This is a genomic window from Pseudomonas xanthosomatis (assembly GCF_019139835.1).
Taxonomy (GTDB): Bacteria; Pseudomonadota; Gammaproteobacteria; order Pseudomonadales; family Pseudomonadaceae; genus Aquipseudomonas; species Aquipseudomonas fakonensis.
Window position 1 is genome coordinate 5,517,039 of record NZ_CP077075.1, and the last position, 410,462, is coordinate 5,927,500.

The window sequence follows — 410,462 nt, forward strand, 5'->3', positions numbered from 1 at the left end:
ACTGGTTGTAAAAAGCGTAGCCGCTGTATCCGTTAAAACCGCCACCCTGGTGCTCCCGGTAGGTGAAGGGCGCAAGCTCGGTAACGTTGCCAAGGCCGTCGACCTGGCCTGCGAAGGCGCCATCAGCGCCCTGCTCAAGCGCGGCGACCTGGCCGGCAAGCCGGGCCAGACCCTGCTGCTGCACAGCCTGCCGGGGCTCAAGGCCGAGCGCGTGCTGCTGGTGGGCAGCGGCAAGGACGAAGCCCTGGGCGACCGCGCCTGGCGCAAGCTGGTGGCCAGCGTCGCCGGCGTGCTCAAGGGCCTGGGCGGCACTGACGCCGTGCTGGCCCTAGACGACCTGGCGGTCAGCGCCCGTGACGGGCACTACGGCAAGTACCGCCTGCTGGCCGAAACCCTGCTCGACGGCGCTTACGTGTTCGACCGTTTCAAGAGCAAGAAGGCCGAGCCGCGCGCGCTGAAAAAAATCACCCTGCTGGCCGACAAGGCCGGCCAGGGCGAGGTAGAGCGCGCCGTCAAGCACGCCACCGCCATCGCCAACGGCATGGCCTACACCCGCGACCTGGGCAACCTGCCGCCGAACATCTGCCACCCAAGCTTCCTCGCCGAACAAGCCAAGGACCTGGGCAAGGCGCACAAGGGCCTGAAGGTCGAAGTGCTGGACGAGAAGAAGATCAAGGACCTGGGCATGGGCGCGTTCTACGCCGTCGGCCAGGGCAGCGACCAGCCGCCACGCCTGATCGTGCTCAACTACCAGGGCGGTAAAAAAGCTGACAAGCCGTTCGTGCTGGTGGGCAAGGGCATCACCTTCGACACCGGCGGCATCAGCCTCAAGCCTGGCGCCGGCATGGACGAAATGAAGTACGACATGTGCGGCGCCGCCAGCGTGTTCGGCACACTAAAGGCAGTGCTCGAGCTGCAACTGCCGATCAACCTGGTATGCCTGCTGGCCTGTGCCGAAAACATGCCGAGCGGCGGCGCCACCCGCCCGGGCGATATCGTCACCACCATGAGCGGGCAAACCGTCGAGATCCTCAACACCGACGCCGAAGGCCGCCTGGTGCTGTGCGACACCCTCACCTACGCCGAGCGCTTCAAGCCCCAGGCGGTGATCGACCTGGCCACCCTGACCGGCGCCTGCATCGTCGCCCTGGGCAGCCACACCTCGGGCCTGATGGGCAACAACGACGAGCTGGTCGGCCAGTTGCTGGACGCCGGCAAGCGCGCCGACGACCGTGCCTGGCAACTGCCGCTGTTCGATGAGTACCAGGAGCAACTGGACAGCCCGTTCGCCGACATCGCCAACATCGGTGGCCCGAAGGCCGGCACCATCACCGCTGGCTGCTTCCTGTCGCGCTTCGCCAAGGCCTACAACTGGGCGCACCTGGACATCGCCGGTACCGCCTGGATCAGCGGTGGCAAGGACAAGGGCGCCTCGGGCCGCCCGGTGCCGCTGCTCACCCAGTACCTGCTGGACCGCGCCGGCGCCTGATGGCGCGCAGCCGGTGGCGCCCAGGCGCCGCCGGCTGGCGAATTGAACGATGAGCAAAGTCGATTTTTATATCCTGCCCACCGACGCGCTGTCGGCGCGGCTGGATTTTGCCTGCAAGCTGTGCGAGAAGGCCTGGCGCCTCGGCCACCGGGTCTACCTGCATTGCCAGGACGAAGCGCAACGCCTGGAGCTGGACGAGCGCCTGTGGCGCTTCAAGGGCGAGGCCTTCGTGCCCCACGACCATCACGAGCAGCACAGCGACGCCAGCGTGGCGCTGGGCATTGGCGATGACGCCGGCAGCCACCGCGGCCTGCTGATCAACCTGGGCGGCGGTGTACCCGGGTTCGTCGGCCAGTTCGAGCGGGTCGCCGAAATCGTCGTCGAAGAGCCCGGCATTCGCCAGGCGGCCCGCGAGCGATTCCGTTTCTACCGTGAACAGGGCTATGCTCTGCAAGATCACCGCTTACAACGACTGTAGAAGACGATGGACAAGCAGCTGACCTCCCTCACCCATAATGCCCACCTGCTCGACGACCTTGAGTCGATTCGCGAGCTGCTGGGTGACGCTAACCTGCAGCCGCCGCTGCTCACCGAAACCGTGGAGCAGATCCCGCTGTTGCTCGACGAGCCGGCCGGCAACGATACCCCGCCACCGGTCGCCGAAGCCGCCCCCGCCGCACCCGAAGAAGATGCCCAGACCCGCCGCCAGGATACCCTGCTGCACCTGGACGCCGAGCTGCGCGCCGCGGCGCAGTTGATCATGCAGGACGTGATCAACGACTTCACCCCGCATATCGAGACCGAAATCAAGCGCCGCCTCGACGCGCGGCTTGACCGCTTGCTCAAGCGTTCCGAGTAGTCCGCGCCTTCCTGCACCGGCCTCTTCGCGGGCAAGCCCGCTCTCACAGGTACGCCGTCGATCTCGATGGCGACGCTGCACCTGTGGGAGCGGGCTTGCCCGCGAAGAGGCCGGCACAGCCCTTATCCCCTTGCAGCTTGTCGCTTGAAGCTTCCAGCTTCGTTATACTTCCCGGCTTTCCCGAACAAATGCCATAGGGTCCCGCCGCGCATGGACAAGACCTACCAGCCGCACGCCATCGAAACTTCCTGGTACAACACCTGGGAGTCCGAGAACTATTTCGCCCCGCAAGGTGCTGGTGACTCGTACACCATCATGATCCCGCCGCCGAACGTCACCGGCAGCCTGCACATGGGCCACGGTTTCAACAACGCGATCATGGACGCCTTGATCCGTTTTCGCCGCATGCAGGGCCGTGACACCCTGTGGCAGCCAGGCACCGACCACGCCGGTATCGCCACGCAAATGCTGGTGGAGCGCCAGCTCGAAGCCAAAGGCCAGAACCGCCACGACCTGGGTCGTGAGAAGTTCCTCGAGAAGGTCTGGGAGTGGAAGGACCAGTCCGGCGGCAACATCAGCCGGCAGATCCGCCGCCTGGGTTCGTCGGTGGACTGGAGCCGCGAGCGCTTCACCATGGACGACGGCCTGTCCGAAGCGGTCAAGGAAGCCTTCGTGCGCCTGCACGAGGACGGCCTGATCTACCGCGGCAAGCGCCTGGTCAACTGGGACACCAAGCTGCACACGGCGATCTCCGACCTTGAAGTGGAAAACCACGACGAGAAGGGCCACCTGTGGAACCTGCGCTACCCGCTGGCCGATGGCGCCAAGACCGCCGAAGGCAAGGACCACCTGGTGGTTGCCACCACCCGTCCGGAAACCCTGCTGGGTGATGCAGCCGTCGCCGTCAACCCGAACGACGAGCGCTATCAGGCACTGATCGGCAAGTTCGTCGAGCTGCCGCTGGTCGGCCGCCGCATCCCGATCATCGCCGACGACTACTGCGACCCGGAATTCGGCACCGGCTGCGTGAAGATCACCCCGGCCCACGACTTCAACGACTACGAAGTCGGCAAGCGCCACAACCTGCCGCTGCTCAACATCTTCGACAAGAACGCCCTGGTGCTGCCCGCCGCACAGGCCTTCAACCTCGACGGCAGCGTCAACGAGCAGCTCGACACCACCCTGCCCGCCCAATACGCCGGCCTCGACCGCTTTGTCGCGCGCAAGCAGATCGTCGCCGACCTGGACGCCCAGGGCCTGCTGGTGAGCATCGACGACCACGCCCTGAAAGTGCCCAAAGGCGACCGTTCGGGCACCGTCATCGAGCCGTGGCTGACCGACCAGTGGTACGTCTCCACCAAGCCGCTGGCAGAACCTGCCATCGAAGCCGTGGAAGACGGCCGTATCCAGTTCGTGCCTAAACAGTACGAGAACATGTACTTCTCGTGGATGCGCGACATCCAGGACTGGTGCATCAGCCGCCAGCTGTGGTGGGGCCACCGCATTCCGGCCTGGTACGACGAGGCCGGCCAGGTCTATGTAGGCCGCAACGAAGAAGAAGTGCGCAGCAAGCACAACCTCGGCGCCGACATCAAGCTGCGCCAGGACGACGACGTGCTCGACACCTGGTTCAGCTCGGGCCTGTGGACCTTCTCGACCCTTGGCTGGCCGGAACAGACCGAATTCCTGAAGAAATTCCACAGCACCGACGTGCTGGTGACCGGCTTTGACATCATCTTCTTCTGGGTTGCGCGCATGATCATGCTGACCATGCACCTGATCAAGAACGAAGACGGCACCCCGCAGGTACCGTTCAAGACCGTGTACGTGCACGGCCTGGTACGCGACGGCCAGGGCCAGAAGATGTCCAAGTCCAAGGGCAACGTGCTCGACCCGCTGGACATCGTCGACGGCATCACCCTCGACGCCCTGCTGGAAAAACGCACCAGCGGCATGATGCAGCCCAAGCTTGCCGAGAAGATCGCCAAGCAGACCAAGGCCGAGTTCCCCGAAGGGATCGCCAGCTACGGCACCGACGCGCTGCGCTTCACCTTCTGCTCGCTGGCCTCCACCGGCCGCGACATCAAGTTCGACATGGGCCGCGTCGAGGGCTACCGCAACTTCTGCAACAAGATCTGGAACGCCGCCCGCTACGTGCTGGACAAGGGCGAGGACTGCGGCCAGAACGGCGAGGCCTACGAGCTGTCGCTGGCCGACCGCTGGATCATCTCGCAACTGCAGCGCACCGAAGCCGAAGTGACCCGCCAGCTCGAGCAGTTCCGCTTCGACCTGGCCAGCCAAGCGCTGTACGAGTTCATCTGGAACCAGTACTGCGACTGGTACCTGGAGCTGTCCAAGCCGGTACTGTGGGACGAGAACGCCCCGGTCGAGCGCGCCCGCGGCACCCGTCGCACCCTGGTGCGCGTGCTGGAGGTGGCGCTGCGCCTGGCCCACCCGTTCATGCCGTTCATCACCGAAGAAATCTGGCAGCGCATTGCGCCGCTGGCCGGTATCGAAGGCAAGACCATCATGCTGCAGGCCTGGCCTGTGGCGAACGAAAGCCGCATCGACGCCGCTGCCGAAGGCGACATCGAGTGGCTGAAAGAGCTGATGGTCGGCCTGCGCAACATCCGCGCCGAAATGAACATCGGCCCGGGCAAGCCGCTGCCGCTGTTCCTGAAAAACGCCAACGCCGACGACCAGCGCCGCCTGCAGGAAAACGAAGCCCTGCTGAAGAAGCTGGCCAAGGTCGAGTCGTTCACCGTACTGGGTGAGCAGGACGAAGCACCGCTGTCGGCCACCGCACTGGTGGGTGACCTGCAGGTGCTGGTGCCGATGGCCGGCCTGATCGACAAGGACGCCGAGCTGGCTCGCCTGAACAAGGAGATCCAGCGCCTGCAGGGTGAAGTGCAGCGGGTGGGCGGCAAGCTGTCCAACGCCGCCTTCGTCGACAAGGCCCCGCCTGCGGTGATCGAGAAGGAACGCGCCAAGCTGGCCGAGTCCGAACAGGCCCTGGCCAACTTCACCGAGCAGCATGCGCGGATTGCTGCGCTTTAAATCTCAGTGAAGCCATCGCGGGGCAAGCCCGCTCCCACAGGTCGCACACAGACCTCGTGGGAGCGGGCTTGCCCCGCGATGCTTTTCAGGATCAGACCATGACCATGAGCAAACCCACCCTGCACCCGCGCAACCGCCACCAGGGCCGCTACAACTTCCCGGCGCTGATCAAGGCGCACCCGGACCTGGCCCGCTTCACCATCACCAACCCCCACGGCAAGCCCAGCATCGACTTCGCCAACCCCGAAGCCGTGCGCGTGTTCAACCGTGCGCTGCTCAAGGCCCAGTACGGCATCCAGCACTGGGACATCCCCGCCGACTACCTGTGCCCGCCGATTCCGGGCCGTGCCGACTACATCCATGTAGCCGCCGACCTGCTGGCCGAAGACAACGGCGGTGAAGTACCGCGCGGCGCCCAGGTGCGCGCCCTGGACATCGGCGTAGGCGCCAACTGCATCTACCCGCTGCTGGGCCACAGCGATTACCGCTGGCGCTTCACCGGCTCCGACATCGACCCGGTGGCCCTGGCCTCGGCCAAAGCCATCGTGCAGGCCAACCAGCTGGACAAGGCCATCGGCCTGCGCCTGCAAGCCGAGCGCAAGCACATCCTCAGCGGCCTGCTGCAGGAGGGCGAACGTTACGCGGTGACCCTGTGCAACCCGCCCTTCCATGCCTCGCGCGAAGAAGCCACCCGTGGCAGCCAGCGCAAATGGAAGAACCTCGGCAAGCAGGACCCCAAGCGCAAGCTGCCGGTGCTCAACTTCGGCGGGCAAAACAACGAGCTGTGGTGCGAAGGCGGCGAGATCCGCTTCGTGACGCAACTGGTCGGTGAAAGCGTGCAGTACGCCGAACAGGTGCTGTGGTTCACCAGCCTGGTGTCCAAGGCCAGCAATCTGCCGGGCATCGAGGCGGCACTGAAAAAAGCCGGGGTGAAGGCTGTGCGCATCGTCGAGATGGGCCAGGGGCAGAAGCAGAGCCGCATGGTGGCGTGGAGTTTCCATGACGATGAGGCGCGCAAGGGCTGGCTGGCCGAGCGCTGACCCACGAAGTCCACAGAGCCGAATAACCTGGAATGCAGGCACAAAAAAACCGCGCCCGGGCAAGCCGGGCGCGGTTTCGTCAACGCATCAACAATTACTTGTTGATCGAGTCGCTCAGGGACTTGGCCGGAACGAACTTGACGACTTTCTTGGCAGCGATTTCGATGGCAGCGCCAGTCGAAGGGTTGCGGCCGGTACGGGCAGGACGCTCGGAGACTTTCAGCTTGCCGATGCCTGGCAGGGTGATTTCGGCGCCGTTTTCCAGTTGGTCAGCGACGATCTGGCCCAGTTGCTCCAGGGCAGCGCGCGCGGTGGTTTTTGGCGCGTCGATCGATTCAGCGATATCGGCAATCAGTTGGTCTTTGGTCAGTGCCATGGTGGTGTTCCTTCCCTATCAAATCAGAGGTTGTGCAGCGTGCTTGGTCGGTGGTCGGGCCAGCCCGGGGACAATCCAGAGGCCGCGTCGATCGCGTATGTAGATACGCAAATCGGCGTTTGGTTCGACACCCCGCAAGCAAGCTGCCAGCAATGCGCCACACAGGGGGCGCAAGACCGCGCAAAGCTACCACATGAATCGATAAATATCCGCTGCCGACATTGATTTTGTGCAGGTTTTTCGGGGGTTTGCGGAAAAAAACCGGCAAATCGTACAAAAAACAGGCAACCGCCATTTACGCCAACATCTGGCCACTGCACCACCCCCGCCGTGGGGTAAACTGGGCGCCTTTTGCAGCGCGGTGCCGCACCGCCCAACAGACCGAGAATTCCATGCCCATCCGTCATTGCATCGTTCACCTGATCGACAAGAAGCCCGATGGCAGCCCCGCCGTGCTGCACGCCCGCGACAGCGAGCTGGCCGCCTCCGACGCCATCGAAAACCTGCTGGCCGACCTCAACGACAGCTACAACGCCAAGCAGGGCAAGGCGTGGGGCTTTTTCCACGGTGAATCCGGCGCCTACCCGTTCAGTGGCTGGCTCAAGCAGTACCTGGACACCGAACAGGACTTCACCGCGTTCAGCCGCACCGCCGTCGAGCACCTGCAAAAGCTGATGGAAGAGTCCAACCTGTCCACCGGCGGCCACGTGCTGTTCGCCCACTACCAGCAAGGCATGACCGAATACCTGGCCATCGCCTTGTTGCACCACAGCGAAGGCGTGGCGGTGAACGCCGAACTGGACGTGACCCCGTCACGCCACCTGGACCTCGGCCAGTTGCACCTGGCGGCGCGGGTCAACCTGTCGGAGTGGAAGAACAACCTGGCGTCGAAGCAGTACATCTCGTTCATCAAGGGCAAGAACGGCAAGAAGGTCTCGGACTACTTCCGCGACTTCATCGGCTGCCAGGAGGGCGTCGACGGCCCGGGTGAAACCCGTACCCTGCTCAAGGCCTTCAGCGACTTCGTGGAAAAAGAGGACCTGCCGGAAGAGTCCGCCCGCGAGAAGACCCAGACCCTGGTCGACTACGCCACCACCCAGACCAAGCTGGGCGAGCCGATGGCGCTCGAGGAACTCTCCAGCCTGATCGACGAAGACCGCCCGCAGGCGTTCTTCGACCACATTCGCAACAGCGACTATGGGCTTTCGCCGGAGATCCCGGCCGACAAGCGCACCCTCAACCAGTTCCGCCGCTTCACCGGGCGCGCCGAGGGGTTGTCGATCAGCTTCGAGGCGCATTTGTTGGGCTCGAAGATCGAGTACGACGAAGAGGCCGGGACGCTGGTGATCAAGGGGCTGCCGACGCAGTTGATCGACCAGCTCAAGCGCCGCAAGGACTGAGACGAGCAGCCTGGCTGCGCATACTTTGTGGGAGCAACTGTCTTGTGCAGCCTGCTGCGGCCCTATCGCCGGCAAGCCGGCTCGTACAGGTACAGCACTGGCCTGAAGCTTATGCAATCCCTGTGGGAGCGGGTTTACCCGCGAAGCCGGCAACACGGTGGATGGCACCGGCTATGCGGTGTTCGCGGGTAAACCCGCTCCCACAGGCTTCACCTGCGCTGTAGCTGTAGGAGACGGCTTGCCGGCGATAGGGCCGCAGCAGGCAGCACAAAACAGCTCCACAGAACGTCAATCAATCACCGGATTAGGTTTCGCAATAGGAAGCCACCAGCGCCTCCTTGGCCTTCTTGCGCAGCTTTTTCACCAGCCGCTCCTGGCGCAGCGCTTCGCCCTTGTCCGGCCACTGCTCCACATACACCAGCGCCTGCGCCGGGCTGGTCTTGAAGTAGCGCGCACCCTGGCCCTTCTGGTGCTTGATGAAGCGCCGCTGCGGGTCGTCGCTGATGCCGCAGTACAGCGAGCCATTGGCGGCGCGCACCAGGTAGACGTACCAGGGCTTGCACTCGGCAGGTGGGGGAGTTTCGCTCACGGTTCGGTTCGATACAGCTGAAGGTGGCGCAAGCTTACCCGCTCAGCGGCCCTGCTGGAATGCGCGCAGGCCCTTGAACGCCTGCTGGCGTACCTTGTTCTGCAACATCGGCGACCAGCCCAGCAACACACCGGGCATGCCCAGCGCCTGCCGCGCCCAGCGCCACAGGTCGAAGGTGTCGTCGTGCTGGCAGATCAGCCCGTCGCGAATCACGAAGCGCGCCTGGATGTCATTGACCACCACCCGGCCGGTCTGGCTGAACAGGTAGGTGGCCACCCAGTGCGCCGCGCCGCCGCGCTCGTCGCTGCGCACGTTGTCGAAGGTCAGGGTGAAGTCCTTGGCGCGCGAGGTGAGCATGCGCCACATGTCCTTGGCGTCATCGCCACGCAGAGTGCCGAACACCGGGTCGCTGAAAGCGATGTCGTCGCTGTAGCAGGCAGCCATGGCCTCGGCGTCCAGGCGTTGGAAGGCCTGGTAGAAACGGGTGATCAAGGCGCTGTTGGCGTCGCTCATGGGCAGGTCCTGTGCAAGGGGCGAAAGGCGCACGATAGCCTGTGGCCACTTGCGACGCCATATCCATCAGCGTCATGAATGATCGCTTGGCCCGTGGGCCGGGCTATGACCAGAACGACGCTGCGTGGGAGCGGGTTTACCCGCGAAGCAGGCAGCGCGGTGGCTGGCACGGGCTTCGCCCGTGTTCGCGGGCAAGCCCGCTCCCACAGGTACCGTGCCGTATATGGAATGTTGGCCGCCGCTGCCTCACACCTTCTCGCTGCTCACCTGCACATGCAGCGCCCGCCCTGCCCCCAGGCCGAACACGATGGCGCCCACGCCGAGCACGGCGAAAATCCAGCCCACGGCATTCCAGCCCCCGGTCAGGTCATGCACCAGCCCCACCGCGAACGGCCCCATCGATGCCAGCGTATAGCCCACGCCCTGGGCCATGCTCGACAGGTTGGCGGCCACGTGGGCGTCTTTGGAGCGCAGCACGATCAGGGTCAGCGCCAGGGCGAAGGTACCGCCCTGCCCCAGGCCCAGCAGCACTGCCCAGCCCCACAGCCCGTCGATGGGCGCATACAGGCAGCCGAACAGCCCGGCCAGGGTGACCAGCATCACCACCACGATGGCCAGGCGCTGGTCCTTGCCGCGGGTGGCCAGCCACGGGGCACCGAGCGAGCTGACCAGTTGCACGATCACCGACCCGGACAGCACCAGCCCGGCCTCGGTGGGGCTCAGCCCGCGGCCGATGAGGATCGACGGCAGCCAGCCAAAAACAATGTAGGCCAGCGACGATTGCAGGCCCATGTACAGCGTCACCTGCCAGGCCAGCGGGTCGCGCCACAGCCCGCGCACGCGGTAGGCGGCCTTGTGCAGGCCATGGCCCTGGCGCGCCTGGGGCAACCAGACCAGCATCGCCAGCAACGCCGGCACCATCCAGAAGCCCAACCCCAGCGCCCAGTTGTCGCCGAAGTGCCTGGCCAGCGGTACGGTAGCCCCGGCCGCCATGGCCGCGCCCAGGCACAGGGCCATGGTGTAGACGCCGGTCAGGGTGCCGGCGTGCTGCGGGAAATCGCGTTTGACGATACCGGGCAGCAGCACGCCGATGATGCCGATGCTGGCACCGGCCATGAGGCTGCCGAGGAAGATGCCGGCCACCCCGAACGCACTGCGCACCAGGATGCCCAAGGCCAGGGTCAGCAGGATGCCGAGGATCACCCGTTCGCTGCCAAACCGGCGCGCCAGGAGCGGCGCCAGCGGCGCGAACAGCCCCAGACACAGTACCGGCAAGGTGGTCAGCAGCCCGGCTTCGGAAGCGTTGAGCCCAAGCCCCGCAGACACCTGCCCGAGCACAGGCGCCATGCTCGACAGCGCCGGTCGCAGGTTCAGCGCCACCAGCACCAGGCCCAGCAACAGCAGCCAGGGCCGCTGCAGCAGTACCGGCTGCTGCTGCACTTGTTCATCGTCGGCCTCGGCATCGATGAGCAGTTCATCGAGTTCGCGGTTTGCTTGTTCACTCATGGCGGGCAGTTCCAGTCAGGATTCGATGAGGGTCCGGCTGAGGCGCTTGGCGCGCTCCGGATCGCGTTGTTCGAGGGCGTCGAGGATCTGCCCGTGCAGGTCGAAGGTGGCCTGACAACGGGGGACGCTGCTCATGTTGTGCTGCAGGGCTGCGGCGACCACACCGGAGAAATAGCGGTACAGCTCGCTGAGCGCGGGGTTGTGGGCGGCGTCCACCAGGCGTTGGTGAAACTGGATGTCGCAGGCGACATAGGCGTCGACATCGCCGTGAAAGTGCTCGCCGCTTTGCAGCAGAGCCTGGCGCAGTTCGCGCAGGTCGTGCTCGGTGCAGCGCAGCGCGGCCAGGCCGATGGCTTCGGCTTCGAGGATATGGCGGGTTTCGCGGGCGTGCTCGACGGTGCAGCGGGCCATGGCCTGCACGGCTTGCAATGGGTCCTGCACGGTACGCAGGTAACTGCCGTCGCCCTGGCGGACTTCCACCAGGCCGCTGAAGGCCAGCACGCGCATGGCTTCGCGCACGGTGTTGCGGCTGATGCCCAGGTCGCTGGCAAGCTCGGGTTCGGTGGGCAGGCGTTGGCCTACTTGCCAGGAGCCTTTGGCGATCTGGTCGCGGAGTTGGTCTACGGCTTGTTCGACCAGGGAGCGTTTGGTGAGTTGGGACATTGGGGTTGGATTTTTCGTCCAGTCATCGGATGAATTTCAAGGAGGTGGACGATAGCGGGTTGGTGGGGGGGGGTGGCAAGGGTTCGGGGTCGGGGGCTTTAGGGTGATTGCTTTGGGAGATGTATGCGCATTCGTTGACGATATGCGCTTTTCGTCACCTTTCCGCCCTTACGGCGGCCTACTTTTGTCTTGGCAAAAGTAGGCAAAACCGCCTGCTCCTATCATCCGGCCCCCTACGCTGCGCTCCGGGGGTTCCCTCGCTCCGGGCTTGCTCCGGAGGTACGCGCCGACGGGCCGTCCCTGGCCCGATCGGCGCTCGACCGGCATCCATGCCGGTCGCCCTCCTACGCAATCCCTACGCTCGGCCTCCTGAAGTCGCGATTTGTGTTGTCTGAACTACCGCGCGCTTAGAAGCAAGATCAAGAGCTGGGATGTTGGTTTGATTGTTATTGACGTGTTGTTTGTTCTGACGCCATCGCGGGGCAAGCCCGCTCCCACGTTAGATATTTGTACGCAGTTCCAGCGTGGGAGCGGGCTTGCCCCGCGATTAAATCCTGAGTTCCCACGGTGGCAACTAGCGACCGAGCTGCGTACTCATAGGCGCCGCCACTAACTTCGCGACTTCAGGAGGCCGAACGCAGGGATTGCGTAGGGGGGCGACCGGCATGGATGCCGGGCGAGCGCCGATCGGGCCAGGGACGGCCCGTCGGCGCGTACCCCCGGAGCAAGCCCGGAGTGAGGGAACCCCGGAGCGAAGCGCAGGGGCCGTATGAATGGAGCGCACGGTTTTTGGTTACTTTTTTCCACGAAAAAAAGTAACCCGCCGTAAGGGCGGAAAGGTGAATAAGCGTCAATACAAATAATGAATGCACATACAACTTTCAAAACAACCAACAACCTATAAGGGGCAGACCAGAAGATAAATCCAGCTATCTCCCAGCCCGCCCCCAATACAAACCCAACCTCAGATCAATTCAAAGCATCCAGCAAAGCCTGGTTCATCTCCGGCGTCCCCACGGTAATCCGCAAGAACTGCGCAATCCGCGCCTGCTTGAAGTGCCGAACAATCACCCCCTGCTCCCGCAGCCGAGCCGCAATCCCCGCCGCATCCTGCTCAGGGTGCCGGGCAAAGATGAAGTTCGCCGCCGAAGGCAGCACTTCAAATCCACGCGCCTGCAACGCCGCCACCAACACCTCGCGGCTGTCGATCACCTTGCGGCAAGTCTCGTCAAAATAAGCCCGGTCCTCGAACGCCACCGCCGCCCCGACAATCGCCATGCGGTCCAGCGGGTAGGAGTTGAAGCTGTTCTTGATCCGCTCCAGCGCCTCGATCAGGTCCGGGTGCCCCACCGCCAAACCAACCCGCAGGCCCGCCAGCGAACGCGACTTGGACAGGGTCTGAGTCACCAGCAGGTTGTCGTAGCGGCCCACCAGGCTGATGGCGGTCTCGCCGCCAAAGTCGATGTACGCCTCATCGACCACCACCACCGAATCAGGGTTGGCCTGCAGCAACTGCTCTACCGCCTCCAGCGCCAGCAGGCAGCCAGTCGGTGCGTTGGGGTTGGGGAAGATGATCCCGGCATTCGGCTTGCTGTAGTCGGCCACGCGAATCTGGAACTGCGTATCCAGCGCCACCGGCTCGAACGGGATGCCGTACAGGCCGCAGTACACCGGGTAGAAGCTGTAGCTGATGTCCGGGAACAGCAGCGGACCGCGGTCGTGCTGGAACAGGCCGTGGAAGATGTGCGCCAGCACTTCGTCCGAGCCGTTGCCAACGAACACCTGGGCCGGGGTGACGCCGTAGTACTCGGCCACTGCCTGCTTGAGGCGGTCGCCGTTCGGGTCCGGGTACAGGCGCAGGTTGTCGTTCAGCTCGCCACGCATGGCCTCCAGCGCCTTGGGCGACGGGCCGTAGGGGTTTTCGTTGGTGTTGAGCTTGACCAGGCGGGCCAGCTTGGGCTGCTCGCCCGGCACGTAAGGCACCAGGTCCTTGACGAAGGGGCTCCAGAAACGGCTCATGTTCAATTCCCCTTCTCGTTGAGGATGCGGTATTCGGCGCTGCGGGCGTGGGCGGTCAGCGACTCGCCACGGGCCAGGACCGAAGCGGTGTGGCCGAGCTCGGACGCGCCCTGCTCGGAGCAGAAGATGATCGACGAACGCTTCTGGAAGTCGTACACGCCCAAAGGCGAGGAGAAGCGCGCGGTGCCGGAGGTCGGCAGCACGTGGTTGGGGCCGGCGCAGTAGTCGCCCAGCGCCTCGCTGGTGTGGCGGCCCATGAAGATCGCACCGGCGTGGCGGATCTGTGGCAACCAGGCCTGCGGGTCGGCCACCGACAGCTCCAGGTGCTCGGGGGCGATGCGGTTGGCCACCTCGATAGCCTGCTGCATGTCGCGCACCTGAATCAGCGCGCCGCGGCCGTTGATCGACTTCTCGATGATCTCGGCACGCTCCATGGTTGGCAGCAGCTTGTCGATGCTGGCAGCCACGCGGTCGAGGAACCCGGCATCAGGGCTGACCAGGATGGCCTGGGCGTCTTCGTCGTGCTCGGCCTGGGAGAACAGGTCCATGGCGATCCAGTCCGGGTCGGTCTGGCCGTCGCACACCACGAGGATTTCCGAAGGGCCGGCGATCATGTCGATGCCCACCTGGCCGAACACGTGGCGCTTGGCGGTGGCCACGTAGATATTGCCCGGGCCGACGATCTTGTCCACCTGCGGCACGCTCTCGGTGCCATAGGCCAGGGCCGCGACGGCCTGGGCGCCACCGACAGTGAACACGCGGTCGACACCGGCGATGCAGGCCGCGGCCAGCACCAGCTCGTTGACCTCGCCACGCGGGGTCGGCACCACCATGACCACTTCAGTGACACCGGCCACCTTGGCCGGAATCGCGTTCATCAGCACCGACGAGGGGTACGACGCCTTGCCGCCCGGCACGTACAGGCCGGCGCGGTCCAGCGGGGTGACCTTCTGGCCAAGCACGGTGCCGTCGGCTTCGGTGTACTGCCAGGAGTCCTGCTTCTGCCGCTCGTGGTAGATGCGCACGCGGTTGGCGGCCTTTTCCAGGGCTTCGCGCTGAACCGGGGTGATGCGGGTCAGGGCCAGCTCAAGGCGCGCACGGTCGAGGATCAGGTCATCGATGCTTTTGGCATCGACACCGTCGAAACGCTGGGTGAACTCCACCAGCGCAGCGTCGCCGCGCTCGCGCACGGCCTTGATGATGTCGAGCACGCGCTGGTTGACCGCGTCATCGGACACGCTTTCCCAGCTCAGCAGATGATCAAGATGTCGCGCGAAATCCTGGTCAGCAGCGTTGAGACGGGCAATTGCAGTGGACACGGTCATGGCGAGGGCCTCGGAATAGATTGCGAATGCTCAGGCGCCCTAGGCTACCAGTCCATCCGCGCGGGCACCCGAGAAAGAAGGCTATGACGCGGATAGACGGGCGCGACAGCAGAGGTCGCGCGCAGAAGTCAGCCGCGGTGTCGCGATTCGACGGCGTTGCGCAGGGTGTCGATCAGGCTCTGGATGCGGGCGTGCTGCATTTTCATGGAGGCTTTGTTGACCACCAGGCGCGAGCTGATCGTGGCGATCAGTTCCTGCGGCTCGAGGCCGTTGGCGCGCAGCGTGTTGCCGGTGTCGACCACGTCGATGATCTTGTCGGCAAGGTTGATCAGCGGTGCCAGCTCCATGGAGCCGTACAGCTTGATGATGTCGACCTGGCGGCCTTGTTCGGCGTAGTAGCGCTTGGCTACGTTGACGAACTTGGTAGCCACCCGCAGGCGGCCCTTGGGCTCGGGCGCACCGGTAACGCCGGCGGTCATCAGCTTGCACTGGGCAATTTGCAGGTCCAGGGGCTCGTACAGGCCCTGACCGCCGTATTCCATCAGCACGTCCTTGCCAGCCACGCCAAGGTCGGCGGCGCCATGCTCGACGTAGGTGGGCACGTCGGTGGCACGCACGATGAGCAGGCGCACGTCGTCCTGGGTGGTCGGGATGATCAGCTTGCGGCTCTTGTCCGGGTTCTCGGTGGGGACGATGCCCGCCTCTGCCAGCAACGGCAGGGTGTCGTCGAGAATACGGCCTTTGGATAGCGCGATGGTCAACATGGGAAACGTCGTTCCTTTAGCAGCTAACTGCCGGCCGGGCGTGATTCGCCCGGCCGTCTTCAATTCGTAAGGCGCTCATGCGGGAGGGGGCTTGCCCGCGAACACCGGCAACGCCGGTGCCATGCAATGCGGTGGCTCCTTCGCGAGCAAGCTCGCTCCCACACCTTGCGCCAGCGGGCAACTAGCCCGGTACGCGGCGGATTTTCGCGCCGAGCATCTGCAGTTTTTCTTCGATGCACTCGTAACCACGGTCGATGTGGTAGATGCGGTCGATCAGGGTGTCACCTTCGGCAACCAGCGCCGACAGCACCAGGCTGGCCGATGCGCGCAGGTCGGTGGCCATCACCGGGGCGCCCTTGAGCGCCTTGACGCCGGTAACGATGGCGGTGTTGCCTTCGACCTGGATCTGCGCGCCCATGCGGTGCATTTCGTACACGTGCATGAAGCGGTTTTCGAAGATGGTCTCGATCACCGCGCCAGTGCCTTCAGCGATCGCGTTGAGCGAGATGAACTGCGCCTGCATGTCGGTGGGGAATGCCGGGTACGGAGCGGTGCGCAGGTTGACGGCCTTGGGCCGCTGGCCGTGCATGTTCAGCTCGATCCAGTCTTCACCGGTGGTGATGTCGGCGCCGGCTTCCTTGAGTTTTTCCAGTACGGCTTCAAGGATGGTCGGGTCGGTGTCCTTGACCTTGACGCGGCCACCGGTCACGGCGGCGGCAACCAGGTAGGTGCCGGTTTCGATACGGTCAGGCATCACCTGGTAGGTGGTGGTACCCAGGCGCTCGACGCCATCGATGGTGATGGTGTCGGTACCGGCACCCTGGACCTTGCCGCCCATGGCGTTGATGAAGTTGGCCAGGTCGACCACTTCCGGCTCACGGGCGGCGTTTTGCAGCACGCTGCGGCCCTTGGCCAGCGCCGCGGCCATCATGATGTTCTCGGTACCGGTGACGCTGACGGTATCGAAGAAGAAGTGCGCACCGCGCAGGCCGCCCTCAGGCGCCTTGGCCTTGATGTAGCCGCCTTCGACTTCGATCTTGGCGCCCATGGCCTCAAGGCCGCGGATGTGCAGGTCGACCGGGCGCGAACCGATGGCGCAACCGCCAGGCAGGGCTACTTCGGCTTCACCGAAACGCGCGACCATCGGGCCGAGTACCAGGATCGAGGCGCGCATGGTCTTGACCAGCTCGTACGGGGCGACGAGGGTCTTGATGGTGCGCGGGTCGATTTCCACGGCGAGCTTTTCGTCGATCACAGGCTCGATGCCCATGCGCCCGAACAGCTCGATCATGGTGGTGATGTCGTGCAGGTGCGGCAGGTTGCCGACCGTGACCGGGCCATCGCACAGCAGGGTGGCCGAGAGAATCGGCAGGGCCGAGTTTTTCGCGCCGGAGATGCGGATCTCGCCATCGAGGCGGGCACCGCCGGTGATAATCAGTTTGTCCATACGTGTCTCGCCGCCAAGTTGGCTCAGGTGCGCTCAGCCCAGGCTGCGCTGCTGAAGAATTTCATGGTTACCGCGTGGATGGCGCCGTTGGCGATCCACGGATTGAGGTGAGCGTAGATCGCCTGCTGACGCTTGACCGGGCTCAGGCCGGCGAGCTCGTCGCTGATCACGTTCAACTGGAAGTTGCAGCCTTCGCCTTCAACTTCAACCCGGGATCCGGGCAATTTTTCTTCCAGAAAGCTTTTGACTTCTACGGCCTGCATGCTCAACCTCGATCGGCGCCCAACGCGCGCGGGTCGGCCATCATACAAAAAAGCCCCTCGCCTGCGAAGCCCATGACGGGGCGCGCTGACCGAGGGGCCTTCACCTTCGGGCAGGCCATCAGCCTGCCAGTACTTCATCGAGGTCATAGACCTCGGCAATTTCACGCATGTCGCTGGGCATGCCGCGCACCTCGCAGGCCTTGCCGGCGGCTTGCGCGTCACGCATGAACGCCAGCAGCAGCGACAGCCCGACACTGCTCGACTTGACCACTGCGCTGCAGTCGAGCACCAGGTGCGACTCACGGCTGGCGGCGATCAACGCCTTGCCCTGCTTGCGCAGGGCCGGGCCGCTGCGGTAGTCCAGCACACCGGCCAACGCCAGCACGCCCTGCTCGGCCATGCTTACCCCGGCCTCGCTCATTTGACTTCCTTGTCCGGCGACTGGTCGGCGGTCTGCTTGGCCTTGGCTACTTCGCCGGCCCAACCGTCGATGGTCTTGTCAAGGTCATTGCCGTTGCGCTGCATGGCGTCGGCGAACTGGTCACGGAACAGCTTGCCGATGTTGATGCCGTTGACGATGACGTTGCGTACCTTCCACTCACCACCGATCTTCTGCATGGTGTACTGCACCGGGTAGACCGCGCCGTTATTGCCGGTCACCTTCATGCCGACGCTGCTGCGGTCGCCGTCTTCAGCTTTGGCCGGGTCGACGGTGATGCCCTGGTTGTTGTACTCGAGCAGCGCGTTGCCATAAAACTGCATCAGGCTGCGCTTGAAGTTTTCCTGGAAGCGCTGCATCTGCGCAGGGGTGGCCTTGCGCGAATACTTGACGGTCATGATGCTTTTCGAGATGCCGTCGGCATCGACCACCGGGCCGAGGTTGCTGTTAAGCGCGTTGTAGAACGCCTCGGGGTTGGCTTTGTACTGCTCTTTGTTGGCCTTGAGGTCGCTGAGCAGTTGCGTGGTGGTGGTCTGGATGACATCACGGGCAGACTGCCCTGGCGCGGCCAGGGCCATCAGGGGGAAGGCCGCCAGCAGGACCAGCAGGCCACGTCGCAGGATGGAAATCATGGAGACTCCTTAATTAGCCGGTTGTGCTTCTTTCGGTTCCTTGCCCACCGAGTTGAGCAGGAACTTGCCGATCAGGTCTTCCAGCACCAGCGCCGACTGGGTGTCATGGATGGTGCTTCCATCCTTGAGTACCGCGTCTTCACCACCCACGCTGATGCCGATGTACTTCTCGCCCAAAAGGCCTGCGGTCAGGATCGAGGCAGTGGAGTCGGTCGGCAGGTTGTCGACGTTCTTGTCCAGCTGCAACGTGACCCGGCCAGTGTACGAGTCGCGGTCCAGATCGATTGCCGTGACCTTGCCGATGGTCACACCGGCCATGGTCACCTTAGCTCTGACAGTCAAACCGGCGATATTGTCGAAGTAAGCATAAACTTTGTACGTGTCGCTGCTCGGGCTGGCCGACAGCCCGCTGACACGCAGGGCCAGCAGCAGCAGCGCCAGGATCCCGGCCAGGAGGAACAGGCCGACACCGATTTCCAGGGTGCGGTTTTGCATCAGAAATCTCCAAACATCAAGGCGGTCAGAATAAAGTCCAGACCCAGCACTGCCAATGAGGCATAAACCACGGTCCTGGTGGTGGCACGGCTGATCCCTTCTGAGGTGGGCTCACAGTCATACCCCTGGAATACGGCGATCCAGGTGACGACGAAGGCGAACACCAGGCTCTTGATCAGCCCGTTGAGCACGTCGTCGCTGAACGAAACGCTGTTTTGCATGTTGGCCCAGAACGAGCCCTCGTAGACCCCCAGCCAGTCCACGGCCACCCAAGAGCCACCCCAGATGCCCACCACGCTGAAGATCAGCGCCAGCAGCGGCAGCGAGATGAAACCGGCCCACAGGCGCGGGGCGACGATGTACTTGAGCGGGTCGACGCCGATCATCTCCAGGCTCGACAACTGCTCGGTGGACTTCATGTTGCCGATTTCGGCAGTCAGCGCGGAACCTGCGCGGCCGGCGAACAGCAGCGCGGTGACCACCGGCCCCAGTTCACGCAGCAGGGTCAGGGCGACCATCTGGCCCACCGCCTGCTCCGAGCCGTACTTGGTGAGGATGCTGTAACCCTGCAGGGCCAGCACCATGCCGATGAACACGCCGGATACGACGATGATCGCCAGCGACAGCACGCCCAACGAATACAGCTGCTTGGTCAAAAGCTGGAAGCTGCCGCCTATGCCGCCGCGGCCGATCAAGGCGTGGCCGAGGAAAAGGCAGGAGCGCCCGAGCACGGCCAGCACGTCAATGGCGGCGCGGCCGAACAGGCGAATACGTTCAAGAATGGATTTTCTGCGCATCAACGCGCCCCCAGCAGGTCGGCGCGGTAGTCAGGCGCAGGGAAGTGGAACGGGACCGGGCCATCCGGGTCGCCCTTCATGAACTGGCGAATACGCGGGTTGTCCGAGCCCATCAGCTCGTCCGGCGTACCCTGCCCCAGCACCTGGCCGTCACCCACCACATAGATGTAGTCGGCGATGCTGGCGGTTTCTGCAAGGTCATGGGAAACCACGATGCTGGTGATACCCAGGGCATCGTTGAGCAGGCGGATAAGACGCACCAGCACGCCCATGGCGATCGGGTCCTGGCCGACGAACGGCTCGTCGTACATGAGAATCTGCGGGTCCAGGGCAATTGCCCGGGCCAGCGCCACGCGGCGCTTCATGCCGCCGGACAATTCGTCGGGCATCAGGTCGATGGCGCCGCGCAGGCCCACGGCCTGCAGCTTCATCAGGACGATGTCGCGGATCATCTCGTCCGACAGCTGAGTATGCACCCGTAGCGGAAAGGCGACGTTCTCGAACACATCGAGATCAGTGAACAGGGCGCCGCTCTGGAACAACACGCCCATCTGCTTGCGCGCATCGAACAGGTCGCTGCGGGACAACGCGGGCAGGTTCTGCCCGTTGACCCAAACCTCGCCGCCTGACGGGCGCAACTGTGCGCCCATCAGGCGCAGCAAGGTGGTCTTGCCGCAGCCCGAAGGGCCCATGATACCGGTGACCTTGCCACGGGGAATGCGGATATCCACGTTGCTGAAAATGCTCCGCGAGCCGCGCTTGAAGGAAACATTCTTCAACTCGACCGCGTAAGCGCTATCCACACTCATCTAGACTCCTTGCAGTGCTGCCTCGTCCCAAGGACGCCTGTTTCCATTTTGAAGGCACACAGGTTCCCCGGCAGGCCGAATAGCGGCGAACTATAGCACCGCTCAGGGGCCCGCCCCAAGGCCATGCCGGTGCTGTTCAGTGTACAGACAGGCATTGAAGTATTTTCCTACACCATCGAAGAAGGTGAGGGATTGCCCCATTGCGGCTATAATCGCCGCCTTTTCATCAGGCATTGCGTTTTCGACATGAGCCAATCCAGCGAGCTGATCCAATCCGCCCAGCGCACCCTGCGCCTCGAACTTGAGGCCGTGGAGGCCCTGCTGGCCCGCATCGACGGTGATTTCGTCAAGGCCTGCGAGCTGATCCTGGCCAGCAAGGGGCGGGTGGTGGTGGTTGGCATGGGCAAGTCCGGGCATATCGGCAACAAGATCGCCGCCACCCTGGCCAGCACCGGCACCCCATCGTTCTTCGTCCACCCGGCCGAAGCCAGCCATGGCGACATGGGCATGATCACCCGTGACGATGTCATCCTGGCCCTGTCCAACTCGGGCAGCACCGCCGAGATCGTCACCCTGCTGCCGCTGATCAAGCGCCTGGGCATCCAGATGATCAGCCTGACCGGCAACCCCGACTCGCCACTGGCCCAGGCCGCCGAGGTCAACCTCGACGCCGCGGTGGCGCAGGAAGCCTGCCCGCTGAACCTGGCCCCGACCTCCTCCACCACTGCCGCGCTGGTGCTGGGCGATGCCCTGGCTATTGCCCTGCTCGAGGCGCGCGGTTTCACCGCCGAGGACTTCGCCTTCTCGCACCCCGGCGGCGCCCTTGGCCGCCGCCTGCTGCTGAAGGTGGAAAACGTGATGCACAGCGGCGACGAACTGCCCCAGGTGCAGCGTGGCACACTACTTAAAGACGCCTTGCTTGAAATGTCCCGCAAAGGTCTGGGCATGACCGTGGTGCTGGAGCAGGACGGTACACTGGCCGGCGTGTTCACCGACGGTGACCTGCGCCGCAGCCTGGACCGCAACATCGACGTGCACAAGACCCTCATCGACGAGGTGATGACCGTGCACGGCAAGACCGCCCGCGCCGAGATGCTCGCCGCCGAGGCACTGAAAATCATGGAAGACCACAAGATCAGCGCCCTCGTGGTCGTCGACCAGGCCGACCGCCCTACCGGCGCCCTGAACATGCACGACCTGCTGCGCGCCGGAGTGATGTAAATGAACCAGGACCTGATGCAACGCGCGAAGGCCATCAAGCTGGCGGTGTTCGACGTCGACGGCGTGCTCACCGACGGGCGCCTGTACTTCCTTGAAGACGGCAGCGAGTTCAAGACCTTCAACACCCTCGACGGCCACGGCATCAAGATGCTCATGGCCTCGGGCGTGACCACCGCGATCATCAGCGGGCGCAAGACCCCGGTGGTCGAGCGCCGGGCGCAGAACCTGGGCATCCCGCACCTGTTCCAGGGCCGCGAGGACAAAATGGTGGTGCTTGACGGCCTGCTGGCCGAACTCAAACTAAGCTACGAGCAAGTCGCCTACCTGGGCGACGACCTGCCTGACCTGCCGGTGATCCGCCGCGTAGGCCTGGGCATGGCGGTGCAAAACGCCGCCTCGTTCGTGCGCGAGCACGCCCACGGCGTCACCCAGGCACGCGGCGGCGAAGGCGCCGCCCGCGAGTTCTGCGAACTGATCATGCAGGCCCAGGGCACCCTGGACGCTGCCAACGCTCACTACCTGTAAGGCCGCCCATGCTCAGCAAGAAGGTCAAGAACTTCGCCGTACTCGGCGCCATCGCCGCCGTACTGGTGGCGGTCGGATACTGGAACGTCAGCCCCGAAAGCTTCCTCGACAAACCGGCCGCGCAGGTCGACGAGAGCGCTATCGACTACTACGCGATCAACGCCCACAGCGTGCAGTACACACCTGAAGGCCAGCTGCAGTACGAGATGACCGCCGACAAGGTCGAGCACATGAAAGCCAGCGAAATCACCCTGGTGACCACGCCCGACCTGCACCTGTACCGCGGCACCCAGTTCCCGTGGCACGTGCAGAGCAAAACCGCCGAGGTCAACCCGGACGGCACCGAGGTCGAGCTGATCGACGCCGTGCGCGTGGCGCGCACCGATGAAAAGAAGCGTGAAACCATCATCACCACCACCCGCATGACCGTGTTCCCGCAGAAGGAATATGCGCAGACCGAGCAAGCCGTTAGAATCGACGGCGCCGGTGGCACGACTACGGGTAAAGGAATGAAAGCGTATTTGAAAGAAGGCAGGATGGACCTGCTCTCTAACGTAAGAGGACAGTATGAGGCTCGTTAAAACCATCCCCCTTCTGCTCAGCCTGGGCGTTGCACTGGGAAGCGCGAGCGCCTTCGCCCTGCCGAACGACCGTGACCAGCCGATCCGCATCCAGGCGGACAACGCCCACCTGGATGACAAGCAAGGTGTGGCCACCTACACCGGCGATGTGATCATCACCCAGGGCTCGATGATGATCAAAGGCAACACCGTGACCATGACCCGCTCGGCCAACGGCGACATCGACGTGGTCACCTCGGTGGGCAAACTGGCCTACTTCGAGCAGCAGCAGAGCGCCGCCAAGGCGGACAAGATGAAAGGCTGGGCCGTGACCATCCAGTACCAGGCGCAAAAAGACCTGGTGGTGCTCACCGACCGCGCCAAGGTGGAGAACGAAGGCAACACCACCGAAGGCGAGAAGATCGTCTACAACACCAAGACTCAAGTCGCCACCGCCGGTCGCGGCGGCAACGTGACTGCACCACGTCAGCGCATCGACATGGTCATTCAACCGAAGAAAAAGGCCGAGTAAATGGCAACCCTCAAAGCCCAGCATCTGGCCAAGAGCTACAAGGGCCGGCAAGTCGTCCGCGACGTCAGCCTGTCCATCGACAGCGGCCAGATCGTCGGCCTGCTCGGCCCCAACGGCGCCGGCAAGACCACCTGCTTCTACATGATCGTCGGCCTGGTCCAGGCCGACCAGGGCCGCGTACTGATCGACAGCCATGACGTCAGCCACCAGCCCATGCACGGCCGCGCCCAGGCAGGCATCGGCTACCTGCCGCAAGAAGCCTCGATCTTCCGCAAGCTGTCGGTGGCCGACAACATCATGGCCATCCTCGAGACCCGCAAGGACCTCGACCGCGAAGGCCGGCGCAAGGAGCTGGAAAGCCTGCTGCAGGAGTTCCACATCAGCCACATCCGCGACAACCTCGGCATGAGCCTGTCCGGTGGTGAACGACGCCGTGTCGAGATCGCCCGCGCCCTGGCCACCGCACCCAAGTTCATCCTGCTGGACGAACCTTTTGCCGGTGTCGACCCGATTTCCGTGGGCGACATCAAACAGATCATCCACCACCTCAAGAACAAGGGCATCGGCGTACTGATCACCGACCACAACGTTCGCGAAACCCTGGATATCTGCGAGACCGCTTACATCGTCAACGACGGCCAGCTGATCGCCGAAGGCGATGCCGAGACCATCCTGGCCAACCAGTTGGTCAAGGAAGTCTACCTGGGTCACGAGTTCCGCCTCTGATCAGGGCCTGCCCGGAGCACTGGCGCACCAAGCCATCGCAGGCTTAAGTGTTACAGTGCTCTAGGCAAACGCTGCATTTTCAGGCATATAACTTGCTTAAAGTCGGCGCCCAAGCGCCCTACATGTAGTGGATGGCGCATGCGCGCCGGCGAACAAGGTATTAAGCCCCAGCCATGAAACCATCGCTCGTCCTAAAAATGGGCCAGCAACTGACGATGACCCCGCAGTTGCAACAGGCCATCCGTCTGCTCCAGCTCTCCACCCTGGACCTCCAGCAGGAAATCCAGGAAGCGCTGGAGTCGAACCCGATGCTCGAACGTCAGGAAGACGGCGAAGATTTCGACAACAGCGACCCGATGGCGGACAACGCCGAGAACAAGCCGGTCGCCGAAGTTCAGGACACCAGCTTCCAGGAAGCCGCCAGCAACAACAGCGAGCAACTCGAAGACGGCGAGTGGGCCGAACGCATCCCCAACGAACTGCCGGTCGACACTGCCTGGGAAGACATCTACCAGACCAGCGCCAGCAGCCTGCCCAGCAACGATGACGACGAGTGGGACTTCACCACCCGCACCTCGGTCGGCGAAAGCCTGCAAAGCCACTTGCTGTGGCAGTTGAACCTGGCGCCGATGTCCGACACCGACCGCCTGATCGCTGTCACCCTGATCGACAGCATCAACGGCCAGGGCTACCTCGAAGACACCCTCGAAGAAATCTGCGCAGGCTTCGACCCCGAGCTCGACATCGAGCTGGATGAAGTCGAAGCGGTGCTGCACCGCATCCAGCAGTTCGAACCGGCCGGTATCGGCGCCCGCTCGCTGGGCGAATGCCTGCTGCTGCAACTGCGCCAGCTGCCGGCCAGCACACCGTGGATGGCCGAGGCCCAGCGCCTGGTCACCGACTACATCGACCTGCTCGGCAGCCGTGACTACAGCCAGCTGATGCGGCGCATGAAGCTCAAGGAAGACGAGCTGCGCCAGGTCATCGAACTGGTGCAGACGCTCAACCCGCGCCCAGGCTCGCAGATCGAGTCCAGCGAGCCCGAATACGTGGTGCCGGATGTGATCGTGCGCAAGGACAGCGACCGCTGGCTGGTGGAGCTCAACCAGGAAGCCATCCCGCGGCTACGGGTCAACCCGCAATACGCAGGCTTCGTGCGCCGCGCCGACACCAGCGCCGACAACACCTTCATGCGCAACCAGTTGCAGGAGGCGCGCTGGTTCATCAAGAGCCTGCAAAGCCGCAACGAGACGCTGATGAAGGTGGCCACGCAGATCGTCGAGCACCAGCGCGGCTTCCTCGACCACGGCGACGAGGCGATGAAGCCGTTGGTGCTGCACGACATCGCCGAGGCGGTGGGCATGCACGAGTCGACCATCTCGCGGGTTACCACGCAGAAATACATGCACACACCGCGCGGCATCTACGAACTGAAATACTTTTTCTCCAGCCACGTCAGCACAGCCGAAGGCGGCGAATGCTCGTCCACGGCGATCCGCGCGATCATCAAAAAACTGGTCGCCGCGGAAAACCAAAAAAAGCCATTGAGTGACAGCAAGATCGCTGGTTTACTGGAGGCACAAGGCATCCAGGTAGCCCGTCGCACCGTCGCCAAGTACCGCGAGTCGCTGGGGATTGCCCCGTCAAGCGAGCGCAAGCGACTGATGTAGCCCCGGGATGTGCCACAGCGTTTCAGTGGCAGGTGCAACACCTGCCTCTTTATGCACGGGCAACAAAGGAGAAGCTGTATGCAAGTCAACATCAGTGGCCAGCATGTAGAAGTTACCCAACCACTGCGCGATTACGTGCTCGAGAAACTCGCCCGCGTGGAAGGGCATTTCGACAAGATCACCAATGCAACGGTGATCATGAAAGTCGAAAAGCTGCAGCAGAAGGTTGAAGCAACCCTCCAGATCCCCGGCGGCGAAGTGGTCGCCAACGCCGAACACACCGACATGTATGCCGCGATCGATGCCCTGGCTGACAAGCTCGACCGCCAACTGAAAAAACACAAGGAAAAACAGCAAAGCCTGCTGCAAGGCGCAGCCGCCCGCTGATCCCCTCATCCATGATCCGACTTGAAACCATCCTGACCCCCGGCCGTTCCCTCGTGAACGTGCCGGGTGGCAGTAAAAAGCGCGCCCTGGAAAAGGTCGCCAACCTGATCGCCGAGCAAGTACCCGAGCTGGAGATGCAAGACGTCTTCGACAAGCTCATCGCTCGCGAAAAACTGGGCTCCACCGGCTTTGGCAATGGCATCGCCATCCCCCACTGCCGGCTCGAAGGCTGCACCGCACCGGTAAGCGCGCTGCTGCACCTGGACGCCCCCATCGATTACGACGCCATCGATGGCGCCCCGGTTGACCTGCTGTTCGTCCTGCTGGTCCCGGAAGCAGCCACCGATGCCCACCTTGAACTGCTGCGCCAGATCGCCAGCATGCTCGATCGCAAGGAGGTCCGCGATCGCCTGCGCGCCGCCGACAGCAGCGAGGCCCTGTTCCAGGTTGTCCTGGACGTACAGAACGAGCACTGACCATGCGCCTGATCATCGTCAGCGGCCGCTCCGGCTCCGGCAAGAGCACCGCCCTGGACGTGCTGGAAGACAACGGTTTCTACTGCATCGACAACCTGCCCGCCGGGTTGTTGCCGCAGTTGGCGGAGAACGCGCTGATCAATACCGAGCTGCTGCAGCCCAAGGTTGCGGTATCGATCGATGCGCGCAACCTGCCCAGCCACCTGTCACGCTTCCCCGAACTGCTGGAAGAAGCACGCGCCCGGCATATCCAGTGTGACGTGCTGTACCTGGACGCTGACGAAGACACCCTGCTCAAGCGCTTTTCCGAAACCCGCCGCCGCCACCCGCTGACCAACCAGAGCCGCTCGCTGGCCGAGGCCATCCGCGTCGAAAGCGAGCTGCTGGGCCCCATCGCCGACCTTGCCGACCTCAAGATCGACACCACAAGCCTCAACCTCTACCAACTGCGCGACTCGATCAAGCTGCGCCTGCTGAACCAGCCCGAACCCGGCACGGCGTTTCTGGTCGAGTCGTTCGGCTTCAAGCGTGGCATGCCGGTGGACGCCGACCTGGTGTTCGATGTGCGCTGCCTGCCCAACCCCTACTGGAAGCCGGAACTTCGCGACCATTCGGGCCTCGAACAGCCGGTGATCGACTACCTGGCCGCCCAGCCCGACGTCGAAGAGATGTTCAACGATATTTCGAGCTACCTGCTCAAGTGGCTGCCGCGCTTTGCAGCCAGCAACCGCGCCTATGTCACCATCGCCATCGGCTGCACCGGCGGCCACCACCGCTCGGTGTACATCACCGAACGGCTCGGCCAGTTGCTCCAACCCGCCCTGAAAAACGTCCAGGTCCGCCACCGCGACCTCTAGCCCACAGGATCCGCCCCACGATGCCCGCCCGCGAAATCACCATCATCAACAAGCTGGGCCTGCACGCCCGCGCGGCCGCCAAATTCGTCGGCGTGGCCGGGCGCTTCCCCTGCCAGGTGCGGGTCGGCCGCGCACCGGACAAGCTGGTGGACGGCAAGAGCATCATGGCGGTGATGATGCTCGCCGCCGGCAAAGGCACCCCGGTGCACCTGCTCACCGAGGGCGAGCAGGATGGCGAGGCCATGCAGGCGTTGGTCGAACTGATCGAGAACTTCTTCGACGAAGGCGAGTGAGCGCCTTCTCGCCTGGCTGAATCTCGTGGGAGCGGGCCTGCCCTGCGACGGATATCACCGCTGCCTGTACCGGCCTCATCGCCGGCTTGCCGGCTTCCTAAAAGGGGCGCACAACCTTCACGCCCACGCGGTCCTGTAGGAGCCGGCAAGCCGGCGATGAGGCCGGTACAGGCAAGACAGTTGCTGGCAAGCCCCCCAGCGCTTACGACATCGCCGTATCCATCACCATCATCAGGCAGAACCCCACGCACAACCCCAGGCTGGCCAGACGGTGATGCCCGTTGCTGCGTGACTCGGGGATGATTTCCTGGGTGACCACCAGCAGCATGGCGCCCGCCGCGCAGGCCAAGCCCAGCGGCAACAGCAGCTCGGCGATGTTCACCAGCCACGCGCAGACCACCGCTGCCAGCGGCTCCACCAGCCCGGACGCAGCGCCGATCAGGAACGCCTTGAAGCGCGGCATGCCCGCCCCCGCCAGCACCAGCGCAATCACCAGGCCCTCGGGCACATCCTGCAGGGCAATGCCCATGGCCAGGCTGTCGGCGTCGGGCATGCCGCCACCGGCAGACACCCCGATGGCCATGCCTTCAGGGATGTTGTGGGCGACGATGGCAATGACGAACAGCCAGATCCGCGCGGCGATCACCGGTTGCTGGGCCGTGCCCACCAACGCCTCGGGCGATGCGCCGGACACCTTCAGGTCGATCAAAAACAGGCACAGCGCGCCGACCAGCAAACCGCTGCTGATCAGCCCACCGGCGCCCCAGGGGCTGAAACCGATGGACTGCGCAGCATCAAGCCCCGGGATGATCAGGGAAAACGCGGTGGCCGCCAGCATCACCCCGGCACCGAAGCCCAGCAGGGTGTCAGCCAGCGCCACCGGCATGTTGCGGATCACCAGCACCGGTACCGCGCCCAACGCCGTGCCCAGCGCACACAAGGCGCCGCCCTCGAGGGCGCGCAGCATGCGCGGCTCGAGGTCGAGCCAGGCAATACCCCGGGCCACCAGCAAGGCACTGCCGACCAGCAAAAGCAAGGTCCCCAGCGCCAGGCGGAACAGGCGCACACTGCTGACAGACATCACGGCCGAGCGCATACCGGTCGGCTCACTTCAAGGCTTCAAGGTAGCGACGTTGCACTTCGGCCCAGTCAACCACGTTGTAGAAGGCGCCGATGTATTCCGGGCGACGGTTCTGGTACTTCAGGTAGTAGGCGTGCTCCCACACATCCAGGCCGAGGATCGGCGTGTTGCCATGCATCAGCGGGCTGTCCTGGTTGCCGCTACTTTCGACCACCAGGGTTTTCTGCGAAGTGACGCTGAGCCAGGCCCAACCGCTGCCGAAGCGGGTCAGCGCGGCCTTGGTGAAGGCCTCCTTGAACGCCTCGAAACCACCCAGCTGCGCGTCGATGGCCTTGGCTACCTCACCCTGCGGCTGGCCGCCGCCCTTGGGCGACATGATGGTCCAGAACAGGCTGTGGTTGGCGTGACCACCGCCGTGGTTGGTCACCGCGCCACGCAGGTTCTCAGGCAGCGTCTTCACCGCACCCACCAGCTTTTCCACCGGCCAGTCGGCCCACTCGGTGCCCTCGATGGCCGCGTTCAGGCCATTGACGTAGGTTTGGTGGTGCTTGGTGTGGTGAATCTCCATGGTCGCGGTATCGATGTGCGGTTCCAGGGCATCGTAGGCGTAGGGCAATGCAGGCAAGGTATGGGGCATGTCAGTGGATTCCGTAGGCTGGGGTGCGGTCGTTGTTGTCCGTCTGAGCAACCAGTTCACTGGCAGCGGGCGTCTGGCGGTTGAGCAGGCGCGCGGTGCGCGGGTACTGGCCGTACTCGGCGATGAAATTCAGCAGTTCGGTATAGGTGCGCGAGCTGTGCCGCAGCGCGGCATCGCGCAAGGCCTGGGCCAGCCGCGCCTCGCCGGCTGCCTGCAGCAGGCGCTCATGCGCCGCGCACAGGTAGTCGGCGCTTTCGTGGGGCTGGTTCAGGCGCAGGTGCAGGTCGGCCAGGTTGTGGTGGGCGATGACCAGAGCGGCCACCGCTTCGTCAACGTCATGCCAGCGCTCGAACAGCACCTGGGCCAGGGCCAGCGCTTGCAGGTAGTGTTCCCGGGCATCGACCAGCTCGCCCTGTTCGAACAGGCAGTTGGCGTTTTGCGTGGTGCGTCTGAAGTGCTGCATGACGTGCCTCCTGGGCGGCCTCGGCTCAGATGCCGCCGGCGGTGAGTTTTTCCGGGTCGAGCAGGGCTTCGAGCTGGTCGCGGGACAGGTCGGTGTGCTCCAGCGCCACGTCGATGATCGGCCGGCCCTGCTTGTAGGCGGTCTTGGCGATTTCGGCGGCTTTCAGGTAGCCGATGATCGGGTTCAGCGCGGTGACCAGGATCGGGTTGCGCGACAGCGCTTCCTTGAGTTTGCCCTCGTTGACCTTGAACGTGGCAATGGCCTTGTCGGCCAGCAGGCGGCTGACGTTGGCCATCAGCTCGATGCTCTCCAGCAGGTTGCGGGCGATCACCGGCAGCATCACGTTCAGCTCGAAGTTGCCCGACTGGCCGGCCACGGCGATGGTGGCGTCGTTGCCGATAACTTGCGCGGCCACCATGGCGGTGGCCTCCGGGATTACCGGGTTGACCTTGCCCGGCATGATCGAGGAGCCCGGCTGCAGGCCCTGCAGCTCGATCTCGCCCAGGCCCGCCAGGGGGCCGGAGTTCATCCAGCGCAGGTCGTTGGCGATTTTCATCAGTGCCACGGCGGCGGTCTTGAGCTGGCCAGACAGCGCCACGGCGGTGTCCTGGGAGCCGATCAGGGCGAACAGGTTGTCACCTTGGGTGAACTCGACCCGGGTCAGGCCGCTGAGCTGGCGGGCAAAGCCGGCCGCGAACTGCGGGTGGGCGTTGATGCCGGTGCCCACCGCGGTGCCGCCCTGGGCCAGGGCTTGCAGCGCCGGCAGGGTGGCTTCGATGTGCGCCTGGGCGCCCTTGACCTGCGCCGACCAGCCACCGAGCACCTGGCTCATGCGCACCGGCATGGCGTCCATCAGGTGGGTACGGCCGGTCTTGACGTGCTTGTGCACCTCGAGCGCCTTGGCATCGATCACCTGGGTGAGGTGGCGCAGGGCCGGCAGCAGTTGCTCGTGCAGGGCCAGGGCAGCGCTGACATGGATGGTAGTGGGGATGATGTCGTTGCTGCTCTGGCCACAGTTGACGTGGTCGTTGGCATTGACCGGTTCGCCCAGCACGCGGCTGGCCAGGGTGGCGATCACCTCGTTGGCGTTCATGTTCGAACTGGTGCCGGAGCCGGTCTGGAACACATCCACCGGGAAGTGTTGGATGAAATCTTCGCCCAGCAGTTGCTCCACCGCCTTGACGATGGCCTCGCCCTGCCCTGCGCTCAGTTGCGAAAGCTCGACGTTGGCCTTGGCCGCCGCGGCCTTGGCCAGCAGCAGCGCGCGAATGAACTGGGCCGGCATCGGCTTGCCGCTGACCGGGAAGTTGTCGACCGCGCGCTGGGTCTGGGCACCGTACAGGGCCTGGGCCGGCACCTGCAGTTCGCCCATGCTGTCACGCTCGATACGGGTATCACTCATCTTCGAATCCTTGCATCAGTTCATCGGGAGAAATCGACGGCAGCAGCACGCAGTTGGCGAGCTGCATGGCATAGGGTTGCCAGCGCAGGTTTTGTTCGCGGCGGTCGAGGTTGCGCAGGTCGAGCAGCGGGCGCCAGGCCTGGTCCAGGCACAGGCAGCGCCAGTGCCAGGGCAACATGCGGTCGCAGGCGGTATCCAGCAGCAGGCGGAATGAGGTCAGGGCCACCGTCCATGGCGAGGTTTCGGTGCAGCACACCAGATAACGGCCTTCGGCCAGGTAGTGCTCGATCAGGCGCGGCTCGTCAGGTTCGAGGGCACAACGGATGCGCCGGCTGAGCCAGCGCCAGTTTTCCAGGTAGGGCAGTTCGTGGAGGACGGATTTCATGAACGTCATTGGCCGGGTTACTGGATAATGATATTCATTATTAAGTGATAAACATAATCACTTCAAGTGCTGAGCGACAAACAAAAAAACCGGCGCGATGGCCGGGTCAATTTCAAGGAAATTACGGGGGCGTGGGAGCGGGCTTGCCCCGCGATGATCCGAAGACCGATCGCGGGGCAAGCCCGCTCCCACAAGAAGACGCTGTATCAGCTACCGGCAATCGTCATGCGCTCGATCAGCACCGAGCCACTGTGGATGTTGCTGCGCGTCTCGATATCGCTGCCAATGGCGACGATCTGCTGGAACATGTCCTTCATGTTGCCGGCAATGGTCACTTCCTGCACCGCGTGCTGGATTTCACCATTCTCCACCCAGAAGCCTGCCGCACCGCGCGAATAATCGCCGGTCACCATGTTCAGGCCGTGGCCCATCAGCTCGGTCACCAGCAGGCCGCGGCCCATGCGGCGGATCAGCGCCGCCTGGTCTTCAACGCCATGGGTGACGAACAGGTTGTGCACACCGCCGGCGTTGGCCGTGCTTGGCAGCTTCAGCTTGCGCCCCGAATAGGTGCCGAGGATGTACGAAACCAGCTCGCCCTTGTCGACGAACGGTTTGGCGTAGGTGGCCAGGCCATCGCCGTCGAACGCCGCACTGCCCAGCGCGCGCGGGATGTGCGGGCGCTCGTCGAGGGTCAGCCAGCTGGGGAACAGGCGCTGGCCGAGGCTGCCTTCGAGGAACGACGACTTGCGGTACAGGTTGCCGCCGGAAATCGCCCCCAGGAAGCTGCCGAACAAGCCACCGGCCAACTCGGCGCTGAACAGCACCGGCACCTCGCAGGTAGGCACCGGGCGTGCGCCCAGGCGGCTTGCGGCACGTTGCGCGGCGCGCTGGCCGATGCTGCGCGGGTCGGCCAGCAGCTCGCCCTGGCGGTTGACGTCATACCAGTAGTCGCGCTGCATCTGCCCGTCGCCCTCGGCGATCATCACGCAACTCAGGCTGTGGCGGGTCGAGGCGTAGCCGCCGATGAAGCCGTGGCTGTTGCCGTATACCCGCACGCCCTGGTGGGTGTTGAGGCTGGTGCCGTCGGCGTTGAGAATGCGCTTGTCGGCGTCGAACGCCGCCGCCTCGCAAGCCAGCGCCATCTCGATGGCCTTCTCCGGCTCGATGTCCCAGTCGTGGTACAGGTCGAGGTCAGGGAATTCGCGGGCCATCAGCGCCGCATCGGCCAGGCCCGAGCATTCGTCTTCGGAAGTGTGCTTGGCAATGGCCAGCGCCGCCGCGACGGTTTCACGGATGGCCTCAGGGCCGCTGGCCGAGGTGCTCGCCGAGCCCTTGCGCTGGCCAACGTAGAGGGTGATGCCAAAACCCTGGTCGCGGTTGAACTCGACGGTCTCGACTTCGCGCTGGCGCACCGTGGTGGACAGGCCCTGCTCCAGCGACACCGCCACTTCGCAGGCACTGGCCCCCTGGCGGCGCGCCTCGGCGACGATCGCTTCGACCTGTTCCTGCAACGCCGGCAGGTCCTTGGGGCCTACGCTCTGGACTGCACTCATGGTTCTCTCCACTGAAAATTCTGCGTACGGCTTGGGTCATTCTACGACCGGGCCGGACAAGCGGCCCCCGACTGGTTATCATGGCGGCGATTTCCTGCGAGCTGCCCCCATGGTTGATTCTTACGACGACGCCTTCGATGGCGAAAAAAGCAAAACCCAGATCAAGCGCGAGCTGCATGCGCTGGTCGAACTCGGCGAACGCCTGACCACGCTCAAGGCCGAAACCCTGGCCCGCCTGCCGCTCACCGACGAGCTGCGCAAGGCGCTGGAAGAAGCCAGCAAGCACACCGCCCATGGCGCCCGCAAACGCCACATGTCGTTCGTCGGCAAGCTGATGCGCGTGCAAGACCTGGACGGCATTCATGCCGTGCTCGAGCAGGTCGACAGCTCGACCCGCCAGTACAACGAACGCTTCCACGGCCTGGAGCGCTGGCGCGACCGCCTGATCGACGGTAACGACGAGGACCTCGAACGCTTCGTCAACGAGTTCCCCGACACCGACCGCCAGCACCTGCGCTCGCTGATCCGCCATGCCCAGCACGAAAAGGCGCGCAACAAACCGCCTGCCGCTGCGCGCAAGGTGTTCAAGTACATCCGCGACCTCGACGAAACCCAGCGCGGGTTGCGTTAAGGCCATCGCGGGGCAAGCCCGCTCCCACGCAGCCCTTGCAGGCACACGTGGAAGCGGGCTTGCCCCGCGATCGTTGATCAAGCGCCGGTACCGCCGACGGTGATCGCATCCAGCTTCAAGGTCGGCTGGCCCACCCCCACCGGTACCGACTGCCCATCCTTGCCGCAGGTGCCCACACCGCTGTCCAGCGCCAGGTCGTTGCCGACCATCGACACCCGGCTCATCGCCTCCGGCCCGTTGCCGATCAACGTTGCGCCCTTGACCGGCGCGGTGATCTTGCCGTCCTCGATCAGGTAGGCCTCACTGGTGGAGAACACGAACTTGCCGCTGGTGATGTCCACCTGGCCGCCGCCCAGATTCGCGCAGTAGATGCCCTTCTTCACCGAAGCGATGATTTCTTGCGGGTCGCTGTCGCCGGCGCGCATGTAGGTGTTGGTCATGCGTGGCATCGGCAGGTGCGCGTAGGATTCACGCCGGCCATTACCGGTCACGGCCATGCCCATCAGCCGTGCGTTGAGCTTGTCCTGCATGTAGCCCTTGAGAATGCCGTTCTCGATCAGCGTGGTGCACTCGGTGGGCGTGCCCTCGTCATCGACGCTGAGCGAACCGCGACGGCCTTCGAGGGTGCCGTCGTCGACGATGGTGCACAACTTCGAGGCTACCTGCTCGCCGATGCGGCCGCTGAAGGCCGAGCTGCCCTTGCGGTTGAAGTCACCTTCAAGGCCATGGCCGACCGCCTCGTGCAGCAGCACCCCGGACCAACCCGAACCGAGCACCACCGGCAGCGTGCCGGCCGGCGCCGGAATTGCCTCGAGGTTGACCAGCGCCTGGCGCAGCGCCTCGCGGGCATAGCCCATCACCCGCTCTTCGGTGAAGTAGCGGTAGTCGGTACGCCCGCCACCGCCCTGCCCGCCGCGCTCGCGGCGGCCGTTCTGCTCGACGATCACACTCACGTTGAAGCGCACCAGCGGGCGCACATCGGCGGCCAGGCTGCCGTCGGCGGCCGCCACCAGAATGCGCTCCCAAACCCCGGCCATGCTCACGCTGACCTGCTGGATGCGCGGGTCGAGGGCACGGGTGGCGGCGTCGACGCGCTTGAGCAGCTCGACTTTTTCGGCACGGGTCAGCACGTCCAGCGGGTTGTCCTGGCCATACAGCGCGGTCACTTCCTGGCTGCGAAACGCCTGCACCTTGCCATTCTGCCCGGCACGGGAAATCGAACGGGCAGCGCGCGCCGCCGAGGTCAGGGCCTCGAGGTTGATTGCGTTGCTGTAGGCGAAGCCAGTCTTCTCACCAGACTGGGCACGCACGCCCACGCCCTGGTCGAGGTTGAAACTGCCTTCCTTGACGATGCCGTCCTCCAGCGCCCAGGTTTCCGAAACCTGGCCCTGGAAGTACAGGTCGGCAGCGTCGATACCGGGGCCGGCCAGCTCGCCCAGCACAGCCTGCAGGCTTTCCAGCCCCAGGCCGCCGGGGGCCAGAAGCTGCTCGCTGACGGTGGTTAACATCTGGCTCATAGTCACTCCGAGGTCTGAGCAGGCCGCAAGGCGTCCTGCGAGAAAAAGCGCCGGTGGCTCAGCACCGGCATGCGCGCCCGGATGGACGCCTGTTCTTCAGGGTCGCGGGTGGCCAGCAGTACCGCCTCGCCGCGCGCCTGTTGTGCAACGATCCGCCCCCAGGGGTCGATGATCGCTGCCTGCCCGTGGGTTTCCCGCGGGCCTGGGTGCAGGCCGCCCTGGGCGGCCGCCAGCATGTAGCATTGTGTCTCGATGGCCCGCGCACGAATCAGCACTTCCCAGTGCGCGGCCCCGGTTACTGCAGTGAACGCCGCCGGCACAGTAATGAGTTCGGCCCCGGCGGCGCGCAAGGCGCTGTACAGCTCGGGGAAGCGCAGGTCGTAGCATACCGTCAGGCCCACGCGCCCGACCGGGGTGTCAGCCACCACCACCTGGCCGCCATGGGCGTAGTCGTCCGACTCACGGTAGCGGCCACGGTTGTCGGCCACGTCCACATCGAACAGGTGCAGCTTGTCGTAACGGGCGGCGATTTCGCCGTGCTCGTCGATCAGCAACGAGCAGGCATGCGCCTTGGCATCGGGTTGGCCGACCGGCGGCAACGGCAAGGTGCCGGCCACTATCCATAACTTGAGGTCGCGGGCGGTGCGTTTCAACCAGGGCAGGATCGGCCCTTCGCCCAGCGCCTCGGCGCGGCCAATGGCAGCGGCGTCACGCCGGCCCATGGCGGCGAAGTTCTCCGGCAGCACCGCCAGCCGCGCACCGTCCGCGGCAGCCTGCTCAAGCAGGGCGCCTGCACGCTGCAGGTTGGCCAGCACATCGTCCTGGCTGACCATCTGGATCACTGCTGCCTTCATTGCCACCCCTTATTTGTCGAACGGTTTCACAAAGGTGATCTTAGGCTCTTTGACCGGCCCTTCGACCCGATAGTGCACGCTGGCAAAGCGCGACACACGGTCGCCGATCAGGCGGTCAACCAAAAACAGCGCCCCGCCCACCGCCGGCGCACCGACGATCAGCGCCGCCAGCGGCAGGTTGTTGGTCACCGGCAGGCTCACCTGCAGGTTGGCGTCGATGCGGTCGCGCACGAAGTCCAGGGTGCCTTCCAGTTCGAAGTTGCTCGACGGCCCGGTGACGCTGATCGGCTCGCGGGTCACGTACACCCCTTCGCTGGCCACCAGCAGGCCCTTGACCCGGTCGTAGGCCAGGCCCTTGCTGAACAGGTCGCTGAAGTCCAGGCGCAGGCGCCGGCCGATCGAGTTGAAGTTGAGCAGGCCAAACACCCGCAGGGCCTGGGCGCTGCCCTCCACTTCGACGAACTGGCCAGAGCGCAGTGCGGCGTCCAGGCTGCCGGAGAAGCGGTTGAGGCTGACCCAGGCCGGCGAACCCGGCCAGCGGCCGTCCACGTCCATGCGGAAATCCCGGCTGGTGACGGTGGGTGCAAAGCCCCAGGCCTTGAGCACGTCGCCCAGGTTCTTGCCGTCCACGCGGCCCTTGTACCAGCTCGAGGTGCTGCCCGGCAGGCCTTCCCAGCCGCCGCTGCCGTCGATGCGCAGGCCTTTGAGGTCCAGGTCGATATCGTCCAGCGCCAGACCGCGCGCATTCTGGCGCAGCTTCAGCGAAGCGCTGCCGAACAGGTCGTCGCCGCGGTACAGCTTGTCGATGCTCAGGTCCAGCGGCGGCACCTTGCGCGGGTCGAAGCCGGCCAGCGGGTCGGGGGCGTTGTCGTCCTGCGGCTGCGCGGGGTCGGCCGCTGGCAGGCGCAGGGTCTGCAGGCGGATCGCCATGGGCGCGCCCTTGGCATCGGGGATGCGCGCATTGCCGATCACCTCTTTGCTGTCCAGGCGCAGGTCCCAGGCCGGGCCGCCACGTGCCAGGCGCACCACCGCCTGGTTGAGGTCGATGCCGAAAGCCTTGAGCTGGCCGATGCTCAGGTCGACGCTTTGCAGGTTCTGCCGGGCGCTGCCGCCGGGGTCGTTGCCGGCCAGGCGCGCTGCCTGCTCCTGCCAGGGCGCAAGGTCCAGAGCATCGAGGCGCCCGCGCACGCGCAGGCCCTGGCCGCTGGGCGGCACCGCAGGGTCAGTGCCCAGCACCAGTTCGCCACGGCCCTGGCCGAGCTTTTCGGCAGGTGCTGCGTAAGCGAAACGGGCAAGGTCGGCGTAGCTGGCGTCAATCCGCCGCTCGGCGCCTTGCAGGGTGAGGCTGAAACGGCTGTCGCGAGTATCTGCCGCAGCCTTGCCGAACGGCGCCGGCAGGTCGATGGCCACGCCTTTGAGCGACGAATTGACGCTAAGCCGGTTGTCCTGCCCGCCCAGGGTCACCTGCAACTGGTACGGGATATCGCCAGACACCGGTAGCGCCTGCTGCACCTGCAGCCAATCGGTGAGCGCCTTGACCCCTACCTGGCCGCTGGCGTTGATACGGGTCTGGATTTGCCCCTTGCCCTCGGCGGCAATCTGCGCGCTGACCGGCTTGCCGAACGCCTGCAGGGTGACTGCCTTGGCGCTCAGGCCCTTGTCGAGGTCGAAACTGAAATCCCCCTTGAGCTGGCTGAGCTCCAGGGTCGGCGGGGCGATCTTGAGCGTGGCGCCTTCTGTGGCGAAGTCCACCAGCACCTTCGGGCGCTGGCCGTGCTCCAGCGGCACGTCCAGCTTGACCTTGCCGTTCAGCGGGCCTTCACCCTCCCAACCGGCGAAGATCTCGCCAGTGCCGATCGGTGTTTCCTTGAGAATCTTCAGGCCGTCGCCAAGGCTGCCGTCGAAATCGGCATCCAGGTACAGGTGGCTGTGCTCACCTGCCTCGACATGAGGGATGTCGACCTTCACGTTGCTGACCTTGGTGTCTAGCAACTGGCCACGGCTGGCCTTGATGCGCACGCCGGTATCTTCGATGAACACCTCGCCGTCCACCTGCTGCACCTGTGGCCAGCCGGGCTGGAAGGCCAGGGCGGCGTCATGCACCTTGAAGTACAGGCTGATGTCGCGGGCGTGGGGCGGTGCGCCGTGGTTGAGCGAGCCCTGGTACTGGAAGTAGCCCTGTTCGACGTTGCCCTTGACGATGGCGCTGCGCAGCCACTCGTCCAGCGCCGGGCTGAGCACTTCGGGCAGGTACTTGGCGGTGTAGCGGCCATCGCCTTCGGTCATGCCGACGCGCAGGTCCATGTAGTCTTCGTGGCCCGGCTCCAGGTGCAGGCGGATCAGGAAGTCCGCAGCAACCTTGCCTTCCTCGCCCAGCACCTTGATGTACGGCGCCACCAGGGTGAATACCTGCGGGTTTAGGGTCCAGGTCAGGCGGGCGTTGGCCTTCTGGTAGTGCCAGGGCTTGGCGAAGATCGGGTACAGGTGCAGCATGAAGTCGTTGGTATCAAGGCGCAGTTCGCCCTTGCCGAGGTCGCCACTGATAGCACCGCTGACATTACCGGCCGCCGGTGCGCCGTGGTAGGCGTCGAAGCCGACCTTGTCCAGGTTGGCGGCAAACTGCACACGCTGGTCACCCTCGGCATTGGGCCGCAGCTCGGCCCGTACGTTGCGCAGGGTACCGGTGACCTTGAGTGCATCGACCACGGTCATCAGCTTTTCCGGCAGCGGCGCCAGGGCATCGATCAGCGGGGTCAGCGGAGTCAGCTCGAGGCGGTCGGCCTGGATCAGCCAGGACTCCGCGGCAGGCGAGTCGCCAGCGCGCTGGGCCAGTTGCAGGTGCGACTCCCAGCGGGCCTTGCCCAAGGTTGCCGCCAGCGAGTCCACCGCCACATCAAAACCATCGCCACGGCGCTGGAACCAGGCATTCAGCGCCAGGTCGTCGACGGTTACCGCCTTGCGCCCGGTATAAGCGCCCTTGAGCTGCGGGGCGTTCAGGCGCACTACCGCCTGCTGCAGCTGGCCCTTGCGCCAGTCGACCCAGAACTCGCCGCCGGCACGCAGGCTGCTGGCCTGCCACTGGCCCAGCACGCGCGGCGGCAACCAGCGTGCCCAGTCGCTTTGCGGCAGGCTCAGGTAAGCCTGCAGGCTGGCATCACGCCAGTTTTTCGCGCTGGCGCGGCTTTGCAGGCTGACCGCCAGGGGCTGGCCATCGGGCAGCGTGGCGCGCAGGTCGAGGCTTTGCCGCGCAGCGCCGGCCTGCAGCCCGAGGCTGACGTAGGTGAGGGTAAGTGGCTCGCGCTGCCAGGGCTGCAAGGTGACCTGGCTGTCGAACAGGTCGATGCGCCCCAGCTGGCGCAGGCGCTTGAGCGCCTCGCTCGGGTCCAGCGGGCTGTCATCCTTATGCGGCAAGCCTTCCAGCGCCCAGGCGCCCTGCTCGTCTTCGCGCAGGATCAATTGCAGGCCACCCAGCTGGATGCGCGCCAGGCGCACCTCGCGGGCCTTGAGGCTGGCCCACAGGTCGGGTACCAGTTTCACGTCGTCCAGGCGCAAGGCATCGCTGCCCTCGCCCAACTGCAGGTCACGCACCCGTAGCACCGGGGCCAGGCCGCTCCAGCGGCCTTCCAGGGCACCGACGTGCACGGGCAAGCCCAAGGCCTGTTCGGCCTTGAGCTCGACGTCTGCACGGTATTCGGCGACCAGCGGTACCAGCTGCCGACCGAGGCTGACGTACAGCGCCACCAGCACCGCAAGCAGGGCACAGAATGCCAGCCCCCAGCGGGTCAGGGCGCCCAGAACGCGGGTCAGACGTTCCATGCCCATGGCCCTCCGAGTCGTCCCTTAACTATGGCCGGTGAATAGCGCTTTGCCAGCCCGTCCCTGGGGAGGCCGCGTTCAGCGAGGGTCAGAGCAGCACCACATCGTATTGTTCCTGGGAATACATGGACTCGACCTGGAAGCGAATGGTTCGCCCGATAAAGGCTTCGAGTTCGGCGACATTGCCCGACTCTTCGTCCAGCAGCCGGTCGACCACCTTCTGGTTGGCCAGCACCCGGTAGCCTTCGGCCTGATAAGCCCGGGCCTCGCGGAGGATCTCGCGGAAAATTTCGTAACAAATGGTCTCGGGGGTCTTCAGCTTGCCCCGCCCCTGGCATGCCGCGCAGGGCTCGCACAGCACCTGCTCGAGGCTTTCGCGAGTACGCTTGCGGGTCATCTGCACCAGGCCCAGCTCGGTGATGCCGATGATGTTGGTCTTGGCGTGATCACGCTCGAGCTGCTTTTCCAGGGTGCGCAGCACCTGGCGCTGGTGCTCCTCATCTTCCATGTCGATGAAGTCGATGATGATGATCCCGCCGATGTTGCGCAGGCGCAGTTGCCGGGCGATGGCGGTGGCCGCCTCGAGGTTGGTCTTGAAAATGGTTTCTTCAAGGTTGCGGTGGCCGACGAAGGCCCCGGTGTTGACGTCGATGGTGGTCATCGCCTCGGCCGGGTCGACCACCAGGTAACCACCAGACTTGAGCGGCACCTTGCGCTCCAAAGCGCGCTGAATTTCGTCCTCGACACCGTACAGGTCGAAGATCGGCCGTTCGCCGGGGTAGTGCTCCAGGCGGTCGGCGATCTCCGGCATCAGCTCGGCGACGAACTGCGTGGTCTTCTGGAAGGTTTCCCGGGAATCGATGCGGATCTTCTCGATCTTGGCGTTGACCAGGTCGCGCAGGGTGCGCAGTGCCAGGCCCAGGTCCTCATAGATGACCGTCGGCGCGCCGCAGGTCTGGATCTGCGAGCCGATCTGCTCCCACAGCCTGCGCAGGTAGCGAATGTCCTGCAGAATGTCTTCGGCCCGCGCGCCTTCGGCGGCGGTGCGCAAAATGAAGCCGCCGGCGTCTTTCATGTCCTCTTTGGCCATGCAGTCGGTCACCACCTGCTTGAGGCGGTCACGCTCGGCTTCTTCTTCGATCTTCAGCGAAATACCGACGTGGCTGCTGCGCGGCATGTACACCAGGTAGCGCGACGGGATCGACAGCTGGGTGGTCAGGCGCGCGCCCTTGGTGCCGATCGGGTCCTTCGTCACCTGCACCACCAGCGCCTGGCCTTCGTGCACCAGGGCGGTGATGGTCTCGACCGCCGAGCCTTCGCGCTGGGAAATTTCCGAGGCGTGAATGAACGCTGCGCGCTCAAGGCCGATATCGACGAACGCCGCCTGCATGCCCGGCAACACCCGCACCACCTTGCCCTTGTAGATGTTGCCGACGATGCCGCGGCGCTGGGTGCGCTCGACATGCACTTCCTGCAGGACGCCGTTCTCCACCACCGCCACGCGTGATTCCATCGGGGTGATGTTGATCAGGATCTCTTCACTCATGGCAGGCTCTCGTCTATGGGCTTGGGTAATGATGGATCGCTTGCAAGGGGCTGGCTAGGGCTGCGCGAAATCCTCCGGCAGTTGCCAGCAGGCAATGGCGAACTGCTCCAGCAGCTCGGCGGTTTCACTCAGGGGCAGGCCGACCACGGCCGAGTAACTGCCTTCGATACCGGTGACGAACACCGCGCCCAGGCCCTGGATGGCATAGCCACCGGCCTTGTCCAGCGGCTCGCCGCTGTCCCAGTAGCGCAGCGCTTCTTCAAAGGAGATGGTGCGAAAACGTACCTTGGTGCTGACGCAGCGGCTGATGCTGCGCTTGCCGTCGGTCAGGGCCACGGCGGTGAGCACCTGGTGCTCGCGCTTGGACAGGTCGCCGAGCATCGACAGAAAGTGCTCGCGGTCCTCCGGCTTGCCGAGGATCTCGTCGTCGAGCACCACCGTGGTATCGGCCCCCAACACCACGCCGTGGCCGTCGGTGTGGGCGAAACCGGCCACCGCCTTGGCCTGGGCCAGGCGCTCTACATAGGCAGCCGGGGCCTCGCCGGGCAGCGGGGTTTCATCGATGGGGGCACTGACCACGGTGAAGGGTACGCCGATCTGGGTCAGCAGTTCACGACGGCGCGGCGAGCCGGAGGCAAGGTACAGCTGGGTCATGCGGACGTCTCCCTGTCAGCGGCGGCGCGTCAGTGAATGTGCAGGCGCACGCGCAGGCCGCGCAGGGCGAAGCTCACCCATGGCCAGAGCAAGGCGCTGATCACTGCCGACCACACCAGTGCCAGGGTCGGCAGGCGGTTGCCGGTCAGGGCGCTGAGCCACAGCTGAATCAGCTGGGCGATGCCGAAGACCACCAGAATCACCAGGCTCTGCTGCCACACCGGGAACATGCGCAGGCGCTGCTGCAACGACAGCACCAGGAAGGTGATCAGGGTGAGGATGAGCGCGTTCTGCCCCAGCAGTGTGCCGTACAGCACGTCTTCGGCCAGGCCAAGCACGAACGCGGTGGTCATGCCCACCTTGCCGGGCACGGCCAGGGTCCAGAAAGCCAACAGCAGGGCCAGCCACATGGGCCGGAACACTTCCATGAACTGCGGCATGGGCGAGACGCTGAGCAACAGGCCGATGGCGAAGGTCAGCCAGATGACCCAGCCGTTTCTGCTACGGGTGCTGGCCATTATTGTCTCCGGGGTTGGGCTGGCGCGGCGGCCGGCTGGGCCGGGGCGCTGGCGGGCGTGCTGCCGTGCGCTGCCGGGGCTGGTGCGGTCGCCGGTGCAGCGCCATGTGCTGCCGGCGCCGGTGTGGCGGCTGGCTGGGTAGCGTTGGCGGCCGGCGGCGTGGCCGGGTTGGCTGGCGCCTGGCCGTGGCCCTGGCGGTCGGCTTCTTCCTGGGCGATGGCCGCCTCGGTGGCGCGCTCTTCCGGGGTGCGCCGGTCGCTGAACACCAGCAGCATGTAGCGGCTGCGGTTAAGCGAAGCGGTCGGGATGGCGCGAACGATGGCGAACGGCTGGCCCGAGTCGTGGATCACTTCGTTGACCGTGGCCACCGGGTAACCCGCCGGGAAACGCTGGCCCATGCCGGAGCTGACCAAAAGGTCGCCTTCCTTGATGTCGGCGGTGTCGGCCACGTGGCGCAGCTCCAGGCGCTCCGGGTTGCCGGTACCGCTGGCAATGGCGCGCAGGCCGTTGCGGTTGACCTGCACCGGGATGCTGTGGGTGGTGTCGGTGAGCAGCAATACCCGCGAGGTGTACGGCATCAGCTCGACCACCTGCCCCATCAGGCCGCGGGCATCGAGCACCGGCTGGCCGAGGAACACACCGTCGCGCTCGCCCTTGTTGATCAAAATGCGGTGGGTGAACGGGTTGGGGTCGACGCCGATCAGCTCGGCCACCTCGACCTTCTCGTTGACCAGCGCCGAAGAGTTGAGCAACTCGCGCAGGCGCACGTTCTGCTCGGTCAGGGCGGCCAGCTTCTGCAGCCGGCCCTGCAACAGCAGTGCTTCGGTCTTGAGTTTTTCGTTTTCGGCGATCAGCTCGGTGCGGCTGCCGAACTGGCCGGCCACGCCCTGCCACATGCGCTGCGGCAGGTCGGTGATCCAGTAGGATTCCATCAGCACCAGACCCATCTGGCTGCGCACTGGCTTGAGCAGGTCAAAGCGCGAGTCGACCACCATCAGCGCGACCGACATCACTACCAGCACCAGCAGGCGGACACCCAGCGAAGGGCCTTTGGAGAAAAGCGGTTTAATGGGCCGTTCCTCGTGGACGACGGTTCAAGGTGCCATTGAACTTGGGCCTTGCACCGGCGAACTTGCCAATTGACGGAAACGGCGCCGCAAGCGGCGCCGAACAAGCGCATACAGGTAGCACTGTGCGTGCTACCTGTAAACCGGGGCGCTGTACTGCTGCCGCGATCACTCGCTGGAGAGCAGGTCCATGGCGTGCTTGTCCATCATCTCCAGCGCACGGCCACCGCCGCGGGCGACGCAGGTCAGCGGGTCTTCGGCGACGATCACCGGCAGGCCGGTTTCCTGGGCCAGCAGCTTGTCGAGGTCACGCAGCAGGGCGCCACCACCGGTCAGCACCAGGCCACGCTCGGCGATGTCCGAAGCCAGCTCCGGCGGCGACTGCTCAAGGGCGCTCTTGACTGCCTGGACGATGGTCGCCAGCGACTCTTGCAGGGCTTCGAGCACTTCGTTGGAGTTCAGGGTGAAGGCACGTGGTACGCCCTCGGCCAGGTTGCGACCACGCACGTCGACTTCGCGCACTTCGCCGCCCGGGTAGGCGGTACCGATTTCCTGCTTGATGCGCTCGGCGGTGGATTCGCCGATCAGGCTGCCGTAGTTGCGGCGCACGTAGGTGACGATGGCTTCGTCGAAGCGGTCGCCGCCAACCCGTACGGATTCTGCGTAAACCACGCCGTTGAGCGAGATCAGGGCGATTTCGGTGGTACCGCCACCGATGTCGACGACCATCGAGCCACGGGCTTCTTCGACCGGCAGGCCGGCACCGATGGCAGCCGCCATTGGTTCTTCGATCAGGAACACCTCACGGGCACCGGCACCGAGGGCCGATTCACGGATGGCGCGGCGCTCGACCTGGGTCGATTTGCACGGCACGCAGATCAGCACGCGTGGGCTGGGCTGCAGGAAGCTGTTTTCGTGCACTTTGTTGATGAAGTACTGCAGCATTTTTTCACAAACGCTGAAGTCGGCGATCACGCCGTCCTTCATCGGACGAATGGCGGCGATGTTGCCCGGCGTACGGCCGAGCATGCGCTTGGCTTCGGTACCGACAGCGACGACGCTTTTCTGGTTGCCGTGGGTACGGATGGCAACAACCGAGGGCTCATTCAGGACGATACCGCGCTCACGCACGTAAATAAGGGTGTTGGCAGTACCCAGGTCGATGGAGAGATCGCTGGAAAACATGCCACGCAGTTTCTTGAACATGGGAAAGTGACCCTGGGGAAAGCGTGGGTAAAAAAGTGCGGCAAACTCTAACAATGGCAGGGATTTTGGGCAAGGAGCCAATATGTTAAATTGGCTGTTTTTCCGAGCATGCCAGCCGATGATCGCGGCCCTTTGACCGCCAGAATCCCGTCATGTTCCTCAATTGCGCTGCCATTGCGCTTTTTCGTTTCTGCTGGAGATCCCCATGGCGCTTGAACGCTCCGACGTGGAAAAGATCGCTCATCTGGCCCGCCTGGGCCTGGTCGAGAGCGAACTGCCACGCATTACCGACGCCCTGAACAGCATTCTCGGGCTGGTCGACCAGATGCAAGCGGTCGACACGAGCGGCATCGAGCCCCTCGCCCACCCGCTGGAAGCCACCCAGCGCCTGCGCCCCGACCAGGTCACCGAAAGCAACCAGCGCGACCGCTACCAGGCCGTTGCCCCGTCGACCGAAAACGGTCTGTACCTGGTTCCGAAAGTCATCGATTAAGGGAAAGCGTCCGCCATGCATCAACTGTCTCTCGCCGAGATCGCCCGCGGCCTTGCCGACAAGTCGTTCTCATCAGAAGAACTGACCGGCGCGCTGCTGTCGCGCATCAAGCAGCTCGACCCGCAGCTCAACAGCTTCATCACCGTCACTGAACAACAAGCCCTGGAGCAGGCGCGCGCCGCCGATGCGCGCCGCGCCGCCGGCGAAACCGGCGCGCTGCTGGGCGCACCCATCGCCCACAAGGACCTGTTCTGCACCAACGGCGTGCGCACCAGCTGCGGCTCGAAGATGCTCGACAACTTCACCGCCCCGTACGACGCCACCGTCGTCGCCAAGCTGGCCGAAGCCGGCATGGTCACCTTGGGCAAGACCAACATGGACGAGTTCGCCATGGGTTCGGCCAACGAATCCAGCCACTACGGCGCGGTGAAGAACCCATGGAACCTCGAGCACGTCCCGGGCGGCTCGTCGGGCGGTTCGGCCGCAGCGGTCGCTGCGCGCCTGCTGCCGGTGGCCACCGGCACCGACACCGGCGGCTCGATCCGCCAGCCGGCCGCGCTGACCAACCTCACCGGCCTCAAGCCCACCTACGGCCGCGTCTCTCGCTGGGGCATGATTGCCTATGCCTCCAGCCTCGACCAAGGCGGCCCGATGGCGCGCACCGCCGAAGACTGCGCACTGTTGCTGCAAGGCATGGCCGGCTTCGATAAAAACGACTCGACCAGCGTCGACGAACCCGTGCCGGACTACAGCGCCACGCTGAACGGCTCGCTGCAGGGTCTGCGCATCGGCCTGCCGAAGGAGTACTTCGGCGCCGGCCTCGACCCGCGCATCGCAGAGCTGGTGCAAGCCAGCGTCAAGGAGCTGGAAAAGCTCGGCGCAGTGGTCAAGCCCATCAGCCTGCCGAACATGCAGCACGCCATCCCTGCGTACTACGTGATCGCCCCGGCCGAGGCCTCTTCGAACCTGTCGCGTTTCGACGGCGTGCGCTTCGGCCACCGCTGCGACCAGCCCAAGGACCTCACCGACCTGTACAAGCGCTCGCGCGGCGAAGGCTTCGGCACCGAGGTGCAGCGGCGCATCATGGTCGGCACCTATGCCCTGTCGGCCGGCTACTACGACGCCTACTACGTCAAGGCGCAGCAGATCCGCCGCCTGATCAAGAACGACTTCATGGCCGCGTTCAACGACGTCGACGTGATTCTCGGCCCGACCACGCCGAACCCGGCCTGGAAGCTCGGCTCGAAAAACGCCGACCCGGTCGCCGCCTATCTTGAAGACGTCTACACCATCACCGCCAACCTGGCGGGCCTGCCGGGCCTGTCGATGCCGGCTGGCTTCGTCAACGGCCTGCCGGTGGGCGTGCAGCTGCTGGCCCCGTATTTCCAGGAAGGCCGCCTGCTCAACATCGCGCACCGCTACCAGCAAGTCACCGACTGGCACACCCGCGCCCCCAACGGCTTCTGAGGAATTCACACATGCAATGGGAAGTTGTGATCGGGCTGGAGATTCATACCCAGCTCGCCACCCAGTCGAAGATTTTCTCCGGCAGCGCCACCACCTTCGGCTCCGAGCCGAACACCCAGGCCAGCCTGGTCGACCTCGGCATGCCCGGCGTACTGCCGGTGCTCAACCAGGAAGCCGTGCGCATGGCGTGCATGTTCGGCCTGGCGATCGACGCCGAAATCGGCCCGCGCAACGTGTTCGCGCGCAAGAACTACTTCTACCCCGACCTGCCCAAGGGCTACCAGATCAGCCAGATGGACCTGCCGATCGTCGGCAAGGGCCACCTGGACATCGCCCTTGAAGACGGCACCCTCAAGCGCATCGGCGTGACCCGCGCGCACCTTGAAGAAGACGCCGGCAAGAGCCTGCACGAAGACTTCAACGGCGCCACCGGCATCGACCTGAACCGCGCAGGCACCCCGCTGCTGGAGATCGTCTCCGAGCCGGACATGCGCAGCGCCAAAGAAGCCGTGGCCTACGTCAAGGCGATCCACGCCCTGGTGCGTTACCTGGGCATCTGCGACGGCAACATGGCCGAAGGCTCGCTGCGTTGCGACTGCAACGTGTCGATCCGCCCGAAAGGCCAGGTCGAGTTCGGCACCCGCTGCGAGATCAAGAACGTCAACTCGTTCCGCTTCATCGAGCGCGCCATCAACAGCGAAATCCAGCGCCAGATCGACCTGATCGAGGACGGTGGCAAGGTGGTGCAGGAAACCCGCCTGTACGACCCGAACAAGGACGAGACCCGCTCCATGCGCAGCAAGGAGGAAGCCAACGACTACCGTTACTTCCCCGACCCGGACCTGCTGCCGGTGGTCATCGAGCCGGCCTTCCTCGATAGCGTGCGCGCCTCGCTGCCAGAGCTGCCCACGCAAAAGGTCGAGCGCTTCCAGAGCCAGTACGGTCTGTCGGCCTACGACGCCAACGTGCTGGCTTCCAGCCGCGAGCAGGCCGAGTACTTCGAGCAGGTGGTCGCCATTGGTGGCGACGCCAAGCTTGCCGCCAACTGGGTCATGGTCGAGCTGGGCAGCCTGCTGAACAAGCTGGGCGTGGAGATCGACCAGTCGCCGGTCAGCGCCGAGCAGCTGGGTGGCATGCTGCTGCGCATCCGTGACAACACCATCAGCGGCAAGATCGCCAAGACCGTGTTCGAGAAGATGGCCGCCGGCGAAGGCACTGCCGACCAGGTGATCGAAGCCAACGGCCTCAAGCAGGTGACCGACACCGGCGCCATCGAGAAGGTGCTGGACGAAATGCTCGCCGCCAACGCCGAGCAGGTCGAACAGTACCGCGCCGCCGACGAGGCCAAGCGCGGCAAGATGTTCGGTTTCTTCGTCGGCCAGGCAATGAAAGCCTCCAAAGGCAAGGCCAACCCGGGGCAAGTGAACCAAATGCTCAAGGCCAAGCTCGAAGGGTGACTGCTTTACCCCTGTAATCCTGCGAGGGCTTCGCCCTCGTTCGCGGGCAAGCCCGCTCCCACAGGAATATCGCCGCCAGCATAAGCGGCGTGCTAACCGTGGGAGCGGGCTTGCCCGCGAATGGCCGCACCGGAGAGCACCTGCCTTGCTAAAAAAAACATTTACCGCCCTGGCTTTTTTCTCTGCCTTGGCCGGCTGCGCCAGCCATGACATCGACCCCCGCGGCTACGACCAAAGCGGCACCGCCTCCTACTACGGCGCGCGCCACCACGGCAAACGCACCGCCAGTGGCGAGCCCTTCAACCAGCACGGCCTCACCGCCGCCCACCGCAGCCTGCCCTTCGGCACCCGCGTGCTGGTCACCAACCTCAGCAACCAGCAAAGCGTGGTGGTACGCATCAATGATCGCGGCCCGCATACCCGCGGCCGGCTGATCGACCTGTCACGGGCTGCCGCTGAAAAAATCGGCATGCTCCGTAGCGGAACGGCGCGCGTGCGGGTACAAGGTCTGAGCGACTGACCTGACTGGAGCCCTTCGCCATTTTCGACCTGGCCACCCTCCCCACCTTCAGCCTCCTGCAACTGGCCGCAGGCCTGCTGCTGCTGATCATCGGCGCCGAACTGCTGGTGCGCGCGGCCCTGCGCCTGGCCACCCGCCTGCACGTGCGCCCGCTGATCATCGGCCTGAGCCTGGTAGCCTTCGGCAGCACCGCGCCGCAACTGACCGTGAGCCTGCAGGCCGCCTACCAGGGCGCGCCGGACGTGGCCGTGGGCAGCGTGGTCGGCAGCAACATCTTCAACGTGCTGGTGATTCTTGGCCTGGCCGCGCTGATCATCCCGCTACGGGTATCTCGCCAACTGGTGCGCCTGGACATCCCGCTGATGATCGGCGCCAGCGCGCTGGTCTATGCACTGGCCGGCAACGGCCTGCTGGGGCGCTTCGAAGGCGCAGTGCTGCTGCTGGGCCTGCTGGGCTACCTGCTGATGCTCTGGCACCAGTCGCGCCACTACGCCCGCACCTACCCGCATGCCCACGCCGCGCACACCAGCGCCTGGCGCTTCTGGAGCGCAACCTTGCTGCAGACCTTGCTGGGGCTTGGCCTGCTGAGCCTGGCCGGGCACCTGCTGCTGGAGGCCGCTGTCGAGGTGGCCACCGACCTGGGCCTGTCGGAGCGCATCATCGGCCTGACCGTGGTGGCGGTGTGCACCTCGCTGCCGGAGCTGGCCGCCGCGCTGCTCGCCGCCCTGCGCGGCGAGCGGGAGATCGCCGTGGGCACGGTGATCGGCAGCAACCTGTTCAACCTGCTGGCCGTACTGGGGCTGACCGCACTGATCACCCCCGAGCCGCTGTCGATCTCGCCCAACGCCCTGGCCTTCGACCTGCCGGTGATGCTCGGTGTCGCCGCGCTGTGCCTGCCGGTGTTCTACTCCGGCTACCGCGTCACCCGCGCCGAAGGCCTGGTGTTTCTCTGCCTGTACCTGGCCTACGGCCTGCACGTGGTGACCTTCACCACCGGCCTGCCACTGGCCGGTCGCCTCGAACGACTGATGCTGTTCTACGTACTGCCGGTGCTGGGCCTTGTGCTGCTGTACACCACGGTCCGCGCCTGGCGCCGCCAACACTGAGGGTAAAACATGACTGACGGGCCTGTCGCCGGCAAGCCGGCTCCTGCAGGCTGCGCTGTCGCATAGGGGAACGCAGCGTGGGAGCGGGCTTGCCGGCGAAGAGGCCGGTACAGCACAAGCTACTTGGCCTGGCGAGCCTTCTTCATGCGAAACGCCACCCACAGCACGCCAATCCACAGCGGAATCAGCATCACCGAAATGCGGATCGGCGGCGTCAGGTACATCACCACCAGAATCAGCACGATGAACGCCAGGCACAGGTAGTTGCTGACCGGGTGCCCCCAGCTGCGGTAGAACGGCGTGATACCGGCCGCAAGCTTGGCCTTGCGGAACTTGAGGTGAGTGATGCTGATGCTCGCCCAGTTGATCACCAGCGCCGACACCGCCAGCGCCATCAGCAGGCCGAAGGCCTCGCCCGGCATCAGGTAGTTGATCACCACGCACAGGCCGGTGGCGAAGGCCGACACGCCCAGGGCGGTCAGCGGCACGCCGCGGCGGCTGACTTTCAACAGTTGGCGTGGCGCATCCCCCTGCGAGGCCAGGCCGAACAGCATGCGGCTGTTGGCGTACACGCAGCTGTTGTACACCGACAGCGCGGCAGTCAGCACCACCACGTTGAGGATGGTCGCCACCAGGTCGCTGTCCAGCTCGTGGAAGATCATCACGAACGGGCTGCCGCCCTGCACCACCTTCTGCCATGGGTACAGCGACAGCAGCACCGCCAGGGCGCCGATGTAGAAGATCAGGATACGGTACACCACCTGGTTGGTGGCCTTGGGGATGCTCTCGCGCGGGTTGGCAGCCTCGGCGGCGGTGATGCCCACCAGCTCCAGGCCGCCAAAGCTGAACATGATCACCGCCAGCGCCATCACCAGCCCGGTGATGCCATTGGGGAAGAAGCCGCCGTACTGCCACAGGTTGGCCACGCTGGCATCCGGGCCGCCGTGGCCGCTGCCCAGCAGCCAGGCGCCGAAGCCGATCATGCTGACGATGGCCACCACCTTGACCAGGGCAAACCAGAACTCCAGCTCGCCGTAAACCTTCACCTGGGTCAGGTTGATGGCGTTGATCACCACGAAGAAAATCGCCGCCGTGGCCCAGGTGGGGAAGTCCGGCCACCAGTACTTGACGTAGATGCCCACGGCGGTGAGCTCGGCCATGCCGACCAGCACGTACACCACCCAGTAGTTCCAGCCCGAAACAAAGCCTGCGAACTCGCTCCAGTACTGATGGGCAAAGTGGCTGAAGCTGCCGGCAACCGGCTCCTCGACCACCATCTCGCCAAGCTGGCGCATGATCAGGAAGGCCATCAGGCCGGCGACCGCATAGCCCAGCAGCACCGAAGGGCCGGCCAACTGGATGGTCTGGGCGATGCCCAGGAACAGCCCGGTGCCGATGGCACCGCCCAGCGCGATCAGCTGGATATGGCGGTTCTTCAGCCCGCGCTGCAAGCGCTCGGGCGTGCTCTGGTCTTGCATGAAGTGTCCTTTAGGTGTGGCAGTGTTCATTTATTGTTAGTGCAGCGAGGCTCTAGATCCAGCCGCCCCACTGCAAGACGAAAATTCCGATATTGGTGGTGATGGCCGCCATCAGCGTGGTGATCACGATGATCGACGCCGCCAGTTCGTGGTTGCCGTTGGCGGCCCGCGCCATCACGTAGCTGGCCGCCGCCGTGGGGCTGCCGATGTACAAGAACAGGATGCCCAGTTCGGCGCCCCTGAAGCCGCACAGCCAGGCGCCCAAGGTGCCCAGCAACGGCAGCCAGACCATCTTCACCAGGCTCACGTCCACTGCCATCTTGCCGCTGTCGCGCAAAGCCGCCAGCGACAGGGTGCCGCCGATGCAGATCAGCGCCAGCGGCAAGGTCATCTGCGCCAGGTAGTCGCCAGAGGTGAGCAGCCAGTTGGGCAGCGGCACCTGGCCGTAGGCCATGGGCGTTGCGGCCAGCACGCTGAGGATCAGCGGGTTGCTGAAGATGTTCTTGCAGATGCTCCACGGGTCGGACTTGAGGTTCGGGCTGTACACCGCCAGCACCACCGCCGACAGCGAGTTGTACATGAGGATCACCAGGCCCGCGAGCACCGCCCCCAGCGAAATGCCGTAGTCGCCATACAGGCTGGCCGCCAGGGCCAGGCCGATCACCCCGTTGTTGCCGCGAAACGCGCCTTGGGTGTAGATGCCGCGATCGGCCAGCGGGCTGCGCCAGATGGCCATGCCCCAGGACAGGGCGAAGCCCACCAGGGTGGCGATGATGAAATAGAAGATCACCCCGGGCTTGACCGCTGCAGCCAGGTCGGCGTGGTAGATGCCAAGGAACAGCAGCGCCGGCATGCACACGTTGAACACCAGCGACGAGGCGACCTTGCTGAAATTGTCGTCGATCAGGCCGATGCGCCTGAGCAATACGCCCATGAACAGCATGGCGAACACGGGGGCCGTGATGTTCAGTGTCTGGATAAGAAGGGCGAGCATGCCGCGCGATCCTGAGGGTTGCCGTTAGGGGGCTAATCATACGTCAGTGCCAGTGTCTTGCGCCCGTCGAAGCTGCCAGTTGGCAGCAATAACCGCGCTTGACGTAGGAAATTTCCTGATTATGATGACGATTACTGTACATACATACAGTTAAACGGATTATCCAGACAGTGCAAGGAGCAAATATGTCAGGAATGCAGCATCCGCCTGTGGCCAACCAGGCCCAGGCCAACCTCGTGGTCGCCGACCTCGAGCAGCTGTTCGAACAGCAGGGCATCGCCCTGCCCGGCCCGGACAGCCACCTGGTGCTGGTCACGCATGGCCATCACACCCTCAAGTACCACTGCTTCGACGCCCCCGCGGCCAACCCGCAACCGGGCAACCGCGGGCCGCAACTGTTCTTCGAAGGCGCTGAGCACACCGCCATCGGCGACAACACCCTGTTGCGCTTCGAGGCCGGCCAGCCCGGCATCCCTGCGCACCAGGCGCCCCTGCCGCTGCCCAACGGCCTGCAACTGACCTACGGCCAGGTGATTGCCCTGGGTGGCGACTTCTATGGCCTGCCGGAGCAGCCGATCGCCGACGGTGCCAACGAGGCCGAACGCATCGCGCGTTTTATCCAGGCGTTCGATTCGCTGGCCCGGTTGCCGGCAGCCAAAGATGAAGCCGGGCAAATTCTTGCTGTCATGCAGGAAGAAATCCGCGCGGCCAACCAGGCGATCAAGGACGGGCGCCAGCCCCATGAAGCCTACGACGCCCTCGGCGACAGCCTGTCGGCGCGCTGGAACCGCATCACCGGCGGCGGCAGCTTCGTCTCCGACCTGTTCCCGCTGGGCCGCTACCTGAAGCTTGCGGCCAGCAACTGGGACCACTTCGGCCCCTGGGCGCTGCTGGCCTACCAGGCCGGCCACGGCGCCGCTCTGCGCCAGGCGCTCACCGCCCACGCCAGCGGCGCCGAGCAGGACCTGCAACTGGCCTACGCGATGAACGCCTTCGCCGACCACTTCCTCACCGACCTGTTCTCTGCCGGCCACCTGCGGGTGCCGCGCAAGGCACTGGCCGACAGCGTCACCCCAAGCGATGTCGGCTCGCTGATTTCGCGTTTCATGCACGATGAGGACAGCCAGTACGGCCTGGTGGTGCGCAACGCCGAGGGCGAGCAGTGGCGCGCCTATGGCGACAAGCGTTACTTCGACAGCGTCGATGTGGCCAACCGGCGCCAGGTCGCGCGTGCCGTGCAGCGCTCGGCAGATGAAGTGTTCGACGCGTTCGTGTCCGGCCACCTGCCACAACCGGCTGACTACAGCGCCCTGCGCCTGGCCCCCGACCTGCAAGCCGCCGAGCAGGACCTGGTGCCCGGCAACTTCGCCCCGCTGTACTTCCAGCAAGGCAAGACCGTGCTGCGGCGCAAGGACGTCAACAACCTCAACGACCGTAACCGCACCGCCGACTGGTGGGGCTGGAGCACCTACCTGCTGCTCAAGGACTACCAGCCCAACACACCTGCCGGGTTCATCCCCGCGCCAGGCGGCTCACCGTCGATCAGCAACTGGCAGCGCCAGGAGCCGGACGGCCTGAACTGGCAGCGCGGCAACGCGGTGCGCTATGCGTTCAGCATCACCGACCAGCTCGATGAGTCGTACATCGGCCCGTGGAGCGCCTATGCCGAGTTGACCGAACAGTTCCACCCCACGCTACAAGTACCGTTGGACGGCCAGCAACGCGGGCGCAACCTGTTCCGCCAGTTCCGCGGCGGCTCGCCGGAACTGATCGCCAGCCTGGATGGCCTGGCAACTACCTATACCGATCGCAACCCGTGACAAGGAGGTCACCGATGACTATCACAATCGAACTGGAGCTGGCTTCGGGCCAGTCGTTGGCCGGCATGGCGCTGCAAGTGCTGCGCGATGGCCAGGTGATTGGCCAGGCCAAGGTGCCGGCACAAGGGCCGCTGGTGCTTGAGGTGCCGGCCGGGGCCGGGCAGTTGGCGGTGCGGGCCGACCGTTCAGGCCTGCAACGCACGTAAAACCCTCGCGGGGCAAGCCCGCTCTCATAGAACTGCACATAACTCATTGATTTAGCAGGGACCTGTGGGAGCGGGCTTGCCCGCGAAACAGGCGACGCGGTGTATGGCACCGGCTTCGCCGGTGTTCGCGGGCAAGCCCGCTCCCACAGGGTCTGCGGCGGGCTCGTGCCCAGTTCTCTGCGCGACAGCGCAGCCCGAAAGGGCTGGGGGATCTCCTACGGTCTAACCGTGGGAGCGGGCTCGCCCCGCGATGCAGGCGCCTTGCTGTCAGCGCCGCACCGGGCGCTTTTGCAGTTTGCGCTGCAGGGTGCGCCGGTGCATGCCCAGCGCCCGTGCGGTGGCGGAGATGTTGCCCTCGTGCTCACCCAGTACGCGCTGGATGTGCTCCCACTGCAAACGGTCCACCGACATCGGGTTCTCTGGCACCAGGGTGTCCAGGTCGGTGTGCTCCGACAGCAATGCCGCCAGCACGTCATCGGCGTCGGCCGGCTTGCACAGGTAGTTGCAGGCGCCGCGCTTGACCGCCTCCACTGCCGTGGCAATGCTCGAGTAGCCGGTCAGGATGACCACGCGCATTTCCGGGTCCAGCGCCAGCAACTTGGGCAGCAGCACCAGGCCCGAGTCGCCTTCCATCTTCAGGTCCAGGGTGGCGTAGTCGGGCAGGTCCTGCTCGGCCAGCTTCAGGCCTTCTTCAGCCGAGCTTGCGGTGCTTACGCGGAAACCGCGGCGGCTCATGGCGCGCGCCATCACCCGGGTGAAAGTGGCGTCGTCATCCACCAGCAACAGGTGCGGCAGTTCTTCACCTTCGACCTGGTTTTCTTCGCTCATATCAATCTCCTCGCTTGCCATGGGGCAGGCGCAATTCGGTCAGGGTGCCACCCTGCTCATGACTATAGAGTTTCACCGAACCGCCCGCACGGGTCACGCTGGCCTTGCTCAAGAACAGGCCCAGGCCGAAGCCTTTGCCCTTGGTGGTAATGAAGGGTTTGCCGATAGCCTCGGCGATGGCCGGCGGTACGCCCGGGCCGTGGTCGCGGATGCTGATGACGATGTCCTGCGGGTCCCAGTCCAGGCGCACCTCGAGGTCGTCCGGGCAGGCATCAGCGGCATTGTTCAGCAGGTTCAGCAGGGCCTGGGTGAGGTCCGGCGGCGGGGTCAGCCGCGGCACCTCGCCGTCGCGCAGGCGCTGGAAGCGGTAACTGGCTTCCGGGCGCATCAGGTGCCAGCGGTTGAGCGCCTCGTCCAGCCAGGCGGTGACGTCCTGCTCGACGATCGCCAGGCGGCGGTTGGCCTCGGCGGCGCGCACCAACTGCTGCAGGGTCTCCTTGCACAGCTTGACCTGGTCCTGAAGGATCTGCAGGTCCTCCTGCAGCAGCGGGTCGGTGTGGTCCTGGCGCATTTCGTTGATCAACACGCTCATGGTCGCCAGCGGCGTGCCCAACTCGTGGGCAGCGCCCGCTGCCTGGGTGGCCACGGCCAGCAGTTGCTCGTCGCGCAGGCTCTCTTCGCGGCGCTCGGCCCGCAGGTGCTCCTGGCGGCGCAGCTCTTCGGCCATGCGCGCGGCAAAGAAGGTGATCACCCCGGCTGCCAGGGCGATGCTCAGCCACATGCCGTACACCTGCATGGTGTCGCGCGCCAGCGGCAGCGTCTCCAGCGGGTAGAACTGCACCAGCAGCAGGCTGTAGGCCACCAGCGCAATGCCCGACAGCACCAGCGAGTAGATCCATGGCAGGGTCACCGCGGCAATTGCCAGCGGCACCAGGTAATAAGACACGAACGGGTTGGTCGAGCCGCCCGAGTAATACAGCAGCGCGCTGTGGATCAGCAGGTCGCAGGCCAGCTGCAGGGCGTATTCCATCTCGGTGACCGGCACCGACAGGCGCAGGCGCAGCGCGGTGAACGCGCACAGCAACGAAGACAGGGCCAGGGTGACGGCCAGCGAGAACCACGGCAGCGGCAGCAGTTCGGTCCAGTAGGCCACGCCCACGGACCCGGCCTGGGCGGCCAGCACGAGGATGCGGATGACGGTCAGGCGCCAGAGGTTCTGGCGTGTCGCAGATAGCGGATGTACGGCGGCGAGCATGAGCTCTCCCGATGAGTGCTCCAGGAAAATCGGCTGGAGTATACCGAAGCCAGGCGCCTCGCTGCAGCGATGCGGCAAAGCGCCACACTTTGTCACAGATTCATGATGGCACTTATGAACCCACTACACTGTCCCCGGTCTGATCGGCCAAGCGTGGGACGAATGCCGTCGCCATGCCTTTTATCGCCAAGGAGCTACACATGCACATTTCCCGTCGCAGCGCCGCGTTCGCCCTGTCTTGCGGCATGCTCGCCAGCCTGCCCGCACTGGCCGCCGACGAGCCGCGCTACAACCAGGTATCGCTGCGCGCCGAAGTCAGCAAGGAAGTCGCCCGCGACCTGATGGTGGTCACGCTGTACAGCGAAGCGCAGAACACCGACCCGGGCAAGCTGGCCAAGCAGATCACCGAAACCATGAACAAGGCCGTGCAGCAGGCCCGCGACGTGAAGGATGTGAAGATCAGCCAGGGCAGCCGCAACAGCTACCCGATCTACGACACCAAGGGCCAGAAGATCACCGGCTGGCGCGAACGCGCCGAGCTGCGCCTGGAAAGCGCCGACTTCCCGGCTCTGTCCAAGCTCACCGGCGAGCTGCTGCAAGACCTGAAAATGGGCGGCATGGACTTCTCCATCGCGCCAGGCACCCGCAAAACCAGCGAAGATGAGCTGCTCAAGGATGCCGTGGCAGCCTTCAAGGCCCGCGCCCAACTGGCCACCGAGGCACTCGGCGGCAAGGGCTATAAGGTGGTCAGCCTGAACCTCAACAGCAGCGGCTACCCGCGCCCCTACATGCGCAGCGCACCGATGGCGATGATGGCCAAGGCCGCTGACGAAGCAGCGCCGGCACCGGATATCGAAGCCGGTACCAGCGAAGTGAGCATGAGCGCCGACGGCCTGATCGAAGTTCAGGTGCCCTGAACCCTCCAAATGAATAGGCGTGGCGGCGACAGCCGCCATGCCCATTCATTTACGCCCCCTGCAGCAGCCGGCTCGCGGGCGATCACCGGCAATGCCGGTGCCGTCCCCCTCTCCGATCATCCGTTGGCCTTGGGTCCCAATCGCCGACAAGGCGGTTCCCACAGCTTTACCAGACCTTTCCTACGCTCTATTCAGGAGCATCCGCCTGTCACTTAAAGTGCGAAACATGTTGAAAAATTCGCCTTTATCGCCTGCGCAAACGTTCAACATTCAGCAAAGTTATACGAATGCGACATCCATGTACGCTCGTACTACTTTTTTGACGCCAACCCTCCTGCTGAGTGTTGCATTGGGAACGGGGCCTGCATAAGTTTCCGCAGGTCGGCTCACGAGGCCACCTCTACTAAAAAATGACAACAATGAGGCCACCATGCTCAAACACGCAGTCATTCCGTTCCTGGTTGGCGCAGGCTTGCTAGCCGGCGCACCCTCCGTACTCGCAGCCTCCAACCTGGTGTTCTGCTCCGAAGGCAGCCCGGCCGGCTTCGACCCGGGGCAATACACCACCGGAACCGACTTCGACGCCTCCGCCGAAACCATCTTCAACCGCCTGACCCAGTTCGAGCGTGGCGGCACCAAGGTCATCCCGGGCCTGGCCACCAAATGGGAAGTCTCCGACGACGGCAAGACCTACACCTTCCACCTGCGTGAAGGCGTGAAGTTCCACACCACCGATTACTTCAAGCCCACCCGCGAGTTCGACGCCGACGACGTGCTGTTCACCTTCAACCGCATGCTCGACAAGAACCACCCGTTCCGTAAGGCCTACCCCACCGAATTCCCGTACTTCACCGACATGGGCATGGACAAGAACATCGCCCGCATCGAAAAAGTCGACCCGCACACCGTGCGCTTCACCCTCAACGAAGTGGACGCCGCGTTCATCCAGAACCTGGCCATGAGCTTCGCTTCGGTGCAGTCCGCCGAATACGCCGACCAGTTGCTCAAGCAGGGCAAGGCCGCCGACATCAACCAGAAGCCGATCGGCACCGGCCCGTTCGTGTTCAGCAAGTACCAAAAAGACGCGCAGATCCGCTACAAGGGCAACAAGGATTACTGGCAGCCCGATGACGTGAAGATCGACAACCTGATCTTCGCCATCAGCACCGACGCCTCGGTGCGCATGCAAAAGCTCAAGAAGAACGAATGCCAGATCACCCTGTTCCCGCGCCCGGCCGACATCGAGCCGCTGAAAAAAGACCCGAAGCTGCAAATGCCTGAACAGGCCGGCTTCAACCTGGGTTACATCGCCTACAACGTGATGGACAAGATCAAGGGCGAAAGCCAGCCCAACCCGCTGTCGCAGCTCAAGGTGCGTGAAGCCCTGGACATGGCGGTGAACAAGCAGCAGATCATCGAGTCGGTTTACCAGAGCGCCGGCCAGCTGGCGGTCAACGCCATGCCGCCGACCCAGTGGTCCTACGACACCAGCATCAAGGACGCCAAGTACGACCCCGAAAAAGCCAGGCAGCTACTCAAGGAAGCCGGCATCAAGGAAGGCACCGAGATCACCCTGTGGGCCATGCCGGTGCAACGCCCGTACAACCCCAACGCCAAGCTGATGGCTGAAATGCTGCAATCGGACTGGGCCAAGGTCGGCATCAAGGCCAAGATCGTCAGCTACGAGTGGGGCGAGTACATCAAGCGCTCCAAGGCCGGCGAGCAAGGCGCCATGCTGATTGGCTGGAGCGGCGACAACGGTGACCCGGACAACTGGCTGGGCACCCTTTACGGCTGCGACGCACTGGACGGCAACAACTTCTCCAAGTGGTGCTACAAGCCCTACGACGACCTGATCAAGCAGGCCAAGGCCACCCCCGACCAGGCCAAGCGCACCGAGCTGTACAAGCAGGCGCAGCACATCCTCAAGGAACAGGTGCCGATCACCCCGATCGCCCACTCCACCGTGTACCAGCCCATGAGCACTGCCGTGAAGGACTTCAAGATCAGCCCGTTCAGCTTGAACTCCTTCTACGGGGTCAGTGTGGCCAAGTAACGGCCACGGTCGCCCCGGCGCAAGGGTTCGCGCCGGGGTAGTCGACCGACAGGGCGATATGTAGGGCGTTTCCCGCAGCTACATCGGAAATCTCTATCCCCCATATCAGCACCCTCTAACTGGTTGCCGCTTCCTGACGCCTTTAACGTCGGGAACGCGACCTTGCAGCCGCATTTTGCCTGTCGCGGCCCGCTCCGACACGCACAAAGGAACTGCCATGCGCCATACCACACTGTGCACCACCCTGATCGCCCTCGGCCTGCTCGGCCAGGCCTCGTTGAGCCAGGCCAGCAACCTGGTGTTCTGCTCCGAAGGCAGCCCGGCGGGCTTCGACACCGCCCAGTACACCTCGGCCACCGACAACGACGCCGCCGAGCCCATCTACAACCGCCTGGTGGAATTCGAGCGCGGCGGCACCGCCGTGCAACCTGGCCTGGCCACCCGCTGGGAGGTGTCCGAAGACGGCCTGCGCTACACCTTCCACCTGCGCGAAGGGGTGAAATTCCACGCCAACAAGGCCTTCAGCCCCAGCCGCGACTTCAACGCCGACGACGTGCTGTTCACCTTCAACCGCATGCTCGACAAGCAGCACCCGTTCCGCGTCGCCTACCCCACCGAATTCCCCTACTTCGTCAGCATGGGCCTGGACAAGAACATCGCCCGCATCGAGAAAACCGGCCCGCTCACCGTGGTGTTCACCCTCAACAGCGTCGATGCCGCGTTCATCCAGAACCTCGCCATGGCCTTCGCCTCGGTGCTGTCCGCCGAGTACGCCGGGCACCTGCTGGCCAGCGGCAAGCCCAGCGATATCAACCAGCAGCCCATCGGCACCGGCCCGTTCGTGTTCCAGCGCTACCAGAAGGACTCGCAGATCCGCTACAAGGGCAACAAGCACTACTGGGCGCCCGAGCGGGTGAAAATCGACAACCTGGTGTTCTCGATCAATATCGACCCTTCGGTGCGTATCCAGAAGCTGCGCCGCAACGAATGCCAGGTCACCCTGCACCCGCGCCCGGCGGATCTGGCCGCCCTGCGCCAGGACAGCAAGCTGCAGGTGCTGCAGCAGCCAGGCTTCAACCTCGGCTACATCGCCTACAACACCCAGCACCCGCCGTTCGACCGCGTCGAGGTGCGCCAGGCCATGGACATGGCCGTGAACAAGCAGGCGATCATCCAGGCGGTGTACCAGGACTCGGGGCAGGCGGCGGTCAACGCCATGCCGCCCACCCAGTGGTCCTACGACGATAGCCTCAAGGACGCCCCGTACAACCCGGACAAGGCCAAGCAGCTGCTGCAGCAGGCCGGGGTCAAGCCGGGCACCGAAGTCACCCTGTGGGCCATGCCGGTACAGCGCCCCTACAACCCCAACGCCAAGCTGATGGCCGAAATGCTCCAGGCCGACTGGAGCAAGCTCGGCTTCAAGGTGCGCATCGTCAGCTACGAATGGGGCGAATACCTCAAGCGCATGAAAAGCGGCGAGCACGACATCGCCCTGATCGGCTGGACCGGCGACAACGGCGACCCGGACAACTGGCTGGGCACGCTGTACGGCTGCGACGCCATCGGCAGCAACAACTACTCGCTGTGGTGCGACCCGCAGTACGACGCGCTGGTGAAAAAAGCCAAGCAGGTCACCGACCGCGAACAACGCACCGCCCTCTACCAGCAGGCCCAGCAGCGGCTCAAGCAGCAGGTGCCGATCACCCCGGTGGCGCACTCCACAGTCAACCAGCCACTGAGCGCCAAGGTTCAGGATTTCAAGGTCAGCCCGTTCGGCCGCAACGTGTTTTCCGAAGTGAGCGTCGACTGACACTCCCATCGCGGGGTTGCCCCGCGATCGAAGGCTTCGCGAATTTGCCCGGCGATCCCGCGCAAACCCTGGCAACACCCGCAGTACCGCACCACTCCCCAGGCCCACAAGGCACGGGGCATAACTAAAAGAATCAAAGGGAGCTTCAACCTTGAAACCTATGACAAAAACCGCGCTGGCCCTGGCCATTGCCGCATGCTGCACCTTCGCCCAGGCCGAAACGCAAAGCCAGGACTTCGTCCCGGTAACGCTCAAGGCCGCCAGCGAGCAGGCCGAAGCCAAAGGCTTCATCGACGGCCAGAGCCTGTCGGGCACCACCCGCAACTGGTACGCCCGCGAACGCGCCACCCGCGCGCCGCTGTGGAAGTACACCAAAAGCGACGGCACTCGCCACGACACCCACAGCCGTGACAACTGGCTGCAAGGCACCATTCTCAACTACAGCTCGGGCTTCACCCAGGGCACCGTGGGCTTTGCCGTCGAGGCCGCCGCCTACAACGCCATCGCCCTCGAACAGGGCCGCGCCGCAGTCGCCGGCCCGAACAACCGCACCCTGACCCACAGCGACGGCGACCCGGTCGGCCAGTGGAGCAAGATGGGCCTGGGCAACGTCAAGGCACGGGTGTCCAACACCACCCTGACCGTTGGCCGCCAGTCGGTGGACACCCCGATGATCGCCTACATCGGCAACCGCGCCCTGCCCTCGAGCTTCCAGGGTGCGTTCCTGCACAGCGCCGAGTTCGACAACCTGTCGTTCGACCTGGGCACCTTCGACCGCGTCTCGCCACGTACCGAGCAGAGCCTGAGCAAGTTCCGCAGCGAATACGGCGCCGCAGGCGTTGAGACCGACCGCGCCAGCACCGCCGGCGTCAACTACCAGCCGCTCAAGAGCCTGACCACCAGCCTGTACGCCACCAAGGTGGACGACTTCTGGAACCAGTACTACTTCGGCGCCAACCACGTGCTGGGCGACAGCTCGGTGCTGAGCCTGACCACCGGCCTCAACTACTACAAGACCGTGGATGCCGGCAGCAAGAAGATGGGCGAGATCGACAACGACACCTACAGCCTGTCGCTCGGCCTCACCCACCAGGCCCACACCCTCAGCGCTTCGTGGCAGCAGGTCAACGGCAACGAATACTTCGACTATCTGCACGAAACCAACGGTATCTACCTGGCCAACTCGCTGCTGTCGGACTTCAACGGCCCCAACGAGAAGTCCCTGCAGATCAGCTACGTGCTGAACATGGCGCCGTACGGCGTGCCGGGCCTCAAGTTCAACCTGTACAACGCCCGCGGCTGGGGCATCGACGGCACCCACTACAAAGGCACCGCCTACGACGTGCGCGGCATGGACGGCGAGACCCACTACGAGTGGGGCATCGGCACCAGCTACGCGGTACAGAGCGGCGCGCTGAAGGACACCACCGTGCGCGCCACCTACACCGCCCACCGCGCCAGCAAGGCCCAGGCCGACGGCAGCCTGGACGAGCTGCGCATCGTCACCACCATCCCCTTCAACATTCTCTGACCGCGAGTGCCGGGGCCCGCCTTGTTGCGGGTCCCGGCAGCTACGCTGGAACAATTACAGCAGGGAGGTTCCATGATATCGCTACCGCTACGCGCCACCCTGGCGGCAGTCATTCTGGGCGCTGCATCGAACCTGGCGGCCAAGCCGCTGGTGGTGTGCACCGAGGCCAGCCCCGAGGGCTTCGACATCGTCCAGTACACCACTGCAGTCACCGCCGACGCCTCGGCCGAAACCGTCTTCAACCGCCTGGTCGACTTCAAGCCCGGTACCACCGATATTCAGCCGGCCCTGGCCGAGCGCTGGGACATCAGCCCCGACGGGCTGACCTACACCTTCCACCTGCGCGAAGGGGTGAAGTTCCACAGCACCGACTACTTCAAGCCCAGCCGCGACTTCAATGCCGACGACGTGCTGTGGAGCTTCAACCGCCAGCTGCGCGCCGACCACCCGTGGCACGACAAGACCAGCGTCGGCTACCCGTATTTCGAGAGCATGGCGTTCAAGCAACTGCTCAAGTCGGTGGACAAAACCGACGCGCACACCGTGGTGATCACCCTGAACCGCCCCGAGGCGCCGTTCTTGCGTGACCTGGCCATGGCCTTCACCTCCATCTATTCGGCCGAGTACGCCGACCAATTGCTCAAGGCCGGGAAAACCGCCGAGCTCAACAGCAAGCCGATCGGCACCGGGCCGTTCGTCTTCCAGCGCTACAACAAGGACGCCCAGGTGCGCTTCAAGGCCAACCCGGACTACTTCCGCGGCGCACCGCCCAGCGAAACCCTGGTGTTCGCCATCGCCACCGACAACAACGTGCGCCTGCAAAAGCTGCGCGCCAACGAGTGCCAGGTGGCGCTGTACCCCAAGCCTGACGACGTGCCGGCAATCAAGCAGGACGCAAAACTCAAGGTTGCCGAAATCGAGGCGCTGGTCACCGGCTACATCTCGATGAACACCGAGCACAAATACTTGAGCGACGTGCGCGTGCGCCGGGCCATCAACATGGCCTTCGACCGCCAGACCCACGTCGACCAGCTGTTCGGCAAGGGCAACGCGCTGGTGGCGGTAAACCCCTACCCGCCGACCATGATCGGCTACAACACCCACAACCAGAACCCGCCCCACGACCTGGCCAAGGCCCGCGCCCTGCTCAAGGAAGCCGGCGTGCCGGAAGGCGCCGTGATCACTCTGTTCACCCGCAACGGCGGCGGCCCGACCAACCCCAACCCGCGGCTGTCGGCCGAAATGCTGCAGGCCGACCTGGCAAAGATCGGCCTGAAGCTCGACATCCGCGTGATGGAATGGGCCGAGATGCTGCGCCGGGCGAAAAAGGGCGAGGCGGACCTGGTGTCTGCCGGCTGGGCCGGCGACAACGGCGACCCGGACAATTTCCTCACCCCCCTGCTCAGCTGCGATGCGGCAAAAACCGGGGAGAACTATGCGCGCTGGTGCAACACCAAGTTTCAGGAGCTGATCACCCGCGCCCGCGAAGTGATCGACAACGATGAACGCGCAAGGCTCTATAGCGAGGCCCTGGCGGTGTACGATGAGGACCAGCCCTGGATCAGCATGGCCCACCCGAAGATGTTCACCGCCATGCGCGAGAACGTGGAGGGTTATGTGATCAACCCGCTCACCAACAACAACTTCGCCACCACCAAGGTGAAGTAGAACAACAACGACCGCCGGCACCCCACACGGGCACCGGCGGCACCGCCGTACCACGGCTGATGAGGTAACCCCGACAATGTTGAGTTTTATTGCCCGGCGCCTGGGCCTGTTGATCCCGACCTTTTTCGGTATCACCCTGCTGACCTTCGCGCTCATACGCCTGATCCCCGGCGACCCGGTGGAAGTGATGATGGGCGAGCGCAGGGTCGACCCCGAAATGCACGCCCAGGCCATGGAGCGCCTGGGCCTGAACAAGCCCCTGCCCGCCCAGTACCTGGACTACGTCGGCAAGCTCGCCCAGGGCGACCTGGGTGAGTCGCTGCGCACCCGTGAAAGCGTGTGGAACGAGTTCCTCACGCTGTTCCCGGCAACCCTGGAGCTGGCGTTCTGCGCGCTGCTCTTTGCCGGGGTCTTCGGCCTGCTGGCCGGGGTGATCGCCGCGCTCAAGCGTGGCTCGCTGTTCGACCACGGGGTGATGGGCATCTCGCTGGCCGGTTACTCCATGCCGATTTTCTGGTGGGGCCTGATCCTGATCATGTTCTTCTCGGTGAGCCTGGGCTGGACCCCGGTGTCCGGGCGCATCGACCTGCTTTACGACATCGAGCCGAAGACCGGCTTCATGCTTGTCGACACCCTGCTCAGCGATGAAGAAGGCGCATTCAAGGACGCAGTAATGCACCTGATCCTGCCCTCCATCGTGCTGGGTACCATTCCGCTGGCGGTAATCGCCCGCATGACCCGCTCCTCGATGCTTGAAGTGCTGCGCGAGGACTACATCCGCACCGCCCGCGCCAAGGGCCTGTCGCCGGCCCGCGTGGTGTTCGTGCACGGCCTGCGCAATGCATTGATCCCGGTGCTGACCGTATTCGGCCTGCAGGTCGGCACGCTGCTGGCCGGCGCCGTGCTCACCGAAACCATCTTTTCCTGGCCGGGCATCGGCAAGTGGCTGATCGAAGCCATCGGCGCCCGTGACTACCCCGTGGTGCAGAACGGCATCCTGTTGATCGCCTGCCTGGTGATCCTGGTCAACTTCGTCGTGGATATTCTCTACGGCCTGGCCAACCCACGCATCCGTCATCAGCGCTGAGGATCAAGCCATGACTAGCCCGATTCCAAAATCCGTCACCCCGCCCGCCGCGGTCGACCACAGCCTGCTCTACCCCTCGCCGTACAAGGAGTTCTGGCAGGCCTTCTCGCGCAACAAGGGCGCGGTGGCCGGCCTTGCCTTCATGCTGCTGGTGATTTTCTGCGCGCTGTTCGCCCCGTGGGTTGCCCCCCACGACCCGAGCGAGCAGTACCGCGACTTCCTGCTCACGCCACCTGTGTGGCTTGAAGGCGGCACCTGGCAGTTCATCCTCGGTACCGACGAGCTGGGCCGCGACCTGCTCTCGCGGTTGATCCAGGGCGCGCGCCTGTCGCTGCTGATCGGCCTGTCGTCGGTGGTCATGTCGCTGATCCCCGGCATCCTGCTGGGGCTGTTCGCCGGCTTCTTCCCGCGCCTGCTGGGCCCCTCGATCATGCGCCTGATGGACGTGATGCTGGCTCTGCCCTCGCTGCTGCTGGCGGTGGCCATCGTCGCCATCCTCGGCCCTGGCCTGATCAATACCGTGATCGCCATCGCCATCGTCTCGCTGCCGTCTTACGTGCGCCTGACCCGCGCCGCGGTGATGGGCGAGCTGAACCGCGACTACGTCACCGCCGCGCGCCTGGCCGGTGCCGGCCTGCCACGGCTGATGTTCGTTACCGTGCTGCCCAACTGCATGGCGCCGCTGATCGTGCAGGCCACCTTGAGCTTCTCCTCGGCGATTCTCGACGCCGCCGCCCTGGGCTTTCTCGGCCTCGGCGTACAACCGCCAACCCCTGAATGGGGCACCATGCTGGCCTCGGCCCGCGACTACATCGAGCGCGCCTGGTGGGTGGTGAGCCTGCCCGGCCTGACCATTTTGCTCAGTGTGCTGGCAATCAACCTGATGGGCGACGGCCTGCGCGACGCGCTGGACCCGAAACTCAAGAACGCCGCCTGAGGAGACCGCCATGTCACTGTTGCAGATCAACAACCTGAACGTGCGCTTCGGCGACGCCAATGCCGTACCCGTGGTGGACGGCCTGGAGCTTTCGGTAGACGCCGGCGAGATCCTCGCCATCGTCGGCGAGTCCGGCTCGGGCAAGTCGGTCACCATGATGGCCCTGATGGGCCTGATCGATGCCCCCGGGCGCATCACCGCCGATGTGCTCAACTTCGACGGCACCGACATGCTCAAGCTCAGCGGCCGCCAGCGGCGCAAGGTGGTGGGCAAGGACATCGCCATGGTCTTCCAGGACCCGATGACCGCCCTCAACCCCAGCTACACGGTCGGCTTCCAGATCGAGGAAGTGCTGCGCCAGCATCTTGGCCTGAAGGGCAAGGCTGCGCGCCAACGAGCCCTTGAGCTACTGAAAAAGGTCGAGATCCCGGCCGCCGAAAGCCGCCTGGACGCCTACCCGCATCAGCTTTCCGGCGGCATGAGCCAGCGGGTGGCCATCGCCATGGCCATTGCCGGCGAGCCCAAGCTGCTGATTGCCGACGAACCCACCACCGCGCTGGATGTGACCATCCAGGCGCAGATCATGGAGCTTTTGGTCAACCTGCAGAAGGAGCGCAACATGGCGCTCATTCTCATCACCCACGACCTGGCCGTGGTGGCCGAAACCGCCCGGCGCGTGTGCGTGATGTACGCCGGCCAAGCGGTCGAGGTGGGGCAGGTGCCGCAGCTGTTCGACGTCCCCGCCCACCCCTACAGCGAAGCGCTGCTGGCGGCCATCCCCGAGCACAGCATCGGCGCCGAGCGCCTGGCCACCCTGCCCGGCATCGTACCCGGCCGCTACGACCGCCCGCAGGGCTGCCTGCTGTCGCCACGTTGCCCGTACGTGCAGGACAACTGCCGGCACCAGCGCCCGGCCCTCGATCCCCAGGCCCACAGCCTGGTGCGTTGCTTCTACCCGCTCAACCAGGAGGTGGCGTGATGGCCGTCGTTCTCTCAGCCCGTGAGCTGACCCGTCATTACGAAGTGTCCCGTGGCCTGTTCAAGGGCCATGCCCTGGTACGCGCGCTGAACGGCGTGTCGTTCGAACTGGAGGCCGGCAAGACCCTGGCCGTGGTCGGCGAGTCCGGCTGCGGCAAGTCCACCCTCGCCCGTGCCCTGACGCTGATCGAAGAGCCCTCGTCCGGCTCGCTGCAAATTGCCGGGCAGGAGGTGAACGGCGCCGGCAAGGCCGAGCGCAAGCAACTGCGCCGCGACGTGCAGATGGTGTTCCAGAGCCCCTACGCTTCGCTCAATCCGCGGCAGAAAATCGGCGACCAGCTGGCCGAACCGCTGCTGATCAACACCGCGCTGAGCAAGACCGAGCGGCGCGAAAAAGTGCAGAAGATGATGGAGCAGGTGGGCCTGCGCCCCGAGCACTACCAGCGCTACCCGCACATGTTCTCCGGCGGGCAGCGCCAGCGCATTGCCCTGGCCCGGGCGATGATGCTGCAACCCAAGGTGCTGGTGGCCGACGAGCCGACTTCGGCGCTGGACGTGTCGATCCAGGCCCAGGTGCTGAACCTGTTCATGGACCTGCAAAAGGAGTTCAACACCGCTTATGTGTTCATCTCCCACAACCTGGCGGTGGTGCGCCATGTGGCCGACCAGGTGCTGGTGATGTACTTGGGCCGGCCAGCAGAGATGGGGCCGAAGGAGGATATCTACGACAAGCCCCTGCACCCTTATACGCAAGCGCTGCTGTCGGCGACCCCGGCGATCCACCCGGACCCGCTGAAGCCGAAAATTCGCATTGCCGGTGAACTGCCCAACCCGCTCAACCCGCCGGATGGCTGCGCGTTTCACAAGCGTTGCCCGCATGCTACCGAGCGTTGCGCAAAGGAAGTGCCGGCATTGCGGCAGGTGAGTACCCGGCAGGTGGCTTGCCACTATGCCGAGCAGTTTCTCTAGCCTTTAAATGGCTGGGGCTGCTTTGCAGCCCCCGCCTCTCTCAATGCATGAAAAGCGCAATCAGGATGATGACGGGAATAGGCACCCCAAGCATCCACAGCAGTATCGAGCGCATGTCAGTTCTCCTTGCTTATCGTTGAATGGTGCGATGGGCAACGTAATCGTCTGCAAGCCACAGCACGCGGTCGCGCTGACGGCCCCCGAACAGTGCCGCGAAGCTGGCAAAGAATGCGCCACACAACAGCGCGACGAAGGTCCACAACGCCGTCCATGCGGCGACCTTGGCAGCGGTGTCTGCCGCTTGCTTGGCATCGGTTTTAAGTTGCTGCAATTCGGCCATCACCTGGTCGACCCGTGCTTGCGCCTCGGCCTGGCTCAGGCGGGTGCGCTGGGCCACCAGTTGCGCCAGGTAGGCACGGTCTTCAGGCGGCAGCGTGCCGCTGGCGATACCCTTGGCCAGAATCCGCGCAGCAACACCGTTGGCGGCATCATCGCTGACTGGCGCCGGGCCGTCGCCGCGGAACAGGCTGTCGACGAAATACCCCATCGAGTCCTTGTCGGCATTTGCCGCAGCGGCCCCTCCGGCAGCCATGGAAACGCTGGCCGCTTGCGAGGCCGCACTGGCCCCGGCACCTACCAGGTTACCCGCAGCCCCCAGTACCAGCATCGCCGCTACCAAAGTCGCTACAGCCCAGGACAGCAAGCCATGCGCGGTATCGCGAAAGTAAACCTCATCACCGTGCAGGTTCGCCCACTTGACCCGCAGCCGCCCGGCCAGATACCCACCCATGCCCGAAGCGATAATTTGCGTCAGCAGCAGCCAGACGATGGTCGAAATCCCCAAGGCTTTCGCACTTGCGCCCTCGTCAGCCCAAGGTGACGTGGCGGCAAAACCCAGCCCGGCACCGAGCACCACGAGTATCAAAGACACCGACGCAGCAGCAGCAGCGCCAGCAAAGATCGCCGCCCAGGAAACACCTGAGCGGCTTTGACTATCGACAACGGGGTAATCGGCAGGTGTGATCATGATGTGCGCGCCTTATTGTGGTTAGCGAGATTTACCAGTCGCGTAATCACCATTGCAGTGGATGTGCCAGTTGTGACAAAAAATTACACCCAATGAAATCAATGGATTGGCAATTCACGACCATGCAAAACGCGGGATTGGCCACGACCGTACAGGGTGTTTTGCAATGTCGAAGACCTCGCTCCCACAGGGACCGCATAATCTTCCAACCATGCGCTGTCCCTGTAGGAGATTACCCAGCCCTGCGGGCTGCGCTGTCGCGCAGAGAACTGGTCTTGCAGATGCGCCACGGTCTCTGTGGGAAGCGGCCTTGCCGGCGATGAGGCCAGCACAGCCAGCACAAGACCGTCGCCCCGTCTTGCCTGCGCGCCCAAGCCCAAGGCACTATCCCCCCATGACTTCGACCACCCTCCCCGACGGCCCCGGGCAGACCCCGCTCACCGCCGACACTGTCATGCGCTACCACCTGTGCTGGAAGCATCGCGACCTGGACGGGGTGATCGCGCTCTACCACCCCGAGGTGCAATACCACGACTTCTTTCAAGACCGCGTGCTCGGCTTCGACGAGCTGCGCGACTATGTGCGCGCCTGCCTGCCCCATGAGGCCGGCGAGGACATCGTGCACAGCGACCGCATCCGCGTCGACGGCTGCACCGCGTTCATCCAGTACCAGGTCACGGTGCAAGGCGGCGACGGGCTGGTGGCGTTCCAGTCCAGCGAAGCCATCACGGTGAAGGACGGGCTGATCTGGCGGGTCAACGAATACGCAACCCTGGTGCACCAGGGCGGCAAGGCCGGCCAAAACAGCGGCCTGCGCCCGGCCACCAGCCGCCTGGGGCTGTCACCACGCCAGCTTTCGACCATGGCCCAGGACCTGGAGCACTACTTCCACAACCGCCGCCCCTACCTGGACCCGGAGCTGGACCTGCAACAGGTGGCCGACGAGAGCGGCTACAGCCGCAACCAGATCTCCTACCTGCTCAACCAGGTGCTGGGGCAAAGCTTCTACCGCTACGTCAACCAGGCGCGCCTGCAGCACCTGATGGCCAGCCTGGGCGACGACCGCGTCGAGGCCACCATCGACGAGCTGGCGTTCAACGCCGGCTTCAACTCGCTGTCGGCCTTCTACAAGGCGTTCCGCGAACACACCGGGGTCACCCCCAAGGCCTACCTGAAACAGAATTCCCTGCGTGCACGCACGTAGGACAGCCACCGCCACGCTTCACTAGGATCGCCCACAGACCCAGCCGGATGTGGAGCCCGACCCGATGCAACCCCTGCGCACGATCAGCCTGTGGATGGACCAGCTCGACGAGCCGCTGTGCGCGCGCCCGGCACTGCGCCAGGACCTCGACCTCGACGTGTGCATCATCGGCGCCGGCTACACCGGCCTGTGGACCGCCTACTACCTCAAGCGCCAAGCCCCGCAGCTGAACATTGCGCTGATCGAGGCCAACATCGCAGGTTTCGGCGCCTCGGGGCGTAACGGCGGCTGGCTGATGGGCAACCTGCTGGGCGAAGACCGCCTGCTGGCCAGCTTGTCACCCCAACAACGCCGGGCCAGCATCGACCTGCTGCAAGGCACCCCCGACGAAGTACACGACGTGCTGCAGCGCGAAGGCATCGACTGCGACTACCGCAAGGGCGGCGTGCTGTATTGCGCGGCGCGCTACCCGGAGCAGGAACGCAGCCTGCGCGCCTGGCTGGACGACCTGTACCGCCAGGGCTTCAGCGAAGCCGACTACCACTGGCTGCGCCCCGAGCAGCTGGATGCACAACTGCGCATCAGCAACCCCTACGGCGCGATCTTCAGCCCGCATACCGCCACTATCCAGCCGGCCAGGCTGGTACGGGGCCTGGCACGGGTGGTCGAGGCCATGGGCGTGCCGATTTACGAAAACACCCCGGCCCTCGACTGGCAGACCGGCGAGGTGCGCACGCCGCTGGCGCGCATCCGCAGCCACTGGGTGGTACCGGCCGTGGAAGGCTATGCTGCCAGCCTGCCGCCACTGGGGCGCCACCAGTTGCCGGTGCAAAGCCTGCTGGTGGCCACCGAGCCGCTGCCCGACTCCACCTGGGAGCAGATCGGCCTGAGCCAGGGCCAGGCGTTCAGCGAAAGCAGCCGCCAGGTCACCTACGGCCAGCGCAGCGCCGACAACCGCCTGGTATTCGGCGCCCGTGGCGGCTACCGCTTCGGCGGCCGGCTGCGCGAGAACTTCAACCTCGAAGAGCACGAGATAGAACTGCGCCGCTACCTGTTCGGTGAGCTGTTCCCGCAGCTCAAGCACGTGCGCATCACCCACTCCTGGGGCGGCAACCTCGGCATGGCCCGGCGCTTTCGCCCGCACATGCTCTGCGACCGACAGCGCGGTATCGCCCTGGCCGGCGGCTATGGCGGCGAAGGCGTGGGCGCCACCAACCTGGGCGGGCGCACCCTGGCCGCGCTGATTCTCGGCCAGCACAACGAACTGACCGCCCAGCCCTGGGTCCTCGACAACCGCCCGGTAGCGAGCCTGGCCAGCTGGCCGCCCGAGCCGGCCCGCTGGCTGGGCTACAACGCCATCATCCAGAGCTTCGTCCACGAGGACCGGACCCTCGCCAACCCCGCCAGCGCGCCCTGGAGGCGGCGCCTGGCCAGCTCGCTCGCGGACTTCATGGAAGGCTTCATGCACTGACTTCCCCTCACTACACAGGACCCACCGGTCATGCGCATCACCCAGTTCAAACACACCGACAGCGTCACGCTGGACAGCTCCAACCCCGTCGCCGTGCCCCTTGGCGAGCCGGTCGCGGTCACCTCGGTGACCTGCGTCGAGCGCAGCGACGGCGTCGAAACCGGCATCTGGGAATGCACCCCCGGGCGCTGGCGCCGGCAGATCGTGCAACAGGAGTTCTGCCACTTCATCAAGGGCCGCTGCACCTTCACCCCCGACGGTGGCGAACCCCTGGTCATAGAAGCCGGAGACGCATTGATGCTACCGGCCAACAGCACCGGCACCTGGGACATCCAGGAAACCGTGCGCAAGACCTACGTTTTGATTTTCTGATCCGCTGATCGCCTGCCTTCGATAACAACAGACAAAGCAAGGTACCCCGACATGCGCACCCTCGTTCTCGCACCCCTGATGCTGGCCGCAAGCCTGGCCAGCGCCGCCGACTCGGTGAAGATCTACAACTGGTCCAGCTACGTCGCCCCTGACACCCTGAAGAACTTCCAGCAAGCCACCGGCATAGTGCCGACCTACGACGTGTACGACAGCAACGAGACCCTCGACGGCAAGCTGATGACCGGCAACTCCGGCTATGACGTGGTGTTCCCCTCCAACCACTTCATGGCCCGGCAGATCCAGGGCAAGGCCCTGAAGAAACTCGACAAGTCGCAGCTGCCCAACTGGAAGAACCTCAACCCGGTGCTGCTCAAGGCGCTGGAGGTGAACGACCCGGGCAACCAGTACGGCTTCCCCTACCTGTGGGGCAGTACCGGCATTGGCTACAACATCGACAAGGTCAAGGCGGTGCTGGGCGACAACGCACCGGTGGACTCCTGGGACCTGATCTTCAAGCCCGAGTACATGAGCAAGCTGAAAAGCTGCGGCGTGGCGGTGCTGGACAACGGCCCCGAGCTGCTGCCGATCGCCCTGCACTACCTCGGTTTGCCGCACCACAGCCAGAACCCGGCCGACTACGACAAGGCCAAGGAACTGCTGATGAAGGTGCGTCCGTACATCAGCTACTTCCACTCATCCAAGTACACCGGCGACCTGGCCAATGGCGATATCTGCGTGGTGGTGGGCTTCTCGGGGGATGTGCTGCAGGCCAAGAACCGCGCCGAGGAGGCGAAGAACGGCGTGAAGGTGGGCTATTCGATACCCAAGGAAGGTGCGCCGATGTGGTTCGACATGGTGGCCATGCCGGCCGATGCGCCGAACGAGAAGGCCGGCTACGCCTACATGAACTACTTGCTGCAGCCTGAGGTGATGGCGGGCATCAGCAACTTCGTGCAGTACGCCAACGGCAACCAGGCGGCGGACGCCAAGGTGGAACCGGCGCTGAAGGCCAACAGCATGATCTACCCGGCAGCGGACGTGATGGACAAGCTGTATGCGCTGGAGGCGATGCCGGTGAAGATCGACCGCATTCGTACGCGGATCTGGACCAGCATCAAGGCCGGGAACTTATAAGGGTTGAGACCTAGGCTCTACCTAGAATCCTACGCCCCCGGATTGCTGGGCCTCAAAGCTAAGGTTTTGTAGAGTTTCCGTGGGTTCTGTCAGGCACACCGAGGCGCCACATGCCTGAGCGCTTCGGGCCTCGACCAACAGTTTAGTATCTGTCTCGATGGTCGGCGAAACTAGACATACTTCCATAAAATCCTCAAGCGACTACACCTCGAGTTCAAATCTAAAGACTTGATCAACTCGAAAACCTATAATGGATGACTCGACTGCTGTACACGCTACCGCTGACTCTTGTGATGTTCGGAAGTGGCCGACGAGCTTACTTATCTAGTTATAGACCTCATCCATAGATACCACTACCGGCCAGATTTCACACGCTCGGCGACGCTCACGGCGTGCCGTCGTATGCTCCTCCCCTGGCAGGCAGGCCAGTGATATCATAAGCTAAGTCTAGATGACGTAATCACTCCGACAACCCAACGTGAGCGCGCTCGCAAACGATAAAAACGTTTGCTTCCGATAACGACTGCAATACGGCTCTTTGATCGCCCCCATACATCGACTTGCGTAACATAATCCACGTCATCGACTAGAGATGAGATGCCCGAGGAACAGCCACACGCCTCGACAGGTTTAAAAGACAGCTCATGATCATCTTTTTATTCCACAGGATACTTCCGGCACCAGCACCACAAAGAGCACAATATACAATCAACTTGATAGTCGAAACTTAGAGCAAAAACTCTCATACAGCTCGACTTGGCAAACAGCTTGACATTCTGTAATATCCACACACCACCCATACAGGAGTTGGGAATGTCACACTTAACTAACATATCAGAATTCAAAAAAGCCTTTAATTGCGGCAGTGATTTAGTAGAGTGCTACTGCCAACTAATCGCTATCGAACTAAAGCTAGCACACATCCACCCATTAAAAGATCACGACATCATAAGTAAATTACAAAATCTTGCCAGCAGCGTCGCAGGACAACCTCATGCCGCTGACTTAAACACAAGAATCTTGGAGTTAAAAAGCGCCTTTAAAAAAATTCACGTAGAAGCAAAATTCGGGACGAGAAAACTCTTTAATTGCGCCTACCCAACAATACGATATACCCGCTTTAGCAATGACTGGACTTTAAAAAACACAAACCAGCAACGACTTAGCGAGCTTAAAACCGTAATTCAGCACACTATAAACACCCTAGCACACCTGGGAGAAAACATATGAATACTCTGTCAGAACTCCTAGACAGCATCAAAAAAAAATTTCCAGAGACCCAAGTAATATTCAGCTTCCCTTCTTTGTACATAGCTGTAATTTCAGAGATATTCTGCGGCCTCTCTGACGATCGAAAATTTGAAGTACTACTAGACAAATGCTGCATTGACGAAGATGATCTAGAACACATTCTAGACTGCAGTAGCTCACGTTTGCTACTGACTACAACTTCAGAGTTTGACAGTGAATATCCATTCCTCAAGAACCAAACGATTAACAACCATTGGCTCTCACAATACAATTCCAGCTTTAGAAAAAATATTGATCATAAAAATTCTAAAAGCATCAATGTTATTCATTTCTATGGACAAAAAGGCGGACAAGCTCGATCTTCTGTAGTCGGCGCATTAGCGAGAGATCTGTCAGAGAGTGGCCATAAGGTTCTCGTAATTGATGCCGATATCGAAGCACCTACACTTCACACTATTTTTGGGATTGAAAAACTACAGATAGAAAGTACATTAATGGGCTATGCCGGCTGGGCTAGCGACCCAACATATACATCAAACCCGGCAATTCCAGGAGTTTATTTTATAGGTTGCCGCCCCACTGACGAAGCGTGGGAAATGGACTATGAATCGTTTTCACTAAGATGTTCCCTAGACCCTACATCATTATCTGACGTCTTCAAAAGCATCCTTGAACTCCAACAAATCAAAAGCGGTGAGTTTGATACAATTCTGGTTGACCATCGAACGGGAACGACAACCTCGGTAATACCAATTATAAGTACAATACCTGGGCCATCTGTAATTTTCAGCCGCCCTGACAGCCAAACAACTTGGCTGCACGGTATAAAAACGCTGCTATCTATAAACCCCAAAAACCCAGGCGCTTACATCTCCTTCTCTTTAGACAACTTAAAGAAAAAGGGCAGCACCACAGAATCTGAAGCTGAATTCAAGGAAAAGCTACTAGAAATACTTGCGGACGCGCTTGCATATGAGGCGGAGGACCCAGAGCCACTTGCGCCAGACGAGCTAGAAAGATTCTACATCCCTTGGATGTATGATCGTGCCTTCTTCAACAGCTCTTTGCCTAAGATCTCACAGTTACAAACAGAAAACATCTACGCACTTAATCAGCTCAAAGAAATATTAGGCATCCAAAAACCTGCCTCAAAGCCCGAGCTATCTGAAACCGTAACACAAAGTAAAACATCGTCCTCAGGAATTATCGATGAGACATGGTTCGTCGAATCGGATATGACTAGAGCAATACTTCAACACGACTCAAACCTGAACTATATTTTCGGTCGCAAGGGTACTGGTAAAAGTCGTTTATTTAAAGAATCATTAGAGCGCGGCATCGGCTTACCTCTATTATCACCGAGCGAGTACGGTGAAATAGACCCGAACATCCCCAACAGCTCGGACATTTACATCAAAGCGCTCATCACGACCATGGGTGACGAGTACGAAGCGTTTTGGTGGATTCTGGTTTCCGCACGACTGGAAGCAGAGCGCTCAAACTTAGAATACAAAGGCATTCTTCAAAAGTACTCTCGCCTCAGCAAAGACGAGCTTCTTGCAATTTCACTACCGCACAACGTCGTCGAAAAACTAAAATCACGAAAAATAACTTTACTTATCGACGGCCTTGAAACCGCCGTCCCTTCAACAAAACTAAAAAACTTTGTTGAGGGGGTTCTTCTTTGCATGAATACCGTTCAGAACAGCAGTGACATCAGGCAAAAACTGAGCATTCGCCTTTTCATCAGAGTAGATTTGGCAATAGGCAACCAAAACATCGAGCAACAAACTTCCGGACGCAAAATAGATCTGTATTGGGACGAGCAGGCCCAAATGAATTATGTATTAGCCTGCATTGCTTCAAACCCGTGGGCCAAAGAAAAGTTTGCAACGACGATAGAGTCTATCGAGCAGCATAAGCACGACATCAGACTTGGAAAGCTCGCAACAGAGGCATGCGAAACTTACTTGATGCAAATATTCCCAGAAAACTTGCGTCGAAGCAACATCAAAACCATCACTTTCATTAAAACTTACTTCAGAGATGCGTCCTCCCAAGACAACGAACATCTGGCAACATTCTACCCCCGCTTATTCTTAAACTTCACAAACTCTCTGTTCATTCAATTGCAACGCATTGAAAACCCAATAGATGAAAATGGCAAAGTAGAGCAATCCTCCATATTTGAGTCGTATGATACTGCAGCCACCAATTTCATCAACGATGCAAAGCAAGAGCTGGCACATGCAATCGCATTGGATATTGATCTTTCCGAAAACCTACGAAAAGTTAACTTGATTCTAGATGCGCTGAAGGGAAAACCGACGCCATTCACATTGGATACGCTTACTCAAAAAATTCACTCCGATATCGGAGGATCAATAAAAGAAGATGCTATTAAAGAGGCACTACGCACGATGAAAGACATGGGCTTCTTTGAGCAAACTCCAAAAGATGTCTCAAAGTGGCGTGCTGGTAGAGTCTACAAGTCTGCATTAAAAATGAAATTTGTCCGCGGAATTAAAGCTAGAGAGTAAAGAAAGGGCAGCGTAAGCTGCCCTTTTTCTTAATGATGCTCGCGGGTAGCGCGGAACTTCACATCCGGCCAGCGCTCTTCCATCAGCGACAGGTTGACCCGGGTCGGGGCCAGGTAGGTCAGGTGACCGCCACCGTCGATGGCCAGGTTTTCCATGGCCTTGGTCTGGAATTCCTCGAGTTTCTTCTTGTCATCGCAGGTGATCCAGCGCGCCGACCACACGGTGATCGGCTCGTAGGCGCACTCCACCTTGTATTCTTCCTTCAGGCGGCTGGCGACCACGTCGAACTGCAGCACACCGACCGCACCGAGGATGATGTCGTTGCTGCGCTCGGGGAAGAACACCTGGGTGGCGCCCTCCTCGGCCAGCTGCTGCAGGCCCTGGCGCAGCTGCTTGGACTTCAGCGGGTCCTTCAGGCGCACGCGGCGGAACAGCTCCGGGGCGAAGTGCGGGATACCGGTGAAGCCCAGCGCCTCGCCTTCGGTGAAGGTATCGCCGATCTGGATGGTGCCGTGGTTGTGCAAACCGATGATGTCGCCGGCGTAGGCCTCTTCGAGCTGCTCGCGCTCGGACGAGAAGAAGGTCAGCGCATCGCCGATGCGCAGGTCCTTGCCGGTGCGCACGTGGCGCATCTTCATGCCCTTTTCGTACTTGCCCGAGCAAATGCGCATGAAGGCGATACGGTCACGGTGTTTCGGGTCCATGTTCGCCTGGATCTTGAACACGAAGCCTGTGAACTTTTCTTCGACCGGCTCCACGGTACGCTCGTGGGCGACCCGTGCCAGCGGGCGTGGCGCCCAGTCGACGACGGCGTCGAGCACATGGTCGACACCAAAGTTGCCAAGCGCGGTACCGAAGAACACAGGCGTCAGCTGGCCGTTGATGAACTCGTCCTGGTCGAACTCGTGGCAGGCGCCCTGCACCAGTTCCAGCTGCTCAAGGAAGCGCTCGTACTCATCACCCAGGTGCGCACGGGCTTCATCGGAGTCGAGCTTCTCGATGATCTTCGCCTCGGTACGCTCGTGGCCGTGGCCCGGGGTGTAGACGATGATGTAGTCGCCAGCCAGGTGGTACACGCCCTTGAAGTCGCGGTAGCAACCGATCGGCCAGGTGATCGGCGCGGCCTTGATCTTCAGTACCGCTTCGATTTCGTCGAGCAGTTCGATCGGGTCGCGGATATCACGGTCGAGTTTGTTGATGAAGCTGACGATGGGCGTGTCGCGCAGGCGGCACACGTCCATCAGGGCGATGGTGCGCGGCTCTACACCCTTACCGCCGTCCAGCACCATCAGCGCCGAGTCCACTGCGGTCAGGGTGCGGTAGGTATCTTCGGAGAAGTCTTCGTGGCCGGGGGTGTCGAGCAGGTTGATCATGTGCTCGCGGTACGGGAACTGCATCACCGAGGTGGTGATGGAGATGCCGCGCTGCTTCTCCATTTCCATCCAGTCGGAGGTGGCGTGGCGGTCGGACTTGCGCGACTTCACGGTACCCGCGACGGAGATCGCCTTGCCCATCAGCAACAGCTTCTCGGTGATGGTGGTCTTACCGGCGTCGGGGTGGGAAATAATTGCGAAAGTGCGGCGCTTCGCGACTTCGGCGGCCTGGTTGGTCATGGGAAATCGCCTGACTGGGGATCGAAAAGGGGCAGTATCATACCCGAAGTTGGGCAATGACCAAAATCTGCTGAACCAGTGGTACCTGTTCCGGCCTCTTCGCGGGCAAGCCCGCTCCTACAGGCATCACACCTCGTTTGAAACCTGTGCAGTACCTGTGGGAGCGGGCTTGCCCGCGAAAGGGCCGGCACTGGCGAATATAAAATTCACGAACAATCGCTTTATCACGACAAAAGGCCACAACGCAGTTACTTCAACGCCTGCGGCGAATTATTTCACTTTTTTTTCTCGACAAATTTCAGCTTGCCCAGTGATTAACACTGGCCAAATGCCGCCTCAGATGGGAACCTTTGCGCCCACGGAGACGTCCACTCCCCTGCAACCCGCTTCGGTTGGGGAATGGCTTGACCAGCATTTTCGGGCCCGACGGGGTTCGGCTCATGGCCTGATCGCAGCCTACGGTTGCCTCACGCTGCTACTCGCGAACACACCACCCGCCGCCAGCATTGGCCGGCTTCAAAGAAGTGTGCTCGCCGACAACACAAGGAGTCCGCCTGTGGCTACACGCTACGGTAAAGGGCTGTTGGGATGCGCCACCGTGCTCGTCATCCTGGCCCTGCTGATCCACTGGATCGGCACAGACACGATCGCGCGTTATCGCGACGATCTTGGGTTCTACCTGCAAGCGCACCTGGTACTGGTGCTGGCTTCGATGGCGGCGGCGCTGGCCGTGGGCATCCCCGCCGGCATTGCGCTGAGTCGACCGCACCGGGTCGACAAAGCCGAGCGCTTCATGCAGTTCTTCAACGTTGGCAACACCATCCCCCCGCTGGCCGTTCTGGCCATTGCCCTGAGCATTCTGGGCATCGGCGCAGGCCCTGCGATCTTCGCGCTGTTCCTCGCCTCCCTGCTGCCCATCGTGCGCAACACCTACGAGGGCCTGAAAAACGTCCCCGCCTCGCTCAAGGAAGCCGCCACCGGCATCGGCATGACCCCGCGCCAGCAACTCTGGCAGGTGGAGTTGCCCAACGCCGTGCCGATCATCGTCGGCGGTGTGCGCGTGGCCCTGGCCTTGAATGTGGGTACCGCACCCCTGGCGTTTCTGATCGGCGCCAACAGCCTGGGCAGCCTGATCTTCCCCGGCATCGCCCTGAACAACCAGCCACAGCTTTTGCTGGGCGCCGCCTGCACGGCGCTGCTGGCCCTGGTGCTGGATGCCCTGGTGAGCTTCTCCAGCAAGCGCTGGCTGGAACGCGGCCTGGCCGGATAACAAGAGGGAACCCATGAAAAAGACAATCGCCTTGCTGCTGGGCGCGGCGCTGCTATGCGCAGGTTTTGCCCAGGCAGCTGAAAAACCCCTGGTGCGCATCGGCGCGCGGGTGTTCACCGAGCAGACCGTGCTCGCCGAAATCACTGCCCAATACTTGCGCGCCAACGGCTTCGATGTGCGCGTGACCACCGGCCTTGGCAGCAGCATCGCGCGCCAGGCCCAGGAGACCGGCCAGCTGGATTTGATGTGGGAATACACCGGCGTCTCGCTGGTGTCGTACAACCATATCGACGAGCGCATGCCCAGCGCCGAGGCCACCTATGCCCGGGTAAAAGAGCTGGATGCGCAAAAGGGTCTCATCTGGCTGACCCCGTCGAAGTTCAGCAACACCTACGCCTTGGGCCTGCCCAAGGAAGTCGCCGCGGCCTACCCCCAGGTCAACAGCATCAGCGACCTCAACCAGGTGCTGCGTGACGAGCACCAGCGCAACCATTTAGTGGCCCTGGACACCGAGTTCGCCAACCGCCCGGACGGCCTGGTGGGCCTTAAAGAACTCTACGACCTGCAGGTCGGCCGCCCGAACATCCGCCAGATGGACGCGGGCCTGGTGTACACCGCCATGCACAACAACCAGGTGTTCGCCGGCCTGGTCTACACCACCGACGGCCGGCTGAACGCGTTCAACCTCAAGCTGCTGGAAGACGACAAGCACTACTTCCCCGACTACACCGCAGCCCCGGTGGTGCGCAAGCAGGTGCTCGATGCCAACCCGCAACTGGCCGCGCTGCTCAAGCCGCTGGCCGAGCAACTGGACGACCAGACCATGCGCGAGCTCAACGCCAAGGTCGACGTCGAACACCAGAACCCCAGCGCCGTGGCCAGCGCATTTTTGCGTGAACACCCGCTGAAGGAGGTACAGCCATGAGCCTGCTCGACACCTTCGCCCACCTCGACTGGGCCCAGGTTGTGCAACTGACCTGGCAACACATCATGCTGGTGGGCATCGCCGTCAGCCTGGCGATTCTGGTCGGCGTGCCGCTGGGCATCCTGATGACCCGCTTCCCGGCCGTCGCCGGCCCCCTGCAGGCCAGCGCCACGGTGCTGCTGACCATCCCGTCGATCGCCCTGTTCGGCCTGCTGCTGCCGTTCTACAGCAAGTTCGGCCAGGGCCTCGGCCCGCTGCCGGCGATCACGGCGGTGTTCCTATATTCGTTGCTGCCGATTTTGCGCAACACCTACCTGGCCCTGACCAACGTCGAGCCTGGCATCCGTGAAGCGGCGCGCGGTATCGGCATGACCTTCGGCCAGCGCCTGCGCATGGTCGAGCTGCCCATCGCGGTGCCGGTGATCCTCGCCGGCGTGCGCACCGCCGTGGTGATGAACATCGGCGTGATGACCATCGCCGCCACCATCGGCGCCGGCGGCCTGGGCGTGCTCATTCTCACCTCCATCAGCCGCAGCGACATGTCGATGCTGCTGGTCGGCGCCGTGCTGGTGAGCCTCTTGGCCATCATCGCCGACCTGCTGCTGCAAACCCTGCAACGTGCCCTGACTCCAGAAGGACTGCGCTCATGATCGAACTGAAGAACCTCAGCAAGACCTTCAACGTCAACGGCAAGGAAGTCAAAGCCGTCGACTCGGTAAGCCTGACCGTCAACGAGGGCGAAATCTGCGTGTTCCTCGGCCCTTCGGGCTGCGGCAAGAGCACCACCCTCAAGATGATCAACCGCCTGATCACCCCGACCAGCGGCCAGGTGTTCATCAATGGCGAAGACACCAGCGCACTCGACGAAGTGACCCTGCGCCGGCACATCGGCTACGTGATCCAGCAGATCGGCCTGTTCCCCAACATGACCATCGAGGAGAACATCACCGTGGTGCCGCGCCTGTTGGGCTGGGACAAGCAAAAATGCCATGACCGCGCCCGCGAGCTGATGCACATGATCAAGCTCGAACCCAAGCAGTATCTGCAGCGCTACCCGCGCGAGCTGTCCGGTGGCCAGCAGCAGCGTATCGGGGTGATCCGCGCCCTGGCGGCCGAGGCCCCGGTGCTGCTGATGGACGAGCCGTTCGGTGCGGTCGACCCGATCAACCGCGAGATGATCCAGAACGAGTTCTTCGAGATGCAGCGGGCGCTGAACAAGACCGTGATCATGGTCAGCCACGACATCGACGAGGCGATCAAGCTGGGCGACAAGATCGCCATCTTCCGCGCAGGCAAGCTGCTGCAGCTGGACCACCCGGACACCCTGCTGGCGCACCCGGTGGACGATTTCGTCAGCAACTTCGTCGGCCAGGACAGCACCCTCAAGCGCCTGCTGCTGGTGCGCGCCGAGGACGCCGCGGACAACGCGCCGTCGGTAAGCCCCGAGACGCCAGTGGCCGATGCCCTGGAACTGCTCGACGAGCACGACCGCCGTTATGTGGTGGTGACCGACGGGCAGAACAAGGCACTGGGTTATGTGCGCCGGCGCGACATGCACCGCCAGCAAGGCAGCTGCGCGGACTTCCTGCGCCCGTTCAACGCCACGGCGTCCCACGACGAGCATCTGCGCATCCTGCTGTCGCGCATGTACGAGTTCAACCGCGCGTGGTTGCCGGTGCTGGATGCCGAGCAGGTGTTCCTCGGCGAGGTGACCCAGGAGTCGATTGCTGCGTACCTGAGTTCGGGGCGCTCGCGCGGGGCCAAGACCAGCATCGTGTCGCCGGCCGAGGCGGTGGCCTCCTGACCCAACGCCGGGGGCGTTGCGCCCCGTCGCGACACAAGGCCGCTCACCACAGGTATTGCATCAGCCTCCCGGCCTGCGCATGACCTGTGGGAGCAACTGTCTTGTGCTGCCTGTTCCGGCCTCATCGCCGGCAAGCCGGCTCCTACAGGTACGGTACCAACCTGAAGCTCATGCAATCCCTGTGGTGAGCGGCCTTGTGTCGCGATGGGCCGCGAAGCGGCCCCGGCGATCTGCAATCAGAACCCTACACTGGCCTGCACATAGAAGGTCCGCGGCTCACCCACATAAATGCCGGCGTTGTTGTCGCTCGAACGGGTGAAGTACTGCTTGTCGAACAGGTTCTTCACCCCCGCCGCCAGCTTCAGAGTCGATTGCTGCGTACCTGAGTTCGGGGCGCTCGCGCGGGGCCAAGACCAGCATCGTGTCGCCGGCCGAGGCGGTGGCCTCCTGACCCAACGCCGGGGGCGCGTTGCGCCCCGTCGCGACACAAGGCCGCTCACCACAGGTATTGCATCAGCCTCCCGGCCTGCGCATGACCTGGACTGCCCCCAAGAAGTTGGACAAAAAATCCAACCCTTGGGGGACCTATGAGCAAATACACAGAGCAGTTCAAGCTCACAGCCATCTCAGCGTACCTGGATGGCAATAATGGCTTCCGCAAGGTGGCCCAGCTTTTCGGTGTCGACTACAGCTTGCTACGCCGGTGGGTTTCAAGCCATCAGAGCAAGTTCAGCCTTTCTCCGCGCTCTAACGGGCAGCGCTATGACGACGACTTCAAGCGGCAGGTGCTGAGCTTTATGCACGAGCATCGTCTTTCCATGCGTCAAACCGCAGCGCATTTTGGCCTCGGCCAATCGTCGCAGATAGGCAATTGGCAGCGGCAGTACTACAGTGGTGGCGTTGTAGCTCCTGTGGACCGCCAGAAAAAGCCGATCAAAGTGCCGAAGAAGATCAAACCAGCAAAACCCACAGATACCGACGACTCGCAAAAGCCCCGAGACCAGCTGTTGGCGGAGCTCGAATACCTGCGGATGGAGAATGCTGTCTTAAAGGAGCTCAAGGCTTTGCGGGAGGAAAAGGAACGAATACCAGGCAAAAAGTCCTGATCGCTTCCAAGCTCAAGCCTAGGTTCCCTTTGCCTGATCTGCTGCGGCTGATCGGGCTGGCTCGCAGCACCTTTTACTATCAGGTGCAGAGCCAGCAGAAGCCGGACAAGCATGCCGAGCTAAAAGAGAAGATTCAGCAGGTCTATCACAAAGAGAAAGGGCGCTACGGCTATCGACGCGTTGCACTCGTGATCAGGAAAGGTGGGGTGCTGGTCAACAAGAAGGTCATCGAGAAGCTGATGGTTACCCTGGGTCTGAAATCACTGGTGCGGCCCAAAAAATATAAGTCGTACCGAGGTACTGTTGGCAAGATAGCGACGAATCTGCTGGAGCGAAATTTCGTCGCCCAGCGTCCTAACCAGAAATGGGTGAGTGACGTAACCGAGTTCAAGGTGGCTCAACAGAAGCTCTACCTTTCGCCAGTGATGGATTTGTACAACGGGGAAATCATCGCCTACGAGACGGCTACTCGCCCTCAGTACAGCCTGGTTGGAAACATGCTCGACAAGGCGCTCAAGACCTTGGGAGAGAAGCCCAGGCTAGTGCTCCACACCGACCAGGGGTGGCAGTACCAGCAGGCTCAGTATCGCCACACGCTCCGCAGTCGCGGCGTGAAACAGAGCATGTCTCGCAAAGGCAATTGCCTGGACAATGCAGCTATGGAAAGCTTCTTCGGCACGCTCAAGTCAGAGTTTTTCTACCTCAAGCGTTTCGAGAGTATTGATGAATTGAAAGCGGGCTTGGATGAGTACATTCACTACTACAACCATGACCGCATCAAGCTACGGCTTAATGGCCTGAGCCCTGTCGATTACAGGACCCAGGCGGCAGCTTAAAACTGTCCAACTTTTGGGGGGCAGTCCAGACCTGTGGGAGCAACTGTCTTGTGCTGCCTGTTCCGGCCTCATCGCCGGCAAGCCGGCTCCTACAGGTACGGTACCAACCTGAAGCTCATGCAATCCCTGTGGTGAGCGGCCTTGTGTCGCGATGGGCCGCAAAGCGGCCCCGGCGATCTGCAATCAGAACCCTACACTGGCCTGCACATAGAAGGTCCGCGGCTCACCCACATAAATGCCGGCGTTGTTGTCGCTCGAACGGGTGAAGTACTGCTTGTCGAACAGGTTCTTCACCCCCGCCGCCAGCTTCAGGTTGGCCAACTGCGGACCGAAGTCGTAACCACCACGGGCGTGCCAGGTGACGTACCCCGGAATATCGCCATACTGCCCGTCGGCACTCGGCTCGGTGATGTAGTCGCCGGTGAACGCCCCGCTGCTGGTCACCCCGGTGCCTGGCGCGCGCTGCTTCGATTGGGCGTAGGCATCCAGGTTCCAGGTCCAGTGGTTGACCTGGTAACGCACCCCGGCAGTGGCCACCTGGCGCGAATAGAACGGCAGGTCGCGGCCCTTGAAGCCCGGGATTTCCCCTTCATAGGTGGCGCGGGTATAGGTGTAACCGGCATTCACCGACAGCCCGCTCAGGCGCGGGTCCAGGCCGGCCAGGTCATAGCGCGCCGAAGCCTCGATGCCCTGGTGCTTGGTCGCCCCCAGGTTGGTCCAGCCCACGTCGTTGCTGATGTACTGCAGCTCGTCGTCGAAGTCGATGTAGAACGCCGTCAGCTCACCGGCAAAACCGCCATCGTCATAGCGCGTACCCACCTCGTAGGTCTTGGCTTTCTCGGGCTCCAGGCCGTTGGCGGTGCTGTCGCCATTGCCGCCCTGGCCCAGCTGGAAGTACTGCAGGCTGCCGAACGAGGTCTCATAGTTGGCGAACAGCTTCCAGGCATCGGACAGGTGGTACATCACGCTGAGCGCCGGCAGCGGCTCGTTGCTGGTGATGCTGCGGTTCTTCTCCACCACCGGTGCGCCGTTGGCGCCCAGTACCGGGCGGTCGCGCCAGTCGGTGTTGATGTGCTCGAAGCGAATGCCCGGGGTGATGGTCCAGTTGCCCACGTCGATCTTGTCGTCGATGTAGTAGGCGCTGGCCTCGGTGCCGCCGCTGCGGTCCTGGAACACGTGGCCGTCGGAGCCGGGGACGGGCGTGGGCACGTTGTCCACCAGGCCCAGGCGCGTGGACTGCTCGCGCATGGCCTCTTTCAGGTAGCGGTAGCCGACGCTGACCTCCTGGGTGGTGGGGCCGGCGAAGAACACCCGCGACAGGCGCGGCTCGATGGCGAAGGTGTGGTAGTTGCGCGGGTACGACGACAAGGTCTTCATGTCGCGGGCAGCGATGGCGCTGCCGCGAAAGCTGTCGGTGTAATAGGTGAGCACTTCAAGCTGGGTGGCATCGTCCAGCTGGCGCTGCCACTTGAACGACACGTCCTTGCGCCGCCCGGCGAAGTAGTCGTAATCACGCAGCGACTGGTACGGGTTGCTGTCGTACTGGGCCTGGGTCAGGCCACCGGGCATGTCGGCGCGGCCATCGTAGTAATGGAAGTTGAGCCAGAACTCGTCGACATCGGTGGGCGCCCAGTGGGTCTTGAGGATCACATCATCGATGTCGTTGCCGTTGTTGCTCTCGCGGTAGCCGTTGCCGTTGACCCCGGTGTACAGCAGCGCCACGCCCATGCCGTTGTCGGCGGTGCCACCGACGAAGGCCGATTCGGTGTGTTTCCAGCCACCGCGCTGCGAGGTTTCAAGGGTGGTGCCAAGCTCGGCCGAAGCCTTTTCGGGGATGGCCCGGGTGACGAAGTTGATCACCCCGCCGACGTTCTGCGGCCCATAGCGCACGGAACCGGCCCCACGCACCACATCGATGCTGTCGAGGTTGCCCGAAGAGATCGGCGCCATCGACAGCTGCGGCTGGCCATAGGGTGCGAACGCCGCCGGGATGCCGTCGATCAGCACCGTCGAGCGCGGCGACAGCCGCGAGGTCAGGCCGCGCACGCCGACGTTCAGCGACAGGTCGCTGCCGCCGGTGCCGTTGGAGTCCTGCACCTGCACCCCGGGGATGCCACGCAGCACGTCACGCACGTTCATCGCTCCCTGCTCGACCATCGCCTCGCGGCGCACCACGGTGCGCGCGCCGGGGTGGTTCTGCACCACGCTCTGCTGGGCATCCCCCAACCAGTCGCCGACCACCTTCACGTCGGTGGGCGCCAGCTCCAGGCTGCCGGTGGTGAGGGTGCCGGCAGGTTGCGCAGGCTTGACCACCACGGTGTCGGCAGATTGCTCGAAGGTCAGCCCGCTACCCTTCAGCAACTGTTGCAGGGCCTGCTCCGGGGCCAGGTTGCCAGACACCGCCGGCGCCTGCTTGCCGGCCACCAGCTCCGGGCTGAAGAACAGTTGCAACTGGGTTTGCTGGCCCAGTTGCTTCAAGGCCGATGCCAGCGGCTGGGCCTGGATCTGGATGCTGTCGGCGTAGCTGTTGGCGGCGGCGGCGCTGACCGCCAGGGCCAGCGCCAGGCGGCGCAGGGTATGAAGGGGCTTGTTGTTGTTCACGTCTTCGATAAATCCTGAGAGGTCGGGATAAACGCCAACCGCATGCAAATGTAAATGCTTGGCAGTTGCAGCTGGCGGGGAAGACGAACGGGCGAAAAAAAACCTGAATCTATTTTGCAATTATTTCGCTGGAGCCATCGGCGTGCTGCTTCACCGCCACCGGCAGGATGCTCGGCAAGGCGCGCAACAGGGCGTCCGGGTCGTCGGTGCTGAAGGTGCTCGACAGGCGCAGGTTGGCGACCTTGCCCGGTGCCACGCGCAGTGGCTGGGCGCGGTAGCGCGACACTTCGGCCACCACTTCGCTGAGCGGGGCGTTGTCGAACACCAGCTTGCCCTGGCGCCAGGCGGTCAGGGCGCCGGCATCCACGGCGTAGGCCGGGGCCACCTGGCCATGGGCATCGATGTGCGACCCCTGGCCTGCGCCCAGTTGCGCCAGCGACGCGCCCGCGCCCTGCACCCGCACCGAACCCTGCTCCACCGCAACGCGGGTACTGGCCGCATCCTGGCGTACATCGAAACGGGTACCGGTGACGGTCACCTGGCCCTGGGCGGTGCCGACCACGAACGGCCGGGCGCTGTCGTGGGCGACAACGAACATCGCCTCGCCCTGGTTCAGTTGCACGTGGCGTTGCCCCGGCGAAAACTCGACGCTCAGGCGCGTGGCGCTGTTCAGCTCAAGGTGCGAGCCGTCGGGCAGCTCGAAGGTGCGCCGCTCGCCCATGGCGGTTTGCAGCGCCGCGTGGTGGTTGAGCCGCTGGTACTGCCAGCCCGTCCATCCCAACCCCAATGCCGCCAGCGCCACCCCGGCGGCCAGGGCCTGGCGCAACACACGGCGGCGCGGCAGCTGGCGCACGGGCTCGGCGCGGCACAGGGCTTCGAGGCGTTGCCGGGGGATGAAGTCGGCAGCGCGCCACAGCTCCACCAGCCGCTGGTACTCCTCGCGGTGTTGCGGCGCCTGGGCCAGCCAGTGCTCCAGTTCAGCGCGCAGCGCAGCATCGCCCGGCGCGTCCTGAACCCGGGCAAACCAGGCGGCTGCCTGCTCGCCCACCGGCTGCGCAAGCTGCTGTTTCATCGATCGGGTCTCCTGACTCATCCGGCCACATCCAGGTGCTCACGCAGGTGGCGGAGCGTGCGGATCATATACTTTTCGACCATGCTCTTGCTCAGGCCCATGCGCTCGGCGATCTCGGCCTGGGTCAGGCCCTCGAGCTTCTGCCAGATGAACACCTGGCGGCAGTTCAGCGGAAGCTCGGCCAACGCCCGCTCGACGCTGTCGGCCAGCTCCAGGGCGTGCACGTAGGCTTCGGGGTCGCTGCCGGCGCCGGCGCCTTCATCGACCGCCTCCAGCGCCAGGGCCTGGCGGCGGTCTTCGCGGCGATAGCCGTCCACCGCAATGTTGCGCGCGGTCTGGTGCAGGTAGGCACGCGGCTGCTCGACCTGTTCGCGCGGGTTTTCCAGCACGCGCACGAACGCATCATGGGTGAGGTCCTCGGCCTGCTGACGACTGCGCAGCTTGCGCGTCCAGGTGCCGATCAGCTCGTGGTAGTGGTCGAAGAAGCCTTTGTGTCCGGACACGGTCAGGGTCGTCAGGGCGGCAGACAAGGGTGCGAATAGTAATGTTTCGCATCAAAACCGGCAATTCCGCCAGTCGGTAACAAAAAATTTATGCGCAGTTTCATGGACGGACGTGCCAGGAAAATGTGGCCATAAATATGAACACCTCCGGCCTCTTCGCGGGTAAACCCGCTCCCGCAGGAATAGCTCAGTCCCTGTGGGAGCGGGTTTACCCGCGAAGAGGCCAACACGGTCCATTCCACAATATTTAACGCCCAAGACATGCCGGGGAACATCTGCCGGTCACACGAGTCGGTTATTCAGAATGCAGGTGGCCGATCCGCGACGAACACGCCCGGATTGCCTGTTGATCTTGCTGAGTTCACGCCCTAAAGTGCGCGCCGAACGTCCATGCTGGAAACGATCCATCCGGCTCAAGTACTGACGACGAGACAGCAAGGTCACCCGCCGCCGCTTCACGGGCACGGTTGACCTTTTTGCTTTCGGCGACATGCCTTGGGAAGTAGGCGAACCAAAGTGGGGATACGGAGGACGTTCAGTTGCAGCCACTTATCTTTTCAGTTTGCCCATGGAGCCCTTGAGCATGTCGATCCAGGTCGAAGACTATTTCGCGCGTGACACCTTCCAGAAAATGAAGGCGTTCGCCGACAAGCAGGAAACCCCGTTCGTACTCATCGACACCCAGATGATCAGCCAGGCCTATGACGACCTGCGCGCCGGGTTCGAATTCGCCAAGGTGTACTACGCGGTCAAGGCCAACCCGGCGGTCGAAATCATCGACCTGCTCAAAGAGAAAGGTTCGAGCTTCGACATCGCCTCGATCTACGAGCTGGACAAGGTGATGAGCCGCGGCGTCAGCGCCGACCGCATCAGCTACGGCAACACCATCAAGAAGTCCAAGGACATCCGTTACTTCTACGAGAAAGGCGTGCGCCTGTTTGCCACCGACTCCGAAGCTGACCTGCGCAACATCGCCAAGGCCGCCCCGGGCTCGAAAGTCTACGTGCGCATTTTGACCGAAGGCTCGACCACCGCCGACTGGCCGCTGTCGCGCAAGTTCGGCTGCCAGACCGACATGGCCATGGACCTGCTGATCCTCGCCCGCGACCTGGGCCTGGTGCCTTACGGCATCTCGTTCCACGTAGGCTCGCAGCAGCGCGACATCAGCGTGTGGGACGCAGCCATCGCCAAGGTGAAGGTAATCTTCGAGCGCCTGAAGGAAGAAGACGGCATCGAGCTGAAGCTGATCAACATGGGTGGCGGCTTCCCGGCCAACTACATCACCCGCACCAACAGCCTCGAAACCTACGCCGAAGAGATCATCCGCTTCCTCAAAGAAGACTTCGGTGACGACCTGCCGGAAATCATCCTCGAGCCTGGCCGTTCGCTGATTGCCAACGCCGGTATTCTGGTCAGCGAAGTGGTGCTGGTGGCGCGCAAGTCGCGTACCGCCGTGGAGCGCTGGATCTACACCGACGTGGGCAAGTTCTCCGGCCTGATCGAAACCATGGACGAAGCCATCAAGTTCCCGATCTGGACCGAGAAAAAGGGCGAAGCCGAAGAAGTGGTCATCGCCGGCCCGACCTGCGACAGCGCCGACATCATGTACGAGAACTACAAGTACGGCCTGCCGCTGAACCTGGCCATCGGCGACCGCCTGTACTGGCTGTCCACCGGTGCCTACACCACCAGCTACAGCGCCGTGGAATTCAACGGCTTCCCGCCGCTGAAAGCCTACTACCTGTAATGCAAGACGGGGCCGCAAGGCCCCGTTTTTGTTTGTGCCGGCCTGCGCAGGCCTATTCGCGGGCAAGCCCGCTCCCACAGGTATGGCGCCCGCCCAAGGCATTTCACATACCCTGTGGGAGCGGGCTTGCCCGCGAAAGCGCCAGCACAGCCGACATCAAACGTCGCGCCGTTCGATCTCCTCGGCATAGCGCTGCGCAAAGCTCATCAGCGAAGGCCCCGCACCCTGCAGGGTGGCCAGCGCACTACGCAAGAAGTTCAGGTTCCCCTCCTCCCGCGCCCGCTCCAGCCAAGGCGCCGCCTCGGCAACCTCGCCCCGCTCCAGCAGCACCAGCGCCAGGCTGAACATGCCGCGAAAATCCCCCGCCTCGGCCGAACGCCGATACCAGCGCACCGCCCGCGCAGGGCTTGCGGAGGTGGCAATACCCTGCTCCAGGTAACGCCCGTACAGGTTCATCGACTTGGCATGGCCCAACTGCGCGCCCTGCTCGTAGCAGGCCAGTGCCTGGGCCTGGTTGGCCGGCACGCCGCGCCCGGTGGCCAGCAGGTTGCCCAGGTTGTACATGCCCCAGTCCAGCCCCGCATCGGCGGCGCGAGCATAGTGGATGGCCGCCTGAGGCAGGTTCACCTCACCGCCCCAGCCATGCTCCAGGCAGCGCCCGAGCATGTTGTGGCCCATGGCGCTGCCACCTTGGGCGGCAATGCTGAACCAACGCCGGGCAACCACCTCGTCGGCCTCGATACCCAGCCCGTCGAGCAGGATCTGCCCCAGCAGCAACTGCGCCTCCACCACCCCTTGCCCGGCAGCGGCCAGAATCGCCTGGGCCGCCTGGCCCGGGCTGTGCTCGAGCATGGCCTTCAGGCCCGCCACATCCACCAGCTCTTCACGGCGCAATTGATACGACATGCTCAAACCTCAGCCCAGCGGCGCAGCAGGTTGTGGTAGGTGCCGGTCAGCTGCAGCAACGACGGGTGCTCGGGCACATCGGCAGTGAGCTGGCGAATGGCGTTGTCCATCTCGAACAGCAAGGTGCGCTGGCCGTCGTCGCGCACCAGGCTCTGGGTCCAGAAGAACGCCGCGTAGCGCGCGCCGCGGGTGACCGGGTTGACTTTGTGCAGGCTGGTGCCGGGGTACAGCACCAGGTCGCCGGCAGCAAGCTTGACCTGCTGCACGCCGTAGGTGTCCTGGATCACCAGCTCGCCGCCGTCGTAACTGGCCGGGTCGCTTAGGAACAGGGTCGAGGACAGGTCGGTGCGCACCCGCTCCGGGCTGCCTTTGGGCTGGCGCAGGGCGTTGTCGATATGAAAATCGAAACTGCCACCCTCGCGGTAGCAGTTGACCAGCGGCGGGTAAACCTTGTGCGGCAGCGCCGCCGACATGAACAACGGGTTGCGCCACAGGCGGTCGATCAGTGCGCTGCCCAGCTCCTTTGCCAGCGCATGGCCTTCGGGCAGTTGCAGGTTGTGCTTGGCCTTGGCCGACTGGTAGCCGGCAGTCACCTTGCCATCGGCCCAGTCCGCCTGCTCCAGCGCCTCGCGGATACGGCTGATCTCGTCAGCGTCGAACAGCCCGGGAATGTGCAGCAGCATGGCGGTGGTACCTGGAGCCTAAGGGGGGGTCAATGATATTGATTCCCTTTTACGCGACACAAGCCCCTTCATCGGTTGACTCCCAACCTTAACGCCCCGCGATCAGGGCCCGGCACACCCTTGTTAAATTCATGAAACACAAGGTGTAAAGAATGTAAATTCTTAACGAATGGTAACGCTTCTCAATTGTTACTTACATTCGCTTACATTAGCATCCGCGGCCTTCACTACCTTGGGGAAGGTCAAAAACAATGCGCCACGTGCCAAACGCCGTCAGTTCACCACGCCTGCTCGCCTCTGCCATCGGCATGGCGATCACCGCCACTTCTGCCTACGCCGCAGACCCTGCCGCCAGCTCCGCCATCACCCTGGACGCCACCAGCGTCAACGGCAAGGCCGAGCAGGCCAGCACCGACTACAAGGTCGAAAAGGCGTCGTCGCAGAAGTACACCGCGCCACTGGTGGACACCCCGCGTTCGGTCACCGTGATCCCGCAGCAGGTGATCAAGGACACCAACGCCCTGAACCTGCAGGACGCCCTGCGCACCGTGCCGGGCATCACCTTCGGCGCCGGTGAAGGCGGCAACCCCCAGGGCGACCGCCCGTTCATCCGCGGCTTCGATGCCCAGGGTGACACCTACCTGGACGGCGTGCGCGACACCGGCGCGCAAACCCGCGAAATCTTCGCCATCGAGTCGGTGGAAGTGGCCAAGGGCCCGAACTCGGCCATCGGTGGCCGTGGCGCCGCCGGCGGCACCATCAACCTGGTGAGCAAACGCGCCCACCTGGGCAACTCGCTGGATGGCGCCTGGACCTGGGGCAGCGACCAGACCCAGCGCTACACCTTCGATGGCAACTACCAGTTCAGCGACAGCGTGGCCGGGCGCCTGAACCTGATGACCCACGAAAGCAACGTGGCCGGGCGCGACAAGGTCAACTACGACCGCTGGGGCATCGCTCCGTCGCTGGCCTTCGGCCTGGGCACCCCGACCCGCGTCAACCTCGACTACTACCACCTCGAAAGCGACGACCTGCCGGACTCGGGCATCCCTTACACCGTGCCTGCCGGCGGCACCGGCAACCGCACCTCGGCCAACCCGAGCAAGCCCTACGCCGGTGGCGACAGCAGCAACTTCTACGGCCTGACCGGGCGTGATTTCCGCAAAAGCCGGGTGGACATCGCCACCATCGCCATCGAGCATGACCTGACTGACGCGCTGACCATCAAGAACACCCTGCGCCACGGCAACAGCATGCAGGACTACATCCTCACCCAGCCTGACGACAGCAAGGGCAACGTCAACAACGGCAGCGTCTGGCGCCGCGCCAACACCCGCGTGGGCAACACCGCCACCACCACCAACCAGACCGACCTGTTCGGCGAGTTCTACCTGGGCGGGCTGAAAAACAGCTTCTCCACCGGCATCGAGCTCAGCCGCGAAGAGAGCAAGCGCTCGACCTACAACGTCAACACCGACACCACCCCGGGCAGCCCGGGCAACTCCAGCACCAACTGCACCCCAGGCATGATCGGCCAGGGCAGCGGCTACAACTGTACCTCGCTGGGTAACCCGAACCCGGACGACCCGTGGAACGGCGCCATCTCGCGCAACTACGCCGGCACCACCACCCGCAGCAACACTGCGGCCCTGTACGTGTTCGACACCCTCGAGCTGACCCCGCAGTGGCTGCTGAACATGGGCCTGCGCTATGACCACTTCGATACCGAGTTCCGCGGCTACAACGCCGACGGCTCCACTGCGGTCAACAGCAAGGGCGTGGTCTCCAAGGGCGAGGACACCAGCGAGTTCGTCACCGGCCAGCTGGGCCTGGTGTGGAAGCCGGCCGACAACGGCAGCATCTATGTGTCCTACGCCACCTCGGCCACGCCACCGGGTGCGTCGCTCGGCGAAGGCATGGAAGGCAACCCGCTGGGCGGCACCACCGACCGCCCCGGCAACCTGCTGAGCAGCGACATGGAGCCAGAGCAAACCACCAACTACGAACTGGGCACCAAGTGGGACCTGCTCAACGAGCGCCTGTCGCTGACTGCCGCGCTGTTCCGCACCGAGAAGGAAAACGCCCGGGTGCAGGTGGACACCACCACTTACGAGAACGTCGGTGAAACCCGCGTACAGGGCATCGAGCTGTCGGCCAGCGGCAAGCTCACCGAGAAATGGCAGGTGTTCGCCGGCTACACCTACCTGCAGGCGCGCCAGGTTGACGGCGGCCCGCTGGGCAAGGCCAACGACGGCAACCAGCTGCCCAACACCCCGAACAACAGCGCCAGCCTGTGGACCACCTACCAGGTCACCCCAAGGCTGACCATCGGTGGTGGCGCCTTCTACATGGACGAGGTGTACGGCAACGTGGCCAACACCACCATGGTCGACAGCTACGTGCGCTACGACGCGATGGCCGCCTACAAGCTGACCAAGAACATCAACCTGCAGTTGAACGTGCAGAACCTGACCGACGAGGTCTACTACGACAAGGCGTTCTCCACCCACTTCGCCAACCAGGCGGCCGGGCGCACGGCGCTGCTGACCACCAGCGTGCATTTCTGATAGCAACCAAAGCTGGTCGATACCTGCACCGGCCCTTTCGCGGGCAAGCCCGCTCCCACAGGGACTGCTTGAGCTTCAGGCCAGTGCCGTACCTGTAGGAGCCGGCTTGCCGGCGATGAGGCCGGTTCAAGCACCTGTGCGAACCCTGTGGGAGCGGGCTTGCCCGCGAAGAGGCCGGCACAGGATGGCCTGAACTTGCAGCCCTGCGCCCCGTTCATTACTGAACGGGGCGTTCGCGTATCAAGGCATAATGCACGCCGCGCAACAGACGGCGGCAATACAAGGTGAGAGACGTGGTGAAGAAGACGCTGTTCCAGCTGCACTGGTTCTTTGGCATTACCGCAGGCCTGGTGCTGGCCTTGATGGGTATCACCGGGGCACTGTACTCGTTCCAGGAAGAACTGCTGCGCGCGTTCAACGCCGATGTACTCAAGGTCGAGGTACGCGCCGAAGGCGTGCTGCCGCCAGCGGAGCTGGTACAGCGGGTCGAGGCCGCCCAGGGCGAGAAGGTCGCGATGCTGTGGGTGGACGTGCGCGAAGGCAATGCCGCACGGATCTTCTTCACCCCGCCGCCCGGCGAGCGCCGCGGCACCCTGCGCTACGCCGACCCGTACACCGGTGAGCTCAAGGGCGAAGCCGCGGGGCAAGGTTTCTTCAACCTGATGCTCAACCTGCACCGTTTTCTGGCCATGGGCGACACCGGCCGGCAGATCACCGGTGCCTGCACCTTGATGCTGATTTTCTTCTGCCTGTCTGGCCTTTACCTGCGCTGGCCGCGCAAGGCGCTGAACTGGCGTACCTGGCTGACCCTGGACTGGGCCAAGAAGGGCCGCGCCTTCAACTGGGACCTGCACGCGGTGTTCGGCACCTGGTGCTTATTGTTCTACCTGCTGTTTGCCCTGACCGGGCTGTTCTGGTCCTACGAGTGGTACCGCGCCGGGCTGAACAAGCTGCTGGCAGACCCGCCTGTGGCAGGCGAGCAAAAACGCGGCGAAAGCCGTGGCCGCCACGGGCCGCCCAAAATCGACAAGAACGCCCCGGCGCTGGTGGTCGACTACGACGCCATTTGGGCCAGCCTCAAACAGGCCGCAGGCCCGGGCCTGGCCATGTATAACCTGCGCCTGCCACCGGCGGGCGGGCAGCCGGCCAACCTGTTCTACCTGCAAGCAGACGCCGCGCACCCGCGCGCCTTCAACACTCTGGTGCTGGACCCGGCCACCGGCCAGGTGAAAAGCCACGACCGCTACCTCGACAAGTCCTTCAAGGCGCAGCTGCTGCAAAGCGTCTACGCCCTGCACGTGGGCGAATACTTCGGCCTGCCGGGGCGGATCATCGTCACCGCTGCCAGCCTGACCATGCCGCTGTTCTTCGTCACCGGCTGGCTGCTGTACCTCGACCGCCGGCGCAAGAAGCGCCAGGTGCGCGCTGCCCGTGGCGCGGTGGGCGCTGCCGGCAAGGCGGGCGACAGCTGGCTGGTGGGTTTTGCCAGCCAGAGCGGCCTGGCCGAACAGCTGGCCTGGCAGAGCGCCGGCCAGTTGCAGGCCGCAGGCTACCCGGTGCAGGTGCGCCCGCTGGCTGAACTGGGCGAGCCCGAGCTGCGCCAGGCCAACCGCGCGCTGTTCGTGGTCAGCACCTTTGGGGATGGCGAGGCGCCGGACAGCGCCCGCGGCTTCGAACGCAAGGTCATCGGCCAGCCCTGGGCGTTGCAGCACCTGGACTACGCCTTGCTGGCCCTGGGCGACCGCCAGTACCCGCACTTCTGCGGCTTCGCCCGGCGCCTGCAGGCCTGGCTGGCCGAGCGCGGTGCCAGCAGCGCGTTCAGCCCGGTAGAGGTGGACAACGCCGACCCGGCCGCGCTGCAACTGTGGCAGCAGGAGCTGGCGCAACTGACCGGCACCCAGCCGGTCGCCGCCTGGCAGCCGCCAAGCTTTGGCAACTGGACCCTGACCAGCCGCGAGCTGCTCAACCCGGGCAGCCAGGGCCAGCCGGTGTACCTGCTGGGCTTGCGCCCGCAGGAGCCGGCCAGCTGGGAGGCCGGAGACCTGGTGGAAATCCTGCCGCTGAACGGCCAGCCGCGCATCGACGCCTTCCTGCACGGCATGGCGCTGGACGCTGCGGCCCAGGTGCAGGTCGACGGCCTGAACGAAACCCTCGGCCAGGCCCTGGCCGGGCGCCAGTTGCCGACCCGCCGCGACCACCTGATCGGCTTGCATCCGCAGGCGCTGGTGGATGCACTGGTGCCCATCGGCAGCCGCGAATACTCGATCGCCTCGATTGCCAGCGACGGCGTGCTGGAGCTGATCGTGCGCCAGGAGCGTCACCCCGACGGGCACTTGGGCCTGGGCTCGGGCTGGCTGACCGAGTACCTGCCTGTGCAAGGCAGCGTCAGCCTGCGCCTGCGCCGCAACAGCGGCTTCCACCTGCCCGAGGGCGATGCGCCGCTGGTGCTGATTGGCAACGGTACTGGCCTTGCCGGGCTGCGCAGCCTGCTCAAGGCGCGTATCGCGGCCGGTGAGTCACGCAACTGGCTGCTGTTCGGCGAGCGCAACCGCGCCCACGACCTGCTGTGCGCTGCGCAGCTTGAGGGCTGGCTGGCCAAGGGCGAGCTGGCGCGGCTGGACCTGGCGTTCTCGCGTGACCAGGCCGAGAAGGTTTATGTGCAGGATGTACTGCTGCAACAGGCTGGCGAGCTCAAGCGCTGGGTCGAGCAAGGTGCCTGCATTTATGTGTGCGGCAGCCTGCATGGCATGGCGGCCGGGGTGGATGCTGCGTTGCAGGGTATGCTGGGGCAGGCGCAGGTGCAGCAGTTGATCGAGGATGGGCGTTATCGGCGGGATGTGTACTGATTTGAAATTGATGTAAGCAGGGCGGGCCCTTTCGCGGGGCAAGCCCGCTCCTACAGGGGGCCGCGGTTACCTGTAGGAGCGGGCTTGCCAGCGATGAGGACAGGCCTGCAAACACAAGATCTGCGCTGGGGCTGACGGCCCTATCCCCGGCAAGCCGGATCCTACGGGTACACGGTTGGTCAATGCAGCTCGAAGGTATCGGCGTCCAGGTTGGCCGGGAAGCGGGTGCGGTAGGCGGCCAGTTCCGCCGCCCGCAACTCCACGGTGAACACCCCGTCGGCCTCGCCTGCACTCAGCAGGCTCTCGCCCTGGAAGTCCAGCACCTGGCTGTCGCCGGAATAGGCAAAGCCCTTGCCATCGGTGCCCACCCGGTTCACCGCCGCCACGAAGCACAGGTTCTCGATGCCGCGTGCCGGCAGCAGGCGGTTCCAGTGCAGGCGGCGCGCTGCTGGCCAGTTGGCGGTGTACAGCAAAAGGTCGGTGTCCTGGGCGTCGCGGCTCCACACCGGGAAGCGCAGGTCGTAGCAGATCAGCGGGCGAATGCGCCAACCCTTGAGCTCGAACTGCACCTGGCGCTCGCCGGGGGTGTAGTGCTTGTGCTCACCGGCCATGCGGAACAGGTGGCGCTTGTCGTAGTGCAGAATCTCGCCATCCGGGCGCGCCCACAGCAGGCGGTTGCGGTGGCTGCCGTCGGCGGCCTGGATGATCACACTGCCGGTGATCACCGCACCGGCCTTCTTCGCCTGGGCCTTGAGCCACTTGTAGGTCGGGCCGTTTTCCGGCTCGGCGAGGGCTTCGGACTCCATCGAAAAACCGGTGGTGAACATTTCCGGCAGTATCACCAGGTCGACCGCGCCGGCCTGGGCAACCAGCTCCTCGAAATGGGCGTAGTTGGCCTCGCGGTCCTGCCAGGCCAAGGTGGTCTGCACCAAGGCCACTTTCAGGTTGGGCAATGCACTCAGATCGCGCATAGTCGTTCCGCCGCCTGACGCAGCGTCTCCTCACGTTTGGCAAAGCACAGGCGTACCAGGCGTTGCTCGGGGATGGGTTGCTGATAGAACACCGACACCGGGATGCTCGCCACGCCATGTTCGCGGGTCAGCCACAGGGCCATGTCGATGTCGTTCAGGTCCGGGCGGATCTGCGAGTAATCCACCAGCTGGAAGTAGGTACCCGGGGTGCGGGTGAAGCTGAACCGCGAGCCCTGCAGCAGGTCGCAGAACAGGTCGCGCTTGGCCTGGTAGAAGCCCGGCAGCTCATCGATATGCTCGGGGTGCTCGGCCATGAAGTCGGCCAGGGCACACTGCAGCGGCGTGACGCCGCAGAAGTTGACGTACTGGTGCACCTTGCGCAGCTCGGCACTCAATGCTGGCGGGGCGATCACGTAGCCGGTCTTCCAGCCGGTGACGTGGTAGGTCTTGCCGAACGAGCTGATGACGAAGGCCCGCGAATACAGCTGTTCATGGGCAAGCACGCTGGCATGGCGCACGCCATCGTAGATCAGGTGCTCGTACACCTCGTCGCTGACCAGGTAGATGTCACGCCCGGCAATCAGGCCCGCCAGTTGGTCGAGGTCCTGCCGGCTGATCAGTGCACCGCTTGGGTTGTGCGGCGAGTTGAGGATGACCATGCGCGTGCGCGGGCTCAGAGCATCGCCCAAGCACTGCCAGTCAATGCTGAAGCTGTCGCCTGCCAGAGGCACGTGCACACAGCGGCCACCGGCCAGTTGCACCGCGGGTTCGTAGCTGTCGTAGCAAGGGTCGAAGACGATCACCTCGTCACCGGCCTGGATCACCGCCTGGATGGCGCAGAAGATCGCCTCGGTGGCACCGGGGGTGATGGTCACTTCCTGGTCGGCATCCACGTTCACCCCGTACAAGCGGGCGACCTTGCCCGCTACCTGCTGACGCAGGGCCGGCAGGCCGGTCATCGGCGCGTACTGGTTGTGCCCGGCAGCCACATGCCGGCCAACGGCATCGAGCAGGGCCTGGGGGCCGTTGAAATCGGGGAAGCCTTGGGAGAGGTTGAGCGCGCCGGTCTGGACGGCCAGCTGCGACATGGTGGTAAAGATGGTCGTGCCGACGTTCGGCAGTTTGCTGCGGATCATGGAGCCCTCTTTCCTGGGGTTTGTCCGGCACGGGGAGTGAGTCCGAGCATAGCGGATCAAGCAGTCAGGAAAAAGGTTGAAACAATAGGGGGATTGCGTTGGGTCAAAGGGCCTCTTCGCGGGCAAGCCCGCTCCCACAGTAATCGCACAATCCGTGAGGACGGCGCTGTACCTGTGGGAGCGGGCTTGCCCGCGAAAAAGCTGACGCGCAATCAGCGCTTGTCGCGGCGCTTCTTCTCGGCCTTCTTGTGGTGCGACATCAGGCGGCGCTTCTTGTTGACCTGGCGGTCGGTGAGGGTGTTTTTCTTGCCCTCGAACGGGTTGTCGCCACCCTTGTACTCGATGCGGATCGGCGTACCCACTAGCTTCAGCACGCGGCGGTAGGTGTTCTCGAGGTAGCGCGAGTAGGAGTTGGGGATCTTGTCGGTCTGGTTACCGTGGATCACGATCAGCGGCGGGTTGGCACCACCCAGGTGGGCATAACGCAGCTTGATCCGGCGGCCATTGACCAGCGGCGGCTGGTGCACGGTGATGGCGTCTTCGAGAATCTGCGTCAGGCGGCTGGTCGGCCAGCGGGTGACCGCCGACTTGAACGCGGCCTGCACCGACTTGTACAGGTTGCCCACGCCGGTGCCGTGCAGCGCCGAAATGAAGTGAATGTCGGCAAAGTCAACGAAGAACAGCCGGCGCTCCAGCTCGGTCTTGACGTAGTCACGCTCGCCCGGCTCCATGCCGTCCCACTTGTTCAGGGCGATGACCACGGCGCGGCCGGCGTCCAGGGCGAAGCCCAGCAGGTTGAGGTCGTGGTCGACCACGCCTTCGCGGGCGTCCATGACGAAGATCACCACGTTGGCGTCCTTGATCGCCTGCAGGGTCTTCACCACCGAGAACTTCTCGACCTCTTCGTGGATCTTGCCGCGCTTGCGCACCCCGGCGGTGTCGATGAAGGTGTACTTGTCACCATCACGCTCGAACGGGATGTAGATACTGTCGCGGGTGGTGCCCGGCTGGTCGTATACCACCACGCGCTCTTCGCCGAGCATGCGGTTGACCAGGGTCGACTTGCCCACGTTGGGGCGGCCGATGATGGCGATCTTGATGCCGTCCTTCTCGCTCGGGCCGGGGATGCGCGTGGCTTCCTCGCCTTCGGCGACGTTCTCGTCGAGAGCTTCGTCCTCGGGGTCACGCGGGATGTGGCCGAGCAACGACTCCATCAACGCGTTGATGCCGCGGCCCTGGGAGCCGGCCACCGGGATGGCGTTGCCCATGCCCAGCGGCGAGAACTCGGCGCGGGCGATGTCCGGGTCGATGTTGTCGATCTTGTTGGCTACCAGAATCGCCTCTTTGTTGCGCTTGCGCAGGTGGTCGGCAATCATCTGGTCGGCAGCGGTCATGCCGGCGCGGGCATCGACCAGGAACAGGACGTAGTCGGCCTCTTCGATGGCCATCAGCGACTGTTCGGCCATTTTCTCGTCCATGCCCACTTCGTCGCCGGTGATACCACCGGTGTCGATGAGGATGTACGAACGGCCCTGCCAGCTGGCATCGCCGTACTGGCGGTCACGGGTCAGGCCGGACAGGTCACCGACGATGGCATCGCGGGTCTTGGTCAGGCGGTTGAACATGGTGGATTTGCCGACATTGGGCCGGCCCACCAGGGCGATTACGGGAACCATGCGGTCTCCACTCTTGAATTCTTGAAAATGCAAAGGCCGCTGCAAAGGCAGCGGCCGGTATTCGGGCGGTGCATCGTGCACCGCGGCTCGAGCCCGCATGCGAGCTCAAGCATAGCTTCAGCGGATGGTCAGTGCCTCGAGCTTGCCGCTGTTGCCGAAGACGTAGATGGTGTCGCCGACCACAAGTGGGCGGGCGCGCAGGCCATCGCTGTCGATACGCTCACGGCCGACGAAGCGGCCATCGACCTGGCTCAGCAGGTGCAGGTAACCCTCGAAGTCACCTACCGCCACGTAGCTGGAGAACACTTCCGGCGCCGACAGCTGGCGGCGAGCCATGCTGTCGTTGCTCCACAGGGCGCTGGAGGAACGCTCGTCGATACCCTCGACGGTGCCCGACGCCTCGCTGACGTAGACGTTGCCGAAGCCCTGGGCGACACCCACGTAGCTGGAGGCATCGCGCTGCCACATCACACGGCCGCTTTCCAGGTCCAGGCCGGCGACGCGGCCCTGGTAGGTGCTGACGTAGAGCGTGCCACCGGCCAGCAGCAGGCCGCCGTCGATGTCCACTACGCGGTCAAGCTCCGAACGGCCCTGCGGGATGGCCACACGGCTTTCCCACACTGGCACGCCGTTGCTGATGTCCACCGCCACCACCTTGCCGGTGGACAGGCCAGCGACGGCCAGGCGGTTGGTGACGATCGGCGCACCGGTGCCACGCAGGGTCAGTACGGCCGGGGTGCTTTCGTAGATCCAGCGACGGTCACCGGTGGTGGCGTCGAGGCCAATCAGGCGGTCGTCCTGGGTTTGTACCACCACCACGTCGCCGTTGTTGGCGGGCGGTGCCAGTACTTCGCTGGTCACGCGCGAACGCCAGCGTTCTTCGCCGGTGCTCGAGTCCAGGGCGATCACTTCGCCCTTGAGAGTACCCAGCATGACCAGGCCGTAACCTACGCCAACGGCGCCGGAAACCGGCAGTTCGAGGTCTTTCTTCCAGACCACGTCGCCGTTCAGGCGGTCGAGGGCGAACACCTTGCCGTTGACGTCGGCTGCGTAGATACGGTCGTTTTCGATAGCCGGTACCAGGGTGTTGTAGGTTTCACCCTGGCCGTCACCGATCGAACGGCTCCACTGCTTCTTCAGCACCACTTCCTCGGTGAACTTGGTCAGTTCGGCCGGGGGCAGTTCCTTCTTGCTGTTGCTGCTGCAACCTGCGGCCAGTACGGCGAGGGTGAGCACAGCTGCTGTTTTCCAACCCTTCACTTCAGGCGTCCCCTTTGGCCAGGTCATCCAGCTTCAGTTGCAGGCCACCGACCGCGGCGTCGTCAGACAGCGCAGCCTTGGCTTTTTCGTAGGCACCGTGCGCGTCGTCGGCACGGCCCAGTTGTACCAGCAGGTCGCCCTTGAGCTCTTCGCGGCTGGCCTGGAAAGCCTTGTCGGTGTCGCCGTCAAGCAGCTTGAGCGCTTCTTCGGCCTTGTCCTGGGCCGCGAGCACACGGGCCAGGCGCTGGCGCGAGATCTCGCCCAGGGTGGCGTCGGCCGGCTTGTCCAGCACGGCTTTGAGTTCAGCAGCGGCGTCGTCCAGCTTGCCGCTGTCGACCGCCACTTTAGCCACGAACAGGCTGCCGTACTGGGCATAGGCGGTACCGCCGAACTCGCTCTTGAGCTTGCCGGACAGCTCGGCAACCTTGCCGGCGTCTGGCTGGCCGTCCGGGGTCAGCGAGGTTTCCAGCAGGGCCTGGTACAGCGCCGAAGCGCCCTGGGACTGGTTGGCCTGGTACTTGTGCCAGGTCTGCCAGCCCATCACCACCACGCCGGCCAGCAAGGCACCGGTCAGCAGCGGCTTGCCGTTGCGGTTCCACCAGTCCTTGACGCCTGCCAGATCATCATCATCGGTACTCGACACCCCAATACTCCTTTTCGCCTATTCGTTGTTGAACCGCGTTACGCTTGGGCGATCGCGGTTTCCAGGTGCTCGGCAAGAGCATCCCAGGCAATGTTCTGTTGTTCGCCCTGGCCACGCAGGGGCTTCACACCGACTTGCTGCTTGGCGAGCTCGTCGTCGCCGAGGATCAGCGCGAACAGCGCGCCGCTCTTGTCGGCCTTCTTGAACTGGTTCTTGAAGTTGCCACCACCGGCATTCACCGCCAGGCGCAGCTTCGGCAGGCGGTCACGCAGCTGCTCGCTGAGTTTCAGGCCAGCCAGCTCGGCCTGCTCGCCAAAGGCGCACAGGTAAACGTCGAGGGTACGGCTGATCGACTCGGGCACCTTGCCCAGGGTTTCGATCAGCAGCAGCAGGCGCTCGATGCCCATGGCAAAGCCAACGCCGGTGGTCGGCTTGCCGCCCATCTGCTCGACCAGGCCATCGTAGCGGCCACCGGCGCACACCGTGCCCTGGGCACCGAGCTTGTCGGTGACCCACTCGAACACGGTCTTGCTGTAGTAATCCAGGCCGCGCACCAGCTTGGTGTTGATCACAAACGGGATACCGGCCGCGTCGAGGCGAGCCTTCACGCCCTCGAAGTGCACGCGGGACTCTTCGTCCAGGTACTCTTCGAGCTTGGGCGCGCCCACCAGGGCGGCCTGGGTGCCTTCGTTCTTGCTGTCGAGAATGCGCAGCGGGTTGCTTTGCAGGCGGCGCTTGCTGTCTTCGTCCAGCTGGTCGATGCGCTGGGAGAGGAACTCGACCAGTGCTTCACGGTAGCGCGCGCGGGCTTCGCTGGTACCCAGGCTGTTGAGCTCCAGGGTTACCGCGTCCTGGATGCCCAGCAACGCCCACAGGCGCCAGGTGAGCATGATCAGTTCGGCGTCGATATCGGGGCCGGCCAGGTTGAACACCTCGACACCGATCTGGTGGAACTGGCGGTAGCGCCCCAACTGCGGGCGTTCGTGGCGGAACATCGGGCCCACGTACCAGAGCTTCTGCACCTGGCCATTGCCGATGATGCCGTGCTCCAGCACAGCGCGCACGCAGGCGGCGGTGCCTTCAGGGCGCAAGGTCAGCGAGTCCTTGTTGTCCTGGAAGGTGTACATCTCTTTTTCGACGATGTCGGTGACTTCACCGATGGAGCGCTTGAACAGCTCGGTGAACTCGACGATCGGCGTGCGGATCTGGCTGTAGCCGTAGCTGTCCAGCAGGCCGGCCACGGTGCCCTCGAAGTAGCGCCACAGTGGCGACTGGTCGGGCAGGATGTCGTTCATGCCACGGATGGCTTGCAGCGATTTGCTCACGAATAGTCCTTACGAATCTGTGTCAGCCGCGGGCGATCAGCGCCGCGTCGGCCTCGGCCTTTTCGGCCGCTTTCTGGCGAATGAGCTTTTCCAGCTCGTCCACCAGGTTGTCGTTGTTCAGTTTTTGCGCAGGCTTGCCATCGATGTACACCAGGTTCGGCGTACCGCCGGTAAGGCCGACGTGCGATTCCTTGGCTTCACCCGGGCCGTTGACCACGCAGCCGATCACCGCTACGTCCAGCGGTACCAGCAGGTCTTCGAGGCGCCCTTCCAGGTCGTTCATGGTCTTGACCACATCGAAGTTCTGCCGCGAGCAGCTCGGACAGGCGATGAAGTTGATACCACGCGAGCGCAGGCGCAACGACTTGAGGATGTCGTAGCCGACCTTCACTTCCTCGACCGGGTCTGCCGCCAGGGAAATGCGGATGGTGTCACCGATGCCTTCGGCCAGCAGCATACCGAGGCCGACAGCGGATTTCACCGTCCCCGAACGCAGGCCACCGGCTTCGGTGATGCCAAGGTGCAGCGGCTGGATGATCTGCTTGGCCAGCAGGCGGTAGGCTTCGACGGCCATGAACACGTCGGAGGCCTTGACGCTGACCTTGAAGTCCTGGAAGTCCAGGCGGTCGAGGTGCTCGACATGGCGCAGGGCAGATTCCACCAGCGCGGCGGGGGTTGGTTCGCCGTATTTCTTCTGCAGGTCCTTTTCCAGCGAGCCTGCGTTGACGCCGATGCGGATCGGGATACCACGGTCGCGGGCGGCATCGACCACCGCGCGCACGCGGTCTTCACGGCCGATGTTGCCGGGGTTGATGCGCAAACAGTCGACGCCAAGCTCGGCCACGCGCAGGGCGATCTTGTAGTCGAAATGGATGTCGGCCACCAGTGGCACGCTGACCAGTTGCTTGATTTTGCCGAAGGCTTCGGCGGCGTCCATGTCCGGTACCGAGACGCGGACGATATCGACGCCGGCATCCACCAGGCGCTGGATCTGCCCGACGGTGGCCATGACGTCGTTGGTGTCGGTGTTGGTCATGCTCTGCACCGCGATGGGGGCATCGCCGCCCACCGGCACATTGCCGACCCAGATTTTGCGGGATTCGCGACGTTTGATCGGAGATTCGCCGTGCATGACTTACTGTCCCAACTTCAGGCGAGCGGTTTCGCCACTGGTGAACGGGGCGACATCGACCGCCTGGCCGTTGTAGCTCACCTGGGCGCCACGGGCAAAGCCCAGGCGTACCGCGAACGGTGGCTTGCCGGTCAGTTCCAGGCTATCGCCCTTGCGCTTGATGGCGCTGAACAGCACCTTGCCGTTGCCGTCGGTGACCTGGGTCCAGCAATCGGCGGTGAACTGGATGTTTACATTGGCGCTGCCGGCGGCGGCAGGCGCAGCTTCGGCGGCGGGTGCCGGGGCGGCGGCCACAGGGGCGGCAGGTGCCACAGGTGCAGCCGGGGCAGCCGGTGCTGCGGCGGCAGGCGTGCTGGCCACAACCGGGGCCGGGGTGCTGACCACTGGCGCAGTGGCGATGGCAGGCGCCTCGCTGGCCGGGGCTTCGCCAGTGGCGGCGGGCTCCAGCGGCAGGGTCTGGGCTTCTGGCTGCTGGGCTTCGTTGACAGCCTGGTCTTCCGGCTCGTCCAGCGGGTGAATCTGCGTGGTGCCGTCGGCGCTCTCTACCTCGACATGCTCCAGGGCGATCTTGGCCAGGTCCTTGCCGCGCAAGCTGCCCTGGTCCTGCCACCAGACGAAGCCGCCACCGACCACGGCCACCAGCAGCAGCAGGCTGACCACGCGCAGAATGTTGTGCGACAGGCGGACGGGTTCTTCGATACGGCCGAGGGCGTGCACGTCGCTGCCCTGGGCGTGGCTGCCGGTGATCTGGTCGAAGGCTGCGACCAGCGGGGCCTGGTCCATGTCCATCAGCTTGGCGTAGGCGCGGATGTAGCCACGGGCGAAGGTGTGCCCGGGCAGCTTGTCGAAGGCGCCGGTTTCGAGGTTGTTCAGCGAAGAAACCGTAAGGTTGAGCCTTTTTGCGACCTCAGCCTGGCTCCACTCCCGCTTTTCGCGGGCCTGGCGCAGGACATCACCGGGGTTGTGGCGGGGCGCTGCTGCTACTTCGGTGTGCGCGGCTTTCATCGTTGCTCCGACAGGTATTGCTGATATTCCGGCGTACCGGGATAAAGTCGTTGTAATTGCTGGCCCATGCGGGCCGCGGTGCCCTGATCGTCAAGGGCGCTGGCCAGGCGCGTACCCAGCAGCAGGCTGCGGGCGTCGTGGTCGCTCAACTTGCTGAAACGATCGTAATACTCCCGGGCCGGCACATAATGCCTGTTTTCGTAGGACAACTCAGCCATTTCGAGCAACGCTTTCGGTTGCCGCGGGTTCTGCCGAAGCGCCTTCTGCAAATATTGCCGGGCCTGCTCGCCCTGGCCGAGCTTGCGGGCAGTCAGGCCAAGGTTCTCGTACACCCGGGAACGCTCAGGATACAGGGTATCGGCCGCGGCAAGGCGAAACATTGCCTGGGCATCGGCAAAACGGCCCTGAGCATATAGGAAACTGCCGAAGTTGTTGCGGATTCGTGTGTCGCCAGGGCGCGCCGCCAGCGCCTTTTCAAAGTGCTGCTGGGCCAGCTGCGGTTCGTCCTCGGCCTGGAACACCAACGCCAGGGCGGCGTGGGCGTCGGCGTCACGGCTGTCCAAGGCCAGCGCCCTGGTTAGCGGCGCCTTGGCCTGCCCGGTCAAACCTTGTTGCAAATAGCCCAGGCCAAGCTGCACGTACGCCCTACCCGCTTCTTCACGACCCTGGCGGCTGGCCAACGGGTCGCTCGCGCCGCCAGACACGCAGCCGGCCAGCAGCATGAGCATAAGAGCTGACAACGCGGTGCGCAGGGCCATGGCTGCTGGTACTCGTCAGGGGCGCGCAGCGCTGTCTTGCGGCTCGTCGGCAGCGAGCTGACGCACGGCGATGTAGCGCTCGCTACGGCGGGTGCGGTCATTGACCTGGCCGACCAGCTGGCCGCAGGCGGCGTCGATGTCATCACCGCGGGTGGTGCGGGTGGTGACGTTGAAACCGCCGTGGTGCAGCAGGTCCTGGAACCTGCGGATGGCGTTGTTGCTCGGGCGCTCGTAACCGGAGTGCGGGAACGGGTTGAACGGGATCAGGTTGATCTTGCACGGCACGTCGCGCAGCAGCTCGATCATTTGCGCCGCGTGCTCGGGCTGGTCGTTGACATCCTTGAGCAGGGTGTACTCGATGGTCAGCACACGCTTGCCGCCCAGGGTCGACATGTAGCCCATGCAGGAGTCCAGCAGCACCTTGAGCGGGTACTTCTTGTTCAGCGGTACCAGCTTGTTGCGCAGCTCGTCGTTGGGCGCGTGCAGCGACAGGGCCAGCGACACGTCGATGTGCTTGGCCAGCTCGTCGATCATCGGCACCACGCCGGAGGTGGACAGCGTGACGCGGCGCTTGGAAATGCCATAACCCAGATCTTCCATCATGATCTTCATGGCGGCGATGACATTGTCGAAGTTCAGCAGGGGCTCGCCCATGCCCATCATGACCACGTTGGTGATGGCGCGGTCGACTTTGGCAGGGACGGTCCCGAAGGATTTGTTGGCAAGCCACACCTGGCCGATCACTTCGGCGGCGGTGAGGTTGCTGTTGAAGCCTTGCTTGCCGGTGGAGCAGAAACTGCAGTCCAGGGCGCAGCCGGCTTGCGACGAAACGCAGAGGGTGCCGCGGTCGTCGGTGGGGATGTAGACGGTTTCGACGCAGCTGCCGGAGGCAACGCGGACCACCCATTTACGGGTGCCGTCGGCGGAAATGTCTTCACTGACCACTTCCGGGGGGCGAATCTCGGCAACGGCCTCGAGCTTTTCGCGCAAGACCTTGCCGACGTTGGTCATGTCCGCAAAGTCGGACACGCCAAAATGGTGAATCCATTTCATCACCTGACCGGCACGGAAGCGCTTCTCCCCGATTGAGTCGAAGAACTGTTCCATTTCCGCCAGGGTAAGCCCCAGCAGGTTGATCTTGTCAGTCGATGTCGTCATGGATTCACCCTCACTCGTAAGCCTTCGCTTAGCGAGTGGTTACCTCGGTAGCAGCGAAGAAGTAAGCGATTTCGCGAGCAGCGGCAGCTTCGGAGTCCGAACCGTGAACGGCGTTGGCGTCGATCGACTCGGCGAAGTCAGCACGGATGGTGCCGGCAGCAGCTTCTTTAGGGTTGGTGGCGCCCATCAGCTCACGGTTCAGAGCGATGGCGTTCTCGCCTTCCAGAACCTGAACGACAACCGGGCCGGAGGTCATGAAGGCAACCAGGTCACCGAAGAAGCCACGAGCGCTGTGCTCGGCGTAGAAGCCTTCGGCTTCGGCCTTGGACAGTTGCTTGATTTTCGAAGCGACGATTTTCAGGCCGGCTTCTTCGAAGCGGGTGGTGATCTTGCCGATGACGTTTTTGGCGACGGCGTCAGGCTTGATGATCGAGAAAGTACGTTGAACAGCCATGGAAAACTCCAGAAATATGAGTGTTGCGAAAAATTAAACCCGCGAATTATACGCGGGTTCCAGGGGATTGCCTAACCTGCAGCGTGCGCTCAGTCGGCTTCTTCGATCCAGGCCGCCTGGATGGCCTCGAGCACTTTCTCGCCGCCGCGCGACGGATCGTCGCTGAACTCGGGCAGTGCCAGCACCCAACGGTGCAGATCGACGAAATTCACATATTTAGGATCGACTTCCGGCTTGCTTTCGGCAAGCTGGATGGCGATCTCAAGTACATCAATCCATTTCAGGCTCATGCGGACATCCCTCAGTGCGGCGCTTCGGCGGCGTGGTTGAGCGAATACTTGGGGATCTCGATGGTCAGGTCCTGGTCGGCGACCACCACCTGGCAACCCAGGCGCGACTGCGCCTCCAGACCCCAGGCCTTGTCCAGCATGTCTTCTTCGAGCTCGTCGGCTTCTTCAAGCGAGTCGAAGCCCTTGCGCACGATGCAGTGGCAGGTGGTGCAGGCCTTGACGCCACCGCAGGCGCTTTCCATCTCGATGTGATGGTCGTGGGCCAGCTCCAGGATGTTGGTACCGGCCGGCACGTCCACGGTCAGCCCCTCGGGGCAGAATTTTTCATGCGGCAGGAATGTCACCAGCGGCATCGGTTACTCCTCGATCTCATTCAGGTTGCGCCCGGCCAGTGCGGCTTTGACCGTCGAATCAAGGCGACGGGCGGCAAATGCATCGGTCACCTGCGACAGACGCTTGGTCTGTTGCTCGATGGCAGCGCCATCGGTGCCGGCCAGCAAATCACGTAGTTCCTGCATCTGGAAGGCGATGGCGTCGCGCTCGTCACTGCTGAGCAGGCGTTCGCCGTCGGCGTCCAGGGCGCCCTGCACCGCTTCGAGCAGGCGCTCGGCGTCGACCTGGTGCTCACGCAGTTGGCGCGCGTGCTTGTCGGAGCCTGCGTGCTCGAACGAGTCCTTGAGCATGCGGGCGATTTCGCCGTCGGTCAGGCCGTACGATGGCTTGACCTGGATGCTCGATTCCACGCCCGAACCCAGCTCGCGGGCGGCGACGCTGAGCAGGCCGTCGGCGTCCACCTGGAAGGTGACGCGGATCTTCGCCGCACCGGCGACCATGGCCGGGATGCCGCGCAGCTCGAAGCGGGCCAGCGAGCGGCAGTCGCTGATCAGTTCGCGCTCGCCCTGCAGCACGTGGATCATCATGGCCGACTGGCCGTCTTTGTAGGTGGTGAATTCCTGGGCGCGGGCCACCGGGATGGTAGTGTTGCGCGGGATCACCTTCTCCATCAGCCCGCCCATGGTCTCAAGGCCGAGCGACAGCGGGATGACATCCAGCAGCAGCAGCTCGCCACCCTCGCGGCGGTTGCCGGCCAGGGTGTCGGCCTGGATGGCGGCGCCGATGGCCACCACCTGGTCCGGGTCGATGGAGGTCAGCGGGGTACGGCCGAACAGGCCGCCGACCGCTTCGCGCACACGCGGCACGCGGGTCGAACCGCCGACCATCACCACGGCAGCCACTTCTTCCAGCTCGATGCCGCTGTCGCGCACGGCGCGGCGGCAGGCCTTGAGGCTGCGGGCGATCAGCGGCTCGATCATGGCTTCGAAAGCGTCGCGGCTCAGCTCACCCTGCCAGGCGCCGTGGCGCACGCTGACTACTTCGCTGTCGGTGAGGGCCTCTTTCGCCGCGCAAGCGGCCTGCAGCAACTGGCGTTGGGTGGCCGGGTCGAGGTCGGCGGACAGCCCGGCCTGCTCGATGATCCAGCCGGCGATGGCGTGGTCGAAGTCGTCACCACCCAGGGCGGTGTCGCCACCGGTGGCCAGCACTTCGAAAACCCCGGCGGTCAGGCGCAGGATGGAAATGTCGAAAGTACCGCCGCCCAGGTCGAAAATCGCCACCACGCCTTCGGCGTTCTGGTCCAGGCCGTAGGCCACGGCGGCAGCGGTAGGTTCGTTGAGCAGGCGCAGCACGTTCAGCCCGGCCAGACGCGCGGCGTCTTTGGTGGCCTGGCGCTGAGCATCGTCGAAGTAGGCCGGCACGGTGATCACCGCACCCACCAGTTCGCCACCCAAGGTGTCTTCGGCGCGCTGGCGCAGCACCTTGAGGATGTCGGCAGACACTTCCACCGGGCTCTTGGCGCCCTGCACGGTGTCGATGAACGGCATGTGCGACTCGCCGCCGACGAAGCGGTACGGCAGCTGCTCACCCAGTTGCTTGACGTCAGCCAGGCCACGGCCCATCAGGCGCTTGACCGACATAATGGTGTTCAGCGGGTCGCTGGCGGCGGCATCGCGGGCGGCCTGGCCGACGTCGATGGCGTCAGCCAGGTAGCGCACTGCCGACGGCAGAATGACATTGCCCTGGGCATCGGGCAGCGGTTCGCTGCGCCCGCTACGCAAGGCGGCGACGAGGGAGTTGGTGGTGCCCAGGTCGATGCCCACCGCCAGGCGGCGCTGGTGCGGCTGGGGGCTCTGACCGGGTTCGGCGATCTGCAGTAGGGCCATGCTTGTCTGGGTACCTTAGGCGTCGTCACGGGCGACGCCGGGGTTAATCGTCGAGGCGCTCTTCGAGTTGGCGCACTTCTTGGGCGAGCTTGTCGAGGAACTGCATGCGGCGCATCAGGCGCTCGGCCTGCTCGCGCTCGGCAGCTACGTCCCAGCAGCCGGCGAAATCCTCGTTGAGGGTGTTCTGGGCGGCCTTGAGGCGCTTCTTGAACACGGCAACGCCGTCCAGGTCGGCTTCGTCCTGCAAGTCTTCAAGCTCTTCGCGCCACTGCATCTGCTGCAACAGGAAGTCCGGGTCGTGCACGGTGACTTCCTGGGGCACCTCGTGGCCGCCGATGGCCAGCAGGTAGCGGGCTCGGCGCGGGGCGCTGCGCAGGGTCTGGTAGGCGTCGTTCAGCGCCGCGGACTTTTCCAGGGCAACGCGCTGCTCACGCTCGGAAGCGTCAGCGAAGCGGTCCGGATGGACCTCGCGGGCCAGTTCGCGATAACGCGTGGCCAGTTTGTCGAGGTCCAGGCTGAAGCCGGGTTGCAGGTCGAACAGGGCGAAATGGCAAGGAGTACCCACGGCAAGCCTCAAACGTTGAAGCTTTCGCCGCAGCCACACTCACCGCGCACGTTGGGGTTGTTGAACTTGAAGCCTTCGTTCAACCCTTCCTTGACGAAGTCCAGCTCGGTGCCGTCGAGGTATACCAGGCTTTTCGGGTCGATGATGACCTTCACGCCGTGGTTCTCGAACACCTGGTCTTCGTCAGCCAGCTCGTCGACGAACTCCAGCACGTAGGCCAGGCCCGAGCAGCCGGTGGTGCGCACGCCCAGGCGAATGCCCTCACCCTTGCCGCGCCCGTCGAGGGAGCGGCGAATGTGGTTGGCGGCGGCTTCTGTCATGCTGATAGCCATCGGAACTCCTTACCTTGCAACAGGCGACTTAGATCAAGCCTTTCTTCTGCTTGTAATCGCGAACGGCTGCCTTGATGGCATCTTCGGCGAGTACCGAGCAGTGGATCTTGACCGGCGGCAACGCCAGTTCTTCGGCCAGCTGGGTGTTCTTGATGGTTTCGGCTTCGTCCAGGGTCTTGCCCTTCATCCACTCGGTGGCGAGGGAGCTGGAGGCGATGGCCGAACCGCAGCCGTAGGTCTTGAACTTGGCGTCTTCGATGATGCCTTGCTCGTTGACCTTGATCTGCAGACGCATCACGTCACCGCACGCTGGGGCGCCGACCATGCCGGTACCGACATCCGGGTCCTCGGCGTTCATCTTGCCGACGTTGCGTGGGTTTTCGTAGTGGTCGATGACCTTTTCACTGTATGCCATGGTGCAATTCCTTCCTCATCAGGGAGCCGCTCTTGCTGGCGACTGCTTAGTGGGCGGCCCACTCGATCTTGGAGATGTCGACGCCGTCTTTGTACATGTCCCACAGCGGCGAGAGTTCGCGCAGCTTGTTGACCGCCTTGCAGACTTCCTGCGCGGCGTAGTCGACTTCTTCTTCGCTGGTGAAGCGGCCGAAGGAGAAGCGGATCGAGCTGTGTGCCAGTTCGTCGTTGCGGCCCAGGGCGCGCAGCACGTAGGACGGCTCGAGCGAAGCGGAGGTGCAGGCCGAACCGGACGATACGGCGATGTCCTTGAGCGACATCAGCAGCGACTCGCCTTCGACGTAGTTGAAGCTCAGGTTCAGGTTGTGCGGTACGCGCTGGGTCTGGCTGCCGTTGACGTACAGCTCTTCAAGGTCGGAGACCTGCTTGAAGAAGCGGTCGCTCAGGGCCTTGATGCGCAGGTTTTCAGCGGCCATTTCCTGCTTGGCAATGGCGAAGGCTTCGCCCATGCCGACGATCTGGTGGGTCGGCAGGGTGCCGGAGCGCATGCCACGCTCGTGGCCGCCGCCATGAATGATGGCTTCAAGGCGTACACGCGGCTTGCGGCTGACGTACAGCGCGCCGATACCTTTAGGGCCGTAGACCTTGTGCGCCGAGAACGACATCAGGTCGACCTTGAGCTTTTGCAGGTCGATCTCGACCTTGCCGGCCGACTGCGCGGCATCGACGTGGAACAGTACGCCGCGAGCGCGGGTCAGTTCACCGATGGCGGCGATGTCGTTGATCGAGCCGACTTCGTTGTTCACGTGCATCAGCGAGACCAGGATGGTGTCGTCACGCAGCACCGCCTCGACCATGGCCGGGGTGACGATGCCGTCTTCGCCGGGCTCGAGGTAGGTGACTTCGAAACCTTCACGCTCCAGCTGGCGGGCAGTGTCCAACACTGCCTTGTGCTCGATCTTGGAGGTGATGATGTGCTTGCCCTTGGTCTGATAGAAGTGCGCAACACCCTTCAGCGCCAGGTTGTCGGACTCGGTGGCACCGCTGGTCCAGACGATCTCGCGCGGGTCGGCGTTGATCAGCTCGGCCACCTGGCGGCGGCCATTCTCGACGGCTTCTTCAGCCTTCCAGCCGAACACGTGGGAACGCGAGGCCGGGTTACCGAAGTTCCCGTCGACCAGCAGGCAGTCGGCCATTTTCTGGGCAACGCGCGGGTCAACCGGGGTGGTCGCGGAGTAATCGAGGTAGATCGGCAACTTCATTGAGTATCTCCTATCAGGCGGTGGCGTCGCTCGTCGCGGTTATCAGTCGACGGCGGACGTCTCAATCTTGTCCAGCTGGGCAACACGACCCGCGACACGGCGCAGGTCCTGGCGTTGGGCGACTTCTTGCACCTCACGGCGCATGACGAGGTCGGCCAGGCTGATGCCACTGAGGAATTCATGGATCTGCTGGCTCAGATCGCACCACAGGTGGTGAGTCAGGCAGGTATCGCCGGCGTGGCAATCCCCCAGGCCCTGGCAACGGGTGGCATCGACCGATTCGTTGACCGCATCGATGACCTGGGCCACCTGGATGGTTTCCATGCCGCGCGACAGCTGGTAGCCGCCGCCCGGGCCGCGAACGCTGGAAACCAGGCTGCTGCGGCGCAGCTTGGCGAACAGCTGCTCCAGATAAGAGAGGGAAATGCCCTGGCGCTCGGAAATATCGGCCAAAGACACCGGCCCATGCTGCGCGTGCAACGCCAGGTCAAGCATGGCGGTCACGGCGTATCGGCCTTTGGTAGTCAGTCGCATGGCGTATGGTTACCACGGGAGTTACAGGATGTGTGCGAGTATGCGATTCCCGAGCATTTAAGTCAACTATTAGACCTAGTGCTTTAGTCGGGTATGCATGCGGAAGGCGGGCGCGAGTGTAGCAGACAAGGGGCGCAAGCACACGCCCCTTGTGCCGGACGGCGCAATCAATGCGGCTGAGTGTCGCCCTGCCTGGCCTCGGTACAGGCTTCGGCGCAGGCGTCGGCGAACTCGCCGTCAGGCAGCGCCGGCAGCTCCTTGGCGCAGTAGTCACTGCCCATCCGGGTCAGCGCGCCGCACATCCCCTCCAGGCGCTCGTCGACGGCCTGCAGGTGGTCGAGCATCTGGCCGATGGCGCGCGCTACGGGGTCGGGCATGTCGCCGCTGACACCGTAGGCGTCGAAGCCGATCTTCTCGGCCATGGCCTTGCGCTTGGCCTCCACCGCGTCGTCTTCGCTCTTGACGATGATGCGCCCGGGGATACCCACCGCCGTGGCGCCGGCCGGCACCGCCTTGGTGACCACCGCGTTGGAGCCGATCTTGGCCCCGGCACCGACGGTGAACGGGCCCAGCACCTTGGCGCCGGCGCCCACCACCACGCCGTTTTCCAGCGTGGGGTGGCGCTTGCCTTTATTCCAGCTGGTGCCGCCCAGGGTCACGCCCTGGTAAAGGGTCACGTCGTCACCGATTTCGGCGGTTTCGCCAATGACGATGCCCATGCCGTGGTCGATGAAAAAGCGCCGGCCGATGGTGGCGCCGGGGTGGATCTCGATACCGGTCATCCAGCGGCCGAAGTTCGACACCAGGCGGGCCAGCCATTTGAAGTCGCGCTTCCACAGGGCGTTGCCCAGGCGGTGCAGCCAGATGGCGTGCATGCCCGGGTAGCAGGTCAGTACCTCGAAGGCGTTGCGCGCCGCCGGGTCACGATGGAACACGCTTTGGATATCTTCACGCAGACGCTCGAACATGTTTCAGTCCTTCCGTTTATGCGGCTCGCCCCGGGCGACTTTTTGAGTCTCGGTGAGGATGCCGCGCAAAATGCTCATTTCCGTACGCTCTACCGAGCTGCGCCCGTATAGCCGGCGCAGGCGCGCCATCAGGTGCTTGGGCTTTTCCGGGTCGAGGAAGCCGATGCCCACCAGGGTTTGCTCCAGGTGGTCGTAGAAACGCTCCATTTCGTCCAGGGTCGCCAACTCGCAGGCGTTGTCCTTTTCGACTTTCGAAGGTTCACCCTGCCCGGCCAGCCAGGCCATGCGCACCTCGTAGGCGAGCACTTGCACCGCGGCAGCCAGGTTCAGCGAGCTGAAGTCGGGGTTCGAAGGAATGTGCACGTGGAAGTGACATCGCTGCAGTTCGTCGTTGGTCAGGCCGGCGTGTTCGCGACCGAACACCAGGGCGATTTCCTCACCGACGGCGGCGCGCTCGACGGCCTTGACCGCGCACTCGCGCGGGTCGAGCAGCGGCCAGGGAATGCTGCGCTCGCGGGCGCTGGTGCCGATTGCCAGGCTGCAGCCGGCCAGCGCCTGCTCCAGGCTGTCGACCACCACGGCGCCGTCCAGCACGTCGTCCGCGCCCGAGGCGCGGGCCGAGGCATCGGCGGCTGGGAAATCCAGTGGCTGGACCAGCACCAGGCGCGACAGGCCCATGTTTTTCATGGCACGCGCAGCGCCGCCGATGTTACCGGGGTGGCTGGTATTGACCAGAACAACACGAATATTCTGCAACAAGGTGTTGAGCTCACGGATACAGATAAAGGGGCAAATGATCTTACAGAACCGACGGGCGTAACGCCACGAATGCGCATGTCACCCTTCTGCCGAAGCAGATTTCTGATAGACTATGCGGCTTTCCTCTTTAACATCCCCAGGTGAAACGCCCATGCAGCCTATGCTGAATATCGCCCTGCGCGCCGCTCGCAGCGCCAGTGAACTGATTTTCCGCTCCATCGAACGCCTGGATAGCATCAAAGTCGACGAAAAGCAGGCCAAGGACTATGTGTCCGAGGTTGACCGCGCCGCGGAAAAAGTCATCGTCGAGGCCCTGCGCAAGGCCTACCCGAACCACTCCATCCAGGGTGAAGAGACCGGCCTGCACGCCGGCTCCGGTGAAGAAGGCAAGGACTACCTGTGGATCATCGACCCGCTCGATGGCACCACCAACTTCCTGCGTGGCGTTCCTCACTTTGCCGTCAGCATCGCCTGCAAATACCGCGGCCGCCTCGAGCACGCGGTCATCGTCGACCCGGTGCGCCAGGAAGAATTCACCGCCAGCCGTGGCCGTGGCGCCCAGGTCAATGGCCGCCGCCTGCGCGTCAGCTCGCGCACCAGCCTTGAAGGCGCCCTGCTGGGTACCGGCTTCCCGTTCCGCGACAATCAAATGGCCGACCTGGACAACTACCTGGGCATGTTCCGCGCGCTGACCGGCCAGACCGCCGGCATCCGCCGCGCCGGCTCCGCCAGCCTGGACCTCGCCTATGTAGCGGCCGGCCGCTTCGACGCCTTCTGGGAGTCGGGCCTGTCCGAATGGGACATGGCCGCAGGCGTGCTGCTGATTCAGGAAGCAGGCGGCCTGGTGAGCGACTTCAACGGTGGCCACGACTTCCTCGAGAAGGGCCACATCGTTGCCGGCAACATCAAGTGCTTCAAGGCAGTGTTGACGGCGATCCAGCCGCACCTGCCGGAATACATGAAGCGCTGATTGCTTCGGGCATAAAAAAGCACCCCTCGGGGTGCTTTTTTTTGGGCCATTCCCAACCAGCAACGCGGCCCGCCTTGTGTAGGAGCGGCCTTGCGCCGCGAAAGGGGCGCGCAGCGGCCCCAGGATCTGCGGATCCGCCACAAAATTGCCGGAGCTGCTTCGCAGCCCTTTCGCAGCACAAGGCCGCTCCTACAAGGGGCGCACAAACCTCACTGCCCCGGCTGATTCTGCCCCAGCACCAGCTTGCCGTTCTTGTCCAACGGGATGGTCGAGCCCGGCTCGTGGTCCATCTTCACCTTGCCCACCTGGTCACCGATCGAATAGGTGACGTTATAGCCCACCACCTTCTCGCTCAGGTCGTTGACCGTGTTGCAGCGGGTTTGCGTGGTGGTGTAGGTGTCACGCTCCTGCATGTATTCCTGAGCCTTGTTGCCCGCATAGCCACCACCCACGGCGCCGGCCACGGTGGCGATCTTCTTGCCGGTACCACCGCCGACCTGGTTGCCCAGCAGGCCGCCGGCCAGGGCTCCGACCACGGTGCCGGCGATCTGGTGCTGGTCCTTGACCGGCGCCTGACGGGTCACCGCCACGTCCTTGCACACCTGACGCGGGGTTTTCACTTGCTGCTTGATCGGCTGCACGTCGGTGACCTGGGCGTATTCAGGCCCCTTGTTCACCAAGCTGTAGGTCGCCACAGCACCTCCGGCGGTAACACCGACAGCACCCAGAACCGCACCCACCAGCATTGATTTGTTCACGCGAACCTCCTGATCGTTACTACGGGTTCCAGCCCGCTTTCTCCCAGCCTTGGAGCAAAAAAAAAGGCGCGAGTTCAACACCCGCGCCTCTCTTTACGCCAAACGGCGTAGGAAAACCCGTTACGGACGGTCGTCCACACCCTCGGTTTTCACCGGCGGGATCAGGTCTTCGCTGTTCAGGTTCAGCCAGATCAACACCACGTTGGCGATGTAGATCGACGAATAGGTACCCGCCATGACACCGATGAACAGCGCCAGGGAGAAGCCGAACAGGTTGTCGCCGCCGAAGAACAGCAGCGCGGCGATGGCCAGCAAGGTCGAAACCGAAGTGGCGATGGTGCGCAGCAGGGTCTGGGTGGTCGAGACGTTGATGTTCTCGATCAGCGAAGCCTTGCGCATGACCCGGAAGTTCTCACGCACCCGGTCGAACACCACGATGGTGTCGTTCAGCGAGTAGCCGATGATCGCCAGTACCGCCGCCAGCACCGTCAGGTCGAAGGTGATCTGGAAGAACGACAGGATACCGAGGGTCACCACCACGTCGTGGATCAGCGAGATGATCGCACCCACGGCGAACTTCCACTGGAAGCGGAACGCCAGGTAGATGAGGATGCCGCCAAGTGCCAGCAGCATGCCCATACCGCCCTGGTCGCGCAGCTCTTCACCCACCTGCGGGCCGACGAACTCGACGCGCTTGACCGTGGCCGGGTTGTCGCCGCCGACTTTTTGCAGGGCTTCAGCGACCTTGTTACCCAGTTGCGGGTCATCACCCGGCATGCGCACCAGCAGGTCGGTGGTAGCGCCGAAGCTCTGCACCACGGCCTCGTGGAAGCCGGAGCCAACCAGTTCGGTACGCACCTTCTCAAGGTCTGCCGGGCGCTCGTAGGTCAGCTCGATCAGCGTACCGCCGGTGAAGTCCAGGCCAAAGTTCAGGCCCTTCTGCCACCAGCTGAACAGCGCCAACACGGTGAGGAGCACGGTAATGGCGAACGCGACATTGCGCACGCCCATGAAGTTGATGGTTTTCATCGCAGCTCCCTCAAACCCACAGCTTCTTGATGTCACGCCCGCCACAGGTCAGGTTGACCATGGCACGGGTCACCATGACCGCGGTGAACATCGAGGTGAAAATCCCGAGGGACATGGTAACCGCGAAGCCTTTGACCGGGCCGGTACCCATGGCGAACAGGATGCCGCCCACCAGCAAGCTGGTCAGGTTGGCGTCGATGATCGCGGTGTAGGCACGGTTGAAGCCTTCGTGGATGGCGCGCTGCACCGACATGCCGGCCTTCAGTTCCTCACGGATACGCGAGAAAATCAGCACGTTGGCGTCCACCGCCATACCCATGGTCAGCACGATACCGGCGATACCCGGCAGGGTCAGCGTAGCGCCCAGCAGCGACATCAGGGCCAGCAGCAGCACCATGTTGCCCGCAAGGGCGATGGTGGCGATCACGCCAAAGCCGCGGTAGATGGCGATGATGAACAGCGAGACGAACAGCATGCCCCACAGGGATGCGTCGATACCCTTGGTGATGTTGTCGGCACCCAGGCTTGGGCCAATGGTACGTTCTTCGGCGAAGTACATCGGCGCGGCCAGACCACCGGCACGCAGCAGCAGGGCAAGTTCGGACGACTCACCCTGGCCGTTCAGGCCGGTGATGCGGAACTGGCTGCCCAGCGGCGACTGGATGGTCGCCAGGCTGATGATCTTCTTCTCTTCCTGGAAGCTCTGTACGGCCACGTCTTTTTCGACGCCGTCGACGGTCTGCTTGACGTAGCGGGTAACCGGCTTCTGCTCGATGAAGATCACCGCCATGCTGCGCCCGACGTTGGTGCGGGTAGCACGGCTCATCAGCTCGCCGCCATGGCCGTCGAGGCGAATGTTCACCTGCGGGCGACCGTGCTCGTCAAAGCTGGCCTGGGCGTCGGTCACCTGGTCACCGGTGATGATCAGGCCACGCTCGACCGGCGCGGAGCGGCCGCCTTCGCGGAACTCGAACACCTCGGTGGTAGCCTTGGATGCGCCCGGCTCGGCACCGAAGCGGAACTCCAGGTTGGCGGTTTTACCGAGAATGCGCTTGGCTTCTGCGGTGTCCTGCACGCCTGGCAGCTCGACCACGATGCGGTTGGCACCCTGGCGCTGTACCAGCGGCTCGGCAACGCCCAGCTCGTTGACCCGGTTGCGAACCGTGGTCAGATTCTGCTTGATCGAGTATTCGCGGATCTCGGCAACCTTGGCCTGAGTCAGCGCCAGACGCAGCACGGCGAGCTCGTTGCGCTCGGTGGTGGTCAGGTCGAAGTCATTAAAATTCTTGCGGATCAGGCTGCGGGCCTGTTCGCGGGTAGCATCGTCGGCGAAGCCCAGCATGATGCCGCCATCCTGCTGAGGCAGGCTGCGGTAGCGGACGCGCTCTTTGCGCAGCAAGGTCTTGACCTCGCCTTCGTAGACTTTCATGCGAGCGGTCATGGCCTTGTCCATGTCCACTTCCAGCAGGAAGTGCACACCACCGGACAGGTCCAGGCCCAGCTTCATCGGGCTCGCGCCCAGGTTGCGCAGCCACTGCGGGGTGGTCTGGGCCAGGTTCAGGGCCACGACGTAATCATCGCCCAGCGCACGGCGCACCACATCCTTGGCTGGCAGTTGGTCTTCCTGGCGGGTCAAGCGGATCAGCCCGCTGCCCTTCTCGCCCAGGCTTGCGCCCTTGACGGTGATCTTGGCATCGGCCAGCGCCTTGCTGACGCGGTCGAGGTCGGCCTGGTTCACCTGCAGCGCCGAGCTGGCACCGCTGATCTGCACCGCCGGGTCATCCGGGTAAAGGTTGGGAGCGGAATAAATGAAACCGACCACCAGTACCAGCACGATCAGTGCATATTTCCACAGAGGGTATTTGTTCAGCATCACGCCGCCCGTTCAAGACGCGGGGCGCTTTGCGCGCCCCGACTGGAAAAATGAAACCGGTAACTCAGATAGCCTTGAGCGTACCTTTTGGCAGGGTCGCGGCAATCGCGCCCTTCTGGAACTTCAGTTCGACGTTGTCCGACACTTCCAGAACCACGAAGTCATCGGAAACTTTGACGATCTTGCCAGCGATACCACCATTGGTGACTACTTCGTCACCTTTTTGCAGGTTGCCCAGCAGGTTTTTCTGCTCTTTGGCACGCTTGGCCTGTGGGCGCCAGATCATCAGGTAGAAGATGACCAGGAAACCGACCAGGAAGATCCACTCGAAGCCGGTACCGGCTGGGCCGGCGGCGGGGGCTGCTGCGTCCGCGTAGGCGGCGGGAATCAAGAAGCTCATTGGGCACTCCTAATGCAATATTTTCTAATAATGGATGCGGACAGTCAGTCCAAGGGCGGCACTGGGAGCCCGCGCTTGGCGTAGAAGGCGTCGACAAAGGCGGCCAATTTACCCTGTTGAATAGCCTCGCGTAAACCGGCCATCAAGCGCTGGTAATGGCGCAAGTTGTGGATGGTATTCAGCATGCTGCTCAGCATTTCGCCGCACTTGTCCAGGTGGTGCAGGTAAGCGCGGGAGAAGTTGGTGCAGGTATAGCAGTCGCAGGTCGGATCCAGCGGCGATTCATCGTGGCGATGGAACGCGTTGCGGATCTTGATCACCCCTGTGTCAACGAACAGATGGCCGTTGCGCGCATTGCGCGTGGGCATCACGCAGTCGAACATGTCGACGCCGCGGCGCACACCCTCTACAAGATCTTCCGGCTTGCCTACCCCCATAAGGTAACGAGGTTTGTCAGCCGGCATCTGGCCAGGCAGGTAGTCCAGCACCTTGATCATCTCGTGCTTGGGCTCGCCCACCGACAGCCCGCCAATGGCCAGGCCATCGAAGCCGATGTTTTCCAGGCCTTCCAGCGAGCGCATGCGCAGGTCCTGGTACATGCCGCCCTGGACGATACCGAACAGCGCCGCAGTGTTGTCGGCGTGGGCGTTCTTCGAGCGCTGGGCCCAGCGCAGCGACAGCTCCATGGAGGTACGCGCCACGTCGTGCTCGGCCGGGTACGGGGTGCACTCGTCGAAAATCATCACCACATCCGAGCCCAGGTCACGCTGGACCTGCATCGACTCTTCCGGGCCCATGAACACTTTCGAGCCGTCTACTGGCGAGGCGAAGGTCACGCCCTCCTCCTTGATTTTGCGCATGGCGCCCAGGCTGAACACCTGGAAACCACCGGAATCGGTGAGGATAGGGCCCTTCCATTGCATGAAGTCGTGCAGGCCGTTGTGCTTTTTGATCACCTCGGTGCCCGGGCGCAGCCACAGGTGGAAGGTGTTGCCCAGGATCATCTCGGCGCCGATGGCCTCGATGTCACGCGGCAGCATGCCCTTGACCGTGCCGTAGGTACCCACCGGCATGAAGGCCGGGGTCTCGACGGTGCCACGCGGGAAGGTGATGCGGCCGCGACGGGCCTTGCCGTCGGTGGCCAGCAGTTCGAACGACATTCGACAGGTGCGACTCATGCTTGATCCTCTGGGCCGCGTGGCGCCGGATTGCGGGTGATGAACATGGCATCACCGTAACTGAAGAAGCGGTACCCGTTGACGACCGCCGCCGCGTAGGCAGCCATGGTCTCGGGGTAACCGGCGAATGCCGAGACCAGCATCAGCAGCGTGGACTCCGGCAAGTGGAAGTTGGTCACCAGGCAGTCGACCACATGGAACGGCCGGCCCGGGAAGATGAAGATGTCGGTATCGCCGCTGAACGCCTTGAGCACGCCGTCGCGGGCCGCGCTTTCCAGCGAGCGCACGCTGGTGGTGCCCACGGCGACCACGCGCCCGCCCCGGGCGCGGCAGGCTCCGACCGCATCGACCACATCCTGGCTCACTTCGAGCCACTCTTTATGCATGGTGTGGTCTTCGATCTTGTCGACCCGCACCGGCTGGAAGGTGCCAGCGCCCACGTGCAGGGTAACGAAGGCGCGTTCGACGCCCTTGGCGGCGATCTTGGCCAGCAGCTCTTCATCGAAGTGCAGCCCGGCGGTAGGCGCCGCCACTGCGCCTGCGCGCTCGGCGTAAACCGTTTGATAGCGCTCGCGGTCGGCGCCCTCGTCGGGGCGGTCGATGTACGGCGGCAGCGGCATGTGGCCGACGCGCTCCAGCAGCGGCAGCACTTCTTCTGTGAAGCGCAGTTCGAACAGCGTGTCGTGGCGCGCGACCATCTCGGCCTCGCCGCCGCCGTCGATGAGAATCAGCGCGCCTTCCTTCGGTGCCTTGCTGGCCCGCACGTGGGCCAGCACCCGGTGGCTGTCGAGCACGCGCTCGACCAGCACTTCGAGCTTGCCGCCGGAGGCTTTCTGGCCAAACAGCCGCGCCGGGATCACCCGGGTGTTGTTGAACACCATCAGGTCGCCGGGGCGCAGGTAGTCGAGCAGGTCGGTGAACTGCTTGTGGGCAAGCGCGCCGCTTGGGCCGTCGAGCACGAGCAGGCGGCTGCCGTGACGCTCGGCCAGGGGGTGGCGGGCGATGAGGGAGTCTGGGAGTTCGAAGGAAAAATCGGCGACGCGCATGATGATGTTCGGTTCGGCAGGGCCGGGAAGTTTAGCCCAATGCATGAAAATTGACCATGAAAGCCGATTGACCGCCTCCATGACCCTCTCTATACTGCGGCGCCACAAGCCCTGATGGCGGAATTGGTAGACGCGGCGGATTCAAAATCCGTTTTCGAAAGGAGTGGGAGTTCGAGTCTCCCTCGGGGCACCAAATCTGAAAAAAACCGACCTTATGGTCGGTTTTTTTTTGGCTACTGGTTTGTGCACTTGTGGACGCAGCCAACCATCGCTGTGGGAGCGGGCTTGCCTGCGATGGGGCCCGTCCAGGCCCCCCTGTCGCACCGCCGGCATCAACGCTATTATCTGAAACACAGGCCTACCTGCATGCCTGTGTGGAGCGTTTTTATGAAAAGCAATCACCGCAAAGCACCAGACCGCGAACTGGACGACATGGAGAACCAGATTTCCGGACAAGCCCGTGTGGCGACCTCCACGGCTCACTCCCGCGCCTTGGCGGCCAGCCCAGACGGGGTACTGGTCATCGAGGCAGGCAACCTGGTACGCATCTCCCAGGACGGCCAGAAAGTCGTGGTCGCCAAAGCCAAACCACGTCGCAAGGTCAAGGTTGGCGAAGTCATCCACGTACGGCGTATCGAAGGGTAATCACCGGGTGGCCCGGCTTCGAGTGTTCGCAGGCCCCAACGGGTCCGGCAAAAGCACCATCAAGGAAAGCCTTCCCCAAGCCCTGGTAAAAATCTACGTCAATGCTGACGAACTGGAAAAGCAGGCCAAGGCAACAGGCTTTATCGACTTGTCGGCATTTGGCATGGCCCCCGAACTGCCGGAACTGCTCACCTTTCATGCAAGCCATTACCTGCTGATCAAAAAAGGCCTGACCGAGCAGGTCAATCGGTTGGGTTTGGTCGAAAACAAAGTCGATTATCGCGCTGTCCAGGTCGACTCTTACTTCGCCTCTGTCATTGCGGACTTCATTCGCCAGTACCTGCTCGATCACGATATGAGCTTTACCTTTGAAACGGTGATGTCCCACCCAGGCAAAGTCGACTTCATGCGCGAGGCGCAGGCTGCGGGATACCGCACATATCTGTATTTTGTCTCGACCGAAGACCCGGACATCAATGTAGACCGCGTCGCAATCCGTGTTCACGAAGGCGGGCACCCAGTCGCCCCGGACAAGGTGCGAGAGCGTTATGCGAAGTCGTTGGCGCTGCTGCCGCAGGCCGTGGCGGCCAGTCATCGGGCATACATCTTTGATAACTCGGGTGACAGTTCCGTGCTGCTGGCAGAGATCACTGATGGAAGCTTGCTTGAGTATCGTTCCGAGGATGTTCCGGACTGGTTCTTCGAGGCCTATGTCGACAAAGTCGACCACTGAATGGGCCCGTTGGATTGCGCCCAGTCGAAAATCAGGTACAGCTTCTACAGTTAATCGACTTGCAGATTACGCTCATGGCTGCGTTTTTATGGCGGCTGTACGTGCGCCGGGCTTCTCTGCTACCGGTCTGTCAACCCGCGTACCGCTGCCACCCTCTTGTTTGACAGCAGATGGTGATCGCTCCGAACCACATAGCGGAGAGATACATCATGTTGAAGATTGTCCCCGACCCACCCCTTTCCCCCGAATTGTCCAACGCCCTCGAAGACCTGCTGATCCAGATCTCCGAACGCCTGTTCAGCGCCATCGCAGTCGCCCACCAGAACGCCCTGCAGCAAGTCACCTCATCCGGCCGCGGCCTGTCAATGTCAACCATGCACGAACTCGAAGCCGCCAGCACCTTGGTGGAAACTGCCCTGGGCAAGATCCAGGTCAGGCACTGAACAAGGGAGTGATCAGGGCCGTAGCCGGCAAACCTGAACCAAGACGCGTCCCTCTGTAGGAGCGGGCTTGCCTGCGATCACCGGCAACGCCGGTGCCATCCAACGAAAGGCGCAAGCCTGCTCTTACAGGCATTTCTGAGCTGCCTATACGGCAGTGAACCTGAATGGACACAGCCTGTAGGCTGATGTGGCGCTGGTTGGGCTGTAGCACCCGCACAAACAAACGCCCCCACTGTGCCTTCACATCAAAAACCCATAGCCCCCGCCATTACCCCCGCCAGCAAGATGCCCACGCATCTGCTCAAAATGCTCGCGCACGGTCTGCACCACATACCCCCAGAACGCCGGGTTATCCACCGTCTGCGTCACCACCTGCACCGGCAAAAACCGCCGCATCTCGTTCTGGAAATCCCGCTGCGTCTGCTCAACCGTAAGGCTCGCCACCCGCCCCTCCCCCAACTGCAGATACGTTTGGGCACTGGATGCATGGTCCGCAAGCTTGCGCTCGGCCAACTCATAAGCCGGCGTAACAGCCCGCTGCCTCAACCAGGCAATGTCCCACAGATCGCGGTTCTTGATGCGCCCCCGGCGCAGGGCGAAGGCCAGCAGCTTGTCGACAAAGATTTCTTCAAGGCTTTGCGCATTGACGATCAAACCTTCGGTGCCCATGTCGACGCCATAAGGGTTCAACAAGGTCATCGGCCTGGGCTGGTAGGAGGGGATGGCGCAAATATCAATATGGATTTTCTGCGCTGGCAGGCTCCTGGCCTCGGGGCGGGTCTGTACCCGCAGCTTCCAGGTGTCGACATTGCCTTCTTCGCGCAGGGGCTCGCTGACCTCCACCTGCAGGCCATATTTGTCGTCCAGGTTTGCGATCAGGTTTTCTTTCAACGAGGCAAAGTCCTGGCGCTGAAAGCCGGCGCCACCGGTGAAGTCGAGGTCTTCACTGAGCCGCCTTGAGCCATAGCAGGTGCGCAAGCAGGTGCCGCCGATAAAACACAGGTCCTTGAGCAGGCCACTCTCGCTCAGGATGCGCATGATGTCGTGATGCAGCAGCTCCTTTTCCACGACCACCTGCAGCGGGGCAAGGTCGGGGGTGTTGGCCAGGGCCTGCTGGACGAGCTGGTCAAACAAGTTCATTGGCGATGTTCCAGTCGATAAGGCCCAGGTTGCGGCGGGTGCGCTTCATGTCAGCCAAGGCAAGGGCTGGCTTGGCGCGCCACAGCCGGCAGCGCTCGTCGTAGTCGATCTGGCCCTGAAGCTCGGCAGCCTTTCGGCTGGTGTGGATGAACTCAAGGGTCCCGAATGCGCCGCAACGAATGACCTGCGTACGCCCGGACGACATAAGGGTGAGCCAGTTCATCGGTAGCTGGGAAATGACCCCGGCGTCGCTGAGTGCCGATTCCAGGCTGATGTAGTTCAGGTTGTTCGCCCGCAGGCGAGCGGCGGCGTGGTACAGCACCAGCCCTGGGTTGGGTTTGGCCGGCGTGTAGAGATACAGGCCACGGCACAGCCGGATCAGGATGTTGTCATCGGCCGCGCGGCTCAGCAATGCACGGTAGGCACAGTCGGAAATGTCGCGCACCAGCACGCGCATATCCGCCGGGGTAAAGAGGTAGCGTTGCGGGGTGGCCAGTTGCTGAAGGCCTTGGTACAGGCGCCGCAAGGGCTGATTGTGCATGTTGATGACTCTACAGAAAGTCACGGAAAGTGAAACTTAGTGTAGACCTGCCACGTGATCACCGCACAGAAAGTTACAGAAACAGTAACTTTCTGTTGAGTCATAGGGGAATTCAGCGCGTTGCCACTCGCGCCGGGTGGCTGCCCGCTCCATGCAAAAGAACTCTCCGGCAATGACGATTTCTGTAAGACCAGCCCAGTCACTAAGCCTAATTCCTAAGACTTTCCTCATTCCCTGTAGTCCGTTTCCCAAACATACTCTCAGCGCCTTTCAAGCCATTGCGGTGGTCTGGATCGGGTTCTAGTCTCGGCCGGTCGTTGCCAAATCAACGACCGGCTTTGACAGGCCGACCCAGTAATAAACTCGCATGGCTTCGCCGTTTATGGCGGCTGTACGTGGGGCACCTTCGGGTGCGCCGGGTTTCCCTTACTGACCGGTCTGTCAACCCACGTACCGCTGCCACCCTCTTGTTTGACAGCAATGGTGTCGGCCCTCTCAGTAAGGATTACGCCATGTTGAAGATTGTCCCCGATCCACCCCTTCCCCCCGAACTGTCCAACGCCCTCGAAGACCTGCTGATCCAGATCTCCGAACGCCTGTTCAGCGCCATTGCAGTCGCCCACCAAAACGCCCTGCAGCAAGTCACCTCATCCGGCCGCGGCCTATCACTGGCAACCATGCACGAACTCGAAGCCGCCAGCACCTTGGTGGAAACCGCCCTGGGCAAAATCCAGGTCAGGCACTGAACAAGGGAGTGATCAAAATGAGTGACAAGACTGCCGGCGTGACCGGTTTCGGTTATGGCGACGACGACCAGCCACTGTTCCGTGTAGCAGCCGGCCAGGATGCAAAAATGGCAATGGAGCAGGCCTCGGCGATCATGACCTGCGTAAAGCGCATGACCCTGCTGGCCTCCACCGACGGCGAGGCCAACCTCGGCTGGGGTGCGCACCTGCTAAGCGACATGGCCAAGGCCGTGATCGACGATGTAGAGCTAGGCCGTAACCGGCAAACCTGACCCACAGCGCGTCCCCCTGTAGGAGCGGGCTTGCCCGCGATGAGGCCGGCAGCATCAGGTGTTTGCCCAGCAGATATTGCCTGCCTGCACTGCCCTCTTCGCTGGCAAGCCAGCTCCTACGGGGGATTTGTGACTCAGCTCAATACAGCTCACGCCGGGCTGCCGACTACCCGATTACGCCCGGCACTCTTGGCCCGGTACAAAGCCATGTCCGCCTCATGCAACCAGGCATCGGCACTTTCCAGATGCGCCCCGTACGGCGCCACACCAATGCTCAAGCTCAAACGCAACTGCGGCAGGGCTGCAAACCGGTACGCCTCCACAGCCTCGCGCAACCGTTCAAGAATCTCTTCAGCCTGCGCCGAAGTCGTCCCTGGCAGCAGCACGCAAAATTCATCCCCGCCGTACCGCGCCACCGGGTCACTCTTGCGCAGATACGCCGGCAGCATGGCACCCAAGGTACGCAGGATATCGTCACCCACCAGGTGCCCATGCCGGTCGTTGATCTGCTTGAAGTGGTCGATATCGATCAGCGCCAGGCAATCGGGCTGATGGCTGCTTCGGTTACGCTGAAACTCACGCAAGAGCAGCTCTTTCCACGCACCGTGATTGATCAGCCCGGTCAGGCTGTCGGTCTGGCTGAGCCGGGCCAGCGCACGCTTGTGCTGTGCCAGCTGTACCGTAACCTGGTAGCAGATCAGGCCGATAGCCATCGGGTAGATGAGCAGGATGGGCAAACAGGCGAGCATCTGCGCCTGAGTGGTCTGTGGAAACAGCGGCGTGCCGGACAACCACAAGCCCAAGCCGATGCCGACCAACTGCGCCGCCAGCGTCTTGAACAACATGTGCCAGCCGCCGGCGGCAATCTTGTCCATCGCAATCATGGAAAGGATGATCACGCTCGGCAGTGGGTTCAGCCCCATCACCCCGGCCCAGCAACCGCCAGCGAAACCATCGAATACCAGGTTGTGCTGTTCAGCCTTGAACGGGCGTGCGGACAAACGCGCGATCTGGTAAGCCACATGGGGCCAGACAAACCCGTGGGCTATCAGCAACGCCCACACCCACCACGCTGGCTGCAACGGCCAGATGCCGATCAGCACGCAGAAGAAGCCGAGCCCCGTGCCGATGGCCCGGGGCGCGTACATACGCTTGGCAAAGGAAAGGCCACTGCCCCTGCGTTCGATCATCGCGGGTCACCGAATGAGAATTGCTGTCCTGGGTTAACACCGGACAGGCGGTAATGCGCAAAAGTGCATTGCGGTTCGGCGATAAGGCATTCTGCCATCAGCTCAATTGGCGTACAAACCGTGCAGACGAAATACACGAACCAACGAGTCAGTTTTTCGTGCAGTACCGCAACCGCCGGCACCCAGCTACTCTGACCCAGCACTTTCAAGGAAGATAATTGCATGCGCCTGAGCCACCGCCCCGCCCGCACAACGGATATCCCCGCTATCTGCTGCTTCCCCCACGGCCCCGGCGAACTGTTCTACATGTTCCCCAAGGCTACCTACCCACTCACACCGGCACAGTTGAGCGAAGCCATCGCCCAGCGCAGTTGCTCGACCGTGGTAGAAGGTGATGGCGTAATTCTGGCCTTCGCCAATTTCTACAAGGCCGAGCTCAACGGCGTCTGCGCCCTGGGTAACGTCGTGGTAGCCCCGGGCGCCCGGGGCCGAGGCGTGGCGCGTTACCTGGTGCAAAGCATGATCGCCCTGGCGCGTGAGGAATTCGCGGCGCGGGAGATATGGGTTTCGTGCTTCAACCACAACACCGCCGGTTTATTGCTATATCCGCAGTTGGGGTTTGTGCCGTTCGGCATTGAGGAGCGTCAGGCACCCGATGGCGGGCGGGTGGCGTTGGTTCAGATGAAGCAGGTGCTGAGGTAGGGTTGATGATCGGTGTTGCCTGGATTGGGGCTGCTTTGCAGCCCATCGCGGGCAAGCCCGCTCCTACAGGAGCGCGCAGGAGTCTTATTGCGTGATATCACTGGCAAGTATTGAACGCGCGGCTTGGATATTGGCCTGGGCTCTGATGACTTCTTCGGCATCGCCATCAGCGATCACCTGCGCCAGGTACTCTTGAATAGCTGCCTCGCTATCAAGCCGTTCAACGATTGTGAATGGCGTAACCAAGTCAGACATATCTATTCCCCTACGGTGAGTGAGCGAACAGCGAGCCTATACCTACCCGCTCCCAGAATCGTTACCGTTTCTGGTAAGACCGATCCTGTTCCACCTAAGAAAACCGCCGTAACACCTCACCGACCAGCCGCACCGAACCTTCCCCCAACCCCGACGTCGGAACTTGCACCCCCGCTGCGAGATTCCTGCGTGAAAAACCTCCTCATCCGCAAATTCCGCCTGGCCCACAAAACTATCGCCTACATCGGCTGGTCCCTGTTCTGGCTGCTGATCTGGGACGTGCTGGTCACCATCGACTTCATGCTGTTCTTCAACAGCAAGTTCAGCCTGCCGCTGATCCCCCTCACCCTGCTGGGCTCGGCGCTGGTGGTGCTGGTGAGCTTTCGCAACAGCAGCGCCTACAACCGCTGGTGGGAGGCGCGCACGCTGTGGGGCGCGCTGGTGAACAGCTCGCGCAGCTTCGCCCGCCAGGTGCTGACCCTGATCGACGACCCGGACGAGGGCCTGAACCCGGTCAAGGCCACCCTGCTGCGCCGGCATATCGCCTACGTGAACTGCCTGGCCGCGCACCTTAAAAACGAAAAGTGCCCCGACGAGCTGATGGCCTTCATCCCGCCCCAGGAGTTCGAGCGGCGCAACCGTTCGAACAACTTCGCCAACGACATCCTCGGCGGCTCGGCGGCGTTGCTGGCGCGGGAATACCAGGCCGGGCGGCTGGACAGCATTCGCCTGGCGCGGCTGGAGTCGACGCTGGTGGACCTGTCCAACGCCCAGGGCGGCATGGAGCGCATCGCCAACACACCGCTGCCCTACCCTTACGTGTACTTCCCGCGGCTGTTCATCACGCTGTTCTGCCTGATCGTGCCGGTGGGGCTGGTGGAGTCGCTGGGCTGGTTCACGCCGCTGGCCTCAACCGTGGTGGGCTTCATGCTGCTGGCGATCGAGCGCATCGGCACCGACCTGCAAAGCCCGTTTCGCTTCAGCGAGCACCAGATCCCGATGGACTCGATCTGCGAAACCATCGAGCGGAACCTGGATTCGATGCAGCGCGAGGCGCAGTGCGGGGAGGTGCAGGGCAGCAGGTGATGGCGTGGGGCAAGGGTGTTGTGCCGGCTGTTTCGGCCTCATCGCCGGCAAGCCGGCTCCTACAGAGGGCGTACAACCGGCAAACCTGCGTCAGGCGCGCACATACCGCTGGCGCAGCGCATCACTGAAGCCATCCACCAGCAACACCAGCACCAGCATGGCGATGATCACCGTGCTGGCCTGGGCCTCCTGGAACAGGCTCAGGGTGGCGTAGAGCATCTGCCCCAACCCGCCGGCGCCGACAAAGCCCAGCACGCTGGCCATGCGGATGTTGTTCTCCCAGCGGTACAGGCTGTACGCCAGCAACTGTGGCCACAGGTTGGGCAAGGTGCCGAAGCAGAACGCCGCCACCTGGCTGCCGCCCTGCAAGCGGATTGCTGCCGCAGGCTCAGGTGGCGCATTCTCCAGCGCCTCGGCGAACAACCGGCCCAGCACCCCGGCGGTGTGCAGCGCCAGCGCCAGGGTGCCGGCGTTGGGGCCAAGGCCTGCGGCCAGCACGGTCAGCGCCGCCCACACCAGCTCCGGGATCGCCCGCAAGGCGTTCAGCAGCAAGCGTGCGGCGCCCTGCAACGGCCAGCCAAAACGCCCCGCTGCCGGCAGCGCCAGCAACATCCCGAGCACCATCGCCAGCAAGGTACCCAGCCCGGACATGGCCAGGGTTTCCAGCGCGCCCCAGCCCACCGCCCGCAGTTGCTCCAGCGACAGGTCCGGGTGCAGGAAGCGCCCGGCATACTCGGCCATCTGCCCCAGCCCGCCATTGCCGATCACCGCGTGCAGGTCCAGCTCCAGATAGGCAAACGAAGCCACCACCGCCATGGCGATGCCCAGCAGCACCAGCAGGTTGATCGCCCGGTTCATGCCAACCTCCCGCGCAGCAAACGGCTAAGCACATCGGCCAGAATCACCAACGCCAAGAAGGCCAGCAGCATGCTCGCCACCTCGGCCCCGGCGAACATGCGCATCGACAGGTCGATCTGCTGCCCCAGGCCGCCGGCGCCGACAAAACCCATCACCACCGAGGCACGCACCGCGCACTCCCAGCGGTACACGGTGTACGACACCACCTCGGCCGCCGCATTCGGCAAAATGCCGTAGCAGAACGCCGCCAACCGGCCGCTGCCCGCCTGCAACAAGGCGTGGGCCGGGCGTTGGTCCACCGACTCGAAGATTTCCGCATACACCTTGCCGAGCATGCCGCTGTAGGTAATGGCGATGGCCAGCACCCCGGCGGTCGGGCCCAGGCCGACGGCGCGCACGAACAGCAGTGCCCAGACGATTTCCGGCACGCTGCGCAGAAACACCAGCAGCCCGCGCACCGGCAAGCGCAGCACTCGCGACCACAGGCCCGGGCGCCCGCCCCGGGACGCCGCCCTCAGCGACAGCGCACGGCTGGCCAGCAGGCTGGTGGGCACCGCCAACAGCAGCGCCAGCGCCATGCCTGCGGTGGCAACAGCAAGCGTCTGCAAGGTGGCCTGCCACAGCAGGGCGAGGAACTCGGGGTCGTGGGCCGGCGGCCAGAAGGCGCTGACGAAACTGGCCATCTGCTGGCGGTTCTCGGCCTGCAACAGCACGCCGGGGTTCAGTTCGCTCAACACCAGCCCTGGCCACAGCAGGGCCAGGCACAGCAGGGTCAACAACAGGCGGGGCAGCGTCGCAGGGTCACGGGCGTCGGTTTTCAGCATCGTGGAATCTGCACCGTCAGGGTCGGGCCCGGCGCCACCGGCAGGGCCAGTTGCTCGTTGGCGTACAGCGCATCCAGCAGGCTTTCGCTCACCGCCTGGGCCGGGCAATCGAACATCACCTGCCCTTCACGAATGCCCACCACGCGCGGGAAGTGCGCCAGCGCCAGCTCCACCGCATGCAGGCTGGCCACCAGAGTGACGCCGTGCTCACTGGCGTGGCGGTTGAGCAGTGCCAGGCTGTGGTCGGCCAGCACCGGGTCCATGGCCGACACCGGCTCGTCGGCCAGCAGCACCTCCGGGCGCTGGTACAGCGCCCGGGCGATGCCGACCCGCTGCAACTGGCCACCGGACAACTGCCCGCACTGCACGAACAGTTTGTCTGCCAAGCCCAGCTCAGCCAGGGCCTGGCGCGCACCGGGCACATCGCTTGGGTGCAGCAGGTTGAGCAGCCCGCGCAGGGTGCCCCACTGCCCCAGGCGCCCGGCCAGCACCGCCGTCACTACCCGCTGGCGGGGCGGCAAAGGCGGCGCCTGGTGCACCAGCGCCACCCGCGCGCGCAGGCGCTGGCGAGCGCGGGCCGACAGCGCCCAGGGCTGCGCGCCAAGCAACTGCAGTTGCCCGGCACTCGGTTGCACGGCGGTGGCCATCAGGTGCAGCAGGCTGGACTTGCCGGCGCCGGACGGGCCGATGATCGCCACCCGCTCGCCGCGTTCGATACGCAGTTCGACTGCGTGCAGGGCCTGAACCTCAGCATGGCGCAGGCCGGCCCCTTGCAGACGGATACTCACTTCAGCAGGCCGGCCTCGCGGGCAGACTGCTCGGTGCCCTGGTAGTTCTCAGGCTTGGTCTCGATGAAGCGGCTGGCCGCCTGCAGGTCGAGGATCGCCTTGTCGGCAGGCTTGGCCGGGTCCAGGGCGAGGAAGGCCTGTTTGATCTTGTCCTTGAGGGCCGGGTCCATGTTGCCGCGCACGGTCCAGTTGTAGTCGTAGTAGCTTGGGGTGGTGGCGAACACCTTGACCTTGCTGGTATCGACCTTGCCGGCGTCTACCAGTTTTTGCCACACGCTGGCGTTGAGCACGCCGGCATCGACCTTGCCGGCGGCAACCCAGGCCACGGTGGCGTCGTGGGCGCCGGAGTAGGCCACACGGCTGAAGTAGCTCTCGGGCTTGATGTTGTCTTGCTTCAACATGAAGTAGCGCGGCATCAGGCTGCCGGAGGTGGACGAGATCGAGCCGAAGGCGAAGGTCTTGCCCTTGAGGTCGGCCAGGCTCTTCACGTCCGGGTTGGCGGTGATGAACTTGGAGGTGAACTGGGCGTCCTGCTCCCGCTGTACCAGAGGCGTAGCGGTCGGGTCCTTCAGGTGCACCTGAACGAAGGTGAAGCCACCCAGCCAGGCCATGTCCAGGCGGTTGCTGGCCAGCGACTCGACCACCGCCGGGTAGTCGGCCACCGGCACGAACTGCACCTTCATGCCCAGCTTCTGCTCCAGGTACTCGCCCAGCGGCTTGAACTTGCGCAAAAGCTCGGTCGGCGCTTCGTCGGGGATGGCGCTGACACGCAGCACGTCGGCGGCCTGGGCGATGAAGGCGCTGCAGGCCAGGGCAAGGCCGGCTGCGAGGGCCAGGGGGCGTTTGAGCATGGTGGGGGTCTCCGGGTCGAGGGCGGGGGCAATTTCGCTGGCGCATCGCGGGGCAAGCCCGCTCCCACGGGTGCCACGCGTCATCGCGCAAGTATAAGAGCCGCAGGCGCAAAGGCCAGCTTTGCTACAATCGCGCCATTATTTTGTGCAGAGGTGCGTATGAGCGAGCCGATTCGCCTGACCCAGTACAGCCACGGCGCTGGCTGTGGCTGCAAGATCTCCCCCAAGGTGCTGGATGTGATCCTTGCCGAAAGCGGCGCCCAGGCACTGGACCCAAAGCTGTGGGTGGGCAACGCCTCGCGTGACGACGCTGCGGTATACGCTCTGGACGACGAGCGCGGGGTGGTCTCGACCACCGACTTCTTCATGCCCATCGTCGACGACCCGTACGACTTCGGCCGCATCGCCGCCACCAACGCCATCAGCGACATCTACGCCATGGGCGGCGACCCGCTGATGGCCATCGCCATCCTTGGCTGGCCGGTCAACGTGCTGCCACCAGAAGTGGCCCGCGAAGTAATCCGCGGTGGCCGCGCAGTGTGCGCCGAGGCCGGTATTCCCCTGGCCGGTGGCCATTCCATCGACGCCCCCGAGCCGATCTTCGGCCTGGCCGTCACCGGCGTGGTCAGCAAGCGCCACCTCAAGCGCAACGACACCGCCCGCGCCGGCTGCAAGCTGTACCTCACCAAACCGCTGGGCATCGGCATCCTTACCACCGCCGAGAAAAAGGCCAAGCTGCGCCCGCAGGACCAAGGCCTGGCCCGCGACTGGATGTGCACCCTGAACACCCCCGGCAGCCGCTTCGGCAAGCTTGCCGGCGTGCTGGCCATGACCGACGTCACCGGCTTCGGCCTGCTCGGCCACCTGGTCGAGGTGGCCGAAGGCAGCGGCCTGACCGCGCGCCTGCAATACAGCGCCGTACCGCGACTGCCCAGCGTCGAGCACTACCTGGCCGAGGGCTGCGTGCCCGGCGGCACCCTGCGCAACTTCGAAAGCTACGGCCACAAGCTCGGCGCCCTCAGCGACGAGCAGAAGCACCTGCTGTGCGACCCGCAAACCAGCGGCGGCCTGCTGGTGGCGGTCGCCCCTGAAGGCGAGGCCGAGTTTCTCGCCGTGGCCAGGGAGCTGGGGCTGGACCTTGCGCCAATCGGCGCGCTGGTCGAGCGACAGAGCCACGCAGTCGAGGTGCTCTGATGCGCCCCGACTGCACCCAACTGCACCAGCTGTTTCTCGACGACGTGCCGCTGATGGACATGCGCGCCCCGGTCGAATTCACCAAGGGCGCCTTCCCCGGCGCCGTCAACCTGCCGCTGATGACCGACCAGGAGCGGCACAAGGTCGGTACCTGCTACAAGCAGCAGGGCCAGGCTGCCGCCATCGCCCTCGGCCACCAGCTGGTCAACGGCGCCATCAAGCAGCAGCGCCTGGACGCCTGGGCCGCCTTCGCCCAGGCCCACCCCGACGGTTACCTGTATTGCTTCAGGGGTGGCCTGCGCTCGCAGATCGTCCAGGGCTGGCTGCAAGAGGCCGGCATCCAGTACCCGAAAGTGGTCGGCGGCTACAAGGCCATGCGTACCCTGCTGCTGGAGACCACCCAGCAGGCGGTGGCGCAATGCGACTTCGTGCTGGTGGGCGGCCTGACCGGCACTGGCAAGACCGACGTGCTGCACCAGCTGGACAACGTGCTCGACCTCGAAGGCCACGCCAACCATCGCGGCTCCAGTTTCGGCAAGCGCGCCACCGCGCAGCCGGCGCAGATCGACTTCGAGAATGCCCTGGCCATCGACCTGCTGAAAAAGCGCCACCGCGGCATCGGCCAGTTCGTGCTCGAGGACGAAGGGCGCATCGTCGGCAGCTGCGCCGTGCCGCTTGAGCTTTACAAAGGCATGCAGCGGTACCCGCTGGTATGGCTGGAAGACAGCTTCGAAAACCGCGTGCAGCGCATCCTGCGCGACTACGTGACCCAGCTGTGCGCCGAGTTCGTGGCCGTGCACGGCGAGGAAGATGGCCGCCGGCTGTTCGCCGAGCGCCTGCGCCAGAGCATGGCCAACATCCACAAGCGCCTGGGCGGCGAGCGCTTCCAGCGCCTGGCCGAGCTGCTGAACCAGGCGCTGGACGAGCAACTGCGCAGTGGCGAGGTGAGCCTGCACCGTGGCTGGATCGAGGGCTTGCTGAAGGAGTACTACGACCCGATGTACGCCTACCAGCGCGATGCCAAGGCTGACCGTATCGAGTTTGCCGGCAACGCGGTCGAAGTGCGCGAATACCTCAAGGCCCGGGCCCAGCGCGAACGGCGCACCGGTCGGTAGCACCACTGCCCGCTCGGGCCTACTCCCTGTAGGAGATCACCCAGCCCTTTCGGGCTGCGCTGTCGCGCAGAGAACTGGTCTCGCAGATGCGCCACGGTCTCTGTGGGAAGCGGCCTTGTGTCGCGACGGGACGCGAAGCGGCCCCAAGGTTTCGGCCTCATGCAAGATTGCTGGGGCTGTTGCGCAGCCCATCTCGACCGGACGGCGCCCCGGCAAGGCCGCCTCCAACAGAGACCGTGTTAAATCAATGAGTTGTAGTTTGTTCTGTAGGAGCGGCTTTATCCGCGAACACCGGCGCAGCCGGTGCCAGGCACCGCGTCGCATTCTTGGCGGTGGTTCGACACACCGACAAGGCCGCCCCAACAGGATCGCGCAAAATCGACAGGTTGTATCAGGTTGGCTGGTCGCCGCCAGGTCACTGCCCCGGGCTAAGCACCCGCTCCAGCTCCGCAGCACGCTCCTTGCTCATGTCCATGAAGCACATCGCCCCTTCGATACGGTACAGGCTGCCGTCGCTCAGGTTGCGGTGGAACGCGCAGTTGCCGTCGCGGTAGGCGATCCACTTGCGCTGCACCTCGCGCAGGGCCTTCTGCTGGGCGGGGTCGAGCTTGGTCAGCAACTGCTTGTACACCCGGTTCAGGCGCTCGTCCTGCAGTTTGGTCTCGGCCTGGATGCAGGCGCCCATGGCGGTGGTGCTGGAGGCCTTGTCCATGCACTGGGTGTAGCCGGAGGAGTATTCGTCGGCCTGGGCAGTGGCCGCTGCCAGCAGGGCGATGCTGGCGAACAGGTAAGGCTTGAACATGGGCGGTCCTTTCAGAAGTAGGCGGGTGCAAGCCTAGCACCCGCTTTTACGCAGCTCTGTAGGGATTGCGCTACAACATCTGCGCCGGCTGCGGCTCTGGCGGTGCCACCACCTTGTGCGGCTCGAAGCGCATGCTCGGCATTTGCGTGCCAACGTAAAACGCCACACCCAGCGCAGCCATCAGCGCCACATCAAACCAGCGCCAGCCCGGCACTTGGGCGGCGCTTTTAGCCTTCCAGCACCACCACGCCTGCCCGGTGCAGAACAGCAAAATCGCCCCCAGCCACAGGTAGTACCCGGCGCCAAAGCCGGTCACGTCCTGAAAACCGTAGGTGCGGCTGTCGGGCAAGCGCTCGATGCCCAGGCTGGAAATTGCCAGGTACAGCGCCACCAGGCCAAAGCCCAGGGCCAGCCAGCGGAACCGCCGGTGCGCCAGTATCGCCAGCGCCAGCAGCGGGTTGGCGAACCACTGGTACATCTCGAACGGGATGCCCCAAAGGCCGTACAGCAAAATCTGCAGGGCCGGCAGGTGCCGCCCGGCCCCGGTCAGAACAGCGTCGAAACACAGGCTCGACAAATACAGAAGCAAGCTGAAAGTCAGATACAAGGCGGGCAAGGGAACGAACCTGGGCAAGCGGGACAGGGTGCGACCATAACCCAGCCCCTGCCCCGCCTCCAAACCCTCAGTATGTGCCGCGCAGGGTCAGCATGCAGTTGCGCGGCTCACCGTAGTAGTTGCCGTAGGTCGAAGTGCCCACGGTCTCGTCGTACTTCTTGTCGAACAGGTTGTATCCATTGCCACGCTCTTTATGCAACCGGCGGTTCCAGCAGCAGCCCGTACAGGCCCGAGTCCGACAGCTCGCCAGCCACGCACCAGCGCGCGCGCAGCGTGCCTTCGAGCACGAAGCCCTGGCGCTCGAGGGTGCGCGCCGAGCCCTGGTTGCGCGGGTCGATTTCGGCTTCCAGCCGGCGCAGGTGCAGGGTGTGGGCCAGGTAGTCGATGAAGCAGGTCAGCGCCTCGTCCATGTAGCCACGGCCTTGTACCTCGCGGGCTAGGCAGTAGCCGATCTCGCCGCGGCGCGAGGGCTGGTCGAGGTTGAACAGTTGCACCATGCCGATCAGCTCGCCGTTGTCGCGGCGGTACATGCCCAGTTTGAGCATCTGGCCACTGGCGTAGGCTTCGCGGTCGGCGGCCAGGGCGCTTTCGGCTTCGGCCAGGGTTTGCCAGGGGGCGTGGTACCAGTAACGCATCACCTCGGGGTCGGCCATGATGGTCAGCCAGCGCTGCGCATCGCCATGGCGCATGGGGCGCAGTTGCAGGCGTGGGCTGTCGAGGCACAGGTCGCTGGGGAAACTGCGGGGGTCGGGCACGCCGGGACTCCTGTCCGATTGTGGGGGAGATGACAGTCTAGCGTCAGGGGAGGTGCGCCAGGTAGGGGGGGAAAGGCAGACACGTGTCCGCCCCGATGCCATCCCCCCATTTCCCAATGTTTAACCCCACCAAATTCCTGTAGGCAAAAGCCTGCAATATCTGAGGCAACGTCCGAAATCACCGCCAGACCGGTCCGGCAGACCCGGCCCCCATCATCCCTTTACGGTTTCACTTCCATTTCAAAGGAGTGATCCCCCATGGCTTTCCACGGCTACCTGTCCATCAACGGCGCCCGCCAGGGCCTGATTTCCGCTGGCTGCTCCACCGAAGCCTCGATTGGCAAACATTGCCGCAACGGCCACACCGACGAGGTGATGGTGCTGTCGCTGGCCCATCAGATTCTCAGTGGCGACAACAACCAGCGGGCCCTGCACCAGCCAGTGCTGGTCAGCAAATTCATCGACAAGGCCACCCCGCTGCTGGCCCAGGCCATCGACAGCGGCGAACGGCTGGACTGCGACTTCAACTTCTACCGCACCAACCCCGCCGGCCACCTGGAGCGCTACTTCACCCTCAAGCTGTCCGGCGCGGTGCTGGTGGAACAGCGGGTCGACATGCCCCACAGCATGCTGCAAAGCGACCAGGAAGCGCAGGAACACCTGGCCATCCGCTACCGCGACATCAGCTGGATCCACCACACCGGCAGCACCTCGGCCCACGCCGCCTGGCGTGAAGCCGAATGAGCGCCCGGCAAGGCAACCACCCGCTCGGGCCTGGTTACTGGGAGGTGAACCAGGCCGCCACGCGGTTGACGGCATACGCCTGCAGCGTCAGTGCGCGGCATTTGCGCCATGGGATGGGGCGGGTGATGTTCAACCGGGAGGTGGCGTATTTCGCCAAGCAGGTGGCGGATAAGGTGGCGCTGGGGGAGCTGAGCCCGGAGGACGGGTTGAAGGTGCTGAAGGCTGAAGAGGTGAGTTTGTGGGAGCAGGCTGAAAGGCTTGGTCGGCGGGCTGTCGGATTGGCTGTCGGATTGGCTGGAGGGGTGAGCCAGGTGGCCACAGGGGCGGGAGCCTGTGCGACAGGCCCGGGTCTATGCAGCTATTTCGGCGCCCCCGTATTTGCCCATGGTGTAAACAACATTTATGAAAATGGAAATAACTTATGGAACGGGAGAGATGACACCGTGGGGCCCATTCGCAAGGGATATCAAGAGGCAGCGAAGAAGCTGGGGTATGGAGAGAGAGAGGGGAACCTTGCTTATTATTCGGCAGATTTGGGGATGGCGGGATATGGAGTGTTTTTCCGTAAACCGCTGAAGCCAGGGGCATGGCGCTTATACAAATATCACGATATCGATCGTGTTCGCGCATTTCGTTTGATGGGGGTCAGCACGCTGTTTTTTGAAGGGGCGGTGAGCGGCATCACGGTGTATCAGATGATCGTGGAGTACTTCAAAAAGTGATCATGACAGTCATTCTTTTCTTTGCCGCAGACGTGTTCGTCTCTTTGAACATCCGGCATTACCTTATGAAGAAAGATCCATTACTGATCGTCGTCATTGCTGGATATATTTACAATGCCCTACTTGGCGCTCTTTATTTATACCTCGCCCAACACAAAGGGCTCGCAAAGGCACCTGCCATAACCGAGCTTTACTCAACACTGCTGCCCGGCTCACTTATATTTTGTTTTTGCATGTTCTTTTTTCACTTATGGGCATTTGCAAGTGGTTTGAGGACCTACCCTGGCAAATATAAAGATCTTGATTAGCCGCAATGCCTGTCTTGGGGTTGCATCAGGGCTGACAGGTGTTCGACGGGAGCCCTGCAGCGCCCTCGAGATCGAGCGCCGCCCGCGCGGCGCATCGCCGGCAAGCCGGCTCCCACAGTTTGTTTCGGGCCAGTTATTCATGTGAAAGTACCGCTGTCCGCCTTGGTGCACGCCTTGAGTCATGTGGAGCGGCGGCAACGCACACGCTGAAATCGCGTCGAACCAACAAAGCGGACCAGGTGATGGCACAGGACAGACTGGCCCGAAACAAACTGTGGGAGCGGGTTTACCCGCGAAGCGCCGCGCGGGCGGCGCTCGATCTGATAGGCGCTGAAAACCTTTCGACGGACACCTGTATGCCCTGATGCAATCTACCGAAGGACACCTAGAGGCCCCAACTCAATCCACTACCAATCACCACCCAAAAACTTGCAGGGCAACCCCGCTCCCACAAAGCCAGACCCCGTAGGAGCGGGCTTGCCCCGCAATGGGCTACAGCCCTCAGAACCCCATACTGAAACTCACCACCACCCCATGGTCCTTCGCCTCGCTGGACAACTGCCCGGAATACCCGATCCCCAGCTTGCCACTCTCACCGACCGACATGTCCAGCCCGGCCTCGACCACCGCCGCATCCTTGGCAATCGGCACACCCGAGGTGGCAAAGCCACCGCCGCCTTCGCTGAAGCGCAGGTCGGCGCTGGGCTGGTCATCGCCAAAGGCATGCCGCCAGCCCACCGACAAGCGCGGGGTGATGCTGTTGCCCTTGCTCAGCTCGATGCGCTTGCCTACCCGCACACCCAGGGTCGAATAGGTCACATCCTGCTCGACACTGCCAGACAACCGCCCTGCCCCGCCCTTCTCGTGGGCGGTGTCGCTGTCGTAGTTGACATAGGCCAACCCGGCGAACGGCTCGAGCGCCACGCCGTTGCCGGCGTCGATGGCATAGCCCAGCTCGCCGAACACCTGGGCGGTGCGAGCCTTGTACTTGGCTTTCACCCGGTCGTTGTAGGCGCCCACCGCAACATCACGCTTGGTCTCGATATCGTGCCAGGTGTAACCGGCCCCCAGGCGCGCCGAGAAGGCGTCGAGCTGGTAGTTGAGGTAGGTCAGCAGGTGGTAACTGTCGACCGTGGCATCCGAGCCGCGACGGTGCGCATCGATGCTCGAATTGGTGTAACCGGCGGCAACGCCGACCTTCCACTGATCGTCCAGCGCCTTGTCCACGCCCAGCAGGAAGCCTTGCAACTGACGGTCGACACTGGCGGCGCCACTGCTGGCGTCGTAGCGGCCCCAACCACCGATGGCGCGCATCCAGCCCACCGCCTGGCCCTGGCAACCTTCGCTGGTGAGCTGCTGGTTGGCAGTCGGTGCCAGGGTGCGGCGCGGGTCGTCCTGCTGGGTGCAGTCGGCCTGGCGCATGCGGTCGTTGGCGGCCTCGCGCAGGTAGCGCGAGTCCTCGATCAGCGTGGTGGCGGTGCTGGCGTGAATCTCGCCCGACAAGCTGTCGAATGCTGCCTGGGCCTGGGTCACGTTCAGCGGCAGCAGGTTGTTGGTGATTTGCGTTGGTGCACCCGGGCCGCTCAGGGCACCGGCCACACCGGCCTGGTTGGCGCTGCCGGCTGCGCGGCCGAAGCCTGTGCCGTTGCGGCTCACCGACAGGGTCACCTCGTTGGCGCCGTAGTCCAGCGAGCTGGTGAGGAACGCCGAATTGCTCAGGTTGGTGCTGGCGAAGGTGCCGTTGACCCCGCCGGTGGCGCTGACCACGGTGTACTGCCCGCTGCCGGTGAAGCCGGCCAGGTTGACCACCTGCAGGCTGCCACCCAGGTTGGCGGTACCGCCGACGTTCAGGTAGCTCACCGGGCTTGCGGCCAGGTCGATGGCCAGGGTGCCGCTGGCGGCGTTGGTGAAGTTGCCGGTGACGGCCAGGTTGCCACCGGCGCCCGGCATCACCGTGCCCTGGTTGGTCAGGCTGGCGACGCTGCCGGTGCCGGTCAGCGCGGCGCCGTTGGCCACGGTCACCGCGGCGGCCAGGCTGGCGCCGGGGTTGGCGACGTTGCCCACTTCGAGCACGCCCTGGTTGATGTTGAAGGCACCGCTGAAGGCCTGGTTGCCGGTCAGCAGCAAGGTGCCGGTGCCCTGTTTGGTGGTGGTGCCGGTGCCGGTCAGGCTGCCGTTGAAGGTGCCGTTGGCCGCCTGCACGAACACCAGGCTGGCGTTGTTGGCGATATTGCCCTGCAGGCTGGTGGTGTCACCGGCCAGGGTGCCGCCGCTGACGGTGGTGCCGCCGGTGTAGGTGTTGGCGCCGGACAGAATCAGCGTGCCGGAATCGAGCTTCTCGATGCCGCCACTGCCGACGATCGGCGCGCTGACCAGCGCCGTGGCGCCGGCATCCACCCGCACTGCGGCCAGGGTGCCGCCGGTGCCGTTGGTGGCGGTCAGGCTGCCATTGTTGCCAGCCACCAGCTGGTAGCCGCTGCTGAGGAACTGCATGCCGGTAAAGGCCTGGTTGCCCTCGACGGTAACGGTGCCGGCCTGGCCACCGAACACCGCGAACTGCCCGCCCCAGGTCTCGCTGTTGTTGCCGGTGGAGTCGGTCCAGTTGCTGCCGCCACTCGTGCCCCAGGTGCCGTTGCCACCGCTGATGGTGCCGTCGGCGGTGGTCTTGCTGCCGTTCCAGAACTGCAGCGAGCCAGGCGCGCCTTGTACCACCAGGTTGACCTGGTTGGCGATGGCGGTCTGCAGGCTCAGGTCGCCCAGCGCCACGCTGCCGGGGATGGCGCCGAACACCAGACCGTTGTCGGTCAGGCTGCCGCCATAGTTGAACAGGCTGTACACGCCCGGGCCGAAGCCGCCGACATCGGTGATGTTGAGGGTGCCGTCCAGGGTCAGGTTGCCGGCCACGTTGACCACCGTGGTGGCGGCGTCCGGTGCGCCGAGGGAGAAGTCCAGGGCGCTGCCGGAGGCCAGGCTCAGGCTGCCCACCGACAGCGGCGTGGCGCTTTGCCCGGCGGCCAGGGTGGCGCCGTTCTGGATCTGCACGGCGCCGGCCAGGGTGCCGGTGCCGCCCAGGGTGGCGCCGGTGCCCACTTGCACGCTGGTGCTGTCGAGGCGGCCGTTGACCAGCAGGGTGCCGGAGCTGACGGTGGTGGCACCGGTCAGGGTGTTGTTGCCGGCCAGCAGCAGCTCGCCGGTACCGGTCTTGCTCAGGGTGCCGGTGCCGGTGAGGTTGCCGGTGTAGCTGCCGTTGCTGTTCTGCTCGAAGGTCAGCGCCGCGTTGTTGATGATGGCGCCCTGCAGGCTGCTGCTGTCGCCGACCACACTACCGGCGTTGATCAGGGTGCCGCCGGTGTAGCTGTTGCTGCCGCTCAGGGTCAGCTCGGCGTTGCCGCTCTTGATCAGGCCGCCGCTGCCGCTGATGTTGCCGGCCAGCGCCAGGGCGTTGCTGCCGCCAATGCCCACGGCGCCGTTGAGCACGGCGTTGTTGGCCAGGCTGACTGCGGTGTTGCTGTCCAGGGTGGTGCCGGCGGCGGCGGTCAGGGTGCCGCTACCCAGGGCGCTGTCGTTGCCCACCACCAGGGTGCCGCCGTTGAGGGTGGTGCCGCCGCTGTAGCCGTTGGCGGCGTTCAGCACCAAGGTGCCGGTGTCGAACTTGACCAGGCTGCCGGTGCCGTTGATGGCGACGTTGAGGGTGGCGGTGGCGTTAGGGTCGACCCGCAGGTTGGTGGTGCCGCTGGTCAACAGCTCGCCACCGGTACCGGCGTCGAGCACATAGCCATCGGTGACGAACTGCATGCCGCTGATGCTGTGGCTGCCGTCCACGGTGACGGTGCCGGCCAGGCCCTGGAACACCGCAAAGGTGTCGTTCCAGGGGGTATTGAGCACGCCGTCGGCATCGGTCCAGTTGCTGTTGGTGGCGTCCCACACCCCGCTGCCGCCGTCGACCGAGCCGTTCGGCACGCTTTGGCTGCCGTCCCAGAACAGCACGTTATTGGCCCCGCCGACCACCAGGTTGACCTGGTTGGCGACGCTGGTCTGCACGGTCAGGTCGCTGGCCGGCACCGGGGTGCTGCCAATGGCCATGCCGTTGTTGACCAGCGAGCCGCCGTAGTTGAACAGGCGATACACCCCGGCGCCGAAACCGCCGACGTCGGTGATGTTGAGGGTGCCGCCCAGGGTCAGGTTGTTGGCCACGCTGACCAGCGGCGTGCTGCCCAGCGGCGCGCCGAGGGCGGCGTTGAAGCTGGAGGCGTTGCCCAGGGTCAGGTTGCCGACGCTGAGGGTGTTGCCGCTGCTGGCAGCCAAGGTGCCGCCGTTGGCCACCACCACACTGCCGCTGAGGCTACCGGTGCCGCCCAGGGTGCTGCCGCTGGCGACATTGACCGTGCTGCTGGCCAGGCTGCCGTTCACCAGCAAGCTGCCGCCCTGCACGTTGGTGGTGCCGGTGTGGCTGTTGGCGCCGCTCAGGGTCAGGTTGCCACTGCCTTGTTTGTTGAGGGTGCCGGTGCCGCCGATGTTGCCGCCGAACAGGCCGCCCTGCACGCCCAGGCTGTTGCCGGCGGCAATCTGCACCGCGCCGTTGCCGTTGAGGGTGCCCAGGGTGGTGTTGCCGTCCAGGTTCAGGCTGGCGCCGCTGCTGACGTTCAGCGCGCTCTGGGTGCCGAGGGCGGTGGTGCCGACGGTGCTCAGGCTGCCGGCCAGCAGGTTGATGATGCCGCTGAAGGTGTTGTTGCCCGACAGGGTCAGGTCGGCCGCACCGCTTTTGCTCAGCGTGCCGGCGCCGCTGAGCACGCCGGCCAGTTCCAGGTCGTTGCTGCCCAGCACGTTGAGGGTGCCGCCGACCGTCAGTGGCGAGCCGAGGGTCACCGAGGTGTTGGTGTCCAGGTTGCCGGTGCCGGTGACGTTCAGGCCGCCGCTGCCCAGGGCCGCGTCGTTGCCCAGCACCAGGGTGCCGGCCTGCAGTACGGTACCGCCGCTGTAGGTGTTGGCGCCGTTGAGGGTCAGGCTGGCGTTGCCGCTTTTGACCAGGCTGCCGGCGCCGGCCAAGGTGCCGCCCAGGGTCAGGTCGTTGCTGCCAAGCACGTTGAATGCGCCGACCAGGTTGACGTTGTTGGCCAGGCTCACCGCCTGGCTGCTGTCCAGGCTGGTGCCGGAGGCGGCGTTCAGCGTGCCGGTGCCCAGGGCGGTGTTGCTGCCGACGACCAGGCTGCCGGCGTTGAGCAGGGTGCCGCCGCTGTAGCTGTTGTTGCCCGACAGCTGCAGGCTGGTACTGCCGGCCTTGACCAGGGCGCCGGTGCCGCTGATGTTGCCGGTCAGGCCGAGGTTGTTGCTGCCGGCCAGGTTCAGCGGGCCGGTGAGGTTGATGGCATTGCCCAGGGTCACGGCCTGGTTGCTGTCGAGGATGGTGCCGGCGGTGGTGCTCAGGGTGCCGGTGCCCAGCGCGGTGTTGCTGCCGACGATCAGGGTGCCGCCGCTGAGCAGGGTGCCACCGCTGTAGCTGTTGTTGCCGTTGAGCACCAGGGTGCCGGTGTCGAGCTTGTTCAGCGTGCCGCTGCCGGCCACGCCCACATCGAGGGTGGCGATGGCGCCCGGGTCTACCCGCACGCTGGTGTCGCCGCTACTGCCGTTGACCAGGTTGAGCACGCCGCCGGCACCTGCCAGCAGGTGGTAGCCGTTGGTCACGAACTGCAGGCCGTTGACGGTCTGGCTACCGACCAGGGTGACGTTGCCGGCAGTGCCCTGGAACACCGCGAAACTGCTGTTCCAGGTGCTGTTGGTGGTGCCGTTGAGGTCGGTCCAGTTGCTGTTGCCGGCGTTCCAGGTGCCGCTGCCGCCGTCCACCTGGCCGTTGGCAGTGGTCTGGCTGCCGTCCCAGAACAGGATGCTCTGGCCGTTGCTGCCGACCAGCAGGTTGACCTGGTTGGCCAGGCTGGTTTGCAGGCTCAGGTCGCCGACGCTGACGCCGGCCGGCAGGCTGCCGAAGTCCAGGCCGTTGTCGGTGAGCACGCCGCCGTAGTCGAAGATGCGGTACACGCCGTTGCCGAAGCCGCCGATGTTGCTGACGTTGAGGGTGCCGTCCAGGGTCAGGTTGCCGCCCACGTTGAACAGCGCGGTGCCGCCGGTAGAAGGTGCACCCAGGCCAATATCTACTATCGAGCCACTGTTCAGTACCAGCGAGCCCAGGCCCAGGGTGTTGCCGCTGCTGCCGACCAGGTGGCCGCCGCTGGCGATGCTCACCGGCCCGCCTACGTTGCCGCTACCGGTCAGGCTGGCGCCGCTGGCGACGTTCAGCCCGGCGCTGGTCAGGCTGCCGTCGACCTTGAGCGTGCCGCCGCTGACCTGGCCGGTGCCGCCCAGGGTGCTGATGCCGCTGAGAGTGAGGGCACCGGTGCCCACCTTGTTCAGGTTGCCCGAGCCGCTGAAGGCGCCAGCGAATACGCTGTCGTTGTTGTTGCTGCCGACGCTCAGGGTGGCGCCGGTGCCAATCACCGCCTGGCCGCTGCCGGTGAGGCTGGCCAGGTTGGCATCGCCGTCCATGTTCAGGGTGCCGGCGCTGCCGATATTGATGCCCGATACGCTGTCGAGCACGCCCGAGCCCAGCAGGGTAAGGGAGCCGGCCTGGATATCCACATCGCCGGTCAGGCTCTTGCCGGTAACCAGCGTGGCATCGTCCAGGCCGGTCTTGACCAGGCTGCCGCTGCCGCTGATATCGCCACTGACCACCAGTGCATTGGGGGTGTCGAGGGTCAGGGTGGTGCCGCTGGCGATATCCACCGCGTTGCCCAGCACCATGGCCGCGGCGTTGCTCAGGGTGGCATCGCCGGTGACGTTCAGGCCGCCCACGCCCAGGGCGCCGCTGCTGGTCAGGGTCAGGGTACCGGCGGCAAGGTCGGTGCCGCCCTGGTAGCCGTTGTTGCCGCCCAGGGTCAGGTTGCCGCTGCCCTGCTTGACCAGCCCGCCAGTGCCGTTAATGGTGCCGGCCAGGGTCAGGTCGTTGGCGCCATCGACGGTCAGCCCGGCGTTGAGGTTGAGGTTGTTGCCCAGGTTCACGGTGCCGGTGCTGCCCAAGGTCGAGGCCCCGGCAACGGTGACCAGGCCAGTGCCCAGGGCACCGTCGGCGCCCGCCAATACGGTACCGCCGTTGAGGGTGGTGCCGCCCTGGTAGGTGTTGCTGGCGTTCAGGGTCAGGGTGGCGCTGCCGTTCTTGACCAGGTTGCCCAGGCCGTCGATCTGCCCGTTCAAGGTCAAGTCGTCGGTGCCCGTCAGGTTGAGGGTGCCGCCCAGTTGCACGTCGTTGGCCAGGGTGGTGTCGCCCAGGGTGGCCAGGTTGGCGTTGCCGGCCACGCTCAGGTCGCCGCTGCCCAGCGCCGCGTCGTTGCCCAGGGTCAGGGTGCCGCCGTTGAGCAGGGTGCCGCCGCTGTAGCTGTTGGCACTGCCCAGGGTCAGGTTGGCGTTGCCGTTCTTGACCAGGCTGCCAGCACCGGATACCACGCCGCTCAGGCCCAGGTCGGCGCTGCCGGCCACGGTGAAGGCGCCGCCCAGGGCGAAGGCGTTGGCCAGGGTGACGGCGGTGTTGCTGTCCAGGGTGGCGTTGGCCGCCGCGCTGACCTGGCCGCTGCCCAGGGCGCTGTTGTTGCCCACCACAATGGTGCCGCCCTGCAGCAGGGTGCCGCCGCTGTAGCTGTTGGCGCCGCCCAGTACCAGGGTGCCGGTATCGAGCTTGCCGAGGGTGCCGCTGCCCGACAGCCCGACGTTGATCGTGGCGGTCGCGCCGGGGTCGACCCGCACGGAGAAGGCGCCGTCGCTGCCGTTGACCAGGTTCAGGCCGCCGCTGCCGGCCAGGGTATAGCCGCTGGTGACGAACTGCAGGCCGGTGGCGGTTTGCGTACCGACCAAGGTGACGCTGCCGGCCGCGCCCTGGAAGATCGCGAAGCTGTCGCCCCAGGCGCTGTTGAGGGTGCCGTTGACGTCGGTCCAGTTGTTGGTGGCGCCGCCCCAGGTGCCGTTGCCGCCGTCGACCGCGCCGTTGGCCACGGTGTTGCTGCCATCCCAGAACTGCACGCCGCCGGCGGCGCCGCCCACCAGCAGGTTGACCTGGCTGCCGATCGAGGTCTGCACCTCGAGATCGCCGGGCAGCACGCTGCCCGGCACGCTGCCGACCAGCAGGCCGTTGTCGGTCAGGCTGCCGGTGTAGTCGATCAGGCGGTAGATACCCACGCCAAAGCCGCCGATGTCACTGACGTTGAGGGTGCCGTCCAGGGTCAGGTTGCCGTTGACGTTGACCAGCGCGGTGCCACCGGTGGCCGGGCTGCCCAGGCCGACGTCGAAGATCGAGCCGCTGTGCAGGGTCAGGCTGCCGGTGCTCAGGGTGGCGCCGCTGTTGGCCGCCAGGTGCCCGCCATTGGCGATGTCCACCGCGCCCAGCACGCTGCCGGTACCGGTCAGGGTGCCGCCGCTGTTGACCTGCACGCCGGCGCTGGCCAGCGAGCCTGTGACGTCGAGGGTGCCGGCATTGACCGTTGCGCTACCACCGATCACGTTGATGCCCGACAGCTCCAGGCTGCCGCTGCCGTTCTTGATCAGCCCGCCACTGCCGGCCAGGGCGCCGCTGAACACGCTGTCGAGGTTGCTGCTGCCCACGCTGAGGTTGCTGCCGGCGCCCAGGTTCACCGCACCGGCGCCGCTCAGGCCACCGACGCTGGCGCTGGCGCCGAGGTTCAGCGAGGCCCCGGCACCGACGTTCAGCGACGAGGCATTGCCCAGGGCAGCGCCACCCACGGTGGTGAGGCTGCCGCCCACCAGGTCGATGGCGCCGGTGAAGCTGTTGTTGCCGCTTAAGGTCAGGTCGGCCAAGCCGTTCTTGATCAGGCCGCCGACGCCGCTGAGGTCGCCGCTGAGGGTGAGGTCGTTGCTGCCGCCCAGGGTCAGGTCGTTGCCCAGCAGGATGTCGTTGCCCAGGTTGGCGACGACGCTGTTGTCCAGGCTGGCAGCGCCGTTCACGTTCAGGGCGCCGCTGCCCAGGGCGGTGTTGCTGCCGACGATCAGCCCGCCGGCATTGAGCACGGTGCCGCCGCTGTAGCTGTTGTTGCCCTCCAGGGTCAGGGTGGTGTTGCCGTCCTTGATCAACTGCCCTGCCCCGCTGACCACGCCGCCCAGGGTCAGGCCGTTGCTGCCGGCCAGCGTCAGGTCGGCGTTCAGGTTGACGGCATTGCCCAGGGTGATGGTGTCGGTGTTGTCCAGGGTCGAAGCCGCGCCGACCGTCAGCGTACCTGTGCCGATGGCGCTGCCGTTGTGCAGCACCAGGCCGCCGCCGTTGAGTTGGGTACCGCCACTGTAGGTGTTGCTGCCGGTGAGGGTGAGGGTGGCGTTGCCGTTTTTGATCAGGCTGCCGGTGCCGTCGATCAGGCCGCCGAGGGTCAGGTCGTTGCTGCCTGCCAGGGTCAGGTCGTCGTCCAGGGTAATGGCGTTGCCGACGGTGATCGCCGCGCTGTTGCCAAGGGTGCCGGCGCCAGCCACGGTGAGCTTGCCGGTGCCCAGCGAGGCGCCGGTGCCGAGCACCAGGCCGCCGGCGTTGAGGGTGGTGCCACCTTGGTAGGTGTTGTTGCCGCTCAGGGTCAGGGTGCTGGCGCCGTTCTTGGTCAGGCCGCCGGCACCTGCGATCATACCGCTGAGGGTGAGGTCGTTGCTGCCCGGCAGGGTCAGGTTGCCGGCCAGGTTGAAGTTGTTGGCAAGGTTCAGCCCGGCAGTGTTGCTGTCCAGGCTGGTACCGGCGGCGGCGTTCAGCACGCCGCTGCCCAGCGCGGTGTTGCTGCCGACTACCAGGGTGCCGGCGTTGAGGGTGGTGGCGCCGCTTTGGCTGTTGTTGCCGTTGAGGGTCAGGGTGCTGCTGCCGTTCTTGATCAGCCCGCCAGTGCCGCTGAGCACGCCATTGAGGGCCAGTGGGTTGGCGCCGCTGACGGTCAGGTTGGCGTTCAGGTTGACTGCGTTGTTCAGGGCCAGGGCGCTGCTGTTGGCCAGCACCGAGGCGCCGCCGACGGTCAGGGCGCCGGTGCCCAGGGCAGCGGCGTTGGCCAGGGTCAGGGTGCCGGCGTTGAGGGTCAGGCCGCCGCTGTAGGTGTTGGTGCCGCTCAGGGTCAGGTTGGTGTTGCCGTTCTTGACCAGCGCGCCGGCGCCGCTGATCACACCAGCCAGGGTGGTATCGCTGGTGCCTGGCAGGGTCAGTGTGTTGCCGGCCAGGTTCACGGCATTACCCAGGGTGACGGCCGTGCTGGCATCGAGGTTGGCGTTGCCGCCAAGGGTCAGCGCACCGGTACCCAGGGCGTTGTTGTTGCCCACGGTGAGGGTGCCGGCATTGAGGGTGGTGCCGCCGCTGAAGGTGTTGTTGCCGTTGAGCGTAAGGCCCGCGCTGCCGTTTTTCACCAGTGCGCCGGTACCGCTGATCACGCCACCCAGGGTGGTGGCGCTGGTGCCCAGCAGGCTCAGGGTGTTGGCACCAAGGTTGACAGCGTTGCCCAGGTTGACCGCCGTGTTGGCGTCGAGGCTGGCATTGCCGCCCAGGGTCAGGGCACCCGTGCCAAGGGCATTGTTGTTGCCCACGGTGAGGGTGCCGGCGTTGAGTGTGGTGCCACCGCTGTAGGTGTTGTTGCCGCTCAGGGTCAGGCCGGCTGCGCCGTTTTTGACCAACGAGCCCGTGCCGGCGATGACCCCGCCCAGGCCCAGGTTGGCACTGCCGCCAATGTTGACTGCGCCTGCCAGGTTGACCGCGTTGCCCAGGGTGACGGCGGTGCTGGCATCCACGGTAGTGCCGCCGGCGGCGTTCAGCACGCCGGTACCCAGCGCGGTGTTGCTGCCGAGCACCAGGGTACCGGCGTTGAGAATGGTGTTGCCGGTGTTGGTGTTGGCACCGGTCAGGGTCAGGGTGCTGGCGCCGTTTTTCACCAACCCGCCGGTGCCGCTGATGACACCACCCATAGTCAGCGGGTTGGCGCCGCTGAGGGTAAGGTTGGCGCCGAGGTTGACGGCGTTGTTCAGGGCCATGGCGCTGCTGTTGGCCAGCACCGAGGCGCCGCCGACGGTCAACGCGCCGGTGCCCAGGGCCGCGGCGCTGGCCAGGGTCAGGGTGCCGGCGTTGAGGTTAAGGCCGCCGCTGAAGGTGTTGGCGCCGCTCAGGGTCAGGTTGGTGCTGCCGTTCTTGACCAACGCACCGGTGCCGCTGATGACGCCACTGAGGGTGGCGGCGGAGGTGCCCGGCAGGGTCAGGGTATTGGCTCCAAGGTTGACTGTGTTGCCCAGGCTGACCGCTACGCCTGCGTCCAGGCTGGCGTTGCCGCCCAGGGTCAGCGCGCCGGTGCCCAGGGCGTTGTTGTTGCCCACGGTGAGCGTGCCGGCGTTGAGGGTGGTGCCGCCGCTGTAGGTGTTGTTGCCGTTGAGCGTCAGGCCGGCAGTGCCGCTTTTCACCAGCGCGCCGGTACCGCCGATTACGCCGCCCAGGGTGATGGCGTTGCTGCCCAATATGTTCAGGGTATTGGCGCCGAGGTTGACGGCGTTGGCCAGGCTGACTGCCGTATTGGCATCGAGGCTGGCATTGCCGCCCAGGGTCAGCGCACCGCCACCCAGGGCGTTGTTGTTGCCCACGGTGAGGGTGCCGGCGTTGAGGGTGGTGCCGCCGCTGTAGGTGTTGTTGCCGTTCAGCGTCAGGCCGGCAGTGCCGCTTTTCACCAGCGCGCCGGTACCGCTGATTACTCCGCCCAGGGTGGTGGCGCTGGTGCCCAGCAGGCTCAGGGTGTTGGCCCCGAGGTTGACGGCGTTGGCCAGGCTGACGGCGGTGCTGGCGTCGAGGTTGGCATTGCCGCCCAGGGTCAGCGCGCCGGTGCCCAGGGCGTTGCTGCTGCCCACGGTGAGGGTGCCGGTGTTGAGAGTGGTGCCGCCGCTGTAGGTGTTGTTGCCGTTCAGCGCAAGGCCGGCAGTGCCGCTTTTCACCAGCGCACCGGTCCCGCTGATCACTCCGCTCAAGGTGGTGGCGTTGTTGCCCGGCAAGGTCAGGGTGTTGGCGCCCAGGGCGATGGCGTTGCCCAGGGTGACGGCGGTGCTGGCGTCCAGCGTACCGCTACCGGTCAGGGTCAGTGCCCCGGCGCCCAGCGCGGCGTTGTTGCCGACGGTCAGGGTGCCACCCGCCAGGGTAGTGCCGCCGGTGTAGGTATTGGCGCCGCTCAGGGTGAGGTTGCCGGTGCCGCTCTTGACCAGCGAACCGGTGCCGCTGACCAGGCCGCCGAGGGCCAGGGCATTGCTGCCGGGCAAGGTCAGTGCGGCGTTCAGGCTGACGGCGTTGCCCAGGGTCAGCGCGGTATTGCCCTGCAGGGTAGAAGCGCCGGTGACGTTCAGGGTACCGCTGCCCAGCGCCGTGGCGCTGCCCAGGTTGAGGCCGCCGCCGGCCAGGGTGGTGCCGCCGCTGTAGGTGTTGCTGTTGGCCAGGGTCAGCAGGCCGGTGCCGCCCTTGGTCAGCCCGCCGGTGCCGGTCAGCACGCCGGACAGCCCCATGTCGTTCACACCGGCGATGGTCAGCCCGCCGCTGCCGAGGGTCAGCGCGTTGCTCAGCGCAAGGCCGGCAATGCTGCCCTGCAGGGTGCCGCCGTTGGCGGTGATGGCGCCGCTGCCCAGGGCTGCGGCGTTGTCGAAGATCAGAATCCCGCCGTTGAGGGTGGTGGCGGTGCTGCCGGTGAGCACGCTGCCGATCAGGTTCCAGGTGCCGCTGCTGACGATCAGCCGGTTGAAGTTGATGTAGTTGGCGGCGTTGATGGTGCCGCTGCCGCCGGTCCCGCTGCCGCCGCCGACGGCGTTTTGCAGGGCCAGGGTGTTGGTGCCGCCGGCACCGCCGTCGATCACCCCTGCTGCGGCAAAGGCCAGGTTGGGGTTGCCGGTGACCAGCAGCGATATGCCGATGCCTGCCCCGGCACTGACGGTGGAGCCGGTGATGGCGTTGAAGCGGTTGGTGCTGTTGGCGCCCATCGACAGGCTGCCGGTGATGGAGCCTGCGTTGGTGAAGGTGTTGCCGGTACTGGAAGTTTGGAAGGCGGTACGGCCGACGATGCTTCCGGTGTTGGTGAAGTTCACCGTGCCGCCGCCGGTCACCGATACCACCGGGGTGTCTTCGCTGAGCAGGGTCAGCCCGAGCAGCGCCGAGGAGCCGATGGTGCCGGCGTTGCTGATGGTGGTGGTACCGCCGGCGGCGTTGCGCACATCCAGCGCCATGCCGTCGAGGTTGAGCAGGTTGGCACTCAGCACCCCGCCGGTGCCCTTGAGCGAGCCACCGGCGTTGTTGGTGATGTTGATGGTGCCGGCGGTCGCGGTGTTACCCACCACGGTGCCAGTGGTCAGCGCGCTGAGCAGCCCGAGGATCGAAGGGTCGACGGTGCCGGAGTTGGTCAGGGTGATATTGCTGCCGGTCAGCGACAACGCCGCGCCGCCCAGCAGCGGAGCGCCCATGGTGGTGCCACTTTGAACGTTGACCGTCAGGCCGCTGGTGCCGTTGCTGTAGTTGTTGGGCGCAAGCACCGTACCGGTACCGCTGCAGGTGACGCTCGAGCCTGCCACCGTGCAGGCGGCCAGCGCCTCTTCGCTCGACAGAGCGAAAGCAAGGGTACCCATGGCCAGGCTGACAGCCAGCGACAGGTGAGAGAGACGAGCGGGTAAACGGGCGGCAACGCTTCTGTCCACGGAGAGCTCCTTCGTGGATCAGGCGGTTCAGTCCCTGAATGCGTGTGCAGCGGTGCGGCAGCAGATGAACAAATACACGCGTCGGCGAAACATCCTGACCCTGGCTACAAGTTTTCCTTTGAAGGAATGTGTAGCCGTTCAGGGGTGCCGGGCACGCCGCGCGGGGCGGTCAAATGGTGTTAATACTTTGTCGTGGCGCCACGTGTTTCGCGGGTTACAGGGCAAAACACATTGGATCCAACCGACAAACGGCAGTGGTCACTTGCCAATACGTGAACCGCTTAAACGTTCCAGTGTTTTCTAGCGGATCAACCTCTTGCACAGGCTCGCCAGCGGCTCAGGCCACCTCGGCACCGTCATCCGGCCAGTGCGGCTCGTTCGCCCCAGGCGGGGTCAACGGTGGCAGGCCATAGGCAGCCCGGGCGTCGTCGCAGCTGGGGTTGTGCACGCCGTGCTCCCAGGAGGCTTCGAACTCGCGGCAGGGGCTGGAGCGGTTCTCATAGATGTTGCAGGCCACCTGGGTGCCGATTTCGCCGCCCAGGCTCACGCAGCGGCAGGGCTTGGCGTCGGTGCCGATCATGGCAACGCGGGTCGGGTTGATTTGCACCACCAGGTCGTCGGGCACAAGGCCGCCGGCAGACTGGCATTCGCCCCAGAAGAAAGACACACGAAAGTAGCCGCAGCAGGCGCCGCAGGTCAGGCAAGGGTTCTGTTCGGACATGATGGCCAGGGAGGGAGGTTGTTGTTATGGGAGCGAGCGCTCGCGGCGCTATTTGTAATCCAGCCAAGAGCGGCTGAGAAGAGGGGGAATGTAAAAAAAGATGGCCGCTGATCGGTGGCCTGAGCAGGTCGATTGCAGGAGCCGGCTTGCCGGCTCCTGCAGGGGCGCGCAACGCTCGAGACAGCAGCGCGGTGGAGGGTGGGCTATTTGCCGGTCAGGCTGTCGGCGCGGAACATCTGGCGAATGCCGCGGATGGCCTGGCGGATGCGGTCCTGGTTCTCGATCAGGGCAAAGCGCACGTGGTCGTCGCCGTATTCACCAAAGCCGATGCCGGGCGACACGCAAACCTTGGCCTCGGCCAACAGCTTCTTGGCGAACTCCAGCGAGCCCAGGTGCGCATACTGCTCGGGGATCTTGGCCCAGATGTACATCGACGCCTTGGGGTTCTCGACCATCCAGCCCAGCTCGTGCAGGCCCTTGACCAGCAGGTTGCGGCGCTGGCGGTACTGCTCGGCGATGTCACGCACGCACTGCTGGTCGCCCTCGAGCGCGGCAATCGCCGCCACCTGCAGCGGGGTGAAGGTGCCGTAGTCGTGGTAGCTCTTGATGCGCGCCAGGGCGCTGACCAGCTCGGGGTTGCCGACCATGAAGCCGATGCGCCAGCCGGCCATGTTGTAGCTCTTGGACAGGGTGAAGAACTCCACCGCAATATCCTTGGCCCCCGGTACCTGCATGATCGACGGGGCCTTCCAGCCGTCGTAGACGATGTCGGCGTAGGCCAGGTCGTGCACCACCAGCACGTCGTACTGCTTGGCCAGGGCCACCACGCGCTCGAAGAAGTCCAGCTCGACGCACTGCGCGGTGGGGTTGGACGGGAAGCCCAGGATCATCATCTTCGGCTTGGGGATCGACTCGCGGATCGCCCGCTCCAGCTCGTTGAAAAAATCCACACCCGGCACCAGCGGCACCGAACGCACCTGAGCACCGGCAATTACCGCACCGTAGATGTGGATGGGGTAGCTGGGGTTGGGCACCAGCACGGTGTCGCCCTGGTCGAGGGTGGCCAGCATCAGGTGTGCCAGGCCCTCTTTCGAACCGATGGTGACGATGGCTTCGCTTTCCGGGTCGATGTCGACCTCGTAGCGTTCCTTGTACCAGTTGGAGATGGCCCGGCGCAGGCGCGGGATGCCACGGGAGGTGGAGTAGCCATGGGTGTCTTCGCGCTGGGCGACCTGCACCAGCTTGTCGACGATGTGCGGCGGGGTGGCGCCGTCGGGGTTACCCATGCTCAGGTCGATGATGTCCTCGCCACGGCGGCGGGCGGCCATCTTGAGCTCGGCGGTGATGTTGAAGACGTAAGGGGGCAGACGATCGATGCGCGCGAAGCGGCGCGGCGAACCTGGGTTGGCCATGGTTTCCTCTGAAGACGTAAGCGCCCGGAACCGTCCGAGCGACGTTGGCCGCTGCGGCGGCCGAATCAGAATATAATGCCGCCGCATCTTGCTCGTAAAGGAAAATTTCCTGTTTATTTATAACTTTTAAGATCGATAAATCGAAAAATCCATATTTTCAGGATTCATCGCAGCGCTTTGTAGGTGTGCTGGTCCCACAGCCGCAGGCTCAGGCCGTCGCTCGGCTCCATGTGCTCGCCGCGCACCAGGCTGAATGCCTTGCGCAGCGGGCCGTGATGGACCCTGCGTTCGTCGCCCTCGCCTTCGGTGACGTAGGTGTAGGAGTGCTTGCGCATGGCGGTATAGGTGGCGTCATCCTTGAGCAGCGCCTGATGCTCGCGCATAAGTTGCGCATCGCTCAACGCCAGGCGGTTGCCGAGCACCACGCCCCAGCGCGCCAGGCTTTGTTCGGCCAGGTGGCGCACGATCAGCCCGGGCGCCTTGCACGTATCACCGGCGCCCTCCCCCGTGGCCGAGGCATTGCCCACCAGCGTGGCATGGCGCCCGGGCATGGGGAAAATACTCATGCGGGTGCTGCGCGCCACCTGCGGCACTACGCAGGCGAAGCCCAGGGAGCGCTCGTCGCGGGCGAAAAAGCCTACGTACTCACGCACGTTACCGGCCAACCCGGTACGTTGATCCTGCACGTTGAGGATGCCCGGCACCGGGTCCAGTGCCAGGATGTTCACCGGCACATCGCGCAGCTGCGGGTCGCTGGCCATGGCATTGGCCAGCATGTGGCAACTGATGCCGCCGCGGCTCCAGCCCACCAGGTTGACCTGGGTGGGGATCAGCGGCTTGCGGAAGGTCTGGATGATCTGCTCCTGCAGCGCCTGGGGCACCACTTCGCGCTCACCATAGTGGTAGCGGTCGAGGAACCAGTTGCCGTTACGCCCGGCGTTGGGTATCGGCACGCCGGCGTCCTTCAGGCGCTGGTATTCCGCCTTGGTGCGGCTGCCGCGCGACCACAGGCTCTTGCCCTTGATCATCTGCAGGGCGTGGGCGACGTTCTCCTCCCAGCCATGGCCGAGCAAGGTGCCCATGGTCTGGCCATGGTCGCGGTCGTCGACGAACAGGTTGTCATCGTGCAGGTTGCCGCTGCCGGGGCCGTCGACCACGATCTTGTGGGCGAACTCGCGGCCCTGGTCGTTGAAAGCCAGGGTCGAGACCAGCTCGCCGTTCCAGTAGTCGCGGTTGCTGACATCGCCGGCGGTGGCGCCGGTGCCGCAGAAGTAGACGGTGAAAACGCTCATGGCGCGTGGCTCCTTGAGTATGGGAGCGGCAACGCTAGCGCCTGGCCCTGTAAGCGCGGCAGCAGGAAGTCTTGCTGGGAGACACTGGCTTGGGCTGCCTGTCACGGCCTCATCGTCGGCAAGCAGGCTCTCATAGAACTGCACATAACTCATTGATTTAGCGGGGACCTGTGGGAGCGGCGGGCTCGTGCCCGGTTCTCTGCGCGACAGCGCAGCCCGAAAGGGCTGTGTGGTCTCCTACAGGTACGGCGCAGGGCTGAGGGTACGGGAAATAAAAAGCCCCGGCACTGGGCCGGGGCTATTTGTGTAACGGGCTGCGCTGGATCAGCGTGCGTAGGTCATCAGCACGTCGGCGGCGGTCTGGCTGTCCACGCCCATCATCACGCTCAGGGCAGTGACGAGCAGGATGGAGAAACCGAAGACCTTGCGCGCCCACTTGCTGTCGTCCTCGGCCTTGTAGCCGCTCCAGGCCATGTACAGCCAGTACAGGCCCATGGCAGCCGCCACGGCGAGGTAACCCAGGCCTGCGTAGCCGCCGAGGGTCAGCATCAGGGTGGCGAGCACAAAGGCCAGTACGTACAGCACGATCTGCTTCTTCGCCGCCAGGACACCGCGCGCCACCGGCAACACCGGAATGTTGGCAGCGCTGTAGTCCTTGAAGCGGAAGATGGCGATGGCAAAGCTGTGCGGCATCTGCCACAGGCTGAACATCACCAGCAGGGTCACTGCTGCCAGGTCGAAGCTGTTGCTCACGGCGCAATAGCCGATCACCGGAGGCATGGCACCAGACAGGCTGCCGACCAGGGTGCCGTGCACCGATTTGCGCTTCAGCCACAGGCTGTAGAAACCGACGTAGACGATGAAACCGGCCAGGGCGCAGAACGCCGCCAGCGGGTTGGCCTGCACGTACAGCATGCTGAAGCCGACCACCCCGAGCAGGGTGGCGTAGATCAGCGCGAGGGGCAGCGGCATGCCGCCCTGCACCATGACGCGGTTCTTGGTGCGCTCCATCTTGTGGTCGATGTCACGGTCGATGCAGTTGTTGAACACGCATCCGGACGCCACCACCAGCGAAGTACCGATCACCACTGCCAGGAACAGGGCGAAGTCCACATGGCCCTTCGAGGCAAGGAAGAAGCCGCCTGCCACGGAAAGCACGTTACCGAAAATGATCCCCGGTTTGGTGATTTGGATAAAGTGCTTAACGGACATGCAGTCTTACCTCACTTGGCCATCATTTCGAAGTGGATGCTGAACATGATCCACAGCGACAGGCCGACCAGCAGAGCGATTACCAGAGCGGTGAACAGGAACGTCGACACGTTGGAACGCTGCTCTTTCGAGCGGTCCATGTGCAGGAAGTACACAAGGTGTACCACTACCTGGATCACGGCCATGGCCACAACGATCAGAACGGTCAGGTTCTTCGGCAGGCTCGGGAACATCACCAGGCCGAACGGGATCGCGGTCAGGATGATCGACAGCACAAAGCCGATCATGTAGGACTTCACGCTACCGTGATTGCCTTCGTGATGAGTGTCGTGTGCGCTAGCCATCAGATAACTCCCAGCAGGTAGACGACGGTGAATACGCAGATCCAGACCACGTCGAGGAAGTGCCAGAACAGGCTCAGGCAGCTCATGCGGGTCTTGGCGGTCGGCGTGATGCCGTGCTTGTTGATCTGGTACATCATGATTGCCATCCAGATCAGGCCGGCAGTCACGTGCAGGCCGTGGGTACCTACCAGGGCGAAGAAGCCCGACAGGAAGCCACTGCGCTGCGGGCCGAAGCCCTCGGCGATCAGGTGATGGAACTCATAGATTTCCATCGCGATGAAGCCTGCACCGAACAGGAAGGTCACAGCCAACCAGCCCAGTACGCCTGCCTTGTTGCCGGCGAACATCTTCAGCATGGCGAAGCCGAAGGTGATCGAGGACAGCAGCAGGAACGCGGTTTCAACCAGCACGAAGTCGAGCTGGAAGATGTCGTGACCCGACGGGCCGCCGGCAAAGCTGCCGGACAGCACCGCGTAGGTGGCGAAGAGCGACGCAAACAGGATGCAGTCGGTCATCAGGTACAGCCAGAAACCCAGTACGGTCATCTGGCCCGAGTCGTGGTGGTGATCGTCGTGCCCATGGTCGTGACCATGTGCATCACCGTGCATTACTTGACTGGACATTGATTACACCCGTTCAAACGATTCGACACGTGCGCCGGCAGGCAGAGCACCTGCTTGAGCCAGCGCTTTCATGCGCTCGCCTTCGATGCGCGCCACTTCTTCGGCCGGAACCATGTAGCCCTGGTCGTCACGCGCGGCGTGGCGAACGAAGACTGCGATGGTCGCTACCAGGCTTGCGCCCACCAGCCACCAGATGTGCCAGATGAAGGCGAAACCGAACACGGTCAGGAACAGACCCATGAACAGGCCAGTGGCAGTGTTGCTCGGCATGTGAATGGCTTCGTACTTGGCAGCAGGCTTGTAGGCAACACCGGCTTCCTTGGCTTCGTGCCAGGCGTCCAGGCCAACTTTCTCAGGCATGTGAGCGAAGTTGTAGAACGGAGGTGGCGACGAAGTGGACCACTCGATGGTACGGCCGCCCCATGGGTCGCCGGTCACGTCCAGGTTCTGGTTGCGGTCGCGGACCGAAACGTAGAGCTGGATCAGCTGGCAAGCGATACCGAACAGGATCAGCACGGCGCCGACAACGGCTACGTACAGGTAGGGTTCCCACAGCGGGTTGTCGGAGTGGTTCAGACGACGGGTCATGCCCATGAAGCCCAGGGCGTACAGCGGCATGAACGCAACGTAGAAGCCCGAGATCCAGAACCAGAAGGCAGCTTTGCCCCACTTCTCGTTCAGGGTGAAACCGAAGGCTTTCGGGAACCAGTAGGCGAAGCCGGCGATGTAGCCGAATACCGCACCACCGATGATCACGTTGTGGAAGTGGGCAATTACGAACAGGCTGTTGTGCAGGACGAAGTCAGCACCTGGAACGGCCAGCAGTACGCCGGTCATGCCACCGATGGAGAAGGTGATCATGAAGCCCAGGGTCCAGAGCATTGGCGCGGTGAAACGCACGCGGCCCTGGTACATGGTGAACAGCCAGTTGAACAGCTTCACACCGGTCGGGATGGAGATCAGCATCGTCGCCAGGCCGAAGAAGGTGTTGACGCTGGCGCCGGCACCCATGGTGAAGAAGTGGTGCAGCCAGACTGCAAAGCCCAGTACGGCGATTGCGCCCGATGCGTAGATCATCGAGTGGTGGCCGAACAGACGCTTGCCAGAGAAGGTCGAGGTGACTTCCGAGAACACGCCGAAGGCCGGCAGGATCAGGATGTATACCTCAGGGTGACCCCAGGCCCAGAACAGGTTGACGTACATCATCGGGTTCCCACCAAGCTCGTTGGTGAAAATGTGGAAGTCCAGATAACGGTCAACGGTCAGCAGGGCGAGTGCGGCGGTCAGGATCGGGAACGAAGCGACGATCAGCACGTTGGCCCAGGTGCAGGTCCAGGTGAAGATCGGCATGTCCATCAGCTTCATGCCAGGGGCGCGCATCTTCATCACGGTGACGAGGAAGTTCACGCCGGTAAGCGTCGTACCCAAGCCTGAGAGCTGTAGCGCCCAGATGTAGTAGTCGACACCCACGCCCGGGCTGTACTGAATGCCTGCGAGCGGCGGGTAGGCAACCCAGCCGGTCTTGGCGAATTCACCAACGCCCAGCGAGATGTTGACCAGCAGCACGCCTGCCAGCAGCAGGTAGAAGCTCAGGGAGTTCAGGAACGGGAAGGCAACGTCACGTGCACCGATCTGCAGAGGAACCGCAAGGTTCATCAGGCCGGTGAAGAACGGCATCGCCATGAAGATGATCATGATCACACCGTGGGCGGTGAAGATCTGGTCATAGTGTTCAGGCGGCAGGTAGCCTTCGGAGCCACCGGTAGCGGCAGCCAGCTGAGTACGCATCATGATGGCGTCGGCAAAGCCACGCAGCAGCATGACCATCGCGACGATGATGTACATCACGCCGATTTTCTTGTGGTCGACGGTGGTCAGCCACTCGGTCCACAAGTAGGTCCACTTGCGGAAATAGGTGATAAGGCCGACGACAGCGATACCGCCGAGCGCGATCATGGCAAGCGTCACCATGACTATCGGCTCGTGATAGGGTATCGCCTCCAGGGTTAATTTACCGAACATCTCTTACTCCTCTGCACCGGCAGCTGGTTGCGTACTCGATTCCACACCCTTGGTGGTGGCCAGATCTTTGCTGCCTGCTTCTTCGTGGACCGGCTTGCCGCGGTTCATGCCTTCGTACTTGTCGACGATCAGCTGGAACTGTTCAGGCGAAGCCTCGCTGTACAGCTCGACCGGGTTGTTTTCGCTTGGTTTGGCCAAGGCGTCGTAGGTGGCCTTGTCCAGCTTCTTCGGCGACTGCTTCACTTCGGCGACCCACTTGTCGAAGTCTTCCTGGGAAGTGGCATTTGCCTTGAATTTCATGCCGGTGAAACCAGCACCGCTGTAGTTGGCGGAGATACCGTCAAACACACCGTTCTCGTTGGCGATCAGGTGCAGTTTGGTGGTCATGCCGGCCATGGCGTAGATCTGGCCGCCCAGGCCCGGGATGAAGAACGAGTTCATCACGGCGTCCGAGGTCACACGGAAGTTGACCGGAACGTTGGCAGGGAAGTTGATCTGGTTGACCGTCGCGATGCCCTGTTCCGGGTAGATGAACAGCCACTTCCAGTCCAGTGCGACCACGTCGATCTGGAGCGGCTTGACGTCCGAATCCAGCGGACGGTACGGGTCCAGCTTGTGGGTGGAGTGGTAGGTGACGTAACCCAGGGCGATGATGATCAGGATCGGGATGATCCACACCGCGGCTTCGATCTTGGTCGAGTGCGACCAGTCGGGGGTGTAGGTGGCAGCCTTGTTGGAAGCACGGTACTTCCAGGCGAACACCACGGTCATGATGATCACGGGAATCACCACCAGCAGCATCAGGCCGGTGGCGATCAGGATCAGGTTCTTTTGCTCAATGCCGACCTGGCCCTTCGGATCGAGCAGGGTCCAGTTGCACCCACTGAGTAAAAGCATGCCTAAAAAGGGCAATATGCCAAACAGTCTGGGGTAACGCTTTTTACTCATCTCACGACCTCTAGATCAGCTTGCTTCAATGCAATTTGTGTTTTGGTAGCCAACACTTCGTCCTGCCAAGTGAGGCAATTCGCGCCCGTACTCGCTCCTGCCCGGGGTCCGACTGCAGGAACCTTGGCGTCAAGCGGGTTAGCGGTGCTTATGGTTTCGTAGGCAACAGGCCTGTACTTCAGACCAAGTCCATTTGGTGCGGGAAAACGCGGAGGGGGGTCCGCCCGGTATCGCCGTTGGGCGAAACTTGACGAAGTCAGCAAAAGGGAGCGCTGCGGCTTCCTTCAATCCTGCGACTCGCAAGCAGTGCCGAACGGAAATTGGGGGCGATTGTAGTGAGGTCGCCCACCCTTGACTATGACTTATTGAGCAACAGTCTTTTACAGAATGCGTAACAATACTGCTCAAAAATTCAACTTCGCGACAGTTTGTCGCACCCCGTTCAGTAGCCCTGTAACCCGCATCGCGCAAGGCCCGGGGCATGACCCTGGTCAATATTTCCGCGGGGTTTGTGCCTTATCCCGCGCTGCAATAGACCTGGGTCAAACAGGGACTTTGGTCTAACCGCAGCGACGGTTGCGGTAGATCCCCAGGGGCACCAGCACGGCAGTCAGGACGAAGGCCACCAGGGCCCATTGGGCCAGGGACAGGCCGAGGATCGGCGGGTAGGGGGTGGAGCAGAAGCCGTCGACCTGGAACGCCAGCGGCCACAGCTTGGCCAGGGGCAGGTCGTCGACGATCGGTTGCAGGGTGTCGATGCCGCAGCTGACCATCGGGTTGGCGAGTATATACACATGGTTGCCGGCCGCAACGATTCCGCCCACCGCGCTCAGTACCACCAGCACTTCGAAGACGGTCAGGCTGCGCCGCCCCGGCATGGCCGCGGCAAGGAAGGCGAAGATCGCGATGAACAGCAGCGCGTAACGCTGCAGGATGCACAGCGGGCATGGCGCCTCGCCGAGCACCACCTGCATGTAAAGTGCGCCGCCGATCAGCGCCAGGCAGATCACGCCCAGCAGCACCAGAAAGCGCCGCTCGCGGTTAAGGCGCGATGAGAGTTCGTTCATAGCCGATTCCTTCGAATGGAGAGTGGCAGCGCGGGCTGCCCGACGGGCGCCAAGTCTACACGCTGGAGTGGACCTGTGACTGCGTCGAGGAACGGTGAGCGCGGCTATCCATTGATGACCTAGTGTCCTGTCTCGGAAATACGTTCTCTTTTGGCGAGTGGCTTGGGTGTTCGGCCAAGGCGCCGCGACGAGTCATAGCAGGGCTATGGCGAGGAGTGGCAACGCAGGCCGGGCGCCCAAGACGCCGCCAAAAGTGAACAGCTTATTTCCGAGACAGGACACTAGGACCGGGCGGGCCGGTTTCGGTTCAACGCTGCACGTAAAAAACACGCCAGCCCAAGCGCCGGACAGGGGCAAGCCCCTCGACACTCGGGAGTGAAGGATACAGTGATTAAAGGAGGATTAAAGATGAACGCGGGTGTAACTGCGTTCATCTCTCCTTATATAGAGGAAGGGAATGCAACGCCCATCGCGGGGCAAGCCCGCTCCCACACCTGCGTGTCGCTGCGTGGGAGCGGGCTTGCCCCGCGATGGGTCAACCGATCACTCCAGCACTGCCGCCGGCCCGAAGAATTCGTAGCGGCTCTGGCCTTGCGGCACACCAATAGCCTTGAGCTGGCGCTTGATCGCCGCCATGAAGCCCTTCGGCCCCAGGAAGTAGGCATCCACGTCACGCTCGCGCGGCAGCCACTCGGCCAGCAGGTCCTGGCTCAGCAGGCCCACGGCATCGGCCTGGTTGGCCGGGTCTTCGGCGTAGCAGTAAAAGCGCTTGAGCTGCGGATGCTGCGCTGCCAGGCCATCGACCCAGTCGCGAAACGCATGCACCGCACCATCGCGCGCGCAGTGAATGAAGTGCACCGGGCGCTGGGTCTTCAGCGCGGCTTCGAGCATGGCCAGCGTCGGGGTAATGCCCACGCCGCCACTGATCAGCACCAGCGGCTTGTCGCTGGCGACCAGGGCGAAGTCCCCGGCCGGCGGGAACAGCTGCAGGGTGTCGCCCACCGTCAACTCGTCGTGCAGATAGTTGGAGACCTTGCCGCCCGCCTCACGCTTGACGCTGATGCGGTACTGCTCGCCATCGCACAATGCCGACAGCGAATAGTTACGGCGCTGCTCGGCGCCATCAATGTCCAGCTTCAGGCCGATGTACTGGCCAGGCTCGGCCTTGAGCACCGGCTTGCCGTCCACCGGGGCAAAGTAGAACGAGACGATCTCGCTGCTTTCTTGCTCGCGGCGCACCAGGCGGAACTCGCGGGCACCGCGCCAGCCGCCGACGGCTTCTTCCTTCTGCTTGTACAAGTTCTCTTCGGCGCCGATGAGGATGTCGGCCAGCTGACCGTAGGCGCCGGCCCATGCGGCGATCACCTCAGGGGTTGCGATTTCCTTGCCCAGCACTTCCTCGATGGCGCGCAGCAGGCACTTGCCGACGATCGGGTAGTGTTCGGGGAGAATCTGCAGGGCCACGTGCTTGTTGATGATCTGCCCGACCAGGCCGCCGAGCTGCTCGAGCTGGTCGATGTGCCGGGCGTACATCAGCACGCCGTTGGCCAGGGCGCGTGGCTGGTCGCCGCTTGCCTGGTGGGCCTGGTTGAACAGCGGGCGTACCTCGGGGTACTCGCTGAGCATCATCTTGTAAAAGTGGGTGGTCAGTGCCTCCCCGCCGCTTTCCAGCAGGGGCACGGTGGCTTTGATGATTGCACGTTGTTCGGCATTGAGCATTGCGACAACTCCTGAGCCTTTGGCTTCGAATGGTTGCCATGTGTATTTCAGCAATCGTGCCAACTTCAAAAGCCAATGAATTCAGGGGCTTGATCTGCCGAGTGTCAAAATGACACACGCAAGCGTATAGTCATTACGACCAATAGGAGTCCATATGACTGCAAAACCCCTGCTCACCGCCCTGCTCCCCCTGGTCAGCGACCTGTCCTGCGACCTGCCCGACCAGGAGCGCTACCGCCGCCTGCTGCAAGCCATGCGCGGCCTGCTGCCTTGCGACGCCGCCGCGCTGCTGCGCCTGGACGGCGAGTGGCTGGTGCCGCTGGCGGTGGACGGTTTGTCGGCGGACACCCTCGGCCGGCGCTTTCGGGTCAGCGAGCACCCACGCTTCCAGGTGCTGCTGGGCAACCCCGCGCCGACCCGCTTCCCCAGCGACAGCCCGTTGCCTGACCCCTACGACGGTTTGGTCAATGCCGAGCACGTCGACCTGGAGGTCCACGACTGCATGGGCTGCCCGCTGATGGTCGACGAGCAGCCCTGGGGCCTGCTGACCCTTGATGCACTCACCCCCGGGCAGTTCCAGAGCCTGGAGCTGGATGCCCTGCAAGCCTTCGCCAGCCTGGCCGCTGCCACCGTGACCGTGGCCGAGCGTATCGAACACCTGGCCCTGCGCGCCGAGGATGAGCACCAACGCGCCGAGGTGTACCGCCAGGCCAGCGGCCAGGACCGCGAGCTGATCGGCCAGAGCAAGGCGCATAAACACCTGGTGGAAGAGATCCGCCTGGTGGGCGGCAGCGACCTGACCGTGCTGATCACCGGCGAAACCGGCGTGGGCAAGGAGCTGGTGGCCCAGGCCCTGCACCGCGCCAGCCAGCGCGCCGACAAGCCGCTGATCAGCCTGAACTGCGCCGCACTGCCCGACACCTTGGTAGAGAGCGAGCTGTTCGGCCATGTGCGCGGCGCCTTCACCGGCGCCCATGGCGAGCGGCGCGGCAAATTCGAGCTGGCCAACGGCGGTACGTTGTTCCTCGACGAAGTCGGCGAGCTGCCGCTTGCGGTGCAAGCCAAGCTGCTGCGGGTGCTGCAAAGCGGGCAGTTGCAGCGCTTGGGCTCGGACCGCGAACACCAGGTGGACGTGCGCCTGATCGCCGCCACCAACCGCGACCTGGCCGAAGAGGTACGCAGCGGCAACTTTCGCGCCGACTTCTATCACCGCCTGAGCGTGTACCCCCTGCAAGTGCCGCCGCTGCGCGAGCGCGGCCGTGACGTGCTTTTGCTGGCGGGGTATTTCCTTGAGCAAAACCGTTCGCGCCTGGGCCTGGGCAGCCTGCGGCTGTCTGCCGAGGCGCAGCAGGCGCTGCTGGCCTACCAGTGGCCGGGCAACGTGCGCGAACTGGAGCACCTGATCGGGCGTTCGGCGTTGAAAGCGCTGGGCCAGCACGGGCAGCGGCCGAAGATTCTCACGCTGGAGGCAGCCGACCTGGACGTGCGCAGTGTCACGCCGGCTGCAACCGTGGCCGCCCCGCCCGTGCAAGCTAACCTGACACTGCCCGAAGGCGGGCTGCGCGAGGCCGTGGATGAGTACCAGCGCCAAGTGGTTGATGAATGCCTGAAGCGCCATGGCGACAATTGGGCAGCCGCCGCCCGGGAGCTGGGGCTGGACCGGGCCAACCTGAGCCGCCTGGCCAAGCGCTTGGGGCTGCGCTGAAAAAGCATCGCCGGCAAGCCGGCTCTTATAGCTACAGCACAAGTTTGAAGGCTGTGCGAACCCTGTAGGAGATCACCCAGCCCTTTGGGGCTGCGCGGTCGCGCAGAGAACTAGTCTCTGCAGATGCACCGCGCCCTGTGGGAAGCGGCCTTGTGTCGCGATGGGCTGCGCAGCAGCCCCGGCAATTTCGCATGAAGCCGAGATCTTGGGGCCGCTTCGCGCCCCATCTCGACCGGACGGCGCCCCGGCAAGGCCGCTTCCCACAGGGACCGTGTTAAATCAATGAGTTGCAGTTTGTTCTATGAGAGCCAGCTTGCCGGCGATAGGGCCCTGACTGGCATTAGCATTCCCCGGTTACAACTTCATCTAAAGCCACTGGCCCGCAGGCCGATAACCCGGCATCCTCCCCGACATTTAATACCGAAGGTCGCCCATGGCCACGCAAAAAGCCCGCGCGGACTCGCTGTCCCTGCTGCTGTTCACCCTGCGCAGCGGCAAGCTGATGGCAATCAACCTGCTCAAGGTCAGCGAAATCATCCCTTGCCCGCCGCTGACCAAGCTGCCCGAGGCGCACCCGCACGTCAAAGGCGTGGCCACCCTGCGCGGCAACTCGCTGTCGGTGATCGACCTGTCCCGCGCCATCGGTGAAATGCCCCTGGCCGACCCCGACGGCGGCTGCCTGATCGTCACCGAGATCAGCCGCTCACGCCAGGGCCTGCATGTGCAGGCGGTGAGCCGCATCGTGCATTGCCTGAGCACCGACATCAAACCGCCGCCGTTCGGCTCGGGCAACCGCTCGTTCATCACCGGCGTAACCCGGGTCGACAACACCTTGGTGCAGGTGCTGGACATCGAAAAGGTCATTCATGGCATCGCCCCGCCGCAGCCCGAGCCGCACCCGGGCGAGGTGGGCGAAGAAGACGCAAGCCTGCTGGCTGCGGCCAACATTCTGGTGGTGGACGACAGCCAGGTGGCGCTGCAACAGTCGGTACACACCCTGCGCAACCTCGGTATCGAGTGCCACACCGCGCGCAGCGCCAAGGATGCGATCAACGTGTTGCTGGAGCTGCAAGGCACCGAGCGCGAGATCAACATCATCGTCTCGGACATCGAGATGTCCGAAATGGACGGTTTCGCCTTCACCCGTACCCTGCGCGAAACCCCGGACTTCCAGCACCTGTATATTTTGCTGCACACCTCGCTGGACAGCACCATGAGTGGCAACAAGGCCAAAGAGGCCGGGGCCAACGCCATCCTCACCAAGTTCAGCTCGCCAGAGCTGACCGACTGCCTGGTGGTGGCGGCCCGCGCTGTGGTGTTCGCCGAGCGTTGATATATTCAGCGACAAACTCCCCGGCTTGCTGCCGGGAAGCGTTCGGGCATAATTCGCGCCCTTCGCAGCCAACGGCGGACCCGCACATGAAATACCTCAGCTCCCTGCTGATTGCTCTCGCGCTGTTCAGCGGCGCGACCCACGCCTCCAGCACCCAGGCATGGAACGACCAGCGCCAGCACATGCTCAAGGCGTGCCTTAAGGCCAGCCAGTTCAAGGATGCCCACGCCCTGGGCAAGCCTGCCGAATTCGACGACCAGGTCGGCTACAGCGCCCTGCTGATCGAAGGCGTATACCCGCAAAAGCACATGAACAACGCCACCGGTACCGAGCTGTGCCTGTATGACCGTCAGCGCCAGCAAGCTTTCGTCACCGAGTGGGCGGCCGGCAAGTGAGCGACAGCATCCGCTTTGCCTGTACCGGCTGCGGCAAGTGCTGCACCGGCCACCATGTGCCGCTGACCCTCGCCGAAGCAGGCCAATGGGCGCGCGCCGGGGGCCAGGTGATCGTGCTGATCGAAGGCTTCATGGCCGATGGCCCGGGCATGCCGCCAGAGCAGCGCGACCACGTACTGCGCCGTTCCCACCCGGTGCCCTGCGGCACTGGCGAGCTGCGCGTGTCGGTGACCTTCGCCGCGTTCAACCCCGGGCGCTGCCGCAACCTTGACGCCGACGACCTGTGCACCATTTATGAAAGCCGCCCGCTGGTGTGCCGCATCTACCCGGCCGAGATCAACCCGCACCTGCCGCTGCGCCCCGAGGGCAAGGACTGCCCGGCCGAGGCCTGGGAGCAAGGGCCTGAACTGATCCATGGCGGGTTGCTGCAAGACGCCGAACTGCGCGGGCTGATCGAGGCCTCGCGCCAGGCCGACCGTGAGGATATCGCCAGCAAGGTCGCCATCTGCCAGGCGCTGGGCATCACCACCAGTGCGCTGAAGGGCAACGGGTTTACCGCCTGGCTGCCGGACATGGGGGCGTTGGCGGCCGCGCTGGACGCAGTGCCTGTGGATAACCCCGCGCAGTGGCAGGTGCATGTGGTGGATGCCGAGCTGGCCGGCAGCCTGCAGGGGCATGGGTTACAGACTACCGCCCAGACGCCGGTGTATTACGCCTTTATCGGGTTCTGAGCCAAAGGCTTCTATAGGTACGGCGCAGGCCTGAGGCCTATGCGATCCATGTGGGGGCGGCTTTAGCCGCGAAGCAGCCAACGCGGTGGATGGCACCGGCTTTGCTCGGGCTTTGCGCGATCCTGTGGGAGCGGCGGTGCGCCGATGCGACTTGCCCCGCGATGCTCTGCATCACTGACACCTGCGCCAGAATTCATCCGCCAGCCGCCGCAGGTCCTGCGCCAGATCCGCCACGTCATTGGCGCTGCCATGGCTGCGCTGCCCCACCAGCACCGTCGCTTCGCTGGCCTGACGGATGCTGATGATGTTGCGGTTGATGTTCTCGCTAACCTGGCTCTGCTGCTCCACCGCCGCGGCAATCTGCAAGCTCATCTCGTTGATCTGGTTGACCCGCACGCTGATGCTGTCCAGCGCGTCGCTGGCCAACTGCGCCTGCTCGACACTGTGCCCGGCATGGGCGCTGCTCTGGCGCATCACCTGCACAGCGGCGCGGGCACCATCCTGCAGGGCGCTGATCATGTGCTGGATGTCGTGGGTGGACTGCGCGGTGCGCTGGGCCAGGCCACGCACCTCATCAGCCACCACCGCAAAGCCACGCCCCTGGTCGCCAGCCCGCGCGGCCTCGATGGCGGCGTTGAGCGCCAGCAGGTTGGTCTGCTCGGCAATCCCGCGGATCACATCCAGCACTCCGGTAATCTCGCTGCTGTGGCTTTCCAGTTGCTCGATCACCTCGCCGGCCTCTACCAGCGAGCCGGCCAGGTCCTGTATCGCGCAGCGGTTACGGTCTACCAGCCGGTGCCCGGCCTGGGTCTCGCCTTCGGCCTGATCGGCGGCCATCGAGGCCATCTGCGCGCTGCTGGCCACCTGGGCCACACTGGCGCTCATCTGGTGGATGGCTGTGGCCACCTGGTCGGCCTCGCTCTGCTGCTCCAGGCTGTTGGCATGGCTGCTGTGCAGCGCCTCCACCAGCGAGCCGGAATGCCCGGCCAGGCGCGACGAGGTATCGCCGATACGCCCCACCACAGCCCCCAACTGCGCCTTGAGCATGCGCATGGCGAACTCGATCTGGCCCAGGCCATCACGCCGGCCTGTATATAAAAGCTGGCTCAACGGGTTGTCGGCAATCGCCAGGGCCTGACGGCGCAGGCGCTCATAGGGGCGCAGCAACAGCAGGATGGCAAGGCCGGCAAGGCCCGCCACGGCGAGTACTTCGAGCAGTGAAACCAGCAGCGGCGCCCCGGCCCACCATTGGCCCACACCGATCACCAACGCAGCAACCCCCGACACCGTCAGTGACAGCCGCGTTGCCAGGCCAACAACCGGCAGGCGCTCGCGCCAGCTGCTGCGCCCTTCGCGCAGCCGTGCATAGCAGGCTTCGGCGGCCGCCACCTGCTCCCGGCCTGGCTTGGTGCGCACCGACTGATACTCCAGCGCCTGCCCGCCACTACTGATGGGCGAAACAAACGCACTGACCCAGTAATGGTCACCATTCTTGCAGCGGTTCTTCACCAGCCCCATCCACGAACGCCCACCTTTGAGCGCCTGCCACATCTGCGCGAAGGCCTGGGGCGGCATGTCCGGGTGACGGACCAGGTGATGGGGCTGGCCCAGCAGTTCGTCATGGGTAAAGCCGCTGACCTGCATGAACACGTCGTTGGCGTAGGTGATGCGGCTGTCCAGGTCGGTGGTGGAAAGGATGTTGGCATCGCCGGGGTAATCCACTTCGCGACCGGTAACGGGCAAATTGCACTTCATCGGAGGCTCTCGTTGTTGTTGGGGACAATCGGCAGGGCGCTCGAGATTAGTGGCAATTGGCAATCAACTTTTGACCTGGCTCAAGCCTCGCGTCATTTGTAGGTCAAGGTGAACCCCACTGAAGCATTGGCCACGCCGCCCACCGGAGTGTCCTTGCCAACCTGGATATAGCGGGCGGCCATGGGGATCTGGATATCGCCGTTCTGCAGACGGGTCATCTGCACTTCTTCGGTCAACGGCATGGGGGTGAGGTCGGCCTTGAGTACCTGCACGCCCACGCCAGTGGCGTCCGAGTCGCTGTTCAAGCCGAGGATACCGCGCTGGGCGTCGAGTACGCTGGAGCCGTTGCGCGGGTCCAGGCGCAGGTGAGCGAAGTGCCGGTCTGCCGGGTTCTGACTGGCTGTGCAGGCGTTGACGGGTACCATGAACATTCGGGCGTCGGTATGACTGCCCTCACCCCGGAACTGCCCCGTTCGCCACGTACCCATGGGCACAGAGATCTGACTGCCAGGGCTCCCAGGCAGGCCACATTGGGCAACGGTGACCGAGCCTGCGGTGAAGCTCAAAGTGATGACCTTGCCGCCGACTCGCTCGGTGTATTCCGCCAACAGGTGACCGGCCAGGGATTGGGTTCCCATTGCCGGATCGATAGGGCCTGTCTTGATGATGCGGTAGTAGTACCTGACAAGGTTGATATAAGGATAGCCTGACCCACCTAACTTGGTGGTTTCGACATGAGGTACCGCCCACCCCCAACGCCCTGCATGGGGAGTGAATTCGTTTTGACGGTCAGGTGGAGTTACCGTGCTACCCAGAACCACACCGACACCAGGAATACGTGTCTCCAGGATCACCTCACCGGGCCCGACCAATGGCGATCCATGTATCTGTGGCAAAGGCGAGGTAATCATCATCTGCAAACCCGATGGACACGACACCTGGACCGGGCTGACTCCATAGTCCAGATAGACCTCCTTGATAACTGCTCCCGGCAACGCATCACGGGGAACGAACACATTCCCCGGATCGACGGAGACCTCATAGAAATAGCCCGGTGGAAAGTCACAACCCCAGGCCATTACCGGGAAGCACAGACAGGCGAAAATGCCTGTGACAGCAGCACATAAGTCCCGCACCATCTTGATACCCCTTGCATTGTCATTCATGCGGTTTGCTGAGCCCCAAAGGGGCTACAGCCTCGCCACGTAGCCCATTTGGCAAACGCCATCGACCTGTCGGTAGCCTTGCATCGGAACCTGTCCCGATATCGCCACCATTGCCTGACATTGTTGCTCGCGCCCCCGTCCCCAACGCACCGTGACAACCCCCGCCTCGCCTTCAAAAACCAGCAGCACCTGCCCGCCCGGCCCAACCACTCCGACGGTACGCTGAGTTGCATCCAGCACCTGCGCCCCAAATGGCGGAAGCCCGCCGTCCTCCAGCCGCAGGTTGAGCAGCACCTTCTCCACCCGCTGCGCGGCGAACTCGGCCTTGACCACCGCGCCTCGGCGCGGCACCACGTTGGTAACGCCGTTCTCGATCTCGGTGCTGTGGTCCAGCCCGCTGGTGTCAAGGCTCACGCGGTTCTTGCGGTACGGCGTGAGGTAGGGGATCAGCGCGTAGCCGCCACTGTCGGTGCGGGTGCCCGGTGCGTTGGCCAGGCCCACGCCCGGGGTGTCGGCCACATGTACCAGCCCCAGGGTTTCGCCCAGGGTCTGGCCCAGGGCGATGCCACCGCCATGGGCCAGCAGCGAGCCCGAAGCGCTTACGTTGACTTGCTGGTAACGTTCGCCGGCGCTTACGCCAGCGCCTAATTGTGCGAACGGCGCCAGGTAGTTGAGCGAGGCCGAGCCGCTGCCACCGGAACGCTCGGCATGGCTGGCATCCACTGCGTAATTGAGGTGCCCGGAGCGCCCGCGGTAACCGGCACGCTGGTCGTAGCTGCCGTCGTTGTTGCGGGCCAGCGCCAAGGTGCCGCTGCTGCCGCCGCCCAGCGGGATCGACACGTTGAAACTGATGAAGCTGGACTGGCCGAACGAGTCCACCAGGCTCTTGCTGGCGTACACGCCATAGCTGACCCCGCGGTACACGGTGTTGACGCCCAGTTGCAACTGGCGCTCACGGCGCGAAGTGTTCCAGTAATCCTGCTGGCTGAGGTTCAGGTACAGCGAGGTGTTGCCGAAGTTCTGGTTGATGCTGGCCTGCACCCGGCTGCGCTTGGTCATGCGGTTGAAGTTGTCGCCCTGGTGCTGCCATACCGCTTCGCTGAAGTCGCGGTAGCCTTCGGTGGAGTAGCGATAGCCAGCGAAGCGCACCGAGGTGCCGGTGGCGAAGGCCTTGCCATAGCGGATGCCATAGCTGCGGCCCTGGTCGGTACGGCCATCACGGCCTTCGGTGCGGGCCTGGGTCACGTCCAGCGAAAGGGCGCCGAGGCTGCCCAGGTTCTTGCCCACACCTAGCTGCGTGGCGCGGTAGAAGTCGTTGCCCAGTACACCGCCCGACAAGGTGTAGTCATAGGGCAGGCCGTAGGCCAGCGTGGCCTGGGCCAGGCCCGGGCGGTTGCCGTTTTCGTCGGCGGCGTTGTACTCGCCGAAGGTCAGGCCATAGCGCCAGGTGTTCTCGCGCAGCAGGTTGCCAAGGGTGGCGTAGGGCTGGGTGAAGCGGCGTTCGCGGCCGTCCGCCTCGGTGATGATCACCTCGAGGTCGCCACTGCCGCTGGAGGCGTTGAGGTCGTTGATCTCGAACGGCCCGGGCGGCACGTAGGTGGTGTACAGCGAGTAGCCGTTATGGCGCACCTCGACCCGCGCACGGGTTTCGGCCACGCCGCGAATCACCGGCGCGTAGCCCTGCATCGAGTCGGGCAGCATGCCAATGTCGCTGGCCAACTGCACGCCGCGAAACGGCAGGCTGTCGAACACGTCACCGGCGGTGAAACTCTCGCCCAAGGTGAAGGTGCCAAGGCTGCCCGGCAGGTCGGTTTGCGCGTAGCTGGTCGAGCGCTGCCACTGGCGGCGGTGGTTCTGGTCCTGGGTGTAGCTGCCGTTGGAGCGCAGGCGCCAGCCGGCGAGGTTGAGGCCTGCGTTCAGGTACAGGCTGAACTGGTTGTGGTCACCCTGCCCCGCCGTGTGCCCCTGCGAGCCGGTGAACTGGTAGTTGAGTAATCCTGCGTTGATACCCGCGTCCCATTCTTCCGGCGCCACGTAGCCCGCTGCGTCGCGGCGCAAAGCCACCTGCGGCACGCTGATGTCCAGCGCCAGGTACGCGGGGTCGAAGGTCACCAGGGCGCCTTCGACCGCCTGCTGCAGGTCGACGCACTCCAGCGTGTCCAGCTCGCGCTGGTCGATGAACGCCGCCAGCTTCACGCCCATGCCCTCGAGCATCGCAGGGCTCAGGCAGGCACGCACCTCGCCGTTGCCGGCATCGTCAAAGCGCAGTTCGCGGCGATCAAAGAAGCTCTGGTTCAGGCGGATGGTCACCTGGTGCAGCCCAGGTGGCACCTGGGCATTGTGCGCAATGGCCTCCAGGTCCAGGTTGGGGCCGGCCGAGCTGCCGCCGAAGGGCTGCATGAAGCTGCTGTCGAACATCGCCGCCTGGGCAACCGGCTGGCCGGCAGCGAACACACAGGCAAGCAGGGTCGGGCCGCAGGCGCTGAGCCTGCGGCAGGAAGAATTGGGCATTTCGGTTACTCGATCAGAGGGCGGGCGCCAGTCAGCGCGTAGCGGTAAGGCTTACCCGTTCGGGCTTGGTGTAGCCGCCGTAGTCGTTGATCACCGAGAACTCGACGCTGTTCGGCGTCCAGCCCAGGCGCGGGGCGATGGCGTACTGGCGGGTAGAGAACGGCGCCACCATCACCGGCTTGTCGATTTCGCTGTCGCGCCCGCCGTCGGCCACCTTGATGTGGATGAACGAAACATGGAAGGGCGTCGGGTTGTGCACCTGCAGGCGTGCCTCACCGGCTTCCTGGCGGATGGCCCACTCCAGCCGCGGCAGTGCCTCCAGCAGGCTGCCCTGTAGCCCCTTGGGCCGATAGAACAGTTTGATCCGCGTACGCAGGGCGATTTTCAGCGTGTTGCCTTCTTCGTTGCTGGCCGCAGGAATTTCCTGGGCATTGAAGTAGAACACCGACTCGCGGTCGGTCGGCAGGTTGTGCGCGGTCGGTACGATGCGCACCATCTGCTCCTTCATGGCATCCAGCCGGAACAACGGCGGGGTGGCGATGAAGGGTGCACTGATGGCGTGGTCGTCGTCCTCGGTGTTGACCCACGCCTGCACGGCGTAGGGTTTGTCGGTGCCGTTGCCGGCGGTAATCGACACATCGCGCTTGCTGGCGTCGAAGATGATGCGCGTACCGCTCAGGGTCACCCCTGCATGCGCCGCGGGCAGCAGCGCCAGCAGCAGCGCGCCGGCCAGCCACCTGTGTGGATGAGTGCGAAACATCACAGCCCCCTGCTTTGAAGGTGAGTTTCAAGGTGAGCCACGCCTTGTAAAGGGCGCGGCTGCAGCCCGGTTTACTGGATGTTCACGGTGAACTGCGCCTTGGCGTTGGCCGGGCCTGGGGTGGCCGCGCCGGTGGCGATGTAGTTGGCGGTGAAGCGCAGCGGCTGGCTGAGGTTGGCGTACTCGGCGGACGGCTCGGACACCGGCAGTTCGGTACCGCTGAAATCGCGCAACTGCACTGCCACGTTGCCGGCGGCACCGGTCACCGGCTCCAGAGCCAGCCACTGGCCGGCAGCGCCGGCGGAGCCGGTGATCGGCAGGAAGGTCACGGTGGCGGCCTTGCCGGTGATGTCACAACCTGGGTCGGTATCGTCGACCTGCAAGGTGAACGAGCCACCACCGGCCACATCGCCGGCCTTGGCCAGGCTGCTCACCGGTACTTCGTCACCGAGCTTGACCACGCCCTTGGCACCGCCGGTGCCACTGCCCACTTCGATGGCGCAAGTGCTGTTGATGATGGTGCCTTCGAAGCTGATTTCGCCGTCGTTGGCCTGTGCGAACTGGGCTGCGCCCAACAATGCCACTGCGGCGGCCAGGCCGCTCAAGGTTACCTTTTTCATGGATGCTCCCTTTATGATGCTGCGCACGTTGCGCCTTGATGATTCGTGCAACGGCAACCGTGGGGTGGCTGCCGGGTACGAGGGTCATCATGCCGTGGCCAGCAAGGCGGTCCATGGCGAAACGGAGCAAACACAAGGGAACGCTTTCCCAAGCGAACTGCGAAATTTCCTCAACGCTTGTAATACTGACAGCGCTGACAGCCAGCGGTCACTCTGGCGACCCGATCGGCGCGCTATAAGACACTGTCCCTTCCCCTTACCTGGCCACCGCCACATGACCCGACCCCTGCCCCGCAAAGCCCTGATCCTGCTGCTCATCGTCGCCCTCGGCGCCACCGCCTGGTGGCTGCTCCCGGCCAAGCAGAATGCGCACCAGCCCGCTGCGGCCATTCCGGTGCGGGTGGTCGGCGTGGCCCGGCAGGACGTGCCGCGCTACCTGGGTGCCATCGGCACGGTGCTGTCGCAACACAGCGTCGAGGTGCGCCCGCAGGTCGAAGGCGTGCTGACCCAGGTGCTGGCCAAGGAAGGGCAATGGGTCAAACAGGGCGACCTGCTGGCCACCCTCGATGACCGGGCAATCCGCGCGCAACTGGACCAGGCCCGTGCGCAACTTGGCCAGACCCAGGCGCAACTGCAGGTGGCGCGGGTCAACCTCAAGCGCTACCAGTTGCTGAGCAGCGATGACGGCGTGTCCAAGCAGACCCTCGACCAACAGCAGGCATTGGTGAACCAATTACAGGCCACCATCACCGGCAACCAGGCGGCCATCGACAACACCGCGGTACAACTGAGCTACACGCAGATCCGCTCACCGGTGAGCGGCCGGGTGGGCATCCGCAACGTCGACCCGGGCAACCTGGTGCGCACCAGCGACACCCAGGGCCTGTTCAGCGTCACCCAGATTGACCCGATTGCCGTGGAATTCTCCCTGCCCCAGCAGAACCTGCCGACCCTGCACAAACTGCTCGAAGCCGCCACGCCCGCCGAAGTGGAGGCGTTCATGGATGCCGACGGCGAGCGTAGCCTGCTGGGCAAGGGCCACCTGGCATTGATCGACAACCAGGTGTCGGCCAACACCGGCACGGTGCGGGTAAAAGCCGAGTTCGACAACAAGGACGGCCATCTGTGGCCCGGCCAGTTGGTGACCGTGCGCCTGCTCACCGCCGTGGACCAGAACGCCCTGGTGGTGCCGCCGCCGGTGGTGCAACGCAGCATCGACGGGCACTTCGTCTACCGGCTGGACGGCGACAAGGTCACCAGCGTGGCGGTGAAGGTGCTGTACCAGGACAGCGCGCTGAACGTGATTGCCGGGGTGAACGCCGGGGATTGCCTGGTGCTCGACGGGCAGTCGCGGCTCAAGCCGGGAAGCCGGGTGGAGGCCAGCGAAAACTGCACTGCCGCAGATGCCAGCGTGGGAGCGGGCTTGCCCCGCGATAGCGCCAGCGCAGCCACCACGGAGCCGAAGCCATGAACACCCGCAACGGCGTCTCGGCCTGGTGCATCGACCACCCCATCGCCACCCTGCTGCTGACCTTCGCCCTGGTGCTGCTGGGCGCCATCGCCTTCCCGCGCCTGCCGGTGGCGCCGCTGCCCGAGGCGGACTTCCCGACCATTCAGGTGACCGCGCAACTGCCCGGCGCCAGCCCCGAGACCATGGCCTCGTCGGTGGCCACCCCGCTTGAGGTGCAGTTCAGCGCCATCCCCGGCATGACCCAGATGACCAGCAGCAGCGCCCTGGGCTCGACCAACCTGACCTTGCAGTTCACCCTCGACAAGAACATCGACACCGCCGCGCAAGAAGTGCAGGCGGCGATCAACACCGCCACCGCGCGCCTGCCCCAGGACCTGCCCAGCCCGCCGACCTGGCGCAAGGTCAACCCGGCCGACAGCCCGGTGCTGATCCTCACCGTAAGCTCGGCGCAGATGCCCGGCAACCAGCTCAGCGACTACGCCGAAACCTTGCTTGCGCGCCAGCTCAGCCAGATCGACGGGGTCGGCCTGATCAACATCACCGGGCAGCTGCGCCCGGCCATCCGCGTGCAGGCGCAACCCGAGAAACTCGCCGCCATCGGCCTGACCCTGGCCGACATCCGCCAGGCCATCCAGCAAACCAGCCTGAACCTGGCCAAGGGCGCGCTGTATGGCGAGCACAGCGTGTCGACCATCGCCGCCAACGACCAGTTGTTCCACCCCGAGGACTACGCCCGGCTGATCGTCAGCTACCGCAACGGCGCGCCGGTGCACCTGAGCGATGTGGCCAAGGTGGTGGACGGCGCCGAGAACGCCTACGTCAAGGCCTGGTCCGGTGAGCAGCCGGGGCTCAACCTGGTGATCTTCCGCCAGCCGGGGGCCAACATCGTCGACACCGTCGACCGGGTGATGGCAGAGCTGCCGCGCTTGCAGGGCATGCTGCCGAGCGCCATCGAGGTGTCGGTGCTGCAGGACCGCACGCAAACCATCCGCGCCTCGCTGCACGAGGTGGAGCTGACCTTGATGATCGCCGTGGTGCTGGTGATCGGGGTAATGGCGCTGTTCCTGCGCCAGTGGTCGGCAACCCTGGTGGTGTCCAGCGTGCTGGGGGTGTCGCTGATCGCCAGCTGCGCGCTGATGTACGTGCTGGGCTTCAGCCTGAACAACCTCACCCTGGTGGCCATCGTCATTTCCGTGGGCTTTGTGGTGGACGATGCCATCGTGGTGGTGGAGAACATCCACCGCCACCTCGAGGCCGGCGACGACAGCCGTACCGCCGCGCTGAAGGGCGCCGGCGAAATCGGCTTCACCGTGGTGTCGATCAGCTTCTCGCTGATCGCAGCATTCATTCCGCTATTGTTCATGGGCGGCGTGGTCGGCCGGCTGTTCAAGGAATTCGCCCTGACCGCCACCGCGACCATCCTGATTTCGGTGGTGGTGTCGCTGACGCTTGCGCCAACCCTGTGCGCGCTGTTCATGCGCAAGCCGCCCCATGAGCAGCAAGACGGCCCGGGCCAGCGCCTGGTGCGCTGGTACGAAAAGGGCCTGAACAAGGCCCTGGCGCACCAGCGCATCACCCTGGGTGTGTTCGGCATCACCCTGGCCCTGGCGGTGGCAGGTTATATCGGCATCCCCAAAGGCTTCTTCCCGCTGCAGGATACCGGGTTCATCCTCGGCACCAGCGAGGCGGCAGCGGATGTGTCGTACCCGGCGATGATCGAGAAGCACCAGGCCCTGGCCAGGATTATCGAGGCGGACCCGGCGGTGCGTGCGTTCTCCCATTCGGTGGGGGTCACCGGCAGCAACCAGACCATCGCCAACGGCCGCTTCTGGATCGCCCTCAAGCCACGCGGCGAGCGCGACGTGTCGGCCAGCGAATGGATCGACCGCATGCGCAGCAAGCTGGCCCAGGTGCCGGGTATCGTCTTGTACCTGCGCGCCGGGCAGGACATCAACCTGAGCTCCGGCCCGTCACGCACCCAGTACCAGTACGTGCTCAAGAGCAACGACGGGGTGGCGCTGAACCTGTGGACCCAGCGCCTGACCGACAAGCTGCGGCAAAACCCGGCGCTTCGCGACCTGTCCAACGACCTGCAACTGGGCGCCAGCGTCACGCGCATCGACATCGACCGCCAGGCTGCGGCGCGCTTCGGCCTGACCACCACCGATGTCGACCAGGCGCTGTACGATGCCTTCGGCCAGCGGCAGATCAGCGAGTTCCAGACCGAGACCAACCAGTACAAGGTGATTCTCGAACTGGACGCCCGCCAACGCGGCAAGGCCGAAAGCCTCAACTACTTCTACCTGCGCTCGCCGCTGTCGGGCGAGATGGTGCCGCTGTCGGCCCTGGCGCATGTTGCCGCGCCCAGCACCGGGCCGCTGTCGATCAGCCATGACGGGTTGTTCCCGGCTGCCAACCTGTCGTTCAACCTGGCCCCGGGCGTGGCCCTGGGCGATGCGGTGCAAATACTCGAACGCACCCAGCGCGAGCTGGGCATGCCTGATTCGATCGCCGGCAACTTCCAGGGCGCAGCGCAGGCATTCCAGAGCTCGCTGGCCAGCCAGCCGTGGCTGATCCTGGCCGCGCTGGTGGCGGTGTACATCATCCTCGGCGTGCTCTACGAGAGCTTCGTGCACCCGCTGACCATCATTTCCACCCTGCCCTCGGCGGGCCTGGGCGCGCTGATACTGCTGTGGGCCATGGGCCAGGACTTCACCATCATGGGGCTGATCGGCGTGGTGCTGCTGATCGGTATCGTCAAGAAGAACGGCATCCTGCTGATCGACTTCGCCCTGGAAGCCCAGCGCCACCACGGCATGCCCCCGGAACAGGCGATTCACCAGGCGTGCCTGGTGCGTTTTCGCCCGATCATCATGACCACCCTGGCCGCGCTGCTCGGCGCGGTGCCGCTGATGTTCGGCTTCGGCGCCGGCGCCGAGCTGCGCCAGCCGCTGGGTATCGCGGTGGTCGGTGGGCTGCTGGTCAGCCAGGCGCTGACGCTGTTCACCACCCCGGTCATATACTTGGCCCTGGAGCGCCTGTTCCACCGCCGCCGGGCCATTACCGCCCCCGCGCCGACCGCCAGTTGAGGCAAGACCATGCGTGTGCTGATCATCGAAGACGAAGAAAAAACCGCCGACTACCTGCATCGCGGCCTCAGTGAGCAAGGCTTCACCGTGGACCTGGCGCGGGACGGTATCGACGGCCTGCACCTGGCGCTCGAAGGCGACTACGCAGTGATCGTGCTCGACGTGATGCTGCCGGGGCTGGACGGCTACGGCGTGCTGCGCGCACTGCGCGCGCGCAAGCAGACCCCGGTGATCATGCTCACCGCCCGCGAGCGGGTCGAGGACCGCATCCACGGCCTGCGCGAAGGCGCCGACGACTACCTGGGCAAGCCGTTCTCGTTCCTCGAACTGGTCGCCCGCCTGCAGGCCCTGACCCGGCGCAGTGCCAGCCACGAGCCGTTGCAGGTTCAGGTGGCGGACTTGTGGATCGACCTGATGGCGCGCAAGGCCACCCGCGCAGGCCAGCGCCTGGAGCTGACCGCCAAGGAGTTCTCGCTGCTCAGCGTACTGGCCCGCCGCCAGGGCGAGATATTGTCCAAGACGGCTATTGCCGAGCTGGTCTGGGACATCAACTTCGACAGCGATGCCAATGTGGTGGAGGTGGCCATCAAGCGCCTGCGCGCCAAGCTCGACGGGCCGTTCGACAACAAGCTGCTGCACACCATCCGGGGGATGGGCTATGTCCTGGAAAACCGTGCCTGACGCCAATTCTCCTATAGGAGATCACCCAGACCTTCGGGCTGCGCTGTCGCGCAGAGAACAGCTCTCGCAGATGCGCCACGCCCCCCTATGGGAAGCAGCCTCGCCGGGGCGCCGTCCGGTCGAGATGGGCTGCGCAGCAGCCCCGGCAATTTTGCATGCGGCCGAGGCCTTGGGGCCGCTTCGCGCCCCATCGCGACACAAGGCCGCTTCCCACAGAGACCGCGTTAAATCAATGAGTTGTAGTTTGTTCTATGAGAGCCGGCAAGCCGGCTCCTACAGGGGATGGGCCTTCCCATGAAACCGGGCAATTCCATCGCCCTGCGCCTGTCACTGCTGTTCACCCTGGTTGCCCTGGCGGTGTTCGTGCTGATCGGCAGCGCCCTGTACCGCCAGGTCGACCGCAGCCTCGACTTGCTGCCCCAGGCCGAACTGGATGCACGCTTCAGCGTGCTGGAGTCGGCGCTGAACCGCTACGGTACCGCCGAGCACTGGGCCAAGATTCATAACAAGCTCAACCTGCTGGCCGAAGAAGACCGGCGCATCCGCTTCTGGGCGGTAGGCAGCGACCCGGCCTTCGAGTACGGCCACCCCAGCGAGCTGGTGCGCGCCTTCGCCGAGGGCCCGCCAGGCATGCGCGACCTGCGCCTGCCCGAACACCCCTACCCGTACAAGGTGCTGGTCAGCGAGCTGCCGGCACTGGGCGAGCGCCCGGCGCTGCGCTTTCTGATCGGCATCGACACCGAGACTTTCTGGCAGGCCCAGCACAGCCTGCTGGTGGCCATCGTCGGCCTGGCGGCGCTGGGTGTGCTGCTGGCCTCGCTGCTGGGCTACTGGGTGGCGCGCGTCGGCCTCAAGCCGTTGCAGGCGCTGTCGGACGAAGCCCAGCAACTGGCGCCGCCGCGCCTGGACGGGCGCCTGCAAACCCAGCACCTGCCACCGGAGCTGGCGCAGTTCGCCGGGGCCTTCAACGCAGCGCTGGAACGGGTCAGCCAGGCCTATTCGCAACTGGAAGCCTTCAACGCCGACGTGGCCCACGAGCTGCGCTCGCCACTGACCAACCTGATCGGCCAGACCCAAGTGGCACTGACCCGCGGGCGCAGCGCCGAGCACTACTTCGAGGTGCTGCAATCGAACCTCGAAGAGCTGGAGCGCCTGCGCAGCATCATCAACGACATGCTGTTCCTGGCCAGCGCCGACCAGGGCAGCAAGGCCACCGCCCTGAGCGTCGCCTCGTTGGCCGGTGAAGTGGCCACCACCCTGGACTATCTGGACTACATCCTCGAGGACGCCCAGGTGCAGGTGCAGGTCAGCGGTGACGCCCAGGCGCTGATCGAAAAGGCGCAACTGCGCCGGGCGCTGATCAACCTGCTGAACAACGCCGTGCAGCACAGCGCACCGCAGGCGCTGATCCAGGTGCGCATCGAAACCCACGGCCGGCAGGTGAGCATCGCCGTGAGCAACCCGGGGCCGGGCATTGCCGAGGAGCACCTGGCCTTGCTGTTCGAGCGCTTCTATCGGGTGGATGCCGCCCGCGCCAACAGCGGCGGCAACAACCACGGGCTGGGGCTGGCCATCGTCAAAGCCATCGCCTTGATGCACGGCGGCAGCGTTTTCGTGCGCAGCGAGGGCGGCGCCAACACCTTCGGCATCAGCCTGCCGAGCGTCAACTACGCGGGTTTGCGATAAATATCAGGGGGTTCTCGCCAGGATAATTACTTTTTGCGCAACAGTGCTTATCCAAACAGCCTCTGTTTCCCGGCTGTTTAGGGGGCTAACTTACGCCCTGTCTCCATTAGCACTTGCCCCGCAAGAAGGTTGCATCAAATGTCCAACAGTATGGGTGTTGCCAGCGTATTCGTCCTGTCGTCCCTGTTGTTGTCGCCCCTGGCCATGGCTGAAGAATCGCCGGCCTTCGTCGCCCGTAACGCCGAACTTTCCGCGGTTCACCAAGAGGCTCGCCAAGCCTTTGCCGCACAACCAGCCGATGCTGGCAAAGACGCACAGCAGACCGCTTCCAAGGTTCAAGCCGACGGCAATGCCGATAGCTGATCGGCTGTTGCCCGGTTTCAAGTTTTCCCTTGGCTACGCCATGGGCACTGCCCGTGTTGATATGTTAGCCTTTTAAAGCCGCTGCCGATCAGCGGCTTTTTTTATGTGTCGAAAATATCAGCCCGGCTGCTGCGTCTCTAATAAGAAACTTGCAGAAACGACAATAAAAACTGCCCCACCGCCAGACCAAAGGAGCTTGTCCCGGTGCCTTACGCGTTCCGTTTTACCCCGTTGTTCGTTGCATTGGCTGCAACGATGCCTGTGGCCGCACAGGCCGATGAAGACAAGGCTGATGGCTTCATCGAAGGTTCCACCCTCAATTTGAATTTCCGTAACGCCTACTTCAACCGCAACGAGCGCAACGCCGGCGTGCGTGACAAGCGCGAGTGGGGCCAGGGCGCCGTGGCGCGCTTCGAGTCGGGCTACACCCCCGGCACCATCGGCTTTGGCCTGGATGCCCACGCCATGCTCGGCCTCAAGCTCGACGGCGGCAGCGGCCATGCCGGTACGTCGATCTTGCCGAGCGAGCCAGGGGACAAGTCGCGCCATGCGTTCTCCACCGCCGGTGGCGCGATCAAGCTCAAGGGCTTTGACACCGAGCTCAAGGCCGGTGATCTGTTCCTCACCAACCCGGTAATCGCCGGTGGCGAAACCCGCATGCTGCCGCAGACCTTCCGCGGTTTTGCGCTGACCAACAACAGCATCGACGGGCTGATGCTCGAAGGCGGCCAGGTCAGCTTCACCAAGCCGTACAACCAGAGCGGCCACCGCCGCATCGACACCTACTACGGTGACCTGGACGGCCAGAAGAGCAAGCACCTGAACTGGGCCGGCGCCTCCTGGAGCGGCAGCGAGAACATCACGGCCAACCTGTACGCCGCCGAGCTGAAGGATATCTGGAACCAGTACTACGCCGACTTCGACTACACCTACGTGGTCAATGACCTGGTCAGCCTGAACCCGGGCGTGCACTTCTACCACACCCAAGACACCGGCCAGTCGTTGCTGGGCAAGATCGACAACAACACCTACAGCGTGCACTTCACCGTCGCCGCCGGGTACCACAGCGTCACCGCCGCCTACCAGCGGGTCAACGGCAACACGCCGTTCGACTACATCAACCTGGGTGACAGCATCTACCTGGACAACTCGCGCATGTACTCGGACTTCAACGCGCCCAACGAGCGTTCGTGGAAGCTGCAGTACGACTACGACTTCGCAGGCTTCGGCGTGCCGGGCCTGACCAGCTCGCTGTCGTACTCGCGCGGTGAGGCCGACCTGACCAAGGCTGCGCAGAACTCGCCCGGCTACGACTACTACAACGCCGACGGCAAGAACGCCAAGCACTGGGAACGCGACCTGGACATCAAGTACGTGTTCCAGGAAGGCGAGCTGAAGGACCTCTCGGTGCTGGTGCGCTACGCCACTCACCGCGCAGGCCAGGGTTATTCGGAAGTGGACGACAACGACGAACTGCGGGTGATCGTCGATTACCCGGTGAACGTGTTCTGAGCGTTTAAAGCCGTTTAGCGCCCATCGCGGGGCAAGCCCGCTCCCACGCAGTCCGTGGGAGCGGGCTTGCCCCGCGATCATTTCCGTCGGACAACTTCGCATAATTCTTGTCCGACAATCGCAGCTTCCCTATCATATTGCCGCCGCTTTATGGCCCATCCCCCATGGATTCTGGGGCTTATGCAGTAGCGAGCATGACGTCACTCTCCCGATCACCACGTTCTGCCCTGTACAAGTCACACCCGGAACTGGTCCTGAACCTGAGCAGTTGCCTCGCCGTGCTCGCCATCCTGGCCATCGTCACCTTCCTGCTGGCGCGCGAGCGCGACAGCGTCGAACAGGCGGCCATTCGCTCGTCCGGCAACATCGTCCAGCTGATCGAAAGCGACATTTTGCGCAACGTCGAGCTGTACGACCAATCGCTCAAGGGGGTGATCTGGGCGGTGCAGCACCCGGAGCTGCTCAAGGTAACGCCCAAGCTGCGCCAGCAGATATTGTTCAACCAGGCCTTCTCTGCCCCGGTGCGCGGCGACATCCTTTGGCTCGACGCCAAGGGCGATGTGGTCGGCGACTCCACCAGCGCGGTGCCGCGCCAGGCCAATTTTGCCGACACCATACCCTTCCAGGCGCACCGCGACCGCCCTGGGCTCGGCCTTTTGATCAGCCCGCCGTTCAAGGCGCGCCTGGGCAACCTGGACTGGTGCATCAGCTTCAGCCGGCGCATTTCCGGGCACGACGGCGAGTTCATCGGCCTGGCCGCCGGTGCCCTGCGCCTGTCGTACTTCAACCAGCTGTTCGAGCGCCTGGACATCGGCGAGGACAGCAGCATCAACCTGCTCAACACCGACGGCCAGTTGCTGGCGCGCCAGCCTACCCGCCCGCAAGACCCGCTGATTGGCACCAACTTCGCCGAATTCCCCAACTTCAAGCGCATCCTCGACGACCGCGCAGGTAGCTTTACCGCCCATTCGGCCACCTACAACAGCCAGCGCATGTACACCTTCGCCCGGGTCGCCGACCTGCCGCTGATCGTGCTGGTGGTACATTCCTCCGACGAGGTGTACCAGGCCTGGCGGCGCACCGCGCTGCTGGTCAGCGTGGCCACCGGCGTGCTGTGCATCGGCATCCTCTGGCTGACCTTGCTGCTGGGCCGCGAACTGCGCCGCCGCCACGAGGCCGAGCAGGGCCTGGCGACCCTGGCCGCCACCGACAGCCTCACGGGCCTGGCCAACCGCCGCCGGCTCGACCAGGTGCTGCGCCTGGAATGGGCCCGCGCCCAGCGCAACCGCAAGCCGCTGGCGGTGCTGATGGTGGATGTGGACCTGTTCAAGGCGTTCAACCAACGCCACGGCCATGCCGGGGGCGATCATGTGCTGCGTGAAGTGGCCAAGACCATCGAGCAATGCATCCGCCGCCCGGCAGATTTGGCGGCGCGTTATGGCGGTGAGGAGTTCCAGGTGGTGCTGCCGGAGACCGAGCTTGCCGGCGCGCTGCTGCTGGCCGAGCGTATACGTGCCAGTGTCGAGGCGATGCCGCCGTTTGCCGGGGATGAGCGCTCGGTGACGGTGAGTGTGGGGATTGGCCTGCATATACCCGGCACCCGGCAGGACCTGACGCGTCTGCTGGGGGATGCAGACGAGGCGCTGTATCGGGCCAAGGCCAAGGGGCGTAACCGGGTTGAAGGGCCGGAGGGGTAGCAAGGCTTGCTTGCACGAATATCCAAGCCCATCACAAAACCTGTGGGAAGCGGCCTCGTGTCGCGATGGGCTGCGTAGCAGCCCCGACAATTTTGCAAGAGCCTGAGATCCTGGGGCTGCTGCGCAGCCCATCGCGACACGAGGCCGCTCCCACAGTTAGTAGCGGGTAGCGCTGCGTGACTCAGGACCGCGCGCGGGCAGCGTTGCGCAGTGCTTTGACCTGGTCATGGTTGCGCTGCACGCCTTGCAGCTGTTTTTCCACCAGCGCGTAGGTCTGGTCACTGGCGCTGCGGCCCAGTTTGACCAGCTTCTCGCGGCCATCCTTGTAGGCTTTCAGGGCGTGATCCTCGCCGCGCTCCACCTCGTTGAGCACCGCTTCTTCATCCTTGCCGGTGACCATCGACTTGAGGTTGACCCAGCCACGGTGCAGGTCGCCACTGATGCTGGTGCTGGTTTCCGGGTCGCCACCCAGGCGGCGCACTTCGCTCTGCAGCTCGGCGGCGGCATTGGCGCATTCGCCGGCGCGCTGCACGAAGAACGCCTTCAGTTCAGGGTTTTTCACATCTTCGGCCGAGGTCTTGAAGCCTTTCTCACCATCCTTGCTGTACTCGATGAGGTCGTTGAGTACGTCGATCACGTCTTTGTTGGGGTTGCTCATGGCAAAACTCCTTGGCAGGTGGAAGTCCCTTTGAAAGGAGCAGGCTTCGTGCCAAGCCAGACGAAATAAATTATTCTATATAAATCAATATCTTATAAATCATTCAAGGTTCACCCCACCCGGCGTTCTGCATGATCGCCGCTTGGGCCTTCGTGCAGATTGCAGTAAGGTCCGCGCTTCACCTGCCCAAGGCCGTCGCCCGATGAAACCTGAATCCCTGCAACTGCTGGTTACCCGCACCATGCCCTTCGGCAAATACCAGGGCCGGCTGATCGCCGACCTGCCCGGCGACTACCTGGCCTGGTTCGCGCGCAAGGGCTTCCCGCCCGGGGAGCTGGGCGGGTTGCTGGCATTGATGCACGAGATCGACCACAACGGCCTGGGGGACTTGCTCAAGCCGCTGCGGGGCAAGGGTAGAACCTGACCTGTAGGAGCGGCCTTGTGCCGCTCCTACAAGGGGGCGTGCAATGGATTAGCCCTTAACCGGCGCCACGGCCAGCTCCACCTGCTCGCCCCTCTTGATAACCGCATACACCACCGCCGTCACCAGGCTGCCGGCGAGGATCGCCAGCAGGTACAGCAGCGCATGGTTGATGGCGTTGGGGATCAGCAGCACGAACAGCCCGCCATGGGGCGCCATCAGCTTGCAGCCAAAATACATCGACAGCGCGCCGGTCAGCGCGCCGCCGGCGATGCTGGCCGGTATCACCCGCAGCGGGTCCTTGGCGGCGAACGGGATGGCCCCCTCGGAAATGAAGCACAACCCCAGCGCCAGCGCCGCCTTGCCGGCCTCGCGCTCGCTCTGGGCGAACTTGCGCCGGGCAATGAAAGTGGCAATGCCCAGGCCGATCGGCGGCACCATGCCGGCGGCCATGGTCGCCGCCATCGGCGCGTAGCTGGATGACGCGAGCAACCCCACCGAGAACGCATAGGCGGCCTTGTTGATCGGCCCGCCCAGGTCGACGCACATCATGCCGCCCAGCAGCAGCCCGAGCAGAATGGCGTTGGTGGTCCCCATGCTGTCGAGAAAGTGCGTCAGCCCCACCAGCATGGCCGCCACCGGCTGGCCGACCACGTAGATCATCACCAAACCTGTGAACAGGCTGGCCACCAGCGGGATGATCAGGATCGGCTTGAGCGCCTCCAGGCTGCTGGGCAGGCGCACCCAGCGGGCAATGGACTTGGCGCTGTAGCCGGCCAGAAAGCCCGCGACGATACCGCCGATGAACCCTGCACCGAGGGTGCCGGCCAACAGCCCGCCGATCATCCCCGGGGCCAGCCCCGGGCGGTCGGCGATGGACCAGGCGATGTAGCCGGCCAGCAGCGGCACCATCAGCTTGAACGCCGCCTCGCCGCCGATCTGCATCAGCGCGGCCGGCAGCGTGCCGGCCTCTTTGTACGCTTCGATGCCGAACACGAACGACAGGGCGATCAGCAGGCCGCCGGCCACCACCATCGGCAGCATGAACGACACACCGGTCAGCAGGTGCTTGTACACCCCGGTCTTCTCGGTTTTCGGCGCAGTGCTGGCGGCATCAACGGCACTTTCGACCTTGCCCTCGGCCAGGGCCTTGTCCAGCGTGGCGCGGGCCTGCTTGAGGGCGATGCCGGTGCCGCAGCGGTAGATGCGCTTGCCGGCAAAACGCGCGGTGGGCACTTCGATGTCGGCGGCCAGCAGCACCACGTCGGCCTCGGCGATGGCCTCGGCCGGCAACGGGTTGCGCGCGCCCACCGAGCCCTGGGTCTCCACGGTGAGCTGGTAACCCTGTGCGATAGCGGCCTGCTGCAAGGCCTCGGCGGCCATGAAGGTGTGGGCCACACCGGTCGGGCAGGCGGTGACCGCGACGATCTTCACCAACTTGCTCGCAGCCACGGCGGCGACATCCTGCAGCACCTGGGCGCTGGCGGCCGCTTGGTCGAGGAAGCCCTCGCGGTCGGCCAGGGCCTGGGCCGGGGTGCTCTGGTACAGGCGCTTGCCGGCGAAGCGCGAAAGGTCCACCGGCCCGGTGCTGACCACCAGCACCCAGTCGGCCTCGGCGATCTGCTCGGCGCTCAGTTGGCGCTCGGGGTGCTCGGCGTCCTGCACCTCGACGCTGGTGCTCCAGCCGCGGCGCTGCGCAGCGGCTGCCAGCAGGCGTGCGCTGAGCACGCTGGACACCTGGCCGTTAGGGCAGGCGGTGACAATGGCAATGTTCATCAGCGGCCCTCTTGTTGTTTTAGTTCTGTCAGTTGCACGGAGGCTTCGAAGCGCGCCAGCTGCTCGCGGTCGCGGATGCCGAAGCCGACCTGAGTGACGGCCTGGGCGGCGATGGCGGTGGCACGGCGCAGGGTGGCGGCGGGTGCCTCGCCCAGCAGCAAGCCATGGAGCATGCCGGCCACCAGTGAATCACCGGCGCCGACGGTGCTGGCGATGCGCACTTTTGGCGGCTGGGCGTGCAGCGCCAGGCCTTTGGCGAACCAGCGCACACCGTGCTCGCCCTCGGACACCACCACATGCTCGACGCCGCTGGCCAGCAACTGCTCGGCGGCGGCGCGCTGCCGGGCCGGGTTATCCACAGGCAGGCCGAGCACCTCGCCCAGCTCTTCGGTATTGGGTTTGACCAACCATGGTGCGGCCTCAAGGCCCGCACGCAGGGCTTCGCCGCTGCTGTCCAGGGCCACCTTCAGGCCCAGGGCCTTGAGCCGCTGCAGCAGTTTGCGCAGCCACTCGGGGCCGACCCCGCGGGGCAGGCTGCCGGCCACCACTACGGCGTCATGGCCCGGGGCAATCTGCTCCAGCCGGCGCAGCAGTGCGCTGCGCGCAGCCTCGTCCACCTGCGGGCCGAGGCCGTTGATATCGGTGACCCGGCCATCGGCCTCGACCAGCTTGATGTTGCTGCGGGTCTCGCCCGGCACACGCACGAAGCAGTCGGCGAAACCGCGCCATTCGATCAGCGCCTCGAAAGCTTGCAGGTTGTCCTGGCCCAGAAAGCCGCCCACGGTGACGCTGTGGCCCAAATCGTTCAGCACCTGGGCGACGTTCAGGCCTTTGCCGGCGGCATGGCTGTGCTGGGCCTGGCTGCGGTTGACCGCGCCTGCGCGCAGGCTGTCGAGTTCGATGGTCAGGTCCAGCGCCGGGTTGAGGGTAAGGGTGAGGATCTTGGCCATGTCAGTAACGCTCCACCAACGCCCGAACCGCGTCGGCGCTGTCTTGTTGCAGGGCCTCGCGCGCCAGGGCGCGGGCCGTCGAATAATCGGCCTGGCGCACCAGTGCCTTCACTTCAGCGATGCTGCGGGCGGCGACGCTCAGCTCGTCTACCTCAAGGCCCAGCAACACCGGCACCGCTTGCGGGTCGGCCGCCAGCTCGCCGCACACCCCGACCCACTTGCCATGGGCGTGGGCGGCGCGCACGGTCATGTCGATCAGTTGCAGCACCGCCGGGTGCAGGCCGTCGGCCTGGGCCGACAGGCTTGGGTGGCCGCGGTCGATGGCCAGGGTGTACTGGGTCAGGTCGTTGGTGCCGATGCTGAAAAAATCCACCTCGCGGGCCAGTTGCGGCGCCAGCAAAGCGGCGGACGGCACCTCGACCATGATGCCGACCTGCAGGTCGGATACCGGAATTTCTTCACGCAGCCGCTCGACCATGGCCTTGGCCGCGCGCCATTCGTGCACCTGGCCGACCATGGGGAACATGATGCGCAGCGGCCGGCCTTCGGCGGCGCGCAGCAGGGCGCGCAACTGGTCTTCCATCACCTGCGGGCGTTGCAGGGTCAGGCGCACGCCGCGCACCCCGAGAAAGGGGTTTTCTTCTGCTGCGATCGGCCAGTAGGGCAACGGCTTGTCGCCACCCACATCGAGGGTGCGCACCACCAGCGGACGGCCGGCCAGGCCATCGAGCACGCGGCGGTATTCGGCCTCCTGGGTCGCCACATCGGGCGCTTGCGGGTGGGCCATGAAGATCAGTTCGGTGCGCAGCAGCCCAACGCCTTCTGCGCCCTGCTCCACCACCTTGTCGATGCCGCTGCTCTCACCGATGTTGGCAAACACTTCGACGGCATGGCCGTCACGGGTCTGCGCCGGCTCATGGCGCCCCGCCCAGGCCGCTTGCAGGCGCTGTTCGCGGGCGTCGCGCTCGGCCAGGGCGCGTTGCAGCTCCTCCTGCGCCGGGGCCACCGTTACCCGGCCGCGCTGGCCATCGAGCAGCAGCGGCGTGCCGCTGGCCAGCAGCAGGATCGCGTCCCCGGCGCCCACCACTGCCGGGATGCCCAGGGCGCGGGCAACGATGGCGCTGTGGGCGGTGGCGCCGCCATGGGCGGTGACGATACCGGCGACCCGCGCCGGGTCCAGGCGGGCGACATCGGACGGGCCAACCTCGGCCATCACCAGTACGTAGGGCTGCTCGGGTTCGGCGACTTGCTGCACGCCGCACAACTGCGCCAGCACCCGGCGGCCGATGTCGCGCAGGTCGGCGGCGCGCTCGGCCAGCAATGCGTCTTGCAAGGCTTCCTGCTGGCGGGCGGCAGCGTCGATCACGGCCATCCAGGCGGCAGCGGCGCTTTCGCCCTGGGCCAGGCGCAGGGCGACTTCATCGGCCAGGGCCGGGTCGCCGAGCATTTCCTGGTGGGTGACGAAGATCTCGCCGACGGATTTTTCGCTGCGCTGCACCAGGGCTTGCAGGTCGGCGTGTACCGCTTCCAGGGCGTTTTGCAGTTTCTGGCGTTCCTGGGCGGGCGACTCGCCGCGCAGGGGGTAGTCGATGTCGCGCTCCACACACAGGTGGGCCGGGCCACAGGCGATACCGGGGGCTGCCGCCACGCCCTGGACGATGCTGCCGGCAACCGGGGCGCAAAGCGTTTCGACCGGCGCTTGCGCCGCCGCCGGCACAGTTGGCGGCAGCGGCTCGACCGCCTCGCCCAACCCCTGCTCGATGGCGGCCAGCAACACCGGCAGGGCATCGGCGGCAATGCCCGGCTCGGCGGCCAATTCCAGGGTTTGGCCACGGCGCGCGCCCAGGCTCAACAGCTTGCTCAGGCTCTTCACCGATACCGCAGGCTGGCCGCTGTCGGCCACGCGCACACGGATTTCGCCGTCAAAACCCTTGGCCAACTGCGCCAGCTCCTTGGCCGGGCGGGCATGCAGGCCGTGGGGGTTGGCCAGCACCACCTTGACGCTCGGCCAGTCGGCCGGCGCCTCGCCGCCCAACACCTCGAGCACCGCGCGGCTGCTGGTGGCCTGGTAGAGCATCTGCCCGCGGCCTTCGATCAGCACTTCGCACAGCCGTTCGAGCAGGGCCTGGTGCGCAGCGCCCAGGCTTGCCAGGCAGAACAGGCCGTTGAGGGGCTGGTCGCGGTAGCGCAAAGGCTGTTGCGGGGTGATGAAGGCCAGGCCCGGCTGGCGTACCTGACGCTCGCTGTGCAGCCACCACAGGCCCTCGCCCAGCGGCAGCGGCTCGGCCTGTTGCAGCACGGCGGCAAAACCGCTTTCGACGCAACCGGCCCGTTGCAGCAGGCGGGCGCCGCGCCAGGCCAGCTCGTCGAAGTCTTCGGCGGCCTGGTTCAGGCCCACCAGCTGGGCATCCAGCGCCAGGGCCTGGGGTGCGCCTTGCAGCAGCTTGAGCAGGGCTTCGGCGGAGCTGGCGCGGCGCAGGGCCTCGGCCAGGTCAGTTTCGCCCAGGGCGCGGGTAAGCAGTTGCAACAGGCGCAGGTGCTCATCGGAGCGCGCAGCGATGGCAATCGCCAGGTAGACCATTTGCCCGTCGCCCCAATCGACGCCCTCGGGGAACTGCATCAGGCGCACGCCAGTGCTGAACACCAGGTCGCGGGTCTGCGGCGTACCGTGGGGGATGGCGATGCCTTGGCCGAGAAAGGTCGAGCCCTGCGCCTCGCGCGCGCGCAGGCCCTCGAGGTAGCCATCAGCGACCAGGCCGTCCGCTACCAGCCGCTCGGCCAGCAATGCCAGGGCCTGGCCCTTGTCGGCGGCCTTCTGGCCCATGGCAATCTGCTCCACGGCGAGCTCAAGCATGACCTTCTCCTTTGCGGCGCCCTGTTGGCGACCGAGGTATTGTTGTGAAATTCAGCGGCCAAATCCTTTTAAACGCCAGGCACCATCGGCAAATTCTTATTCCAAGGCAGGAAAATTCACCAAGCTGAAACGTTTAATCTGACCAAGCGGCCACGTTACTCGATAATCTTCCGACGAAAAAGCCCCATCCTGTCGGACAATTGCGACAATGGTCGCCTGCGCGCAGGCTTGCACATGGGTGAAACTACCCGGTCAGGCAAGCAGCCAGCCCCGGAAATAACAAGGAAAATTCGGTGAAACTCAGCGATATCGCCCGTCTGGCCGGAGTGTCGGTCACCACCGCCAGCTACGTCATCAACGGCAAGGCCGAGCAGCAGCGCATCAGTAACGCCACCGTCGAGCGCGTACGGGCCGTGGTCGAAGCCCATGGCTTCACCCCCAACCCCCAGGCCGCCGGCCTGCGCAGCCGCCATACCCGCACACTGGGCTTCATTCTCCCGGACTTGGAGAACCCCAGCTACGCGCGTATCGCCAAGCAACTGGAGCAAGGCGCCCGTGCCCGTGGCTACCAGCTGCTGATTGCCAGCAGCGACGACCAGCCTGGCAGCGAGCACCAGCTGCAGCAGCTGTTCCGCGCCCGGCGCTGCGATGCGCTGTTCGTCGCCAGTTGCCTGCCGCCCGGCGATGACAGCTACCGCGAACTGCAAGACAAGGGCCTGCCGGTGATCGCCATCGACCGGCGCCTGGACCCGGCGCACTTCTGCTCGGTAATCAGCGACGACCGCGACGCCAGCCGCCAGTTGGCGGGCAGCCTGCTGAATACCCGTCCGCAAAGCATCGCGCTGATCGGCGCCCGCCCGGAGCTGTCGGTCAGCCAGGCCCGTGCCGGTGGTTTCGACGAGGCGCTGCAAGGCTTTGCCGGCCAGGTGCGGCGTTACCAGGGCGAGGCCTTCAGCCGTGAATGCGGCCAGCGCCTGATGCAACAACTGATCGACGAGCACGGCGGCCTGCCGGACGCCCTGGTGACCACCTCCTACGTGCTGCTGCAAGGGGTGTTCGACACCCTGCAGGCGCGCCCGTCCGGCTCGCGCCAGTTGCACCTGGGCACCTTTGGCGACAATCAGCTGCTGGACTTTTTGCCGCTGCCGGTCAACGCCATGGCCCAGCAGCACGGCCTGATCGCCGCCACCGCGCTGGAGCTGGCCCTGGCTGCCATTGAAGAGAAGCGCTACGAGCCCGGCGTGCACGCCATCGGCCGCACCTTCAAGCAGCGTATCCCGGCCTGACCATGCGCCTGATCGACACCCACACCCACCTGGACTTCCCCGACTTCGACGCCGACCGCCCGCGCCTGTTAGCCAATGCGGCGGCGCGCGGGGTGGAGCGCATGGTGGTGCTGGGGGTGTATCAGGAGAATTTCCAGCGGGTGTGGGGCCTGGCCTGCAGCGACGAGCGAATCTTCGCGGCGCTGGGGCTGCACCCGGTTTACCTCGAGCAGCACCGCCCCGAGCACCTGGTGCAATTGCGCGAGTGGCTGGAGCGCCTGCACGGCGACCCTCGGTTGTGCGCCGTGGGCGAGTTCGGCCTGGACTACTACCTGCCCGAGCTCGACCAACAGCGCCAGCAAGCGCTGTTCGAAGCGCAACTGCAGATGGCCTGCGATTTCGAGCTGCCGGCGCTGCTGCACGTGCGCCGCAGCCACGCCCGGGTGATCGCCACCCTCAAGCGCTACAAGCCGGCACGGGCAGGCATCATCCACGCCTTCGCCGGCAGCTACGAAGAGGCCCGCGAATACATCAAGCTCGGTTTCAAGCTGGGCCTGGGCGGCGCCGCCACCTGGCCCCAGGCGCTGCGATTGCGCAAGACCCTCGCCCGCCTCCCACTGGACAGCGTGGTGCTGGAAACCGACTCGCCGGACATGGCACCGGCCATGTACCCAGGGGTGCGCAACAGCCCGGAGCATTTGCCGGAAATCGCCGAAGCCTTGGCGCAGGTGATGGGTGTAAAGGCTGAACAGCTGGCCGAGGCCAGCTGGCGCAACAGCTGCACGCTGTTCAACTGGTAGCCTGCCACGACAATTATTTACCCCCTGCCTGCCCCTGCACTGCTGTTCCATGTCGGCTTTCGTCCGCCATCCAGGAACGCCAAATGCCCGACCATCATTCCCCCTCCAGCCACGCTGATGACCATCAGCTGAACGACGCACAGAGTTATCTCGACCAGCAGGTCCTGCTGCATATCGAGCAGAACCTGAATGACTATTTCGGCCCGCTCGGTGCTGCCGAGCGGCAACGTTACCTGCAGTTGGCCAATAACGTGTCCAGCGCCAACCAGTACCTCACCGAAACCCTTGCCGACTGCATGCAGGCTTTCGAGCAAATAGGCATGGACAAGCTCAGGTATGCCCTGCAAAACCTGAGCACCACCACCATCGACCCTGCAACCTGGTACTTCCATACCCGCATCACCCTGGTACCTGCTCGACAGCCCCGCGCCCTCGACAATCGCGAACCCCGATCAAGCATCCAGTCCTTTACCTTGTGGGAAGCTGCGCGGCTCGACCTGTCCTACGCCTACCCGCCGTCCTACCAGAACCGCTATCTGGAGCACAGCTACGTCAGCCGCTACGCCAACGGCACAAAGGAAAAGCCCGACATACTGAGCGCCGAGGCATTCGAGCGACACGCCCATGCGCTCGACTTGGGCAAGGTCCTGCACAAGCTGGTCGACGGCGTCATGAACCTGGAGTTCAGGAAAAAACTCGGCGACTACCACCACGCCCTTTTCGAGCTTGCAGCGTACGATGCGGTACGCGCCAGCCAGGACCATGACCATGCGGCGCGGCTACCTGCCATTTTGTCCGCAGCCTTCAACGATGCCGCGCAGCCCTGGACGCAGTATCAACTGTCCTTCGCCGGCCAAAGCTTCCCTCTGCCGCTGTTCAGCCGCTCATTCGCGCAGCCTGGTATCAAGCAAACGGCCAGTTACTACCCCAACCGCACCGGTGGCGCCGTTGCGCTGCATTTCAATCAACACCTGGCTGCCGAAACCCTGCTGGAGCAGATAAAAAACAACCCGGATGAAAGGTGGTTCCTCGACGGGCTGAGCCAGCAGGCACAGAACGCACTCGCCGCTCACCTCAAGATTCGGTTGCCGAACCGCGACAAGCTGAGCTGGGTGCACCAACAGCTCTTCGACTTGCTGGGTGAAGGCGTCCCCCCCAAGCAAAAGCTGCTGATCACCCCCATCAAGGCAACTCTGCCACTTCGTCAAGCACTGATCGAACAGCATGTCGAGCGTATCAGGAAAGACCTGCTGGCCAGCGCCGTGACCGCCTCCGAGCGTCGCTGGAAGGCACTGGCCGACAGCGCGAGCATTGTCCTCAACGAAACCCTCGGCATGCTCACGCTGGCAGTGCCCGGCGGAGTGCTCGGTGCCAACCGGCTGATGCTGACTGCCACCCTGGGCACCCTGACCTATCAGGCGATCAGCGCCGCCGCGGCCTTGCGGCATGGCGAGCGGGCCGAAGCGGTCCAGGCGCTGACCGACATCAGCGACCTGTTGATCAGTGCGCGCCTGCAAAGCGTTGCAGGAAAGGTGTCACGGCGCAGGGCCAGGCAATTGGTCCAGGCCCTGAACAACCCCCGGGTTGTTGAACATGACGGCCAAGCCACGCTGAGCTGGCCGGATGTAACTGGCACGCGCGAAGGTGCGCACCCTTCGGCTATGGATGTCAGCGGCATTGACCAGGTACAACTGCTGCAACGCCTGCTGCCGCGAAGCTCACCGGCCATCACCCCTGCACAGGCCGAACGGCTGCTGGCACTGGCCGGCATCAGCCTCTCGGCCCTGCAAGACATCTGGTACCGCCAAGGGGACACACCTTGGCAATTGCAGCATCTGCTGCAAGAACAGGCGCTGCTCGAGCCCCGACTCCCCGATGAGACAGACACTTTGGCCAAGCGCTTCCCTGGCCTGTCGGCGCCGGCCCGGGCGTTTCTGTTGGCGCTGCATCCCCAGCTTCGCAGCGTGGCTGACGGCGCTGTGCTGCCCAATGAACAGTTGCAAAGCATTCTGCATGTGTGGGCCGAGCAGCGGGCGATCAACGCGGTACGGGCCTTCGACATGACTGCCCTGCCTGCGCACCCTGACAGCGAAGCGCTGTTCTGTTCGATGCTGCTGTGCGATCCGGCATGGCCCGCCGAACTGGGTATCGACATCCAGCATGGGCAAACCGACCACAGCGGCCTGGTAACGCCGGGCCAACAACGTCTGGCAAGCTACGGGCTGGATGGCGCACAGCAGTTCATCACGCTCTACCGTGCACAGCAGCGCTACGCCGGTAGCCTGGATACCGGCGACCTGATTCAGGTCGAGCCGGGGCAGAGTGGCCTGGCCCAGGCTATCCTGCGCACCCTGGACGACACGCAACGCCAAGCACTGGGGATCGACATCCATGCCCCTGGCAGCCTCATCGACAGGGCCATACATCGGGCGCTGGTACAACGCGCTGTGCTGGCCGACCTGCTGCCCGCACCTGATCACTACCCTTTGAGCCAGACACGCCTGGAACCCTTCCGCCAAGGCACGCTGCCGGTGTCCGCCACGCCTGGCGCAGATGGCATCTACCGAATTGGGCAGAAGCTGTACATCCAGATCGAACAAAACCGCTACCAGGTGCTGCAGGATACCGATGCCTCCTCACCGCAGCGGCCGGTCTGGCGGATCGTAAGGGGCAGCGACCCAGTGGCGCAGGCGCCGGACAACCGCTATGTCGCCACCCGTGTCGGGCGCAGCGAACCGGTCAGCCAGGATGCCAATGGCAACTGGCAAGGGGTACTGGTCGGCGGTTTGGCAGGCATGCGCAAGAATCGCCTTGCAGACCTCAGGGCGCAGAATCAGAAAGCCAAGGCAGAGCAACAGCAACAGGCGCAGATGCAAAATGCCCGGGAGTTCAAGGAGCTTAATGACCGCAACAATGCCATTGTCGACCGCCTCGAGCAGTTCACCCTGGACGCCGCAAAAATCAACACCCTCACCGAAACACCTGACTTGGGCCGCATGCAGGCCATGCAAAGGCTGATCGCCCATGTCGACGATATAGAGGCGCAACTGGCCTTGTTTCGGGAACAGCCCAGATTCGTCCAGCAGAACATGCCCGGCCTCGATGTTTCGGCTTTCACCTGCACGCAACAGATAGAACAACTTCACCAACTGCGGCGATGGTTGCTGGTACGTGACCTGGCCTTGGGCGATGCCCTGCAAAGGCTCAGGCTGGAGCGAGATGCGATATTCACGCCCGCAGAGATCATGGCTGACCCGGCAGTGGCCCGAAACCATCGGCTTGCCCACCGTGAAAGGCTAAAAACCCTGATACATCGCCTGCCAAAAGCCACACGATTCGCCAACATCCTGCAACAAGTGCTGGACTCGCCGGCTTACGACCATGCAACGCATACGCTGCCTGGCAAGGTGATACCTGTAAGCGAAATCATGTTTGGAATTATCCACATGCGGGGTTTGCTACTGGCCTTCAGCGATACCCATAATCTCGACGCGCCTTGCGTGTTCCGCCCTGAGGTCAAACAGTTGAGTATCGCGTTGCTGCGAGAGTCTCACGTGTACCACTACGTCAAAGAAAGTACCGCAGGCAGCAGGTTCACGGTGATCATGACCCTGCAGCAACAGTTCGAGGCGCTTGCCGACAGCTTCGAGCAGTTGAGGCCAGACTTCCCGGAGCATGCGCCCGATCACAATGCCGAGCATCTCCAGGGGTTGCTGACAATCGTCAACGACTACCGTGAAGACTGTGATCGCCGCCTGTTGGAAATCTTGCAAAAAGACGAAAGCTCACCGTTACCGAGCGACGAACTGACCGACATCGATTTTGACTTCATTCCTTCGCAAGAAACGGCAACCCCGTCGAACCGCGCAAGGCGCGTGATCAGCATCCAACGCCACGGCCGCTCACGGCTGGTTCAGGCAGAACAGCGTGGCGACAGCCCCGACCGCCTGACCTTGCTCGGCACTGACGAACAGGCCACACCGCTGGAAGCCACCCGCACCGCGCCAGGCACCTGGCAGCTCACCCCCGCGCCGCCTGCACGAACCCTGGATCAGCTGAATGCCGCAGCCAGCAGCCGGCTTGCTGCATTGGACAAGCTGACCAGCGATGCCAGGGCCAGGGGCCAACGCAAGAATGCCGTGGCGGCGAACATCACCGAGCCGTTGCTCGATCATGCCGATGAACTGGACATCCTCGCCACCCAGTACCAAGAGCAAAACCTGCCGGCTCGCCCCGAACAGCATCAGCAGCTGATCGACGCAAGCGCCAGACTGCGCCGCCTGGCCAATGACCTGACCCTGCAGATCTACAAAAACCCGCTCACTCCAAACGCCAGTTACCTGACCTACCTGCTGGAAAAGCAGGAAGTGAAAGTGCGCAAGGTCCAACAGGCACGTCAGCGTGTGGGCAAGGGGAACAACCTGCACTTCATGGACAACTACCTGATCATGGACAACAGCGGGCAAGCGCTGTGGGAGGCACATTTCCATTACCCGGGCTGGGACACCCCACGGGAGAACTACGCGCATCGTAGCGGCCACCTGAAAACACTCGAGGATGCACGCAAGGGTATCCAGTTCCAGATGGAGCAGGAGCGGCTGGGCCACAAAGTGCCACGGATCTTGCGAGTGGAGGTGCCGGTACCACTGGCGCGCTCGATTTTCGAGCTTGCCGACCAGCATCATGCCAGCACCCCTTCCGCTTAGGCATTGACACCGTCGCGCATGCGGCGGTGTCGTGGCCGGCGGGTGGTCAGACCCTGAACGCCCCGATCAACCGCTTCAACTCCACCACCTGTGCCGACAGCGCGCGGCTGGCATCCTCGGTCTGGCAGGCGCCGTCGGTGGTGTCCTGGGCCGCGCGGTGGATGGCCACGATGTTCTGGTCGATGTCGTGGGCCACTGCGGTCTGCTGCTCCACGGCGGCGGCGATCTGCTGGTTCTGCTCGACGATGCCGCCCACCGCACCAAGGATGTTGCCCAGCGCCTGCTGCACCTGGCGCGCCTCGTCCACGGTGCCGGCGGCCATCTGGTGGCTGCTGCCCATCACCCGCACCGCCGCGCCTACGCCGTCCTGCAGGCGCTGGATCATCTGGGCGATTTCGGCGGTGGAGTCCTGGGTGCGCTTGGCCAGGGTGCGCACCTCGTCGGCCACCACGGCAAAACCGCGGCCCTGCTCCCCGGCCCGGGCGGCTTCGATGGCGGCGTTAAGGGCCAGCAGGTTGGTTTGTTCGGCGATGCTACGGATCACCTCCAGCACCCGGCCGATGGCCTGGCTGTCGTCGGCCAGCTGGTGCACCGCCACCACGCTCTGGTCGATTTCCCCGGCCAGGCGGGCGATGCTGCCCTGCTGGCTTTCGACCAGGTCGCGGCCTGAAGCGCTTTCGTGGTTGACCCGCTCGGCGCCCTCGGCCGCCCGCGCCGCACTGCGCGCCACTTCCAAGGCGGTGGCGCTCATCTGGTTCATGGCAGTGGCCACCTGCTCGATCTGTTCGCGCTGGCCGCTGACCGCCTGGTTGCTGCGCGCCGATACCGACAACACCTGCCCGGCCTGTTCCTCCACCGTGATCACGGTGTGGCCAACCTGCTCGATCAACCCGCGAATGCGCCGCACCGTCTCGCTGAAGCCACGCCCCAGTTCGCCCAGCTCGTCCTGGCTCTGGGCCTGGAAGCTTACGGTCATGTCGCCGGCAGCCACCTTGTCCATGGCACTGCCCAGGTTGCGCAGGGTCTTGCGGGTAGACACGTAGAAGCCGCTGTAGAGGTAGATGATCAGCACGAAGACCGTGCCCAGCGCCGCTACCAGAGCGAACATGCGCAGCCGGTGCTGGCCCAGGCGCTCTTCCAGCCGGCCGTGCAGGTGGGCCAGCACCGCGTCGTTGAGCTGCCAGGTTTGCGCCATCAGGTCGCTGGCCTGCTGGTAGAAGCTGGCCCAGGGGGCGTCGAGGGTTTCGGCCACCACCACCTGGTTCTCGAACAGGTTCGCCGCCTGCTTGACGGTGGCCTGGCTGGCCTGGGCGCTGGCCGCCAACGCCGCCTTGGCCCGGGCATCGGCGGCCAGGGCGTCATCCAGGCGGATGGCGTAGTCGCCGGCCAGGCGCTCCAGGCGTTGCAGCAGGTCTTCGAAGCGGGTACTGCCGGAAGAGTCCATGAAGCCGCGACCAAGCGCCACGGCGCCCATCCAGCGCCCTTCGCCGAGGGCCTGGGTGACCTGGGCCGTACCGCTGCCCACCAGCTCGCCGAGCTGGCGCACCGAGGCCTGGCTGTCCTGGTTCAGGCCCGACTGGCTGGCAATCAGCTTGCCCAGTACCTGGGCCTGGGCCAGCAGCTTGTCGAACAGCGCGGCCTTGTTCGACAGCGAGCTTTCGCTGCGGGCGCGGGCAAAGGCCTCGGCCAGCTCTCTGCGCTTGGCCTCGATGGCCGGGTCCCCGCCCTGCAGCGCATCCAGCTGAGCCTGGACCTTGTCCTCCAGCGCCTTGATGCGCGCCTCCACATCACCGGCCTGGCCCGACTGGCCAAGCACGGCGTTGATCTGCAACAGGTTGCCGAGGGTTTCCAGGTTGCCACGCAGCGCCAGGCTTTCACTTAGCGGCGCCAGGCCCTGCAGCTCGACACGGGTGGCGTGGAACTGGTTGTAGGCGTCGCGCACCAGGTAAAAGCTGGTGACCAGCATGGGCAGGAAGAACAGGACGCTGATCAGGCTGAACTTCATGCCGAAGCTCAGCCGGTTCATCAGTGCGATGGCCGGATAGAGCAGACGCTTCACGGGTCACCTCCTTGAATTCTTGTTGTTCTGCGGGGTAGCACAAGGCCAGCTGTGGCCTGTGGGCTTGTATAACGCAGATTCGATTCAAGGTTTGTAACTTAAGGTTAAGCGCTACCTTCGAGGGCACAATCAGTCAAACCAACACCGTCCAAAGGGCAAAGCAGGCATACCACAGCACCGCGCAGCGCAGCAGCAGCTCCCACAGGCTGTCCAGCCGCGCCAGGCCCTGCTGGCGGTCTTCGTCTTCGGCGATATCGTCGGCCACCCGGCCAACCTGGGCCACCAGGTGCCCGGCGCTGATGTGCCAGTCGAGCAATGCATGCAGCATCACCCGTGTGACGGCGACGAAGTTGCCCACCAGGGCGAAACTCACCGCCACCACCCGCACCGGCAGCCAGTCCATGGCGTGGCGCAGTTGCCCGGCCAAGGTTTTGATGCCGGGCTGGCGGCTGCTGTCGTTGGCCAGCGCCAGCAGGCGGTACGCAAGCGCAGCCCCCGGGCCCAGCAGGAAGTACCAGAAAATCACCGCAAAGAAGCTCTGGTAGGCCTGCCACAGCAAATAGCCCTGCACCCGCTTGATCAGGCTCTCGGCATCGTCCGCGGCCAGGCCCAGGTCGCGCTCGGCCACATGCAGCGCAGCCTGGTCGTCCCCCCGGCGCCAGGCATCGCGAAACGCTCCGAGCGAAGCCTTCACATCACCGCGCCCCAGGCTGTAGATCAGCACCAGCAGGTGCACCGGCAGTGCCAACAGGCCATAGGCTACCGGCTCCAGCACATGCAGCAGCAATACCAGCAGCGCCACCGGTGCCAACACCAGCACGGCCAGCGCCCAGCCCGGCTGGGCCTTGCCGGTACGTTCCAGCCGCGCCAGCTCGCCAAGGAAGAAACCGTCGCGTTGCAAGCGCTGGCGCAGCGCCGAGAACTTCTCGACCCACAGCACCAGCACCAACACCAGAAAACTCATGCCATATCCTCGTTGCGTTGTACGCCGGCGCGGTAGCGCGGCCAGTCGAATGCCGGGCCCGGGTCGGTCTTGCGCCCGGGGGCGATGTCGCTGTGGCCCTGGATGCGCTGCGCGTCGATGGCCGGCCAAATCTTGCGAATCTGCCGGGTGAGTTGCTCAAGCGTCGCGTATTGGGCATCGGTGTAGGGCTGATCGTCAGTGCCTTCGAGCTCGATGCCGATGGAGAAGTCGTTACAGCCCTCGCGCCCGTCGAAGCGTGAAACGCCGGCATGCCAGGCGCGGTCGAGCAGCGAGACGAACTGGGTGACGGCGCCATCGCGCTCGACGAACAGGTGCGCCGACACGGTCAGCTGGCAGATGCTTTCGAAGTACGGGTGTTCGGCCGGGTCCAGGCGGTTCTGGAAGAACTGCTGCACCTTGCCGGTGCCGAAGCAGGCCGGCGGCAGGCTGATGTTGTGGATCACCAGCAGGGAGATGGCCTCGCCTTCGGGGCGGGCGTTGAAGTTTGGCGAGGGGCAGTGGGTGACGCCGGAGAACCAGCCGGTGGCACGGTCCAGTTGCATGGGGCAGATCCTGAAAAAGGCCGGGAACAGGTGGTGAGTATGCCTGAAAGCAAAGGGTGGCTGCACCGGCCCTGTCGCCGGCAAGCCGGCTCCTACAAGTGTCAGCGTGCCTGCTGCCCGCGCAACTGCTCGAGCACTGCCTCCAGCGCCCGCTCGAACAGCAACCCGTCATCCAGCAGGCGCACCTCGCCACGGCGCAGGGCCATGGCCAGCCCGGCACGGTTCCATTCGCGCACCTTCATGCCGGTGCGGTTGGTGAAGACCAGGCGGTCGCTGTTGTCGATGCGCGCCACCAGTTTGCAGCGCAGCGGCTCGTCGTCATCCATCACCTCGACCCAATTGCCCAGGCGCAGGCGATCGACCTGGCGCAGGGCCGGCTCTTCCTCGCCCGGCAGCAGGCTCGGCGCACAGGCTGATTCTTCGGCGATAGCCAGCACGATATCCGACTGCACCCATACATCAGGCAGCGCCACGCCCTCGACCGGCGTACCGCCGCAGGCCCGCAGGTGCAATTGCTCCAGTTGCTGGAAGAAATCACGGGTGGCGGCCGAATCCAGCGCCACACCAGCGAGGCCGTCGCGCAGGGCCTTGAGCAGGCCGGGCAATTGCTCGAGCAACTGCCCAGCCTGCGGGTGCGGGGCAATGCTGGCTAACAGTGCGTCTACCGTGGCCAGGGCATCGGCCCAGGCAGTTGATGCTTCGCCCTGCTTGAGCCAGGCCAGCAGCAGCACCTGGCTCCAGGCCTGCTCGAGCATCTGCACCACGGCCAGTGGCAACACCCGCCCGCGCAGGCGCTTGTTGAGTTCGTCCTGCACCTTCAGGCGGGCCTGCAGGGTGCGGGCGCGACCTTCTTCGGCGTCGCGCGTGCGCTGCTCGAGCAGCTCGTTGCGCCGCCGCTCGTCCTGGCTGAAGGCGAGGAACTCGTCGAGCAGTTCGTTGAACAGGGTGCAATCTTCGGAAAAGTCGTTGAGCAGCCGTTGCACCACCCGCTCCACCCGCAGGTGCAAGCTGTCGCGCAGCCCTTCGCCATCGGCCTCCCAGCCAATGGCCACGGCGGCGATCTCGTTGACCAGGCGCCGCGCCGGATGGGTCGCGCGGCTGAACATGGCCTTGTCGATCAGTGCCACCTTGAGCAGCGGGATATGCAGGCGGGCAATCAAGGCGCGCAGGCTGGTGGGCAGGTTGTCGTCGGCTTCTATATAGCCAAACAGCAACGCCACCAGATGGATCATGTCTTCGTCGCTGGCAGCGATGTGGCGGCGCGTACCGCTGCGTACACTGACCCGCAGCAACAGCTGCTCCAGCTGCTGGCCGAGGTTGAAGTCATCCGCCTCGCCTGGGGCCGGCACATAATGCTGCAGGTGAGTGAGCAAGCGCAGCAGGTCACTGGTGCTGATCGGCTGTGCGCTGCCAGCGCTGTGCAGACGCGGCGCGAACTGCCCGCGGGCCGGTGCCAGCAGGTCGCGCAGCGAGGCGACGAAGGCAAGGCCGGCACTGTCGGCCTCGCCGTCATCGGCCAGCGCCAGGTCGGCCGGGGTGCACCGGCCAGTGCTGCGCCGGTCTTCGGCACGGCGGCGCGGCGGCGCCTGCAGCTCGGGGAGCACATCGGCGCTGGCCAGCAACTGGTTGGCCTCGCCATACAGCAGGTCGAGGTCGCGCAGCACATAACGTTCGAACAGCTTGAGCAGCACAAGCTTTACGCTCAGCCCCACCCCCAGGTTGCGCCCGGCGGCCAGAAAATAGCCGCACAGGTTGGCCGGGCCCATGGGGTTGCGCGGCTCATCCAGCTCCAGCTCCAGCAACACGCTGAAGCGCAGGTTCAATTGCCCAAGCACCAGGCCATCACGCGACAGCACCCGGTCGACCATGCCCTGCACCGCCACTGCACGCTCCAGCGGGCCCAAGCCCTGCGTCAGCGGCAGCATGCCCGGCAGCTCGAAGGCATCGGCCTGGCCGATGCGGGCAAAGGCTTCGTAGAAGGTGTCGAGGAAGCCGCGCTCGATGCTCTTGCGCTTCAGGCGCAGGTCGCGCATGGCTTCGAAGTAAAGGTTCTGGTCGGCGCGGCCACTGGCCTTGTCGGCCATTTCGAAGAGGGTGTCGTCGGCGTTGTCGAACAACGCCTGCAGGCCTTGGCGCAATTGCAGCGCAGCCTTGTCACGCACCTGCAGCAACAGCACGGGAAGGCAGGGCGAGAGCGCGCGCGCGCCTCGATCGATGGCCCCCGCCAGGGGCACCACCTTGCCTTCTTTATGCATCCGGGACTCCTTGATGGATGTTGCGCGATTCGATTGCGTGGAAGATCGTCAAAGCTATGACGCCAAATACTGGGCGCCATTATCAGTGAAAATTCTTACAGCCGCTAGCTAAGGTTTCACACGCCTCAACTGACCGCACATTTGCCGAAATGCTCACCCTTCCTGACCAAAGGTCGTCTGCACGGTTGCTGTACAGGCTGCCCCCCTGCCCTATAATCGCCGCCATCTAGCTTGTGGAGCCGACCATGCCGAACCTACGCCTCGCCGACCTGACCGCCGAAATCGAAGCCAACGTGCGCCGCGCGCTGCTCGAAGACATCGGCAGCGGCGACATCACCGCCCAGCTGATCCCGGCCGAGCGCCTGGCCAAGGCCACCATCATCACCCGCGAAGACTGCGTGATCGCCGGCACTGCGTGGGTGGATGCGGTGTTCCGCCAGCTCGACCCGCGGGTGGCGGTGCACTGGCAGGTGGCCGATGGCGAGCGGGCGGCGGCCAACCAGGTGCTGTTCCACCTCGAAGGCCCGGCACGCTCGCTGTTGAGCGGCGAGCGCTCGGCGCTGAACTTCTTGCAGATGCTTTCGGGCGTGGCAACCCGAGCGCGCTTTCTGGCCGACCTGGTCGAGGGCACCCAAGTGCGCCTGCTGGACACCCGCAAGACCCTGCCGGGCCTGCGCCTGGCGCAGAAGTACGCAGTCACCTGCGGCGGTTGCCACAACCACCGCATCGGCCTGTACGACGCCTTCCTGATCAAGGAAAACCACATCGCCGCCAGCGGTGGCGTGGCCGAGGCCGTGGCCGCGGCGCACCGCATAGCCCCGGGCAAGCCGGTGGAAATCGAGGTGGAGAGCCTGGACGAACTGCGCCAGGCGCTGGCCGCGGGGGCCGATATCGTCATGCTCGACGAGCTGAGCCTGGATGAAATGCGCGAAGCGGTGCGCATCAACGCTGGCAAGGCAAAGCTCGAGGCCAGTGGCGGGGTCAACGAAACCACCCTGCGGGTGATTGCCGAAACCGGTGTGGACTACATCTCCATCGGCGCGATGACCAAGGATGTGAAGGCGGTGGACTTGTCCATGCGCCTGAGCCTGTGATTGGGGCTGCGGTGCAGCCCATCGCGACACAAGGCCGCTCCCCACATGAACTATGCATGGCTTGGTAATTCAGCCTTGCGCGGTACCAGTGGCAAGCGGCCTTGTGTCGCGACGGGCCGCAAAGCGGCCCGGCAATCTTAAGTGAACAGCATTAGCCCAAGGGCCGGTTTTTGCTTCGTGCAGGAGCCGGCAAGCCGGCTCCTGCAGGGGATCGCCTGGCTTAGAACGAAGCGTTGGCCAGGCCGTCCAGATAGCGCTCGACATCCAGCGCGGCCATGCAGCCGGCACCGGCCGAGGTGATCGCCTGGCGGTACACGTGGTCGGCCACGTCGCCGGCGGCGAACACGCCTTCGACGTTGGTGGCGGTGGCGTTGCCTTCACGGCCGCCGGCAACTACCAGATAGCCGTCCTTGAGGGTCAGCTGGCCTTCGAACAGCGAGGTGTTCGGGGTGTGGCCAATGGCGATGAACACGCCGTCGACCTTGATTTCGTCGAAGCTGCCGTCGTTGTTCTTCAGGCGCGCACCGGTCACGCCCATGTTGTCACCCAGCACTTCGTCCAGGGTGGCGTTGAGCTTGAGCTCGATCTTGCCTTCGGCCACACGGGCGTGCAGCTTGTCGATCAGGATCTTCTCGGCGCGGAAGGTATCGCGGCGGTGCACCAGGGTCACCTTGCTGGCGATGTTGGCCAGGTACAGCGCCTCTTCCACCGCAGTGTTGCCGCCGCCGACCACAGCCACCGGCTTGTTGCGGTAGAAGAAACCGTCGCAGGTGGCGCAGGCCGACACGCCCTTGCCCATGAAGGTTTCTTCCGACGGCAGGCCCAGGTAGCGGGCGCTGGCACCGGTGGCGACAATCAGCGCGTCACAGGTGTAGGTACCGCTGTCGCCCTGCAGGGTGAACGGCTTGTTGGCCAGGTCCACGGCGTTGATGTGGTCGAAGACGATTTCGGTCTCGAAGCGCTCGGCGTGTTCCTGCATGCGCTGCATCAGTGCCGGCCCGGTCAGGCCGTGGGGGTCGCCCGGCCAGTTGTCGACTTCGGTGGTGGTGGTCAGCTGGCCGCCGGCCTGCATGCCGGTGATCAGCAGCGGCTTGAGGTTGGCACGGGCAGCGTAGACCGCGGCGCTGTAACCGGCAGGGCCGGAACCGAGGATGATGACGCGCGAATGACGTACTTCGGACATGACGAACTCCTGTCGAGCGGGCCGCACCGTCAAGGTGGCGGTTGCGCCAGCTGGAATTAAAAGGGACCCACGCAGCACTTGGGGAAGGCTACAACGCGTCGGCCCTGAAACGGAAAGTTGAGCGCACTGTAGCGAGGCCGCAGAGATTAAGGAAATATCCTTAGACAATCCACCTTATAGACAGTCTCTATGTGCAGAAGAAACCGATAGGCGCTGCCCATAGGCTTTGTTACACGCCGTTTCGCCAAGCCCGCCCGCCTTTCGTCGGCGCGGCAAACTCGGGTATGGTCAGCGCGTTTTCCATCTGCGGAGCATTCCGATGCAAGCCCCCGTTCTTTCCGGCCCCCAATACCTGCGTGAAGGGCTGAAACTGGTCCTGAGCCCGGGCCTGCGCCTGTTCGTGCTGCTGCCCCTGGCGGTCAACCTGCTGCTGTTCGGCGGCCTGATCTGGTTTGCCGGGCATCAGTTCAGCCTGTGGGTCGACCACCTGATGCCCACCCTGCCGGGCTGGCTGAGTTTTCTTACCTACATCCTGTGGCCGCTGTTCGTCGTACTGGTGGCACTGATGGTGTTCTTCACCTTCACCATGCTGGCCAACGTCATCGCCGCACCGTTCAACGGCTTTTTGGCAGAAAAGGTCGAGGTGGTGGTGCGCGGCCAGGACAACTTCCCGGCGTTCAGTTGGGGCGAGCTGGTGGCCATGGTGCCGCGTACCTTCAGCCGCGAGATGCGCAAGCTGGGGTACTTTCTGCCGCGCGCCATTGGCCTGCTCATCCTGTCGCTGATCCCGGTGGTCAACGTGATTGCCGCGCCGTTGTGGCTGGTGTTCGGCGTGTGGATGATGGCGATCCAGTACATCGACTACCCGGCGGACAACAACAAGATGAGCTGGCAGGACATGCTTGCCTGGTTGCGCAGCAAGCGCTGGCAGTCGCTGGGTTTTGGCGGCATTACCTACCTTGCGTTGATGATCCCGCTGGTCAACGTGCTGATGATGCCGGCGGCGGTAGCCGGGGCGACGTTGTTCTGGGTGCGGGAGCGGGGAGACTCTTCGGTCGCTGATCGCTCCGCCCAAGCCGTTCGCTAGCCACTAAAGCAGTGCCCTTTCCCAGCCCACTGATACACAAGGCTGGTACACATGGCACTGATCGCACAACCGTTCCGGCATCCTGACTCAGGTATCTACTACCTCCGACGCAGGGTGCCGGATGACCTCCGAGCAATCATCGGCAAGACTGAGATCCGCCGTTCGCTGAACACCCGGAACCATCACCAAGCCAAGTCGGCCTTTGCCCTCGCATATGCCGAGTCGGAACGCATGTTCATCGATGCCCGCAATGGCCGCTATACCGCTGTTCCTAAGGCACCAGTGCTTGCGGAGCCCATATCCCCTCCACCGGCACCAACAGCCACAGGCGCTTCTATAAAGCTGTCAGAAGCACTAGAGCGCTACGTGCAGTCCATTTCGATGTCGGGCAGATCCGAATATGTTTCCCGTCGCCATGCCGTCGACTACAGCCGTGCTGTCAATCGGTTCATCACGGACATGGGCGACCAGCCCATCGCAACAATTCAACCATCCGACATTCACGCCTTTGCTGCCAACCTCATCCAGCCGGCGGACGCTGCTGTAAAACCGCTGGCAATCTCATCCACCCGCTTGTTGTTGGCCCGGATGTCATCGGTTCTGGCGTTCTCGGTCGACTCTGGGCTGCTTGAAACGAACCCGGTGATTGCTTCACGCGTTCACAAACGCTTCGGCCCCAGCAAACCGAAGCGCCGACTGGACGACAATCGCGGGTACGGTTGGGACGAACTGGTTTCTCTCTTTAGCCATGAAGAGTTTCAGCGGCTTAGATATGCAGAAGGTCGTCCGGGCAACGCTGTGTTCTGGATTCCGCTGATAGCAGCTTATACAGGCGCCCGCCGTGAAGAGCTGGCCCAACTCTACGTTGACGATATCCACCAGCACAGCTGCGGATCGTGGTTCATCCGGATCATCGACGATCGCCCCGACAAATCTGTAAAAACCGACAGCAGCCGTAGGGAGGTTCCTGTCCACGATGACTTGATCGCCCTCGGACTATTGACGCTGGTGGAAGGCCGTCCGACTGGCTCCAGAGTCTTCCCCCAACTGCTCAAGGTCTCGGTGTCAAAGACTATTACCATAATTGCTACGGCATGCGACTACTTGACGACCTAGAAGTTCACGATTTTTTTCAACGCATAACAAACGTGATGCCAGCTGCCACTCTTTCTGCCCAACCCTCTGTGGCAAACGTCCAGCTAATACTTCAACCAGGGCATAGCTACACCCCTACCTACCTAAGTACGGAGAACTCGTTCTATGAGATAATCTCTTCATTTTGGGCAGTCGGCGTGAGCATCAACCACCCCCTTGTGGTTAACTGCTTAGGCTCAATTATTCAACAAAAGATAACCTTAACTAGAGTCAATGGCGCATGGACTCAATACCATCAAATGGCAAAGTGGCTAGTTTATTTAGGCACGATCCTTGAAATCGAAGGCACATCTATCGAAGCCATTTATCTTTCTGCTGTTCGCGACTCCATGAGCACCATGCGTAGCGGCTATTACTTGGGTTACTCATGGGATGCTTATACTTGCTGGCTGACAAAATGGAATACAATTATAGGATCCAATAGAAACCTTATCAAAAGACATATACATGCAAATTTGATATGGGGCGATGCACTTACAGTAGTAAACCAATAAAAACCCGTCAAAAATCACAGAGAAAATTACAGCAAGCCACGACCGCGCCGGCTCATGAACGGCCCGCTAAAGGAGGATATGTTGCATCTTCAAGACATCCCGGACCAAAGCACGGTCGGTCGTTCTAACAGGTGTAAAATCTCTCTATCCATTGCCATCTGAGTACCCCAGCATGGAAGTTGTCGCTCAGACGACCGTTAAGCGGCCTTGAAGTAGCACCATTGCGGGTTACTCAGGTTGGTACATTCACTGTGGCGTTAAGAAAGTCTTCAGGAAGATGCCGTACTCATCACTCTAACTGCAGACTGCACTTGACAAGCCGCCCTAAGACGGCTTTGCACTATCTGCAATATTCTAAAACTCTAACAACTTAGATATTAGCGGTAAGAAACCAGGGTTAAACACTGACCCAGTTTACGCCGAAAACCGGGAATCAGACGGCGTAATCAATCCGCACAAAACTTCAGATCAGAGAAACTAACCAAGCCTCACAAGCTTATATGCTCTTGGCCCTTTAGGCGCCTTCTTTACCTCAAAACCGACCAAATCCCCAACGATCAAACCATTCTCCTGATCCTCGACGTCATCATAGAAGAAGAATACATCCCGCCCCTTGTCCCTCCTAATAAAACCGAAGCCTTTAAACGTATCATATGCGCGGACAACACCCCGATCATATTCTATTTCATCCATTTTCTACTCCCACATCATCGCTTTAGACGGAACGTCAGAAAACTTTGCTTTCAATTGCTTGCGCATTGCCCTCGACAAAGTTCTATCTGTCCTGGAAAGAATCCCCAGCTTATTAATCAGCCGTCGATATGCATCGATCACACCGATCTTAGAGTGATGCGACTTTGGCCTCCGAAGCATTTTATCTGTTTCTCTTAGGATACTGGCGATAGCTTTGCTATCGTAGAGAGGCAAAATCTTTCTCATCCGTTTTCTAAGCTTTGGTGCCTGGGCGTGCTCTAGCCTAGTCAGCTTAGCTACCTGACCTGAAACTTTATTCCAGAGAGCGTGATATTCATCAGAGAAGCGGTCTTTCTCGTACTCACACTCACAGATATGCACAGAATGCCTGATAGTATCACGCTCAGCACGGCGGATCTTGGGCACCCCATGCCCTACCCAAACACCGGTCACAGCGTAGGGAGCCTTCAAATCATCTGATCGCTCCATCTTCGTTTTGCTTTGCCGAAGACGAAGCCCATGCTCACGAAACAGCCCAGCAATATATCTTATTGACGCCGTAGCTTCTTCCTGCGCCACTAGTCGATCACTTGAAATAGTAACATCATCCAAGAGCCGGGAATATGAAAAGCCTTTATCCCTTAACCGCTTAACATAGCTGAACTCAGAATTATGAAATATCAAATTGGCTATATAGCTCGATGTACAAGCACCTTGAGGAACCCGCCCCTCACGGGTCACCAGCTTGGCGAGAACCTCACTTACATCGTCCGGAAACTTAAAAAAGTACTTAAAAACCGAAACAACGCTTGCAAACGGAATATTATCGTAGAAATCCCTGATATCCAAACTTATCAGAAATCTTGATCCAGCATGAATCCGACTATTCTCAATATAGTCTCTTGGGTTTTCTTCATCTTTAATGCCGCCTTGCAAGTACTTAGGATATTCCACAGCCTCAAAAAGACGAGAGTTTATTCGCTTCTGGAGCCGCTTCAATTCGTACTTTGGCTCATAAACGTTCCGTATCTTTCCGCCTTTGGTTTCTATGACGAACGGCGTATATGAAGAGGAAGCTTTTTTTGCGAGATCAGAAAGAAGTTTCGGAGGAAGACCTAGTGTCCTGTCTCGGAAATAACTTAACCCACTTGAGCTACGCTTCGTTGGTCAGCCACAAAGAGGAGTGGAGCCGTGAACTCTCAAGCCATTGTGCTCAGTGACGATGAGCAGGTTGAGTTGAGCCGGCGGGTTCGCTCGGCGACCATCAGCCAGCGCGACGGTCGCCGAGCGCGTGTAATCTTGCTGGCTGCTCAAGGTCATTCACGTAACGAAATCGCTGAATTGACCGGCCTCTCCGTTGTTTCGATCACCCGCTGGTGCAAGCGTTTTCAAGCCCAGCGCCTACAAGGCTTAGTGGATTTGCCTGGGCGAGGACGCAAAACTTCCTTACCTGCCGAAGCTTTGAAACGAACGCTTGAGCAGGTCACTCAACCACGCATTGGCCAACCTCGTTGGAGCTGCCGCAGCATGGCGCGAGTCGCCGGTATTTCGCCTGCCAGCGTCCAACGAATTTGGGCCGCGAACGACATCAAACCGCACCTGACTCGCACCTTCAAACTGTCCAATGACCCGCATTTCGAAGAGAGATTCTGGGACGTCATTGGACTGTATCTGGCGCCACCGGATAAAGCGCTGGTGCTCTGCTGCGATGAAAAGAGCCAGGTTCAAGCCTTGCAACGCACGCAACCAGGCTTGCCATTGGGCATTGGCCACATCCGCACACAGACCCATGACTACGTTCGTCACGGCACGCTAACGCTGTTCGCGGCCATGGATTACCTCCAGGGTCGGCTGATCAGCAGCATCGAAACACAGCACCGGCATCAGGAGTGGCTGGCTTTCCTGAAAAAGATCAACCGGGAAACACCCAAGAACCTGCAATTGCACTTGATCGTGGATAACTACGCCACGCACAAGCATCCGGTCGTCAAGGAATGGCTCAAACGCCATCCACGATTTCATCTGCACTTCACCCCGACCTCAAGCTCCTGGATGAACATGGTTGAACGCTTTTTCCGGGACATCACCGTCTACCTGCGCGATGGCAGCTTTAGTTCGACACGCGAACTGGCTAGCTCCATCACCGCGTTCTTGGCGCTGCACAACGCTCAGCCCTGCCGGTACGTCTGGAACGCGAAAGGTGAAGACATCTTGCGCAAGATCCAGAGTGCCCGAGACGCGATGGCAGGCGCGATGAAAAAGAACGTTTTATCTGAGACGGGACACTAGGGTCTTGGCAAGAATAGCCAATGATCCGATAGGTTGGTGTGGGTAGTACGGCTTGTCCTTTGCCACAGTCGCAGACCTACGCAAGCGATGAGTGTAAAGCAAAAATTAAGAGTCAGTTAGTTATCGTCGACCTCCAAAAAAATGGAAATCATTTTACGACCAACCCAGTAAAGAAAAGCCTTAACGGTCATTTCAATAACTGCACTTGAGCCAATTTTTTTCCAAGGAGAACTATCTCTAGTTACTTCCGGAATGCTCTCTTTTTCTGTAACAGTCACAGGTACATCTGATTTAGCTTTACGCATAGCTTTTTCCTCTTAGCAACCAAGAGCGAAATGCTCTTGTGGCCAGACCAAGCGGATTAAGCATTCAAGGAATATTAATATTGGACTCAAGCGGACTCTTAACTTTTACGCCAGACAACGGTCGCAGCCCCCAGTCCGGAGAGCGAGCTAGGCGCGCCCCCTGCGTGCAGTGGCCCCGCCGCGCCGGTCATGACCCCAATGAAGGGATCGCCAGTTAAGGCATCGATTTCCTTGAAACTGTGACTTTAAAGAGCGGAACAGGTGTATTCACCTGCGAGACTGAGCATATTCAGTATCGGTCACTGATGTCAATACGACACCAGTAGTCTGAGAGTTTATTTTATTGGAGAACCAGATCCCATTTCGGAATAGGTTGTGAGCCGGTGAATGCGCCCCATCTTGGCCTTCCAGAGGGGACACAAGACTGGTACATTCCCCTTCAGTCCCTTGGGAAAGGGCGTTGATTTCCGTGGCTTCCAGGCGATGTAGCTGGCTTTTGCTGTACATCGACTACCCGGCGGACAACAACAAGATGAGCTGGCAGGACATGCTTGCCTGGTTGCGCAGCAAGCGCTGGCAGTCGCTGGGTTTTGGCGGCATTACGTACCTTGCGTTGATGATCCCGCTGGTCAACGTGCTGATGATGCCGGCGGCGGTAGCCGGGGCGACGTTGTTCTGGGTGCGGGAGCGCAAGTGAGTGCCGGGGGCGCATGCCCTTCATGCCTGTGCAGTACCTGTAGGAGATTACCCAGCCCTTTCGGGCTGCGCTGTCGCGCAGAGAACTGGGCATGAGCCCGCCGCGGCCCCTGTGGGAGCGGGCTTGTCGGGGTGCCGAACCACCGCGAAGCAGGCGACGCGGTGTCTGGCACCGGCTTCGCCGGTGTTCGCGGGCAAGCCCGCTCCCACAGGTCCCTGCTAAATCAATGAGTTGTGTTTTGTTCTATGAGAGCCGGCTTGCCGGCGATCACCGGCAGTGCCGGTGCCAGGCCACAGGGCGGTATGGCCTGACAGGGCCCTATCGCCGACAAGCCGGCTCCTAAAGCGGTGGTATCAGTGCGACAGCTGGCTGGAGAACTGCCCCACTGCATCCACCACCTTCTTCGCCCCTTCCTGAATCTCCACGATCACCCCGCCGGTGTCGGCGGCCAGCGCAAGGCCCTGCTCGGCCTGGCGCTTGCTGGTATCGATGATGTCCACCGCAGCCTGAGCCAGTTGCTCGTTCTGCTGCACCACCTTGGCGATTTCTTCAGTGGCGCTGCTGGTGCGCGAGGCCAGCTGGCGCACCTCGTCGGCGACCACGGCAAAGCCACGGCCCTGCTCGCCGGCACGCGCGGCCTCGATGGCGGCGTTGAGCGCCAGCAGGTTGGTCTGCCCGGCAATGTCGCTGATGGTCTTGATGATCGCGCCGATTACCTTGGACTGCTTGTCCAGCGCGTGGATGCCGTCGGCGGCGTCCTGCATCGAGCCCTCTAGGCCGCGCATCACTTCCACCGTCTGGGTCACCACCTCGGTGGCCTTGCGTGCGCAGCCGTCGGTTTCCAGCGAAGTGGTGTAGGCGATATCGGCCGCCTCGGCCACCGCCTGCTCCTGGTTGACCTGATCGGTGACTACAGTGGCGAACTTGACCACCTTGTAGAGCACATCGTGGGCATCGAAGATCGGGTTGTACGACGCTTCCAGCCATACCGTGCGGCCATGGGCATCGATGCGCTTGAAGCGGCCGGCAACATACTCGCCGCGGCGCAGCTTGTCCCAAAACGCCTTGTACTCGGGCGAGCCGGCTTCCTGCGGGTCACAGAACATGCGGTGCGGCTTGCCGCGCACCTGCTCGAGGCGGTAGCCCATGCCCTCGAGGAAGCGGTCGTTGGCGGTGAGCACCTGGGCTTCAAGGTCGAACTCGATCACGGCCGTGGAACGCATCAGCGCCTTGATCAGGCTCTCATGCTCGCGGGAAGTCTCGATGGTGCGGGTGAGGTCGCTGGAGTGCAGCGAGAAATAGCGAATGCACCCGTTGCTGTCTTTCACCGGCTGCAGGATCGAGCGCAGCCAGGCTTCCTGGCCATTACCGCGCAACAGGCGAAGTGCGCCGTTGAGGTGCTCGCCACGGGTGATAGCGGCCTTCATGCGCTGTTGAAAGTCGAGCTGCTTCACATGGGCCGGGACGATCTCTTCGATGTTGCGCCCGATCAGTTGCTCGGCGCGGTAGTGCATTTCGGCTTCGAAATTGGCATTGACCGACTCGATGCGCCCCTGGGGGTCGAGCTGGAGCACCAGCATTTCACTGTCGAGGCTGTTCTTGACCTGTTCGACGGACAGCAGTTCTTCACGCAGCTGCTGGATTTCTTGCTTGAGTTTGTTGTTGAACATCACCGCTCTCCCGGAGCGCATAGCTATAGCCGAATGCATCTGCATCGGCTAAGCCAGCGGGCTTCTTGAGCGCTTTGCCATAAAATATTCACGGCATCGAAGCTGCCGGAAATCAAGCGTCATCTGTACGTCACAAAGGCGTCACATGCCCGCAATCGGGGCGGCGGAAACTTTTTGTCATGAATACTCCGCCCTTGCGCATCACCTTGGTCAGCGAGACCTTCCCCCCCGAAATCAATGGCGTGGCCAATACCCTTGGCCGGCTCGGTGAGGGGCTGCGCCTGCGCGGGCACCAGGTGGAGGTGATCCGCCCGCGCCAGGCCTGCGATTGCGCAGCGGGGCCGGACGACAGCCTGCTGCTGTGCCGCGGCTGGCCACTGCCGGGCTACCCGGGGTTGCAGTGGGGCGAGGTGTCGATGCACAAGCTGTGGCGGCGCTGGCGCCGGCAGCGCCCCGATGTGCTGTACATCGCAACCGAAGGGCCGCTGGGGTTGAGCGCCCTGCGCGCTGCACGGCGGCTGGGCATCGCCGTGGTCAGCGGCTTTCACACCAACTTCCCGCAGTATTCGGGGCAATACGGCCTTGGCCTGCTGGCAAGGCTGCTCACTCACTACCTGCGCTGGTTCCACCGGCGCACCGCCATCACCCTGGTACCCAGCGCCAGCCAGCGCCTGGAGCTGGAGCGCCGCGGTTTCGAGCGGCTGGGGCTGATGGCCCGCGGCGTGGATGCCAGCCTGTTCAACCCGGCCCGGCGCAGCCAGGCCTTGCGCGAGCAATGGGGGCTGGCAGCGGACGATATCGCCGTGCTGTATGTCGGGCGATTGGCGGCGGAGAAGAACCTGGCATTGCTGCGCCCGTGCATGGCAGCACTGCAGAAAAGTTATCCACAGCGGCGCCTGCGCCTGGTGATGGTCGGTGACGGCCCATTGCGCGCCAGCCTTCACCAGCAGTTGCCGGACGCCGTGTTCTGCGGCGCCCAGCGCGGCGAAGTGCTGGCCGAACACTACGCCAGCGCCGACCTTTTCTTGTTCCCAAGCCTCACCGAAACCTTCGGCAACGTGGTGCTGGAGGCCATGGCCTCGGGGCTGGCGGTGGTCGCCTACGACGAGGCCGCCGCGGCCCAGCACATTCGCCACGGCCACAGCGGCGCGCTGGCCATGCCTGGCGATCAGGCGGGTTTCATCGACGCCACTTGCTGGCTGCTGGAAGAAAGCGAAACCCTGCGCCGGGTGCGCCTGAACGCCCGCCAGCACGCCAGCCGCCAGGGCTGGCCGGCAATCGTCGAGCAGTTCGAGGGCTACCTGTACGACGCCTGCCGGGGCGGCACGGCCAACAGGGAGGCAGCCCCGCCCCTGGCCCTCAAGCCAGGCTCGCCAGCGCCTCGCGGCTGAACGGCAGCACTTCGGCCTCGCGCCCGTCGCGCACTTTCTGCGCCCATTGCGCATCCACCAGCAGGGCGCGGCCGACTGCTACCAAGTCGAACTCCCGCGCTTCCAGGCGCTGCAACAAGCCTTCGAGGCTGGCAGGCTCGGCGACTTTGTCGGTGTCGACCATGAACTGCAGGAACTCGCCATCCAGGCCGACGCTGCCCACGGTGATGCTCGGCTTGCCGGTGAGCTGGCGGGTCCAGCCGGCCAGGTTCAGCTCGCTGCCGTCGAACTCCGGTTCCCAGAAGCGCCGGGTGGAGCAATGGAAGATATCCACACCCGCCGCCGACAGCGGCTCGAGGAACGCTGCCAGCGCCTCGGGGGTTTGCACCAGACGCGCGCTGTAGTCCTGCTGCTTCCATTGCGAGAAACGGAAGATGATCGGGAAGTCCGGGCCCACCGCAGCGCGCACGGCCTGGATCAGCTCGATGGCAAAACGCGAGCGGCCGGCCAGGTCGCCGCCGTATTCGTCATCACGGCGGTTGCTGGCCTCCCAGAAGAACTGGTCGATCAGGTAGCCGTGGGCGCCGTGGATCTCTACCCCGTCCATGCCGATTGCCTGGGCATCGCGCGCCGCCTGGGCGAAGGCGGCGATCACCTCGCGGATGTCGTCGTGGCTCATGCCCTGCACCAGCACCGTGCCGTCTTTCTCTTTGCCGCTCGGGCCATAGGCCGGCACGCTGGCGTCCGGCTCCACCCCCAGGCGGCGCACGCTGCCCACATGCCACAGCTGCGGCACGATGCGCCCGCCTTCGGCGTGCACCGCCTCGACCACGCGCTGCCAGCCGGCCAGGGCGTCATCGCCGTAGAAGCGTGGCACGTTGGGGTAGCCGTTGGCAGCTTTGTGGCCAACCGTGGTGCCCTCGGTGATGATCAGGCCGACACCCGCAGCTGCGCGGCGGCGGTAGTACTCGACCACGCCGTCGTGGGGCACGCCGCCGGGGCAGAAGGTACGGGTCATCGGCGCCATGACCACACGGGTCGGCAGCTCGAGGGTACCCAGGGTGAAGGGCTGGAACAGAGGGTTGCTGGACATGCGGCGCTCCCGGCAAGGGTGAGGAAATGCGCCTGAGCTTAGGGGCAGTGCGGGGGCTGGCACAGCATTATTGATTGGGGTGATTGACGGGTATCGCGGCCCTGTGGGAACGGGTTCACCCGCGAACACCGGCTTTGCCGGTGCCATTCACCGTGCCGCTTGCTCCGCGGCTGAAGCCGCTCCCACAGGGATCGCACAACCTTCAGCCCTATGCTGCCCCTGCAGGAGCCGGCTTGCCGGCAATGAGGCCGGTACAGGCGCCCCGGAGCACTGCATCAGGCCAGCGCCTTCTCGATGGCCTGTACCACGCTGGGGTCGTCCGGGGCGGTACGCGGAGCGAAGCGGGCCAGCACGCGGCCGTCCTTGCCGACCAGAAACTTTTCGAAGTTCCAGGTAATGTCACCGGGAAACTCCGCGCCCTCACCCGCCAGCAGGCGATACAGCTGATGGCGCTCATGGCCGTTGACCTCGAGCTTGGCACCCAGCGGGAAGCTCACGCCGTAGTTGAGGCTGCAGAAGTCCTGGATCTCCTTCTCGCTTCCCGGCTCCTGCCCGGCAAACTGGTTGCACGGCAGGCCCAGTACGTTGAAGCCCTTGCCCTTGTATTGCTGGTGAAGCTTTTCCAGCGAGGCGTACTGCGGCGTCAGGCCACACTTGGAGGCGACGTTGACCACCAGCACCACCTGGCCCTTGAACGGGGCGAGGGGCAGGTCCTCGCCGTTCAACGCCTTCAATGTCAGGTCGTGAAATGCACTCATGTTGAATCCCCTCTCAGGTTCCCGATTGTCGCTGGGGCGAATTGCGCCCACTAAAAAGGCGCTCTTCCAAGCCGCGTACCCCCGTCGGGGGCATGCCGGCTTGTCCGAGCGCCTGGCGACTTTCTGAGCTTAGCGCAGAAAATCAGTGGTGATGGCCACCTTCACCGTGGATGTGACGGTGAGCGATTTCTTCTTCGCTGGCGTCACGCACGTCGACCACTTTGACCTTGAAGTTCAGGCGCTGGCCGGCCAGCGGGTGGTTGCCGTCAACGGTGACGTCGTCGCCGTCTACGTCACGGATGGTGACGATCTGCATCTGGCCGTCCGGCGCAGAGGCGTGGAACTGCATGCCGACTTCCAGCACGTCGACGCCTTCGAACAGGCTGCGGTTCAGGGTGCTGACCAGCTCGGCCAGGTATTCGCCGTAGGCGTCTTCCGGCTCGATGGCAACTTCAAGTTCGTCACCGGCCTGCTTGCCTTCCAGGGCTTTTTCCAGGCCCGGGATGATGTTGGCGGCACCGTGCAGGTAAACCAGCGGCGCACCACCGGCGGAGCTGTCGATGGTCTCCCCGGCGTCGTTGGTCAGGGTATAGTCGATGGACACAGCCTTGTTGGCGGCGATCAGCATGGGGCAAGACCTTTTGCAAAAGAATGTAGAACGGGGAAGTGTAACCAAGGCATCGGCCGATTGCGAACCGACCATGGACGAAGGGTCGCCCGTCAGTCTGATCACGGGCTTTCACCAGGACGAAGAAGGCCACTGGGTGGTGTCACTTTCTTGTGGCCATACCCAGCACCTGCGCCACCAGCCGCCCTGGCAGGCGCGGCCCTGGGTGCTTGACGCCGAACAGCGCCAGCGCCGCATCGGCCAGGCATTTGCCTGTGGCTGGTGCGCCCGGGGGGCGGTTAGCGATACCCTTGGCCGTTGATTCTTTTGCACCGCTTATTTCGAGAAGCACGCATGCAGACTTTTTTCATTGCGCCGACCGACTTCGGTGTCGGCCTGACCTCCATCAGCCTGGGCCTGGTTCGCACCCTCGAGCGCGCCGGGCTGAAGGTCGGCTTTTTCAAGCCGATCGCCCAGCCGCACCCCGGTGACACCGGGCCTGAGCGCTCCAGCGAACTGGTGGCGCGTACCCACGGCATCAAACCGCCCACCCCGCTGAGCCTCGCCCAGGTCGAGCGTATGCTTGGCGATGGCCAGCTGGACGAGTTGCTCGAAGAGATCATCCGCCTGTACCAGCAGGCCTGCGTCGGCAAGGACGTGGTGGTGGTCGAAGGCATGGTGCCGACCCGCCACGCCAGCTACGCGGCCCGGGTCAACCTGCACCTGGCCAAGAGCCTGGACGCCGAGGTGATCCTGGTATCGGCGCCGGAAAACGAGGTGCTCAGCGAGCTGTCCGGCCGGGTCGAATTGCAGGCCCAGCTGTACGGCGGGCCGCGCGACCCGAAGGTGCTTGGGGTGATTCTGAACAAGGTGCGCACCGACGAGAGCATGGCCGAGTTCGCCACGCGCCTGCGCGAGCACTCGCCGCTGCTGCGTGGCAACGACTTCCGCCTGCTCGGCTGCATCCCTTGGCAGAGCGAGCTAAACGCCCCGCGCACCCGCGACGTGGCCGAGCTGCTCGGCGCCCAGGTGCTCAACGCCGGTGACTACGAGCAGCGGCGCATGAACAAAATCATCATCTGCGCCCGCACCGTGGCCAACACCGTGCCGCTGCTCACCTCCGGCACCTTGGTGGTGACCCCGGGCGATCGCGACGACATCATCCTGGCGGTGAGCCTGGCGGCGATCAACGGCGTGCCGTTGGCCGGCCTGCTGCTGACCAGCGACAGCAAGCCCGACCCGCGCATCCTCGAGCTGTGCAGCGGTGCGCTGCAGGCTGGTCTGCCGATCCTGTCGGTCAGTACCGGCTCGTACGACACCGCCAACCAGCTCAACTCGCTGAACCGGGAAATCCCGGTGGATGACCGCGAGCGCGCCGAGTTCATCACCGACTTTGTCGCCACCCACCTGGACGCGGCCTGGCTGCACCAGCGCTGCGGCACCCCGCGCGAACTGCGCCTGTCGCCGGCGGTGTTCCGCTACCAGTTGATCCAGCGCGCCCAGCAGGCCAACAAGCGCATTGTTCTGCCCGAAGGCGCCGAGCCGCTGCTGGTGCAGGCTGCCGCGCTGTGTCAGACGCGTGGCATCGCCCGCTGCGTGCTACTGGCCAAACCCGAAGAGGTAGCCGCTGTGGCCCGCGCCCAGGGCATCAGCCTGCCGCCGGACCTTGAGGTGCTGGACCCGGAGCTGATCCGCGGGCGCTATGTAGAGCCGATGGTCGAGCTGCGCAAGAGCAAGAACCTCAACGCGCCGATGGCCGAGCAGCAACTGGAAGACCCGGTGGTGATCGGCACCATGATGCTGGCGCTGGGCGAGGTGGACGGGCTGGTTTCGGGCCTGGTGCACTCCACCGCCAACACCATCCGCCCGGCCCTGCAACTGATCAAGACCGCGCCGGGTGCAAGCCTGGTGTCGTCGGTGTTCTTCATGCTGTTCCCCGACCAAGTGCTGGTGTACGGCGACTGCGTGATGAACCCGCACCCCAGCGCCGAGGAGCTGGCCGAGATCGCCCGACAGAGCGCCGAGTCGGCCGAGTCGTTCGGCATTGCGCCACGGGTGGCGATGTTGAGCTATTCCAGCGATTCGGCCGGCAGCGACGAAGAGGTGGCGAAGGTGCGTGAAGCCACGCGGCTTGCGCAACACGCCGAGCAGCAGTTGCTGATCGACGGCCCGCTGCAGTACGACACCGCCGCCAACCCGGACATCGCCCGCCAGCTGGCGCCGCACAGCCCGGTGGCAGGGCGCGCCACGGTGTTCGTGTTCCCCGACCTGAACACCGGCAACACCACCCACAAGGCGGTGCAGCGCAGCGCCGACTGCGTCAGCCTCGGGCCGATGCTGCAGGGCTTGCGCAAGCCGGTGAACGACCTGCCGCGCGGGGCGCAGGTGGATGACATCGTACATACCATTGCGTTGACGGCCATCCAGGCCAGTAACGTGCGCTGATAAAAGCATCGCGGGGCAAGCCCGCTCCCACGTTTAGTCGTGGGAGCGGGCTTGCCCCGCGATTTACTTCAGCCGTTGAACGTTACGGATACTGCTGCACAGTCCCCTGCTGGTCATACTGCTGGCCTGGGATCGGCTTGAGGTTCACCTCTACCCGACGGTTCTGCGCCCGGCCATTGGCATCGGCGTTGCTGGCGATCGGCTGGTCCGGGCCCATGCCACGCACGCTCACCCGGGTGCCATCCACGCCCTGGGAGGTCAGGTAGGTGCTGACTGCCTGCGCGCGGCGTTGCGACAGGTCCATGTTGTGCTGGCGGCTGCCGGTGCTGTCGGTAAAGCCAACCACCTCGATGGTGTTCTGGTTGAACTGCTTGAACGAGCCGGCCAGGTTGTTCAGCGGCGCATAGAAGCTGGGGGAAATGTTCGCAGAGTCGGTGGCGAAGGTGATGTTGCCCGGCATGATCAGCTTGATCTGGTCGCCCTGGCGCTGAACTTCAACGCCGGTGTTGGCCATCTTGGCGCGCAGCTCGGCTTCCTGCTTGTCGGCGTAGTAGCCATAACCTGCGGCGGCGGCACCTACTGCGGCGGCGCCGATCAGCGCCCCCTTGCCACGGTTGTTGTGGTCGATGGCAGCACCGGCAATGGCACCGGCCAACGCGCCCAGGCCGCCGTACTTGGCCGTCTTGCTCATCCCCGTGGAGCCCTGGTCCTGGCTCTGGCCGTCATAGGGGTTCTGGCCGGCACAACCGGTCATCAGGGCGGCGGCGGTAGCGACGATAATCAGACGACGCATCATGGACAAGCTCCTACTGAATTCATAAGTGCAGCGGATCACATACGGATCTATGCCGTGGCTTGGATTACACCTGCGCGCAAAAATTCCATGAAACTTCACGCACGCACGAACGGGTTCTCGCGCATCTCGTCGCCGAGGCGGGTGTCCGGGCCATGGCCGGTCACCACGATGGCTTCTTCATCCAGCCGGTACAGCCGCTCCTTGATGGAACGAACGATAGCCCGCTGATCGCCACCCCACAAATCGGTACGCCCAACGCCACGTCGGAACAGGGTGTCACCGGCGATCAGCAGCTTGTGCTCGGCGAACCAGAAGCTCATCGAACCCGGCGTGTGCCCTGGAGTGTGCAGCGCCACGCCGCAGCCGCAGGCCAGCGCCTCGTCGTCGCCCAGCCAGCGGTCCGGCGCAGGGACCGGCGTATAAGGCACACCGAACATCTGGCATTGCATCTCGAGGTTGTCCCACAGCGGCTGGTCGGCCTTGTGCAGGTGCAAGGTGGCGCCGGTCAGTTCCTTGAGCCGGCCCGAGGCGAGGAAATGATCGAAGTGCGCGTGGGTGTGGATGATGCTCACCAGGGTCAGGCCGTGGTGCTGCAGGCGGGCGAGGATCTTCTGCTCGTCACCGCCCGGGTCGACGACGATGGCCTTCTTGCTGAGCGGGTCGCCGATCAGGGTGCAGTTGCACTGCAGAGGGCCGACGGGGAAGGTTTCGCGGATGAGCGATACCGAAATGTTTTCCATTGAAGCTACCCATCATTCGAAAAGTGTCTGGACACGCGCAAGGGCATCCAGGATGACAGCCTCGGGAACGGACTCGATGCGTTTGGCGTTTCTGGCTTCCAGGTCAACGGTGCGGATCTGGTTGCACAACATTACGCCCTGCGTCTGCGTACCTGCGCCACTCAAAGTGACGGCAAACCCCGCATGCCTCGCGAAATCCCCGCCTTGGGATATCGGAGCAATGACCGCAAGCCCTGAAGTGTTGAACGCCCCTGGAGTCAGAACCAACGCTGGACGGCCACCGCCCTGTTGCTCCCGACCGACAGCAGGGTCGAGGTTGACCCTGACGATATCGCCCCTGGCGAACGTACCGCGCCTCACACCTCACGCCCCACTGGGCGCATGGCATTCCAATCGGCCATATCCTCAGGCTCTGGCGCACTGAGGTCACATTGCGCCATGAGCTCTTCCAGGGTGTACTTGGGCTTGGGCCTGACTGGTTTGAGAACCAGGGTTTCGCCAGCCGTGTCGAGACTGAGGGTTGAGCCCACCTCAAGGCCGATCTGCTTGAGGACTGCTGCCGGAAGACGTATGGCGGCACTGTTGCCCCACTGCTGTATCTTGATCTGCATAAGTATCTCCCAAGGTAGATACATAGTAGGAACCCTCCCAGCCATGGCAAGTGAAATGTAGAAACTACGTATCTACATTTGTCAGTCATGGCCGGCCACGGATAGCCCACCGGAGACGATAAGGACGCCTCCTACATCACCCTGGGAAACAGCTTAACTGCAGAAGCAACCAGTGAAGTCGTTGAAGACCTCACCATTGATTCAAGGCAAATACAACCTGAACAACCCGCCCCCCAGCGCACCGCCATTGGCGATCTCGATCCGCCCGCGCACCCCGTTGCGTTCATGCAGCGCAGCGATGCGCGCGGCGAAGTACAGGCCCAGGCCGGTGCTGCCGCTTTGCTGGTCGATGCCCTGCACGTAGTCGCTCTGGCGCTCGAGCATGCGCTGTGGATAACCGGCACCATCGTCGTTGACGCTGATGACCAGTTGCTCGCCCTGCTCCTCGATGCTGATCAGCAGGGCGTGGCCGGCGTAGCGGATGGCGTTGGTGAGCACGTTGGCCACCACCGAGGCGACCAGCTCGCGGTCGAAGAAACCCAGCGGGTTGTCGGTGTCGATGCGCCAGGTCGCGAGGATGTCGCGGTGCTTGAGCACTTCCTGGTGGGCCGCCAGCTGGGCTTCGATGAAGTCATCCAGCTCATGGTAGTCGGGGCACACCGGCAGCTGGTTGACGCCCAGTTTGTACAGGCCCAGCAGCTGCACCAGCATGCCGTTCAGGTGTCTGAACTCATGCTCCATGATGCCCTGCTCGGCGCCACCCTGAAGTTCCTCTGGCAGGCGCGCCAGCCACTGGTTGTGGGCCTGGATCAACGCCGACAGCGAGTTTTTCAGGTCGTGCACGGTGGAGGCGATCACCGTGGAAAAGTCCAGCCCCTGGTTGCCCTGGGTCATGCGCCGAACACCCGTACGTGCAGCTTGCGGTAGCGCTCGTAGCGGTTGTCGCTGGCCGGAATACCAGCCACGCTGGTGAGGCAGTCGCGGCACTCCTGCAGCAGTGCCGGCGGCGGAGTTTCACCGCCAATACGCAACAAGGCCTGGGCGGTATTGAGGGCGATACTGATGTTTTTCGGTTGCAGCGACAGCGCCTTGCGGAACATGCCCAGCGCTTCGCTGAGCTGGCCGCCCTGGTAGCTGCGCACGCCCTGGCGGTTGAGGTCGACCGCCTCGGTCACCGCGCCCAGCACGGTGGGGTCGTCGGTAAGCTTGGCCACGCTCTGCATGACTTTTGGGTCATCGCCGTAGGTTTCCACGCAGCCTTTCAGGATGGAGGTGCCCGCCGCATCCTGGCCAAGCTGCTGCAGCTGTTTGGCCACGGTCAGCGCCGCTTCCACCGAGAAGAACTGGTCCATTTTCTCAAGCCGCTGCATGGCCTGCTCGGTGAGCTTGGCTGCGGTGTCCGGGTCACCGGCCTGCTGCAGGCTGGCGGCCTTCATCAGCCGCGCACGCACCTGCAGGCCCTGATCCTCGACATGCTCCTTGGCCACTTCGCTGAGCACGGTGTTGATTTCAACCCGGGTACGCGCATCCAGGCCAAAGCCTGCGTTCTTGTTCATCAGCGCCTGGGCCAGGCCCAGGTTGCTTTCGGCATCTTTGTAGCGCGAGCTCTGCCCTTGGTTGACCGAGTGCCGGTAAGCCTTGGAAGCGGTTTCGAAGTCGGCGTTCTCCAGCGCCAGCTTGCCCAGCGCCGCCTGCCGGCGTACAGCCAGCGGCGACAGGCGCACGGCTTCTTCAAGCATGTGCTGGGCGCGGCGCGACTCGCCCTGGGCCACCAGCACGTCGGCCATGCCGTCATACAGGCTGGGCATGATCGGGAAGGCCTTGAGCGCCTGCTCGAACACGCCCTGGGCCTGGGCATGCTGGCCGCGCTTGTGCAGCAGGTTGCCCAGCGCCGCATACACCCATGGCTGCGGGCGGCTGGCAAGAATGCCCTTCAGGAACTTTTCCAGCTCGTCGAAACGGTTCAGGTCGCGCAACGCGTCGGCGCGGTAGCGCAGGCACAGCGGGGCGAAGCGTGGGTCTTTCTTGCACAGCTCGGCGCAGGCGGCGAGCACCTGGGCCGGCTGGCCACGGTCCAGCGCCTGCAGAATCGGTTTGAGCAGGGTCTTGCGCTGTACCAGTTTTTCAAGGCGCTGGGCCAGGCCGACACGGTTGAACGGCTTGGTGAGATAGGCGTCCGGCTCGTGCTCGATGGCGCTGAGCACGATGGCCTGGCTGCTCTCGGCGGTGACCATGATGAACACACATTCATGGCTGATCAGCTTGTCGAGGATCAGGTCCTCGAGCACCTGCTGGCCGTTCTTCTTGCCGTCACCCAGGTGGAAGTCCTGAAGGATGAAGTCGTAGCGCTTCTGCCCGCACATACGCAGCGCCTGCTCGCCGCTGTCGGCGGTGTCGACGTCGCGCACGCCCAGCTCACGCAGCATGGAGCGGGTCGACGTACGAAAATCGGTGAAGTCGTCGACGATCAGAAAGCTTTTTTGCCCGTACTGCAGCATCAAGACGGCCTGTATTGGAATAATGGGGAAAAAGTGGCGCGCGGCGACGCATGCCGCCGAATTGTGTATCGGCAGCGAGCCGGGAAAGATGAGCGCTCAGCAGCCCGCTATGTTAGCGGGCAAAACGCCACTACGCCAGCAAACCCAGGGCCTTGGCCCGGGCTACGGCTTGCGTGCGGCGCTCCACGCCCAGCTTGCTGTTGATATGGCTGGCGTGGGTCTTGACCGTGTGCAGCGAAATGAACAGCCGTTCGCTGATCTGCTGGTTGGAGCAACCCTGGGCGATAAGTTCGAGTACCGCCAGCTCGCGGCCGCTGAGCGACTCAGTGGGGCTGCTGCTGGTTTGCGCGGCTTCGGGCAGGCGCGCCAGCAGCTCGGCCTGGACCGCACACGGCACGCGCACGGCGAGTTGCTCGCGCAACCACTGCGGGTGTATTTCGATAAGCCGCTGGAACGCTTGCAACGCGCCACCTTGCGCCGCCTCCACGGCCTGCGCCAGCAGTTTCACCGCATCACTTTCACGCCCCTGAGCCAGCAACAGCCCGACCGACTGGCACATCGCACAGATGGCCAGCGCCATGCCGCCACTGGCCTGCCCCCGGACGGCCAGTGAATGCAGGCGTGCCTCGGCGTCCGCCGGGCGCTCGAGCACCTGCTCCAGCAGCGCCCGTTGCAGTTCGATGTGCAGCGGCAGCAATGGGTGGAATTCGGGGGCTGCGGCCGGTTGCTCGCCGCCGTAGGTCTGCCCCAGGCGCAGCAGCCAGGATTCGGCGAGGTCGGTACGGCCCTGGGCCAGCCACAACTCGCACTTCACCAAGGTGATCATGGCCAAATAGAAAATCGGCGGCACATCCCAGATATGCATCAGCCGTTCGGCCTCGGCCAGTTCCGAGAAAGCCTCGGCAAAGCGCCCTTCGCGCCCGTCCAGGGTGGCGATTACGCAGTGGCCGATGAGCACGCTGATATCCCGGCAGGCGCGTGCCTCGCTAAGCCCGGCGCGCAGGCGCGTACGCGCTTGTGCCGGCTGCAGCCGTGTGGCCAGCAGGTAGCCCTCGTAGAGCGTGAGCCGGGCACGCACCGCATACAGCCGCTGGCCCGACAGCCCCTGCAGGCGCTGCAGGCCCTGACGTACTTCATCCAGCGCCCTGAGCACCTCGCCACGGGCGTGCAGCACCCGGGCCCGGTCGTAATGGGCCAGCGCCTCGAACAGTGGGTTGCCAACCCGCTGGGCCAGCTCCAGGGCTTCGCGGTTCCAGCCCCGGGCACGCCAGAAATCGCCATCGGCGATGGCCAGGTTGGACAGCGTCGACAGGCACACCAGGCGTTGCCCGTAACGCTTGCAGGGCAGGCTTTGCAGGGCTTCGCTGCAATAGCTGAAGGTGCGCTGGCGGTCACCACGGCCCCTGGCGATGATGCCGCTCAGGGCCAGCCATTGCGCCAGCATCGAGCGCTGGGCCGTGGCCGATGGCGCCGGCAGGAAGCGGCTCAGGTAGCCGGCGAGCTCTTCGGCTGCATCCAGCTGGCAAGCCAAGCCCAGGGCCCAGCTGTACAGCACGATCAGGCGCGGGGTGCTGATCAGCAGGCTGTCGGGCAAGTCCATTTTCCAGCGCAGCAACATGCCGACGTTCTGCTCGGCCAGCAGTTGTTCTTCGGACAAGCTCTGCACCAGGTCCGCCGCTACATCCAGGTGACCTGCGCGCAAGGCCTGCTCTACCGCTTCATCCAGCAGCCCCTGGCTCTCGAACCAGCGGCTGGCGCGCAGGTGCTGGCTGGCCAGGGGCCCGCTGGCCTGGCGGCTGCGCAGCAGGTCGGAGAACAGATGGTGATAGCGGAACCAGCGACCGTGCTCGTCGAGCGGCACCAGGAACACCTGGTGAGCCTGCAGGTAACGCAGCACCTCGGCGCTGTCGTCACGCTCGCGCACGGCGTCACACAGTTCAGCGCAAAAACGCTCCTGGCAGGCGGTGTCGTAGAGAAACGCCTGCACGGTGGCCGGCAGAATGTCGATGACCTCTTCGAGCAGGTAGTCGCGGATCAGCCCTTCGCCCCCATGCAGGGCCTGGGGCAGCGCGCCGTCGTCACCCGATTCGCTGGCCGCCAGCTGCCAGAAGCGCAAGCCGGCCACCCAGCCGTCGCTGCGCTGGATCAGGTTGTCCAGCGCCTGGCCACGCAGGCCGGTGGGCTGGCGGCCAATCACCGCCAATGACTCTTCAGGGGTCAGGCGCAGGTCCTGCTCGTTGAGTTCGAACAATTGGCGCGACAGGCGCAAGCGCGCCAGGTGCCAGTCGGGGCGCTGGCGGCTGGTGACCAACAGCACCAGCCCGGCGGGCAGGTGGTTGAGGAAGAACTGCAGGCAGCGGTCGAGCACCGGGCCCTGGGCCAGGTGGTAGTCGTCCAGCACCAGCAGCAAGGGGGTGTCGGGTTGCAGGTACAGCGCCAGCTCGTCGAGCAGCCCATCGAGCCATTCTTCGAAGGCGAAGGGTTGATGGCGCTGGCGCATTTTCAACAGCCCCAGCGCCTGGCCGCCCAGGGCCGGGCAAAACTGCTGCAGGCCTTCGAGCAGGCGCTCGAGAAAACGCCCGGGGTCGGCGTCGCGCTGGCTGAGGCCCAGCCAGAGGCTGCGCCAGTGCCCGGGCAACCCCTGGCAGAACTCGATGGCCAACGAGCTTTTGCCGAAGCCTGCCGGGGCGTTGACCAGTAACAGGCGCCCCGCCAGGCCTGCACTCAGGCGCTGGCACAGGCGGTCCCGCGGGACATGGGCTTGCGGCAACGGCGGCCGGAAGAAACGCCCGTCCAACAGGCCCAGTGCCTGGCTGGCGACTCCATGTATGCGGGACAGGTCTGTCATGGCCGGCTCGTTCTGTTGGGAAGACTTCGGCAAAACGGATTTTTGCGAGACTAGCGGCAAAGCGTGTGCATTTGAAGATGATGGGCGCGATTTGCGCAAAAAAGACTACGACAAAAAAAGACAACCCAGACCGATATCAGCCAAGCCAATGATGGCCCATAAACCAGCCCATGCTCTGCTGCCAGTCAGTTAGCGCAACAAATGGGCTGCTTTGCAGCCATTCGCGGGCAAGCCCGCTCCCACAAGGATTGCATAAGCTTCAGGCCAGCGCCGTACCTGTAGGAGCCGGCTTGCCGGCGATGAGGCCGATTCAGGCAGCACAAGACAGTTGCTCCCACAGGTTGGACTGCCCCCCAAAAGTTGGACAGTTTTAAGCTGCCGCCTGGGTCCTGTAATCGACAGGGCTCAGGCCATTAAGCCGTAGCTTGATGCGGTCATGGTTGTAGTAGTGAATGTACTCATCCAAGCCCGCTTTCAATTCATCAATACTCTCGAAACGCTTGAGGTAGAAAAACTCTGACTTGAGCGTGCCGAAGAAGCTTTCCATAGCTGCATTGTCCAGGCAATTGCCTTTGCGAGACATGCTCTGTTTCACGCCGCGACTGCGGAGCGTGTGGCGATACTGAGCCTGCTGGTACTGCCACCCCTGGTCGGTGTGGAGCACTAGCCTGGGCTTCTCTCCCAAGGTCTTGAGCGCCTTGTCGAGCATGTTTCCAACCAGGCTGTACTGAGGGCGAGTAGCCGTCTCGTAGGCGATGATTTCCCCGTTGTACAAATCCATCACTGGCGAAAGGTAGAGCTTCTGTTGAGCCACCTTGAACTCGGTTACGTCACTCACCCATTTCTGGTTAGGACGCTGGGCGACGAAATTTCGCTCCAGCAGATTCGTCGCTATCTTGCCAACAGTACCTCGGTACGACTTATATTTTTTGGGCCGCACCAGTGATTTCAGACCCAGGGTAACCATCAGCTTCTCGATGACCTTCTTGTTGACCAGCACCCCACCTTTCCTGATCACGAGTGCAACGCGTCGATAGCCGTAGCGCCCTTTCTCTTTGTGATAGACCTGCTGAATCTTCTCTTTTAGCTCGGCATGCTTGTCCGGCTTCTGCTGGCTCTGCACCTGATAGTAAAAGGTGCTGCGAGCCAGCCCGATCAGCCGCAGCAGATCAGGCAAAGGGAACCTAGGCTTGAGCTTGGAAGCGATCAGGACTTTTTGCCTGGTATTCGTTCCTTTTCCTCCCGCAAAGCCTTGAGCTCCTTTAAGACAGCATTCTCCATCCGCAGGTATTCGAGCTCCGCCAACAGCTGGTCTCGGGGCTTTTGCGAGTCGTCGGTATCTGTGGGTTTTGCTGGTTTGATCTTCTTCGGCACTTTGATCGGCTTTTTCTGGCGGTCTACAGGAGCTACAAGGCCACCACTGTAGTACTGCCGCTGCCAATTGCCTATCTGCGACGATTGGGCGAGGCCAAAATGCGCTGCGGTTTGACGCATGGAAAGACGATGCTCGTGCATAAAGCTCAGCACCTGCCGCTTGAAGTCGTCGTCATAGCGCTGCCCGTTAGAGCGCGGAGAAAGGCTGAACTTGCTCTGATGGCTTGAAACCCACCGGCGTAGCAAGCTGTAGTCGACACCGAAAAGCTGGGCCACCTTGCGGAAGCCATTATTGCCATCCAGGTACGCTGAGATGGCTGTGAGCTTGAACTGCTCTGTGTATTTGCTCATAGGTCCCCCAAGGGTTGGATTTTTTGTCCAACTTCTTGGGGGCAGTCCAGGTACAGCGCCAGCTCGAAAAGTTGCGCGCCTTTGTGAGAGCTTGCCTTGGATAAACAGAAACGCCCCGGCAAGCCGGGGCGTTCTGGGAGTTTACAAGGAGGGTGCAGCACTTAACTCATTTGATGCCACTCTGACGCAGTGCGGCAGGCTGGAAGTCTGCCTTGCTGGCGGTGAAACCAAAGTCGTAGGCGCGCTTCTCTTCGTTTTTCATGCCCAGTGCCAGGTAACGGCCCGATTGCAGGTCGTAGATGGACTCGAGGGTGTACCACGGCACTTGCTTGTCGTAGTACGGCTGGGCATGCGCCTCGGACACCCGCCACAGCTGGTTGCGCCCGTCGTACTGGTCGATCACGGCCGCTTGCCAGGTGTCCTCGTCGATGTAGAAGTCACGCTTGGCGTAGATGTGCCGCTGGCCCGGCTTGAGCGTGGCGACCACATGCCATACGCGACGCAACTCGTAGCGTGCCAGGTCCTGGTTGATGTGGCCGGCCTTGATGATGTCGGCGTACTTGAGCTTCGGGTCATCGAGCTTGAAGGCGTTGGAGGCGATGTACAGCTCCTTCTTGCCTTCGAGCTTCCAGTCGTAGCGGTCTGGCGCACCGTTGAACATGTCGAGGTTGTCGGAGGTACGCAGGCCGTCGGCGGCGGTACCCGGGCCGTCGTACGACACTTGCGGCGCCTGGCGCACACGGCGCTGGCCGGCGTTGTAGATCCAGGCCTTGCGCGGTTCCTTGACCTGGTCGAGGGTCTCGTGCACCAGCAGCACGGTACCGGCCAGACGCGACGGCGCGGTCACTTCCTGCATGAAGTAGAACAGCACGTTGCCCGGGTTGTTCGAGTCGTAGTCCTTCATCTTGTCGCGGAACACGAACTTGTCGCTGAAGTACACCAGGCTGTAGGAGCCGTTCGGCTGCGGTGTGGCCTGGGTGACCAGGCGCGAAACGCTGCCACCGCGGTAGCGGGTGATGTGGTTCCAGATCACCTCGAGGCCGTCCTTGGGAATCGGGAACGGCACCGCGGTGCGGAAATTGTTCAGGCCGTTGCCGCCTTCGACCAGAGTGGTCTTGGTGGCGTTTTCCTTGATGGCGGCGAACACATCGTCAGGCACCGTGGAGCCGCGGTGGGTCTTGTACACCGGGAGTTTGTAGCTGTCCGGGTAGCGCTTGAGCATCGCCATCTGGCCAGGCGAGAGCTTGTCCTTGTACTGCTCGGCGTTCTGCGCGGTGATGGTGAACAGCGGCTTCTCGCTGGCGTACGGGTCGGACAGGAAGCCTTTGGCGTCGGCGCTGCCGGCCGACTTGGATAGTGGCTCCCACGGGCCGATGGAGCCATCGGCGTTGCCGGCCTTTTCTGCGCCCATCGGCGTGAGGGTCGAGCCCAGCTTGGCCGCCTCGTCGGCGGACACCGCCGCCATGACGCTGGTGGCCAGCAGGGACATGCCCAGTACCCCGGCCTGCAGCAGACGTGTGGTCATTTTCATGTTGTTGTCGTCCTGGGTCAGTGTTCTTAGAAGTTCACGCCGAAGCTGAGGGCGACGAAGTCGCGATCGTCCACGGTGGTGTACTTGCCATCGAAGAAGTTGGTGTACGACAGGCTCGCCGTGTAGGTGTTCTGGTACTCGGCGTCCAGGCCCAGGCTCACGGCTTTGCGGCCTTCCTCGAAGTTGCCGCCAGGGCCAGGCGAGTAGCCCGAGACGTCGTGGGACCAGGCCACGCTTGGCTTGAGGTTGACCCCGGCGAATACATCCGGGTATTCCCAGATGGCGCGGGCGCGGTAGCCCCACGAGGTGCTGGTGGTGAAACCATCGCTGTTGCAATTGCGCGAGAGGTTGGCGGTGGAACTGCCCAGGCCGGAGCCGCCGATGGTCGTGCCGTTGAGCGCTTGGCACATGCCATTTGGCAGTTCGCCTGGCCCGTACACCGGGTCACGGCCATAACGCGCCTTGCTGTTGCTCTCGAGACCGCCAACGTAAGTGAGGCCGACTTCACCCACCAGCGTGAGCCGGCTGGCGCCCATGACCTGATCGAAGAAGTGGGTGAAGGTAGTCTGGATCTGGGTGACTTCCTTGCGTTTATAGCCGTGCAGATCCTGCCCTGCAGTACCTTTGAGCACGGAGGCATCGTTATATGCGTCGATCGGTGTCACGCCGGCGAACAGGATATCTGTGGAGTTCAACTGTACGGGAGCGTTGGGGCGATAACTCACCTCACCGCTCCAGGCCGTGCCGGTTGGCAGCGTTGTGGAGAAGCTAAGGCCGTAAAGACGAATGTCTTCCGGGTACTCGACGAAATACTGCGAATTGCCCGCGACAATCAACGCCTGAAGGTTGGGCGGCAACAGTGCGATACGGTCGAACACCGCTTGCGAAGCGCCAGTTGCACTGAAGATTGGTGCACGGCTGTGATAATTGATGAAGTAGGCACCGAACTCCGTATCCAAGGGCTCGAACATATAGCGGAACGCGACGCCGAACTGGCCACTGTCGCGCGCATCACGATCGGCACCGCGACGAACCAGCACGCCTTCATCGTTGTAGTTCACGCCGTTCAAAGCCAACAACCCACGGACTGGGGCAGGCAGTGCATTGAGCGATCGGCCACTGGAAAGTACCCGCAGGTTATCGGTGCAACCATCGGCAATGATGTCGGGCTGCGAGAAGAACGTGCCGCAGTTGTCGACGACTGTCTGGTCCCACTCAAGCTGGTAGAAGGCTTCGGCCGACAGGTTGTCGGTGATGCTCTGCGAGATATAGAACATGTTGACCGGGATCAGGCCTTCCTTCACCTCGGAGCCCGGGCGGCGAAACGCCGACACGTCGATCGGGTTGATCGAGTTGATACCGCCGCCAATGAAGGTGCTTTCACCCCAGCTGACCACCTGCTTGCCGAAACGCACCGAACCCGGCATGTCGGCAATGGCGTAGTTGTGGTAGATGAAGGCGTCGAGAATCTCCCCGCCCGAGGACTTGGCGCCCTCCTTGCGGTTGGAGTCGCTGATGTCCTTGAACTCGCGGTGTTCGTCCTTCAACTCGAAGTCGTACCAGTACTTGCCGCGCACGAACACGCCAGTGTCGCCGTACTTGAGCTCGAGGTCGTGAATGCCCTTGAAGATCTTCGAGAAGGTTTCGCCCTTCTTGAAGTTCAGGTGGCCGTCGTCGGAAGTTTGCGACAACCCCTTGCCGCCGTTGTTGACCCCGATGAGGTTCTTGTTGGGGTTGGCGGTCGACCAACTGGCGCCGATGGAGAGCGACGAGTCGAACTGGCCTTCGATTTCCCCGATGTTGAAGCTGACAGCGAAAGCAGGGCTTGCAAGCGTAGAAGCGAGGCTGACGGCCAGAGGCAGACGTGCCCGGCGCCAGAACGGGTTTGCAGATGTCATCGACGCTACTCCATGTACTTTATTGTTATGGCAGTGAGTCCCTTCAAGAACGGCTCGAGCGCCCGGTGACGCAGGCTCCTGCCCGTGGCGCTGCGCATGCCGCGCGTCGCCTCCCCATTCCTGAAATTCCCCTGACCCGACTATAGCCAGCGGTCACAGGCGCTTGATCCCTCTAAAGTGTGATTTGTGTTGCGTGGCCGTGACACACATCGGTAACCCGCCTGGGTGCCGACCGTGCTCAAGCATGGACCATTTTAATCGTTTGGCAAGGCTCCAACCGCTCTGGCATGCGGCCCACAACCTGAATGGCATGGGCCGCGTGCGGTTACAAGGTGGACAGGAAAGCGCTGTTACTGGCCTGCCACTGGCTGATGTCCAGGCGGATGCGCTTCTTGTCGAGCTTGCCGACGCTGGTCTTGGGAATTTCAGTAACAACGGCGATCTGGCTGGGAATCGCCCACTTGTTGATGTGCCCCTGCTCGACGAACGGCTTGAGGTGCTCTTTCAACGCGCGCGCATCGAGGGCCTGGCCGTCGCGCAGCACCACCAGGGCGAACGGCCGCTCGCCCCACTGCGGGTCGGGCACCCCGACCACCGCCACTTCGCGCACCGCCGGGTGGCGGCTGACCAGGTCCTCGAGGTCCAGCGACGAGATCCACTCGCCACCGGTCTTGATCACATCCTTGATACGGTCGCGGATATCGATGAAACCCATGCCGTCGAGGGTGGCCACATCGCCGGTGTGCAGCCAGCCGCCCTGCCACAGCTCCTCGCTTTTTTCCGGCTCGTTGAAGTAACCCATGGTGAGCCACGGTGCGCGCAGTACCAGTTCGCCCTGGGCCTCGCCATTGGCGGGCAGGAAGTTGCCGTTGGCATCGACGATGGCGGCCTCCACCAGTGGCACCGGCACGCCGGCCTTGATCCGGTAGGTGACGCGCTCGTCCTCGCTGCCGGCCTGCAGTTCGTCGTTCAGGTGCGCGGCGCTGATCAGCGGGCAGGTTTCCGACATGCCGTACGCCGCAGTGAGCTGGATGCCGCGGGCCAGGGCCGCTTCGTAAAGGGCGCGGTTGAGCGCGCTGCCACCGATGATGATCTTCCAACCGCCGAAGTCCTGGCCTTGCGCATTGGGGCAGTTGAGCAACATCTGCAGGATGGTCGGCACGCAGTGCGAGAAAGTGACCTTTTCTTCGCGCCACAGCCGCACCAGCATGTCCGGCTCGTAGCGCCCCGGGTACACCTGCTTCATGCCCAGCATGGTAGCGGCATAGGGGATGCCCCAGGCATGCACGTGGAACATCGGGGTGATGGGCATGTACACATCGTTGCTGCCCAGCAGGCGCACGCTGTCGATGCTGCCGGTGACCGAGGCCTCGGCCAGGGTGTGCAGCACCAGCTGGCGGTGGGTGAAGTACACGCCCTTGGGGTTGCCGGTGGTGCCGGTGGTGTAGAAGGTGGTGGCCACCGAGTTTTCGTCGAAGTCCGGGAAATCGTAGTGCGGGCTGGCGGCGGCCAGCAACTGCTCGTACTCGCCGACCAGCCCGGGCAGCTCGGCGGATTTGTCCGGCCCGTCGGTCAGCAGCAGGGTCTTGTCCACCGTGGTCAATTGGCCGGCGATGGCCTGGTAGAGGCCGACGAAGTCGCTGTTGACCAGCACGAAGCGGTCTTCGGCGTGGTTCATGGTGTAGAGGATCTGCTCGGGCGACAGGCGCACGTTGATGGTGTGCACCACCGCGCCGATCATCGGGATGGCGAACATGCACTCGAGGTAACGGTGGCTGTCCCAGTCCATCACCGCCACGGTGTCACCAGCCTTCACCCCGGCTTCGGTCAGCACGTTGGCCAACCGGGCGATGCGCTCGTTCAGCTGTGGATAAGTCAGGCGGACCTGGTCGCGGTAGACGATTTCGCGGGTTTTTTCGTAACGGCTGCCCGACATCAGCAGGCGCTTGATCAGCAGAGGGTATTGGTAGGCGCCCTCGGCGGGCTTGATGATGCGCGTCTGCAGCATGGAGTATCCCTTTTCTCGAAAACAGGCAGGACAATTCAGATACTTACTGTAGAACGGTGACGCACCGGTCAAATCAGCCGAAGGAATGATTTGGCTGGGTGAGGTATGAGTGGCAAGCGTTGACTCAAGGCGACCTGGCGCTCGACACTGCGGCTGATGGCCTCTTCGCGGGCAAGCCCGCTCCCACAGGTACAGCGCCAGCCTTGAAACCTGCGCCATACCTGTAGGAGCGGGCTTGCCCGCGAAAGCCCCACCCCATCCGTTGCGCCCCACCACCGGAGAGCTCCATGCCCAGTTTGCGTCGCGCCGTGTTTCTCGACCACCAGTCCCTCGACCTCGGTGACCTCGACCTGTCGCCACTCAGTCAGCAGTTCGACCAATTCGAGCTGTACGCCGCCACCGCCCCCGGGCAAGTGGCCGAACGGTTGCAGGGGGCAAGCGTGGTGGTCAGCAACAAGGTCATGCTCGACGCCGCGGCGCTCGCGGCCAACCCGCAGCTGAAGCTGATCCTGGTGGCCGCCACCGGCACCAACAATGTCGACCTGGCCGCCGCCCGCGCCCAGGGCATCACCGCGTGCAACTGCCAGGGCTACGGCACGCCGTCGGTGGCCCAACACACCATCGCCCTGCTGCTGGCCCTGGCCACCCGCCTGTGCGACTACAACCAGGCCGTGGCCGCCGGCCAGTGGGCCAAGGCCAGCCAGTTCTGCCTGCTGGACTTCCCCATCGTCGAACTGCAAGGCAAGACCCTCGGCCTGCTCGGCCATGGCGAGCTGGGTGGCGCCGTGGCGCGCCTGGCCGAAGCCTTCGGCATGCGCGTGCTGAGCGGGCAGATCCCGGGGCGCCCGGCGCGTGACGATCGCCTGCCGCTGCAAGAACTGCTGCCGCAGGTCGATGCGCTGACCCTGCACTGCCCGCTCAACGAACATACCCGGCACATGATCGGTGCCGGCGAACTGGCTCTGCTGAAAAAGGGCGCGCTGGTGGTCAACACTGCCCGTGGCGGCCTGATCGACGAACAGGCCCTGGCCGACGCCCTGCGCAACGGCCACCTGGGTGGCGCCGCCACCGATGTGCTCAGCGTCGAGCCGCCGGTCAACGGCAACCCGCTGCTGGCGGCAGATATCCCGCGCCTGATCATCACCCCGCACAGCGCCTGGGGCGCGGTGGAGTCGCGCCAGCGCATCGTCGGCCAGCTGGCCGAGAACGTGCAGGCCTTTTTCGCAGGCCAGCCACGCCGCGTGGTCAGCTGAGCCCCGGGCCGGGCTCTGCTACACTGCGCCACTTTTTTCAGGAGGCGTCGTCCATGGACCCGCGCAGTGAAGTGTTGCTCCGCCAGGCGGACCTGTTCCAGGGTCCGCTGCTGATCGCCGGAGCCCCCGCCGACGGCCTGCTCGCCGAGCTGCCACAGGCCCACGCCTGGACCTGGCACGCCGGCGACCAGGCGCTGCTGCAGGGCCGCTTTGCCGGCCGCTGCCACCATGGCGTCGAGGCGCCCGCCGTGGCCTTCGACAGCGCCGTGCTGTTTCTGCCCAAGTCCCGCGAACTGGCGGCCTACCTGCTCAACGCCCTGGCCTCGCGCCTGGCCGGGCGCACCCTGTACCTGGTGGGCGAAAAACGCGGCGGCATCGAGGGCGCGGCCAAGCAACTGCAAGCCTTCGGCAAGCCACGCAAGCTCGACAGCGCCCGGCACTGCCAGCTGTGGCAGGTGACAGTGGACAACGCCCCTGAAGCCAAGCCGCTGGAAAGCCTGGCCGAACGCTTCGAACTGGCGCTGGCCGACGGCCCGCTGCAGGTGGTCAGCCTGCCGGGGGTGTTCAGCCATGGCCGCCTGGACAAGGGCAGCGCACTGCTGCTGGAACACCTCGACGGCCTGCCGGTCGGCCAGGTGCTGGACTTCGGTTGCGGCGCCGGCGTGCTCGGGGCAACGGTCAAGCGCCGCTACCCGCAAAGCCAGGTGACGCTGCTGGACGTGGACGCCTTCGCCGTGGCCGCCAGCCGCCTGACTTTGGCCGCCAACGGCCTGGAGGGCGAGGTGATCAGCGGTGACGGCATCGACGCCGCGCCCCAGGGCCTGGACCTGATTCTGAGCAACCCGCCGTTCCACACCGGGGTGCACACGCACTACCAGGCAGCGGAGAACTTGCTGAAAAAGTCCGGCCAACACCTGCGAAAAGGTGGCGAAATGCGGCTTGTCGCCAACAGCTTCCTGCGTTACCAGCCACTGATCCAGGAGGCCTTGGGCAACTGCGAAACCCGCGCCGAGGCCATGGGTTTTCGCATTTACCGCGCCACGCGCGGTTGAAAAACAGCGCTTGCCTAAAGCCATGGGCGTAGGCAGAATCCGCTCCGTCCTAGGGGAGTAGTCTCCCGCGAGCGCCCTGCTCGCCCGGTACGCGTCAACATACTTGGCCCACAGGCCATGGCGCGTACGACCCGCGGTCCGCACAGACGGGCCTGGGTTTGACAAGACCTATGACACGCACACCTTACCCGGGGCGGGGAGGCTGTACGTGTCATAGCCGTGTCGACCCGCCCCCGTAGGAATCCTGATGCTGGAATCGCTGCTCGTCCCCACCGCCATCGTTGCCCTCGCCGAAATCGGCGACAAGACGCAACTGCTCGCACTCATTCTTGCCGCACGTTTTCGCAAGCCCTGGCCGATCATTGCCGGCATCATCGCCGCCACCCTGGCCAACCATGCCGCAGCCGGCGCCGTGGGAGCGTGGGTAGGTGGTTTCTTCAGCGAATCGGTATTGCACTGGGTCCTGGCCGCGAGCTTCACCGCCACTGCGTTGTGGACCCTGGTGCCGGACAAGATGGACGATGACGAGAACCCGGCGCGGCGCTTCGGCCCGTTCCTGACCACGTTGATTGCGTTCTTTTTGGCGGAGATCGGCGACAAGACCCAGGTTGCCACGGTGATGCTGGCCGCCCAGTACCCGCACCTGATCATGGTGATCATCGGTACCACCCTGGGCATGCTGATTGCCAACGTGCCGGTGGTACTGGCGGGTAATTTTGCCGCTGACAAACTGCCGCTGACGCTGATCCGTCGCCTGGCGGCGACTGCGTTCTTCGTGCTGGCCGTGGTTGCCGTGTATTCGGCGATGAAGACCAGCGGCTGGATAGGCTAACCGTTTGAAAGGGGGCCGCTGTGCGGCCCTTTCGCGGCACAAGGCCGCTCCTACAGGAATGTACGGTCCCTTGTAGGAGCGGTCTTGTGCCGCGATGGGCTGCAAGGCAGCCCTGCCAGAAGTGACTTACTTCTTGGCCGCCTGATACAGCGGCATCACCTTCGGAATGGCCGCCTGCAGCGAAGCGATACGGCTGCTGGAGGCCGGGTGGGTGCTCATGAACTCAGGCGGCGCGCCTTCGGACGCCTTGCTCATCTTGTTCCACAGGGTGATCGCGGCGTTCGGGTCGTAGCCGGCACGGGCCGACAGTTCCAGGCCGATCAGGTCGGCTTCGTTCTCGTTGGCCCGGCTGTTGGGCAGGGTCATCGAGTAGTTCACCACGGTATCGGCCAGCGCCATGCTGTCCTGGCCCAGGCCGAACAGTGCACCGGCGCCCTGACGGGCCATTTCCACGCCATAAGCCTTGGACATCGCTTCACGGCCATGCTCGCGCAGGGCGTGGGCGATCTCGTGGCCCATGACCGCGGCAATTTCAGCATCGGTGAGCTTGAGCTGATCGATCAGGCCGGTGTAGACGATGATCTTGCCACCCGGGCCGCAGTTGGCATTGAGCTCGTCACTCTTGATCACATTGACTTCCCATTTCCACTGCGCGGCATCCGGCCGGAACTGTGGAGCCTGGGCGATGAGGCGGTCGGCGATGGCCTGCACGCGCTTGGCATCGCTGCTGTTCTTGTCCAGTACGCCCTTGCTCGACGCCTCACCGAGGGTCTGCTGGTACGACTGGGCATACATCTGGTTGACCTCATCGGTCGAGAGCATGCTGAACATGTACTGCTTGCGCTCGACGCCAACGGCGCCGCCGCTGGTGGTATTGACCGCCTGGCAGCCGCCCAGCAGGACGCTGGCGCTCAACATGCTGACAACGAATGACTTACGCATGAAAACACTCCCTATTTACGTGCCGCGTATCCTAGGCGTTGACGCCCTCTGCCGCCAGAGCCACAGGTAAGATTTGCGCCTCTGCTCTCATGCTTAGGTATTAGCCCGCCGATAACACAAGCACACGACCTCCCTTGCGTGCGGAGCCTTTCATGAAGTTCAAGTCGATCCAGTTTTCCGTGGCGGCCCTGGCCGGCGCCGTCGTACTGAGCATTGTCGCAGCGCTGGTGCTCTACGCCGTGTATTCCAGCCAGCGCACCCAGGCCCTTGTGCAGCAACGCACCCAACAGCAGTTCGAGGCGGTGATCGAACAGCGCCTGTCGGCCCTGGCCCGCACCCAGGTCAGCGAGATCCAGCGCGGCCTCGAAGCCCCTTTGTCGATTGCCCGCAGCCTGGCCACCGGCAACGCCATGGTCGGCATGCAGGGCGCCGATGGGCGGCCGCTGATGCAGGTCGACCGCCAGTCACTGATCAACCAGCTCAAGCGCACCGTCGAGGTCAACCCGAGCGTACTCGGCGCCTACCTGGGCTGGGAGCCCGACGCACTGGACCACGCCGACGCCCGTTATGTGGGCAGCAACCTGGTGGGCATCGACAGCGCCAGCGGGCGCTTTTTGCCCTGGTGGTTCCGCAACGGCGACGGCAGCCTGGGCCAGGACAAGCTGGCCGACGTCAACGACCGCACCGTACTGGCCACCGGCGTGCGCGCCAGCGAGTACTACCTGTGCCCCAAAGAATCGAAGAAGGCCTGCGTGATCGACCCGGCGCCCTACAAGGTGGGCGACAAGATGGTCATGCTCGCCTCGTTCGTCGAACCGATCATGATCGACGGCCAGTTCCAGGGCATGGCCGGCGCGGACCTTTCGGTGAACTTCATCCAGGACCTGCTCAGCGCCGCCGACCGCCAGCTGTATGACGGCGCCGGCGAACTGGCCCTGGTGTCGAGCAATGGCCGCCTGGTGGCCTATACCCGCGACCCGGCCAAGTTCGGCGAAAAGGCCAGCGACGTGCTCGACAGCGAAGAGGCCGCAACCCTCAAGGGCCTGAGCGGTGAAGATCTGCACTACAAGGTCGACCCCGGCAAGGGCCGCATCGAGCTGTACCTGCCGTTCCGTATCGCCGGCACCGACGCCCGCTGGACCCTGCTGCTGGAGCTGCCGCTGAGCGTGGTGATGGCCGACGTCAACCAGTTGCAGCAAGACCTTGGCGAACAGCGCCGCACCGACATCGCCGGCATGACCGTGGTGGGCCTTGGCATCGCCGCCCTTGGCCTGCTGGTGATCTGGCTGCTGGCCCACGGCATCGCCCGCCCGCTGCGCCAAATGGTCGCGATGCTCGACGACATCGCCCAGGGCGAAGGCGACCTGACCCGCCGCCTGCACAGCGACCGCGCCGACGAATTGGGCGCCATCGCCAACGGCTTCAACACCTTCCTGGCCAAGTTGCAGGCGATGATCAGCCAGGTGGTGGGCTCGGTGCAGAAGGTCAGCGACTCGTCGGAACACACCGCCGACATTGCCATTCGCACCAACCAGGGCGTGCACAAGCAAATGGCCGAGATCGACCTGGTGGCCACCGCCGTGCAACAAATGACCGCCACCGCCCAGGATGTGGCGCGCAATGCCACCCAGGCCGCCCAGGCGGCCGGCGAAGCGGACCGCGCCGCCAACCAGGGCCTGGATATCGTGCGTGATACCTCGCACTCGATCGGCGCACTGGCCAGCGAGATCGGCCGCGCGGTTACCGTGGTGCAGGACCTGGCCCGCGACAGCGAGAACATCAACGCCATCCTGGTGGCCATCCGCGCCATCGCCGAGCAAACCAACCTGCTGGCGCTCAACGCCGCCATCGAGGCGGCCCGGGCCGGCGAGCAGGGCCGCGGCTTTGCGGTGGTGGCCGACGAGGTGCGCAACCTGGCGCAGAAGACCCAGCAGGCCACTGGCGAGATCCAGCAGATGATCCAGCAACTGCAGCAGGGCACCCGCGAGGTGGTCAAGGTGATGGAGGACAGCCAGGGCAAGACCGATGTCAGCGTGCAGCAGGCCAGCCGCGCCGCGCAGTCGCTGGAGAGCATCACCCAGGCGGTGTCGGTAATCAACGACATGAACACCCAGATCGCCAGCGCCGCCGAGCAGCAGAGCGCGGTGGCCGACGACATCAACCGCAACGTGATCAATATCGGCCAGGTGGCTGGCGAGGTGGCCGGCGGCGCCGACGAGTCAAGCCAGGCCAGCGCCGAGCTGACCAAGCTGGCCGAGCAGCAGCGGCGGTTGATCAATCAGTTCAGGGTGTAAAGGCACAGGCCCCTGTAGGAGCGCCAGATTCAGGCTCTGTGCAATCCTGTGGGAAGCGGCCTTGTGTCGCGATGGGGCGCGTAGCGCCCCCATAATATCGGCGCCCTGCAAAATCGCCGGGGCTGCTGCGCAGCCCAATCTCGACCGGACGGCGCCCCGGCAAGGCCGCTTCCCACAAGAATCGAGCCGGCTTTTAAAAATTGAGCATGACAGTTGCTCCTACAGGGGGGCCCCGCTTCACGCCGGCGTCAAACACTCCGGCCCGTCGAGTTTCGGGTCGTTGACGAACAACGCCAGTGCCCGCTCGCGCAGGGTCGCCGGCGGCTTGGCCAGCAGTTCGTGCAGGCGCGCCAGCGGGGTCTCGGGGTCGAGCCACAGGGCCTGCTCGGCCTCATCAAGTATCAACGGCCGGCGCTGGTTCATCGCCGCCTGGGTGATCACCGCGCAGCTCAGCCATTCTTGCTCCTGCACCGGGTAAACCTCCCACACCCCGGCAAAGAACAGCGAAGCCCCCTCCCCCGGCGTGACCCAGTACGGCCGCTTGCGCGCAGTGCCGCGCCATTCATAGAAACCGTTGGCCGGCAGCAGGCAACGCCGCTGGCGGAAGGCATCACGAAACATCGGCTGTTCGGCCAGGGTTTCGGCCCGCGCCTGGGCCGGGGTGCGCGAAAGGTCAGTGAGCCAGGCCGGGGTCAGCCCCCAGCGGGCACTGGCCAACTGCCGCTCGCCGTCGAGCTGGCGCTGGATCAGCACCGAGGCGCCGGGGGAGATGTTCCATTGGGGCTGCTGGCCCGGGGGGAACCCCGGCAGGCCGGCAAAGGCCTGGGACCAGCGAAACAGGGCGTAGCGTCCACACATGGGCGAATTCAAACCTAGCAGATCAGGGTTCCGGGGTAACTTTCCGGTTCGTCGCCGGCAAGGGGCTGGGCGGCATTGTACGCATCGATCAGCTGGCGTGCGTAACCGGCCTGCTCGTCGGGTACCGCCAAGCCCAAAAGGCCCTGCATCGGCAACTCACCAACGCCGCCCATCAGGTCGCGCCCCACCAGGTGCACCTCGATGCCTTCACTGGCCAGCATGCCGACCAGCATCTGCGCCTCCAGCAGGTTTTCCGGGTCGTAGATTCGTTGCATCAGTCGTTCTCGCCGTAGACATCGAGCATCCATTCCTCGCCATGCACCTGCAGCACGAAGCGGATAGGCTTGCAGCACACCTGGCAGTCCTCGATGTAGTCCTGATCGCCGCCAGACAGGTCCACCGTGGTTTCCACTTGCTCACCACAATAAGGACAATCGTAGATCGCACTTTCCAGCATCGCGGCCTCCGGGGTGACTTGTGCGTATAATTGCCGGTCTGTTTACGGGGCCTGTGTGTGTCCGAGCCGTTTTTCGGACCCCGTCCCTACCTAATTACCCTAGCCGTTTCCAACAAGAGAGCATGATGGGCGAATTCGATGCCATCCGACCGTACGACGACGCTGAGGTCCCTGCCGTTCTGGCACGCCTGCTCAGCGACCCGGCATTCCTCGATATCCTCACCCACTTCCGCTTCCCGCGTGCGGCGAGCGCCTTCGGCTGGCTGCTCAAACCGCTGATCGCCCGGCGCCTGCGCCAGGAGTTCGCTGGCGTCACTTGCGTGTCGACCCTGCAGGACAAGGTCGAGTACTACGTCGACCGGACCATCGACCGCGCCACCGACGGCGTCACCTATACCGGCGTCGAGCAGCTCAAGGCGGGTACCGCCTACCTGTTCCTGGCCAACCACCGCGACATCGTGATGGACCCGGCGTTCGTCAACTATGCGGTGTACCACGCCGGCCTGCCGACCCCGCGCATCGCCATCGGCGACAACCTGCTGCAAAAGCCCTTCGTCAGCGACATGATGCGCCTGAACAAGAGCTTCATCGTGCACCGCTCCATTAGCGGGCGGCGCGAAAAACTGGCGGCTTACCAGTTGCTGTCGGCCTACATCAACCACTCGATCCGCAACGACGGCGCCTCGATCTGGATCGCCCAGGCCGAAGGCCGCGCCAAGGACGGTGACGACCGCACCGATTCGGCGATCCTCAAGATGTTCCACATGAGCCGCAAGGACGAGCCGTTCGGCGCGGTGATCCAGAGCCTGAACCTGATCCCGGTGTCGATCAGCTACGAGTACGACCCGTGCGACCAGGCCAAGGCCCGCGAGCTGTACATCCGCGCCACCACCGGCAGCTACACCAAGGCGCCGGGCGAGGACGACAACAGCATCGCCCAGGGCATCACCGGCTACAAAGGCCGGGTGCACATCAACTTTGCGGGGCCCGTGACCGAGTACCACGAGGACACCAAGCAGCTGGCCCAGGCCATCGACCGGCAGATTCTCGGCGGCTACCGGTTGTTCCCGGTGCATTACCTGGCCTATGCGATGTGGGCTGAGAAGGATGAGGCACTGCAGGTGCCGAGCGCCGAGAAGGTGTTCCCGGCCGAAGAGCTGCAAAAGGCCCGCGAAGAATGGCAGCGCCGCCTGGACGCCTGCCCGGTGGAGCAGCAGCCCTACCTGGTGCAGCAATACGCGACGCCGGTGCGCAACCAGTACCAGGTCAAGCGCCAGCCGCAGTCCGCCTGATACGCGCCATTGCGCGATCTCCGGGGGCTACCCCTGTAGGCGCCGACTTGCCGGCTCCTACAGGGTCATTCAGCCAGCGGTATCAAACCCAGGTACTGAACCACGACAGCAGCAGCGCCATCGCCAGGCACGAAAAACCGAGAATGTAGTAGTAGCGCGGCACCCGCATGTCGAAGGCATCCACCAAGCCTTCGTCCACTGCCAGGCTCTCGCGGGTCATCGCCGCGCGCCGCCGGGCGCTATGCAGCAACAGCCCGCCCGGGCAGGTAATCAGCAGGGCCAGCAGGTTGATCAGCTTGGCCGGATGGGCAGCCAGAAAGCCCATGAGCACTTGCAACGACATCGTCACGACCTCGGTATCGGGTTTTGCAAAGCCCGGCATTCTACCCAAGCACGCCACCCCTCCCCCGATCTTTGCGACCAAGTGTCACTAAATTTCATCTGTCATACGCTCTTCATCAAGGCAGGCCACCCTGTCGGCCTTCACCAGACCGGAGCTAGACATGCTGCACGCCGAAAACCAGGACCGCCTCTACCTCGTGGCGCAAAGCGACGAACAACAGGCACTGATCGACGGCTTCGCCATCAATGTGCAGGACCGCCAGTGGCTGGTGTATTGCGCCTTGGGCGGGCACAGCCATGACGACTTGCCCGAGGTGGATATGCAGACCGGTATCAGCCTGCTGGACTTTAACGTGCAGGCGGCCTGAGCACACGCGGCCCGATTGCCTGCCTGTGATGAGGCCGGTGCAGGCGGTACATCTCCCACAGGGTATGGCCCTGCACCACGACACCAGCCACCACAAAAAAGCCCGCTGCCAGTCACCCTGGCAGCGGGCTTTTTGCGTTACCGCGCAGCGCTTATTCGCCCAGCACCTGACCGATGGTCGGGTCCTTGAACAGGCGGGTCAGGGCATCGCTCAGCACGTCGCCCACCAGCTTGGTGTTGGTTTCCTGGTTCGGCGCCATGCCGAAGCGCTGGTCGAGCGAGGCGCCGTAGCGGCCGCTGTAACGGCGGTTGGCGTTGGACACGTCGGCACGGAAGGTGGCACCGATGGTGGCCTCGGTCACGTACATCTTGTCCTTGGGCGACTGGTACTTCAGCTCGGCCAGGGTGACGGTCAGCTGTGGCGCGTTGCCGGCGTTCGGCGTCGGGGTGAAGCCGAGCAGGCGTACCGCAGCCTCGGCCTGGGCCTGCAGCTTGGGCACGACATCGTTGCCGTTGACGGTGATGGTGCTGGTTTCAGGGTACATGCCACCGCGGGTGCCCAGCGACTGCGAAGCCCGGCCATCGACGACCCTCACCACCACCGGCTGGCCATGGCCGACCGGCGCCAGCTGTTGCGTGAGCTTGGGCTGCGGGCTGAGTTGTTGCGGGCTGTGGGCACAACCGGCCAGGCTCAGGCTGGCCACCGCGAACATACCGAACAACAGACGTTGCAACATGCGCGTTTCTCCAGAAAAAGCGACAAAGGCCCACAGTATACCCAGCGCGCCACAGGCCAGCCATCGGCCCGGGCCGCTTGTCACAATGGTTTCATGGCCTGGCCGTTATCCTTGCCCCAGCCCGATCTAAACAGGAGCCCTCTGCCATGAGCTCGTTCTGGAACCTGCTGCAACGCCCGCGCCACGCCACTTACGCCCGCCTCGACAGCGACGGCATCTGCCTGGGCTTTCGCCAGTGCAGCCAGCCGCCGGCCGCCAGTGGCTGGGTCCAGGTCAGCGAAGCGCACCTGGGCTGGCTGGGCCACCCCCTGCCCGCCAGCGCCCGGGTTTGCGCCCGTGCAAGGCGCCGTTGGCAGCTGCGCACCCTGCTAGCCTGACAAACGCTGCAATAAAAACCCAAGAAGAACGACCTTTCTGCCCGCGACCTCGTTATAATCTCCCCCCGATTATAAGGACGTCTCCTGATCGGGCCCCGCATTCGCCGATTGACCCCGGCACCTCCGAAGCTTCGCCCACAGAGAGCCTTCCACTCAGGTCTTGCATTGGCTGTCGTGCCTGCTGTTCCGGCCTTCCGCTTCGCATGAACCTGCGGGTTGCCATCGCGCAGTCCCCTTTTGAGGTTCACGTATCCAAAAGAGCGTGAAAAAACGGTTTTCACTACTTCACAAGAGTGTGGCGAGCAAATGAACAGTCTGGCATGTGCAAAAGCGGCAGATGTGTCCCGAACAGCCCTGAACAGGCGGCTAAAACACTCATCCTGCATGGGTGTCTGAGGTCGTTCCATAGCGCACGCACGACACCTTGACCATAAGTCGAATTGCCGCACCCGTGGCAATCAGGGTTCAATATCGCAACCCGAAGGCTGATTGGCGGTGTCTGCGCAAGTAGCAAGAACTGCGAAGAGTCGGACATGGCGCCCCTGGCAACCCCAGTGGTCCTATGCTGTCAATTAGGTAGCTGTAGATTGTGGAGACGCGTTAAATGGCGCAGAACGAATCGGTTGATGTAGTACTGGTAGGCGCGGGCATCATGAGTGCCACCCTGGCCGTACTGCTCAAGGAGCTTGACCCGACCCTGAAGCTTGAGGTCGTCGAGGCCATGGACTCCGGGGCCGCTGAAAGTTCCAACCCCTGGAACAACGCAGGTACCGGCCATGCCGGCCTGTGCGAGCTGAATTACACCCCGCAGGCCGCCGATGGCAGCATCGACATCAAGAAGGCCGTGCACATCAATACCCAGTTCGAGGTATCGCGCCAGTTCTGGGCCTACCTTGCCAAAAAAGGCAGCTTCGGCTCGCCGCGCGCCTTCATCAACCCGGTCCCGCACCTGAGCTACGTCGAAGGTGACAAGGGTGTCGACTTCCTCAAGAAGCGCTTCGAGCTGCTCAAGCAGCACCATGCCTTCGCCGAGATGGAGTACACCGAAGACAAGGGCGTGATGAACGACTGGATGCCGCTGATGATGCCGGGCCGCCCGGCCGACCAGCGCATCGCCGCCACCCGCGTGATGAAAGGCACCGACGTCAACTTCGGCGCCCTGACCAACAAGCTGCTCAAGCAACTGGGCAACACCCCGGACGCGCAGGTCAAGTACAGCAAGAAGGTCGTCGGCCTGCGCCGTAACGCCAGCGGCTGGACCGTGAGCATCAAGGACGTCAACAGCGGTAGCAGCCGTGAAGTCGACGCCCGCTTCGTGTTTCTCGGCGCCGGTGGCGCGGCCCTGCCGCTGCTGCAGGCTTCCGGCATCCCGGAAAGCAAAGGCTTTGGCGGCTTCCCGGTCAGCGGCCAGTGGCTGCGTTGCGACAACCCGGAAATCGTCAAGCAGCACCAGGCCAAGGTTTACAGCCAGGCCGCAGTCGGCGCCCCGCCGATGTCGGTGCCGCACCTGGACACCCGCGTGGTCGACGGCAAGAAGTCGCTGCTGTTCGGCCCGTACGCCGGCTTCACCACCAAGTTTCTCAAGCACGGCTCGTTCATGGACCTGCCGCTGTCGGTGCGCATGGGCAACATCGGCCCGATGCTGGCGGTAGCCCGCGACAACATGGACCTGACCAAGTACCTGGTCAGCGAAGTGATGCAGTCGATGGAGCAACGCCTGGAGTCGCTGCGCCGCTTCTACCCCGAGGCCAAGGCCGAGGACTGGCGCCTGGAAGTGGCTGGCCAGCGCGTGCAGATCATCAAGAAGGACCCGAAGAAGGGCGGCATCCTGCAGTTCGGTACCGAGCTGGTCTCGGCTCAGGACGGCAGCCTGGCTGCGCTGCTCGGCGCATCCCCGGGCGCCTCGGTGACCGTGTCGATCATGCTCGAGCTGATCGAGCGCTGCTTCCCGGAGCAGGCCAAGGGCGCCTGGGCTGGCAAGCTCAAGGAGATCTTCCCGGCCCGCGAGAAGGTGCTGGCTGTCGATGCCGCGCTGTACCACAAGATCAGCGCCGACAACGACGTGGCGCTGGAACTGGTGGAAAGCAGCCCGGCCAAGCACTACGCCTAAGTAGCTGGCTGAAACGAAAAAACGCCCTTCGGGGCGTTTTTTTGTGCTTGGAATCTTCGTCAGCCTGTCACGGCCTCTTCGCGGGCAAGCCCGCTCCCACAGGAACAGCACTGCCCTCGGGCATGTGCAAAACCTGTGGGAGCGGGCTTGCCCGCGAAGAGGCCCAAGCAGGCTAGCGATCAGCCGCGGGCGTTACCGATGATCTCGATGTATTCCGGCGCATTGCGCTGGTCGGCGATCACTTCGACGAAGGTCTTGCCGTGCTCGTCCTTGCCGTCCACGTCATACCCGGCCTCGACGAAGAAGCCGACAAAACGCTCGAAGTCGTCGACACGCAGGCCACGGTAGGCCTTGATCAGCTTGTGGTGCGAGGGCGAGGTCAGGCCATCGGCCGGCTCGAATTGCAGGAAGCTCTTGATGTAGTCATCGCTGATCTCGTCACCAATCACCTGTTTCTTGTCTTTACGCATCGCCGACTCCAACTAAGCCATCACGGAATTTCGAAGGCCGGCAGTGTAACCCCCGGCCCCGCCTGCCTCAACGCGTACGTACGGTGCCGGTGTGCAGGTCGGCCCAGATGTGGCCGTTGGGGTAGCTGAGAAACTGCACGTAGAGGGTTTCGTTGCGCAGCAGGTCCATGATCACCCGGTAGTCGGCCATGGGGTAGTTGAGGGTCAGGGTGCGGGTCTTGTCGTCGAACACCGGCTTCTTCAGGCTCTTGCCACCCTCGCCGTCGAAGTTGAGCAGCACCTGGGCGATGGTCGCGCCCTTGTTCATCGGCTTGCCCTTCAGGCGCATCTGCAGCGAGGCGGTGATCGGGATGGGTTGCTGGTCGGACTGGCGCTGGGTACCCACCACCACCGAGTAGTCGGTGACTTGCAGCAGTTGCTGGGCGGTAGGCGCTTGCTGGCGCAGCGAAAGGTCGTCAGCAGGCAGGAACTGGCTGTGCAGCGGGGCGGCGGACAGTGGCAGGCTCACCGCCAGCAGCAGGGGGAAGATCGCACGCATGTGGGGCTCCTTGGCATGAAGGGGCACTCTAGCATGGTGGGTTTGCCCTGATGAGCCGACCCTTTCGAACCGCCTGGGACTCTGGGGCCGCTTCAGTCGAACTGCGCGCGCATCCAGGCTTGGTAATCGGCCACACCCGGCTCGCCTTCACGCGGCGCCCAGTGGGCATGCTCGCCCTCGCCTACCGGCCGGTAGGGCCCGGCCTTGCATTCGAACAGGATGCTGTCCGGCTCCAGCACCACCAACCCGTGGTAAGTGCCCGGCGCCAGGTCGACACCCAGGCAGTCGCCGCCCGCCTGCAGTACGCGCTTGTCGAGCAGGCCGCCGTTATCGTCGAAAATCAGCAGCCCCAAGCGCCCCTTGAGCACGATCAGCGCTTCGGCCTTGTCCTCGCTCAGGTGGCGGTGCGGCGGGATGTAGGTATCAGGCTGCAGGCCCACGGCCATGCGGTGGCACGGCTCGGCCATTTCATGCAGGTTGTGGTGCTGGCGGCCACGGGGGTTGGCCGCAGCCTGTGCAGCCAGCCCGGCGAACAAAGACTGGTCGAGGAACGCAGGCTGGCGCATGGCTTACAGGCCTTTGACGGCGAAGATGCCGTTGGCGTTGCGCCAGTAGCCCTTGTAATCCATGCCGTAGCCGAAGATGTAGCGGTCCACGCAGGGCAGGCCGACATAGCTGGCTTTCAGGTCCGGGCTGGCCTTGCGGTCGTGGTCCTTGTCGATCAGCACGGCGGTATGCACCGAGCGGGCGCCGGCGTGCTTGCAGAACTCGATGATGGCGCTGAGGGTGTGGCCCTCATCGAGGATGTCGTCGACGATCAGCACGTCGCGGTCGATGAACGACACTTCAGGCTTGGCCTTCCAGAACAGCTCGCCGCCGCTGGTCTGGTTGCGGTAGCGGGTGGCGTGCAGGTACGAGGCTTCCAGCGGGAACTGCAGGTGGGTGAGCAGCTTGCCGGCAAAGATCAGGCCGCCGTTCATCACGCAGAAGACCACCGGGTTCTTGTCGTGCAGGTCCTTGCAGATTTGCTCGCCGACCTTGGCGATCGCCGCTTCGACTTCGGCTTCGTTGTACAGGCAGTCTGCCTCGCGCATGACTTGACGGATGTGCTCGAGATCGGCGGACATGGCGCTCTCCAGGGGGGCGTTTTGGAAAAGCGGGCAAAGGTACGCATCCGCTCGTCCCAGATCAAGCCTTTATGGACTAACGTGCACAATGACTGCACGACAGGCAGGACTGAATAGATTAACCTAGCGCGGTTTTTTTGCCCGCCTTCCGGAGCCCCCCTATGCCCACTCGTGAGATCCGCCATCCGCTGATCCGCCACAAGCTCGGCCTGATGCGCCGCGCCGACATCAGCACCAAGAATTTTCGCGAACTCGCCCAGGAAGTCGGCGCGCTGCTGACCTATGAAGCCACCCAGGACCTGCCGCTGGAAACCTACGAAATCGACGGCTGGTGCGGCAAGGTGCAAGTCGAGAAAATCGCCGGCAAGAAGATCACCGTGGTGCCTATTCTGCGCGCCGGTATCGGCATGCTCGACGGCGTGCTCAGCCTGATTCCGGGCGCCAAGGTCAGCGCCGTGGGCGTTGCCCGCAACGAGGAAACCCTCGAGGCGCACACCTATCTTGAAAAGCTCGCCCCGGACATCAACCAGCGCCTGGCCCTGATCATCGACCCGATGCTGGCCACCGGCGGCTCGATGGTCGCCACCATCGACCTTTTGAAAAAGGCCGGCTGCAAGGAGATCCGCGCCATGGTGCTGGTCGCCGCCCCGGAAGGCATCGAAGTGGTAGAAAAGGCCCACCCGGACGTGCAGATCTACACCGCCTCCATCGACCAGCGCCTGAACGAGCACGGCTACATCGTGCCGGGCCTGGGCGATGCCGGTGACAAGATCTTCGGCACCAAACAGAAGGACGCCTGACCATGCAGGACGGCTTCAACGACCCGCTGTGGCGCCAGGTCGTCTCAGGCGCGCAGATGCTCTTCGTGGCATTCGGCGCGCTGGTGCTGATGCCGCTGATCACAGGCCTGGACCCCAACGTGGCCCTGTTCACCGCCGGCATCGGCACCTTGCTGTTCCAGCTGGTCACGGGCCGTCAGGTGCCGGTGTTCCTGGCTTCGAGCTTTGCCTTCATTACCCCGATCATTCTCGCCAAGGGCCAGTTCGGCCTGGCCGAGACCATGGGCGGGGTGATGGCGGCAGGCTTCGTGTACACCTTCATGGGCCTGATGGTGAAGATCAAGGGCACCGGTTTCATCGACCGCATGCTGCCCCCGGTAGTCATCGGCCCGGTGATCATTTCCATCGGCCTGGCCATGGCGCCGATTGCCGCCAACATGGCCATGGGCAAGGGTGGTGACGGCGCAGCGCTGATGCCATACAAGACCGCCATGCTGATCTCCATGCCGGCGCTGCTGACCACCCTGATCGTGGCCGTGTTCGGCAAGGGCATCTTCCGCCTGGTGCCGATCATTGCCGGCGTGCTGGTGGGCTTTGCCCTGTCGTTCGCCTTTGGCGTGGTCGACACCGCAAAAATCGCCGCTGCCCCTTGGCTTGAGCTGCCTAACTTCACCGCACCCGCGTTCAACTGGCAGGCCATCCTGTTCATCGTCCCGGTGGCCCTGGCCCCGGCGATCGAACACATCGGTGGCGTCATCGCCGTGGGCAGCGTGACCGGCCGTGACTACCTGAAAAAGCCAGGCCTGCACCGCACCCTGCTTGGCGATGGCCTGGCCACCACCGCAGCCGGCCTGTTCGGCGGCCCGCCCAACACCACCTACGCCGAAGTGACTGGCGCGGTGATGCTGACCAAGAACTACAACCCGAAGATCATGACCTGGGCGGCGGTCTTCGCCATCACCCTGGCCTTCATCGGCAAGTTCGGCGCGCTGCTGCAGAGCATTCCGGTACCGGTGATGGGCGGCATTCTATGCCTGCTGTTCGGCTCCATCGCGGCGGTGGGCTTGAACACCATGATCCGCCACAAAGTCGACCTGAGTGAAGCGCGCAACCTGGTGATCGTTTCGGTGACCCTGGTGTTCGGTATTGGCGGCGTGCTGATCGGCAGCGGCGACGGCCCGGACGACTGGGGCCTGAAGGGTATCGCCCTGTGCGCCATCGTGGCCATTGCCCTGAACCTGCTCTTGCCGGGCAATGATGGCTGGAAGCACAAGCAGCTGGATGATCAGCAGCCTTGATGCGGCGTTAGCCTGACAGGGCCTCTTCGCGGGGCAAGCCCGCTCCTACAGGGAAACGCAATCCTCTGTAGGAGCGGGCTTGCCCCGCGAAGAGGCCGGTACAGACTTACCGAAACTCAAACCTTCTCGCACATCCCCGCCAACACCCGCACCCACTCCGGGTGATCATTCAGGCACGGCACCAGCACCAGCTGCTCACCACCGGCCTCGACGAACTGCTCGCTGCCGCGCATGCCGATCTCTTCCAGCGTCTCGATGCAGTCGGCGACGAACGCCGGGCACATCACCAGCAGCTTCTTCACCCCGGCCTTGGCCAACTCATCCAGGCGGGTCTCGGTATAGGGCTCGATCCACTTGGCCCGGCCCAACCGCGACTGGAACGACACCGACCACTTGCCATCGGGGATGCCCATCTTCGCCGCGAAGGCCTTGGCCGTGGCCAGGCACTGGCCGCGGTAACACACAGCGCGCATCTCCGGGCTGGCGCCGGCGCAGCAGTCGGCAGCCTGGAAGTCGTGCGTGCCGGTAGGGTCGAGTTTTTTCAGATGGCGTTCGGGCAGGCCATGGAAGCTCAGCAACAGGTGGTCGTAATCCTGCTCCAGGTGCGGCCTGGCACTGGCCACCAGGGCATCGATGTATTCGGGGTGCTCGTAGAACGGCTGCAGCACGCGGGTTTCAAGCGGCAGGTTGCGCGCAGCGATGGTCTGCCTGGCCAGCTCCACCACGGTGGTGACGGTGCTGTCGGCAAACTGCGGGTACAAGGGCGCCAAAGTGACCTTGCGCACGCCCTGGGCGGCCAGGCGCTCCAGCACCTCGGGCAAGGCCGGCTGGCCGTAGCGCATGGCAATTTCCACCGGGCCATGGGGCCAGTGGGCCTTCATCGCTTGCTGCAGGCGGCGGGTCAGCACCACCAGCGGCGAGCCCTCATCCCACCAGATCGAGGCATAGGCATGGGCCGACTGCTCGGGGCGCTTGATCAGGATCAGCGATACCAGCAAGCGCCGCACCGGCCAAGGCAGGTCGATCACGTACGGGTCCATGAGGAACTGGTTGAGGTAACGGCGCACGTCGGCCACCGAGGTGGATGCCGGCGAACCCAGGTTGACCAGCAGCAGGGCATGATCGGTCATGCAGCGTCCTATGTCAGAGGCGGCTGGACAGCGCGTCCAGGGCCGATTGCAGATCGTTGTAGCGGAACGTGAAACCGGCGGCCAGCAGCCGCACCGGGCGCGCGCGCTGGCCACCCAGCAGCAGCGTCGACAGCTCGCCCAGCCCGGCCTTGAGCAGCAGCGCCGGCACCGGCAGGAAGGCCGGCCGATGCAAGGTGCGGCCCAGGCACTTGGCGAACTCGCGGTTGCGCACCGGCTCCGGGGCGCAGGCATTATAAGGACCGCGGCAGTCCTTGTGCTGCAATAGAAAATCTATCAGGGCGATCTGGTCGTCGATATGCACCCAGGGCATCCACTGCCGGCCATTGCCCAAAGGCCCGCCCAGCCCCAGCTTGTAAGGCAGCAGCAGGCGCGACAAAAAGCCGCCGTCGCTGGCCAGCACCAACCCGGTACGCACCAGCACCACACGGATGCCGAGGGTCTCGGCGCGGCTGGCGGTTTCTTCCCAGGCGATGCACAACTGGCTGGCGAAGTCTTCCTTTACCGGTGGCGAGACCTCGCTCAGCTCGCGCTCGCCGCCGTCGCCATACCAGCCCACCGCCGAACCGGAAACCAGCACTTCAGGGCGCTGCTCGCGGCCCTCCATCCAGGCTAGCAACCGCTCGGTGAGGGTTATGCGGCTGGCCCACAGCAAGTTGCGCCGGGCTGCGGTCCAGTGCCGGTCGGCGATGGGCGCGCCGGCCAGGTTGACCACCGCATCCACCGCATCGTCATGGGCAATTTCATCCAGCCGGGCGATGCCGCGCACGCCCGGGCCGCAGTGTTTCGCCACCTCGCCGGGGCTGCGGCTCCATACGGTCAGGCGATGGCCCTGCCCGTGCCACAGCTGGCACAGGTGGCGGCCGATCAACCCGGTACCACCGGTCAGCAATATATGCATGGCTGTGTCCTCACAGTTGGCAGCCGTGGTCTATTTTTAAGATCAAGGCACTTTTTTGACCGAACGCTCTCGGATAAACCATAGGCCAACCTGTATCTCGAGCGGAATATCCTTATACAGTATTTGTGCATTGTACAGGTTTGCCTGGCAGCGTAGGCTGCAACACAGCAAGGTTCGAAGAGGCCATCATGACTGTACCAATCGCCATCATCGGGGCCGGTATCGCCGGCCTTTCCGCCGCCCAGGCGCTGCAAAAGGCCGGGCAGAACGTCCACCTGTTCGACAAGGGCCACGGCAGTGGCGGGCGCATGGCCAGCAAGCGCAGCGAAGCCGGCGCGCTGGACCTCGGCGCCCAGTACTTCACCGCCCGCGACCGGCGCTTCGTCGAGCAGGTGCAGCTATGGGTCGCCGCCGGCTGGGCCGCGCAATGGAAACCACAACTGTACAACTACCGCGACGGTGAACTGACCCCCTCCCCCGATGAACAAACCCGCTGGGTCGGCGTGCCGCGCATGAGCGCCATCACCCGCGGCCTGCTCAAGGACGTCACGGTCAACTTCGGCTGCCGCATCGCCGAGGTGTTCCGCGGCAAGCAATACTGGCACCTGCAGGATACCGAAGGCTGCAGCCACGGCCCGTTCAGCCGGGTGGTGATCGCCGTGCCGGCGCCCCAGGCCACCCCGCTGCTGGCCGCCACCCCCAAGCTCGCTGCCGTGGCCGCAGGCGTGCAGATGGAACCCACTTGGGCCGTCGCCCTGGGCTTTCAGAACGCTCTGGAAACTCCCATGCAAGGCTGCTTCGTGCAGGATAACCCGCTCGACTGGCTGGCCCGCAACCGCAGCAAGCCCGGCCGTGACGAGCAGCTCGATACCTGGGTGCTGCACGCCACCTCGGACTGGAGCAAGCAGCACATCGACCTGACCAAGGAAAGCGTCATCGAACAGCTGTGGGGCGAATTCGCCGAGCTGGTCGGCTGCGTGGTGCCGCCACCGACCTTCGCCCTTGCCCACCGCTGGTTGTACGCGCGCCCTGCCGGCACCCACGAATGGGGCGCACTGGCCGATGCCGACCAAGGCCTTTATGCCTGCGGCGACTGGTGCCTGTCGGGCCGCGTCGAGGGTGCCTGGCTCAGCGGCCAGGAAGCAGCCCGGCGTTTGCTCGAGCACCTGGAATAGTTTCAACAGGCTTATACACAAAAGGCTATTTGTATAAGTTCGGTTTTGTGCTGGAATAGACTTGTACAACACATTCAATTTGTACAAGCCTATTCCGGAGGCCGCGATGAATGTTTCCCCACCCGGCCGCAAGCCTCGCATCGCTATCAGCGCATGCCTGGCCGGCCACGACGTACGCTACAACGCAGGCCACAAGCACTCCGACCTGTGCCGGCAGCTGCTCGGCGAGCATTTTGACTGGGTGACCGTCTGCCCTGAAGTCGCCATTGGCCTGGGCGTTCCCCGCGAGCCGATCCGCTTGGTGGGCGATCCCGAGCACCCCATCGTCACCGGCAGCCGCGACAGCGCCACCGACCTGTCCGGCCCTTTGCGCGCCTACGGTGAACAGATGGCAGGCGAGCTCGACGATATCTGCGGCTACGTGTTCATGCAAAAGTCTCCTTCCTGCGGGCTGGAGCGGGTCAAGGTGTATCAGGACAATGGTCGCCCTGCCCTCAAAAATGCCCGGGGCGCCTACGCCGCCGCCTTTTGCGATAACCGCCCGGACCTGCCGGTGGAAGAAGAAGGCCGCCTGCACGACCCGGTGCTGCGCGAGAACTTCATCAGCCGCGTGTACGCCTACGCCGACTGGCAGCAACTGCTGCTGCAGGGCCTGAGCCGAGGCGCGCTGGTGAGCTTTCACGCCCGGTACAAATACCTGCTGCTGGCCCATAACCCGCACGCCTATCGCACCCTGGGCAAGCTGCTGGGCAGCATGACCCGCGACGACGACCCGCAACACGTCGGCCCCCGTTACTTCAGCCAGCTGATGCAGGCCCTGCGCCGCTGCGCCAGCCGCGGTAACCATTGCAACGTGCTGCTGCACCTGAGCGGCTACCTGCGCAACGAACTGGGCCAGGCTGACAAGGCCGAGCTCAAGCAACTGATCGAGCAGTACCAAAGTGGCGTGGTGCCGCTGGTGGTGCCGCTGACCCTGCTCAAGCACCACCTGCGCAAGCACCCCACCCCCTACCTGACGCAGCAGGCCTACCTGCAGCCTCACCCCGAGAACCTTGGACTACGCAATGCAATCTGACGACCTGCTACCCATCGGCGAAGTGGCCCGGCTGACCGGGGTCAACCCGGTCACCCTGCGCGCCTGGGAGCGCCGCTACGGCCTGATCAAACCCCAGCGCACGGCCAAGGGCCACCGGCTTTATCCACAGGACCAGGTACAGCGCGTGCACGATGTGCTGCTCTGGCTCGAACGCGGCGCTGCCGTGAGCCAGGTGCGCGAGCTGCTCGACAACGCCGCCCACGCCACCACCGAGGTTACCGGTGAATGGGGCGAGCGCATCGGCCAGATGACCGACGCCGTCGGCCGCCTGGCGCAGCGCCAGCTCGACCAGTTGCTCAACCAGGCCATGGCCCTGTACCCGGCCGTGACCGTGTGCGAGCACCTGCTGCTGCCACTGCTCGGCACCTTGAGCCGGCGTTGGCAGTCGCACTTCGACGCACGCCTGGAACAGGCCTTCTTCAACACCTGGCTGCGCAGCAAGCTGGGCGCCCGGGTGTACCACGACAGCCACTCCCTGGCCGGCCCCGCCGTGCTGCTGGCACGTACCGACGACACCGTCTTCGATGCCGAATTCTGGCTGTGTGCCTGGCTGCTCAGCAGCAATGGCCAGCCCCTGGAGATTCTCGAATGGCCGGTGGAACCACGCCAGCTGCGCCAAGCCGTGGAACTGCTGCAACCGCGGGCCGTGCTACTGCACCTGGGCAAGCGCCCAGACCTCGCCGCCTGGGCGCGGGTGCTGAAAGACATCGACACGCCCAAGCTGCTCGGCGGCCCGACCCTGAGCCTGCACCAAGGCGAACTTCGGCAGTTGGAGCTGCCCGACACACAGTTGTTCGACAGCCCCCAGGCCGCTCTGCGCGCCCTCCTGCAACCCTGACCGCGGACACCCCATGCAATTGATCTGGCTGCGCAGCGACCTGCGCATCGACGACAACACCGCCCTGGCAGCCGCCTGCCAGCGCGGGCCGACCATCGCCTTGTGGGTTGCCAGCCCCGGCCAGTGGCAGGCCCATGACGATGCCGCCTGCAAGGTGGACTTCTGGCTGCGTAACCTGCGCCAGCTGCGTGAAGGCCTGCAGGCGCTGAACATCCCGCTGCTGGTGCGCCACACCGATACCTGGGCCGATGTGCCGCAAACCGTGCTCAAGGTCTGCCGCCAGCATGCCATCGAAGCGGTGCACTGGAACGACGAGTACGGGGTCAACGAGGCCCATCGCGATCAAGCCACCCGCCAGCGCTTGCAAAGCGAGGGCATCGCCGCCCACGGCCACCTCGACCAGTTGCTGTTCCAGCCCGGCACCATCCTCACCCGCGCCGGCCATTACTTTCAGGTATTCAGCCAGTTCAAGCGGGTGTGCCTGGAGCACCTGCACCGCAGCCTTCCGGCCCGCGCCGCGCAGGTGAAGGCCCAGGCCCCGCTGGCCATCGACAGCGACCCGATACCGCAGCACATCGAGGGCTTTGAAGGCACCCCGCGAGCACTGCGCGAACACTGGCCGGCCGGCGAAGACGAAGCGCACCAGCGCCTGGCCCGCTTTATCGACGAACGCGTGGAGGACTACCCGCAACAGCGCGACCTGCCGGCCAAGCAAGGCACCAGCCAGCTGTCGCCCTATCTTGCCGCCGGGGTGATCTCGCCGCGCCAGTGCCTGCACGCCGCCCTTGCCAGCAACCACGGCGAGTTCGACAGCGGCAACGCCGGGGTGCAGACCTGGGTCAACGAGCTGCTTTGGCGCGAGTTCTACAAGCACATTCTGGTGGGTTATCCACAGGTGTCCCGGCACCGCGCCTTCCGCGCCCACACCGAGCACCTGCCATGGCGTGACGCGCCAGGTGACCTGCAAGCCTGGAAAGAAGGCCGCACCGGCTTCCCGATCATCGACGCGGCGATGCGCCAGCTGCTGCACACCGGCTGGATGCATAACCGCCTGCGCATGATCGTCGCGATGTTCCTCAGCAAGAACCTGCTGATCGACTGGCGTGAGGGCGAGCGGCACTTCATGCGCCACCTGATCGACGGCGACCTGGCTGCCAACAACGGCGGCTGGCAATGGAGCGCCTCCACTGGCACTGATGCGGTGCCGTACTTTCGCATCTTCAACCCGGTCACCCAGTCGCAGCGTTTCGATACGAAAGGAGTATTCATCCGCCATTGGTTGTCAGAGCTGCAGGGCTTGGACGAAAAGACCGTGCATTACCCGGCCAAAGCGTCCGATTTGTTTGCAACCGACCATTACGTCCGCCCGATCGTCGACCTGGACAGCAGCCGCCAGCGGGCACTGGAGGCCTTCAAGGGCTTGTCCGGGTGGCAGGATCACGAGGGGCATGCTTGAAGAGCAGGACACCGGTTTGAGATGCCAGCATTTGCCAATTCATCTGAAGCACCCAGGCAATATCGAACCATTCATTCGAATGAGGCGTCGCAGTTACAGGGAATGGCAGAAAAACCCTTCACCAGGCAATGAAATACATCGTTCTATTTGCTACAAGTTATTGCGCACATCCGAAAGTCGATCTTGACAGTAGTCGCCAGCGGGTCTTGACGCCTACAAGGGTTTGTCCCGGCTGGCAGGATCAGGGGATTTACACTTGAGCATTTCACGCCGTTTCTGGATTACCGGAGCTACCGAAGCACTTGGCCTGGCCTTGGTAAACCACGCCCTTGAACAGGGGCACCGGGTCGCCATAAGCAGCAAGGACAACCAGCTTCCAGAACCATTGGGCGAAGCACAGCACAGCGTGCTGCGCCTGCCCGGCCAGCTGCACGAAAGCGGCCAGGACGCCTCGGCCAACCAACGCCTGGAGCAAAACTGGGGTGCACTCGACACGTTGTTGATCAATGCCGGCGTCTGCGATTACCTGCCGGCAGGTCTTGCGCAGGATCAACTGTTCGAGGCGATCGCCAGCAGCAACCTCAGGGCGACCGAGCTTTGCTTGAAAGCCGCCTTGCCATTGCTGGCCAAGGGTGAGCGGCCGCAAGTAATGGCCGTGCTCAGCCGCTATAGCGCGCAACAGCTGTACCACCCGACCCAGCCGGCGTCTGCCAGCAACAGCCTGGTGCAATGGCTGCGCGATCAACGCGCCAGCCTGAAAGCCCTGGGCATCCACCTGACGCTGGTGGCCCCCCAGCCGCTGAATAGCCCGTTGCCCCTGGCCACGCCTGAGGACTGGACGCCCGAGCGCACTGCCCAGGAGCTGATCGCACGGCTAGAGGAACGTCAGCCGGAGCTGGTGCTCGAGGTGCTCAGGCCCGACAGGCTGTGGCCGCTGCCTGAGTAAGGTAACCGGCTCGATACCTGTGGGAGCAATTGTCTTGTGCTGCCTGTTCCGGCCTCATCGCCGGCAAGCCGGCTCCTACAGTGAAGCTCATGTAATCTCTGTGGGAGCGGCTTTAGCCGCGAAGCAGGCCCGCGGCAGATGGCACCGGGGGGAAGCGCTGGCTTTTACAGCGCCATGCGGTAATGCAGCGCGTAGCTCTCCACCCCATCGTTGGGTTGCTTGATGCCGGCATTGGAATAGTGAATGGCGCGAATGCCCACCTCATGCCCCCCGGCAAAACGCAGGCCGAAGCCGATGCGGTCCTCGAACTGGAACGATGAACCCAGCTCGTTGCTCTCAAGCTCGGTGCTGGAGAACGCCGCCACGCCAATACCGGCCTCGATGTAAGGCCTCACCGACTCGCCGGCAAACTCATAGACGAACACCGGTGCAAACGACAGGCTGTGGTTGCTGGCAGTCTCGTCACCGTCCCAATAGCTATAGGCCCCATCCCAATAGCCTGTCAGGCGCCCGACGCTGGTTTGCCACCAGCTGGCGTCCCAGTTCGACTGCAGCCCCAGGCGGTAGACCATGGTCGAATCACCGGTCTGCCCTACCGAAAATGAAATGTCTGCGGCATGAACGGCCAATACCTGCCCCAGCGAAACAGCGGCAACCGCCGCCAAAACACAGAGTTTCTTCATGAGAAACACCCTTCTTCCTGATGTTGTTGTAAGTGTTCGCCTGGCGCGCAGGCTGAAAGGTAGAAACCGGCGATGGAACGATAGTTCCAACCACTTTTCACACTTCTTTCACATCGGCAAGCGTTGCACGCTTTCGGGTTTATGCCAGAGCAACGGCAGGACTTTTTCCAGGCTGCCTGGGTCGGCGCTGCTCCAGAATCGCGTAGCCCGCGCCGGCCCTTCGGCCAACAGCTCGCGGGCGCTCAGCAGCCGTTGCAGTTGCCGCGCCACGGCGGCGCCGGTGTCGATGATCGCCACATCGGCCGGGACCATGCCGGCCAGCAGCGGGCGCAGGAAGGGATAATGCGTGCAGCCGAGAATCACCGTGTCGCAGCCCGCCGCCAACAGCGGTTGCAGGTAACCGGCAAGCAGCTCGCGCAGCACCGGGCTTGCCAGGTCGCCGGCCTCGATGCGCTCGACCAGGCCCGGGCACGGCTGGGTGATCACCTGCACGTCACTTGCAAAGCGGTCGAGCAAGGCGGCGAATTTGGCACTTTGCAATGTGCCGGTGGTGGCCAGCACGCCGACCACGCCGGAGCGGGTGGCCGCTGCCGCTGGCTTGACCGCAGGCTCCATGCCCACCAGCGGCCAGTGCGGGTGGCGCTCGCGCAGGTCGGCCACCGCCGCCACGGTGGCGGTGTTGCAGGCCAGCACCATGGCCTTGGCACCCTGCTCGTGGAAGAACCCGGCGATATGGCGCAGGCGCTGGCGAATGTAGTCGGGGGTTTTCTCGCCGTAGGGCACATGGCCGCTGTCAGCCACGTACAGCAAGGACTCGTTGGGCAGCAGGCGCTGGATCTCGGCGAGCACCGACAAGCCGCCGACCCCCGAGTCCATCACGCCCACCGGCGCCGAACGTTCAGCCATGGCGGTTGGCGCACACGGCGCAGGCCGGGTCGCGCTTGACCCGAAGCTCACGCATGCGGGTGCTCAGGGCGTCGATCAGCAGCAACCGGCCCACCAGCGGCTCGCCAAAGCCGGCCAGCAGCTTGAGCGCCTCCAGCGCCTGCAGGCTGCCCACCAGGCCCACCAGCGGGCCAAGCACCCCGGCCTCGCTGCAGGTCAGCTCGGCCTCGCTGCCATGGCCGTACAGGCAGTGGTAGCAGGGGCTGTTGTCACGCCGGGTGTCGAACACCGACAGCTGGCCTTCGAGGCGGATGGCCGCACCGCTGACCAGTGGCTTGCCGGCTGCCACGCAAGCGGCGTTGACCGCCTCGCGGGTACCGAAGTTGTCGGAGCAGTCGAGCACCACGTCCACCGCGGCAACGGCCGCGGCCAGCGAGTCTTCGTCCAGTGCCTGGCGATGGGCGATCAGCGCGACCTCGGGGTTGATCGCCTGCAAGCGCTGGATCGCCGAATCTACCTTGCTCATGCCGACGCTGGCGCTGTCGTGGATGACCTGGCGTTGCAGGTTGGTCAGGTCGACGCTGTCGAAGTCGGCCAGGTGCAGTTCGCCCACACCGGCTGCTGCCAGGTACAACGCCACCGGCGAGCCCAGGCCGCCAAGGCCGACCACCAGGGCCTTGCCGTGTTTCAGGCGCAACTGGCCGTCGATGTCCACCTGCGACAGCAGGATCTGGCGGCTGTAACGCAGCAGTTCCTGGTCGCTCAGCATGGCAGGCGCCCCAGGCTGATGCGTTCATGCCCGCCCAGGTCGATACGGCTGGCCACCTCGGCGAAGCCGGCAGCAACGAGCAGTTCGCGCACCTGGGCGGCCTGGTCGTAACCGTGCTCGAGCAACAGCCAGCCACCGGGCAGCAGGTGCTGCGGGGCTTGGGCGACGATCAGCCGCAGGTCGTCCAGGCCGTCTTCACCGGCTACCAAGGCACTGCTGGGTTCAAAGCGCACGTCGCCTTCGACCAGGTGCGGGTCGGCAGCGCGGATGTAAGGCGGGTTGCTCAGAATCAGGTCGAAGCGCTCGCCGGCCAGTGCGCTGTACCAGTGGCTGGTACGCACCTGCACATTGCCCAGCCCCAGGCGCTGGCGGTTGCGCTCGGCCAGGGCCACGGCCTCCTCGACACGGTCGAGCGCCGTCACCTGCCAGGCCGGGCACTCGCTGGCCAGGGCCAGGGCGATGGCGCCAGTGCCGGTGCCCAGGTCGAGCACCCGGGCCGGTTTGGCCGGCACCAGTTCCAGCGCGGTTTCCACCAGCAGCTCGGTGTCCGGGCGCGGGATCAGCGTGTGCGGCGCCACCTCCAGGTCGAGCTTCCAGAAGCCCTGCTGGCCCAGGATGTAGGCCACCGGCTCACCGGCGCGGCGGCGCGCGAGGTAACCGGCGTAGGTTTCGGCCGCCTCGCTGCTGACGATGCGCTCCGGCCAGGTGTGCAGGTAGCTGCGCGACTTGCCCAGGGCGGCGGCCAGCAGCAGCTCGGCGTCCAGGCGCTCGGAGGGCGATTCGGGCAACTGCGCGTTGCGCAGCAGGCTGGCGATGATGGTCATGTCAGTCCCCCAGGGCGGCCAGCTGATCGGCCTGGTATTCGGCCAGCAGCGGCTCGATCACCGCATCCACGCCACCGGCGAGGATGTCGTCCAGGGAGTAAAGGGTGAGGTTGATGCGGTGGTCGGTAACCCGACCCTGCGGGTAGTTGTAAGTACGGATGCGCTCGGAGCGGTCGCCCGAGCCCACCAGCAGCTTGCGCTCGCTGGCGATGGCGTTCTGTGCGGCGCTGGTCTGCATGTCGTTGAGCTTGGCCGACAGCCAGGACATGGCGCGGGCACGGTTCTTGTGCTGCGAACGCTCTTCCTGGCATTCGACCACGATGCCGGTGGGCAAGTGGGTGATGCGGATCGCCGAGTCGGTCTTGTTGACGTGCTGGCCGCCGGCGCCGGAGGCGCGGTAGGTGTCCACCCGCAGGTCGGCGGGGTTGATCTCGATGGCTACCTGCTCGTCCGGCTCGGGCAGTACCGCCACGGTGCACGCCGAGGTGTGGATACGGCCTTGCGACTCGGTCTCGGGCACGCGCTGCACGCGGTGCGCGCCAGACTCGAACTTGAGCTTGCCGTACACGCTGTCGCCCTCTACCCGGGCGATGATCTCCTTGTAGCCGCCGTGCTCGCCCTCGTTCTCGGAGAGAATTTCCAGGCGCCAGCCGCGTTTTTCGGCATAGCGCGAGTACATGCGGAACAGGTCGCCGGAGAAGATCGCCGCCTCGTCGCCACCGGTACCGGCACGGATTTCGAGGAACACGTTGCGCCCGTCGTTGGGGTCCTTGGGCAGCAGCATGCGCTGCAACTGCGACTCCAGGCCCACCAGTTGCTCCTTGGCCTCGCGCACTTCTTCCACGGCCATTTCGCGCAGGTCGGGGTCGGCGTCCTTGAGCAGCGCCTGGGCGCCCTCCAGGTCGTCCTGCACCTTGCGCCACTCTTTATAGGCGCCGATCACCGGCTCGACTTCGGCGTACTCGCGGGAGTAGGCGCGAAAGCGCGTCTGGTCGGAAATGACTTCGGCGTCACCGAGCAGGGCGGTGAGTTCCTCGAAGCGGTCCTGGAGCGTGTCCAGTTTGTTCAGCAGCGACGCTTTCATTGCGGGGGTTTGTCCGTCGAGCCCTCGTTGAGGGCAAAGAGTTCCTGGGCCATGGCCAGCGCATCGAGGCGGCCTTCGGCAGAGAGCTTTTTCAGCTGCACACTGGGGGCGTGCAGCAACTTGTTGGTCAGCCCCCGGGCCAGCTGCATCAGCACGTCTTCGGGGTTGGAGCCGTTGCCCAGCAAGCGCAGGGCCTTTTGCAGTTCTTCGTCACGCAGGCGCTCGCTTTGCTGGCGGTAGGCCTTGAGCACATCAACTGCGGCCAGCTCGCGCAGGCGCACCATGAAGTCATCGGCGCCGACCGAGACCAGCTCTTCGGCCGCCTGGGCCGCGCCTTGGCGGCTCTTGAGGTTTTCGGCCACCACTTCGTGAAGGTCGTCGACGGTGTACAGGTACACGTCGTCAAGCTCCCCTACCTGCGGCTCGATATCCCGCGGCACGGCGATGTCGACCATGAAGATCGGCTTGTGCCGGCGCTGCTTCAGCGCGCTTTCCACCGCGCCCTTGCCCAGAATCGGCAACTGGCTGGCGGTGGAGCTGATGACGATATCGCTGTTGGCCAGCTCCTGGGGGATATCCGACAGCAGCACCGCGTGGGCGCCGAACTGCTCGGCAAGAATGCTCGCCCGCTCCAGCGTGCGGTTGGCCACGACGATGCGGCGTACGCCCTGCTCGTGCAGATGGCGGGCCACCAGGGTGATGGTTTCGCCGGCGCCGATCAACAGCGCCTGGCTGCGGCCCAGGTCGGAGAAGATCTGCCGGGCTAGGCTCACTGCGGCAAAGGCCACCGACACCGGGTTCTCGCCAATGGCAGTGTCGGTGCGCACCTGCTTGGCGGCGCTGAAGGTGGCCTGGAACAACCGCCCGAGCAGCGGCCCGACGGTGCCGGCCTCGCGCGCCACGGCGTAGGCCGACTTCATCTGGCCGAGAATCTGCGGCTCGCCCAGCACCAGCGAGTCCAGGCCCGAGGCCACGCGCATCATGTGCTTGACCGCATCATGCTCTTCGTGGACGTAGGCGCTGGCGCGCAGTTCGTCCAGGCTCAGCCGGTGATAGTCGGCCAGCCATTGCAGCACGGCATCGGCGGACAGGTGGTCCTGCTCTATATAAAGCTCGCTGCGGTTGCAGGTGGACAGGATCGCCGCCTCGCGGCTGGCGGTCAGTCGGCAGAGCTGCTGCAGGGCGTCGACCAGCTGCTCTGGGGTAAACGCCACGCGCTCGCGTACGTCTACCGAGGCAGTCTTATGGTTGATACCAAGTGCAAGAAAGGCCATGCAAGGTCGCTGGTTGGGACGTGAAGCCGATAATTGTCCTACTTCGCAGGTTCCAGAACAACCACCGTTCGCTATTGTTGCCCCGCGATGCGGTCGGTGGCCATTCAGGAACCACCCCCACCCCGCCATGGTCGCAGTTAACCGGACGTTGCGCGGGTGGGTTTGCCACGGCGCTTGTGTCATCATGCTCCGACCGCCGGTTGAGCCTCTTTATTAAGCCTCATATGAATAAATCCTACGCACTGCTGCTCGCCCTCGCCCTGCTTCAAGGCTGCCAGAGCCTGGCCCCGAAGACGGACGCCCAGTCGCCCGCCGACGCCGACAAGCAGGCGGAAAAACCGGTGGTGTACGGCTCGTTCAAGCAGGACACCCTGTACAGCCTGCTGGTGGCGGAGCTGGCCGGCCAGCGCAACCGCTTCGACATCGCCCTGGCCAACTACGCCGACCAGGCCGAAAAAACCCAGGACCCGGCGGTTTCCGAGCGCGCCTACCGCATCGCCGAGTACCTCGGTGCTGACGAGCCGGCCCTGGACAGCGCGCTGATCTGGGCCCGCAACGACCCGCAAAACCTCGATGCCCAGCGCGCCGCGGCCATTCAGCTGGCCCGCGCCGGGCGCTACGACGACTCCATGGTGTACATGGAGAAGGTCCTGCAGGGCCAGGGCGACACCCACTTCGACTTCCTCGCGCTGTCCGCCGCCGAGACCGACCAGAGCACCCGCGACGGCCTGATGCAGAGCTTCGACCGCCTGCTGGTGAAATACCCCGACAACGGCCAACTGGTGTTCGGCAAGGCGCTGCTGCTGAACCAGGACAACAAGCCCGAGCAAGCACTCGACCTGCTCGAGGCGCACCCGCCGCAAAACGGCGAGATCGCCCCGATTTTGCTGCGTGCCCGCCTTTTGCAGGCCATGGACCGCGGCCCGGAAGCCCTGCCGCTGCTGCGCGGCGCGATCCGCGACAACCCCGACGACAAGCGCCTGCGCCTGACCTATGCACGCACCCTGGTCGAGCAGGACCGCATCGATGACGCCAAGGCCGAGTTCGAAAGCCTGCTGCAGCAGTACCCCGAAGACGACGAAGTGCGCTATTCGCTGGCCCTGGTGTGCATGGAAACCAAGCACTGGGACGAAGCCGAGGGCTACCTGCAGGAAATGGTCGAGCGCGACAGCAATGCCGACGCCGCCCACTTCAACCTCGGCCGCATCCGCGAAGAGCGCGGCCTGCCGGCTTCGGCCCTGCGTGAATACGCCCTGGTCGGTGCCGGCCCCGACTACCTGCCGGCGCAGCTGCGCCAGGCCGATATTCTCATCGCCAACGGCCGCAGCGCCGAGGCCTCGCGCCTGCTCGCCGAAGCCCGCGAAGCGCAGCCCGACTACGCCATCCAGCTGTACCTGATCGAAGCCGAGAGCCTGGGCAACAACGGCAAGGAGGCCCAGGCCGACCAGGTGCTGCAACAGGCGATCAAGCGTTACCCCGACGACCTCAACCTGCTCTACACCCGCGCCATGCTCGCCGAAAAACGCGACGACCTGCCGGAAATGGAGAAGGACCTGCGCGCGATCATCGCCCGCGAGCCGGAAAACGCCATGGCCCTGAACGCCCTGGGCTACACCCTGGCCGACCGCACCACGCGCTACGCCGAGGCCAAGGCACTGATCGACAAGGCCCACCAGCTGACCCCGGACGACCCGGCCGTACTCGACAGCCTGGGCTGGGTCAATTACCGCATGGGCAAGCTCGACGAGGCCGAGCGCCTGCTGCGACAGGCCTTCGAGCGCTTCCCCGACCATGAAGTGGCCGCCCACCTGGGCGAAGTGCTGTGGGCCAACGGCAAACGCCGCGAAGCCCGCCAGTTCTGGGCCAAGGGCTTCGAAGCCCAGCCCGACAGCCCCATCCTGCGCAAAACCTTGCTGCGCCTGACCGGATCCGAGAGCCTGTAAATCATGTTGCTGCGCCATTGCATCACCTTCACCCTCATCGCCCTGCTGGCCGGCTGCGCCGGCTTCGGAAGCAAAGAAGCCGTGCGCGGCCAGGGCAACCCGCAACAGTGGCGCGAGCACAAGCAGCAGCTGAGCACCCTCGACGGCTGGCAGATCAACGGCAAGGTCGGCATCCGCGCCCCGCGTGACTCGGGCAGCGGCACGCTGTTCTGGCTGCAGCGCCAGGACTACTACGACATTCGCCTGGCCGGCCCGCTGGGCCGCGGCGCCGCACGCCTGACCGGCCGCCCCGGCGGCGTCACGCTGGAGGTGGCCAACCAGGGCCGCTATCAAGCCGAAAACCCTGAAGCGCTGCTGGAAGAACAGCTCGGCTGGCGCCTGCCGGTGTCGCACCTGGTGTGGTGGGTACGCGGCCTGCCGGCCCCCGACAGCAAAAGCCAGTTGACCCTGAACGGCGACAGCCGCCTGGCCGCCCTGACCCAGGACGGCTGGCAGGTGGAATACCTCAGCTATACCGAGCAGAACGGCTATTGGCTGCCCGAGCGCCTGAAGCTGCACGGCGAGAACATCGACGTGACGCTGGTGGTGAAAGACTGGCAACCGCGCCAGCTGGGGCACTGAAACCATGCAACAGCTGCTGCTCCCGGCCCCGGCCAAGCTCAACCTGTGGCTGCACATCACCGGCCGGCGCCCGGACGGTTACCACGAGCTGGAAACCGTATTCCAGTTTCTCGACCACGCTGACGAGCTGGGTTTTGCCCTGCGTGACGACGGCCAGATACGCCTGAACACCAAGATCGACGGTGTGCCCCACGACAGCAACCTGATCGTGCGCGCCGCGCGCCTGCTGCAGCAGCAGTCCGGCACAGCGCTTGGCGCCGACATCTGGCTGCACAAGGTGCTGCCCATGGGCGGCGGTATCGGCGGCGGCAGCTCCGACGCCGCCACCACCCTGCTGGCCCTGGCCCACCTGTGGCAGCTGGATTGGGACGAAGACCGCCTGGCCGCCCTGGGCCTGACTTTGGGCGCCGACGTGCCGGTATTCGTGCGTGGCCACGCGGCATTTGCCCAGGGCGTGGGCGAGCAACTGACCCCGGTCGACCCTGAAGAGCCGTGGTACGTCGTGCTGGTGCCGCAAGTGTCTGTCAGCACAGCGGAAATTTTTTCGCATCCAGAGTTGACACGTGATTCCCTCCCCCTTAAGATGCGCCCCGTTCCCGAGGGAAACAGTCGAAATGACTGCCAACCGGTAGTAGAGCAACGTTATCCAGAAGTTCGCAATGCGTTGAATTCACTGGGTAAATACACAGAAGCTCGAATGACCGGCACTGGAAGTTGTGTGTTTGGGGCCTTCCCAAGCAAAGCCGAAGCTGATAGAGTTCTGGCCCTTCTTTCAGAGACCCAAACAGGGTTTGTGGCGAAAGGAAGCAACGTTTCGATGTTGCATCGCAAGCTGCAGAGCCTGCTCAAGAAGTCGAGCGCATAAGCGTTCGCAGCAACAGATACAGGGGCGTCGCCAAGCGGTAAGGCAGCAGGTTTTGATCCTGCCATGCGTTGGTTCGAATCCAGCCGCCCCTGCCATTTCTTCTACTCATCCAGGTTACCCTCAGCCTTCAGGTACTGCGCGTGTCCAAGATGATGGTCTTCACGGGGAATGCCAACCCCGATCTGGCTCGGCGTGTCGTACGTCAGCTGCATATTCCACTGGGTGATGTGTCTGTCGGTAAATTCTCCGACGGCGAGATCAGTGCTGAAATCAACGAAAACGTTCGCGGTAAAGACGTCTTCATCATTCAGCCGACCTGTGCCCCAACCAACGACAACCTGATGGAACTGGTAGTGATGGCCGACGCCTTCCGCCGCTCCTCAGCGTCGCGAATCACCGCCGTGATTCCTTACTTCGGATACGCCCGCCAGGACCGCCGTCCGCGTTCGGCACGTGTAGCCATCAGCGCCAAAGTCGTCGCTGACATGCTCACTGTCGTGGGTATCGACCGTGTTCTCACCGTCGACCTGCACGCTGACCAGATCCAGGGCTTCTTCGATATCCCCGTCGACAACATCTACGGCTCGCCCGTACTGGTCGACGACATCGAAGACCAGCGTTTCGAGAACCTGATGATCGTCTCCCCGGACATCGGTGGTGTAGTGCGTGCCCGCGCCGTCGCCAAGTCCCTGGGCGTCGACCTGGGTATCATCGACAAACGCCGCGAAAAGGCCAATCACTCCGAAGTGATGCACATCATCGGTGATGTCGAAGGTCGCACCTGCATCCTGGTGGACGACATGGTCGACACCGCCGGCACCCTGTGCCACGCGGCCAAGGCCCTGAAAGAACACGGCGCTGCCAAGGTTTACGCCTACTGCACGCACCCTGTCCTGTCGGGCCGCGCGATCGAGAACATCGAGAAGTCGGTGCTGGACGAGCTGGTGGTGACCAACACCGTTCCGCTGTCCGCCGCTGCTCAAGCCTGTGACCGTATCCGCCAGCTGGATATCGCACCGGTTGTCGCTGAAGCGATGCGTCGCATCAGCAATGAAGAATCGATCAGCGCGATGTTCCGCTAAGCGGACCACGTGTTGATATGAAGCGCCCCGCCCCAACAGCTGTTGGGGCGGGGCTTTTTTGCCATCCCCGTCCGGCGCTGGTCGCAAACGCCTTTCGGGAGGCTATTTTGGAGAAACAAAATGACTGACTTCATCCTGAACGCCCAAGCGCGTACTGACCTGGGGAAAGGTGCGAGCCGCCGCCTGCGTCACTCCGCCAACATCCCTGCCGTTGTTTACGGTGGCGATAAAGAAGCCCAATCCCTGACCATCGTGGCCAAGGAAATCGCCAAGCTGTTCGAAAACGAAGCTGCCTTCAGCCACGTAATCGAACTGAACGTCGATGGCGCCAAGCAAAACGTCGTGGTCAAGGCCATGCAGCGTCACCCGGCCAAAGGCTTCATCATGCACGCCGACTTCGTTCGCGTCGTTGCTGGCCAGAAACTGACCGCCAAGGTACCGGTTCACTTCGTCGGCGAAGAAGCCCCGGTCAAGAAAGGCGGCGAAATCTCGCACGTCGTTTCCGAGATCGAAGTTTCCTGCGAAGCCAAAGACCTGCCTGAGTTCATCGAAGTCGACCTGGCCAACGCCGAAGTCGGCACCATCATCCACCTGTCGGACCTGAAAGCTCCGAAAGGCGTAGAGTTCGTCGCTCTGGCCCACGGTGATGACAAAGCTGTTGCCAACGTCCACGCCCCGCGCGTAGCCGCTGACGCTGCTGAAGGCGCTGCCGAGTAATCCACTCGCACGCCGGCGTTGATCGGGTTACAGTGCCGCGCGCACCGTAACCCACCAACACCAAGGAAGAGCCCCTGACGTGACCGCCATCCAGTTGATCGTTGGCCTGGGTAACCCCGGCCCCGAATACGAACAGACCCGGCATAACGCAGGGGCTCTTTTCGTTGAACGCATTGCCAGTGCCCAGCGCGTATCGCTGTCTGCTGACAAAAAGTATTTCGGCCTGACGGCTAAGTTCAGCCATCAGGGCAACGATGTTCGTCTGTTGATCCCCACCACCTACATGAACCGCAGCGGCCAGGCCGTGGCGGCATTGGCGAATTTCTTCCGGATCAAACCGGACGCCATTCTGGTGGCCCACGACGAACTCGACCTGCCCCCGGGCGTTGCCAAGCTCAAGAAGGGCGGCGGCCACGGCGGGCATAACGGCCTGCGCGACATCATCGCGCAGCTCGGCAACCAGAACGACTTCCACCGCCTGCGGCTTGGCATTGGCCACCCGGGCGACGCCAGACTGGTCTCCAACTTCGTCCTGGGCCGCGCGCCGCGCGCCGAGCAGGAGAAGCTCGACGCCAGCATCGATTTTGCCCTCGGCGTGCTGCCGGACGTGCTCGCTGGCGACTTCGCCAAGGCGATGCGCGAGCTGCACAGCCAGAAGGCCTGACAACTCTCTAGAGGGGAATTCCCATGGGTTTCAATTGCGGCATCGTCGGCCTGCCCAACGTCGGCAAGTCCACCCTGTTCAACGCCCTGACCAAGTCCGGCATCGCGGCGGAGAACTTCCCCTTCTGCACCATCGAGCCGAACAGCGGCATCGTGCCGATGCCCGACGCGCGCTTGGCGGCACTGGCCGAAATCGTCAAACCGAACCGCATCCTGCCGACCACCATGGAGTTCGTCGACATTGCAGGCCTGGTGGCCGGCGCGTCGAAAGGTGAAGGCCTGGGCAACAAGTTCCTCGCCAACATCCGCGAGACCGACGCCATCGCCCACGTGGTGCGCTGCTTCGAAGACGAGAACGTGATCCACGTTTCCAACAGCGTCGACCCCAAGCGCGACATCGAGATCATCGACCTCGAGCTGATTTTCGCCGACCTCGACAGCTGCGAAAAGCAACTGCAGAAGGTTGCCCGCAACGCCAAGGGCGGCGACAAGGAAGCCCTGGCGCAAAAGGCCATTCTGGAGAAGCTGATCCCGCACTTCACCGAAGGCAAGCCGGCGCGCAGCCTGATGAAGAACATGGCTGACGACGAGAAAGCCGTGATCCGTGGCTTCCACCTGCTGACCAGCAAGCCGGTGATGTACATCGCCAACGTGGCCGAAGACGGCTTCGACAACAACCCGCATCTGGACGTGGTCATGGCCATTGCCGAAGAAGAAGGCGCGGTGGTGGTGCCGGTGTGCAACAAGATCGAAGCCGAAATCGCCGAGCTGGACGACGGCGAAGAGAAGGACATGTTCCTCGAGGCCCTGGGCCTGGAAGAGCCTGGCCTGAACCGCGTGATCCGCGCCGGCTACGAGCTGCTCAACCTGCAGACCTACTTCACCGCAGGCGTGCAGGAAGTGCGCGCCTGGACCGTACGCGTAGGCGCCACCGCGCCGCAGGCCGCCGGCGTGATCCACACCGACTTCGAAAAAGGCTTCATCCGCGCCGAAGTGGTGGCCTATGACGACTTCATCCAGTTCAAGGGTGAAAGCGGTGCCAAGGAAGCCGGTAAATGGCGCCTGGAAGGCAAGGACTACATCGTCAAGGACGGTGACGTGATGCACTTCCGCTTCAACGTCTGATCATTGCGCGAGCCAACTGGCTCAAGCAAATAAAAACCCCTTGTGCAGAGATGCCCAAGGGGTTTTTCATGCCTGCCGAAAACAGGGGGAGACGGGGTTGTTCAGTGACTGAAAAAGCCCGGTTTGCAAGGATTGCTTCACCGCTACTTCATCAAGGAAAAGCACCATGAGCACATTCCCACTTCCCGAAGCCATTTTGCTGGAAATCCACCAGAGCCTCGGATGCCCTCGCTACGCGTCCACAAAGCAGGCCAAGTTCGCTACCGGTCAGGCCAGCCTGGCCATGCACCACGAAATGGGCCAGCAAGTACTTCGGAGCATTTTCGACACCTTGGGCCTCGAGCCCTTAGCCTGTATCGATGCGCTGGACAATTTCACCGCATTCGCAAACGCCTACAAGTTCCTTGAACTCAATACCTGGACGTTTACAGCAGATCAACGGCAAGTGCTATGGACATTGCTGGGTTACTTTTATGTGCCCGGTCTTGCTCGCCATATTGGCTTCTGGAACCTGAAACAACCTCTGGACATCGGTATGCCGGGAGGGCGTTTCTGGTATTTGCCAGAGCTCGCCGATGCGGAAAACAAACCGGTCCTGCATATGCCAGTTGCACAGGTGATCGATTGGCTACTCGACCTGCTGGGGATGCCATTGGAATCCGTGGCCGATCAGCAAAGTGAACAACATGCAGATGCTAACGATGGCCTGCGTCGCTCTCTTTACAAATGGCGTAATGAAACCACGATCCGTCCGGACACCATCGACTGCCACTTTGCAGATACGATAAACCTGGCCTTCGAAGGAGTCTTCACACCCGACACCACCCTGCCCCATTCCGAGCAATTCGCCGACGCCTTGGCATTCGTAAGCCGCAAGAAACTCGACGCCGGTCAACTGCGCCTGCAGATTCCCATGACCCAGCCTGGGCGCCTGGAGGCCGTGCTGTCCGGTGAGGCCGATGAGCAAGAGCAGAGCGAGTTTTTACGATTGCTCGCAGACCGTTACGCACAACCGTCCATGCGCACGATACGCAAGCGCCTGCGGATCGCCCGCATGGTGCAAGACGGCTATGTACGCCTGCTGAATTTCCTCTGCCCCGGTGTCGATCGCCGCTGCACCGATCCACAACAGAACAAGTTACTGCAACTGCTGGGCCTCTATAAATTCATCTATAACCTGACGGTTGGCGCCCACGCTAACTGCAAAGCTCAGGGCGAACGAGCGGAAAACGAATGGTTCGAGGCCCATCTGCCGGCACCCGACAAGAACGGGTTGTTCTTGTCCATTCTCCCGTCGCGGCGGGAAACAGCGAACAAAGAGTTGGCGTTACTGCTCAGCCACCATTTTGACCAAATGACTGCAGGCAGTGAGCTTGAAGATCATGTCGGGCTCGATGAGCAGTCGCAACAACCGATTTTCGAGCGCAACGCGAAGCGGGCAATAGATTTCGCACAGAAGCTGCAGAGGGAACTGCAGTTGGTCGAGCAGATGAAACGTTCGTCACCGTGGCGGGCCCTGCAAAACGAACATAGCTTTTGGGTAGTCTGCCAGGTCGCACAGCAAACCACGCTGAGTCGTGATGCCAGAAACGTCGCCATCCAGCGGATGCGCGAGCTGGCGAACAGCCCGGAGCAAACAGTCCAGGCCATTTTGATGGAGCTGGATGGTTATCTCAACGGTGAGCGCAAGCGCCAACCCAAAGATACCCGAGACAGGGTCCAACGCTTGCTGGATGAGGCCGAAGGTAGCGAAGGCTACGCGGCCTGGAAAGCCGCGGTACTGCAGTTCAAAGCCAAACACATGCTTGCCAGCAATGAATTCGGGCAAGCCGGGAAGCTGTTCGTTCAAGCGCTGGAGGCTTGCAAGGAGCGCAATTACGGTTCGCTGTCTGGCGAGATTGCCCGGGATGGATTCGCCGTGATGGTCGCCAACCAGCGGCTTAACGGCAACAACCACGAAAAGCTTTACAGGGCCATGCTGGCCGGCGGGATGATGAGTGACAACGAGGTGATTCCTCCCATTGAAGAGACCGCACGCTGGGTCAGCGGATATTTCTGGGATGACTTGTACAAGCCTTACCCAGGCATTGCCCTCGAAAAACGCCGCAGCAGCGAGGCCAGCAAACGGATGCTGCATGCACTGATGGAGCTATTTTGCAGCAACGACCAGTTCGGCCTGCAGTCGTGGATAAAGGCAAATCGAAAACTTCTGGCCTCCAGCTTGCCGGATGTCGACGGTAACTCGGTGATGATGTTGCTGATAAAGATGCACAGCAGCTTCATGGCAAAACTTCCGCTTATCCAGCAACTCGCTCCCAAGGAGCTATCTGAAGAAACACTGCGCATGGCAAACATGCTTGAGCACTGGGGCCGATTCTTCGAGTTGCTCGCTGTCCATGCCCCTGCACAACTGAATATTACCGACCTGAAAGGCCAGACACCCTTGATGCTGATGGCCGAAGCGGGCAATACCGAGTTGCTGAAAGTGATGCTCCAGGCCGGGGCAGATCCAGATTTGCAGGACTGGCATGGCGTGACAGCTCTGCACTCGGCGATCAAGTCTCGGGTAGACAGTTGCGTGGACGCACTGCTCGATAACCCCTGTCGCCTTGACAACGTAACGGTCGATGGGCAAACGGTGCTGCACACTGCAAGCTGGACCGCCAATCGTCATGCGATCGAGCGCCTGCTGCAACGAGCCCCCAGGTTGGCCTGGCAGCGCAATGCGCATGGGCAAACGCCGCTGGAATTGGTTGAGAAGTTGATCGCAGAGCCGGGCACGCTGGGTGCACTGGCCGAGCAGCTCGCAGAAAACGGCTACACATGCGCCTCCCTCCAGCAATTGCAAGGGGCAGCGGCCCTGCTCGAACAGGCCGCCCCGGCGCCAGCCAGTTGAAATGTGGGTGGGGGAAGCGGCGGCCTGTCAACGCTTCCCCTCCAGCCCTTCAACTGTCTAGAATTGCCGTAGCTTGAACCCGGGATAACCGAAGCACTGCCTCGAAACCCGATGGACCTGACCTCGCCGGTCAGCCGTCGGGGCCAATGGGTCCGGACCACGGCCGGCCTGTTTATCGGAGGCAACACATGAACCCGCGTATCTGGCTGCTGGCCCTGGCGACCTTCGTCACCGGCATGGCCGAAAACATCACCGTTGGCATTCTCCCGGCCCTGGCCGATGGCCTTGACGTACCGCTCGGCGTCGCCGGGCAACTGACCACGGTGTTCTCCTTGAGCTTCGCCCTCGCCGCGCCCTTCTCGCCCCTGCTTGCCCGCCGCCTGCCGCTGCGCCGCCTGCTGTGCGCCGCTCTTGCCGTCTTTGCCCTGTGCAACCTGCTGGCCGCCCTGGCGCCGGGCTATACCGCGCTGCTGCTGGCGCGCCTAGGCATGGCCGCCACCAGCGCCCTGACTTGCCTGGTGTGTACGCTGATGGCCACACGCTTGGTGCCCGATACCCTGCGCGGGCGCGCCATCGGGGTGATTTTCATGGGCATCTGCAGCTCGCTGGTGCTGGGGGTGCCTGCCGGCATGCTGCTGTGCGACGTGCTCGGCTGGCGCGGAGTGTTCGTCGGCCTGAGCGCCCTGGCGGCGCTGGTGCTGCTGATGGCCTGGCGCGGCCTGCCGCAACTGCAGGGCAGCGAGCCGATTGCCCTGGCCAGCTACCTGCGCCACCTGCGCGATGGGCGGTTGGTGGCGGCGCAGCTGGTGTCGCTGCTGATGATTGCCGGGCACTTCACCGTGTTCGCTTATCTTGCGCCCTACGCCCAGCACATCGCCAAGGTACCGGCCGCCTGGCTGGCGGCGGTCTTTGCCGCGTTCGGCATTGCCGGTGTAGCGGGTGGTTATGTGGGCGGCTGGATGGCCGACCGCCTGGGCGCGGGCAAGGCCATCGTGCTGGCGCCATTGCTGTACCTGGCCAGCCTGCTGATGCTGCCGCTATGCGTCGGCACGCCGTGGTTGTTCATCCCGGCGATGATGCTGTGGGGGGCGTTGAGCTGGACCACCTCGCCGGTGGTGCAAAGCTTTTTGGCCAGCCGTGGTAACGATACCTTCCCTGCCGGCATGAGCCTGAACCTTTCGGCGATGCACCTCGGGGTGGGCTTGGGCTCGGCGATTGGCGGGGTAGTGATCGGCGCGGCGTCGTTGGCCCACACGCCATGGGCCGGGGCGGCGTTGACCGTGCTGGCGGCAGGGTTTGCCGTGCGCTCGGTCGGAGGGCCCCATCGCCGGCAAGCCGGCTCTCATAGAACAACACATAACTTATTGATTTAGCAGGGTCCTGTGGGAGCGGGTTTACCGGGATGCCGGACCACCGCGAACACCGGCGAAGCCGGTGCCATCCACCGCGCTGCCTGCTTCGCGGTGGTCCGGCACTCCGGTAAACCCGCTCCCACAGGGTATGTGGCGCGCTTGCGAATTCTGTTCTCTGTGCGACAGCGCAGCCCGCAGGGCTGGGTAATCTCCTACAGAGACCGCGCTCCCCTGTAGGGGCCGGCTTGCCGGCGATGGGGACGGGCCTGGAAGCTTCGGTGCTGAGCTGGCAGATTCTCGGCAATTACTTGGTCGGTTACTTGGTCGGTCTGCCCCGCAAAAGCCACAGTCGCCTGCCAGGCCTCATGGCAGGCGACTCTCAAACTCCCATTGGTTCACAAATTCCTGAACTGATTATTTGCCCCAGCCGATTTGTCCCCCCGCCCGCCGCCACCAGAATCGCTTCATCAACAATCACAATAACCGTGAGGCCACTCCCGTGGACCAGACACTTCAGGTACGGCAGGCCGCCGCCGACCTCGTAGCCGCCTTCGCCAGCAACGACACCGCCCGCTACTTCGCCTGCTTCAGCGAAGATGCCACCTTCCTTTTCCACACCTTGCCCCAGCCGCTGCTGTCGCGCCGTGCCTACGAAGAAGTCTGGGCCGGCTGGCAGGCCGAAGGCTTTGCCGTGCTCGGCTGCCAATCCAGCAACGTGCAGGTGAGCCTGCAAGGTGATGTGGCGATCTTCATGCACGATGTGGCTACGCGCATTCGCATTGCCGGTGAAGAACACGCGCTGAACGAGCGTGAGACCATCGTGTTCCGCCAACACGGCGAACGCTGGCTGGCCTGCCACGAGCACCTGTCGGTCGTCTCACCCGCCTGACCTTTTAAAGCGGCCTTGCCGCACTGCCATCGCACCCACAACAAGGCCTGCCACAGGCCGACAACACTCGCGCTGGAGCACCACCATGAGCCACTCGACCGGTATCGAGACCAATGGCGTCGAACAGATCCCCGACGATCAACGCGACGCCGCCCCGCTGGACCTGTTCCGCCTGATTTTCGGCGGCGCCAACACTTTTGCCACCGCCGTGCTCGGCAGCTTCCCGGTACTGTTCGGGCTGTCGTTCCAGGCCGGGGTCTGGGCGATCTTGCTGGGGGTCGGCGTGGGCGCGCTGATCCTTGCGCCCATGGGCCTGTTCGGCGCCCTCAACGGCACCAACAACGCCGTTTCGTCCGGCGCGCACTTCGGCGTGCACGGGCGCATCGTCGGCTCGTTCCTGTCGCTGCTGACCGCCGTGGCGTTTTTCTCGCTGTCGGTGTGGAGCTCGGGCGATGCCCTGGTGGGCGGCGCCAAGCGCCTGGCGGGCCTGCCGGAAACCGACCTGACCCTGGGCCTGGCCTACGGCCTGTTCGCGGTGCTGGTGCTGGTGGTGTGCATCTTTGGCTTTCGCTTCATGCTGTGGGTCAACAAGATAGCCGTGTGGGCCTCGAGCCTGCTGTTTCTGCTGGGCATCGTCGCCTTTGCCGGGCCGTTCGATGCGGGCTATGCCGGCAGCGTCAACCTGGGCCAGGCCGGCTTCTGGGCGGCCTTCGTTGGCGCGGCCATTCTGGCCATGAGCAACCCGGTGTCGTTCGGCGCCTTCCTCGGTGACTGGTCGCGCTACATCCCCCGCGCCACGCCCAAGCGCCGCATCATGCTGGCGGTAATAGCTGCGCAAGCCGCCACGCTGATCCCGTTCCTGTTCGGCCTGTGCACCGCCACCCTGGTGGCCAGCCAGGCACCGGACTACATCGCCGCCAACAACTACGTCGGCGGGCTGCTGGCGATCTCGCCGGGCTGGTTCTTCCTGCCGGTGTGCCTGATTGCAGTGATCGGCGGCATGTCCACCGGCACCACGGCGCTGTATGGCACGGGCCTGGACATGTCCAGCGTGTTCCCGCGCCTGCTCAGCCGCGCCGCGGCCACGCTGCTGATCGGCGTACTGGCCATCGGTTTCATCTTCGTCGGCCGCTTCACCTTCAACCTGGTGCAGAGCGTGTCGACCTTCGCCGTGCTGATCATTACCTGCACCAGCCCCTGGATGGTGATCATGATCCTCGGCCTGATCACCCGCCGCGGCTTCTACCACGCCGACGACCTGCAGGTATTCACCCGCGGCCAGCAGGGCGGCCATTACTGGTTCAACCACGGCTGGAACTGGCGCGGCATGGGGGCGTGGGTCCCCAGCGCGGCGATTGGCCTGTGCTTCGTCAACCTGCCGGGGCAGTTCGTCGGCCCGCTGGGCGAACTGGCCGGCGGCATCGACCTGAGCCTGCCGGTGACCCTCGGCATCGCCTGCGTGCTGTACCTGATCTTGCTCAACCTGTTCCCTGAACCGGCTGGCGTGTATGGCCCCAAGGGCCCGCGCTGGGTGCGCTGCAAAAGCGTGCCGGTACAACCTGTGACCACTGCCGAAATGGCCTGACCGGAATTTGCCCATGACCACTCCCCACTTCATCGACGGCCGTTGGGTCGAAGGCCAGGGCAACGACTGCATCGTTGTCCACAACCCCTCCAGCGGCCAGCCGTTCGCCGAACTGATGGCCGCCAGCACCGCCCAGGTAGACCAGGCCGTGGCCGCTGCGCGGCGCGCCCTGGACGGCTGGAAAACCGTCACGCCAGCTGAACGAGCCGCCTACCTGCGCGGCTTTGCCGAACAGCTCGGCCAGCGCCGTGACGAATTGATCGCCCTGCAGATGCGCAACAACGGCAAGCCGCGCTTCGAGGCCGAGATCGACCTGGACGATGCCATCGCCACCTTTGCCTACTACGCAGGCCTTGCCGAGCAACTGCCCGGCAAAAACCGCGACGTGCCCCTGGCAGCGCCCGGCTTCACTGCCCGTACACGCCTCGAGCCGGTGGGGGTGGTCGGCCTGATCGTGCCATGGAACTTCCCGCTGGTGACCAGCGCCTGGAAGCTCGCCCCGGCCCTGGCTGCCGGCTGCACCGTGGTGCTCAAGCCCTCCGAAGTGACCCCGCTGGTGGAGCAGGCCTACGGCCAGATCGCCGAGCAACTGGGCCTGCCCGCAGGCGTGCTGAACATCGTCAACGGCAAGGCCGAAACCGGCGCCGCCCTGAGCGGCCACAGCGGCCTGGACAAGCTGTCGTTCACCGGCAGCAATGGCGTTGGCAGCCAGGTGATGCGCGCCGCTGCCGCGCAGTGCCGGCCGGTGACCCTGGAGCTGGGCGGCAAGTCGGCCATCGTGGTGTTCGACGATTGCGACGTCGACCAGGCGGTGGAATGGATTGTCGCCGGCATCACCTGGAACGCCGGGCAGATGTGCTCGGCCACCTCGCGCCTGCTGGTGCAGGACGGCATCGCCGATGCGCTGCTGCCGCGCCTGCAGGCCGCGCTGGAGCAGTTGCAAGTGGGTAACCCGCAGCTTGAAGAAGTAGGCATGGGCCCGCTGACCAGCCAGGCGCAGTGGCTGAAGGTGGCCGGTTACTTCGCCACCGCCCGCGAAGAAGGCCTGAAATGCCTGGCCGGCGGCCAGGCGCTGGACCGCGACGGCTGGTTCGTCAGCCCCACGCTGTATGTGGATGTGCCCACCAGCAGCCGCCTGTGGAACGAGGAAATCTTCGGCCCGGTGCTGTGCGCCCGGCGCTTTGCCAGCGAAGCCGAAGCCATTGCCCAGGCCAACGACAGCCGCTTCGGGCTGGTGGCCACCGTGTGCAGCGCCGACCTTGAACGCGCCGAGCGGGTGGCCGATGCGCTGGAGGTGGGGCATGTATGGATCAACTCGGTGCAGGCGGTGTTCGTCGAGACCTCGTGGGGTGGGACCAAGGGTAGCGGGATTGGCCGCGAGCTTGGGCCTTGGGGGCTTTCGGGGTATCAGTCGGTGAAGCATGTGACGCGGTGTTTGGGGTGATTTGGTAGGGAGTCCCTTTCAAGGGGTTGGGGAGGCTGATAGATGTATTGCCGAAGGCGTCAGCCTGCCAGATCGAGCACAGCCCCCGTAGTACTCGGCGCTAGTCTGGCCCGCAGGCAGATCCATCCCCCGTCCGCCGCAAACTGGTGCCACAACAACTCCATTCTCACCCCTGGAACCATGGATTATAGGAAGGAGGTATGTTCTCATCCCCTTTGCCGCGCACACGCATAGCTACTACTCCGATACGATTAAAAAATTCTATGACTGACGTAGTCGGAGTATGCCCCTTCATGCTTGAGTGATAATGACCGGTAACGTGTGAAAAAACGACCACACCGTACCGAAGGCCAAGATAGCCAGCTGATATTACCCCACCGCCTGTCTTCGAAAAATACTTTAACGCTGGGTGAGGAAAGCTTTCATTCTGCTGGTTCCCAGTTATTAATTCTCCTGAGCGCAGGAGAATAAATTTACGCTCTTCCCCAATCAGCCCGCTCACATCTGACTTTCTCACTATCAACTTAAAATCAACCCCTTTAACATCGCCTCGTCTTTTCAAACGCACGATTGCCGGACCACTGTCTTCTGGATGCGCATCAGTCAGCAGAGGTTTATTCCTATCAACGCCTTTGCCTTTTACAAGCGCCGATTTGAACCGACTAACTGCCCTGAAAAATGTCATCGTCATTGCATCATGACCGCTTGGATCGACATTATTCACTGGATCACCGGAGAATGCCGCGTAAGCATTTATCCCCCCTCGACCAAAAGGGCTTATATCATCAGGACGATAAAATCTCATGAGAGCTGGACTGTAGCAGCGATACCCATTACCCAAATGGTAGCCACCCGCTAATTTTTGAAACAGCTCCCCCATAAAGCCTAAGAGCAGTGGGCAATGACCAAGAGTTGAACACCCGTATGGTGTATAGGACAAAACTTTCAGCCGATGCCCAGATGAGTGAAACAGCATAGACCCTTGAGTATCGACAGCAACTAAGGCACTCGAAAAATCTGCCATTTTATACCCCCACTCAATGAGCCCGCACATTTAAAGATGCACATCGACTGCGATGATGTGGACCACTCTAAATCCCATGACCATACAACGCCACTATCAAAAATGACAGGTACTGCCCACTGGGGCACCGCTTGCAGAGAACTATCATCCATTAGCAGCAGCGCTTAAACCCTATCTGCAACCACATGGATACCTTGACCTAATGGGAGTCAAAGCCTCATCGCAGATCGAGCCCGTTTCCAAAACCAGTAAAGACTAGCGCAGCGCCAGCATCATGGTCTTGGGCGATAACTCGGGGCAGCTTATAAACCCTGCCTTTGTCGCGTAGAAATGCTCCAGGCGCTCATTAAGCGGGTGAACCACCATCGCCAGGCAGCCTACCGACTCAGAAACGACGAGCGCTCTCTCGATGGCGTCCTGCAGCAGGTCGGTGGCCACCCCCTGCCCTGCGGCCTGCCGAGTCACGCCCATCCTGCCCAAAAGCACTACCGGCAAATCGCTTGGCGCATTGCGCCTAAGGCCAGCCGTCGCTCCATGAGCGCGGGCGACCGAGCCATTCGACAACGTGTAGTAACCGGCTACGACCGACGTGCCTTTGAAGCAGGTGACGTAAACCACGGCGTGTTTCGCAACCTGTGCTTTCAGGGCTTTGTCTCGCAGGTAAGCGTCAATCGACACCTCCCCACTTTCGAACTGATCCAACAGGTGAAATACCTCGAGCTTGCGTGGCGCAGTCAGCTCCAGCGCTTCGGCCTTGCCAGCAGTTTCTTCACGCATTCATTGCTCCTGATGGGGTTGTCTTCCAGTGCCTGGGTGAAGCGGTCGAATGCCTCTTCATCGAGCAGGAAAAGCCGGCGCTCCATCAGCACTTCCTCAGCCCGCTTGCAGGCGGCATCAAGGACAAAGCTGGTCCTGTCGCCACCTACTATTTCCACAGCGGCATCGATCAGATCACGCCGATGCTCGGCCACTCTCATGTTCAGAGGTACCGCCTTGTTGCGGTCCCGGGTCTGCAAATCGCTCATTGGTGACTCCCTGCCCATGCCACTCGGGCTTTGAAATCGACGGAGGATGTCGACCTGTAAAAGGCTACTCCTGCGTAACACACCTGTATAGCTGTAACGCAATATGCGTTACGAACGGTCAAAGCCTGAGCACAAGCATTTACCTTGCCCATTCATGCAAAGAATTACATGTCAGCTCTTTCCTGGAAGATCGCAGGCTACTTCGCAAAGGGTTGAGAGAGTGACAATGCCCATACTGAAACCGCGTCGTACCAACAAGGCGGACCAGGTAATGGCACAGGACAGACTGGCCCGAAACAAACTGTAGGAGCGGCCTTGTGCCGCGATGCGCCGCGCGGGCGGCGCTCGATCTGATAGGCGCTGCAAGGCTCTCGGCGAACACCTGCCAGCCCTGACGCGACCACATGCAGAACCCATCGCGGGGCAAGCCCGCTCCAACGACGCCCCTAGCCGTAAGACATTTCCGAACCTGAAACAAAGTGCTTCAAAGCCCATCAGCTTGGGAATTACCCTACGCGCGCTGCAGACGCTTCGGCATTGTCGATCATCACCAGCAGGACTAACTTCCCCGGGTCGTCGTAATGGCGACCGGGTGTGAGAGCCTGCCGTCGTCGAAATGAAGCACGCAGCACCGCCATGGCAGCTGTGCGCGGGCAGGCCCAGGCCTGGCCGGCATTTGCTCATTTCGACCGGTCTCTCACCCCGCGTACGGCTGCCACCCTCATCCTGTGAGAGGGGTCTGGAGGCGGCACCCTTTTCAATCGAAATGAGTGCATTCCATGAAAAAGATCGTACCCGAGCCACCCACCGCAAAATCCGCACAACGCCCTTTCTTCACCATCAACGACGACATGCCCGCCACCGAGGCGTTGGTGCACGCGATCCAGCTGATGCGCGGGATCGAAGACACCATCGATGAATACTGCTGCGCCCTGGCCGGGGAGCCGGGGTTGGGGATGCTGGTCAATGCCGCGCACAACGTGCAGATGGGGCGGGCGTTGGCAGAGCATGCGTTGAAGGCCGGGCAGGGCTGAGTTGGGATTCATCGCCAACCGCTTCCCACAAGAATCGAGTCGGCTTTTAAAAATTGATCAAGACAGTTGCTCCCACAAGGGCCGCGCCAGCCTCCAGAAATTGAGCCTGTTGTTACGCCGGCTCCTCCGGCCGCGGGCTTTCCTGCACCAGCACCATGCTCGCCGGCGACGACAGGGCAATACCCTCCTCACGCAACCGCCCAAGAATGGTGAACAGCAAATCACTGCGGGTGCCCGACACCTGCCGCGGCGAGGCCACGTAGCCGCTGACGCCGATCACCATGCCGCTGGCGGTCAAATCCTTGAACGACACCGAGCAGGCCGGGGCATCGAGAATCGCCTCGTGCTCGTGGTACGCCGCCAGCAACACTTCGCGCACCTTGGCAGGGTCCGTCTCCAGCGGCAGGGTCAGGGTGATGCCGACCACGCCCAAGGCATTGGCCATGGTCACGTTGCGCACGTTCTGCGAGATGAACTGCGAGTTGGGCACGATCACCGTCGAGCGGTCGGACATCTGGATTTCGGTGGCGCGCACGTTGATGCGGCGGATATCGCCCTCGACGCCCGCCAGGCTCACCCAGTCGCCCACTTTCACCGGGCGCTCGGTGAGCAGGATCAGGCCGGAGATGAAGTTCTGCACGATCTGCTGCAAACCAAAACCGATACCCACCGACAGCGCACTGACCACCCAGGTCAGGCTGGTGAGGTTGATGCGCAGGGTCGACATCACCAGCATGGCCAGGAACAGGAAGCCCAGGTAACCGACCAGGGTCACCAGGGAAGCGCGCATGCCGGCGTCCATGTCGGTTTCAGGCAGCAGGCGCTCGCTCAGCCAGCGCTTGACCACGCGGATGGCGAACCAGCCCCCCACCAGCATCGCCAGCGCCAGGAAGATATCCGCCGGGACGATGTTCAGGTTGCCCAGCACCTTGCCGCCACTGCCGTCCCAGTCGGCCAGGCTCAGCAGCAGCTCGCCGGGGCTGGTGCCCGACGGCATGAACGCCAGCAATGCGGCGCAGAACAGCAGCACGGTGCGGCCGATACCGGCGAGGATGGTGCTGGCCTGGGCCTGATGGCGCTGTTGCAGGCCCAGGGCCGAGGCCAGCGCCAGGCCGCCGGGCTGGCGTGGCGACAGCAGGGTTTCGCAGAGGTCGCCGAACACCGTTACCAGCAAGTAAGCGCAGGTGGTGACCACGCTGATCCACAGCAGCTTGGCGGTGAGGAAGTACGCCAGGGTGAGGTAACCGGCCAGCAGCGTCAGCACAATCAACACCACCCACACCACGATCACGAACGGGATCAACCCGGCCAGGCCCGTCGGGCGCTCCAGCCCATGCTTGCGCCGGGTGCGGCGGTAGCTCACCAACGCGGCGACGAACAGCAACGACACCACCAGCGCGGTCAGGCCGTTGGTGGCCAGGGTCAGCGCCAGGCTGGTGCCGATCACGCTGTTGATGCGCTCCTGGGTGAGCAGCACCATCAGGCTCAGGGCCAGTACCTTGGGGAACCAGCCCAGGGCGCTGGCCACTTCGTCAGGGATTGGCGGCAGGCGCCAGGACGGACGCTGCAGCATCAGCATGGCGCGGCCAAGGCCTGCGATGAAGGCGCTGAACACCACCAGGGTGAGCACGTGGTTGGTCAGGCTGGCCACATCGCTGCCCAGCTCGGCGCTGCTCTCCAGCCCCCAGCGCAGCAGCGATACGGACCCTGCGATGGTGCCCAGGGTGGCCAGGCTCACGCCCAGTGCCAGGGCGCTGCGGCGCAGCCGGCCTTCGGGCAGCCAGCGCACCATGGCCTTGGCCAGCAGCCGCTCGAGCAGCTTGCGCAGCAGGGTCCAAACCAGCACCGCCGCAATCAGCGCAGTGATGAACAGCCCACGGTTTTCGACGCTGAAGGCGCTGGCCACGGCGTCGGCGGCCTCGCCGCGCAGCTCGCGCAAGCGCGCCACGTCTTCGTCGGTGGGGCGGATCAGGCTCGACCAGAACGCCGGGCTCAGCGGGCTGGCGGCGCGGCTGGTGATCTGCGAGTTGAACAGGCTGCGGCGCAGGTTGACGATTTGCGTGGACAGGTCGCGGGCCGACTGGGTGAGTGTGGCGGCCTCCTTCTGCTCGGCCAGCACCGCGTTTTTTTCATCGGTGAGCTGCTTGCGCTGGCGGGTCAGGCTTTCGGCCTCGTCGGCCTGCACCGGGCCGATCACCTTGAGCTGGTCATCCAGGCGCTCGACATCGGTGGTGCGTTGGGTGGCCAGGGCATCGGCCTGGCGCTGCACCTGCATGGCCGACTGGCGCAGTTGCGAGAGCAAATCGTCATTGGCATTGGCGGTGACGCCCTGACGGATCTGGTCCAGGCGCTCGCTCAGTTGCTCAAGGCTGGCGTCTTCGTCCAGCACCTGCTGCTCGGCCACCGCCAGGCGCGATACCGGCGTGACAGGCGCCGCCCAGGCCGGCATGGCCACCCACAACAGCAGGGCCAGTATGCCTGCATAAAACCGCTCAAGGCTGACACGCCCCATCGAACATTCCTCTTAGCACAACACGACAAAGAGGAAATTCTACGCGTTCCGCAGGTTCAAGAGGGCGCCGTTTCTCGGCCCAGCAGCTGGCGCTTGCGCTCCACGCCCCAGCGGTAGCCGCTGAGGTCGCCGTCGCGGCGCACTACGCGGTGGCAGGGGATGGCCACGGCGATGCTGTTGGCCGCGCAAGCCTGGGCCACGGCGCGCACCGCCCGGGGTGCGCCGATGCGCTCGGCGATGTCGCTGTAGCTGACCCGGCAGCCCGGCGGCACTTCGCGCAGCGCCTGCCATACGCGCTCCTGGAAGGCAGTACCCTGCACATCCAGCGGCAAGGCCAGGCCCAGGGCCGGTGCTTCGACGAAACCGATCACCTCGGCGACCATGCGCTCGAAGTCAGCGTCGCCGCCAAGCAACTGGGCCTTGGGGAATTTGTCCTGCAGGTCACACAGCAGCGGCTCGGGTTCATCGCCCAGCAAGATCGCGCAGATGCCGCGCTCGCTCTGCGCCACCAATATCGCCCCCAGCGAGCACTGCGCCAGGGCAAAGCGGATCACCGCGCCCTCGCCGCCTGCGCGGTACTCGCGCGGGCGCATGCCCAGGCGTTCGCCTGCGCTTTCGTAGAAGCGGCTGTTGGAGTTGTAACCGGCATCGAAAATGGCCTCGGTGACACTGCCGGCCTCGCCCAGCCGCTCGCGCAAGCGCCGGGCGCGAAAGGCCGAAGCGTACGCCTTGGGGGTCAGGCCGGTTTCAGCCTTGAACTGGCGGTGCAGGTGAAACGGGCTGACGTTCAGCGCAGCGCCCAACTGGTCGAGGCCGGGCGCCGGGTCGCCGGCTTCGATCAGGCGGCAGGCGCGGGCTACCAGGTCGGTGCGCCGGGGGCTGGCCCAGCAGCGCTTGCAGGCCCGGTAACCGGCGGCTTCGGCCTGGCCGGCGGCGTCGAAGAACTCGACGTTCTCGCGCTTGGCCAGGCGCGATTTGCAAGCTGGCTGGCAGTACACGCCGGTGCTGCGCACGGCGTAGACGAAATGGCCGCAGGCGGCGCTGTCCCGGGCCTGCACGGCTTGCCAGCGCTCGGCGTCGGTGGTGTAGGGCTTCATCGGGAGCTCTCCGGGGGCGATGGGGCAAGCGTGACAGGGAAGGCCTGGGGGTTCACTCCGATTCTTGCAGGTAATTGTGCCTGGGGCGCCGGTTTGTGCTGCCGGTGCCGGCCTCATCGCCGGCAAGCCGGCGCCTACAGGGGCAGAGCAGGGCTGACCACTCATCGATAAATGCCCCTCACTGGCGCAACGAATTGCTGGCATACCATTGATCTGCCAGCACCGCCCCACATAGAATTGAGAACAATTAACAATCACATTCCCCGGGCAAGGCTCTTCTGACGATGCAGATCAATGACACGCTGAAACCGGCCGAGGTCGATCTGCTCTATCAAACCCACCACCGCTGGCTGCGCGGCTGGCTGACCGGGCGGGTGGGTTGCCGCGAGCACGCCGCAGACCTTGCCCAGGACACCTTCGTACGCCTGCTCAAGGCCCGCCAGGTATCGCCGCTCAAAGAGCCCCGCGCCTACCTCAGCAGCATTGCCCGGGGCCTGATGATCGACCAGTTCCGCCGCCGCGCGCTGGAAAAGGCCTACCTCGAAAGCCTGGCCTGCCTGCCTGAGCAGGAGGCGCCCAGCGAAGAACAGCGCCTGGTCATCCTCGACACCCTCGAACGCCTGGACCTTGCCCTGCATAAGTTGCTGCCCCGGGCACGCCAGGCGTTCCTGCTGGCCCAGCTCGACGGCTTACCGCTAAACCAGATCGCCCTGCAGTTGAACGTGTCGCGGGCCACGGTCGAGCGCGACCTGGCCAAGGCCCTGGGCGCCTGCTACCGGTTGCGCTATGCCGATGCCTGAGCAACCACCCAGCCAGGCCCAGGTCGACCAGGCCATCGACTGGCTGGTGCGGCTGCGCTATGACAGCCCCGGCCCGCGCACCGAGCGCCAGTTTCAGCTATGGCTTGCCAGCGACCCGCTGAATGAACGGGCCTGGCAACGGGTCAGCGCCATGGGCGACGAACTGGCCGGGCTGCCGGGCGAATTGAGCCGGCGCACCCTGGACGCCAGCCAAAGCCTGCGCAGCAGCCGGCGTGACCACCTCAAGCTGTTGTCACTGCTGGCCGTGGGCGGCGCAGTGGGCTGGACCGCGCGCGAGCCACTGGGCCTTACGGCCCTGATGGCCGACAGCCGTACCGCCACCGGCGAGCACCGCGATTTTACCGGCAACGACGGCAGCCGGATCTGCCTGAACACCGACAGCGCCATCGACCTGCACTACAGCGCCGACCTGCGCCACCTGACCTTGGTACAGGGTGAAGTCAGCCTGAACAGTAACGCCAGCGATAACCGCCCGTTCCATATCGACACCCGCATCGGTGACCTGGCCACCCAAGGCAGCCAGTTGCTGCTGCGGGAAAACAAAGAAGGGTTGCTGTTGGCGGTGCGCCACGGCGAGGTGACGTTGTTCCCCGCGTCACCCGCCGCACACCCGGTCAAAGCGGGCGAGGTGCTGCAGATTTCCAGCAGCGGCCGCTACCGCCCCGCCACCCTGCATGGTGACCCCTGGGGCTGGACCGAGGGCGTGCTCAGTGTGCAGCAGATGCCGCTGGGCGAGTTCGTCGACGAGCTGTCGCGCTACCGCCCGGGCCTGCTGCGCTGCGCGCCGGAGGTGGCCGGGTTGAAGGTGTCCGGCACCTACCAGTTGGCCGACACCGACCAGATTCTGCTGCTGATCGCCCGCAGCCTGCCGGTGCGGGTTGACTACCGCATGCGCTATTGGGTGAGTATCGGCGCGGCGTAAGGGCTGGGTTGGGCTTGCCTCAGGCTTTACGCAACCCTGTGGGAGCGGGCTTGCCGGGATGCCGGACCACCGCGAACACCGGCAAAGCCGGTGCCTTCCACCGCGTCGCCTGCTTCGCGGGCAAGCCCGCTCCCACAGGTACGGCGCTGGAGCCAGTCTTTGCGTAATCCTGTAGGAGTCGGCTTGCCGGCGATGAGGCCAGTACAGGCAGCACAAGACAGTTGCTCCCACAGGGATCGCATAGCCTTCAATGGCCTATGCAGCCGCCTGCAACCTGCCCGCCCGGCGGTAAGCCTGCCGGGCAAAGCACACGAACAGCCCGGCCATCAGCGCCAGCGCCATGGGCAAGCCATGGGGCGCTACGTCCATCGCAGCACCACTGACCAGCGGCCCCACCAGGCTTCCCACACCCCACAGCAAGCCAACGCTGGCATTGGCCGTTACCAGGTCCTGGCCCTTGAAGCGCTGCCCGATCAGCACCAGCGCCAAGGTGTAGATGCCCCCCGCCACCGCGCCCAGCACCACCAGCAGCGGCCACAGCAGCCAGGTCATCTGCAACAGCCACGGCAGCGCGATGCCGATGCCCATGGCCACCAGCCCGCACACCAGGTGCAGCCCGGTACGCTCGACACGGTCGGCCAGCCAGCCCAGCGGCAGCTGGAAGACCATGTCGCCGGCAAACACCACGGTCACCATCAGCGCCGCCACACCCACGGCAAAGCCATGGCTGGTGGCGTACACCGGCAGCAACGACAGCACCACCGCATCGAAGAACGAGAAGAACAGCACCGCCACGCACAGCGCCGGGGCGACGCGGAAGAAGCCGGCCAGGCCGAAGCTTTTTTCGCCCTCTTCGTGTTCGACATGGTCGTTGGGCACGGTGAACACAATGCACAGCAAGGCCAGGCCGTAGCAGGCGGTGACCACCCCGGTCAGCCACGGGCTGTCGGCCCCCAGCAGGGCCAGCAGCGCCGGGCCCAGCACCTGGAAGCCAGTGAAGCTGGTGGCGTACAGGGCCATGATCTTGCCGCGGTTATGCTCCGGGCACAGCTCGTTGACCCACGACTCGCCGAGGATGATCGCGATGCCCATGCCGATACCTAAGCCCAGGCGCAGCAGCGCCAGCCACAGCATCGAGTCGAAGGCCCACTCCAGCAGGGCGATGCTCAAGGTGCACAGGCTGAAGCTGAGCAGGTAGATGACGCGGCGGGTCAGGTGCTTGCAGCAGGCATCGACCATGAATGCCGAAAGCATCATGCCCGCTGCGGGTATCGCAGAGATGATGCCGATCTGCAACGTACCAGCCCCGGCCTCGTGCAGGCGCAACGACACCAGCGGCAGGCTCGCCCCCAGGCTGAAGCCAACCACCGAAACGGCGAACAACAGGCCCGCCAGCAAACGCATGTTCATGTACCACTCCTTGCAAACCGGCACGCACAGGCGCAACGCCCGGGCCGGCTGAAAAACCGCTGAAAGATGTTCGAACGCAGGCGCATGCGCACACGCCGGCAAGGCGCGGCACGCAGGGGCGCGGATCAGTTCAGGGCAAGGTGTGGCGAGAAGGTGAAGGCAAACAGGACGCTGCGCCGACGCTTGAGCACCGTGTCGCTCGGCCACGCGCGGCGCGCTGTCGGGGCGACAGGCTGGCGGGAGGCGTTGGGGACATCGGTACGGCGCATCGCTTGAGCTACGCAGGTGAAAGAATGGAGGCGGCACTCTAGGCCAGGGGTGGTGGTTGCGTCAATCGCCGGCAAGCTGGCTCCTACAAGTACGGCGCAGGTTTGAAGGCTATGCGGTCCCTGTGGGAGCGGCTTCAGCCGCGAACACCGGCGCAGCCGGTGCCATCCACCGCGTCGTCTGCTTCGCGGGTAAACCCGCTCCTACAGGTACGCGGCGCTCATGGCGATCTCTGTCAGCGCTTGCCGGTAGACGGCAAGAACACCGCCAACAACCCGAACAACGGCAGGTACGAGCACACCCCGTACACATATTCGATGCCACGCAGGTCGGCCACATAGCCCAAAAGCGCCGCACCGATGCCGCCGAAGCCGAACATCAGGCCAAAGAAAATCCCGGCGATCATCCCCACGTTGCCCGGCACCAGTTCCTGGGCATACACCACGATGGCCGAGAACGCCGAGGCCAGAATGAAGCCGATCACCACACTGAGCACAGTGGTCCAGAACAGGTCGGCGTAAGGCAGCACCAGGGTGAACGGCGCCACGCCAAGAATCGAGAACCAGATCACCGCCTTGCGCCCGATGCGGTCGCCGATCGGGCCGCCGAAGAAGGTGCCGGCCGCCACCGCGCCGAGGAACAGGAACAGGTGCAGCTGGGAGCTGGCCACCGACAGCTGGAACTTCTCGATCAGGTAGAAGGTGAAGTAGCTGGTGAAGCTGGCCATGTAGAAGTACTTGGAGAACACCAGCAGGCCCAACACCACCAGCGCCATAATCACCCGCTGGCGCGAGATGCCGTGGGTGGCCTGCACCGCCTTGCGCGCCTTGGCCTGGTTGAGGTGTTCCTTGTACCAGCGGCGCAGCATCAGGGTGACGGCAAAGAAGAACAGCGCCGCCACGCCGAACCAGGCCACGTGGGTCTGGCCGAACGGGATGACGATGGCCGCAGCCAGCAGCGGGCCGAACGCAGAACCTGCGTTACCGCCCACCTGGAAGGTCGACTGGGCCAGGCCAAAGCGCCCGCCCGAAGCCAGCCGGGCGATGCGCGAGGTCTCGGGGTGGAAGGTCGACGAGCCGATGCCCACCAGTGCCGAGGCCAGCAGAATCATCGGGAAGCTGCCGACAAACGCCAGCATCACGATACCCACCAGGGTGCACAGGGTGCCCATGGGCAGCAGGTTGGGGGTTGGGCGCTTGTCGGTGAAAAAGCCCACCCAAGGCTGCAGCAGCGAGGCGGTCACCTGGAAGGTCAGGGTGATCAGGCCGATCTGGGTGAAGCTCAGGTCGTAGTTGGCCTTGAGCATCGGGTAGATGGCCGGCAGCACCGACTGGATCAGGTCGTTGATCAGGTGCGCCAGGGCGCAGAAGGTGATGATGCGCATCACCAACGGGCTGGCCGTGCTGGTGGCGCTGCTGGTCGAGGTACTGCTGGTGGCCATGGGCTCGGTTTCCGTGCGCAGGTTGGGAACCGATTATCGTGAAACAAATAGATACGAAGCTACCTTTTTATTTACATGTGCCACCATCCATCCGGCACGCACTTGTAAATGGTTCTCAATATATTTAGCATCCTCGCATCTCCTCACCGTAAACGCTGGGCGTAACCGCCCTGCCCTTGCGAGCACCCCACCCCATGAGCCCGATGCCCGCCCTGCAGCAGCCCGACCCCGAGCAAGAAGCGCTGGACTGGTTCTCGCGCCTGCGCCAGCCCGGTTGCGACGAAGCCCTGCGCCAGGCCTTCGGCAACTGGTGCCAGGACCCGCTCAACGCCCGCGCCTACGCCCAGCTGGAGGCCTACTGGCAAAAGCTGCAGGCCCCGGAGCCGGCACGCCCGCGCCCGCGCGAAACCCGCCTGCGCCGAAGCCGCGCGGGCCTGTGGCTGGGGCTGCTGTTTTTGATGGTGCTGGCGGTGCTGGCCTTTGTGTACTGGCCCATGCTGCAACGCCTGAGCTGCGAGCTGCACACCGACAGTGGCGAGCGGCGCAGCGTGCGCCTGGCCGACGGCTCGACCCTGCACCTGGACAGCGCCAGCGCAATGAACGTCGACTTGCGCAGCCGTACCCGCCTGCTGCACCTGGTGCAGGGGCAGGTGTACCTGGAGGTGATGCTCGATGGCCGGGCCATGGAGGTGCAGGTGGACGATGCGCGTATTCAGGTATTCGGCACCCGCCTGCAACTGGCCCGCTACAGCGACCACGACGAGTTGGTGGTACTGGCCGGCAAGGCCGCCGTGCTGCTGGGCGGCGACCAGCGCATGGTCAATGCCGGCGAGCGGGTGACCTTTACCAGCACGCGCATCAATTCAACGGAAAAAACCGACGCCAAGGCCGCCGACGCCTGGCGCCGTGGCCGCCTGCAAGTCAAGGAAAGGCCGCTGGGTGAAGTATTGGAGCGCCTGGCCGGTTACCAGGGCCAGCGGGTGTGGCTGATGGACGAACAAGCCGGCTACCGGCGCGTGAGTGGTGATTTCGACCTGGATCACCCGGCCCAGAGCCTGCAGCAGCTGGCCAGCGAGCAGCACCTGAGCCTGCACGGGGTGCTCGGCCACTGGCTGATAGCCCGCTGAACCGGGTATGCCGGCTAAGTTTTTGAAAGGTTGGAAATTTTTTTTGAAGTGAGTGTTGACAGGTTGGCCTTTCGAGCTAATAATGCGCGCCAAGTTGGCTACATAGCTCAGTTGGTTAGAGCATAGCATTCATAATGCTGGGGTCCGGGGTTCAAGTCCCTGTGTAGCCACCACCTTCAAAAAGGGCTTATCGAAAGATAAGCCCTTTTTATTTGCCTGCAGAAAACCTACCTCACCCCCGCCACTGCCACGGCCAGCCCCAGGCCGATCAACGCCACGCCGATGACCCGGTCCACCAGCACTTGGCGTTCGATCATCAAGCCGCGCAGCCCTTCACTGGAAAAGAACACCGCCACCAGGCTGAACCACGCCCAGTGAGCGAACGACATGAAGCCGCCGTAGGCAAAATTGAGTGCCAGCGAACTGCCCGGCTGCACCACCTGGGTGTAGGCGCTGACCACAAACAGCATGGTCTTGGGGTTGAGGGCGTTGGTCAAAAAGCCGGTGCGCAGCGCCTGGGCCAAGTGCGCATTGCTGCCGGGCGACAGGCCGTCGAGCTGAATGCGCGTGCGATTGGTCAGCGACTTGTAGCCCAGGTAAATCAAATAGCCGGCGCCCAGCAGCTTCATGGCCAGGAACAGTGCCGGGCTCTGGCTGATGACCACGGCGATGCCGAGCACGGTGTACAGCACATGTACCTGCACGCCCAGGGCAATGCCCACGGCGGCGGCCAGGCCAGCCTTGCGGCCCTGGGCGTAGCTGCTGCGAGTGACCATGGCGAAGTCGGCGCCGGGGCTGATGACGGCCAGGATGGTGAACAGGGCGATGGCGAGGAGTTCGGCCATATAGATACTCGATGGGAATTGACTGAGGCGTGAGTATCGGATGGCTGGGTACGGCATAAAATCGATTAATTGCGCTGACGATCTGCTAGTTTTACTCACACATTTTTATTGATGCCGCTGGCCCTGTCGCCGGCAAGCCGGCTCCTACAGCGCGATAGCGCCAGCAACCCCAGCAGAAATCCATGAAACTGCCCCCACTCGCCACCCTGCGCTACTTCGACATGGCCGCACGCACCCAGAGCTTCGTGCAGGCCGCCGAGCTGCTGCACGTTACCCACGGCGCCGTCAGCCGCCAGGTGCGCCTGCTCGAGGAAAGCCTTGGGGTCGAACTGTTCGAGCGGCGCAACCGCGCCGTGCACCTGACCCACGCCGGGCGCAGCCTGCACGACACCACCCGGGCGATCTTCGAGCAACTCGAAGGCGCCGTGCAGCGCCTGCAGCAGCCCGAGGACAAGGTGCTGGTGTTGTCTTGCGAGCCCACCATCGCCATGCGCTGGCTGATCCCGCGGCTACCGCGCTTTCACGCAGCGCACCCTGACCTGCAACTGCACCTGGTGGCCGCCGGCGGCCCGGTGGACTTCACCCGCGGTGGTATCGACCTGGCCCTGCGCCGCGACGACTTCCACTGGAGCCGCCAGTTGCACAGCCAAAAGATCTGCGACGAATGGATCGGCCCGGTCAACGCACCGGGCCACCAAGGCACACGCCTGCTGCACAGTGCCACCCGCGCCGATGCCTGGCCGACCTGGCAACGCCTGACCGGCCAACCGCTGGGCAGCCGCGAGCGCAGCGACTTCGAGCACTTCTACCTGTCGATCCAGGCAGCCAGCGCCGGCCTTGGCCAGGCCATGGCTTCGGCGCTGATGGTGCGCGACGAACTGGACAGCGGCCAGTTGCAGGCACCGTTCGGCTTCATCCGCGACGGCTGCGCCTACCACCTGCTCAGCCCGCAGCCACTCAACGACGGCAGCAAGCGCCAGCGCTTCGCCGAGTGGGTGAGCGGCGAATGCCAGGCTTGCCTGGCTCACTTGAGCCTGGGGCAGAACGACGACCCCGCCCCGCCATCGCCACCCCAGGTGCGGTAGCCGGCGGTATCGATATGGATGCGCCCCGACGGGTAGCGCCCCAGCCCCATGTTCCAGGCCTCGCCGTGCTGCTGCCAGAAGCGGCACAGCGGGTTGGGGTCGGCCCAGGGAGGCAGCAGCAGGTCGACGGCGAAGGCGCGCATATGGGCGCTGCTCGGGGCGCCGCCGGCGCAGGCATTCAGCCGCGGGTCGCGATAGGCCGACACCACCTCGAACTGGCCCAGCGCGCCTTGCTCGCCCAGCGTCTTGAGCAGCGCCAGGGTGGAGCGCACCGCCGGCCAATGGCTGGCCGGCGGCACCGCGAACGGCGAGGCACGGCACAAGCGCCAGTCCGAGGCCGAGCGCAGCAACTGGTGAATCGGCACCACCCCGTACAGCCGCGCCTGCACCAGCATTTCACGAAAGGCGCGGTTCTCGTGGTCACCGGCCCACTGGGCGAACATCCACAGGTCGCGCTGGTCGGCCTGCGCGGGTAGCACAGCGCAAAAAGCCGTGACCAGCAGCCACTTCCGGGCACTTTTCATCCCCCCTCCTCTTCATCCACCATGGGCGCGCGCCCGCCGTCCTGGCGGCCACTGACATGGAGTTAAGCATGCACAAGATTGCATTATCGGGCCTGGCCGCCCTCGCCTTCAGCGGCCTGGCCATGGCTGATGCGCGCATCGACCTGGGCGACGCCCAGCGCGCCACCCGCCTGTTCGCCTTCCCCAACAACTGCCACGTGATCTGCTACCGCGACTGGACCCTGGAGCAGACCGTCGAGCACTACCTGACGCAAAGCGTGCAACGCGACGGCTACGCCAACGCCAAGGTGCAGGTCAGCCGCGAACACGACCGCCTGCATGCCCGTATCAGCGGCGTGCCCGAAGGCTACACCGAGCCGCTGCGCAAGCTGCTCGACAGCGGCGAGCTGGCCTATGAAGGCGCCAGCAAGCTGAACAAGGACGGCAAATGGTCCTATGACTGGTACCTGTTCCTGCCGCTGGGCATGGCCCTCGAGCAGCGCCGCAGCATCGAGCTGCTGCACTTCCCGCCGGACTATTCGCTGACCCGCTACCAGGATTACCTCGAGTCCAGCACCACCGACCGCTGGGCCGAACTGCTGACGTTCAACGGCATCGAGGCGGCCAGCACCCCGGCCTACCAGACCATCATCGACATCGCCCCCATAGCCGCACCAGCCAGCGCCGGCAGCACGCTGGAGGGCACCTACAGCTACTTCCATGACTACCAGGTGCGCATGGTCAAGGAGATGGCCCTGACCCAGGGCGGCAAAGCAGCCTTGCCGATGGTCGCCTTCGGCGCCCCGGTGCGCAGCTGGGTACAGCAACAATACGGGCCCAAGGTGGATGTGCTCGGGCTGGTCGACATCAGCCCCGAGCCGGGCGCGGCAAAGGTGCCGGTACTGGGCGCCAACCACCCGAGCGCCATCTGGTACGCCGCCGACCCGAAAAGCTACAACGGTGACCAGGACAAGGCCGATGCCGCCGGCCTGAAGATGATGGGCCAGGATCTGTCTGCCGCCTGCTGGCAGGCGGGTATGGGGCGCAACCCGCAGGCTGATGCCAAGCTGACCCTGCAGGCCTGTACCGGCAAGTGGCAGGTGACCCAGAAGAAGCAGACCTGCGAGCTGTTTTACCGCACCATCCGCGAGATGACCCCGGAGCAGGCGGCGGCCAAGTGTAATACCGGGGCGGCGACGCGCAACCTGCGCGATTTGCGCAAGCCGCTTGAGGTGCAGCAGCCGGAAATCTGAGATTCCGTCACTGGTTTGCGCCCTCCCCCATTGTGGGAAGCGGCCTTGCCGGGGCGCCGTCCGGTCGAGATGGGCTGCGTAGCAGCCCCAGAATCTCGGCATCATGAAAAATCGCCGGGGCTGCTACGCAGCCCTTTCGCGGCACAAGGCCGCTCCTACAGGTCCGCGCTGATCGACAAACTGCGGTACACCGTAGGATTTTTCCCAACCTGAAACCAAATGCTTCAAAACGGCATGCCTTGGGAAATACCCTACGTGCGTTACAGCCGCTTCTGCGTTGTTGTGCACAGGTATGAGGGCTAACTTTCTCGGGTCGCCAAAAACGGCGATGGGGGTGTGAGAGCCCGCCTGCAACAGAAGCGCTGCTCAATGGCTGCCGCGCGCGGGAGGCTTATGCCTGCCGGAATTGTCTGTTCGCCGGTCTCTCACCCCGCGTGCGGTTGCCACCCTTCATTCTGTGAGAGGGATCAAGGAAAGGTGGCCTTTCTCAACGGAACAGGAGATGCATCATGAAAAAGCTCGTACCCGACCCACCACCCAGCAAATCCACCCGCAGTTTCTTCACCATCAACGACGACCTGGCAGGCACCGACGCCCTGGTGCACGCCATCCAGCTGATGCGCGGCATCGAAGACACCATTGATGAATACTGCTGCGCCATGGCTGGCGAACCGGGGCTTGGCATGCTGGTCAATGCAGCGCACAACGCCCAGATGAGCCGGGCGCTGGCCGAACATGCGCTGAAGCACAAGCAGGGTTGATCAGGGCCCTATCTATTACGCCTGCAACGGCACAACCGGCGCGGTCTCTGTAGGAGCGGCCTTGTGCCGCGAAAGGGGCGCGTAGCGGCCCCGAGATATCGGTACCACACAAAATCGCCGGGGCTGCTTTGCAGCCCATCGCGACACAAGGCCGCTCCTACAGAGAACGCGTCAAGGCCACCAGAGGCTGCTCAATCCTCAAGCAGCGTACAGGCCATCACCAACGCATCTTCCCGCCCACCGGCCAGCGGGTAGTAATCCCGGCGCCGGCCGATCTCGTTGAAACCATACCGCTCGTACAGGCGGTACGCCGACTGGTTGCTGGCGCGCACCTCCAAAAAGCACTCGCGGCCATTGAGCTGGTAGGCCCGCGCCATCAGGTGCTCGAGCAACCGCAGGCCCAGCCCGCGGCCCTGGTTTTCCGGCTTGACGGTGATGTTGAGCAGGTGCGCCTCGTCGATGATCACGTTGATCACCCCGTGGCCAACCTGCTGCTGGCCATCGAACATCAACCACACTTCGTAGGACTTCAGCGCATCGGTGAAGATGCCGCGGGTCCAGGGGTGGCTGAACGCGGCGTATTCGATTTTTAGCAGGGCATCCAGGTCCGCCTCGGTGGCCGGGCGGAAACTGATCGGGTCACTCATTCAACAGGCTTCCAGCGCGCCATCAGCTGGCGCATGGCTTTCCAGACATCCGCCTTGCGCTGCGGCTCGTCCATCAACAGTTCAAGGCCAGGCAAAGCCCAGGCATCGCCCAGCAGGTCGACCTTGAGCGGCTGGTAATACGCCTGGGCGTCGGCTTGGCCGGCATAGCGCACGGCGGGCAGGCCGACCAGCCACAGGCAGGTGCAGGGGGCCTCTTCAAGGCGCGCGGCGATAAAGCCCTGGACGAAGTCGCGCGCCGCCTCCGGCCCCTGGTCCATGTTGCCGCGCACCAGCAACGGCCAGCGCACCGGCTCGCCGATGATCTGCGGGGCGTCCGGCAGGCCGGCGGCGCGCAGCATGTCCTTGAGCAGCAGGTACGAAGGGTCGCGGCTCTGGAAGGGCTGGCCGGTGGCCAGTTCTACCAGCAATAGGCAGCTGCCGGCGCGCAGCAGTTGCAGGGCGAAGCGCGGTGGCGGCACTGGCACAGGGCGCGGTGCCGGGGCTTCTTCTTCGGTTTGCACCGGTTTTGCGACGGGCTTGGGCGCGCTGCCCGGGCGCGGAATCTCGATTTTCGGCCGCTCGCTGCGCGCCTGGGGCGCTGGCGGCGCTTCACCGGGCGCAGGCGCCGGGGCTGCCGGGCGCACCTCGAAATCCACTTCGTCGACCGGTGCCACCGGCAACAGCAGTTCGGGCCGCGACGGTGCGGCGAACGGCAGTTCGGCGCGCGGCAGCCAGTGCACCACTTGCATGGCGGACAGGTAGGCGCGGCGGCGGGACTCGATCAGCAAGGGGCGGGTTTCCGGTGGGCGAAATCAGGCGGGCATTCTAACGCCGTTGGCTGCAACGCGGTGACGGAAATTTATCGCCAGTGACGGCCTCATCGCGGGCAAGCCGTTCCCACAGGTACAGCACCCGCTGCACAGGCCGCGATCAGCCTGCAGGAGCGGGCTTGCCCGCGATGAGGCCGGCACAGACAACGTAAAACCCGGACCAAGGGGTGAAATCCTCCCCCCCGTATGCAGTACAATCGCCCCCTTTTATTTGGCAACGAGTCGACCCGCCAATGATCGAACCCAAGCGCGTCCTGCGCGCCCTAGCCGAACACTGGGCCTTGATCGAGCCGCTGTGCGAGCGTTTCGACCAGGGCACCCTGAGCCTGGTCGAGCTGCGTCAGCAGTTGGCCCGCCAGCAAGTGGAAAGCACCCCGCAGGACATCACCCAGCTGCTCGACGTGTGGATCCGCCTGGACATCCTGGTCCCGGTAGCGAAAAGCCCGAACCGTTTCGAGCTCAATGCGCAGATCCACGACTTCCTCGCCTACCTGCGCCGTGAGCACCGCCTGGGCCTGTGCCTGGAGATCGAAGCCTACCTGCGCCACCTGGAGCGCCTGGCCGGACATATCCAGGATGCCTTCGACAACCGCGACAGCGACGACCTGGCGCGCCAGCTGCGCCTGCTCGACATGCGCGTGCGCGATGTACTGAAAAAACTCGACAACGACGAGCAGGCGCTGATCGCCGTGGCCGAACGGGCCAAGACCAGCAACCGGCAGATCCCGCTGCGCCAGCGTTACGCCGAAGTACTGGCCACCTGGGACGAGTACGTGGAGCCGATGATCCAGCTGGTCAACGCCGACGGCGCCTTCGAACAGGGCGTGCGCAAGGTCGAGACCGTGCTGCTGCGCCTGCTGGGCGAGCAGGCGCGCCTGGGCCACCTGGTCGACGACGACATGCTGCTGCGCACCCACGCGCGCATTCTCGAAATGCAGACCAGCGCCCAGCTGACCCTGCGCCACGCCCGCGAACTGCTGCTGCCATTGCGCGAAGAAGCGCGCCGGCACAACGCCGTAACCCGCGGCGCCGCACTGGCCCTGTCGGTGATCCGCAAAAAGGGCATCGACGCCGTGCCGCAAGCGGCCATGCCGATGTTCACCCGCCCGCAAAGCACCTTCCTCGGCAGCGCCAGCCAGGTCGAGGCCTACGTTTATGCCCTGGCCCGTTTCGAGCCCAAGCCTGCGCGCTTTCCCAAGGCGCACAAGACGCAAAAGGGCCCGCTGCCCCGCGCGCCGCGCACGGTCAAGGAGATGCTCGAGCGCTGCGAGGACGCCCTGCCGCTGCCAGACCTGATGGTCTGGCTGCTGGAGCAGGAGCCCGAAGGCGCCACCGACGAGCTGTTGTACTGGTTCTCGCGCCTGTCCCGCGAAAAGCGCTTCAGCCGCCAGCGCCTCGAGCGCCAGGAATACTTCACCCGCGAACACCTGGTCAGCCTGCGCTCCTACGCCCTGACCTCCAGCCGTGAACACGCACCGGCTGCCACCGAATCCACCGCGAGCCCAGCCAATGCATCTTGATCTTTCCGAACTGTCCCAGCTCGCGCCGATCTTCCGCGAGCTGTTCAAGGGCTTCCACGTCAGCCGCCGCGACCCCGAGCTGTACGCCCAGCTGTCGAACTTCCAGGACCAGTACCGCACCCTGTTCAAGGCCCTCGGTTTCGAGCTGGTCTGCGACACCCGCGGCTTCTACTACTTCGTCCCCGAGCAGGCCGCCGCGCAGGTCAACAAGACCGCCCAGCGCCTGTCGCTGTTCACCTTCATCCTGGTCGAGCACCTGGCCGACCAGGGCCGTGACCCGATGGCCGTGCTCGACGGCGGCAGCATCGGCCGTGACGAGCTGCCGTCGCTTCTGGAGAAGTACCGCGACCTGTTCCTGCAGGCCGAAGTGCAAACCGTCGAGGAGCTCGAAGAGAAGATCCTGCGGCGCATGACCCAGCTGGGCTTTGCCCATGAAGAGGGCGGCATCTACCGCTTCCTGCCGCCGATGCACCGCTTCCTCGACGTGTGCCTGTCGGTGCAGCAGGACCGCGACCTGGCCGCCACCCTGCACAGCGACCTGCCGCTGCCGGTACCGGTGCTGGTGGTGGAAGAAACCCCCGAAGAACTCAACCGCACCGACGACCCGCTCGACCTCACCGCCTTCGATGGTGAAGAGAGCGAAGAAGACGCGCTGGCCCGGGCCATTCGCGAAGAGCAACAGGAGATTGACGCATGAGCCAGGAACGCTACGGCATCCGCCGCTTCGCACTGCTCAACACCGCCGGCTACAGCCTGGGCCTGTTCCCCCTGGAACACCCGCTGTCGGTCTACGGCGCGAACAACCTGGGTAAATCGGCGTCGATCAACGCGCTGCAGTTCCCGATCCTGGCGCGCATGTCGGACATGAGCTTCGGCAAGTACAGCCTGGAGCAGTCGCGGCGCTTCTACTTCGCCAGCGACACCAGCTACATCCTCTGCGAGCTGAACCTGCCCCACGGCCCCCACGTGATCGGCGTGGTCGGCCGCGGCCCGGGTGGCGGCTTCGGCCACCAGTTCTTCGCCTACCAGGGCGAACTGGACCTGGCCCACTACCAGAAAGACGACACCTGCCTGCGCCAGAAAGAGCTGTTCACCAACCTTGAGCGCAACGGCCTGAAAGCCTACGAGCTCAAGCCGGACGAACTGCGCCGGCTGCTGGTCGGCGGCCACACCTCGGTGCCGCTGGACCTGACCCTGATCCCGCTGCGCTCCACCAGCGAGCAGAGCCTGAAGACCTTCCGCGCGCTGTTCATCAACCTGCTGCACATGCGCGAAATCACTGCCGCCAAGCTCAAGCAGCTGTTCCTCGACGCCTTCGAGCACAGCCTGCGCTCGGGCAGCGTCGACTACATCGCCGCCTGCGAAGAAGCGTTCCGCGACGTACGCCGCATGGAGGGCGACTACAACGCCCTGGTGGCCGCCGGCCCACTGGTCGAGGCCCTGGCCGGCGGCGTGGCCCAGCGCGACATCCTGCGCGGCAAGCTGCACCGCATCTCGCCGGTGCTCGACAACCTGCTGGGCACCTGGCAGGAATACGGCATGGCGCGCAAGGAAGAGCTGACCATCCAGGCCGAGCACTACCGCAGCGAGCAGGACCGCCTGCAGAACGACCAGCGCGGCGGCACCCAGGAGCTGATGCGCCTGGAACGCGAAATCACCGGCGTGCAGCGCTGGCTCGGCGAGCTGGCCGTGCTCAAGCATCGCTTCGCCCTGGTGGATGACGTCAAGGTGCTGGAACAGCAACTGCTGGCCGCCAAGGACGCCCACGACGAACTGGCCGGCGCCCTGGCGCAGTCACGCCAGTTCTCGGCCGAAGACCTCGACGAGCGCGTGCGTGACCTCGAAAAACGGCTCAAGGCAGTCAAGCTGCAGCTCGACCACGCCGACAACAACAGCTACGCCCGCCTGCGCGAAGAGTTCTCGCAACAGGACGTCGACCGCCTGATGCGCCTGTTCAATGGCGCGCTGTTCAGCCTGCCGCTGGGCGACCGCGGCATCGAGCTGGACGACAGCGACCTGTGGGTGAAGACCCTGGAAGGCGTGCTCGACCAGTTCAAGGGCGAGCGCTTCGAAGTGCCGGGGCTGTCCATCGACATCTCGCACATCGACCCGCCGGCGCTGCAGGCCCTGGCCGACCGCGCCGCCCTGCGCGACCAGAAGGAACGCCTGGAAAAAGAGCTCAAGCAGCTCAAGACCCAGCAGTCGGTAGCCCTTGACCGCGCCGCCAGCAAGGCCCAGACCGAAGCCCTGTACCAGCAGGTGCTGGATGCGCAAAAAGCCCTGGAAGACTACCGCCGCGCCGAGACCTTGAGCGCCGAGGAGCCGGAAAAACTCGAGCAACTGGCCCAGTTCGAAGCGGCCCAGGACGAGCTCAAGCGCTCCAGCGACGCCTTCACCGAACGCGTCCAGCAGCTGTCGGCCAAGCTGCAACTGGTGGGCCGGCAGATCGCCGACCTGGAAGCCAAGCAGCGCACCCTCGACGACGCCCTGCGCCGTCGCCAGCTGCTGCCGGCCGACCTGCCGTTCGGCACGCCGTTCATGGAAGCCGTCGATGATTCGATGGACAACCTGCTGCCGCTGCTCAACGACTACCAGGACAGCTGGCAGGCGCTGCAGCGCGTGGACAACCAGATCGAGGCGCTGTACGCCCAGGTGCGCCTCAAGGGCGTGGCCAAGTTCGACAGCGAAGACGACATGGAACGCCGCCTGCAGTTGCTGATCAACGCCTACTCGCACCGCACTGAAGAAGCCCTGACCCTGGCCAAGGCGCGCCGTGCGGCGGTTACCGACATCGCCCGGACCCTGCGCAACATCCGCAGCGACTACGACAGTCTCGAGCACCAACTGGCGCTGTTCAACCGCGAGATCAACAAACGCCAGGTGTCGAACCTGGAGAGCTTCCGCGTGGTGCTGGCACCGAACAAGGAAGCGCTCAAGCACATCGACCAGATCATCCACAGCGCCGGCCAGTACGAAGAAGGCGAGACGCTGTCGGTGTTCGACCTGACGCAAAGCGCCGAGCAGGACAACAAGAACGAAGAGGCCAAGGAGTACCTGGCGCGGCTGGTGGCGGCCAACCACAACCAGCTGGGCCTCAAAGACCTGTTCGAGCTGGCGTTCGAGATCACCAAGGTCAATGGCCAGCCGATCATTCACGCCGACATCGACGGCGCGGCGTCCAACGGCACCACCATGACCATCAAGGCGCTGACCAACATGTACCTGTTGCTGCACCTGATGGACCGTGACCTGGCCGGGCGCATTCGCCTGCCCTACTACCTGGACGAGGCGGCCGACATCGACGAACGCAACCAGGCGGCGTTGCTGGAGACCAGCCAGCAGCTGGGCTTCGTGCCGATTCTGGCGAGTGTGAAGCCGCAGGTGTCGGCGCATGTGGCCATCGACCTGGAAGGTGGCAGCGGGCCGAACGGCATCTACATCGACGAGGCGGACTGGAAGTACATCAGCCGGCGAGATGTGGAGCGGGCGATCGTGCGTGAGGATGCGGCCGAAGAACTGGCCTGAGGCAGCCGGGGCCGCGTTGCGGCCCAATCGCGGGCAAGCCCGCTCCCACAGGTACCGCGCCGCATTCACGGGCTGCGCTATATCTGTGGGAGCGGGCTTGCCCGCGAACGAGGGCGAAGCCCTCGCAACAATTTACTGAAGTGTCACTGCGCCCAAGGCACGATCGGAATCGCCGTCACCGCATTCTGCGGGCTGCCTTCGATCAACCGGTCGCTGTACACCAGGTACACCAGCGTATTGCGCTTCTTGTCGAGAAACCGCACCACCTGCATGGTCTTGAACACCAGCGAGGTGCGCTCCTTGAACACCTCCTCGCCGTCCTTCAACTCACCCTTGAAGTTGATCGGCCCCACCTGACGGCAGGCGATCGACGCTTCAGCGCGGTCCTCGGCCAGGCCCAAGCCACCCTTGAGGCCGCCGGTCTTGGCCCGCGACAGGTAGCAGGTCACGCCGTCCACCTTGGGGTCGTCGAAGGCTTCGACGACAATGCGGTCATTGGGCCCGACGAACTTGAACACGGTGGACACCTGGCCGATTTCCTCGGCACCGGCCAGCATCGGCAGCGCCAGGGCGGCCACGGCTATCATTCTTTTCAGCATGCTGAACGCCTTCATACCAGTACCAGGTTGTCGCGGTGCACCAGCTCGGGCTCGGCGCTGTAACCGAGCAGTTGCTCGATGGCGTCGGACGGCTGGCCGATGATTTTCTGCGCTTCCAGGGCGCTGTAGTTGGCCAGGCCCCGGGCCACTTCCACACCGTCCGGGCCGACGCACACCACCATCTCGCCGCGGCGGAAACTCCCCTGCACGGTCTTTACGCCCACCGGCAGCAGGCTCTTGTTGGCCTGGCGCAGGGCCTGCACGGCACCGGCGTCGAGCACCAGGGTGCCACGGGTCTGCAGGTGGCCGGCCAGCCACTGCTTGCGCGCGGCGAGCATGCCGCGCTCAGGCGACAGCAGGGTACCCAGGCGCTCGCCGGTTTTCAGGCGGTCGAGCACGCGCTCGATACGGCCACCGATGATGATGGTGTGGGCGCCGGAACGGGCGGCCAGGCGCGCGGCGCGCAGTTTGGTCTGCATGCCGCCGCGGCCCAGGGCACCGCCGGTGCCGCCAGCCACAGCGTCCAGCGCCGGGTCATCGGCACGGGCCTCAAAGATGAGCTGGGCTTCGGGGTTGTTGCGCGGGTCGGCGTCGAACATGCCGTCGCGGTCGGTGAGGATCACCAGCAGGTCGGCCTCCACCAGGTTGGCCACCAGCGCAGCCAGAGTGTCGTTGTCGCCGAAGCGGATTTCGTCGGTGACCACGGTGTCGTTCTCGTTGATCACCGGCACCACGCCCAGGTCGACCAGGGTGCGCAGGGTGCTGCGGGCGTTGAGGTAACGCTTGCGGTCGGAGAGGTCGTCGTGGGTCAGCAGAATTTGCGCGGTGTGCTTGCCGTGCTCGCCGAAGCTCGACTCCCAGGCCTGCACCAGGCGCATCTGGCCGATCGAGGCGGCGGCCTGCAGCTCGTTCATCGCGCTCGGTCGCGAGGTCCAGCCCAGTTGGCTCATGCCGGCAGCCACCGCCCCGGAGGACACCAGCACCAGCTCCACGCCTGCTTCACGCAGGGCCACCATCTGCTCGACCCACACCGCCATGGCGCCACGGTCGAGGCCTTTGCCATCTGCGGTCAGCAGCGCACTGCCGATCTTCACGACCCAGCGCTTGGCGCCCGTCACCTTGCTTCGCATCTTCTCTTCCAACCTGTGTCGAATCTGTAGATACCGTAGATACAAAAACGCCGCTCCAAAGAGCGGCGATTAGTGTACTGCAACCGGTCAGTCGCGCACGTAAATGATTTCCGGGCCGTCTTCGTCGTCCTCGAAATCATCCCAGTCATCGTCGTCGCCGATGTCGTGCACGCTCTTGACGCCGGTGCGGCGCAGGGTACGGGCATCGTCCAGGGCCTGCAGCTGGGCGCGGGCTTCGTCTTCGATGCGCTGGTCGAGCTCGGCCAGTTCTGCGGCGTAGGCCGGGTCGTTGGCAAGGCGGTCGGCGCGGTCTTCGAGGTAGCGCATCAGGTCGTGGCTGAGCTTCTCGGTGCCTTGCTTGGCGATGGCCGAGATCACGTACACCGGGCCGTCCCAGTTCAGGCGCTCGACCACTTCCTTGACCCGGGCGTCTTTTTCGTCGTCCATGATCATGTCGGCCTTGTTCAGCACCAGCCAGCGCTCACGGTCGACCAGCGCCGGGCTGAACTGCGCCAGCTCGTTGATGATGATTTCGGCGGCATCGGCCGGGCTGCTTCCGTCCAGCGGCGCCAGGTCGACCAGGTGCAGCAGCACGCGGGTACGGGCCAGGTGCTTGAGAAAGCGAATGCCAAGGCCTGCACCTTCGGAGGCGCCTTCGATCAGGCCGGGGATGTCGGCGATGACGAAGCTCTTCCAGCGGTCGACGCTGACCACGCCCAGGTTTGGCACCAGGGTGGTGAACGGGTAGTCGGCAACCTTCGGCTTGGCCGCCGAAACCGAGCGGATGAAGGTGCTCTTGCCGGCGTTCGGCAGGCCCAGCAGGCCAACGTCGGCCAGCACTTTCATTTCCATCTTCAGGTCGCGCTGGTCACCGGGCTTGCCCGGGGTGGTCTGGCGTGGTGCACGGTTGGTGCTGGACTTGAAGCGGGTGTTGCCCAGGCCGTGCCAGCCGCCCTGAGCGACCATCAGCTTCTGGCCCGGGGTGACCAGGTCACCGATGACTTCCTGGGTGGCCGCGTCGATCACCGTGGTGCCCACCGGCACGCGCAGGAACAGGTCGTCGCCCTTCTTGCCGGTGCAGTCGGTGCTGCCGCCGTTGGAGCCGCGCTGGGCTTCGTGGTGACGGGTGTAACGGTAGTCGACGAGGGTGTTGAGGTTCTCGTCGGCCACCATGTACACCGAACCGCCATCGCCACCGTCGCCGCCGTTGGGGCCGCCGTTCTCGATGAATTTCTCGCGGCGGAAGCTCATGCAACCGTTGCCGCCGTCACCGGCCTTAACCCGGATCGATACTTCGTCTACAAACTTCATTCAAAACCGCCTCTCGCCGAACGACGAGTCGAAAACCAGAAAACCTTGAGGCTCTTGCAAAAATGAGCGCGGCGGCCCCGTACCATCAGAAACCAACGCCGGCAGCCCAGACAAACAGCTTTGCAAGAGGCTCAACCACAAACGAAAAAGCCCCGTCGCATGACGGGGCTTCTGGAGCGACGTCGCGATTAAGCGGCGACGATGCTCACGTAACGGCGCATGAACTCGCCTTTCTTCTCGAACTTGATCACGCCTTCGATCTTGGCGAACAAGGTGTGATCCTTGCCCATGCCAACGCCGTAGCCTGCGTGGAATTCGGTACCGCGCTGACGGACGATGATGTTGCCCGGCTTGATAACCTGGCCGCCATACATCTTCACGCCAAGGCGTTTCGATTCTGAGTCGCGACCGTTACGAGTACTACCACCAGCCTTCTTGTGAGCCATGGTTCAATTCTCCTAATAAATTCAGGGGACCTAGGCTTAAGCCTGGATACCGGTGATTTTGATCTCGGTGAACCACTGGCGGTGGCCCATGCGCTTCATGTGGTGCTTACGACGACGGAACTTGATGATACGAACCTTGTCGTGGCGGCCTTGCGAAACGACTTCGGCGACAACCTTGGCGCCGGCGACGACTGGCGCACCGATGGTGACTTCTTCACCGTTGGCGACCAGCAGAACGCGATCGAAGGTCACGGATTCGCCAGTGGCGACTTCGAGTTTTTCGATCTTGAGGAATTCACCTTCAGCGACTTTGTACTGCTTGCCGCCGGTAACGATTACTGCGTAAGACATTTTGAATCTCCGATAATCCTGCTCACCCAGCGCTTTATATGATGGGTATTGGCTGGCATGGCTGCACAAGGCTGGAACGGCCCGGTGCAATTGCGTAAGGCAGGTGCTGCCCAGGAAAGTTAGGGTGCGCGATTGTACGCAACGCCACAAATGCTTGCAAGTACCCGCCAGGCCCCGCGCCCGGCGCGCCTTGACACGCTGGGGCCTGCGACCTAGCATGCCGCGCAACCCCAATGGAGCAGCCGATGCAACCCCAATCCTTCTACCGCGCGGTAGCTGACGATTTCAGCGCCGTCGACGAGATCATCAAGAAGCAGCTGACCTCGCGCGTGCCGCTGGTATCGAAGATCGGCGACTATATCACTTCTGCCGGAGGCAAGCGCCTGCGCCCGCTGCTGGTGCTGCTGTGCGGCAAGGCCCTGGGCCGCGAAGGCGACGACCTGCGCCTGCTGGCCGCGACCATCGAGTTCCTGCACACCGCTACCCTGCTGCACGACGACGTGGTCGATATGTCCGGCATGCGCCGTGGCCGCTCCACCGCCAACGCCCTGTGGGGCAACGCGCCGAGCGTGCTGGTGGGCGACTTCCTTTATTCGCGCTCGTTCGAAATGATGGTCGAACTGGGCTCGATGCCGGTCATGCAGATCCTCTCCAAGGCCACCCGCGTCATCGCCGAAGGCGAAGTGCTGCAGCTGTCGCGGGTACGCGACGCCAGCACCACCGAGGAGGTGTACATGGAGGTGATCCGCGGCAAGACCGCCATGCTGTTCGAGGCCTCGACCCACAGCGCCGCCGCGCTGGCCGAAGCATCCGACGAACAGCGCGAGGCCCTGCGCACCTTCGGCGACCACCTGGGCGTGGCCTTCCAGCTGGTCGACGACCTGCTGGACTACAAGGGCGACTCGGAAACCCTCGGCAAGAACGTCGGCGACGACCTGGCCGAAGGCAAGCCGACCCTGCCGCTGATCTACACCATGCGCGAAGGCACCCCGGAGCAGGCGGCGCTGGTGCGCCAGGCCATTCAAAAAGGCGGCCTGGAAGACCTCGAGCAGATCCGCATCGCCGTCGAGGCATCCGGCGCCCTGGACTACACCGCGCAGATGGCCCGCGACTACGTCGCCCGCGCCATCGCCTGCCTGGAAGTGCTGCCAGCCAGCGAATACCGGGATGCACTGGTCGAGCTGAGCGAGTTTGCTGTAGCGCGTACTCACTGATACACCGAGTCGCCTTCATTCGTGGGGCAAGCCCGCTCCTGCAGGGATGCGTTCCCTTTGTAGGAGCGGGCTTGCCCCGCGAAGCTTTTGTACGGACAAAAACACTTCGCAAGCAAAACCTTATACAATGTGGGCTTTTAACCGCCCGTCAGTTTAAGGATCCGAAGTGAGCACTCTGCCACCCTGCCCCAAATGCGCCTCCGAATACACCTACGAGGATGGCACCCAGCTGATCTGCCCCGAATGCGCCCACGAGTGGTCGGCCAGCGGCGATGTGCAGGAGGCCAGCGACAACGAGGTGAAGAAGGACTCGGTGGGCAACGTGCTGCAGGACGGCGATACCGTCACCGTGATCAAGGACCTCAAGGTCAAAGGCTCGTCGCTGGTGGTCAAGGTCGGCACCAAGGTCAAGAACATCCGCCTGTGCGACGGTGACCACGACATCGACTGCAAGATCGACGGCATCGGCGCCATGAAGCTCAAGTCCGAGTTCGTGCGCAAGGTCTGATCGCCCTTCAGGGGCTGCCGACATGGCAGCCCTGACAGATCCTGCAACAGGGTCGCCTGCACCATCTGGAAGATTTCTTCCAATAGTTACTTGCTATTTTGATAATAAGAATTATTCTCATTGGAACTGCTATCCAAGGAGAATAGCCATGACCTACCTGATCGACGCCTGGCTCGACCGCCCCCACCCCTACCTGCGCATCCTGCACCGCGAGACTGGCGAAGTCTGTGCCGTGCTCGAGGAAGACGCGCTCGACGAACTGCGCGACCAGGGCGACCTGGACCTGATGGGCTTGAATTCCAGTGAACCGGGGGTGCTCAAGGAGCTGGTGAGGAATTTGTTTCTGTTCTGCTATGCGCGGGCATTGCGCCCGGGGGGTACAGACTGGAACTGAGCTCTGTAGGAGCCGGCTTGCCGGCGATAGGGCCGGCTCAGGCAACATCATTGCCAGGCCCGACGCCATCGCCGGCAAGCCGGCTCCTACAGCTGAGCCACTATTACAGAACGTCGAGCAGCTCGACGTCGAACACCAGAGTGCTGTGCGGCGGGATGCTGCCAACGCCTTGGGCGCCGTAGGCCAGCTCGCTCGGCACGTACAGGCGCCATTTGCTGCCGGCATTCATCAGTTGCAGGGCTTCGGTCCAGCCGGCGATCACGCCGCCAACCGGGAATTCGGCAGGCTGGCCACGGTCGTAGGAGCTGTCGAACACAGTGCCGTCGATGAGGGTGCCGTGGTAGTGGGTACGCACGTTGTCTTCACGGCTCGGCTTGGCGCCTTCACCTGCGGTCAGTACTTCGTACTGCAGGCCCGAGGCCAGGGTGACGATGCCTTCGCGCTTGGCGTTCTCGACCAAAAATTCCTTGCCCGCAGCAGCAGCGGCTTCAGCCTTGGCAGCGGCTTCGGCCTGCATGATTTCGCGGATGGCCTTGAAAGCAGACGACAGGTCTTCTTCGCTGACGCGGCTGTCGGCACCGTTGAAGGCGTCGGTCAGGCCGGCAACGATAGCCTCGAGGCTGACGCCCGGTGGCGGGTTGTCACGCAGCTGGCCACCCAGCTGGCGGCCGATGCCGTAGCTGACGCGGGTTTCGTCGGTGGACAGTTTGAGTTCGGACATTGGCTTGCTCCGCTTGAGGGCGCACAACATCCGCGCCCTGATGAAAAGGGCGAGCAGACTAGCACACCGGCGCGGGGCGCAGCAGCTACCAGGCCGAACGCTGGGAAATCGGTACCTTGAGGTCTTCTTCCGGGTGCACGCCCATGCCGCACATCTCGTCCTGCACGGACCAGTGCACCAGGTTCATCGACAGCAGCGGGAGAGCTTGCAGCAATTGCCGCGCATCCTCTACCGAATGCACGCGCAGGCGTTCACCACGGGGGTCGGCCAGGGGGTGGGCGCGGCCCTTGACCCGGGCTTCGAGCAGGTAGTCACCGCCTTCGATGGCGATCAGGTTGAGTTCGTCGACATGGCCGGCCCTGGCCTCGGTGTTGAGCTGATGCAGGTTCATAAGCGCACCTCGCTGCGGGAACCACGCATGAGAGGTCATTTTTTGTACAGGCGGGGCAAAAGCACAAGCCGCCACCGGTCAGAAAAGATCGCGGGGCAAGCCCGCTCACACGGATTCAATCGTGGGAGCGAGCTTGCCCCGCGATGGTTGCGAGCGAGTCAGTGCTTGGTGACTTTATCCAGGTAGCCCATGACGAACGCCGAGATGACGAAGGTCATGTGGATGATCACGTACCACATCAGGTAGTCGGTGGAGATGTTCTGGGCATCCATGAACACCCGCAGCAGGTGAATCGAGGAAATGGCGACGATGGACGCGGCGACTTTCATCTTCAGCGACGAGGAGTCCATCTTGCCCAGCCAGTTGAGTTTTTCCTTGTTGTCGTCGATGTCCAGTTGCGAGACGAAGTTCTCGTAGCCCGAGAACATCACCATCACCAGCAGGCCGCCGACCAGCGACATGTCGATCAGCGACAGGATCACCAGTACCAGGTCGGCTTCGCTCAGGGCGAAGACGTTGGGCAGCACATGAAAGATTTCCTGGAAGAACTTCAGGGCCAACGCCAGCAGGCCCAGGGAGAGGCCGAAATAGATCGGGGCGAGCAGCCAGCGCGAGGCATACATCGCATTTTCGAGGATACGTTCCATGGACAAGGGGGACTCGGTAAGTGACTGGAAGAGCGTGCGCGAGTATAGCCAGCCACCTGTGACAGCAAAAGCCTGCGGCGGGTTGCCGCAGGAGGCAACTGCCTTGTATTGCCTGTTCCAGCCTCATCGCCAGCAAGCCGGCTCTCATAGAACAAAACACAACTCATTGATTTAGCAGGGTCCTGTGGGAGCGGGCTTGCCCGCGAACACCGGCGAAGCCGGTGCCAGACACCGCGTCGCCTGCTTCGCGGGCAAGCCCGCTCCCACAGGGGCCGCGGCGGGCTCGTGCCCAGTTCTCTGCGCGACAGCGCAGCCCTAAAGGGCTGTGTGATCTCCCACAAGGACCTCGCCGCCCCAGCCTTCAGGTCTCGGGATGGAACTGGTAATCCCCAAGGTTGCGACAGCGCTCGCCGTTGATGCGCCTTAGCTGAGCCTGCAGGTGCAGGCACCAGATCTGCGGGTCTTCGGCCACCTGGTAGCCATGCAAGGTTAGGCTGTCGACGATGGCGTTCATCACCGACTCGGCCACCATCGGGCCGTGGAACGGCCCCTGGGCCTTGATTGCGGAGGGTTGTTCACCGGCCATGCCGGCGGCGAACAGCAAGGTCCACATGCCGTTGTCGCCGGCCAGCGGGCGAATGCTGCATTCGATGCGGGTCACCAGGCCCAGGCACTGGCGGGTGAGGCTGAGGTTGCGCATGGCGGCGTCCCCTCTGAGATGCCCTGTTCAGCCCGATACGTTCGGGCTGTTTCCATCCTGAACCCTGATACTGTCCCTTGGTTCCACTTTAGCCGATCGGTGGATGAAGTTAGAAAACCGGCGCCGAACGGTAGCAATGTGCCGCCAGCGCCGGTTTATTGACTTACGCGGGTTTGGCCTGGGCGATCACTTCTTCCAGCCGTTCCTTCTCGGCCTCTTTGATTTCTTCTTCGCTGATCATTTCGGCAATCACCCGCAGGCGCTCGACAACGCGGGCGTTGACGCTGCCCTCGGCGAATTCGCCCTTGTCGTCCAGCGCCCCGGCCTCCTCGCCCACCAGCAGGCTCAGGGCCTCGTCGGCCTGGCTTACCGCGTACACGTGGAAGCGCCCGGCCTCGACCGCCTGCAACACACGCTCGTCGAGCATCAAGGTGGCGACGTTGGCCCGCGGGATGATCACCCCCTGCTCGCCGGTCAGGCCACGGGCCTCGCACAGGCGGAAGAAGCCTTCGATCTTCTCGTTAACCCCACCAACCGCCTGCACCTCGCCGAACTGGTTGATCGAGCCGGTGATGGCGAAGCACTGCTTGAGCGGGGTGCGTGACAGTGCAGAGATCAGCGTACAGACCTCGCCCAGGGAGGCGCTGTCGCCGTCGACGTAGCCGTAGGACTGCTCGAGCGCGATGCTTGCCGAAATCGCCAGGGGGAACTCCTGGGCATAGCGGCTGCCCAGGTAACCGGTGAGGATCATCACCCCCTTGGAGTGGATCGGCTGGCCGAGGTTGACCTCACGCTCGATGTCGACGATGCCGCTGCCGCCCGGGTACACCGTGGCCGAGATCCGCGCCGGCATGCCGAACGCCGAGTCGCCGACTTCCAGCACGGTCAGGCCGTTGCACTTGCCGATGGCCGCGCCTTCGGTGTCGATCAGGATGATCCCGGCGAGCATGTCGTCCAGCACCCGCTGCGACACCCGCCCGGTGCGTGTGGCCTTGGCCTTGAGCGCCCGCTCGATGTGCCCGGCGTCGGTCATCTCTTCGCTGGCCAGCTGGCGGATGAAATCGGCCTCGCTGACCAGCTGGAACAGGTCGCCGATGCGCGCCGACAGGCGCGACTGGTTTTCGGCCAGGCGCGCACTGTAGGTGGCCAGGCGCGCCACCGCGTCGCTGGTCAGTGGCGCCATGCCCTCTTCGTTGGTGCGGGTGCGCAGCAACTGGGCGAACTGCTCCAGGTTTTCGTCGACCATGGGCATGTCTTCGTCGAAGTCCACCAGCACCCGGAACATCTCCTGGAAGTCCGAGTCGTGGTCCTGCAACGCGTAGTACAGCTGGCGCGAACCGATGATCACCAGCTTGATGCCGAGCGGGATCACCTGCGGCGTCACGCTCACGGTGGCAACCCGGCCCAGCTCGCCCAGCGGCGACTCCATCTTCAGCTTGCGCGACTGCAGGGCACGCTTGAGCGCATCCCACACGAACGGCTCGCCGAGCATCTTCTCGGCCTCGAGAATCAAGAAACCGCCGTTGGCGCGGTGCAGTGCACCCGGGCGCAGCTGGCGGTACGAGGTGTACAGCGCGCCCTGGTCGGTGCTGTATTCGATACGGCCAAACAGGTTGTCGTAGGTGGGGTGCGGCTCGAACACCACCGGGGCGCCGCCGTTGCCAGGCTGGCCGACCACAAGGCTTGGGGCGTACTGCTCTTCGAGCATCTTGCGCGCCACGGCGTCGGTCTTGCTGTCGTCCACCAGTTGCTCGACCACGGTGCGCAGCAGGTTGAGCTGCACCGACTGCAGGTAGGCGCACACGGCGGCGTTTTCGGCGTACTTCTCCGACAGCGGTGCCAGCAGCGGCTGCAGGGCGAGCGTGATGGTTTCTTCGTTGAGCTGGCGCAGCTGGTTGTTCGACTCGCGCTTCCATTGCGGCAGGCTGGCCAGCTCTTCGTTGAGGCGGTCCTCAAGCTCGGCGATATCCTCGTGGAAGCGCTCGCGCACCGCTTCAGGCAACTGGGCGAACTCGGCCTCGTCCAGCGCCTTGCCGTCGGCCATGGGGGTGAAGGCGACATTGCTGCTGTCGCGGTACAGGGCCACGTCCTTTTCCAGCGAGGCACGTTCGATCACATCCAGGGCGCGGTCGTAGCGCTGGTTGAAGGCGCGGTCGATGGCGCTTTTCTTCTGCTGGTACGAGGGGTGCTCGAACACCGCCGGGAAGGTGGCCAGCAGGTTGTCGATCAGACCGTTCATGTCGCTGATGAATGCATGGGCGCTGCCGGCCGGCAGCTCCAGTGCGCGGGGCTCGCGGGTGTCTTCGAAATTGTTGACGTACAGCCAGTCGGCCGGGGTGGCCTGGCGCTTGCCCTCGGCCTTGAGGTAGCGCTTGACGAACGAGAAGCGGCCGGTGCCGGGTTCACCCATCACGTACACGTTGTAACCGGGGCGCGGCATGGCCACGCCGAACTGCAGGGCCTCTACGGCGCGTTCCTGGCCCAGCACACCTCGAAACGGCTCCAGATCGTCAGTGTTGGAGAAGGCAAACTGTTCAGCGCAGAAGCGCCGGGTCAGGGCTTCGGGCGCGAGACGCAGGCGCGAGGCGACAGGATCGGGCATTGGGTTTCCTTACTTCGGCGGGGCAGATGGAAAGCATTCTGGCGCTGCCTGCGAGCAGCTTGCAAGGCTGTGCGGGACTTTATGTCGCAGCCACGCCAATGCAATTTTTCGCAATAAACAACGCAACCTTTGGATCGTGCCTAAACTCCAAGCTGCGCGGGGGGGTGGAAAACTCCCCTGTACTGGCAACAGCGTTGCCAGAACCCTGACCCTTGGTACGACACTACAGAATGAGAATAACGCTATGAAACGGATTCTTCTGGGTACTCTGTTCGCCGCTGTTTCGATCAACGCCATGGCCGAAGCGCCAGGTGGCCCGAACTGCGGCTGGGGCAACATGCTGTTCGATGGCCAGCGCGGCACTCCGGCGCACTTCCTGGCTTCCACCACCAACGGCACCTCCGGCAACGCAACCTTCGGCATGACCTCGGGCACCAACGGTTGCTCGACCAAGGCGGCCCTCACCTATGGCGGCAAATCCTGGTTCGCCATGAACGGTATGATGAACGAGCTCTCCGAAGACATGGCCAAGGGCCAGGGCGAAGCCCTGACCACCTACGCCGTGGTGCTCGGTGTAGCACCTGAAGACCGCGCGCACTTCGCCGCTGTCACCCACGAGCACTTCCAGCAGATCTTCAGCAGCGCCGACGTGACTGCCGAATCTGTGCACAGCAATACCCTGGCAGTGCTCAAGAGCGACCCGCAACTGGCCAAGTACGCCACCGAGGCTTGAGCCCCGAGCCGCCCGCCCCGGCACCGGGGCGGGTTTGGCGGTTACCTTTTCGGCATCATCAGGATGTAGTTGCCCGACATGCTCAAACGCCTCGCTCCCTTGGCGCTGCTTGCCAGCGCACCGCTGCACGCCGCACCGCAAGTCGACCCGGCCCGCCTGCAACAGCTGGCAGCCACGCCCTACTGGATTGCCCTGGGCCACTACGAAACCGCCAAGCTTGGCGGTTGGCGCAGCTATGTCGACGACCCGCGGTTCTTCCTCGCCGCCGACGGCGCGCACCACCCCGACCAGGAACTGGCGGCCACGGTGCAGGCGCTGTATGCCCCGGCAAATCTCGCTGACAAGCACGCCCAGTGCGTCTTCCCGGCGCGCACCCGCTGGTTGCGCGAACAGCTGAACCTCACCGGGCTACCGCAGCCCGAGTGCCCCGAATTCAACACCTGGTACAAGTCGATCGACCCGCACAGCGCGGCATTGATCTTCCCGGCCGCGTACCTGAACAGCCCGTCATCGATGTTCGGCCACACCCTGCTGCGCATCGACCAGTCCAACACCCGCCGCGACGACACCACGCTGCTGAGCTACGCAATCAACTTCGGCGCCTACATCGAAGGCAGCGACAACAGCATTCTGTATGCCTGGAAGGGCCTGATGGGCGGCTACCCGGGGCTGTTCGCAATGATGCCCTACCAAGAGAAACTGTCCGAATACCGCAGCCTGGAAAACCGCGACCTGTGGGAGTACCAGCTGGACCTCACCCCCGAAGAGACCGGGCGCATGGTCGAGCACGTGTGGGAGCTCAAGCAGATCAAGTTCGACTACTTCTTCTTTGACGAGAACTGCTCGTACCGCCTGCTCGAACTGCTGCAGGTGGCACGCCCAAGCCTGGACCTGACCTCGCAGTTCCCCCTCACCGCCATCCCCACCGACACGGTCAAGGCGGTGAAGCAGTCCGGGCTGGTCACCGATGTGCGCTACCGGCCGTCCCGCGAGCGCGAACTGCTGGCCCGCGCCGAGCCGCTGGAGCATGCCGAAAAGCAACAGGTGCTGGCCATCAGCACCGACACCACGCACTTGCAAAGCCCCGAATTCACCGCCCTGCCCCGCGAGCGCCAGGCCCTGGTGCAGGATGCCGCCTACCGCCTGGAACGCTACCGCGCCAACGGCCAGGAGCGCGACCCGGCCCAGGCCACGCGCAGTTTCGAGCTGTTGCGGGCGATCAACCGCAACCCGCCGCCGCCGCTTGAGATCGAACGCCCGGGCCTGCCCGAAGACGGTCATCAGTCACGCACCTGGCAGTTGGGCGTGGGCACCCGCGAGGACCGGGCGTTCGCCGAGTACGGCCTGCGCATGGCCTACCACGACCTCAACGACAACATGTTCGGCTTCCCGCTCGGGGCGCAGATCGAAATCCTGCAGCTCAAACTGCGCCAGTACGAGGGCAACGACTGGCAGGTGCAGCGCCTGGACCTGGCCACCATCCGCTCGCTGACGCCACGCAACGAGCTGCTCAAGCCCTGGTCGTGGCAGGTGGCCGGCGGCTTGGAGCGAGTGCCGGGCAAGCATGACGACGAGGTGCTGGTCAGCCATGTCAACGGCGGTGCCGGGGGTACCTGGCAGTTGAGCGACGACCTGCTGGGCTTTGCCCTGGGCACGGTGCGGGTGGAACACCACAACGACTTCGCCGAATTCGTATCGCCTGCCGCCGGCTTCAATGGCGGGCTGCTGTGGCGCAACCCGCTGGGCAACCTGACGCTGGAGGCCAAGGGCGATTTCTTCACCAATGGCGAAGTGCGCCGCAGTGTGAGCCTGAACCAGCAGTGGGAAGTGAGCCAGAACCTTGGGCTGCGCTTGAGTGCATCCCGCCAGTTCAGCCACCTGGCCACGGCGCAGAACGAGGTGATGCTGGAGTTGAAGTGGTATCACTACTGATGCAGGCCGGAAACCGGCGCAATCCCTGTAGGAGCGGCCTTGTGTCGCGAAAGGGGCGCGTAGCGGCCCCGAGATATCGGTACCACACACAATCGCCGGGGCTGCTTTGCAGCCCATCGCGACACAAGGCCGCTCCTACAGGGATCGCGTCAGCTTCAGACGTTGCATCTGTGACCCAACCGACTCTTTGACACTGTTTTGACATCTCCCCGACAAACCGCCACCTAGACTTTGCTGCATTACTCTCGAGGTCTTGTGGTCATGTCGCGGTATTGGCTGGGTTTGTGCGTCGCGTTGTTGCTGGCCGGGTGCGAAACCACCCACCAACAGATGGTCCAGCAGGGCTACCCGCCCGCCTACGCCGATGGCTTCGACGACGGTTGCAGCAGCGGCCGCCAGGCCGCCGGGCTGATGGTCGGCGAGTTTCGCAAGAACGTGCCGCGTTACCTGCACGAAGCTCAGTATGAAACCGGCTGGGACGACGGTTTTCGCCAGTGCCACGCCATGCAGAGCAACCAGGACACCCGCCAGTACCGCGAACGCTACTGGGACGAGCGCGACCGCGACTGGCAGCGCGAGAAGGACCAGGGCGCCGCCCGCGCCTACCGGCGCAACTGACGTCGCAAACAGGCAACCGTTGAAACCCCGCAGCTGCCACCATGGTCTCCAGCACAAGGAGGCCCGCACATGAGCCGAGCATTCGTCAACGAGGACCAGGCCGCCGCCCAGGCCAACCAGCCGGTGGAGCGGCGCGTCAGCGACCAGCCCAACTACGTCACCGCCAGCGGCCTGGCCCAGCTGCAGCAGCGCGTGGCGGCGCTCAATGCGCTGCGCAGCGAACTGCAGGCCCAGGGCGAACGGGCCGACAAGCAGCGCCTGGCCGATGCCGAGCGTGACCTGCGTTATTTCAATGCACGGGTACAGACTGCCCAGGTGGTGCCGGCGCCGACGTCCACCGAAAAGGTACAGATTGGCAGCCGGGTGCGCTTCGTCGACGAGGACGGCCGGGAACAGGAGATGCGGCTGGTGGGTGAGGATGAAGCCGATGCCGTGCACGGGCTGATCAACTGGGGCTCGCCGCTGGGGCGGGCGCTGTTGGGCGCGGGGCCTGGGGATGAGGTGCTGTGGCGCAGGCCGGCGGGGGATCAGATGATCGAGGTGCTTGAAGTCAGGGTTGAGACTTGAGGGCCATGGGGCTGCTTTGCAGCCCTTTCGCGGCACAAGGCCGCTCCTGCTGGGATACGCGATGGCTCAGGCTATCGTGTTCCCTGTAGGAGCGGCCTTGTGCAGCAAAAGGGCCGCAAAGCGGCCCCAACAGTTCCGGATCAGACCACGCCTTGCGCCAGCATGGCATCGGCCACTTTGACGAAGCCGGCGATGTTGGCGCCCTTGACGTAGTTCACCGTGCCGTCGGCCTCTTCGCCGTAATGCACGCAGGCGTGGTGGATCGACTGCATGATGTGGTGCAGCTTGCTGTCCACTTCACCGGCGGTCCACAGCAGGCGCATGGCGTTCTGCGACATCTCCAGGCCCGACACGGCCACGCCGCCGGCGTTGGATGCCTTGCCCGGGGCGTACAGGATGCCAGCCTCGATGAAGATATCCACAGCGTCCAAGGTGGTCGGCATGTTGGCGCCTTCGGCCACGCAGATGCAGCCGTTGCGCAGCAGGGTGCGGGCGTCTTCAGCGTTCAGCTCGTTCTGGGTGGCGCATGGCAGGGCGATGTCGCACGCAAGGTTCCACGGCGTCTGGCCCTTGCGGAATTCCAGGCCGAACTGCGCGGCCAGTTCGCTCAGGCGGCCGCGCTTGACGTTCTTCAGCTCCATCAGCGCGTCCCACTGGGCGTCGTTCAGGCCGGCTTCGCAGAACAGCGTGCCTTCGGAGTCGGACAGCGAGATCACCTTGCCGCCCAGGTCCATGACCTTGCGCGCAGCGTACTGGGCAACGTTGCCCGAGCCCGAGATGGCCACGCGGCGGCCGTCGATGCGCTTGTCCTGGCGCTTGAGCATTTCTTCGGCGAAGTACACGCAGCCGTAGCCGGTGGCTTCAGGGCGGATCAGGCTACCGCCGTAGGTCATGCCCTTGCCGGTCAATACCGAAGTGAACTGGTTGGCCAGGCGCTTGTACTGGCCAAACATGAAGCCGATCTCGCGGGCGCCCACGCCGATGTCACCGGCGGGCACGTCGCAGTCGGCACCGATGTGGCGGTACAGCTCGCTCATGAACGCCTGGCAGAAACGCATCACTTCGGCGTCGCTCTTGCCCTTGGGGTCGAAGTCCGAGCCGCCCTTGCCGCCGCCCATTGGCAGCGAGGTCAGGGAGTTCTTGAAGGTCTGCTCGAAGGCCAGGAACTTGAGCACGCTCAAGGTCACCGACGGGTGGAAGCGCAGGCCGCCCTTGTACGGGCCGATGGCGCTGTTCATCTGGATGCGGTAGCCGCGGTTGACCTGGACCTTGCCCTGGTCATCGACCCACGATACGCGGAACAGCACGGCACGCTCCGGCTCGACGATGCGCTCGAGAATACCGGCCTGCAGGTAGTGGGGGTTGGCTTCGAGGAACGGCCAGAGGGTGCGCAGTACCTCTTCCACCGCCTGGTGGAATTCCGGTTGGCCCGGGTCGCGTTGTTGCAGGCGTGCGAGGAAATTGTCGACAGATTCGATCATGGGTAGACGTCTCACCAAGAGGGATTGTTTATTGGTTTTTTTGGGAATGTACCAAGAAGCAATCGCACTGGAACAGGGCGCAATGTCGTTTTTATGAAATTTTTTGGTGCGTTTTATATAAATGTATACAAAACCACGCTCGGCGGCGCCTGCTTCGCGGGCAAGCCTGCTCCCACAGGAGAGGGGGCAATCCAAGGCCAGCGCTGTACCTGTGGGAGCGGGCTTGCCCGCGAATAAAGCCAGCACCGACTTCTTGCCAGGCACAAAAATGGGGCCCCTGAGGGCCCCATTGTTGTGCAACTGAACGGCCTTACTGGGCCAGCTTCTTGTGGCGCACACGGTGCGGCTGGGCAGCGGCGTCGCCCAGGCGCTTCTTGCGATCGGCTTCGTACTCGGTGTAGTTGCCTTCGAAGAAGGTCACGTTGGAGTCGTCTTCGTACGCCAGGATGTGGGTGGCGACACGGTCCAGGAACCAACGGTCGTGGGAGATCACGATGGCAGCGCCAGGGAAGTCCAGCAGGGCTTCTTCGAGCGAACGCAGGGTTTCGACGTCGAGGTCGTTGGACGGTTCGTCGAGCAGCAGGACGTTGCCGCCCTCTTTCAACGTAAGGGCCAGGTGCAGGCGGCCACGCTCACCACCGGACAGGTCCTTGACGAACTTCTGCTGGTCACCGCCCTTGAAGTTGAAGCGGCCCACGTAGGTGCGCGACGGGATCTCGTAGTTGCCGATCTTGATCATGTCGGAGCCATCGGACACCTGCTGGAACACGGTCTTGCCACCGTCCAGGTCCTCGCGGCTCTGATCGACGCAGGCCAGCTGCACGGTTTCACCGATCTCGATGCTGCCCGAGTCCGGCTGCTCCTTGCCCATCAGCATGCGGAACAGGGTCGACTTACCGGCACCGTTACCACCGATCACACCGACGATGGCGCCTTTTGGCATGGCGAACGACAGGTTGTCGATGAGTACGCGGTCGCCGTAGCCCTTGGTGACGTTCTTGAACTCGATGACCTTGTCACCCAGGCGCGGGCCGGCCGGGATGTAGATCTCGTTGGTTTCGGAACGCTTCTGGAATTCCTGCGACTGCATCTCTTCGAAGCGCTGCAGACGGGCCTTGGACTTGGACTGGCGGGCCTTGGCGCCTTTGCGCACCCACTCCAGTTCCTCTTTCATGGCTTTTTCGTGGGCGCTTTGCTGCTTGGATTCCTGCGCCAGGCGGTCCGACTTGGCTTCCAGCCAGCCCGAGTAGTTGCCTTCGTACGGGATGCCCGCACCGCGGTCCAGTTCGAGGATCCAGCCGGCGACGTTGTCGAGGAAGTAACGGTCGTGGGTAATGGCCACCACGGTGCCCGGGAAGTCGTGCAGGAAGCGCTCGAGCCAAGCCACCGAGTCGGCGTCCAGGTGGTTGGTCGGTTCGTCCAGCAGCAGCATGTCGGGGGCCGACAGCAGCAGGCGGCACAGCGCTACACGGCGCTTTTCACCACCGGACAAGTGCTCGATTTTCGCTTCCCAGGCCGGCAGGCGCAGGGCGTCGGCGGCGACGTCCAGCTGGCGCTCCAGGTTGTGGCCGTCGGCGGCCTGCAGAATGGCTTCGAGCTTGGCCTGTTCGGCAGCCAGCTTGTCGAAGTCGGCGTCCGGGTCGGCGTAGGCGGCGTACACCTCGTCCAGGCGGGCCTGGGCGTCCTTGATCACGCTGACCGCTTCCTCGACCACTTCACGCACGGTCTTGGTCGGGTCCAGTTGCGGCTCCTGGGGCAGGTAGCCGACGTTGATGTCGGGCATCGGCCGGGCTTCGCCGTCGAATTCCTTGTCGACGCCCGCCATGATGCGCAGCAGGGTCGATTTACCAGCGCCGTTCAGGCCGAGCACGCCGATTTTGGCGCCTGGGAAGAACGACAGGGAAATGTTCTTGAGAATTTCCCGCTTCGGCGGCACGACCTTGCTCAGCCGATGCATGGTGTAGACGTATTGAGCCAAAACCAAGCCCTCTATCAGATAGGTAAAGACATCGACGTACGCCCGTGGCGGTTGCCCGGGGGATGTGTTTACGGGGTGTCATTGAACAAAGTGGGCCATTCTACGCCAAGCTGAGGCATTGCACAGAGTGGTCGCAGCGTTGGCCGAGCCCTTGAGGCTGAGGTGACAGGGCAGGCCTGTCAGGGCCTCTTCGCGGGCAAGCCCGCTCCCACAGGGTTCGCGCCGCTCTCCAGAGCCGCAACGTACCTGTGGGAGCGGGCTTGCCCGCGAAAAGGCCAGTGGGGTCTGGCAGGACTCAGACGTGCGACTGCCTGGCCTTGCCGCGCGGCAGGCGGCAACGGTCCGATTGCTCGGCCAGGCGCGCAGCCCAGGCCGACTTGACGCTGAAGCCGCCGCTGCGGGCGGGCTTGTCGGCCTTTTTACTGGCCGGCTTGCTCACCGCCTTGGCCGGCGCGGCAGCAGGCTTGGCGAGCGGTTGTGCGGCCACTTCGCCAGCCGGCTCGGCAACTGCCTTGGCGGCCTTGGCCGACTTGCGCAGCTCGGCCAGCGAGGGCGACTTGTTGCCGCCGGCAGCGGCGTCGGGCTTGGCCAGCGAGCGCTGGCAGGTCTTGCAGGATACGCCCTCGGCAGTGGCAGTGCTGACCAGGGTCTGACTGCTACGCCCACAGGCGGAATCGAGGCCATTGGTGGAATAGTGGGTAACCAAAACCGTACTTCTCCGATGCGTTGACTATTTGAAGCGGGCGGCATTCTCGCACAGGTTGCAGGGGCTTGCCGAACCGGCATGACAGGATGCGAGGTTGCTCATGGGTGCGCGGGCTGGCACTTTGCCACATTTGAAGGCATGCTAGGCGGCTTCATACGTGCGGCTATATAGTGCGCCGGCTACAGGCCAGGCCACGGCATGCGCCGTGCATGCAAACCCCTGCCATCGCCAGCCCAATCGCAGGACCGACGCTTGACCAACTTGAAGCAAACGCCCCCTCTGCGCCCTGCCGTACCCACGGCCGGCTCACACCTGCGTGGCTCGCTCAAAGGCGCGCTGGCCTTGCTGGCCCTGGTGTTGCTGGGGTTGCTGCTGTGGCAGCTGGTGACCCAGTTCCGCCATACCCAGGCCGACCTGCGCCAGCAGAGCCTGGCCACCAGCGCGGAACTGGCCGACCACCTGAACCTGAACATGGCGCTCAAGGCCCAGCAGGCGCTCAACCTGGTCCAACCCTACGTCAAGCCACCGGCGCCCAGCGCCCTGTCAAACCTGCTCGAGACCCTGCAAGCGCGCCTGCCAAGCCTGCAGCAACTGGCCTGGCTGGACGCCAGCGGGCAGGTACTGGCCGACTCCCAGGCCGGCAGCCACGACCGCCAGTTGATTGACGAGCTGCTGCAACTGAACCAGGGCAGCAGCTACTTCTACAGCAACACGCCCGACAACCAGCAGGTGTACCTGCTGCTGCGCCAAACCGCCGAGCAGGACCGCGGCTACTGGCTGCTGCGCCTGGGCCCGGCCTACTACCACGAGCTCACCCAGCACCTGGACGGCCCCAGCCACCCGCTGTGGCTGCTGGAAAACAGCCGCAGCGGCGAGGTGATCGAGCGCCACAGCCCCACCCTGACCAGCGACGAGCCCCTGCAAAGCGTGATGCTGGCGTTCATCGACAACAGCACCTGGCAACTGCGCGGCCTGTTCGACGAGGGCCTGGCGCGCAGCAAGCTGCTCCCGGCGCTGGTCGGCAAGTGCGTGCTGGCGCTGTTCTGCGCGCTGCTGCCGGTGCTGGCGCTGATCAACATGCGCCGCCGCCAGCGCGCCTTGCAGGAAGACCGCCGGCGCTACCACGAAATCTTCGAGGGCACCGGCGTCGCACTGTGCGTGCTCGACCTCTCCAGCCTGCCCGGCCAGCTCGACCGCTACCACCTGCGCAACCTCGCCGCGCTCAAGCAAAGCCTGGCACTGGACGGCAACCTGCGCCGCTCGCTGCTGCTGGAGCTGAAAATCACCGAGATCAACCAGGTAGCCCGCCAGTTGCTCAACGTCGACTGCCACGAAGGCGCCTGGCAGCGCCTGATCGACGGCAGCGGCAACGGCCGCGAAAGCGTTGGCATGCAGCTGATCGACGCGCTGCTTGAAGAGCGCTCGCAACTGGAGCTGGAAGTACGCCTGCCAGCGCCGCTGGGCGGCGAGCTGCACCTGTGGCTGATGGCGCGGCTGCCACAGCAGCGGCGCGACTACCAGGCGGTGATCCTGAGCATCAGCGACATCACCAGCCGCAAGCAGGTCGAGCTGTCGCTGCTGGAGCGCGAGAGTTTCTGGTCGGACGTGGTGCGTACCGTGCCCGACCAGCTCTACGTGCAGGACGTGCACAGCCAGCGGATGATCTTCAGCAACCGCCACCTCGGCCAGACCCTGGGTTATGACCGCGCCGAGCTTGCGCAGATGGGCGAACGCTTCTGGGAACTGCTGCTGCACCCCGAGGACGCCACCCGCTACAACGCCCTGCGCCAACAGCAACTGGACAGCAGCTACGGCGAGTCGCTGCACTGCCAACTGCGTTTCCGCCACCGCGATGGCGGCTGGCGCTGCTACGACATCCGCGAGCAGGTGCTGACCCGCGACGGCGACGGCCAGGTGACCCGCATCATCGGGGTGGGCAAGGACGTCACCGTGCAGATCGAGGCCAGCGAATCGCTGCGCGACAGCGAGCAGCGCTACCGCATGCTCGCCGAAAGCATCAGCGACGTGATCTTCAGTACCGACAACCAGTTGCACCTGAACTACGTCAGCCCGTCGGTGCAGGCGGTGCTTGGCTATCAGGCCGACTGGATCTTCGCCAACGGCTGGCAATCGATCGTCGCCAACCCGGCCCAGCTTACCGGCGTGTACGGGCTGATGGAGCGGGTCAGCAAGGCGTTGGGCGACAGCGAACAGCTGGCCCGCCTGCGTAGCACCCTGCCGACCCAACTGTTCCTGTTCGATTGCCTGCGCGCCGATGGCCGCAAGATCCCCATCGAACTGCGCCTGGTGCTGGTGTGGGACGAGCACGAGCGCTTCGAGGGCGTGCTGGGCGTGGGCCGCGACATCAGCCAGCAGCGCCGCGCCGAGAAAGACCTGCGCATGGCCGCAACGGTTTTCGAGCATTCCACCTCGGCCATCCTCATCACCGACCCGGCCGGCTACATCGTGCAGGCCAACGAGGCGTTCAGCCGGGTCAGCGGCTATGAAGTGGCCGAAGTGCTCGACCAGTTGCCCGGCATGCTCACCGTCGAGCACCAGCAGGATGCGCACCTGGGCTACGTGCTCAAGCAGCTCAACCAGCGCGGCAGCTGGGAGGGCGAGGTGTTTCTCAAGCGCCGCAACGGCGAGCACTACCCGGCATGGGTGGGCATCACCGCGGTGCTGGACGACGAAGGCGACCTGGCCAGCTACGTGTGTTTCTTCACCGACATCAGCGAGCGCAAGGCCAGCGAACAGCGCATTCACCGCCTGGCCTACTACGACGCCCTCACCCACCTGCCCAACCGCACGCTGTTCCAGGACCGCCTGTACAACGCCCTGCAGCAGGCCGAGCGGCAAAAGGCCTGGGTGGTGCTGATGTTCCTCGACCTGGACCGCTTCAAACCGATCAACGACTCCCTCGGCCACGCCGCGGGCGACCGCATGCTCAAGGACATGGCCGAGCGCCTGCTGGCCTGCGTCGACAACGGCGACACCGTGGCGCGCATGGGCGGCGACGAGTTCACCCTGCTGCTGCAACCCCGGGCCACCCGCGAACAGGCCCTGAACCGCGCCATCCATGTGGCCGAGCACATCCTCGCCGGCCTGGTGACGCCGTTCGTGCTGGAAAACCGCGAGTTCTTCGTCACCGCCAGTATCGGCATCGCCCTCAGCCCGCAGGATGGCAGCGAGCTGAGCCAGCTGATGAAGAACGCCGACACCGCCATGTACCACGCCAAGGAGCGTGGCAAGAACAACTTCCAGTTCTACCAGGCTGACATGAACGCCAGCGCCCTGGAGCGCCTGGAGCTGGAAAGCGACCTGCGCCACGCCCTGGAGCAGAACGAGTTCATCCTCTACTACCAGCCGCAGTTCAGCGGCGACGGCAAGCGCCTGACCGGCGCCGAGGCGCTGCTGCGCTGGCGCCACCCGACCCGCGGCCTGGTGCCGCCGGGCGAGTTCATCCCGGTGATCGAGGAGCTGGGCCTGGTGGTGGATATCGGCGACTGGGTGCTGCGCGAGGCCAGCCGCCAGCTCAAGGCCTGGCACCAGCAGAAGGTGCGGGTACCGAAGGTATCGGTGAACATCTCGGCGCGGCAGTTCTCCGATGGCCAGCTGGGTACGCGCATCGCCGACATTCTCGAGGAAACCGGGCTGCCGCCGGCGTGCCTGGAGCTGGAGCTGACCGAAAGTATCCTGATGCGCGAGGTCAACGAGGCGATGCAGATCCTCGCCAGCCTGAAGAACCTCGGCCTGAGCATCGCGGTCGACGACTTCGGCACCGGCTACTCGTCGCTCAACTACCTCAAGCAGTTCCCCATCGACGTGCTGAAGATCGACCGCACCTTCGTCGACGGCCTGCCTGAGGGTGAGCAGGACGCGCAGATCGCCCGTGCGATCATCGCCATGGCCCACAGCCTGAACCTTGCGGTAATCGCCGAGGGCGTCGAGACCCATGAGCAGCTGGAGTTCTTGCGCGAGCACGGCTGTGACGAGGTGCAGGGCTACCTGTTCGGCCGGCCGATGCCGGCCAACCAGTTCGAGGCGCAGTTCAGCAACGAGACGTTGTTCATGTTTGAGTGACGGTGGTGCCACACGGCCCCATGCTTTGCGCACCCCTGCCAAATCGCCGGGGCTGCTACGCAGCCCAATCGCGACACAAGGCCGCTTCCCACAGGGATTGCATGAGCTTCAGGTCAGTGCCGTAGCTGTAGGAGCCGGCTTGCCAGCGATGAGGCCGGAACAGGCAGCACAAGACAGTTGCTCCCACCGGGATTGAATCAAGGCTGAGATGTTGATCAATACAGCCGCCCCGCGAAGGCACAGCGCAGCACCGAAAAACGGACCCGAAGGTCAACTCCAGCCCAGTCCCCATGCGGCCTGCAACATGAGCCCCATTGGTCCGCGACTTGATGCCAGTTCATATGCCAGCCGCGAATCAATCAGTTAGAATGCCCCCCTAACTCACCCCCGATCCTTGAGGACCGCCATGTTCAGCCGTGATTTGACCATTGCCAAGTACGACGCCGAGCTCTTCGAAGCCATGCAGCAAGAAGCCCTGCGCCAGGAAGAGCATATCGAGCTGATCGCTTCGGAGAACTACACAAGCCCAGCAGTCATGGAAGCCCAGGGCTCGGTCCTGACCAACAAGTACGCCGAAGGCTACCCGGGCAAGCGCTACTACGGTGGTTGCGAGTACGTCGATGTGGTCGAGCAACTGGCGATCGACCGTGCCAAGGAGCTGTTCGGCGCCGACTACGCCAACGTCCAGCCGCACGCAGGCTCGCAGGCCAACGCCGCGGTCTACCTGGCCCTGCTGTCGGCCGGTGACACCATCCTGGGCATGAGCCTGGCCCACGGCGGCCACCTGACCCACGGCGCCAGCGTTTCGTCCTCGGGCAAGCTGTACAACGCCATCCAGTACGGCATCGACAGCAACGGCCTGATCGATTACGACGAAGTCGAGCGCCTGGCGGTCGAGCACAAGCCGAAAATGATCGTCGCCGGCTTCTCGGCCTACTCGCAGGTGCTGGACTTCGCACGCTTCCGTGCCATCGCCGACAAGGTCGGTGCCTACCTGTTCGTCGACATGGCCCACGTGGCCGGCCTGGTCGCCGCTGGCGTGTACCCGAACCCGGTGCCGTTCGCCGACGTGGTCACCACCACCACCCACAAAACCCTGCGCGGCCCGCGCGGCGGCCTGATTCTGGCCCGTGCCAACGCCGACATCGAGAAGAAGCTGAACTCCGCTGTCTTCCCGGGCGCCCAGGGCGGCCCGCTGGAGCACGTCATCGCCGCCAAGGCCATCTGCTTCAAAGAGGCCCTGCAGCCTGAGTTCAAGGCTTACCAGCAACAAGTGGTGAAGAACGCCCAGGCCATGGCCGAAGTGTTCATCGAGCGTGGTTTCGACGTCGTCTCCGGCGGCACCCAGAACCACCTGTTCCTGCTGTCGCTGATCAAGCAGGAAATCTCCGGTAAGGACGCCGACGCCGCCCTGGGCAAGGCCTTCATCACCGTCAACAAGAACTCGGTACCGAACGACCCACGTTCGCCGTTCGTCACCTCGGGCCTGCGTTTCGGCACCCCGGCCGTGACCACCCGCGGCTTCAAAGAAGCCGAGTGCCGCGAGCTGGCTGGCTGGATCTGCGACATCCTGGCCGACCTGAACAACGAAGCGGTGATCGATGCCGTGCGTGAGAAGGTCAAGGCCATCTGCAAGAAGCTGCCGGTTTACGGCAACTGATTGGCAGCCGCCTGATGTGAAAAAGCCCGGCCATGTGCCGGGCTTTTTTGTGCTTGCTGCCTGGCCACATTTTATTCCGTGGGGGACACATTTGCCTTCAATGGCACCATCAGGCTCCCAGGCATAGGCTCACGGGTGCAATCGCGTTGCCCCATGGCCTGGGTACCCAGCAACCGCCAGGCGATAACCCGCTTCAGCGATTCAGCCTCTGACGCCTCCAGGAGGCCATCTTCAGCGAGAAAATCATCAAGATCCGAACCCATATGCTGACTCATGATTAATGCCTCTTCTGATTCGAGGCGAAAAAATGCCGCCAACAGGCGGCATAGTAAAGCCAGACGAGTCTCACCTATGGGCGGGACAATTCCTCGAACCCTGCCCGTATCTTTTCTTCCGGCAGTTCATCGGCGATGAACACCATCACGCTCTCCCGCACCTCGCCATCCTTCCACTGCGCATCCCAGTCGAAGCCATACAGCTTGAGCACGCCCTGGAACACCAGGCGGCGGTCTTCGCCGGCGATGTTCAGCACGCCCTTGTAGCGCAGCAGTTGCTTGCCGTGTTCTTCGAGCAGCTCGTTCATGAAGTCGCTGAGGCGGTCGATGTCCAGCGGCGTGTCGGTGCGCAGCACCAGGGTGCGAATGCGGTCCGGGGTGGCCGGCTTGAGCACCGGGCGCAGGGTGGGCTTGAGGCTGATGCCCAGCTCCGGGTTGAGGTTGAAGCCACGCACGTCGAGCAGCTCGGCCAGGTCGATGCGGCCATGCTCGACCACGCGGATGGCCGCGCGGCCATTGATGCGCGCCAGGCGCTCGCGCAACGCATCGACGGCCTCGGGCTCGGCCAGGTCGGTCTTGCTCAGCAGCAGGCGGTCGGCAAAACCCACCTGGGCCTGGGCGATGGCCTGGGTCAGGTGCAGCTCGGCGTGCACGGCATCGACCAGGGTGATGATGCCGTCGAGGATGTAGCGCTCGCGCAGCTCTTCGTCGATGAAGAAGGTCTGCGCCACCGGTGCAGGGTCGGCAAGGCCCGTGCACTCGATCACCAGGCGGTCGAAGGCGATCTCGCCGGCGTCCAGGCGCTCCAGCAGCAGGTAAAGGGCGCGGGTCAGGTCACCATGGATGCTGCAGCAAACGCAGCCATTGGCCAAGGTCATGACCTGCACCGGCTCGTCGCCGAGCAACTGGCTGTCGATGCCGGCGTCGCTGAACTCGTTTTCGATCACGGCCAGCTTCAGCCCGTGTTCGGCCTTGAGCATGTGTTTGAGCAGGGTGGTCTTGCCGGCACCAAGAAAGCCGGTCAGCACGGTAACGGGTATGGGCGTGTGCACGCAAAATCTCCTCAAACCGAAAATGACTGTGGGAGGCCGGTTGCCCGGCCTCCCACAGCTTTACACATGACGCGGATTCAGCAGCACTTGGGCCCGGACTTGCCACCGTAACGGGCTTCCTGGCGTTCGCGGAAGAACGCCTCGTAGCTCATCACCGGCTTGTCCGGGTGGGTTTTCTGCATGTGCTCGACATAGTTGTCGTAGTCGGGCATGCCGACCATCAGGCGGGCTGCCTGCCCCAGGTACTTACCCAGTCGACCCAGGTCGTTGAACATCGCGGCATTCCTCTCAAGCGTCAGGCAGGGCCTGGAACGGGGTTTCCTTGTCGGTCCGCTCTTTGCGGCCCCAGGCGGCGTAGCCGACCTTGAGCGCGAAGAACAGGATGCTGAACACCACCACCAGGAACAGGATGGTCAGCCCGGCGTTGGTGTAGGCGTTGAAGATCACGTGCTGCATCTGCCCGATATCCTTGGCCGGGGCCAGTACCTGGCCGGCGTCCAGCGCGGTGCTGTACTTCTTGGCCAGGGCCAGGAAGCCAACCGCAGGGTTGGGGTCGAACAGCTTGATCAGGCCAGCGGCGGTGGTGCAGATCAGCAGCCACACCGCCGGTACCAGGGTGACCCAGATGTAGCGCTGGCGCTTCATCTTGATCAGCACCACGGTGCCGAGCATCAGCGCGATACCGGCCAGCATCTGGTTGGAGATGCCGAACAGCGGCCACAAGGTGTTGATGCCACCCAGCGGGTCGATTACGCCCTGGTACAAGAGGTAGCCCCACATTGCCACGCAACCGGCAGTGGCCAGCAGGTTGGCGCCCCACGACTCGGTGCGTTTGAGCGCAGGCACGAAGCTGCCCAGCAGGTCTTGCAGCATGAAGCGCCCGGCACGCGTACCGGCGTCCACCGCGGTGAGGATGAACAGGGCTTCGAACAGAATGGCGAAGTGGTACCAGAACGCCATGGTGTTCTCGCCCGGCAGCACCTGGTGCAGGATCTGCGCGATACCGACCGCCAGGGTCGGCGCGCCGCCGGCACGGGCCAGGATGGTGTGCTCGCCAATGTCGCGGGCCACGGCCTCCAGCTGTTCAGGGGTAATCAGGAAGCCCCAGCTGCTGACCGTCTGCGCAACCGATACAGCATCGGCGCCGACCACCGCGGCCGGGCTGTTCATGGCGAAGTACACGCCCGGCTCGATCACCGAGGCAGCGACCATGGCCATGATGGCGACGAACGACTCCATCAGCATGCCGCCGTAGCCGATGTAGCGGGCGTTGGTTTCGTTGTCCAGCAGCTTGGGCGTGGTCCCCGAGGAGATCAGCGCATGGAAGCCGGACACCGCGCCACAGGCGATGGTGATGAACAGGAACGGGAACAGGGTGCCCTTCCACACAGGGCCAGTGCCGTCGGTGAACTGGGTCAGCGCGGGCATTTTCAGCTCGGGCGCGATGACCAGGATGCCGATGGCAAGGCCGACGATGGTGCCGATCTTGAGGAAGGTCGACAGGTAGTCACGCGGCGCCAGCACCAGCCACACCGGCAGTACCGCGGCGACGAAGCCGTAGCCGACCAGCATCCAGGTAATCTGCACGCCGGTGAAGGTGAAGGCAGGCCCCCACACCGGATCTGCGGCAATCTGGCCCCCCAGCCAGATCGACAGCAGCAGCAGGACCACGCCGATGATCGAGATCTCACCGATGCGGCCCGGGCGGATGTAGCGCATGTAGATGCCCATGAACATCGCGATCGGGATGGTCGCCATCACCGTGAACATGCCCCACGGGCTCTCGGCCAGGGCCTTGACCACGATCAGCGCCAGCACCGCAAGGATGATGATCATGATCAGGAAGCAGCCGAACAGGGCGATGGTGCCCGGAATGCGGCCCATCTCCTCGCGCACCATGTCGCCCAGGGAGCGGCCGTTACGGCGGGTGGAGAGGAACAGGACCATGAAGTCCTGCACCGCACCGGCCAGTACCACACCGGCGATCAGCCACAGGGTGCCGGGCAGGTAGCCCATCTGCGCGGCGAGTACCGGGCCCACGAGCGGGCCGGCGCCGGCGATGGCGGCGAAGTGGTGACCGAACAGAATGTGCTTGTTGGTCGGGACGTAGTCCAGGCCATCGTTGTTGAGTACCGCGGGCGTGGCCCGACGGGGGTCGAGTTGCATCACCTTGGTGGCGATGAACAGGCTGTAGTAGCGGTAGGCGACCAGGTAGATGGCCACAGACGCAACCACGATCCACAAGGCATTGATCGCCTCGCCGCGACGCAGGGCAACCACACCCAGCGCGCAGGCCCCTATGACTGCCAGCGCCAGCCACGGAATGTGGCGTAGCAGGCTATTATTGTTGTTCATGGTTTACTTCCAGCTGGTGGATTGGAAAAGACCGCCCACCGAGTCTAGGGCGTGTCATCGCGCATTGCCATACTTGCTTTGGTCTAGAGCCTCTGCGGCCGGATTGCGCAACCTGCTACAGCGACATCATTGACTATAGTCAGGCTGAACCCCGAGGACTTTGCCATGAGCGACCACGACGAACGCCGCCGTTTCCAGCGCATCGCCTTCGATGCCCCCACCGAACTGCGCCAGGGTGAGCGACGCTGGCCGGTAACCCTGCTCGACCTTTCCCTCAAGGGCCTGCTGATCAAGGGCCCCGAGCCCTGGGAGGCCGACCTGAGCCAGGACTTCGAAGCCATCATTCACCTCAACGACAAGGTCACCAAGGTGAAGATGCAAGTTGAATTGCGCCATGAAGAAGCCACCCGGCTGGGCTTCATCTGCCTCTATATAGATGTCGACTCGATGAGCCACCTGCACCGTTTGGTGGAGCTGAACGTAGGCGACAGCACCGAAATGATGCGTGAGCTGCGGGAATTGATCGAAGATTGATATCTCTTAGCTTGCTAAGAACTCTCCCCTCAAAGTGCTTCCTGACTACTCAGACAGCTTATAGCGAGCTGTCTGACGGGTTGTATACACCTATCTAAAACCGATCCCAGCTAGCTGGAACGTATCCTGCATCCAGACAAGGAGCCCTTTGGAGGCAGTACCGTGGGCGCTAGGATCAAAAAATTGTATACAATTCTGATGGCAATCGAATGCACTCTTTGCCTACAGTAGCCAGACAACAATAAAACCGAGAGCATGCTCCATGACTACGTCCACCAGCACGTCTCCCACCCAACGCCCCGAGGACGAAAACCTCGGGCTTGGCGCCAACCTGGCCTACGGGCTGCAACATGTCCTGACCATGTATGGCGGGATCGTCGCGGTGCCGCTGATCCTCGGCCAGGCCGCTGGCCTCAACGGGGCCGAGATCGGCCTGCTGATCGCCGCCTCGCTGTTCGCCGGCGGCCTGGCCACACTGCTGCAAACCCTCGGCGTGCCGTTCTTCGGCTGCCAGCTGCCGCTGGTGCAGGGCGTGTCGTTTGCCGGTGTGGCAACCATGGGCGCAATCATCAGCAGCGAAGGCGGTGGTGGCTTGCAGGGGGTGTTGGGCGCGGTCATGGCCGCATCGCTGATCGGCTTCTTGATCACCCCGGTGTTCTCGCGCATCACCAAGTTCTTCCCGCCGCTGGTGACCGGTATCGTCATCACCACCATCGGCCTGACCCTGATGCCGGTGGCTGCACGCTGGGTGATGGGCGGCAACAGTGCCTCACCGGAGTTCGGCAGCGTGGCCAACATCGGCCTGGCCGGGCTGACTTTTGCCATCGTGCTGGTGCTGAGCAAGCTGGGTAACGCGGCCATCTCGCGCCTGTCGATCCTGCTGGCCATGGTGATCGGCACCCTGATCGCCTGGTCGCTGGGCATGGCCGATTTCAGCAAGGTCAGCGAAGGCCCGATGTTCGCCTTCCCCACACCGTTCCACTTCGGCATGCCGACCTTCCACATCGCCGCCATCCTGTCGATGTGCATCGTGATCATGGTGACCCTGGTGGAAACCTCGGCAGACATCCTTGCGGTCGGTGAAATCATCGACACCAAGGTCGACTCCAAGCGCCTGGGCAACGGCCTGCGCGCCGACATGGCGTCGAGCATCCTGGCCCCGGTGTTCGGTTCGTTCACCCAGAGCGCCTTCGCCCAGAACGTCGGCCTGGTGGCCGTGACCGGAGTCAAGAGCCGCTATGTCGTTGCCACCGGTGGTGTAATCCTGGTGGTGCTGGGCCTGTTGCCGATCATGGGCCGGGTGATTGCTGCGGTACCCACCCCGGTACTGGGCGGCGCCGGCATCGTGCTGTTCGGCACCGTGGCCGCCAGCGGCATCCGCACCCTGAGCAAGGTCAGCTACAAGAACAACGTCAACCTGATCATCGTCGCCGCCTCGCTGGGCTTCGGCATGATCCCGATCGCCGCGCCGACCTTCTACCACAACTTCCCCACCTGGTTCGAAACCATCTTCCACTCCGGCATCAGCTCGGCGGCGATCATGGCCATCCTGCTGAACCTGATGTTCAACCACTTCACCACCGGCAACTCGGAAAACCAGTCGGTGTTCGCCGCCGCCTACGAGCGCACCATCCAGTACTCGGACATCTCGGCCCTGCGCGATGGCGACTACTTCAAGGATGGCAAGCTGTTCGACGCCGAGGGTAACGAGGTACCGGTGCTGGAACTGGACGAACATGGCAACCAAGCGCCCAGGCGCAAGGCCGTGGCCGAGCATTGATCGCTGGCTGAGTGATCACGCAGGGGAGCCGACGCGCATCGTCGGCTCCCCTTTTTGGTTTGCCTGCAGGGGCCTCAGGCTCCTACAGGTAAAGCGCAGTTTTGATGGCGATGCGATCTCCCGCAGAAATCGCGTCACCCTTTAGGAGATCACCCAGCCCTTTCGGGCTGCGCTGTCGCGCAGAGAACTGGTCTCGCCGATGCGCCACGGTGTCTGTGGGAAGCGGCCTTGTGTCGCGATGGGGCGCGAAGCGGCCCCAAGATTTCGGCTTCATGCAAAATTGCCGGGGCTGCTGCGCAGCCCATCGCGACACAAGGCCGCTTCCCACAGGGACCGTGTTAAATCAATGAGTTGCAGTTTGTTCTATGAGAGCCGGCTTGCCGGCGATAGGGCCCTCGAAGTAGGCGTTCAACACCTGCAAGTCGCGCGCATCCAGCACCCCCGCCAGGTAGCGCAACTGCAACCACGCCCGCAGGTAGTCATAGCGCGCCTGGGCCAGGTCGCGCCGGGCGCTGTACAGCTGCTGCTCGGCGTCCAGTACATCGAGGTTGACCCGCTCGCCCCCGGCCACGCTCTTGCGCGTGGCCTCAACCAACGCCCGCGCCGAGTTCACTGCCAGGTCGTAGGCGCGGATCTTCGCCGTGCTGCTGGCGCACAAATTGAACTGCCGGCGCAGCTGGTTGACCGTGTCGCGCAGTTGCGCGTCCAGCTCGAAGCCTGCCGCATCGCGCTGGGCCCTGGCCTGGCGTACCGCTGCCGACACCCCGCCACCGGCGAACAACGGCAGGCTCAGTTGCAGGCCGATGCTGTCGGTGTCGTAGCGCTGGTTGTAGGTGCTCTCGGAGCTTGAGCTGGAAATGCCCTTGCTGGCGTAGGCGCTGAGCGACGGCAGGTGCCCGGCGCGCTGGCGCTCGATGTTCTGTTCGGCCACATCCAGGCCGTGACGCTGGCTGGCAAGCTCGGCGTTGTGCGCCACCGCCAGGTCACGCCAGGGTTCGAAACGCGCCGGGCTCAATGGCTGCACCCTGAAGCCCGTAGCCAACGGCGCCAGGTCTTCGACCCCCACCGCCTCGCCGACGATGGCCTGCAAGGTGCGCAGTGCGGCATCCAGGTTGTCACCGGCCTCGATCTCCTGGGCCTGGGCCAGCTCAAGGCGGGCACGGGTTTCCAGCACATCGGTGCGGGTACCCTCGCCACCCTTGAGCAGGCGCTCGTTGAGGGTCAGCTGCTCGGCGTAGGTGCGCCGCTGGGCCTGGGCCAGGTTGATCTGCTCGTGGGCGAACAGCGCCTCGCTGTAGGCCTGGAACAAACGCACCACCAGCTCCTGGCCACGCCCGCGCAGGCGCTCGTCAGCCAGCGCCGCCTGGGCCACGCCGCTGCGGTACTGGGCCCAGGCGGCATAGTCGAACAGCGGCTGCTCGACGGTCAGGGTCGAGGTGTAACTGCGATAGTCGCGCTGGGTGGTGACATCGCCGAACTGGCTGTACTGGGTCACCTCGGAATCATTGCGGGCGCGGTTGTAGCGGTACGAAAGCTTGGGCAGCAACCCGGCGCGGCCGATGGCCAGGTTCTCGATACCGGCGGCGCGTTCGGCAATGGCGCCCTGCCAGGTGGGGTCGTTGCGCAGGGCCAGGGCGTAGGCGTCACCCAGGTCCAAAGCATGTGCCGAGGCACTGCCACACAGCAGCGCGGCGAGGGTCAGGCGGGCAATCAGCATTGCAGTCATTCCTCCGCCAGGGCGACATGCACCCGGTCGGCCAGCGGCTTGAACAGGTAGTTGAGCAGCGAGCGTTCGCCGGTACGCACGAAGGCCTCCACCGGCATGCCGGGGCGAATGTCCAGCCCGGCCAGCTGTTCCAGCCCCTGGGGGCTGACCTTGATGCGCAGCTGGTAGTACGGCTGCTGGGTCTTTTCATCCAGCAGGCGGTCGGCCGACACCAGGGTCACCTCGCCGTCCACCCGCGGCGTGGTGCTCTGGTTGAAGGCCGAGAACATCAGCTCTACCGGCAGCCCCGGGTGCAGGCGGTCGACCATCTCCACCGGTGCCCGGGCATCCACCAGCAGTGGCACCTCGCTAGGCACGATCTCCATCAGTTGCTGGCCGCGGGCGATCACACCGCCGTTGGTGAACACGCTCAGGTTGACCACGGTGCCGTCGGCGGGGGCGCGCACCTGGTTGTGGGCCAGTTCAAAGCGCGCGCTGCGCAGGCGGTTGCCCAGGTCCTCGGCATTGGCTTGCAGTTCGGCGAGCTGCTGGCGCACCTCGTTCTGGAACTCTTGCTGGCGCTGGCCGATGCGCAGTTTCAGCTCCAGCACCTGGCGCCGGGTGCGGCCGATGGAGCCCAGGTCCTCGGCGATCGAGCCGTTGACCTGGGCCAGCAGCCGTTCGTTGTCGAGCAGGCGGTTACGCGGAATGTAACCGTCCCGGGCCAGCTCGCGCAGGCCGTGCAGTTGCTCGTCAAGGGCATCGCGCTGGGCCTGCTTGCTGGCCATCGAGCCTTGCAGCCCGGCAAGCGATGCCTCGGCGCCAGCGATGTTTTCACGCAGGCCGTCAAGCTCCATGCGCAGGGCCTGGGCGCGGCTGGCGCGCAACTGGCGCTGCGCCTCGAGGGCCGTGGCGACCCAGGGTGTGCCGGCCTGGGCCAGCAGGTCCTCGGGGAAAACCAGGCTGCTGGCAGCGTCGCGCTCAGCCTGCAGGCGCGCCTCACCGGCCCGGGCATTGAGGTACTGCACCTCGAGCGAACCGACCTGCGCCTGGGCCTGGGTCGAGTCCAGGAGCACCAGCACCTGGCCGGCGGTAACCCGGTCGCCATCGCGCACCAGCAGTTGCTCGATCACCCCGCCGGTGGGGTGCTGCACGGCCTGGCGGCTGCCGGCGACCATCACCGTGCCGCTGACCGGCACGCCTTTGTCCAGCGGCGCCAGGGCGCCCCACAGCAGAAAGCCGCCGAAGCCTGCCAGCACCAGCCAGCGGCCGATGCGCGCCGGGCGATGGGCGTCCAGGCGCAGCACATTGTCGGGCGCAGCCTGGGAAATTACGGGGTGTACGGTCATGGTCTCACGCTCTCGGCTGGCCAAAGGTCATGCTCAGCCCTACCGGCGCCCGGGCAGGTGCCGGTGCTGCCGGGCGGGCGCTGCGCTGCACGTCCTGCAGCACCCGCGCGGTCGGGCCGAAGGCCTGCAACTGGCCGGCCTGAAGCATCAGCAGGTTGTCCAGCCCGGCCAGCAAAGCCGGCTTGTGGGTAATCAGGATCAAGCTGCGCTTGAGCTCGCGCACCTTGGCGATGGCCTCGACCAAGGCCCGCTCGCCGGCCTCGTCGAGGTTGGAGTTGGGCTCGTCCAGCACGATCAGCGCCGGCAGCCCGTACAGCGCCCGGGCCAGGCCGATGCGCTGGCGCTGGCCACCGGACAACCCCATGCCGCCCTCGCCCAGCTGGGTGTCGTAGCCGGCCGGCAGCTTGAGCACCATGTCATGCACCCCGGCCAGTTGCGCGGCAGCCACCACCTGCTGGGCGTCCACCGGCCCCAGGCGGGCGATGTTCTCGGCGATGCTGCCGGCGAACAGTTGCACGTCTTGCGGCAGGTAGCCGATGTGCACGCCCAGTGCCTGGCGGTCCCACTGGCTCATTTCGGCGCCATCCAGGCGCACCTTGCCGCTGGCGGCACGCTGCGCCCCCACCAGCACCCGGGCCAGGGTCGACTTGCCCGAGCCGGACGGCCCGAGCATGCCCAGCGACTCGCCGGCCGGCAGTTCAAAACCCAGGTTGCTCAGGCACGGGCGGTTGCTGCCCGGCTGCAGCGCCGTCAGCGCCTCGACACTCAACCGCCCGCTCGGCGCCGGCAGCGGCATGCCCGCCGGGCGCGGTGGCTGCGCCCGCAGCAGCTCGTTCAGCCGCTGGTAGGCCTGGCGCGCCGCGCCCCACTGGCGCCAAGCGCCGATCAGCTGGTCGATCGGCGCCAGCACCCGGGCCATCAGAATAGAACCTGCGATCATCATGCCCGGGGTAATCAGCTGCTCGATGGCCAGCCACGCCCCCAGGCCCAGCACCAGCGATTGCAAGGCCAGGCGCACGCTCTTCGACACTGCAGTCACCGCCGCGGTGCGCTCGCTGCCAAGGCTCTGGCGGGCGAGAAAGCCATGGTGCAACTGCGCCCAGCGCTGGCGCACCGCGCCGAGCATGCCCATGGCTTCGATCACCTCGGCGTTGCGCAGGTTGCCGCTGGCCTGCTGGCCGGCCTGCTGCGACAGCTGCCCGGCTTCGGCGAACGGCGCCTGGGTCAGGCGCTCGTTGGCCCATGCCAGCACGATCAGCAGCACCGCGCCAACCACGGCCATCAGCCCCAGCCAGGGGCTGAACAGGAACATCACCAGCAGGTACACCGGGAACCACGGCGCATCGAAGAAGGCGAACAGCGCCTGGCCGGTGGCGAACTGGCGCAGGCTGGTCAAGTCGGCGAGCATCTGCCCGGCCGCACCCTTGTGCCCGGCCAGGCTGGCTTCGAAGGCGGCCTCGAACACCCGCGGGTTCAGGCGCATGTCCATGTGCGTGCCCAGGCGGATCACCACCTGGCTGCGCAACCACTCCAACAGCCCCATGAAGGCGAACAGCCCGATGATCATCAGGCTGAGCATCAGCAGGGTCATCTCGTTACGCGAGGACAACACCCGGTCGTAGACCTGCAGCATGTACAGCGCCGGCGCCAGCATCAGCAGGTTGATCACGGCGGTGAACAGGGCGACGTTACCCAGGCCTGCACGGCAGGCCTTGAGCGCCAGCAGCACTTCGTTGACTGCGGCGGGAGCGGTTCGCATTTGTTGTAAACCTCGCACAAGGCGCAGGCAGGCGATTGCGTTCGCGCCACCTACGCCACAAAATTCGCACCACCGCAGCCTGGGCCCGGCAAAGACACGGGCTGCGGGGTAATGCAGCAAATCAGCGAATGTCAGGGCGACCTGCCATTCGCTTTTTCATGCCTGGGCTCAGGCCGCCAGGGCCAGGTCCTCAGGCAGCGCCTGCACGCCAACGGCATCGGCCGAGACAGTGCTGACCGGGCCTGCGGCCAGGGCTGCACTGATGTCGGCGAAGGTGTTGTCGGTGGACACGCCGTAGTCGGCCAGCAGGTTGTCCAGTACCGATTCCAGCGCGCTGGTGTTGCCCTGCATCAGGCCGTAGATCACGTCGTGCACATCGTTGGCACCAGCCACGCGGCCATCGCCCAGGGCCGAGCTCAGGTCCAGGCCGCCGAAGGTGACCACGAAGTTGCTCAGGGTGTAGTCGCTGCCGCTGCCGCCGCCCAGGGTCTGGCCGAGCGAAACGTTGTCCAGCTCGCCCCACAGGTAGTGGTTCTGGGTGCTGCTGGCTGGCAGGGTTGGGTTGAACACGTAGTGCAGGCCGTTGCTGGTGTCGCTGTCGGCGATGAACGCGTAGCTGGAGCTGGCACCGCGGGTGGCGTACTGGTCACCATCGAAGGTGCCGTTGCTGAAGCCGCCGGTGTTGCCTTCGCCGTGGTCGGCGGTCTTGAAGCCGTTGGACCAGAAGGCCAGGTAGCTGTCGACGGTGGCGTTGGCGAAGGTGGCGGAGTAGGTAACGGACAGAGTCATTTCATTTCCTCGTTAACGGTACAGCATTGAGCGAAGGCGCATTCCATGCCTTCGTGTTGCCCAGGACGGGCGAACTCGGGGTAGTTCAGAAGCGGTACTCGAGCATGCCGGTGAGCGTGCGACCACGCGCCAGCGAAAGGTTGTTGACGTCGCCCATGGCGACGAAATAGGCCTGGTCGGTGACGTTCTCCATCGACAGGCCGATGTTCAGGCTCTCGGTCATCCAGTAGCTGGCGTACAGGTCGTAAACCTTGTATTGCGGCCACAGCGCCTGATCGAGCTGGTTGTAGCCCTGGGCATTGAGGTTCTCACCGTTGCCCTTGCTGTAGCGAAGCCGCGCGCCGACATCCAGGGTGTTGTCGAAAAAGCGCAGGCCGACGGTCAGCGAGCCGCGGTCGGCCGGCATGTAGCTGGCGTTGCCCATGATGTCGCCGCAACGCACCCGGGCATCGAGGGCCGGGTCGCTGCCGGTCTGGTAGACCGGGAACGGCAACATGATGATCACCCCGCCGAAGTCCACCGGTCGCAGCTCGGTACCGACCTGGGTTTGCGACTGCGCACCGCCCATGTACAGCTGGTTGGAGCAGAACTCGTTGCTGCCGATCATGTGGGTGTAGCTGAGCTGGCTGTAGAAGCCGCCGGTGTCGTAGTCCAGCGAATACTCGATACCGCGAAAGCGCGTGGTTTCGAGGTTGTTCTGATAGGCGTTGCGGCCCATCGACAGGCCGGTGACCCCTGTGGTGCCGGGCAGGTCGACGTTGGTATCGAGGAACGAGAAGTTGTCGATACGGGTATCGAAGTAAGCCACCTTGGCGCCCAGCCGGTCGCCATCGCGAAACAGCGACTCCTTGAAGATGTTGAAGCCCGCCTCCCAGTTGTGCGAGGTCTCCGGCTTGAGGAACGGGTTGGGGTAGACCATTTCGCTGCCGCCGCCATGGGGCTTGCCGCTCATGAACGCTTCGGTCACTGACGGCGGGCGCCAGCCGCGGCCCCAGCGGGTATACAGCTGCAGCCAGTCCAGGCCCGGTTTCACGCCAATGCCGAAGGTCGGCGAAAAGCGCCCGGCCTCCTGGTCCACATCGAACAACAGGTCGGTGCTCGTGTACTGCGGGTCTACTTGCGGTGCACCGGTGGGCAGCATCCAGGCGGTGAAGCCGGTCTGGCCGGTCAGCCGGTAACGGTCGTAGCGCAGGCCGGCATCCAGGGTCAGCCAGTCGCCGTGCTCGAACTTCAGCTCGCCGAACACGCTGGCCATGACCCGCTTGCCCTGCGGCGTGGCACCGCTGGCGTAGGGGTTGGTGTGCTCATTGGGCGCCGGTACCCGCTCGCTCGAAGGCTTGAAGGTGTCCTGGAACAGCTCGGTACCGTAGTTGAAGCTCAACGTATCGCTTTGCCCGAAATAAAAGCGCGAGGTGTTCTGCAGTTGCAGGCCCCAGGTGTCGGTCTGGAAGCGGTCGGTGTAGGGGCCGTAGTAGTTGCCACTGGCCTGGCTCGCGGTGCTGCCGGCGTTCCAGCGGTCCTGGCGGGTGGTCACGTAGTACAGCTTGGCCTTGAAGTCGATCAGGTCGTCATCGGGGGCGTAGCTGTAGTCCAGCGCAACGTTGCTGGCGGTGATGTCGTTGCTGGCAGAGCGCCGGTAGTAGTACATGTTGTCTTCGTTCATGTACGTCCAGGCGTCCTTGCTGTCGGTGTCGGTCTGCATGTAGCTCAGTTGCAGGCGCTGCGCCTCGGGCAGGTTGAGGCCGACCTTGATCATCTGCGAGCGGGTGACGCTGCCCATGTCGCCCACCTCGGACTCCAGCCAGTCCTTCCAGGCCTCGGGGAACAGGTTCTTGTTGCGGATGTTGGTACCCAGGTTGTCGGCGTCGTTGGTACCGGCGCGGTAGTTGCCGAAGTGCCGCTCGCTCATGCCCAGCAGCAGGTCGCCCACCTCGTTGCCGAAGGCGAACACGCCGCTGCCGTTGAAGTAGGTGCCGTTGCCCAGCTCGCCGATGCCGTGGCCTGCACGGATGCGCCCGCCGAACTCCTTGCCAGGGCCTAGAAACTCGCTGGCCTGCACGGTGTTGAAGCTGGCGATGCCGCCGAGCACGCCGGCACCGCCCATACCCGACTGACTGCCCTTTTCGATCTCGACGTTGCTGATGAACTCGGGGTCGATGAACATCACGCCGTTGCGCTGCTGGTGGCCGTTGACGTTGAAGTTCTGGCGCATGCCGTCGATGTTCATGTTGACCCGGCCGTAGTCCTGCACGCCGCGGATGTTCACCGACAGGCCCGGGTCGCGCTGGTCCACCGCGGTGTACACGCCGGCGGTTTCCTCGAGCATGTCGGCGGCGTGGCGCGGCGGGCGCTTGTCGATCTGCTCGCGGGTGATCACGCTGGTGGAGCGTGGCGTCTGGTACACCCAGTCGGCGCCGCGGTTGGACTCGACATGGGTGGCCCCCAGCTCCATGGCTTCGCCGGAGGCTTCCAGGCGCTCCAGGCCCACCTGCCCGGGGGCGCTGAAGTGGTAGCGCACCGGCATGCCCAGCAGCAGCTGGCGCAAGCCGCCTTCTGCGCTGTAGCTGCCGCGCAGGCCTTCGCTGTGCAGCCCGGCCAGCTTGCGGCTGTCGAAGAACACCTGCACCCCGGACTGCTCGGCGTAAGCCAGCACGGCGCGGTCCAGCGGCTGTGCGGGTATGTCGAACTGCACCAGTTGCTGGCTGGCGGTATTGCCGGGCGTTGCGGCCTGGGCCATGCCGATCCCCATCGGCAAGGCCAAGGCGCCCAGGGCCAGGCTGCCGGCCAGGGCGATGCGGCCCAGGGGCCTGCGAGGTTGAAGGGTTTGCGTGCTCACTGCGCGTCTCGTCTTTTGTTGGCGATTTCTAGTAATGAAAATCAATCTCAACAATCAGACGAGCAAGCCACACAAAGTCAGTAAGGCAAATTGCAGATTTTTTCGCTCGATCAGTAAATCAGCGTCAGGCCGGGCAATTCCAGGCGCTCGGCCTTGAGCTCGGCGGCCAGCACCGCTGGGGCTGCGGTGAGGTTGTCGAGGCGAAACACACCGCTGACCTCGCGCCGGGCCAATGCCCCATCGATCACCAGCAGGCGGCCGGCGCGGTAGCGGTTCAGGCGCTCGACCACCTCGGCCAGCGGCTGGCGTTCGAACACCAGCACGCCGCGCTGCCAGTCGGTGGCCCGCTGCAGGTCGCGGCCAGGCCACAGGCGAATACCCATGGCCTGGTCATAACGCAGCGCCTGGCCTTCACCCAGCAACTGGCGAGCGCTGCCTTGATCGGGCGGTGCTTGCAACGTCACCTCGACACTGTGCTCGAGCATGCCGACCCAACCGCCCTCGCCCGCCGCACCGACCACAAAGCGCGTGCCCAGGGCCTGGCTGCTGGCACCGGCATACTCCACCACGAACGGCCTTGGCTCTGTCGCCGTGACCGGGGCGGCGCTGAACACCGCGTCACCTGCCAGCAGGCGCACCCGCCGCTGCTGGCCATCGAAGGCCAGTTGCAGGGCGCTGCGGCTGTCGAGGTCGACCTGGCTGCCGTCTGGCAGCGTGACCCGCCGCACTTCGCCCGCCGCCGTGAGGTAGTCGGCGCGCCAGCTCAACAGCCATTGCGGGCCTTGCTCGACCCCCAGCGCTGCCACCAGCACCAGCGCACAACAGGCCACGGCCTGGCGCAGGCGCGACCTGCGCCGGCGGGTGACGGGCGGCGCCGACTGCACCACCGGCCCGCGCCGAGCGGGCGCAGCCATCGGCAGGCTCGCCAGCTGGCCGAGGTCGGCCCAGGTCGCCTGGGCGAACGCATGGGCCTGGGCGTGGCGCGGGTCCTCTGCGCACCACTGCTCCAACGCCTGCTGCTGCGCACTGCTCAAGGGGCCGGCGCCCTGCAGCACCACCCATTCGGCGGCCTGCTCGCGGATGGCTTGCTCGTTCTGGCTGCTCACACGGTTCTCTCGTGATCTGGTTATGTCTGGGCTGACGTCTGAGGCAGGGTTTTTCAGTAAACCGTTGGTCATTCGGTTTCCTGCAGGCACTGCATCACATAGGCCAGGGCCTTGGCCAGATGCTTCTGCACGGAGCTGTCGGAAATACCCAGGTGGCGGGCGACCTCGGCGTGGGTCATGCCTTCCAGGCGGTTGAGGCGAAACACCTGGCGGGTGCGCTCGGGCAGCTCACCCAGAATCGCCTGCAGGCGGCGCAGGTGTTGTTCTCGGGCGGCCTGTTCGTCGAGCCCGGGGCGCTCTTCGACAATGCCTTCCAGCGCCTCGTGCGGCACCAGGTCGGTTTTGCGCCGTTGTTGCTGGCGCACGTGGTCGACCATCAGGTTATGGGCCGTGCGGTACAGGTAGGCCTGGGCATTGTCGATCTGGTCGAGGTGCTGTTGCTCGGCCAGGCGCAGAAAGCTGTCCTGCACCAGGTCGGCGGCCAGCTGCGGGTCGCGCACCTTGCGCGAGAGCATGGCCTGCAGGTTTTTCGCGTGCTTGAGAAACAGCCGCTTGAGGTCGAACTCCGCCACACGCACTCCATGGGGTGGTCGCAAGGTGGCGGCTATGCTACTGGCTATTGAGAATCAGTTGCAACTCCATGCCGTACCTTGCTGCCTTCAACGCTCCAGCACCGCCTGATCGGCTGCCTTGTAGGTAAATACCTGTGGTGCCAACAACGAAACACCCACCACTGGCACAACCCGCCCGGTTTCCTTGTAGAAATCCCGCTGGATGTTCTTCGCAGGCTCAAGGCCAGCCGCACTGGTGTAGAAGAACGCCTCTACCGGCAGGTTGCGCAGGTTCTGGTCCCAAGTCTTGATCACCACCTCGTTCTGCCGCCAGCGAACGTTTTCCTTGTCCGGGTTTTCCCGTGCCTTCAGGCTCAGCTCAAACCCCGCCTTGTCGGGGGCGAAGCTGCATTGGTGGTCGTAACGCGCTTCCTCTGGCGGGTACTGGACGAACTTGTTGCGCCAGTCCTCGAGCTTGACAGCGGTGCACCTGCCGGTACCGGCATACCCCTTGTTTTCGCCACAACCGCTGCCGACGCGTGTCGCCGTACCGGCGTCATAAGGGAAGGCACACAGTACCTGCAAGGGGTAGAACGGCGGCGCCCAACGGCTACCCTCGGAAAGGATCAAGCCATGGCTGCGGTTTTCCTGCAGCTTGGACATCTTAAGGTCGCTGCGGATGTAGCTGAACGACACACCACCGAGCTTCTGCGCTCCGGGGCTGGGGTTCCAGGCCCGGAAGGACGGCGAATAATCGACCACCCGGATGAACACGCCGTTGCACTGGTAATCAGCCTGTTCGCCCGGGCAGGGGTCGGTGTTCCTGAAGCGCGCATTCAAGCGCTCGGCTACCGCCACCGCAGGCGGCGAGGCACTGACGACGGCGGACACGACGTCGATCACCAGAGGTCTGGACAGCACAACCGCGCCCTGGCCGGCAACCTTGTAGCTGTAAGTCAGGCTGACCGAGCGGCCGATGTTCTCCAGCCACCAGGCCAGCGGCGTGCTGAAGGTCAGTGGCGCAACGCCGGAGACGGTCTGGATCGGGGCGTCTCTGGTGGCCACGCCTACCAGGCGCAGGCCAACGGTATCTGCCGCTGACATGCCAGGGAACAGCACGCTGACCTTGGCATCGCGACCTAGGGCATCGACCTGCAACCGGCCTTGGGCCGCCTCGTTCACCGCGAACTGTTCCGCACCGGAGCTGACCACCTTGATCGGCAACGCCGCAGACGTCAGCAAGCTGCCAACGCCATTGACCTTGCGGCTGTAGGTCAGCTCGATCGAGCGCCCCAGGTTCTCGCGCAACCATGGCCGCGCCAGGGTGAAGCGGAGCATGCCGGGCGAAGTGACGGTCTTGATCTGGGTATCGCGGATGACCACCCCGGCGAGCCTGACCCCCACCGTGTCCCTCGCCGCCATTGCCGGGTAGAACAAGGTCAAGGTCGCATCGCCGGCAAGCTGGTCGATATCCAGCTCACCGCCACGTGCCTGGTCGAGGGTGAACACTGGCTCCTGCGGCAATGCTTCGGCTTGTACGCCCCCCGCCACCAGCAATAGCGAAAGCAAAACTCCCCTGAGCATACGCATCTTGGCCACCTGCCTTTGCACTCATGACGAGGCCCAAGCGTCGCATGCGGCCGGCATGCGCAAAACTGGCAAAAATATCAGGTGCCCCTCAAGCGGAGTGGCTCGCCAGGGTCATTCGAACAGCGCATCCAGGGCCTGTTCCAGGCGCGTCACGGCAATCACCTGCAGGCCCGCGGGCGGCTCCTTCGGCGCATTGCCCTTGGGCACGATGGCGCGCTTGAAGCCGTGCTTGGCTGCCTCTTTGAGGCGCTCCTGGCCGCTGGGCACCGGGCGCACCTCGCCCGACAGGCCGATCTCGCCGAACACCAGCAGGTCGTGGGCCAGCGGGCGGTTGCGCAGGCTCGACATCACCGCCGCCAGCAGCGCCAGGTCAGAGGCAGTCTCCAGCACCTTGACCCCGCCAACCACGTTGAGGAACACGTCCTGGTCGTGGGTGGGGATGCCGCCATGGCGGTGCAGCACCGCCAGCAGCATGGCCAGGCGGTTCTGGTCCAGGCCCAGGGTGACCCGCCGGGGGTTGGCCAGGTGGCTGTCGTCCACCAGCGCCTGCACTTCAACCAGCATTGGCCGTGTGCCTTCCCAGGTGGCCATGACCACACTGCCGGGCACTTCTTCCTGGGTACGGTTGAGGAAGATCGCCGAGGGGTTGGAGACCTCTTTAAGGCCGCGGTCGGTCATGCCGAACACGCCCAGCTCGTTGACTGCACCGAAGCGGTTTTTCACCGCGCGCAGCAGGCGCAGGCGGCCGTCCGATTCACCTTCGAAATACAGCACGGTGTCGACCATGTGCTCCAGCACCCGCGGGCCTGCCAGCGAACCTTCCTTGGTGACGTGGCCGACCAGGAAGATCGCCGTGCCGCTCTGCTTGGCGTAGCGCACCAGCAACGCGGTGCTCTCGCGCACCTGGGCCACGCCGCCCGGGGCCGACTGCAACTGCTCGGTGAAGATGGTCTGGATCGAGTCGATCACCATCACCCGGGGCTTTTCCTGGCGGGCGGTGGCGATGATCGCCTCGATGCAGGTTTCGGTCATGACCTTGAGCTGGTCCTGGGGCAGGCCCAGGCGCCGCGAGCGCATGGCCACCTGCTGCTGCGACTCTTCGCCGGTGACGTACAGCGCCGGCATGTGGGTGGCGATGTTGCACAGGGTCTGCAGCAGGATGGTCGACTTGCCGATGCCGGGGTCGCCGCCGATCAGCACCACCGAGCCATCCACCAGGCCGCCGCCGAGCACCCGGTCGAGCTCGGTGCTGCTGGTGGTGAAGCGCGGGATCTCTTCGACGCTGACCTCGGCCAGGGTCTTGATCTGCGCCTGCTGCCCGGCCCAGCCGGCACGCCCGCTGGGGGCTGCTGCACCGCCGCTTTCGATCATGCTCTCGACCAGGGTGTTCCAGGCACCGCAATCGCCGCACTGGCCGGCCCATTTGGGGAAGGTCGCGCCGCACTCGGTGCAGCCATACAAGCGCTTGGCCTTGGCCATGGGCGGGGTCTCCTGGAAAAAACCGCCATGATAGCCGAACTGGCACGTGCCCCGGACGCCCCGGGATGCGACAAAACTATTCGTTCTAAGCGAAGTCAACAGCCCTGTACCCAGCGCATGATGCGTTGCAGTGGCTTACACTGCCTCTACCTCACCATTTGTTACAAGGAAATCGAACATGGGCATGCTCAATGAATTCAAGGCCTTCGCGGTCAAGGGGAATGTCGTCGACATGGCCGTCGGTATCATCATCGGCGCGGCCTTTGGCAAGATCGTCTCGTCGTTCGTGGGCGACGTGGTGATGCCGCCGCTGGGCCTGCTCATCGGCGGCGTAGACTTCAGCGACCTGGCCATCGTGCTCAAGGCGGCTGAAGGCGATGTACCGGCGGTGGTACTGGCCTACGGCAAGTTCATCCAGACCGTGATCGACTTCGTGATCATCGCCTTCGCCATCTTCATGGGCGTGAAGGCCATCAACCGCCTCAAGCGCGAAGAGGCCGTGGCACCCAGCGTGCCACCTGCACCTACCCCGCAGGAAACCCTGCTGACCGAGATTCGCGACTTGCTCAAGGCGCAGAACCCAAAATAAGCGGCAAGCTTCAAGCTGCAAGCGACAAGAAAAAGCCGGACCGCGATTACTCAGCATTCGCGGCCCGGCTTTTTCTTGTGGCTTGCAGCTTGTGGCTTACCGCTTACCAGTAGTTCTCCACCGCCACCTGCCCAGGCCGCTTGCTCAGGCTCAGTTGCAGGTCACGGGCCTTGAGCACCTTGCGGGTCTCATCGATCATCTCGGGGTTGCCGCACAGCATGATGCGTGAATGCTCCGGCGACAGCTCAAGCCCTGCGGCTTTCTCCAGCCCGCCGTTCTCGATCAATGTGGTAATGCGCTGATTCAACGCCCCAGGGTGCTGCTCGCGGGTGACCACCGGAATGAACTGCAACTTGCCGGCGAACTCGGCCAGGTACTCGCGTTGCTCCAGTTCGGCGATTTCCTTCACGTAGGCCAGCTCCCTGGCTTCGCGCACCGAGTACACCAGCTTGATGTTGTCGAAACGCTCCCAGGCCTCGAAGTCCTGCAGGATCGACATGAATGGCGCAATACCCGTGCCGGTAGCCAGCAACCAAAGGTCACGCCCGCCGACGAAACGGTCCAGGGTCAGAAAGCCGAATGCCTGGCGGTCGATCAACAAAGTGTCGCCCTGCCCCAGGCGGCTCAGTTCACTGGTGAACTCACCCCCAGGCACCACGATGGAGAAGAAGTCCAAGTAGTCGTCATGGGGGGCGCTGACCATCGAGTAGGCGCGCCACACCACGCTGCCGTCGGCCTTGGTCACCCCCAGGCGGGCGAACTGCCCGGAGCGGAAGCGAAAGCCCGGGTCGCGGGTAACCCGCAGGCTGAACAGGTTCGGCGTCAGCGGCTGGACATCGAGCAGGGTCTGGCGGGTGAACTTGTCGGCGCTGGCGGTCATCTCGGGCTCCTGGAATCAGATGCGTCAAGTGTCGCGCAAAGCGCCGCAGATAAAAACCGCCGGTTTGTAGGGCATCGCCAGACTCAGACAACCAGGCAGCTAAAAAAACCTACGCGCTATAGCAAAAAATACCGAGCGCAGGGTGAGTACATTTCCTACACTTCGGCGGTGCAGTTCGGAAATCGGATCCAAGGGATCAGACGGAGTTTCATCTATGACACAGTGGACTTGCGAGCAGCTTGAGCAGTTTGCACAGCATGCCGAGCCTCAGCAGCTTTTCGCCAGCGCTATTGAACTGGTGCAAGCTCTGGACATGGAGTTCGTCGGCCTGACTTTGCACCTGCACGCTGCTGTTCATGCGCCACAGGTCATCAGCTACAACAATTACCCGCGTGAGTGGAATGATCGCTACCGCCAGGACCATTTCATCAAGATTGACCCAACAGTATCAAGGTGCCACCACAGCACGCTACCGCTGCTGTGGAGCGACTCACTGTTCGAGGAAGTACCGCACCTGCGTGAGGCGGCCTGCGCGCATGGCATGACCCATGGCTGGACCCAGTCGGTACACGACCTGCGGCACAACGAGAGCCAGCTCAGCGTCAGCCGACGGCACGGTGCAGTCGCTTCGGGTGAGCTCTATGCCAAAGGCGCCCAGGTCATGTGGCTGTGCCACACCCTGCACGCCGTGCTCAGCGAACATCACCTGGCCAGGCTCAGCCCCGCCCCGCAACTGAGCGAGCGTGAGCTTGAAGTACTCAAATGGTCTGCCGCCGGCAAGACCGCCTCGGATGTGGCGACCATCCTGTCGCTGTCCACCAGCACCGTGAACTTCCACATCCGCAGCGTGATCAGCAAGACCAACGCTGCCAACAAGGCCGGCGCCATCGCCATTGCCGCCCTGCGCGGCCTGCTCTGACAGCCCGCGCCCCCGCAACCGGCAAACCCCTGTAGAATCGCCCGCCTCAAGCCCGCCGCACCGCGCGCCGGGCAGATTCGCAGCAGAGCCATGCCATGCCTTCGTTCAACAGCCCCTTCGCCGACCTCGACCTGATCCGCCAACCGGAGCAGGCCAATGACCCGCTGCTGGCCTTCGACGCCGCCGACCAGTACCTGCTGGAACACCTGGCCACCCAGGCGCCGCAGCCGGGCTGGCGGGTACTGGTGCTCAACGACAGCTTCGGTGCCCTGGCCGTGAGCCTGGCAGGCAAGCTGGACGTCACCAGCAGCGGCGACTCGCACCTGGCACGCATGGCCCTTGAAAAGAACCTGGCGCGCAACGGCAAGGCGTTCGATGCCGTGCCGTTCGTGCCGGCAAACGAAAACTGGCAGGGCCCGTTCGACCGCGTGCTGGTGCGCGTACCGAAAACCCTGGCCCTGCTCGAAGAGCAACTGATTCGCCTGCAGGGCCAGTTGGCGCCGGGCGCCGAAGTGATTGCCGGGGCGATGATCAAGCACCTGCCCCGGGCCGCCGGCGACCTGCTGGAAAAATACATCGGCCCGGTGCAAGCCTCGCTTGCGCAAAAGAAGGCCCGCCTGCTCACGGCGACTGTGGCCGAGCGCCCGCTGGCGAAGTCGCCCTACCCCAGCCGCTACCGCCTGGACAAGCCGGCGCTGGAGCTGGTCAACCACGCCAACGTGTTCTGCCGCGAAGGCCTGGACATCGGCACCCGCGCCTTCCTGCCGCACCTGCCCCAAGGCCTGGGCAACGCCCGGGTGGCGGACCTTGGCTGCGGTAACGGCGTGCTGGCCATCGCCAGCGCCCTGGCCAACCCCGATGCCCACTACACCCTGGTGGACGAGTCGTACATGGCGGTGCAGTCGGCCCGCGACAACTGGCAGGCGGCGCTGGGCGCCCGTGAAGCCAACATCCACGCCGCCGATGGCCTGGCCGGCATCGACAAGCAGTCGCTGGACGTGGTGCTGTGCAACCCGCCGTTCCACCAGCAGCAGGTGGTCGGCGACTTCCTTGCCTGGCGCATGTTCCAGCAAGCCCGCGAGGCGCTGGTGGTGGGCGGGGCGCTGTACATCGTCGGTAACCGCCACCTGGGTTACCACAGCAAGCTGGCGCGCTTGTTCCGCGGGGTAGAACAGGTGGCAGCGACGCCTAAGTTCGTGGTGCTCAAGGCGCGCAAGTAATGTGATTGGGTAATGTAGGAGCCGGCTTGCCGGCTCCTACAGACGCGGTGCAGGCTTGAGCTCAGTGGGTACTGAGCCCCGCCGCATTCATGAACAGGCGCATGCCATAGGCCACCACCCCCAGCGCCGCCACGCTCAGTGCCCAGATCAGCACCAGCCAGCCCAGGCGTTGCCACAGCGGTTTCTTTTCTTCGACGTTCATCACCGCGCTCCTAGTGGTAGCCATCGTCATGGGTGACCTTGCCGCGGAACACGTAATAGCTCCAGAAGGTGTACCCGAGGATGAACGGCAGGATGAACAGCGTGCCCACCAGCATGAAGCCCTGGCTCTGCGGCGGCGCTGCGGCGTCCCAGATGCTGATCGACGGAGGGATGATGTTCGGCCACAGGCTGATACCCAAGCCGCTGTAACCAAGGAAGATCAGCACCAGGGTCAGCAGGAACGGCGTGTAGTGGGCGTTGCGCTGCACCGCTCGCAGCAAGGCGTAAAACGTCACCAGCACCAGCAGCGGCACCGGCATGAACCACAAAAGGTTGGGCATGCTGAACCAGCGATCGGCGATCTGCGGGTAGGCGATCGGCGTCCACAGGCTGACGATACCGATCACCGCCAGCAACACCAGCGCCAGCGGCCGGGCCAGGTCGTGCATCTTCTGCTGCAGCGGCCCTTCGGTCTTCATGATCAGCCAGGTGCAGCCCAGCAGCGCATAGGCAACGATCAGCCCCAGGCCGCTGAACAGGGTGAACGGGGTCAGCCAGTCGAGGGTGCCGCCGACAAACTTGCGGTCCACCACCTTGAAGCCTTCGATGAAGGCGCCCAGCGCCACGCCCTGGAAGAAGGTCGCCACCAGTGAGCCCCAGATGAACGCCTTGTCCCAGATGTGGCGCTTGTGTGCCCGCGCCTTGAAACGGAACTCGAAGGCCACGCCACGGAAGATCAGCCCCACCAGCATCAGGATCAGCGGCAGGTACAAGGCCTCCAGCACCACCGAATAGGCGAGCGGGAAGGCGCCGAACAACGCCGCACCGCCCAGCACCAGCCAGGTTTCGTTGCCGTCCCACACCGGAGCGACGGTGTTCATCATCACATCGCGATCACCCTCGCCCGGTACGAACGGGAAGAGGATGCCTATCCCTAAGTCAAAGCCATCCATCACCACATACATCATCACCCCGAAGATGATGATCACGGCCCAGATCAGCGGAAGGTCGATACCCATCTCAGTGCCCCTCGTTCAGGCGGGTGGAGTCGGCCTCGTGGCCATCGTCGGCGGCCGACAGCGGCCGCGCCGGGGTACGTTGCTGGCCTGGCCCGCCGGGCGGCTGCTCGTCGCCTTCGCCGGTTTTCGGCCCCTTGCGCACCAGGCGCATCATGTACCCGAGGCCGGTGCCGAACAGCGCGAAGTACACCACCACGAACATCACCAGGGTGAAACCGAGCTGCGCGTAGCTGTGGTTGGACACCCCGTCGGCGGTGCGCATCAGCCCGTACACCACCCACGGCTGGCGGCCGATCTCGGTGGTGAACCAGCCGGCAAGGATGGCGATCAAGCCCGACGGGCCCATCCACAGGGTGAGGTAAAGGAACGGCCGCGAACTGTACAAGGTGCCGCGTTTACGCAGCCACAGGCTCCACAGGCCGACGAAGATCATCAGGAAACCCAGCCCGACCATGACCCGGAACGACCAGAACACGATGGTCGAGTTGGGCCGGTCTTCAGGCGGGAACTCCTTCATCGCCGGCACTTGCTTGTCCAGGCTGTGGGTCAGGATCAGGCTGCCCAGCGCCGGAATTTCCACCTTGAAGCGGGTGGTTTCGGCCTGCATGTCAGGGATGCCGAACAGGATCAGCGGGGTCGGCTCGCCGGGCTTGTTCTCCCAGTGGCCTTCGATGGCAGCGATCTTCACCGGCTGATGCTTGAGGGTGTTAAGCCCGTGGAAGTCGCCGATCACCGCCTGGATTGGCGCCACGATCAGCGCCATCCACATGGCCATCGACAGCATCTTGCGCACCGCCGGGTTGTCACGCCCACGCAGCAGGTGCCAGGCCGCCGAGGAGCCGACGAAGAACGCGGTGGCAACGAACGCGGCGGTGGCCATGTGCATCAGACGGTAGGGGAACGAGGGGTTGAAGATCACCGCCAGCCAGTCCACCGGGATCACCCGGCCATCGACGATCTCGTAGCCTTGCGGGGTCTGCATCCAGCTGTTGGAGGCGAGAATCCAGAACGTCGACACCAGCGTGCCCAGCGCCACCATCACCGTGGCGAAGAAGTGCAGGCCGCGGCCGACGCGGTTCCAGCCGAACAGCATGACCCCCAAAAAACCTGCTTCGAGGAAGAATGCGGTGAGCACTTCATAGGTGAGCAAGGGGCCGGTAATGGCGCCGGCGAAGTCGGAGAACTGGCTCCAGTTGGTACCGAACTGATAGGCCATGACCAGCCCGGAGACCACGCCCATGCCGAAGTTGACGGCGAAGATCTTCGACCAGAAGTGGTAGAGGTCACGGTAGGTGTTGTTGCCGGTCTTCAGCCAAAGGCCTTCGAGGACCGCCAGGTAGCTCGCCAGGCCAATGGTGATGGCCGGGAACAGGATGTGAAAGGACACGGTAAAGGCAAACTGGATTCGGGCGAGCTCTAGGGCTTCTAATCCGAACATGGTGCTTCCTCTTCAGATAATCCGGCGCAGGGCTTGTGGCCCGTTGCCCACTCCCCCTACGGATGTCGAGTGCGGCGCGTTGGAATTGTTCTGTTCGATCGCAGGGATTGCGGCCCGAAGGCCCGTTCGTTGCATCTGGAACGATTGATCCAAGTCAACGAATGTCAGCAAGCATAGCCGTGAATCCTGCGGCGGGAGGCGTGGCGCGATGCCGCGTGACCGGTTGCCCCACCCCCTTTACCGGTAGATGAAAAAGTGGCCGCGGCGCCTTTCAGCAACCATTTGTTACAAACAGATGTTACGCTTCAGGCCCCTCTGCTCCCGGTGCTACAGGCTCGCCGATGTCCGACTCCGCCCCACAATTGCTGCGTCATCACCGTCCGTTCATCGCCTTCTGGCTGGCCCGGGTGTTCACCGCCAGCGGCTTCCAGATGCTCACCGTGGCCATCGGCTGGCACCTCTACCAGCTCACCGGCAACGTGCTTGACCTGGGCCTGGTGGGCCTGGTGGAATTTGCCCCGCGGGTGTTGTTCATGCTGCACACCGGCCACGTCGCCGACCGCTACGACCGGCGCAAGGTCGCCGCGCTGTGCCAGACCCTGCAGGGGCTGATCGCCCTGGCCCTGGCCCTGGGCAGCGCCACCGACAACGTCAGCCGCGAGCTGATTTTCGGGCTGGCCTTCCTGCTCGGCGCCACCCGCTCGTTCGAGATGCCGGCCACCCAGGCCTTGCTGCCCAACGTGGTGCCGCCGGGGCTGTTCCCGCGGGCGGTGGCCGCCTCCGCTTCGGCCACCCAGTCGGCAACCATCATCGCCCCGGCGGTGGGGGGCTTTCTGTATGCCTTTGGCAGCATCTGGGTATACGGGCCCACGGTGCTGCTCTACGTGATCGCCTGCTGCCTGATGCTCAGCCTGGATTCGCGCCAGCAGCAGGCCCAGCGTGGCCGCGCCAGCCTCGATTCACTGTTGGCCGGGGTGCGTTTTATCCGCAGCCGCCCGGACATCTTCGGGGCCATCTCGCTGGACTTGTTTGCCGTGCTGCTGGGCGGCGCCACTGCGCTGCTGCCGGTGTTCGCCAAGGACATCCTGCTGACCGGCGCCTGGGGCCTGGGCCTGCTGCGCTCGGCACCGGCGGTGGGGGCATTGTTGATGTCGCTGTGGCTGGCGCGCTTCCCGGTGGAGCGCAAGGTGGGGCTGACCATGTTTACTGCAGTGGGGGTGTTCGGCGTGGCCACCATCGCCTTCGGCCTGTCGACCTCGTTCTGGTTCTCGCTGGCGGTGCTGGTGGTGCTGGGTGCGGCAGACATGATCAGCATGGTTATCCGCGGCGCCTTCGTGCAGTTGGAGACCCCGGACGAGATGCGCGGCCGGGTGAGCGCGGTGAACGGGCTGTTCATCGGTGCCTCGAACCAGCTGGGCGAGTTCGAGTCGGGGCTGACCGCGCACTGGTTCGGCACGGTGCCGGCAGTGGTGCTGGGCGGGGTGGGCACGCTGGTGGTGACCGGGACATGGATGAAGCTGTTCCCGACCCTGACCCATCGCGACCGGCTGCACAACGGTTGATCCTCCGTGGGAGCGGGCTTGCCCCGCAATTGCGCCTGCACGGCCTGCTGCTCACGAACCGACGAAATCGCGGGGCAAGCCCGCTCCCGCAATAGGCCCCCGCCCCCCCATGCTGGTATGATGCGCGGCTTTTTTCCGACCTCTGTGCTTTGCTGATGGGGTCGATACATTCACGGCGCGAGGGCGCCCCGGGAGCCGGCATGCTGGAAAGGCTGTTTCAACTAAAAGCACACAACACCAATGTGCGCACCGAGATACTGGCGGGCGTCACCACCTTCCTGGCCATGGCCTACATCCTGTTCGTCAACCCGAGCATCCTCGGCGAAACCGGCATGGACAAGGGCGCGATCTTCGTCGCCACCTGCCTGGCCGCGGCCATCGGCTCGGTGACCATGGGCATCATCGCCAACTACCCGATCGCCCTGGCGCCGGGCATGGGCCTGAACGCCTTCTTCACCTACACCGTGGTGCTGCACATGGGCCACACCTGGCAGGTGGCACTGGGGGCGGTGTTCCTCTCGGCGGTGTTGTTCTTCCTGCTGTCGATCTTCCGTATCCGCGAATGGATCGTGAACAGCATCCCGCTGCCGCTGCGCTCGGCCATCGCCGCCGGTATTGGCCTGTTCCTGGCGCTGATCGCCCTGCATAACGCCGGCATCGTCGTCGATAACCCGGCCACCCTGGTGGGCCTGGGCGACCTCAAGCAACCGGCGCCGATCCTCGCCACCCTGGGCTTCTTCATCATCGTCGCCCTGGAATCGCTGAAAGTGCGCGGCGCGGTGCTGATCGGCATCCTCGCCGTGACCATCGCCTCCATCGCCCTGGGCGTCACCCCGTTCGGCGGCGTGGTGTCGATGCCGCCATCGCTGGCGCCGACCTTCCTGCAGCTGGACATCAAGGGCGCGCTGGATGTGGGCCTGATCAGCGTGATCTTCGCCTTCCTGTTCGTCGACCTGTTCGACAACTCCGGCACCCTGATCGGCGTGGCCAAACGCGCCGGCCTGATGGGCAAGGACGGCCACATGCCGAAGATGGGCCGCGCCCTGATCGCCGACAGCACCGCCGCCATGGCAGGCTCGCTGCTGGGCACCTCGACCACCACCAGCTACATCGAGTCCGCTGCGGGCGTGAGCGCCGGTGGCCGCACCGGCCTGACCGCCATCGTGGTTGCCATCCTGTTCCTGCTGGCGCTGTTCTTCGCCCCGCTGGCCGGCAGCGTGCCGGCCTTCGCCACCGCCCCGGCGCTGCTGTTCGTGGCCGTGCTGATGGCCTCGGGCCTGGCCGAAATCAACTGGGATGACGTTACCGAAGCCGCCCCGGTGGTGGTTACCGCGCTGGCCATGCCGCTGACCTACTCGATCGCCAACGGCATCGCCTTCGGCTTCATCGCCTGGACCGCCATCAAGCTGCTGTCCGGCCGTCGCCACGAGCTGAACCCGGCCCTGGTGATCCTGTCCATCCTGTTCGTCATCAAGCTGGGCTGGTTCAACGCATGAGTGCCGTCTTCGACCCTTCCACCTACGACACCCAGCTTGAGGGCAAGGTCGCCCGCCTGCGTGAACTGCTGGCGCCCTTCGGGGCACCGGAGCCGGCCGTGTTCGACTCGCCGCGCGCGCACTACCGCCTGCGCGCCGAGTTTCGCCTGTGGCGCGAGGATGGCCAGCGCCACTACGCGATGTTCGCCCCGGGCGAGAAGCACAAGGCGATCCTGATCGACGACTTCCCGATTGCCAGCGAGCGCATCAATGACCTGATGCCGCGCCTGAAGGCTGCCTGGCAAGCCAGCGAGGCGCTGAACAACCGCCTGTTCCAGGTGGAGTTCCTCACCACCCTGGCCGGCGATGCGATGGTCACCCTGTGCTACCACCGCCCGCTGGACGAAGCCTGGCAAGCCGCCGCCGAGCAACTAGCCAGCGAGCTGAACGTCAGCGTGATCGGCCGTTCCAAGGGCAAGCGCGTGGTCATCGGCCGCGACTATGCCGTGGAACAGCTCGACATCGCCGGGCGTACCTTCAGCTACCGCCAGCCCGAAGGCGCCTTCACCCAGCCCAACGGCGCGGTGAACCAGAAGATGCTCGGCTGGGCCTTCGAGGCCATGGGCGAGCGCAGCGACGACCTGCTGGAGCTGTACTGCGGCAACGGCAACTTCACCCTGCCGCTGGCCACCCGCGCGCGCCAGGTGCTGGCCACCGAGATCAGCAAGACCTCGGTCAACGCCGCGCTGCATAACCTGGACGAAAACGGTGTGGGCAACGTGTGCCTGGTGCGCCTGTCGGCCGAAGAGCTGACCCAGGCCCTGAACGAGGTACGCCCGTTCCGCCGCCTGGAAGGCATCGACCTGAAAAGCTACGACTTCGGCACCGTGTTCGTCGACCCGCCGCGCGCCGGCATGGACCCGGACACCTGCGAGCTGACCCGGCGCTTCGAGCGCATCCTGTACATCTCGTGCAACCCCGAGACCTTGGCGCAGAACATCGCCCAGCTGCAGGATACCCACCGCATCGAGCGCTGCGCGCTGTTCGACCAGTTCCCCTATACCCATCACATGGAAAGCGGGGTGTTGCTGGTCCGTCGCTGACCGGTAACCCGAGGGGGCCGCAACGGCCCCAGCCGACTGCGCAAGAAGTTGCGCAACCGTTTTGCCCCACACCCCCGCTAAAAGCGCCACAGCCCTTTAATGACGGGGCCTGTGGCCGGGTGCGCAAGAACTTGCACAGCACTGCGCAAGTTCTTGCGCACTTTCCTGCCCGGGCGCCGGTATTTATTTGCCATGCAGCCTCGACGCTGCGCGCCAGCCCCCGCCGGGCAAGGGCTGGCCGTTTTCTGGCATGCAACTTGAAGACAGCCTCCTGCAACCGGACAACGATTTCCGGCAAATCGATACCTTATTTCCGCAAGGAGAGCTGCAATGCCAACACCCGCGTACCTGACCCTGCAGGGCACCAAACAAGGCCTGATCACCGCCGGCACCTTCACCGAAGATTCGGTCGGCAACATCTTCCAGGAAGGCCACGAGGACGAGATCCTCGTTCAGGCCTTCGACCACCAGGTGATCATCCCGCGTGACCCGCAGTCCGGCCAACCCACCGGCCAGCGCGTACACAAGCCGCTGAAGATCACCAAGGTGTTCGACAAGTCCTCGCCACTGATCTTCACCGCCCTGACCAGCGGCGAGCGCCTGACCGAGTGCACCCTGAAGTGGTTCCGCACCTCGGCTTCCGGTACCCAGGAGCACTACTACACCATCAAACTCGAAGACGCGATCATCGTCGACGTGCAGTCCAACATGGCTAACTGCCAGGACCCGAACATGGCGCACTTCACCCACCTTGAAGACGTCTACTTCACCTACCGCAAAATCACCTGGACCCACGAAGTCTCCGGCACTTCCGGCTCCGATGACTGGCGTACCCCGGTCTCGGCCTAAGCGCCCGTGACCCCGCCGACGGCCCTTCGGGGCCGTCGGCGTTTTCCGCTCCACCGTTACCTTGACCAGGAGAACACTGGATGTTCAGCCCGGCCAACCAGCCATCGTTCACCCTCGCCATCCAGGGCGCCAACAGCGGCCTGCGGGTACTGGCCTTCACCGGCTTCGAGGCGCTCAACCAGCCCTACGCCTTCGACCTGCAGCTGATCAGCGAATACCCCGCGCTCGACCTTACCGAGCTGCTGCACAAGCCCGCCTTCTTCAGCTTTACCCCCGAAGGCCAGGGTATCCACGGCATCATCGACCGCATCGCCCAGGGCGATTCGGGCAAGCGCTTCACCCGCTACGAAATCACCCTGCGCCCGCGCCTGGCGCGCCTGGCCCACCGGGTGAACCAGCGCATCTTCCAGGACCTCACGGTCCCCGAAATCATCACCCAGGTGCTCAAGGACCACGGCATCCTCGCCGACGCCCACCACTTCCACCTGGGTTACCAGTACCCGCCGCGCAACTACTGCGTGCAGTACGACGAGTCCGACCTGCACTTCATCCAGCGCCTGTGCGAGGAAGAGGGCCTGAGCTACCACTTCCAGCACAGCAGCCGCGACCACCGCCTGGTGTTCGGCGACGACCAGACCGTGTTCCCCAAGCTGGCCGCCGTGACCTACCAGCAAGACAGCGGCCAGGTGGCCGACGACCCGGTAATCAAGCAACTGGCCGTGCGCGTGGAAACCCGCACCACCCGCGCCACCCGCCGCGACTACGACTTCAAGAACCCGCGCCTGCTGCTGGAAAGCGACCACAGCACCGAGCGCGCCCCGGACCTTGAAGACTACGACTACCCCGGGCGCTTCACCGACCGCGAGCGCGGCAAGCTGCTCGCCACCCGCGCGGTACAGCGCCACCGCGCCGACTATCGCCTGGCCGAAGGCCGCGGCGACGTGGCGCGGCTGGTGAGCGGGCACTTTCTGCCCCTGGCCGGCCACGGCCGCGACGAGTGGAACGACCTGTGGCTGCTGACCAGCATCCGCCACGAGGGCAAGCAGCCCCAGGTGCTGGAAGAAGCCCTGCCCAGCGCCACCACCGCGCACAAGGACGACTTCCACCAGGGCTACCGCAACAGCTTCACCGCCACCCCCTGGGACCAGCCCTTCCGCCCTGCCCTGCGCCACGACAAGCAGCGCATCCGCGGCAGCCAGCGCGCGCTGGTCACCGGCCCTGCCGGCGAAGAGATCCACTGCGACAGCCACGGCCGGGTCAAGGTGCAGTTCTTCTGGGACCGCGAAGGCGCCGGCGACGACCAGACCAGCTGCTGGCTGCGGGTGTCCTCGGCCTGGGCCGGCGCGCGCTACGGCGGCGTGGCCATTCCGCGCATCGGCATGGAAGTGCTGGTGGGCTTTCTGGAGGGCGACCCCGACCAGCCGCTGGTCACCGGCTGCCTGTACCACCGCGAGAACGCGGTGCCCTACCCGCTGCCGGCAAACAAGACCCGCAGCGTGTTCAAGACCCTCAGCAGCCCCGGCGGCAAGGGCTTCAACGAGCTGCGCATCGAGGACAAAAAAGGCCAGGAGCAGATTTTCATCAACGCCCAGCGCGACTGGGAGCAGCGCATCCTGCATGACCAGAAGATCCGCGTGGGCCGCCAGCGCCACGACACCGTCGAGGCCGACAGCCACACCGAATTCAAGGCCGAGGAACACACCACCGTCGAGCTCGACCGCAAGGCCGAATGCCGCGCCGACGACCACCTGAGCATCGCCGTCAGCCAGCACCTGAAAATCGCCACCAGCCAGTTCATCGAGGCCGGCACCGAGATTCACCTGGGCAGCGGGCAGAAGATCGTGATGGAGGCCGGCGCCGCGCTGACGCTCAAGGCCGGTGGCAGCTGGGTAAAGATCGACGGCGGCGGCGTGGCCATGAGCGGCGCCGCCATCAAGCTGAACCAGGGCGGCGCACCGGGCGTGGGTACCGCAGTGGCGGCCCTGCTGCCGGGGCCGATACGCCAGGCCATATCGGCGTTGGCCGGAGTTATCCCGGCGCCCGCCGCCCTCAACCCATCCGGTATCACGCGACTGTGCGGCAAGCAGAGTGGCGGGGGCTGTAGCCGAGAGGACTGTACATGCCTGAATCGATCCTGAGGGCGTTGCTCGCCACCCCGACCTGCACGCTGGGCGCCCTCGAACCCGTCGAGCAACTGGTCTTCGTCATTGACCTTGGTATCGAACCGGACGCCCTGGCCAGCCTGTACCAGCTCGGCGAGCCCTTCGAGCCGACCTTGCTGTTCAAGGATAGCGAGTTCGAAGCCCTGGCCTGGCAAGGCCCGTGCAGCTTCAGCGCAGCGCCAGGCAGCGTGCTGGCCGAGAAGGCTGCAGAGCTTTGCCTGGCCAGGCGTTGTGGTATGGTCCTCGCCGCCGCGAACTCGGAACAGGCCGTGGCGCATGTGCGCACGCTGCTGAAGGTGAACGACGGCTCTGGCGGGCAGAGCCTGCTGAGCCTCGGCAAGCCGCACCTGTGGGCGGCCCTGGCGTTGACGTCCGATGCCCAAGCTCCGCGGTTGTTCGGCCCGCTGAGCCAGGTGCTGACGCCGGTGCCGGCGCATCTGGAGGTGGCTGGGCAGCCGTGGTACCTGTGGCCGGCCCCGATACAACAGCAGGGGGATCGCCCCCAGTGGCCCTACAACTTGCCGCCAGGCTTTCGGGCCACGGCCCGCAGCTTGCGGTTGCTCTACTGGCTGGATGGCGAACACGCGATATTCGGTTCGCCAAAAGGCAGCGAGGTAGCCACTGCAGTGGCCAACCTCGAAACACTGATCGAGCACGGCATGAGTGAGGGGCGTTACCTCAAGCAACTGCACGGGCAAGTCAACGGGCCCTTGCTGCTTGATGACGCGCAGGCCATGGCAATTCTGCGCAGTGACGCAAAGCCCTCCGCCAAGTCCGAGCAGTTGGCCGGCCTTGCTGGATAAAACGGCCAATGACCTGGGTCGGCAACAGATGAATGGAAGCGACATGGCAAACGATACCGCGCAACAAACCAGCTGCCCCGCCGAGCCGGCGGCCGCGCCAAAAGTCCTGGAACTGCCCCCTCGTCCTCCTGCCAACGAGCCCTCCGAGCGCTTCGACGAACCGCCCATGGGCTGCTCGACGCAGTTCGACGACATCCTCTACTCAACCGAGCAACAGGAGTTCTGGCTGCTGCCGAAAAGGGCCGCCACGCAGATAGACGAGGCAATCGATACCTTGGCCAGGCAAATCTCGCCTGCAAAGGCCGCTGACGAGCGCAAGAAAGGGCTCGACCAGTGCGGGTTGCTCGACTACTTCCTGGAGCCGCACCTGAGCAACTTCCTCGAAGGCGAGGACCAGGCCCGCCTGCTGGAAATCGAACGTGAAGAACCGCACATCGAAGACCCTAGCCGCGCCATGCGCATCAAGACTGCGGCCAGGAAGCAAGCTGCCGGGCCCAAGCCTGAAACGGCGTCGCAAGACCGCATGCAAGTCATGCGTGACCAGGAGCAGATGCGCCTGGATCAGGAAGAATTTCGAGAAATGCTCAAGCTCCACCACGAGTGGCAGCAATTGTGCAACAAGGCCATCGCGCAAGCCCGGCAGCAGGGGTACACCTACGAAGCCGGCAGCCTTTTTCAACCCGAGGCAATCACGGCGCGTTCATGGGTGCAGCGTTATCTCGAACTGCGCAAGATAGCCCTGGCCAAGGGCGACTTCGACATGGACAGCGAGGCCGTCGCGCAGTACCTCGCCGAGGACAAGCAACGCTTCGAGGCCGCCACTGACTGCACAGAAGCGGATTGCAGCGCGAAGATGCAGAGCTACATCAACTGGAAAGCCGCCCACAGCGACAAGCAAAACTACGCCGACTATCGCACTGCCATCCTGAAGGCTGCCGACTACGGCCTGGCACTGCCCGAATACGCGTTGCTGCCTGGCAAGGGCCCGGACATCACCAACGGCATCAAGAAATTCAAGGAGTACCTGAAGCTCGAATCGGCTCAGTTCAAGCTGATCGAAACGATGCGCAACAAGTACAAGCGCTGGATCGAAGCCACCGGTGAGAGCATCTCCGCCCCCGCAAACCTGGTCGATGACGAGCGCGACGCCTGGGAGAAACTGGAAGCCCAGCGCAAGGCGCTGCAGGCGGTCGCACAAGCCAACGTCGATAATGGCTTCCCCCGCCGCCATCTGCTGTGGAATCCGCAAGACTTCAAACCCAAGCCGGTCGAACGCCTGGTCAAGGCCGATTTCCCGCTGCGTGAAGTGAGCCGGCTGAAAACGCCGAATAAACCACTGAGCTATTTCAGCCTGCTCAACCTGGATGATGTCGGCCAGTATTTGAAAACCTCCGTGCAGAGTTCGCTGAACAAGTCGGGCAAGGCGCTCAAGGGCAAGCCCGCCAGCAGTGACGGCAAGGCCGGGGTCGATACCGCAACGCCGGTCTTCCACGAATGGCTCAAGCGCGAAGGCGCCGTGCGCATCCGTGACCAGGACGATGACTGGTTCGATGCCGAAGGCTGGTTTGATGTCGACAAGTTCCACAACTACCTGGAAAGCAAGCATTACCAGGTGAAGACGCTGTCGTCGAAAGGCGACAGGGCAGAATGGGGCGAGCGGTTGCGCCAGATGGTGTTCAAGGACGTTGTCCGCCGTGAACTGCGCCTGTTCGATCCCCGCCCCCAAGCCCAGTTGGTGCGTTGCCTGGTGCCGTCCCAGGAACGAATCCATGGCAGCACCAAGGTGGCCGGCCCCGCTTTGAGCGCCACCAAAGGCGCGACTTCGTCGGCCAACGTCACCCTCGACATCGACCTGGCCCGAGGTGAGGTCGACCTGTTCAAGGTCGACCTGCCCTCGCGCACCGACGCCCAACCAGTCAAGTTGACCTACCAGAACTACCGCGGCGAGCAGTGCCATATCGAGCTCGGCCGTTTCTCGATGCATTTTGCCGCCAAGGCCTGGGGCTTCGCTGGCGCGTCGATGCTGTTGTCCACCCAGCTTGAAGTGAGCCCGGCCAATACCCGCTATGGCTACGGCCTCACCCCCATCGAAGAGGCCACCCGCAATGAGGGCACCTACAGCAGTGCCAGTTCGCAAAAGAGCGGCCAAGTGCTCAACGGCAGCGCCGCCCAAGTCAAGATCGACAAGGGTGTCAGCGGCAAATTCAGTGTATTCGCAGGCACGCAAGCGGGCATTCAATTGACAGGCGCCCTCAACTGGGCACCGCCGCCAAACCTGATCCCCATGCAACCCGGCAAGAACGCCAGCCAATGGCTGAGCCTGGCGCGCCTGACAGTCGATGCTGCGGCAGCGTTCGGCGCAGGTGCCTCAGCCGGGTTCGACCTGTCCTTGTACGAAGGGCGGCTTATCCTGAACATGAAGGCGGCCTGGATCAGCGGCCCGGGTGCATCGGGCTCGTTCAAGTTCGAGGTTGGCTACCAGGGCATTGCCGACATCCTTCACCTGTTCCGCCGCGAATTGCACAGGAACAACAACCAACCGCTGGAATGGGTAGACGGGCCGGCGGGGACGTATATGTCGGTGCTCAACAGAATCGGGGTCTTGGGGTTTGATCCGACCATGGCTTACCTGATGGCCTATGACAACGTCATGTCGTTGTATGAAGCGCTGAGCAGGCAAGGACGAGGTGGGTTGTTGGCGCATATGATTGTCACATACCCGAAGGCAGAAGAGCTGAACAAGTGGATTGTCATGGCGCCCGCGTCCGCATTGGGGCCATTGCTGTACACCTTATCTTCAGCTCCAAAAAAACTCGAAGTCCCCGCAAACTCCCCAGCAGAAAAAAGTAAAACTTACGACCCATCGGAGGCATACCTCCTTCAGCAGCGAGCGATTTCCCGTATCATTTCATGCATTGCCCGTGAGGTAAACGAGCACACCCAGAATCAATTCACAGAGTCCTGCATCCGCATGAATAAATTCGGTGACAAACCCAAAGAGCATGGCCAAGCATACTGCGAAAACCGAATGAAGCTTGATATGTTCATGAAGGAACCCATTTTGCGTTTTTCACGCGTCGACGGTATTGCTGCCCGAAGTGCGTACATCGAAAACTCCTCCGCACTGGGAGTGGCAATGAACAACAAATGCCAGATAACTTATTTTAATAATCACCCAGAAAACCCAGCAGGATTTTCTAAATATGTTGACTAAAATCGCGCCATTCCTGGTCGCGGCACTGACCACACTATTATCATCCGCTGCATGGTCAGGCGAACAGGATGCCACCGTCATCGCAAAAGCAAAAATACTCTACAATCAGCGGGTACCAGCTATCCCGCAACTCCGAGCCGCAGCAGAGCTGGGCGATCCAGAATCTCAATTCTATTTAGCCGAAGCGCTTAGCCAACCGCTGTTCACGATGAGCAAAGAGGCCTATGCATGGTACGAAAAATCCGCCAACCAAGGCGATCTCTATGCAATGTATCGACTGGCATACCAAGACGATGAAGTCTGTGAAATCATGCAGAACTGCATTGACTCTGAGAGAGCGCCTAGCGACTGGAAGAAACAGCTGATAACCACCGCTGAAGGAAAAGCCAAGCTCGGCGATGGCGAAGCCATGTCCATCCTGTATTTCATCACTGATGATTTGACGTGGCTGGAAAAGTCCGCCGAGGCTGGTGACTCAAATGCTCAATGGCTACTTGCCAGTCGCTATAGGGACGGCCGAGGTTTCTTCATAATTCCAAGCAACCGAAAAAAAGCAGAAGAGCGGCTTCTAAAACTTGCTGCAGAGAACGGCTCGCCTAAAGCTCAGATCGCGTATGCAGGGCTACTTGCAGAACGCGGCGACAATGAAGCAGGTGCAAAGTGGTACCTAGCAGCCGTGAATCAGAGCTACATAACCGCTCTCTCTAGCTACGCCTACATGTTTGAGCTTGGCGGATTCTACGACTTCCCAAAAAGCCCGATAAAAGCTTATTCATTTCATTTGATCGTTTCTAGCCTGGAGACAGAGGATCAACTTCACGTAGAAACAGAAGCCCGCCTAAAGTCGCTGGCAAAACATCTATCCCCACAAGACTTGGAAACTGCAAAATCCTTCGCGGACGATTGGATAAAGAGCCATCCTCCTCTGTCTCTCTATAGAATGAAACTGGGACTCTAGTGTCCTGTCTCGGAAATAACTTAACCCACTTGAGCTACGCTTCGTTGGTCAGCCACAACGAGGAGTGGAGCCGTGAACTCTCAAGCCATTGTGCTCAGTGACGATGAGCAGGTTGAGTTGAGCCGGCGGGTTCGCTCGGCGACCATCAGCCAGCGCGACGGTCGCCGAGCGCGTGTAATCTTGCTGGCTGCTCAAGGTCATTCACGTAACGAAATCGCTGAATTGACCGGCCTCTCCGTTGTTTCGATCACCCGCTGGTGCAAGCGTTTTCAAGCCCAGCGCCTACAAGGCTTAGTGGATTTGCCTGGGCGAGGACGCAAAACTTCCTTACCTGCCGAAGCTTTGAAACGAACGCTTGAGCAGGTCACTCAACCACGCATTGGCCAACCTCGTTGGAGCTGCCGCAGCATGGCGCGAGTCGCCGGTATTTCGCCTGCCAGCGTCCAACGAATTTGGGCCGCGAACGACATCAAACCGCACCTGACTCGCACCTTCAAACTGTCCAATGACCCGCATTTCGAAGAGAGATTCTGGGACGTCATTGGACTGTATCTGGCGCCACCGGATAAAGCGCTGGTGCTCTGCTGCGATGAAAAGAGCCAGGTTCAAGCCTTGCAACGCACGCAACCAGGCTTGCCATTGGGCATTGGCCACATCCGCACACAGACCCATGACTACGTTCGTCACGGCACGCTAACGCTGTTCGCGGCCATGGATTACCTCCAGGGTCGGCTGATCAGCAGCATCGAAACACAGCACCGGCATCAGGAGTGGCTGGCTTTCCTGAAAAAGATCAACCGGGAAACACCCAAGAACCTGCAATTGCACTTGATCGTGGATAACTACGCCACGCACAAGCATCCGGTCGTCAAGGAATGGCTCAAACGTCATCCACGATTTCATCTGCACTTCACCCCGACCTCAAGCTCCTGGATGAACATGGTTGAACGCTTTTTCCGGGACATCACCGTCTACCTGCGCGATGGCAGCTTTAGTTCGACACGCGAACTGGCTAGCTCCATCACCGCGTTCTTGGCGCTGCACAACGCTCAGCCCTGCCGGTACGTCTGGAACGCGAAAGGTGAAGACATCTTGCGCAAGATCCAGAGTGCCCGAGACGCGATGGCAGGCGCGATGAAAAAGAACGTTTTATCTGAGACGGGACACTAGGAACAGACACCCCACTGCGCAAGAACTTGCGCACTCCCCCTGACAAAAACGCCCCCAGCCAATACCCGAGGCCAATGACCACGCGGCATAGAGCCCCAGTGCGCAACTTTTTACACAGTACTGCGCAAGAAGTTGCGCACTTTTACAACCATTTTCCGCGTTTTGTCGGCCCACGCTGCCCTGCATTGTCCGCGAGCCCTTGAGCGGCAAGGGGGCGGCGCTTTATGGCATGCAACTTGAAACGTCACCTTTAACCGGCCCACCGCCCCACTGCACATTCAAAAGCACATGACCCGACCGCTCAACCGAAAAAGCCTCCTCCCCCTGCTGCTCTGCCTGGCACTCGGGCACTCGCCATCAACGGGTGCCGCCACCCTTGCCAGCTACACCCAGGCGGCCAACCAAGGTGACGTGCAGGCCATGTTCCAGCTGGCCCGCCAGGCCAATAACAGCGCGCAAGGGCTGACCCAGGTCCAATGGAAAACCCGTCTGCACACCAAGGCCGAACAGGGCGACAGCGAAGCCATGCGCCTGCTCTGGCGGCTGGATGACAAGCTGGGCTGGCTCAAGCAATCCGCCGAGGCGGGCAATACCATGGCGCGCTGGCAACTGGCCCGGCAGTACCAGGCCGGCCGTTCGCTGTTCTGGCCGGGCCAGCGCCAGCAGGCCATCGAGAAATGGCTGAGGCTTGCCGCCATGGCCAACCTGCCCCAGGCGCAGGTGGACTACGCAGCGCTGCTGGCAGCGCGTGGTGAGTTCGACCAAGGGCGTGGCTGGTATGTGAAGGCGGCCGAGCAAGGCCATGTCGCGGCCGTGGCCGGTTATGCCTACATGCTGGAAACCGGCGGGCCGTACCGGGTGCAGAAGGACTTGGTCAAAGCCTTTGCGCTGAATGTGCAGCTGCTGGCGCTCGGCAGTGGCTCCGAGCTGCGCCGCAATGCCGAATACAGCCTGGAGTCGCTGGGGTATGAGATGACTGCCCTGCAACTGGAACAGGCGCGGCAGTTGGCGGATGAGTGGCGGCGCACGCACCCGCCGTTGCGGGTGGCTGAAGAAAGGTTGTAACTGGGTGCAGGCTTGGGTTGCCTGCACCGGCCCTATCGCCGGCAAGCCGGCTCCTACACGGGATCGCGCAGCTTGCCAGCGATGGGGGCATCAGGTCAGAAGTCGAAGAACACCGTCTCGCCTTCGCCCTGAATGCGGATATCGAAGCGATAGGCGGTTTGCCCGTTCACCTCGCAACGCTTGGCAATCAGCGTTTCACGCCGCTGCGGCTGCTCGATCAGGTTGAGCACCGGGCACTTTGCGTTGGCCTCGGCTTCGTCGTCGAAGTACAGCCGGGTGTGCAGGTGAATGTTGATACCCCGGGCGAACAGGCTGATGTTGATGTGCGGCGCCATGGGCACGCCAGCGGCGTTGTTGACCACCCCCGGCTTGACCGTGTGCAGCGTCCACTCGCCGGCATCGAAAGTGGTGGCGGTACGGCCGAAGCTGTTGAAAGCGTTCTCCTGGTTGTAGTCGTCCTGATACTGGCCGTTGGCATCGGCCTGCCAGACTTCCAGGAACGAATCGCGCACCAGGTGGCCATTGCCGTCGTATACCTGGCCGAGCAGCAGAATGTGCTCGCCGCTGGCATCGGGCTTGGCCAGGCGGTTCCAGATTTCCTGGTGGCGAGTGGGGTTGCCGGCCGCTTCCAGGGCCAGGCCAATGTGCACGTAAGGGCCGGCGGTCTGCGAGGGGGTTTCCGGCAGCAGTTCGATAGGCATGTCGGGTGTCCTCAGCGGTTTTCGAAGTGGGTCTGGCGCTGGCCGCGCAGCACGATGTCAAAGCGATACGCCAGGCAGTCCATCGGATTGGCGGCGCTCATGTCCAGCTTGGCGATCAGTTGCTGCACCGCCTCGGGGTTGGCGATCGACTTGACGATCGGGCACATCGGGATCAGCGGGTCACCCTCGAAATACAGCTGGGTGATCAGCTTGGTGGCGATCGACGGGCCGCTGACCGAAAAGTGGATATGCGCCGGGCGCCAGTCGTTGGGGCCGTTGCGCCACGGGTAGGGGCCGGGCTTGATGGTGCGGAAGCTGTAGTAGCCGTCACGATCGGTGAGGCAGCGGCCGACGCCGCCGAAGTTCGGGTCCAGCGGCGCCAGGTAACGGTCGTTCTTGTGCCGGTAGCGCCCGCCGGCGTTGGCCTGCCACATTTCCACCAGGGTGTTGGGCACAGGCTTGCCGTATTGGTCGAGCACCCGGCCGGCGACGATGATGCGCTCGCCGATGGGCAGGCCGCCGTTGCTGAAGTTCAGCAGCAAATCGTGGTCGTGCTCGCCGAAGCGCAGGTGCGAAAAGTCAGGGCCGGTGGTTTCGCTGATCGACTGCGGGATGCTTACCAGCGCCTGGCGCGGGGAGCGGGCGATGGATGTCTTGTAGTCAGGCGTGAAGGCCTTGGGGTGCCAGTTGCGATCACGGATCACGAAGCGGCTGGTGTCCTGGGCGGGCATGCCGGTTTCCTCTCTTGGAATTATCGAAGCGCCTGGGCGTGGCAGGCGGACTTGCAGTTTCCGGCAGGTGTGACGGGATGAATATTGAATTCCGCGGTCACAGGCATAACCATTTGGTTATGCAGATAGCCATAGCGCAACACCGCCGCCAGCGCTGATCTAATCTTTTGACTTCATGTTGCAAAACCGGAGAGCACTTCATGGAATGGCGAAAAGGCCGACGCAGCGACAACGTGGTCGATGCCCGCGGCGAAGGTGGCGGTGGCGGCGGCATGCGTTTCGGCGGCGGCAAGGGCCTGGGGCTCGGTGCCATCCTGCTGATCGTCGGCATCGGCTGGCTCACCGGGCAGGACCCGCTGCAGATCCTCGGCCAGCTGGCCGGGCAGATGGAGCAGCAGCAGAGCGTGCCGGCCGGTGCCGGCGGCAAGGCGCCACCGGCCAATGATGAGCAGGCCGAGTTCGTCGCCTCGATCCTGGGCGACACCGAAGACACCTGGAAGGCCCTGTTCGCCCAGGCCGGCAAGCAATACCGCGACCCCAAGCTTGTGCTGTTCAGCGGCCAGGTGAATTCGGCCTGCGGCTTTGCGTCGTCTGCCGTGGGGCCGTTCTACTGCCCGGCCGACCAGCGGGTGTACCTGGACATGGCGTTCTTCCGCGAGATGGAAACCCGCTTCAAGGCCGCTGGCGACTTTGCCCAAGCCTATGTGATCGCCCACGAGATCGGCCACCATGTTCAAACATTGCTGGGCGTATCGGCCAAGGTTGACGCCGCGCGGCGCAGCGGCCAGCGCATGGAGGGCGACAATGGCCTGCTGGTACGCCAGGAACTGCAGGCCGACTGCCTGGCCGGAGTCTGGGCCTACCAGGCGCAAAAACGCCTGAACTGGCTGGAGCCGGGGGATGTCGAGGAAGCGCTGAACGCCGCCAATGCCATTGGCGATGACCGCCTGCAGCAACAGGGCCAGGGCCGCGTGGTGCCCGACTCGTTCACCCATGGCACCTCGCAGCAGCGGGTGCGCTGGTTCAAGGCCGGTTTTGCCAGTGGCAACCTGAACCAATGCGATACATTCGCCGCGCGAAGCCTTTGAGTTGCGGGGCCGCCGTGCGGCCCATCGCGACACAACGCCGCACCCGCCGGCATGCCAGCGCAGGTATTAGCCGCTGCGCCCAGCAACGGCGGGAAAAGCAGCCCTAAAACCACATTTTTTCAACAGGTTATAAATCTGCTGAACGGCGTTTCAGCTTCCGCAGCGCTTGCCGATAACACCTGCACGAATCAGCAGGGCCCTGCACAACAACAACGCCCGCGATTTGAGATCAAGTGAGCGAAATCAAATTCGGGAGAGCGTGCATGAACAGCTGGTTCGCCAATATCAGCGTAAACCTCAAACTCGGCCTGGGCTTCGGCCTGGTGCTGGTACTGACCGGCCTGTTGGCCCTGACCGGCTGGAACAGCCTGGGCAGCCTTATCGACCGCAGTAACTGGATGGGCGATATCGGTCAGCTCAACAAATACCTGACCGAGCTGCGCGTAGCCCGCCTGCAGTACATGATCGCCAACGGCGACGATGCCTCGGCGGCCAACACCCAGACCAAGCTGGATGCCTTCAGCAAGCAGCAGGAATACCTGGTCAACACCTTCAAGAGCCCCGAGAACGTCAAGCTGCTGCGCGAGCTGGGGCAGACCGTCAGCGAGTACAAGGTGTCGCTGAACAAGATGCGCGCCGGCTACAAGACCTCCACCGCTGCCCGCGAGGCGATGAACGTTTCGGCGGTCAAGGCCGACGAGGCCATGGACACCCTGAGCCAGGACGTGATGGCCCGCAGCGAAGCCGACAGCGTGCGCCTGGCGCAGTACCAGCTGATCAGCAAGGCGCGCCAGCAACTGCTGCAGGTGCGTATCGACGTGCGCGGCTACATTGCCGACAACACCGCCACCAACGAGCAGGCCGCGCTGCGTCAGCTCGACGGCGCGCTGGCAGAAGTGGACACCCTCAAGCGCGAACTGCCCAACGAGGCGGCCCGCGTGCAGCAGTTCGAGCAGTCGGTGCAGGCCTACCGCGACGCGGTGCGCCAGTTCCGTGATGCGGTGGCCGCCATCGCCACCGCCCGCGCCGAAATGACCGTGCAGGGCGCCGACATCGTCAAGACCAGCGATGCGCTGTACGCCATCCAGCTGGAGCGCCGCGACATCGAAAGCGCCCAGGCCCGCAACATGCAGATCTTCGCCACCCTGCTGGCGCTGCTGGTGGGCGTGCTGGCTGCCGTGCTGATCACCCGCCAGATCACCCGCCCGCTGCGCGAAACCCTGGACGCCGTGGAGAAGATCGCCGGCGGCGACCTCACCCAGAACCTGCGCGTCACCCGCCGCGACGAGCTGGGCGTGCTGCAACAGGGCATCGGCCGCATGGGCACCACCCTGCGCGAGCTGATCACCGGTATCCGCGATGGCGTCACCCAGATCGCCAGCGCCGCCGAAGAGCTGTCGGCAGTGACCGAGCAGACCAGCGCCGGCGCCAACAGCCAGAAGGTCGAGACCGACCAGGTGGCCACCGCCATGCATGAAATGGCCGCCACCGTGCAGGAAGTGGCGCGCAACGCCGAGCAGGCCGCCATGGCCGCCACCAACGCCGACGGCGAAGCGCGCAACGGTGACAAGGTGGTGGGCGAGGCGATCAGCCAGATCGAACGCCTGGCCACCGAGGTCAACCGCTCCACCGAAGCCATGAACCTGCTGCAGCAGGAAAGCCAGAAGATCGGCAGCGTGATGGACGTGATCAAGTCGGTGGCCGAGCAGACCAACCTGCTGGCGCTGAACGCCGCCATCGAGGCCGCCCGCGCCGGTGAAGCCGGGCGTGGTTTTGCCGTGGTCGCCGACGAGGTGCGTGGCCTGGCCCAGCGTACCCAGCAGTCCACCGAAGAAATCGAGGGCCTGATCGCCAGCCTGCAACAGGGCACCCAGCAGGTGGCCGACGTGATGAGCGGCAGCCGCAGCCTGACCGACAGCAGTGTGGAGCTGGCGCGCAAGGCCGGTGGGTCGCTGGAGAACATCACCCGCACGGTGTCGAACATCCAGTCGATGAACCAGCAGATCGCCGCCGCGGCCGAGCAGCAGAGCGCCGTGGCCGAAGAGATCAGCCGCAGCATCCTCAATGTGCGTGATGTGTCGGAGCAAACCGCCTCGGCCAGCGACGAGACCGCCGCTTCCAGCGTCGAGCTGGCGCGCCTGGGCGGGCACCTGCAGATGCTGGTCAGCCAGTTCCGCGTCTGACTTCAACAGCCTGGGGCCGCCTTGCGGCCCATCGCGGCACAAGGCCGCTCCTACAGGAATGTGCGGTCCCCTGTAGGAGCGGCCTTGTGCCGCGAAAGGAGGGCAACGCCCTCCCAAGGCTGCAGCGTCTTACTTGACGATCAACCCCACCCCGCGGCCCCGCGGGTCTGACGCGGTCTCAAGCTTCTGCCCGGTGACCCGGATCGCCTGGATATCGCCCATCTCCCAGCCCTGATCTTCCAGCACGTAGCCCATCTTCTTCAGCTCGTCCGCCACCTTGCCGGTGAGCGGTGCATAGCTGTCAAAGTAGATGGTGTCCTTGGGCAGCAACTGGTGATGCACGCGCTGCGCCGCCACGGCCTTTTCCAGCGGCATGCCGAAGTCGTACAGGTTGTTCATCACCTGGAAGATCGAGGTAAAGATGCGCGAGCCGCCCGGCGTACCCACCACCAGCACCACCTGGCCGTCACGGGTGATCAGGCTCGGGCTCATCGACGAGAGCATGCGCTTGCCCGGCTCGATGGCGTTGGCATCACCGCCCACCACGCCGAACACGTTGGCCGCACCGGGCTTGGCGCTGAAGTCGTCCATTTCGTCGTTGAGCAAGAAGCCCGCGCCCTTCACCACCACGCCGCTGCCGTAGTCGAGGTTGAGGGTGTAGGTGTTGCTCACCGCGTTGCCTTGCTTGTCGACGATGGAGAAGTGCGTGGTCTGGTGCGGCTCCAGGCCCGGCTTGACCTTGTCGGTGTCGGAGATGGCATCGGGGTTGACCTGTGCGGCGCGCTTGGCCAGATAGTCCTTGGCCATCAGCTGGTCGACCGGCACCTTTGTGAAACCGGGGTCGCCGAGGTAGTCGGCGCGGTCGGCGAACACACGTTTTTCGATTTCGGCGAGCAGGTGGATGTACTTGGCCGAGTTGTGCTCGACGCCCTTGAAGTCCGCCGCGCGGTCCTCCTTGATGCCCAGCAGCTGGGCCAGGGCCACGCCGCCAGAGCTTGGCGGCGGCGCGGTGTAGACCACGTTGCCGCGCCAGTTGATGGCGATCGGGTCGCGCCACACGGCCTTGTAACCGGCAAGGTCTTCTTTGGTGATCAGGCCCTTGTCGGCCTGCATCTGTGCCACCAGCAGGTCGGCGGTCTTGCCCTGGTAGAACTCGCTCACGCCCTTGTCGGCAATGCGCTCCAGGGTTTGCGCCAGCTCCGGCTGCTTGAACAGCTCGCCGACCTTCATGTTGCCAAAGTAGTCATTGAAGTTGGTGGCGGTCTTGAACAGGCCCTGGGCGTCGTCGCGGTACTGGTACTGCTTCTGGGCGATCTTGAAGCCGTTTTTCGCATAGCCGATGGCCGGGGTGAGCAGCTCGCTCCACTTGAGCTTGCCGAACTTCTGGTGCGCCTCCCACAGCCCCATCACGGTGCCCGGCACACCGGCGGCGCGGGCTCCGACCAGGCTCAGGTTCTCGATGACCTCGCCCTTGTCGTCCAGGTACATGTTGCGGGTGGCGGCCTTGGGCGCCACTTCGCGGTAGTCGATGAAGTACGGCTTGCCGTCGACGTACAGGGTCATGAAGCCACCGCCACCGATGTTGCCGGCCTCGGGGTAGGTGACGGCCAGGGTGAAGGCAGTGGCGACGGCGGCGTCCACCGCGTTGCCGCCTTTTTTGAGAATATCGGCGGCCACCTGTGCGCCATATTGATCGGGCGCGGCCACCGCGCCGCCTTCAAGGGTGACCGCAAAGGCCGAAGAACAGCTCAGGATCGCGGCCCCCAGGGCCAGGGGCTGAAACATGACAAGACGCATGGGCACTTCCTTGGTGTTGTTTTTGTTGATCACTCATTAAGGCGCAAGCCTGGGCAAGCAGCAACCAACACCAGGAAATTGCGCCGCCGATGGGCAGACGCTGTCGCGTTCAGGCAACTCAGCAGGCGTACATGGCCAGCTTTTTCTGGATGAAGTCGAGGAAGCACTGGATGCGCAGAGCCAGCTGGGTGTTGCGGTAGTAGACCGCGTGGATCGGCTGGCGGTAACCGTTGTTGTGCTCGGGCAGCAGCACCTGCAAGCGGCCTGCGCGGATGTCTTCATGGGTCATGAAGTGCGACAGGCTGACGATGCCTTCGCCGGCCAGGGCCAGCTGGCGCAGGGTTTCGCCGCTGGAGGCGGTGAGCTGCGGGCGGATCGCCCAGCGGTCGCCCTGGGCATGGCGCAGTGGCCACTGGTTGAGCGAATCGAGGGCGCTGAAGCCGAGCAGGCAATGCTCGCTCAATGCCTCGACGCTTTGCGGCGTGCCGTGGCGGGCCAGGTAATCGGGGCTGGCCAGCACCTGCACCGGGCTGCAACCCAGCGATCGGGCGTGCAGGCTGGAGTCGGCCAGCTCGCCAATACGGATGGCCACATCGGTGCTCTGCTCCAGCAGGTCGATGATCAGGTCGTCGGTGTTCAGCTCAAGCTCGATGCCCGGGTACTGCAGACGGAACTCGCCGATCCACGGCAGGATGGCATGCAGCATGAATGGCGCGGCGGCGTTGATGCGCAGGCGCCCGGACGGGGTCTGGCGGTGCAGCGAAAGGTGTTCTTCGAGGTCGTCCATCTGCTCGAGAATCAGCCGCGCCCTTTCGAGGAAGAAGCGCCCCTCTTCGGTCAGGTCCATGCGCCGGGTGGTGCGGTTGACCAGCGTGGTGCCGAGCTTGCCCTCCAGGCGCGACAGGGTGCGGCTGACCGCTGACGGGGTCTGGCCGATCTGTTCGGCTGCGGCCGAGATCGATCCGCAGTCGATGACGGCGACGAATACCTGGAGTTCTTCGGATCGGGTTTTCACGCGCAGTGGCCTTGGTGGGGGAACGCGTTGATAGATAGCGTCTGGACGACAAGCGCGCAAGCCTGCGCAACCGTCGCGGGGCAAGCCCGCTCCCACGGTTACCCCACGATCAGGCTTGCATCATTGCGCCTTGCCGAACACCTGCTCCAGGTGCTGCTCATACGCCGCCAGCGCCGCCGGCACGTCCGGGCGCTTCATCACGTCCACCGCCAGGAAGGTCGGCAGGCCGCGCATGCCAAGGAACTGGTTGGCCTTGTGGAACGGGAAGTACACCGCATCCACGCCTTTGCCCTCGAAGAAGTCGCTGGGGTCGTCGAAGGCCTGCTGCGGGGCGTTCCAGGTCAGCGACAGCATGTACTGCTTGCCCTGCACCAGGCCGCCGCTGCCGTACTTCTGCGAGGCGTCCGAGCGGGTGCGGCCGTCGCTGGCGTACAGGCTGCCGTGGCCGGCGGTGAACACCTTGTCGATATACTTCTTCACGGTCCAGGGCGCGCCCATCCACCAGCCGGGCATCTGGTAGACGATCACGTCGGCCCAGAGGAACTTGGCCACTTCTGCCTGCACGTCGTAACCGCCGTCGATGAAGGTTTCCTGCACATCGAAACCGGCACGGTCGAGGTGGGCCAGGGCCGCGTCGTGCAGGGTCTGGTTGAGGCGGCCGTCGGAATGGGCGAACTGTTTGCCGCCGTTGAGCAGGAGGATCTTTTTCATGGGGGTCGGGCTCGTGAGTGGAATTGCCGGCAGATTAGGCACTCGCGGGCAGAGGAAACAGCCACACCGGGGCAAAATACATTTGCCCAGGTTTCACGAATCAACCTGGCATTGTTGCTTTAGACTTGGCCACATCACTCACTCTGCAAAGGCCGCATGCCCATGAGCCAGCAACAAGCCTTCATCCTCAAAGCCAAGACCCGCCCGGAAATGGCCGACGCCTTCGAGCAACTATTCCGCCCCTACGTCGAGCCGAGCCGCCAGGAGCCGGGCTGCATCGAATACCACATGCTGCGCGACCAGCAGGACCCGAGTCTGTTCGTGTTCTTCGAGGTGTGGGCCGACCAGGCTGCCCTGGATGTGCACTCGGCCCTGCCGCACATGCAGGCGTTCTTCGAAAAGCGCATGGACTACCTGGAGCGCGATTTCGACATCCAGAAGGTCGATATGCTCAGCGCCTCTAGCCGTTAACCAGCAGGTGAGCCCCCAGCAGCGCCAGGCCGATGAAGAAGCAGCGCTTGAACAGCACGGCGCTGATGCGGCCACGCAGCCACTGCCCGGCGAACATGCCCAGCAGCGCCGGGGCCAGCACCAGCAGTGATGCCCCCAGCGCCTGGCCGCCGAGGGCATCCTGCCCGGCCAGGCCGATGGCCAGGGCCAGGGTCGAGACGGTGAACGACAGGCCCAAAGCCTGGACCAGTTCGTCACGGCTCAGCCCCAGCGCTTGCAGGTAAGGCACCGCCGGCATCACGAACACGCCGGTCGCCGCCGTGACCACCCCCGTCACCAGCCCGCATACCGGGCCCAGCCACTTTTCCCGCCCGGGAGCCACCCGCAGGCCCGGCCCTGCCAGCCCGTACAGGGCGTACACCAGCAGCGCGCCACCCAAGGCGTGGGCCGCCCACGGGCCGCTGTCGATACCCAGCCAGACGCTGCCAAGCAAGGTGCCGACGAAAATCATCAGCAACATCGGGCCAAGGCGGCGCAGCAACGCAAGCAAATGCCCGCCGGCTGCCAGTTGCCACAGGTTGGTGAGGGTCGAAGGCACGATCAGCAGCGCCGCAGCCTGCGCCGGCGGCATAGCCAGGCCGAGCAGGCCCATGGCGATGGTCGGCAGCCCGAGGCCGATCACACCCTTGACCGCGCCGGCCAGCACGAAGGTGAGAATCACCAGCACTGTCAGTGCCGGGCCAATGTTCTGGTAAAACGCAATGAAGGTATTCATGGCGCCATGCTGAGCCAGCGCAAGGCGGCTGAAAATCTGCCATATACTCAGCCAGACTCTTGCCAGGACAGAGGCTGATGCATTTCGACCTGAACGACCTTGTACTGTTCCAGCACACCCTGGCGTGCGGCAATATCACTGCCGGCGCCCGACGCAGCCACCTGTCGCTGCCTGCAGCCAGCGCGCGCATTCGCGCCATGGAGGCATCGCTGGGCATCCCCCTGCTCGAACGCAACCGCCGCGGCGTGCAGCCCACGCCCGCTGGCCAGGCACTGCTGCTGCATGCACAACTGATCACCCGGCAGGTCGAGCGCCTGCAATACGACCTGGCGCAGTACGCCCAGGGCCAGCAGGGGCAGGTGCGCCTGCTGTGCAACACCGCCGCACTGACCGAATACCTGCCGGAGCTGCTGGCCCGCTACTTGGCGGCGTACCCGGGGGTGAGCGTGGATGTGCAGGAGCAACCCAGCCTGCGTATCGTCCAGGCCATCACCCAGGGCATGGCGGACTTGGGCGTGGTGTCCACCGCCGCCCCGCTCGGGCACCTGCAGACCCGGCCGTTTCGCGACGACCCGCTGGTACTGGTGATGCCGCCCGGGCATCCACTCGCCGAGGTGGTCGAGCCGGGCTTTGCAGACAGCCTTGCCCATGGCCATGTGGGCTTGGGACCCAACAGCGCGCTGGCGCTGCACCTGGAAGAACAGGCATTGCGGCTGGGGCGGCGGATGCAGGTGCGGGTCAGGGCCGAGGGCTTCGACGGGGTGATCCGCATGGTGGCAGGGGGTGCCGGGGTGTCGGTGGTCCCGCTGGCGTCTGTGCGGCGCTGGGAAGGGTTGCTGGCGTTGCGCTGGGTGGCACTGCAGGAAGAGTGGGCGAACCGCCAGTTGCTGGTGTGCGCCCGGGATTTTTCAGCGCTGCCGGGGTATGCAGCGGGGTTGGTGGAAACCCTGGTTGCCAGCCCCCGGTAAAAACAACCAAAGCCCGCTCCCACGCCTCATGGCAACCCGGCAGCCTGGACAATGACCTGCCGGCGTCGCTCAATGCGCCACGGCCAGCTCGCGCAACGCAGCCGATGCCAGAAAGCCCGAGCGCGAGGCGTAGCGATGGTCACGTTTGACCTTCTCGTCGATGCGCTGCAACAGGTTCTCCGGCAACGTGGCATTGAACCGCACCGCCTTGCCCAGGTAGGGCGTCACATCGAAATCCACCACTGCCCACACACCACCGGCGTAGTCAGGGTTGAGCACATGCACGTCCACTTCCTCGGCCTGGGGCAGCGGCTCACCGTCGGCCACCAAACCCTCGAAGTGCAGGGCCAGGGCTTGCTGCACGTTCTCCAGCGCCTGGGACACAGTGGCCCCGGCAGAGAAGCAGCCAGGCACGTCGGGGACGGTCACGCCGTAGTCAGAGCCCGCATCCTTGTGCAGTACAACTGGAAATTTCATAGTCTGTCTCCATTGATGTTCTGGAGCGTATGGCGCCCCGGGTAACACGAGCGGCCTCATTTCAGGCCTGCTTGTTTCAGGATGCTGTGCACCGTACCCCGAGGCAGGTCGCATTTGGGGTGAGGTACCGTGACCCGACCTTTCTTGAAGGGATGCCTGAATTGGTGATGGCTCCCTTTGACATCCACCTCATACCAGCCATCGGCTTCGATGAGCTGTATCACTTCCCTGCTGCGCATGCACCATTCCTTTGGCAGATGATGTGTAGGCTACACATCGGGCTTGATAAAGACAAAGCCAAATACACACCATGCACACTAAGGGCGACAAGCGGCCGATTCCACAACCCGCGCAAGCATCGTCCGGTTCACATGTGGGAGTGATGACACTTGCCCGAAGCCAGGCGGATTCCCCACAATCCGCCCCACGCCGCACCAGACAGGGAGTTCCACGTGCCATCGATCTACCAGCTCAAACCCCGCTTCCAGGCGCTGCTGCGCCCGTCCGTGCAACGCCTGTACGACCGTGGCGTCACCGCCAACCAGGTCACTGTCGCCGCCGCCGTCGTTTCCATCGCCCTGGGCCTGCTGCTGGCCTGGCTACCCCACATCACCTGGCTGTTCATCCTGCTCCCGCTGTGGATGCTGCTGCGCATGGCGCTGAACGCCGTGGACGGCATGCTCGCCCGGGAATTCGGCCAGCAATCGAAGCTGGGCGCCTACCTGAACGAGCTGTGCGACGTGGTCGCCGACGCCGCCCTGTACCTGCCCTTCGCCCTGCTGGCCGGGGTATCGCCTGCGCTGGTGGTGCTGGTGGTGCTGTTCGCCGTGGTCAGCGAGTACGCAGGCGTCATGGGCCCGCTGGCTGGCGCTTCGCGGCGCTACGACGGGCCGATGGGCAAGAGCGACCGCGCCTTCGCCTTCGGCGTGCTGGGCACCGGGGTGGCCTTCGGCCTGCTGAGCGCCGGGTGGATCAACGGGCTGCTGCTGGTCATCCTGCTGCTCTCGCTCTATACCCTGTACAACCGGGTTCGCCAGGGCCTTGCCGAAACCCGCTGAGCCTCCCTTGCCGAACAAGGATTATTCGCCATGCGCCAAGCGCAATCGCTGCATTTTTTGACCCATGACGGCGTCGAGTTGCACTACCGTTACTGGCCTGCCACCCGCAACGAGCACCAGCCGCGCCGGGCGGTGGTGATGTTCCACCGCGGCCACGAACACGGTGGGCGCATGGCTCACCTGGCCGACGAGCTGGACATGCCGGGCTACGACTTCTTCGCCTGGGACGCCCGCGGCCACGGCCAGTCCCCGGGCGCGCGCGGCGACAGCCCGGGCTTTGCCACCAGCGTGCGCGACGTGCAGACCTTCATCGAGCACCTGCAAAACCAGCATGGCATCGCCGAGGCCGACATGGTGGTGCTGGCGCAGAGCGTCGGCGCGGTGCTGATCGCCACCTGGGCCCATGACTACGCGCCCAAGGTGCGCTGCCTGGTGCTGGCTTCGCCGGCGTTCAAGGTCAAGCTGTACGTGCCCTTTGCCCGCCCCGGGCTGAAGCTGCTCAAGGCCCTGCGCGGCAACTTCTTCGTCAACAGCTACGTCAAGCCGCGGCTGCTGACCCACGACCCCGAGCGGGTGATGTCGTACCTGGCCGACCCGCTGATCAGCCGGCCGATCTCGGTGACCATGCTGCTGGGCCTGTACGAGGCGGCCGACCGCGTGGTGGCCGACGCCCAGGCGATTCAGGTGCCGACGCAACTGTTGGTGTCTGGCGCCGACTTTGTGGTCGAGCGCGGCCCGCAGGAGCGCTTTTTCGAACGACTGGGCAGCGCCCGCAAAGAGATGCATGTGCTGCCCGGGTTCTTCCACGACACCCTCGGCGAGCGCGACCGCGCCCATGCCTTGCGGCGCATCGAGCGCTTCGTCGGGCACTGCTTCGATGCCCCGGTAGCCGCCCCCTCGCTGCTCGACGCCGACAAGGTCGGCGCCAGCTGCGCCGAGGCCGAGAGCCTGGCCGCGCCGTTGCCGCGCAACTCGCCGCGCGAGCTGTACTGGCGCGCCACCCGCGCCAGCCTGCAGCTGGGCAAGGGGTTGTCCGAGGGGGTCAAGCTTGGCTTCGAAACCGGCTTCGATTCCGGCTCCACCCTGGACTACGTGTACCGCAACCAGCCTACCGGCAAGGGCCGCCTCGGCGAGCTGATCGACCAGAACTACCTGAACGCCATCGGCTGGCGCGGCATTCGCCAGCGCAAGCTGAACGTCGAGGAACTGCTGCGCGAAGCCATCGCCCGCCTGCGCCAGCAGCAGCGCCCGGTGCGCATCCTGGATATCGCCGCCGGCCACGGCCGCTACATCCTCGAGGCGCTGCAGGGCATGGAGCAGTTGCCGGACTCGATCCTGCTGCGCGATTACAGCGAGCTGAACGTGCAGCAAGGCAGCGCGCTGATCGATGAAAAAGGCCTGGGCGAGGTCGCCCGCTTCGTCCAGGGCGATGCATTCGACCGGCAAAGCCTGGCCAGCCTCGACCCGCGCCCGACCCTCGCCGTGGTGTCCGGGCTGTACGAACTGTTCCCCAGCAACGAGCTGGTGGGCAATTCCCTGGCGGGCCTGGCCGAGGCTGTAGAGGATGGCGGCTACCTGGTTTACACCGGCCAGCCATGGCACCCGCAACTGGAGATGATCGCCCGCGCCCTGACCAGCCACCGCGGTGGCGAGGCCTGGGTGATGCGCCGGCGCAGCCAGGCCGAGATGGACCAGTTGGTGGCAGCGGCGGGCTTTCGCAAGGTCGCCCAACGCATTGATGAGTGGGGCATCTTCAGCGTCAGCCTGGCCCAGCGGGTGCGTTGATGGCCCGCGAAGCCGGGCTGGTCCGCCGGGGCATCCTTTGGCTGTTGCTGCTTGGGCCGTTTTTCTTCCTCAGCTACGGCCTGAGCAACAGCTACACCGCCGGGCGCGACGATATCGGCAGCCTGGTGTTCGCCTGGGAGCGGCACATGCCGCTGTGGCCGTGGACGATCATCCCGTACTGGTCCATCGACCTGTTGTATGGCTTGTCGTTCCTGCTGCCGCGCAGCCGCCGGGAAATGGACCGCCACGCCCTGGCGCTGCTGAGTGCACAGTTGCTCAGCGTCTGCTGCTTCTTGCTCTGGCCGCTGCGCTTCACCTTCGAGCGCCCGGAGCTGCACGGGGTGTTCGGCTGGCTGTTCGATGTGCTGATGGGCTTCGACAAGCCCTACAACCAGGCGCCGTCGCTGCATATTGCGCTGCTGGTGATCATCTGGACGATGTTCGCCCGGCATGTGCGCCAGCCGCTTTGGCGCTGGCTGATGCATGGCTGGATGGGCCTGATCGGGGTGTCGGTGCTGACTACCTGGCAGCACCATTTCATCGACCTGCCGACCGGGGCGCTGGCCGGGCTGCTGTGCCTGTGGCTGTGGCCACACGCGGGGCCTTTGCCCTGGCAGCAGGCGCAGTGGGCGCGTGACCCGCAGCGCTGGCGGCTGGCATTGCGTTACGGGTTGGGGGCGCTGGTGCTTGCGCTGGCCGGCTTCGCGGCCGGGCACACCGCGCTGTGGCTGCTGTGGCCGGCGCTTTCGCTGCTGCTGGTGGCGCTGAACTATGCGCTGTTCGGAGCGGGCGGGTTTCAGAAAGGCGCCGATGGGCAATTGTCGGTTGCGGCGCGCGGGTTGCTGGCGCCTTACCTGCTGGGGGCTTGGGTGAATTCGCGGTTGTGGACCTGGCGGCGACCGCAAGCCGATGAAGTGTGCGAGGGGGTGTATCTGGGGCGGGTGCCGGGCAAAGGCCAGGCTGCGGGGTTTGTTGCGGTTGTGGATTTGAGTGCTGAGCTGGCCTGTACCGCCGCCATCGCGGGGCAAGCCCGCTCCCACGATGATCACCCCGCTATGGCCTACCAGTGCTTGCCATCGCTGGACCTGGCTGCCCCTGATCAGCTCACCCTGCATCGGGCCGCGCAAACTATCGAACACCTGCGCCAACAAGGCCCGGTCTTGGTCTGCTGCGCCCTGGGCTACTCACGCAGCGCGTGCGCCGTCGCCGCCTGGCTGCTGGCCAGCGGGCGCTGCCAGACCAGCACCGAGGCCCAGGCGCTGATCCGCAGGGCCCGCCCCGGCGTGGTCCTGCACCTGGCCCATCACCAGGCGCTGCAAGGGCTGGAGGCTCGCCCATGAACCTGTTCGTCACCGCCAGCCTGTTGGCCCGCGGCCGCCAGCTCGAACGCCTGTCGGACGGTATTACCTTGCTGGCCTTGGCTTGCAGCCTGGCGCCTTTGCTGGGGCTGCCGCTGGCGCTGCTGCCTCGCCTGCTGTGCGGGCTGCTGTTGCTGCTGGGCCTGGCCCACAAGTACTGGGCCGTGCGCGTGGCCCTGGATGCCGAACTGTTCGCCCGCCTGGCCAGCAGCGCCGACCTGGCTGCCGACACCCAGGCGCTGGACCACGCCCTGCACACACTGCGCCTGAAACCCAAGGCCAGCGACAGCCGCGACTGGCCTGCCCGCAGCCAGGGCGCCCTGGCCCTGCTGCGCCGCCAGGCCCTGTGCCTGGCGGCGCAAGTACTGCTGATACTCCCCCTCCCCTTCACCGGATAAGACCGATGCCATGCTCGCCAGCCTGACTGCCTTCGTCATCACCTCCGCCGCCCGCCTGATCACCGGCGCCCGCGCCCTGTGGCTGGGCTGCACACCGCAGCCGGTGCAGCGCCTGTACTTCGCCAACCACAGCAGCCACGGCGACTTCGTGTTGCTGTGGGCGGCGCTGCCCGAGGCCCTGCGTCGCCACACCCGGCCGGTGGCCGGGGCCGACTACTGGTGCAAGCCGGGCATCCGCGAGTTCATCATCCGCCGGGTATTCAACGCGGTGCTGATCGACCGCCAGCGCCCGGCCGCCGAAGGCAACCCGCTGCAACCAGTGCTGGACGCCTTCGCCCAGGGCGATTCGCTGATTTTCTTCCCCGAGGGCACGCGCAACCTGGGTGACGAGCCGTTGCTGGCGTTCAAGAGCGGGCTGTTCCACCTGGCGGCGGCCAACCCGCAGGTGGAGCTGGTGCCGGTGTGGATCGCCAACCTCAACCGGGTGATGCCCAAGGGCCGCGCCCTGCCGCTGCCGCTGTTGTGCACCTTGAGCTTTGGCGAGCCGCTGCACCTGCAGGCGGACGAGAGCAAGCACGCGTTTCTGGAGCGGGCCCGCCAGGCCCTGCTGAACCTGGCCCCGAAGGATGCCTGAGATGGATCACAACACCCTGTCCCTGTTCGCCGGCATCGGCGCCCTGCTGTTGCTGGCCAGCGTCATCGGCCGCCTGCTCAAGTGGCGCGCAGGCGCCGCGCCCCACGCAGTCATCGACAACCTCAACGCGCGCATCAACGCCTGGTGGGTGATGGTGCTGGTGATCGGTATTGCCTTTGTGTTCGGCAAGTACGGCGTGATCGTGCTGTTCTACGGCGTGTCGTTCTATGCCCTGCGCGAATTCATGACCCTCACCCCGACCCGGCGCAGCGACTACCCGGCGCTGGTGGCGGCGTTCTATGTGGCGCTGCCGGTGCAGTACCTGCTGATTGCCATGGACTGGTACGGGCTGTTCAGCATTTTCATCCCGGTGTATCTGTTCCTGCTGTTGCCGATTCTGGCCAGCTTCGGCGGCGACACCACGCGCTTTCTGGAGCGGGCGTCGAAGGTGCAATGGGGGTTGATGATTGCGGTGTACTGCGTGTCGTCGGTGCCGGCGCTGATGACCCTGGACATCCCCGGCTTCGAGGGCCGCAACCTGCTGCTGATCGCCTGGCTGATTTTGGTAGTGCAACTGTCCGACGTGCTGCAGTACGTGTGCGGCAAGCTGTTCGGCAAGCGCAAGGTGGCGCCCAACCTGTCGCCGTCCAAAACCCTCGAAGGCCTGCTGGGCGGCGTGGCCCTGGCGACGCTGATCGGCGCCATGCTGTGCTGGATCACCCCGTTCACCTTCTGGCAGGCGGCGCTGATGGCGCTGACGGTCAATGCCATGGGCTTCTTCGGTGGGCTGGTGATGTCGGCGATCAAGCGCGACCGCGGGGTGAAGGACTGGGGCCACATGATCGAGGGCCACGGCGGCATGCTCGACCGCATGGACTCGGTGTGCTTCGCCGCGCCGGTGTTCTTCCACTTCGTGCGCTACTGGTGGGCGTGAGGTACTGGGGAGGGGTATGCCTGAGGTGATTGCTGCACTGCGTGATCGGCTTTAGGCCGCTATCGCGGGGCAAGCCCGCTCCCACGTGCTTCGGGGAGCAACTGCCTTGTGTTGCCCGCCCCGGCCTCATCGCCGGCAAGCTGGCTCCTACAGGTACAGCGCTGGCCTGAGGCTAATGCGATCCCTGTGGGAGCGGGCTTGCCCGCGATGGCGTCACTTCAGGTACGAGCGCAACAACGACGCCACCTTGTCGGCTTCTTCCTGGCGCTGCTCGGCGCTCAGCCCGTCCGCTACCAGGTGTTCGCGGATATGCCCTTCCATCACCTCGGCCATCAGCCCGTTCACCGCACCGCGCACGGCGGCGATCTGCTGCAGGATCGCCAGGCAGTCCTTGTCCTGCTCCAGCGCGGTCTCCAGAGCTGCGGCCTGGCCCTTGATCTTGCGCACCCGGGTCAGCAGTTGCTTCTTGCTCTTTTGGGTATGTGCCATTGTGCTTCCGCCACCATAGGTATACTGGGGTATAGTATATTTCACGATCTTCCGGGAGCATGATAAACCATGACCACGCAAACCTCCGACCGCTGGCAACACAGCCACCAGTTCCACACCAGCAACCTGGGCGCCGAGCGCAAGACGCGCCTGGCGGTGTGGCTTACTGCGCTGATGATGGTGGCCGAGATCGCCGGCGGCTGGTTCTTCAATTCCATGGCCCTGCTCGCCGATGGCTGGCACATGAGCTCCCACGCCCTGGCGCTGGGCCTTTCGCTGCTGGCCTATGCCGCCGCGCGGCGCTACGCGCGGGACCGGCGCTTTGCCTTCGGCACCTGGAAGATCGAGATCCTCGGTGGCTACTCCAGCGCCCTGCTGCTGCTCGGCGTGGCCGGGTTGATGGCGTTCCAGTCGGCCGAGCGCTTGCTCAGCCCTGGCGCGATCCACTATGACGAAGCGATCTTCATCGCAGTGATCGGCCTGGGGGTCAACCTGCTGTGCGCCTGGCTGCTGCGGGACGACCATCACCACCACGGCCACGATCATCACCACGACCATGGGCATTCACACCACCACGACCTGAACCTGCGCTCGGCCTACCTGCACGTGGTCGCCGACGCCGCCACCTCGGTACTGGCGATCGTCGCCCTGGTGGCAGGCAAACTGTGGGGCGCCAGCTGGCTGGACCCGGTGATGGGCCTGGTGGGTGCGCTGCTGGTGGCGCTGTGGGCGCGTGGTCTGCTACGCGACACCGGGCGGGTGCTGCTGGACGCCGAGATGGACGCACCGGTGGTGGAGGAAATTCGCCAAGTGGTCGCACAACTGCCGGTACCGGCGAGCATCACCGACCTGCATGTGTGGCGAGTGGGCAAGGACCAGTACGCCTGCATCGTCAGCCTTGCCACCGCCGCAGCATTGAGCGCCGACAGCGTGCGCCAGGCGCTGGCGGTGCACGAGGAACTGGCGCATATCACCGTCGAGGTGAATGCCCTGGCATAGCGCGGGCAGACAGCTGAGCGTCGAGCCCAGGCAACTGCGGGGATGGCGATGGCCCTAAGGTGACGGGTCACATCACCTGTTGCCTGGAGCCACGCCATGTCCGATTTCATCACTGTCCTGCGCGAAACCTGCCCGACCCCGGTGGTCGACGCGACCAAGTGGAAGCGCATCGGCGGCGAGCCGCACACCGTCAACCTCAACGCCTACCTGTCGGCCGACGGCAGCAAGATCATGGGCACCTGGATCTGCACCCCGGGCAAGTTCGAGGTGAACTACGACAAGTGGGAGTTCTGCCACTTCCTCGAAGGCTACTGCATCATCACCCCGGAAGGTGAAGAGCCCAAGCACCTCAAAGGTGGCGATGTGTTCGTGATCGAGCCGGGCATGAAAGGCACCTGGGAAGTGGTCGAGACGGTGCGCAAGTACTTCGTGTTTGCCTGATTCGCAAGGCTGACACACAACCTGTAGGAGCCGGCCGGCTCTCATAGAACAAACTACAAGCTATTGATTTAACACGGTTCCTGTGGGAAGCGGCCTTGTGTCGCGATGGGCCGCGAAGCGGCCCCAAGATCTCACTTTGATGCAAAAATTGCCGGGGCTGCTGCGCAGCCCATCGCGACACAAGGCCGCTTCCCACAAGGGCCGCGGTGCATCTGCGAGACTAGTTCTCTGCGCGACAGCGCAGCCCAAAAGGGCTGGGTGATCTCCTACAGTTATGCGCACCCCTGATTTGACGGGCAAAAAAATCGCATCGCCAGTGCCACTTCCCCCAGGTGCGCAGTTACAGGGGGAAGCGGCACTCGCCATGCGATCAAGCCCACCTCTGGAATCAATCCTTCTTGCGGTAGCCCTCGACGATCGCCGAGAAATCCTTGCCGCCTTCACCGCGCAAACTCATGGCCTGGTACAGCTGTTGGGCCACGGCGCCGAGGATCACCGGCTGGTGCGCCTGGCGCGCCGCTTCGGTGGCCAGCCCCAGGTCCTTGAGCATCAGCTCGGCGCCAAAGCCGCCGGTGTAACCGCGCGAGGCCGGGGCAGTCTCGATGATGCCCGGCCACGGGTTGTAGGTGTCCGAACTCCAGCAACGCCCGGTAGAGCTGTTGATGATGCCAGCCAGCACTTTGGTGTCGATGCCCAGCGCATTGCCCAGGGCCATGGCCTCGGACACGCCGATCATCGAAATGCCCAGCAGCAGGTTGTTGCAGATCTTGGCGATTTGCCCGGTGCCCACCTCGCCGCAGTGCACGATATTGCGGCCCATCTGTTCCAGCACCGGTTTGAGCGTTGCGAACAGCTCGGCGCTGGCACCGACCATGAAGGTCAGTGTGCCGGCGGCCGCGCCACCGGTGCCGCCGGATACCGGCGCGTCGCCCATGTCGATGCCTTTGGCCGCAGCGGCCTTGGACACCTCGCGGGCGGTCTGCGGGTCGATGGTGCTGCAGTCCACGGTCGGGGTGCCGGGGCGGATGCCGGCCAGCACGCCGCTGTCTTCGTCCAGGTACACGCTGCGCACATGGGCGGCCGCTGGCAGCATGGTGATCACCAGCTCGCTGCTGGCGGCGGCGTCTTTCGGCGAACTGCTTACTTGTGCGCCCAGTTCGGCGAGCTCGGCCAGCACGGCCTTGTTCAGGTCGAACAGGTTCAGCGAATGCCCGGCCTTGATCAGGTTGCGGGCCATGGGCGCGCCCATGTTGCCCAAGCCGATGAATGCGATACGCATGGCGAACTCCTTTAGCGCAGGCTGATGGTGGTGTTCACACCGTCATTGACGCTGTCATCGTCGAACCAGCGGGCGGTGACGGTCTTGGTCTGAGTGTAGAACTGCACCACCTGCTTGCCGTACGGGCCGAGGTCGCCGAGCTTGGAGCCGCGCGAGCCGGTGAAGCTGAAGAACGGTACCGGCACCGGGATCGGGATGTTGATGCCCACCTGGCCGATGTCGATCTCGCTCTGGAACTTGCGCGCCGCAGCGCCGCTTTGGGTGAACAGGCCGGTGCCGTTGCCGAGCGGGTTGGCGTTGACCAGGGCGATGGCCTCATCGAGGGTGTCCACCTCAAGCGTCACCAGCACCGGGCCGAAGATTTCCTGGGTGTACACCTGCATGTCGGTGCGCACACCAGAGAACAGGGTCGGGCCGACGAAGTTGCCTTGCTCGTAGCCAGGCACCTTGACCTCGCGGCCGTCCAGTTCAAGCTTGGCGCCTTCCTTGATGCCGCTTTCGATCAGCCCCAGCACGCGCTCCTTGGCGCGCTTGGAGACCACCGGGCCAACATCGGTGCCCGGCTCGCAGCCGGCATTGACCTTGAGCTTGCCGGCGGCAGCCTTGATGTCTGGCAGCCATTCGCGGGCCTTGCCCACCAGCACCGCCACCGAGGTGGCCATGCAGCGCTGGCCGGCGGCACCGAAGGCGGCGCCGACCAGGGCGTTGATGGTTTGCACACGGTTGGCGTCTGGCAGCACCACGGCGTGGTTCTTGGCGCCCATCATCGACTGCACACGCTTGCCGTGCTGGCTGCCCAGGTTATAGACGTGGGTGCCGACTTCGGTGGAGCCGACGAACGAAATGGCCTTGATGTCCTGATGGGTGCAAATGGCATCGACCACCTGCTTGCCACCGTGCACCACGTTGAGCACACCGGCCGGCACCCCGGCTTCGAGCGCCAGCTCCACCAGCATCATGGTCGACAGCGGGTCCTGCTCGGACGGCTTGAGCACGAAGGTGTTGCCGCAGACGATGGCCATGGGGAACATCCACAGCGGGATCATCGCCGGGAAGTTGAACGGGGTGATGCCGGCGCACACGCCGATGGGCTGGCGCAGGGTGTAGGTGTCGACGCCACCGGCTACGTTCTCGGCGAACTCGCCCATCTGCAAGGTGCCGATGGAGGCGGCGTGCTCGACCACTTCGAGGCCGCGGAAAATATCGCCCTCGGCGTCGGCAATGGTCTTGCCCTGTTCGGCGCTCAAGGTAACGGCGATGCGCTTGCTGTGCTCGCGGATCAGCGCCTGCAGCTTGAGCATGATGCGCATGCGCGCGCCGATGGGGGTGTCACGCCAGGTTTTGAAGGCGCGCTCGGCGGCGGCCACGGCGGCGTCCACTTCGTCTGCGGTGGCGAACGGCACTCGCGCCAGCACTTGCTGGGTGGCCGGGTTGACGATGTCGCGCCATTCGGTGGTTTTCGACTCGACCCAGTGGCCGTCGATGAGCAGTTTCACCTGCTCGACCTTGGCCTGGTCGGGGGTGTGCGGTGCGTTCATCTGCGCTCTCCTTGGAATTATTGTCGCAGCGATGATGCCGGCGCCCGGGGCGGACACGGGGTGGCGTACAGGGGCTGAGTTCGAGTATAGATGTGCAAACATCCAACAAGAATTAACAAAAAAACCGGATCATCATGCAAAAAGACCTCACCTCCCTGAGCGCGCTGAACTGGGACGACCTCAAGTTCTTTCTTGAGGTGGCGCGCACCCGCAAGGCCAGCAGCGCGGCCAAGCGCCTGGCCGTGGACTACACCACGGTGTCGCGGCGGATCAGTTCGCTGGAAGGGGCGCTGGGCACTTTACTGTTTGAAAAATCCCGCACCAACGGCTTCGTGCTGACCGCCGAGGGCCAGCGTTTGCTGGGTTATGCCGAGTCCATCGAAAGCACCCTGCACATGGCCTGCGAGCAGGTGTCGGGCTCGGGGGTGGCGCTGTCGGGGCATGTGCGCATGGGCTGCACCGAGGGTTTCGGTAGCTTCTTCGTCACCCCGCAGTTGAGCCACTTCGTCGATGCCTGGCCGGCGATTTCGGTGGATATCCTGCCGTTGCCGCACTTCATCAGCCTGTCCAAGCGCGAGGCCGACATCGTCATTGCCCTGGAGCGGCCCGAGCATGGGCCCTACGTGTGCTGCAAGCTGTGCGACTACCGGCTGCGGCTGTATGCGACCCAGGGCTACCTGGACAGCCATGCGCCGATCCATTCGGTGGCGCACCTGGCCGGCCACCCGTTCATCAGCTACGTGGACGACCTGGCGTTCAGCTCGGAGCTTTTGTACCTGGCCAACCTGATCCCCAACGCCCAGGCGCACTTGCGCAGTACCAGCGTGATCGCCCAGTACACGGCGGCGTTGCAGGGGCGCGGGCTGGCGATACTGCCGTGTTTTCTGGCAGCGCAGGATGAGCGGCTGGTGACGGTGTTGCCCGATGAAATCGAGGTGACGCGGCAGTTCTGGATGTACTGCCGGGAGGACTTGCGCAAGCTCAAGCGCATTACCCTGCTGTGGGATTATATCCGCGGGGTGACCGAGGCCAATGCGCCGTTGCTGATGGGGGAAACCCGCGAGATGAAGTTCGCCCAGGGTTGATCGCTTCCCCTGTAGCCGGCTTGCCGGCTCCTACAGGGGGGGGAGCTACGCGTCATGTCAGCTCGACGCCACCACGATCGACACCCGGCGGTTCTCCATGCGCCCGGCGCTGGTGCGGTTGTCGGCCACCGGCTGGCTGCTGCCAAGGCCGCGGGTCTGGATGTTGCCCGGCTGCATGCCGATGCTTTGCAGGGCCCGGGCCACACTTTGCGCGCGGCGCTCGGAGAGCTGCTGGTTGTAAGCCGCCTTGCCCGAGGCATCGGCATGGCCGTCCACCCGCACGCGCTGGATATCCACCGACAGCAAGGCCTTGCCGATGCGCTCGACGATGCTTTGGCTCTGGCTGTTGAGGCCGTCCACATCGCTGCCGAACAGCACCTTGCCCGACAGATCGAACGCCCAGCCTTCGTCTGTGGGGGCAAAGCCCTCGCGTTTGAGCACCGCGATCTGCTCGGCGGTCAGGCCCTTGGGCGGCACACTCTGGCAGCCCTGCAGCGCCAGCACGGCGAGCAACACGGCCAGCAAGGGAAAACGCATACGCAACAAGCGGTCGATCACGGTTGAGCTCCTGTTCTTGCATCCACGGCGCGGCGTTCCGGCTGCGCCACCTGCCATTGGCCACGGCGTTTGCGCTTGGCCTGGTACATCGCCGCATCGGCGGCATTGAGCAGACTGGCCGGGTCGCGGCCGTCGTCGGGGTAAAAGGCGATGCCGACACTCAGCGAGGTGGTCAGGCTGTTGCCATCGTCCAGCTGGATCGGCTGCTGCATGCTGGCGACGATCTTCTCGGCAATGCGCTCGGCATCCTCACGGGCCTGCAGTGGCGCAAGCAGCACGGCGAATTCGTCACCGCCCAGGCGCGCCACCAGGTCGTGCTCACGCAGTTGCGCGCGCACCCGCGCAGCGACGCTGACCAGTACCTCATCGCCCACGGCGTGGCCGAGGCTGTCGTTGATCTGCTTGAAGTGGTCGCTGTCGAGAAACAACAGCGCCGCATGCTCGCGCAACCGCGCGGCGCTGTGCAGGCAGCGGCCCAGGCGGCCTTCGAAGTAGGCGCGGTTGGGCAGCCCGGTGAGGCTGTCGTGGCTGGCCTGGTGGGCAAGGCTTGCGTTCTCGCTTTGCAGGTGGCTTTGCCAGGCTTCGAGTTCGTCGAGCAGGGCGTTGAAGTCGTTGCCCAACTCGTTCAGCTCGGCGATCTGGGTTTGCGGCACGCGCCGGCCAAAGCTGCGTTCGCGCCGCGCGGCATGGGCCACGCTGGCCAGGTGGCGCAGCGGGCGGATGATGTCGCTGAACACCCGCCGCGACAGGTACAGCGCCAGCAGCGCACTGACCACGGCGCACAGCAGGATGCCGGCCAGGCCGCTGAGCAGAAAACGCACCAGGCTGCCGCCCTGGCCGACCAGCTCGACATGGCCGACCTGGCGGCCCATGTGCTGCACCGGCAGGTTGACCGGCTCTTCCAGCAAGACGCCGGCCACCTTGGCCTGCAACTGCGCCAGCAGGCCCTGCCCGTCATGTTGCCAGTGGGCCAGCAGGGTGCCGTCGTTGCCGTAGACGCGGGCTTCGGCCAGCTCCTCCGAGGCGGCGATCAGCGCCAGCGCCTCGTTGGCCGCCGCGCTGTCGCGGAACACCACCGCCGCCTCGACGGTGTAGCTGATGGAGCGGGCGATCAGGTGCAGGTTGTGGTTGGCGTTGACCGTCAGGGCAGCCACCCCGAGCAGGGTCACCAGCACACCGGCAAGGCCTGCGGCCAGGCACGCCACCAGCAAGTGGGCACGGCCGAGCACCGCGCGCAGGGTTGGCCGGGGGAACCTCACAGCCTTGGGCTTCATGGCTGCACCGCCCGGCGCCGCGACAGTTGCAGCACGCTGGGGTGAATGCGCACGCCACTGCGGGCGACCGAGTCGAGGTTGACCTCGAAGGCCACCTGCTGGTCGCTGACCCGCAGGCAGAACAGGCTGCCCACGGTACAGGGGTCGTCGGCCTCGCTGATGCTCAGCACCGGGTGGCCGCTGATGGCCCGGAACAGCCGTTCGCGCAGGCTCTGGTCGAGCCGGCCGATGTACACCGCATCGCAGGCACTGGCCACGCTGGCATCGTTGGCCAGCAGGCGACGCACCAGCAGCGGCTGCCCGGAGTTCTGCAGGTTGCCCTTGATCAGGTCGTCGGCGTATTCGGTGGGGCCCACCAGGCACAGGCGCAGGGGGTTGGGTTCAGTGGGCCAGCGGGCGTAGCTGAGGATGCCGAGCACCACCTGGGTTACAGCCTTGGCGCGTTGCTGGGCCTGGGCGGGGGTAGCGGAGTCAGCGTGGGTGGCACCGGCGAACAGCAACAGGGCGGCCAGCAACAGCGATAGCATGCAGCCTGTCAACCGGTCCCTGGTGCCTGTCATGTGAGATATCTCTCAAAAATCGCGTCTTAACTCGGCGCAACGATAGCACATGGATGGCATGGAGCAGCAGGTGGCGCAGTGGATGGCACCGGCTGCGCCGGTGTTCGCGGCTAAAGCCGCTCCCACAGGACTGTGCAATACACGGCTCCAGCGCCGTACCTGTAGGAGCGGGCTTGCCCGCGAAGCAGACGACACGGTGGATGGCACCGGCTTTGCCGGTGTTCGCGGGCAAGGCCGCTTCCCACAGGAACCGTGTTAAATCAATAGCTTGTAGTTTGTTCTATGAGGGCCGGCTTGCCGGCGATGAGGCCGGGCCTGTTGACGTGATGCTCGGGCTGAGGACGCTATCGCCGGCGAGCCGGCTCCTACAGGTCAGAGCTGCTCGAGCATCAGGCCGGAGATGCGCCGGACCTTGCGCAGGACCGCCTCCTCGAACACGCCCTGGCGCGGCTCGATCAGGCTGAAGCAATGCTTGGCGCGGGTGATGCCGGTGTACACCAGCTCCTTGGTCAGCACCGGGTTCAGCGCGTCGGGCAGCACCAAGGCGGTGTGGGCGAACTCCGAGCCCTGGGACTTGTGCACGGTCATGGCGAACACGGTCTCTACTTCGCTCAGGCGGCTGGGCAGCACGAAGCGCACCCCGCCGCTGCCGTCGTTACGCGGGAAGGCCACGCGCAGCAGCGCCTGGCCCTGATCGTCAGGCAGGCGCAGGGCGATGCCGATGTCGCCGTTCATCAGGCCCAGGCCGTAGTCGTTGCGGGTCACCAGCACCGGGCGGCCTTCGTACCAGGCTTGCTGGTTGTCGATCAGCCCGGCGTTGTGCAGCACGCGGGCCACGCGCTCGTTCAGGCCCTCGACGCCCCACACCCCTTTGCGCACGGCGCACAGCAGCTGGAAATCTTCGAAGCTGCGCAGCACTTGCGCCGCCCACTGCTCCCAGCGCGGGTCGTCGCCAGGGGTGCCGGGCGGCGGGCGCAGGCGGCCGATAGTGCGCAGGTAGCCGCGGTAGCCCTGCGGGCCTTCGGGGCCGCGGTCGAGGCCATCGAGCAGCAGGCGGTCGAAGCGCCTGTCGTGCTCGCCGCCCAGGGTCAGGCAAAACACGTCCTGCGGCGCGCTGTTGAGCAGCTCGCGGGCCTGGTCTGCCTGCTGGCGGTTGACCAGCCGGGCCAGCTGGCCAATGCCGCTGCCTTCGCCGAAGCGCCGCGAATGGCGCAGCATGACGATCTGCTGGGCCAGCGGGTTGCGCTCGGCGATGCCTGGCAGCAGGCCGCTGGCGGCCAGCGACTGGCCGCCCACCTGTTCCAGCCAATTGACGGTCTGCGGCCAGTAACAGCCGGTTTCGGCGTCGCGGCACAAATCGCCCAGCACCGCGCCGGCTTCCACCGAGGCCAACTGGTCCTTGTCGCCAAGCAGTACCAGGCGCGCAGCCGGCGGCAGGGCGTCGAGCAGGTTGGCCATCATCTCCAGGTCGATCATCGAGGCTTCATCGACCACCAGTACATCCAGCGGCAGCGGGTTGCCGGCGTTGTGGCGAAAGTGCCGCGAGCCTGGGCGGCTGCCGAGCAGGCGGTGCACGGTGCTGACCTCGGTGGGGATCTGCGCGCGTACGGCACCGTCCACCTGCAAGCGCTCGACCTGCTGGCCGATGGACTCGGTAAGACGTGCGGCGGCCTTGCCGGTGGGCGCCGCCAGGCGGATGCGCAGCGGCCTGCCCTGCTCTACCGCAGGGGCCTGCAGCAGGGCCAGCAGGCGTACCACGGTGGTGGTCTTGCCGGTGCCGGGGCCGCCGGTAATAACGCTGAAACCGGCACGGGTGGCCAGGGCACAGGCGAGCTTCTGCCAGTCCACCTCGCCTGCCGGTGCGCCGCCGGCGAACAGCTGCCCGAGGCGCTCGGCCAGGTCGGGCTGCTGCGCCTGCTGGCGCGCCAGGCGCTGGTGCAGCGCCGAGTCGATGCGCCGCTCATAGGACCAGTAGCGGCGCAGGTACAGGCGCTCGCCGCTGCGTACCAGGGGCCGGGGCGATTGCCCGGGGGCATCGGCGTCGGCCACCAGCGGGCTTTCGCTGATGCGTTGCAGCCAGGTCGGCAGGTCGAGGCTGGCCAGCAGCTGCGAAGGCAGCAGCAGCGGGCCGGCCAGGGCATCGCCCTCCGGCGGCAGCGACAAGGCGAAGTCTGGCTCGGCGAGGGTCTGCGCCAGGTCCAGGCACACGTGGCCGTGGCCCAGCTGGTGGCTGGCCAGTGCGGCGGCCAGCAGTACCAGCGGGTCGCTGCCGGGGGCGCGTTCTTCAAGGAAGCTGACGAACGCCCGGTCGAGGGCGCGCAGCCAGCCGCGCTCCACCCAGCGGTCGAGCAGGGCCAGCAGGTCGAGGCTGCTGTGCAGCGGCGCCAGGGCACTGAGGTGCTCGGCTTGCAGGGCGGTGGGCAGCAGGTCGTCGAGGCTTCGGCTCATGGCGCGGCTCCGGCAAACAGGTCCTGCTGCGCCGGGGCGCTTTCGCCGCGGAACAGCGCATCGAGCGCTTCGATCAGCGCCCGTGGCGGGCGGGCGTGGTACAGCCCGTGGCCAGCGGCGGTGACGCCGCGCAGGAAGATGAACAGGGCACCGCCGACGTGGCGGTCGTAGTCGTAGTCGGGCAGGCGTGCGCGCAGCTGGCGGTGCAGGGCCAGCAGGTACAGCACGTACTGCAGGTCGTAGCGGTGGTCGAGGATCGACTGCTCCATGGCCAGGGCGTTGTAGGCCTGGGCGTCGGGGCCGAGCCAGTTGGACTTGTAGTCGGCAACGTAGTAGCGCCCGTCCAGTTCGAAGGCAAGGTCGATGAAGCCCTTGAACATGCCGTTGAGCTGGGTCGGCTGGGCCGCCGGGCGGGCGGCGCCGGCATGGGTGTGGCGGGCTACCAGTTGGTCAAGTTGCAGGGCATCGACCTTGTGGCTGGCGAACCAGAACTCCATCTCGATCTGGTACTGGCTCAGGCCTGCCAGGGTCAGGCTGGCCCCCTGCAGCGGCATGGTCTGAACCAGCATGGCGTGCAGCCACTGGGTGAGGGTCGGGATCCAGCCGGCCCAGTCGCGGCGGTTGCAACGCCGGCCAACGGTGTGCTCGATCTGTTCGGGCTGGGCGCTGACTTCGGCGAAGCCTTCGCGGCCGGCCCATTCCAGCAGGCCGTGAAGGAAGGTGCCGGGCGCCGGGCCACGGGGGAAGCGGTGGATGTCGCCCGCCTCGGCCGGCACTTCGCGCAGCAGCTGGCTGTCGAGAACCTCGTCGTCCAGCAGTTGCTGGGCCTGGGAGCTGTCGGCGATCAGCGTCTGGTCGCCCACACGCAGGGCGCTGTAGGAGGCGATCCACCAGTGCTCGGCGGCGGCCCGGCGGGGTTTGCGCGGGGGCAGCAGCTCAAGCGTGCTGGCCGGGGAGCGGTAGCGTTGCTCGTCGGCCTCTGGCAGCGGCAGGTGGGCGATGGCGGGGGTTGCCGCCTGCAGCGCGTCCAGCCACTCGCCCAGCTGGTTCGAGGCTGCCAGCGGCAAGCCGCCGCCGAGCAGGTAGCCAAGGGCCGAGCGGTGCAACTGCGAGCTGCGCTGGGTGCCGCGCTTGAGGTCGGCGACGCCCAGCCAGCAGGCGTGCTGGGCGCGGGTCAGGGCCACGTAGAGCAGGCGCAGGTCTTCGGCCAGGCGCTCGTCGTCGGCGCGCTCGATCTGCTCGGCGTTGGGGGTAAGGGTAAGGTGGGCGGCGCCGTCGTCATCGTGCCAAGACAGCGGCAGGCGCGAGCCATCCACCGGTTTGCCGGTGCAGATGAACGGCAGGTACACCAGCGGATATTCCAGGCCCTTAGACTTGTGGATGGTCACCACCTTGACCAGTTGCTCGTCGCTTTCCAGGCGCAGGATCTGTTCTTCACCGGCCTGCGCAGCGTTGGCCAGGTGCTCGGCCAGGTGGCGGATCAACGCCTGCTCGCCGTCCAGCTCACCGGCGGCTTGCTGCAGCAGCTCGGCCAGGTGCAAAAGGTTGGTCAGCACCCGTTCGCCGTCGCTGCGCCCCATCAGGCTGCGCGGCAGCTGGAAGTCGTGCAGCAGGCGGCGCAGCATCGGCAGCACGCCCTGGCGCTGCCAAGTGTCGCGGTAGCGGCGAAAATCCATGACCCAGTCTTCCCACACCCGCTCGTCCTGGTTCAGGCGCTCCAGCTCCAGCAGCGGCAGGTCGAGGGTGAGGCTGGCCAGAGCGGCCTTGAGCAGGCGCTCGGAATCGGGCTCGGCGCAGGCCTTGAGCCAGGCCAGCAGGTCGTGGGCTTCTTGCGCGGCGAACACCGAGTCCTTGTCGGACAGGTACACGCTGCGCACATCGCGGGCGGCAAGCTCGGCGCGCACCAGCTGGGCCTCGCGGCCATCACGCACCAGGATGGCAATATCGGATGGCAAGCAGGGACGCAGCTTGCCGTCGCCGTCGGCAAAGCCGGTGACGCCCTGCTGGCCGCCATTGAGCAGCGCGACGATGTGGCTGGCGCAACTGGCGGCCAGGCGCTGGCGGTAGAGGGTGTTGGACACCGGCTCGTCGCTTTGCAGTTGCCAGCATTGCAAAGCGGTGGCGGGCTGGCCGTCGATCAGCAACTGCTCGCTGCGGCCCTTGGCCTTGACCTCGACGAAGGGCAGCGGGTTGTCGAGCGCAGTGCGGAACAGGAAGGCACCACGGCCCTGCTCACGCCCTTCGGCCAGCAGAAATACGCGGTTGACCGCCGCGACCATGGCCTGGCTTGAGCGATAGTTGGTGTCCAGGCTGTGCAGGCGGCCGAGGGTCGCGCGGCGGGCGCCGAGGTAGGTAAAGATGTCGGCGCCACGGAAGGCGTAGATCGCCTGCTTGGGGTCGCCGATCATGAACAGGCCGGTGTGCGGGTTGTTTTCGCCGATGCGGTAGATGCGCTCGAAGATGCCGTACTGCACCGGGTCGGTGTCCTGGAATTCGTCGATCAGCGCCACCGGGAACTGCTCGCGAATCAGCCCGGCCAGGCGCTCGCCGGCTTCGCTGGCCAGGGCGTGCTGCAGGCGCAGGAGCATGTCGTCGAAGCCCATTTCGGCGCGGCGGCGCTTTTCTGTTTCGAAACGCGCCGAAACCCAGCCGGCGGCATGCTCCAGCAATTGCACGTCGGGGCTGGCGAGGCCTTGCAGCTCATCGCGCAGCCCCTGCATGGCGTGCAACGCCGGGTGCTCGGGGGGCTCGCCGGCCTTCCACGCCTCGGCCATGCCGGCGGGGGTCAGGCGGGTGAAGCCGGTGCCCAGGTCGAGCTCCATGGCCTGCTCGTCTCCGGCCCAGGTGCGCAGCTTGTCGAACCAGGGCTCGAAAAAGCGTGCTTGCAACTTGCGGCCATCGGCCTGCTTGGCGGCCACGGCGTCGCGGCAGATTTGCTGCAGCTCATCGGCCCAGGCGGCCCAGGGGGCCTTGAGCTGGTTCAGTTGTTCGGTGCGCTGGCGCAGGGTGGCTTCGATCAGCGCCTGCGGCTCCTCGGCCTGTACGCTGTCGCGCACCCGCCCGAACAGCGGGCGGATGCGCGACAGCAGCGCATCGGGGCTGCCCCAGTTGCCGCGCACCCAGGCCAGCGACTCACCGCGCATGCCGTAGCAAAAGCGCCGCCAGTAGTCGCGCACCACCTGGCCGAGCAGCTCGCTGTGGTCGGTTTCCAGGCTTTGGGTGAACAGGCTGCCGCTGTCGAAGGCGTGCTCGCGCAGCATGCGCTGGCACCAACCGTGAATGGTCGAGACGGCGGCCTCGTCCATCCACTGTACGGCGATTTCCAGGCGGTTGGCGCAGCGTGGCCAGTGCTCCTCGGGGTAGTCGGCGCGCAGCAGGTGCAACAGCGGGTCGGCGCCTTCGAGTTCGCCGCGGAAAAACCGCGCGGCTTCGGCCAGGCGGGCGCGGATACGCTCGCGCAGCTCTTTGGTGGCGGCGTCGGTGAAGGTCACCACGAGGATCTGCGGTGGCAGCAGTTCACGCTCGAAGGCCTGCTCGCCACCGTGGCCGAGGATCAGGCGCAGGTACAGCGCCGAGATGGTGAAGGTCTTGCCGGTGCCGGCACTGGCCTCGATCAGTTGGCTGCCGTGCAGGGGGAAACTCAGGGCCAATGGGCGGGCCTGGCTCATTGGGCGCTCTCCGGGTTGCCGAGGGTCTGCCAGGGGGCAGCGAACAGGGGGCGGTACAGGGTTTCGCACCAGCCTTCGAAGGTTTCGTCCTGGGCCAGGGCGGCGAAGTCGCGGTACTGGCGGGCCAGGGCCAGGCTTTCGCTGCGCTCGCCGAAGCTGTTCTGGCCGTCGCCTTCATAGGCGCGGGTTGCTGCGGCCAGGGCCTTGTCCGGGTCGCTCTGGGCCAGCCAGGCGAAGGCAGTTTTGGCGGCCACCGGCAGCGGTGCGTTCATCGCAGCCTGGCGGGCTACCAGCAGGTCGGCGAGGCGCTCGGCGGCCTCTTCCCTGGCCAGGGGGGCCAGCAACAGGGTGAGGTCGCTGGCCACCAGCGCGGTGTGCAGCGGGTAGCCGCTGGCACAGGCGGCCAGGTGCATCACCCAGGCCGGGATCAGGCGTTGCCACTTGAGGGCATTGCGCCCGGCGCTAAGGGTGTTGGGGACGGTGTTGATGCTCAGCAGGCTTTGGTCTTGTGCCTGGTAGACGCGGCCGAGCCAGCCTTCCAGCGCGTGCGGGCCGTGCTCGAAGTGGATCGGCAAGGCGCCTTCGACCACGGCCGGCCAACGTTGCAGCAACTGGCGGTGGCGTTGCAGCAGGTCGGGCAGTGGCTGGATCAGCTCGGCCTGCAGGGCTTCGCCGAAACCGGCCAGGGGCAACAGGCCGCAGGCTTGCAGGCGCCGGGCCTGGCGCTGCAGGGCTTGTTCGGCGTTGTCGGGCTCGGCCAGCGCGGCGCCGAGCAGGCTTTCGCTCAGGCCATAGCGTTGCAGGGCGTCGAGGACGAAGGGTTCTTCGTCGGGGGTGGGTGCTTCCAGGGCTTCGAAGAATACCTTCAGGCGCTGGCTGAAGAAGTGCCGCACCGGGTGACGCAGGAAATCCTGCAATTGCACCAGGGTCAGTGGTTCATCGCTGCTGAACGGTGGCAGGGCTTGGGGTTCTGCCTGCTCGCCTTCACCGGCCTGGTGCAGGGCCAGCCACTCGTGGGCGAAGCTGAACAGCGCACTGCCCTTCTGGAAGTAGCGCTGGCTGAAGGGTTGCAGCGGGTGTTCCTGGGTCAGGGCGTGCAGCAGTTGCTGGCCGGGGTCGTCCTTCTGCCCGGGCTTGGCGCCGGCCAGTTGCCAACCGGCGGCGAGGTGGTCGCGCAACTGGCCGATCAGTACCGAGGACGGGCGCTCGCTGTTGTCGCGGATGCTGCGGCCCACCCAGCTGACGTAAAGCTGGTCGCGGGCGGACAGCAGGGCTTCGAGCAGCAGGTAGCGGTCGTCCTCGCGTCGCGAACGGTCGCCGGGGCGGTAGTCGCTGGCCATCAGGTCGAAGTCCAGCGGTTGCTGGGCGCGCGGGTAGTCGCCGTCGTTCATGCCCAGCAGGCAGACCACGCGGAACGGGATGGCGCGCATGGGCATCAGGGTGCAGAAGTTCACGGAGCCTGCGAGAAAGCGCTGGGACAACTTGCCTTGGTCAAGGCCCGACAGCCAGGCTTCGCGCACCACTGTGAGCGGCAGCGGGTCTTGCAGGGCGACCGACTCGCAGGTCTCGAGCCAGGTGTCGCGCAAATCCTGGAGCTGGGCCAGCAGCAGTTCGTCGTGCTCGTGTTCGGCGAGGAAGAACACCTGCAACAGGGCGTGCAGACGCTCGCCCCACTCGGTTGCGGTGGCTGGCTGGGTCAGGGCCTGGCAGGCGACTTCGAGGGCGTCGAGCAGGGCCACCAGCGGGCCTATCAGGGCGGCGTCGAGGCCGCCGATCTCGTCGTAGGGTTCGATACCGTCGCAACCTTCGCCCACACCCACGGCATAGCCCAGCAGCATGCGCCGCAGGCCGAAACGCCAGCTGTTCTGCTCAAGGCCTCCAGGCAGGCCGAGGGTCGCACGCTGCTCGGCGCTGAGGCCCCAGCGAATGCCGGCGCCCTCGATCCAGCGATGCAGAGTGGGCAGGTCGCTTTCCTGGATGGCGAAGCGAGCGCGCACGGCAGGTACGTCGAGCAGGTCGAGCACTTCACTGACGGCAAAGCGGCTGTCGGGCAATTTGAGCAGGTGTTCGAGGGCGATCAGTAGCGGGTCGCGGCCGCGCTGGCCCTGGTCGGTGAGGGTGAACGGGATGTAGCGCGGGTCGCTTCGATCCAGCTGGCCGAATACCGCACGGATGTGCGGCGCATAGGCATCGATGGCCGGAAGCATGACGATGATGTCCCGTGGGCGCAGCGTGGGGTCGGCACCGAAGCGGGCGAGCAACTGGTCGTGGAGGATCTCTACTTCACGCTGCGGGCTGTGCGCTACATGGAAGCGCACCGAGCGATCCTTTGCGGGGTCGACTGCGGGCCACTGCTCACGGGTTTCGGCCAGCGGGCGCAGTTCGAGAATGTCGTCCTGTAGCTGGTTGAGCAGGGTCTTGGGGTCGGCGTCGCTGAACAGGTCGATGCGGCCGTCGCTGAATACCCCTTGGTAGCTGCCAGGGTCGTCGTAGCTGTCGAGCAGGTTGATGTAGTCGCGGCCTTGCTTGCCCCAGGCGGCGAGCAGCGGGTGGGCGTGCTGGTGCAGCGACTCGTCGTCCAGCTGCAGCGGCATGCCTTGCTTGCGTTGCTGGCGCTTGTACTGGTGGCGCAGCAGGTCCTTGTCGGCAACGATGTCGCCCCAGTGGTGGCGGCAGGGGTTGTGCACGCACAACAGCACCTGGCTGAACCTGGCAAGGCCCGCCAGGGCTTCGAGCACCTGGGCGGGCAGCGAAGAGATACCGAACACGATCAGGCGGGCGGGCAGGCCATTGGGAGCTTCTTCCAGGGCGTTGATGTGCTCGATGAAGCGCTGGTGCACGCCGGCACGGCTCTGGGCCATGCCGGCTTCGCCTACATCTTCAAGCAGGATGCGCCACAGCTCGGCCTGCCAGCGGTTGCCGGCCGCCAGGGGCTTGCGCTCGCCGCGTGCGGTGTTGAGAACGTGGTTGCCGCTGGCCCAGTCCTTGAGCCAGTCGGCGCGGTACACCTGGTATTGGTCGAAGAGATCTGCCAGGCGCTCGGACAGCTGGTAGCGCTTGCGCAGGTCGCTGTCGTCGGTGAGGAAGCGGCGCAGCGGTTCGAAGTGCGGACGCTCGATGACCTGGGGAAGCAGACGCATCAGGCGCCAGGTCAAGGGGGCCTTGTCCAGCAGCGACACTTGCGGGATCTCGTCGCGGCCCAATACCTGGCGATACAGCTGCCACATGAAACTGCCGGGCAATTGCACATCGATGGCGGCTGCGATACCGCAGCCTCCCTGGTCATCGTCCTGCGGGTCTTCGGCGAGGGCCAACTTCAGCCACTGGGCAATGCCGTTGCTTTGCACCAGGGCGATTTCGTTTTCCAGTGGGGCCAGCGGGTAACGGCGCATGACGCTCACCACCAGATTGCGCAGCTCATCCAGGCGGTTGCCCTGGACGATCATGAAACCTGGGTGCAGTGAGGTCGTTATGGCCATTGAGTGCTCTTTGGGGCAGGGGCTTATGCTGGGGGAACCATACCACGGGTGTTGCGGGGCCTGTAGGAGCCGGCTTGCCGGCGATAGGGCCTTGGCAGGTATGTGCGTTGCCTGGGCGGGCCGCATAGCGGGGCTCTGGTTTTCCGCCGCACAAAGACAAAACCCCTACCTGCATGCGCAGATAGGGGTTTTGCGAAATGAATCTTGACGATGACCTACTCTCACATGGGGAAACCCCACACTACCATCGGCGATGCATCGTTTCACTGCTGAGTTCGGGATGGGATCAGGTGGTTCCAATGCTCTATGGTCGTCAAGAAATTCGGTAGCCAGCCCGTTCAGATGAACAGCCCAGCGAATTCGGATATGCGATATTTGTGGTTCTTGCTGACGTTGTGAACTTTCGGTTCTTTCGTCTTCACCACCACAATTCGGCTCACGCACAAATTGCTTGGGTGTTATATGGTCAAGCCTCACGGGCAATTAGTATTGGTTAGCTCAACGCCTCACAGCGCTTACACACCCAACCTATCAACGTCGTAGTCTTCGACGGCCCTTTAGGGGATTCAAGATCCCAGTGAGATCTCATCTTGAGGCAAGTTTCCCGCTTAGATGCTTTCAGCGGTTATCTCTTCCGAACATAGCTACCCGGCAATGCCACTGGCGTGACAACCGGAACACCAGAGGTTCGTCCACTCCGGTCCTCTCGTACTAGGAGCAGCCCCTCTCAAATCTCAAACGTCCACGGCAGATAGGGACCGAACTGTCTCACGACGTTCTAAACCCAGCTCGCGTACCACTTTAAATGGCGAACAGCCATACCCTTGGGACCGGCTTCAGCCCCAGGATGTGATGAGCCGACATCGAGGTGCCAAACACCGCCGTCGATATGAACTCTTGGGCGGTATCAGCCTGTTATCCCCGGAGTACCTTTTATCCGTTGAGCGATGGCCCTTCCATACAGAACCACCGGATCACTAAGACCTACTTTCGTACCTGCTCGACGTGTGTGTCTCGCAGTCAAGCGCGCTTTTGCCTTTATACTCTACGACCGATTTCCGACCGGTCTGAGCGCACCTTCGTACTCCTCCGTTACTCTTTGGGAGGAGACCGCCCCAGTCAAACTACCCACCATACACTGTCCTCGATCCGGATAACGGACCTGAGTTAGAACCTCAAGGTTGCCAGGGTGGTATTTCAAGGATGGCTCCATGAGAACTGGCGTCCCCACTTCAAAGCCTCCCACCTATCCTACACAAGCAAGCTCAAAGTCCAGTGCAAAGCTATAGTAAAGGTTCACGGGGTCTTTCCGTCTAGCCGCGGATACACTGCATCTTCACAGCGATTTCAATTTCACTGAGTCTCGGGTGGAGACAGCGCCGCCATCGTTACGCCATTCGTGCAGGTCGGAACTTACCCGACAAGGAATTTCGCTACCTTAGGACCGTTATAGTTACGGCCGCCGTTTACCGGGGCTTCGATCAAGAGCTTCGCTTGCGCTAACCCCATCAATTAACCTTCCGGCACCGGGCAGGCGTCACACCCTATACGTCCACTTTCGTGTTTGCAGAGTGCTGTGTTTTTAATAAACAGTCGCAGCGGCCTGGTATCTTCGACCGGCATGGGCTTACGGAGCAAGTCCTTAACCCTCGCCGGCGCACCTTCTCCCGAAGTTACGGTGCCATTTTGCCTAGTTCCTTCACCCGAGTTCTCTCAAGCGCCTTGGTATTCTCTACCTAACCACCTGTGTCGGTTTGGGGTACGGTTCCTAGTTATCTGAAGCTTAGGAGCTTTTCTTGGAAGCATGGCATCAACCACTTCGCGCTCTAATGAGCACTCGTCATCAGCTCTCGGCCTTGAAATCCCGGATTTGCCTAAGATTTCAGCCTACCACCTTAAACTTGGACAACCAACGCCAAGCTGGCCTAGCCTTCTCCGTCCCTCCATCGCAATAACTAGAAGTACAGGAATATTAACCTGTTTTCCATCGACTACGCTTTTCAGCCTCGCCTTAGGGACCGACTAACCCTGCGTCGATTAACGTTGCGCAGGAAACCTTGGTCTTTCGGCGTGCGAGTTTTTCACTCGCATTGTCGTTACTCATGTCAGCATTCGCACTTCTGATACCTCCAGCAAGCTTCTCAACTCACCTTCACAGGCTTACAGAACGCTCCTCTACCGCATCACCAAAGGTGATACCCGTAGCTTCGGTGCATGGTTTGAGCCCCGTTACATCTTCCGCGCAGGCCGACTCGACTAGTGAGCTATTACGCTTTCTTTAAAGGGTGGCTGCTTCTAAGCCAACCTCCTAGCTGTCTAAGCCTTCCCACATCGTTTCCCACTTAACCATGACTTTGGGACCTTAGCTGACGGTCTGGGTTGTTTCCCTTTTCACGACGGACGTTAGCACCCGCCGTGTGTCTCCCATGCTCGGCACTTGTAGGTATTCGGAGTTTGCATCGGTTTGGTAAGTCGGGATGACCCCCTAGCCGAAACAGTGCTCTACCCCCTACAGTGATACATGAGGCGCTACCTAAATAGCTTTCGAGGAGAACCAGCTATCTCCGAGCTTGATTAGCCTTTCACTCCGATCCACAGGTCATCCGCTAACTTTTCAACGGTAGTCGGTTCGGTCCTCCAGTCAGTGTTACCTAACCTTCAACCTGCCCATGGATAGATCGCCCGGTTTCGGGTCTATACCCAGCGACTAAAGCGCCCTATTAAGACTCGCTTTCGCTACGCCTCCCCTATTCGGTTAAGCTCGCCACTGAATATAAGTCGCTGACCCATTATACAAAAGGTACGCAGTCACCTAACAAAGTAGGCTCCCACTGCTTGTACGCATACGGTTTCAGGTTCTATTTCACTCCCCTCTCCGGGGTTCTTTTCGCCTTTCCCTCACGGTACTGGTTCACTATCGGTCAGTCAGTAGTATTTAGCCTTGGAGGATGGTCCCCCCATGTTCAGACAAAGTTTCTCGTGCTCCGTCCTACTCGATTTCACTGGCAAGAGAT

General features: G+C 64.1%; 353 protein-coding genes, 3 tRNA genes, 2 rRNA genes, 8 pseudogenes and 1 riboswitch (2 of these 367 cut by a window edge). Of the genes and pseudogenes, 163 read left to right on the forward strand and 203 right to left on the reverse strand.

Going from position 1 to position 410,462, the window contains the following annotated elements:
* The 5 genes from KSS93_RS24350 to rlmF form a co-directional block, all read left to right on the forward strand.
* Nucleotides 1-1,489, forward strand: partial view of a leucyl aminopeptidase gene (locus KSS93_RS24350; protein WP_217886327.1) — the 3' portion only. It extends 5 nt beyond the left edge of the window; the window shows 1,489 of its 1,494 coding nt (coding positions 6-1,494); its start codon lies off the left edge, out of view; the stop codon is at nt 1,487-1,489.
* 49 nt (nt 1,490-1,538) lie between these two features.
* A complete protein-coding gene (locus tag KSS93_RS24355; protein ID WP_217886328.1) occupies nt 1,539-1,967 on the forward strand; it encodes a DNA polymerase III subunit chi in 429 nt (142 codons plus the stop codon).
* Between the two features lie 6 nt (nt 1,968-1,973).
* Nucleotides 1,974-2,348, forward strand: coding sequence for a DNA polymerase III subunit chi (locus KSS93_RS24360; RefSeq protein WP_217886329.1), 375 nt, complete (start codon nt 1,974-1,976; stop codon nt 2,346-2,348).
* A 210-nt stretch (nt 2,349-2,558) separates the two neighbouring features.
* Entirely contained in the window at nt 2,559-5,405 is a 2,847-nt protein-coding gene (locus KSS93_RS24365) for a valine--tRNA ligase (protein ID WP_217886330.1), read from the forward strand.
* A gap of 98 nt (nt 5,406-5,503) precedes the next feature.
* Nucleotides 5,504-6,445 carry a 23S rRNA (adenine(1618)-N(6))-methyltransferase RlmF gene (rlmF, locus tag KSS93_RS24370; RefSeq protein ID WP_217886331.1) on the forward strand — a complete coding sequence of 314 codons (942 nt, stop codon included), beginning with the start codon at nt 5,504-5,506 and terminating at the stop codon, nt 6,443-6,445.
* Nucleotides 6,446-6,539: 94 nt separating this feature from the next.
* Here the strand turns inward: rlmF and KSS93_RS24375 are convergent, their stop codons facing one another.
* Nucleotides 6,540-6,821, reverse strand: a complete 282-nt coding sequence (locus KSS93_RS24375; protein WP_217840135.1) for an HU family DNA-binding protein — start codon at nt 6,819-6,821, stop codon at nt 6,540-6,542.
* 392 nt (nt 6,822-7,213) lie between these two features.
* Here KSS93_RS24375 and yejK point away from each other — a divergent pair, with 392 nt between their 5' ends.
* On the forward strand, nt 7,214-8,221 hold the full coding sequence (gene yejK / locus KSS93_RS24380) for a nucleoid-associated protein YejK (protein ID WP_217886332.1): 1,008 nt from the start codon (nt 7,214-7,216) through the stop codon (nt 8,219-8,221).
* 304 nt (nt 8,222-8,525) lie between these two features.
* Here yejK and KSS93_RS24385 read toward each other — a convergent pair whose 3' ends face one another.
* The 14 genes from KSS93_RS24385 to KSS93_RS24450 all read right to left on the reverse strand — a co-directional run bounded on the left by KSS93_RS24385 (nt 8,526) and on the right by KSS93_RS24450 (nt 20,482).
* The gene (locus KSS93_RS24385) at nt 8,526-8,810 is read right to left on the reverse strand and encodes a GIY-YIG nuclease family protein (protein ID WP_217886333.1); all 285 of its coding nucleotides are present in this window, start codon (nt 8,808-8,810) and stop codon (nt 8,526-8,528) included.
* A 42-nt stretch (nt 8,811-8,852) separates the two neighbouring features.
* On the reverse strand, nt 8,853-9,323 hold the full coding sequence (locus KSS93_RS24390) for a nuclear transport factor 2 family protein (RefSeq protein ID WP_217886334.1): 471 nt from the start codon (nt 9,321-9,323) through the stop codon (nt 8,853-8,855).
* Nucleotides 9,324-9,569: 246 nt separating this feature from the next.
* On the reverse strand, nt 9,570-10,829 hold the full coding sequence (locus KSS93_RS24395; RefSeq protein ID WP_217886335.1) for a CynX/NimT family MFS transporter: 1,260 nt from the start codon (nt 10,827-10,829) through the stop codon (nt 9,570-9,572).
* Nucleotides 10,830-10,844: 15 nt separating this feature from the next.
* Nucleotides 10,845-11,492 carry a FadR/GntR family transcriptional regulator gene (locus KSS93_RS24400; RefSeq protein ID WP_217886336.1) on the reverse strand — a complete coding sequence of 216 codons (648 nt, stop codon included), beginning with the start codon at nt 11,490-11,492 and terminating at the stop codon, nt 10,845-10,847.
* A gap of 969 nt (nt 11,493-12,461) precedes the next feature.
* Entirely contained in the window at nt 12,462-13,511 is a 1,050-nt protein-coding gene (hisC, locus tag KSS93_RS24405) for a histidinol-phosphate transaminase (protein WP_217886337.1), read from the reverse strand.
* 2 nt (nt 13,512-13,513) lie between these two features.
* Nucleotides 13,514-14,836, reverse strand: a complete 1,323-nt coding sequence (hisD, locus tag KSS93_RS24410; protein WP_217886338.1) for a histidinol dehydrogenase — start codon at nt 14,834-14,836, stop codon at nt 13,514-13,516.
* A gap of 128 nt (nt 14,837-14,964) precedes the next feature.
* Complete coding sequence (gene hisG, locus KSS93_RS24415) at nt 14,965-15,600, reverse strand: ATP phosphoribosyltransferase (protein ID WP_011532429.1); 636 nt, start codon at nt 15,598-15,600, stop codon at nt 14,965-14,967.
* A 181-nt stretch (nt 15,601-15,781) separates the two neighbouring features.
* Nucleotides 15,782-17,047: a UDP-N-acetylglucosamine 1-carboxyvinyltransferase gene (gene murA / locus KSS93_RS24420; RefSeq protein ID WP_217886339.1), complete on the reverse strand. Its 1,266-nt coding sequence runs from the start codon at nt 17,045-17,047 to the stop codon at nt 15,782-15,784.
* A 23-nt stretch (nt 17,048-17,070) separates the two neighbouring features.
* Complete coding sequence (locus tag KSS93_RS24425; RefSeq protein WP_110993420.1) at nt 17,071-17,310, reverse strand: BolA family protein; 240 nt, start codon at nt 17,308-17,310, stop codon at nt 17,071-17,073.
* A gap of 118 nt (nt 17,311-17,428) precedes the next feature.
* On the reverse strand, nt 17,429-17,731 hold the full coding sequence (locus KSS93_RS24430; protein WP_217886340.1) for an STAS domain-containing protein: 303 nt from the start codon (nt 17,729-17,731) through the stop codon (nt 17,429-17,431).
* A complete protein-coding gene (locus KSS93_RS24435; RefSeq protein WP_217886341.1) occupies nt 17,728-18,381 on the reverse strand; it encodes an MlaC/ttg2D family ABC transporter substrate-binding protein in 654 nt (217 codons plus the stop codon). The genes KSS93_RS24430 and KSS93_RS24435 overlap by 4 nt, the downstream gene beginning before the upstream one ends.
* 9 nt (nt 18,382-18,390) lie before the next feature.
* Nucleotides 18,391-18,876: an outer membrane lipid asymmetry maintenance protein MlaD gene (mlaD, locus tag KSS93_RS24440; RefSeq protein WP_217886342.1), complete on the reverse strand. Its 486-nt coding sequence runs from the start codon at nt 18,874-18,876 to the stop codon at nt 18,391-18,393.
* The gene (gene mlaE, locus KSS93_RS24445) at nt 18,876-19,673 is read right to left on the reverse strand and encodes a lipid asymmetry maintenance ABC transporter permease subunit MlaE (RefSeq protein ID WP_217886343.1); all 798 of its coding nucleotides are present in this window, start codon (nt 19,671-19,673) and stop codon (nt 18,876-18,878) included. The genes mlaD and mlaE overlap by 1 nt, the downstream gene beginning before the upstream one ends.
* A complete protein-coding gene (locus tag KSS93_RS24450) occupies nt 19,673-20,482 on the reverse strand; it encodes an ATP-binding cassette domain-containing protein (protein ID WP_217886344.1) in 810 nt (269 codons plus the stop codon). Before KSS93_RS24450 ends, mlaE begins: the two co-directional genes overlap by 1 nt.
* 246 nt (nt 20,483-20,728) lie before the next feature.
* Here KSS93_RS24450 and KSS93_RS24455 point away from each other — a divergent pair, with 246 nt between their 5' ends.
* From KSS93_RS24455 to KSS93_RS24500, 10 genes are all read left to right on the forward strand, one after another.
* Nucleotides 20,729-21,703: a KpsF/GutQ family sugar-phosphate isomerase gene (locus KSS93_RS24455; protein ID WP_217886345.1), complete on the forward strand. Its 975-nt coding sequence runs from the start codon at nt 20,729-20,731 to the stop codon at nt 21,701-21,703.
* The gene (locus KSS93_RS24460; protein ID WP_217840150.1) at nt 21,704-22,228 is read left to right on the forward strand and encodes a KdsC family phosphatase; all 525 of its coding nucleotides are present in this window, start codon (nt 21,704-21,706) and stop codon (nt 22,226-22,228) included.
* 8 nt (nt 22,229-22,236) lie between these two features.
* On the forward strand, nt 22,237-22,809 hold the full coding sequence (lptC, locus tag KSS93_RS24465; protein WP_217886346.1) for an LPS export ABC transporter periplasmic protein LptC: 573 nt from the start codon (nt 22,237-22,239) through the stop codon (nt 22,807-22,809).
* Nucleotides 22,796-23,320, forward strand: a complete 525-nt coding sequence (gene lptA, locus KSS93_RS24470) for a lipopolysaccharide transport periplasmic protein LptA (protein WP_217886347.1) — start codon at nt 22,796-22,798, stop codon at nt 23,318-23,320. The genes lptC and lptA overlap by 14 nt, the downstream gene beginning before the upstream one ends.
* A complete protein-coding gene (gene lptB / locus KSS93_RS24475; protein WP_217840153.1) occupies nt 23,321-24,046 on the forward strand; it encodes an LPS export ABC transporter ATP-binding protein in 726 nt (241 codons plus the stop codon).
* Nucleotides 24,047-24,219: 173 nt separating this feature from the next.
* Nucleotides 24,220-25,716, forward strand: coding sequence for an RNA polymerase factor sigma-54 (locus tag KSS93_RS24480; protein ID WP_217886348.1), 1,497 nt, complete (start codon nt 24,220-24,222; stop codon nt 25,714-25,716).
* A gap of 78 nt (nt 25,717-25,794) precedes the next feature.
* A complete protein-coding gene (gene hpf / locus KSS93_RS24485) occupies nt 25,795-26,103 on the forward strand; it encodes a ribosome hibernation-promoting factor, HPF/YfiA family (protein ID WP_217840155.1) in 309 nt (102 codons plus the stop codon).
* 11 nt (nt 26,104-26,114) lie between these two features.
* A complete protein-coding gene (gene ptsN / locus KSS93_RS24490) occupies nt 26,115-26,579 on the forward strand; it encodes a PTS IIA-like nitrogen regulatory protein PtsN (protein ID WP_217840156.1) in 465 nt (154 codons plus the stop codon).
* A 2-nt stretch (nt 26,580-26,581) separates the two neighbouring features.
* On the forward strand, nt 26,582-27,436 hold the full coding sequence (rapZ, locus tag KSS93_RS24495) for an RNase adapter RapZ (RefSeq protein ID WP_217886349.1): 855 nt from the start codon (nt 26,582-26,584) through the stop codon (nt 27,434-27,436).
* Nucleotides 27,437-27,456: 20 nt separating this feature from the next.
* A complete protein-coding gene (locus tag KSS93_RS24500) occupies nt 27,457-27,729 on the forward strand; it encodes an HPr family phosphocarrier protein (protein WP_217886350.1) in 273 nt (90 codons plus the stop codon).
* A 202-nt stretch (nt 27,730-27,931) separates the two neighbouring features.
* On the opposite strand, the gene KSS93_RS24505 is transcribed toward KSS93_RS24500, so the two are convergent.
* The 6 genes from KSS93_RS24505 to pmbA all read right to left on the reverse strand — a co-directional run bounded on the left by KSS93_RS24505 (nt 27,932) and on the right by pmbA (nt 33,250).
* Nucleotides 27,932-28,825, reverse strand: a complete 894-nt coding sequence (locus KSS93_RS24505; protein ID WP_217886351.1) for a ZIP family metal transporter — start codon at nt 28,823-28,825, stop codon at nt 27,932-27,934.
* A gap of 10 nt (nt 28,826-28,835) precedes the next feature.
* Nucleotides 28,836-29,447, reverse strand: a complete 612-nt coding sequence (locus KSS93_RS24510; protein WP_217886352.1) for a superoxide dismutase — start codon at nt 29,445-29,447, stop codon at nt 28,836-28,838.
* A 1-nt stretch (nt 29,448) separates the two neighbouring features.
* A complete protein-coding gene (locus KSS93_RS24515; protein ID WP_217886353.1) occupies nt 29,449-29,910 on the reverse strand; it encodes a DUF2753 family protein in 462 nt (153 codons plus the stop codon).
* A 25-nt stretch (nt 29,911-29,935) separates the two neighbouring features.
* Entirely contained in the window at nt 29,936-31,312 is a 1,377-nt protein-coding gene (gene fumC, locus KSS93_RS24520; RefSeq protein WP_217886354.1) for a class II fumarate hydratase FumC, read from the reverse strand.
* A complete protein-coding gene (locus KSS93_RS24525) occupies nt 31,305-31,706 on the reverse strand; it encodes a FagA protein (protein ID WP_217840163.1) in 402 nt (133 codons plus the stop codon). The genes fumC and KSS93_RS24525 overlap by 8 nt, the downstream gene beginning before the upstream one ends.
* 197 nt (nt 31,707-31,903) lie before the next feature.
* A complete protein-coding gene (pmbA, locus tag KSS93_RS24530) occupies nt 31,904-33,250 on the reverse strand; it encodes a metalloprotease PmbA (RefSeq protein ID WP_217886355.1) in 1,347 nt (448 codons plus the stop codon).
* Between the two features lie 109 nt (nt 33,251-33,359).
* Here pmbA and yjgA point away from each other — a divergent pair, with 109 nt between their 5' ends.
* Nucleotides 33,360-33,881 (forward strand): ribosome biogenesis factor YjgA, encoded by a 522-nt coding sequence (gene yjgA / locus KSS93_RS24535; protein WP_217886356.1) that lies wholly within the window; start codon nt 33,360-33,362, stop codon nt 33,879-33,881.
* A gap of 77 nt (nt 33,882-33,958) precedes the next feature.
* Here the strand turns inward: yjgA and tldD are convergent, their stop codons facing one another.
* The 8 genes from tldD to mreB all read right to left on the reverse strand — a co-directional run bounded on the left by tldD (nt 33,959) and on the right by mreB (nt 45,059).
* Nucleotides 33,959-35,398: a metalloprotease TldD gene (gene tldD, locus KSS93_RS24540; RefSeq protein WP_217840166.1), complete on the reverse strand. Its 1,440-nt coding sequence runs from the start codon at nt 35,396-35,398 to the stop codon at nt 33,959-33,961.
* 2 nt (nt 35,399-35,400) lie between these two features.
* Nucleotides 35,401-36,252 (reverse strand): carbon-nitrogen hydrolase family protein, encoded by an 852-nt coding sequence (locus KSS93_RS24545; RefSeq protein WP_217886357.1) that lies wholly within the window; start codon nt 36,250-36,252, stop codon nt 35,401-35,403.
* Nucleotides 36,253-36,261: 9 nt separating this feature from the next.
* Nucleotides 36,262-40,074 (reverse strand): YhdP family protein, encoded by a 3,813-nt coding sequence (locus KSS93_RS24550; RefSeq protein ID WP_217886358.1) that lies wholly within the window; start codon nt 40,072-40,074, stop codon nt 36,262-36,264.
* 82 nt (nt 40,075-40,156) lie between these two features.
* The gene (gene rng, locus KSS93_RS24555) at nt 40,157-41,614 is read right to left on the reverse strand and encodes a ribonuclease G (RefSeq protein WP_217886359.1); all 1,458 of its coding nucleotides are present in this window, start codon (nt 41,612-41,614) and stop codon (nt 40,157-40,159) included.
* A gap of 54 nt (nt 41,615-41,668) precedes the next feature.
* The gene (locus KSS93_RS24560) at nt 41,669-42,268 is read right to left on the reverse strand and encodes a Maf family protein (RefSeq protein WP_217886360.1); all 600 of its coding nucleotides are present in this window, start codon (nt 42,266-42,268) and stop codon (nt 41,669-41,671) included.
* A gap of 29 nt (nt 42,269-42,297) precedes the next feature.
* A complete protein-coding gene (gene mreD, locus KSS93_RS24565; protein WP_217840171.1) occupies nt 42,298-42,786 on the reverse strand; it encodes a rod shape-determining protein MreD in 489 nt (162 codons plus the stop codon).
* A complete protein-coding gene (mreC, locus tag KSS93_RS24570) occupies nt 42,786-43,856 on the reverse strand; it encodes a rod shape-determining protein MreC (RefSeq protein WP_217888799.1) in 1,071 nt (356 codons plus the stop codon). The genes mreD and mreC overlap by 1 nt, the downstream gene beginning before the upstream one ends.
* 165 nt (nt 43,857-44,021) lie before the next feature.
* Nucleotides 44,022-45,059, reverse strand: a complete 1,038-nt coding sequence (gene mreB / locus KSS93_RS24575; RefSeq protein WP_003255163.1) for a rod shape-determining protein MreB — start codon at nt 45,057-45,059, stop codon at nt 44,022-44,024.
* A 205-nt stretch (nt 45,060-45,264) separates the two neighbouring features.
* On the opposite strand from mreB, the gene gatC reads away from it, so the two are divergent.
* The 5 genes from gatC to KSS93_RS24600 all read left to right on the forward strand — a co-directional run bounded on the left by gatC (nt 45,265) and on the right by KSS93_RS24600 (nt 50,102).
* Nucleotides 45,265-45,552 carry an Asp-tRNA(Asn)/Glu-tRNA(Gln) amidotransferase subunit GatC gene (gatC, locus tag KSS93_RS24580; RefSeq protein ID WP_217886361.1) on the forward strand — a complete coding sequence of 96 codons (288 nt, stop codon included), beginning with the start codon at nt 45,265-45,267 and terminating at the stop codon, nt 45,550-45,552.
* Nucleotides 45,553-45,567: 15 nt separating this feature from the next.
* Nucleotides 45,568-47,019 carry an Asp-tRNA(Asn)/Glu-tRNA(Gln) amidotransferase subunit GatA gene (gatA, locus tag KSS93_RS24585; RefSeq protein ID WP_217886362.1) on the forward strand — a complete coding sequence of 484 codons (1,452 nt, stop codon included), beginning with the start codon at nt 45,568-45,570 and terminating at the stop codon, nt 47,017-47,019.
* An 11-nt stretch (nt 47,020-47,030) separates the two neighbouring features.
* Nucleotides 47,031-48,476, forward strand: a complete 1,446-nt coding sequence (gene gatB, locus KSS93_RS24590) for an Asp-tRNA(Asn)/Glu-tRNA(Gln) amidotransferase subunit GatB (protein ID WP_217886363.1) — start codon at nt 47,031-47,033, stop codon at nt 48,474-48,476.
* Between the two features lie 145 nt (nt 48,477-48,621).
* On the forward strand, nt 48,622-48,996 hold the full coding sequence (locus tag KSS93_RS24595; protein WP_217886364.1) for a septal ring lytic transglycosylase RlpA family protein: 375 nt from the start codon (nt 48,622-48,624) through the stop codon (nt 48,994-48,996).
* Between the two features lie 62 nt (nt 48,997-49,058).
* Nucleotides 49,059-50,102: a calcium/sodium antiporter gene (locus KSS93_RS24600; protein WP_217888800.1), complete on the forward strand. Its 1,044-nt coding sequence runs from the start codon at nt 49,059-49,061 to the stop codon at nt 50,100-50,102.
* A 119-nt stretch (nt 50,103-50,221) separates the two neighbouring features.
* Here KSS93_RS24600 and KSS93_RS24605 read toward each other — a convergent pair whose 3' ends face one another.
* Both KSS93_RS24605 and KSS93_RS24610 read right to left on the reverse strand, forming a co-directional pair.
* Entirely contained in the window at nt 50,222-51,580 is a 1,359-nt protein-coding gene (locus tag KSS93_RS24605) for an amino acid permease (RefSeq protein WP_217886365.1), read from the reverse strand.
* 52 nt (nt 51,581-51,632) lie between these two features.
* On the reverse strand, nt 51,633-52,574 hold the full coding sequence (locus KSS93_RS24610) for an AEC family transporter (protein WP_217886366.1): 942 nt from the start codon (nt 52,572-52,574) through the stop codon (nt 51,633-51,635).
* A gap of 185 nt (nt 52,575-52,759) precedes the next feature.
* On the opposite strand from KSS93_RS24610, the gene KSS93_RS24615 reads away from it, so the two are divergent.
* Together KSS93_RS24615 and KSS93_RS24620 are read left to right on the forward strand one after the other, a co-directional pair.
* Nucleotides 52,760-54,394 carry a phospholipase gene (locus KSS93_RS24615; RefSeq protein ID WP_217886367.1) on the forward strand — a complete coding sequence of 545 codons (1,635 nt, stop codon included), beginning with the start codon at nt 52,760-52,762 and terminating at the stop codon, nt 54,392-54,394.
* Nucleotides 54,395-54,408: 14 nt separating this feature from the next.
* Nucleotides 54,409-54,600, forward strand: coding sequence for a hypothetical protein (locus tag KSS93_RS24620; protein WP_217886368.1), 192 nt, complete (start codon nt 54,409-54,411; stop codon nt 54,598-54,600).
* A gap of 267 nt (nt 54,601-54,867) precedes the next feature.
* Here the strand turns inward: KSS93_RS24620 and KSS93_RS24625 are convergent, their stop codons facing one another.
* Both KSS93_RS24625 and KSS93_RS24630 read right to left on the reverse strand, forming a co-directional pair.
* A complete protein-coding gene (locus KSS93_RS24625; protein ID WP_217840181.1) occupies nt 54,868-55,428 on the reverse strand; it encodes a response regulator transcription factor in 561 nt (186 codons plus the stop codon).
* A gap of 1 nt (nt 55,429) precedes the next feature.
* On the reverse strand, nt 55,430-56,683 hold the full coding sequence (locus tag KSS93_RS24630) for an ATP-binding protein (protein ID WP_217886369.1): 1,254 nt from the start codon (nt 56,681-56,683) through the stop codon (nt 55,430-55,432).
* Nucleotides 56,684-56,883: 200 nt separating this feature from the next.
* Between KSS93_RS24630 and KSS93_RS24635 the strand changes: the two genes are divergently transcribed.
* The 9 genes from KSS93_RS24635 to KSS93_RS24675 all read left to right on the forward strand — a co-directional run bounded on the left by KSS93_RS24635 (nt 56,884) and on the right by KSS93_RS24675 (nt 68,636).
* Nucleotides 56,884-57,600, forward strand: a complete 717-nt coding sequence (locus KSS93_RS24635) for an SIMPL domain-containing protein (protein WP_217886370.1) — start codon at nt 56,884-56,886, stop codon at nt 57,598-57,600.
* Nucleotides 57,601-58,030: 430 nt separating this feature from the next.
* Nucleotides 58,031-59,656 carry an ABC transporter substrate-binding protein gene (locus KSS93_RS24640; protein WP_217886371.1) on the forward strand — a complete coding sequence of 542 codons (1,626 nt, stop codon included), beginning with the start codon at nt 58,031-58,033 and terminating at the stop codon, nt 59,654-59,656.
* A gap of 217 nt (nt 59,657-59,873) precedes the next feature.
* Nucleotides 59,874-61,466, forward strand: a complete 1,593-nt coding sequence (locus KSS93_RS24645; protein WP_217886372.1) for an ABC transporter substrate-binding protein — start codon at nt 59,874-59,876, stop codon at nt 61,464-61,466.
* 160 nt (nt 61,467-61,626) lie between these two features.
* Nucleotides 61,627-62,997 (forward strand): OprD family porin, encoded by a 1,371-nt coding sequence (locus tag KSS93_RS24650; protein WP_437182139.1) that lies wholly within the window; start codon nt 61,627-61,629, stop codon nt 62,995-62,997.
* A gap of 72 nt (nt 62,998-63,069) precedes the next feature.
* Nucleotides 63,070-64,665: an ABC transporter substrate-binding protein gene (locus KSS93_RS24655; RefSeq protein WP_217886374.1), complete on the forward strand. Its 1,596-nt coding sequence runs from the start codon at nt 63,070-63,072 to the stop codon at nt 64,663-64,665.
* 76 nt (nt 64,666-64,741) lie between these two features.
* Nucleotides 64,742-65,752: an ABC transporter permease subunit gene (locus KSS93_RS24660; protein WP_217886375.1), complete on the forward strand. Its 1,011-nt coding sequence runs from the start codon at nt 64,742-64,744 to the stop codon at nt 65,750-65,752.
* A 10-nt stretch (nt 65,753-65,762) separates the two neighbouring features.
* The gene (locus KSS93_RS24665; RefSeq protein ID WP_217886376.1) at nt 65,763-66,689 is read left to right on the forward strand and encodes an ABC transporter permease subunit; all 927 of its coding nucleotides are present in this window, start codon (nt 65,763-65,765) and stop codon (nt 66,687-66,689) included.
* Between the two features lie 10 nt (nt 66,690-66,699).
* Complete coding sequence (locus KSS93_RS24670) at nt 66,700-67,668, forward strand: ABC transporter ATP-binding protein (RefSeq protein WP_217886377.1); 969 nt, start codon at nt 66,700-66,702, stop codon at nt 67,666-67,668.
* Complete coding sequence (locus KSS93_RS24675) at nt 67,668-68,636, forward strand: peptide ABC transporter ATP-binding protein (RefSeq protein WP_217886378.1); 969 nt, start codon at nt 67,668-67,670, stop codon at nt 68,634-68,636. The genes KSS93_RS24670 and KSS93_RS24675 overlap by 1 nt, the downstream gene beginning before the upstream one ends.
* A gap of 130 nt (nt 68,637-68,766) precedes the next feature.
* Here the strand turns inward: KSS93_RS24675 and KSS93_RS24680 are convergent, their stop codons facing one another.
* Nucleotides 68,767-69,663, reverse strand: coding sequence for a hypothetical protein (locus KSS93_RS24680; protein WP_217886379.1), 897 nt, complete (start codon nt 69,661-69,663; stop codon nt 68,767-68,769).
* A gap of 394 nt (nt 69,664-70,057) precedes the next feature.
* Between KSS93_RS24680 and KSS93_RS24685 the strand changes: the two genes are divergently transcribed.
* The 6 genes from KSS93_RS24685 to KSS93_RS24710 all read left to right on the forward strand — a co-directional run bounded on the left by KSS93_RS24685 (nt 70,058) and on the right by KSS93_RS24710 (nt 77,635).
* Complete coding sequence (locus tag KSS93_RS24685) at nt 70,058-70,867, forward strand: helix-turn-helix domain-containing protein (RefSeq protein WP_217886380.1); 810 nt, start codon at nt 70,058-70,060, stop codon at nt 70,865-70,867.
* Between the two features lie 64 nt (nt 70,868-70,931).
* Nucleotides 70,932-72,338, forward strand: coding sequence for an NAD(P)/FAD-dependent oxidoreductase (locus KSS93_RS24690; protein ID WP_217886381.1), 1,407 nt, complete (start codon nt 70,932-70,934; stop codon nt 72,336-72,338).
* 30 nt (nt 72,339-72,368) lie between these two features.
* A complete protein-coding gene (locus KSS93_RS24695; protein WP_217886382.1) occupies nt 72,369-72,710 on the forward strand; it encodes a cupin domain-containing protein in 342 nt (113 codons plus the stop codon).
* A 51-nt stretch (nt 72,711-72,761) separates the two neighbouring features.
* Nucleotides 72,762-73,844, forward strand: coding sequence for a polyamine ABC transporter substrate-binding protein (locus KSS93_RS24700; RefSeq protein ID WP_217886383.1), 1,083 nt, complete (start codon nt 72,762-72,764; stop codon nt 73,842-73,844).
* Nucleotides 73,845-74,657: 813 nt separating this feature from the next.
* Complete coding sequence (locus KSS93_RS24705) at nt 74,658-75,074, forward strand: hypothetical protein (protein WP_217886384.1); 417 nt, start codon at nt 74,658-74,660, stop codon at nt 75,072-75,074.
* Entirely contained in the window at nt 75,071-77,635 is a 2,565-nt protein-coding gene (locus tag KSS93_RS24710; RefSeq protein WP_217886385.1) for a tyrosine-protein kinase family protein, read from the forward strand. The genes KSS93_RS24705 and KSS93_RS24710 overlap by 4 nt, the downstream gene beginning before the upstream one ends.
* Before the next feature lie 29 nt (nt 77,636-77,664).
* Here the strand turns inward: KSS93_RS24710 and KSS93_RS24715 are convergent, their stop codons facing one another.
* Nucleotides 77,665-79,248, reverse strand: a complete 1,584-nt coding sequence (locus KSS93_RS24715; RefSeq protein WP_217840196.1) for a peptide chain release factor 3 — start codon at nt 79,246-79,248, stop codon at nt 77,665-77,667.
* Between the two features lie 556 nt (nt 79,249-79,804).
* Between KSS93_RS24715 and KSS93_RS24720 the strand changes: the two genes are divergently transcribed.
* The 4 genes from KSS93_RS24720 to KSS93_RS24735 are packed head-to-tail and all read left to right on the forward strand — an operon-like array spanning nt 79,805 to nt 83,247.
* Nucleotides 79,805-80,518, forward strand: coding sequence for an ABC transporter permease (locus KSS93_RS24720; protein ID WP_217840197.1), 714 nt, complete (start codon nt 79,805-79,807; stop codon nt 80,516-80,518).
* Between the two features lie 13 nt (nt 80,519-80,531).
* Nucleotides 80,532-81,443, forward strand: a complete 912-nt coding sequence (locus KSS93_RS24725; protein ID WP_217886386.1) for a glycine betaine ABC transporter substrate-binding protein — start codon at nt 80,532-80,534, stop codon at nt 81,441-81,443.
* A complete protein-coding gene (locus tag KSS93_RS24730) occupies nt 81,440-82,093 on the forward strand; it encodes an ABC transporter permease (protein WP_217840199.1) in 654 nt (217 codons plus the stop codon). Before KSS93_RS24725 ends, KSS93_RS24730 begins: the two co-directional genes overlap by 4 nt.
* On the forward strand, nt 82,090-83,247 hold the full coding sequence (locus KSS93_RS24735) for an osmoprotectant ABC transporter ATP-binding protein OsmV (protein ID WP_217886387.1): 1,158 nt from the start codon (nt 82,090-82,092) through the stop codon (nt 83,245-83,247). Before KSS93_RS24730 ends, KSS93_RS24735 begins: the two co-directional genes overlap by 4 nt.
* A gap of 236 nt (nt 83,248-83,483) precedes the next feature.
* On the opposite strand, the pseudogene KSS93_RS27045 reads toward KSS93_RS24735, so the two are convergent.
* Nucleotides 83,484-83,630 (reverse strand): annotated as a pseudogene (locus tag KSS93_RS27045) (hypothetical protein); the annotation flags it as partial.
* Between KSS93_RS27045 and KSS93_RS24745 the strand changes: the two are divergent.
* The 3 genes and pseudogenes from KSS93_RS24745 to KSS93_RS24750 all read left to right on the forward strand — a co-directional run.
* A pseudogene (locus KSS93_RS24745) lies at nt 83,612-83,698 on the forward strand (glycine/betaine ABC transporter ATP-binding protein); the annotation flags it as partial. The pseudogenes KSS93_RS27045 and KSS93_RS24745 overlap by 19 nt on opposite strands.
* Nucleotides 83,699-83,834: 136 nt before the next feature.
* Nucleotides 83,835-84,119, forward strand: a pseudogene (locus tag KSS93_RS26710) (transposase); the annotation flags it as partial.
* A complete protein-coding gene (locus tag KSS93_RS24750; protein ID WP_263975038.1) occupies nt 84,119-85,189 on the forward strand; it encodes an IS3 family transposase in 1,071 nt (356 codons plus the stop codon). The pseudogene KSS93_RS26710 and the gene KSS93_RS24750, both read left to right, overlap by 1 nt.
* A 183-nt stretch (nt 85,190-85,372) precedes the next feature.
* On the opposite strand, the gene KSS93_RS24755 is transcribed toward KSS93_RS24750, so the two are convergent.
* The 3 genes from KSS93_RS24755 to KSS93_RS24765 form a co-directional block, all read right to left on the reverse strand.
* Entirely contained in the window at nt 85,373-87,790 is a 2,418-nt protein-coding gene (locus tag KSS93_RS24755) for a TonB-dependent siderophore receptor (protein WP_217886389.1), read from the reverse strand.
* Nucleotides 87,791-87,899: 109 nt separating this feature from the next.
* Nucleotides 87,900-88,862 carry a FecR family protein gene (locus KSS93_RS24760; RefSeq protein WP_217886390.1) on the reverse strand — a complete coding sequence of 321 codons (963 nt, stop codon included), beginning with the start codon at nt 88,860-88,862 and terminating at the stop codon, nt 87,900-87,902.
* 17 nt (nt 88,863-88,879) lie between these two features.
* Nucleotides 88,880-89,365: a sigma-70 family RNA polymerase sigma factor gene (locus KSS93_RS24765; RefSeq protein WP_217886391.1), complete on the reverse strand. Its 486-nt coding sequence runs from the start codon at nt 89,363-89,365 to the stop codon at nt 88,880-88,882.
* Nucleotides 89,366-89,948: 583 nt separating this feature from the next.
* Between KSS93_RS24765 and KSS93_RS24770 the strand changes: the two genes are divergently transcribed.
* Nucleotides 89,949-91,112 carry a type III PLP-dependent enzyme gene (locus tag KSS93_RS24770; protein WP_217886392.1) on the forward strand — a complete coding sequence of 388 codons (1,164 nt, stop codon included), beginning with the start codon at nt 89,949-89,951 and terminating at the stop codon, nt 91,110-91,112.
* Between the two features lie 156 nt (nt 91,113-91,268).
* On the opposite strand, the gene KSS93_RS24775 is transcribed toward KSS93_RS24770, so the two are convergent.
* The gene (locus KSS93_RS24775; RefSeq protein WP_217886393.1) at nt 91,269-92,018 is read right to left on the reverse strand and encodes a tetratricopeptide repeat protein; all 750 of its coding nucleotides are present in this window, start codon (nt 92,016-92,018) and stop codon (nt 91,269-91,271) included.
* Between the two features lie 2 nt (nt 92,019-92,020).
* The gene (locus KSS93_RS24780) at nt 92,021-92,701 is read right to left on the reverse strand and encodes a Fe2+-dependent dioxygenase (protein WP_217886394.1); all 681 of its coding nucleotides are present in this window, start codon (nt 92,699-92,701) and stop codon (nt 92,021-92,023) included.
* A 251-nt stretch (nt 92,702-92,952) separates the two neighbouring features.
* Here KSS93_RS24780 and KSS93_RS24785 point away from each other — a divergent pair, with 251 nt between their 5' ends.
* Both KSS93_RS24785 and KSS93_RS24790 read left to right on the forward strand, forming a co-directional pair.
* Nucleotides 92,953-95,268, forward strand: coding sequence for a TonB-dependent receptor (locus tag KSS93_RS24785; protein WP_217886395.1), 2,316 nt, complete (start codon nt 92,953-92,955; stop codon nt 95,266-95,268).
* Nucleotides 95,269-95,561: 293 nt separating this feature from the next.
* Nucleotides 95,562-98,114, forward strand: a complete 2,553-nt coding sequence (locus KSS93_RS24790; RefSeq protein WP_217886396.1) for a PepSY domain-containing protein — start codon at nt 95,562-95,564, stop codon at nt 98,112-98,114.
* 179 nt (nt 98,115-98,293) lie between these two features.
* Here KSS93_RS24790 and KSS93_RS24795 read toward each other — a convergent pair whose 3' ends face one another.
* The 21 genes from KSS93_RS24795 to trmJ all read right to left on the reverse strand — a co-directional run bounded on the left by KSS93_RS24795 (nt 98,294) and on the right by trmJ (nt 116,975).
* Entirely contained in the window at nt 98,294-99,085 is a 792-nt protein-coding gene (locus KSS93_RS24795) for an amidohydrolase (protein ID WP_217886397.1), read from the reverse strand.
* Complete coding sequence (locus tag KSS93_RS24800) at nt 99,073-100,221, reverse strand: pyridoxal phosphate-dependent aminotransferase (protein ID WP_217886398.1); 1,149 nt, start codon at nt 100,219-100,221, stop codon at nt 99,073-99,075. The genes KSS93_RS24795 and KSS93_RS24800 overlap by 13 nt, the downstream gene beginning before the upstream one ends.
* A gap of 212 nt (nt 100,222-100,433) precedes the next feature.
* A complete protein-coding gene (der, locus tag KSS93_RS24805; protein WP_217840214.1) occupies nt 100,434-101,897 on the reverse strand; it encodes a ribosome biogenesis GTPase Der in 1,464 nt (487 codons plus the stop codon).
* Nucleotides 101,898-102,014: 117 nt separating this feature from the next.
* Nucleotides 102,015-103,184 carry an outer membrane protein assembly factor BamB gene (gene bamB / locus KSS93_RS24810; protein ID WP_437182074.1) on the reverse strand — a complete coding sequence of 390 codons (1,170 nt, stop codon included), beginning with the start codon at nt 103,182-103,184 and terminating at the stop codon, nt 102,015-102,017.
* The gene (locus tag KSS93_RS24815) at nt 103,159-103,800 is read right to left on the reverse strand and encodes a tetratricopeptide repeat protein (RefSeq protein ID WP_217840216.1); all 642 of its coding nucleotides are present in this window, start codon (nt 103,798-103,800) and stop codon (nt 103,159-103,161) included. Before KSS93_RS24815 ends, bamB begins: the two co-directional genes overlap by 26 nt.
* Before the next feature lie 38 nt (nt 103,801-103,838).
* Nucleotides 103,839-105,125, reverse strand: coding sequence for a histidine--tRNA ligase (gene hisS, locus KSS93_RS24820; protein WP_217886400.1), 1,287 nt, complete (start codon nt 105,123-105,125; stop codon nt 103,839-103,841).
* Nucleotides 105,126-105,147: 22 nt separating this feature from the next.
* Nucleotides 105,148-106,257 carry a flavodoxin-dependent (E)-4-hydroxy-3-methylbut-2-enyl-diphosphate synthase gene (gene ispG / locus KSS93_RS24825; protein WP_217840218.1) on the reverse strand — a complete coding sequence of 370 codons (1,110 nt, stop codon included), beginning with the start codon at nt 106,255-106,257 and terminating at the stop codon, nt 105,148-105,150.
* Between the two features lie 3 nt (nt 106,258-106,260).
* On the reverse strand, nt 106,261-107,262 hold the full coding sequence (locus tag KSS93_RS24830; protein ID WP_217886401.1) for a RodZ domain-containing protein: 1,002 nt from the start codon (nt 107,260-107,262) through the stop codon (nt 106,261-106,263).
* A complete protein-coding gene (gene pilW, locus KSS93_RS24835; protein ID WP_217886402.1) occupies nt 107,259-108,020 on the reverse strand; it encodes a type IV pilus biogenesis/stability protein PilW in 762 nt (253 codons plus the stop codon). The genes KSS93_RS24830 and pilW overlap by 4 nt, the downstream gene beginning before the upstream one ends.
* Nucleotides 108,021-108,035: 15 nt before the next feature.
* Nucleotides 108,036-109,178, reverse strand: a complete 1,143-nt coding sequence (rlmN, locus tag KSS93_RS24840; RefSeq protein ID WP_217840221.1) for a dual-specificity RNA methyltransferase RlmN — start codon at nt 109,176-109,178, stop codon at nt 108,036-108,038.
* A gap of 28 nt (nt 109,179-109,206) precedes the next feature.
* Nucleotides 109,207-109,632 carry a nucleoside-diphosphate kinase gene (gene ndk / locus KSS93_RS24845; RefSeq protein ID WP_008092560.1) on the reverse strand — a complete coding sequence of 142 codons (426 nt, stop codon included), beginning with the start codon at nt 109,630-109,632 and terminating at the stop codon, nt 109,207-109,209.
* Between the two features lie 89 nt (nt 109,633-109,721).
* Nucleotides 109,722-109,922: a Fe-S cluster assembly protein IscX gene (gene iscX, locus KSS93_RS24850; RefSeq protein WP_016393987.1), complete on the reverse strand. Its 201-nt coding sequence runs from the start codon at nt 109,920-109,922 to the stop codon at nt 109,722-109,724.
* A gap of 11 nt (nt 109,923-109,933) precedes the next feature.
* Nucleotides 109,934-110,275: an ISC system 2Fe-2S type ferredoxin gene (fdx, locus tag KSS93_RS24855; RefSeq protein ID WP_023533300.1), complete on the reverse strand. Its 342-nt coding sequence runs from the start codon at nt 110,273-110,275 to the stop codon at nt 109,934-109,936.
* A gap of 3 nt (nt 110,276-110,278) precedes the next feature.
* Entirely contained in the window at nt 110,279-112,141 is a 1,863-nt protein-coding gene (gene hscA, locus KSS93_RS24860) for a Fe-S protein assembly chaperone HscA (RefSeq protein WP_217886403.1), read from the reverse strand.
* A gap of 43 nt (nt 112,142-112,184) precedes the next feature.
* Nucleotides 112,185-112,706, reverse strand: coding sequence for a co-chaperone HscB (gene hscB / locus KSS93_RS24865; RefSeq protein WP_217886404.1), 522 nt, complete (start codon nt 112,704-112,706; stop codon nt 112,185-112,187).
* An 8-nt stretch (nt 112,707-112,714) separates the two neighbouring features.
* Nucleotides 112,715-113,038, reverse strand: a complete 324-nt coding sequence (gene iscA / locus KSS93_RS24870; protein ID WP_003248536.1) for an iron-sulfur cluster assembly protein IscA — start codon at nt 113,036-113,038, stop codon at nt 112,715-112,717.
* Nucleotides 113,039-113,066: 28 nt separating this feature from the next.
* Nucleotides 113,067-113,453: a Fe-S cluster assembly scaffold IscU gene (gene iscU / locus KSS93_RS24875; protein ID WP_007929523.1), complete on the reverse strand. Its 387-nt coding sequence runs from the start codon at nt 113,451-113,453 to the stop codon at nt 113,067-113,069.
* A 46-nt stretch (nt 113,454-113,499) separates the two neighbouring features.
* On the reverse strand, nt 113,500-114,714 hold the full coding sequence (locus tag KSS93_RS24880; RefSeq protein ID WP_217840224.1) for an IscS subfamily cysteine desulfurase: 1,215 nt from the start codon (nt 114,712-114,714) through the stop codon (nt 113,500-113,502).
* Between the two features lie 42 nt (nt 114,715-114,756).
* A complete protein-coding gene (gene iscR / locus KSS93_RS24885; RefSeq protein ID WP_050704358.1) occupies nt 114,757-115,248 on the reverse strand; it encodes a Fe-S cluster assembly transcriptional regulator IscR in 492 nt (163 codons plus the stop codon).
* A gap of 167 nt (nt 115,249-115,415) precedes the next feature.
* On the reverse strand, nt 115,416-116,216 hold the full coding sequence (cysE, locus tag KSS93_RS24890) for a serine O-acetyltransferase (RefSeq protein ID WP_217886405.1): 801 nt from the start codon (nt 116,214-116,216) through the stop codon (nt 115,416-115,418).
* A gap of 3 nt (nt 116,217-116,219) precedes the next feature.
* A complete protein-coding gene (trmJ, locus tag KSS93_RS24895; RefSeq protein WP_217886406.1) occupies nt 116,220-116,975 on the reverse strand; it encodes a tRNA (cytosine(32)/uridine(32)-2'-O)-methyltransferase TrmJ in 756 nt (251 codons plus the stop codon).
* Between the two features lie 151 nt (nt 116,976-117,126).
* Between trmJ and suhB the strand changes: the two genes are divergently transcribed.
* The gene (gene suhB / locus KSS93_RS24900; RefSeq protein WP_217886407.1) at nt 117,127-117,945 is read left to right on the forward strand and encodes a type III secretion system regulator SuhB; all 819 of its coding nucleotides are present in this window, start codon (nt 117,127-117,129) and stop codon (nt 117,943-117,945) included.
* Nucleotides 117,946-118,154: 209 nt separating this feature from the next.
* On the opposite strand, the gene KSS93_RS24905 is transcribed toward suhB, so the two are convergent.
* From KSS93_RS24905 to queA, 6 genes are all read right to left on the reverse strand, one after another.
* On the reverse strand, nt 118,155-118,703 hold the full coding sequence (locus KSS93_RS24905; protein WP_217886408.1) for a glycine zipper 2TM domain-containing protein: 549 nt from the start codon (nt 118,701-118,703) through the stop codon (nt 118,155-118,157).
* A gap of 120 nt (nt 118,704-118,823) precedes the next feature.
* On the reverse strand, nt 118,824-119,732 hold the full coding sequence (gene secF, locus KSS93_RS24910; protein WP_217886409.1) for a protein translocase subunit SecF: 909 nt from the start codon (nt 119,730-119,732) through the stop codon (nt 118,824-118,826).
* Nucleotides 119,733-119,742: 10 nt separating this feature from the next.
* Complete coding sequence (gene secD, locus KSS93_RS24915) at nt 119,743-121,605, reverse strand: protein translocase subunit SecD (protein ID WP_217886410.1); 1,863 nt, start codon at nt 121,603-121,605, stop codon at nt 119,743-119,745.
* Between the two features lie 64 nt (nt 121,606-121,669).
* The gene (gene yajC / locus KSS93_RS24920) at nt 121,670-122,005 is read right to left on the reverse strand and encodes a preprotein translocase subunit YajC (protein WP_138218914.1); all 336 of its coding nucleotides are present in this window, start codon (nt 122,003-122,005) and stop codon (nt 121,670-121,672) included.
* A 44-nt stretch (nt 122,006-122,049) separates the two neighbouring features.
* Entirely contained in the window at nt 122,050-123,165 is a 1,116-nt protein-coding gene (gene tgt, locus KSS93_RS24925; RefSeq protein ID WP_014589748.1) for a tRNA guanosine(34) transglycosylase Tgt, read from the reverse strand.
* Nucleotides 123,166-123,179: 14 nt separating this feature from the next.
* Nucleotides 123,180-124,229, reverse strand: coding sequence for a tRNA preQ1(34) S-adenosylmethionine ribosyltransferase-isomerase QueA (gene queA / locus KSS93_RS24930; RefSeq protein WP_217888801.1), 1,050 nt, complete (start codon nt 124,227-124,229; stop codon nt 123,180-123,182).
* 108 nt (nt 124,230-124,337) lie between these two features.
* Between queA and KSS93_RS24935 the strand changes: the two genes are divergently transcribed.
* The 4 genes from KSS93_RS24935 (at nt 124,338) to KSS93_RS24950 (ending at nt 126,050) form a co-directional block, all read left to right on the forward strand.
* Nucleotides 124,338-124,422: transfer RNA gene (locus KSS93_RS24935), tRNA-Leu, on the forward strand.
* A 194-nt stretch (nt 124,423-124,616) separates the two neighbouring features.
* On the forward strand, nt 124,617-124,874 hold the full coding sequence (locus KSS93_RS24940) for a hypothetical protein (RefSeq protein WP_217840232.1): 258 nt from the start codon (nt 124,617-124,619) through the stop codon (nt 124,872-124,874).
* The gene (locus KSS93_RS24945) at nt 124,837-125,607 is read left to right on the forward strand and encodes an ATPase (RefSeq protein WP_225917250.1); all 771 of its coding nucleotides are present in this window, start codon (nt 124,837-124,839) and stop codon (nt 125,605-125,607) included. Before KSS93_RS24940 ends, KSS93_RS24945 begins: the two co-directional genes overlap by 38 nt.
* Nucleotides 125,608-125,816: 209 nt before the next feature.
* Nucleotides 125,817-126,050 (forward strand): hypothetical protein, encoded by a 234-nt coding sequence (locus tag KSS93_RS24950; protein ID WP_217886411.1) that lies wholly within the window; start codon nt 125,817-125,819, stop codon nt 126,048-126,050.
* 240 nt (nt 126,051-126,290) lie between these two features.
* Here the strand turns inward: KSS93_RS24950 and KSS93_RS24955 are convergent, their stop codons facing one another.
* Nucleotides 126,291-127,190 carry a nucleotidyl transferase AbiEii/AbiGii toxin family protein gene (locus KSS93_RS24955; protein ID WP_217886412.1) on the reverse strand — a complete coding sequence of 300 codons (900 nt, stop codon included), beginning with the start codon at nt 127,188-127,190 and terminating at the stop codon, nt 126,291-126,293.
* Entirely contained in the window at nt 127,177-127,731 is a 555-nt protein-coding gene (abiEi, locus tag KSS93_RS24960; protein ID WP_217886413.1) for a type IV toxin-antitoxin system AbiEi family antitoxin, read from the reverse strand. The genes KSS93_RS24955 and abiEi overlap by 14 nt, the downstream gene beginning before the upstream one ends.
* A gap of 512 nt (nt 127,732-128,243) precedes the next feature.
* Here abiEi and KSS93_RS24965 point away from each other — a divergent pair.
* Together KSS93_RS24965 and KSS93_RS24970 are read left to right on the forward strand one after the other, a co-directional pair.
* Nucleotides 128,244-128,477: a hypothetical protein gene (locus KSS93_RS24965; RefSeq protein WP_217886414.1), complete on the forward strand. Its 234-nt coding sequence runs from the start codon at nt 128,244-128,246 to the stop codon at nt 128,475-128,477.
* Between the two features lie 17 nt (nt 128,478-128,494).
* A complete protein-coding gene (locus KSS93_RS24970) occupies nt 128,495-128,749 on the forward strand; it encodes a DUF3077 domain-containing protein (RefSeq protein WP_217886415.1) in 255 nt (84 codons plus the stop codon).
* Nucleotides 128,750-128,898: 149 nt separating this feature from the next.
* On the opposite strand, the gene KSS93_RS24975 is transcribed toward KSS93_RS24970, so the two are convergent.
* On the reverse strand, nt 128,899-129,939 hold the full coding sequence (locus KSS93_RS24975; RefSeq protein ID WP_217886416.1) for a diguanylate cyclase: 1,041 nt from the start codon (nt 129,937-129,939) through the stop codon (nt 128,899-128,901).
* A 222-nt stretch (nt 129,940-130,161) separates the two neighbouring features.
* On the opposite strand from KSS93_RS24975, the gene KSS93_RS24980 reads away from it, so the two are divergent.
* Nucleotides 130,162-130,641, forward strand: coding sequence for a GNAT family N-acetyltransferase (locus tag KSS93_RS24980; RefSeq protein WP_217886417.1), 480 nt, complete (start codon nt 130,162-130,164; stop codon nt 130,639-130,641).
* 84 nt (nt 130,642-130,725) lie between these two features.
* Here KSS93_RS24980 and KSS93_RS24985 read toward each other — a convergent pair whose 3' ends face one another.
* Nucleotides 130,726-130,896, reverse strand: a complete 171-nt coding sequence (locus KSS93_RS24985; RefSeq protein ID WP_217886418.1) for a helix-turn-helix domain-containing protein — start codon at nt 130,894-130,896, stop codon at nt 130,726-130,728.
* A 189-nt stretch (nt 130,897-131,085) separates the two neighbouring features.
* Here KSS93_RS24985 and KSS93_RS24990 point away from each other — a divergent pair, with 189 nt between their 5' ends.
* Complete coding sequence (locus KSS93_RS24990) at nt 131,086-131,982, forward strand: bestrophin family protein (RefSeq protein WP_217886419.1); 897 nt, start codon at nt 131,086-131,088, stop codon at nt 131,980-131,982.
* Between the two features lie 90 nt (nt 131,983-132,072).
* On the opposite strand, the gene phnE is transcribed toward KSS93_RS24990, so the two are convergent.
* Genes phnE through KSS93_RS25010 form a run of 4 tightly spaced genes read right to left on the reverse strand, consistent with a single transcriptional unit; the run spans nt 132,073 to nt 135,303 of the window.
* The gene (phnE, locus tag KSS93_RS24995; protein ID WP_217886420.1) at nt 132,073-132,840 is read right to left on the reverse strand and encodes a phosphonate ABC transporter, permease protein PhnE; all 768 of its coding nucleotides are present in this window, start codon (nt 132,838-132,840) and stop codon (nt 132,073-132,075) included.
* The gene (locus KSS93_RS25000; protein ID WP_217886421.1) at nt 132,837-133,664 is read right to left on the reverse strand and encodes a PhnE/PtxC family ABC transporter permease; all 828 of its coding nucleotides are present in this window, start codon (nt 133,662-133,664) and stop codon (nt 132,837-132,839) included. The genes phnE and KSS93_RS25000 overlap by 4 nt, the downstream gene beginning before the upstream one ends.
* A complete protein-coding gene (locus KSS93_RS25005; RefSeq protein WP_217886422.1) occupies nt 133,658-134,452 on the reverse strand; it encodes a phosphonate ABC transporter ATP-binding protein in 795 nt (264 codons plus the stop codon). The genes KSS93_RS25000 and KSS93_RS25005 overlap by 7 nt, the downstream gene beginning before the upstream one ends.
* Nucleotides 134,449-135,303 carry a putative selenate ABC transporter substrate-binding protein gene (locus KSS93_RS25010; RefSeq protein ID WP_217886423.1) on the reverse strand — a complete coding sequence of 285 codons (855 nt, stop codon included), beginning with the start codon at nt 135,301-135,303 and terminating at the stop codon, nt 134,449-134,451. The genes KSS93_RS25005 and KSS93_RS25010 overlap by 4 nt, the downstream gene beginning before the upstream one ends.
* Before the next feature lie 159 nt (nt 135,304-135,462).
* Here KSS93_RS25010 and selD point away from each other — a divergent pair, with 159 nt between their 5' ends.
* Nucleotides 135,463-136,497 (forward strand): selenide, water dikinase SelD, encoded by a 1,035-nt coding sequence (gene selD / locus KSS93_RS25015; protein ID WP_217886424.1) that lies wholly within the window; start codon nt 135,463-135,465, stop codon nt 136,495-136,497.
* Nucleotides 136,497-137,612, forward strand: a complete 1,116-nt coding sequence (mnmH, locus tag KSS93_RS25020; protein WP_217886425.1) for a tRNA 2-selenouridine(34) synthase MnmH — start codon at nt 136,497-136,499, stop codon at nt 137,610-137,612. The genes selD and mnmH overlap by 1 nt, the downstream gene beginning before the upstream one ends.
* A gap of 415 nt (nt 137,613-138,027) precedes the next feature.
* Here mnmH and KSS93_RS25025 read toward each other — a convergent pair whose 3' ends face one another.
* The 4 genes from KSS93_RS25025 to KSS93_RS25040 form a co-directional block, all read right to left on the reverse strand.
* Nucleotides 138,028-138,414, reverse strand: a complete 387-nt coding sequence (locus tag KSS93_RS25025) for a lysozyme inhibitor LprI family protein (protein WP_217886426.1) — start codon at nt 138,412-138,414, stop codon at nt 138,028-138,030.
* A gap of 70 nt (nt 138,415-138,484) precedes the next feature.
* Entirely contained in the window at nt 138,485-139,030 is a 546-nt protein-coding gene (locus KSS93_RS25030) for a hypothetical protein (protein ID WP_217886427.1), read from the reverse strand.
* 67 nt (nt 139,031-139,097) lie between these two features.
* Complete coding sequence (locus KSS93_RS25035) at nt 139,098-139,229, reverse strand: TonB-dependent receptor (RefSeq protein WP_217886428.1); 132 nt, start codon at nt 139,227-139,229, stop codon at nt 139,098-139,100.
* A complete protein-coding gene (locus KSS93_RS25040) occupies nt 139,222-139,785 on the reverse strand; it encodes a GNAT family N-acetyltransferase (protein ID WP_217886429.1) in 564 nt (187 codons plus the stop codon). Before KSS93_RS25040 ends, KSS93_RS25035 begins: the two co-directional genes overlap by 8 nt.
* A 258-nt stretch (nt 139,786-140,043) precedes the next feature.
* Between KSS93_RS25040 and KSS93_RS25045 the strand changes: the two genes are divergently transcribed.
* Genes KSS93_RS25045 through KSS93_RS25055 form a run of 3 tightly spaced genes read left to right on the forward strand, consistent with a single transcriptional unit; the run spans nt 140,044 to nt 141,559 of the window.
* Nucleotides 140,044-140,529: an Hcp family type VI secretion system effector gene (locus tag KSS93_RS25045; protein ID WP_217886430.1), complete on the forward strand. Its 486-nt coding sequence runs from the start codon at nt 140,044-140,046 to the stop codon at nt 140,527-140,529.
* A 44-nt stretch (nt 140,530-140,573) separates the two neighbouring features.
* Nucleotides 140,574-141,251, forward strand: a complete 678-nt coding sequence (locus KSS93_RS25050; RefSeq protein WP_225917252.1) for a DUF4225 domain-containing protein — start codon at nt 140,574-140,576, stop codon at nt 141,249-141,251.
* Between the two features lie 2 nt (nt 141,252-141,253).
* Nucleotides 141,254-141,559 (forward strand): hypothetical protein, encoded by a 306-nt coding sequence (locus tag KSS93_RS25055; RefSeq protein WP_217886432.1) that lies wholly within the window; start codon nt 141,254-141,256, stop codon nt 141,557-141,559.
* Between the two features lie 501 nt (nt 141,560-142,060).
* On the opposite strand, the gene KSS93_RS25060 is transcribed toward KSS93_RS25055, so the two are convergent.
* The 11 genes from KSS93_RS25060 to hmpA form a co-directional block, all read right to left on the reverse strand.
* Nucleotides 142,061-155,272, reverse strand: a complete 13,212-nt coding sequence (locus tag KSS93_RS25060) for an autotransporter-associated beta strand repeat-containing protein (RefSeq protein ID WP_217886433.1) — start codon at nt 155,270-155,272, stop codon at nt 142,061-142,063.
* 337 nt (nt 155,273-155,609) lie between these two features.
* A complete protein-coding gene (locus tag KSS93_RS25065) occupies nt 155,610-155,993 on the reverse strand; it encodes a YkgJ family cysteine cluster protein (RefSeq protein ID WP_217840260.1) in 384 nt (127 codons plus the stop codon).
* Nucleotides 155,994-156,196: 203 nt separating this feature from the next.
* Nucleotides 156,197-157,405 (reverse strand): alanine transaminase, encoded by a 1,209-nt coding sequence (gene alaC, locus KSS93_RS25070; protein ID WP_217886434.1) that lies wholly within the window; start codon nt 157,403-157,405, stop codon nt 156,197-156,199.
* A 164-nt stretch (nt 157,406-157,569) separates the two neighbouring features.
* Nucleotides 157,570-158,697, reverse strand: coding sequence for a hypothetical protein (locus KSS93_RS25075; protein WP_217886435.1), 1,128 nt, complete (start codon nt 158,695-158,697; stop codon nt 157,570-157,572).
* A 324-nt stretch (nt 158,698-159,021) separates the two neighbouring features.
* Nucleotides 159,022-159,909 carry a heme o synthase gene (gene cyoE / locus KSS93_RS25080; protein ID WP_217840263.1) on the reverse strand — a complete coding sequence of 296 codons (888 nt, stop codon included), beginning with the start codon at nt 159,907-159,909 and terminating at the stop codon, nt 159,022-159,024.
* An 11-nt stretch (nt 159,910-159,920) separates the two neighbouring features.
* Nucleotides 159,921-160,253, reverse strand: coding sequence for a cytochrome o ubiquinol oxidase subunit IV (cyoD, locus tag KSS93_RS25085; RefSeq protein ID WP_217840264.1), 333 nt, complete (start codon nt 160,251-160,253; stop codon nt 159,921-159,923).
* Entirely contained in the window at nt 160,253-160,876 is a 624-nt protein-coding gene (cyoC, locus tag KSS93_RS25090; RefSeq protein ID WP_217886436.1) for a cytochrome o ubiquinol oxidase subunit III, read from the reverse strand. The genes cyoD and cyoC overlap by 1 nt, the downstream gene beginning before the upstream one ends.
* A gap of 3 nt (nt 160,877-160,879) precedes the next feature.
* Nucleotides 160,880-162,898, reverse strand: coding sequence for a cytochrome o ubiquinol oxidase subunit I (cyoB, locus tag KSS93_RS25095; protein ID WP_217886437.1), 2,019 nt, complete (start codon nt 162,896-162,898; stop codon nt 160,880-160,882).
* Between the two features lie 3 nt (nt 162,899-162,901).
* Nucleotides 162,902-163,846: a ubiquinol oxidase subunit II gene (gene cyoA, locus KSS93_RS25100; RefSeq protein ID WP_217886438.1), complete on the reverse strand. Its 945-nt coding sequence runs from the start codon at nt 163,844-163,846 to the stop codon at nt 162,902-162,904.
* Nucleotides 163,847-164,406: 560 nt separating this feature from the next.
* Entirely contained in the window at nt 164,407-164,913 is a 507-nt protein-coding gene (locus KSS93_RS25105) for a disulfide bond formation protein B (RefSeq protein ID WP_217886439.1), read from the reverse strand.
* 543 nt (nt 164,914-165,456) lie between these two features.
* The gene (hmpA, locus tag KSS93_RS25110; RefSeq protein WP_217886440.1) at nt 165,457-166,632 is read right to left on the reverse strand and encodes an NO-inducible flavohemoprotein; all 1,176 of its coding nucleotides are present in this window, start codon (nt 166,630-166,632) and stop codon (nt 165,457-165,459) included.
* 154 nt (nt 166,633-166,786) lie between these two features.
* On the opposite strand from hmpA, the gene norR reads away from it, so the two are divergent.
* The 4 genes from norR to KSS93_RS25130 all read left to right on the forward strand — a co-directional run bounded on the left by norR (nt 166,787) and on the right by KSS93_RS25130 (nt 170,796).
* A complete protein-coding gene (norR, locus tag KSS93_RS25115; protein WP_217886441.1) occupies nt 166,787-168,337 on the forward strand; it encodes a nitric oxide reductase transcriptional regulator NorR in 1,551 nt (516 codons plus the stop codon).
* Nucleotides 168,338-168,770: 433 nt separating this feature from the next.
* On the forward strand, nt 168,771-169,670 hold the full coding sequence (locus KSS93_RS25120) for a chemotaxis protein (RefSeq protein ID WP_217886442.1): 900 nt from the start codon (nt 168,771-168,773) through the stop codon (nt 169,668-169,670).
* A gap of 86 nt (nt 169,671-169,756) precedes the next feature.
* The gene (locus tag KSS93_RS25125; RefSeq protein WP_217886443.1) at nt 169,757-170,065 is read left to right on the forward strand and encodes a hypothetical protein; all 309 of its coding nucleotides are present in this window, start codon (nt 169,757-169,759) and stop codon (nt 170,063-170,065) included.
* On the forward strand, nt 170,062-170,796 hold the full coding sequence (locus tag KSS93_RS25130) for a YkgJ family cysteine cluster protein (protein WP_217886444.1): 735 nt from the start codon (nt 170,062-170,064) through the stop codon (nt 170,794-170,796). Before KSS93_RS25125 ends, KSS93_RS25130 begins: the two co-directional genes overlap by 4 nt.
* 171 nt (nt 170,797-170,967) lie before the next feature.
* On the opposite strand, the pseudogene KSS93_RS27050 reads toward KSS93_RS25130, so the two are convergent.
* From KSS93_RS27050 to KSS93_RS25155, 6 genes and pseudogenes are all read right to left on the reverse strand, one after another.
* A pseudogene (locus tag KSS93_RS27050) lies at nt 170,968-171,963 on the reverse strand (methyl-accepting chemotaxis protein); the annotation flags it as partial.
* Nucleotides 171,964-172,269: 306 nt separating this feature from the next.
* Nucleotides 172,270-172,551, reverse strand: a pseudogene (locus tag KSS93_RS27055) (PAS domain-containing protein); the annotation flags it as partial.
* A gap of 92 nt (nt 172,552-172,643) precedes the next feature.
* A complete protein-coding gene (locus tag KSS93_RS26835; protein WP_367616819.1) occupies nt 172,644-173,717 on the reverse strand; it encodes a fimbrial protein in 1,074 nt (357 codons plus the stop codon).
* A gap of 24 nt (nt 173,718-173,741) precedes the next feature.
* Nucleotides 173,742-176,228 carry a fimbria/pilus outer membrane usher protein gene (locus tag KSS93_RS25145; protein WP_217886447.1) on the reverse strand — a complete coding sequence of 829 codons (2,487 nt, stop codon included), beginning with the start codon at nt 176,226-176,228 and terminating at the stop codon, nt 173,742-173,744.
* Between the two features lie 31 nt (nt 176,229-176,259).
* A complete protein-coding gene (locus KSS93_RS25150) occupies nt 176,260-176,988 on the reverse strand; it encodes a fimbrial biogenesis chaperone (protein ID WP_217886448.1) in 729 nt (242 codons plus the stop codon).
* Nucleotides 176,989-177,059: 71 nt separating this feature from the next.
* Nucleotides 177,060-177,608, reverse strand: coding sequence for a fimbrial protein (locus KSS93_RS25155; protein ID WP_217886449.1), 549 nt, complete (start codon nt 177,606-177,608; stop codon nt 177,060-177,062).
* Nucleotides 177,609-177,882: 274 nt separating this feature from the next.
* On the opposite strand from KSS93_RS25155, the gene KSS93_RS25160 reads away from it, so the two are divergent.
* The 7 genes from KSS93_RS25160 (at nt 177,883) to KSS93_RS25190 (ending at nt 188,107) form a co-directional block, all read left to right on the forward strand.
* The gene (locus KSS93_RS25160; RefSeq protein ID WP_217886450.1) at nt 177,883-179,079 is read left to right on the forward strand and encodes an efflux RND transporter periplasmic adaptor subunit; all 1,197 of its coding nucleotides are present in this window, start codon (nt 177,883-177,885) and stop codon (nt 179,077-179,079) included.
* Nucleotides 179,076-182,168 (forward strand): multidrug efflux RND transporter permease subunit, encoded by a 3,093-nt coding sequence (locus KSS93_RS25165; protein ID WP_217886451.1) that lies wholly within the window; start codon nt 179,076-179,078, stop codon nt 182,166-182,168. Before KSS93_RS25160 ends, KSS93_RS25165 begins: the two co-directional genes overlap by 4 nt.
* A 9-nt stretch (nt 182,169-182,177) precedes the next feature.
* Nucleotides 182,178-182,849, forward strand: a complete 672-nt coding sequence (locus KSS93_RS25170; RefSeq protein ID WP_217886452.1) for a heavy metal response regulator transcription factor — start codon at nt 182,178-182,180, stop codon at nt 182,847-182,849.
* A 294-nt stretch (nt 182,850-183,143) separates the two neighbouring features.
* Entirely contained in the window at nt 183,144-184,535 is a 1,392-nt protein-coding gene (locus tag KSS93_RS25175; RefSeq protein ID WP_225917254.1) for a heavy metal sensor histidine kinase, read from the forward strand.
* Between the two features lie 138 nt (nt 184,536-184,673).
* The gene (locus KSS93_RS25180; RefSeq protein WP_217886454.1) at nt 184,674-184,898 is read left to right on the forward strand and encodes a hypothetical protein; all 225 of its coding nucleotides are present in this window, start codon (nt 184,674-184,676) and stop codon (nt 184,896-184,898) included.
* Between the two features lie 204 nt (nt 184,899-185,102).
* Entirely contained in the window at nt 185,103-186,410 is a 1,308-nt protein-coding gene (locus KSS93_RS25185) for an OprD family porin (protein WP_217886455.1), read from the forward strand.
* A 194-nt stretch (nt 186,411-186,604) separates the two neighbouring features.
* Nucleotides 186,605-188,107, forward strand: coding sequence for a GGDEF domain-containing protein (locus KSS93_RS25190; protein ID WP_217886456.1), 1,503 nt, complete (start codon nt 186,605-186,607; stop codon nt 188,105-188,107).
* 181 nt (nt 188,108-188,288) lie between these two features.
* Here KSS93_RS25190 and KSS93_RS25195 read toward each other — a convergent pair whose 3' ends face one another.
* Entirely contained in the window at nt 188,289-188,765 is a 477-nt protein-coding gene (locus tag KSS93_RS25195; RefSeq protein WP_217840288.1) for a ferritin-like domain-containing protein, read from the reverse strand.
* 202 nt (nt 188,766-188,967) lie between these two features.
* Here KSS93_RS25195 and KSS93_RS25200 point away from each other — a divergent pair, with 202 nt between their 5' ends.
* Nucleotides 188,968-189,189, forward strand: a complete 222-nt coding sequence (locus KSS93_RS25200; protein WP_217886457.1) for a DUF3820 family protein — start codon at nt 188,968-188,970, stop codon at nt 189,187-189,189.
* Between the two features lie 48 nt (nt 189,190-189,237).
* Here the strand turns inward: KSS93_RS25200 and KSS93_RS25205 are convergent, their stop codons facing one another.
* From KSS93_RS25205 to ptsP, 3 genes are read right to left on the reverse strand one after another with little or no spacing between them, the layout of a single operon-like run.
* Nucleotides 189,238-190,962: a PTS fructose-like transporter subunit IIB gene (locus tag KSS93_RS25205; RefSeq protein ID WP_217886458.1), complete on the reverse strand. Its 1,725-nt coding sequence runs from the start codon at nt 190,960-190,962 to the stop codon at nt 189,238-189,240.
* Nucleotides 190,962-191,912, reverse strand: coding sequence for a 1-phosphofructokinase (pfkB, locus tag KSS93_RS25210; RefSeq protein WP_217886459.1), 951 nt, complete (start codon nt 191,910-191,912; stop codon nt 190,962-190,964). Before pfkB ends, KSS93_RS25205 begins: the two co-directional genes overlap by 1 nt.
* Nucleotide 191,913: 1 nt before the next feature.
* The gene (gene ptsP, locus KSS93_RS25215) at nt 191,914-194,766 is read right to left on the reverse strand and encodes a phosphoenolpyruvate--protein phosphotransferase (protein WP_217886460.1); all 2,853 of its coding nucleotides are present in this window, start codon (nt 194,764-194,766) and stop codon (nt 191,914-191,916) included.
* A 293-nt stretch (nt 194,767-195,059) separates the two neighbouring features.
* On the opposite strand from ptsP, the gene cra reads away from it, so the two are divergent.
* From cra to KSS93_RS25230, 3 genes are all read left to right on the forward strand, one after another.
* Nucleotides 195,060-196,052 (forward strand): catabolite repressor/activator, encoded by a 993-nt coding sequence (gene cra / locus KSS93_RS25220; RefSeq protein WP_217886461.1) that lies wholly within the window; start codon nt 195,060-195,062, stop codon nt 196,050-196,052.
* Between the two features lie 2 nt (nt 196,053-196,054).
* The gene (locus KSS93_RS25225) at nt 196,055-196,831 is read left to right on the forward strand and encodes a TatD family hydrolase (protein ID WP_217886462.1); all 777 of its coding nucleotides are present in this window, start codon (nt 196,055-196,057) and stop codon (nt 196,829-196,831) included.
* Between the two features lie 83 nt (nt 196,832-196,914).
* Nucleotides 196,915-201,537 (forward strand): heme oxygenase-like domain-containing protein, encoded by a 4,623-nt coding sequence (locus KSS93_RS25230; RefSeq protein WP_217886463.1) that lies wholly within the window; start codon nt 196,915-196,917, stop codon nt 201,535-201,537.
* Nucleotides 201,538-201,583: 46 nt separating this feature from the next.
* Here KSS93_RS25230 and KSS93_RS27060 read toward each other — a convergent pair whose 3' ends face one another.
* The 5 genes and pseudogenes from KSS93_RS27060 to KSS93_RS25250 form a co-directional block, all read right to left on the reverse strand.
* A complete protein-coding gene (locus KSS93_RS27060; protein WP_437182140.1) occupies nt 201,584-202,297 on the reverse strand; it encodes a methyl-accepting chemotaxis protein in 714 nt (237 codons plus the stop codon).
* Between the two features lie 144 nt (nt 202,298-202,441).
* A pseudogene (locus KSS93_RS27065) lies at nt 202,442-203,563 on the reverse strand (HAMP domain-containing protein); the annotation flags it as partial.
* Nucleotides 203,564-203,729: 166 nt separating this feature from the next.
* Nucleotides 203,730-204,560, reverse strand: coding sequence for a regulatory signaling modulator protein AmpE (ampE, locus tag KSS93_RS25240; protein WP_217886465.1), 831 nt, complete (start codon nt 204,558-204,560; stop codon nt 203,730-203,732).
* Nucleotides 204,557-205,123 carry a 1,6-anhydro-N-acetylmuramyl-L-alanine amidase AmpD gene (ampD, locus tag KSS93_RS25245; protein ID WP_217886466.1) on the reverse strand — a complete coding sequence of 189 codons (567 nt, stop codon included), beginning with the start codon at nt 205,121-205,123 and terminating at the stop codon, nt 204,557-204,559. Before ampD ends, ampE begins: the two co-directional genes overlap by 4 nt.
* Before the next feature lie 101 nt (nt 205,124-205,224).
* Nucleotides 205,225-207,378 carry a DUF1631 domain-containing protein gene (locus KSS93_RS25250; RefSeq protein WP_217886467.1) on the reverse strand — a complete coding sequence of 718 codons (2,154 nt, stop codon included), beginning with the start codon at nt 207,376-207,378 and terminating at the stop codon, nt 205,225-205,227.
* Between the two features lie 245 nt (nt 207,379-207,623).
* Here KSS93_RS25250 and nadC point away from each other — a divergent pair, with 245 nt between their 5' ends.
* Nucleotides 207,624-208,472, forward strand: coding sequence for a carboxylating nicotinate-nucleotide diphosphorylase (gene nadC, locus KSS93_RS25255; RefSeq protein WP_217886468.1), 849 nt, complete (start codon nt 207,624-207,626; stop codon nt 208,470-208,472).
* A 220-nt stretch (nt 208,473-208,692) separates the two neighbouring features.
* On the opposite strand, the gene trxB is transcribed toward nadC, so the two are convergent.
* The gene (gene trxB / locus KSS93_RS25260; protein ID WP_217886469.1) at nt 208,693-209,655 is read right to left on the reverse strand and encodes a thioredoxin-disulfide reductase; all 963 of its coding nucleotides are present in this window, start codon (nt 209,653-209,655) and stop codon (nt 208,693-208,695) included.
* Between the two features lie 319 nt (nt 209,656-209,974).
* On the opposite strand from trxB, the gene cysZ reads away from it, so the two are divergent.
* Nucleotides 209,975-210,742, forward strand: a complete 768-nt coding sequence (cysZ, locus tag KSS93_RS25265) for a sulfate transporter CysZ (protein WP_217886470.1) — start codon at nt 209,975-209,977, stop codon at nt 210,740-210,742.
* A gap of 51 nt (nt 210,743-210,793) precedes the next feature.
* A complete protein-coding gene (locus KSS93_RS25270) occupies nt 210,794-211,858 on the forward strand; it encodes a site-specific integrase (RefSeq protein WP_217886471.1) in 1,065 nt (354 codons plus the stop codon).
* A gap of 1,010 nt (nt 211,859-212,868) precedes the next feature.
* Here KSS93_RS25270 and KSS93_RS25275 read toward each other — a convergent pair.
* Both KSS93_RS25275 and KSS93_RS25280 read right to left on the reverse strand, forming a co-directional pair.
* Nucleotides 212,869-213,084 carry a retron Se72 family effector protein gene (locus KSS93_RS25275; RefSeq protein ID WP_217886472.1) on the reverse strand — a complete coding sequence of 72 codons (216 nt, stop codon included), beginning with the start codon at nt 213,082-213,084 and terminating at the stop codon, nt 212,869-212,871.
* Between the two features lie 3 nt (nt 213,085-213,087).
* A complete protein-coding gene (locus KSS93_RS25280; protein WP_217888803.1) occupies nt 213,088-214,134 on the reverse strand; it encodes a reverse transcriptase family protein in 1,047 nt (348 codons plus the stop codon).
* A gap of 141 nt (nt 214,135-214,275) precedes the next feature.
* Between KSS93_RS25280 and KSS93_RS25285 the strand changes: the two genes are divergently transcribed.
* Nucleotides 214,276-215,373 carry an IS630 family transposase gene (locus KSS93_RS25285; RefSeq protein ID WP_217885335.1) on the forward strand — a complete coding sequence of 366 codons (1,098 nt, stop codon included), beginning with the start codon at nt 214,276-214,278 and terminating at the stop codon, nt 215,371-215,373.
* 116 nt (nt 215,374-215,489) lie between these two features.
* On the opposite strand, the gene KSS93_RS25290 is transcribed toward KSS93_RS25285, so the two are convergent.
* A complete protein-coding gene (locus KSS93_RS25290) occupies nt 215,490-215,678 on the reverse strand; it encodes a hypothetical protein (RefSeq protein ID WP_217886473.1) in 189 nt (62 codons plus the stop codon).
* Nucleotides 215,679-216,180: 502 nt separating this feature from the next.
* On the opposite strand from KSS93_RS25290, the pseudogene KSS93_RS25295 reads away from it, so the two are divergent.
* Nucleotides 216,181-216,375, forward strand: a pseudogene (locus KSS93_RS25295) (EI24 domain-containing protein); the annotation flags it as partial.
* A 353-nt stretch (nt 216,376-216,728) separates the two neighbouring features.
* Here the strand turns inward: KSS93_RS25295 and KSS93_RS26760 are convergent.
* Nucleotides 216,729-218,045 carry a methyl-accepting chemotaxis protein gene (locus KSS93_RS26760; protein WP_217886474.1) on the reverse strand — a complete coding sequence of 439 codons (1,317 nt, stop codon included), beginning with the start codon at nt 218,043-218,045 and terminating at the stop codon, nt 216,729-216,731.
* Between the two features lie 179 nt (nt 218,046-218,224).
* On the opposite strand from KSS93_RS26760, the gene KSS93_RS25305 reads away from it, so the two are divergent.
* Nucleotides 218,225-219,436 carry a glycosyltransferase family 4 protein gene (locus KSS93_RS25305; protein ID WP_217886475.1) on the forward strand — a complete coding sequence of 404 codons (1,212 nt, stop codon included), beginning with the start codon at nt 218,225-218,227 and terminating at the stop codon, nt 219,434-219,436.
* On the opposite strand, the gene KSS93_RS25310 is transcribed toward KSS93_RS25305, so the two are convergent.
* The 3 genes from KSS93_RS25310 to KSS93_RS25320 all read right to left on the reverse strand — a co-directional run bounded on the left by KSS93_RS25310 (nt 219,405) and on the right by KSS93_RS25320 (nt 221,894).
* Nucleotides 219,405-220,508 carry an NADH:flavin oxidoreductase gene (locus KSS93_RS25310; RefSeq protein WP_217886476.1) on the reverse strand — a complete coding sequence of 368 codons (1,104 nt, stop codon included), beginning with the start codon at nt 220,506-220,508 and terminating at the stop codon, nt 219,405-219,407. The genes KSS93_RS25305 and KSS93_RS25310 overlap by 32 nt on opposite strands.
* A 275-nt stretch (nt 220,509-220,783) precedes the next feature.
* Complete coding sequence (locus tag KSS93_RS25315; RefSeq protein WP_217886477.1) at nt 220,784-221,266, reverse strand: glutathione peroxidase; 483 nt, start codon at nt 221,264-221,266, stop codon at nt 220,784-220,786.
* A 142-nt stretch (nt 221,267-221,408) separates the two neighbouring features.
* On the reverse strand, nt 221,409-221,894 hold the full coding sequence (locus KSS93_RS25320; protein WP_217840306.1) for an FKBP-type peptidyl-prolyl cis-trans isomerase: 486 nt from the start codon (nt 221,892-221,894) through the stop codon (nt 221,409-221,411).
* On the opposite strand from KSS93_RS25320, the gene KSS93_RS25325 reads away from it, so the two are divergent.
* Nucleotides 221,893-222,195, forward strand: coding sequence for a DUF3565 domain-containing protein (locus KSS93_RS25325; protein ID WP_217888804.1), 303 nt, complete (start codon nt 221,893-221,895; stop codon nt 222,193-222,195). The two genes, KSS93_RS25320 and KSS93_RS25325, sit on opposite strands and share 2 nt — an antisense overlap.
* 32 nt (nt 222,196-222,227) lie before the next feature.
* Complete coding sequence (pta, locus tag KSS93_RS25330) at nt 222,228-224,318, forward strand: phosphate acetyltransferase (protein ID WP_217886478.1); 2,091 nt, start codon at nt 222,228-222,230, stop codon at nt 224,316-224,318.
* Between the two features lie 82 nt (nt 224,319-224,400).
* Here the strand turns inward: pta and KSS93_RS25335 are convergent, their stop codons facing one another.
* From KSS93_RS25335 to KSS93_RS25385, 11 genes are all read right to left on the reverse strand, one after another.
* The gene (locus tag KSS93_RS25335) at nt 224,401-225,114 is read right to left on the reverse strand and encodes a YiaD family glycine zipper/OmpA-like lipoprotein (protein WP_217840309.1); all 714 of its coding nucleotides are present in this window, start codon (nt 225,112-225,114) and stop codon (nt 224,401-224,403) included.
* A 95-nt stretch (nt 225,115-225,209) separates the two neighbouring features.
* Complete coding sequence (locus KSS93_RS25340) at nt 225,210-225,854, reverse strand: MBL fold metallo-hydrolase (RefSeq protein ID WP_217886479.1); 645 nt, start codon at nt 225,852-225,854, stop codon at nt 225,210-225,212.
* Between the two features lie 12 nt (nt 225,855-225,866).
* Nucleotides 225,867-226,214, reverse strand: coding sequence for a type II toxin-antitoxin system ChpB family toxin (locus tag KSS93_RS25345; protein WP_217886480.1), 348 nt, complete (start codon nt 226,212-226,214; stop codon nt 225,867-225,869).
* Nucleotides 226,211-226,489 (reverse strand): AbrB/MazE/SpoVT family DNA-binding domain-containing protein, encoded by a 279-nt coding sequence (locus KSS93_RS25350; RefSeq protein WP_217886481.1) that lies wholly within the window; start codon nt 226,487-226,489, stop codon nt 226,211-226,213. Before KSS93_RS25350 ends, KSS93_RS25345 begins: the two co-directional genes overlap by 4 nt.
* A 177-nt stretch (nt 226,490-226,666) precedes the next feature.
* Nucleotides 226,667-227,359, reverse strand: coding sequence for a sensor histidine kinase (locus tag KSS93_RS25355; RefSeq protein WP_217886482.1), 693 nt, complete (start codon nt 227,357-227,359; stop codon nt 226,667-226,669).
* Complete coding sequence (locus tag KSS93_RS25360) at nt 227,356-228,963, reverse strand: tetratricopeptide repeat-containing response regulator (protein ID WP_217886483.1); 1,608 nt, start codon at nt 228,961-228,963, stop codon at nt 227,356-227,358. The genes KSS93_RS25355 and KSS93_RS25360 overlap by 4 nt, the downstream gene beginning before the upstream one ends.
* Before the next feature lie 130 nt (nt 228,964-229,093).
* A complete protein-coding gene (locus KSS93_RS25365; protein WP_217886484.1) occupies nt 229,094-231,811 on the reverse strand; it encodes a winged helix-turn-helix domain-containing protein in 2,718 nt (905 codons plus the stop codon).
* 370 nt (nt 231,812-232,181) lie between these two features.
* Nucleotides 232,182-233,536 (reverse strand): IS3 family transposase gene (locus tag KSS93_RS25370; RefSeq protein ID WP_217885837.1). Its coding sequence is split into 2 segments (ribosomal slippage): nt 232,182-233,063 and nt 233,066-233,536, totalling 1,353 coding nucleotides; the frame shifts between segments, so codons are not numbered across the junction.
* 166 nt (nt 233,537-233,702) lie between these two features.
* Nucleotides 233,703-235,067 carry a DUF1329 domain-containing protein gene (locus tag KSS93_RS25375; protein ID WP_217886485.1) on the reverse strand — a complete coding sequence of 455 codons (1,365 nt, stop codon included), beginning with the start codon at nt 235,065-235,067 and terminating at the stop codon, nt 233,703-233,705.
* Between the two features lie 26 nt (nt 235,068-235,093).
* The gene (locus KSS93_RS25380; RefSeq protein ID WP_217886486.1) at nt 235,094-236,965 is read right to left on the reverse strand and encodes a DUF1302 domain-containing protein; all 1,872 of its coding nucleotides are present in this window, start codon (nt 236,963-236,965) and stop codon (nt 235,094-235,096) included.
* Between the two features lie 325 nt (nt 236,966-237,290).
* The gene (locus KSS93_RS25385) at nt 237,291-238,973 is read right to left on the reverse strand and encodes a fatty acid--CoA ligase (protein ID WP_217886487.1); all 1,683 of its coding nucleotides are present in this window, start codon (nt 238,971-238,973) and stop codon (nt 237,291-237,293) included.
* 287 nt (nt 238,974-239,260) lie between these two features.
* Here KSS93_RS25385 and KSS93_RS25390 point away from each other — a divergent pair, with 287 nt between their 5' ends.
* The 3 genes from KSS93_RS25390 (at nt 239,261) to KSS93_RS25400 (ending at nt 242,110) form a co-directional block, all read left to right on the forward strand.
* Nucleotides 239,261-240,226, forward strand: coding sequence for a 2-hydroxyacid dehydrogenase (locus KSS93_RS25390; protein WP_217886488.1), 966 nt, complete (start codon nt 239,261-239,263; stop codon nt 240,224-240,226).
* Nucleotides 240,227-240,279: 53 nt separating this feature from the next.
* Nucleotides 240,280-241,278, forward strand: coding sequence for a methyltransferase (locus KSS93_RS25395; RefSeq protein WP_217886489.1), 999 nt, complete (start codon nt 240,280-240,282; stop codon nt 241,276-241,278).
* Nucleotides 241,279-241,318: 40 nt separating this feature from the next.
* A riboswitch (yybP-ykoY riboswitch) is annotated at nt 241,319-241,438 on the forward strand.
* 90 nt (nt 241,439-241,528) lie between these two features.
* Nucleotides 241,529-242,110 carry a TMEM165/GDT1 family protein gene (locus KSS93_RS25400; RefSeq protein ID WP_217888805.1) on the forward strand — a complete coding sequence of 194 codons (582 nt, stop codon included), beginning with the start codon at nt 241,529-241,531 and terminating at the stop codon, nt 242,108-242,110.
* Nucleotides 242,111-242,236: 126 nt separating this feature from the next.
* Here the strand turns inward: KSS93_RS25400 and KSS93_RS25405 are convergent, their stop codons facing one another.
* The gene (locus KSS93_RS25405) at nt 242,237-243,052 is read right to left on the reverse strand and encodes a M48 family metallopeptidase (RefSeq protein ID WP_217840321.1); all 816 of its coding nucleotides are present in this window, start codon (nt 243,050-243,052) and stop codon (nt 242,237-242,239) included.
* Nucleotides 243,053-244,287: 1,235 nt separating this feature from the next.
* Here KSS93_RS25405 and KSS93_RS27070 point away from each other — a divergent pair.
* Nucleotides 244,288-244,491: pseudogene (locus KSS93_RS27070) on the forward strand (HAMP domain-containing protein); the annotation flags it as partial.
* 111 nt (nt 244,492-244,602) lie between these two features.
* Nucleotides 244,603-245,346: a methyl-accepting chemotaxis protein gene (locus tag KSS93_RS27075; RefSeq protein WP_369992284.1), complete on the forward strand. Its 744-nt coding sequence runs from the start codon at nt 244,603-244,605 to the stop codon at nt 245,344-245,346.
* Between the two features lie 237 nt (nt 245,347-245,583).
* Here KSS93_RS27075 and KSS93_RS25415 read toward each other — a convergent pair whose 3' ends face one another.
* From KSS93_RS25415 to KSS93_RS25425, 3 genes are read right to left on the reverse strand one after another with little or no spacing between them, the layout of a single operon-like run.
* Nucleotides 245,584-246,204, reverse strand: a complete 621-nt coding sequence (locus KSS93_RS25415; RefSeq protein ID WP_217840323.1) for an SOS response-associated peptidase — start codon at nt 246,202-246,204, stop codon at nt 245,584-245,586.
* Between the two features lie 14 nt (nt 246,205-246,218).
* The gene (locus tag KSS93_RS25420) at nt 246,219-246,479 is read right to left on the reverse strand and encodes a putative signal transducing protein (RefSeq protein WP_217840324.1); all 261 of its coding nucleotides are present in this window, start codon (nt 246,477-246,479) and stop codon (nt 246,219-246,221) included.
* The gene (locus KSS93_RS25425; protein ID WP_217886491.1) at nt 246,479-246,661 is read right to left on the reverse strand and encodes a CPXCG motif-containing cysteine-rich protein; all 183 of its coding nucleotides are present in this window, start codon (nt 246,659-246,661) and stop codon (nt 246,479-246,481) included. Before KSS93_RS25425 ends, KSS93_RS25420 begins: the two co-directional genes overlap by 1 nt.
* 125 nt (nt 246,662-246,786) lie before the next feature.
* Between KSS93_RS25425 and KSS93_RS25430 the strand changes: the two genes are divergently transcribed.
* Nucleotides 246,787-247,953: a 1-acyl-sn-glycerol-3-phosphate acyltransferase gene (locus tag KSS93_RS25430; RefSeq protein WP_217886492.1), complete on the forward strand. Its 1,167-nt coding sequence runs from the start codon at nt 246,787-246,789 to the stop codon at nt 247,951-247,953.
* Nucleotides 247,954-248,035: 82 nt separating this feature from the next.
* Here KSS93_RS25430 and KSS93_RS25435 read toward each other — a convergent pair whose 3' ends face one another.
* A complete protein-coding gene (locus tag KSS93_RS25435) occupies nt 248,036-248,296 on the reverse strand; it encodes a hypothetical protein (RefSeq protein ID WP_217840326.1) in 261 nt (86 codons plus the stop codon).
* A gap of 160 nt (nt 248,297-248,456) precedes the next feature.
* On the opposite strand from KSS93_RS25435, the gene KSS93_RS25440 reads away from it, so the two are divergent.
* The gene (locus KSS93_RS25440; RefSeq protein WP_217886493.1) at nt 248,457-248,663 is read left to right on the forward strand and encodes a hypothetical protein; all 207 of its coding nucleotides are present in this window, start codon (nt 248,457-248,459) and stop codon (nt 248,661-248,663) included.
* Nucleotides 248,664-248,814: 151 nt separating this feature from the next.
* Here KSS93_RS25440 and KSS93_RS25445 read toward each other — a convergent pair whose 3' ends face one another.
* On the reverse strand, nt 248,815-249,399 hold the full coding sequence (locus KSS93_RS25445) for a YajG family lipoprotein (RefSeq protein ID WP_217886494.1): 585 nt from the start codon (nt 249,397-249,399) through the stop codon (nt 248,815-248,817).
* 146 nt (nt 249,400-249,545) lie between these two features.
* On the opposite strand from KSS93_RS25445, the gene KSS93_RS25450 reads away from it, so the two are divergent.
* The gene (locus KSS93_RS25450) at nt 249,546-249,776 is read left to right on the forward strand and encodes a hypothetical protein (protein ID WP_217886495.1); all 231 of its coding nucleotides are present in this window, start codon (nt 249,546-249,548) and stop codon (nt 249,774-249,776) included.
* Nucleotides 249,777-250,380: 604 nt separating this feature from the next.
* The gene (gene mqo, locus KSS93_RS25455; RefSeq protein WP_217886496.1) at nt 250,381-251,886 is read left to right on the forward strand and encodes a malate dehydrogenase (quinone); all 1,506 of its coding nucleotides are present in this window, start codon (nt 250,381-250,383) and stop codon (nt 251,884-251,886) included.
* A 179-nt stretch (nt 251,887-252,065) separates the two neighbouring features.
* On the opposite strand, the gene KSS93_RS25460 is transcribed toward mqo, so the two are convergent.
* The 4 genes from KSS93_RS25460 to KSS93_RS25475 form a co-directional block, all read right to left on the reverse strand.
* A complete protein-coding gene (locus KSS93_RS25460; protein WP_217886497.1) occupies nt 252,066-252,356 on the reverse strand; it encodes a PA4642 family protein in 291 nt (96 codons plus the stop codon).
* A 67-nt stretch (nt 252,357-252,423) separates the two neighbouring features.
* Entirely contained in the window at nt 252,424-252,894 is a 471-nt protein-coding gene (locus KSS93_RS25465; protein WP_217886498.1) for a hypothetical protein, read from the reverse strand.
* Nucleotides 252,895-252,986: 92 nt separating this feature from the next.
* A complete protein-coding gene (locus KSS93_RS25470; RefSeq protein WP_217886499.1) occupies nt 252,987-253,460 on the reverse strand; it encodes a WbuC family cupin fold metalloprotein in 474 nt (157 codons plus the stop codon).
* Nucleotides 253,461-253,463: 3 nt separating this feature from the next.
* Nucleotides 253,464-254,021 (reverse strand): hypoxanthine-guanine phosphoribosyltransferase, encoded by a 558-nt coding sequence (locus KSS93_RS25475; RefSeq protein ID WP_217886500.1) that lies wholly within the window; start codon nt 254,019-254,021, stop codon nt 253,464-253,466.
* A gap of 161 nt (nt 254,022-254,182) precedes the next feature.
* On the opposite strand from KSS93_RS25475, the gene upp reads away from it, so the two are divergent.
* On the forward strand, nt 254,183-254,821 hold the full coding sequence (gene upp, locus KSS93_RS25480) for a uracil phosphoribosyltransferase (protein ID WP_011532223.1): 639 nt from the start codon (nt 254,183-254,185) through the stop codon (nt 254,819-254,821).
* Between the two features lie 2 nt (nt 254,822-254,823).
* A complete protein-coding gene (locus KSS93_RS25485; protein ID WP_217886501.1) occupies nt 254,824-256,098 on the forward strand; it encodes a uracil-xanthine permease family protein in 1,275 nt (424 codons plus the stop codon).
* 116 nt (nt 256,099-256,214) lie between these two features.
* Here the strand turns inward: KSS93_RS25485 and hemH are convergent, their stop codons facing one another.
* A complete protein-coding gene (gene hemH / locus KSS93_RS25490; protein ID WP_217886502.1) occupies nt 256,215-257,228 on the reverse strand; it encodes a ferrochelatase in 1,014 nt (337 codons plus the stop codon).
* 13 nt (nt 257,229-257,241) lie between these two features.
* Nucleotides 257,242-258,147 (reverse strand): TIGR01777 family oxidoreductase, encoded by a 906-nt coding sequence (locus KSS93_RS25495; RefSeq protein WP_217886503.1) that lies wholly within the window; start codon nt 258,145-258,147, stop codon nt 257,242-257,244.
* A gap of 188 nt (nt 258,148-258,335) precedes the next feature.
* Here KSS93_RS25495 and KSS93_RS25500 point away from each other — a divergent pair, with 188 nt between their 5' ends.
* The 5 genes from KSS93_RS25500 (at nt 258,336) to KSS93_RS25520 (ending at nt 263,658) form a co-directional block, all read left to right on the forward strand.
* The gene (locus tag KSS93_RS25500) at nt 258,336-259,322 is read left to right on the forward strand and encodes an NAD(P)/FAD-dependent oxidoreductase (protein WP_217886504.1); all 987 of its coding nucleotides are present in this window, start codon (nt 258,336-258,338) and stop codon (nt 259,320-259,322) included.
* A 106-nt stretch (nt 259,323-259,428) separates the two neighbouring features.
* A complete protein-coding gene (locus tag KSS93_RS25505) occupies nt 259,429-260,397 on the forward strand; it encodes a YbgA family protein (protein ID WP_217886505.1) in 969 nt (322 codons plus the stop codon).
* Entirely contained in the window at nt 260,387-261,256 is an 870-nt protein-coding gene (locus KSS93_RS25510) for a MerR family transcriptional regulator (protein WP_217886506.1), read from the forward strand. Before KSS93_RS25505 ends, KSS93_RS25510 begins: the two co-directional genes overlap by 11 nt.
* Before the next feature lie 13 nt (nt 261,257-261,269).
* On the forward strand, nt 261,270-262,712 hold the full coding sequence (phrB, locus tag KSS93_RS25515) for a deoxyribodipyrimidine photo-lyase (RefSeq protein ID WP_217886507.1): 1,443 nt from the start codon (nt 261,270-261,272) through the stop codon (nt 262,710-262,712).
* A 256-nt stretch (nt 262,713-262,968) separates the two neighbouring features.
* Nucleotides 262,969-263,658, forward strand: coding sequence for an SDR family NAD(P)-dependent oxidoreductase (locus KSS93_RS25520; RefSeq protein ID WP_217886508.1), 690 nt, complete (start codon nt 262,969-262,971; stop codon nt 263,656-263,658).
* Nucleotides 263,659-263,822: 164 nt separating this feature from the next.
* On the opposite strand, the gene KSS93_RS25525 is transcribed toward KSS93_RS25520, so the two are convergent.
* The 6 genes from KSS93_RS25525 to hemA all read right to left on the reverse strand — a co-directional run bounded on the left by KSS93_RS25525 (nt 263,823) and on the right by hemA (nt 269,177).
* Nucleotides 263,823-264,341 (reverse strand): acyloxyacyl hydrolase, encoded by a 519-nt coding sequence (locus KSS93_RS25525; RefSeq protein WP_217886509.1) that lies wholly within the window; start codon nt 264,339-264,341, stop codon nt 263,823-263,825.
* Between the two features lie 108 nt (nt 264,342-264,449).
* Nucleotides 264,450-265,247: a glutamate racemase gene (murI, locus tag KSS93_RS25530; RefSeq protein WP_217886510.1), complete on the reverse strand. Its 798-nt coding sequence runs from the start codon at nt 265,245-265,247 to the stop codon at nt 264,450-264,452.
* Nucleotides 265,240-265,995 carry a molybdopterin-synthase adenylyltransferase MoeB gene (locus KSS93_RS25535; RefSeq protein ID WP_217886511.1) on the reverse strand — a complete coding sequence of 252 codons (756 nt, stop codon included), beginning with the start codon at nt 265,993-265,995 and terminating at the stop codon, nt 265,240-265,242. The genes murI and KSS93_RS25535 overlap by 8 nt, the downstream gene beginning before the upstream one ends.
* Nucleotides 265,989-266,819: a peptide chain release factor N(5)-glutamine methyltransferase gene (prmC, locus tag KSS93_RS25540; protein ID WP_217886512.1), complete on the reverse strand. Its 831-nt coding sequence runs from the start codon at nt 266,817-266,819 to the stop codon at nt 265,989-265,991. Before prmC ends, KSS93_RS25535 begins: the two co-directional genes overlap by 7 nt.
* A gap of 1 nt (nt 266,820) precedes the next feature.
* Nucleotides 266,821-267,903 (reverse strand): peptide chain release factor 1, encoded by a 1,083-nt coding sequence (gene prfA / locus KSS93_RS25545; RefSeq protein ID WP_186662811.1) that lies wholly within the window; start codon nt 267,901-267,903, stop codon nt 266,821-266,823.
* Nucleotides 267,900-269,177 carry a glutamyl-tRNA reductase gene (gene hemA / locus KSS93_RS25550; protein WP_217886513.1) on the reverse strand — a complete coding sequence of 426 codons (1,278 nt, stop codon included), beginning with the start codon at nt 269,175-269,177 and terminating at the stop codon, nt 267,900-267,902. The genes prfA and hemA overlap by 4 nt, the downstream gene beginning before the upstream one ends.
* Before the next feature lie 224 nt (nt 269,178-269,401).
* On the opposite strand from hemA, the gene KSS93_RS25555 reads away from it, so the two are divergent.
* The 13 genes from KSS93_RS25555 to KSS93_RS25615 all read left to right on the forward strand — a co-directional run bounded on the left by KSS93_RS25555 (nt 269,402) and on the right by KSS93_RS25615 (nt 284,359).
* Nucleotides 269,402-271,120: a tetratricopeptide repeat protein gene (locus tag KSS93_RS25555; RefSeq protein ID WP_217886514.1), complete on the forward strand. Its 1,719-nt coding sequence runs from the start codon at nt 269,402-269,404 to the stop codon at nt 271,118-271,120.
* Between the two features lie 3 nt (nt 271,121-271,123).
* The gene (gene lolB, locus KSS93_RS25560; protein ID WP_217886515.1) at nt 271,124-271,741 is read left to right on the forward strand and encodes a lipoprotein insertase outer membrane protein LolB; all 618 of its coding nucleotides are present in this window, start codon (nt 271,124-271,126) and stop codon (nt 271,739-271,741) included.
* Between the two features lie 4 nt (nt 271,742-271,745).
* Entirely contained in the window at nt 271,746-272,606 is an 861-nt protein-coding gene (gene ispE / locus KSS93_RS25565) for a 4-(cytidine 5'-diphospho)-2-C-methyl-D-erythritol kinase (protein WP_217886516.1), read from the forward strand.
* A 20-nt stretch (nt 272,607-272,626) separates the two neighbouring features.
* Nucleotides 272,627-272,701 (forward strand) — tRNA-Gln (locus KSS93_RS25570).
* Between the two features lie 45 nt (nt 272,702-272,746).
* Entirely contained in the window at nt 272,747-273,688 is a 942-nt protein-coding gene (locus KSS93_RS25575; RefSeq protein WP_217840351.1) for a ribose-phosphate pyrophosphokinase, read from the forward strand.
* Nucleotides 273,689-273,808: 120 nt separating this feature from the next.
* A complete protein-coding gene (locus tag KSS93_RS25580; RefSeq protein WP_217840352.1) occupies nt 273,809-274,405 on the forward strand; it encodes a 50S ribosomal protein L25/general stress protein Ctc in 597 nt (198 codons plus the stop codon).
* A 79-nt stretch (nt 274,406-274,484) separates the two neighbouring features.
* Nucleotides 274,485-275,069: an aminoacyl-tRNA hydrolase gene (pth, locus tag KSS93_RS25585; protein ID WP_217886517.1), complete on the forward strand. Its 585-nt coding sequence runs from the start codon at nt 274,485-274,487 to the stop codon at nt 275,067-275,069.
* Nucleotides 275,070-275,092: 23 nt separating this feature from the next.
* Nucleotides 275,093-276,193: a redox-regulated ATPase YchF gene (ychF, locus tag KSS93_RS25590; RefSeq protein ID WP_217886518.1), complete on the forward strand. Its 1,101-nt coding sequence runs from the start codon at nt 275,093-275,095 to the stop codon at nt 276,191-276,193.
* 166 nt (nt 276,194-276,359) lie between these two features.
* Entirely contained in the window at nt 276,360-279,089 is a 2,730-nt protein-coding gene (locus KSS93_RS25595; protein WP_217886519.1) for an ankyrin repeat domain-containing protein, read from the forward strand.
* 188 nt (nt 279,090-279,277) lie between these two features.
* Nucleotides 279,278-280,462: an MFS transporter gene (locus KSS93_RS25600; RefSeq protein ID WP_217886520.1), complete on the forward strand. Its 1,185-nt coding sequence runs from the start codon at nt 279,278-279,280 to the stop codon at nt 280,460-280,462.
* Nucleotides 280,463-280,940: 478 nt separating this feature from the next.
* A complete protein-coding gene (locus tag KSS93_RS25605; protein ID WP_217886521.1) occupies nt 280,941-281,330 on the forward strand; it encodes a YybH family protein in 390 nt (129 codons plus the stop codon).
* An 85-nt stretch (nt 281,331-281,415) separates the two neighbouring features.
* Complete coding sequence (locus tag KSS93_RS25610; RefSeq protein ID WP_217886522.1) at nt 281,416-282,915, forward strand: purine-cytosine permease family protein; 1,500 nt, start codon at nt 281,416-281,418, stop codon at nt 282,913-282,915.
* Between the two features lie 13 nt (nt 282,916-282,928).
* Nucleotides 282,929-284,359 carry an aldehyde dehydrogenase family protein gene (locus KSS93_RS25615; RefSeq protein ID WP_217886523.1) on the forward strand — a complete coding sequence of 477 codons (1,431 nt, stop codon included), beginning with the start codon at nt 282,929-282,931 and terminating at the stop codon, nt 284,357-284,359.
* Nucleotides 284,360-284,525: 166 nt separating this feature from the next.
* On the opposite strand, the gene KSS93_RS25620 is transcribed toward KSS93_RS25615, so the two are convergent.
* From KSS93_RS25620 to KSS93_RS25630, 3 genes are all read right to left on the reverse strand, one after another.
* Complete coding sequence (locus KSS93_RS25620) at nt 284,526-285,383, reverse strand: RHS repeat-associated core domain-containing protein (RefSeq protein WP_225917257.1); 858 nt, start codon at nt 285,381-285,383, stop codon at nt 284,526-284,528.
* 255 nt (nt 285,384-285,638) lie between these two features.
* A complete protein-coding gene (locus KSS93_RS25625) occupies nt 285,639-286,160 on the reverse strand; it encodes a GNAT family N-acetyltransferase (protein ID WP_217886525.1) in 522 nt (173 codons plus the stop codon).
* A complete protein-coding gene (locus KSS93_RS25630) occupies nt 286,118-286,408 on the reverse strand; it encodes a type II toxin-antitoxin system TacA family antitoxin (protein ID WP_217886526.1) in 291 nt (96 codons plus the stop codon). Before KSS93_RS25630 ends, KSS93_RS25625 begins: the two co-directional genes overlap by 43 nt.
* Before the next feature lie 779 nt (nt 286,409-287,187).
* Between KSS93_RS25630 and KSS93_RS25635 the strand changes: the two genes are divergently transcribed.
* Entirely contained in the window at nt 287,188-287,442 is a 255-nt protein-coding gene (locus KSS93_RS25635; protein ID WP_217886527.1) for a hypothetical protein, read from the forward strand.
* 112 nt (nt 287,443-287,554) lie between these two features.
* On the opposite strand, the gene KSS93_RS25640 is transcribed toward KSS93_RS25635, so the two are convergent.
* Both KSS93_RS25640 and ada read right to left on the reverse strand, forming a co-directional pair.
* The gene (locus KSS93_RS25640; protein ID WP_217886528.1) at nt 287,555-289,954 is read right to left on the reverse strand and encodes a DUF3772 domain-containing protein; all 2,400 of its coding nucleotides are present in this window, start codon (nt 289,952-289,954) and stop codon (nt 287,555-287,557) included.
* Between the two features lie 56 nt (nt 289,955-290,010).
* Nucleotides 290,011-291,051: a bifunctional DNA-binding transcriptional regulator/O6-methylguanine-DNA methyltransferase Ada gene (ada, locus tag KSS93_RS25645; RefSeq protein WP_217886529.1), complete on the reverse strand. Its 1,041-nt coding sequence runs from the start codon at nt 291,049-291,051 to the stop codon at nt 290,011-290,013.
* Between the two features lie 284 nt (nt 291,052-291,335).
* On the opposite strand from ada, the gene KSS93_RS25650 reads away from it, so the two are divergent.
* On the forward strand, nt 291,336-291,851 hold the full coding sequence (locus tag KSS93_RS25650) for a sigma-70 family RNA polymerase sigma factor (RefSeq protein ID WP_217886530.1): 516 nt from the start codon (nt 291,336-291,338) through the stop codon (nt 291,849-291,851).
* The gene (locus tag KSS93_RS25655; protein ID WP_217886531.1) at nt 291,838-292,794 is read left to right on the forward strand and encodes a DUF4880 domain-containing protein; all 957 of its coding nucleotides are present in this window, start codon (nt 291,838-291,840) and stop codon (nt 292,792-292,794) included. The genes KSS93_RS25650 and KSS93_RS25655 overlap by 14 nt, the downstream gene beginning before the upstream one ends.
* A gap of 255 nt (nt 292,795-293,049) precedes the next feature.
* Here the strand turns inward: KSS93_RS25655 and KSS93_RS25660 are convergent, their stop codons facing one another.
* Together KSS93_RS25660 and KSS93_RS25665 are read right to left on the reverse strand one after the other, a co-directional pair.
* Entirely contained in the window at nt 293,050-294,204 is a 1,155-nt protein-coding gene (locus KSS93_RS25660; protein ID WP_217886532.1) for an MFS transporter, read from the reverse strand.
* 502 nt (nt 294,205-294,706) lie between these two features.
* Entirely contained in the window at nt 294,707-295,912 is a 1,206-nt protein-coding gene (locus KSS93_RS25665; RefSeq protein ID WP_217886533.1) for an MFS transporter, read from the reverse strand.
* A gap of 194 nt (nt 295,913-296,106) precedes the next feature.
* On the opposite strand from KSS93_RS25665, the gene KSS93_RS25670 reads away from it, so the two are divergent.
* Both KSS93_RS25670 and KSS93_RS25675 read left to right on the forward strand, forming a co-directional pair.
* Complete coding sequence (locus tag KSS93_RS25670) at nt 296,107-297,039, forward strand: FecR family protein (RefSeq protein WP_225917259.1); 933 nt, start codon at nt 296,107-296,109, stop codon at nt 297,037-297,039.
* Between the two features lie 96 nt (nt 297,040-297,135).
* Nucleotides 297,136-297,212 (forward strand) — tRNA-Met (locus KSS93_RS25675).
* 54 nt (nt 297,213-297,266) lie between these two features.
* On the opposite strand, the gene KSS93_RS25680 is transcribed toward KSS93_RS25675, so the two are convergent.
* Nucleotides 297,267-297,884 carry a LysE family translocator gene (locus KSS93_RS25680; RefSeq protein WP_217886534.1) on the reverse strand — a complete coding sequence of 206 codons (618 nt, stop codon included), beginning with the start codon at nt 297,882-297,884 and terminating at the stop codon, nt 297,267-297,269.
* A gap of 182 nt (nt 297,885-298,066) precedes the next feature.
* On the opposite strand from KSS93_RS25680, the gene KSS93_RS25685 reads away from it, so the two are divergent.
* Nucleotides 298,067-298,969, forward strand: coding sequence for a LysR substrate-binding domain-containing protein (locus tag KSS93_RS25685; protein ID WP_217886535.1), 903 nt, complete (start codon nt 298,067-298,069; stop codon nt 298,967-298,969).
* Here KSS93_RS25685 and KSS93_RS25690 read toward each other — a convergent pair.
* Nucleotides 298,909-299,493: a D-Ala-D-Ala carboxypeptidase family metallohydrolase gene (locus KSS93_RS25690; RefSeq protein WP_217886536.1), complete on the reverse strand. Its 585-nt coding sequence runs from the start codon at nt 299,491-299,493 to the stop codon at nt 298,909-298,911. The two genes, KSS93_RS25685 and KSS93_RS25690, sit on opposite strands and share 61 nt — an antisense overlap.
* Before the next feature lie 68 nt (nt 299,494-299,561).
* Here KSS93_RS25690 and KSS93_RS25695 point away from each other — a divergent pair, with 68 nt between their 5' ends.
* On the forward strand, nt 299,562-300,725 hold the full coding sequence (locus KSS93_RS25695) for a hypothetical protein (RefSeq protein WP_217886537.1): 1,164 nt from the start codon (nt 299,562-299,564) through the stop codon (nt 300,723-300,725).
* Nucleotides 300,726-301,234: 509 nt separating this feature from the next.
* Nucleotides 301,235-301,486, forward strand: a complete 252-nt coding sequence (locus KSS93_RS25700; protein ID WP_217840378.1) for a hypothetical protein — start codon at nt 301,235-301,237, stop codon at nt 301,484-301,486.
* A gap of 191 nt (nt 301,487-301,677) precedes the next feature.
* Here the strand turns inward: KSS93_RS25700 and rimI are convergent, their stop codons facing one another.
* Both rimI and KSS93_RS25710 read right to left on the reverse strand, forming a co-directional pair.
* Nucleotides 301,678-302,133: a ribosomal protein S18-alanine N-acetyltransferase gene (gene rimI / locus KSS93_RS25705; protein ID WP_217886538.1), complete on the reverse strand. Its 456-nt coding sequence runs from the start codon at nt 302,131-302,133 to the stop codon at nt 301,678-301,680.
* Nucleotides 302,130-302,921, reverse strand: coding sequence for an energy transducer TonB (locus KSS93_RS25710; protein WP_217886539.1), 792 nt, complete (start codon nt 302,919-302,921; stop codon nt 302,130-302,132). The genes rimI and KSS93_RS25710 overlap by 4 nt, the downstream gene beginning before the upstream one ends.
* Before the next feature lie 275 nt (nt 302,922-303,196).
* Between KSS93_RS25710 and mksB the strand changes: the two genes are divergently transcribed.
* From mksB to mksF, 3 genes are read left to right on the forward strand one after another with little or no spacing between them, the layout of a single operon-like run.
* Nucleotides 303,197-304,483 carry an Mks condensin complex protein MksB gene (gene mksB / locus KSS93_RS25715; protein ID WP_217886540.1) on the forward strand — a complete coding sequence of 429 codons (1,287 nt, stop codon included), beginning with the start codon at nt 303,197-303,199 and terminating at the stop codon, nt 304,481-304,483.
* Nucleotides 304,473-305,180: an Mks condensin complex protein MksE gene (mksE, locus tag KSS93_RS25720; protein ID WP_217840381.1), complete on the forward strand. Its 708-nt coding sequence runs from the start codon at nt 304,473-304,475 to the stop codon at nt 305,178-305,180. Before mksB ends, mksE begins: the two co-directional genes overlap by 11 nt.
* Nucleotides 305,177-308,008, forward strand: coding sequence for an Mks condensin complex protein MksF (gene mksF, locus KSS93_RS25725; protein WP_217886541.1), 2,832 nt, complete (start codon nt 305,177-305,179; stop codon nt 308,006-308,008). Before mksE ends, mksF begins: the two co-directional genes overlap by 4 nt.
* Before the next feature lie 143 nt (nt 308,009-308,151).
* Here mksF and KSS93_RS25730 read toward each other — a convergent pair whose 3' ends face one another.
* The 5 genes from KSS93_RS25730 to rplU form a co-directional block, all read right to left on the reverse strand.
* The gene (locus tag KSS93_RS25730; RefSeq protein ID WP_217886542.1) at nt 308,152-308,607 is read right to left on the reverse strand and encodes a CreA family protein; all 456 of its coding nucleotides are present in this window, start codon (nt 308,605-308,607) and stop codon (nt 308,152-308,154) included.
* A gap of 11 nt (nt 308,608-308,618) precedes the next feature.
* A complete protein-coding gene (gene proB / locus KSS93_RS25735; protein WP_217886543.1) occupies nt 308,619-309,737 on the reverse strand; it encodes a glutamate 5-kinase in 1,119 nt (372 codons plus the stop codon).
* An 87-nt stretch (nt 309,738-309,824) separates the two neighbouring features.
* Entirely contained in the window at nt 309,825-311,048 is a 1,224-nt protein-coding gene (gene cgtA, locus KSS93_RS25740; RefSeq protein WP_217886544.1) for an Obg family GTPase CgtA, read from the reverse strand.
* Nucleotides 311,049-311,236: 188 nt separating this feature from the next.
* Nucleotides 311,237-311,494, reverse strand: a complete 258-nt coding sequence (rpmA, locus tag KSS93_RS25745; protein ID WP_003247464.1) for a 50S ribosomal protein L27 — start codon at nt 311,492-311,494, stop codon at nt 311,237-311,239.
* Nucleotides 311,495-311,530: 36 nt separating this feature from the next.
* Nucleotides 311,531-311,845 (reverse strand): 50S ribosomal protein L21, encoded by a 315-nt coding sequence (gene rplU, locus KSS93_RS25750; RefSeq protein WP_003247466.1) that lies wholly within the window; start codon nt 311,843-311,845, stop codon nt 311,531-311,533.
* 245 nt (nt 311,846-312,090) lie between these two features.
* Between rplU and KSS93_RS25755 the strand changes: the two genes are divergently transcribed.
* The 3 genes from KSS93_RS25755 (at nt 312,091) to KSS93_RS25765 (ending at nt 313,961) form a co-directional block, all read left to right on the forward strand.
* Nucleotides 312,091-313,059 (forward strand): polyprenyl synthetase family protein, encoded by a 969-nt coding sequence (locus KSS93_RS25755; protein ID WP_217886545.1) that lies wholly within the window; start codon nt 312,091-312,093, stop codon nt 313,057-313,059.
* 166 nt (nt 313,060-313,225) lie between these two features.
* A complete protein-coding gene (locus KSS93_RS25760) occupies nt 313,226-313,567 on the forward strand; it encodes a zinc ribbon domain-containing protein YjdM (RefSeq protein WP_217840387.1) in 342 nt (113 codons plus the stop codon).
* A gap of 148 nt (nt 313,568-313,715) precedes the next feature.
* Nucleotides 313,716-313,961: a PA4570 family protein gene (locus KSS93_RS25765; protein WP_038707330.1), complete on the forward strand. Its 246-nt coding sequence runs from the start codon at nt 313,716-313,718 to the stop codon at nt 313,959-313,961.
* A gap of 103 nt (nt 313,962-314,064) precedes the next feature.
* Here the strand turns inward: KSS93_RS25765 and bamJ are convergent, their stop codons facing one another.
* The 5 genes from bamJ to KSS93_RS25790 all read right to left on the reverse strand — a co-directional run bounded on the left by bamJ (nt 314,065) and on the right by KSS93_RS25790 (nt 319,022).
* Nucleotides 314,065-314,682, reverse strand: coding sequence for a BamJ family beta-barrel-assembly machinery protein (gene bamJ, locus KSS93_RS25770; protein ID WP_217886546.1), 618 nt, complete (start codon nt 314,680-314,682; stop codon nt 314,065-314,067).
* Nucleotides 314,683-314,767: 85 nt separating this feature from the next.
* Nucleotides 314,768-315,073: a DUF6482 family protein gene (locus tag KSS93_RS25775; RefSeq protein WP_217840389.1), complete on the reverse strand. Its 306-nt coding sequence runs from the start codon at nt 315,071-315,073 to the stop codon at nt 314,768-314,770.
* A gap of 158 nt (nt 315,074-315,231) precedes the next feature.
* Nucleotides 315,232-315,720: a TIGR00645 family protein gene (locus tag KSS93_RS25780; RefSeq protein ID WP_217888807.1), complete on the reverse strand. Its 489-nt coding sequence runs from the start codon at nt 315,718-315,720 to the stop codon at nt 315,232-315,234.
* A 361-nt stretch (nt 315,721-316,081) separates the two neighbouring features.
* Entirely contained in the window at nt 316,082-316,420 is a 339-nt protein-coding gene (locus KSS93_RS25785) for a PA4575 family protein (RefSeq protein WP_023631147.1), read from the reverse strand.
* A gap of 163 nt (nt 316,421-316,583) precedes the next feature.
* Complete coding sequence (locus tag KSS93_RS25790) at nt 316,584-319,022, reverse strand: Lon protease family protein (RefSeq protein WP_217886547.1); 2,439 nt, start codon at nt 319,020-319,022, stop codon at nt 316,584-316,586.
* Between the two features lie 244 nt (nt 319,023-319,266).
* On the opposite strand from KSS93_RS25790, the gene KSS93_RS25795 reads away from it, so the two are divergent.
* The 4 genes from KSS93_RS25795 (at nt 319,267) to KSS93_RS25810 (ending at nt 322,872) form a co-directional block, all read left to right on the forward strand.
* Complete coding sequence (locus KSS93_RS25795) at nt 319,267-319,755, forward strand: DUF3015 domain-containing protein (RefSeq protein ID WP_217886548.1); 489 nt, start codon at nt 319,267-319,269, stop codon at nt 319,753-319,755.
* A 78-nt stretch (nt 319,756-319,833) separates the two neighbouring features.
* Nucleotides 319,834-321,687, forward strand: coding sequence for an Lnb N-terminal periplasmic domain-containing protein (locus tag KSS93_RS25800; protein WP_217886549.1), 1,854 nt, complete (start codon nt 319,834-319,836; stop codon nt 321,685-321,687).
* A gap of 261 nt (nt 321,688-321,948) precedes the next feature.
* Nucleotides 321,949-322,305: a hypothetical protein gene (locus KSS93_RS25805; protein ID WP_217886550.1), complete on the forward strand. Its 357-nt coding sequence runs from the start codon at nt 321,949-321,951 to the stop codon at nt 322,303-322,305.
* Between the two features lie 69 nt (nt 322,306-322,374).
* Entirely contained in the window at nt 322,375-322,872 is a 498-nt protein-coding gene (locus KSS93_RS25810) for a GreA/GreB family elongation factor (protein WP_217886551.1), read from the forward strand.
* A gap of 140 nt (nt 322,873-323,012) precedes the next feature.
* Here the strand turns inward: KSS93_RS25810 and gdhA are convergent, their stop codons facing one another.
* From gdhA to KSS93_RS25825, 3 genes are all read right to left on the reverse strand, one after another.
* On the reverse strand, nt 323,013-324,353 hold the full coding sequence (gene gdhA, locus KSS93_RS25815; RefSeq protein ID WP_217886552.1) for an NADP-specific glutamate dehydrogenase: 1,341 nt from the start codon (nt 324,351-324,353) through the stop codon (nt 323,013-323,015).
* Nucleotides 324,354-324,663: 310 nt separating this feature from the next.
* A complete protein-coding gene (ettA, locus tag KSS93_RS25820) occupies nt 324,664-326,331 on the reverse strand; it encodes an energy-dependent translational throttle protein EttA (protein ID WP_217840396.1) in 1,668 nt (555 codons plus the stop codon).
* A 295-nt stretch (nt 326,332-326,626) separates the two neighbouring features.
* Nucleotides 326,627-327,037: a hypothetical protein gene (locus KSS93_RS25825; RefSeq protein ID WP_217886553.1), complete on the reverse strand. Its 411-nt coding sequence runs from the start codon at nt 327,035-327,037 to the stop codon at nt 326,627-326,629.
* A 252-nt stretch (nt 327,038-327,289) separates the two neighbouring features.
* Here KSS93_RS25825 and KSS93_RS25830 point away from each other — a divergent pair, with 252 nt between their 5' ends.
* Complete coding sequence (locus KSS93_RS25830) at nt 327,290-331,120, forward strand: sensor domain-containing protein (protein WP_217886554.1); 3,831 nt, start codon at nt 327,290-327,292, stop codon at nt 331,118-331,120.
* A gap of 406 nt (nt 331,121-331,526) precedes the next feature.
* Nucleotides 331,527-332,780, forward strand: a complete 1,254-nt coding sequence (gene glyA, locus KSS93_RS25835; RefSeq protein WP_217886555.1) for a serine hydroxymethyltransferase — start codon at nt 331,527-331,529, stop codon at nt 332,778-332,780.
* A 71-nt stretch (nt 332,781-332,851) separates the two neighbouring features.
* On the opposite strand, the gene KSS93_RS25840 is transcribed toward glyA, so the two are convergent.
* The 4 genes from KSS93_RS25840 to KSS93_RS25855 form a co-directional block, all read right to left on the reverse strand.
* Nucleotides 332,852-333,055 carry a hypothetical protein gene (locus KSS93_RS25840; RefSeq protein ID WP_217886556.1) on the reverse strand — a complete coding sequence of 68 codons (204 nt, stop codon included), beginning with the start codon at nt 333,053-333,055 and terminating at the stop codon, nt 332,852-332,854.
* A 74-nt stretch (nt 333,056-333,129) separates the two neighbouring features.
* A complete protein-coding gene (gene yjiA, locus KSS93_RS25845) occupies nt 333,130-334,107 on the reverse strand; it encodes a GTPase (protein WP_217886557.1) in 978 nt (325 codons plus the stop codon).
* A gap of 77 nt (nt 334,108-334,184) precedes the next feature.
* Entirely contained in the window at nt 334,185-334,382 is a 198-nt protein-coding gene (locus tag KSS93_RS25850; protein WP_003251633.1) for a YbdD/YjiX family protein, read from the reverse strand.
* 13 nt (nt 334,383-334,395) lie between these two features.
* Complete coding sequence (locus KSS93_RS25855) at nt 334,396-336,462, reverse strand: carbon starvation CstA family protein (RefSeq protein WP_217886558.1); 2,067 nt, start codon at nt 336,460-336,462, stop codon at nt 334,396-334,398.
* A 165-nt stretch (nt 336,463-336,627) separates the two neighbouring features.
* On the opposite strand from KSS93_RS25855, the gene KSS93_RS25860 reads away from it, so the two are divergent.
* The gene (locus tag KSS93_RS25860; protein WP_217886559.1) at nt 336,628-336,996 is read left to right on the forward strand and encodes a PilZ domain-containing protein; all 369 of its coding nucleotides are present in this window, start codon (nt 336,628-336,630) and stop codon (nt 336,994-336,996) included.
* A gap of 262 nt (nt 336,997-337,258) precedes the next feature.
* On the forward strand, nt 337,259-338,776 hold the full coding sequence (locus tag KSS93_RS25865) for a nucleobase:cation symporter-2 family protein (RefSeq protein WP_217886560.1): 1,518 nt from the start codon (nt 337,259-337,261) through the stop codon (nt 338,774-338,776).
* 343 nt (nt 338,777-339,119) lie between these two features.
* On the opposite strand, the gene KSS93_RS25870 is transcribed toward KSS93_RS25865, so the two are convergent.
* The 9 genes from KSS93_RS25870 to radA form a co-directional block, all read right to left on the reverse strand.
* On the reverse strand, nt 339,120-340,493 hold the full coding sequence (locus KSS93_RS25870) for a TolC family outer membrane protein (RefSeq protein WP_225917261.1): 1,374 nt from the start codon (nt 340,491-340,493) through the stop codon (nt 339,120-339,122).
* A gap of 5 nt (nt 340,494-340,498) precedes the next feature.
* On the reverse strand, nt 340,499-341,830 hold the full coding sequence (locus tag KSS93_RS25875; protein WP_217886562.1) for an HlyD family type I secretion periplasmic adaptor subunit: 1,332 nt from the start codon (nt 341,828-341,830) through the stop codon (nt 340,499-340,501).
* Nucleotides 341,831-341,834: 4 nt separating this feature from the next.
* A complete protein-coding gene (locus tag KSS93_RS25880) occupies nt 341,835-343,589 on the reverse strand; it encodes a type I secretion system permease/ATPase (protein ID WP_217886563.1) in 1,755 nt (584 codons plus the stop codon).
* A 168-nt stretch (nt 343,590-343,757) separates the two neighbouring features.
* Nucleotides 343,758-344,378 (reverse strand): heme acquisition protein HasA, encoded by a 621-nt coding sequence (locus KSS93_RS25885; RefSeq protein WP_217886564.1) that lies wholly within the window; start codon nt 344,376-344,378, stop codon nt 343,758-343,760.
* 85 nt (nt 344,379-344,463) lie between these two features.
* Complete coding sequence (locus KSS93_RS25890) at nt 344,464-347,127, reverse strand: TonB-dependent receptor (protein ID WP_217888808.1); 2,664 nt, start codon at nt 347,125-347,127, stop codon at nt 344,464-344,466.
* A 197-nt stretch (nt 347,128-347,324) separates the two neighbouring features.
* Nucleotides 347,325-348,320: a FecR family protein gene (locus KSS93_RS25895; protein WP_217886565.1), complete on the reverse strand. Its 996-nt coding sequence runs from the start codon at nt 348,318-348,320 to the stop codon at nt 347,325-347,327.
* A 68-nt stretch (nt 348,321-348,388) separates the two neighbouring features.
* Entirely contained in the window at nt 348,389-348,892 is a 504-nt protein-coding gene (locus tag KSS93_RS25900; RefSeq protein ID WP_217886566.1) for an RNA polymerase sigma factor, read from the reverse strand.
* Between the two features lie 87 nt (nt 348,893-348,979).
* Entirely contained in the window at nt 348,980-350,461 is a 1,482-nt protein-coding gene (locus KSS93_RS25905) for a hypothetical protein (RefSeq protein WP_217886567.1), read from the reverse strand.
* A gap of 111 nt (nt 350,462-350,572) precedes the next feature.
* Entirely contained in the window at nt 350,573-351,940 is a 1,368-nt protein-coding gene (gene radA, locus KSS93_RS25910) for a DNA repair protein RadA (protein ID WP_217840410.1), read from the reverse strand.
* A 178-nt stretch (nt 351,941-352,118) separates the two neighbouring features.
* Here radA and mscL point away from each other — a divergent pair, with 178 nt between their 5' ends.
* A complete protein-coding gene (mscL, locus tag KSS93_RS25915) occupies nt 352,119-352,529 on the forward strand; it encodes a large-conductance mechanosensitive channel protein MscL (RefSeq protein WP_217886568.1) in 411 nt (136 codons plus the stop codon).
* A 103-nt stretch (nt 352,530-352,632) separates the two neighbouring features.
* Here mscL and KSS93_RS25920 read toward each other — a convergent pair whose 3' ends face one another.
* The gene (locus KSS93_RS25920; RefSeq protein ID WP_217886569.1) at nt 352,633-353,409 is read right to left on the reverse strand and encodes a ferredoxin--NADP reductase; all 777 of its coding nucleotides are present in this window, start codon (nt 353,407-353,409) and stop codon (nt 352,633-352,635) included.
* A gap of 214 nt (nt 353,410-353,623) precedes the next feature.
* Between KSS93_RS25920 and KSS93_RS25925 the strand changes: the two genes are divergently transcribed.
* Both KSS93_RS25925 and KSS93_RS25930 read left to right on the forward strand, forming a co-directional pair.
* Nucleotides 353,624-354,328 (forward strand): autoinducer binding domain-containing protein, encoded by a 705-nt coding sequence (locus KSS93_RS25925; protein WP_217886570.1) that lies wholly within the window; start codon nt 353,624-353,626, stop codon nt 354,326-354,328.
* Between the two features lie 95 nt (nt 354,329-354,423).
* Nucleotides 354,424-355,548 (forward strand): methyltransferase, encoded by a 1,125-nt coding sequence (locus KSS93_RS25930; RefSeq protein WP_217886571.1) that lies wholly within the window; start codon nt 354,424-354,426, stop codon nt 355,546-355,548.
* 61 nt (nt 355,549-355,609) lie between these two features.
* On the opposite strand, the gene KSS93_RS25935 is transcribed toward KSS93_RS25930, so the two are convergent.
* The 3 genes from KSS93_RS25935 to KSS93_RS25945 are packed head-to-tail and all read right to left on the reverse strand — an operon-like array spanning nt 355,610 to nt 358,206.
* Nucleotides 355,610-355,750 carry a DUF2474 domain-containing protein gene (locus KSS93_RS25935; protein WP_217886572.1) on the reverse strand — a complete coding sequence of 47 codons (141 nt, stop codon included), beginning with the start codon at nt 355,748-355,750 and terminating at the stop codon, nt 355,610-355,612.
* 10 nt (nt 355,751-355,760) lie between these two features.
* Nucleotides 355,761-356,768 (reverse strand): cytochrome d ubiquinol oxidase subunit II, encoded by a 1,008-nt coding sequence (cydB, locus tag KSS93_RS25940; RefSeq protein WP_217886573.1) that lies wholly within the window; start codon nt 356,766-356,768, stop codon nt 355,761-355,763.
* Nucleotide 356,769: 1 nt separating this feature from the next.
* Nucleotides 356,770-358,206, reverse strand: coding sequence for a cytochrome ubiquinol oxidase subunit I (locus KSS93_RS25945; RefSeq protein ID WP_217886574.1), 1,437 nt, complete (start codon nt 358,204-358,206; stop codon nt 356,770-356,772).
* 341 nt (nt 358,207-358,547) lie between these two features.
* Here KSS93_RS25945 and KSS93_RS25950 point away from each other — a divergent pair, with 341 nt between their 5' ends.
* The 10 genes from KSS93_RS25950 to KSS93_RS25995 all read left to right on the forward strand — a co-directional run bounded on the left by KSS93_RS25950 (nt 358,548) and on the right by KSS93_RS25995 (nt 372,567).
* Nucleotides 358,548-359,768 (forward strand): MFS transporter, encoded by a 1,221-nt coding sequence (locus KSS93_RS25950; RefSeq protein ID WP_217886575.1) that lies wholly within the window; start codon nt 358,548-358,550, stop codon nt 359,766-359,768.
* A 200-nt stretch (nt 359,769-359,968) separates the two neighbouring features.
* Nucleotides 359,969-361,264, forward strand: a complete 1,296-nt coding sequence (locus tag KSS93_RS25955) for an NCS2 family permease (protein WP_217840419.1) — start codon at nt 359,969-359,971, stop codon at nt 361,262-361,264.
* A complete protein-coding gene (trmA, locus tag KSS93_RS25960) occupies nt 361,261-362,346 on the forward strand; it encodes a tRNA (uridine(54)-C5)-methyltransferase TrmA (RefSeq protein WP_217886576.1) in 1,086 nt (361 codons plus the stop codon). Before KSS93_RS25955 ends, trmA begins: the two co-directional genes overlap by 4 nt.
* Before the next feature lie 330 nt (nt 362,347-362,676).
* Nucleotides 362,677-363,195 (forward strand): Hcp family type VI secretion system effector, encoded by a 519-nt coding sequence (locus tag KSS93_RS25965; RefSeq protein WP_217886577.1) that lies wholly within the window; start codon nt 362,677-362,679, stop codon nt 363,193-363,195.
* Between the two features lie 80 nt (nt 363,196-363,275).
* Nucleotides 363,276-365,333 carry a type VI secretion system Vgr family protein gene (locus KSS93_RS25970; RefSeq protein WP_217886578.1) on the forward strand — a complete coding sequence of 686 codons (2,058 nt, stop codon included), beginning with the start codon at nt 363,276-363,278 and terminating at the stop codon, nt 365,331-365,333.
* Nucleotides 365,315-366,160 carry a DUF4123 domain-containing protein gene (locus tag KSS93_RS25975; RefSeq protein ID WP_217886579.1) on the forward strand — a complete coding sequence of 282 codons (846 nt, stop codon included), beginning with the start codon at nt 365,315-365,317 and terminating at the stop codon, nt 366,158-366,160. The genes KSS93_RS25970 and KSS93_RS25975 overlap by 19 nt, the downstream gene beginning before the upstream one ends.
* A 43-nt stretch (nt 366,161-366,203) precedes the next feature.
* Nucleotides 366,204-369,374, forward strand: a complete 3,171-nt coding sequence (locus KSS93_RS25980) for a hypothetical protein (RefSeq protein WP_217886580.1) — start codon at nt 366,204-366,206, stop codon at nt 369,372-369,374.
* Entirely contained in the window at nt 369,364-370,332 is a 969-nt protein-coding gene (locus KSS93_RS25985) for a tetratricopeptide repeat protein (RefSeq protein WP_217886581.1), read from the forward strand. The genes KSS93_RS25980 and KSS93_RS25985 overlap by 11 nt, the downstream gene beginning before the upstream one ends.
* A gap of 72 nt (nt 370,333-370,404) precedes the next feature.
* On the forward strand, nt 370,405-371,502 hold the full coding sequence (locus KSS93_RS25990; RefSeq protein ID WP_217885335.1) for an IS630 family transposase: 1,098 nt from the start codon (nt 370,405-370,407) through the stop codon (nt 371,500-371,502).
* 288 nt (nt 371,503-371,790) lie between these two features.
* The gene (locus KSS93_RS25995) at nt 371,791-372,567 is read left to right on the forward strand and encodes an SEL1-like repeat protein (protein ID WP_217886582.1); all 777 of its coding nucleotides are present in this window, start codon (nt 371,791-371,793) and stop codon (nt 372,565-372,567) included.
* A gap of 95 nt (nt 372,568-372,662) precedes the next feature.
* Here the strand turns inward: KSS93_RS25995 and pcaG are convergent, their stop codons facing one another.
* The gene (gene pcaG / locus KSS93_RS26000; RefSeq protein WP_217886583.1) at nt 372,663-373,268 is read right to left on the reverse strand and encodes a protocatechuate 3,4-dioxygenase subunit alpha; all 606 of its coding nucleotides are present in this window, start codon (nt 373,266-373,268) and stop codon (nt 372,663-372,665) included.
* A gap of 11 nt (nt 373,269-373,279) precedes the next feature.
* On the reverse strand, nt 373,280-373,999 hold the full coding sequence (gene pcaH / locus KSS93_RS26005) for a protocatechuate 3,4-dioxygenase subunit beta (RefSeq protein ID WP_217886584.1): 720 nt from the start codon (nt 373,997-373,999) through the stop codon (nt 373,280-373,282).
* Between the two features lie 200 nt (nt 374,000-374,199).
* On the opposite strand from pcaH, the gene ypfJ reads away from it, so the two are divergent.
* Both ypfJ and KSS93_RS26015 read left to right on the forward strand, forming a co-directional pair.
* A complete protein-coding gene (ypfJ, locus tag KSS93_RS26010) occupies nt 374,200-375,087 on the forward strand; it encodes a KPN_02809 family neutral zinc metallopeptidase (RefSeq protein ID WP_217886585.1) in 888 nt (295 codons plus the stop codon).
* Between the two features lie 263 nt (nt 375,088-375,350).
* Entirely contained in the window at nt 375,351-377,270 is a 1,920-nt protein-coding gene (locus KSS93_RS26015; protein WP_217886586.1) for a methyl-accepting chemotaxis protein, read from the forward strand.
* Between the two features lie 129 nt (nt 377,271-377,399).
* On the opposite strand, the gene ggt is transcribed toward KSS93_RS26015, so the two are convergent.
* The 3 genes from ggt to mdaB form a co-directional block, all read right to left on the reverse strand.
* Nucleotides 377,400-379,067: a gamma-glutamyltransferase gene (ggt, locus tag KSS93_RS26020; protein ID WP_217886587.1), complete on the reverse strand. Its 1,668-nt coding sequence runs from the start codon at nt 379,065-379,067 to the stop codon at nt 377,400-377,402.
* Between the two features lie 118 nt (nt 379,068-379,185).
* On the reverse strand, nt 379,186-380,082 hold the full coding sequence (locus KSS93_RS26025; protein ID WP_217886588.1) for a LysR family transcriptional regulator: 897 nt from the start codon (nt 380,080-380,082) through the stop codon (nt 379,186-379,188).
* Between the two features lie 120 nt (nt 380,083-380,202).
* A complete protein-coding gene (gene mdaB, locus KSS93_RS26030) occupies nt 380,203-380,793 on the reverse strand; it encodes an NADPH:quinone oxidoreductase MdaB (RefSeq protein WP_217886589.1) in 591 nt (196 codons plus the stop codon).
* A 162-nt stretch (nt 380,794-380,955) separates the two neighbouring features.
* Between mdaB and KSS93_RS26035 the strand changes: the two genes are divergently transcribed.
* Nucleotides 380,956-381,264, forward strand: a complete 309-nt coding sequence (locus KSS93_RS26035) for a putative quinol monooxygenase (RefSeq protein WP_217886590.1) — start codon at nt 380,956-380,958, stop codon at nt 381,262-381,264.
* On the opposite strand, the gene KSS93_RS26040 is transcribed toward KSS93_RS26035, so the two are convergent.
* On the reverse strand, nt 381,254-382,018 hold the full coding sequence (locus KSS93_RS26040) for a sulfite exporter TauE/SafE family protein (RefSeq protein WP_217886591.1): 765 nt from the start codon (nt 382,016-382,018) through the stop codon (nt 381,254-381,256). The two genes, KSS93_RS26035 and KSS93_RS26040, sit on opposite strands and share 11 nt — an antisense overlap.
* Before the next feature lie 77 nt (nt 382,019-382,095).
* Between KSS93_RS26040 and KSS93_RS26045 the strand changes: the two genes are divergently transcribed.
* Complete coding sequence (locus tag KSS93_RS26045) at nt 382,096-382,986, forward strand: LysR family transcriptional regulator (protein WP_217886592.1); 891 nt, start codon at nt 382,096-382,098, stop codon at nt 382,984-382,986.
* Nucleotides 382,987-383,055: 69 nt separating this feature from the next.
* On the opposite strand, the gene KSS93_RS26050 is transcribed toward KSS93_RS26045, so the two are convergent.
* Nucleotides 383,056-383,463 carry a type II toxin-antitoxin system HicB family antitoxin gene (locus KSS93_RS26050; RefSeq protein ID WP_217886593.1) on the reverse strand — a complete coding sequence of 136 codons (408 nt, stop codon included), beginning with the start codon at nt 383,461-383,463 and terminating at the stop codon, nt 383,056-383,058.
* Nucleotides 383,464-383,519: 56 nt separating this feature from the next.
* Nucleotides 383,520-383,702, reverse strand: coding sequence for a type II toxin-antitoxin system HicA family toxin (locus tag KSS93_RS26055; protein WP_217886594.1), 183 nt, complete (start codon nt 383,700-383,702; stop codon nt 383,520-383,522).
* A gap of 213 nt (nt 383,703-383,915) precedes the next feature.
* On the opposite strand from KSS93_RS26055, the gene KSS93_RS26060 reads away from it, so the two are divergent.
* Genes KSS93_RS26060 through KSS93_RS26085 form a run of 6 tightly spaced genes read left to right on the forward strand, consistent with a single transcriptional unit; the run spans nt 383,916 to nt 389,630 of the window.
* Nucleotides 383,916-384,521 carry a CDP-alcohol phosphatidyltransferase family protein gene (locus tag KSS93_RS26060; protein WP_217886595.1) on the forward strand — a complete coding sequence of 202 codons (606 nt, stop codon included), beginning with the start codon at nt 383,916-383,918 and terminating at the stop codon, nt 384,519-384,521.
* Nucleotides 384,522-384,551: 30 nt separating this feature from the next.
* Complete coding sequence (locus tag KSS93_RS26065) at nt 384,552-386,306, forward strand: bifunctional alpha/beta hydrolase/class I SAM-dependent methyltransferase (RefSeq protein ID WP_217886596.1); 1,755 nt, start codon at nt 384,552-384,554, stop codon at nt 386,304-386,306.
* Nucleotides 386,306-387,646: a phosphatase PAP2/dual specificity phosphatase family protein gene (locus KSS93_RS26070; protein ID WP_217886597.1), complete on the forward strand. Its 1,341-nt coding sequence runs from the start codon at nt 386,306-386,308 to the stop codon at nt 387,644-387,646. Before KSS93_RS26065 ends, KSS93_RS26070 begins: the two co-directional genes overlap by 1 nt.
* Complete coding sequence (locus tag KSS93_RS26075) at nt 387,643-388,062, forward strand: hypothetical protein (RefSeq protein WP_217886598.1); 420 nt, start codon at nt 387,643-387,645, stop codon at nt 388,060-388,062. The genes KSS93_RS26070 and KSS93_RS26075 overlap by 4 nt, the downstream gene beginning before the upstream one ends.
* A 10-nt stretch (nt 388,063-388,072) precedes the next feature.
* Complete coding sequence (locus tag KSS93_RS26080) at nt 388,073-388,696, forward strand: lysophospholipid acyltransferase family protein (RefSeq protein ID WP_217886599.1); 624 nt, start codon at nt 388,073-388,075, stop codon at nt 388,694-388,696.
* Between the two features lies 1 nt (nt 388,697).
* Nucleotides 388,698-389,630 (forward strand): phosphatidate cytidylyltransferase, encoded by a 933-nt coding sequence (locus KSS93_RS26085; RefSeq protein ID WP_217886600.1) that lies wholly within the window; start codon nt 388,698-388,700, stop codon nt 389,628-389,630.
* Nucleotides 389,631-389,843: 213 nt separating this feature from the next.
* Here the strand turns inward: KSS93_RS26085 and KSS93_RS26090 are convergent, their stop codons facing one another.
* Complete coding sequence (locus KSS93_RS26090) at nt 389,844-390,119, reverse strand: metal/formaldehyde-sensitive transcriptional repressor (protein WP_217886601.1); 276 nt, start codon at nt 390,117-390,119, stop codon at nt 389,844-389,846.
* A 69-nt stretch (nt 390,120-390,188) separates the two neighbouring features.
* On the opposite strand from KSS93_RS26090, the gene dmeF reads away from it, so the two are divergent.
* Both dmeF and KSS93_RS26100 read left to right on the forward strand, forming a co-directional pair.
* Nucleotides 390,189-391,118, forward strand: coding sequence for a CDF family Co(II)/Ni(II) efflux transporter DmeF (gene dmeF / locus KSS93_RS26095; protein ID WP_217886602.1), 930 nt, complete (start codon nt 390,189-390,191; stop codon nt 391,116-391,118).
* A 96-nt stretch (nt 391,119-391,214) separates the two neighbouring features.
* Nucleotides 391,215-391,559: a cupin domain-containing protein gene (locus KSS93_RS26100; RefSeq protein WP_038411964.1), complete on the forward strand. Its 345-nt coding sequence runs from the start codon at nt 391,215-391,217 to the stop codon at nt 391,557-391,559.
* A 388-nt stretch (nt 391,560-391,947) separates the two neighbouring features.
* Here KSS93_RS26100 and mmsB read toward each other — a convergent pair whose 3' ends face one another.
* Together mmsB and KSS93_RS26110 are read right to left on the reverse strand one after the other, a co-directional pair.
* Nucleotides 391,948-392,838 (reverse strand): 3-hydroxyisobutyrate dehydrogenase, encoded by an 891-nt coding sequence (gene mmsB, locus KSS93_RS26105; RefSeq protein WP_217886603.1) that lies wholly within the window; start codon nt 392,836-392,838, stop codon nt 391,948-391,950.
* Between the two features lie 11 nt (nt 392,839-392,849).
* Nucleotides 392,850-394,376, reverse strand: coding sequence for a CoA-acylating methylmalonate-semialdehyde dehydrogenase (locus tag KSS93_RS26110; protein ID WP_217886604.1), 1,527 nt, complete (start codon nt 394,374-394,376; stop codon nt 392,850-392,852).
* A 134-nt stretch (nt 394,377-394,510) separates the two neighbouring features.
* Between KSS93_RS26110 and KSS93_RS26115 the strand changes: the two genes are divergently transcribed.
* Nucleotides 394,511-395,461, forward strand: a complete 951-nt coding sequence (locus KSS93_RS26115; protein ID WP_217886605.1) for a LysR family transcriptional regulator — start codon at nt 394,511-394,513, stop codon at nt 395,459-395,461.
* A 57-nt stretch (nt 395,462-395,518) separates the two neighbouring features.
* On the opposite strand, the gene yfiB is transcribed toward KSS93_RS26115, so the two are convergent.
* The 8 genes from yfiB to KSS93_RS26155 all read right to left on the reverse strand — a co-directional run.
* Nucleotides 395,519-395,998 (reverse strand): outer membrane lipoprotein YfiB, encoded by a 480-nt coding sequence (yfiB, locus tag KSS93_RS26120; protein ID WP_217888809.1) that lies wholly within the window; start codon nt 395,996-395,998, stop codon nt 395,519-395,521.
* A gap of 17 nt (nt 395,999-396,015) precedes the next feature.
* Nucleotides 396,016-397,293, reverse strand: a complete 1,278-nt coding sequence (dgcN, locus tag KSS93_RS26125; protein ID WP_217886606.1) for a diguanylate cyclase DgcN/YfiN — start codon at nt 397,291-397,293, stop codon at nt 396,016-396,018.
* Entirely contained in the window at nt 397,290-397,853 is a 564-nt protein-coding gene (gene yfiR / locus KSS93_RS26130) for a regulatory sequestration protein YfiR (RefSeq protein ID WP_217886607.1), read from the reverse strand. Before yfiR ends, dgcN begins: the two co-directional genes overlap by 4 nt.
* Nucleotides 397,854-398,225: 372 nt before the next feature.
* The gene (gene recD / locus KSS93_RS26135) at nt 398,226-400,301 is read right to left on the reverse strand and encodes an exodeoxyribonuclease V subunit alpha (protein ID WP_217886608.1); all 2,076 of its coding nucleotides are present in this window, start codon (nt 400,299-400,301) and stop codon (nt 398,226-398,228) included.
* Nucleotides 400,298-403,969: an exodeoxyribonuclease V subunit beta gene (gene recB / locus KSS93_RS26140; RefSeq protein WP_217886609.1), complete on the reverse strand. Its 3,672-nt coding sequence runs from the start codon at nt 403,967-403,969 to the stop codon at nt 400,298-400,300. Before recB ends, recD begins: the two co-directional genes overlap by 4 nt.
* The gene (gene recC, locus KSS93_RS26145) at nt 403,966-407,448 is read right to left on the reverse strand and encodes an exodeoxyribonuclease V subunit gamma (RefSeq protein ID WP_217886610.1); all 3,483 of its coding nucleotides are present in this window, start codon (nt 407,446-407,448) and stop codon (nt 403,966-403,968) included. The genes recB and recC overlap by 4 nt, the downstream gene beginning before the upstream one ends.
* Nucleotides 407,449-407,650: 202 nt before the next feature.
* A 5S ribosomal RNA gene (gene rrf / locus KSS93_RS26150) occupies nt 407,651-407,766 on the reverse strand.
* Nucleotides 407,767-407,910: 144 nt separating this feature from the next.
* Nucleotides 407,911-410,462, reverse strand: a 23S ribosomal RNA gene (locus KSS93_RS26155); it runs 341 nt beyond the window's last position.

Bases quoted from the DNA above. Each gene is read 5' to 3' on its own strand.
- KSS93_RS25440 (WP_217886493.1), top strand. From the start codon at position 248,457: ATGCTGCACGCCGAAAACCAGGACCGCCTCTACCTCGTGGCGCAAAGC.
- KSS93_RS25180 (WP_217886454.1), top strand. From the start codon at position 184,674: ATGTCCAACAGTATGGGTGTTGCCAGCGTATTCGTCCTGTCGTCCCTG.
- KSS93_RS25840 (WP_217886556.1), bottom strand. From the start codon at position 333,055: ATGAGTCAGCATATGGGTTCGGATCTTGATGATTTTCTCGCTGAAGAT.
- selD (WP_217886424.1), top strand. From the start codon at position 135,463: ATGAGCGAGCCGATTCGCCTGACCCAGTACAGCCACGGCGCTGGCTGT.
- rpmA (WP_003247464.1), bottom strand. From the start codon at position 311,494: ATGGCTCACAAGAAGGCTGGTGGTAGTACTCGTAACGGTCGCGACTCA.
- ispE (WP_217886516.1), top strand. From the start codon at position 271,746: ATGCAACAGCTGCTGCTCCCGGCCCCGGCCAAGCTCAACCTGTGGCTG.
- KSS93_RS24395 (WP_217886335.1), bottom strand. From the start codon at position 10,829: ATGAGTGAACAAGCAAACCGCGAACTCGATGAACTGCTCATCGATGCC.
- KSS93_RS25970 (WP_217886578.1), top strand. From the start codon at position 363,276: ATGTTCAGCCCGGCCAACCAGCCATCGTTCACCCTCGCCATCCAGGGC.
- queA (WP_217888801.1), bottom strand. From the start codon at position 124,229: ATGCGCGTCGCCGATTTTTCCTTCGAACTCCCAGACTCCCTCATCGCC.
- KSS93_RS25200 (WP_217886457.1), top strand. From the start codon at position 188,968: ATGAAACCTGAATCCCTGCAACTGCTGGTTACCCGCACCATGCCCTTC.
- KSS93_RS24975 (WP_217886416.1), bottom strand. From the start codon at position 129,939: ATGATCGAACGCAGGGGCAGTGGCCTTTCCTTTGCCAAGCGTATGTAC.
- KSS93_RS25230 (WP_217886463.1), top strand. From the start codon at position 196,915: ATGCCCGACCATCATTCCCCCTCCAGCCACGCTGATGACCATCAGCTG.
- KSS93_RS24365 (WP_217886330.1), top strand. From the start codon at position 2,559: ATGGACAAGACCTACCAGCCGCACGCCATCGAAACTTCCTGGTACAAC.
- prmC (WP_217886512.1), bottom strand. From the start codon at position 266,819: ATGACCATCATCGCCAGCCTGCTGCGCAACGCGCAGTTGCCCGAATCG.
- KSS93_RS25610 (WP_217886522.1), top strand. From the start codon at position 281,416: ATGAGCCACTCGACCGGTATCGAGACCAATGGCGTCGAACAGATCCCC.
- KSS93_RS25995 (WP_217886582.1), top strand. From the start codon at position 371,791: ATGACCCGACCGCTCAACCGAAAAAGCCTCCTCCCCCTGCTGCTCTGC.
- KSS93_RS25690 (WP_217886536.1), bottom strand. From the start codon at position 299,493: ATGAAAAGTGCCCGGAAGTGGCTGCTGGTCACGGCTTTTTGCGCTGTG.
- KSS93_RS24780 (WP_217886394.1), bottom strand. From the start codon at position 92,701: ATGCTGCTGCACATTCCCGGGCTGTTCGACGCTGACGAGATCAGCCGT.
- KSS93_RS25010 (WP_217886423.1), bottom strand. From the start codon at position 135,303: ATGCTCAAACGCCCCCTGGCCCTCGCAGCCGGCCTTGCCCTGGCCTGC.
- KSS93_RS25925 (WP_217886570.1), top strand. From the start codon at position 353,624: ATGACACAGTGGACTTGCGAGCAGCTTGAGCAGTTTGCACAGCATGCC.
- KSS93_RS25495 (WP_217886503.1), bottom strand. From the start codon at position 258,147: ATGCATATATTGCTGACCGGTGGTACCGGGTTGATCGGCCGCCACCTG.
- KSS93_RS25800 (WP_217886549.1), top strand. From the start codon at position 319,834: ATGCTCAAACGCCTCGCTCCCTTGGCGCTGCTTGCCAGCGCACCGCTG.
- mreD (WP_217840171.1), bottom strand. From the start codon at position 42,786: ATGGCCAGCACCCGTAGCAGAAACGGCTGGGTCATCTGGCTGACCTTC.
- KSS93_RS25975 (WP_217886579.1), top strand. From the start codon at position 365,315: ATGCCTGAATCGATCCTGAGGGCGTTGCTCGCCACCCCGACCTGCACG.
- mdaB (WP_217886589.1), bottom strand. From the start codon at position 380,793: ATGAAAAAGATCCTCCTGCTCAACGGCGGCAAACAGTTCGCCCATTCC.
- recB (WP_217886609.1), bottom strand. From the start codon at position 403,969: ATGAGCCAGGCCCGCCCATTGGCCCTGAGTTTCCCCCTGCACGGCAGC.
- fumC (WP_217886354.1), bottom strand. From the start codon at position 31,312: ATGAGTGATACCCGTATCGAGCGTGACAGCATGGGCGAACTGCAGGTG.
- KSS93_RS24735 (WP_217886387.1), top strand. From the start codon at position 82,090: ATGATCGAACTGAAGAACCTCAGCAAGACCTTCAACGTCAACGGCAAG.
- hscA (WP_217886403.1), bottom strand. From the start codon at position 112,141: ATGGCCCTACTGCAGATCGCCGAACCCGGTCAGAGCCCCCAGCCGCAC.
- cyoD (WP_217840264.1), bottom strand. From the start codon at position 160,253: ATGGCTAGCGCACACGACACTCATCACGAAGGCAATCACGGTAGCGTG.
- yejK (WP_217886332.1), top strand. From the start codon at position 7,214: ATGCCCATCCGTCATTGCATCGTTCACCTGATCGACAAGAAGCCCGAT.
- lptA (WP_217886347.1), top strand. From the start codon at position 22,796: ATGAGGCTCGTTAAAACCATCCCCCTTCTGCTCAGCCTGGGCGTTGCA.
- KSS93_RS25630 (WP_217886526.1), bottom strand. From the start codon at position 286,408: ATGAGCGATTTGCAGACCCGGGACCGCAACAAGGCGGTACCTCTGAAC.
- tgt (WP_014589748.1), bottom strand. From the start codon at position 123,165: ATGTCGTTCGAACTGCTGGCCACCGACGGCAAGGCCCGTCGCGGCCGC.
- KSS93_RS24435 (WP_217886341.1), bottom strand. From the start codon at position 18,381: ATGATTTCCATCCTGCGACGTGGCCTGCTGGTCCTGCTGGCGGCCTTC.
- KSS93_RS25985 (WP_217886581.1), top strand. From the start codon at position 369,364: ATGTTGACTAAAATCGCGCCATTCCTGGTCGCGGCACTGACCACACTA.
- KSS93_RS25380 (WP_217886486.1), bottom strand. From the start codon at position 236,965: ATGACATCTGCAAACCCGTTCTGGCGCCGGGCACGTCTGCCTCTGGCC.
- KSS93_RS25980 (WP_217886580.1), top strand. From the start codon at position 366,204: ATGGCAAACGATACCGCGCAACAAACCAGCTGCCCCGCCGAGCCGGCG.
- hemH (WP_217886502.1), bottom strand. From the start codon at position 257,228: ATGACCGATCATGCCCTGCTGCTGGTCAACCTGGGTTCGCCGGCATCC.
- KSS93_RS24670 (WP_217886377.1), top strand. From the start codon at position 66,700: ATGTCACTGTTGCAGATCAACAACCTGAACGTGCGCTTCGGCGACGCC.
- KSS93_RS25500 (WP_217886504.1), top strand. From the start codon at position 258,336: ATGACTGTACCAATCGCCATCATCGGGGCCGGTATCGCCGGCCTTTCC.
- KSS93_RS24775 (WP_217886393.1), bottom strand. From the start codon at position 92,018: ATGTCGTATCAATTGCGCCGTGAAGAGCTGGTGGATGTGGCGGGCCTG.
- KSS93_RS25885 (WP_217886564.1), bottom strand. From the start codon at position 344,378: ATGACTCTGTCCGTTACCTACTCCGCCACCTTCGCCAACGCCACCGTC.
- KSS93_RS25855 (WP_217886558.1), bottom strand. From the start codon at position 336,462: ATGAACAACAATAATAGCCTGCTACGCCACATTCCGTGGCTGGCGCTG.
- alaC (WP_217886434.1), bottom strand. From the start codon at position 157,405: ATGGCCAACCCAGGTTCGCCGCGCCGCTTCGCGCGCATCGATCGTCTG.
- KSS93_RS25525 (WP_217886509.1), bottom strand. From the start codon at position 264,341: ATGAAGAAACTCTGTGTTTTGGCGGCGGTTGCCGCTGTTTCGCTGGGG.
- nadC (WP_217886468.1), top strand. From the start codon at position 207,624: ATGCCGAACCTACGCCTCGCCGACCTGACCGCCGAAATCGAAGCCAAC.
- rlmF (WP_217886331.1), top strand. From the start codon at position 5,504: ATGACCATGAGCAAACCCACCCTGCACCCGCGCAACCGCCACCAGGGC.
- KSS93_RS24955 (WP_217886412.1), bottom strand. From the start codon at position 127,190: ATGAACTTGTTTGACCAGCTCGTCCAGCAGGCCCTGGCCAACACCCCC.
- KSS93_RS25775 (WP_217840389.1), bottom strand. From the start codon at position 315,073: ATGAACCTGCATCAGCTCAACACCGAGGCCAGGGCCGGCCATGTCGAC.
- KSS93_RS24795 (WP_217886397.1), bottom strand. From the start codon at position 99,085: ATGCGCGATCTGAGTGCATTGCCCAACCTGAAAGTGGCCTTGGTGCAG.
- KSS93_RS25905 (WP_217886567.1), bottom strand. From the start codon at position 350,461: ATGCGTATGCTCAGGGGAGTTTTGCTTTCGCTATTGCTGGTGGCGGGG.
- KSS93_RS25660 (WP_217886532.1), bottom strand. From the start codon at position 294,204: ATGAACATGCGTTTGCTGGCGGGCCTGTTGTTCGCCGTTTCGGTGGTT.
- KSS93_RS25785 (WP_023631147.1), bottom strand. From the start codon at position 316,420: ATGCGCAACCTCAGCCTCACCCGCCAGTGCCTGGGCCTGGTGACCCGC.
- KSS93_RS24660 (WP_217886375.1), top strand. From the start codon at position 64,742: ATGTTGAGTTTTATTGCCCGGCGCCTGGGCCTGTTGATCCCGACCTTT.
- upp (WP_011532223.1), top strand. From the start codon at position 254,183: ATGCCCACTCGTGAGATCCGCCATCCGCTGATCCGCCACAAGCTCGGC.
- rlmN (WP_217840221.1), bottom strand. From the start codon at position 109,178: ATGACGACATCGACTGACAAGATCAACCTGCTGGGGCTTACCCTGGCG.
- KSS93_RS25430 (WP_217886492.1), top strand. From the start codon at position 246,787: ATGGGCGAATTCGATGCCATCCGACCGTACGACGACGCTGAGGTCCCT.
- KSS93_RS27060 (WP_437182140.1), bottom strand. From the start codon at position 202,297: ATGAACCAGATGAGCGCCACCGCCTTGGAAGTGGCGCGCAGTGCGGCG.
- KSS93_RS24950 (WP_217886411.1), top strand. From the start codon at position 125,817: ATGTTGAAGATTGTCCCCGACCCACCCCTTTCCCCCGAATTGTCCAAC.
- ampE (WP_217886465.1), bottom strand. From the start codon at position 204,560: ATGAGTTTTCTGGTGTTGGTGCTGGTGCTGTGGGTCGAGAAGTTCTCG.
- KSS93_RS25470 (WP_217886499.1), bottom strand. From the start codon at position 253,460: ATGCGCCAGCCTGCGTTCCTCGACCAGTCTTTGTTCGCCGGGCTGGCT.
- KSS93_RS24830 (WP_217886401.1), bottom strand. From the start codon at position 107,262: ATGAAAGCCGCGCACACCGAAGTAGCAGCAGCGCCCCGCCACAACCCC.
- KSS93_RS25375 (WP_217886485.1), bottom strand. From the start codon at position 235,067: ATGAAAATGACCACACGTCTGCTGCAGGCCGGGGTACTGGGCATGTCC.
- KSS93_RS25955 (WP_217840419.1), top strand. From the start codon at position 359,969: ATGCTGGAAAGGCTGTTTCAACTAAAAGCACACAACACCAATGTGCGC.
- KSS93_RS25665 (WP_217886533.1), bottom strand. From the start codon at position 295,912: ATGGCCACCAGCAGTACCTCGACCAGCAGCGCCACCAGCACGGCCAGC.
- mksE (WP_217840381.1), top strand. From the start codon at position 304,473: ATGCATCTTGATCTTTCCGAACTGTCCCAGCTCGCGCCGATCTTCCGC.
- KSS93_RS26055 (WP_217886594.1), bottom strand. From the start codon at position 383,702: ATGCGCAGCAGGGAAGTGATACAGCTCATCGAAGCCGATGGCTGGTAT.
- yjgA (WP_217886356.1), top strand. From the start codon at position 33,360: ATGGTTGATTCTTACGACGACGCCTTCGATGGCGAAAAAAGCAAAACC.
- KSS93_RS26090 (WP_217886601.1), bottom strand. From the start codon at position 390,119: ATGGCACATACCCAAAAGAGCAAGAAGCAACTGCTGACCCGGGTGCGC.
- KSS93_RS25930 (WP_217886571.1), top strand. From the start codon at position 354,424: ATGCCTTCGTTCAACAGCCCCTTCGCCGACCTCGACCTGATCCGCCAA.
- KSS93_RS25290 (WP_217886473.1), bottom strand. From the start codon at position 215,678: ATGCGTAAAGCTAAATCAGATGTACCTGTGACTGTTACAGAAAAAGAG.
- KSS93_RS24390 (WP_217886334.1), bottom strand. From the start codon at position 9,323: ATGAGCGACGCCAACAGCGCCTTGATCACCCGTTTCTACCAGGCCTTC.
- KSS93_RS25635 (WP_217886527.1), top strand. From the start codon at position 287,188: ATGAAAAAGATCGTACCCGAGCCACCCACCGCAAAATCCGCACAACGC.
- norR (WP_217886441.1), top strand. From the start codon at position 166,787: ATGACTGCAAAACCCCTGCTCACCGCCCTGCTCCCCCTGGTCAGCGAC.
- secD (WP_217886410.1), bottom strand. From the start codon at position 121,605: ATGCTGAACAAATACCCTCTGTGGAAATATGCACTGATCGTGCTGGTA.
- KSS93_RS25850 (WP_003251633.1), bottom strand. From the start codon at position 334,382: ATGTTCAACGACCTGGGTCGACTGGGTAAGTACCTGGGGCAGGCAGCC.
- KSS93_RS24610 (WP_217886366.1), bottom strand. From the start codon at position 52,574: ATGCTCGCCCTTCTTATCCAGACACTGAACATCACGGCCCCCGTGTTC.
- KSS93_RS25365 (WP_217886484.1), bottom strand. From the start codon at position 231,811: ATGACAGACCTGTCCCGCATACATGGAGTCGCCAGCCAGGCACTGGGC.
- mscL (WP_217886568.1), top strand. From the start codon at position 352,119: ATGGGCATGCTCAATGAATTCAAGGCCTTCGCGGTCAAGGGGAATGTC.
- cyoA (WP_217886438.1), bottom strand. From the start codon at position 163,846: ATGAGTAAAAAGCGTTACCCCAGACTGTTTGGCATATTGCCCTTTTTA.
- KSS93_RS24985 (WP_217886418.1), bottom strand. From the start codon at position 130,896: ATGTCTGACTTGGTTACGCCATTCACAATCGTTGAACGGCTTGATAGC.
- KSS93_RS25305 (WP_217886475.1), top strand. From the start codon at position 218,225: ATGAATACTCCGCCCTTGCGCATCACCTTGGTCAGCGAGACCTTCCCC.
- KSS93_RS25555 (WP_217886514.1), top strand. From the start codon at position 269,402: ATGAATAAATCCTACGCACTGCTGCTCGCCCTCGCCCTGCTTCAAGGC.
- KSS93_RS24545 (WP_217886357.1), bottom strand. From the start codon at position 36,252: ATGAAGGCAGCAGTGATCCAGATGGTCAGCCAGGACGATGTGCTGGCC.
- KSS93_RS25250 (WP_217886467.1), bottom strand. From the start codon at position 207,378: ATGCATAAAGAAGGCAAGGTGGTGCCCCTGGCGGGGGCCATCGATCGA.
- gatA (WP_217886362.1), top strand. From the start codon at position 45,568: ATGCATCAACTGTCTCTCGCCGAGATCGCCCGCGGCCTTGCCGACAAG.
- KSS93_RS25190 (WP_217886456.1), top strand. From the start codon at position 186,605: ATGACGTCACTCTCCCGATCACCACGTTCTGCCCTGTACAAGTCACAC.
- KSS93_RS25810 (WP_217886551.1), top strand. From the start codon at position 322,375: ATGAGCCGAGCATTCGTCAACGAGGACCAGGCCGCCGCCCAGGCCAAC.
- KSS93_RS24635 (WP_217886370.1), top strand. From the start codon at position 56,884: ATGCACATTTCCCGTCGCAGCGCCGCGTTCGCCCTGTCTTGCGGCATG.
- KSS93_RS24680 (WP_217886379.1), bottom strand. From the start codon at position 69,663: ATGATCACACCTGCCGATTACCCCGTTGTCGATAGTCAAAGCCGCTCA.
- KSS93_RS24965 (WP_217886414.1), top strand. From the start codon at position 128,244: ATGTTGAAGATTGTCCCCGATCCACCCCTTCCCCCCGAACTGTCCAAC.
- KSS93_RS25320 (WP_217840306.1), bottom strand. From the start codon at position 221,894: ATGCTGATCGCCGCCAACAAGGCTGTGTCCATCGACTATACCCTGACC.
- KSS93_RS24400 (WP_217886336.1), bottom strand. From the start codon at position 11,492: ATGTCCCAACTCACCAAACGCTCCCTGGTCGAACAAGCCGTAGACCAA.
- KSS93_RS25445 (WP_217886494.1), bottom strand. From the start codon at position 249,399: ATGTTGCAACGTCTGTTGTTCGGTATGTTCGCGGTGGCCAGCCTGAGC.
- dmeF (WP_217886602.1), top strand. From the start codon at position 390,189: ATGACCACGCAAACCTCCGACCGCTGGCAACACAGCCACCAGTTCCAC.
- murI (WP_217886510.1), bottom strand. From the start codon at position 265,247: ATGGCTGAACGTTCGGCGCCGGTGGGCGTGATGGACTCGGGGGTCGGC.
- bamJ (WP_217886546.1), bottom strand. From the start codon at position 314,682: ATGTCCGAACTCAAACTGTCCACCGACGAAACCCGCGTCAGCTACGGC.
- KSS93_RS24940 (WP_217840232.1), top strand. From the start codon at position 124,617: ATGAAAAGCAATCACCGCAAAGCACCAGACCGCGAACTGGACGACATG.
- mksF (WP_217886541.1), top strand. From the start codon at position 305,177: ATGAGCCAGGAACGCTACGGCATCCGCCGCTTCGCACTGCTCAACACC.
- KSS93_RS25170 (WP_217886452.1), top strand. From the start codon at position 182,178: ATGCGTGTGCTGATCATCGAAGACGAAGAAAAAACCGCCGACTACCTG.
- KSS93_RS24715 (WP_217840196.1), bottom strand. From the start codon at position 79,248: ATGACCAACCAGGCCGCCGAAGTCGCGAAGCGCCGCACTTTCGCAATT.
- KSS93_RS25935 (WP_217886572.1), bottom strand. From the start codon at position 355,750: ATGAACGTCGAAGAAAAGAAACCGCTGTGGCAACGCCTGGGCTGGCTG.
- KSS93_RS25360 (WP_217886483.1), bottom strand. From the start codon at position 228,963: ATGCTGCAGTACGGGCAAAAAAGCTTTCTGATCGTCGACGACTTCACC.
- ptsP (WP_217886460.1), bottom strand. From the start codon at position 194,766: ATGCTTGAGCTCGCCGTGGAGCAGATTGCCATGGGCCAGAAGGCCGCC.
- KSS93_RS25465 (WP_217886498.1), bottom strand. From the start codon at position 252,894: ATGCGTGCGATCTTCCCCCTGCTGCTGGCGGTGAGCCTGCCACTGTCC.
- KSS93_RS24355 (WP_217886328.1), top strand. From the start codon at position 1,539: ATGAGCAAAGTCGATTTTTATATCCTGCCCACCGACGCGCTGTCGGCG.
- tldD (WP_217840166.1), bottom strand. From the start codon at position 35,398: ATGAGCCAGATGTTAACCACCGTCAGCGAGCAGCTTCTGGCCCCCGGC.
- KSS93_RS24650 (WP_437182139.1), top strand. From the start codon at position 61,627: ATGACAAAAACCGCGCTGGCCCTGGCCATTGCCGCATGCTGCACCTTC.
- bamB (WP_437182074.1), bottom strand. From the start codon at position 103,184: ATGACCTGGCCAAAGGGGACGCCTGAAGTGAAGGGTTGGAAAACAGCA.
- KSS93_RS25315 (WP_217886477.1), bottom strand. From the start codon at position 221,266: ATGAGTGCATTTCACGACCTGACATTGAAGGCGTTGAACGGCGAGGAC.
- mmsB (WP_217886603.1), bottom strand. From the start codon at position 392,838: ATGCGTATCGCATTCATCGGCTTGGGCAACATGGGCGCGCCCATGGCC.
- KSS93_RS24700 (WP_217886383.1), top strand. From the start codon at position 72,762: ATGCGCACCCTCGTTCTCGCACCCCTGATGCTGGCCGCAAGCCTGGCC.
- KSS93_RS24615 (WP_217886367.1), top strand. From the start codon at position 52,760: ATGTCAGGAATGCAGCATCCGCCTGTGGCCAACCAGGCCCAGGCCAAC.
- KSS93_RS24455 (WP_217886345.1), top strand. From the start codon at position 20,729: ATGAGCCAATCCAGCGAGCTGATCCAATCCGCCCAGCGCACCCTGCGC.
- KSS93_RS24450 (WP_217886344.1), bottom strand. From the start codon at position 20,482: ATGAGTGTGGATAGCGCTTACGCGGTCGAGTTGAAGAATGTTTCCTTC.
- KSS93_RS25025 (WP_217886426.1), bottom strand. From the start codon at position 138,414: ATGTTCAAGCCTTACCTGTTCGCCAGCATCGCCCTGCTGGCAGCGGCC.
- iscX (WP_016393987.1), bottom strand. From the start codon at position 109,922: ATGAGCCTGAAATGGATTGATGTACTTGAGATCGCCATCCAGCTTGCC.
- pmbA (WP_217886355.1), bottom strand. From the start codon at position 33,250: ATGAGTGCAGTCCAGAGCGTAGGCCCCAAGGACCTGCCGGCGTTGCAG.
- KSS93_RS25405 (WP_217840321.1), bottom strand. From the start codon at position 243,052: ATGCGTAAGTCATTCGTTGTCAGCATGTTGAGCGCCAGCGTCCTGCTG.
- gdhA (WP_217886552.1), bottom strand. From the start codon at position 324,353: ATGATCGAATCTGTCGACAATTTCCTCGCACGCCTGCAACAACGCGAC.
- KSS93_RS25860 (WP_217886559.1), top strand. From the start codon at position 336,628: ATGAGCGACCACGACGAACGCCGCCGTTTCCAGCGCATCGCCTTCGAT.
- pcaH (WP_217886584.1), bottom strand. From the start codon at position 373,999: ATGCCCGCCCAGGACACCAGCCGCTTCGTGATCCGTGATCGCAACTGG.
- KSS93_RS24460 (WP_217840150.1), top strand. From the start codon at position 21,704: ATGAACCAGGACCTGATGCAACGCGCGAAGGCCATCAAGCTGGCGGTG.
- mnmH (WP_217886425.1), top strand. From the start codon at position 136,497: ATGCGCCCCGACTGCACCCAACTGCACCAGCTGTTTCTCGACGACGTG.
- KSS93_RS25535 (WP_217886511.1), bottom strand. From the start codon at position 265,995: ATGCTGAGCGACCAGGAACTGCTGCGTTACAGCCGCCAGATCCTGCTG.
- KSS93_RS26115 (WP_217886605.1), top strand. From the start codon at position 394,511: ATGCAAAAAGACCTCACCTCCCTGAGCGCGCTGAACTGGGACGACCTC.
- KSS93_RS25420 (WP_217840324.1), bottom strand. From the start codon at position 246,479: ATGCAACGAATCTACGACCCGGAAAACCTGCTGGAGGCGCAGATGCTG.
- KSS93_RS25355 (WP_217886482.1), bottom strand. From the start codon at position 227,359: ATGACCCAGGGCAACCAGGGGCTGGACTTTTCCACGGTGATCGCCTCC.
- KSS93_RS24375 (WP_217840135.1), bottom strand. From the start codon at position 6,821: ATGGCACTGACCAAAGACCAACTGATTGCCGATATCGCTGAATCGATC.
- recD (WP_217886608.1), bottom strand. From the start codon at position 400,301: ATGAGCCGAAGCCTCGACGACCTGCTGCCCACCGCCCTGCAAGCCGAG.
- KSS93_RS24515 (WP_217886353.1), bottom strand. From the start codon at position 29,910: ATGCAGCACTTCAGACGCACCACGCAAAACGCCAACTGCCTGTTCGAA.
- KSS93_RS24675 (WP_217886378.1), top strand. From the start codon at position 67,668: ATGGCCGTCGTTCTCTCAGCCCGTGAGCTGACCCGTCATTACGAAGTG.
- cydB (WP_217886573.1), bottom strand. From the start codon at position 356,768: ATGGGTATCGACCTTCCGCTGATCTGGGCCGTGATCATCATCTTCGGG.
- KSS93_RS26075 (WP_217886598.1), top strand. From the start codon at position 387,643: ATGAACCTGTTCGTCACCGCCAGCCTGTTGGCCCGCGGCCGCCAGCTC.
- KSS93_RS25865 (WP_217886560.1), top strand. From the start codon at position 337,259: ATGACTACGTCCACCAGCACGTCTCCCACCCAACGCCCCGAGGACGAA.
- KSS93_RS25395 (WP_217886489.1), top strand. From the start codon at position 240,280: ATGGACCCGCGCAGTGAAGTGTTGCTCCGCCAGGCGGACCTGTTCCAG.
- KSS93_RS25065 (WP_217840260.1), bottom strand. From the start codon at position 155,993: ATGTCCGAACAGAACCCTTGCCTGACCTGCGGCGCCTGCTGCGGCTAC.
- mreB (WP_003255163.1), bottom strand. From the start codon at position 45,059: ATGTTCAAGAAACTGCGTGGCATGTTTTCCAGCGATCTCTCCATCGAC.
- KSS93_RS25335 (WP_217840309.1), bottom strand. From the start codon at position 225,114: ATGATGCGTCGTCTGATTATCGTCGCTACCGCCGCCGCCCTGATGACC.
- KSS93_RS24655 (WP_217886374.1), top strand. From the start codon at position 63,070: ATGATATCGCTACCGCTACGCGCCACCCTGGCGGCAGTCATTCTGGGC.
- rimI (WP_217886538.1), bottom strand. From the start codon at position 302,133: ATGAGTGACCCGATCAGTTTCCGCCCGGCCACCGAGGCGGACCTGGAT.
- cysZ (WP_217886470.1), top strand. From the start codon at position 209,975: ATGCAAGCCCCCGTTCTTTCCGGCCCCCAATACCTGCGTGAAGGGCTG.
- KSS93_RS26040 (WP_217886591.1), bottom strand. From the start codon at position 382,018: ATGAATACCTTCATTGCGTTTTACCAGAACATTGGCCCGGCACTGACA.
- KSS93_RS24705 (WP_217886384.1), top strand. From the start codon at position 74,658: ATGTCACACTTAACTAACATATCAGAATTCAAAAAAGCCTTTAATTGC.
- KSS93_RS25505 (WP_217886505.1), top strand. From the start codon at position 259,429: ATGAATGTTTCCCCACCCGGCCGCAAGCCTCGCATCGCTATCAGCGCA.
- KSS93_RS24710 (WP_217886385.1), top strand. From the start codon at position 75,071: ATGAATACTCTGTCAGAACTCCTAGACAGCATCAAAAAAAAATTTCCA.
- KSS93_RS24970 (WP_217886415.1), top strand. From the start codon at position 128,495: ATGAGTGACAAGACTGCCGGCGTGACCGGTTTCGGTTATGGCGACGAC.
- KSS93_RS25795 (WP_217886548.1), top strand. From the start codon at position 319,267: ATGAAACGGATTCTTCTGGGTACTCTGTTCGCCGCTGTTTCGATCAAC.
- KSS93_RS26080 (WP_217886599.1), top strand. From the start codon at position 388,073: ATGCTCGCCAGCCTGACTGCCTTCGTCATCACCTCCGCCGCCCGCCTG.
- KSS93_RS26085 (WP_217886600.1), top strand. From the start codon at position 388,698: ATGGATCACAACACCCTGTCCCTGTTCGCCGGCATCGGCGCCCTGCTG.
- KSS93_RS26110 (WP_217886604.1), bottom strand. From the start codon at position 394,376: ATGAACGCACCGCACACCCCCGACCAGGCCAAGGTCGAGCAGGTGAAA.
- pfkB (WP_217886459.1), bottom strand. From the start codon at position 191,912: ATGGCCAAGATCCTCACCCTTACCCTCAACCCGGCGCTGGACCTGACC.
- KSS93_RS25055 (WP_217886432.1), top strand. From the start codon at position 141,254: ATGACAGTCATTCTTTTCTTTGCCGCAGACGTGTTCGTCTCTTTGAAC.
- KSS93_RS25945 (WP_217886574.1), bottom strand. From the start codon at position 358,206: ATGTTCGGATTAGAAGCCCTAGAGCTCGCCCGAATCCAGTTTGCCTTT.
- KSS93_RS25275 (WP_217886472.1), bottom strand. From the start codon at position 213,084: ATGGATGAAATAGAATATGATCGGGGTGTTGTCCGCGCATATGATACG.
- KSS93_RS25600 (WP_217886520.1), top strand. From the start codon at position 279,278: ATGAACCCGCGTATCTGGCTGCTGGCCCTGGCGACCTTCGTCACCGGC.
- iscR (WP_050704358.1), bottom strand. From the start codon at position 115,248: ATGCGACTGACTACCAAAGGCCGATACGCCGTGACCGCCATGCTTGAC.
- KSS93_RS24430 (WP_217886340.1), bottom strand. From the start codon at position 17,731: ATGAGCGAGGCCGGGGTAAGCATGGCCGAGCAGGGCGTGCTGGCGTTG.
- hmpA (WP_217886440.1), bottom strand. From the start codon at position 166,632: ATGCTCAATGCCGAACAACGTGCAATCATCAAAGCCACCGTGCCCCTG.
- KSS93_RS25790 (WP_217886547.1), bottom strand. From the start codon at position 319,022: ATGCCCGATCCTGTCGCCTCGCGCCTGCGTCTCGCGCCCGAAGCCCTG.
- KSS93_RS24760 (WP_217886390.1), bottom strand. From the start codon at position 88,862: ATGAAACAGCAGCTTGCGCAGCCGGTGGGCGAGCAGGCAGCCGCCTGG.
- KSS93_RS24645 (WP_217886372.1), top strand. From the start codon at position 59,874: ATGCGCCATACCACACTGTGCACCACCCTGATCGCCCTCGGCCTGCTC.
- KSS93_RS25655 (WP_217886531.1), top strand. From the start codon at position 291,838: ATGCCGATGCCTGAGCAACCACCCAGCCAGGCCCAGGTCGACCAGGCC.
- mlaE (WP_217886343.1), bottom strand. From the start codon at position 19,673: ATGCGCAGAAAATCCATTCTTGAACGTATTCGCCTGTTCGGCCGCGCC.
- KSS93_RS25580 (WP_217840352.1), top strand. From the start codon at position 273,809: ATGACTGACTTCATCCTGAACGCCCAAGCGCGTACTGACCTGGGGAAA.
- pcaG (WP_217886583.1), bottom strand. From the start codon at position 373,268: ATGCCTATCGAACTGCTGCCGGAAACCCCCTCGCAGACCGCCGGCCCT.
- KSS93_RS25685 (WP_217886535.1), top strand. From the start codon at position 298,067: ATGAAACTGCCCCCACTCGCCACCCTGCGCTACTTCGACATGGCCGCA.
- KSS93_RS25615 (WP_217886523.1), top strand. From the start codon at position 282,929: ATGACCACTCCCCACTTCATCGACGGCCGTTGGGTCGAAGGCCAGGGC.
- KSS93_RS26045 (WP_217886592.1), top strand. From the start codon at position 382,096: ATGCATTTCGACCTGAACGACCTTGTACTGTTCCAGCACACCCTGGCG.
- KSS93_RS25325 (WP_217888804.1), top strand. From the start codon at position 221,893: ATGGGGCAAGACCTTTTGCAAAAGAATGTAGAACGGGGAAGTGTAACC.
- KSS93_RS24630 (WP_217886369.1), bottom strand. From the start codon at position 56,683: ATGCTCGCCGCCGTACATCCGCTATCTGCGACACGCCAGAACCTCTGG.
- KSS93_RS27075 (WP_369992284.1), top strand. From the start codon at position 244,603: ATGGCCGAGATCGACCTGGTGGCCACCGCCGTGCAACAAATGACCGCC.
- ggt (WP_217886587.1), bottom strand. From the start codon at position 379,067: ATGCGTCTTGTCATGTTTCAGCCCCTGGCCCTGGGGGCCGCGATCCTG.
- KSS93_RS25805 (WP_217886550.1), top strand. From the start codon at position 321,949: ATGTCGCGGTATTGGCTGGGTTTGTGCGTCGCGTTGTTGCTGGCCGGG.
- KSS93_RS26760 (WP_217886474.1), bottom strand. From the start codon at position 218,045: ATGTTCAACAACAAACTCAAGCAAGAAATCCAGCAGCTGCGTGAAGAA.
- abiEi (WP_217886413.1), bottom strand. From the start codon at position 127,731: ATGCACAATCAGCCCTTGCGGCGCCTGTACCAAGGCCTTCAGCAACTG.
- KSS93_RS24625 (WP_217840181.1), bottom strand. From the start codon at position 55,428: ATGAGCGAAGAAAACCAGGTCGAAGGTGAAGAACTGCCGCACCTGTTG.
- yfiR (WP_217886607.1), bottom strand. From the start codon at position 397,853: ATGACAGGCACCAGGGACCGGTTGACAGGCTGCATGCTATCGCTGTTG.
- KSS93_RS25460 (WP_217886497.1), bottom strand. From the start codon at position 252,356: ATGCGTAAAGACAAGAAACAGGTGATTGGTGACGAGATCAGCGATGAC.
- rng (WP_217886359.1), bottom strand. From the start codon at position 41,614: ATGAGTGAAGAGATCCTGATCAACATCACCCCGATGGAATCACGCGTG.
- KSS93_RS25165 (WP_217886451.1), top strand. From the start codon at position 179,076: ATGAACACCCGCAACGGCGTCTCGGCCTGGTGCATCGACCACCCCATC.
- ychF (WP_217886518.1), top strand. From the start codon at position 275,093: ATGGGTTTCAATTGCGGCATCGTCGGCCTGCCCAACGTCGGCAAGTCC.
- KSS93_RS25510 (WP_217886506.1), top strand. From the start codon at position 260,387: ATGCAATCTGACGACCTGCTACCCATCGGCGAAGTGGCCCGGCTGACC.
- pta (WP_217886478.1), top strand. From the start codon at position 222,228: ATGCAGACTTTTTTCATTGCGCCGACCGACTTCGGTGTCGGCCTGACC.
- KSS93_RS24685 (WP_217886380.1), top strand. From the start codon at position 70,058: ATGACTTCGACCACCCTCCCCGACGGCCCCGGGCAGACCCCGCTCACC.
- KSS93_RS25730 (WP_217886542.1), bottom strand. From the start codon at position 308,607: ATGCTGAAAAGAATGATAGCCGTGGCCGCCCTGGCGCTGCCGATGCTG.
- KSS93_RS25890 (WP_217888808.1), bottom strand. From the start codon at position 347,127: ATGGGGATCGGCATGGCCCAGGCCGCAACGCCCGGCAATACCGCCAGC.
- hisG (WP_011532429.1), bottom strand. From the start codon at position 15,600: ATGTTGACCATCGCGCTATCCAAAGGCCGTATTCTCGACGACACCCTG.
- cyoC (WP_217886436.1), bottom strand. From the start codon at position 160,876: ATGTCCAGTCAAGTAATGCACGGTGATGCACATGGTCACGACCATGGG.
- KSS93_RS24550 (WP_217886358.1), bottom strand. From the start codon at position 40,074: ATGGGCATGGAACGTCTGACCCGCGTTCTGGGCGCCCTGACCCGCTGG.
- prfA (WP_186662811.1), bottom strand. From the start codon at position 267,903: ATGAAAGCGTCGCTGCTGAACAAACTGGACACGCTCCAGGACCGCTTC.
- mksB (WP_217886540.1), top strand. From the start codon at position 303,197: ATGATCGAACCCAAGCGCGTCCTGCGCGCCCTAGCCGAACACTGGGCC.
- KSS93_RS25045 (WP_217886430.1), top strand. From the start codon at position 140,044: ATGGCTTTCCACGGCTACCTGTCCATCAACGGCGCCCGCCAGGGCCTG.
- mqo (WP_217886496.1), top strand. From the start codon at position 250,381: ATGGCGCAGAACGAATCGGTTGATGTAGTACTGGTAGGCGCGGGCATC.
- hpf (WP_217840155.1), top strand. From the start codon at position 25,795: ATGCAAGTCAACATCAGTGGCCAGCATGTAGAAGTTACCCAACCACTG.
- KSS93_RS25755 (WP_217886545.1), top strand. From the start codon at position 312,091: ATGCAACCCCAATCCTTCTACCGCGCGGTAGCTGACGATTTCAGCGCC.
- KSS93_RS26100 (WP_038411964.1), top strand. From the start codon at position 391,215: ATGTCCGATTTCATCACTGTCCTGCGCGAAACCTGCCCGACCCCGGTG.
- rplU (WP_003247466.1), bottom strand. From the start codon at position 311,845: ATGTCTTACGCAGTAATCGTTACCGGCGGCAAGCAGTACAAAGTCGCT.
- cyoB (WP_217886437.1), bottom strand. From the start codon at position 162,898: ATGTTCGGTAAATTAACCCTGGAGGCGATACCCTATCACGAGCCGATA.
- KSS93_RS24880 (WP_217840224.1), bottom strand. From the start codon at position 114,714: ATGAAGTTGCCGATCTACCTCGATTACTCCGCGACCACCCCGGTTGAC.
- KSS93_RS25880 (WP_217886563.1), bottom strand. From the start codon at position 343,589: ATGCGAACCGCTCCCGCCGCAGTCAACGAAGTGCTGCTGGCGCTCAAG.
- dgcN (WP_217886606.1), bottom strand. From the start codon at position 397,293: ATGAAGCCCAAGGCTGTGAGGTTCCCCCGGCCAACCCTGCGCGCGGTG.
- KSS93_RS25670 (WP_225917259.1), top strand. From the start codon at position 296,107: ATGAGCCCGATGCCCGCCCTGCAGCAGCCCGACCCCGAGCAAGAAGCG.
- KSS93_RS24800 (WP_217886398.1), bottom strand. From the start codon at position 100,221: ATGATCCGCAGCAAACTGCCGAACGTCGGCACGACCATCTTTACCACC.
- proB (WP_217886543.1), bottom strand. From the start codon at position 309,737: ATGCGAAGCAAGGTGACGGGCGCCAAGCGCTGGGTCGTGAAGATCGGC.
- gatB (WP_217886363.1), top strand. From the start codon at position 47,031: ATGCAATGGGAAGTTGTGATCGGGCTGGAGATTCATACCCAGCTCGCC.
- phnE (WP_217886420.1), bottom strand. From the start codon at position 132,840: ATGAACCGGGCGATCAACCTGCTGGTGCTGCTGGGCATCGCCATGGCG.
- KSS93_RS24525 (WP_217840163.1), bottom strand. From the start codon at position 31,706: ATGACGTTCATGAAATCCGTCCTCCACGAACTGCCCTACCTGGAAAAC.
- recC (WP_217886610.1), bottom strand. From the start codon at position 407,448: ATGGCCATAACGACCTCACTGCACCCAGGTTTCATGATCGTCCAGGGC.
- KSS93_RS25595 (WP_217886519.1), top strand. From the start codon at position 276,360: ATGAGCACATTCCCACTTCCCGAAGCCATTTTGCTGGAAATCCACCAG.
- KSS93_RS24425 (WP_110993420.1), bottom strand. From the start codon at position 17,310: ATGCAGGCCGTAGAAGTCAAAAGCTTTCTGGAAGAAAAATTGCCCGGA.
- glyA (WP_217886555.1), top strand. From the start codon at position 331,527: ATGTTCAGCCGTGATTTGACCATTGCCAAGTACGACGCCGAGCTCTTC.
- cgtA (WP_217886544.1), bottom strand. From the start codon at position 311,048: ATGAAGTTTGTAGACGAAGTATCGATCCGGGTTAAGGCCGGTGACGGC.
- ndk (WP_008092560.1), bottom strand. From the start codon at position 109,632: ATGGCTGTTCAACGTACTTTCTCGATCATCAAGCCTGACGCCGTCGCC.
- KSS93_RS25950 (WP_217886575.1), top strand. From the start codon at position 358,548: ATGTCCGACTCCGCCCCACAATTGCTGCGTCATCACCGTCCGTTCATC.
- KSS93_RS24505 (WP_217886351.1), bottom strand. From the start codon at position 28,825: ATGCGCTCGGCCGTGATGTCTGTCAGCAGTGTGCGCCTGTTCCGCCTG.
- KSS93_RS25150 (WP_217886448.1), bottom strand. From the start codon at position 176,988: ATGTTTCGCACTCATCCACACAGGTGGCTGGCCGGCGCGCTGCTGCTG.
- KSS93_RS25155 (WP_217886449.1), bottom strand. From the start codon at position 177,608: ATGAAAAAGGTAACCTTGAGCGGCCTGGCCGCCGCAGTGGCATTGTTG.
- KSS93_RS25870 (WP_225917261.1), bottom strand. From the start codon at position 340,493: ATGCTGATTGCCCGCCTGACCCTCGCCGCGCTGCTGTGTGGCAGTGCC.
- ptsN (WP_217840156.1), top strand. From the start codon at position 26,115: ATGATCCGACTTGAAACCATCCTGACCCCCGGCCGTTCCCTCGTGAAC.
- KSS93_RS24725 (WP_217886386.1), top strand. From the start codon at position 80,532: ATGAAAAAGACAATCGCCTTGCTGCTGGGCGCGGCGCTGCTATGCGCA.
- KSS93_RS25650 (WP_217886530.1), top strand. From the start codon at position 291,336: ATGCAGATCAATGACACGCTGAAACCGGCCGAGGTCGATCTGCTCTAT.
- KSS93_RS25000 (WP_217886421.1), bottom strand. From the start codon at position 133,664: ATGCTGAAAACCGACGCCCGTGACCCTGCGACGCTGCCCCGCCTGTTG.
- KSS93_RS24690 (WP_217886381.1), top strand. From the start codon at position 70,932: ATGCAACCCCTGCGCACGATCAGCCTGTGGATGGACCAGCTCGACGAG.
- KSS93_RS25125 (WP_217886443.1), top strand. From the start codon at position 169,757: ATGAAATACCTCAGCTCCCTGCTGATTGCTCTCGCGCTGTTCAGCGGC.
- murA (WP_217886339.1), bottom strand. From the start codon at position 17,047: ATGGACAAACTGATTATCACCGGCGGTGCCCGCCTCGATGGCGAGATC.
- fdx (WP_023533300.1), bottom strand. From the start codon at position 110,275: ATGCCGCTGGTGACATTCCTGCCGCATGAAAAATTCTGCCCCGAGGGG.
- KSS93_RS25425 (WP_217886491.1), bottom strand. From the start codon at position 246,661: ATGCTGGAAAGTGCGATCTACGATTGTCCTTATTGTGGTGAGCAAGTG.
- secF (WP_217886409.1), bottom strand. From the start codon at position 119,732: ATGAAAACCATCAACTTCATGGGCGTGCGCAATGTCGCGTTCGCCATT.
- KSS93_RS25310 (WP_217886476.1), bottom strand. From the start codon at position 220,508: ATGTCCAGCAACCCTCTGTTCCAGCCCTTCACCCTGGGTACCCTCGAG.
- iscU (WP_007929523.1), bottom strand. From the start codon at position 113,453: ATGGCATACAGTGAAAAGGTCATCGACCACTACGAAAACCCACGCAAC.
- ypfJ (WP_217886585.1), top strand. From the start codon at position 374,200: ATGGAATGGCGAAAAGGCCGACGCAGCGACAACGTGGTCGATGCCCGC.
- KSS93_RS24605 (WP_217886365.1), bottom strand. From the start codon at position 51,580: ATGCAAGACCAGAGCACGCCCGAGCGCTTGCAGCGCGGGCTGAAGAAC.
- cyoE (WP_217840263.1), bottom strand. From the start codon at position 159,909: ATGTCCGTTAAGCACTTTATCCAAATCACCAAACCGGGGATCATTTTC.
- KSS93_RS24620 (WP_217886368.1), top strand. From the start codon at position 54,409: ATGACTATCACAATCGAACTGGAGCTGGCTTCGGGCCAGTCGTTGGCC.
- lptC (WP_217886346.1), top strand. From the start codon at position 22,237: ATGCTCAGCAAGAAGGTCAAGAACTTCGCCGTACTCGGCGCCATCGCC.
- KSS93_RS25485 (WP_217886501.1), top strand. From the start codon at position 254,824: ATGCAGGACGGCTTCAACGACCCGCTGTGGCGCCAGGTCGTCTCAGGC.
- KSS93_RS24480 (WP_217886348.1), top strand. From the start codon at position 24,220: ATGAAACCATCGCTCGTCCTAAAAATGGGCCAGCAACTGACGATGACC.
- radA (WP_217840410.1), bottom strand. From the start codon at position 351,940: ATGGCCAAGGCCAAGCGCTTGTATGGCTGCACCGAGTGCGGCGCGACC.
- KSS93_RS24665 (WP_217886376.1), top strand. From the start codon at position 65,763: ATGACTAGCCCGATTCCAAAATCCGTCACCCCGCCCGCCGCGGTCGAC.
- KSS93_RS24360 (WP_217886329.1), top strand. From the start codon at position 1,974: ATGGACAAGCAGCTGACCTCCCTCACCCATAATGCCCACCTGCTCGAC.
- KSS93_RS25475 (WP_217886500.1), bottom strand. From the start codon at position 254,021: ATGTCCGCCGATCTCGAGCACATCCGTCAAGTCATGCGCGAGGCAGAC.
- KSS93_RS25625 (WP_217886525.1), bottom strand. From the start codon at position 286,160: ATGCGTGAAGAAACTGCTGGCAAGGCCGAAGCGCTGGAGCTGACTGCG.
- KSS93_RS26835 (WP_367616819.1), bottom strand. From the start codon at position 173,717: ATGAATGACAATGCAAGGGGTATCAAGATGGTGCGGGACTTATGTGCT.
- KSS93_RS25700 (WP_217840378.1), top strand. From the start codon at position 301,235: ATGAAAAAGCTCGTACCCGACCCACCACCCAGCAAATCCACCCGCAGT.
- KSS93_RS26050 (WP_217886593.1), bottom strand. From the start codon at position 383,463: ATGAAATTTCCAGTTGTACTGCACAAGGATGCGGGCTCTGACTACGGC.
- KSS93_RS25175 (WP_225917254.1), top strand. From the start codon at position 183,144: ATGAAACCGGGCAATTCCATCGCCCTGCGCCTGTCACTGCTGTTCACC.
- KSS93_RS25680 (WP_217886534.1), bottom strand. From the start codon at position 297,884: ATGGCCGAACTCCTCGCCATCGCCCTGTTCACCATCCTGGCCGTCATC.
- KSS93_RS25390 (WP_217886488.1), top strand. From the start codon at position 239,261: ATGCCCAGTTTGCGTCGCGCCGTGTTTCTCGACCACCAGTCCCTCGAC.
- KSS93_RS25120 (WP_217886442.1), top strand. From the start codon at position 168,771: ATGGCCACGCAAAAAGCCCGCGCGGACTCGCTGTCCCTGCTGCTGTTC.
- KSS93_RS24785 (WP_217886395.1), top strand. From the start codon at position 92,953: ATGCGCCACGTGCCAAACGCCGTCAGTTCACCACGCCTGCTCGCCTCT.
- KSS93_RS24560 (WP_217886360.1), bottom strand. From the start codon at position 42,268: ATGACCCAGCTGTACCTTGCCTCCGGCTCGCCGCGCCGTCGTGAACTG.
- KSS93_RS25780 (WP_217888807.1), bottom strand. From the start codon at position 315,720: ATGGAACGTATCCTCGAAAATGCGATGTATGCCTCGCGCTGGCTGCTC.
- KSS93_RS26035 (WP_217886590.1), top strand. From the start codon at position 380,956: ATGAGCCAGCAACAAGCCTTCATCCTCAAAGCCAAGACCCGCCCGGAA.
- KSS93_RS25695 (WP_217886537.1), top strand. From the start codon at position 299,562: ATGCACAAGATTGCATTATCGGGCCTGGCCGCCCTCGCCTTCAGCGGC.
- KSS93_RS25160 (WP_217886450.1), top strand. From the start codon at position 177,883: ATGACCCGACCCCTGCCCCGCAAAGCCCTGATCCTGCTGCTCATCGTC.
- ada (WP_217886529.1), bottom strand. From the start codon at position 291,051: ATGAAGCCCTACACCACCGACGCCGAGCGCTGGCAAGCCGTGCAGGCC.
- yfiB (WP_217888809.1), bottom strand. From the start codon at position 395,998: ATGCGTTTTCCCTTGCTGGCCGTGTTGCTCGCCGTGCTGGCGCTGCAG.
- KSS93_RS26065 (WP_217886596.1), top strand. From the start codon at position 384,552: ATGCGCCAAGCGCAATCGCTGCATTTTTTGACCCATGACGGCGTCGAG.
- lptB (WP_217840153.1), top strand. From the start codon at position 23,321: ATGGCAACCCTCAAAGCCCAGCATCTGGCCAAGAGCTACAAGGGCCGG.
- trmA (WP_217886576.1), top strand. From the start codon at position 361,261: ATGAGTGCCGTCTTCGACCCTTCCACCTACGACACCCAGCTTGAGGGC.
- KSS93_RS25225 (WP_217886462.1), top strand. From the start codon at position 196,055: ATGCGCCTGATCGACACCCACACCCACCTGGACTTCCCCGACTTCGAC.
- KSS93_RS24770 (WP_217886392.1), top strand. From the start codon at position 89,949: ATGTCGATCCAGGTCGAAGACTATTTCGCGCGTGACACCTTCCAGAAA.
- KSS93_RS25340 (WP_217886479.1), bottom strand. From the start codon at position 225,854: ATGGAAAACATTTCGGTATCGCTCATCCGCGAAACCTTCCCCGTCGGC.
- der (WP_217840214.1), bottom strand. From the start codon at position 101,897: ATGGTTCCCGTAATCGCCCTGGTGGGCCGGCCCAATGTCGGCAAATCC.
- lolB (WP_217886515.1), top strand. From the start codon at position 271,124: ATGTTGCTGCGCCATTGCATCACCTTCACCCTCATCGCCCTGCTGGCC.
- yajC (WP_138218914.1), bottom strand. From the start codon at position 122,005: ATGAGCTTCTTGATTCCCGCCGCCTACGCGGACGCAGCAGCCCCCGCC.
- KSS93_RS25145 (WP_217886447.1), bottom strand. From the start codon at position 176,228: ATGCCCAATTCTTCCTGCCGCAGGCTCAGCGCCTGCGGCCCGACCCTG.
- mlaD (WP_217886342.1), bottom strand. From the start codon at position 18,876: ATGCAAAACCGCACCCTGGAAATCGGTGTCGGCCTGTTCCTCCTGGCC.
- KSS93_RS26070 (WP_217886597.1), top strand. From the start codon at position 386,306: ATGGCCCGCGAAGCCGGGCTGGTCCGCCGGGGCATCCTTTGGCTGTTG.
- KSS93_RS26015 (WP_217886586.1), top strand. From the start codon at position 375,351: ATGAACAGCTGGTTCGCCAATATCAGCGTAAACCTCAAACTCGGCCTG.
- KSS93_RS25195 (WP_217840288.1), bottom strand. From the start codon at position 188,765: ATGAGCAACCCCAACAAAGACGTGATCGACGTACTCAACGACCTCATC.
- KSS93_RS24730 (WP_217840199.1), top strand. From the start codon at position 81,440: ATGAGCCTGCTCGACACCTTCGCCCACCTCGACTGGGCCCAGGTTGTG.
- rapZ (WP_217886349.1), top strand. From the start codon at position 26,582: ATGCGCCTGATCATCGTCAGCGGCCGCTCCGGCTCCGGCAAGAGCACC.
- KSS93_RS25920 (WP_217886569.1), bottom strand. From the start codon at position 353,409: ATGACCGCCAGCGCCGACAAGTTCACCCGCCAGACCCTGCTCGATGTC.
- KSS93_RS24695 (WP_217886382.1), top strand. From the start codon at position 72,369: ATGCGCATCACCCAGTTCAAACACACCGACAGCGTCACGCTGGACAGC.
- ispG (WP_217840218.1), bottom strand. From the start codon at position 106,257: ATGCACGGCGAATCTCCGATCAAACGTCGCGAATCCCGCAAAATCTGG.
- iscA (WP_003248536.1), bottom strand. From the start codon at position 113,038: ATGGCTATCAGCATGACAGAAGCCGCCGCCAACCACATTCGCCGCTCC.
- KSS93_RS25350 (WP_217886481.1), bottom strand. From the start codon at position 226,489: ATGTATCTACCTTGGGAGATACTTATGCAGATCAAGATACAGCAGTGG.
- ampD (WP_217886466.1), bottom strand. From the start codon at position 205,123: ATGCAACTGGACCGTGCCACCGGCTGGTTCTCCGGCGTCACCCACTGC.
- KSS93_RS25415 (WP_217840323.1), bottom strand. From the start codon at position 246,204: ATGTGTGGACGCTACGCCCTGTTTCGCTGGTCCCAGGCCTTTGCCGGC.
- KSS93_RS25620 (WP_225917257.1), bottom strand. From the start codon at position 285,383: ATGGCAGATTTTTCGAGTGCCTTAGTTGCTGTCGATACTCAAGGGTCT.
- KSS93_RS25640 (WP_217886528.1), bottom strand. From the start codon at position 289,954: ATGGGGCGTGTCAGCCTTGAGCGGTTTTATGCAGGCATACTGGCCCTG.
- KSS93_RS25965 (WP_217886577.1), top strand. From the start codon at position 362,677: ATGCCAACACCCGCGTACCTGACCCTGCAGGGCACCAAACAAGGCCTG.
- KSS93_RS25875 (WP_217886562.1), bottom strand. From the start codon at position 341,830: ATGACCGTACACCCCGTAATTTCCCAGGCTGCGCCCGACAATGTGCTG.
- hisC (WP_217886337.1), bottom strand. From the start codon at position 13,511: ATGAGCCGTTTCTGGAGCCCCTTCGTCAAGGACCTGGTGCCTTACGTG.
- trxB (WP_217886469.1), bottom strand. From the start codon at position 209,655: ATGTCCGAAGTACGTCATTCGCGCGTCATCATCCTCGGTTCCGGCCCT.
- KSS93_RS24640 (WP_217886371.1), top strand. From the start codon at position 58,031: ATGCTCAAACACGCAGTCATTCCGTTCCTGGTTGGCGCAGGCTTGCTA.
- gatC (WP_217886361.1), top strand. From the start codon at position 45,265: ATGGCGCTTGAACGCTCCGACGTGGAAAAGATCGCTCATCTGGCCCGC.
- KSS93_RS25450 (WP_217886495.1), top strand. From the start codon at position 249,546: ATGAGCTCGTTCTGGAACCTGCTGCAACGCCCGCGCCACGCCACTTAC.
- KSS93_RS25075 (WP_217886435.1), bottom strand. From the start codon at position 158,697: ATGAGCGTTTTCACCGTCTACTTCTGCGGCACCGGCGCCACCGCCGGC.
- KSS93_RS25205 (WP_217886458.1), bottom strand. From the start codon at position 190,962: ATGAACATTGCCATTGTCACCGCCTGCCCTAACGGCCAGGTGTCCAGC.
- KSS93_RS25105 (WP_217886439.1), bottom strand. From the start codon at position 164,913: ATGAACGAACTCTCATCGCGCCTTAACCGCGAGCGGCGCTTTCTGGTG.
- KSS93_RS24510 (WP_217886352.1), bottom strand. From the start codon at position 29,447: ATGCCCCATACCTTGCCTGCATTGCCCTACGCCTACGATGCCCTGGAA.
- KSS93_RS25270 (WP_217886471.1), top strand. From the start codon at position 210,794: ATGGCACTGATCGCACAACCGTTCCGGCATCCTGACTCAGGTATCTAC.
- KSS93_RS25385 (WP_217886487.1), bottom strand. From the start codon at position 238,973: ATGCTGCAGACGCGCATCATCAAGCCCGCCGAGGGCGCCTACCAATAC.
- pilW (WP_217886402.1), bottom strand. From the start codon at position 108,020: ATGGCCCTGCGCACCGCGTTGTCAGCTCTTATGCTCATGCTGCTGGCC.
- KSS93_RS25435 (WP_217840326.1), bottom strand. From the start codon at position 248,296: ATGTCGTTGCAAGTGCTCATGGGCTTTCTGGCTGCCCATCCGGCCAAG.
- KSS93_RS25765 (WP_038707330.1), top strand. From the start codon at position 313,716: ATGACCTACCTGATCGACGCCTGGCTCGACCGCCCCCACCCCTACCTG.
- cysE (WP_217886405.1), bottom strand. From the start codon at position 116,216: ATGTTCGAGCGTCTGCGTGAAGATATCCAAAGCGTGTTCCATCGTGAC.
- suhB (WP_217886407.1), top strand. From the start codon at position 117,127: ATGCAGCCTATGCTGAATATCGCCCTGCGCGCCGCTCGCAGCGCCAGT.
- phrB (WP_217886507.1), top strand. From the start codon at position 261,270: ATGCAATTGATCTGGCTGCGCAGCGACCTGCGCATCGACGACAACACC.
- KSS93_RS24500 (WP_217886350.1), top strand. From the start codon at position 27,457: ATGCCCGCCCGCGAAATCACCATCATCAACAAGCTGGGCCTGCACGCC.
- hisD (WP_217886338.1), bottom strand. From the start codon at position 14,836: ATGACCGTGTCCACTGCAATTGCCCGTCTCAACGCTGCTGACCAGGAT.
- KSS93_RS24980 (WP_217886417.1), top strand. From the start codon at position 130,162: ATGCGCCTGAGCCACCGCCCCGCCCGCACAACGGATATCCCCGCTATC.
- hemA (WP_217886513.1), bottom strand. From the start codon at position 269,177: ATGGCCTTTCTTGCACTTGGTATCAACCATAAGACTGCCTCGGTAGAC.